This is a genomic window from Psychroserpens sp. Hel_I_66 (assembly GCF_000799465.1).
Classification (GTDB): domain Bacteria; phylum Bacteroidota; class Bacteroidia; order Flavobacteriales; family Flavobacteriaceae; genus Psychroserpens.
This window is the reverse complement of sequence record NZ_JUGU01000001.1, coordinates 3117571-3578943: the sequence shown is the minus strand read 5'-3', so window position 1 is coordinate 3578943 and position 461373 is coordinate 3117571. Positions and strand designations below refer to the sequence as shown.

The window sequence follows — 461373 nt, the reverse complement described above, 5'->3', positions numbered from 1 at the left end:
TTGGTTCATTTAAATTTACAATAAGATTCGACTCTATTAAATCTGGTGCATTATTTGCAATTTGAATCGTTCTCCAAGGCGTGTTAAAAGGCAAGTTTCTTTTTACTTTATAATCTGTATTTTTGGATCCAACCAGATTACTTTCTAAATTGAGATTTTCTGTATCAATTTTTAACGTCATTCCAGAATAATCCACCAAAGCAGCTTCATGAAAACTCAAGTGCAAACCATCCTCTCCAACCATTGTCACTGGCGTATTTACTGCGTTTTCTGGAATGTAGGTTTGCGCTAAATTAACATGTCCAACATATTTTAAAGCATCAATTTCCGAAAGTTTCGAGGTTGAATACAAATGTTCATAAATGTCCCAATCTCCAGGAATCCAAAACGTTTTATAATCTTGAGTTAAGTTAAACTGCGTATGCTCATCAGTAATTTCAACATCCTTTAAACGTTCTTGCTCAGGAAATTCATATCTAAACCCAACCCCATCGTCATACACTCTAAAAACGATATTCAAAAAGCGTTCTGGCGATACTTTTTCTTGAAGAAATATCTTTAGTTCTTGATAGTTGTTTTCTACATCAACCTGTTCTCCCCAGGGCATTTGCCAAGGCTCGTTATGAGCTTGATTTTCAGAATTTTTAATTATAAAGTTCTTTTCAAAGTTTGGAACATTCTTAAACTCGAAGCCTAAAAATGACGTATCTACAACTACCTTTTTATTAGTCATAACCAAATAATAAGGTTGACCATCTTCAGTAACATTAAAATTCACCTCAATCGTTCCGTTTGGAGAACTTGCTTTGAATTCTTTTTTTTCTTCGGAAGTATTGCAGGACAATAGTGTTGCTGCAATTAATAACATTACATATTTCATGGATCTAATTTTATTTCTCTTCTAAAAGCACTATATCAAATTCTGAATCTAGCTCGACCTTTCCGTTTTTAACTGTAACCTCTTGATTGGAATACGCATCGCGCAACACAATACCATCCTCAAATAACTCACTTACATTTAAGGTTTTCTTGCCTGGATCTAAATCCATAGCCACAACAACTAAATCCTTAAAATTTCCGAAGTTATAACTTCTATAGAACGTATATGGCGATTGCGTTATCATTTGATGTGTGCCTGCTCCAATGGCAGGATGTGCATTTCTAAACTGACCTAATTTTTGCCAGTGCTTTAAAATCTTTTGAGTTTTTGGATCGTTTTCTATAGCGTCCCAATTCATGTTAGATCGCAAAGTTGCATCTCCAACGGTGCCTTCTACCACTAAATTTCTAGCAGATTCGTCACCATAGTAAATTTGGGACGCTCCTGGAGTAAGTAATAAAATATTAGCGGTTTCATACGGTTTCTCCCGAGTTGGATCAAATGGCTGACCATCGTCATGAGAGCTCAAATAATTAAGCACGCTGTAAGATTTTAGACTTGTATGTAACGTGTCTGCATAACGTTTAAAAATCTCTTCTTTGGTTTGCTGAGCTGCGTTGTATTTCAATTCAAAATTAATAAGGCTATTGAATGATTTATCAAAATAATTGACTTTTTGATCTCCAAAATCAAAAGCTTTGCCTGCGCTAATTCCGTAGTTATATACTTCTCCAACGAGATAAAACCCGTTATCGTCAAGCACTTTTTGCGGATTTTTAGACTTAAATTCTGAAAAAGCAGCATTACAAACTGTTCTAAATTCTTGCCATACAGACTCTTCGGTATGTTTTACAGTGTCAACACGGTAGCCATCTATACCATAATCTGTAATATAATCTGAAAGCCATTTCATTACATAAAACCGTGGTGCTCTTGGGTAGCCAGTGGTGTTAAAAAAATCGTCAAGTTCTTTTACTTCTTGATCGTAGCGACCTTCTGCTTTCCATTTTTCTACTAACTGTGGAGGCAACTCTACGGTTTCGTTACTTTCAGTTTTAATATCTGGAAGGTTTTTTACGAGTGTACAAGAAATCGTGTTTTCGTAACTATCATAGGTACACTGTGGCTCTGTCCTCACCCAACTTTCTGGCCAAACTGGATCTTTTTCTGTTACAGGACCTGTATGGTTAACAACTGCATCTAACAATACTCTAATGCCTTTTTTATGAGCAGCATCGACTAGATTTTTAAGGTCTTCTTTGGTGCCGAAATTTGGATCTAAGGTTGTCCAGTCTTTGGCCCAATAGCCATGAAAACCGTAACTTACACCTGTACCTTCGTCTGTACCTCCATGGATTTGCTCCACAATTGGTGTCATCCAAATAGCATTGACTCCCAAATCTGAAAAATAACCGTCTTCAATTTTTTGAGTAACCCCTTTTAAGTCTCCTCCTTCAAAGCCCCTTAATTTACCAGTCTCTTTTGTGCGGTCAAAGTTGACATCGTTAGAGGGATCTGCATTATTAAAACGATCGGTCAATAAGAAATAAATATTTGCTGCTTCCCATACAAAAGGTTTTTCTGGTTTTTCAACAACCTCGTTTGGTTGTGATTTGCATCCCATAACGGTCATAACAATTACTACTATAATGGTTAGTTTTTTCATTTTTAAAAATCTTTATTTAAGGTCTTTTGTCTTTACTAAAATTTTATAATCCCATGGTTCTAAATCCATTTTAGAGGTGTTATCTAACGTCACAGACTCATTAGTTTCAAAATCTTTGTAATCACCAAAAAACAAAGACTCTTTGAATTCTACGGATTTCTTTTCATTCGAAAAATTAAATACCGCAAACACTTTATCATTTTCATTTTGGCGCACAAAACTTAATACTTCGCTTTCAAAATTATTAGGAATTTTAATCATTCTTGCTCCCCAATTGGCATGCCATAATGCAGTGTTATTTTTCATTAGGGCAAAAAGCTTTTTGTATAAATCGCCAATAGCATGTTCTTGCCATTTAATTGCGTCTTTTTCAAAGAACTCTAAGCGTTTTGAATTTCCAGCTTCTTGACCATTATATATTAATGGCATGCCTTCTCCAACAACAGATAATGCAATTGCTGCTTCTAAACCATCGCCAAATTGCTCAAACATGGTTCCTTCCCAAGCATTCATATCGTGATTGCTCGTAAAGGTCATTCTCATGGTATTTTCAGGAAAGAATTTTTCGTTCCATGAATAATAGACATAGAGTTTATTCACATCTGCTTCACCCATACAAATTTGGTGCATCGCTTCATTCCAACTCCAGGCGTAAGTCATATCAAATGCATTCGCATGCAAGTCTCTTGACTCCCATTCTGCCAACATAAACACAGGTTTAATTTTATCTAATTCTTCTCTTGCGTTTTCCCAAAATTCAATAGGAACAAATCCAGCAGCATTACATCTATAACCATCAATTTGAGCTTCTTTTACCCAATATGTCATTGCTTCAGTCATGTATTCCCTAACTTCTGGTTTACTGAGATCCAAATCAATTATATCACTCCAATCCCACCATGGTGTTGGCATATAATCACCTTTATAATCTTTTTGATACCAATCTGGATGCTTTTCAACCAACACATTATCCCAAGCTGTATGATTGGCTACCCAATCAATAATGACATACATGTTTTGCTCATGCGCTGCATTTACAAAATCTTTTAGGTCTTCTAGTGATCCAAATTCAGGATTTACACTGTAATAATCTTTGACAGCATAAGGACTACCTAAAGTTCTTTTTCTGTTCTTTTCACCAATCTCATGTATGGGCATTAACCAAATAATATCAACGCCTAACTCTTTAAGTCTTGGTAATTGTTTTTGAGCAGCTTTAAAAGTACCTTCTTCGGAAAACTGCCTTGTATTTATTTGATAAATAGTCGCGTTTTTACTCCATTCTGGATGTGTCAATTTTACATAATCCTGTGGCTCATAAACACTAGTATTTTCATCTTTTTCTATCACCTTACTATCTATCTCTTTTTCTTGATTACAAGAAATCATGACACAGAATAAAATGATATGCAGTACTGCTTTTTTCATCTTAATTTTTCAGTTTTAAAATAAACGATTCTAAAGGTTTTATATCAATACGAATAGATCCTTGATTTCCATTGACTTTTAAAATGGAGCTATATTGATTGTATAGTTGGTCTTCAAATTGGTATTCTCCATCACTAAGCTTCCAGGTTTTTAAAATTTCCGAAGGAATTTGTAACTCAAAACCAAAGGTGTCGTTAGCATCAAAATTAGAGATGATGATTAATTTTTCTTCAGCACTCCATCGCACGAAAGACATTACTTTATCATTGTACCATTCGGTTTTTTCTCTATTAAACGCATGAATATCTGCATACTCACTAGCTAAAGCAGAACTATTGATCGTAAAATTCAACAGTCGTTTGTAGAAATCCCTTAAGTTTTTTTCTTCGGAAGTAGAATTGCCTCCATCAAATTGTTTATCATTTACCCATCTTACGACGCTTGGCACGCTTCCGTAGTCAAAAATAGAGGTACGCGTTGGGTCTCCAAAACCTAAATCTTCTGCTCCAGGCTCACCAAATTCTTGTCCAAAATACACCATAGTTGGTGATGTGCTAATGGTCGTAGACACGACCATTGCTGGCTTTCCTTTTAGAGCATCTCCTACAAAATCTGGACTCGCGATACGTTGCTCATCATGATTTTCCAGAAAATGAAGCATGTGCTTTTCAATGTCTTTTAAATCTTCTTGAATTGGCGCAATATAATCTGTACTACCACGACCTTGCATGATGTGCTTGATGGTATCGTATAGTTGAACTTTATCATAGAGATAGTCCATTTTTCCTTTTTTGATGTAGTCTCTATACAAACTTGGGTTATAAACCTCAGCCAACAAAAACGCATCATTATTTTTCATTTTAATATGCGAATTCATGTAGCTCCAAAATTCTACTGGCACCATTTCTGCCATATCAAAACGGAAGCCATCAACACCTTTTGCTGTCCAGTACAAGGCGATGTCCTTAAATTTCTTCCATGAGTCTGGAACTTTTTTATCTTTCCAAAATTCAAAATGTTTTGTAAAATGTGCGTCATCAAAACCATCTGGAAGTTCATCAAAACCTTTTTCACCAACTGGAGATACTCCGTAATTTACTTTAACGGTTTCATACCAATCGTTCATATCTGGTTGTGATGCTCGAGAGCCATTACCTGTCCATTTTGCTGGATTTTCCTCAAATTTCCCATCTGCCATTTCATGATTTTCTCCGCCTAATGGCTGATAACCGTTTTTCCATTCTGGCACTTTAAATGGCTCTCCTGGATTGTAGTAAAAATTATTGTTGACGTCGTAAACAACTGTCTTGTTATCGTCTGCTCCAAAATCTTGAGTGCCTTCTGGATTGGTTAAACTTTTATAATTTCTAGCGACGTGGTTTGGTACGATGTCAATGATCACTTTTAATCCAGCATTGTGCGAACGTTCAATCAACGCCTCAAATTCTTGAAGACGATTCTCAACATTATCTGCCAAATCTGGATTGACGTTGTAGTAATCTTTCACTGCATAAGGTGAACCTGCACGACCTTTTACGATATCTGGATCATCATTTGAAATGCCATATTTGGTATAATCTGTAATCACATCATGATGCGGTATACCTGTATACCAAATGTGGGTAACTCCTAAATCTTTAATTTCCTGAAGTGCTTTATCATTAAAATCACTGAATTTACCAACACCATTTTCCTCAAGAGTTCCCCAAGGTTTGTTTGTGGTATTTGTGTTTCCAAACAATCTTGTAAAGACTTGATAAACGACTTCTTTTTTCTTCAATTCTATTTTGGTTTCTTTAGGTTCTTTCACTGTTTTCTCTTCGTTTTTACATCCAAAGACACTTATCAATACAAGTAATATGCTCAATTTTATGTATTTCATTCTGGATTTATTTTTTTAGTTTTATTTTTATTTCTTTGACCTCGCTACTAGTAAACCACGATAAGTTAATAGTTACTTTATTTGTATTGGCATCCCAATCGAAAGGAACACGTTTTTTATTTACCTTAATTCTTTGTGGAGCATTAGTTAAATTGTGAATCACAAACTCTATCGATTTTGGTCGCAACCTAAAATCTGTACCTTCACTCAATTTAAAACTAAAGTTTAAATTATTTTTTTTGTATTGCGCTTTATAAGTTAACACCTCATAAAACCCTTTAGATTTTGCATTGATGGAGTTACCATTGTCATTATAGAATCTTTGTTCAGTATTAGGTGTTGACGAATCAAAATAGTAGTGCAACTTGATCTGCTCAATATCGAACTGTTTTGTTGATTGTACTACTTTAGACATTGGAATAAAAGCACCTCCTCTCACAAAGGTTGGGATTGAGTTTTCTTTGGTTTGGACTGTTTTTGTTTGTCCGCCCTCAAATTTCTCATCGGTATAAAAATCAAACCAGTTTGAGTTCTTCGGAAAATAAACCTCTTTCGTTTTCTGTTCTACTTTTAATATTGGTGCTACCAAAATATCCTTTCCCCAAAGATATGCTTCAGTATAATCAAACAACTCTTCATTTTCTGGCTCTTCAAAAAACAACGGTCGCATTAATGGCGCTCCTGTTTGATTATTTTCAAACATGAGGTTGTAATTATATGGAAGCATGGTATAACGTAACTCAATAGCTTGCTTTGCAAGAGCCTTCGCTTTTTCACTTCTATAAATGGGTTCACTCGCCACATCTTCTTGTGCATGCGGACGATAAATTGGCTGAAACACGCCATACTGCAACCATCTCACATATAACTCATCATCTAGATTTGCACCTGCAAAACCTCCCAAATCGCTATGCATATAGGCTAAACCTTGCATTCCCATTTGGAGTGCGATTTCTGGCTGACTTTGTAATCCTCCCCAAGTTCTATTTACATCTCCAGACCATGGTACCAAACCATAACGTTGTGAACCAGAATATCCTGCTCGCATTAAAATAAATGGTCGTTGATCTGGATTGGCTTCTAAGCTCGCTTCTTGGACTAATTTTGCCCAATCATGACCGTAAATATTGTGGATTTCATCTGCTGTCCCTTTTGCGAAATTCACCCAAGATGGTAACACTTCGGGTTCGCCTAGGTCTCCCCAAAATCCGCTGATTCCCATATTGGAAATGTCTTTGTAAATGTTTTTGAACCACTGGTTTCCATTGTCGCTGTAGATATCAACGATGCCTGTATTTCCGAAGTAAAAATCGTATTTAGCTGGATTTCCAATGGAGTCTTTTGCCAAAACATCTTCTCTAACTGCTTCCTCCCATTTTTTGGATGTCGTCAAAATAAAAGGCTCAGTAATAGTAATTGTTTTTACACCTTTATCATTTAAGCGTTTTACCATGCCTTCAAAATCTGGAAATGAATCTCTAAAGACTTCAAGATTTCCCATCGTGCCTTTTAATTCTTTTCCAAACCAATACAAATCTAAAATAATCGCATCTACTGGAATCTCTTCTTCTCTAAATTTGTTGATAGTCATTTCGACTTCCTCTTGAGAATGATATCCAAATCGGCTCGAAAAATTACCCAGAGCCCAACGTGGCAACATGGGTTGTTTTCCTGTTAAATCTGTATAATTATCAACGATGTCATACCATGAATCTCCAACAATAACTTGATACGTTTTACGACCAGATATGGTTTCGTACGTTAAGGTATTGTCACTTTTGCTGTCTAAATCCAAAAACCCAATTGGTGCGTTATCAAAATGAACCATGTATTTGTTTGAAGACATTACGATTGGTAATGTAAAGTTCATTAATTCTGCTCGAGTTTCATAACCGTAATGTGCTCTGTTATAAAGTTTCAAGCCGTTGCCACGACGGTTCATACCTAAAGCTCTTGCTCCTCCTCCATACAACATTTCGTCTTTATCGAGATTAAATTGTATGGTTTCCAAACTGTCGTTTTTGGTGTAACCTTCTTTTTCAGAAATAACAGATTTTCCTTTGTGTAAATATGAAATTTGAAACGGGTTTTCATGAATCTCGACAGTCAAAGCTTTAGTTTCTAAGATTAATTTTTTATTAGCTTCGGAAAATTTAAAATCTGAAAAATTTGGCTCTAATATTACAGCATGTGATGATGACAAAGCTGTTTCTCCTGTTGGGAGGAATGTGGTCTCGACGATTTCCGAAGTGAAAAATTGAATACTGTAACTGCCATCACTCACTTCTATTTCTAGCCCGTTCGTTGTTTTTGTTGCACCAATATATTTTCGGTTTGCGTTTTGAGCAGTTAACGAGACGGTTACAATTAGCGATATGTATACTAAATAGTTTCTCATGTTTATTATCATACCTACAGGGTTTTAACAACTTTGCAGGACATTTTAATTTCTTTATTTGTTGTGTGATTCTGAAACAAGTTCAGAATGACGAGCTATTCAATTCCTAAAAGGAAAATTAAGGGTTGGTCAAATCGTTGGTTCCAAGAATTTTCTGAATGGTCTGTTCCTTCAAAGAATAAGTTTTTAAAATCTTTATCTGTATAACCTTTATCTCTTAATATCGCATCTACTCGAGGTGCAAATTTTGGGTAATGTTGATCTAATGTTTTATTGCCATAGTCAAAATACAATTTATGGTGTTCTGCCTTTGGTAAATTCGCTTCCATATACTCAAAAATCGCTTCTGGATATGGGTTGTTTTCCATTGGCATACCACCAACCCAATGCGTAGATAGACATGCTGCACCTCCAAAAACGCCAGGATATTCACTAATGGCATACATAGACATCAATCCTCCCATGCTTGAACCTGCAACAAAGGTGTTTTCTCTATCTTGATGCGTTGAAAATACATTATCAATAACTTTCTTTAGCTCATCAACCATAAATTTGAGGTAATTATCGCCATTGAATTCTACATTAAAATTATTTTTCTTTGCTACGTCAAAAAGAGAGTCTTTGATCTTAGGGTTTATATTCTCTAACGCTTTCTGCGGAAATAAATCTTGCCAACGTATTTGCGGTATGTTATGAACTCCAACCACAATAAAATCACGTACTTTATTATCTCGCATTAATTTTGTTGCCCATTCGTCTACTTTCCATTCTTGTTTATTCCATGTTGTGGTAGAATCAAATAAGTTTTGACCATCGTGCATGTACAATACTGCATATTTTTTTTCTTTGGAATAATCTTCGGGCAACCAAATATCTACAGGTCTTGGCTTTATATTTTTAGATGGAAAACTATCTATACGATGCAGTGTTCCAGCATACAACTCGGCATCTTTTACTATTTTAGAACAAATTATTCGTTCAGAAACCGTAGCATTTTGTCCCTCTATTTTAGAAAAACAGAGCGTCAAAACTAATATCGTGCAAAATAATCTCATTTGTTATTCGGTTTTTGTTGTTAAAATTGTAACGCCTTTATTTTTCAATTCTATAGTGTTATTCCAGGTAAAATCATCACCCGTTATAATGTTTTTAAGGGGTTTCCCGTTAAGGCCCATTTCCGCGTAACGCTTTAAATCTACAGTAATAGGTTTTTCGTTTTTATTTAAAATCAATACTACTGTTTCGTCACCCGATTGTCTAAATAAGAAATAGGTTCCCATAAAAGGTGCAAAGTGAACGGTCTTCCCATCGTGAATGGCTTTACTGTGTTTTCTGTAGTTCAATACTTTGCTTACGTAGGTTTGCATATTTTTTTCTTCCGAAGAAAGCCCTTCACCCGTAAATGCATTTTTAGAATCGCCTTCCCAACCTCCCGGATAATCTGTACGGATCAAACCATGGTCTCCAGGATTGTCAAAATCGTCCATCAAAACCTCTGTACCATAATACATTTGCAAAATCCTTGGCAACATGGCATAGGTTGCTATTGCCATTTTTGTGTTAGTAATATCTCCATTTAATTGGGTGAAGATGCGACTCATATCGTGGTTGCCTTCAAAAACCATGATGCTTTTTGGGTTGGCGTAATGGAAATCATTTGCGAGACCCTCATAAATTTTCACCAAACCCTTATCCCACGATTCTTCTTCATTTAGTGCGTTTACCACATTGGCTTGCATGGCAAAATCCATTGTTGACTTTAAATTAGAATCATAGCCATCTTTGTTGTTTGCGCCTTCTTGCCAATAGCCAATTAATAACGGATTTTGACTCCACTCCTCACCAACGATATTGAAATTTGGATATTCGGTCATGATTGCTCCTGCCCAATTGCTCATGAAATCTTTGTCTGGATATGGGTAAGTATCTTGGCGAATCCCGTCTAATTGTGCTGTTTCAATCCACCAAATGCTATTTTGAATTAGATATGTGGCTAAAAAAGGATTTTTTTGGTTTAAATCTGGCATTGTCGATACGAACCAACCTTGGGAATTTCCATCTTTATCAAACTGAGAAGCGTAAATATCTTGATTTGTGCTTCGTCTATGGTTTGAATTTATAGTTACATCGTTGTTCCAGTTGTCAATATTTTTCTCGTAGTTTTCTTGCAGATTCACCCAATCACTAAAAGGTAAATCCTGCATCCACCAATGGTATAACCCTGAATGATTTGCGACTTGATCCATGATGAGTTTCATGCCTTTTTCTTTAGCTTTTTTAGACAATTCTTTGTACTCTTCTAAAGTTCCAAAACGCGGATCTATTTGGTATAAGTCTGTAATAGCATAGCCATGATAAGACCCTTTTTTCATGTCATTTGTTAACAAGGGTTGTGGCCAAATAGCGGTAAAACCTAAATCGTGGATATAATCTAGGTGATTTGTAATACCCTCGATATCTCCACCATGCCTTGCGTAATCGTTTTTTCTGTTGACTGTTATCTCTTTTAAAGCAGATTGACCTTCCATAGACAAAGGCGTGTCATTATTGGTGTTTGCATTTGCAAAACGATCTGGAGTGATCAAGTAAATAGCATCACCACTGTCAAAACCTATATAGTCTTCAGCAGGTTTAACTCTACTTTTAAGTTCGTAAACATCAATAAGTTTGTCGCCCTGATTATTTTTAAATGTGATATTAAATTGTCCTGGCTGAGCGCTTTCAGAAATAATGAGATCAATAAAAAGATAATTATTGCTTTGTTCTGCTTTGCTTACTTTTTTAATGTCGACACCTTGATAATCTATTGTTGGTTCGTAATCGCCAATGTTATCATGGTGCACCAATAATTCAAGTTTGTCATTTTCAAAACCGGTCCACCAATTTGGTGGCTCAATACGTTCTATATCGTTTTGATCTATAAGTTCTGTTACTGATTTCTCCTGAACTTTTTCTTTTGAAGATTCATTTTTGCAGGACACAGTTAAAACTAGTATAGATGAGAGAAATATGAAATATAGCCTGTTCATTATATTAGTTTTTAAAAAATTAAGACTTGAGTAGTTTCTTTATTATTTCAAGTACTATAAAAAAATCTGCAAGGTTTTTAGACCTTGCAGATTGGATAACATATTATACGGTTACTAAATTATTAGGACTAATCGTAACTCTTTTACCTTTTACCAAAATATCAATTTGTTCATCACCATCTAATTGGAATTTAGTTCCGTTTTTGGTGACATTTATTTTCAATATTTGGTTTCTAAAATTGATTTTAAATGAATACGCATCCCACTCTTTTGGGATTTTTGGTTCAAAAGACAGCATGTCGTCCTTAACACGCATTCCTCCAAATCCTTCAACGATACTCATCCAAGTACCAGCCATAGATGTGATGTGCAATCCTTCTTCAACCTCTTTATTATAATCGTCTAAATCCAAACGAGATGTTCGTAAATAGAACTCGTAAGCCTGCTCCATTCTATCTAACTTTGCAGCTTGGATACTGTGTACGCAAGGTGACAATGAACTTTCATGGACTGTAAAAGGTTCGTAAAAGTCGAAATGACGCTCCAATTCTTCTGTAGAAAAATGATCTTCAAAAAAGTACATCCCTTGCAGTGTATCTGCTTGTTTGATGTATGGTGAACGCAAAATACGATCCCATGACCATTTTTGATTGATCGGTCTTTCGGTTTTTGGTAAATCTGCAACGGTAATCAAATCTTTATCCAAAAAACCATCTTGCTGTAAATAGATATTTTTTTCTTCGGAAAACGGGAAGTACATATGATCTGCAACTTTTTTCCAAGCATCAAGTTCGTTATCTGTAATTTTTGTCTTGCCTTTTATTCTTTTATAATCTTCTGAAAATCCTTCCTGTACTTTTTTAATGTTGTCAATCGCATAATTGATACACCATTGCGCTATATAGTTTGTGTACCAGTTATTGTTAACATTGTTTTCATATTCATTTGGACCCGTAACACCAAGAATAACGTATTTATTTTTAGCTTTAGAAAACGTTGCACGTTGGTGCCAAAATCTAGCGATACCAATCAATACTTCCAATCCTTTTTCTGGGATATAGCTGTAATCTCCAGTAAATCTAAAGTAATTGTAAATGGCAAATGCAATAGCTCCATTTCTATGTATTTCCTCAAAAGTAATTTCCCATTCGTTGTGGCATTCTTCACCATTCATTGTGACCATTGGGTAAAGTGCTGCTCCATTGTTAAACCCTAATTTTTGAGCATTTTCAATAGCTTTCTCTAAATGGTTGTAACGATATTCTAATAAGCTTTTCGCTACATTTTGATCTTTGGTTGCCATATAAAAAGGGATGCAATAGGCTTCAGTATCCCAGTAGGTGCTTCCACCGTATTTCTCACCTGTAAATCCTTTTGGACCAATGTTTAGACGTGTATCTTTTCCGAGGTACGTCTGATTTAAATGAAAAATATTAAAACGAATCCCTTGTTGAGCTGCAACATCGCCTTCAATAGAAATATCTGCCATTTCCCAAATTTTAGCCCAAGCTTCTTTTTGAGTTTCTAATAAAGCATCAAATCCCATTTGAGACACTTTATTCAAGGTCTTTTTAGCTACATCAACCAATTTATTTTTATCATGATTACGATCTGCAGTGTAACCACCAAATTTTGTTAATGTGATAGTATCGCCTTTAGATACTTGATTTTTGTAAATGAATTCGATTTTATCAATAGCATCACTAACTGTTTTTTCTTGGTCTAATACTTTACCATTTAATGAAACGTGAGTTTGCATAGACGTACACACATAAAAATGGGTTTTCATTGTTCTTGAAACTATAAACGCCTGATTGTCTTCATTATTTACGCTTAAAACATCCCAAAACTTATCGTCCCAATTGGTATCTTCATTTGTGATACCGTTATCTAAATATGGTGTGAAACTGATTTCAACATCATTATTTAAAGGTGTCACGTTATATTGTATTGCTCCAACCTCATCAAAATCCAAACTTAAAAAACGTTTGGTTTCTACTTTTACTTCTATGGAATTTTGGAGTGTTGCAGTAAAACTTCTAGAGAGCCAACCTTCTTTCATATTGAGTTCTCTGCGGAAATCATCTACCCTTTTACATTTTGCCAAATCCAGTTGTTCACCGTTAATAGATACATTGATCCCAATCCAATTTGGAGCGTTCAACACTTTTGCGAAATATTCTGGATAACCGTTTTTCCACCAACCCACTCTGGTTTTATCTGGATAATATACACCTGCTACGTAACTTCCCTGAAAAGTCTCGCCAGAGTAGTGCTCTTCAAAATTAGCACGCTGTCCCATGGCACCATTACCAATGCTCATTAAACTTTCAGAGGATTTTACACGTTCTGCATCAAAGCCTTCTTCTATGATTGACCAATTATCTGGTTTTATATAATTGTGATTCATCTCTTTATATTACTTATCGATTGATAAATTAGTTTTTTCTTTTTTTATTTTGTTTGATATGATATCGTCTATGAATTCTAGAGAAATTTCAGTAAAATCCTTAAATACATAATCTGCATCACTTAGCACAGATTTCTCTCCAATCCCAATTGAAATCATGTTTGCTGCATTGGCAGCTTCGATTCCTGCTTTTGCATCTTCAAAAACGATGCATTCGTTTGGGTTTACATTAAGTAATTTTGCAGCGTTTAAAAATACCTCTGGATTTGGTTTTCCTTTTTTAACTCCATTACCATCTACAATGGCATCAAACTTTTGAAGTAAGTTGACTTTATCAAGAATAGCAGTTGCATTTTTACTTGCAGACCCTAAAGCAATAGGATGTTTTTTACTAATTAGATAATTTAATACTTTAGGAACATCAACAAGAATTTCATCTTCTTTCATATGTTCAACATAGCTTAAATAATCTTCATTTTTTAAAGCCATGAGTTTGGTGAACTCTTCTTCGGAAAGTGTCTTATTTCCCCATTCGAGTATTTTTTCTAGAGATTTTTGTCTGCTAACACCTTTAAGTTGTTCGTTTTGAATTTCGGTAAAATCTACACCAACACCATTTGCTAGCTTTTTCCAAGCTAGAAAATGATATTTTGCTGTGTCTACGATAACACCGTCTAAATCAAATATAAATCCTTTTTTAGTCATTGTTTTTAAAATCTAATTTGTCTTTTATTTTAAATGATAAAAGCCCTGCTATAATAAAACTTATCCCGCTTACTATTATGGCAAAAATGGCTTGGTTATCGTAAGCATACTTCACCAATGGACCGCCAATTATTCCGTTGATAATTTGTGGAATAACAATAAAGAAATTAAAAATTCCCATATAAACCCCCATTTTTTTTGGAGATATTGTTCCTGCGAGCATTGCATATGGCATAGATAATATACTTGCCCAAGCAATTCCAATAAATATCATTGGCAGAATTAACCAATTTGGATTTGGCATGAAATAAATTAAAATTAAACCAATTCCTCCTGCAAATAATGAATAGGCATGTGTTTTTTTTCTGCTAATTTTTTTAGCAATTATAGGTAGTAAAAACGCGAATATTGCTGAAATACCATTATATATACCGAAAAGTATCCCTACCCAATTACCTGCTTCTTGATACATTTCGCTACTTGAATCTTCGTGAGGAAGTCCATAAATATGCTGAGCAATTGCTGGAACTGCAAAAACCCACATACCAAAAAGCGCAAACCAAGAAAAGAACTGTACCCAGCTCAATTGCCTCATGGTTTCTGGCATTTTTCTAAAATCTTCAAAAATATCTGTGAGTTTTGCTTTAGGTTGTTCACCTTCTACTTTGATCGCTTCTAGATGTGCTGCTTCATCATCAAATTTTGCTAATTCTTCCGGAGAGTATTCTTTTGTTGTAAAAATGGTTACTAAAATTGAACCAACTAATACTATTGCCCCAATAATAAAAGACCATAACAAATTATCTGGCACTGTACCTTCCGCAGAAATCTTAGCAACCCCAAACCAATTCGTTAAAACCCATGGCAACCATGATCCAATCACTGCTCCAATCCCTATTAGAGCTGTTTGAATACTAAATCCTTTTGTGGTTTGTTCGTCTGCAAGATTATCTGCAACGAGAGCTCTAAATGGCTCCATAGCAATGTTAAATGAAGCATCCATTATCATTAACATACCTGCACCAACCCAAAGCGCTGGCAATATAGCGATCATAAAATCTGCTTGAGGTATGAGTACCATTCCTATAGATGCCAGAACAGCACCTAATAGAAAGAATGGCTTTCTTCTCCCAAAACGAGTCCATGTGTTATCACTATAATGACCAATTATAGGTTGTACAATTAATCCCATGAATGGAGCAATTAACCAGAACCATGAAAGTTCATGAACATCGGCTCCAAAAATTTGTAAAATTCTACTTGCGTTAGCATTTTGTAGGGCGAAACCCATTTGAATCCCTAAGAAACCGAAACTCATGTTCCAAATTTCCCAAAAACCAAGCATGCGCTTTTTCATAATAGTATATTATTGATTAATACTATTGACAAGCGTTTAAACTTATCAAAACTTAAGTGTAGAAGTGAAAATATAAGTTTTGATTAAGGTGTAAATATAATAAAGTTTTTTTTATCTAATGATTTAAAAACATTATTTGGTAGATTCTCTTTCGATAAGATTCGTTTCTATGACGACGGTTTCGTAGACTTCTTCGGTTTCATCGTCATAATCAACTTCCTCCGCTTCTAATCTATTAATTAACAAATCGGCAGCCTTTTCTCCTATTTCCTGACCATGTTGACTAACGGTAGTCAAACTTGGCGTAGAGTGTTTTGAAAGCACGCCATCACTAAAACTAACAACCTGTAGCGATTCTGGTATTTTTAAGCCTAATTTTCTGGCAACTTTAATTGCGGTCACAGCGTAAAGCTCATTAACTGCGAAAACCCCATCAATCCCATCGTTAGATTGAAATAATTGTTCTACTTCTTTTTCTAACTTATCTAAATGATCATCAGACATTAGTTTGTCTTCAATTTTCAAGATAAGAGATGCCTTTGGGTTTATTTTGTGATCTTCTAATGCTTCCAGATAACCTTGAGTTCGAAGTTTTCCGACGCTAACATAATCTTTTGTTGTAATAATTGCTATATTCTTGCAACCGTTACTTATTAATTTATCTACTGCCTTCTTTGCGCCCTTTACATCATCTACAATCACTTTATCACAAGGAATCTCTTTAACAACACGATCGAACATAACGATTGGCATGCCTTGATTTATAGTCTCTGTGAAATGATGATAATCCTGCTGCTGCAAGGTTTCTTTTGCTATTGATAAGATAAAACCATCAATACTACCATTTGCCAACATTTGCATATTTATAACTTCTTTGTCAAAAGATTCGTTTGACAATCCCACGATTACATTATAACCTCGCTTGTTTGCTACTAATTCAATACCTGTGATCACTTTAGAGAAAAAATGATGAACAATTTCTGGAATTATGATACCTATAGTTTTTGTTTTCCTGTTCTTTAAACTCAAAGCTATATTATTAGGCCTATAGTTATAAAGTTTAGCAAATGCCTGTACTTTTTGTCTGGTATCTTCACTTATTTCAATACTATTTCTAAGCGCTTTAGAAACTGTTGAAATAGAAACGTCAAGTTCTTTAGCTATTTGCTTTAGTGTTATTTTTTTTTTCATCTATATAATTCGCATGATATTTTGTTCAATTTTCCAATTTAAATAGTAAACATAAATTAGTATTTTTGCTGAAAATTTGTTATTTTAATTTTGAAGTTGGCAATAAAGGTATTGTTTTTTTGTAAATTCAATAATTCTCCCATTTAAAATGATTGTTTATGTTAAATTAACAAAAGTTTTTAACACGAAAACGTTTTCGCAACATTTAATATAATAGGTTAACATAAAATTTACATAGTTTTAACCCTAGAAGTGAAAAATATAAGCAACTAACAAAGCAACTAACTTTAAAAATTTTTTATGAAGACATTTTTAAATAGCTTATTCGTACTAGCATTTTTATTACCTGCAACAATTTTTGGGCAAGCCCAAGTTTCAGGTACTGTTACAGATGAAGCTAACGCATTACCACTACCAGGAGTAAATATTCTTGTGAAAGGAACTACAACTGGAGCCTCTACCGATTTTGATGGAAAGTATTCAATTTCTGTAAATCAAGGCGATATTCTAGTATTTTCATATTTAGGATATTCAACAAAAGAAGTTACTTACACAGGACAATCTCCATTTAACGTTACACTATCTGAAGACGCAGGTCAACTAGATGAAGTCGTTTTAATTGGGTACGGTTCAACAACCAAACAAGATGCAACTGGAGCAGTTGAGCAAATAAGTGATAAAGAATTTAATAGAGGAGCTATCGTTGCTCCAGAACAATTATTAGCAGGTAAAGCTGCTGGTGTTAGAGTAACGCCTAATGGTGGTGCTCCTGGTGAAGGTGCAGATATTAGAATCCGTGGTGGTTCTTCGCTTTCAGCAACAAATTCACCATTAATTGTTGTAGATGGGTTACCATTAGATCAACGAGGTGTTCAAGGTGTTAGAGGGCAATTAAATGCTATTAACCCAAATGATATTGAAGACTTTGTGGTTCTAAAAGATGCTGCAGCAACTGCAATATATGGTTCTAGAGCATCTAATGGTGTTATTTTAATTACCACCAAAAAAGGTAAAGCTAATAGTCCATTAACGTTTGAATACGATTTAAAGGCTTCTGTTCAAGAGGTAACAGATTATGTTGATGTGCTGAATGCAGCGCAGTTTAGAGCTATTGCGGAAACTGCAGATGGTTTTGATGCAAGTATTTTAGGAAATGCAGATACTAACTGGCAAGATGAGATATTTACAACTGCTATTGGAGCAATACATAACTTTACAGTTTCTAAAGGTTACGAGAACTTCAATTTTAGAGTGAATTTAAACCACGCATCGCAACAAGGTGTTTTAATTGGAGACCTTTATGAGCGTAATGCAATAAACACCTCATTTGTACAACGTTTATTAAACAATGATTTAAAATTAACATTAACTGCAAAAGGAAATATTGATGAATATAAATTTGCTCAAGGAGGTGCAATAGGTGCAGCAGTAGCTTATGATCCTACACAGTCACCGTTAAACCCTAATGGGACTTTTTTCAACTTTGTTGGAGAAACATTAGCACCTATAAATCCATTATTTACTTTAGAAAACAATATTAATAGATCTAGAAATAAACGATTTATTTCCAATTTTAATGTGGATTATAAATTATGGTTTTTAAAAGAACTTAGATTTAACATGAATGCTGGTATCGATTATTCTGAACTTGACGGTAAAGAATTTAATGCTGCTAACCCATTAAATCCAGAAGCTTTTGCGTTTAGAAATATTTATACTGGTATTGACAGAAACACATCACTAGATTTTTATTTTAATTACAAAAAAGATATTGAATCTCTTGAAACAAATATTGATCTTACAGCAGGTCATGCTTACCAAGAATTTTATAGACAATCTGGCGGAAGAGACACTGGAGGTAATGGTATTTTCCAAGATCGTTTTGCTAACGTAAATAGAAATACCTTAGAATCCTACTTTGCAAGAGCTAGTTTCGATATTAAAGATAGATATTTGGTTTCTCTTACCTATAGACGCGATGGTTCTTCAAGATTTAGTGAAGATAATCGATGGAGTGGTTTTGCGGGAGGTTCAATAGGCTGGAAAATTATTAATGAAGATTTTATGCAAGACTCATTCTTCTCTAATTTAAAATTGAGAGCTGGATATGGTCAACAAGGTCAGCAAGAAATTGGTCTCAACTATGCGTATCTAGGTCTTTATACACCTGGAACTCAAGACGCAGCTGTACAAATTGGAGATCAGTTTTTAACCACTTTACGTCCTGAGGAATTTGATGAGGACCTGAAATGGGAAGAAACAAGTCAATATAACTTGGCATTGGATTTTGGATTTTTCAATAATAGATTAACCGGTACCATTGATGGCTATTACAAAGATACAGAAGACTTATTGGCAACTGTTCCTACTGCTGCAGGTTCTAACCTTTCAGACTTATTATTGACAAATGTTGGTAGTACCAGAAGTAGAGGTTTAGAATTTAGTTTAAATGGTATATTAGTACAATCAGAAAACTTTAATTGGGACGCGGGTTTCAATATCACTTTACAAGAATATGAAATCACCAAGCTTAATTTAAGTGGAGATCCAAACTTCTTTTTACCTCAAGGTGGTATATCTGGCGGTGTTGGTAATAACATTCAACTTTGGAAACCAGGTTTTGATCCTACAACATTCTTTGTATTTAGACAAGTTTATGACACAAACGGAAACCCTATTGAAGGCGCTTACGTAGATGTAAATGGAGACAATCAAATTACAGAAGCAGATAGACAAGCTTATAAAAAAGCTACTCCAGATGTATATGGTGGTTTTACTAATAACTTGAGCTATAAAAATTTTGATTTTAGTTTTACATTTAGATATAGTCTTGGAAATTACATGTATAATAACGTAGCATCAGATAGAGGTAATACAACAACCATTACAAATGCTCCAGGTAATTATTACCCAAATGCGCATGTGAGTGTTTTAGATACTGGATTTCAAAATCAAAATTTATTTTCAGATCTTTATATTGAAAGAGCAGATTTCGTGAAATTGGATAACATCTCTATTGGTTATTTAATTCCGTTTGACAACATAAATTTACGAGCTTCATTTACCGCAACAAATGTATTAACCATCACAAAATATGATGGTATTGATCCAGAAATTAATAACGGTATTGATAATAATTTCTACCCAAGACCTCAAACGTACGTCTTAGGTTTGAACTTTGCGTTTTAAATAAAAAAGAAAAATGAATACTAATAAATATTTTAAAGCTATGATGAAAACATTGAAATTAGTTTTTGCTGCTTTTACCATGATATTGTTTATGCAATCATGTGAAAGTGAGCTAGACTTGCAGCCTGAAGACAATCGTCTTACAGCAGATGCAGCCTTTGAAGATCCCGCAGCTTACAAACAATTTTTAGCAAAATTGTATGCTGGAATCTCTCTAAGTGGACAAGATGGTCCTGCTGGAAATGCAGATTTACAAGGACTTGATGAAGGTTTCTCCAACTACCTACGTTTGTATTGGAAAATGCAAGAATTAACAACAGACGAAGCATTGATTGGTTGGAACGATGGTACTATTAAAGATTTACATGGTCAAACATGGACATCAGGTAACGAATTTATTCGTACCATGTATAGTCGCCTTTTTTACCAAGTTGCATTAACCAACGAATTTTTACGCCAAACAACTCCCGCTAAATTAGATGAAAGAGGTGTAGATGGTGATTTAAGAACAGAAATCCAAAACTACAGAGCAGAAGCTCGTTTTATGAGAGCTTTGAGTTACTGGCACGCAATGGATTTATTTGCAAACGTACCATTTGTTACAGAAAATGATCCTATTGGAGCATTCTTACCACAACAAATTCAACGTGCAGATTTATTCAATTACATAGAAACCGAACTTCTAGATATTGAAGATGATATCATTGGAGCAAGACAAAATGAATATGGTCGTGCAGACCAAGCAGCAGTTTGGATGTTATTATCAAAATTATATTTAAATGCTGAAGTATATACTGGAACTTCAAGAAATACTGAAGTAATAACTTATACTAGTAATATTATTAGTGCAGGATATGAAATTGCAAATAATCCTTATTTCCAGTTATTTCTAGCAGATAATGATACAAACGGTACACAAAGCGAAGTTATTTTTCCAATTACTTTTGATGGTTTAAATACTCAATCTTTTGGCGGAATGACATTTTTAGTTCACGCTCCAGTTGGAGGAGCAATGAGTGCTAGTGATTATGGTATAAATGGCGGATGGGCTGGAATAAGAACAACACCTACATTTGTTGAGCAATTTCCAGGAGAGGAAAACTCTGAAGATGGTAGAGCATTGTTTTTCACCAATGGTCAATCAAAAGAAATTGAAGCTACATCTCCTTTTAACCAAGGATATGCAGTTGAGAAATTTAGAAACGTAGACGTAAATGGCAATCCAGGATCAGATTCTACTGGTGATTTTATAGATACAGATTTTCCAATGTTTAGACTGGCAGATGCTTATCTAATGTATGCAGAAGCAGTTTTACGTGGAGGAGGCGGAAGTCAATCTACAGCAGTTGGATATATAAATATTTTGAGAGAAAGAGCTTATGGAGACATGAGTGGAAATATTACTGAAGGTGACTTAAATCTTGATTTTATTCTTGCTGAAAGATCTCGCGAACTATTTTGGGAAGCACATAGAAGAACAGATTTAATTCGTTTCGGACAATTCTCAGACCAAGGTGTTTGGGCTTTTAAAGGAAATGTACCACAAGGTGTAACTACCGAAGCTTTTAGAGATGTAATGCCAATTCCTGCATCAGATCTTGGAGTTAATACTAATTTACAACAAAACGAAGGATACTAAAAAAAATAAAAACATGAAAAATATTAAATTTTTAACCCTATTATTTATTGCCCTTTTAGGCTTTAACTCTTGCGAGACAGAAGATGATGTTGTCTTTATCGCAAATACTTCTGAATTAAGTTTCTCTAATACTTTTCAATCAGAATATATTTTAACTCCAGCAACAGCTGGAAACTTAGCAGAGCGTTTTACCTGGAATTCTGTTGAAACAGGTGTACCAACAAACGTATCTTATGAATTACAAAAATCCATCATTGGAGATTTTTCAGATGCTGAACTTATTGGTACTACAACAGCTAATGAAATTGCTGTAACAGTTGGCGATATGTTAGGTTTTGCAAATGAAGCTGGTCTTGACAATGATCCAACTACTACAGATATTCCAAATACAGGTACGGTATCATTTAGATTAAAATCTGTAGTTGGCGATAGTGGAGAGCCGACGTTCTCACCTGTTCAAACATTAACAATCGTACTACCAGAAGCTACAGGTGTAGAAGAAGCTGCAATTTGTGAAGTAGATACATTATATGCTGTAGGTGCTGGTTTACCAACTGCAGGTTGGGATTGGGCAACTCCAGTTGAATTTGCTTGTAGTGCTGACGGTGTCTTTTCTGGTAACGTTGAATTAACCAGTGATGGTGATGCAAACTTTAGATTCTTTACTGAAGCAACAAACTGGGATTCTGGTCGTAACTATCCTTTTTACGCAGATGATGGCTATACTATAGATCCTAATTTAGAAAACGCTGGTGATGATGATTCAAACTTTAAGTTTGTTGGTACATCTGGTGTATATTTCTTAACAATGGATACGAATGCTAAAACAATCACTTTAAGTAATCCTGAAGGTGCAGATAGCTGTGAAGTAGAAATACTTTATGGTGTGGGTGCTGGTTTGCCTGCTGCAGGTTGGGATTGGGGAACTCCAGTTCAACTATTGTGCACTGGTGATGGTGTTTGGTCTGGAAACGTACAGTTTCAAAGTACCGTAGACAACAACAACTTTAGATTCTTTACTGAAGCGACAAACTGGGATTCTGGTCGTAACTACCCTTTTTATGCAGATGATGGTTATACAATCGATCCTAATTTAGTAAATGCAGGTGATGATGATTCAAACTTCGCTTTCGTTGGAACAGATGGTACCTATTTATTGACTATAGATTCAGTAAATAAAACAATCACATTAGAGTAATAAACAACATTTTAAATGTTGAACTATAAATTAAAAGGCTATGATGTATTCACAACATAGCCTTTTTTTAAAACAAAAAATGCAATGAAAATAAAATTATTTTTAATATTAGCTTTTATAGGTTTATATGCCAATTCACAAGTTTCATTTGACGTTGGTGCCATAGAAGTAGATCAACCAGTAACTATTACACTTGATATTACTAGTACAGCAACAGATTGTAATGGATTTTCTAATCCAACAAAAGTCTATATGCATTCTGGTATTGGAGATAACTCAAATGCTTTTGGGTTTAGTGTTACAGGAAATTATGGTCAAGATGATGGTATCGGTCAAATGACAAATAATGGTGATGGTACATATAGCATTACTATCACTCCAGAAACATATTACAACTTAACCGAACCGCAAGTAAATAGCGCTACCCAAATTGGGATGGTATTTAGAAATGAAGATGGATCCCAAGAATTAAAAAATAATGGTTGTTCTGACTTTATATTTCCGGTAGGGACTGTAAATATCAACATAACACAACCTAATAGTAATGTTGTCGTACTAAACTCCGGTGATGATCTTTCAGTATCAGCTACAATTGCCTTTCAAGGCTCAACAACAGTACAAGGAACTTTTGAAGTGTTTTATAATGACGTTTCTATCTCAACAGGCAATTGTGGTTTTCCAGCTTGTAGCACAACCATTTCTAATATCACAGAGAGTGGTATTGTACGTTTTGTTGGATCGCCTCCAAGTAGTTCTGATACAGGAGAAGCAAATTTTGAAGTCTATGTCATTGGCAACGTAATTGAGCAAGCAATACCTGCCAATTTAGTAGATGGTATCAATTATTCTACAGACCAAACAAAAGCTACTTTAGTACTATCTGCTCCAGGAAAGGAATTTATTCAAGTCGCTGGAAGCTTCAATAACTATGAGCCAACAAGTGCAGATGCCATGAAACGTGATCCTAGTACGGGCAAATATTGGTTAGAAATCACTGGCTTAACTCCTGGAGAAGTTGAAACCTATCAGTATTGGGTATTTGATACTAATCCTGTTACAAATTCTCCTGCTCTTGTAAAAACAGCAGATCCATTTTCAACGTTAGTATTATCGCCATTTGATGATCCATTTATTTCACCTGCTACTTATCCTAATTTACCAGAATATCCAATTGGTCAAGATCGAGAAGTTACTGTGCTACAAACAGGACAAACTGCTTACAATTGGCAAGTTGATGATTTTACTCCTCCAAATGAGGAGGACCTTATTGTTTACGAAGTATTGGTAAGAGATTTTGATGCAGATAGAAACTATCAAGATTTAATTGATAAAATCGATTATTTCAAAAATTTGAACATCAATGCTATTCAATTAATGCCAGTAATGGAATATGAAGGCAATGAAAGTTGGGGTTACAACACATCATTTCACATGGCTCTCGATAAGTTCTATGGAACTGAGGAAAAGTTCAAGGAATTAATTGATTTATGTCACCAAAATGGAATTGCAGTAATTCTCGATGTCGCTTTAAATCATGCCTTCGGAAGAAACCCTATGGTACGTATGTGGATGAATGATCCAGATGGTGATGGTTGGGGAGAACCTAGTAGTGATAGTCCTTACTTTAATCAAATACCGTTACATAGTTATAACGTGGGATCAGATTTTAATCACCAACAGCCCTTAACTCAAGAATATACCCGACGTGTAGTTAAACATTGGGTCGAAGACTTTAAAATTGATGGATTTCGTTGGGATTTAACAAAAGGATTTACACAAAATTGTACAGCTAGCAACGAAGGTTGTACCAATAGCTATCAACAAGACCGAGTCGATGTATTAAAGCAATATGCTGATTATTCATGGTCGTTAGATCCAGATCATTACGTTATTTTTGAGCATTTAGGAGGCGAAAATGAAGAAAAAGAATGGGCAAACTATCGTTTTTCCGAAGGAAAAGGCATCATGATGTGGGGAAATATTACAGGTCCTTACGGTCAACTTTTATTAGGCTTTAGTTCTAATAGTAATATCAATGGTGTTGGTCATAAATCAAGAAGTCAATTTAATGGCCCAAGAGTTATGGGATATCCAGAAAGTCATGATGAAGAACGCTTAATGTATAAAGCCTCACAATTTGGTAATAACACAACCGCTTCACATAACGTAAGAGATCTTAACACAGCATTATCAAGAATGTCTGCAATTGGAGCTGTAACTATTACTGTGCCAGGACCTAAAATGATTTGGCATTTTGCTGCATTAGGGATGGACAATTCTATATTCACATGTACTAACGGTGTCGTAAATGAACCAGGAGGTACAGATGGCGATTGTAAATTAGCCACAAAACCACAACCACAGTGGACAGAAAACTGGTTAGGTGATGCAAATAGAAATCAGATCTATGCTGATTGGGCTCGTTTAATTGATTTAAAAATAAACGAACCAGTATTTGAAGGAGATTACGTACTTAACTCTGGCACTCTAACACCTAGAATTGATGTTTTTGATACATCAATTCCAACTACTGAATTGAGAAATGTAATCGTTTTAGCAAACTTTGATGTGGTTTCGCGAACCGTAAACACCAATTTCCCAACAAGTGGTACATGGTTTGATTTAATGGACGATACTGGAAGCACAACATACTCTGCTGCAACGGTAAACATTGCTCCAGGGCAATTTAGAATATTTGGTAATGCACCATCTACATTAAGTACAGATGATTTTAACATAGATGCAGATTTTAGCATCTACCCTAACCCAGTAAACACATCATTTAAAACAAACAAAGCTATTTCTAGCCTAAAAATATTTGATATCACTGGTAAATTAGTCAAGACTTTTAATGGAGATTTCACAAAGACCGATAGTTATGATATTTCAGATTTAACACAGAGCATATACCTGGTTAAAATTGAAAACAATAACGGTCAAATCTTAACTTCAAAACTTATTAAACTGTAATAAATTAATAACCACTTGAATTAGTCTTAAAAACCTCTAAGTTAAATCTTAGGGGTTTTTTATTTTTTCTTCGGAAATTAAACTCATGCGCTGTATTCAGTATTTAACTTTTTTTGAAAGAACTCTTCAATTAATTGCGTAAATTTAAGAAGTAACCAAGACCTTATATCTATGCAGCTCTTCAAGAAAATAAAACAAATCACACACTTAATGAAGCACATCGACTTCAAAGAATTAGGAGAAATATCAGAAAAGATAGATTTGCCTAAGATCATGAAATCTGTAGGTGAACTCGACGAAAATCAGTTAAACGGGCTCACAAAAATGCTTACCGAAAAAGTTAAAAAAGGACAACACAAATTGCCTCCTATTGATGGCGATTTTTATGAATACGACTTAAAACTCACCTACGAGCAACGCGAAATCCAAATGCGAGTTAGAAATTTCATGGAAACCGAGATCGAGCCCATAGCAAACCATTATTGGAACAAAGCAGAGTTCCCAATGGAAATCATACCAAAACTAGCAAAACTCAACATCTGTGGAGTCGCTTATGAGGGTTATGGCTGCCCTAATCTGCCATTTATAATGGAAGGCATTATTGCAGAAGAACTAGCCAGAGTAGATGTCTCTATCTCCACTTTTTTTGGCGTACAAAGCGGACTCTCAATGGGCTCAATATATCTCTGCGGAAGCGAAGAGCAAAAACAAGAATGGCTCCCAAAAATGCAAAAACTGGAATGCATTGGAGCTTTCGGGCTAACTGAACCAAATGTGGGAAGTGGAGTTGCAGGCGGTATGGAAACCACCTGCCAAAAAGTTGGTGATGAGTGGGTTTTAAACGGACAAAAAAAATGGATTGGAAATGCAACCTTTGCAGACGTCATAATTATTTGGGCTCGAGATATTGACAGCAATCAAGTCAAAGGGTTTTTGGTACGTAAAGGAAATCCAGGTTACGTAGCTGAAAAAATAGAAAACAAAATGGCGCTTCGCACAGTTCAAAATGCGCTTATTACACTTACAAACTGTAAAATTCCTGAAAGTGACCGCCTTCAAAAAGCAAACTCTTTTAGAGATACCGCTAAAGTTTTAAGAATGACACGTGCAGGAGTCGCTTGGCAAGCGGTAGGTTGCGCAAGAGGTGCTTATGAAAGCGCCTTGAAATACTCTAAAAAAAGAGAGCAGTTTGGTAAGCCAATTGCTAAATTTCAATTGATTCAAAACCATTTGGTAGAAATGCTGGCAAATCTTACAGCTATGAAGTCCATGGTATATCGACTATCAGAAATACAGGACCAAGGACTTTTAACAGACGAACAAGCATCTCTTGCCAAAGTTTTCTGCTCCATGAGAACGCGCGATGTGGTGAGCAGAGCACGAGAAGTTATGGGAGGAAACGGGATTTTATTAGAATATGATGTTGCTCGTTTTGTTGCAGATGCAGAGGCTATCTATTCGTATGAAGGCACCAAAGAAATCAATTCTTTGATTGTAGGTAGAGCTATAACTGGGTACAGTGCTTTTGTTTAAAGGTTGCACCATCAAGACTTTCATTACTTCGGAAATGTAAAATTTCAAGTTTACATATCATGAACACATAAAATTTCCGAAGAAAATATTTAACTCAAAAAAACAACTGAAATTACGTATGCCAGAATTACCAGAAGTACACGGTTACAAAATATACATTGACAGCACATCTTTACATAAAACAATAACAACATTTGAATGTAGAGACCAAAGATTACTCAAAAAACCACTCAAAGATTTTGAAAGTTATTTAATAGGAAACCAATTAACCAAAACCCTTCGTATAGGTAAATATCTATTTATTGAAACTTCAGGAGAAAAAATTCTTGTGATGCATTTTGGAATGACTGGACGACCTAATTATTACAAAGAAAAAGACGACCGACCAAGATTTGGGCACATTGTTCTAACACTTGAAAACGGATTTCACTTCGCTTTTGAGAACAAACGTAAATTTGGTTGGTGGGACCTAATTGATTCTATCGAGGATTACAAAGAATCACATAACTTGAGCGATGACGCTAGAGACTTATCTCTAGAGGATTTTAAAAACTCTTTAAGTAACAGAAAAACCCATATCAAAAGTATCATTATGGATCAAAGCGTTGCTGCAGGTGTTGGCAATTGGATGGCAGATGATATTTTGTACCAGGCAAAAATCCACCCAAAGAAAAAAGTTCAGGATTTATCGAATACTGAAATTAAAACTATTTTTGACGCCATGAAAAATGTTATTGAAGTCGCCATCAAGAATGATGCTCACTACGAAGATTTCCCAGATTATTTTTTTATTCATAACAGAAAAGAAGGCGCTAAGTGCTTTCATACTGGTGTTCCCATTGAAAAAATAAAAGTTGGAGGGAGATCTACTTATTTTTCTCCAGAGTGGCAGGAGCTTTAAAAATCAATTCATTATTGTTTTTAACCATTGCTCACAGGTGTTGACCCATGGATGAGTTGAATTTCTACCCAAACCAAAACCATGACCACCTTTTTCGTAAACATGCATTTCTGAAGAAACGTTATTTTGTTTTAATCCTAAATAATATTGAATACTGTTTTCTACAGGAACCGATTTGTCATCTGTTGCGTGTACTAAAAAGGTTCTTGGCGTATTAGCATCTATTTGTGCGTCATTCGAAAAGTTGTCCAATAGTTCTTCCGAAGGTGTTTCTCCCAGTAAATTAGTTCTTGAACCTTTGTGTGTTATAGACTCTTTCATTGAAATTACTGGATAAATCAATATTGAAAAGTCTGGTTTTGCACTAGTTTTCGTTTCATCCTCATAAACTTTCTTATCGTATTGGGTAGATAGTATTGCTGCTAAATGTCCACCAGCTGAAAAACCCATGATACCAATTTTATCTTTATTTAGATTCCAATTGCTTGCATTACTTCTAACATATCGCATCGCTTTTTGTGCATCTTGCAATGGCCCAATGCTTTTGTTTTTCATAATGGCATCGTTTGGCAATCTATATTTTAAAACAAATGCTGTAATGCCAAGCGTATTTAACCACTCAGCAACTTTATAGCCTTCTTTATGGATTGCTAAATGATGGTAACCTCCTCCAGGACAAATAATAACTGCTATTCCATTTGGTTGTTCTGGTTTGAAAACTGTAAGTGTTGGTTGACTCACTTGCTCCAAACTAGTAACCACAGCATCTTTTATGATTTCAATTTCTTTAAATTCTGAATTTTCTATTGCACCTGGAATTTCATTTTCCCATAATTGAATGACTTTACGGTCTTGCTGTGCAAAACAGCTGAAGAAGCAAAGGCAACTTATAAATAGAATATATTTTAAAGATAGTTTCATGCTAATTTGTTTTAGTGATTGCATCAAAACCTTCTACTTTTTCATTTAATGCATTGACTGCTAATTTTGCGACTTCTGTAGCGCCAAAAACGGACAAGTGTGTGTCGTCTTCTTTCCCTTCAGGAAAATATGAAACTTCATTGGGCTTAAAATGTAGATGCAATTTCTTAGAGCCTTCAACGCCATAAGATTCTTCCATTTTTTCGGTTATATATAACAAATCAATAAATGGCACATCATATTCCTGCGCAACCAAACGCGTTTCTAATGGGTAAGCTCCGTGTGTGTCAACTAAAGTTCCTTCTTCATTAAATTTTCGTCTCACTATGGATGTAAATAAAATAGGTTTAGCACCTTTTTCTCTACTTTCTTCTATAAACTTTATTAGATTATGTCTGTAAGCTGTATGTGGATTGGTATAGCGTTTAGGATTAGTCAACTTTTGATCGTTATGTCCAAATTGAATGAACACATAATCTCCTTTTTCCAATTGTTTATAAACTGAGTCCCATCGACCTTCATCTATAAAACTTCTGGTACTTCTTCCATTTGTTGCATGATTTTTTACGGTTGCCTTACCGTTCAAAAATTGTGGTAACAGTTGGCACCAACCACGTTCTGGGTTTTCATCTGGATTGACTTTATCTGACATGGTCGAGTCTCCGATGGTGTAAATGGTAATATTCTGTTTTTGTTGTTCTGTTTCAGTTGGCTTTTCTTTTTCCTTGCAAGATTGAAATACCACTAAAATTAAAAGAAAATAGATATTAAAGATTTTCATACCATTCTGTTTTAGATGTTTTTTTATCGTTACCTAATACGTTTTTAAGCGAGTATTTTTGAGCTTCATGCTTTTTTAATTGATGTGACCAACTGACCCTTTTTTCTGGTTTAAAACTTTTACCAAAATTTTTATATTCTCCATAAAACGTGGTTTTTTCAGCTTCTGGTTTAGACCAGTTATGCCAACCTTCAGGTAAAATATGGCCTCCTAAATCGCAATTTATAAAAACTGTTTGTGCATAGATACGCCAAGGTCTGCCTAAATACACCTCATTAACCTCTTTGTCTGCAGTAAGTTTACAATCTTTAAACACATATCCAAAGAGCGAATCTTTTGGTGTTGAAGCTGCTGTTATATAGGAATTTTTTTTACTGTGAATTTGGCAATTTTCGAAAAAAGCAGTGGCACTTCCGAAGATAAAATCGGTTGTACCTTCAATATAACAGTCTTTATAGTATTGCTTCCCCTTTCCTGATGCATACAACGTATCTTGATTACCTAAAAGATTGCAGTTAACTATTGCCACTTCATCTGAAAACACCGATAATGCCACTGCTTGCCCGACTTCACCAGACGTATTTTCAATGGTTAAATTTTTAAGAATTACATTATTAGCTTCCACTAAAAGGGTGTACGTGTGAAAGGTGCTATTTCTGCCTAAACCGATTTTGTTAAAATAATCATCATAAGTAATAATAGTGTGTTCCTTGCTTTCACCTACCAGAGCTAAATTTTGATTCCACTCGTGGATTTTTACTTTTTCCTTATAAACACCATTCTTTATAAAAATGGTTATTCTATCATACGGAAAGGCTTTAGTATTATTTATAGCCTCAACAATAGATGTATAATCGCCACTTCCATCTTGTGCTACGACCATATTAAACGCATCTTTTGGCTCTTTTTTGTCTGAGGGATTATACTTTTTCTTCCATGCTGGATAGCGATCCAATACCTTTTGAGGGTCACTTTTGTACCAAGCATAACCGTTTCTGCGCTCTTCCCCTATTTCGGCTAAGGTCGCTTTTTTAATGCCATCTCTATCAGAGAAAAAAGGTGTGTTATCCTCTAATTCCATAAAACGTGCCCAAATGGCTGGAGCATTTTCGTCAGAAACCATTTTTTTACTAATCGTTTTACCTTTTTCATTGTATATTCGATCTTCACGTAACCCAGTGATCTTGGTTTTTTCAAACCAATCTACCGCACTATTTATTGCTGTAATAATGTTTTTTGATGGATTTTCAATCGACATTAACAAGAGTACAATGTTGGCGGATTCCGCTCCACTTAATGAAGGCAATTCGTAAGCTCTTGCTTTTGCAGGTTCTAATGTAATTGCATCATGTTGCGCGCACCAAGCAGTTAATACTCCGTTTTGCTTGTATTGGGTTTTTAAGATACAATCGACTCCTTTTTTAAAAGCTTCATTGATTTTTTCTAATTGGGATTTTGATGGAACTATTGAATAATAACTGGTATTGTCTTTAAGGTTTTTCAGAAAATTCATGATATTGACCATTGAATCGTCGTTGTAAGTAATATGCGTATAATATCCTTTTTTCAAAGGGTAAAATTGTGGCCAACCACCATTATCATATTGAGCTTCTAAGATATAATCCAGTCCTTTTAAAAAGGCATTTTTATAGGTTTCGTCTTTTGTTTGCGCATATATTTTTGATAAAAACAAGAGTTCTTGAATGGTCGCGCCATTATCTGTTGTGGCACCATCATTGGTTTTTTTCTTCTCCAGTAGTCCTTCTTTTAGTTCTTCGGAAAGCGGAAGGTGCATTTGTACATTTTTTGGCCAACCACCAATATTACGTTGATAGAGCAACACATTGGTTGCTATTTGTTTTGCTTCCGAAGTAACAAACCATGCAGCTTCTTTTTTATGAATAATATCTCGCCAAGATTTATCATGGACTTGAGCATACAAACTTGAGACCCTAACCATTGTGATTAGAAAAATGAGAACTAACTTTATGTTTTTTATCTCCATGATTTTCAATTTAAAGTTAAACTGGTTAATTGAACCTTGGTGTATTCTACATCTTCTTTATTTGTCGCATATGAAATATAGAGATTGTTATTCCAAATAAAGGATTTTGGATAATGATAGCCCAACCGTTTGTAGGTGCCTTCATAACGCAATGGCTGAATATCTTTACCACCTTTTCTAATTATATATGACGTATTAAATAATTTCCCGTTCTCGCTCAATGTTAACACTAAAGGCATTCTAGTTTTATTGTTTACTGGATTATTAATTATGAAAGCTGTACCATTTTTAAAATTACCTGCACTTTGTTTAGATCTTGAATCTGGCATATTGGTATTTACAGGCTTTGTCCATGTTTCTCCTCGATCGCCACTTACAGAAGCCATATTAAAATACGTGCTATTTTGATCTCTAAATACCATTACTAAATTATTGTCTTCTTGCAAAAACCAACTAGGTTCAATTTCGCGAGAAATATCTTTTTTAATTGAATTATTAAAAAATTCAGCACGTTTCCAACCACTAATTCCTAAAGGATCATCGGTATAAATTGGTGACACTATCAATCCTGGTTGAAAATGAGCTGCTCCAACAATACGTCCATCTGGTAACGCATGAGGATCTTGCTCAAAAACACCGTCTAATGGTGTGCCATCAATCATTAAAACTGGTTGTTTTTCTGACCAATTAATGCCATCAATACTTGTCTTGTAAAAAGCAAATCCGCCTTCTGGTGTTACGTTATTTGGCCACTCATTAATATAGGCGACAAGAGTATCTCCATGTTTCCACCAACCACCAGATGTGCAATAACCATTTTCTAAAGTTTTGGATAAGACTTTAGGTTTTGACCAATGCGTTCCATCTTCACTTCTACTGTATGCTACCCAAGTGTCCTCTGAATCTTCATCCTTTAAAGAACTTTGCCATTGACAATAAAAAGTATTCTTAAAAACGGTCATTACAACACCATTGCTAAAATGATCAGTTGAATCTGAAGGACTGAAGACAGTGAACGTCTCTATTCCGTCAGGAACTTTAAGTCCTAAATCATCTTTTTTATTTTGATTGAACAACTTTGTATTTACTTTAAAAGGAACTTCTGCAGACTTTTCATTTTTGCAGGACTGAATACATGCAACAACTAAAATTACTGAAATTATGAACGCTATTGAAGACCTTTTTTTTATCATTTTGAAAACCTTATCCAATCAATATCCAAACTTCCTGCATCATTTGTAACACCTTCTCTTAAAGCTAAAAAACCTATTTTAGAACCTATCCATTTGCCTTCTCTGGCTTTAAATTTAGTTCCAATGGATTTGAATGTTTTATTATCTAAGCTATAGAAAAATTCACAAATTGCGCCTTTACTGACTTTAACTTTAAGATAAACTGTGTTTGTGTCAATTCTAGTTTTATCAGTTTCCGTTTCCGCTTTATTTTTGTCATCATCTTCGCAAATTACTTGAGATAGAAACAAATTGCCTTCTTCTTGTTTTAATCGAATATAGCTGTAATCTAATCCCATAATCAAAAAACCTACTTCTTCATTGTCGTGACGAGCATTGAAAGTCAATTTTGTTGTTGCTGTAAATTCTTCTGCAGGAAATTTTTGCAATAATAAATTTGGAACTGGGTGTAAATTAACTGCATCTTCAGGCTTTGGTCTGCAATACATTGTAAAATGTCCCAAGGATGTTGGAAAACCGTAATACACTTCTGGGTTTGCTTGCCATTGCCACTGCAAACCTAACTTGGGTTGGTTAAATTCATCTGAGTCTGGCGGTGTAACGATTGAATGTGTTTTGCCAACATTCGGTTTTTTGAATTTGGCAACAGGCTCTCCAATGCCATCATTATTTTGGTCCACTCCCATTACTGGCCAATCATTTTTCCACGTCATGGGTTGCAAATGTACAATACGACCATATGCACCTTTATCTTGAAAATGAAAAAACCAATCTTCACCAGTTTGTGTGGTTACCCAAGCACCTTGATGTGGTCCATTAATGTCTGTATTACCTTGATGCAACACTTTCTTTTTTTCATAAGGTCCAAAAACGGATTTAGATCTTAAAATAGTTTGCCAACCTGTAGAAACGCCACCTGCTGGTGCAAAAATGTAATAGTACCCATTTCGTTTATAAAATTTTGGGCCTTCAATGGTCGATTCGTCTTGATGACCATCAATAATCATCACCTCATCGTCATTGGTTTTGGTGCCTTCCACATTCATTGTATCGATAACCAATAAGCTTTTTATGCCTGCGCGACTTCCTGCAAAAGCATAGGCTAAATATACTTTACCATCATCATCCCAAAGTGGTGTTGGGTCAATAAGACCTTTTCCTCCTTTTACTAAAATGGGTTCTGACCAAGTTCCTTTTGGGTCTTTGGTTTTTATCATATAGATCCCAAAATCTGGATCTGGATAATAGATGTAATATTCTTCATTATGAAATCGAATACAAGGTGCCCAAACGCCATTGCCATGTTGTGGTCTATTAAAAACATCCAGTGGAACTTGTTTTGGAAGTGCATAATTTACCAATTCCCAATTCACTAAATCTTTAGAATGTAATATTGGCAAACTTGGTGAGCAGGTAAAAGAAGAAGCGGTCATATAGTAATCCTCTCCAACTCTTACGACATCTGGATCTGAAAAGTCTGAATGTAAGATTGGATTGGTATATGTACCATCTCCATTATCGGACACCCAAACGTTTGATACGAATTTCTCTTGAGCTGAAAGACTCAAAAAAGAAAGTAAACCAAAAATGACTAGAAAATTTTTCATAAATCAATAATTCTTTTTTCTCTATGGCTTTGAACAGCAGCTTCGATAATTTGGATGACTTGTTTGGCTTCCGAAGCTAGCACTGGTAACGCCTTATTATTTAAAATAGCTTCTGAAATTCCATCGTAATACCCCATGTAATCGCCAATTTCTGTATTTACAGACTGTCTATAAGACTTACCATCTTTTATGATATGTAAAAGTCCTCTTTCAGATTCGGGTTCAATTCCCCAATTTTTGATATTGGGTTTTAATTCTTTTTGAAGTTCTTTTTCCTGTATATCTGCTTTCGATTTTATGAATGACCCATTTGTACCGTGAATGCTATAAGCAGGAAGTGGTTCTCGTACAAAATAACTAGATTTTAAAGTCACATATTTTGAATCGTAATACAGTTTCACATCGAAATAATCGCCTACTTCTGAATTCTTTCTGAATGCATCTAACGAAGCAAACACGCTTTTAGGCATTCCAAACAACTGCAGTGTTTGGTCGATTAAATGTGAGCCCAAATCGTATAAACTGCCTACACCTTCAGTTGGTGTTTCTTTATGTTTTTTATAGCTTAAGTTTGGTTCGAATCTATCATAGTGGAATTCTGCTTCAAGGATATTTCCTAAATCGCCTTGTTCAATGACTTTTTTGACCGTTTTAAAATCACTGTCCCAACGTCTGTTATGATATACTGAAAGTTTAACCTTATGCTTTTCTGCTAAATCAATCAACTCCTCAGCTTCAGTAGAAGAAGTTGTAAATGGTTTTTCAACGACGACATGCTTTCCAGCTTCAATTATTTTTTTGGTAAAATCGTAATGGGTGATGTTTGGTGTATTTACGATGACGAGTTCAATAGCCTCATCCTGAAGTAACGCCTCCAACGATCGAAAAGTTTTAATCTTTGGGTATTTTTCTTCTGCCAGATTCTTCGTCCGTTCTAAAACGCCATATAAATTGAAGTCAGCATGCGCCTCAATAAATGGCGCATGAAACAGATGTCCGCTCATCCCGAAAGAGCACAATGCTGTTTGAATAACATTCATAGTTTTCTTATTTATCCAGTTCTAAAGCAGCCATTATAAAAGGACCTGTTCCCTTTGGGTCATTGGATCTAATGATTTCGCCAATGTAATATTCGAACGAACCATCTCTATATGGATTGCCACCTAAACCTGCGACACCACAACATTTGTTAAGATTTACGACACCGTTTTCTTCCACAGTGATAAATTCATTTAAAATACCTTGAAATCCTTTTTTAGCATGGTCTAAAAATGTTTCTGGAAGATAGCCTTTATTGACACCTTTTGCTAAAGTGTAGGTAAACATGCTTGTTCCAGTGGCTTCGAGATAATTCCCATCTCTTTGAGGTAAATTGAGCACTTGATACCATGCACCACTTTCATCTTGATAATTTACAATAGCTTCTGCATATTGGTTGAGATATTTGATGATTCTTGCTCTTCCTGGATGATTTTCTGGTAAATAATCCAACACATCTACTAATGCCATCCCGTACCATCCCATTCCGCGGGACCAAAAATGTTGTGACAATCCTGTTTTTTGATCTGCCCATTTTTGTTCTTTACTTTCATCCCAACCGTGATAGTACAATCCGGTTTCTGGGTCTCTGTTATGTTTTTCAATTAAATCGAATTGAAGCACAATCTTATCATATGTTTTTTGAGCATCCTCACCTTCCATAAATGATTTTGTGTACTTGGCGTGAAAAGGTTCTGCCATGTAAACACCATCTAACCACATTTGGTTTGGATAGACTTTTTTGTGCCAGTAACCACCTTCAGACGTTGTTGGCATACCTTCCAATTGCTTATGAAGTGTGTCCATTGCATTTTTAAATCTTGGCTCTTCAGTTTTGTTGTATACATAATAAACCGCATCTCCAGATTTTATCATATCGAGATTGTAATTTGATAATTTATAAGTTTCAATAGCACCATCTTCGTTAATCATTCTGTTGGTATAATCGTAAATGTAATCGTACAGTTTTTGATTATTGGTTTGCTCATAAACTCTAGACATAGCTTGCAATACCAAACCATTGGTATAACTCCATTTTGGTTTGTCTCTAAAATCAAGCAATGTTGGGTCTGGAAAGCGTTTAATTTCAGACAATGCCATACGTTCTGACCATTTGAGCGTGTCTGAAATTTCTAATATAACTTTAGACTCTTCTGTTTCAACTTGCTTCTTTTCTTCTTTACAACTTGTAAAAAAACTGAATACTAATAGCGCTATGAGTGTTATATTTTTCATCTTAACTAATTACTCTTTTCGTATTTTTTTATGACTAAATATTTTAATTCTGTTTCACCTACATTGCTTATTCCATGCATGCTGTTGGATGGACAATACAAGCTTGTATTTGCTTCAACTACCATTTCTTTTCCGTCTAAATGAAACTTGGCTTTACCTTCCAAAACAAAGAAAAACTCATCTTCGGGATGTTGGTGTGGTGCATGAGTAGATTTACCAGGTGCCACTACGCTTAATTTAAGCGTTCTTCCATCTAAAAAATCTTTATCTGCAAACCAGTATTGATATCCCACTTTTGTTGGGATGGCTTTGTCTTTGGAAAATGTATTTACGCAATCTTCAATAGAGTATGTTTTTTCTTGAGCTGTCGTTTTTTGAATACTAGCTAGAAGCAGAAATAAACAAATTGCTCTAAATGAAAATTTCATTATAATGTGTTATTTGAATTTAATTCTGAAAGCAATCCGTCTAAATAGGTTAAAAATTCCGCTTCCGTTTTAATGCCATCAACTTCTTGTTCCCAAGCTCCCAAGAAGTAAAAAAATACAGGTTTTGTTGTTGGTTTAAATTCGATTAAATAATCATGTTCTCCTTTTTTGACTTCGGAAGTGGTTTCAACTTCATAAAAAATAGCCATTCCTAAATCGTCTGGCACCAAAGTCTGTTCACCATAAGTTGCTATATAAGCCCACTTTTTGTTCTCACTTTCTTTCTGAAAATAATTTACACCATGATCGATAATTCCTGTAACAATCCCTTCAATTGCTTTTGAAGGTTCAATCGTATGCTTCGTGTATCGCTGCTCTGAACCAATAGTCAATGTAGATTTTAAATCAATCGTATCTCCACCTGTTTTCCAGCCTTTATAATTTATAATGACAGAAGATGCATCTGAGTTATTTTGTATCGAAGCAAATGTAGAATCAACCTCTTTAAAATGCATTACTTTTTCATCAACCAAACGACCTAATGAGCCAATTCCCAATCCGCTACCGACTTTTAAGATATCTTGTCCCCAAGGTTCTGGCTCGTGATAGGAATCAAAACCATCTTGACCGACTTTAGACAACACCATGGTGTCGGTTTTTTTTCCGAAGATATCAATTGCATTTCGCCAATCTAAATATAAACGGTAACCTATTTTATTACTTTCCCAACCTGGACCCTCATAACGTATGTACCAAGAATGGTCGGTGTGATTATCTGGAACTCGCAATTCTTGAACATTTTTGAATGAAGTACCACCATCATATTCTTCATGACCTCTCGTGCCATCAATCCATTTGCCTCCTTCAGCAATAGAAATTTCAGCATATGTTTTTGATGTTTCCATCACTTCTTTCTCTACTGAAATATCTTCTTTATTTTCCTCTTTTTTCTCTGATTTACAAGCTATAATTGATGTTGCGCAACATAGCGCCATTATAAATTTTAGTGTTTTCATTTTTTATTATTTTTAAGTGTTTTGTCTAAAAATGTTGTGATGTAATTTACGGTGTCAGTAAACCAAGGATGGAATAACCAAAAGGTATGTGGACTGTCTGGGAAATTTTCAACCTGGTTATAAATATCGTGTTTGTCTAAAATTTCAATCATCTCTTCTCGTCCAGCTTGAAAACGTTCATATGGGCTACTGATGAATAAAATTGGTGGTGTATTTTCATCTGTATGGGATAAAGCTGATGCTTGTTCCCATATTTCAGGTTTTTCTTCTGAAGTTCCACCCAGCCACCAACTTGCCATTTTACCTTCACTGGATTTAGGATGAACAAATGCTAAAACACCATCTAAATTCACAATAGCTTGTACAGTAGTTGACATGGAATAATCTGTTTTTTCCTCGAACTTTAAATTGTTGTTTGTTGCACCAACCAAAGTCGCCATTTGTGCACCAGAAGACGTTCCTAAAATAGCGACTCTCGTTGTATCTATTCGGAATCTTGCAGCATTGGATTTAATATATTGAATCGCTTCTTTGAGGTCATAAATACCTTGAGGATACTGCGCTTCGTCAGACAATCTGTATTCTATTGCAAAACACGAATAGCCTTTTGAAGCTATATATTGTGCCATAGGTTTCATGTGGGATTTGTCACCAGACTTCCATCCACCTCCATGAATTAAAATAACTGCTGGATTGTTTTCCGAAGTATTTATAAACGCATCGAAACAAAGGTTTCTTTTTTCTAAGGTTTTGTATTGAATATTTTCGGTTTCTATTACATTCTCAAACTGTTTTGGTTTTACGATTTCAATTTGAGGAAAATTTTTCTTGTATTTGTTGAAAGAACTATTGACTGTATAAGACGTATCTTTTTGAATGCTCTGCAATGCAAGAGCTGTTGAAGAAACCATACATAAGAAAAGGCATATTGCAATGAGCTTATACATATCGTTTGATTTAAAATTTTAAAAAATAAGCCTGATCATTATCACCAGGCTTACATAAAACAAATTACTGCTATTAATCAATTTGTCATGGTTGGTCTATATCAATAGTATAGATTCACTCTTTTGTATCTGGTGGGCTTTGCATTAAAGATCCATTAATATAAGTATCTATAAGCTTTAAGTTTTTAACATGTTCTAAAGAAAAGGCTTCATCTACTTTTTCTATTCTTACATTTTTCAATGTAATATTTGTAATTGGTGATTCTTCATAGCCTTTTGCTAAAACCCCAAAGTAACCACCATTTTTAACCGTTATATTTTCTAACACTATATTTTTAATTACTGGAATGAACTCACCAGTTTGATTGGTATAAGTTGCATAATGCATATTTAATTTTAATACTGCTTCTTTCACTTGCCCAACATTGACGTTTCTAACGTAAACACCGTCAATAGTACCACCTCTTCTTGAATTTGTTTTTAAACGTATGGCTCTATCTAAATTAGGGCTATCCATGGTACAATTTTCTACGAAGACATTGCTAACACCTGCAGACATCTCGCTACCAATGACCACACCACCATGACCATCTATCATTTTGCAATTTTGAACGACGATGTTTTCACTTTTAATGGCCACTCTTCTACCTTCTGCGTCTCGTCCTGCTTTAATAGCGATACAATCATCACCAGTATTGAATGTACAATTTTTGATGATTACATTTTTTGAATATTCTGGATCACAACCATCGTTGTTTGGTCCGTGACTCTCTACGGTTACACCATCTACAGTTACACCGTTAGATTTAAAAGGATGGATTATCCAGAAAGGTGCATTAGTAATTTTTACACCTTGTAAAAGCACGTTTTTACATTCATAAAATTCGATAAAATTTGGACGTAAATAATGACCATCTCCAAAAACTCGTTCTTCAAGAGGTGTACCGTTTTGACCCATTTCCATTAATCGTGGAAGGTTTAGACTGTCTTTTTGTTGTGGCATTCCTTTTTCCCATCCGTAGGTATCTTTTCCGACCCATTTCCACCAATTATCATTGCCTGCCTGACCATTAAGAACACCTTTACCTGTAATAGCCACATTGGTTTTATTGTTCACATAAATTAGTGGTGAGTAATTTATAAATTCTACACCCTCATAAGATGTTGGTACCAATGGGTAATAATCCTTTGGGTTAGTACTGAATAAAATCTCTGCACCTTCCTCTAAATGCAAATTGATATTATTATCTAAGTGTATTGCACCGGTCAAATACTTTCCTTTAGGAACTAAAACTTTTCCTCCACCTTTTTCAGCACAGGCAGCAATGGCTTTTTTGAAGGCTTCAGTATTATATGAAACACTATCTGGCTGAGCGCCATAATCCATAATATTAAAAACATTATCTGGAAATTCAGGGGCTTTAACACTGGCGATAATTTCGTTCATTGTGTTCCAAGGACCACTTTCCGAAGTTATTTTATTTTCCTTGTTCTTTTTACAGGCCACTAAACCAAAACACATTATAAATAACAAACAAAGAGGGACATTAATCGATCTTTGCTTTCTTTTTTCTTTTAGCATAAATAATAAAACCATTTCTTAAATTTTTATCAATAATGTAATCGATTACAAATCTATATAATTTTTCTGATATATTAAGATTTCCGTAAAAAATATAGAATTAATTATAAAATAATCAATTAAAATTGAATTAAATAGTTAATGTTTAAAGGCCAAACCGCAAATTTTGCTAAATATTGATGCCTATTAAATGACCAAAATGAACATTTGCTATTTTTAGCTCCGTTATTTTATAAATTTAAAAAAATATATACCAAATATTTGCATAATTAAAAATTAATAATACATTTGTGTAATCGATTACATTTTAAATCAACTTTTAAACTAACTAATTTCATGTGGAACAACTTAATTAAATATTTGTTTTTCTATCCTAAGGAAAGAAAAATTAAAAGGATTTATTCTAGTAAACCTTTTTCATTATTGCTATTTGCATTATTTTTTCTATTCAATCTATCTTTACATGCTCAAAGCAAAACAATTACTGGTACAGTAACTGATGAGGAAATGGGGTCTCCAGTGCCTGGTGTAACAGTTCAAGTTAAAGGCACAAGCACAGGTGCGGTAACAGATTTTGATGGTAACTTTTCTTTAACTGTTGAAAACGCTAATGCTACTTTGGTGTTCTCATACATAGGCTATATAACCCAAGAAGTAAATGTAGCTGGTAAAAACACAATTAATGTTGTACTTAAACAAAACCTAGAGGCTTTAAATGAAGTTGTTGTAATTGGTTATGGTACAGCCCGAAAATCTGATCTAACAGGATCTGTTGTTACTATTGGTGGTGATGACCTAAAAGAACAAGGTATTCAAAATGTTGCAGAAACCTTAACCGGTCGATTAGCAGGTGTTCAAGTATTATCTACTGAAGGATCTCCAGATGCGGAAGTAAATATCAAAATACGTGGAGCAGGCTCACTAACTCAGGATAGCTCTCCCCTAATCATCGTTGATGGTTTTCCTGTAAATAGCTTAAATGATATTTCTCCAACAGATATTGAAAACATAAGTGTTTTAAAAGATGCTTCTTCAACAGCTATTTATGGTTCTAGAGGAGCAAACGGTGTTGTCATTGTAACTACAAAAAGCGGAAAAACAGGCAAAATAGCTGTGAGCTATAATATGTTTTACGGAGTAAATAAACTTGCCAATACTATAGATGTTCTAAGCCCTGAAGATTATGTGAAATGGCAATATGAATACGCACTTCTTGACGATACTCCAGAAACCTATGAAGATATTTTTGGACTTTATCAAGATTATGACCAATATGTTGGCATGAAAGGTAATAACTGGCAAAAACAAATTTATGGTCGCACAGGGGAAGTTCAAAGTCGTGATCTATCTATAAGAGGAGGTTCAGAAAAAATAAATTTCAATTTTAATTACGCTCTTTTTGATCAAAAAGCAATTCAAATTGGTTCAAACTTTAAAAGAAATAATTTATCACTTGCATTGCAAAGTGATGTAAGCGACAAAATTGATGTTGCATTTACGGTACGTTATTCTGATTCTGAAGTTAATGGTGGTGGAGCTAATGAGCAGAATGAAGTATCCTCAGCAGATTCAAGACTTAAATATAGTGTAGCTTACTCGCCAATTGCCATTCCACAACTAGTTACAACAAATACAGATGAAGCACTAAATGGATACTTAATTAATCCTTTTGTAGCTACTGATGATAACCAAAGAAGACAATTGCGAAGAAATTTGAATATGCTAGGAAGTTTTGGTTGGGAAATAGTTGATAATTTAAAGTTCAAATCAGATTTTGGTTTAAACACGAGAGACGAATCAGACTATCGCTTTTATGGTAGATCAACTTACTATTCCAACAACGTTCCTCCTGGAGAACTACAAGGTCAGCCTTCCTTATTAATCAGAGATCGAAAAAATGAAACTTTTAGAAATGCGAATACTTTAAGGTATGATTTCAAAAATGTTTTTGGTGAAGATCATAGTTTAGATCTTTTAGTTGGAGAAGAAATGATTGTTACAAAAAATAATCTCGTGACCAGTGAAGTTCAAGGTTTACCTAATGGTTTCGGTTTTGAAAATGCTCTAGTTTTAACTACACAAGGTCAAAATTTTTCTGTAGATAATTTTTATAGTCCAGAAGATAAATTATTATCATTTTTTGGTCGCGCTAACTATGCTTTTAAAAATCGTTATTTGTTAACCGCTACTTATCGTGTTGATGGATCAAGTAAATTTTTAGGAGATAATATTTGGGGCTACTTCCCATCTGGAGCACTAGCTTGGAAAATCTCTGAAGAATCTTTCTTAGAAGATGTTGACTGGCTTACTGCTTTGAAATTAAGATTAAGTTATGGTGAGTCTGGGAATAACAATATACCGACTGGTCAAACAGTACAAAGTTTCACCTCTTCAACTACCAATTTTATAAATAACGTTCCCAACTATCTAGCGCCATCAGATATTTTAGCAAACCCAGATTTAAAGTGGGAAACTACAGTGTCTCAAAACATTGGTTTAGATTATAGCTTGTTTAACGGTCGTGTAAGCGGAGCATTTGAACTTTATAAAAATGTTACTCAAGATTTATTACTTCTATTTCCAACTCCAGGTACAGGTTATGAAGCTCAATATAGAAATATAGGAGAACTGCAAAATACAGGAGTTGAAGCTTCATTAAATATTGCAGCTATTGAAAAAGAAAAATATGGATTAAATTTAGCATTTAACATTGGGCTTAATGACAATCGTGTAAACTCACTTGGTGAATTAATAGACATTAGAGCAAGCACGAATTGGGCTTCATCACAAATTGGAACTGATTATATAGTAAAAGTTGGTGATCCAATCGGTTTAATGTATGGATATAAAAATGATGGACGATATGAGGTATCAGATTTTGATTATGATGTAGCAACTGGTGAATATACACTTAAGGAAGGTGTTGTAGATAATAGTACTGTAATTGGAGAAGTCATGCCTGGTTCTTTAAAGTTAAAGGATATTAATGGAGATGGTGTTGTAAATGAAGATGATAACACGGTAATTGGTAATGCAAATCCTGATCATATTGGAGGTATGGTTTTAAGTGGATATGCCTACGGTTTTGATTTTTCTGCAGCGTTCAATTGGAGTGTTGGATTTGATGTATATAATGCTAATAAAATAGAATTCACAACAGCTACCCAAAATGGGCAATATAGAAATTTAAGTACTATAATGGCAGATGGTAATAGATGGACAAATCTTGATCCTGCAACAGGTCAATTAGCAACAGATCCAACTCAATTAGAGGCTTTAAATGCAAATACAACACTTTGGTCTCCTTTTATGCAAAGAAATGTATTTAGTGATTGGGCTGTAGAAGATGGTTCTTACATTAGATTAAATACACTTACCTTAGGATACACGTTACCGGAATTTATTACAACAAAATTAGGTGTTGATAAATTGAGGTTTTATGCAACTGCAAATAACGTATTTATTATAACCAATTATTCTGGTTTGGATCCTGAAGTTTCAACAAGAAGAAGAACCCCTTTAACGCCTAGAGTTGACTATTCACCTTACCCACGAAGCAGACAATTCGTGTTTGGTTTTAACCTTAATTTTTAAATAAAAAATGCTTTTAAAAATGAAAAAAATAATTATAATTTTAGGAATACTAGCAACAGGATTTTTCACATCTTGTGAAGAATTTGATGGTGATTTCTTAGAGGCTCCTGCACAATCAACATTAGACGAATCTGTGATATTTTCTTCACCAGATTTAACAAAAAGTGCTATTGATGGCATTGTTGAACCAATGGGACAGACAAATTCATATAGAGGACGTTTTATTCCATTTTATGGTTTCAATACCGATTCCGAATACAATTATAGCTCTGATGAAGATGGAAGCTCACAAGGTGCTTTAATGATCTATGATGCGACGCCTAGTAATTCACAAATGAATACACAAAACAATGCTTGGGCTCAAATGTATGCTGGAATTGAACGTGCTAATATTTGTATTAGAGGTTTACGTACCTATGGTAATCCAGAACCAGGAACAGTTCTTGGTCAATACCTTGGTGAAGCACTTACATTAAGAGCTATTTATTATGCAGATTTAATGAAGGCTTGGGGCGACGTACAATATCGTTTTGAACCTATAGTAGCCGAAACAGTATTTATTCCAAAAACGGATAGAGAAGTCATCTACAAAAAAATTATTGAAGACTTAGGAGAAGCAGCAACTCTGGTTGCTTGGCCAAATGAAACTGCACAAACAACAACTACTGAAAGAATAAACAAGGCATTTGTCAAATCTTTTAGAGCACGATTGGCACTGGTTGCTAGTGGTTTTCAGCAATATCCAGATGGCATAAGAAGAGCTAACGATCCTGCTTTATCGGTTGCAAACATGTATACTTTAGCTTTAAACGAGGCAAATGATGTTATTAATAGCGGTACAGCAAGTTTAAATCCTTCTTTCGAAACATTTTGGAGAAATTATAATGAAGAAGTCCTGGCTGCTGGTAATGAATCCTTATGGGAGATTCCTTTTGCAGATGGTCGTGGTAGAGTATTGTTCTCTTTTGCGGTTAGACATCGTGGTGTTGATCAACACACTGGACAACCAAGAGGAGGTATCGCTGGCCCACTCCCAACAGTTTTTTACGATTTTGATGAAGCTGATACGCGAAGAGATGTTACTTGTGTGCCATATCAATGGGGAAATCCTATTGAAGGAATAGCACAACAAGAGCTCGTAGGTTTAAACACTTGGTATTTTGGAAAATATAGATATGAGTGGATGAACCGTTATGTAACATCTACTAATGATGATGGGGTTAATAAAATATATATGCGTTATGCAGAGGTACTTTTAATTGCTGCGGAATCTGCAAATGAATTACAGGGCCCAGGTGCAGCAGCACCTTATCTAAAAGAAATTAGAATGAGAGCTTTTCCTTCGGAATTACATCCTGAAAAAGTTGACGCTTATGTAAATGCTTTGGGAAGCCAACAAGCCATGTTAGATGCCATAATTGAAGAATATAATTATGAATTTACAGGTGAAATGATTCGTAAACAAAATCTAATTAGATGGAATTTATTGGGAACCAATCTTGATGAAGCAAAAGCAAAGATGTTTAATTTAAAGAACCGAACAGGCGAATATAGTGATGTGCCAACAACCTTGTATTTTAAATACGAAGAAGATGGTGAGACATTAGACATTTATGGTTTAAACAGAGATGAAGATGAAAATCCAGGTCCAGAGTTTTCTGCTGTTGATTGGACAATGTTAGAAGATGACACAATAAACTCATTGTATAAACCTGGTGTAAATCCAGATGACAGGCAGTTCTGGCCAATATGGCAAGTCTTTATAGATGCTAGTAATGGTCAATTAGTAAACGATTACGGTTACTAGAAAATAATTAAAAAATACTTATAATTATGAAAACAAAACATTCATTACAATCAATAGCTCTAGTAGTAATCTTACTATTTACTTTCACTAATTGTCAAAATGAAGATGAATTGATAGATGAGCTTCAAATTTCAAGAGAATTTGCGCCTGTCGATTTATCTTCTCAAATTAGAACCCAAACATCTATAGAATTAACTTGGCAAACTGAAGATGATGTTAGTCTATATTTTGTAGAAATTAGCGAGAACGCAGACTTTAGTAATCCTGTAGTAGCGACTCAGGTAAATTCTAGCGATCTTCCTGTGCTTTTTGAGCTCAGTCAGGAAACACTGTATTATATTCGCGTTAAAGCAATTAGTACAAGAGGTTTAGAAGATTCCACTTATGCTACTACTACAGCTACTACAGATACAGAACAGTTATTTTTTCCTTCTGAGGATGGAGATATTTTAGCGACACAAGCTACATTACGATGGTTGCCTAATAGCGCAGTAACACAAATTGTTCTCAACCCAGGTAATATTGTACGTGATCTTACACCTCAAGAAATTACAGATGGAATAGCTGTAATTACTGGTTTAACAGGTGAAACTACATATGATGCTCAATTATTGAATAATACCACAGTAAGAGGTAATAAGAATTTTACAACTGGTATTGATATAGGTGATGGTATCTTAGTAACTCCTACTGATGATTTATTCCAAATGATTGCCGATGCAGCTCCTGGAGATGTTTTAGTACTTGATGCAGGAGATTACACAATGCAAACAGGAACAGCAACAATAGATAAACCGTTAACAATAAGAGGTTTATTAAGTTTTGAAAAACCTTTATTAAAGATAAGTTTTTCTATAGTGAATGGCGCTACAGATGTAAGTTTAATTGATTTGGATTTAACAGGTGATATCCCTTTAGACCTAACAGATACAGTAAGGTACTCCGCAGCAGGTAGTTATAATTCGCTATTGGTTAGTGGATGTAACGTACACGATTATAACAGATCGTTTATTGCTGGTAATGAAACAGATGCTATCGTTCAATCAATTACTGTTGAAAATTGTATAGTAACAAATGTCTTAACTAGTGGAGGAGACTTTTTTGACTTCAGAAACTCTGATGTTTTAAATGTGAATTTTAATACAAGCACCTTTAACAATTGTGCTCCAGGAAGAGACTTTTTTAGAATCGATGCAGCTGGAACATCTAATAGTACTGGAGTGACGTGTAATGTGATTTTAGAAAATTGCACATTATATGCATGTTCAAATTCTAGTAGCAGAAGATTATTTTATGTAAGATTTGATGCTAATGATATCACATCAAGAAACAATTTAATTACAGATACCGAAATTGAAGGCTATTCTGATAATAATGCTACTGATGAATTCATTACATTTCAAAATAACAACTATTTTAACGCACCAACCTTATATGATCCCTCAGTCACAAGATTTGATGACTCAACAACATTTACAACCTTAGATCCTGGATATGCAAATGCAGAAAATGGTGATTTCTCAGTTTCAACACAATCTTTAATAGACGACAACGTTGGTGACCCACGTTGGTTACAATAATCTTTAATTTTAAATTAGTCTTTAAAAGGAAGTATGAACAAAAGCATTCCTCCTTTTTTTATAACTTTAAATTCTTCGGAAAAATCTATGTTTAAAACAGTTTATTTATTATTTATTTCTGGTTTACTATTATCCAATCTGGGCTTTTCCCAGCAATTGGCATTTCCAACTGCCGAAGGTTTTGGCAAGTACGCAACAGGTGGAAGAGATGGAATAATTTATAAAGTAACCAATCTAAATGATGACGGTGAAGGAAGCTTAAGAAAAGGTATTCTTAAAAAGGGACCAAGAATAATAATTTTTGAAATTTCTGGGACTATAGAACTTGCATCTAAATTAGACATCAATAGAGGTGATTTAACCATTTTAGGACAAACAGCACCTCAAGGTGGCATCACAATTAAAGGTTATCCCGTAACTATCAAATCTAATAATGTTATAATTCGTTATTTGAGATTTAGAATGGGAGACGTTAACAACATAGAAGGAGATGCTCTTGGCTGTAGAGATACCAATAATGTAATTATAGATCATTGCTCCATAAGCTGGGGAACAGATGAAAATGCATCCTTTTATAACAATAAAGATTTTACTTTACAATGGTGCATTATTTCCGAAGCATTAAATAATTCCATACATAGTAAGGGATCGCATGGTTATGGCGGAATTTGGGGAGGCGTTAGAGCTTCTTTTCATCACAACCTACTGGTTAGTAATAATAGTAGAAACCCTAGATTTAGCGGTTCTTCAACGACAGAGAATTCTGAAAATGAATTTGTAGATTTCAGAAATAATGTCATATATAATTGGGGAGAAAACAATATTTATGGTGGTGAAAAAGGCTCTTATAATATCATAAATAATTATTTTAAAGCAGGACCCGCTACGACTTCTTCAAAGCTTGATAGAATTGTTAGTCCATCTGAACCTTACGGAGCGTTTTACGTGAATGGAAATGTCGTCTACAATTTCCCTAAAATATCAGCTAATAACTGGAATGGAGGCGTACAATGCGATAACCCAGAACTGGCAAAATCCAACACGTCCTTTGATATATCAAACAATATTAAAACAACTTCTGCTGATGAAGCATATAAAGAAGTTTTAAAATATGCTGGCTCAAATATTTTTAGAGATAGCGCAGACCAAAGAGTCGTAGAAAATGTTGAAAAAGGAAATGCCAACTATAAAGATGGTATAATAGACTCTCAAAAAGATGTTGGTGGTTGGCCTATCATTACATCTAAAAGTGCAAAAAAAGATACAGATAATGATGGCATACCAAATAAATGGGAGAGAAAACTTAAATTAAAGTGTAAAATACAAGACGCTAAGTCAAACACTCTAGATAAAAATTATAATAATATAGAGGTTTATGCCAATAGTTTAATTGGTATCTAAATAATAAGAAACAGCCTTTAAAATAGTTATTTTAAAGGCTGTTTCTTAAATGTTAGTTGATACAATTATTCAAATTCAAATGCTCCTATATCTGGTGCAGATCCGTTAAAAGGTAATCCTACATTTACTCCTGCATCTATTAAATCGCTACTAGAAATTAACTTTAAAAAGTCAATACTTGGCAAACTCCCATCTTCATTTCTTGGTGATGCTAGCAGATCTATATCAATAGACACAAAATCTGCTGCAGAAGTCACTAATCCATTTTGCCAACCGTTATTTGTAATATCAGCTGTAGTTGCCGAAAAGCTATCATTAGTATTTCCGTCAAAAGACAACGTGTTTTTAATAATTAAGGAATTTATAATATTTGTAGAGCTAAAACTTATATTTCTACCATTGCTAAATGCTGAACAGTTATAAATTTCAATATCACCTCTATTACTATTATGATCAAATCCATCAAAAAGATTTCCTGCAGATATGCAATTTTTATAACTCGCATTATGCTTTAACGTTTTATCGTCACTTCCTCCAGTTTTAAAACCATTACCGTCTCCAGCACCAACAGTTCCATTCATCAAATATCCGTTTTTAAACGCCCAGCAATTTTCATAATAAGTTGTAACATTATCTGTTTCTCTTAAATAGCCATCCCAACCATCATCGAGGTTTTGCCAAGCTCTACAACCAAAAAATTTATTTCCAGATCCTGCATTGAGTTTGCACGCAAATCCATCTGCATTTTCTAATGTAGAATCTGCATTAAAAAAAGAGTCACAATTCAAAATAGTGTTATTTACAGCTCCATTATCTATTTGCAATCCAGTGTCTGCATTTTCACTGAAAGTGCAAAATTCAATTAAATTATGATCTCCCGTAATATGCATCCCATTATCTCCAGCTGCAAAAACATCAATGCCTTTTATATACCAATAACTTCCAGACAACTCAATGCCTCTATTGGATGAATTTTCAGACATAGACGAAAAATTAAATTTAGGTCTTATCGTATTGGTAGGATACGGTAAAATTGATATCAAATTCCCGTTAGTTCCACTACCTGTAATTTGTATGGTTGAGGTGAACATATATTCTCCGCCAATAACATAAATAGTATCTCCTTGAGACGCATTTGCAATTGCTGTTAAGATTTCTGCGGAAGTTTGAACGACAACCCCTTCAACATTATCCGCAACGCCAGCAATTGCAAATTCTTTTTCTCCGGAAACGCCAGAACCATCGGTTGCTGAGGCAATCACTGTCACAGTTCCATTGGATACTGCAGTTAATAATCCAGTTTCAGAAATTGTAGCAATTGAAGTATCAGAAACACTCCAAGTTACCGCAGCATTAGTTGCATTGTTGGGAACGACTCCAACAGATAACTGATTAGAACCTCCATTACTGATATTGGCTCCAAATATCGAGATAGCTGTTACTAAAATTTCCGAAGGATTCTCAGATGGATTCTCATCATTGGCATCATCGCTACTGCAATTCAAAGGAAGCAGGCAACCTAATAAAAATGTTATTACACAGACTAGTTTAAAAAATTTTATCATAGCAAATTTTCATTTAATTAATAATAATTATTATTTGTGCAATCGATTACATAATATTAGTAAATTTAGTCTCTAAAAACAAAAGTTTTAATATAAATAAAAGATGTAAATTTACGAGTCATATCGTTAATCAAAATTATGAAGAAAAAAGTAACTATTTATGATATTGCTAAAAAGTTAGAATTAACAGCAGCAACGGTATCTAGGGCTCTTAATAATAATATTAAAATTAGTGAAAAAACGAGAAAATTAGTTCAGGATACTGCTACTGAAATGAACTATGAACAAAACACCTTAGCCAGAGCACTTAAAAGTGGCAAAAGTTATAATGTTGGTGTGATAGTACCTAGAATAGATAGTAACTTCTTCGCTTCAGTTATTAGAGGTATTGAAGAGGAATTGTACCCTAAAGGGTATCACGTTATAATTTGCCAAACCCATGATCAAGAAAAATTAGAAACAGGTAATATCAATTCGTTATTAAATGCACAGGTTGATGGGATTTTAATGTCTATCTCCAATTCTAAAACTAAAAACAAAATATTTAATAATATTGCCCAAAAGCAAGTTCCTTTAATATTCTTTGATAGAAAAAAAGACATTTCTGGCGTTAGCTCAGTAACCATTGATGATTTTAGTGGGTCTTATATAGCTACAAAACATTTAATAGAACAAGGTTGCAAAAGAATTGCCCATTTATCAAACGATCGTTCTCTAGAGATATTTAAAAATCGATATTTAGGTTACAAACAAGCCATTATAGATCACGGTCTGGAATTTGATGAAAGTTTGGTTATTGAAACTTTTAGTAAAGTTGATGAAGGTAGAAAAGTAACCAAGCAATTGTTGAATATGGCAATACCTCCAGATGCCATTTTCTCATCTAGTGATTTTACAGCTTTGGGAGCTATTGAGGAAATTAAAGAAAGTGGCCTCAGAATCCCAGAAGATATTAGCGTTATTGGATTTAGTAATGAACCTTTTACTCGTTTTATGGAACTATCTATAACCTCTGTAGATCAATCACCAATAGAAATGGGAAGGAGAGCTGCAAAGCTCTTTTTGGAAGAAGTAGATGCTGATGTTAAGACAAAGGAACAACAACAAATAGTATTACAACCCGAATTGATCATTCGTAAATCTTCATTGAAACAAAGTCATTAATATTCTTAACTTTATTAAAGTGACACTCCTCTTTTCCACGGAATAAAATCATTTTGATTCAACAGGCTTGCTTTAGATTCAGTTCGTCCGCTTGCAACTTCAACAATATAACTCAACATTGTTTCAGCCATTTCTTCAATTGACTTCTCCCCTTTTATAACTGGTCCTGTATCTACATCAATAATATCACTCATTTTTTGAGCTAATTCAGAATTTGAAGACACTTTAATTACAGGAGTAATAGGATTTCCCGTTGGAGTTCCCAAACCTGTTGTAAATAGCACAATATTTGCTCCAGAACCTACCATAGCTGTTGTACTTTCTACATCATTTCCTGGAGTGCATAAAAGATTTAAACCAGGCTTAGTGACATACTCACCATAATCTAAAACATCTACCACTGGAGATGTCCCGCCTTTTTTAGCTGCTCCTGCAGATTTCATGGCATCTGTTATTAATCCATCTTTAATGTTCCCTGGAGATGGATTCATATCAAAACCAGAACCTGCATCTACAACAGATTTCTCAAAAGCTTGCATCAAATCTAAAAATCTATTTGCAGCACTTTCTGTTTCGCAACGATTTACCAATTCCTGCTCAACGCCACACAATTCTGGAAATTCAGCTAAAATTGCTGTTCCGCCTAAAGCCACTAACATATCTGAGGTATAACCTAATGTTGGATTTGCAGAAATACCAGAAAAACCATCAGATCCTCCACATTCTAAACCTACTTTTAATTTAGATAAAGGTGCTGGTGTTCTCTCTATTTTATTAGCTTCTTTAATGGCTACATACGAACTTTTGATAATAGCTGATAGCATTTCATCCACTGTTCCCATTTGTTGCTGCTCATACATCAACACAGGTTTTTTATTATCTGGACTTATAGCCTCTAATGCCTTGTTAAAGATATCTATTTGCAAATTTTGACAGCCTAAACTCAAAACTGTTGCGCCAGCCACGTTTGGATTTTTTACGTAACCTGCCAATAATCTTGCTAAACTTTCAGAATCTTGACGAATACCGCCACAGCCTCCTGGATGTGTGATGAATTTTACATCAATATTTTCAAAAACCTTGGTAGTTTCTAGTTGTTCTTCTTCAGTATTGTCATTATCATTTATCAAAGATCGCAATAGCATTTGATGTGAGTTTACCTTTTTTGTTAGTAACTCTCTCTCAAAAATATCTCTTAGTTTTTCTATGTTTTTATTTTCACAAAACACCAAAGGAAAAAACAACCACGTATTTGCAGTACCTACTTGTCCATCTTCTCTATGATAACCCATAAACGTTTTATCCTTCCATCTTTCTACATTAGGTTTTGTCCAACCAATAGTATCTGTTTTGTGACTTACTTTTGCACTTTGGTGTTTTACATTTTCAATAGTTAAAACATCTCCCTTTTCAATAACTGAATTCGCCTTACCAACCAACACACCATACATCATTATTGAGGCTCCTTTTTGAAAAGTCTCTAGTGCAATTTTGTGTTTTGCCTTGACATCTGAAACGACATGTATATCTTGATTTTCAAATGAAATAACATCACCCGATTTTAAATTGACAAGAGCAACTGCTACGTTGTCTGACGGGTGAACTTTTATTAATCTCTTCTGCATAATGATGCTGTATTGTATAATTTAATAGGTCTTGCTAAAATTAGCTAAGCCATTTTCTATTCCGTTGGCTTCAATTTCATTTAAAGCTAATGTAATCGCTTCTGTTAAGTCTGGAATTTTTGTGAGATCTTCATCCCAAAAATCCGTTTGCTGTAAGCTGGAAATTGCTACTTCTTTTGATGTGTTTGCTTTCCATATATTCTGAAATGCTAAAACAACATCCTCACTATCTTTTATTGGCAAACCCTTTCCTTGCCAAGTCCCTTTGTAAAACCGAATTAAACAGGCTAATGCAAAGGTTAGGTTAGTTGGTAACTTTCCGTTTTTAGATTGAAACTCCAATAAACTTGGTAAGACGCGCACCTTAAATTTTGAAATTGAGTTTAATGCAATGTCTGCCAGTTTATGTTTGATGAATGGGTTTCTAAAACGATCTAAAACTGCTTCAGCAAAACTATTCAATTCACTTCTATCCATCGGAAGCACGTCGTTAATTTCGTCAAATATTGCTTTGTTCACGAAATTTCCAGTAAACTCATTATCTACCGTTTCTTTTACAGTTTCATTTCCGTAGAGTAAAGAAAATGGCACCATCGAGGTGTGTGCTCCATTTAAAATCCTCACTTTTCTTGTACGATAAGGTTGCATATCTTTTACAATCTTAACATCTAGATCGGTTTTATGAAATGGTAATTTTTTCTTTAATGCATCGCCACCTTCAATGACCCAAAGTAAAAAAACTTCAGCAGCAACAATTAAATTATCTTCATAATCCAGTTGATTATTATAAGCTTGAATGTCGTCTTTTGGATAACCAGGCACGATTCTATCAACCAGCGTGCTGTGGAAAGAGCAATCGTTATTGATCCAGTTTACGAAGTCTTTGCCCAATTTCCAGTCGTTGGCATATTTTAAAATAATCTCTTTTAATTGTTCAGAATTGTTATTGATTAATTCGCATGGAATAATGGTCAAACCTTTATCTGAAGCTCCATTAAAAAAATTAAATCTTTCGTTCAACAAGACTGTTAACTTTGCTGGAAAAGAACTTGGTGGTTGCATCTCCATCGTGTCACTTTCTACGTACGTAATTCCAGCTTCAGTTGTATTTGAAATTATAAATTCTAGCTCTTCCTCTTTTGCTAAGTTTAAATATTGGTCAAAATCTATATAAGGGTTGATCCCTTTTACAATATTGGTTATTAATTCTTTCTTCTGAATTTCCTCGCCCCTTTGAATCCCTTTTAAGAATAGGGTGTATAATCCATCCTGATCATTAAGCATATCCACCATCCCTCTTTCAATCGGCTGAACAACTGCTACACCTGCATTAAATCCAGCTGAATTATTTAATTGCTGTATAGCGTATTCTACGAAAGCTCTCAAGAAATTTCCTTCTCCAAACTGAACGACTTTAATTGGAAGTTTTTTTTCTAGCCCAATATTGGCTCTATTTAATTGTTTATGTTTAGTTATTGACATGTGATTCTAATTTATAAGTTGAACAAACTTGGTAACCAAAGGGTTAATTGAGGAAAATAAGTTACTAAAAACAAGGCGACTACCATTGCCAGAAATAAAGGCAGCAATGGCTTCATAACCTTTTGAATGGTGGTTTGGGCGACACCAACACCAACAAAGAGGACTGAGCCGACAGGTGGCGTACAGAGCCCTATACATAAGTTAAGTACCATAATAATTCCAAAGTGTACAGGATCCATCCCCAGACCAACAACTACAGGTAAAAATATAGGTGTAAAAATGAGGACTGCTGGCGTCATATCCATAAAGATCCCTACAAATAACAGTATAAGGTTGATAATTAAAAGAATAATAATCTTGTTATCACTAATTGCTAATAATGAAGAACTAATATCCTGTGGTATATTTTCATAAGACATCACCCAAGACATACTCATGGAAGCACCAATTAAAAGCATTACAACTGCAGTTGTACATGAAGAATCCAATAGGATTTCTGGAAGTGATTTCATATTAATTTCTTTATACACAAATCCTAAAATGAGCGTATACAGTACTGCTATTGCAGAAGCTTCAGTTGCTGTGAAAATCCCGGTCACGATTCCGCCAATGACTATGACCAATAGAAATAAACTTGGTACAGCATCAACAAATGTCTTAAATACTTCTTTTAGTGAACTTCTATCTCCTAGTTTATACTTTTTCTTTTTTGCCCAAAATGAAGCTACTACCATTAAAAATAGTCCGGTTAAAATTCCCGGAATATAGCCAGCCAAAAACAAGGCTGCAATTGAAACGCCTCCACTCGCCAAAGAATACACAATCAAAACATTACTTGGCGGAATAATCAAACCTGTTGTTGCCGAAGTAATATTTACAGCAGCGCCAAACTCTTTAGAATAGCCTTCCTTTTCCATTTCTGGACCAAGAATACTTCCCATCGCAGAAGCTGAAGCCATTGCAGATCCTGCAATTGCTCCCATTAACATAGCACCAATAACATTAATCAATGCCAATCCTCCAGGCAACGAGCCCACCAATGTTTTAGCGAATGCGATGAGTCTATGTGCAATTCCTCCTTTATTCATGAGTTGTCCAGAGAGAATAAAAAACGGTATGGCCAATAATGCGAAACTATCTAAACCAGTTCCCATTCTTTGAGACACTGTAGTAAATGCTGGAAAAGCGGGAATACTTACTAACATCGTTAATACAGATGAAATGGAAATGCTCCAAGCAACTGGAGTTCCTATAGATAATAAGCCGATAAAACTAACGACTAAAACTAAAATTGGTATATAATCCATGTTATTTGGTATTAATGATGTCTGAAATTTTGTAATACATAATTAGGATGCCACTCAAGGGGATTGCTAAATACACAAATGCCAAGGGCAACTGTAGTGCTGGAGATTGCTGATCTAAAACATACGTAATATAAACCAATCGACTTCCTCCTAAAACCATTGCAAAAAAGGCAAATAGAATAATAAGCACATAAACCGTAAGTTTTAATTTTCGTTGTGTTTTTGTTGATGCTCTTTGTGGCAACACATCAATGGCTACATGCATATTTCGTCCTGACACATAAGCTGCACCGAGAATTCCTAACCAAATCATTAAATAACGTGCCAATTCATCTGTAAATGAACTTGGTGTACCAACTACAAATCTTGTAAATACCTGCCAAATCACATTTATGACCATTACTCCCATTATGATAATAAGAATATTACCTAATGTTTTATCTATTTTTTGTCTTAATGCCATTTTAGTTCGTTTTTTTAATGCGCTCTATCAAATTAAGCATGTCTTTATCTTTTCCGTAGGCATCGTAAACTCCTTCCACATCATCTGAAAACGCCTTTTTATCTGGTCTCACGACTGTTACTCCTGCTTTTTGAACTTCGTCTAGAGCTTCTTTTTCGGCATCTGCCCAAAGTTCACGCTGGTATATTACAGATTGATCCACAGCTTGTTGAAGCCAAATTTTTTCCTGTTCAGACAGTCGGTCCCAAATATGGGTCCCTATAATTAGAACATCTGGTAAAACCGTGTGCTCATCTAAAGAGTAGTATTTGCAAACTTCGTAATGTCTTGACAAGAAAAAACTAGGTGGATTATTTTCTGCGCCATCCACAACACCTTGCTGTAATGAGGTGTATAATTCTCCCCAAGAAATTGGCGTTGGAGAGCCACCCAGACTCTTCACCATATCCATAGCAGTGACACTCTCCATGACTCTAATCTTCAATCCCTGTAAATCTTCTGGAGTATTAATAGGTTTGTCTTTTGTGTAAAAGCTTCTGCTTCCTGCATCATAATATCCTAATCCTTTAATCCAATATTGCGTACCCTCATCTAGTAATTCTTGACCAATTGGTCCATCTAAAACTGAAAAGGAATGCGCTCGATCCCTAAATAAATAAGGTAGGCCAAAGACCTTCATGCGAGGTGCAAAGTTCTCCATGACACCAACCGAAACTTTAGTCATGTCCAGGCTACCAATTTGCAGCAGCTCGATACATTCTCGTTCTGTACCTAATTGCTGACTTGGATAAATTTCCAATTGCATTTTTCCTCCGGAAATCTCAATTAAATCCTCACCCATTTTAACCATTGCTTTATGCACTGAGTGATTGACATCTAAGCTATGTGCAAGCTTAATAGTTCTGGTATCGCTTACATGATCACAACTACAGACTAAAACAACTATAGAGACGTAACGTAATAATTTCTGTATTAAGATCATTTTAAACTGGGTTTGAAAATTATTTAAAAATTAAAATATTCTTTTGCATTGAAATAACTAATATCTAAAACCATTTTACTCGTAGTGGCTAATTGTTAATCTCATTTTATGAGGACTAGTTTTTGTCTACAAAATCTTCACGCATAGGCGTAAAAACGTCAACCAACATGCCTTCGTCAATACAAATTACACCGTGTGGTGTGTTTGATGGAACAAAAAAGGAATCTCCCTTTTTTAAGATTTTTTTATTTACGCCAATAGTCACTTCAAACTTACCTTCGGAAATAAATGTACTTTGTGTATGAACGTGATGGTGTAATTGACCAATCCCTCCCTTCTCGAAGCGTACATTTACCATCATCATCGTATCATCATATCCTACAATTTGCCTTTTGATTTTATCTTCAACGTTCTCCCATTCCTGCCTATTTGTTTCAAAGAATACAGTGCTTTCCATCATAAATCTTTAATTTAAAAATTAAAATATTCTTTTGCATTGAAATAACTAATATCTGAAACCATTTTACCAATCCACTCTATTTCTTCTTTTGGTAATTCTCCCCTTTTGATTTCATCTCCTAATAGGTTACATAATAGTCTTCTAAAATATTCATGTCTTGGAAATGAAAGAAAACTTCGTGAGTCCGTCAACATCCCAATAAAACAGCTTATTAAGCCCATATTTGATAAGGCGTTTAATTGTTTGGTCATCCCATCTTTTTGATCTAAGAACCACCATCCAGATCCAAATTGGACTTTTCCTTTAACGCTACCATCATTAAAATTTCCAATCATGGTTGCCATCACTTCATTATCTGATGGGTTTAAATTGTAAATAATGGTTTTTGTTAATTTATCTTTACTATCTAGAGCATTTAAAAATGCAGATAATTTTTCTGCTTGCTGGTAATCTCCAATGGAATCCCAACCTGTATCTGGACCTAAAATGCTGTGCATTCTATGATTGTTATTTCTTAATGCTCCTAAATGAAATTGTTGTACCCAACCTAACTCGTGATATTTTTCCGCTAGGAATAAAAGGATTGCAGTTTCAAATTTTAAAACGTCCTCTTTTGTGAGTTGATCACCCTTAATCTTCTTTTCAAAAATCTTATCAACTTCACTTTCAGTAAATGCCACGAATGAAATTTGATTTAATCCATGATCACAAAGTCTGCAGCCATTTTGATGAAAATAATCGATTCTACTTTTTAAGGCATCCTTCAAATTTTGATACGTTTCAATATTGATATTTGCTGCTTTTCCTAAGCTATTGATATAATCATTGTATGTTTCATTTGCTATTAAAATAGCTTTATCTGGTCTAAATGCGGTACTTACTTTTACTTCAAAATCACTTTTTGCTAATTTTTGGTGATGTTCTAAAGTATCGATAGGATCTTCAGTAGTACAAACTACTTCTGCATTTACTTTACGTAGTAAGTTTCTGCAACTATAGTTTGATCTGCTTAACTTTTCTGAGGTTGCTTCGTAGATCTTTTCCGCAGATTTCTCATTTAGTAAATCTGTAACACCAAAATATCGTGTTAACTCCAAGTGTGTCCAATGATACAATGGGTTACGCATGGTATAAGGAACTGTTTTTGCCCATTGCATAAACTTGTCCTTGTCTGAGGCGTCACCTGTAATATACTTTTCGTTGATACCCAAAGTACGCATAGCTCTCCATTTGTAATGGTCGCCATTAATCCAAACTTTAGTTAAGTTTCCGTAACGTTTATCATCTAAAATCTCTTGAGGCGGTAAATGATTATGGTAATCTATAATAGGTTGGTGCTTGGCGTAGTTATGGTATAACTCTTCAGCATATTTATTTTCTAGTAGAAAGTTATCGTTGATAAATGTTTTGCTCATTACTTTTTGGTTAGTTTGGACTCATTAGTCTTCGTTGGAAGGCTTACCGATGGTAGCTAAAATACCGCCATCTACATAAATTACTTGTCCGTTAACAAAATCGCTAGCTTTGGAAGCTAAAAATACTGCTGCACCTTGTAAATCTTCTGGATTTCCCCAACGTGCTGCAGGTGTTCTGTTTATGATAAATTCGTTAAATGGATGCCCATCTACACGAATAGGTTCGGTTTGGCTTGTTGCAAAGTATCCTGGTCCAATCCCGTTGACTTGAATGTTGTGTTTAGCCCACTCTGTCGCTAAATTTTGTGTTAACATTTTAAGACCTCCTTTTGCAGCTGCATAAGCAGTGACCGTATTCCTGCCTAATTCGCTCATCATAGAACAGATGTTGATTATTTTGCCCTCTTTGCGTTCGATCATTTGCTTTGCAACCAATTGAGCCATAATAAAAGGACCTACCAAATCTACATCTATAACACGTCTAAAATCACTTACTGGCATTGAAATGGCAGGATCCCGTTTTATAATTCCTGCATTATTTACCAGAATGTGAATCTCTCCAATTTCCGAAGAAATTAAATCTGTATTTTTTTTTGCTGAAACCTCATCGGTAACATCAAAAATATAACCTGAAGCTTTATAACCTTGTTTTTTATAATACGCTAAGGCGTCTTCTAATTTTGAAGGAGTGGTACTTGTAATTATCAACTCAGCTCCTGCTTTTGCTAGACCTTCTGCCATTGCCATACCAAGACCATGGGTTCCTCCCGTAATTAGTGCTCTTTTATGTTTTAAATTGAATAACTCCATTAGGGCTTATCTTAATTCGTTGATTTTACAAACATCCATATCACCATAATCCAAGTTCTCACCTGCCATTCCCCAAATGAAAGAGTAATTTGAGGTTCCTGAACCCGAATGAATTGACCAAGGTGGAGAAATTACTGCTTCGTTATTTGCCATCCAGATATGTCTTGTTTCTTGGGGTTGGCCCATAAAGTGACACACTGCTTGATCCTCTAGTACTTCAAAATAGAAGTAGACTTCCATTCGCCTGTCATGCACGTGTGCTGGCATTGTGTTCCAACTACTTCCAGGTTTGATTGTTGTCATTCCCATTTGCAATTGGCAAACATCAACCACACTGTTCACTATATATTTTCTTAATGTTCTTGCATTTGCAGTTTCAGCAGAGCCTAATTCAATCACTTCTACATCATCAGTTCCAATTTTTTTATTTGGAAATGACTTGTGCGCTGGTGTTGAATTTAAATAAAATTGCGCTGGTTTGCTAGACGACTCACTTGAAAAAACAACTTCCTTGTTTCCTTGTCCAATATAAAGTGCCTCTTTGTGTTCTAGCTCATAAGTTTTGCCATCAACTGACACCTTACCTTTACCTCCTACATTGATAATTCCCAATTCTCGTCTCTCAAGAAAATAATTTGCTTTTAAAGGATCTATAGTTTCTAAAGAAACTGATTTTTGAATAGGAACAACTCCTGAAACCATAAATCTATCGTAATGAGAGTACACCCAATATATTTCGTCCTTTTTCATAAGTTTGGAAATGTGGAATTCGTCTCTTAGTTCTTGAGTGTTATATTTTTTTACAGATTCTGGGTTAGATGCGTATCTAGTCTCGTAATTTGCCATAAGTATATTTTAATTGTAATCGATTACACAAATATAAAATAAAAAAAATTAAAACCTATTTTTTGTTATTATAAGTTTTGGGGTAAAAAAATTATTGAATTCTTAAATATCTATAATTGAAATATGAAAATACTATTTTGTTGACCAATTAAGATATTTTGATTTTAATCCAAAAATACTTCTTTAACAGGTTTTCCCAAACTAAAAATTTTTTTTGATAATAGAAAAAATCAAATAGCTATTCTACAGAAAAAAAGACACTAAATGCTTTCATACTACACTTGCCATTGAAAAAATAAAAGTTGGAGATTTACTTATTTTTTCTCCAGAGTGGCAGGAGATTTAAAGATTAATTGAGTTATTGATAATTTTGATTGTTCTTTTAACTGCTCCAATTTTAAAAAATATTCCTATCTGTAAAAAAACCAACCATGAAAATCATGGTTGGTTTGCTAGTTATTAAAAATTTTGGGGCAGAGGGATAATTTTATTAAATAATTGTACTCATTTAATTTTTATCAAATGTAAGCATATCTGTGTCTCCATTGCCACCACTAATATCAATTAGTTCTATTCTAGTAGAGGATGTAGAAACTATATCCCAATCATCATTGAGGTCTTCAAAGTCATTAGTCTCTGTTACTGCAAAGAATATGTTGAAATCAATATCGTCATCATCATCAATACTGTCGTCACTACTATTACTATCATCGGTAACAGACCAAGTTCCTGTGATTGTGCTCGAGCCATTTGTTGCTACAAGAAAACCATCAGAATTGAAACTAAAATCATAACCATTATAGTTAGAGGTTTCGTTTTGACCCGAGTCATTAAAATTTGTAATTCGCCATGAGCCAGATTCAGCAGTATTTTCAATTTGTGAAATTTGCTCACTGTTATCAATTGGACCTCCACCATCGTCATCGCTAGAACATGTAGATGACATTAGAGATAAGCTTAACATTGTTAATAGACTGAAATAAAATCCTTTTTTCATAATTACTGTTTTTAAATTAAAATAATATATTAAAGTTTTTGAAATATTAGAGTGTCGGTTTCACCATCACCTCCACTCACGTCTTGAATAGTTACTTGGGTAGTAGAGATTGAAATCACATCCCAATCATCATCGTTAAATTCTTGAAAAGGCATATCTGAACCGAAATCTAAAGCCATTTGATTACCTGAACTTAATATAGCCCATGTACCGTTATTAGAATTAGAACCATTTGAAGCAGAAACGGTTCCGCTCAAATTAAAATTCAGCTCATAACCTATATAGTTGGAGGTTTGGTCATCTGTATCTTCGGTGTAAGACGCAACTATCCATAAGCCATCCGCTAGAATACTTACCAAGTCTTCGCTTCCGCTGCCACCATCAAAAGGTGTTCTTTCAAAAGTCAAAAAATCTACAGAACCATCTCCAACACTAATATCCTTTAATCTAATAATGTCATTTGTTACCTCTAGTACATCCCAGTCATCAGCCAATTCATCAAGTGGGACACCTGTTCCGAAGTTTAAATTTAAACCTAGTTCTGTATCGTCTCCTGATGTTGTTGACCATGAACCACTAATCGTTTCACTCATTTCTGTTGCAGTTGCAGTATTGTCTGACGTGAAATTGAAAACATAATCCGCAAAGTCTGTAGTTTCGTCTGTATCATCAAAAAAATAAGTGACATACCAATCTCCATCTGTTAATGCATTAACTAGAGCAGTATCATCAACACTTTCTATTGATGAACAATCACTCTCAAAACGTAACCTATCATCTCCTATTCTTAAATCAACTTTTACTTCATCATCTTCTTGCTCTATCTCATGCAAATTCCATGTGTCATTAAAATCTGGCAATCCTGTAACATTAATAACTACTGAAATATTATTTCCTGTCCCAGATGCTTCCCAAGTACCATTAAAAATGTTTGCTCCTTGAGTCACCAAAATTGTTGCATCACTATTGAACTCAAAAACATAGCCCACATAATTATCTTCAAGGTCATCGTCACTGCGCTCTAATTTATCCACTCTCCACTCAGAGCAATCTGAAAAAATGGCATCAAGATCATTAGCTGAACAGTCATCACAATCATCATCATCAAAGTCATTATCATCATCTTCATCACAACTATCATCTGCCATTTCAATAGCATTTTCCAACTCTTGTATTGTATTTACTGTTTGTGTTGTTCCATCAGCAAAGATCACATTAATTGGAAAGTTTATGGTAACCGCTGCAAACTCATCTAAATCATCAATAAAATCATACATATCATTATCACTATTGATAGTTATAGAATTAATTAAGTCATTATTGTCATCAAAAACTGAGGCTGTAATTGGATATTGAAAATCAATACATTCTATATCGTCATCATCCCCATTTTCATCAACACAATTTGCTGCAAGGGCTGCTAGTTCTACATCGGAATTGACAATAACTGTTGAAAAATCGCCAAGCACTACCGTGATTGGATATGAAATGACAACAGAATCCATGTCGTCATCAAACAAATCTATGATATCCTCAATGTCTTCATATCCATCATCATCGTTTACAATGATTTCAATGCCATTTACCGTAACTGTAACTGGCAGTTGCACGCTAATACAATTTGCGCTGTCTATAATGTTATCAAATGAACCATCATTGATTGCTACATTACTAATAAGGGTAGCAATGGCAGAGTTGGCTTCAATTGTTTGTTCTTCGGGAGGGTCAATCGCTAAATCGTCTTCGGTTCTACAAGATGTTAAGGTGAGTACAGCAACAAAAATCAGAAATAATATTGGTTTTAAAGCTTTCATAACTAAATGGTTTATTTTATACATCTTTAAGTTTATTGGTTGATTGTCTTTTAAATCGTCCCTTTATTATTAAAACAACTAATTAAATAATTGTCCCAAGAAAAAATAGATTTTTTTTTATTTATCTTTCTTTTCTGAAATTATAAAACCTCAAACTTTGCAAAAATCATTGCACCAAGATATTTGTGACAAGATTCGCTTCTCAAGACTTTATGAGAAGTATGCACAATCGTTGGGTAATATTCTTTTTTATAAATATGGTGAACTTTTAAATCCATCAGATAAGGTACAGGAGGCATTTATCAAACTATGGGAAAATTGCGCTAAAATAAAACCTGAAACTGCTAAGTCCTATCTTTATACTACAGCAAATAATATTATGCTCAATGAAGTTAAGCATCAAAATGTCGTTTTAAAATATCAACAAGTAAAGCCAAAGGATTATACCAACGAATCCCCTGAATTTATATTACGTAAAAAAGAATTTCTTGAAAGATTTGAGCGTGTTTTATCCCAATTAAAAGAAGAAGAACGCGTGGCATTTCTACTTAATAAGGTAGATGGCAAAACACATAAGGAGGTTGCTGAAATTTTGGGTATTACAAAAAAAATGGCAGAGCATAGAATTTACGGAGCGTTCAATAAACTCAAAGAAAAGCTTGAAGAACTAAATTGAAAAAGACTTGGGACAATTATTATTTAAGTTGTTTTAAGTATATAACAGCATGTTATGGATAAAGAATACCTATTAAAAAAATGGTTAAATAATGATCTGTCCAAAACAGAATCAAAAGCTTTCAATGAATTGGAAGACTCTAAATTGTACAAAGAAATCATTTTAGAAGCGCAACGTTTCAACGGTAATACAAATGCAAAAGTTGATTCCTTTGAAGCATTAGAAAACAAATTGAATTCTAAAAAGAATACTTCTACTAATTGGATAAAGATTGTTTCTAGTTTAGCTGCTATTCTAGTCATTGGCTTTGCCTTATTTACTTTGATAAATAAAAACAATATAGTCTCCTTTAAAACTGATTTAGCACAAAGCAAAACAATTACGCTACCAGACAACTCTATTGTTAAACTTAATGAATTATCAGTAATAGAATATAACAATTCCAGTTGGGACGAAAATAGATCTATAGAACTAAAGGGCGAGGCCTTTTTTGATGTGGAAAAAGGAAAACGATTTGATGTAAATACAGATTTTGGAAAAATTAGTGTTTTAGGTACTGAATTTAATGTACTATCCCGTGATAGCACTTTTAAGGTGGCTTGTTTTGAAGGATTGGTAAATGTAATTTACAATAATAAAATTACTAACCTTCCCGCTGGAACGGAGTTTATCTTATCATCAGGAAAAGTTTTAAAATCAAATATTCCAATAGTAGAACCCTATTGGCTTAAAAATATGAGTGTTTTTAAAGATGCCTCTTTTAAAGATGTAATTGAAGAACTTGAAAAACAATACGAAATTAAAGTGCTTTACCCATCTCAATTAAACTTAAATTTTACAGGTGCCTTTGAACATAATAATCTTGAAAATGCACTCAAATCAATCACCAAACCCCTTAATCTGACCTATAATTTACAAAATACTAACGAGGTCATTATACTAAGGAATGAACAGAAATAAAATTTACATATTTCTAGGACTATTTTTCGCGTCATTATTCATAGTACAAGGTCAAAATTTAAGGCAGAAAGTTCCAATTTTTGAAGTTCTTGAACAAATCACAAAAAAGCATTCTATAACTTTCAATTACGAGAGCAGCCTATTAAGCGATGTTACCGTATTTCCTTTATCTCAAGATTTAACCTTATCTGCCAAGATCAAAAAACTTGAAATACAAACCAATCTTGTTTTCGAGAAGGTGAGCAATTTAGTTTATACCATTTCAAAAACCATAAAATTATGTGGATACGTCAAAGGTTCGGAATTACAAAATTCACTTATGGGCGCTACTATTACAAGTAAATACGCCTACTCAGTAACTGATGAGAATGGATATTTTGAAATTGAATTAAATTCCCAAAATGAACTACTAACTCTAAGACATGTTGGCTTTAAAACTATTGAGCGTCAAGCTAGGTTTTTCAATTTAGAAAACTGTGAAATAATAACAATGTTAGTACAACATGAGGTAATCGCACCTATACTCATTGAAACTTATCTCATAAGAGGTATCGATAGAAGAAACGATTGGACGACCTCTATAGATTATAAGCGGTTTAGCTTATTGCCTGGTCTTATTGAATCTGATGTTCTTCAAACAGTTCAAGCGCTACCAAGTGTTTTGAGTGTTGATGAGACCGTTTCAAACATTAATATTAGAGGTGGTTCACACGATCAGAACTTGATTCTTTGGGATGATATTAAAATGTACCAAACAGGACACTTTTTTGGACTTATCTCAAGTTTTAACCCATTAATGACTCAAACTGCCAGTGTAATCAATAATGGAACAGATGTGTCTTTAACCGATGGAATATCAGGAACGATACATATGCAGACCGAAAAACAAATCAATTCAAAATTTAATGGCATTTTTGGAGTTAATTTTTTAAATGCTGAATTATTTTCTAATATCCCTATTGGTAAAAATTCATCACTTCAAATTGCTTCAAGAAAATCCTTAGATAACTTAATTAAAACCCCAACTTACGATACATATTTTGATAGAGTAACTCAAGATACGGAAGCTGAAAACAATGTTTTTAATGTAACCAATTCGAATCAAGAATTTAATTTTCACGACGCCTCGTTAAGATGGTTATATCAGCCAACAGATAAAGACATTATACGATTAAATTTTATTCTAGTAAATAATGATTTAGGCTTCAACGAAACTGTTGATCTCAATAATACTTTAAGAACAAGGCGTAGTAGTATATCACAAAATAGTCTCGCAGTTGGTCTAAATTATAAAAGACAATGGAACGAAAAACTATCTTCAACTATCAACATTTACGATAGCGAATATAAATTAGAAGCTTTAAATGCCGATGTATTGAGTAACCAGCTCCAGTTACAAGAAAATGTTGTTTCTGAAACAAGTTTACAATTAAATAACCTATATAATTTAAACCAATGGCGTCTTAATTTTGGCTATCAATTTACAGAAACCGAAATTATAAATCTCAACGATATTGATTTACCGAGATTTGTGAGACGTGATGAAGAAATATTGAGAGAACACGGGGTTTTTGCTCAAGCTTGGTATCTAAATCCTGATAATAAATTCTCTGTACGCGGTGGTGTTAGAGCAAATTATCTTAACAGATTTGAAAAATTGATTATTGAACCTAGATTAAGTATTAGAAAATCCATTGGAAAATTTATTGAAATTGAAGCACAGGGGGAATATAAGCATCAAAGCACATCTCAAATTGTAAATTTCCAAAATGATTTTTTAGGTATCGAGAAAAGACGTTGGCAATTAACAGACAATGATACCATCCCTATTATTCAAAGCAAACAAGCTTCACTTGGCATAATGTATAAACGTAATGGTTGGTTATTAGACGCTAAAGGATTTTATAAAACTGTAAATGGCATAACCACACAAAGCCAAAGTTTCACAACTAAGTATGAATTTGCAAAAGAAAAAGGTAGTTATGACGCTTACGGTATTGAGCTTTTATGTAGAAAGAAATATAATAATTTCAATAGCTGGTTAAGTTATTCTTACATGACCAATACTTATACTTTTGACGAACTTGAAGACATAAATTTTCCCAGTAATTTTGATATTACACACTCTATGATTTTTGGAACTACATTTAGCGATGAATCTTGGAACATATCAGCAGGAATAAATTATAGAATAGGGAAGCCAACCTCTATTCCTATAAATGATAATGAAATAGTAAATAATGACGTAAATTTTGACAAAGCCAATAACAAGAGGTTACCAGATTATTTAAGAATTGATGCTTCCGCGATTTATAAATTAAAAATAAGTAACATGTTTAGGTCGGAAATAGGAATTTCAATTTGGAATATATCAAATAGGGAAAATGTCATTAATAACTATTATAGAATCAATGAAGATGATACAGTCAATGAGTTCTCAAGGTTCTCTTTAGGTTTGACTACAAATGCTGTAGTGCGTTTTTACTTTTAAATATAATTCTTCTAAACAAAAAAAACCTCCAACCAAATAAGGTTGAAGGCTCTTTTGTACAGGCGGAGAGACTCGAACTCTCACACCTTGCGGCACTAGATCCTAAGTCTAGCGTATATTGCACCAAAGAGCCCAAAAACTACTCATTTTCAATGAGTTAATCGTTTTTTAATTTTATTTAAAGTCATTTAATATCAGTTGATTTCAACATTTGTTGTACCTATGTTGTACCTAAAAAGCCCAATAAATTCGTATCTTTATAGAAAGTGTACAGCAAAAATTGAGCAAAAAACACAATGTTGTACCTATGTTGTACCTGATTTGACTTTCGTACTCAAAACAGGTCAATTATGTCGTCAAATGCAAAAATAGTTCTACGCAAAAAACCGAACACCAAGGGGCAATATCCGTTGGCTATTCGAATTACAAAAAACCGTCGTTCCACCTATCAATATGTTGGTCATTATATTGATATAGAGGAATGGGACGAGAAAAATATACGAGTAAAAAAATCAAACCCAAATGCTGATAGCCTAAACAAGTTGCTATCACAACAACTTTCTGATGCCAATAAGGCACTTATTGATTTACAGTCCGTGTATAAAGATGCCTCAGCGAACCAGATTAAAAAAGAAATTTATGCATCAGGGAACTCTTCAACTTTCTTTGAATTGGCGCAAGAGCATTTGGATGAACTGGAAGTTGCTGAAAAGTTAAACCGTCTATCCACTGACAGTGCATTGATTAGTTATATAATAAAATATCACAAGTCTAAACAGCTTTCATTTCAAGAAATTGATGAGCGATTTCTTAAAAAACTGATGATATACCTCAAAGTTAATCACAACCTTTCAGAGACATCAATAATGAATATTCTTGTTCTAATCCGATTATTATTCAACAGAGCTATAAAGCTAAAAATAGTCAGTAGGGAATTGTATCCTTTTGGTGGTGACAAAATTAAAATCAAGTTTCCTGAAACTACAAAAATTGGGTTGAATATTATTGAAGTAAGAGCTATTGAAGCTTTAGATAATCTAACTTACAATGAAATTCATACAAGAAATGTTTGGCTATTCAGCTTCAATTTTGCAGGAATGCGGGTCACCGATGTACTCTGGACAAAGTGGTCAGACATATACGACAATAGGCTTCATTATAGAATGAATAAAAACTCAAAACTACTCTCATTGAAAATTCCAGATAAGGTTCTAAGTATTTTAGATTTCTACAGAGATGATAAAAGATATGCTACTGATTTTGTTTTTCCTGAATTGAAAAAAGCCAATCTTGATAATGCCAGAGATATCTATAATAAAAGAAAAACTGCAACTAAAAAATTCAACGATAACTTAAAATCCATCGCCAAAAAAGCTAAAATAGACAAGAAGATTACAATGCATATTGCCAGACATACTTTTGGCAATATTGCCGGCGATACAATTCATCCTTTAATGTTACAAAAACTTTATAGACATAGTGATTTAAAAACTACATTGAATTATCAGGCAAATTTTATCCATAAAGAAGCAGATGATGCTTTGGATAGTGTTGTAAACTTTTAAGTTGACATCCTGAAGAACAATCTTTGCACAACCTGTGCATCGATTAATTTGTATCTTTGTAAAACTTTATGAAAATATTCTTTTCTATATCAATGTCTATTTTACTCTTTTTTCAAGGAATCAGCGTAGATATGGACTTATGTGGACCAATTAAAGAAATTTCAAACTTAATTTCCCATTATCAAGACCATAAAGTTTATGGCGACTCTTTCTTTGAATATATAGTAGAAGAATACATCGCAAACGATGCAAAAAGCGAAGGGCATCATAATAATTCAGATAAGGATAACGTACCTGTCCATTCTCATCATCAATGTTGTCATCCTGTAGTTTTTATAGCAAACACCGCAACACCTCTTATCAATCGATTTAAGTTTGAAGATAAAGAGCAGTTTAATTTATATACAGTCAACTTCAATTCCAGATATCTGGAATCCCTTTTCCAACCCCCTCAAGTATAATTCAGTTTTTTTAAGGATAGCTATATCCTAACGTGATGCTTCTCAAGATAGGCATTGCTATATAAATGCGTTGCACTTATTCGTAACGTAAGTTTTAAACTGAATTAATACATTTTCTATGATTAACAAAATCATTTCATTTTCCATTAATAATAAATTTATTATTGGCTTATTTATAGTGACATTGGTTGGTACCGGCATTTGGTCTATGGCCACTATAAACTTGGGTTCTGTACCCGACATAACAAACAATCAAGTACAGGTAATAACCGTGGCCCCAAATTTGGGGACAGAAGATATTGAGCAATTTGTTACCTATCCCGTAGAATTGGCAATGGCCAATCTTCCTGACGTTATCGAACTGCGTTCAGTATCCCGTTTTGGGTTGTCCGTAGTTACAATTGTCTTTAAGGATGAGGCAGGCACTTATCTTCCCCGGCAATTGGTACAAGAGAAATTAACCGAAGTTGCTGGAGAAATCCCCGAAGGCTTCGGCACGCCATTTATGGCACCAATAACTACAGGGCTTGGCGAAATCTACCAATACACCTTAAAATTAAAAGAGGGCTACGAAGATAAATACGATGCTATGGAGCTTCGTACCATTCAGGATTGGATTGTAAAACGTCAAATGGCATTAGTACCTGGAGTCGTCGAGGTAAATGCTTTTGGTGGTTATGTAAAGCAGTATGAAGTTGCCATAAACCCTAATAAGCTGAAAAGTTTCGGTATTACAATGAATCAGGTCTTTGAAGCCCTTAAAGCAAACAATGCCAATACAGGTGGTGCTTATATTGAAAAAAACCACCAAGCAAATTTCATTCGTGGAGAAGGTTTGGCACGAAGTATCGAGGATTTGGAAAACACAGTTGTGACGACTCAAAATGGAAGTCCTGTTTTAATCCGGGATGTCGCCGAAAAAGTAGGCTTTGGTAATCAGGTGCGTTATGGTGCGTTTACCCAAGATGGACACGAAACTGTTGGTGGACAAATTTTAATGCTGAAAGGCGAAAGCCCAGGCAACGTAGTCGAAAATGTGGAGAAGCGCATTGTAGAAATACAAAAATCCCTACCCGAAGGCGTTTACATAGATACATTTTTAAGCCGAAGTGAATTGATAGGAAGAACCACAAGCACCGTTGAAAAAAACCTCATAGAAGGTTCCCTCATTGTGATTTTTGTTTTGGTCTTGCTTTTGGGAAGTTTCCGTGGCGGATTAATTACAGCTTCGGTTATTCCTTTATCATTGCTCTTCGCATTTATTTTGATGAAACAATTCGGTGTATGGGCAAACTTAATGTCATTGGGTGCAATCGACTTTGGAATCATCGTAGATGGTGCAGTAATCATTGTAGAAGGAATGGTGTTTCACATTCATCAACGGATGAAAAAATCAACAAAGGTCATTGAGCAGGCTGAAATGGACGAAATTGCTTATGAATCTGCCAGTACGATGATGAATTCGGCGTTTTTCGGACAACTTATTATCCTTATTGTATTTACACCAATTCTATTTTTGACGGGTGTAGAAGGAAAAATGTTCCGTCCAATGGCATTTACTTTTGGATTTGCCGTTTTAGGAGCAATTATCCTTTGTCTTACTTACGTCCCAATGATTTCTGCAATGTTCCTTAAACCTACTAAAAATCAGAATAGTTGGTTTGCAAAATTTGAAAACAAGATAGATAGGTTCAGTGATAAAATAATGGCGGGCCTAAATCGAGCTTACCTTCCTTTGCTCAATTTCGCACTGCGCTTTCGAGCTGGTGTCGTGATTGGCGCAGTTGCTCTATTACTAATTGCAGGGTTTATTTTCAGCAATATGGGTGGCGAATTCATACCTAAATTTGATGAGGGCGATATTGCGTTTCAGGCTTTGATAAAACCGGGGAGCAGTCTTACCGAATCCATTGAGGCTTCAAAAAAACTTCAAAATTTAATCAATGAATTTCCGGAAGTAAAAACGGTAGTTTCAAGGATTGGTGTTGCTGAAATACCAACAGACCCAATGCCAATGGACATTGCCGATAGTTACATTATTCTTGAAAAAGATAAGAGCAAATGGACTTCTGCAGATAGTAAGGAAGAACTCATAGAAAAAATCCAAGAAAAAATTTCAGTAGTTCCCGGCGTAAATTTCGTGTTTACCCAACCCGTGGAACTTCGTTTTAATGAATTGCTTACAGGTGTCCGTGAGGACGTAGCAATCAAACTGTACGGAGAAGATTTGGGCGTGTTGGCAGACAAGGTACAGGAAATCGCAGCAGTCATCAGAACGGTTCCTGGAGCTGCTGACCTTAATGTGGAGGCTACAAGTGGTTTGCCACAAATGACAGTGGTGTATAACCGCGCAAAAATGGCACAATACGGTGTAACCGTTGACAAGCTGAACGATTATGTGAGTGCGTCATTTGCTGGAGAACAGGCAAGTGTCATTTTTGAGGGCGAAAAACGGTTCGATGTGGTCATTCGTTTGGCAAAGGAATTTAGACAAGACATCAACAGCCTTAAAAATCTTTATATCGATTTACCAAACGGAGCGCAAGTGCCTTTAAAGGAGGTTGCAGATATCAGCTATAAGCCCGGACCAATGCAGATTTCAAGGGACAATACCTCTCGTCGTATTTCGGTGGGGGTCAATGTTCGTGGGCGCGATGTAAAATCGATGGTCGAGGAAATTCAGCAAAAATTGGAAACGGACGTGAAACTGCCACCTGGTTATTTTGTAACCTACGGAGGTTCGTTTGAAAATCTTCAACGTGCTTCAGACCGATTGATGATTGTAGTGCCTATTGCACTTTTCCTAATATTCATATTGCTCTACTTTGCCTTGAGTTCGTTCTCGCAGTCCTTAATGATTTATATGGCAGTGCCTTTGGCAGCCATTGGTGGCGTGTTTGCCCTTTGGATAAGGGGAATGCCTTTTAGTATTTCTGCGGGAGTCGGTTTTATCGTGCTCTTTGGAGTTGCGGTTTTAAACGGTTTGGTACTGATAAACAAATTCAATGAACTAAAAGAAAGTGGAATGACAGACTTAAAAAAACGAATATACGAGGCAACACACGAGCGTTTACGCCCAATTTTACTGACGGCTACCGCAGCCATTATGGGCTTTATACCAATGGCGGTTTCTACCTCTGGTGGTGCGGAAGTACAACGTCCTTTGGCGACAGTAGTAATCGGTGGACTTATAACGGCTACCTTCTTGACACTGGTCATTGTTCCTGTCCTGTATTATTGGCTGGAATCACGAAAAGAAAAGAAAAACAATGGTGGTGACGCAAGTTATGTAAAGAAAAGTGCAACCGTGGTTGTGGTATTATTGAGTTTAGGAGGTTTCTTAACCCCAAATTCCGCAAGTGCGCAGGACGGCCAGATGAGCCAAGTGCTCACTTTGCAAGAAGCCATCGCTCTGGCCAAGGAAAATTATCCTTCCCTTAAAGAGAGCCAAGCCTTTATTGAACGTGAACAGGCGATGAAGGGTACCAGCTTCGATTTGGGAAATACACAGGTATTTACAGGAAAGGAAGAGTTTGGCAATGACCTTCCCGGTGTACAAACTACCATAGGTGTACAGCAAGGAAATATTGATTTACTTTCAGGTTTTTCAAAATCCAAGTTCTATAAGGAACGTGTAAAACTGGGCGAAACGTTCTACGCGGTCAACGAGCAGCAATTGATTCGCAATGTGATGCAGGCTTATGACCGCATCAATTACAACAAGGCGCAATTGCGTTTTGCGGAACAGTTGGACAGTGTTTATGCTAACTTTAGGACCGCTGCAGAATTGCGTTACGATACAGGAGAAACGGGCAAATTGGAATTTATTGCTGCCTCTTCCGAATATCAGCAGATTCAGGTTTTACGACAGCAAGCCTATGATGACATTGAAATTGCAAAAAGGGCATTGAAGCAGTATTTGGGCATTGACCAAGAAATAGAAACGGTTGGTCAGCTCTATGAACCGATGGATTTTTTGGCCAATTTGGATTCGGCTTCCGCAGCCAATAATCCTTTGCTTCAATATGCTATGCAAAATGCGGAAGTAAGCAAAGCCAATATCGGTGTAGAAAAAGCACAGTTCCTACCCAAGTTCAACTTGACCTACGGCAGGCAGATTGTGGATGATGTGTCGGGTTTCAACACCTATCAGGCTGGTATTAGCATACCGCTTTGGTTCTTTCCGCAGAAATCAAGGGTAAAGGCCGCTAAAGCAGATGCATTGGTCGCCGAGAATCAATATCTCGAACAAAAGGCAATGACCGAAAGTAGAGTGTCACAGCTCATAAAATCGCTGGAAAAGACCCAAAAAACACTTAACTATTATCAGGAAGGTGCATTGCTTTTGGCCGAGGAACAAATTACTACGGCTGAACTGGCTTCTAAGGAAGGTGAAATTGATTATGTGAACTATATCACGATACTCAACAGCGCCATCAGGATAAAACAAAATCATATACAGTTTATAAATCAATATAACCAGCAGTTCATTGAGTTGCAATACCAACTGGGTAACCTATAATCTAAAAAAGAATAAGAAATGAAAAATATAGCAATAGTAAGTGTAGCATTAATGACCTTCTTTATGGTTGGTTGCAACGACAAGCCCGATTCAGAATTGGGACATAACGAAGAAAACACAACTACCGAAAAAATGGAAGGTGAAGGAGATGCACACGGTGAACATAATGAAGAAGAAGACGGTCATAATGAAGAAGAAGGCGAGGAAGGTGTGGTAATGCTTACCAACGACCAAATCGAAACCGTTGGTCTTGAGACCAAATTGTTGGAAAAACGTAATCTCGGTAACAATATCAAGGTTACAGGAAGACTCGAACTTTTCCCTCAAGACAAGGCCAATATTAGTCCATTTATGGGTGGTAATGTTAGGTCCATCAAGGTTATAGAAGGAGATAAAGTGCGCAAGGGTGAAGTGCTTGCATATCTTGAACATCCGGATATTATAAGTATGCAGCAGGAATATCAGGAAAAAAACGACGAACTCGTATTCCTAAAGCAGGATTTTGAGCGAAAAAAAATATTGTTCGACAAAGGTGTTTCCTCAGGCAAGGAATTCCAGATGGCACAATCAAAATTTCGTTCCACGACCTCAAGTGTAAACGGTTTAAGGTCAAAACTACGTTTATTGGGAATTAACGCATCCAAGGTAGAGCAAGGAGAAATCTACTCTGCAATACCTATAACTACGCCAATATCGGGCTATGTAGACGAGGTAATGGTAAGTCTTGGGGACTATGTGGCACCACAGTCCAAGATGTTCGCCGTGAGCGATAATTCTAAAATTCATTTAGACTTAAAAGTGTACGAAAAGGATATTCCAAAGGTAAAGGAAGGACAGAAAATAATCTTTACGGTAGCTTCTAAACCCGATGAATTGTTGACCGCAGAAGTACATTCCATCGGCAAAACTTTTGAGGAAGACCCTAAGGCCTTGCACGTGCACGCTGATATAGATAATAAAAATGGCGAATTACTTCCCGGTATGTATGTTGAAGGCAGGATTGCGGAAGGACAAAAATCAGGATATGCCGTTCCAGAGGAAGCCATTGTCAAGGAAGGCGAACAATCCTATATTTTCATTGTGGATGAGGATGAGAAAACCGAAGAAAACACGGTGAAATTTAGAAGAATCCCCGTAAGTACAGGTGTCAATGACCTTGGCTTTGTGGAAATCAATATTCCTTCAGAAATGGCAAAAAATATTATGGTTGTCACAGTTGGAGCCTACACCCTTTCTTCGGAAATGGTCAAGGGCGAACTGGAACACGGACATTAATTCAATAATAATCAAAGGTTTTGATTCCGGGTTTGTTTATCGTCTTAATTAGTTAGTTAAAATTAAAGAACAGGCTCGGTTCAAAATCGATAAAAATAAATAATTATGAAAGAAATAAAAGCATTTGTAAAACCGAACAGGATACAAAGAATTATAGAAGCTCTGACTGATAACGGATTTAAAAGTATGACCCTGTCACAAGCAGAAGGAACTGGAGCTTTCAAGGCAAAAGGAGCTAAACCTTCACTCGATTTTCACGTAACAAACAGCCCTGTGGTAAAATTGGAACTCGTTTGCCAGAACGAGGAAGCACAATCTGCAATAGACATCATTCTCAAAAATGGCAAAACCCTAGATCCTGGTGATGGCATCATTTATTTGTCTGAGATTGAAGATGCTTTTCAGATAAAAACAGAGGAATCCTTAAAACAATTCAAAATTTAATTGTTTCGTAATTAATGCGTTGAAGAAAAATAATTAGGCTTAAATAGATAGCAAAAAGATACAAAATAATAGAGCCATAAAAATATGGAAACAACAAGAAAAACCAATTTAAAACAGGCCAGAACACTTCAAATTTGGAACGTCATTTATGACGTTATAGAGGTGGTCGTCTCGCTTATTGCTGGAATAACAGCAAATAGTTCCGCACTCGTAGGTTGGGCACTGGATAGCACGATAGAAGTGATAAGTGCTGCAACACTTGGATGGCGACTGCACGGCGAGCTCAAAGGCATCGATGAAGAAAAGGTAAAACGAAGACAAAAAATTACCTTGAACGTGATTGCAGTTTCATTTACGCTCATCTGTATTTTCATTTCCTATGATTCCATTACCAAGCTCATCAATAAAGAAACCGCAAGCTGGAGCACTTTGGGACTGGTCATATTATTGGTCTCGCTCGTTATCAATCCTATCTTGATATATTTTAAAAGAAAGTATGGCAAAAAACTGGAAAGTCCAGCTCTACTGGCTGATGCAAAAGACACCTTTATTTGTCTTTACCAGACAGTGGTCGTATTGACAGGATTGCTATTGGTCAACTGGCTGGAGTGGTGGTGGGCAGATCCTGTAGCGGCCTTGCTCATCGTTCCATACGCTGCAAAAGAAGGTTGGGAAGCATTTAACAAAGCAAAAAACATCAACTACAATATCACATAAATATGCAAGAAGTTGAAAAATTTTTAGAAAGCAAAGGCATCCGCCCTACGGCAATGCGCTTGATGACCTATAAACGGTTGGCGCAATTAAACGTGGCCATTAGCCTGGGCGAGCTCGAAAAGGATTTTGAACGCTCAGAAAGGAGCACACTTTTCCGTACTATGAAAACATTTGAGGAAAAAGGAATTGTGCACCAAATTGAGGATGGCACCGGCATTGTTAAATATGCCCTGTGTGAGGAAAATTGTGAATGTGAGGTCGGCAACGACCTTCACTTACACTTTCATTGCAATAGTTGCGGTGAAACGGTGTGCCTGACCGAGCATAAAATTCCGACAATAAACCTGCCCGAAGGCTATGTGGCAGAAGATATCAACCTTGTGGCAAAGGGAGTCTGTGAGAAGTGCAGCGATGACTTGGATTAAATATTTTGATTTAAAAAATTGGAACAATGATGACGATTTATAAAAATGAATGTAAGGTATATATGGTAGCTCAAAATAGATTAGATGCTACAGATTATGAAAATATGAAAACACAATTAAAAGACCATATACAAGAACATAATAAAGTGTACTGGTATATCGAGATGGAAAATTTTGAGGGTTGGTCCTCAAGTGCATATTGGAAAGGTATTGAACTCAAACTTCCAAAGGAGGAAAGATTAAAACGAGTCGCGTTGGTAGGAAACTTAGAATGGCAAGAACAATTTACGGAAGTTTTGATACCATTTACAAGGGCACATATTAAATTCTTTGGTCCAGATGAAAAAAAATTGGCCAAAGAATGGATAGAGAAAGAAATTAATTAAAACGAAAGAACTATTATTTACTATTAAAATCTGGGGAATGCAATTTACACTGGAAGCAGTGGATAATCCTCAGCCCAAATCCCCAAATGTAATAGTGCTCAATGGAAATCCTGAAGGACGTTTTGCAAGGGGTAAAATAAGTGAGGAGGATTTTAAAAAATGTAAAAATTGTTACGAGAAAAAAAATTGCGTTGCATTTAACCAAACGCTAAGAAAATTAGAAATAAAAAATATGAATACCAAGTTTATTAAAGTCTTTTTGCGATTAGCAATTTCAATCGGTTTTTTATCGGCGGTCGCCGATAGATTTGGAATTTGGAGCAAAGAAGTTTCTGTTTGGGGAAATTGGGACAGTTTCTTGAGTTATACCCAAATGATCAATCCTTGGATTCCGAATTCATTAATACCAACAATCGGACTTTTGGTAACCATAGCCGAAATTGTTTTTGCGATTTTCTTGATAATAGGGTTTAAAACGGAACTGTTTGCAAAATTAAGCGGGTTTCTACTGTTACTATTTGCTGTTTCAATGACTTTTTCAACTGGAGTAAAAGGAGCGCTTGACTTTTCTGTTTTTAGTGCTTCTGCCGGAGCTTTTGCTTTGAGTCTTATGAAAGAAAAATATTTAGAATTGGACAATCTGATTTCTAAACCTATAAATAGCTGAAAATGAAACCGCCTAATGGCATACATAATCAAAAAAGAGGAGGGCTGAACAGGCAAGGACTTCTTATTGCTATTGTTTTAGGGTTTGCGGTGGGCATAATCATTATACAGCCATTGGGCATTTCCCTATTCCAGTATGACCAGAGCGGTGATACGGGCAATTGGTGGTATTTGTTCAAAAATGCAGTTGGGCAAGCTCTCGGGTTTGGCGATGTGGACCAAATCCTAAAAAATATCCTGTTTGGTATTATGGGAAGCAGTCTCGCCCTGATGTTCTATACAAGAAAAACAATATTTCAACTAAATAGGGAGAAAGTCGGAATAACCTTGATAAGGGAATTATTGGACAAAGGTGAAAACCACGAGGTAGAATTCAAAAGCACCTTGCGGTGGGACCTTCGACAAGGTAAGGTTAACAAAGCTTTGGAAATGGTGGTGGCGAAGACCATTGCAGGATATATGAATACCGAAGGAGGCCACTTGATTATTGGGGTAGATGATGAAGGCCGTATTCTGGGGCTCGAACAAGATTATGGTACTTTAAAGAAACCAGACAAGGACGGGTTTGAACAGTATGTAATGCAGTTGGTGTCTGTCAAGTTAGGCACCCATTTTTGCCCTTTGGCAAAGGTGGCCTTTTATGAATTTAAAGAAAAGGATATCTGTTATGTAAGGGTCTACAAATCGCAAAAACCCGTGTATTTGAACCTGGGCGACCGTTCTCATTTCTTTATCAGAACCGGGAACGGTACCCGGGAGTTGGATATGCCCGAAGCATTGGATTATATGAAAATTCACTTAAACTAATATAAATCCAATAAAAATTAAAAAATGATACAGATTATAAACATAGAAAAGGAAAACTTAATCGCTGCCAAAATCAACGGTAGAGTCACAAAGAAGGATGTTGAAAAAATTCATCCGCTCATTCACAATATCATCGAAAAAGGCCATAAAGTGGATTTTTATTTTGAACTGGAAGATTTTCACGGCTACGACCTACAAGGGTTTTGGGCAGATTTAAAGGTAGATGCTGCACACCTATCAGATTATGGTAAAATGGCATTTGTAGGCGAAAAAAAGTGGCAGAAATGGGCAGCCAAGGCTACCGATTTCTTTACCGGTTCAGAAGTCAAATATTTTGACCTTCAGGATAAGGAACAAGCAAAAAACTGGATAAAAAACAACTAAGGATATGAAAAAACTAAAAATCAAAATTCCCGTAATCCTTCCACAGGTACCGGACGAAAAAGATGCCTGCATCAACAGGCTCATCGACAAATTAAGTGGACGTGAAGGTATTGACAGTGTGCACATATCCGATGAAAAACCGGACAGTGTACCGCAACTCTGTTTTCATTACGACCCCGATATCATTTCACTTGATAGAGTACAGTCCTTGGCAGAAACCACGGGAGCCCAGATCACAGATAAATTTGGACATAAGTTGGTAGAAGTGGAAGGGATACGCCACACCCGTCACGCCCGAACCATCGAGAAAGCAGTCAAGGAGGTTGATGGGGTTCTCGAAGTTTCTGCATCCGCTTCTGGAATGATACGTGTGGAATTTGACAAGGGCATTACAGGATTTGGGGCTATTAAAAAGAAAATAGAAAAACAAGGGCTTACCATTATTGAACCTTCCGTTGATACAGAAACGTATTTACAAAAGATGGAAGTTTCCAACGGTGAAGAAAAATCCGAACATACTCAGGACAAGGAAGAAAAGCAACACGTCGGCGAGAGCGAAGACCACGTTCACAAAGACGGCGAAGAACACGACCACAACGAGGATGAAGGCGAGGCACACGCCCACGGCGGTATTTTCGGAAAGAACACCGAACTTATTTTTGCCATCATTTGCGGTGCCCTTCTCGGAATAGGTTTCGGATTGTCCTACGTGGACTCGATACCGGATTGGGTCAGCTTGTCCCTCTACATAGGCGCCTACTTTTTTGGAGGTTATTTTACCGCGAAAGAGGCCATACAGACAGTGGCCAAAGGTGGTTTTGAAATCGACTTTTTAATGTTGGTCGCCGCCATCGGTGCCGCTGCTTTGGGCGCTTGGGCGGAAGGTGCCTTGTTACTGTTCCTTTTTAGTCTGGGGCACGCCCTTGAACATTATGCGATGGAGAAAGCCCGAAAATCTATTGCGGCACTGGCAGATTTAGCACCGAAAACGGCCTTGCTAAAAAAAGATGGGAAGACCAAAGAAGTTGGTATTGAAAAGTTGAGTAAAGGCGATATTATTGTAGTTAAGCCAAACAGTAAAATATCTGCCGATGGCGTTGTTGTTGATGGTAATAGTAGTGTCAACCAAGCCCCCATTACCGGGGAAAGTGTCCCAGTAGATAAAGTTCCTGTGGAAGATTCCGCCAAGGACTATTCAGAGGATGATGATATAAAGGAAGAAAACCGAGTTTTCGCAGGAACTATTAACGGCAACAATACACTTGAAATTAAGGTAATTAAAGAGGCAAAGGATTCTACACTGTCCCGATTGGTAAAATTGGTGAACGAGGCCCAGACCCAAAAATCGCCCACCCAGTTGCTTACCGATAAATTTGAAAGATATTTTGTTCCTTCCGTACTGGTATTGGTAGTGCTGTTGCTCTTTGCTTTTTTGGTCGTCGATGAACCGTTTAGTGCCAGCTTTTATAGGGCTATGGCCGTATTGGTAGCTGCCAGTCCCTGTGCCCTTGCGATTTCGACCCCGAGTGCGGTATTGAGCGGTGTTGCACGAGCGGCCCGTGGCGGGGTACTTATCAAAGGGGGTCGCCCTTTGGAAGACTTGGGGGTTATTACCGCCCTCGCCTTTGACAAGACGGGTACACTGACCGAAGGAAAACCCAAGCTTACCGAAGTGGTCCCGCTTGGCGATATTTCTGAAAACGAACTTTTAAAAATAGCTGTAGCCGTAGAGAATCTAAGTGACCATCCTCTGGCAAAAGCAGTGGTTCGAGATGGCAAGGAACGTTTGAAAGGCGAGGAACTACCTGATGCGACCGATTTGGAAGCCGTGCTTGGCAAAGGTATAAAAGCGTCATTGGGCAATGACAAAATCTATGTCGGTAACCTCGACCTGTACGAAGGGCTTGATGAGAGCACCCCTTCCGAAGTGATAATAACGAAAGTCCGTGACCTCGAAGGTGGGGGAAATACTACGATGCTTATTCGGAAAAACCAAGAATATATAGGTGTTATTGCCCTAATGGATACCCCTCGCGAAGCTGCCAAGGAAACCCTCAAAAAATTAAAGGAAATCGGTATCAAACGTATGATAATGCTTACTGGCGACAACCAAAAGGTTGCCGATGCCGTGGCGAAAGAAATAGGATTGACCGATGCTTGGGGGAGCTTGTTACCAGAGGAAAAAGTGGATGCCATAAAAGAGCTAAAGGAAAAGGAATCCAAGGTGGCAATGGTAGGCGATGGTGTAAACGATGCACCCGCAATGGCGAACAGTACCGTGGGCATAGCAATGGGAGCGGCTGGAAGCGATGTGGCTTTGGAAACGGCGGATGTTGCCCTAATGGCCGACAAGTTGGAAACCCTGCCTTTTGCGATTGGCTTGAGTAGAAAAGCAAAAGCTATTATCAAGCAGAACCTTTGGGTAAGCCTTGGTGTTGTGGCACTGCTAATACCAGCCACCATTTTGAGCTGGGCAAACATAGGAATAGCCGTGGCATTTCACGAGGGGTCTACCTTGGTAGTAGTGGCCAATGCGCTGCGCCTTTTGGCTTATAAAAAAGATTAGAAAAATTGGGACTTAGAAGAATCCAGTTTTTTGAAAGAATATTAAATGACAAACACGGAAAAAATATTATTTACCAAAGGGATACGCCCTACTGAAATGAGGTTGAAAATTTACAAATACCTCAGGAGGAAGACCTATGCCGTAACCTTAAAGGAAATGCAAAAAGTCTTTATCGCCAAAAGTGAAAAAAACAAAACGGCAAACAGAACCACCTTTTATCGCAATCTCAAGACTTTTGAGGATAAAGGGTTGATTCATCAGATTAATGATGGGACCGGAGTGGCAAAATTTGCGATTTCCGATGAAAATGCCAAAGGTAAATACGGTACAGATTTACATATGCACTTTTATTGTACCAAGTGTGGAAAAACAAGCTGTTTGCCGAATAAAATATCGGAAGAAGGCTTACCAGACGATTATCAAGTGAGCGATGTGAACTTGGTGTTAAAAGGAATATGTGAAAGTTGTAGAAAAAAATAATAAGGATGAAGAAACTTCAGCAATTGACCAAGGAAATTAATGAATTGACATTGAGGATTGAGCAGGACTACCCCGAACTATACCAATATCTCGATGAAAACCCTATTACAATCCCTGATTGCGAAACACCAAAGATTTCCGTCAGCTCGTTTGTGGAATATTTGGATAGCTTGAAGTCAATCTTGGAAAGATATATAGAATCGCATAAACAAATGAAGCACTAAAGGAAAATTAATTCAGTAGTATATAAATGAATAAGACCACTTTTAAAATCAGTAAAATGGACTGCCCTTCGGAAGAGCAGATGATTCGGATGAAGTTGGAGGCTTATGCTCAAGTCAAACATTTGGATTTTGATATTCCCAAAAGAAAATTGGAAGTATATCACGTGGACGGTATCAATGCGATACAGTCGTCTATAGCCAGCTTAAAACTTGGGGATTCCTTAGAGGGAACCATAGAAGCCGAACCACCTGTAATAGAAGACCAATCCAAACAAAAAAAGATTCTCTGGTGGGTCTTGGGTATCAACTTCGGTTTTTTCGTTATCGAAATGACCACAGGTTGGATATCTGGCTCAATGGGACTTATTGCAGATTCACTTGATATGCTGGCAGATTCCATCGTGTATGCACTTAGTCTATTTGCAGTTGGCGGCGCTATTTCCAGAAAAAAGAAAGTGGCGAAATTCAGCGGCTACTTTCAGATGGCATTGGCAACGCTTGGGTTTGCAGAGGTCTTACGAAGGTTTTTCAGCAATACCGAAACACCCTTGTTCCAATGGATGATAATCGTTTCAATTTTCGCATTGGTAGGTAATCTGATTTCGCTCTGGCTTATCAACAAAACCAAGAGCAAAGAGGCCCATATGCAGGCGAGTGCCATTTTTACATCCAATGATATCATTGTAAATGGTGGGGTTATACTGGCAGGGATACTCGTCTATTTTCTGAATAGTAAATGGCCCGATTTGGTAATTGGGGGCATCGTTTTCACATTTGTGATGCGCGGTGCCATAAGAATATTAAAACTGTCGAAATAGCTTTAGGAAAGCCTTGAAATAGAAAAGTAATGAATAAACAAGAATAGTTGGCTTTGGGTAGTAGTGTTGGGATTAGCAGCTTGGACGGCACATTGGAGTGAGGACAAATTATTCAAAGATTACCAAAATAGGCTCAATGTATTGAATGAAGACATTAATTCAAAATATAAGGTTTTGAAAACGTGAAGAAATTATTGTCTATAAATATAACTAAAAACATATGAAAACAAATGTAAAAAAATTTACAGCTTTATCGCTACTGCTTCTCTTTTATGGTATTTCATTGGCTCAAAATCAAAATGTTCAAAATATCTTGAATGATGTAAAAATAGATTCAATGACATTTTTCGTAGCGCAACTCACTGGAGAAGAACCTGTCATTATTGGGGGCAACCCAGACATAATTATTTCACGACATAAGGACCATCCTGGTAATGAAAAAGCTTTTCAGTTCATTAAAGAAAAGTTCCAAGCCTATGGGCTTCAAATGGATTCCCTACAGTTCAGTTCAACTGGAAAAAATCTCTTCGGAATAAAAGAAGGAACTGTTTATCCCGATGAAAAATTTATTATCGGTGCTCATTATGACAATGTTGCGGGTGTGCCAGGAGCTGATGATAATGCCAGTGGTACAGCAGCGGTATTGGAAGCGGCAAGGGTCTTTTCTCAATACGATTTCCCATATACCATTATTTTTGCATTATGGGATGAAGAAGAACAAGGGCTCATAGGTAGTGGTGCTTATGCATCTTCTGCGGCGGCTTCAAACGAAAACATTCTTGGATATATCAATATGGATATGCTTGGATGGGACGGTAACAACGATAATGTTGCCGACATCCACGTAAGGCCAGTTGCTTCCTCTCTTGCACTCTCGGATAAGGCAATGGTCGCAAATATTGATTATGATATTGGCTTAAGTTTACATTTAGTAAATCCAGGTATTTCGGCCACGGACCACGCGTCATTTTGGAACAATGGATTCAGTGCTATTGGAATTAACGAAGAATATGACGGCGACTTTAATCCCTTTTGGCACACACCGAACGATACCCTTGGACAGTTTAATATCCCATTTTATGAAAAATGTGCAAAGTTGGTATTTGCCACTTTGGGGGAATGTGCATTTTCATCAACATTAGGATTGAACAATACTACTGTACAAAGAAAGATGAACCTTTATCCTAATCCGGCTTCAAATACAATCTATATTGATTCTACGGAAAAAATTGAAGGAGTGTATGTATATAACGCGCTTGGAGTCCAAGTTGGAAATATCTACTTTGATAATACTTCTCAAATTGATACAAGTACGCTTGCCGACGGATTATACTTTTTTCATATAAAGACTCAAAACAGCATTTACAATCCAAAAATAATTATACAACATTGATATGGCAGAATTAAAAAAATCATTGGGAACACTTCGCCTTACCTTTTATGGTGTAGGTACTATTGTGGGAGCAGGAATATACACAGTAATCGGTGCAGCTGCTGGACAGGCAGGCACAGACCTTTGGTTGAGTTTTATTTTTGCCGCAATAGCGGCAAGTGTTTCTGCGATGTCGTATGCAGAGATGTCCTCTACTTATCCAAACGCCGGTGCGGAATTCATTTTTGTAAGGAAGGCGTTTCCTAAAATAGACATTCCGTCTTTTCTCACGGGTTGGACGGTTGCATTCCACAGTTCGGCCACCATTGCCGCTGTGCTATTGGCTTTTTCAGGATATTTCAATACCTTTTTTGAAGTACCAGGATTATTGATAAGCTATGGTGTCCTATTATTGCTTGCCTTGATAAGCATTACTGGCATCAAGAAATCATCCACCGCCAATATCATTATGGTTAGCATTCAGCTCTTGGGGTTGTTCATTCTTATTGCGGTCGGACTTGCCGAAACTGGCCCGCCAAAAGCAGCATTTTTTAAAGTTGAGTCCTTTTCCGGTACTTTAGCGGCTACCGCAACTTTATTTTTTGTTTATACTGGTTTTGAGCATATGGCATCTTTAGGTTCCGAGGTAAAGAACCCTGGCAAGACAATACCTCGTGCCTTTCTATTAACAATGATTTTTACAACCGTTATCTATTTGCTCATATCGTTTACGGTACTCAACATTGCCGACCCGTCAGAATTGGCAAAAGTGGATTCGCCACTGTCACTTGCGGCATCCAATCTCAACAGTTGGTTGCCTGTTGCCTTAGCTGTTGCCGCACTCTTTGCCACGGCCAATGCCGCATTTAGTGGCATCATTTCCATAAGTAGATTATTGTTCGGAATGGCAAGCGTGGGCGAGCTTCCAAAATTTATGACCAAAGTTAATGCCCAAAAAGTACCTTGGGTAACCACATTGGTAGTTATGGCTGCGGTCGCTTGTTTTCTATTATTGGGCGATATAAAAATTGTAGCTGGTATGTCTTCTTTGGGCGCACTGCTTGTGTTTGTAGCCGTAAATATTGCACTCATTGTTTTGCGTTTCAAAGCACCCGACAAAGAAAGACCCTTCAAAGTTCCCTTATCTATTGGAAAAGTACCGATACTGCCTATTTTGGCAATATTCATCAGCCTTTCTCTGGTAATTCAATTTGACTGGGAAGTTTATGTTGCATTTGTCGGTGCGATTATAGTGGGCATTATCTTGGACTATTTTTTGGACAAAAAGTCAAAAGATGAGATAGACCCTGAAAAAGAAAAAGAGTTGTTTAACCATTAAAAGAGGAAACTATGGATTGGATGTTCGAAGACTTTAAAACCGACCTCGATGGCTTAAACCCCAAAGTACGTGAAAAGGCATTGGAAATTGCGAAAGAGCTTGTCGAAAAAAAGGACCTGCCAGCAAAAGATGCCTTACAAGAAGCTATTACAAAAGCCGAAGAATGGTTTTACGATTTAGAAGGATAATAATTATTTGCACTTCCATTGCAACTGTTGAACACGTAAACAAAACCAAGAAATTGTGACTATTATGAAAAAAAATAAAACAAATTCAAAAATTATAGGCGAAGAAAGCCAAATGGACAGAAGGAACTTCATCAAGCTTGGCAGTTTAGGTGTTACTGTTATGATTACTTGGCCACTTTTAAGTTCTTGTAATGGTTTCGCTTCTAAAAATGACAATAAAACAAACCCCTATTTCCAAGCAGATGTCGATATTGAATTAACGGCAAAAGAGGCTAAAATACAATTATTCCCAGGGAGCAAGACTAATGTATGGATGTTCGATGCAAATTTAAAAAGTGGGGATAAAACCGCACTGCAAAAATTTGGCGAGAGTTATTTGGGCCCTGTAATTCGCGTAAAGAAAGGGCAGAAAATAAGAATCCGCTTCAAGAATCAACTGCCCGAGGAAAGTATCGTGCATTGGCACGGAATGCACGTGCCCGAAAAAGATGATGGCCATCCTAAAGATGTAATAGGAAATGGGGAAACCTATATCTATGAATTTGAGATAATGAACCGTGCTGGTACTTATTGGTTCCACCCGCACCCCCACGGACGTACTGGTCCACAAGTTTATAACGGTCTTGCAGGGCTTTTTATAGTTACGGACGATGAGGAACAACAATTGAAGTTACCATCTGGCGAATACGATGTTCCCATAGTCATACAAGACCGTCAGTTCGATGACAATAACCAATTGGTTTACCTAAACCGCGGGCGTATGGATAGAATGAACGGCTTTTTGGGAAACCGTATTCTTATTAATGGAAATCCGGATGGGGAACTTTCCCTTCAAAGCGGATGCGTCTATCGACTGCGTATTCTCAATGGTTCCAATTCACGCTTTTATAAGTTGGCGTGGGAAGATGGCAGCCCCCTTGTTATTATAGGCAAGGATGGAAGCTTGCTGGACAGCCCCATATCAAAACCCTATGTAATATTAGGTGTTGCAGAACGAATGGATGTATGGCTTGATTTGAGCAATAAACCTCAAGGTTCCCGAATGATTATGAAGAGTTTGTCCTTCTCGCCTGGAATGATGGGAATGATGAGAAATTATAAAATCAGTTAATCACTTAAATTATAAAACTATGATGGATAATATGAACACGGATGGTTTCTGCTGGATGTGTGCTGCTATGTGGCTTGGCGGAATTTTGCTGATTGTTGGATTTATTTGGCTGGTAATTTGGCTAATAAAAAGAATGAAAAACCCAAAATAAGATGGAATCTTTTATTAATGGTAATTAATTAAAAATTATATAAAATGTTACAAATAATCGAATTAAAAGAAAAAAATATTGTTGCAACAAAAGCTTCGGGCAAATTGAAAAAAGAAGACATAGAAAAAATCCATCCACTTATCCACGCTATACTGGATAAGGGAATGAAGGTTCGTTGGTATTTTGAGATGGATAATTTTACGGGTTGGGACTTGCCTGGTTTATGGGAAGACCTGAAAATGGACACAGCCCACGCCACGGACTATGAAAAGATTGCTATGGTAGGAGATAAAAAATGGCAGAATTGGATAACCCAATTTATGAAACCTTTTACCAACGCCGATATTAAGTATTTCAATTTAGACCAAAAGGAAGAGGCCAAAAGTTGGATTGAAAGCCTGTAAAGTTTATAACTGTAAAAGACAAACGATGAATAAAAAAAACATTCTTATTACCATTTTAATTGGGTTTGCAGTAGGTGTTTTTATCCTTCAACCTTTTGGGATAACAATTTTCACGTTTAGCAGCCAGAATTATGAAATTAATTGGTGGGATTATTTAATAAATAATTCCATTGAAATTTTGAATATCAATGGGAATCAAATTTTCGAGAATATTCTGTTTGGGCTATTAGGTGCCAGTTTGGCGCTGATGTATTATTTCGGTAAAAGAGAAAAGGATATAGATAATAAGTAGCGGTAACTGGTTATGTGAAAGAGTGAGATTTTTTATTTAAAATAAATTAAGTGAAAACTTAATTAATAGCAGGCAGCTTTTATGATGCTTTTTAAAGCAAAATGATTAATAGCATTAAAAGCAAAAGTAGAAGCTGCTTTTTTTAATTATACAATTAAAGATGGATATTATGAATGTTAAACATTGTATTTTAATAACCTTATTGGTTTGTTATTATACGGCAAACGCCCAAAAAATTTATACAACTGAAGAAGGTCATATTATGATGATGACTTTGGTTGATGATAAAGCCGTCAAGGCAGAAAGCCATAAATTGGCCTTATATCTTGATTATGATTCCAAAGTGGTTAATGGTGTACTCGACCTTAAGACTTTATCAACAGATAGTCCTAAAATCAATACCATTTTACAACAGCGGGAAAACCCTTTAATACTACGGTTTACTGGCACAATTCCATCACAGGATTTTTTATCAAAACGGCACGACCCTATCAACTTTAATTGGCTGATAGATGTTACTTATCAAGGGAAATCCTTTAAATCACAATTTAAAGCAACCATTACCCATATAGAACAAGGAGTAAGTATGTCCTGCCTGATAAGTGCAACCGGACAATTATTGGTTTCAAATACTGGTTTGAATTCCTTAATAGAGGGTATCGATGATACCATAGAGGTGCAGTTTGCCCAATTGGTGTTGAGATTGGAATAACTGTAAATTTGAATAAAATTATAATGGAATTAATGAAAAAAAAGAAACTGAATTTAAGAGATTTAAATAAAACTTCATCCGATAATCACAAGCGCAATGATGGCCACAACCATAGCAGTCCGGAAAGTATAGGGAAATTTAAAATTTATGTACCAGCAATTTTCAGCTTTGTAATGCTGATTATTGGTATTGCGATGGATTATTTTGACGTAACTTTTTTTAAAGATTGGATACGTATTGTCTGGTATGCAGTCGCATATCTTCCAGTAGGTTTTCCTGTGATAAAGGAAGGTTGGAACAGCATTAAAAATGGCGATTTCTTTACCGAGTTTTTATTGATGTCCATCGCAACCATAGGTGCATTCGCCATTGGCGAATATCCCGAAGGTGTGGCAGTAATGTTGTTTTATGCGGTAGGCGAATTGTTCCAAAGTGCCGCCGTTAAAAGAGCCAAGAGAAGCATCAAGGCATTACTGGATGTAAGACCTAATGAAGCCTTGGTCTATAGGAACAACAACTATGTTTCTGTAAATCCCGAAATCGTTGCTATTGGCGAAAAAGTGCAAGTCCGTGTAGGAGAAAAAATCCCTTTGGATGGTATTTTATTGTCCGAAAAAGGCTCGTTCAATACCGCAGCATTAACGGGCGAAAGCAAACCTGACACCATTGCAAAAGGAGAAAAAGTATTTGCAGGAAGCATCAATCTGGATGGCGTTATTGAAATTGAAACGACCAAAGAATTTAAGGATAGTTCCATTGCACGTATTCTCGATATGGTGCAAAACGCCACCGCACGGAAATCAAAAACCGAATTGTTCATTAGAAAGTTCGCAAGAATCTATACACCAATCGTTGTCTTTCTTGCGATTGGATTGACTTTTATACCCTACTTTTTTGTGGACGATTATGTCTTTAGCGATTGGTTGTATAGAGCCTTGATTTTCTTGGTTATTTCCTGTCCTTGTGCATTGGTTATCTCTATTCCGTTGGGTTATTTCGGTGGATTGGGAGCAGCTTCAAAAAATGGAATTCTCTTTAAGGGCGCATCCTATTTGGACGAAATGACAAAGATAACTACCGTTGTAATGGACAAAACGGGAACCGTGACCAAAGGTGTTTTCAAGATTAAGGAAGTGGTAAACAGTTCCGATTTCTCGGAAGCAGAATTTATGCAGTACCTGATGGCAATGGAAGAACAATCTACCCATCCAATAGCTAAAGCCATATTAGAATATAAAGCCGAGGGCGCGGATTTAGAGGCTACAAATGTTTCTGAAGTTGCAGGAAAGGGCTTAAAGGGAACGGTAAATGGTAAGGCTGTTTTGGTAGGGAATAAGGCTTTGATGGCCTCAAATAGCATCGAAGTTCCATCTGCAACCAATGGCATTATGGAATCAATTGTAATGGTTGCTATCGACGGAAAATTTGCGGGCTATGTTACCATTGCGGATGAACTAAAGGATGATGCACACCAAGCCATAAAGCAAATCAGGGATTCTGGGATTTCAAAAATCATTATGCTTTCGGGCGATAAGGATTCCATAACCCAACAGGTCGCAAAAGAATTGGGTATAGATTGGGCAAAAGGCGGGTTATTACCAGAAGATAAGCTCAACGAAGTCGAAGAGCTCAAAAAGAAACCCGATACCAAAGTAGCCTTCATAGGCGACGGCATCAATGATGCACCAGTATTGGCAGCAAGCGACGTAGGTATCGCGATGGGTGGTTTAGGAAGCGATGTCGCCATTGAGACAGCGGATGTCATCATTCAGAATGACCAACCGAGCAAAATTGCGAGAGCAATTAAAATTGGTCGTTCTACTCGAAAAATTGTATGGCAGAATATTGGTTTGGCTTTCGGTGTAAAAATTGTAGTACTTATTTTGGGCGCAGGCGGATTGGCCACGATGTGGGAAGCTGTTTTTGCAGATGTTGGTGTGGCGTTGTTGGCTATATTGAATGCAGTACGGTTGCAGAAGTTAAAATGGGAATAAAAGAACTTAATACGAATTTGAACTTAGATAATAATAAAAACAGAAAAATGAAAATTATAATTAAAACTATTGTTCTACTGTTTATTGTAGGAAGTATTCAGAGCTGCTCACTTTTAGGTGCGGCTGGAATCTCAAGCCAAGGGCAACCAACAAAGAGGGTTGAAGGCAAATTGGTCTCTACGACCGCAAACTCTTCTGTGAATGTTGATCATACGATTTGGGATAATTTGTTGAGGAAGTACGTTAACAATGAAGGTCTTGTTGATTACGAAGGTTTCAAGAAAGATTTTGAGACTTTAGAAGATTACCTGAAAATTCTTTCCACACAAGAGCCAAACGACGATTGGTCTGTGCAGGAATTGCTCGCCTACTACATCAACTCTTATAATGCTTACACAGTAAAACTAATTGTAGAAAATTATCCCGTGAATAGTATCAAGGATATCGATGGACCCTGGACAAAACCTTACGTCCCAATTGATGGTCGGGAAATAACCTTGGCGACTATTGAGAATGGTGTGCTTCGTAAAATGAACGAGCCTCGAATCCATTTTGCCATTGCCTGCGCATCTATGTCGTGTCCCCCATTATTAAACGAGGCTTACACAGCAGGTAAGATAAATGAACAATTAGACCGTGTCACGAAAGATTTCATTAATAATGAAAAATTTAATGAAATTTCAGCAACTAATCCAAAGGTGTCAATGATATTCAAATGGTATGAAAAAGACTATACCGTTAATGGTAAAAAAGATGTCATTGGTTTCATCAATAATTATGTTGATACGAAGATTAACGCTAGTGCTACCCTGCAATATCAAAATTATAACTGGGACTTGAACGAGCAGGAATAATTTCTCTAAATCTAAAATGTTTTGAAAACTTGATAGGGTTTTCAAATTTGGTAATCTTTCTGGCTAACCGAAAAGAGGATACCCATAAAAGTAAGATATGGGAAGCAATCCCTATCGATATCGGTATGGCTTTTTGGGCTATATTGAATGCGATACGAGTGTAGAAAATGAAGTAAAAACCATTAAAATTAATGTATCAAAAAAGTAATTTTAAAAGAAACAAAAAAAAGGGGAAATCATCGAATACCAATATCACAAAAAAAGATAAGTTGGTAGGGATTCTTGCAATAATCCTTGTAGTAATCACTGCATTCCTATTGTTCTATTTTGTTTTTAAAGGGAACATTCATAAGCATTGATTTTTAAGTCTTGTTGGTTATCGACAAAACAAACTAATTTTTAAGCCCCAAAAATTGCCGTGATTTATAATGTGGGTTTTATTTTATTAACAATTAACCCGTATTAAATTTGGAAAATCATATAATTAAAGTAATAGAAGATTACAAAAATGAGATAATAGACATAGAGGAATCGGACCTAAAAGATTTTAATGTCGTTGAAAAGGGAATAACAATCTCAAGAAGATATTTACAAAAACTACGTTTGTGCATTAGAGAGAATAATTTTAAAGATAAAGATGATGAAATAAAATTTTTCAAAAAACACAAACCTTATGTATACAGTAGGTTAAAATTCTACGCAAAACTGTATAATTTTTTGATTAACAGACCTGCGGGAACTATCCAAACTCAACAGATATTCATTGACGAGGAAATTCAGAAGCTTCAAGACAGTAACCGACGAAATATTGACTTTGTTAAATATTACAGGGAAGAATCGACTGTTTTAGATGAGTTTTACTTTTTAAGAGGTAACGACAAAATCAGTCTGGTTTCAAACACCTCTCATTTTTATACAGATGCTGAATTTTCTACAAGCCACGATAACGCCATTGCTAAAATTATGGCCTATGACCTATTAATAAATCATTACGTTCAGGAATTAAGCTATTTAAGGGACCTATCCTACGGTCTTCAAAGTAAGCTAAATACTCTTGCCAACGGTGAGCGCCTTGGCTGGACAGCTTCAAAAACAGACCTTATTGAATTAATTTATGCATTGCAGGCCTCTGGGGCAATAAAAAGTGGTACAGCAGGTATTAAAGAAATGGCTTCAGCTTGCGAGGATATTTTTGAGCTTAAGCTCGGCAATGTATATAGAACCTTTCTGGAAATAAGAGAGCGTAAAATCGACCAAACAAAATTTATCGATAGACTAAAAGCAACTCTTTTAAGGCGGATGGAAGAAACGGACGGTTAACATTTTCAATTTCAACAATGTTAAATTTTTTCCCAAGTTGGGTGGGACTTGGGAAAAAATAAAATTAATTTTATCTATTATCATTTGGCATAGATGATTTTAAGTGACACCTCTAAATCAAACCAATTTAAACCATTGAAAATGAGCAAATAAAAACACCCTACTTGGGTACAACTTGGGATTAAAATCCAATAAACCATCCCAAATTTGTAGAACGAAAGTCAAATCAGGTCAGGGACTATCAAATTAGTTGAAATCGATACGATAGTCCCTTTCCATTAAAACCGTTCTATTATGCCGACAAGTATTATTACCACAGACGACCTTCGGGAATTCAAAATGGAATTGCTCGATGACATTAAACAATTATTGACCAGACAAGCCAGCGGGAAACTCAAAAAATACCTCAAATCTTCTGAGGTTATGGACTTGCTTCAGGTAAGTCCTGGCACATTGCAGAATCTTCGTATCAATGGCACATTGCCTTATACCAAAGTAGGCGGCATTATCTATTACGATACAGAGGAAATTCAAAAAGTGATGGATGCCAACCGTGTGCACCACGGTCTAAACTCTTAAGCGATGAACTATATAAAGCTACTTAATGCGGCTTTTGAGAAGTTCTATTTTGATGACCGGCTTAATCCAACGCATATCAGCCTTTATATGGCGCTATTCCAAGAATGGAATAGCTGTCGCTTTATGGATGAATTCTATGTGAACCGCAGGGATTTGATGCGTTGTGCCAAAATAGGCTCAAAATCCACATATCATAGATGTATCGTCGAGTTAGATTCTTGGCAATACCTAACCTATTTCCCTTCCAATAATCCGTATAAGGGCAGCAAAATTAAGATGGCCATTATTGGGACAAGTGATGAACCTGTTGTGGGACAGTACAATCCCATATTAGAACAACTTGCAGAACAGTACCATCCCAGAGGTGTACCGCTTGAGGGACACCACCATCCCAAAAATGGACAAGTTGTGAACCTACACCGTCCCATAGGTGGACAAGCATTGGTATCTAAAACAAACAATATCAAACAAGAAAACTATATAAAACAGCCAAAGGGCTGGCAGGCCGTTTTTATTTTTTTTGAAGAAAAAGGTTTTGATGCTGATGAAGCAAAAAAATTCTTTGAGCATTACCAAACCCGAAATTGGCAAACAAGCGATGGAAAAGAAATTCGAGATTGGCGGGCTGTAGCCATCAACTGGATGGATAGGACAGAAGTATTCGACGAGGAAAACAAATCAAACAAAAAACAAGCGTCCCAAATCAAGGACAACTTGCGAACCACTAAAAACAAAGATTATGGACAACCCCTCTAAAATAACCGAAGGTGGCGTGGAATACTCGCTTGGAAAATTTGATGGCAAAAGTGTCCTATACGATTTTCCGAAAATATTGATATACTTGAATGCCAAGGGCAAACTTTTGTTTGGCGAAAAGTTTAAGATTTATGATGAAGACAAAGACATTTTGCTGAAGCTCTGTTCCTACTTCATCAAAGACAAAGATAACTGTGAAACCTACGGTATCGATATCGACAAAGGGATTCTACTTTCTGGACCAATTGGCTGTGGCAAAACCAGCTTGATGAAATTATTGCGCAATTTGGTTCCGTTGCAACGTCCTTACGAAATGATTCCTTGCCGGAATGTAACCTTTAGTTTTAACCACTTAGGCTTTAAAACTGTTGAAGAATATGGAAATACCAAATTCTATTGTTTTGATGATTTGGGCGTGGAACCCTTTGGCAGATTCTATGGAAAGGACTTGAATGTGATGGGTGAAGTGCTTTTGTCTCGATACGAGCTCTACCTGCAAACCAAACATAAAATAAAAACCCACGCAACCACAAACCTAAATGCCGAAGAACTGGAAGAACGCTATGGCAATCGTGTTCGTAGCAGGATGCGTGAACTGTTTAACTTGATTGCTTTCGATACAAAAGCTGGTGATAAGAGGAAGTGAATTATGCAATAATTTTAAAGCTTAAAAATCACTAAACTATTTAGAAATAATTGAAAACTATTTTTACGAGCATTCGATTTCGCTATATTAGAAGCTTAAAATTTTTAATTTAATATGACCGACCTATTTGACCAACCTTCAAAAAAAATTAATCATCAAGAACTTTTCTTTAAACTATATCAAGCAAAAGACGAGAATGATTTAATAAGTATTATCAAATCATACCCTTCAATATTCGATGACTCAAACTGGAAACCACTGGGTGGAAATTTTAGTAATTATGGTGTGGTAAAAAACCAACAGTCAAGCCCCATTGCTGCTTTGATAGAGAAAGTAACCAACGCCATTGATGCCATACTAACTAAAGAATGTATTCTTTCAGGAACTGACCCAAAATCTGATGTTGCACCAAGAACTATGGACGAGGCTATTCAAAGGTTTTATCCAGAAAATAATTGGGATTTACCTTCATTTCGCAAAAAACAAGCTGAGAATATTCAAATTATTGCTGACGGGAAGGGACCACGGAACCAGCGGAATCAACATCCAACATCGGTAATTGTTTATGATAACGGTGAAGGTCAACATCCAGAAAAGTTTGAGGACACCTTTCTATCACTACTTCGAGGTAATAAAAATGATATTCACTTCGTACAGGGTAAATATAATATGGGTGGAAGCGGTGCCATTGTATTCTGTGGAAAGAAAAGATATCAGCTCATTGCTTCAAAGCGTTACACGAATGATGGTGGTTTTGGATTTACCTTGGTACGTGAGCATCCTAAAAAAGAATCTGACCAAGCAAAAGAAACCTGGTACGAATACTTGCTCATTGATGAAAAAATCCCATCTTTTACAATAACGAAATTAGACCTTGGCCTCAACAATCGTCAATTTGAAACTGGCACCATATTAAAACTCTATTCGTATCAATTTCCTAAAGGCTATTCTGGTTTTGCCCAAGACCTAAACCAAAGTGTAAATGAGTTTTTATTTCAACCTGCACTACCAATTTTAACGGTCGACACCGCAGAACGTTATCCAAACAATAAAGTTCTCGAAAATGATTTGTTCGGATTAAAAAGACGGTTGGCAGCTGAAGAATCTGAATATCTGGACGAGAGTTTTTCAGAAAATTTTTCAGATGATGTATTCGGAAAGATGAAGGTGTCTTGCTATGTGTTTAAAACTAAGGTAAAGGACTACGACCTTAAGAGAACCAAAAAAATTATACAGGACAGGTATTTTAAAAATTCAATGTCAGTTATGTTCTCACTCAATGGTCAAACTCACGGACATTATACTGCTGAGTTTATAACACGCTCATTGAAGCTCAACCTTCTAAAGAGTCACTTACTTATTCACGTGGATTGCACCGAAATGAAATATAACTTTCGGAAGGAATTATTTATGGCCTCTCGCGACAGACTTAAAGATGGTGACGAAACCCAATTTCTAAGAAGTTATCTAGCTAAAAAACTAAGCGCGAAAGATGGAAGGTTGGCAGAAATAGAAAAGCGTCGAAAACAAGCAGTGGATATTGACACGTCCTCAAACACGAGTGATTTACTAAAAAGCTTTACAAAGAATCTACCCCTTGATTCAGAGTTGGCAAAATTGCTAAACCAAACGTTTAAGCTCGACATTAAAAAGGATAGAAAAACTGAAGGACAAAAGAAACGTACTTCTACTGAAAAAGAACCCACACCTTTTGAACCTAAAAGGTTTCCATCATTTTTTCAAATTGATACTAAAAATAATAATGAAAAAGAGGTCGCCACGATACCACTAAATGGTGAAAAGTCCATTCGCTTTTCCACAGATGTAGCAAATGATTATTTTGATAGGATTGAAGAACCTGGGGATTTAAGGGTTAGTGTGCTCAATATAAAACCAAACGATTCTAATGGCGGAAATAGACCTGGTGAGCCAAAAGAAATAGATGAAGTTTTTAACGTGATAAAAAGTAGCCCGAACAAAGGAAAAATAAGAATCTCTCTTAATCCTAAAGATGAATTGAAAGTTGGCGATAGCGTTCAAATCAAAGCAAGTCTATCATCACCCAATGGTAATATAGAGGAAATGTTTTGGGTTAAAATTGCCGACAATAGTAAACCAAAAGACGAGACGCCTAAAAAAGAAAGCGATAATGATTTGTTGGGATTACCAAAATTAGTTTTTATGTACAAGAACGTAGATGAGAATTCTGATACAGATGTAACTTGGGAAGCGGTAGAAGAAGCTACAAGCCTTGATGTAGATTATTCGACGGTTATGATTCCAGATGCTGAGGGTGATTTACTCAATCGCATTTTTATCAATATGGACAGTACTGTATTGAAGAACTTCAAATCGAAAGAAAGGAATATCAACCAAGAGCAATTAGAACTTGCCAACCGAAAATATTACACCTCGGTATATTTTCATACCCTGTTTCTCTACACTATCAGTAAAAACAGAGGTTATGAGATTAGGCAAAAAGTAGAGGGAAAAGATGATTTAGAACACGTTGATTTGGGTCAATATCTCAAGGATCTGTTTGACCATTACTACTCAACCTTTATTTTAAATTTTGGTGGAATGGAAACTATGATGCAGGGAATTGGCGACTAAAATTAAGTGTTTTCCTGATCAATAATCACAGAGCAGAAATAAAGTCATTATATCTCATCTCAATAGTTGTTAATGGCCTAAATAATCCTATTTTTGTAAGGACAATATTTGTCTTTAAAATAAAATTCAACGGCGATGGAAACATTGGGTGAATATCTCAGAACACTGAGGGAATTGAAAAATCTACCTATAAGAAAAGTTGCGGCTGCGGTAGACATAGACCAATCCACACTTGGTAAATACGAGAGAAATGAGAGGCTTCCTAAAAGAGGGCTTCTTTCTAATTTTGCTTCATTTTTTGATGTTTCCGTATCTGAGTTGGAAAAAAGATATTTAACCGATAAAGTGGTGTTTTCCCTTTTAGAAGAAGAAAACCCAGAGAGTATCTTGGTTGAATGTAAAGACAAATTGATTTATTTAAAAAATAAAAACGGCGAATCGAAAATAAATGAATAAACTAACATTCACAGGACACGAAACATTTCACTGTCGCCATTTTTGGTTGAAGAAGGGCTACGATTATCTTTCTACCGGTCAGTCTTTCAAAAATCCGGATGCCGTAACAGCTTTAGGTGTTGGGAAAAATATGGTAATGTCCATAAATTTCTGGCTGAAGGCTTTCGGTATAAAAAATCAGGAAGGCCAAACAACTGTTTTTGCCAATAAAATCTTTGATAGTAATACAGGATATGACCCACTTTTAGAGTATGAAGGAACCTTATGGTTGTTGCATTATAAATTGTTAGATACCAATTTAGCATCTATTTTTCCTTTAGTTTTCAAAGAATTCAGAAAAAGTAGGGTTAATTCACAATTTACCACTCAACAATTACTTCGTTATTTACTTAGGGCAGCGAGTAACCATCAAACTTCGATAGCTGAAAACTCTTTAAAAAACGACATTAAGGTATTTATAAAAACATATTATTTAGCTGATAAGAACATAAAGGATATGGAAGATGATTTATCATCCATTTTTATTGACCTTAATTTAATCACTAAAGTTACCGATACCGAGGAAGGTTCTGTTTTTCAATTAAAAGTGAGCGAAAGACCAGAGATAGCCAAAGAAATATTTTACTTCTTAATCTTAGATAAATTCCCAAAACATACGTCTATAAGCTTTGATGAAATACATAACAAAATTGGCGATGTATTCGCTTGTTCTTCTGAAGGCACGGAACTCAAGATACAGGAAATCTCAGAAACTTTTAAGGACGTTGTTTATAAAAAGGATGCGGGAAGAAAAGAATTACAAATTAAAAATATCCCTAATAAGTGGGACATATTAGAGCAATATTACGATGCATAAATTTACAACATCCACAAACATTGAACGTGATGTCGTAAATGACATTAATTACGTTGTTACACCCAATGCAAAAAATGTTTTTGAAAGAATAGTGACTGGGTTTCAGCAAGGACATCACTCATTTAATATAATTGGCTCATATGGTACAGGAAAGTCTAGCTTCCTTTGGGCTTTAGAAAAAAATCTTAACGACAAGAAGCCCTACTTTGCTAATCTTAATGGGCAATTTAAAGGATTTGAAAATTTTTCGTTTTTAAAAATTATTGGTGAAGCTTCGCCTTTAACAGACGTATTAAAAAAATCTTTTAAGCTTAAGGAAAACACATCCAATTCGGATCTTATCGATACTATAAGCAAAAGAGCTACATCGCTTAGAAAGAAAGATGAAATACTAGTTGTGTTGATTGATGAGTTTGGTAAATTTCTTGAATATGCAGCCAAGCATAATCCGGATAGCGAATTGTACTTTATACAACAGTTAGCTGAGTTGGCAAATGATTCCAATAGAAATATCATTTTAATTACAACGCTGCATCAAAATTTTGGTTCCTATGCCAATAATTTATCTCAAAACCAAAAGAATGAATGGGATAAGGTAAAAGGAAGACTAATTGATATCTCGTTCGATGAACCTATTGAACAGTTACTTTATTTGGCATCAGCCAGAATAGAAGACCTTGAAATTGAAAGGCCAAAAGACATTGGGTTCGAGGATTTATTCAATAAAATAAACGAGAGCAAGCTCGTAAGTAATTCAGAAACGCTGAACTACGATTTAGCCAATAAGCTTTATCCATTCGATATTTTATCGGCAAATATCTTAGCTCAGACTTTGCAAAAGTATGGCCAGAACGAAAGGTCTCTATTCTCTTTCTTGGCAAACAGTCAAGTTTTCTTTGATAAAATAGATAAGGACAACCACACCTTTTTTAGTGTAGCCGATGTGTTTGATTATCTAACGCTTCATTTAACAAGCGAATTAGAAGACAGATATTCAAACCCTCATAAGCCTCAATGGAACACAATTGTTAAGGCATTGGATAAAGCTGAAGCTATTAATGATTTTGGATATGAGAACTTGGCAAAAATCATAAAAACCATAGGTCTGGTAAATTTATTCGCAAAGTCTTTTGGTAAACTCGATAAAACTTTCTTAGAATATTATGGAAAATATGCATTGAATATTCCTGATTCTGAGCAATACATTGAAAAATTAATAAGTCAAAAAATAATTAAGTTCTATAATTATCGTAATAAGTTTTTCTTCATTGACGGAACTGACGTGGATATAGAGCAGGAATTAATAGATGCTAATTTCCATATCGACACTGCTATCAATATTGCTTCAAAAACCAAACATTACTTTAAAGAAAAATATCACTTTGCAAAGGAAGCCTATTTTGAAATAGGTACACCAAGATTTTTTAAAGTAAACATATCTAATCATATTGAAAATATTAATCCAGAAGGGGAAATTGACGGTTATGTGCATATAATCCTTAATAAGGATATAAAGCTAAAAGATTTAAAAAATAACGATACGCAACAACCAGCACAACTATATGTAGTTCTCAAAAACTTCGAGTTTGTAAAATCACGTATATACGAGATTGAAAAGATGGACTTTGTATTGCGAAAGTACTCAGAAGATAATGTGGTCAAGAAAATACTAACCGAAGAAAAGGCTTACGAAGTACAAAAATTACAAAAACTTTTAGAGCACGGCATCTATGAAAAATCTAACGCAGACTGGTTCTACAATGGTAAAAAACTCAAGATTGACTCAAAAGTTTCCTTAAACAGGAATCTCTCTCAAATATCAAAAAAAGAGTACCCTTCGACACCTCGATATTTGAATGAAATGGTCAACAAGGAATACTTAAGCACCCCTGTTTTAACCGCAAGAAAAAATTTATTGAAGGATTTGCTTGAGCATAGTGAAAAGGAAAACTTAAATTATGATGACCGCAAGTTTCCACCACAGAAGTCTATTTATTTAGGGCTTTTAAAAGAGACCGGAATTCACAGAGCTCATAACAACGCGTATATCCTAACCGAACCTACAGATCCTACATTTAATCCTCTTTGGTTACATTGTGAAAATTTCTTAGAGGATTCAAAACATATTAAAAAGAACTTGTCAGAACTATACGAATCACTATCAAAAAAACCATTTAAGCTTAAAAAAGGATTTATAGACTTTTGGATTCCTATATTTCTCATAATCAAAAATCAAGACTACGCCCTTTTTCATAAGGCTTCTGGATACGTACCTTACCTAACAAGCGAGGTTCTTGACCTTGTACACAAAAAACCTTCTGATTATGAATTGAAATCATATAAAATTGAAGGTGTCCGGCTGAACCTTTTCAATAAATATAAAGAAATTACTGGTGTTGATGCGTCAAGCAATAAACCAGAAAGTTCACTAATTTCTATTTTCAGTAGTTTCATAGCATTTTATAATGCACTTCCCGAATACGTTAAAAAAACCAATCGATTAAGCCCATCGTCTAAAGGTTTAAGGGATGCTATTGCTTCCGCTAAAGACCCAGAGAATGCACTACTATCAGAAATACCAAAAGGATTAGGCTACAAAAACATTAACCTCGAAGAAAATGATGCTGAAATTCTAAACGGTTTTATTGAGCGCTTAAACGATTCCATTAATGAAATACGAATTGCCTACGAAGGGTTGTTAAACAGATTTGAAGAGAATATTTGCGACACTTTAAACTTGAATAGTAATAATTTCACTACCTACAAAAGCAAAATTCAAGCGCGTTATAAGTCTTTGAAACCGCATTTGTTGATTCAAAAGGAAAAGGTCTTCCTTAACCGCATAATGTCTAAACTTGACGAACGTGATTCTTGGTTAAAATCGATTGCCGATGTGATTCTTGGCAAGTCAGTTGAAAAAATGAATGATGAGGACGAAGCGCTATTAATGGATAACACAAGAAAGGTTTTTTCAAATTTAGACAACCTATTAGAGCTACATTCTTTAGCGGATGATGTAGATAATGAAGTGTTACAGTTCCAATTCACGGATGTTTCTGGTAAAACGGTAAAGCAAAATATTGTTTTAAGTCCTTCAGACGAAAAGTACGTTTCAAAACTACAGAAAGATTTGGCCCGGGTGTTGTCCAAAAATGAAAAATTGAGCGCAGCTGCTATTATTAGATATTTAAAAAATTTGCACGATGAAAGTTAAACACGTACTTGGTATCTCAGGCGGAAAAGATAGTGCTGCCTTAGCGCTTTATCTCAAAAACCTATATCCAGATTTGGATGTAGAATATTATTCTTGCGACACAGGGAAAGAGTTAAAAGAGACCTATGAGCTTGTGGAAGCCCTAAACAGTAAATTGGGCAAGGACATTAAAACAATTTTTGCTGTTGAACCAGAAAAAGAGACCCCTTACAAAACTACATTTGACCATTTCTTGGCCGAATACGGCGGATATCTTCCCTCATCAACTGCAAGGTGGTGCACAAAAAAGCTAAAATTGGAACCCTTTGAGAAATACATAGGTGATGAGCCCACAATATCATATGTAGGGATACGAGGTGATGAAAACAGAGAGGGTTACATATCCAAAAAAACCAACGTTCAATCTATTTTTCCATTTAGAAAAAATATCTGGAGTGAAGATGTTATTAAAGAAGTTTTGGCTAATAATAATATTCCAAAAGTAGCAAGGCTTTATGACAATCTTAGTCCAAGTCATCTAAAAGAAGATATACTCAAGAGAGTCAACCAGCCTATTTCACCAAACTTTCGGCAAGGACAAAAATTAGAATTCCTTTTAAACAGCGATATCAAATTATTCAATCGAGTTGTTTTTCATTATCTAAAAGAAAATACTGATTATCCCATAGCGCTTTTAGACGATTTCCCTTTAATAGAGAATGATGAAGTTTTAGTATTGGATGATATTTTCAAAATACTCGATGATAGTGGTGTTGGGATACCTGCATACTACATAAAAAAATCATACCAAGTAAAAATTGACGGTAAATTAGAAACCGGCACTTACTCACGTAGCAGGTCTGGTTGCTTTTTTTGTTTTTACCAGCAGAAAATAGAATGGGTCTGGCTACTTGAAAACCACCCTGCCCTATTCGATAAAGCCAAAGAATATGAAAAGGATGGTTACAACTGGATGGATACTGAAACATTAGAGGAACTATCCAAACCCGAACGTGTTCAAGCAATCAAGAAAGAACATTTCACTAGAATGAAAAGACAGCTAAGTAAAAGGAACACTAACAGCTGGAAAGATGAAATTATTGAAGCAGAAGGCCTTGGTTGTGCCAGTTGTTTCATTTAAAATATAAATATTATGAGTGATAAAATTGATTTATCCATAGATGCCGGTAGGCTTCTATTTGGATTGAGCAGAATTGGCTATACAACCTCTGCTGCCATTTGCGATATCATAGATAACTCTGTAAGGGCTAATGCAAATAATATAAACCTCTTAATCAAAAAAGAACGCGAAGACTTTTCCGACTATAAAAGGAACAATGTCAAGGAATATATCATCATAGATGATGGTGATGGTATGGACGAAGGTGCAATCGAAGAGGCATTAAAACTCGGTTCAACAGATGACCATTATGATGACAAATCGCTATCGAAATTTGGATTAGGCCTAAAATCCGCTTCTTTTTCGCAAGGTGATGTTCTTAAAGTTATTTCTTCAAATGGAACGGGATTTAACAAGTATGAAGTCTCTCTACCAAAAGTAATGGAAGCAAAAGAATATTTTGCTGAAAAGACTGAAATTGAAGAGAATGAATCTGAACTGATTGAAACCTATCTAAAAGAAGGTAAGGGTACCATCATTATCATTTCTGAAATTAGACTAAACAACCATCCGAGTGTCAGAAACACCATTAAAGAACTTAAGACAAAAGTTGGTGTAATCTATTTCTATTTCCTTTCTGAAAGCGGTGTGAATATTACCATTGGTGATAAAAAAATTGATGCAATTGACCCATTGTTTATTTCTGAAGCCAACGAAAATGGAAATTTGAACGAAAATGAATGGGATGGAACTGAGGTACGATGGATTGAGAAACCAAAAGAACTTACTCTTGACGATGAACTGGAAATAAATGTAACTATTGAAATTACCCAACTTCCCTATCCACCTATCTATAGAATTAAAAATATAGGCGAATCAAGAGACAAAGAAGTTCGCGAAAGATATTTAATTGAGGCTGGTAACTACGGTTTCTATGTTTACAGAAATAAAAGACTCATATCCTGGGCTTCAAACCTACAAGGCATAATCCCATACGACCAAGATTTTTATGCCTTTAGGGGAAGAATACTCATCAATGACGAGGCAGACGATTTCTTTAATATTGATGTAAAAAAATCTTCGCTGACTCTTTCTGAAGAAGCATTTAGGAACATAAGCGATTTTACCAAAGAAGCCAAAAGCAAAAGCAAAGCAGCTTGGAAAAATGCCGGAAAGATTAGTCGTGACATTATAAATAAAGCACCTAATGAAATCGCAAATAAGCTATTAGATGAATTTGAACAGATAGAGATTCTGCCAGGTGATGACCTACCTGATGAGGAAATAGCCTTAGAACGATTAAAGGCGATAACCGATGATATGACCTCAAAAATCAAGTGGATAATTAAAATGATGAAAGAGGATAAGGGTGAAGAAGTGGACGATACTGTTGACGATGACTATACAGAAGACGAAAAGGAAGAGGCCATTAAAGGCGAAAAGAACGCTAACCTCACTAAAATATTCAGGGTATCATCTGTTGAAGACAATCTGCTTTGGGAACCTTACTATGATACCGATTTAGGTAATTGTGTAAGGATTAATAAAATTCATCGGTTTGCAAGATTAATCTATGAGGATAATGCAGAGAACAGAGATTTACAGATTCTCTTTGATTTAATGATGCTTCAGTTTGCCGATTCCGAATTATACGCCTATAAAAATATTGGAAAATATGAGTACGACGACCTTAAAGTTATTTTGCGAGAGTCCAGAAGAATAGTATCAGAATTTCTAGCTAATATGTGCAGAAAACTAGAAAATGACTTACCGCCAAATTATAGCGACGAGAAGTATGCTTGAAACTAGTATCCTCGGCGCATTCAATGGTGCCGACCAAGCCTATATCTATATTTGGCTTTCGAAAAAACACAAAATAGTGTACGTGGGAATGACCAATAGTTATACAGGAACAATTGGAAGAGCAGGTGCTCATTTTAACAGAACAGGGACTCTCAGAAAGCGATTTAATGAAGCTAAGGGCTACGAAGTCAATGATGTTGATGACATCCTTCTTTTATCTTTTCCACTACCAAAATCAAGAGAATTTACCTCTGTAGAAAAATCCTATAGAGAGGCTGTAGAATACCTTGTACAGAAAGAACTTATATTATTGCGAGGAAAACTCAACCCTACTTTTGATGTTATTTCTTGGGTAAGGTTGAGTCCTAGAACTGGGAATTCGAGAATCAAGAAATTAGCTGCTTCAATAGTAGAATCTTTTGAAACTAATTATTCCCGCTTTTAATAGCATTGAGCAAAACATCTAATTGTGATTGAGTTGTGGGACTTCCAAAACTTATCCTGATGCTACTATCTGCTTTTTCCTTACTCAATCCCATACTTTTAAGAACGTGAGATTGTTCTATTAATCTAGAGTTGCAGGCAGAACCCATCGACACCGAAACTGAATTTTTGTTCTTTAAGATAAATGACTCAGCGTCCTGATTTATAAGTTGTATATTGAGAATGTAAGGACTTCTACTAGCTGATAATCCGTTAACAGCTGCTCGTTTAGATTGATACAGTTCTACTTGCAAATAACTATTCAAATGGTGAATCCTATTATAATTGCTTTCTAATTTTGTCATCGCAAGTTCACTTGCTTTTCCTAAACCAACAATTCCTGGTACATTTAGAGTTCCTAAATTAATAGATTCAATACGTTGTTTAACCAATGTACCCGATTTTGTTGTAGCGGTTGTTTTTACCAATAAGCCACCAATGCCTTTAGGTCCATAAATTTTATGGGCATTGAAACATAATAAGTCTATGTTTTCCTCTTGGAAATTCAACGGAAGTTTTCCGTAAGATTGAGTTGCATCCGTAAAAAACAGAACATTCTTCTTCTTACAGATGGCGCCAATGTTCTTGACATCGGCAATCACACCGGTTTCATTGTTAACGTGCATCAAGGCCACAAGTATTGTATCTTCCTTAATACTATGTTCCAGTAAGCTTATATCTATTTTTCCATTTTCATCAACCTCAAGATAAGTTACCTGAGCACCGACTTTTTCCAAATCTTTACAGGTATCCAAAACTGCCTTATGTTCTGCGTTGGATGTGATTATATGGTTTCCTTTATCTAAATTGTTATAGAAAACTTGACTAATGGCCAATTTGATGGATTCAGTTGAACCACTTGTAAAAAACACCTCACTCTCTTTACAGTTTACAAGCTTGGAAATTTGATTTTTGGCATTTTTAACCGCCTTAGAAGCTATTACACCTTGCTTATGTGTACTGCTAGATGCATTTCCATAATGATTAAGGAAGTATGGGGACATTGCCTCGTAAACTTCTTGTTTTACGGGTGTAGTTGATGCAAAATCAAAATAAATTGGTTCTTTGTTCACTCTCTTCAAATAACAACTGCAAAGTTAAAAATATAATTGCCAATAACTGCTTTAAACAAAAATCTAAGAGAACGTTCATAAAAAATTTATTAGATATTAGGATATAAAAATAATAAAGAAAGATAAATTACTACAGGTTGGTAATATTTAAATGTTTCAGCTTCTATCAATTTAGAGTTCGGGTTTTACCATAATATTTTTTCCGCAGCCAAAAGGAAACACGAACCAATAAAATCAATGCAGGAACTTCAACCAATGGACCTATAACACCTGCAAAAGCTTGTCCTGAGTTCAACCCAAAAACTGCAATGGCAACGGCAATCGCTAACTCAAAATTATTTCCTGCGGCAGTAAATGCAACTGCTGCTGTCTTGTCGTATTCTGCACCTGTTGCTTTGGTAAAGAAAAAGCCGATGATAAACATTAGCGTAAAATAAATGAGCAAGGGAACTGCAATAATCACTACGTCCATTGGAATTTCCACAATCAGTTCGCCTTTGAGTGAGAACATAACTACAATGGTAAAGAGCAATGCAATTAAAGTCATTGGTGAAATGGTAGGAATGAATTTATTTGTGTACCAATCTTCGCCCTTTAATTTCACTAAAATTAGTCTGCTCAATATTCCCATCACAAAAGGAATACCTAAATAGATGGCTACACTTTCAGCGATAGTGCCAATTGAGATATCCACAATAGCGCCTTCAAATCCAAAATAAGGCGGAAGTACAGTTATGAAAATCCACGCATAAAAACTATATGCAAAGACTTGAAAAATACTGTTCAAAGCGACCAGACCAGCACCATACTCGCTACTTCCTTCAGCGAGGTCGTTCCACACCAAGACCATCGCGATACAACGTGCCAAGCCTATTAGAATAAGTCCAACCATATATTCGGGATAATCGCGTAGAAACGTGATTGCCAAAACGAACATCAAAATAGGCCCAATTACCCAATTCAAAATAAGGGATATGGAAAGGATTTTTGTGTTTTTGAAAACTTTAGGTAAGAGCGCATAATTGACCTTTGCCAAAGGTGGGTACATCATCAATATTAAGCCTATCGCAATAGGAATATTCGTTGTTCCGCTACTGAATGAATTTATGATGTTGGGAAATGTTGGAATGAAATACCCAATTCCAACGCCTAATGCCATTGCAACAAAAATCCAAAGTGTAAGGTTTCTATCGAGAAAGCCTAATTTTTTCTTAGCCATATTATTTATTGATTGATTTTTGATAAGCCTCGTAGCTCAAAAGATTTGAAAGCTCGTTCAGGTCACTAACTTGCATTTTGACCATCCAACCTTCGCTAAAAGGTTTTTCATTAACAAGTGTTGGGTTTTCAAGTAGATTCTCGTTGACTGAGGTAATTTCGCCAGAAAGTGGCATAAATAAATCACTTACAGTTTTTAGTGCTTCGACAGAACCAAAAACTTCGTCTTGTTCAAACTCATCGCCCAGGTTTGGCAAGTCAACATAGACTATCTCGCCAAGTTCACTTTGTGCAAAAGTGGTAATGCCAACTGTTCCAGTATCGTTTTCAATTTTTATCCAAGTGTGTTCTTTCGAAAAATATAGATTATCAGATGCTTCCATTTTTGCAAAGTTTTAATATCCGTTTCTCAAATTATCAGCATAGCTGTTGGGTAAAATACTGTCTTCGACCGCCTTTGCCGCTTTCTCGATATCGTACTCAAACTTTACGAATTCTACAGAAATACTGTCCTTATCTTTAACTGAAGCATTCTCGTTGATATCTAAAATGACGTAACTACCTCGATTATCGCTGTCTTTGGGTTTGCCAATTGACCCGATATTGATAGCGTGCCGAAAATGTGACGTACTTTCATCTGCCGAATCGAAAGTTCTGTGATAAGGTTTATGGGTATGACCAAAGCACATCACATCAGCATCGGCTTGTTCCATTATGCGAGTCATACTTTTCTCTGCCCTATCCTCGAAAAGATATTCATTTATTTTTCGTGGACTACCGTGTACCAGTAGCACATTCAACTGGTCTTCGTTCAATTGAAATTCCAATTTAATATGGGCTGGAAGTGTTCTCAGATACGCTCTGTTTTTATCATTAACCAATTCGTTGGTCAAAGAAATTGAAACCTTCCCATTTGCTTTTTCTTCATCAGTTTTATAGGCGCAACCGCAATCATCGCTTTTCCTGCCAATACCAAAGTCATAATTGCCGGCGATGGTCGGTATTTTTCGCTTTCTAATTTCCTCGATGACCTCATTGGGCCAAACATTATAACCCACCAAATCGCCAAGGCAGTAGATGGCATCGTATTCCCTGTTTTCCAAATCTTTAAAAAATGCTTGTAATGCAGGTAAGTTTGAATGAATATCGCTGAATAGTATTATTTTCATTGTGAAGTGTTTTTTAAAAGTTTAGCAACAACCACTTCCTGGTGCGCAAGAAGTTGAAGTTTGAATTTCAGATAATTTCATTTTTGGTTTTTCCGTTGGAATACCACATTGGTCTTTGGCCAAACAGTCCGTTTGTTTGGTCGTCAACAGAAAATTGCTTCCGTCAAAATCAAGTCCGAATTTACCGATGGTCTCGGCTTGGTATTCCACTTCAATTTCTAAATCTTCTATACCCAATATTTTCTCTGAAAGCTCAATGATGTTCAATAGTTTTTCTGGATGTAACCTGTGGTCATAGTCGTTTGCATTCCAAAGCTGAAAATTGGCAACTTCTTCGTTGCGTACTGTTCCACCGCAGTCGATAAAGTGTTTTGTAATCTTCCCTACTTCGGTAACGTGAAAATGGCTGGGTACTAAATCGCCGTTTGGTAGTTGGAAAGCAATTCTGTCCAATTGGGTAAGTTGTCTTTTAACTTCTGATAGTTTCATAATTATATAAGTTTATCGCAATAAAACGATTAAATAGTTTAAATTTTTTTAGCAACATTCATCTTTTGGTAACAAATCCTGTCCCAAAAACGCTGTCATAATATCCTTCATCCCTTTCCAGTTTTCAATGTCTATACAATAGCAAACACTCGTACCCTCAACTGTTCCTTTAATAAGTCCTAAATACTTTAATTCCTTTAAATGTTGGGAAATTGTGGGTTGAGCCAAGCCTATTTCCTTTACCAAATCGCCACAGAAACAAGTGTCAATTTTAAAAAGATGTTGCAATATGGCAACTCTTGCGGGATGTCCAAATGCTTTCGCAAAAACCGATATTTGGTTTTGCTCATCTGTAAATATTTCGGTTTTGGCCAATCCCATTTCGTCACTATATTAATTCATTGCAATATTACGATTAATATTTAAATCGTCAAAATTATTTTATCGCATTAAATTCTTCATCTCTCTGAAATAAGCAAAAATAAGTTGCTTTATGCTTCTAATAATTTCGATAAACAGTTCTTTCATAACCTCATTTTTTAATTTATAATTTCTTTAAAATTGATAGCGCAATGGTGAGCACATTTTCTTTTCTAATTAAATACTGAGCTTCATCTACATTGCTTAAAAAGCCCAATTCTATTAGTATCGCAGGACAATAATCTGCTGTTTCCCTCAGCACTTGAAAGTTGGCAAACTTTATACCTCGACTTTCACAACCAATTGCTTTACAAAGTGCGCTTTCAATTTGATAGCCTATAAAAACCGATGCCTTAGAGAACCTTTCTTGTTTTCTCAAAGCATAAACTTCAATCCCTCTCGCATCCGGATTATCAGAATGATTGCAATGTAGAGAGACAAATAAATCTGCTTTAAGAGCTCTCGCCAGCTTGGTTCTGTCAGATAAAGAAATGAGCGTATCACTATACCTCGTTAAATAAATATCGAGTGGTTTTTCCAAATTGTTATTTAACCTCGAAATCTCATTTGCAATGGACATAACCACATCCTTTTCTTGGATGCCATTTATACCTACTGCACCAGAATCTTTTCCGCCGTGTCCAACGTCAATTACAATTCGTTTTTGAGCATTCAATTCTTGTCCAAAAATGACACACACTTTTAAGAGCAAAATCACAAAACTGACGTTTTTGAGCACTTTTTTCATTTTCAATTTTCAGGTTATCAACAACTTCCCTTCAAAATTCCATAGGATTTGATACCAAATAATAGCAACGGAATTCAAACAATATCAAATAATATTTTATTCACAAATATTTGATTTTCAGTTATTTATATTCAAATATATGTAAATTTCCAATAACGAAAATGAACTAAAAATTTAAACTTTTCCGTTATGAAAAAATCACACTATTTAGCATCCATTCTTTCGCTCTTATCCACTTCGCTTTTTGCTCAAATTGGTGGCATTGAAGATTCAGTTAATGATGTTGGCGACACTATCCGAACTATTTTTCCAATACTACTCGGTGTAATCTTCCTTGTAGGTTTCCTGTTCAACGCAGGACATTTTTTTGGGGAAAATGCAGATTTAAAAAAGGGGATTACCCGAGTTTTAGTGTTTGTATTGATTGCAGGTGCGGTAGTTGGTATCTTCACTTATTTAATAGGAATCGTAGTGTAAAGATGAAACGGTTCGAGGTCTATAAAAACATCAGGAAAAGGGCGGTCATTTTTGGGCTGCCCATTTCCCTATTTGCCTTGATGATGGTTTCCATTTTGGCTTCGCTGCTCATCATCATCTTCTCTTTCAGCTTCGGAATAATAATAGGTGTGTTTGTTTTCAACGCTTCCCTTTATGTGGCGCTAACGAGAATAGCACATAATCCACAGCTTTTCCAAATGGCAAACGCTTTCCCAAAAATCATTAGTAACAAAAGAAACTCTGGCTTCGATTATGAACAAGATTAACCTTTCGGCATATCAACCTATTGTAGATATTCAAGACAATATCGTATTTGCCAATAATGGCAATGTTATTCTGTGCTACAAAGGAAATCTGCCGGAAATCTACTCGTTATCTGAAAAGGATTTTGAAGATATGCACGGTGCTTGGTTTCAGGCATTAAAGTCATTGCCAGTTGGTACTGTGGTTCATAAACAGGATATCTACCTGAAGAAATCCTATTCATCAGAACAACTTCCGAATACAACCTTTCTGGAAAAGGCTACCCACGAACATTTTAAAGGTCGTGGACATATCGAGCACAGCTGCTATTTGTTCTTCATCTTGACCAAAAATAAGGCACTCAACAATCCGAAATACGTCAATCCGTTCCGAAAAATTTCAAAGGGAATCGTACAGGAACTGGATGACAATATCAAGAGTTTCGCCAACTCGGTAAGCGATTCCGTTTCCTTTATCAACAATAGCCGAAAAATGGATTTTGTTTCGCTTAAAGCGGAAGACATTCAGCAATTAACAAGTGCCTATTTCAATGGTTTTAATGAAGGCTACGATACCGATATTTTATTGGACAAAAAAAGCGTCAATATTGGCGAAAACCATTTTGATGCCCTTGCCATCAATAGCGAACTGTGCTTTGGCGAAAGTGTACAGAGTAGCAAAACCAATGAGAAATTCACTTCTGACGATTTTGTATTTCATCAAGGGTTTATTGATGGCTTAGGGCTTACGCTTAACGAGAACCATATCGTTAATCAGATTTTGTATTTGGATGACAAACAAAAGTGGCGTAAGCTGCTCGACAAGAAGATTGAAGAACTCAATAAGAGTTCCAATTTCGGTTCACAAAACAAAGTGGTACTTGGTAAAATTCAGCACATCCTTGACCAAATAAATGCCGATGATAATGCCAGAATCATTCGTGGTCATTTGAACATAGTGTACTGGTCTAAAGATGCCAAAGAGCTTGACAAGATAACTTCAAAAATCAAAACTGAATTTAAAGAATTGGATATCATCCCGTATTATCCACGAGGCGAAGAACGTAAAAACTATATTCTAAATAGTTACTGCTGCTTTTCATCCAACTTTTCAAACAACGATTTATATGTAACCGATTTAAAACACGCGCTCTGCTTGTTCATCAATAACACCAACTATAAAAGCGATAATATCGGAATCATCTTTAATGACCGTGAACATAACATTCCTGTTCTGAAGGATGTTTGGGACGAAAAGAAGAAACGCATCAAGGCAAGGAACTTTGCCATTTTCGCGCCAACTGGCGAGGGCAAATCCTTTTTGGCCAATAACATTTTGCGCCAGTATTTTGAAAGTGGTGTTCGTTTGGTCATTATCGACTTAGGTGGCTCGTACACCAAATTCGCAAAGCTCTATCCTGAAAAATATACGGTGCTTCGCTACGAAAGCGGAAAGAACTTAGGCATCAACCCATTTTACATAAGTGATACAAATGACCTCACACCAGAACGCTTGGAAGACTTATCCGTTTTCCTATTTGAACTCTTTGCTTCAGATTTAAAAGTTACGAAAGCACAATCGGTTTCCGTTAAAAAGATACTACGCCATTATTATGATAGTACTTCTGAAAATCACTCGTTAGATGGTTTTTACAGCTTTATAGAAAGGAATCAGGAAGACCTTCTGAGCACTTTAAAAATCCATCCCGACTACTTCAATGTCACGAGCTTCTTGCACGTAATGTCAGAATATGTCGGCGATGGTCTATATAGCTTTCTATTTGAAGTAAGCGAAGACCAAACCTATAAAATCGAAGACAAACGATTAATAGTTTTTGAGCTTGACGAGGTAAAGGATAATAAGGAAATCTTGTCTGTAATGTTGAAGCTGATAAAGTCAGCCATCCAAAGAACCATTTGGAAAAATAGGGCTGAAAAAGGAATTATCCTATTTGATGAGTTTGCCAAACAGCTGAAGTTTGAAAATGTACTGGAAAGTGTAGAATTCTACTATCAAGCTATCCGTAAACAGAATGGTGCAATCGGTATCATTCTACAATCCATCAACCAGCTGCCCAACAATTCAACTTCAGCAAGTATTCTCGAAAATACGCAAGTCATTTATAGCTTAAATAACGAAAAAGGTTACGACGAATTGGTTAAAAGGCTCAATCTATCCAGCCACGATTTAAACCAATTAAAATCGATTAAAAACAACCTTTCTGGTCCACGCAAATACACCGAAATGTTCATCAAAATTGGTAGGGAAAGTAACATTTTCCGGCTTGAAGTTCCGAAGGAAGTGTACGCAGCTTACCTGACCGATGGACAGGAAAATGAAGAAATAATGAAGCTCTACAACGAATATAACGATATGCAAAAAGCAATAATTCAATTCACATCTAAAACATAATATTATGAAGACAAAAATTAAAATTTTATTAATGACTGTATCCCTGACCTTGTTTATGTCAGGTAAAGCTACTGCACAAGGAATGCCCACTTATGACAATACCAATTTTATCAGTTTGGTAAAACAACTATTGGAATCAGGTAAACAGACCGCTCAAATGATTAAGTCTGTAAAATTCCTAAAGGATGCTAAAGAAGCCATCGAGCAAGTATCAAGCGTAGTTCAACAACTCAACGCTGTCCAAGAAATTGCAGACAATAATCAGCGCCTTATTAATGTAATGCAAAATGATTTACAGGACATTTTAAACTCGCGCTACATCAAACCCGATGAAGTTTCAAGAGTTATGGAATCATTTGATGCAATAGTTCAAAATTCATTAGAGACGGTTGACTTCATTGATGAAGTGCTGTCCAGCGATTACCTAAAAATGAGCGATGCCGAACGTGCTCAAATCCTGAAAGCAAAAGAACTGGAATCCAAGCAAATGGTTTCTACCATCACAACGAAAACAAAACGGTATCGAGATATTATTTCTTTCAGAAAAATGCAGGATAAAGTCAATAATCGAGAAACAGATTACTAAAAATGACCGCTACCATACTTTTAGGGATTGGGTTGGAATACATCGATACGGTGTTCCAGACCATACAGAGCAGCAGCTTTTCGCAATACACTATTGCCGGAATGAAAACGCTTGCTGTCCTGTTCTTTCTGGTTAACATTCTGAAAAAGTACAATGAAGGTGTTGCGGATAAAGACGGTTATACTTGGGGATTGAGTCCAGGGGACTTGATGAAGAATTTTGCCATTGTCATATTAGTAATTTTCTCAACGCAGGTATTAGGGTTTTTCGATGGGATATTGGTAGCCATCGAGGGGCAGTATAGGGGCACAGCACCTGCGTTATTACCATTACAAATGCAGGACATTCCGTTAGAGGAAGACGTAAGTCTTTTTGATGCTGCGAGCTCAGCAATGACCCTTTTATACGAAGCTTTAGTAACACCATTGTATGGGTTTAAGATATTGGCATTTATTCTAAGCACTATACTTTGGATTCTTGACCTATTCATTTATCCGTTGTTTTTGGCAGAGCGTTTTTTCCTTTTGGGGATAATGCAAGCGTTCTTCCCTTTGGTCATTAGCCTTGCAGTATTTGAAAAATTCCGTTCACTTGCTTATACATTCTTCAAGTTGTATGCTGCTGTATATATGTTAGTGCCGGCATTCTTTTTAGTCAATGTATTTGTTAATGCAATTTATACGGAAATCAACACCAATTTTTGGGTCAATTTATTTGGAACTGATACAGGTCAAGGCTTTTTTGCGCCTGTTGTTCAATTAGGTTCTGTTGCATTTATTGTATTCCTGAAATTCAAATTGTACAAACGAGCAACGTCCTTTACGCTCAGATTGTTTACTGCCTAAGGCAGATTAAAAATAAGAATATGAAAACACCATACAAAAATATTTATAACGTCCTAAAATTGAATCGGTTTATCGTTTTGGCAGTTGTTGTCTGTGCCTTACTGTCCAGTACCTTTTCAGTTTGGATGGTATTCAATACAAATCAAAAAGCGCTCAATAGTGCTTTTGCAATCAATACAGATGGCAGTATAATTCCCCTGAAGCTCGTAACTCAAAAAGAGAATTTTAGAGTCGAAGCTCTGGCACATTTAGACTTGTTTCACAACTACTTCTATAACATCGATGCCAGTAACTATGAAAGGAATTTGGAAAAAGCACTTTGGTTAGGCAATAGCTCTGTGGATAATCTTTACCGTCAGAAAAAAGCGGATGGCGTTTATAACCGATTACTTCAGTATTCATTGGTTCAAAAAGTATTGAGTACTGACTCAAGGATAAACGAAAATAATGGCTCATATAGTTTTACAACCACCACCATTTTTGAAATTAACAGAGGTTCAATAATTGACACCTACGAATTGGTTTCAACAGGAAACCTGATTATGGTTGACCGAAACTTTCCCAATAATCCGCACGGACTTCTAATTACAAATTACTTCGAGAACACCTTAAAAAAACTAAACGATGAAAGTTGAAAAGAATAAAATAGTATTCGCTGCCGTATTGGCTGTGATTTTTATATTCCTGATTTCCTATTCTGTAATGGTATTGGGCGATGATGATACTGAAATTGAAAACCTAAAACAGACCTTGGTACCTGATTTAGAGGAAAACCAAAAAGAATACGACTCTAAACTGGATGCTATAAATGACTTAAAGAAAGTTCGTGAAAATAACGCGCCCAGCATCTACGATGAAAAGCTGATTGATTCCTTTGGATTCTACGACCCAGATTTACCAGAACGCGAAAAAGAGCGTATTGTAGATAGCATCTATGAAGCTGGCAAAATTCAATATACATCGAAACGATACCAAAACTTAGGACAGAAAAGAACTGTTCGCAAAGCGATATCAAAAATTGATTCTGCTGAAGTAAAGCGGGAACAAAAAATTGAAGCCAAAGAATTAGGCTTAGAACATCAATTGTTCTTTGCTGCTTCGCCAAAACCCAATGAGGTTTCAATCATTGGTAATACAGATGAAACAATTTACGTGGTTGTAGATGGCGACCAAATAGTCAAAGCGAATACCAGATTACGAATGCGACTTACCAAAACAGCTACCATCAATGGTAAGCTGATGCCAAAGAACACACCTATTTTCGGTTTTATAAGCTTTCAACCTAATCGTGCGCTCATTGAAATTGAAAACATTAAGCACCATCCTACAAAACTCAAAGCTTTTGATTTATCTGATGGTAGTGAAGGTATTTATGTACAGAACAATTTTCGGGCAGAAGCCACCACCGAAGTCTTGGACGATATTATTGGCGATATCAACATTCCTACCGTACCACAAATTGGTGGTATATCCAAAGTACTCAGACGTAACAACCGAAACGTAAAAGTTATGGTATTGAATAATTATAAATTAATTCTAAAACCTAAATTATGAGAGCAACAATTTTAATATTTGCGATACTGATTTCCCCTTTCACGAAAGCTCAAACAACCAAAGTTCTCGACACCATTTATGCCAACGACACCAAAAACGTTGCGCTATTCTTTCCAGAACCTATACGGCAAGGTATTACTGGTTCAGATAATTTTGTATTTACATACAATCGTGAAAAAGAACAGTATTTTGGGCTTCTTCAAGCAAAGCCAGGAAAGGAAAGTAATCTTCTGGTAGTCAATAGAAATGGTTCAATTTTTTCGTATATTATAAGATATAAAAAACAGCTCTCTAAGCTCAATTATTTCATTCCGCTATCAAATAGTATCGGTAATGAAAAACCGATTGTAACTGATTCGACGCTTGTTGAATCTTCTGAAGAACTTGTAGATAATAAAACCTATTATTACCAAAAATTCTGCTCGTATCTTCTTGAAAGAGGTCTACGATTTGGTTACTTCACAAAACGAAAAAGTGGTGTGATTTTGAGCATTGAGAATATTGTTTTTGATAAAGAAGAACTCTACTTCGTTATTCAAATTAAGAATAATTCTACATTGGATTACGATTTGAATTTCTTGAACCTTTCGATTGAAACTCGGCAAAAAGGTAAAAGAAAATCGTTGCAACGTCTCTATCAAGAACCGATGTACAAACATAATCTGCCGTCTAAAATTAAGGAAAATGAAATGGCTCGCTTTGTATATGTGATGCCCAAATTTTCATTATCCAATGACCGTAGGGCAATTTTGGAACTGAACGAGAAAAATGGCGAACGCAATATAGAACTGAAAATATCACATAGATATATTAATAATCCAAATTAGAATATTATGAAAAAAATAGTCATTTGCTCGTTAATACTACTATTCATTTCCTGTTCAGGAAATAAAAATTTGTCGCCCGCAGAAACTGCAACAATCGTAGCGGAAAGTTTCTTTTCAAAAGATAAATCTACCCTAAAAAAGCATACCACATCAGAAGGATATGCCAGTTTGAATACGTTATTAGATATGATACCAGACACCGAAAAGGAAATCGAGGTTGACATCTTGGATGAAGCTGTCGATGGTGAAGCGACTTGGGTAAAATATAGTACATCTTATGATGGCAAACCTGGTGTTTTTAAGTTGGTTCAAGAGGATGACCAATGGAAGGTCACGCATAATGGTCCGAGGGAAAAAGGGCCTTTTTAAATAGATTAATTTCTCTGTATTTATTAAAGTGATGTCAGCCTTTTATTGGTGCTGAATAGCTATAACTATGCTCTAATTGTAACGAAACCAATCTGTGTAACAGATGCAAAAAATACTAAATATAGACTGGAATATCGGTATTAAGTCCGTTGCTAATGGTAGCGTAGACTTGGTACTGACCGACCCACCTTATGGCATCAAATACAGAAGTAATAAGCGAGGTAAGAAGCATAAAAAAATGCCAAACGACGATAACTTAGATTGGTTAGATTATTGGGTAAAAGAATTGAAGCGCGTGTGTAAAAATAATGCGCATCTCTATGTATTCTGCTCTTGGCATAACGTGGAAGTCTTCAAGTTTTTTCTTGATAAAGAATTTAGAATAAAAAACATCCTAATATGGGAAAAGGAAAATCACGGAACTGGTGACCTAAAAGGCGACTATGCACCAAAGTATGAAATGATTATTTTTTGCAGTAACGGAAGTAAAAAATTGAATGGTAAACGCGATTGTAATATTTTAAAATCTGCTAAAACCAAAAACAATAACCATCCTACAGAAAAACCGGTAGAGCTAATTAGTTACTTAATTGAAAAAAGTACAACACCTGGGGATTTAGTCTTAGATACCTTTGGCGGAAGTTGCTCAACAGCCATTGCCAGTAAACAGACCAATAGGAATTGTATTGTTTTTGAGATTGAAGCTGACTATTGTAACAATGGCCGAAAAAACTTGGCAAGTGCTTCACCAAGATTATTTGGGATGGATAATTACTTATAATAGCGCGTTTTAGTTTGAAATTTTATTCAATCGAATCAATTAAATCACTTTTTTCACCACCTATTACACCACCTATTACACCACCTATTTGACCACCTATTTGACCACCTAAGATTAAAAATTCTAAACAAAGACTGTCCTTAAGATTGTGAGGACAGTTATGTTATAAAACTAATCTTCTTTGTCTACAAATTTTATTTTGTCCCTGGATGTTATAACTTTTGGAAAATTGGGAATTAAATCTTGGTTTTTAGAAAGGCGCATCTCAATATCATCCCTATTCCACCAAGAGACCCATAAGCCTTTTGACTTTAGTGATTCAAGTTTTTCGGTTAATGGTGCAGAAACTTGAGTATTAACTGCCAAAAAAAATCCTTGAGAATCGTGAGTCTCTACCGTATCTCTAATGTCCAGAACCTTGCCTTTTCCAATTGTAGATGTTCCAGATTTGCACTGCCCTACAACTTTAATCAATATTCTTGGCGGTGCGGTATCGGACATATACTCATTTATTACATTCCACTCAATAATTAAATCTCTACCCTTATCACCTTGATTTATGGGTGCCGGTCTTCTTACACTTTTTACATTTGGTTCACGTTCCAATAGTGCTTTAACTAATAATTCAAATTGGTCTGGACAGACCTTTTCTTTCCATTTGAACTGTGGAATCGGGAATAGAAGTTCTGACTCTCTATTATGCCGCTTTCTGATGATTTCCCTTTCTTTTTTATATTCTTCAAATCCACATATTCTACCTAAGGCAATGATGTAATCATCCATAACGGTTACAATCATATTTTCCATTGGAATAACTGGATATCCTTTTAATTTACCGTTTGTATTTACTTTTTTAAAGTACTCATCCATTTCAGAGTTGGTATCATCGTGAACAAAATTTTTTATATTGTCGCTTAGAACGAATGTCCCATTCTGTCCTTTCAACTGTTCAGTTTTATCTGTACACAACTGCAATGTTGCCTTGAGAAATTTTGCTAGGCTACTTGATTTTATCATAGTAACTTCCTCTTCTATGTCATAGAAATACACCCATTCAGGTCGTTCACGGTCCCCATAATTATTACGGCTGGATATGCTATGCAAATCTGAGAACAAATCTTCGATATCCTCAAGTGAATACTTGTAATTTGAATTATCAATATTCTCATTTTTCATACATTTATCACAAGGGCAGCCAGTAAAATACCATAAGCTTTCTCGCCAAAATGCAACCATTTCTATAATTTCCGTGACAACTTCAATAAGTTGTTTAGCAGTCGATATTCCGTGTAAAATTGGGACTTGAATAGGCACCAAATACCTTCCCCATATTTCATCTTGAACGGCAGGATGGGCAATATCAAATTGCTCACAAGAAATTCCTGACTTGTAGAACCTCAAGAAAGCTGTAAACATCAAACTTAGAACTACGTGCGCATCAGACCTATCACCAGTATAAAACACATCGTATGTTCTCTGAAGAAAGTAAAATGATAAATTTTGGTTCTCATCTAACTGAAGAAAAAGTGTAATACCAGAGGATTGGTCCGTAAATATCTTAAAATAATTATCCTCGGCGATTTGTATGATTAAATGATGTTTTTTACATAATTTTTCAACAATTGCTTTTAGTTCTTGTATTTCTTCAGCGTTCTCTATTTTCATTTAAAGCATTAAAATAAGTACAATTTAAAACTTATTTTACCAGTCATAAATATACTGTTATCCTGTCAAAAATAGCGAAATCATAATTTTTAAATATAGCATCACTCTTTAAATTAGTTAAATATAGATTTTACATCTCTATAAATTTTTTCAAAATTAGCCGCTAAATCTGCCTGAGAATATTGTCTTGATTCTTCTGGAAGCTGTCGTTGAATCTTAGACAATCTAAACTGCACCTTTTTATCTTTGCCGTCCGCATAAGTGATAAACTCGCCTTGTTTCAATCGGAAAAAGACATCTGCTCTAATCTTCGGAATTTCCTTTTCGCCAGTAGTAATTCTTGTATCGAAATCCAAATTGTGACCTCGACTTATGCTTTTCGTGGGATCTTTGATAATTTCAAAAAAGCGCTCGTAATATTTTGCAGTATCTGGGTCGTTGACCTTGCCGAAAAATTGGTAGGATAGATTGCTCAAAATCGCTTTGCTTGCCTTATCGCCATACATCATATCATTCTGTATCTTATCCTGCATCACATATATGGTGGCAATATCGTAACTTCTAAGTGTTGCCGGAATACGGTGCATATTCAATAAACGAATCGTAGGTGCTTCTTCCATCAACAAAAATGAAGGTTTAGAATTTCGCACACTCATTTGCTTGGTAATGGTGTGAATAATTGTGGCGATAACAGGCGAATAGGATGTCTCATATTTAGGGTTGTTCACTACCGAAATGATTGCAGGATTTTCCTCGCTATTGATGTTCAATGGCACTTCGTCTGCGGATAGTGCCATAAAAATACGTTGTGTACTAATTCGTTTCAGCGCATTGGCTAAAGTACTTTTTACACCAGCGGTCTGTCTATCCGAATCTTTCCCACTAATAAAAGCATCTGCCATCGCTCTCGATGTGGTGTTGGTTTCCAAGAACTGGATAAGGCTATCGGTATCGAGTATTTGATAAATGGCTATCAAATGTGGCAACGTACAGTATTTTGGATAGTCGGTTTTCAGTTTCCAAATCAAACCACCAATCAACCCTTCCGCAGCATCGTTGAAGAATTTTGTCGTGCCAGTTGTTCCGCTTTCCCTTTGCTCTAAAAGGTTTTCGATTAACACCCGTGACACTTCGTTTACGCTTTCCTCGTTCTCTAAATAGCGTGGTGCGATAGGATTTACTCTATGGATGATTTTATCAAAGGAAATGACCTTAAAAGGGATATCACTATCCTTGAAAAGTGGGTATGCCATTTCAGTCAATTCAAAATCTTTATAGTCGTGAATGATTCCGCAAAAGCGCTCTTTTCGGAAATGTTTGAGAAATCCATAAACGACACTTTCGGTCTTTCCACTTCCTGCAGAACCGATGATAGATGCGCCACGTTTAATATTATCTAACTTGAAATTTCCTTTAGTCGTAGCAAAATTGACTTGATACTTTCTATCGCTATTTTGTGCATTTTCAGTCTTATGCAAAAAAACATATAGTCCTATATTAATTAACATTAGAGGACATACCAGATAAAGTAAAATCGATACTAATTCGTTCTGTTCCGTTAAATAGAAAACCAAGCAGGAAAGCATTATGAAATTCAAGAAAAGTGCAAACTTGCTCACTCTAAATATCGTATAGAAAACAGTACTGGCCACACCAATAATTGAAAGTATTGTTATGAGATTGTCTATTTCCATACGCTAAATTCCTATTGAACTTGATTTGATGGCCACTTCTGCACCACGTCTTAACCTTTTGAAAATCCGAAGTGCGATTTGTGTTTGACTTACTGGAATACTTGGTACTATTGGCAGACCTGTTTTTGTTATCATTTTAAAAGCCAATGCCTTTTCATTTGCAGGTAATTTCATCAAGGCGGCGAAATATAGATTTGGGCTTTTTACAAAATCCTTTCGTGCTTTGTAGGTCTCTGCAAAGTTGCGTTTGTACCAAAAAGTCTTATCAAACGTCTTTTCAGCTTTCTCAAAAAACTTATCTCTGTCAAAACCACGTTTTACGGTTTCCCCATTCAACTTCACATCGGAAGCTTTGTATTTGCTTCCGGGTGACAAACTAAATCTGTTTGATGCATCCTTTCGGCTCACAATGATATGGATATGACTTTGGTTTCCATCTTTCGCCATTCCCTGGACAATCCGTTTTCCATTTTGTTGATGTGGCGCTTGTAGTTCCAGTTTGGCAATTTTCTTTTCCATCTTTTTAATATTCCCTTCAGCTCGCCCTTCTTGAATATTTCGGATTTCAGTTTTTAGCTGAAGTATTTTTGTGGCAAAGGGTTGGTTCTCTTTTACCTGAAAATCCGTTCCTTTAAATGTGCGTTTGTGTTCAATTTTCGCATAATATTTTATGTCGTCGATATTGACTGGTCGCCCTTTAATTTCTCTATTAAATGAAGCCACATAATCTTTCATCAGCTCGCGAGTATATCTTTTTAAATCTTCGCTACTGTTCTGAAGTTTTCGCAATTCATATTTTGAAGGACTCACGGTAATTGAATAGAATCTTGGTTCGTGTTTTTCCAATTTTGCGGTATTTCCATCTATTTCTTTGACTACTTCTTCAGCGGAAATCTCATCGCCATATTGATTGAAAAAATGTTCCATTTCGTGTTGTTCCAATCCTTTGTTTTCCTTCTCTAAATAGCCAACAAAATCAGCTGAACTTTTGGAAAAGTTACCGCCCATTTTTTGAGGTGTGATTGTGATGTACATAAGCTAAATTTTTAAAGTTCATTGTTGGTATTTCGCTTTTCGCGAAAGCGGACTTCTTTCTTTTCCTCAGCATATTTTTTTTCCAAAATGAGCGGTTTCTTTTTAGGTTCGTCCATTACAAAAAGGGATTGCAACATTGCGACCGTAGGTTTGGTTTGGGTCTTTTCCACGTCTCGCATTATGGCAATAACGGCATTGATTCGTTTTAATAATTTTGCTTCGATGGTACGTCCGGTTGGACCCAATTTTTCCTTTGGCGATATTTCATTGTAAAGGAAAAAATCAAGGATGTTTTCCATAGCTTCCGTGTGCGTTTTGAAGTGCTTCTTGGAAAATTCCTGAAACCTTTTGGCAGTTTTCCGTTTGAACCTGATAGTGATGAATGAGTCCATTTCCTTTCGCTTTTTTAAAGATTTGACGTAAATCCATCCCTGTTTACTGGTGTTTCAAGACCATTTGACGCAAATCGATGGATTTTTTATATCTACTTTATTTTTAAGTGCTTAAAAATCAATAGATTAAAATGAAAATGGAATATGTAACGCGGCGCAGCCCGTTACCCTCTTGCTATTCCTTTTCGGTACGCTTTGGGCGTACCGAAAATCCATACAATCCGGCTAAAAAGCCGATTGCCATTTTCAGGGAAAATGATTTTCCGATATGTTATTTTTCGATGTGTACGGTTATCGGCGAAAGTCGAAAAGTGGATAACCCTACTTAAATTGAATGCTGAATTTCAGCGAAATAAAGATACGTTTTTTTCTTGACTATATATTAATTGGATAGAAAACACCTCTAAAATTTAGAGGTGCTTGCTTTTAATTTCATAAAATTTATATGTTGAAAATGTATTTATACGAATACAAATTCCGAAGTGCTTCTTCATCGAGCATCTTATCCAAATTGGTATTATGCTTTGTGGCATAATCCATTATATCCTTGCCGTACTTTTCCTTTACTTCCTCTTTTGAATTGGCAATTAATCGCTCTTGTGTTTCCTCGTTCAAATCGGTAAAATTTAGATATATCATAACGTCCGATTTTTAATATTCGCTCGGTAACATCAGCGTATCATTTACAAAAAATAAACGCAGTTCATCGAGCGGAAAATCGGTTGCCCTGTAACCGTGTTTTTCCAAAATATTGTCGTTGCCATCGCTGTAAATTATCTCGGCTTCATAACCAGAATAATCCTGTTTTTCTTTGGGCAATCTTTTGAAGTCTATGGTTAAAAATTCGCTTCGGTTCATCAGACTTTTTGCAATTACGGACGTGTCCGTAATGAGCCAAAAACATTCAGCGACTTCTGATAAATATTTCAATCCGTCCGTAAAACGGGTTCGCAATAATGGGATTTGATAAAACATTTCTGTTCCACTAAAATATTGCAATCGCTCTTTTATTTCGTTAACTTGTGCTTTCATTGTACATATATTTAATGTGTGAATAATGAAAAAGAGGGCGAAACTTTCGACAGGTGCGCCCTCTTTCTTTTTGAAGATTACTTATCGCTCTTGCTTCCAAGTAATAGGATTTCATCGGCTACAACTTCTGTAACGTAGCGTTGCTCATCATTTTCGGTTGTATAGCTTCGGGTTTTAAGTTTTCCCGATATTCCAACTTCTTTGCCTTTTTCGACAAATTTCTCAACGATTTCAGCAGTCTTGCCCCAAGCTACTACGGTATGCCAATTAGTATCTGTTTGCTTTTCTCCTTTGGCATCTTTGTAATACTCATTTGTTGCAAGTGAAAAACGGGCTACTTTCTTTCCGCTTTCAAGGTTCGTAATGGTTGGCTCTTGACCAACGTTTCCAATTAACTGTACGTGATTTCTAATAGTACTCATAATAAAAAGATTTGTGTCTGCTTTGTTACAGACTGGTTTATATTTCCCCTATTTGTTTTAAACTGAATTAAATTTTAAGGGGTGTTTGTTCTTTTCTTCTGTGCATAGCACAATGGATAAAGTGGGTTTTGTCCAGACTTTTAGGGTAAAATCAGGTGTGTTTGCGACGTAGTAATCCCGATAGCTATCGGGATTCAAGGAAGTAGAAACCTTATTTTTCACTAAAACTTGTATAGTCTTGACAAGTTCCATAAGGGCATTAGCAATTCTTTTAAACGCAGTTGCGTTTGAGCGTACCGACAGTTAAGCGAAATAAGTAGCTGTGTTTATATTAGAATTGGTTATGTCGTGCCTGTTTTTCGACGACCCGAAAAACAACAAAGGCTTTATCCATTATAAACCCCTTAAAATGTGTAAGACAGCGGTTTGGTTTTTAAGGATTTTCGAGTGAGGGCTCAAGAAGACCGCGCCGAAAATCCTGTTAAGAAAATCAAGCCGATGGCTTTCCGATTAAAAAAGCGGACTTAGTTCACGATTTTGGCTCTGGAATGTAGTGTTCCTTCCCAATCCCGATAACTATCGGGACGGGAAGGGTTAGCGGAATGGAAAGCTGAAATTGGGGATTGTGTCCAAGACCTTTGTAATGAAGCTCTTTTCACGGAATGAAGTGGTTGCCTGCTTTTTCAGCAGGCGAGCGTGGAATGTAGGGGAATGTGCTGAGTGGGTTATGAAAACAAGATTACAATTCTTTTTATTTGTTGTTAACTGCTGGTTTTATTGCTTAATTTGTTTCAATCTATCAATTGCATTTTGATTTGCAGGATTTAATTCCAAGGACTTTTCGTAATTTATAATAGCGTTAGGGTAATCCTTATTATAAAAATATGCTTCAGCTAAACTATCATATAAATTTGCTGATTTTGGGTAAAGATGTAATGCTAATAAAATGACATTATATCCTTGTTCTTTCTTGTTAGGATTAAATGACAATCGCAATCCTAACATATTTAGCATTCCTTCTTGAAGTTGAAGATTTGGATATTCAGCAATAGTTTTTTTATATAAACTGATTAAATCTTGATAGTCTTGTTTATATGCTAAATCATTAAAATCCTTATAGATAAAATCCTTCTCGATAGCCTTTTTTGTTTGTTTCGAAATCAAAGTTTCGGAAAAGCCATTTTCCACAACACTATTTTCAATGAAATCAATAGCATTTTCCTCATTTTTTAGTGTTGCATTTAAGAACTGTAAGGTGTGTTGACAAAGCAGTTTATAGGAAGCCATTATTTTTTCATCACTTTTATCTTGCCTTTTATCCCTATCAGCGAATAAGACACCGAACGAACTAAAATAGGAATGTGTAAGGTCGTGAAATCTATATCTATAAACATTGCTATACTTCAAAGAGTCATACAATTGAAATTTGTAGTTTAATTCTTCGGGAATTTTATCATTGGTTAGAACTTCTTTTGGAATCTCTTCTTGGGCAAAATGGATGTAAGGAATGACAAATTTATCTAAATTAAAAAAAGGTGATTTTTCCAAAACAGGATAATTGTACCTATCAGCTCCATCCAAACTTACAACTGCACTTATATTCTTGTTTTTCATAACTGTAATAGCGTTTGATAACCCACCAAAACTAAATCCCATTAATGCCACTTTTTCCGAATCAATATTTTTGTAGCTGTGAATTTCTTTTATAAGGAACTCTACATCTCTTGATTGCGTTTCCATATCTTTTGTGGTTGCTCCTTCTAACCAACGTGTATCTGTTCCTCTTGAAGGGCTTGATATAACAACGAAGCCATTACTGGCTAAATATTCAAATAACGAAAAGTTCTCAATTGAAGAGGCTTGATAACTTGGTGCGTATACAACAATTGGAAACTCTTCGTTTAAAGGTTTGGAATTTAAAAAAGCTGTAGTTTTCTCAGTAAGATGCGCTTTATTTTCTGGTGTGTTTGACAAGTCTTTAAACCAATCTAACAAAAAATAATTTGGTAAATTTTTCCATTCTTCTTCTTCTTTTAAAACCTGTAAGTAATCTAATACAGTCAATTTGCTAGAAATATTATTCGTTTTAGTAGTCGGATACCAAATACTTATTGGAATGGGTCTCTTGATAAGTCGATTGTTAAACTCATTATGAATCCGATAGTTTCTTGTGCTATCATTGACTGTATAATGTTTAAAGCCTACTTCATATTTTCCAGCTTTAAGCCCGATTTCTTTTAAGGATGTTTGTCCTTTCATAGAACAGACTTGAAGAAGTATTATGGTTACTAAAATTATTTTTCTCATAATTGTGTATTTATTCCTTTTTTAAGACATTGATTTCGCTAAAATCAACATCAAGCAGGCTTCCTTGTTCAAATGATATTCCTAATATTTCTCTATTAGAATTGAAGTTAAACGTTAAGTATCCATCAGGTACTCTAATATCATACCAATCAATTTTGAATGTATCAAAATGCCAATGTTCTAACTTTCCTTTAAATATAGAAGAGTGTGAAAAAGAAATCTCTAGTTCTTTTCTATTTAAAGGTTTTATGCTAATGTCTCCATACATTTTGTCTGTGTATATTCCCCCATAATTATTTATTTCAACTGATGGTGATGTATTATTAACCTTTGTTCTGACTTTCGGTGCACCATTTACTCTTCTATCTCTATACCCTTTTACGGTCTCATAAAAATCAAGGGATTTATCTTCAAATATTTGCTCGAGTAATTTAGCTTTTAATAGAAAAGCAGCTGGCTCTTTTGAAATATTTGTTAGAATAATGACCCCTATGTTTAAATTCTTTATCATAAAAAGTTTTGCGTGCATTCCATCAATACCTCCATTATGTTCAATAAGCTTGTCATTATTTCTCGGTGTAACCCACCAACCAAAGCCGTATGAAGTGAACTCATTACCAAAAGGTGAACCTTGAATAGGATATATTATTTGAGGTTTGAAAATTTCTTTAAGAGTTGATTTGCTTATAATAGTATCTTTCTTAAAAACTCCATCATTGAGCAACATCCTCATATAGTTAATCATCTCATTGGATGAAGAGTATATAAAACCTGCTGGTGCGAGATTGTCTCCTTTCTCTTGATTTACGAATATTTTCTTAAAGTTTTCATTCCAAACGTGTGGGAATGCTAAGTTTTTATTTGATTCTCTAACGGAAGAAATAGAAGTACTATTTGTCATATCAAGTTTATCAAATATTCTATTTTTAAGAAATTCATCCCAACTTATCCCAGTAACCTCGCTTACTATTTCCCCTGCAACGAGATACATTATATTTTGATAGGCCGGCTTTTCTCGAAATCCTGATACTGGTTCTAAATATTTTATTTTTTTGATAATATCCTTTCTTGATAATTCTGAATGATACCATAATGTTCCTCCGCTAATTTCTTTGAGTCCACTTCGATGTGTAAGCAAATCTCTGATGGTGAAATTTTCTGAAACATATGGGTCGTACAATTCGAAATAAGGCAGATAGTCTTTTACCCTGTCATCCCAACTTATTTTTCCTTCATCAACAAGTATTCCTAGAGTTAAAGCTGTGAAGGATTTAGAAATTGAACCTATTCCGAAGATTGTGTTTTGATTAACAGGTAAGTTTTCATTGATTTTTCTAGTACCATATCCTTTTGAATAAATAATGGAATCATTTTTTACAATACCTATAGAAAGACCCGTGACTTCAAAATCCTTCATTAGTTGATTAATGAAAGGCTCGATTAAGTCAACCTGTATTTTTTGGGAATATAAATTAAAGGTAACCCCGAATAGAAGTATTAAGCTTAGAAACTTCTTCATTATATATTGTAATAAAATATTTACTACAAATTAAAGATTATTCTAAATGACAAAATTGTAAAAATGGAAACAACTATAAGAAGAGCCATACAAATTCTTTATTTGAATCTATCTTTTTGAAAAACAAACTTGGGTTAATGTTGGTTAGAGATTTAAAGTCTTTTATGAAATGGGATTGGTCATAAAAGAGGCTTTCGTAGGAAAGCTCTGTTAGGTTATTTACCTTTTTAAAATCCTCAAGCGCTCTTCTAAATTTGAACACCTTACGATACTCCGAAGGGGATTTACCGAGATTTTTTAAGCAAATTCTACTTAAATATTGTCTTGATATTTGATGTTTTTTTGAAATTTCAGCAATACTCTGTTCGCTTTCTATATCAGTAATTATGCTTTCTAATCTATCCAATTTAACATTCTTAAATTTAGATAACCAATAACTTTCAAGTCGCACGATTTGCTCGTCTCTATTTGCAATACCAAAGATGGATTGCATTTCCAAATTTAAATCATCAAATGGTTGAAAATCCATATAATGACCACTTACAAAATAATCTGAAACATTTGAAACGAAACGATTAATCCCTAAAGGTTTAAACTTAATCGTTATCTCATTTGCAGGTTTTTGAAATAAAATTTCAAAAGGCTTAGAATATCTAACTACCAAATCTGTTACAATTTTATTCTTTTTACAAGGTGTTATGATAATTTTTTCTTGCCCTATTTTTACATTTGAATTTTGAGTAGTACTGACAAAGCATAAATTACTTGGGAAACTTAGATATTGAATTGGTAATTCTGACTTTTCTTTGTCCATAAAATAATAGCCGTCAATATACTTTTGCAAAATTGCATTTTTGACTTTATAATGCTTTACATTCATTGTTTCAGCTCGCAGTTAACTATTTAAAAAAAAACAAATATAAATTTATCTGGTTGCTTCAATGAGTAGCACAAGTATTTTTATTGAATATAAAAGTAAACTTAATCCACAAATTTGGCTCTGGAATGTAGTGTTTCTTCCCAGAGTATCGGGAAGATTTAGCGGAATGGAAAGCTGAAATTGGGGATTGTGTCCAAGACGTGTGTAGTGAAGCTCTTTTCCCGAAATGTAGATTTTCGCGAAATGTAGGGGAATGTGCTGAGTGGATTATTAATACTTAGGCTTCCATTTCCAATTACATTTTTGGGCAAACAACTCTGGGTTGAAATAAATGTCACTAATTAGGTCAAGAAATTTGTTGCTTTTTAAAAGCCCACCGCAATGTTCTGGTTCTGTTGCAATAGTAAACCCTTTTATCCGCTCAAAAATCCAACTGATTAACGGATGGTCTTTATCTAACATTGCGCGTATTTCTTGTTCTTGCAGATAAGTGAATTCAAACGAGCCATCACTTAGACCGTTCTTTACAGAAAAGAAATCCAAATCAATATCAAAAAACACGGACGTCTCTGACGACGTCAACAGTGCTTCTTGTAATGCTTCATAAGTTTTGAATTTTTTGATGGTGTGCTTGTTGCCATAGGTATCTGTCAATTCTTCATCTTGCCAAGTATTTCGACCCATTTCTTGTCTACAATGCACATAAATATCGCCAATCAAGTTAAGATATGCCGCACATAATATATGGCCATCATTATTGCCCGCAAGTTTTGCCCAAGAAAATAAAGACACTTCTGCATCACTCGTTAAATCTAATTTATCTAACCATTCTCTTTCTGTTTCACACGGATAGCATAAATCCTGATGCCAATCCAATGAAACCAAACAAGGTGGATTCTTAGGTTTATTGTCTTGCATCCATTTGTTCCAATAGAAAAATGCGTAACGATGTTCTTGAAAAACTGCAAGTTCAATAACTTCTGTGTCATTTGCGGGATGAGACAGAATTTGTCTCAAAACGCCTGGTGGTTCTATATGATGAGGGTTTCTGAACTCAATCATTGGTTTCCTTTTTTGGCACCAACTTCTCTATATCAGACAGCTCATTTACGATGCCCTGTTCCTTTAATGAAGTTTCAATATTAATTTGAACTACATTAGCATTGGCTTTCCAAACAACTTCAGTAATAAAAGCTATAGTTAACTGTACTTTTAAATCGGTCGCAAAATCAATGTTTGAATTTTTCCATTTTTCTCTTTGATTCGCATTGGCATCTTGTGTTAGGTCGATTAAAGAACCGTAGATTTTTCTATCATCATCTAATATGCCCAATTGATGTTCTTGCTGTTCACTAACCTCAAGTTCTTTATGTTTTAAGATAGGCAAATCGGCTTTTGGCAAAACAAACAGTACATTTTTGAGCCCTGTAGATGGTACTCTGGTAATATATTCCTCAATCTTCTGGAAGTCATCAATTCCATAAACATTAAGATTCATTGCTACCATAATATCTGTGTCCGTATCAAAACCCAATTTTTCTATCCCTTTTACTAAATCTTCTTTACGAAGAAGATACCTCTTTTTCCGAGCTGATAAAAATGCGTTGGGAATATAATAATTGATGTTCTGGTAAACTATCTGCTGGGATAATATCGTGTCTGCATTTAGATGTGGAATATCTCCAGTTGTAAATGCAGATTTTTGAAATAAATTCATTGTACCGTTTACACCGAAGGAAATAGTAGGCTCTCCTTCAAAATCCTTCTCTGAATTTTGAATACTATCAAACTTTTCTAATGCTCCAACTATTGCACCTTTAGATTTTTCATAAAATTCCCATTCTTTTTCGTAGTCAATATCCGCATTTAATCTTGCATCCTCAATAGCCTCTTCAATTGATGATTCGAGAACATCAATAAATTTTGATGACTTCTTTTTTAGCTTCTTTATCTCCTTCTTTTTCATATCATATAGTATTTAAGAGATTTTTATCTTTCAACACCTTTTTTAAACAAAACCTGAAATAGTTTATGGACTCTTGCCAACGTAGTAATTCTAACACTTCGGCTTGAGGTAATGTAGGTTGTCCTGTAAAATTGTCGTAGGTATTGTGTTCTGGCAGTTTAAACTGTCTTAGAAAAAGCAACGTCAAATACTGACAGATGTAGAATGTAACACGCCTTCTGTTTCCTAAATTATCCAATCCTGGAAAAGGGTATGATAAATCAATAGGGTAATAACCTCTGCCAAACTCATCTTTAAAACTACTGAACCACGTAAAAATCTCAGTCATATTATTTGGCAGCAGAACATATTTAGGTGGCTGGTTTTGTGTGTATGTAAATAATTTTTTAAGGGCTTCATAGTTTTTCTGGTATATCAATAGGCCTCCCAATGCCAAGTGAAACTCAAAAAAACGTTTTCTTTCGCTGTCTCTTTTATCTATTAATGACTGATTATCGTATTTTTTAGTCTCAAAATTATAATCTGTGCCATAGACTTGTTGCAATCCAAAACTAAAATATTGATGTGCCGTACTCCAATAGTTACCTACAAATTTGGGATTGTTTGATATGAGTACAACATTCCTCCAAAGTTCTTTATAGGTGTCATTTGAGATGGGTGTTTCAAATATGCCCTGTCCCATCAACCATACGCCACTTACAACAAAATATTCGAGACTTTGCAAGTCTTCATTTCTACCTTTAGCAACTTCTCTAATGATTTCCCTGATACCATAATGGAATTCGTGATTAAACTCAACTTTAAAATTTTCAAACCCATCAGGTTTTTCTGCTTCTCTGGGACGTATAAAGTTCGAACGGTAATTATTGAATTCTTCCGTGTAGAAGTCAACCAATGTTTCTTCTAAACCTTTATCCTGTGTTCTAATGGCAAATATTGCCAGTTCATTGATAATTTTGAAATGGTATTTATCATCTTGGTCTTTTTTTAGCTTTCGGTATTCGGAAATTATATAGGTAAGCAAACGTGTAGACTTGCCATTGTACAGTGAAACCTTATCTAACCAAATAATAAAAATGACAACCAATGATAATGTTAAGAATAGCGTTAGAAGTTTTGCTGAGTTTTGCATTATCCAATTATCTTTCCAAAAAAGAGGTTCACGGTCTAATATTAAGAATATAAAAGAGCCGATTGTAAAGAACAAAACCCATTCAAATACTGTTATTCTTCTTGACCTTCCCGGAAAAACACCAAAAAGTTTTGTCTGCGGAAATTCATTTTCAAAAGCATTGGCCAAATAGTTTGATGAAAACTTGTGGCCTATATTGGATATTTTATCCACGATAATAGGATATGCTATACCCAAAATTGCGATGTCGATAGCGACACAGATTTCTATAATATACTTTAATTCCATTCACGTTAATTTACAATAGTTCTACCGCCTTGTACCAATAATAAAATATAGATTTATCGGGTTGGCGTTTTAATCTGTTCAAAAAGTCCCAATCTGGATTTTTTATAGCCAGTTCCTTTGTATCCTGATTCTCATAATATTCTATTTCAACATCCTCTTTTTGTAGAAGAATAGCATTCAAATAGGCTACTCTGGCCGAGGCAGCCAATGCTTCTTCAATCCTAAAGTTCCCTGTCATTAAAAATGCGCCACCAAAGCTTCGTATGCCAGAACTTAAATCTGCAAATTTCTTTTTTGCTTCAGCGGTTGGATTGCGCTCTCTTTTAGCAATAATGGCGCAAGTATTTATAGAATCCCATAGCACATCCTTTTCATTGAGTTTCCTTTTACTAAAATCCTTGTCTGAACTTCGATAGGATAGTTCTGCTTTCGCGAAAGCTGAAAAACTTTTCTTTACCATTGCTACATCAGTAATATTTTCAAAAAGTTTTCCCAAGTCGAACAATTGCTTGCAGATTTCCATTGCAAATAATTGGTCGCCTTTGTAGTATGGTATGCCTATGGTATCTGGTGCAAAAGCTGTTAGCTTATCGCCACAAATAGCGTTTACCGAAGGCGTAGTAATTGTTGTAGCAGTTCCATCAATGGAAAGCCAAGGTGTTTCAATGGGCGATTCTATAAGTTCTGGATAGTGCGGACTGTCAAAAAGGATATCCAATAGAATGGTTCCAGGAACGTTTGGATTATATACCGACTCGAACTCAAAGGTGTAATGTGCCTTCGGAACACCTTCCTTATAACTTCTATGCTCATTAAGCACGTGCTTTTTGAAATGTGAATTGGCTACAACTGCATCCAAAATTTCTTCTAATTTATCACGCTCAACGCTGGAAATAATATCGATATCAATAGAAAATCGGTTCCCTTCTTTTAGCAAAAGCACAAGTGATGTTCCCCCTTTGAAAACAAAATCGAGTCCTGAAACTTTTAAATGTTCGAGTAATGATAGTGCGTGAACCATTTTTTCCAATATAGTTACATCGATACCCTTATGTTCCTTTTTTGCACGGAAGCCATTCAGCCATTCCTTTTCAAAACTTTTGTTGTTAATCATATTGAATATCTTCTAAAAAATTTGAAATGTGGTTGCTTATAAATTGCTTTATTTCCTGTTCCTTTTTGCGCCTTTTGGCATAGCTGAACAACTTTGTAAAATTGATGCTATATCTATCAATTATTTTTTCGTAGATGTTTACCATTTCAGAACCTTGGTAAAAATGTAGCAGATTTTCATCTGCAAACAGGTCCACCATAATCTTTTCAAGTGTTGCAATGGGCACTACCGCTTTTTTATTTTTTATTTTTTGTATGGGTGCCCTTGTCACCAAACGTTTAATGATAACCGGCACGTTACTTTCTGAAATATAGAATTGGATTTCCTTTTCATCTGGATTTAGGAAAAAATCCATTCTTAGATTATCATTTAGATAGTAATAGAGTGAGTCTACAAACTCTTTTTCTACTTCGACGACAATTATTTGATTTGACGCCTGGTGCTGAGAAAACTCATTGAGCCATTGGGTTTCCCAAATGGCATATTTTATATCTTCAAAACGCTCATTGGTTTTACGGGCTATTTTGAACACACTATCTGATAGAAGAGGTTTATATTTAGGTTTATAGGAAATAACATAAAGTCCACGACCAATGGTTTTAATTATGTCCTTTTTCTTCAGGTCATAAATTCGCCAACTAAATGTACTTTCTTTTAGATCTGGTTCGAAATCCAGATAGAAGTTATATAGCGCATCCCTATCAAAAGAACTACGGTCTTTGAAAGCTTCTATCAATTTATTTTCAATAATCTTTGGCATAGTTAAAAATCAAAACTTTGCCAAAAATACAAAAAAGTGGTGAATATTTGAAAACAAATTATTGCCACTATATAGATTAAGTGGTAATAATTGGAAATTAAGCCTATCTAAATTCAGACAAACTTAGAATATGATAATAGCAAATACATATGTTACTGTTTTGGGTTCAATATGGAAAGGAATTGCAACGATTTCAATTTTATCTCTTCAATCACAACACCATTCTTTTCAGTCTCAAGTAATGCCCAATATTTGGATTCGTTCCAAATAAATTCTCTTGTTAGACCGGAACCACGTTGGTTTATAAATCCCCAGAACCAAAGGTCGTCCCAAACTTCCATTTCTTCTGAGGAATAATTATCCTGTAGAAGTTTATTAATTTTATGGAAATTCCACTTAATAGAGGGGTCAATACTATGGAAAATTGCTTCAATTACAGCATCTACAGGCAAGAAGATTTTTTCTTCTTTGTCAATGGTTTTCGGTGCATCGTCCCATATTGGATTTTGAAATCCATACGCACCATTATGTAAATGATAAATGGTTTTGGCAAACAATGCAGACGTTTTATTACCCCAACCTTTTTGTCTCAACATACCATAGTAAAGCGATTCATAATTATGAACATCGTTTTCTTTATCTGTTAGAAAATCGATGAATGTCTTAAAACTATGAAGCTGGGATTTATTGGAATATACTTTTTGAAAAAAAGGTGCGAGAATATCAATTTTAGGTTGGCTTTGGGTATTCGCTACGTGATGAAGAGCTGAATATAATTTATCTTCAAGAGAATCGAACGGTGCTAAAAACAGATTATAAGAATTGGATTGCACCTTCTTATTATAAGCCCTATTTTCTTTCAAGAAATGAAATAAAGAGGATAGTTTGGAATTTGTTACTGTGTTCAAAATAAATTATTTTTCAAGAGTTACTGTTCCATTAGCATTAACCCAATAATGCCGTATGCCTATCTTATTCAACTCAGGAATAATACTGGCTATTGCTTTTCTTATTTGTTCATCCTCGGGATGAGCAATGGCAATTTTTGCATTTGGAAAAGCAACTTTGGTTTCTAAGCATTTGATAATTGCTTTACCTAAATGGGTTTTAATCTGTCCAGAGTTGAAATAATCTCGTCGCTTTGTTGGCGAATCCTTGTGTGCTTTTGCGCCTTTTACTTCAATAAGTAATTTTTCACTTTTTCTGTTCGCAACAATATCATACCCTCTCGTTTGGCCAAGACAGAAACTTTCTATTTCATAACCTTGTTGAACCAAATGAGGCATCAGTAATTCAATGGTTCTATTTTCTGTTAGTTTTTCCATTTAAGCTAAAATTTCTCACAATATAACTGAATTAAAAAATAATTAGACTTTTTGAATGTGCTGATGGGTTTAAGGTGAAATTACTACACAATTTTGGCTCTGAAATGAAGTGTTTCTTCCCAGCGCAGCGGGAAGGGTTAACCGAATGGAAAGCTGGAATTGGGGATTGTGTCCAAGACTTTTGTAGAGAAGCTCTTTTCCTGTAATGAAGTGATTGCCTGCTTTTTCGGCAGGCAAGCGTGGAATGTAGGGGAATGTGCTGAATGGGTTTTAAACAGTTTACAAGAATGAATATTCAAATTATAGATTAAAAATTAAATACTAAGGATAGGGTTTTTCCCTTTAAGTTTGTTTTATATATGATAACCAAATCTTAATGAATTATGAGAATTACGAAATTCTATTTTATGCTTTTAACAATTGTCGCTACCACGGCCTTTGTAGGCTGTAGTGACGATGATGATAGTGACACGATGGCTCAGGTGAGTGTCAACGGAACTGTTTTGTTTGATGATGGTAACGATTTTAATGGGGATGTGGACGGTGACTTCACTGGTAACGGTGGAAGCGCCACAAGGACGTTCCTCTGGATGAACAATTTGACCACAGCGGACTATAATGCGGATATAACCGCCTCAGCCGAAGGCACTTTTAATATGCTGGTTTTGGATGCAGACGGAAATACTGTATTGAACAGGTCTCTTGATGGTGCCTCAGAACCGGATTCGTTTTCTGGGGTGACTGATGCTGGTGCGTCTGGCATATGGTCGGTTACAATCAGCCTCAGCTCTTTTAATGGTGACGGAAGCTTCTCGTTGAGCGAGGGCAACTAACAAAATTGGAATGTCCAGCAGCCTCTATAGAATTTTGTAGGGGCTTTTCTCAGAATGAAGCGGCAATGTGCTGAGTGGACTTATAAAATTAATGCATAAAAAAACCTTCCTACCATAGTAAGAAGGTTTTTAATTGTAATTCGTTTGCTATTTTTCCTTTTTCAGAACCAACTGATACACACAAGGAATAACCACTAAATTCAAAATGGTCGCTGAAAGCAAACCGCCTAAAATTACAACGGCCATTGGGCTTTGAATTTCACTTCCAGGTTCGCCACCTTTTAAGGCCAATGGTATCAATGCCAGCCCTGTGGTAAAGGCAGTCATTAATATGGGATTCAATCTATCCAATGCACCTTTCTTTATTAATTGAAAGCCTTGCATTCCTTCCTTTCTCAAATCTTCATAACGGGAAACCAATAAAATTCCGTTACGGGTTGCTATTCCGAAGAGACTGATGAATCCTATTGTTGCTGCAATGCTGATGATACCCGAAGTGAAGTACACAATCAAAATTCCACCAATTAAGGCCAAAGGCAGATTAATCAATACAACAAATGCCAATTTTACATCCTTAAATTCATAATACAACAACAGGAAAATAATTGCTATTGCAAGAATTGCTGTAATCATCAGTAATTGTGACGCTTTTGATTCACTTTCAAACTGTCCACCATATTGTACACGATAGCCTTCCGGCATATTTACATTATTGCCCACAACTTCCTTTATTTCGTTAACAGCACCACGTAAATCCCTACCTTGAACATTGGCTGCGACCACAATCTTTCGTTGTACATCTTCCCGATTGATGGTGTTTGGACTGCTTACCGATTGAACAGTTGCCAACTCGCCTAATGTAGTTTGTCCGCCATTCGGTAAACTCATCAAGGTTTTATTAATGTTTTCAATATTATCTCGAAACGGTTTCTCATAGCGCACTACCAAGTCAAAATATTGTTGTCCTTCATAAATTTCGCCTGCTTCTTCGCCTGCAAAAGCAATATCTACTTGTTCCATTAAATTTCCGACCGTCATTCCATAAGCCGACAAAATCTGGCGTTTGGGTTTGATACGTATTTGTGGCACTTCAATTTGTTGGTCAACCGCAACATCTGCCAATCCTTCAATATCCTTTATGTTCTGCTCTACACTTTTCCCTACTTCAAATAAACGTTGTAAATCTGACCCAAAAATCTTTATGGCAATATTTGCTCGTGTACCCGAAAGCATATGGTCAATACGGTGTGCGATGGGTTGTCCCAATGTGATATTAACACCAGGTGCGATGCTTAATTTGTTTCGGACTTCTTCAAAGAATTCTTCCTTGGTTTTGTCTTCGAGGACAAAAGGCACATCAATTTCCGAAGCATTAACGCCTTGTGCGTGTTCGTCCAGTTCGGCACGACCTTGTCTTCGTGTTACGACCTCCACTTCGGGCATATCCAGTAATAGGGTCTCTATCAACTTTCCAGTCTTATTGCTTTCTTGCAAAGACATTCCGGGCGGACCAACCACACTAATGACCAAAGAGCCTTCATTAAATTCTGGCAGGAAACTTCTTCCCAATTGCGTTACAACCAAGAGACTTAATACAAATGCAATGACCGTTACGCCTATAATGGTTTTGGGTATTTTAGTCGCACGCACCAAGAGGTTGCCATAATGTTTCTGTAGCCAACGTTCCACACGAGTACCTTCTGCTTGTTTATTGAGTAGTTTTTCATTATCCAATAAATAAGAACACAAAATTGGTGTTACCGTTACAGCGACAATTAATGAGGTTAAAACAGATGTTACAAATGCTATTCCCAGCGGTTGCAACAAACGTCCTTCCATTCCGCTTAAAAAGAATAACGGTACAAAAGACACAATAATAATCAAGGTTGCGATGATGATTGAGCTTCGTATTTCTACGGAAGCATCTCGCACGACCGTAATCGTAGATTGACGTTCTGCCTTTGGTTTTCTAATATTTTCGCGTAAGCGTTTATAGACGTTTTCCACATCAATAATAGCATCATCCACCAATGCACCAATGGCGATGGCCATTCCACCCAAACTCATTGTGTTTATCGTATAGCCCAGCCATTTTAAAATGATGATGGATACCAATAATGAAATGGGAATTGCCAATAGGGAAATTAAGGTCGTTCTCCAATTCATTAAAAAGATGAACAGGATAATCATTACAAAAAATGCACCTTCTAACAAAGTTTGATTCAAATTACTGATGGAAGCATCAATAAAATCGGACTGTCTAAAGATTTGACTTTTGATATTGACACCTTTTGGCAAGGTTGTTTCCAAGTCTGCAATCGCTTCATCCAATCGGTCTGTCAGTTCCAAAGTGTTGACATCGGGTTGTTTTGAAATGGTCAGAATCACAGCGGGTTTTGCATTTAATGAACCATCGCCAATTTTATCGGCAGCGCCAATTTGAACCGTAGCAACATCTTTTATTTTGATGGTTTGACCATTCACTTGCTTTAGGACAGCTTCCTGTAAATCTTCCAACGCATAGGCTCTACCGCTTCCCTTTATGATGTATTGATTTCCATATTGGTTTATCACACCACCAGGAGCATTTTTGTTGGCCTCCTTTACGTGTTCTACCAATTCAGAGAGGCTCACATCGTAATACTTCATCTTTTCAGGATTGGCAAATACTTGGTATTGCTTATAATCGCCACCAATGACCACCACATTTGCAATACCGCCAATCGCTTTTATACGTGGTCTGATTGTCCAATCTGATAAGGTTCGTAATTCCATAGGCGATAAACTATCGGACGTTACGCCCAATAACATTATCTCGCCCATAATGGATGAAATGGGTGCCATTGTTGGTGCTCCAATTCCTTCGGGTAAATTCTCCCTTACCATCGGGATGCGTTCACTTACAATTTGGCGCGCGCGATAAATATCGGTTCCCCATTCAAATTCTATCCAAACAATGGAAACTCCCGCTGCCGATGACGAACGGATTCGTCTCACATTTGGCGAACCGTTTAAGGCTGTTTCCAATTGATAGGTCACTAATTTTTCTACTTCTTCAGATTCCATTCCGTGCGCTTCGGTAAGAATGGTTACCGTTGGAGCTGTAAGGTCTGGGAATACATCGACGTTCATAGTACGTGCATAATAAATGCCCAATACACTCAATGCAACCGCTCCCAATAGAATGAGCAATCTGTTTTGAAGTGAAATTGATAATATTTTGTTTAACATTTCTCTTCGTTTTTAATGTTCGTGACCGTGTGCAGGTGTTGAACCAGACATTGAAGCCATTTTAACTTGGTATGCTCCGGTGGTTACTACCACTTCGCCAACTTGTAAGCCTTGAATAATTTCTACATTCTCGCCATTACGCTTTCCTATTTTCACAGGTCGTCTTTCAAAACTTTCCCCTGAAAGCTGTACGATGACGGAATAACTTCCATAATCTTCCAATAAGGCATTAACAGGAATCGTAGTATTTTGGGTAGCATTTCCCATTGCAATTTGAACAGGTGTTAAGCTTCCTTCTGGCATATCGACCTCGGCATTTACTTGTGCAAAAACTGAAATCAATGGGTTTTCACGCTCCACATCCTTTCCAATCGAAAGGATTTTTCCCTCGGCATCAGTTACGTCTTTCCATTGGTTATCATTATCCTGATACCATATACCTTGTACATTGCCTATCGCAAGTCCGTAGTTGGGTGCTAACTGCGCTTTTAAAACTCTGGATTGATGCGTCCCAACGGTTACAAGCGCAATGCCTTGTTCTACGTAATCGCCATTTGAAACTGTTATGGACTTGATAAAGCCATCAAAAGGTGCTCGTATTTGTTTGCTTCCGCCCGAGACACCAGATACCAATGATTGATAGTTGGCTTTGGCTATCTCGAAACTGCTCTCTACTTTCTCAAATTCGGATTTCGGAACTATTTTGGATTCGTATAGCTCTTTCTTCCTTTCATATTCCGATTTGGCCTGTTGGAATGTCGCTTTTGCGGAAGCGATATCAGTACTCAAATTGTTGGATGCCAAACCTTGACTGTTCAAGCTCATCAAAAGCTGACCTTGTTTTACCGCTGTGCCTTCCGTAAGGTTATTCACTTTAAAATCTACCACACCATTAGATTTTGCTGCCAAGGACTTTGTTGAACCTGGCGATGGCATCCAAACACCGGATGTATTGATGACATCGTAAATTTTACCCGAAACGACAGGTGCGGTTTGAAAATCGATTTTCCAAGCTTGTTCCTTTAAAAACAAGATGCCCTCATCTTCTTCTTCCGTACCCAAAGCTTTTATGGCTTCATCTATATTAGCATAAACCGTAACATCGTCAATTGTTATTTTATCTGAATATTCAGGTGTAGTTAATTCAAAAATCAATTGATAGTTTCCTTCTTCTTTCGGTTGTATGGCAGGCGAAAAAATGCCTGGGGATGAAGGCGCGTCTACAGTATTTCTGATTCCTTTTCCGTTTTTTATCAAACTAACTGTTACCGAACCGTTTCTAACGGGCTGATGTTCATTCAACACGGTAAAGTGGGCTGCGAATTTGCTTCCGTTACCCACAATAAGCGCAGGAAATTCAACGAACAATTCTGTTTTATCGGTCCAGATAGTATGGGACAAGCGAGGAATTTCTTCTCCCACGTGACTACCATCTTCATTATGTGCGTGTGCGTCTTCTGCCGTGTTATTACAGGACATTGCCAAAAAGGCGAGCACTATTATTATATATTTCATCTTTGGTATTTATTTGAATTTTAATGGTCGTGGTGTTCTGACTCATCATCGTGTTTGTGGGTGTCAGAATCATCATCTGTATGATTCCCTTCTGAATCGTGGTCGTGCCCGTGTTCCTCTGTTTTTGTTTCCATAGAATCAGTTCCTACTTTAAACTCTTCTAGCTCTATGGTTTCTTCCGTATGACTACCATCCTCATTATGCTCGTGACCGTGGTCGTCAGTATTTTCGGTTTTTGTTTCTCGACAAGAGGTTACTAAAAATGTTGATGCGATTGCTATTGCGAATATTGATTTTGAAATTTTACTCATTGCTAAATATTTGTTTTGGTATTCGTGAATCTTCGATTTCATAATTGTATGTTTAAAAATTTATAACTGATGTTTTAATAATTGTGCTTGAAGCAGTTGCAGTTCCTTTTCCATTTGCAGCATTTTATCTGATGCATTCCGATAAAACTGAAGCTCCACGTAATAATCCATAAACGAATACTCGCCCAACATATAAGCCTTAAAAAGCAGTTGCTCGCTATTTAAATTGCCCATAGTGGTTTGATACTCATTAAATTTTTCGAGTATCAATTCGTATCGATTATAGGTTTTTTGAAATTGTGTATAAAGCGAAGTGGTAACTACCTGCGTGTTGGACTGTTGATACTCATAATTCGCTTCGGCAGCTTTTACTTTGTTCTTGCTACTCCAAAGTGGAATTGAAACACCGCCATAAAACCCAGAATAATGACTACCGCTAACGCCTTGATAATTATAGCCAAGTGCCACGTTTGGCAGCACCTTGTTTTTTTCCAGTTTTACTTTTTGACGAGATGCAGATTCATTAGCCTTTAATTCTTGTAGTAAAGGGTCTTTCGCTAATTTTTCCTGCCAAAGATTATCTACCGTACCAACTTCGATAGGTAATGCAATACTTGACGAAATACCATCAATTGCATTGCCTCCGTTCAAGGTTTTGAGTTTGGATAACAAAATTTGGATTTCGCTTTCAATCTGTTCCACAACAAACTGCTCTTGAATCCAAGCAATTTTCGCTTTATTCAAATCTAAAATGCCTACTTGCTCGGTATCAAAAAGTTTTTGGATTTGGTCAAAAACCTGCTTGCTCTGGGTTTTTCTTTCTGCTTCAATAGTTTTTTGCTTTTGCAAGAAAGCAAGTTCCAAAAGCGTATTTTTTGCTTTCAATAAGACTTCCAGTCTTTTATTAGCATAGGCTGACGCTAACTGTTGCGATTTAGACTCGTTCCATTTGCTACGAGCAGCATATACCGTTGGGAATTCAAAAGATTGCGATAGTTGATATTCGGTATAATCTCCAGTTGTATTGTCGCCAAATGGCAAATAAAAGCCAGAAAGCTGTGGGTCAGGCAAATTATTGTTGCTCCTGTTTTCGAGTTGCTGACTTTCAATGAAAGATTGATAGCCTTTTAACTCTGTATTGTTCTGTTCTATTTCGTTAAGCAGTTCCCCAATATTTTTATCCTGTGAGAAACCATTAACATAGAACAGGCATCCGCAAATCGCGGACACGATGTATTTGTTCATTGTTTGAAATTTTAGGTTTAATCTTACCTGTCGGCTGACAGGTCTGCATTTATAAAAGGGAATAATACCATAGCGATACCATTCTCCTAAATGATTAACCTAAAGATGGTGGGCCTCGTGAGTCGAGGGAAGAGAGGTAGGGATTAAAATATGTATTGGGTGGATGATAGACAGGCGGTTTACTATTTTGCCTATAGTCAATCAAAAAGATTTTTTGAGTTTCAAAAGAACTTTTTACTATATCCTTATCAACATTGGTCTGCTGCTCAACTGTATTCCTTTTAAGTACAACAATATCGCTGGATACCGTTGAGTGGACGTGCATTTCCATAAAGAACCCAAAAAATCCGTATGGGGATTCTTCCTTTTCGTGCGAACTGTCATCGTGATGATGGTGTTCGTCAGTATGCGCAATATCTGAAAGGGAATGCGTTTCCTCGTGCTGATGGTGCAAATGCGGAAAAACCTGATGCAGCATCATAAGGCTAAACAAGCCTAAAAAGAAAAATGCCGCTATTTTATTTGGTTTTTGCATCAAATACAAAACTAATGAAAATTAATTTTACTTTTCAGTTTCGCAAATAGAAAGAAAACATTTAAATAAAAAAATCAAAAAGTTTATTTTATTAATGTGGCAACCTGTCCTTAACCAAACCATATAAAAAAGTTCCAACGACTGCCCCAAAAATCACTATTAAAATAGAGATATAGCCTGCCCCTGCAAGAACATACATAGGTCCTGGGCAAGCACCTGCAAGTGCCCATCCCAATCCAAAGATTATTCCACCAATAAGATAACGAGCAACGCTTTTATTCTTTGGCTGCAAACTCATTTCGCTTCCATCCAAAGGTTTGATGTTTTTTCTTTTGATGACTTGAATACCAATAATACCAAGAACCAAGGCGGAACCTATAATACCGTACATATGAAAGCTGCCAAACTGGAACATTTCATAAATGCGAAACCACGATGCAGCTTCAGATTTAAACATAATTATTCCGAAGAAAGTACCAATAACTAAGTAAGTGATATAACGCATAATTTAAAAGATAATAGGGTATAATAAATGAATCATAACAAGTCCACCAATGAAGAAGCCTATGACGGCTATCAACGATGGTAATTGTAAATTACTCAATCCAGAAATGGCGTGACCAGATGTACAACCACCGGCATATCTTGCGCCAAATCCCACAAGTATTCCACCAATTAGCAAAATGGCAATGTTTAATGGGTTAGCAAGATTTTCGGCAGCAAAGATTTCAGTTGGAAGGTATGCTTGGCCAGCACTCTTGATGTTGTAATCATCAGATAGTTGTTGTGCGATTTCGGGATTAATGTTTACTGTACTATTGCTCAAAAAGGTGGATGCAATAAAACCGCCAATAATTGCACCCAGTACAACCATCAAGTTCCATCGTTCGGCCTTCCAATCAAATTTAAAAAAATCAGATGCTTTTCCAGCGCCCACAGCAGCACAAGCTGTCCGAAGGTTTGACGACATTCCAAATTGCTTACCAACGAGCAATAAAACGAACATCACAAGGGCAATAAGTGGTCCCGCCACATACCACGGCCACGGTTCATATATCAAATCCATATTATATAATTTATGCAAAGATGCTGATTTCAATATAGCCAAACGGTAACAATAGTTACATTAATCTGAATTGATTTTTATTATCTTTAAATAAAATTGAAGATTATGACACGTAATAAAAAATTAAACTTGATTTCTATACTACTCGCTTTAACTGCCGTTGCAATGATTGTTGTTGGCATTGTTATGAAAATACCAGCGCCGGCAATAACGGGTGTTGGATTTTTGTTAATAGTTTGGGCATTTCAAGTACTAAAGTGATAAAACCTGAGGCTAACGTATTTGTTTTTTACGTATATCCTACCTGTTTTAAATTATATTAAGTTAGGTAACAAAGGTTACACATAGAACAAACCCTTTCTCTTATTTTTGTATCACTTGTGAAATCTAAAACTTATATAGCGTTATTTCTTACATTCATCTTTATGGCGAAGTTTATCGTCATCGATGCAAATGGGTTGAACGCTTTGTTCAGCGGAAATGACATATCTTTTGTAAAACCTAATTGTAAAAAGAAAAACTCCCCAAAACAGACAAATAAAACAATCGAATTTTCGCAAGTTGACCTTAGCACTTCACAAGTTGTTATGCTAAATGGTATTTGTACCTCGCAGTTTCAATTTGAATTTTTCTCTTGGGAAACAAATATTTCAAGACCTACAGCAATTTTCAACGAACATTTTTCTTCAGTACTAAGTTATCGCTATTTAGATAACGATTCTCCGCCACCACGTTTGGTGTAATCACTTTTTTATAAAATTTTAAAGTTGGTGCTTCCGTACTGCTCTTTCACACATCATAATTATGGTCTGTTAAACCATTATGGATAAACACCACGCAAATTCAATCATTTTTTACATCATTTATAATGACGACAAAAATTTTAATAAGCCGTCGTTCCATACAACTATTACGCATATTGGTGAGCTTCATATTTCTCGTTGCAGGTTTTAATCACTTGCTTAACATAGAGAAAACTGCCAAACGTATTGAACAAGCCAGTTTTAAGGGTATTGCCTATTTCTTTGGCGAACCTCAGTGGCTAATTATTATCTCTGGTACCGTAATGTTAACAGCAGGTTTTATATTCTTGATAGGATATAAAACCAAATGGGCGGCAATAGTTTTGATGGCGGTTTTAATACCCATCACATTAACGGTTCAAGTAGGGCAAATTACAACCCTTGGACCACTCTTTAAAAATATAGCAATTCTCGGCGGACTTCTTTTTTTTATACTGAACGACACCAGTAACCTTTTAAAATAAATTAAAATGAAAACAATTTTTTATAGTACAGTAGTAATAGTAATGACTCTTTTTACGAGTTGTAGTTCCTTAGCGCAAAACACTGTAGATACAAACAAAAATAATTATGTGGTACTCACTAAAAAGGTGCCACAATTAGAGCCAATAATTTTAACCGCGGAAGCATTAAAAGAAGAAGATGGCAGCAATTTTGGTCAATTTGAAGTTATCATTTGCGGCAGGGAAATAGGCGATATTACTGATAGTTCTAAAATGAATGACTTTATAGAGCGTGCTGAAAATGCTGGTGTCCAATTGGTAGCCTGTGGTTTTTCGCTCAATAAATTCAAGGTTGATAAAACGAAAGTACCCAAAGAAATGAAAACCGTCGAAAACGGTATTCTATACAACCTGCAACTTCAGAAAAAAGGATATAAAAGTTTAAGCCTATAATTATGAAAATATTTAAGAAAAGTTTCATTGCAGCTCTTTCGATAATTGGAATACTATTGGTTTTGTTCTCGTGCAAAACAGAAATATCGAATGGAATGGGAACAAACGATTCTGTACGAGACACCTTGAGCATTACTGTATTACAAACTGCCGATATACACGGACAGCTTGATACACATCCCGAACTTTTTTGGGAAAAAGAGAACGTACTTTTTAAAAATCGTGGCGGTTTGGCCAATATAAAGACGCTCTTTAAAATGGAACGACAAAAAAATCCCAATAGAACAATTATAGTTGATGGTGGCGACCTAATACAAGGCAGTGGTTACACTGCTCTGTCTGAAGGTAAGGTAATGCCAGAACTCATCAAAAATATGGGCTATGACGTCATCATCCCGGGTAACTGGGAAGTGGTGTACGGCAAGGACGTGATGATAGATGTGATGCAAGGATATGACACGGATGTCATTGCACAGAATATGTACCACGAAAAAAGCGAAGAACTTTTGTTTCCCGCTTATTCTGTTAAAGAAATAGAAGGTGTTCGTATTGGCTTTATGGGCATAAACGATCCTGATGTTCCCGTTAGGCAAAATCCAATTTTTAGTAAAGGGATTGCCTTTAGTGGTCTTACCAATGATTTGAAAAAGCAAGTGGATGATTTAAAGGTCAATAAAGACTTGGATGTACTTTTTTTAGTAACGCATCTTGGTGTTTTTAAACAGGCCGAACTCGCCAACAATACCATTTCAGAAAATGTAGATTACATATTAGGGAATGACACACACGAGCGCGTGCGCAAACCTATACAAGGCAAATTCGCAAAGGTTACCGAACCAGGTGCGTTTGGTTCTTTTGTTGGTAAGCTTACCTTGCATTTTGTGGATGGCATATTGGTGGATGATGATTATGAACTTATTGATGTTGACCCAAGGGTTTTTCCAGCTGATAAGGAAGTACAGGCGCTTGTTGATAAGGCAAAAGCGCCCTACGAAGAGCATTTGGAAACAGTGATTGGGTACACAAAGACACCTATTTATCGCTATCTTACTGTTGAAAACCCAATGGACAATATGATTACCGATGCCGCACGTTGGAAAACGGGTGCTGATATTTCAATATCAAACGGTTTTAGATTTGGTAATCCCATCGTTCCCGAAGACGGGAAGCCTGCACCTATTACTCGTGCAAATCTTTGGAATTTACTACCTGTAAACGAAAAAGTAAAGACAGGAAAGGCGACTGGTAAACAGATAAAAGATTGGTTAGAAAAGGAAATGCACAATGCCTTTTCCCAAAACCCGACCGAGCGATTTGGCGGTTGGTTGGTTCGGTTCTCTGGAATGAAAGTTAATTTTAATAGTCAAAACGAACGTGGAAACCGTATCTCAGCAATAACGGTCAACGGCGAGCCTATGAAAGATGACAAATTCTACACGATTTCTGCTTGTGTACGACCAGGCGACCCAATTGATAATCTTTGCAGGATGACTAATGTGAAAGATGTGGAAGTAATGGATTATACCATTCACGATGTTGTTGAGGAATATCTCAAAAAAAAATCGCCTGTTTCGCCTACTTTGGAAGGAAGAGCCTACTGTGAATATCTCGGCACCTATTCCTTTTCTACCGTACCCAAAACAAACTATAAATTTCAATAAAATTTAAAGTTATGAATATTAAGAAAGAAAATAAGAACAAAAAGAAATCGTGGATTCAATACGGAATTTTTGCCATAGTGGCCATTACACTTTACGCAACTGGTTTACATACCGAAGTTATAGGTTTTGCGCAACGCGGATTACTCGCTACAGGCTTGATGAATCCTGATGTAGAAGAAATTGCGCAGGTAAGAAACAATGAAAATAACGATGAGGCATCAATGCCAAATCTTACCAAAGCAGATTTGAACCTAAAATTGATTGACGCTGAAGGCAAAACAAGGTCATTGAGAGAATTTAAAGGTAAGGTCATATTTTTGAATTTTTGGGCAACTTGGTGTCCGCCTTGTATTGCCGAAATGCCCAGTATCGATGAATTGCACGAAGAAATGGGCGATGAAGTTGCGTTTGTAATGTTGTCCTTCGATGATGATTTTGAAAAGGCTAAAGATTTTGATAAACGCAAGGGTTATGATTTACCGATTTACGCTCCTGCGAGTAATCTTCCAGAAATGTTCCAATCATCTTCATTACCAACAACCTACATAATTGATGCGTCTGGCAATTTGGCTTTAACTCATAAAGGTATGGCCGATTATAGTGACCAAGAATTCAAGGATTTTTTGTTAGACTTAAAGTAAAAAACAATTAAAAAAAACGGCATCAATTTTAAAGTTGATGTCGTTAATCTATATGCTTTGAGGTTTTATTTGAATTCCTTTATGTCATCACTTAAATCATACACTGTTACATCATTAAGTTTTTTCTGAAGAATACTACTTCCAGCAGCACTGCGATAACCACCTGCGCAATGCACTACAATTGGCTTATCTGTAGGTATATCTTCAGCCGTATCTCGAAGTTCATTTAGAGGATGAGCTAAGGCGCTATCAAAATATTTTCCTTCTTCAACTTCACTTTTGTTACGAATGTCTATAATGGTATAATTATCAGGATTGCTCTTAAAGTCTTTCAAATCCAAGACCTCCGTAGGAACTAAATTTTTATCCGTAAGGGTTATAACCTGCTTCAATTGTTTTTCATAACCGATTTTAGCAACACGGTGCAAAAGTTTTTCTTTATCCTCTTTACTATCTATAACTAAAGTAAATTCTTCTTCTGGTTCTACAATGGCACCTAACCAAGTTTCAAATTTTGCATTATCTGAAACTGCCTGAATGTTAAAACTTCCTTCAAGGTGTCCTTTTTTAAAGATTTCCTCATCGCGTACGTCAACAATCAGGCCTTGGGCTGTAGCATTTTCCTTAAATGGGATTCTATCTATGGATGGTTGAACATTCTCTGCTCCATCTTTATTTGTATCCACATCATAACCAAAATATGAAGGTATGAATGGTTGACTATCCAAAAGTTTCTCTATGAATTCTTCTTTCGATTGTTCTTTAAAAGCCCAATTGCCCATTCGTTCGTTACCTAAAGTACTGCTGTTGTCATCGCTCATACTTTTTCCACAAAGGGAACCAGCACCGTGAGCGGGATAAACAATGGCATCATCTGGTAAACCATTGAACTTATTCTGTATGGTATCATACATCATTTCAGCCAGTTCTTCTCGTTTAGCTTGCATATTTCCTGCCTTTTCGCGTAAGTCTGGACGACCAACATCGCCTATAAATAGCGTATCGCCCGTAAAAAGTACTGTTTTATCATTTTGGGTTGCAACTACCGTTATACTATCTGGCGAGTGGCCTGGTGTATTGATTGCCGTTAGTACAACATTACCAATTTTTAAGGTGCCGCCTTCATCAAAAGCGGTGTGTGGGTATTCTGCACCGGTTTTTTCACTGTTATAAATTGTTGCACCAGTTTCTTTATGAATCTGTAAATGGGAACTTACAAAATCTGCGTGGGGATGTGTTTCAATAACTGCAACGATTTTAGCATTGTTGGCTTTTGCGAAATCGTAGTATTGCATCGGGTCACGCTCTGGGTCAATAACGGCCATTTTGCCTTCGCTTATAATCGCATAGGAATAATGCGCCAATGGTTTGTATTCAAATTGTTTTATATCCATAATTTTATGATTAAATTTTTTCGTTCATTTCAAAAATAATTGGAATCTCAACCAATAGTGGTAACCTTTGATACACAAGTTAATGTTTTAAAAAAAGATTAACATTTACCCTAAAACAAGATTACAATTAATATCAGTTACTAATGATGCCCTCAAAGTATTTTGGGTATTGTGTTTTTCCTTATTTATTCTCTTTCTGAAATGGATATATAAGTTGTTGCCAAAAAGTTTTCGGAAAACTTTCATCGCCTTGAAAACCAATTTCCAAATTACGGCCACTTTTAGGTACGTGGGCAGTACCAAATAAATAATCCCATATACTAAGTGTGAGACCAAAGTTCATCCCGTATTTAAATTGTTTGGGGAACTCTTTAGCGTGATGCCAAATGTGCATTCTTGGGTTATTAAATATATAGCCTAAATAACCATAGCTCCAGCCTAAATTGGCGTGATTGAGATGCCCAACAAAAACGGCAAACATATGAACAATAAAAAATTCTTGTATGCCAAAACCAATCATTGCCAATGGGATATACTGTATAGTTTTATATACTATAGTTTCCAAAAAATGAAACCGAAACTGTGCCGCAAAGCCCATTTCTTTAACGCTGTGGTGTACTTTATGAAATTTCCATAACCAAGATACGCGGTGCAACAACCTATGCACGTTCCATTGGACAAAATCTGCAATTAAAAACATAATCAACAATTGCGACCATTCTGGTAGCGATTGAACTTCAATAGCCACTATATTGTTTATACCAAAACTACTAAGAAAATCATCGAATAGGGCGACTCCTACATTTGATAAGGCGTTGTAACCTAAAAGAGAAAATAGGAAAAAGTTAAACAGTATATAGAAAGCATCCAGCCAAAATCCTTTTCTAAAAATAGGTTGTTTTTTTCGCCAGGGAATAATGATTTCCAAAGTGAAAACCATCAAAGAAAGCCCAATAAGCCAATAGAAATAGTTGGTCCAAGAGGGGTTTGATATTTCATAAACAAGGTAGTTCCAATAGCCAATAAAAGATTCTATTATTATGTCAATGTATTTTTCCATCCTTGTATTTTACATTGTTAGTTCTTTGTAGATAATATAAATACCCATTACAAGAACGAACCATCCAAATGCTTTCTTGAGTTTCTTTCCGTCTATAAATTTATTGAGCCATATCCCAATAAAAATGCCCACAACTGAAATTGCTGTAAAAATAAGAAGGAATGGCCAATCAATATTCAAATTCTGAACATCGCCCAAAAAACCAATGAGAGATTTAATCGCGATTATTAAAAGGGATGTCGCAACTGCTTTTTTCATTGGCAATTTTGCTAAGAGAACTAAGGCAGGTATAATTAAAAAGCCACCGCCTGCACCTACTATACCTGTAATAGTTCCCACCACCAAACCTTCTATAATTATTAAAGGATAGTTATAGGTTATTTGAGCTTCCTCGTCAATTTCTTTTCGCTTGTTTCGAATCATTGAAACAGATGCGAGCAACATAATAATGGCAAAAAAGAGCATTATGGCCAGGTTCTTCGTGACCATAAAACTGTTTACACTAAAAAGTTCTTCAGGAATAGCAGGAATTAAGAATGCCCGAGTAAGATAAACAGCTATAAAAGCTGGGACAGCAAAAATGATGGCCGTTCTATAATCCACCATCCCTTTCATCATATTTTTAATTGCGCCAATAAGAGATGTTGCTCCCACCACAAATAATGAATATGCTGTTGCAATTACTGGGTTAAGCGCAAGTGCATACACCAAGATAGGAACGGTAAGAATTGAGCCACCACCACCAATCAACCCTAATACAAGTCCTATCAAAAGAGCACCTACGTAACCTAAAATTTCTACGATTTCCATTTGTTCAGAAAATTATGGAACAAATGTACGTGTCGGTATGTTCAAAGTCTGTAACTGTTGTTACAGGACTTCAATAAAACTGCGGTGCAATTTTAACTTATTGCTATTTTCCATTTTCTTCAGCAGGCGTGAAATTACCACACGACTGGTATGCAGGTCTTGTGCAATCTCTTTGTGAGTTGAGTATATGTGTTTGCTATTTAATATTTCCATTTTATCCTGAAGATATTTTTCCAATCGCTCATCCATATTATTAAACGCAATATTGTCTATACTGTCCAACATTTCCATCATTCGGTTATGGTAACTGTTGTAAACAAAATGTCTCCAGGTTTTATAAGAACTGGACCACTCTTCCATTTTGGCAACTGGTACTTTAAGAATCTTGACATCAGTCTCTGCAATCGCGTGTATTTCACTTTTTGTGCTTCCCAAACAACAATTCATTGACATCGCACAGGTTCCTCCTTCTTCTAAATGATAAAGCAATAACTCATTTCCGTCATCATCAGGACGCATTATTTTAATACTACCTTGAATTACCAATGGTATAAAATGGATGAATTGTCCAACTCTAATTAAGTCTTGACCTTCAGAAATTTGACTAAATTCCCCAACCTCAATCATCTCGCTGATTAGGGCAGGTTCAAACTGACTAAAATATGTGGTTTTAAATAATTTCTCCAAAATATACTTTATGGTCGTGTAAATTTATTATCATCAAATTTAAATAGAAAAAAATCCATCCGATCACTTTACACACTTTTTTCTTACAGGATAAGTTTGAATGCCCTTGAAAGCCCATTTTTTAATGGTAAAATTTAGTGACACCTTAGGGAATGATAAATCAAAATCCAGTTTGAGGTACTGGACAAACCTTTATTTAATTTATGCCATAGCATAGACTTCATCAAACAGCTTTTTATCTAACCGCTCTTGTTGTCCGAAGCTTTTCTTCAAAACGTTATGAAGTACCGAGTTGAAGGCATTGTAACCCAACCATAGATTTGGTTCTTCATTGAGCAACAAGGCTTCATAGTTCAAGATTTCTATAACCTCACGAGATTTTTTCGACGGGTCGCTATTCTTATCGCTACATTCATACCGAAACAGTTTAGTTCTGTCAAGAATCGCCTTAACAAATTCCTGTGTATCGATGATTTTAAATTCCTTCATCTTGTCGAATTTCTTGGTAATGGTATAGAATTCATTGTCCAGAAATTTATCGAAAAGATTGTTCAACCTTGGCATAATCAAGTGCGTATTGTTCTTACTGTGCTTTATGGAAAACTCGATTTCAGCCTGTGAAACGTGCAGACCATTTGAGCACACTTCTCTATAAAACCCGAAGTGTCCAGAGGTCTTTTCACTTCCATCATACGAGTTTTTAAATCGAAGCATCGGTAGTATCAAATCCTTATCGTTCTTAACGGTAAACTGGCTTTTGTCGTCGATGATAAAGTCGGTAATGAACGACCTGTCATTTTTATTAATGGTGCGTTTGTAGAAGTTCAGCTGTGCATCGGTCAGCATCTCTTCAGCTTTCTTGAAGAACAGTTGGTTCGGAATGTGGCCATAGCTGTTCGATACCACATTTACGATTTTGCCATTCGAGATTATGGCATTTTCAAGCCCTCTTCGGGATTCCATCTGTGTCAGAGTTTTTAAGGATTTCATTTCGGATGATACGAAAATTTCATCCTGTTGTAAATTTTGTAAATACATAGCTTTTGAATTTAGATTAAACATTTTCTGATAACACTCGGTAATAGCTGGGATGCTTATCCCTGTAATAAGCCAAGTGACTTTCGCCACTATCAATGTCATAATTTTCACTACTCGACTGATAATGTTTTTCAGCTTCTTGTAGCGAAATTTTAGGTTTTTCAGATACTCGTTTCATAATGATATATTTTGATTAAACAATATTTGAGCAGTACCCAAACGGAAGATAAAATCTCAGCTCAAAAGGAAACGGAATAAATAAGCGATGGCGGAAGTAGTGGCTTTATGCCGTAGTCTTTTGATGGGTGTATTTTACGAGTTTACCTTTGCGCTAACTATTGATTGATAACCCCTTCCTTGTAAATACATCTTTTAAAACACTATCATAAAAAAGAAGAAGGGCCAGCACGAATGCCGACCCTTCTTCAAACAACAAAAGCTACTCGTTGAGTTCCTGAATTTGCTTTTCAAGAACTGTGATGCGCTCTTTCAAACGTGCTTCACGCTTACTTCGTTTATCGGCATATTCGTTTTCAATGCCGGCAATCTTAGATTTGTAATATCCTTGCATTGCGTTGTAGAATGAAATGTTCGTCAGATTATTGACGTGATTGCTTTCGCCAAAATGAACTTGTTTTGTAAGCATATATCGTATCAATTTGTGAAAGATTTCCTTTTTGAACTTCTTCTTAAAATTCTCTACCATTTCAACTTTGGTCATTTTTGAAGTGTCGCCCAAAAACTTTGAGAAATACTTTTGTTGGCTCATATAATCCACATTGTTCTCAAAAAGCGATATCGAGAATGCGACCATTTCGTCTGTTGAAAGTGTCTTCTTCGCATCGATGTATTTCGTCTCACGAATTATCTGCACAACTTCTTCAAACTGCTTGTTGTTCTCTATTTGCTTCTTACGGATTTCCCTTTCGTTGATTTTAACGATTTGTTCTTCGGGTGTACAATCTGCCATTTTTCTGTTGGCCAATGGTGCGGAATATTCCGTAGAATCGTTCTTTGATTTTTCAACAATCTTTACAAAGACCTCTTTATTACTGTACGTCTCAGGATGGAACAAGATGCCATTGTTAAACCCATTTTCTTTTGCTGAATTATATTTCACAAATTCTTCATCATAGTCCTGTTTTGCTTCTTCAAGTTCAGCTTTCAATTGTTCTTCAGAATAATCATAGTGTTGATATTCTATCTTAATATCCTCGATTGTTGGCTCAATCGGATTCTCGATAATTTCAACATCATCCAGCAAATAGACTTTCAAACCGTTCTTTTCCAATTGTGAAATAATCAGCTGATTGTTTTCCTCGTCTGCCCAATACTGTCGTATTTCAGGGATTAAAAGGATATTCTCTTTCTTGGACTTTCCAATCAGGTTCAAGAACGATTTACTTTTCTTAGTTTCAAAACAGGCTGCTTTTGTACAGACCATTTTACCTTCGCCAAACAGATTGCCTTGATTGGCTGCATTGAACGGACATTCTATACAAGACCCTGCTTTCGGAACTAATTTTTTGTCATTTACATCAAAAGCTGCTTTTTCCAAATCATAGGTCTGGTCTTTAATCATCCTGTTTATCTGATGTGCATTAAAATCTTCGCCCATCGTTTCCAACATCATCTGCTGTTCTTCCGGTTCAAAGAGCGCTACACCAACACCCAAGGAAATCGTCATTTCGCCATTGCGGACAAAGTGTTTGAAACCGTCAATCAATCCAGCCAGTTTAAGTCGCTGTCTGATGAAGTTATCCGTTCTTCCCAATCGCTTCGCAATTTCGGTAGGTGCATATTTCTCACTTAGGTAAGCAATTGCCTCAGCTTCTTCGGTCGGTTCGACATCCTGCCTTTGCAGGTTTTCGATGATTTGAACTTCCAGAACATCATTGTTCTCATAAGTTTTTACTATACAGGGTACAGTTTTCTTTCCTGCTAATTTACTTGCACGATATCGGCGTTCGCCCATTACGATAATGTAATGGCCATTTAGTTGCCTTACCGTGATTGGTTGCAAAACACCGTGCTTTTCGATACTCTCGGAAAGCTGCTTTAACGCATCCTCGTTAAAAGTCTTTCTCGGCTGTTCAAGGTCAGGCTTGATTTTACCCAATGGTAAGTTCTGAATTTGAAGTACGGATGTTTTCTTTCCGTTTACTTCTTTCTTGGCAGTAGATTTCGCTCTACTGCGCTTCTTTGTGGTACTCGCTTTTGTTGTCATAATACTCAAATTTTTGATTAAACAATATTTGAGCAGAAACCAAACGGAAGATAAAATCTTGGCTCAAAAGGAAACGGAATAAATGAGTAGTGGAAGAAGCGTTGGCTTTATGCCGTAGTCTTTTGATGGAAGTATTTTACGAGTTTAAATTGCGTGTATATTGTATGATAATACACTCTATATTTTATTAAAATAATTTACTGGAAAAGCAAAAAAGTTATAAAGTTTGAATTAACATATTAAGTTTTGTTTATTAATGGTCTATTACTTATTGGAATCAATCACACTACCACAGGTTAACATTGCATCACCATAGTATGGATTTCTAATTTCTTCTTCAGCACTCAACCAAACTGCACCTTTATTGTTGTTTGCCATCGGGCATTTTTGGACATAGTAATTTGTTGAGTTTTCTATGTTCATAGCAATAGGTACGATATTCTTGTTTAGAATGACAAAGTGAGCACGCTGGTTTTCCAGATTGTCGTTTGTGGCGATAGCATCCAGCATCTCAATACTTTTGGTAAGATGTTGCTTTTCCATCTTGCCTAAATCTGATGTAGAAATTTCCTTTAATTTCTTTGATGTCGCTTTCGCGAAAGTGGAAACCTGACCAGCATCGCTTGCTACAAGAGCATCTTTCATTTTAAGATATGATGGTAATGCTTTATTGAATTCAGTACTAAAGCTATTACTGAAACTCATTTCCATATCGCCCATCATAGCAGATTCATCCTGCATCGTTTGTTGATTCATCATCGATTTCTTACCCTGCAATTGCGCAGCTGCATCTACTGTAAACGTTCCATTAGTTACTATTTCATCGCCATTATTCAGTCCAGCTGATACTTGGTAATTCTCGCCAGAGCGATTGCCCAAGGTAACTTCACGCATTTCAAAAACAGGCTCATTTGGATTAGTTTTTACATATACCAATGAACGCTCGCCCGTCCACAGTACAGCACTTGCGGGAACAGAAAGGATGTTTTCCATAGTTTGGGTTGCACCTTTTACCTTTCCTGTCACAAACATTCCTGGCTTAAATAAATCCTCTCGATTTTGAAGGGTTGCACGCACCGTTACCGTTCGTGTGGAATTATTTAAAATAGGGTCAATAAAAGAAATTGTGCCTTCAAATTCCTTATTGGGATAGGCATTGGTCGTAATATTGATTTTTTGTCCAACCTTAAATTGTGCTATCTGATTTTCGTATGCATCAAATTCTGCCCAAACCGAATTAAGATTGCTCAATTTCACAATAGGCTGTCCTTGATTTACATAATCGCCCTGCGCTGACATTACTTCTGAAACAGTTCCCGAAACGGTTGCATAAATAGGGAAGTTTTCGCGAACTGTTCCACTTTCTTCTATAGAATTGATTTGTGAGTCCGAAAGTTTCCAGTTTTTTAGTTTATTGCGCACCGCTTTGTATAACGCTGGTTGCGATGCTTTCAGCGATGCAGCTGTAATTAATTCCTGCTGCGCCGCTACAAGGTCTGGTGCGTAGATCGTTGCCAATAACTGACCACGGTTTACTTGCTGACCTTCATAGTTGACATTAAGTCGCTCAATCCTTCCCTTAAAATAATTGGCTTGTACGGTATTGTTTTCTTCGTTTGCAGCTATTTTTCCCGAAAGCGATATGATCCCATCATCGCTTGTTTGTAAATTCCCCACGATAGTAGTCTGAATATTCGCTAACGCCATTGCGTTTTCGGTCATTTTAATCTCGTTTGCCGCAAGACCTTCAACACCAGCTTCCGCAGGGATTAAGTCCATCCCACATATAGGGCAATCGCCAGCTTCGGGTTGCATTATCTGTGGGTGCATCGAGCACGTCCACATTTGGTCTTCGGTTTCGCCAGAGTGGTCGTGTTGATCAGACATATCGGATATATCCTTATTTGCCATAGTATCACTTGACCCCTTTCCAAAAATGAGCCAGCCTGCGCCCAAACCTATGATTACGGCTATTGCTATATATAAAATGTTCTTATTCATAATCTTATTTTTCGTTTTCTAAACGTTCAATCATCGCCTTCATTTCGGCAATTTCTCGTCGTTGTGCCTTAATAATATCTTCTGCCAGTTTCTTAACTTCTGGGTCTTTAATGTCGGCACGTTCGCTTGTTAAAATGGCAATTGAATGGTGTGGTATCATTGCTTTCATCCAAAGTACGTCGCCTACGGTTGACTTTTGGTCACGTACCAGTCCCAAAGCACCTACAAAGAGAACGATACTTCCCAGAACTATGGCTATATTTTTCTTTTTATTTTGATACATACCTCTCATCGCCACGAACATTATGATGGACATAGTAGCTATACCTAAACAGACCATATAGAATCTTGTAAGGCTAAACCAAACGTGGTCCCATTCATAAGTATTCAAGTACATTGTGATGTACATTGCTACAAACGATGCTGCGAGCATACCTACAAATTTTCCATAGTTTCCTTTTTTCATTGCTTTGTGATTTTGTTCTTGTGAATTCATAATTATTTGTTTAATAGTTAATTTTTATTTTCTTTTTTTATTTAATTTTCGAATCGTTGGTGATGATGTGTACCAAAGTAAAAACCCACTTAAAACGGTTATTAAGCCTAAAAGTGAAAAAGCTCTAAGAACTATTGTATTAAAATTATCCCTGCCTTGATAATCCATTGTGTGGGTCATCCAAAGGAAATCGAACCAACGCCACGCTCGATGCCTTACAGTCTGGAATTTTCCGTCTGTTACCGAAACATAAGCATTAAGAGCTTCATCGGTATCATATGAAATAACATAGGCTGGCAATAGCTTTTCCCGATATTCGTGATAGTCGTCCACTTCGGTTATTTTTTTGATGTTGGCGACTTTCAAACCATCTTTCATATAGTTTTTGGCAACAGACAAGGCCTCTTCTTCCGTAATATTTTTTTTTGCTTTCCCAGTTTTTGCACTGTACAATTTTTGATTGTTTATCCAGTAATAAGGCTCGTTGTTGATGTCCCTAATTTCGATACTTCCAATGCCTTCAGGATTGTTTATTTGTGAAGGACTTATTAGATTGTCAAAAGCTTTGGGCACGTAATCTAAATTACGGAATTGGTCACCGTGAATGTCGTCTATGTTTGTCCAACTGAAATACATTCCACTAATGGTCCAAAACAGGAACTGTACCCCCAAAAAGAGCCCCAAATATCTGTGGGCCTTTCGTATTTTTAGTGCGGTTTTCCTTTTTACCATCTTTATAGTTTTAGTGAACGTAACCGCAAGGCGTTCATAATAACGGAAACTGAACTAAAGCTCATTGCCAAGGCTGCAATCATAGGCGACAATAGCAAACCGAAAAACGGAAACAACACTCCTGCAGCAATAGGTACACCTATCATATTATAAACAAATGCGAAAAAAAGATTCTGCTTAATGTTTCGCATCACCTTATGGCTTAAGTTTTTAGCTTTTACGATACCGTGTAAATCGCCTTTTACCAAGGTTATCATTGCACTTTCGATAGCTACGTCGGTGCCTGTTCCCATTGCAATACCGACATCACTTTTGGCTAGTGCTGGTGCATCATTGATGCCATCGCCTGCCATTGCAACCACTTTCCCTTCATTCTGCAATTTTTCAACTTCCTGCAACTTATTTTCGGGTAGCATACTGGCTTTAAAATCTGCAAGGTTTAGTTCTGATGCTACTGCCTGTGCGGTGTCGTGGTTATCGCCCGTAAGCATTATCACATTTATTCCATTGTCCTGCAATTCCTTTATGGCTTTTGCACTCGTTTTTTTGATTTTGTCACCGATAACCACATAGCCTGAAACCTCACCATCAATCGCCAAGTAAGAAACGGTCTTCCCTTGTTTCTGAAAGGATTGTGCTTCATCTTTCATAGCAGATGAAATAGTTGCCTTAGCATATTCCATCATCTTGTCGTTTCCTAAATCGAGCTTTTTGCCATTAATAGTTCCTTCTACACCTTTTCCTGTCACTGCGCTGAAGTTTTCGGTTTTGGATATTTCAGTTTTCTGCTCCTTTCCGTATTTCACGGTAGCTTCGGCAAGTGGATGCTCGCTGGAACTGTTTAGGGATGCAATAAAATGTAGAATCTCGCTTTCGCGAAAGCGTTCTCCAAAAACACCTATTTTCTCTACGGTTGGTTTTCCTTCCGTAATGGTTCCTGTTTTATCCACAATAAGTGTGTCCACCTTATCCATTTTTTCAAGGGCTTCCGCATTTTTAATCAGTACTCCATTCTGAGCACCTTTACCAACACCTACCATCACAGACATAGGTGTTGCTAACCCTAAGGCACAAGGACAAGCGATAATCAATACAGCAATAGCGTTTACAAGGGCATATACATACGCTGGTTCGGGTCCCCAGATTGCCCAAACGACAAAGGTTGTGACCGCAATAAGGATGACGATGGGTACAAAATATCCTGAAACAGTATCTGCCAATTTTTGAATAGGTGCACGACTGCGACTGGCATCGTTTACCATATGTATGATTTGGGAAAGTAACGTATCGCTTCCTACTTTTTCAGCTTCCATCAAGAACGACTGGTTGCCGTTTATGGTACCGCTACTTACTTTATCATCAACAGATTTGTTGACTGGAATAGGCTCGCCCGAAATCATTGATTCATCTACGGTAGTCTCGCCTTCAGTAATCTTACCATCCACGGGAATTTTATCGCCCGGTTTCACGCGTAGGGTATCTCCTTTCTCTATCTGGTCAATAGAAACTTCTTCTTCATTTCCATCTACTACCTTAATTGCTTTATTGGGTGCGAGTTTTAAGAGTTCCTTGACCGCAGAATTGGTCTTGCTATGCGCACGGGCCTCAAGTACCTGGCCGAGTAGCACCAGCGTTAGAATAACGGTGGTCGCCTCAAAATACACAAATACAGTTCCTGATTCGGTTAAAAAGTCTTGTGGGAACATTTGCGGGAACAGCATACCGAAAACACTAAAAACCCAAGCCACTCCAGTACCTATCCCGATGAGCGTAAACATATTTAGGTTCCAGGTGACAATACTGCGATACGCACGTTCAAAGAACATCCACGTGGCATAAAAAACCACCGGAAGGGAAAGCGCAAATTGAATCCAGTTCCAGTATTTTATTTCGAGAATATTTTCCAGCGGATTATTTGACAGCATTTCTGACATTGCTATAAAGAATATAGGCAGTGTAAAAGTGACTGCAATCCAGAACTTTTTAAGCACTTTTTTATAGGTCTTTTCTTCTGCTGAACTATCTGCTTCCATTGGGACTAAGTCCATTCCGCAGATCGGACAGGCCCCAGCTTCATCTTTTACAATTTCTGGGTGCATAGGACACGTCCATTGTTCAGAAGTTTTTGCAGATAAATTTTGCTCTTCAACTAAATCCATTCCGCAGACAGGACAGTCTCCAGTTTTTTCATATGTTTTGTCTCCCTCACAATGCATCGGACAGTAAAAAGTGCCAGTTCCTTTACCTTTAGGTTTTTCATTTTTTGCTTTCGTACTTCGACTACGCTCAGCATCAACTCCGGCGGTATCGTTTTGATGATGTCGCTCTCCAGATTTGTGGATAGAATAAGTACCACCTTCTTTTTTAAGGGCATCTTGGAATTTCTCAATAGGAATATGTGATTCCATTTCAATGGTAGCTTCAGCTTTTGCTAAATTCACAGTAGCCTTTGAGACACCTTTCACTTTGGAAAGTGTTCCTTCTACGTGATTTCGACAACCATTGCAGGTCATTCCGTGTATTTTATAGGTGTGTTTCATAGTATCTGTTATTTTTACATTTTCATTTGTTCTTTTTCACTGTTTTCCATTCCCATATTCATATTTCCGTCTTTATCTGTATGCGATTTCATAAAAATAAATTGAGAAAGAAAAATGAGGGCAATACCAATTGCAGCAACTATTAGTACAAATGGGTCGTTTACATATTTTAAATAGATAAATGCTGCCAAAATAACAACATCCAACAGTATGGCAATTATTGGAATAATCGGGTTGAATTTTACTTCCTTTTTCAAATATTTAAAAAGTCCCCAATGAATAGCAATGTCCATTATCAAATAGAAAATAGCACCAATGGAAGCTATGCGAGTTAAATCGAACAAAACAGTCAAAAGTATCGCTAAAGAAACAGTAAAAATCAGCGAAGGATTTTTAAGTTGCTTCATTCTGTTCATATCAGGAACTTGTTTCATATTGCTTAACATACCCAACATTCGCGAGGCAGAATATACGCTGGCAATTACACCGGAAACTGTTGCAACAATGGCTAGTAAAATAGTTAGCGTTGAACCCCATTCGCCAAATAGAGGTTTTGCTGCTGCTGCGAGAGCATAATCTTTTGCTATTATAATTTCTTCAATACTCAATCCGCCAGCAACCGATAATGCCAAAACAACATAGATAACCGTACAAACGATTATTGATATAATTATGGAACGCCCTACATTTTTATGAGGATTTTTTATATCGCCACCTTGATTGGTAATGGTCGTAAATCCTTTGTATGCAAGGATAGACAAGGCCAATGCGGCAATAAATCCAAAACCTTCAGGCAGGGATTGGCCATTGGCAGCACTATAAGTACCTGTGATTGTGGGTAAACCAGAAATAACCAATCCTGATATAGCAAGAACTGCAATACCCACTACTTTAATAATTGCAGTAATGGTAGCGGTAGTCTCAATAATCTTGTTACCCGAAATATTGATGATATATGCAGCAACAATAAGCAATACACCCAATGCAGATGCATAACCTTCATATCCTTGCGGAAACAGTCGTAACGCATACGCCCCAAAAGTACCTGCCACTAAACTTTCTGAGACAACCATTGATACATACATCAGCAAAGAAAATGAACCAGCAAGTGTACCTGGTAAATAGGCCTTTGTCAAAAATTTAGCAACACCTCCAGAAGAAGGATAGGCGTTTGAAAATTTAACATACGAATAGGAGCTAAAGCCTACTACAACTGCGCCTGCGATAAAAGCAATAGGAAATAAATCGCCGACTAATTCGGCTATCTGCCCCATTAAAACAAAAATACCTGCACCAATCATTACGCCTGTACCTAAAGATACAGAGCCTAATAATGAGAGCTTTTGGGTATTTATTTTTAATGGTTTCATCTCGAAATTTCTATTTAATCTGATTACAATATTGGTTGCGGGTCACTTTTTATATGTTATATATATGTTTCAAATTACCTTAATTTTTTTCGGATTGCCTCAGAAATATTTTCAGAGTAAACCCCATAAGCATCCACCAATAAGCCTTTTATTCCATTTTTGGAAGAAATGGCATATAGTACACTATTGTCATCTGTGCTACTCATTCCTTCAAAACGATGCATCTCGTCCACCTCAAAATCTTCTGGATGGAATTTCAACTTTAGAGCATTACATTCCAGATGTTTCTCTTTCAAATTGAAATCAACAGTGTAGCCTTTAGCCTGTAAATGAGCCATAGTTTCAGAAAGTGTATCGTAGCTTTTCATATTATAATAGTGCCCGACTTGGGAAGGAGTTTTAACTAATCAACAATGAAAAATTTTCCATTCCCTTCCCACATCAGGACTTATTTTATGTTCTCTTGGCCTGTTTTAAATATCATAAATACTCTTATCATTCTTTTTGAATATAGAAAACACATAGTTATTCCAATTTCAGCACCAATTGTGCAAATTGCACATTTATTGTTTTATCCAAACCTTGCATTAAAGAATCTAACCCAGTATCTGAAACCAAAACCTGTCCCGTTGCACTTATCAGACAAGACATATTTATGCCCTGTTCTATATGGGTAATGGTTGCTTTAAACTGTGATTTATAGGTTTCCCCTTGATATAGAACATCAACCAACCAATTAAAATTGATAGGGTCGTGCCGTTTTGATAAAAAATCAACGGATGGAATAGTACCTGTAAACCGGAGAATTGCAGGTGCTTCCCCTTCTTGTATAATGGCATATAATTCAGGATGGTCTGTTACTAAAGTTTTAAGGTCTAGAACACCATTTACCACTTTAGAATTATAATCAAGATATAGTGCCAGACTATGACTTTCTGCCTTGATAGTCTTACCGTCAACCAAAGTCATCATCTCAATATGGCCATCATCGGTTCTATATATTTTTTGAGCCGAAACCTCGAAAAATGTTATTAAAAGAACTGTAAATATCAATAGCTTTGTTTTCATAATGTTTATTGTTATAAATTGTTTTCTACCCAGTTAAAAGCTTCTAATATTTGGTCTATATTGAAATCTTTGGTCGTTCTTAACGAATCAATCTTGTAAACACATTTTATATCAGTTTTATACAGATGGATTATTTAAAAAAAGACACTTATTGTTGCAATTATTTCGAGTTTCTTGAAGATGAGTGAGTTTTAATAATTTTCCAATTTCCATCCATCTTCTTTAAGATAGAGGTTGCCACCCCTTTTTTCTTTATAGTCCTCGTATCTCCTTTGTCGTCTGGTTTAAGGACGATGGTATAAATATAAGTTTCTGTAGTAAATGCATAAGGTGTATCAACCTGTACATCAATCTCATAATCAGAAAATTCAAATTTTTTAAAATGCCCCAATTCTGGTCCTAAATGATGCTCTATATAGTGTGCATACGAGCCCTCGACACCTCCAGATTCGAAGACTTCGGAATTCTCGGAAAATAATTGAAATGTACCCTCGGTCGTTAGGTTTTGCAGGGCGTCTTTATATGATTTCATAACTTTTAGAACCGCTTCCTTTTCTGTGTCCGAATCTGTGTTTTGACTATAGATTTGACTAGTTGAAAATAACAATAGTGTTAAGAGTGTTGCAAGTTTTAGTGTTTTCATAATTTTAGTTTTTAAAGGTTTATTTATTAACGTGTATTCTATTAATGTTAGCAATGCCAAAGACAAGGACCAAAAAGCTCAAGAAAATTTCCATCATCACTAGCATTTTTCCCGAAATTGAAATCGGCACTATATCACCATATCCAACCGATGAAAAAGTGATTAAGCTGAAATATAGAAACTCAAAAAACTGTAATAAAAATGAGCCATTGAACGTTGTACTCGAATCGAAATTTTCAGGGTTCAAAATATATAAAGCGTGATAATCTGCCGTGAATGAAAATACAATCAAAACAATCAACACCGCAAATAATGTTAGGACGTGCGTAAGTTGATGGCTTTCCCCTATTATTTTAGCCAATTGTATGAACGTAAGCCGAACAATAAAAATGGTCTTGATTAGAGCCAAAGCCACAATTAAAATAGGTCGCCATAGGCCATTATCATCTGCTTGTGCCCAAAATATATAACTCAGTGATATAGCGATAACCGCCGTTGCGGTAAGCAATACTTTTTTAAAGAGCTGTCCATAAAACCCATTGCCGTTTGATATGTCATTTATAGTTTCTTTCACTATTGCTATTGGTATATTTTCATTATAAAAAAGTTGTGTAGACGTAGTACAAGTGTCAACTTAAAGTAATACTTGAAAATGAGAGATGGGTTGTTATTAATCAATCAACAAAATAATCCATCTCCCAAAATCAAGTTTTTTTTACCAAACTTTTCTTCTTCAATTTATTTTAAATTAATTTTTTACAGTATTCCCATATTGATATTTTGCAAATATTTTTGCCACCGCCTCCTTAATTTCCTTTTGCTTATCGGTGGTATTTGCGTGCAGCACGTCTGGCGCAAATCCTTGCCAGACTAATTGTCGTCTGCTCATATCTATAAGTTCTATGACAACGCCACCTTCTTTGTGTTCTTGAGATGATTGGTAACCGCCATAATATCCATAACCGTAAGACCCGAAATGACCATAACCGTGACCATAAGAAGGAAAATAAGGGTAGCCACCACCTGTGTTTATATCTCTTGTCTGTACAAAGATACGGGAATCTACCAATAAATCAGGATTGCTCTTATTCAAGACGTAGCCTTTATTTTCCATTTGTTCTTGAATGACGCCTTTTAACCGTTTCTTTATCAATGTGTTGAAAAATAACGGTTCGTTTTCCTTGTCGCTGTCCATTTGAAAATCATCGGACCAGTAAAAGGTTTTGTAGGTTCCAAACTGTGCCTCTTGGTCATAATCGGTAACAATGGCCGAAGAACTGGCCGAACAACTGACTGCGGTAGTGCCTATTAAAAGACAGACTGCCATTTTTTTTAATGTTCTCATAATCTATTTATTTCAACAATCTATTTTATTTCTTCGTAAGTATTGCATCCACACTCAAGTCGTGCTTGTCATTAACTTTTATAAATGCCAAACTTGGGCGCTCCAAATTATAATCGGTAATCAATAAAGACCAAGAGGCTATTAGTTGAATGGTATCTTCTGATACAAGTTTCAACTCAATAGGAATAGTTATTTCCCGAGTAACTCCCGCAAGGGTAAAATCGCCCTTTGCGTTGAGCGTTTGTGTCGCTTTTTCTTCAAAATTAAAATCGTCTATAAATTTTCCTTCAAAAAAAACATTTGGATTTTTTTCCGCTTTTAACAGCTCATACATATGTCCATCCCGTTTTTCATTGTCTGTCTTTATGGATTTTACAGGTACTGAAAAGGTCAACGTGCCGTCCTTAAAATCTATGGTGCCCTGTAAATCATCAGATTTGCCGATATAGGAATTAAGTGGCATTTTTGCTTTAAAGGATGCGGTTCCTTCCTTTACTATAAAGTTTTGGGCATTTATAGATACGTTGTTTGAAAACAACAGTATTAGTAAAAAATAAATTAAGTGTTTACCCATTACTTTTTATTTTTAGATCATTCAATCCATTAGAATATAACTCTTGATAAGTCGTGGTCTCATTCTCATTGATTCGGCGGACAATATACTTTTTGTCGATACCCTTTCTATTTTCAATACCCATTGATTTTAGCAGTTCCTTAAAACCTTCAATGGTATTTTTATGATAGTTGGCAACTTTGGTTTTTTTATCTTTTACAACAATGGATGCAACCCGGGAAGGCACCATTGTGGTAATTCCCGTAGGGCAGGTATCCAAATTGCATTTTAGCGATTGTACACAGCCCAAGGCAAACATCATCCCTCTGGCACTATAACAAGTATCTGCGCCGAGTGCCAACATTCTATAGATATCAAAAGCGGATATAATTCTACCAGCTGCCATTACTTTAATTTCATCTCGCAACCCATACTTTTTAAGAATGCCGTTTGCGAAATGGACGGCTTCAATTATTGGCATACCTGCCCAATGTAGGGATTCCATATGGGCAGCACCAGAGCCACCTTCAGCACCGTCAATGGCTATAAAGTCTGGGCAATTTTGGTTTTCGGCGAAGGTTTTAATCATTCTTTCAAACTCATCTTGTTGACCAATGCACAGCTTTATTCCCACAGGTTTTCCTTTACAGAGTTTTCTCAATTTTCTAATGAAGCGTAGCATTTCAACGTCATTGTCGAATGCCGAATGAAAGGCTGGGGAATGAATTTCCGTTCCCTGCTCCACATCCCTGAATTCGGAAATTTCCTTTGTGTTCTTCTTTGCCGGCAAAATTGCCCCAAAGCCAGGTTTGGCACCTTGCGATATTTTTATTTCAATCATTTTCACGACATCGTTGGTTGCGATGTCGGCGAATTTTTTAGCGTCAAAATTTCCTTCTGCATCACGACATCCAAAGTATCCCGTTCCAAACTGGAAAATAATATCTGCACCGTATTCTTGATGGTAAGGCGTAAAGCCACCTTCGCCGGTGTTTTGAGCAAAACCTGCTATTTTCGCACCACCGTTAAAAGCAAGGGTAGCATTTTTGCTTATGGAACCAAAACTCATTCCTGCAAGGTTGAGAATACTGGCAGAATAAGGTTTTGAGCAATGAGAACTTCCTATAAGAACTCTAAAGTCGTCATTGATTTGTTTTGCAGGATAGGTGGAATGGGTAAACCATTCACGACCTACTTTATCATACGGAATCTGTGTTCCAAAAGGCTGACTTTTATTGGCATCTGCGGCACGCTTATAGACGATTTCCTTTTGTATCCAAGTAAAGGGTTGCCCTTCGGTACGGTTGAGCAATAATGTTTCCTGAATAACGTGGCGCTGCTCCTCTAGAAGATTTGTGATTCTACCAAGCAAGGGATAGGTTCGCCTAATATTATTGGATTTTTGAAAATAGTCCACAAGACCAAGTACAAGGAAAGGAAGTATAATCAATCCAATCCACCACGAATGGGGATGCCAAAACACCAAAGCGATATACGCAAAAATCAAGAGTGTAGCGGTAATAATAAATTCTTTCCTCATTTTTCAATGTTAATGTGAATGTTCATCACTTTCTCCGTGACCTTCTTCGTTTTCGTTGCCAAGATATTTTCCTTGTGGGCCAACTCCCTCTATATATACCAGCTGCGAACCATAATGTCCTGCTTCGGAAACGGAATAGGCCGCAAAAGCCATTACTACAAAAACTGCTATTTCGAAACCGCGCTTTAGTTTGACCCAAAACAGACTTACTATTTTCAAAATAGCTGCAAGGGCACTTGACCATAGTGTCCAATCGGCATATTTATCGTGCTGTTCCAGTACGCTTTTTGCCATTTCGGTAAGGCCTTCTGTGTGCGGATGTACAAATGTTCCAGCAACGTATGCCCCGATAAACCCAGACCCTACCATTAAAAGAATGACCCAATCCATTGTCCGGTTCAAAATAAACAGCTGTATCAACTGTAAGACCACAGCTAACAGCAATAGCACTATGGGAAAATGCACGACCATAGGGTGCAGGTTGGGAAATGCATCAAAGTCTGCTTTTACAGGATCTGATTGTGCAACTGAAGTTGTGCTGACCGATAACTCAGTTTCATCAAGGCTATTTCGTTTTTCATTTAAGGCAAGGGCTTTGGTCAAACTACCTAAGAAGGCAATGACCAAAATGATTGAAAAAAAATGTTTTATTTTCATCTCTTACGGTTTTTAATTAGTCCCTATCAGTTGTAGTGCTAAGGCCCCAAAAACTATGAGGGCTATAATAGCATACATTATATAATTGAACCACTTCTTTAGCGGGTTTTTATTTTGCACTTTGCTATTACCTGTATTGCAACACTCTTTCATTGTTATATCATCCTTTTTTATATGCAAAATCCTTTAAATAATACTTGAAAATGAGAGGCAACCTTTATTAACCAATAACCAACCAAAATGTTTACCCCTCACAATCAAGTACTCTTCACTAAACTTCTCTTCATCATAAATTTTTAATTGCCTGACATAGGAAGAGAGATGTTATTATTTTAGGGATTTAATCTCTCTCCCACGTGCAGGCTGCTATTAACCAAATCAACTTTTCTTTTTCAAAATTAATTGTGCCTGACGAGGGAAGGAATTAACACTAACCATCAACCATTGCTTCCTTCCCTATCAGGTCTTATAACTACCCAGAGTAACTCTAAAATGGGAAGGGATTTAATATTAACTAACAAATTAAAACACACCTCTCCCCAAGACAGAAATTACCTACTGAATAGTCTTTTGAACCTTCCCACATTTTAGCATCTTACTACCGTAATATGGATTTCTTACTTCATCACTTGCACTCAACCAAGCACTACCTTTATCATACATAGGGCAAAATTGTTGGTACAAGGTGTTTTTTGTTCCTGTAATTGCGACCATATCCACTATATCCTTACTCAAGATTTTAAAATGTTCTCTTTGATGGTCTATAGCACTTTCAGCTATATGCTCAGCGTGTTCGGTAGCATCTTCTATGATATCGGCCAGCTCTTCTTGCTGTTCTTTTGTATAACTACTCATATCAAATGCTTTAAGAGTGGCTACCAATTTTGTTCCTGATTGTGCCGCTTTTTTAGTATCATCTCCTACCAAAGCATCTTTTAATATGAAGTAATCACTTAAAATAGCTTCGGCTTTTGCATCACTATTCATATTCATCATTTTACTATGATCCATTTCCATTTCTCCGTGATTCATTTTTTCTTTTTCCTGTGCATTGGTAAAAGAAATTGTTAACAATAGCATTGCTGCTATACTCATTTTTAAATTTTTCATTTTCCTTAATATTTAATTATTGTTTATAAACTATCCTTTAATTGTGTGATGAAATTGATTATTTCATTCGTTTCTTCCTTTGAGAACTTTGCGTCTTTATGAATTAAAGTGTAAGAATCTAAAGGCATTTCTCCGCTTTCTATTTGTTTAATAATTGATCGAAGTTTACTTTTCTTTCTTCGAGTGGATAGGGAATCCCATTCATTAAAATTAAGTTCGGCCTTTCCTTCTTTTATATGGTCTTCTAAGAACCAAGTCACGGGTTGGATTTTATTATACCAAGGGTACTGTGTATTATTACTATGACAATCATAGCACGATACCTGTAACTTATTCTGAATAGTCTCAGGAACGTTATGTACGAACATAAAATCAGTTTGGGGTACTGTATCGCTTTGGTTGCGTTCTGTGGGAATAAATTGAATTCCCACAAACGCTACCAATAATACTAATGCTATGATTTTTACAATCTTCATCTAGTTAATTTCTTTTTGCACCTTACCACATTTCAGCATTTTACTTCCGTAGTAAGGGTTTCTTACTTCTTCACTCATACTTAACCAATTACTCCCGCCATCGTACATTGGACAAAATTGTTGGTATAGCGTGTTTTCTGTTCCTGTGATTGCAACCATATCGGTTACATCCTTACTCAAGATTTTAAAATGCTCTCTCTGGTGGTCTATATCACTTTCAGAAATATGCTCTGCGTGCTCCACCGCATCTTCAATAATGTCTTTTAGATCAGCTTTTTGAGCGTCTGTATAATTTGAAACATTAAGATTACCGAAGCTTTTTGCAAGAGTAGCACCAAGTTCTTTTGCCTTAGCATTATCATCAGATACTAAAGCATCTTTGAGGTTGAAATAGTCATTTAAAATGACTTGAGATGCACCATTTCCATTCATTGCCATTTCCTTACTTTCTCCATCGTGATGACCATCATTATTATTATTATTATCGTGGTTCATTTTAGACTGGTTATCATCTGCATTCATTTCTGAATGATGACCATCTGAGTTATCGTGTTCTTTTTTGTTGTCTTTACAGGAAACTGCTAAAATCATTGTAGCAACTAAGGCTACCATACCAATACTTCTATTAATTGTTTTCATTATTTTTTAATTTTGAGGTTACTTAATTTTGATGGTATAGAGACTCTTAACAATAACAATAAGAGTCTCTCCACTTTTTAGGCTAAATATGCTTCACAAGCATCAGCACACTTACGACACGCTTCCGCGCAATCTTTGCAATGTTGATGATCGTGACCTTTGCATTCATCGGCACATTTAACACAAACTTTGTGACAGATTTCTACCATCGCTTTCGCGAAAGCGGAATCCATAGCAAGTAATTTTACTGTGGCACTACAGATTTCTGCACAATCTCTATCTGTACGAATACAGTCTACCATCATTTTTACCATATCTTCATCAAGACAGGCATCTGCACAATGGTTACAATGCGCTACACAATTGTTAAGCGCTTCAATCAATTTTTGATTTTTCATAATATTTAAAATTTACAGTTAATAGTTAATATTCAAGTTTAAAATCTTACGGATAATCCTCCGCCAGCTCCAAAGCGGTTATCATAACTTCCCATTAGCGAGAAATTTCTAGATAGCATATATTCGGCTCCTGCACTCCATACTGTTTCTGAAGTAAAGTCTTTATTCATAGGTAGGTCATCTACGAAACCTAAATCTATTTGGTATTCATAGTAACCAAATAAAGACAGTTTAGGGAATATCATTATACTACGGCCTACACCAATTCTTGGTCTTAATTTATTATCAACACGCACATCTAAATTGAATAAATAAGGTGTTAAATATCTAACTCCAACAACTGCTGTGGTACTAAATTCATCTAAGCTATCACGTGTTGAATTCTCAATATTAACTCCTCCAAAAACTCTCAAATAATCGTGCAAGTAGCGTTCATAAGTGAATTCTCCTTCCAGATTCTGGTTCCAACCATATTCAAAAGAAGCATTAAATTGATTTCTTATATTAGATGCTGTAAAAATAAAACCAGTAGTATGTGATGCGGCATCTGCTAATCCCCACGTGTACCATAAATCAGTTTCTTCAATAATTTTAGAAGCCGGAAATTCATCCATTCTTGGGTCTCTTGGTGTATCATAAGATACGACTCGCGCCATACCACCCATCATATGATATAAAATGTGGCAATGGAAAAACCAGTCTCCAGCCTCATCGCCATTATTTCCATAAAATTCTATGGTCATTTTTTGCATTGGTGGCACATTTACCGTGTGCTTTAATGGCGAGTATTCTCCATTTTCATTAATTACTCTAAAAAAGTGACCGTGCAAGTGCATTGGGTGGTGCATCATCGTCAGGTTATTGAATGTAATGCGCGTTACTTCCTTATTATTTATTTTAATATTATCCGCCTCAGATAATGGTACACCATTCATACTCCAGATGTAACGATTCATATTACCAGTAAGATTTAGTAATATTTCCTTAACGGGAACATCTTTGTCGTATGTTGTTTTGTTGGGCGATTTCAAATAATCATAATTGTATTCGGCAAATAGATCCATTCCTTCCATCTTCATTCCAGACATTGTTTTGTCTTTCTTCATATCCATTCCTGCCATATTAGAATGGTCCATCTTACCCATTTCTGTAGTATCTTTTGGCTTATTCATATCCATTCCAGACATTTTTGAATGATCCATCTTCATACCTTTCATTTTAGAATGATCCATTCGCATAGAGTCTTTAGGCATTTCCATTTTAGAATGATCCATTTTCATCTCTCCATCCATTTTCATTCCTTCCATTTTATCCATCTGCATCCCGTATTCCTCTTTCATCTCAAAACGCTCATCCTTACCTGGCTGAAATTTTAAGGCGTGTGCACCCATTTTCATATCCATTTTAGCCATTTTCTGCATCATCCCGATTTTATCTGGTCGAGCAACATCCATTGCAGGTAAAATTGTACCATTACCTATAAAAGCAGAGGCTGTACCAGAACCATCTTGTGCAGTAATTCTAAATTCCATCTTACCTTCTTTTGGTACCGTGACAATAAAATCATACGTTTCGGCTACTCCTATAAAAGTTTTATTTCTTTCGACAGGAACCACATCTAATCCATCTGAAGAAACCAGTACAGGCGCTTCCCCGCCAAAAGTCATCCAAAAAGAGGTAGAAGCTCCTCCATTAATCATTCTCAATCGAATTTTTTCGCCAGGTTTAAATTCTGGGTACTCAATTGTTTCTTCTCCATTAATCAAAAATGCCGGATAGTATACATCTGCTATATCTGCACCTTCCATACGCTGTCTCCAAAAATCTAATTGTGCACCAAAAGCGCCACGTGCAATTACTTGGTTAAGTGGTGTAGCTGTTCCTTTTTTAATACCATACCATTCGTTGCCACGTTTTAAATTACGCAGTACATTCATTGGCTTTTCATTTGTCCAATCAGATAATACCAACACCAATTCCTTATCATAATCCAACACTTTTTCTTTAGGCTGAATTACTATTGACCCATAAACACCACTTTGTTCTTGTAACATTGTATGGGAATGGTACCAATAGGTTCCAGATTGTTTGATAGGAAATTCGTATTTCTGTGTATGTCCTGGCTCTATAGGTGGTGTGTTTAAGTACGGTACACCATCGTAAAAGTTTGGAAGTAAAAGTCCGTGCCAATGCACTGAGGTTTCTACACTCATTTCATTTTTTACATATATTACCGCATATTCCCCTTCTGTAAATTCTAAGGTAGGACCAGGAATTGTTCCGTTAACGGTCATTCCCATAACGTCTTTCCCTGCTTTATTTACCGTAGCCTCACGTAAGGTAATAGTGTGTTCTCTTACTGGAAGGTTATCTATATTTCCTTGTGTGTCTTGTGCATAAACACCTGTAGTTAACCCAACCAAAAACAACAATATTATTTTAGTTTTCATTTTAGTTTTCATTTTAGTTTTTATTTTAGCTTTTATTTTGTTGACACGAAATTACTTTTGATTTAAAGCTTTTTGTATCATAATTATGGTTCTTATCTACCTTATTTGATCTAAAGGGTTTCTAATACTTTTTTGATTATTCTTATAATTAGTCAAACTCATACCAGTTTCATTCTTAAATAGCCTACTTAAATGATTGACATTGCTATAATCAAGTAGTTGTGAAATTTCTGTAAAGTTGTTTTCTTGTAAATGTATCAATTCTTTTACTTTTTCTATTTTTAACTTGATAAAGTATTTTTCTATAGTTATACTTTCATTAAATGAAAAAATCTTACTGATTTTTGAGTACTCGATACTCATCGTGCTTTCTAAATATTTAGAGAGAGTTTTTTCCAATTGCAAAGGCAGTTTTTGCAGTAACTTGATGAGTTCAATTTTAATTTGTTCTACTAGTTGCTGGTCTTGCGCCAGTAAAATTATAAATCCATTGTTCTCCAAAACATTTTTTATATTCTCAAAATCATCTATAGATTTCTCTTCGTAAATAATAGAACCCAATTCAATATGTTTTAAGTGAATTCCTAATTTTTCAACATCACTCTCGATTGCCTTAATACAGCGATTACAAACCATATTTTTTATGAATAATTTCTTTTCCATCGGTTAGTTGATTAGGTAATTAACAATTGCAGATTGTGTGTAATGCTTCTGTATCGATTCCACTTGATTTAACTGAAATTTGAGCTGTAACTCTTGGATATCCAGCACATCATTAAAATCAATGGAGCCCGTTTCATAGTTTTTAATGAGAATTTCTTCAGCATCTTCTGCTTGTTTCAGATTGTTCTCTTGTGTATTATATGCTATTCGTGCTTGGTTGCGTTGCGATATTGCTTTTGCGAAAGCGGATTCCAAAACATTCAATCGTTGTGCTTTTTGAGTCTCGATTTCTTGTTGGCGCAAGTCATTTTGCCTTGAAATAGATTTATACCGATTATTAAAAATGGGAATGGAAACTGAAACCATAGGCATTAGTATATCCTTTCCATTGTCTATTGGATTCATATCCGCTCGCTCGCTCACTGGTAGATAATCAACGCCAAAACCAAACATAGGTAATGCCTCACGCTGGTTGAGCAATTCAGATTGTGCTATCGATTCGTAGAGTTTATCATATTTAAGCAGTTCAGGATTAAGTGATAGTGCATCTCTACCAGATACGGCGTTTTCACTTGGAATTTCCATTAATGTGACCACATCAACCATCATAGTTCCATCACGATTGAGTAGCTTATTGAAGGTGATTTGTTCTGACCCAAATTCCTCTTCGAGCACCTCTTTTTGCTGTTGCAATTCATTTTGACGAATCTGTAATCTCAAAACGTCAACAGAAGATGCCTTGCCTACTTCAACCGATGTAAGGGCAAGACGCTCATAGGTTTCTAATAGTTTAATGTTCTTATCGAGCACCCTTTGCTTTGCTTGTATTTCATACAAACGATAATAGGATTGAGCTACAGAAAGTGCCAGTTTTCTTTTGGCAATTATGATTTCCACATATTCAGCATCAGCCATTGAACTGGCATAATTTTCCCTTGCCGTTATGGTCCCGAACCAAGGCAACATTTGCTTAAAGCCAATACGTGCTCTCTGCGCCCCAACACGGGTCTCGGGCTCACTGACAAAGTACCCAGCACTCACTTCAGTATTAGGCAGCCAGTTTGCTTCGTTCACTTTTTCTTCGGCGATGTTATAGCGCAGTTCAAAGGCTTGAATCTCGGGGTTGTTAGATTGTGCCTCTTCAATGTATGATTGTAGTTGTTGCGCTTTCGCGAAAGCGGAAACAAACAAAAGACAGGTAATAATTTTTATATTTTTCATTTGTTTGCTCGTTTAAGTTGGTACTCTTTTTTCCAGCTATATAATACTGGTACTAAAAAGTAGGATGTAATATCTATAATCATCCCACCGAAAATGGGTATTGCCATTGGTATCATTATATCGCTTCCCTTTCCTGTAGATGTGAGTACGGGCAGTAGTGCCAGCACCGTCGTAACGGTTGTCATTAAACACGGGCGGATACGTTTTCCTGCGGCTTCCAAGGTGGCGAGACGTATGGCTTTTTTATTATCTGGCTCGTTGCTTTTGAAAGATTGGTCTAAATAAGTGGCCATTACCACACCATCATCCGTTGCAATACCGAACAGGGCGATAAAACCTACCCATACGGCCACACTTAAATTGATGGTTTTCATATTGAATAAGTCCCGCAGATTTTCGCCGAAAAAGCCGAAGTTGAAAAACCATTCTTGCCCATACAACCAAATCATAATGAAACCACCTGCAAAGGCTACGGCAATGGCGGTAAAGACCATAAGCGATGTAGAAACCGACCTGAACTGGAAATACAAAATCAAGAAAATAACCAGCAAACAGAGTGGTACGACAACCGACAAGGTTTTTTCTGCTCGCAACTGATTTTCATAAGTTCCGGTAAAACGATAGCTAATACCTTGCGGCACGACCAGCGAACCGTTGTCAATATTTTCTTGAATCAAGGCTTGGGCATTTTCTACCACATCGACTTCGGCAAAGCCATCGAGTTTATCAAACAGCACATAGCCGATTAGAAAAGTGTCTTCACTTTTAATGACTTGTGGACCTTGTTCGTATCGTATCTCTACCAGTTCGCCCAGCGGTACAGGACTGCCTTTTTCTACGGGAACGTAGATATTTTTAAGGTCGTCTGGATTTGCCCGTAACTCTCGTGGATAACGAACCCGAACGGCATAGCGTTCACGACCTTCCACGGTTTGTGTGAGTGGCATCCCGCCAACAGCTACTTTAAGAACTTCCTGCACATCCATTACAGAAACGCCATATCTGGCGAGTTGTTCTCGCTTTATATCAATAAGTAAATAGGGCTTCCCAACGATACGGTCTGCAAATACAGCTTGCTCTTTAACACCTTCGGCTTGTTTTAAAATGTCTTCGAGCTGTAGGCCAAAAGCTTCTATTGTTTTCAAGTCTGGCCCTTTAACTTTTATACCCATAGGCGCACGCATACCTGTTTGAAGCATTACGAGCCTTGTCTCGATAGGTTGTAGTTTTGGTGCAGAAGTCACCCCTGGAAATTTGGTCACTTTCACAATCTCATTCCAGATATCGTCTGGGCTGTCGATTTCTGGCCGCCAGTTTCGGTAATATTCACCGCTGCCGTCTTCAATTAAATCGCTATGGGTTGCATTTGTTTTTAGTTGCGACGCCTCATAATTAGCGTCATCATCGATTTCATTATTTGGATTAATAATGAATTTATCATTTTTCAGAACAAATAAACCATCATCGTTTACGCGGTAGCGTTGTCTCTCGCCATTCTTGTTTCGCATATATTCAGATTTATACTGAATGACGTTTTCGTACATCGAGAGTGGCGCAGGGTCAAGAGCAGATTCTGTTCTACCCGATTTACCTACTACGGTTTCAATTTCAGGAATACTTGCCACAGCCATATCGAGCTGTTGTAGTACACGCTTGTTTTCTTCAACACCTGCGTGTGGCAAGGATGTAGGCATCAGCAGGAACGAGCCTTCATTGAGCGCTGGCATAAACTCTTTGCCCGTATTTCGCATTATGAGAATACCGAGCGTGAGCACCGTAGCGGGAACGATTAAGAATAGATATCGGTTTTGAAGTGCCCATCTCAAAATACGCTCGTAGTATATCCTGAAAATTGAGAATACACCGAGCAGTCCAAAACAGATAATGGATACAAATATCAGGTTCATCACGATGCTTCGGTCAAAGCCTAACGGTCGCCAATACGTAGCGAGCAAGAATACGATGGCAACCGATGAAATGATAATGTCGATTAGATTTTTACGCTTTCGCGAAAGCGTACCACGCATCTTTAAAAATGAAGTTATGGCAAAGGCGATAAGAATTAGTCCTAACCAATAGCCGTAAACGATAGCGAGAATCCCCAATAACACAAGTGCGCTGTTGATGGCATATTGAGTGCGTTCTCGTACACTCGTCTTGCGGAATAGGAAAGCCGCGATGGGTGGAATGATAAACAGCGCAATGATAAGGGATGCCGTGAGTGCCATTGTTTTGGTAAAGGCAAGCGGGCGGAACAGTTTTCCTTCGGCACCAATCATCGTGAATACGGGCAGGAAACTGATTATTGTTGTTAAAACTGCGGTTAGGATAGCACCAGAAACTTCGGCAGTTGCGTTGTAGATGATTTCGTTTGTACTGTATTCCTTACCGTTTTCATTAAGCCGTAACTTTTCATCTTCCAAGTGCCGTATCATATTTTCGGCGAGTATCACGCCCACGTCCACCATTGTACCGATGGCAATGGCGATACCTGACAAGGCGACGATGTTTGCATCTACATTAAAGAGTTTCATCGTGATAAAAACCATCAAAACAGCTACTGGCAACAATCCTGAAATTAGGATGGATGCACGCAGGTTAAATACCATTATGATAATGACCAAAATGGTAATCAAGATTTCCAAAGTCAGGGCTTCATTGAGCGTGTCCAGCGTTTCTTGAATGAGTTCTGTACGGTCGTAAAATGGAACGATGGTTACTTGTGAAGTGCGACCATCTGCCAAGGTTTTTGTAGGAAGTCCAGAACTTATTTCGGCGATTTGAGCCTTGACATTATTGATTACTTCCAACGGATTTGCACCGTAGCGAGCGACGACCACACCGCCCACAACTTCGGCACCTTCTTTATCTAAAATACCACGACGAGTTTGCGGTCCCAAATGAACAGTTGCGATGTCTTTTATTCGGATAGACGTAAAATTCTCTGAAGTGACCACGGCATTCTCAATATCTGCAACGGATTTTACATAGCCCAAACCACGAACCAGATATTCGGCCTGATTGATTTCCAATGTTTGTGCACCAATATCTTGGTTGCTCTGCTTAACGGCTTTGACAATGGCACTTAATCCAATATTGTATTGGCGCATTTTCTCTGGGTCCACATCTACTTGATATTCCTGAACATAACCGCCGATAGACGCTACTTCGGAAACACCACCTGCAGATGATAGTCCGTACTTTACATAGTAATCCTGTATGCTACGCAATTCCTGTAAATCCCAACCGCCTGTTACGTTGCCGTCTTTATCGCGACCTTCCAGCGTGTACCAAAATATCTGTCCCAAACCTGTGGCATCTGGACCTAAAGATGGGTTGACACCATCGGGTAAAAGGTTTGCAGGAAGTGAGTTCAGCTTTTCGAGTATACGACTGCGTGACCAGTAGAACTCAATGTCTTCTTCAAAAATGATGTAAATGCTGGAAAATCCAAACATAGAAGAACTACGGATGGTTTTCACGCCCGGAATACCGAGAAGGGAAGTGGTAAGCGGATATGTAATTTGGTCTTCAATATCCTGTGGCGAGCGGCCTTGCCATTTGGTAAAAACAATCTGCTGGTTTTCGCCAATGTCAGGTATGGCATCTACGGCAACTGGGTCTGTGGGCAAAAAGCCGGTTTCCCAATTAAAGGGTGCGTTGACCACACCCCAACCCACAAATAGCGCGAGTATTAGAACGGCAACAAGTTTGTTTTCTATGAGAAATTTAATGCTCTTATTCAGCATAGTATTTGATTATTAGAGTTTTGGAATTGCGTGTTGCATAAAATGGCAAACACGAGTTTTAGCCCACGACAGCGTAGCTGTTGGGCTTCATTCTAAAAATCTAACAAATCAAATTAAGAAAGTCTGGTGCAGCACTTGCACATCCCGTTTGACAAAGGGTCGCGGGTAATCTTCAAAAGGAACTTCTTCAGATTCGGTTCCTTCAAAAAGGTTAATATAAGAATAGGTAAAAGCAGCGATGAACGTTTGCTGCTCGAACGAAAGGGTATCAAAAGATATTTTGAGGTCGTCTTTGCCTTCCTTGACAATTTGCTGGTCAGTACAACAAGACTTTTCAGTCATTTTAGGATTCTCACAACTTTTAACGGGTTGCGCTTTTTCCATTCCGCAACCTTCAGCTTTTGAGAATAAACTGAAATCTACCAAGTTATCCCCACAATAGTGCATATCCACAGTAAATGACATTGTAGTGAACATCACTACGAAAGCCATCGAAATGGATAATATTTTATGGAACACTTGTTTCATCCTTGCAAAATTACAAAATTTTAACAGTTTTTATTGGGATTAACAGAAATTTAATTAATAAGTCCATTTTTGACACTTCAATTAATCTAATTTCTTTTCAGATTATAAACTATTGATTCTAAAATACTTCAAAATTATTATTAAGAATTATTCTAAATAAGGTTGGATTTTTAAGAACAGTATGTTACATTTGCCCTCTATTTAAAATCATTCTAAATAATTTGCAACAAATGAGAACTCTATTTTTCCTACTATTTATCTTACAATTTACACATATATTGGCGCAAACAAATCCTCAACAAAAGGATACCATCCAACAAAAAACAGAACGCTTAAAAGAAGTAATTGTATCTGCCAACACTATACTTGGTAGTAAATTTGAGATTAAAAACAAATCGGGTTCTGCGAACTATATTTCCGAAGAGGATTTAAAAAAGTTTTCTTACACTAATATAAATAGGGTTTTACAAACAGTTCCAGGAATTAATATTTATGAAGAGGATGGTTTTGGGCTACGCCCAAATATAAGTTTGCGAGGCACATCGCCTGAGCGTAGTGCAAAAATCAATCTAATGGAAGATGGTGTACTAATTGCCCCTGCACCCTACAGCGCACCTGCCGCCTATTATTTCCCTACCATTGGGCGTATGCAGGCTATAGAGGTCTTAAAAGGAAGCAGTCAAATTCAATACGGACCCAATACTACTGGCGGCGCCATTAATATGATATCTTCTCGAATTCCAGACAAATTTTCTGGAAGGGCTTCCATTGCCGCAGGAAATTATGGTTCTAGAAACACGCAATTGGTTATTGGTGATACCTATAAAAACTTTGGATTTGTAACGGATTATTTCAATTACAATTCTGATGGTTTTAAAAATATCGATGGTGGTGGTAATACAGGATTTGATAAATCTGATTATTTGGCCAAATTTAGGGTGAACACAAATTTAGATGCAAAAACGTATCAGTCATTAACATTTAAAATCCAATATTCTGAAGAAGAGGCGAACGAAACCTACTTGGGATTGACGGATGAAGATTTTGAAGAAAACCCCTATAGAAGATACAGGGCATCGTCTGAAGATGTTATGAATGCCGAACATCAACAATACCAGCTCACCCATTTTATACAAGTATCCCCCTCGTTAAATATAAGTACTACTGGCTACCTGAATAAATTCAAAAGGAATTGGTATAAGTTAACCGATGTCAACCTTGGTGAGAGAATGAGTATTAACAACATTCTATCATCACCACAGGATTACCCCTTAGAGTACCAGACCATTTTAGGAAACGAAAACACCCAAGACGATGTTATGGGCATAAAAGCAAATAATAGAGTATATACTTCAAATGGTGTTCAGTCCATTGCCAAATTACGATGGGGTTCTGATTGGTTACAAACTTTAGAAGCTGGAATACGTTATCACGAAGATGACGAGGACCGATTTCAATGGGTGGACAGGTATGCATTTCAAAACCAAGAATTAATACGAACTACAGTGGGCGAAAAGGGAACGGATGCTAATCGTATAAGTAGTGCACAAGCATTGGCAGCACACCTCTTGTACACCCTTAAAATTGAGAACTTAACCCTTACACCTGGGCTACGCTATGAAAATATAACCCTTACCCGAACGGATTATGGCACTAACGACCCAAATAGGACTGGTCAGGACTTAGCTATTCGCGAGAACAACGTAAATGTGTGGATTCCTGGCATAGGTGCAAATTACAGATTCAGTAATTATATATCGGTCTTCGGCGGGGTACATAAAGGGTTTTCGCCACCAAGTAATACACCAGGACAAAATGCCGAAGAAAGTATTAATTATGAGTTGGGTTCTCGATTTGGTTTTAAAGGTTTTTCTGGGGAACTTGTCGGGTTCTACAATGATTATCAAAACCTGCTAGGAAGTGATTTGGCCGCCACAGGTGGTACAGGAAGTCTTGACCAGTTTAATGCAGGTGAAGTGCGTGTAAGTGGAATTGAATTTTTACTAAATTACAATCTGCTATATAGTACCTCAGAGAGATTTAAACTACCTGTATCGATTTCCTATACCCTTACGGATACCGAATTTCTGACCAGCTTTGACAGTAACGAAGCTATTTATGGGGTGGTGACCAAAGGGGACGAAATACCATACATTGCAAAGAACCAATTGAATGCAACGTTAGGACTACAGCATAAAAAATTTGACGTAAACCTAAATTCAAGATATACTGGTGCATTTAGAACTAGGGCTGGTTCAGGATCTATTCCAGAAAATTTTAAAGTAGATTCTAATTTCATCGTTGACTTATCTGCGCATTATTTTCTTAATGAAAATTTTACGCTATCAACAAACATAATAAACCTGTTTGATACTGAATATGCCGTATCTCGGGTACCAGCTGGTCTACGACCTGGCCATCCTTTTGGAATTAATGCAGGGTTACAGTTTAGCTTTTAAATGGTATATTGTGGAAAAACAGCAATAACAATTGTAATAGAAAATTATTAGCAACATTTTGAACCTTCCTGAATAGGTGGACAAGCCACAGTACCATAAGAACAGAATACACAACAATCCCCTTCTTTTGGCTTGAGTATTTGTTTGCAATTGTCACATTCATAAAAGAATTGACAGGCCGTGGTTGGCATTTCTTCTTCTTTTTTATGGCCACATTCAGGACAGGTAACCGTAGATTTTAATTCTGTAGTTTCCATAAATAATAGTTAGAGCATATAGGTTAGGTCAGATGCCATTGTAGGATATGAAAATATCATTGTTCGCAAATCGCTTATGGTCATCTTGGTCTTTATCGCCATTGCGAAAAGATTGATGGTTTCTTCACAATGAGGACCAATAAGATGCGCACCCAAAATGGTGTTGTTATTTTTATCGATGATTGTTTTAAAGGCATATTCATCCACGTTTGAACGCCTTGCGTTAAACCAATTATTCACTTTTTCAAAATTGACATTGATATCATATCCCTTTTCTTTGGCTTCATCTTCCAATAGGCCAACAGTTGCCATAGTGGGCAAAGTGAAAACCACGGAAGGCATTGGGGGATAACTGACTTTTTTCTTATTTCCTTTAATGATATTTGAAGCTACGACGTGTCCTTCCAAAACAGCTACGGGTGTTAGGGGCAATCCTCTTGAGTCCGCTGCATCGCCTGCTGCATATATGTTCGCGTTAGTTGTGCTCTGAAGGTATTCGTTGACCTCTATGCCCTTTTCTGAGAAGGATATACCTGCTTTTTCCAATTCTAAATCAAAAATGGCTGGGGGACGACCAGCGGAATTAAATACCGCTGCCGCTTTGTAGGTAGTTTCGTTTCCGTTTGAAATTCCTGTGGTTATGTAGTGGCCATCTTTACTTTCAATTTTAGAAACTTCAGTTTCCAGAACAATCTTAATCTCTAAATTACGTGTGGCATCGACCAAATGTTTTACAATATCCTTGTCAAAGTTTTCCAATGGACGCTTGCCTCGATGTACTATTGTTACCTCGGCACCGGAACGTGCGGCAATATGGGCGAATTCAAAGGCGATATATCCACCACCGATGAAAAGAAGGGATTGTGGTAATTCCTTAAGGTTTAGAAAATCCGTACTCGTTTTCGCAAGCTGTCCGCCTTCAAAATCTAAAACTTTTGGGTTTGAACCTGACGCAATTACAACTTTATCAGCTTGAATGGTCTCGTTACCTACACTTAAGGTATTTTCATTTCTAAACGTAGCGGAACTGTGAAAGGTGTCGATGCCGTTCTTCTTATACCCCTTTTCTATTTTCCTCGGCATTTCATCGACAAAGGTCTGTTTGAACGACATTATATCCTTCCAGTTGATATTCGGAATGGTATCAATGCCTTTCCCTTGAAGCCTTTTAGCGAAGTCGCGCACTTCCGTGGCACCGATAATCACTTTTTTTGGGTCACAGCCTCGTAGGGCACAGGTGCCACCATAAGGTAGTTCATCGGTTATGCCGACCGAAAGACCTTTTGAGGCACATTTATTGGCGATTGTCATACCGGCCATACCCGAGCCGATTATGAAAACATCATATTTTTTCATCTATTATTTTCTTTGGTGGTATTCTCGACTACTTTGTATCCTGTTTTCTCTATGGCTTTTCGGATTGCGGGCAAATCGGTCTTAGTCTTATCAAATTCCACTATGGTGTTGGCATTTTCGTAGCTGGCTTTGACAGAAATAATTCCGTCCAACTTATTGACTTCGCTTTCTACGTGTGCCTCACAACCTGCACAGGTCATTCCCTCAACATCAAAAGTGTGCTTTTCGATATTGGATTGTGAGACATAAACGATATCCTTGGTGCGCTGTTCGTAAAATAGGTTGGAATAATATGGGAAAGCCAACATCAATCCAGCAAATACGGTTACGATGAACAAAAACCGTTTGGATTGCCAAAACGTAGGTTTTGCATCATCTTCACAGGCGCAATCAATTTCTTCCTGAGTTTTCGGCCGTAGTTTCTGGTACCAGGCAAAGACCAAAACAATAATGGTCAGGCCAATAAGATAGGGTCTAAATGGCTCGACCCAAGAGAATGTTGATGCAATTCCGCTTGTTCCGGCAATTAGTGCCAAAACAGGCGTAATACAACATACTGATGCTACAACTGCGGTAAAAATGCCAGTATAGGCGGCGGTGTTTGAGGTTTTATTCGGTGTCATAATATAAACTTTCTAGGCTGTTTTCTTTCTTGTCGAAATCGAATTGAAAATTCCATTTAAAACATTGTCCTCACTCTTTACCAGCGAATAATATAATGTTTGCCCTTCACGTCTCGATGTAATAATTCCTGCATCCTTCATTTTACGGATATGTTGGGATACGGCAGGAACACTCATTTCAAGAATGTCTGCAATATCGCAAGGGCACAGCTCATTCTCTATGTTCAATAGGAATAGGATTTTCAGCCGCACCTCGCTTCCCGCGAGAGACAAAACTTTGCTTATTGCATTAAGGCTGTCCGAAGAATTCTCTATGGTTTCCTTGCATCTCGATATTTGCTTCTTGTCTGCTTCGTTCCGTGTACAAGTTATTTCCAAGCTCATTTTTTTTGATTTAAAGTGGTCACAAATATATCATTATTATATTATTTAAGCAAATACTTAAATAATAGCAATGAATACTGAAATATTAATTATTTAATAACTAAAAAGATATAAATCTTAGAGTTTATTAATAAAACATTTTATTTGACATCAATTAAAATGACACACTTAAAATAACAAAATGTTGTACCTATGTTGTACCCAAGGTCAAAAATCGTGAAGAAAACTTACTTTTTTAAAACGAAAAAGCCGAAGATTTCTCTTCGGCTTTTGTGCGGATGACAGGAATCGAACCTGCACACCTCGCGGCATCAGATCCTAAGTCTGACGTGTCTACCAGTTCCACCACATCCGCATTTTAAATATTTTAACACTTTTTCTTAGGTTAAATCCTAAGTCTAGCGTGTCTACCAATTCCACCACGCCTGCATTTGTCCCAAAACGGGATGCAAATATAAAAAATAGTTTCTATATTCAATTAACTTTATTTAAGAAAAAAATACTTCGTGATTTTGTAACTTTGGTTGAAACCAAAAAAACATACAAATGCAACACATTCAATCTTATATTGAAGAACATAAAGACCGCTTTTTAGCAGAACTCATAGAACTTTTAAAAATCCCATCGGTAAGTGCAGATCCCGCATTTAAGGATAATGTCATTAAAACTGCAGATGTGATTAAAGACAGTTTGGAAAAAGCTGGATGCGATACCGTAGAAATTTGCGAGACCGAAGGCTTCCCGATTGTTTACGGAGAAAAAATTATAGATGAAAACCTAATAACGGTTTTAGTTTACGGTCACTACGATGTACAACCTGCAGATCCTGTTGAGCTATGGCACTCCCCACCCTATGAACCTGTGATTAAAAAAACAGATATCCATCCTGAAGGTGCCATTTTTGCACGTGGAGCTTGTGATGATAAAGGTCAAATGTACATGCACGTTAAAGCTATGGAATTGATGACGAAAACCAACCAATTGCCATGTAACGTCAAGTTTATGATTGAAGGCGAAGAAGAAGTGGGTAGCGTTAATCTTTCAAAATTTGTTAAGAAAAATCAAGAGAAGTTAAAGAATGATGTCATCTTAATTTCAGATACTGGGATGATTGCTCAAGATGTACCGTCAATCACAACCGGACTTCGTGGTTTGAGTTATGTAGAAGTTGAAGTCACTGGTCCAAATCGTGATTTACATTCGGGATTATATGGAGGTGCAGTTGCCAACCCAATCAATATATTGACCAAAATGATTGCTTCGTTGCATGACGAAAATAACCATATCACTATCCCTGGATTTTATGATAAGGTAGAAGATCTTTCCGCAGAAGAAAGAGCCGAAATGGCGAAAGCGCCTTTTTCTTTAGAGGCATATGAAAAATCAATTGGCATCGATTCGGTTTATGGTGAAAAAGGTTATTCTACCAATGAGCGCAACTCTATTAGACCAACTTTAGATGTCAACGGTATTTGGGGCGGTTACATTGGCGAAGGTGCAAAAACAGTAATCGCAAGTCAGGCTTTTGCAAAAATATCTATGCGTTTGGTGCCAAACCAAGATTGGGAAGAGATTACAGCACTGTTTGCAAAACATTTTGAAAGCATTGCACCAGCAGGTGTGAAAGTTAAAGTGAAACCGCATCATGGCGGGCAAGGTTATGTCACGCCAATTGACAGCATTGGGTATCAAGCTGCTTCAAAAGCCTATCATGATACGTTTGGCAAAAACCCAATTCCGCAACGCAGTGGTGGTAGTATTCCTATCGTTTCGCTTTTTGAGCAAGAACTAAAAAGTAAGACTATTTTAATGGGATTTGGCTTAAACAGTGACGCCATCCACTCACCTAACGAACATTTTGGAGTTTGGAATTATTTTAAGGGCATCGAGACCATCCCTTTATTTTATAAGTATTTTACAGAGCTAAGCAAGTAAAACCAAAAATGCCACGACATCATAATTGAATCTCGTGGCATTTTTTTTCTTCGGAAATTTTATTACTCTTTTACAATTTTATAGGTCCCAGATTTTTTGTCTGTTTTTACATTCAGGAAATAGATGCCTTGAGGCAAATCTGAAATATTAAGTTTTATAGTATCGGAAGTTGTGTTTTCTTGAACCATCTTACCTGAAACGTCATATAGTTTTAAACTAGTTGATATTTCCGAAGAAAATTCTACAGTAATAAAATTATTTGCTGGTATTGGGTAAACGCTCAATTCTTCCGAAGAAAATGTATCTAAGCCTAAAGTGTCAAAAACCAAACATTCACTGCGCTCGGTACATGAGCCAGAAGTTACATCTACTGCATAAATACCATTTGCACTTGGCGTAAATGATTGATTTGTTTCTCCAGATATTGGCATATCTGTTTCACAATTGAACCATTGGTAGGTTGCTGAGCTTTGGTTTGAGCTCAACATCGTAGTGGTTTGTGTGACTCTATTATCTAGGGCTACCAAACTTCCTTTTGTGACCATATAACCGGTTACCAATTTTACCATTTCATGGAGATATGGCAAATCCAAGGTTGAAACGCGGTCTGCAGACGTGTGATAGAAGGGGGTTTGATCATCGGTTTCCCAAGATTCTCCAACTAAAACTGCCGAAAAAGCGTCTGTAGTACCATTACCTGCAAACCAAAAACTTGCGTGATCGCTGGCAGAGGTTCCTGGATTGACTTCTACTACACTCAAATCAAAAGTATAGGTATTTAGAACCGATAAAATATCATTTTTCATTGCTACAGAACCTGCAATATTTCTATAGTCTATATCAAATTGGTTGTCGCCTGGCTGACCTACTGCATCACCATCATAACCAATCATATCCATATTTAAAACCCCTAAAATATTGTCTCCATTACTTGCTGCGAGATCTGCGAAAAAACTTGAGCCACGAAGGCCTATTTCTTCTTCATCCCAGAGGGCATAAATAACAGTATTATCTAAGCATTGCGTGGATAAAATTCGAGCAATTTCTAATACTGCTGCTGTACCCGATGCGTTATCATCTGCACAATAATCTGCAACGGTATCATAATGCGCACAGACAATATAAATGTCATTTGGATTTGTTTTACCTAACTGTGTAGCGATAATATTTCTCCCGTTAGTATTAAAGGGTTGCGAAATGACCGTAATATTATCTAACGCTTCCAATTGCTCTAGCAAATAATCTCCTGCGAGCTCATTAGTTGCCTGCTCCCTGTTTAGAATAGTTACCGTATTACCATTAACTACTGTTGTTTGCTCACCAGAAAATTCATTTAATGTGAGTGTTAATCTATCTAAATCGACTTGATCTATAATGTCTTGTATGTTTTGTGAATAAGATAATATTGTGCTGAATAAAATACACAATACTGTCGTTTTTAAGGTTTTCATTTTGGGCAATTTTTCTTTTTTTCACCTCAAATATAGTGTATTTGAATTATATGATTTTGAAATTAAATTTGATAAATCAATTTTTTATTCTACATTTGTAGAGTACATTCTAAAAACGTAGAGCAATGCAATTATCAAAAACTGAAGAACAACTCATGCAATACCTCTGGAAACAGGACAAAGCTTTTATGAAGGATTTATTAGACGCGTATCCTGACCCAAAACCAGCAACAACTACTGTTGCTACGCTTTTAAAGCGTATGATTGATAAAGGTTTTGTTGCTTATAAGCTCTACGGAAAATCGCGAGAATACTACCCCTTGGTCAAGAAAAAAGATTATTTCTCCAAACATGTCAACACCTTAATTAAAACGTTTTTTAATGATAGTGCATCTCAATTCGCCTCTTTTTTCACAAAAGAAACTGATCTTTCAAAAGAGGAATTGGAAGATTTGAAAGCTTTAATTGATAAAGAAATTAAAAACAAATAATCATGATCATCTATGTTTTAAAATTTAGCGCTTGTCTTGCTGTTTTTATGGTATTCTATAAATTACTTTTAGAGAAATCTAGTGTACATACGTTTAAACGATTCTATTTACTGACTTCATTATGCTTTGCGTTTGCAATTCCTTCTATAACATTTATAGAATATGTTGAACCTGTTATAATAGAAGAATTTGCAACATTTAATACTATGGATTTTGATGTTATTGAATCCAGTCCTGAAGTTATCGCAATAAACCATACACCAATTATCTTGTGGTCTATTTATGCTTTAGGGGTATTCATTTTTCTGCTGAAGTTTTGCCTAAATCTAAAACGTATCATTTATAAAATTAGAAATAATCCCAAATATAAATCTCAAGGATTTATAAATGTCTTGATTACAAATTTGAGAATACCGCATACATTTTTTAATTACATTTTTTTTGATAAGCAAAAGTTTGAGTGTAGCGATATCCCTAAAGAAGTTTTTATACATGAACAAACGCACGCCAAGCAGAAGCACAGTATAGACGTACTTTTACTAGAAATCCTACAAATAATATTTTGGTTCAATCCACTAATCTATTTACTAAAACGAGATATAAAACTCAATCACGAATATCTTGCAGATCAAGCAGTTTTAAATAACGGAATTGAACCATCAACCTATCAAACCATTTTACTGGCTTTCTCATCAAAAGCCCAACATCAAGAATTGGCAAATGCCATTAATTATTCATCAATCAAAAAACGATTTACAGTCATGAAAACGCACACATCAAAAACATCAATTTGGCTAAGAGGCTTATTGATTTTACCAGTATTAGCAACACTCTTTTATGGTTTTACAGAACGGGAGTTAGTTGAAAGAGAAGTCATTATTCCTGAAGTTCTAGAATTGTATCTTAACGAAAACGGAGAGCTTTTATTAGACGACGAGATCATTACTTTTGAAGATATTAAAGCACTTTATAAAGAAGATCCAAAACTACAGATATCTGTTAAGATTTTTCCAGATGCCAATGCAGATATTTCCAAAAATATAACCTCTAAACTGAAAGATATAGGATTTAAAAAAATGACGGTGTGCACTAGCAGAGTGGCAGAATTTCAAAATTTTACTCAAGAAAAAGCAACTCCACAACAACTAGCAGAGTACAACAAACTCGCAAGACATTACAACGAACAGCCAAAAGACAAACAAATTATAAAACGTAAAGATGTGTTGCGCTTAGAATATCTTTATAAAATAATGAGTGAAGAGCAAAAGAAAAATGCTGAGCCATTTCCTAATATGCCTCCACCTCCTCCAGCTCCACCAATATTATCTCCCGAACAATTAGAGGAATACAATAAACTAGCAAAAAAATATAATGATATGCTAGAAAAGCTGCCCATCAAAGTTAAAGATTACAAATATCTAGAAAGTTTATACCAGTCAATGAGTGAAGAACAAAAACAAACTGCTCAACCGTTTCCAAGTTTCGCAACTATTCCACCTCCACCACCTCCTGCTCCAGCAAAAAAAGTTTCCCATGATATGATGTGGATTCTATTAAATAGTAAAGGACAATTTCTAGTTAACGATGAATTTGCAACTTTAAATACAATTGAATTACAATTAAAAACCATTGCAAACAATACAGAAAAGTCTAAAGAAATCGTATTCAAGTATGATGAAAACGCTCCCAAAGAGATAGTTGATAAAATCAATGAACTTATAGATGACTATGGATTAGAAAATATAATTGATACACTACCTCCACCTCCACCACCTCCTACAACACCAAAATCAAAAAATGGAAATGGGCCAAATGCAAATGATTCTTTTGAGAATCAAATGAAAACAGGTTTCATAAAAATAAATGGAACTCCGCATTATTTTGTGAACATTGACAACAACACCAAATATTACAACAGACAAGGGTTTGAAGTCAATAAATCTGGAAAAATAATTAGTAAATATCAAGTAAATGCTTCAGGTGTAATTCCAGGTCAATACATCACCAAAGTCTATAGTGATGGACAAATAGTTTCAGAATTTAAAGACAATAAGCCATCTAATGATAGAACTATTATTGATATACCAACTCCTCCCAAACCAATTTCTCCTTTAGATCACGTCATTGATATGGCTAAGAAAAACGCTACGTTTTTCTATGAAGGCAGGAATGTTTCATCTGATAGAGCTATTAAGCTCATAAAAAATAATCAAGAGCTCAATATATTTACAAAAAATGGCTCAACAAATAAACCTAGAGTATTTTTAACTAAAGACACCAGTATTGATAATGAAAGTCAAACTAAAGAGCTCCCAAAACCAAATAGAGAAAATATTGTAAGTCATATTAAAGTGATGAATAGACATAATGCAAAATTTTATTTAGGCAAAAAAGCAATTACCTACGATGAAGCTTTGAACTATGTTAAAAAGCATAAAAACGCTGATGTAAATTCTTCAATGGAAACCAATACGACAGTTATCACATTTCCGCAGAATAAAAAAAGTACTATTCCAGTAATTATAAATGGAAAAACTCCTGTAAACGATATTGTTAAACTATCAAAAAAAGGAACTATCAATCTAAAATTAGATCTTAAAAAAACAAAAATTATCAGTTTCAAAATAAAAGTTATGGGCAAACCATCTCAAAGTATTTCTGGTAACACCTTAAATAAAAAAGCAAAGGGATTTGTGAGTTTAGATAAAAGCGGATCTGCGATACAACTTTTTGACATAAAAGATGAAGAAGGATATACGCATCCTCCTATCATCATTGAAGTTTCAGAATAAAAATTACAGCATAGAAAAAAAGCTTTCCAATCTCCTAAATATTTGTTTGCAAACAAATATTTAGGAGATTTCGTGTAAAGTCATGTAACAAATCATACCATTTTGCGTTCTAATAGTCTATTCATCAATCAAATCAATCATGTTAAAAAAATTCTTCATCATCTGCTCTGGAGCAGATACAGACATCCTAGACAATTGTGCCATAGGTGAACAAAATAAATTCGCAGGCATTGGAGCAACCGTTTTTTTCACCGCATTAATGGCATTTATTGCTTGTAGTTATGCACTCTACACCGTTTTTGACAATGCATTTGCTGCTATTGGTTTTGGTTTTATTTGGGGATTGTTGATTTTTAATCTCGACCGTTTTATTGTATCTACAATTAAAAAAAGAAACAATGTCATAGACGAAATCATCCAGGCATCACCACGATTAATTCTTGCTGTTATTATAGCAGTAGTTATTTCAAAACCTTTGGAGCTTAAGATTTTTGAAAAAGAAATCAACCAAGTATTACTCGAGCAGAAAAACGAATTAACGCTTGCCAACCAAGCTCAAATAGCAGAGCAATATACACCAAATGTAAATGCACTTTCTTCGGAAATTTCAAACCTCAACTCCCAAATAGCTGCAAAAGAAGCAGAAGTCAACGCACTTTACGACACCTATATTTCTGAAGCTGAAGGCACAGCAGGCACAAACCTTTTGGGCAAAGGTCCAGTTTATAAGGAAAAGCGTGATAAACACGACGCTGCTTTAGCCGAATTACAACAACTCAAAGTTGACAACAAATTAAAAATAGAAGCGACTGAAAACCAAATCGCTCAACTCAATTCAGATTATGATGCGCAAGTAACCTCAACGCAGCCAATAATTGATGGGTTTGATGGCTTAATGGCTCGAGTAAATGCTTTGGGCACACTTCCTTTTTTACCATCTCTCTTTATTCTACTTTTATTTTTAGCTATAGAAACCTCTCCCATTTTTGCAAAGTTAATGTCGCCAAAAGGCGAATATGATTACAAATTAGAAGATGCAGAAACAGCTGTTAAAACCTGGGTAGAACAAAAAGTGAGCGAGCGCAAATTAGTGTTAACAACAGACCAAACGCTCAATAACAGAATCTACACTGACATAGCAGAAGAGGATGAACTCTACAATTATAAACGAAAAAAAGCACGCGAGCTTATGCAATTACAAGCTGATGCATTTTTTAAACATCAAAAAAATGCGCTGTAAATTTTAAGTATCTTTAGCTATTAAGATCTCAAATATACGTCTATGAAATTTGCTTATTTTTTGATATTAGCTTTAATTTTTTCTTGTCAAACAAAGATCAAAGAGGTTGAAATTTTAAATGCTTCGGAACATGCTTCCGAAGAGATATTTGAAAAAGATATTACCGAAATAAAGGAAGTCATGTCTGCTCAGGAAATTGCCTGGAACAATCATGATCTTGAAGGATTTATGGATGGTTACTGGCAAAACGACAACCTCAAGTTTTATGGCAGCAATGGTCTCACTAAAGGATGGAGCAATACGTTGGCCAATTACAAAAAAGGCTATCCTACACCTACAGAAAGTGGTAAACTTAGATTTGTAATCAACGACATTTCAAAAATTGAAACCAATAATTACTGGGTCATGGGAGAATATCATCTCACACGATCTATCGGAAATGCCAATGGTGTTTTCATGATTATTTTCAAGAAAATTGATGGTCAATGGAAAATTGTAGCAGATATGTCCTGTTAATTATGCTGCAGTTTCAGATTTGAAATGGTTATAAACACTATTTTGACCAAAACCAATGATAGACAAACGCTTGTTTTTAACCAAAGCTTCATTGTGCAATTGTGCGATAGCATTTACGCCATAACGGTCAATATTATTTAGATGTTCTAAACTTATTGTGATTGTATTTGATCTTTCAAATACATCTTTAAATTGTTTTTTGAATAAGTGGATGTTACGTCTGTCTAAAGTTCCTTTAACTTTAAAAAAGTTGTTTACTCCTGTGATTTCTAGGTTCATAATATTGTGATTTAGGTGTTGATTTAAAAACTCTAATTTGCTATTAATCAATATTATGATGATATAAATATCTTAATTTCTAAACAGTAAATACTATATTTTCGACCAAATGTATAAATGGTAAGATTTGAATTGTAAACGGGTTATTTTGTTCGACAAACAGCATGTTTTTTGAATATCTCAAATAGAGATTTGTAAGATTTTTGAATCGTTTTTCTACATTTGCTGGTCTAAAAAGACGTTTTTTTATTGAAAGTGTTTTAAAAATTTCTTTTATGAGAATGTAGAACTCAACAAGTCAATTATATAGATAATGAAACAGTCATACGAAATTGTGCTCTACATCATTTTAGCAGGTATTACGATCTATGGAATTGTGACCGGTAAATTTCTGTTTTTGGTATTTATGATTCCATTGGGCTTTGGATTCTTTAGAAAAAACAAGGACTAGATAAACGTCGACAGCACGATTTTAATCGAGCAACTAAGAATTAAAACTTTAAAATTTCCGAAGAAAGAAATACTTAAAAGCGTTTATAACTTTTTAACAAATTGGGTTATGATGACGATTTGTTGACCGTCGACCTTACCTTCAATATACTCTGCATTTTCGTGGTCCAATCTTATATTTCTTACAGCTGTACCTTGTTTTGCAACCATACTAGACCCTTTTACTTTAAGGTCCTTAACTAAAACCACAGAGTCACCAGATTCTAAAATCACACCATTTGAGTCTCGATGAATGATTTTATTGGCTTCATCTTCATGCTCTCCTGTGGCACGAGCCAACGCTAAAGCCTCATCATCTAGGTACATCATATCGAGTAGGTCTTGTGGCCAACCTTCGTTTCTAAGTCTTTGCAACATACGCCAAGCCATGATTTGCACAGCAACGTGCTCACTCCACATGCTATCGTTCAAACATCGCCAATGGTTGGGATCCATATCTATGTTTTCTTCTATTTGATCCAAACAGGTTTTGCAAACCAAGATATCGTTATCTACATTCTCGTTTAGTGATGGCGGAATGGTGTATTGTGTCAAATCTTTTTCTGCGGAACAAAGCTCACATGTGTTGTTGCTTCTGTCTTGTAATGTTTGTAGTACGCTCATTTTGCTAATCCTCTATTTGGAACGCAAATATAAGAATTGAGAATTGGGAACGGTTAAAAAAATTTAGGATACGTTTTTTAATTTTTCACTTAATTCTCCATCAACATAAACCTCTAAAAGTTTGGCGTTATTAGAAGAAAATAGAATATCATTTGTTGCTGCGGGCAGCAAAATTGTTTCTCCCATATTTATAGTCTCGCTAGTACCTCCTGCAGTTATAGTTGCACTGCCTTCAACACACATAAATATTACAAAAGAATCTAAATTGGCATAGTTTTTTACAAACGCATCATTAACATTTAAAACGTTAGTTGTAAAGTAGTCACAGTTGACCAAACTAGAACTTTCATTATATTTTAATTGATATTCTGCTTTTCCGTTTGACTCAAAGCGTTGTGTTGCCTTTTTTGCTAATTGTGTATGTAGCTCTCTTTTTTGGCCTTGATCATCTTTACGATCCCAATCATAAACGCGATAGGTAATATCTGATGTTTGTTGTATTTCCGCAGCTAATACTCCTGCTCCAATGGCATGAATTTTTCCTGCAGGTATAAAATAACTGTCCCCTTTTTTTACGTTCTCTCTATTAAATATCGACTCTACATTTTTTGAAGTGATGTGATCTAAAATCTCAGGATTTGTGTTTTTATCTTTTAATCCCAGCACAATATTAGCGTCTTCATCACTATCCATGATATACCACATTTCAGTCTTCCCAAAAGAATTATGATAGACTTTAGCCATGTCATCACCTGGATGTACTTGAACTGATAAATCTGTTTTGGCATCTAAAAACTTGATAAGCAAAGGGAAATCAAACCCGAAATTTTGAAAGTTGTTAGTACCTAAGAATTCCGATTCATGGTTTTTTATGAGCTCTTTAATGTTTAAGCCTTTATAGAGCCCGTTGCTAACCTGAGAAATGTTACCATTAACGTCTGATATTTCCCAACTTTCGCCAATATTATTTTTATTTGTTTTTTTAGACAATACTGAACGCAACTTATCGCCACCCCAGATTTTTTGTTTTAAAATAGGCTCAAATTTTATTGGATACACTTTCATTTTTGTATGTTTTTATTAGATTACACTTTATGTTGGAGATTCCCTTTTATTTTTTCTAATTTCAGTCTTATAACATAATCCATAACCGAAAATAACTTTTGAAATAATGTTTTCTTTTTATCGCTATTTTCCTTTTTATCAAACTCGATCAGAGCATTTTGATATTCATCAACAGTTTTGATAAGGGTAATTAAGTTTTCAAATTTATTATGTAATACATTCGTATTTATATAACCTAAATGATTTAATTTAAATTGATTAAACATATAACGCGCACCTGATTTTACTGCGGAAACATCTGACTTGAATTTTTTAATATTTACAACCGTAACATTGTTACAATCATATTTTATTTCCTCTAACAGTAAATTGGTTTCATCTTGACTATCATTATTTACCAAACAGAATTGAATACTCTTGATTTTATTTAAACTTTTTATAAAAGACGCGACGTTTAGTGACTTTTCATAATTATTAAATATGATAATTATTCCCATTTTCATGTGCACTGCGATTATTAGGCTACCTTAAGTGATTCGTTCATTAAACTTTCTGTTTTGGTTTTTTTACCTCTGTAAACCCAAGCTATTTGTCCTAATTGGCCAATGATCTTGAAAGAGTCTTTCATGGATAATTTAGAGCCATCGGCATGGATCCATCTTTTTAGTGGTTGCTCACAAAGCATTGCTTTTGCAGTTTTTAAACCAAAATGCAAGGTCATTCTTTTAAAGATCTCGACATCAAAAATCCATTGGGTTACAAATTTCTTATCAAATGCTATCTCAATTACATCTTTGTGAAAAATCTTTGCTCCACATTGGGTGTCTTTAAAATCCATAGACAAGATTTTTCTAATAATGAAATTTATGGTGAGACTTATTATCTTTCTAGCAGACTCTTTGGTGATGTTTGCACCCATTCTAGCAATACGAGAACCGCTAACTATTTTAAATTCTGAAGACTCAATGGTCTTTACCAAATCATCAAAATCTGCCAAATCTGTAGATAAATCGGCATCTAAAAACCCTATATAATCCAGATCTTCTTTTTTAGCCATATGCAACATTCCTAAACGTACTGCTTCTGCTTTACCGCCATTCTTTTCACAATCATGAACGGTGATAAAATCTTCTCTACCCTTTTGTAATTCTTTCAAAACATTTAACGTATCATCTTTACTTCCGTCGTTAACAAAACATAAATGATAACCTGTGTTTTTATCTATATAATTTATAAACTCTGTACTTAATAATCGTTCTTCTTCATTATAACAAGGAATAACAACTCCAACACAACGCTGCTGAATCATAACATCACTAGTTATAATTGCATTATCTTGAAACGGAGCGCCAATTAATCGTTTTACACGAACACAAATTTCATTTAGACTTAATGGCTTTTTCATATAATCATTAATTCCCAACTCAAAACCTTCTGTAATAACATCGTCTTTCGTATTTCCAGACAATACCATTATAGGAGTTTGAGAGTTTTTAACTTTTCTTAAATGCTTGACCACATCTAAACCAGATACACCAGGCATGTTAATATCTACAATTACTAAATCTGGATTGAAAGATTCATATAATTCTATACCTCTGGTTGAGTTTGTTTCAATTTTAACTTCGTATCCTAATTCTGTTAAACGTTTTTGTAAAGGCAGTAATACTAATTGTTGATCATCTATTGCTAAAACTTTCATAATGGTTTATTTAGTTGTTATTGTTGCCCCAAATTTAGATGGATTGACGCCTTGAAATTTTTTATTTAGCTAGTCTGACATTTAGTGTAGACGAATGGTAAATTACTGTAGATAGACAATAATTGGTTCACTTTTTTTTATATCTATATTTACATTATTAAATTAGCGTAAGCTAAAAATGAAAGAAACCACTAATAAATATTTAATTGGAGCTATCCTTCTTGGTTTAGCTTTTCATGGTACCTCCATATTTTTTACTTTGGAATCTACCTATGACGCATTAATACATTTATTTTTTGCAGATCATTACGCACATAGCTGGTTTGAGCCTTGGAACTATGAGTGGTATACTGGTTTTACAGTAATGAGCTATCCTCCTTTGGTGCATCAATCTATTGCCATTTTATCAATGATAGGTGGTTTAAAATTTGGAATGTTCTCTGTAGCATTAATAGGTATTGTTCTATTCATTACAGGAGTTTATCGATTCTCCCTTCTTATAACTGGCAATAAAACAGCTGCAGGTTATGCAGCATTGCTTGCTGTATTTTCGTCATCATTTGTAGAAACACTTCATATATTTGGACAACTACCCAGTATTGTAGGCATATCTGTTTTAATGCACGCCTTACCAGAAATTTATCTTTGGCTCAAGACAGGCAAATATTGGTATTTAGCAACTTCACTATCTCTTATTGCTGTGACGGTGACCTCACATCATGTTACTCCAATTTTTGGAATGATATTTTTTATATTCCCTTTGATAGGAATGGTTATCATGGATGCAGCGACAGAGAAATGTGGATCGATAAAAGCGGTAAACTTTAAATCCTTTTTAAATAGTTTTTTTAAACTTTTTAAGCGTATTGTTAGTTTTGGTATATTAGCACTAACAATCATTGTTGGATGCATACTTCCGTATTGGATCAATTCAAAAAACAATCCTATTACTCAAGTCCCTATTCCTCATGGATCACGTGATAACTTTTTAGAGATCACATCTTCAGGACTAGTATTCTTTTTAATTCCGTGGGGAATCTTACTCATCTTATTGCCATACATATTCTACAGGTATTACAGCAAACGTTATTTATTTTTTGGTCTATCTATCACTATTTTAACCATTTTAGGCACTGGAGGCACTACTCCTATACCACGCATGGTACTTGGAGAAACCGCATTTAATATTTTAACATTAGATCGTTTCACACTTTGGGCTTCAATAATGTCATTACCTTTATTGGGAGAGTTTGCCTATAGGTTTGTTCAAGGTGATTTAAAAACATTGATCCAATCTAGATTTGGAGCTGTACATCATAGAATATCTGGCGGTATTTTAGCAGGACTATTCATTTTCATGACGATATTCACAATGAGTCTTGGATATTTTAGACCATCGCAACCTCAAAAAATTAAAATGCTGCCTATAGTAAATTTTTTAAACCAGGATGATCATGATAAATGGCGCTTTTTAACTTTAGGGTTTGGTGATCAAATGGCTTGGTTAAGTGCTCAAACAAATGCAATGACGGTTGATGGTAACTACCACTCTGCAAGAAGACTTCCAGAATTAACCACACGACCAATAGAACGCCTGGAAAATTCAAAATTTAAAGGTGTTGCAGGTATTGGTTCTTTACAACAGTTCTTAACGACCCCAGAAAAATATAATCTGAAGTATATTTTCTCTAATGATAAGTTCTATGATCCCATTCTTTATTTCTGTGGTTGGCAACGCCTGCAACAACTAGAGAATGGCATATTGGTTTGGGAGCGTTTAAATGTCCCTCCTGTTTCAAACATTTTACCCAAGGATGATGTTTCAAAATGGCAAAAATTACTTTGGGGAATCATACCTCTATTAACTGTTTTAATAGCTTTCATTTTAAATATTCAAATGCTTTGGGTGCATGCCTTAAAAACAAAAATCAAAGAAGCACCTGTATTTTTAAAATTTAAGACTCATTATTCAAAATTTCCTAGAACTGTTCTTAGAATAACCCATATCTGGTCAATACTTTTAGCGCTAATAGTAAGTTATGGCCTTTACCTCTTTTACCTAAAAAATGATTCCCAACGCAGTCCCGAAAATGTAATTTTAGCATACTATGACGCTTTAGATTTTAAAGAATTTGAGACAGCATACAACTTAATTAGCCCAAATAGCAATAAAACTATTGCACAGTACATGTTAGAGGTTTCTGTAACTGATGGTCTATTAAGTAGTTACGCAAAATTAGATGCTATTGAAACAGAAATCACTACGCTTAATGACAGTTCTGCAACTGCAAAAGTCATAACTAACTGGATTACGCCTCTAGAAAAAATCAAACGCATTGACTACAAAACTTTATCTAAACAAAACGGAAAATGGTATCTAAAACCAGAAATTATTGATACCGATTTACCACCAGACCAACTCTATTCCAACAATACAACTGGTTATTTTAACCAAGGTCGTAGACGCATAACTACAGAGCAAACCCATCACGAAGATGTTTTGAAACAACCCGTTTTAGATGTTCTTTCTGCCAAGTTGGTTAAATATGACAAGCATTATGCGATTGTTGGTGAAATACAAAATATAGATAACGTACCAGCAGATGTTGTTTTAAAAGGAACATTATATAATGAAGAGAATAAAGAACTCGCAACTTACAATGCAAAATATCACATCAAACATAAATTGATGCCCAAAGAGACAACCGCTTTTAAAATTAATTTTGAAGGGATAGCATGGTCAAAAACTCAAGATTCTATTCCAAAAACATTCAATCCAGATGAGTTTACACCTATAGAATTAGAGGATCAACCAATCAAATTTAATCTACAAGCTGCAGGTAATGTATCTGGCTCAGATCTTTATAAAAAAATCGTATTAAACGATATGAGCATCACTAACGGTGAAATTCAAGGGAGTTTATTTAATAGCGGGCTTCAAGAAATAACAATACCTCAACTTTTGGTTAGTTATTATGATGCCAATAAAACATTAGTTTGGGTTGATCATATATTTGTCAAAGCAGGCATAAGGCAACAACGCAAACAATATTTCAAATACCCTCTCATTGAGAATGGCAATTTCACAATCATAAGCGATAACATGGAGAATATTTTTGTAAACGGTCTGCCAAATGAACCTATCTCGAACAAAATAGTACCAAACAGGATCGAGAATCACCTTGATTTAGAATTTCAGAGCATAGAACATCCAAATTTTAGTTTTATAAAAATTGAAACAAACACTTACATAGGAAAACCCAAATAATGCAACCAAAACGTTTTTACATATTATTTTTAGGTTTAATTTCATTATTATCATTTGCTACCATACAAGCAAACAAGGCTCCTATTGATATAAAACTGCTAACAACTCAAACCGAATATGAAGCAGGAAGCACAATCCTTTTAAGATTTTCTTCTTCGGAAAACGTAATACCTAAATTATACTGTTCTGGTAGTTATGGGTCTACAATAGTAACGTCCACGAATGAAGATACTACACTTACGTATTCTATACCAAAGAACATCAGCAACAAAACAGGACAAGTGCAATGGAAATTATTACGCGATGATAAAACCACATTATCTGGACAATTTGAGATTATCCCGATGCAGGAAGTCGTTTCTATAGAAAGCTATATTGGACCGCCAAGTATAGAAGCTGGCGGTACAGATTACACCATGCTTGTTGTGATTCCAACAGATTCTTTAGATAACGCATTGCCAGATAACACGACAGTAGACGCAAAATATCAATTCTTAAGTAATGAAACGCCCAACGGTATCACAACTAAAAACAGTATTGCCTACAAAAATATCTATTCCGAAGAAAAAAGCGGACGCATGCTAGTCTCTTCAGAAAGCAAGAACACCAATTCTAAAGAATTCACGATAACGGTTTTTCCAGCCATACCTACAAATTTTAATATTTCCGCTTTGCGACCTCATAATTATGCAGATGGTAATCAAATTACCACTTTTGAAACCTCTGTAATTAAGGACAAACACAATAATGTGGTGAGTGATGGCACGTATGTTTCATTTTATATTACCAACAAAAAAAACAACAGTCTCCAAACCTCTGGAACCACAATTAAAGGTGTGGCAACTGCCATGATGATTCATCCAGATTATGAAACACAATGGTCTATAAAAGCTTATGTGGATGGGATGGCAGAGAGCAATTTGATTACTTTGGATTATAAACAGGTGATTGAAGATTTTGAGGTGAGTTTCTCAAAAACCAACCGTAATATCAAAGTTGGTCCTTTGCAAAGTTTTATGAAACAAATGATACCCGACGGTTTGCCCGTGAACCTTTTGGTTTATAAAAATGATGAGCTTTTAGAGAGTATCCATAAGACATCCATTGATGGGTTCGTGAATTTCAATTTAAGCCCAAATAATTTTAAGAATGACACTTATAAAGTTATAATTACCACAGCTGGTTTAGAAAAATCATTTAATCTGCTCCAACTATGGTAAGTCGTAATAAAAATATAGTTCGGGTCATTTTAATCGCATCCTATATTATGATTATAGCTTTGATTGTTTCGGGAATTAGTGCATTGTTTGGATATCTCAATACTGGGGCAGACCGCAGTACGATGCTTCATACCGAAATTAAAAAAATAGAACAATACGCTCCTAAAGTAATCTGGGCACCTTTACAAAATGAAGGTCGACCAATAGATGATCAAAATTTAAATGCCATAGAAAACGACTATTTAGATGCTTGGTATGTAAAGCATATCTCTTACAAAACAAATAATACTGCTGGTATAAAAGATTATTATACAGATAGCGCCAGACTCAATTTGTACGACATGATAGCGCTCAATACCGACCAGAATATTACGGTAGAATCTACGACTCTTGAGCACCATCCCACTCTAGAGTTTTTTAGCGAAGATGGACAACTAGCGGTTATTACAGATAGAGATGTCGTGGAATATAAACGTTTGTTCCAAGATGAAAAGATGGTTTTAGAATCTACGGAAATATCCACTTACAAAATAGTATTGCTCCTTGAGGATGGCTTTTGGAGGATTAGACATCTGGTCAAAACAACTACAGAAGATCATAACAGAGAACACAAACCCATTTCTACTGCTCATCTCAATATCAAAGGCATCAACTACTACCCGCAAGCGACACCTTGGAATATGTTTGGAGATACATTTTCTAAAGACACCATAGCCAAAGATTTTAAAATCATAAAAGACGCTGGGTTAAATACGGTACGGGTTTTTGTTCAATATGATGACTTCGGAAAAGCAAATGTTGATAACGCCAAACTAGATCAATTAAAAGAAACCTTAGACGCTGCAGAAATTGCTCAACTTGATGTTATCGTTACACTTTTTGATTTCTACGGAAATTATGACGTATTAGATTGGACGCTCAATAGTCGTCATGCAGAAACTATTGTCAACACATTAAAAAACCATAGAGCATTAGTTGCCTGGGACATCAAAAATGAGCCCAATCTAGATTTTGAATCTAGAGGACAAACCAATGTCATGGCATGGTTACATACCATGATAGATCTCGTAAAATCTGTTGACGACAAACATCCTGTAACCATTGGTTGGTCCAACACACAAAGTGCTGCTTTATTAAAGGACAAGGTTGATTTCGTCTCCTTTCATTATTATGAAGATTTGGAGGATCTAGATACTTCGATTAAAAAATTAAAAGAAACCATTCCAGATAAGGCTTTAGTTATGGGTGAATTTGGTGAAGCCTCTTATAACGGATTTTGGAATCCGTTTGGAAATGATCAAGACGATCAAGCCGACTACCACAAAAAAGCCCAAGACATTATCGCAGCTAATAATCTGCAATATGTGTCTTGGACTTTATATGATTTCACTGAAATACCAAAGGAAGTCGTAGGTGGACTTCCTTGGCGAAAAAATGCTCAAAAAAAATTCGGTTTTATTGATAAAAAAGGAGCAAAGAAGGAGTCGTTCAAATACATTTCTAAGCAGTAATTACATCTACGTTTGGAGTTGATTTTTTACTGTTAATTATAGTAGAGAAAGCATTCAAATACATCTCTGTAATTTTTGACATTGGATAAGCTGTAGCTGCTTTATAATTTGCTTTTCCTAATGCTATTCTGTAAGATTCATTAGTCACAATAGCTTCAATCGCTCGGGCTAAACTCTCAACTGAAGTTGGCTCAAAAAACTCCCCTTGATATCCTTCATCTTTAACCAATAAAGCTAAATCCCCTAAGTCTGGCATCACAACCGCTTTACCATAACTTCCTGCCTGGTGCAATACGCCTGAGCTTCCTGTTGTTGAAGTATAAGGGAAAACAGTTACAGCACATTCATTAAACAATGTTGGCACTTCATGCTCTTCTACGTAACCCGTAAAACGAACCTTTGGTACATGCTTATAATCTTCTTGAACTTTTGCTAAATAACCAGGCACATTTGGATTGTCTGTTCCTGCAATGACAACTTCTAGATCCAAACCTGTAGAAGCTCTAACCATTTCAACAGCTTCAATCATACCTTCTACTTTTTTGTAAGTTCCAAATTTACCAAAGGTCATCACTTGTAACGGACCTTCTGGTATGGAATAGGTTGGCTGCTCTTCCGTAACTTCAAATGTTCCGTGAGGAATCAATTGTACATTCTTAGCGTTGTATTTCTCTTCCAAAATAGTCACATACTTTTGCATCGTTACTGCAACCGTATCTGCCTGCAATATTAATTTCGTTAAGCTCGTTCCTATAAAACCATATACTTTTTGCATGAACTTATTAGATGTAAAACCTGCAGATCCCAAATCTACTTCCTCTAATATATTGTGAAGTAACACAACGTTAGGAATTTTTTTAAGTTTACAAACCAATGGTAGCATTAACCCTAAAGCTGCAGCAATTTTCTTATCTCCAAACTTCATAAATTGTAGATTGAATAAAACTGCATCTGGTTGTGTGCTGTTAATCGCTTTAGTTACATTTATAATATTAGCGTAGCTATTAAAAGCCCAACATTCTTTTACTGTTATTTTACAACCCTCTTCTGTAAAAGTGATATCTTTAGTACCTTCAGTTTTATCTGTAAGTAATACAATTTCTGTAATCGTTTCTTTTTGTCTAAAGTGTTTTACCAAGTGAAATGCATACTCATTTAAAGTGACTTTACTCGGTGGATATGCTGTTACGATTGCTAATTTCATAATAGGTATTTTTAATATTAGTATTTAATTACACTACAAATTTGGGTTAAAATCTGAATTAAAAAGGGGTATTGTAGATAGGATGCTTTTTACTGTAGACGAATGGAATAAAGCCTTCGATTTAACTTTTGGCAGCTTTCGATTTTGAATCGTAAATAAAGTAAACTACCTGAAATATGAGCAACAAAAACATGGCTGCAATTTGCATATGCACTACTTGCTCCAAACTCTCATGAAAAAAAATGACCAATCCCATTTGAAGCATCCCAAAAAGTCCAGAAAAAATAACTGGCACGTACCGATCTAAAGACAAATAGTAATATGCAAAAATGTTCGAAATGGCGAAGACACCGGTCGCCAGGGCATATTTCCAAAGTAAAGGTGCCATTGCTAAATAGCTATCACCAAATAATAATGTGATTGCTGTTTCTGGAAATAACCCACAAGCAAAAACAATTACAGATGCAATAACAGCAATATATCCAACATACTTAAATAATATTGGTGCAGTTGCTTTGCCTTCTTTTTTAAGCTTAACAACGGTTGGCAATAATAGCATCACGAACATCCAAGCAATGAAATATACAATTCGACCAATTAAAGCCAATGAAGCATATAATCCTGCATCGTACGATTCAAAATAGTGTTTCACTAACAGAATATCACTATTATTGATAATGATTTGCGTGAGTTCATAAAAAGCGGTAATGACAAAAAAATTGCGCACTTGCTTTGCCTCTACTTTTGCGATACGCTCAGTAACTCTAAATTTGATTGAACTGAATTTAATAGGAATTAAACCAAATCCAAAAGAGATCAAAATTCCGATAGCGATTACCACAGAAGATTGGATATCAAAAAAAACTATCAAGCCCAGCGTTATTAGTAATCGACTTAACATTTCGGCTTGATAGGTGATCGATAAAGATTTGAATGCTTTTTTACCTTGATACACACCACGATTTACACTCATTACAAAGTATAGAGGTACACCAAAACCAAAAATGACAAACATACTGGATGACGACGTGTGAAACAGTTCTTGCAATTGACCAGCAAACACAATCACTAAAGTTCCCAAAACAACACCAAATAATGTAGCATTTTTATAAATTCTGGATATAAAATTATTGAAACTACTGTTCTCAAAAACCACAGAAAACTTTGCAGTCACCAATTGAAATGTCATTGCCACAAAAGACAAGACCAATAAAAATGTAATCAACACTGCAGCATCTGCAAATTGTGCTGGACCTAAAAGTCGACCTAATATCAAATTATAAAGATAGTTGCCTCCATTGACTGCTAGCACGCTCAACATGAAGAGTTGTTCTGGAGAGATTTTTTTTGATCTAATTGCTGTAATTGATTGCATTTTAAAGTGATTTAAATTATTGTATTATGCGACTGCATTTAATCTTAATTCATCATAGATCTCTTTACAGCCATAGCCAATGATTGAAAATGGTTTATTCCATGATATTGCGTTGCGATAAATTGTTTTAAGAGCCTCAACGCCATCAGAATCTATTTCTGTGACTTTACTTATATCAATGGTCAATTCGGTCAAAGAATTAAGTGTGATTACAAAATGTGTTTTGAAGTTGCTCGCAGTAGATGTGTTGATTTTTCCTTCTACTGTAAATGTCTTTTCGTTACGTGTAATTTGAAGTGCCATAATTGTTATTTTTTAATGATTATTTGTTTGAATCTGACGCAAATATCCAAACAACTTCTATGTAAAACCTTTTGATTTCGACGGATGGTAGATTGGTGTAGATGAATGAAGCGGTCTTCGTCCGTAACTTGCACTTATACAAATCAAACAGATATGAAGACTTTAAAAACACTACTTATTCCATTCTTTTTATTACTCGTTTTAGTGAGTAATGCTCAAGAAATGCAAGAAGGTTTTACGTATTTAGAAACTGGACAATATGCACAGGCAGAAACCTTTTTCAATACCATATTAAAAGACTATCCAGAAAATAAAACAGCTCGTTTATGTTATGGACGAGCAGTTGGGTTAAATGGAGATGCCCAAAAAGCAAATACCATTTTCACTAATCTGTTAGAGGATTACCCCAACGATTTTGAGGTTAAATTAAATTATGGGGAATCTTTATTATGGAGTCATAAATTTTCCGAAGCAAAAACCTATTACAATAGTTTAGTAACCGAATCTCCAGAAAGTTTTCCTGCACTTTTAGGTTACGCCAACACTCTTTCTAATTTAAAGGAATATGATAAGGCTTTGATTTATGTCAATAACGCTTTAGTGGTTTCTCCAGAAAATCCTAACGCAATGGTCTCAAAAAAATACATCTATTTAGGATATGCATATCAAAACCAACAAGCCCAAAATTATGGTGAAGCAGAAACGCTACTCACTAAAAACCTAGAACTGTTTGGTGAAGACAAAGAAACCTTAATGAATCTTGCCAATCTATATTTGATTACCAATGAACTTGATTATGCAAATGCTGTTTATAGCAGAATCGCTAAAAACCCATCCAATACATTAGAAGCACTAAACGGTTTGGCTTTAGTTTCCCATTTAAAGGGAAAAGAGAAAAAAGCACTAGAATTAAGTACGAAAGCGTTTACGGGAATAACTTCAAATACTTCGGAAATCGTCTCACAACAAACCACAGAGCGTTACACACAAGCGTTGATCTGGAATAAGAAATATAAACAAGCAGAACGTGTTATCGACACATTAATATTTGAGCAACCCAACGAAAATTGGGTATTGGCATTGCGAGCAACCTTAAACGTCTATAAAAGTAATTTTAAAAAGAGCTTAAAAGATTACAATAGAATCTTGGCAAATGACAGTACGTCGTTTGATGGTAACTTAGGAAAAGCTAATGCACTAAAAGCATTAGGCTACTATGACGAGGCGTATGCTTCCGCAGAAAACACCTTAAGCTTCTATGATAATCAAAAAGATGCGGTGAATTTTATAACTAATCTAAATACCAGTTTCACACCTGCTTTAGACTCCAGAGCAGCCTATACTTTTGATAATGGTAACAATAAAGCCTATTCATTTCATACCAATGTATGGTTTCCGTTGTCTACAAAACTTAAAATTTTAGGAAACTACAACTATAGAAACACCAACAACACGATTACCAATAATAAAGCCAACTCCAACGATATCTCTTTAGGTTTATCCTACCAGTTATTAAACAATATTACCTTTAATGGGACAACAGGCTTAACCTCTGCAAAGGCAGAAACAGCAGACTATACACAACTCTTAACAGATCTTTCGTTTCATATCAAACCGCTTAAATTACAAACGTTGGATATTGGTTACAAAAGGGAAATACAAAGTTTTAATGCCGATTTATTAGATCGTGAGATTGTGCAAAATAATTTCTACGGAAACTACAACCTCAGCACCAATTTTAACTTGGGTTGGTTTACACAATACATGTTCACCTCTCAAAATGATGGAAACAAAAGAAATTTACTCTTTACCTCATTATACTACAACCTATTGGCAAAGCCATCTCTAAAAGTAGGTTTGAACTATCAATACATCACGTTTGCAGATCAAGTGCCAACCATTTATTTTAGTCCGGAGTCGTTTCAAGCAGGAGAGGTGTTTTTAAATTTGATTAAAGATGAAAATACGACCAAGCCAAACGAGTGGTTTTATGAACTAACCGCAGCAACAGGCGTACAATATATTGAGGATGGTGAACGTCAAAGCACCTATCGTATTCAAGCTAAGCTGGGTTATAAATTTTCTGAGCGCAGTATGTTAAACGTGTTTGGGACACGAAGTAATATTGCCTCTGCTACTGCTGCTGGTTTTACCTTTACGGAAATTGGCCTGAGATTTAACTGGAGGCTGTTTGATGGTCCTTTGTTTAGGGATTAGGTATATTGGAAAGAAATAAGTTAGTAAAAGAAAACAAACCAAAGGAAAATCCTTAGGATTTTTCGATTAGATATAAAACAAGCAATTATTTTTACAAGTCGTCAAGTGTAGAATTTTGTTATCCAGAAATTAAAGTATCGTAATTTTCTGCTAATATCCTGACGATATCTATACTTAGTGTTTCTGATATTACACCGCCAGCCACTATTTCAGTTATTTTCATTTATTAGGCTTGATTAAAGAAAACTTGCATCTAACTCATTGTCTATCAAACAATATATACTTTTATCTCCACTACTTAAAAAATAACAGAACTTTTAAAATTTCTCAAACTTAAAAAGGCAAAAGCTTTCGCTTTTGCCTTTAACCTAAAACATCCAGTTGCAAATCTCATTGCCAGACATTCTAGATAGCTAAAAAAATTAGGGATTACCTAGCTATTAATTTAAGGGGATTATAATGTGTTTTTTGACTTATGGTTTTATACTTTATTCAAATTGTTCCGCACAAAATTCCGTTATTAAGGATTTTAATATCCCTGTTTTTTGTTTGGTGTGAACAGAATCGCGTTAGGCCAAATTTTACTATAGATGAATGATTTTTAAGGATTTCAAACAACATCTTACAAAAATAAAAAAGGCAAAAGAGGGTGTCTTTTGCCTTTGCTCTTACTATTAACACTATTCTAAACCTACTTTAAAATATGATACAAAAATAGAAAGTATAGTGACAGTTATTTTTATAATTCGATGACCAAACTTAATGACCAGTCGAACAACACTGAACAGTAGACCAATGGTTTCAAAGAAGATTAAGGCGCTTCATCAACTCTGGTCTGTTCGAGCGACTCACTGGGATGACATCTTTTTTAATCAAAACACTATTGTCTTCAATATCAATTATTTTATCCACATTGATAATAAATGAACGATGGATTTTAAGGAATAAATCGTTTGGCAGTTTATCCTCAATCTTTTTAAGTGTAGAGTGTACGGTGTAGTTTTGGGTTTCGGTTTTTACATTGATGTAATCGCCTTTTGCTTCCACTAAATAAATACTGGGAATATCAATTTTTATGAGACGTCTATCAATATTAACGTACAAGTCATTTCCTGAGGTTGACTCCACGCTCTCCGTTGATGGCGATGATGCCACTTTTACTGGTTGCGCCTCTGCTTTTTGAATAGCCTTTTCAAAGCGTGGTGGTAAAATTGGCTTTACCAAATAATCTACGATACAATCATATTCAAAAGCTTGAATAGCAAAATTAGCATCTGATGTTGTTAAAATTATTTTTGGTGGGTTTTTAAGGGTTTCAATAAAATCAAATCCCGTAAAATCTGGCATATGAATATCCAAAAAAATAAGATCAATCTCGTTTTGATTGAGGTATTTTATAGCTTGTATAGCATTGGGAAATTGTTCTACTACGTTTAGACTGGGCACATTAGAGCACAACTGCTCAATAATTGCTCTGGCTGTTGCCTCATCATCAATAATAATACAATTCATTTAGTCCTAATTATAACTTTAGTAAATAATCGGTCATTATTGCTAAGATAGACTCAAAATCCTCTTGAAGTTCGGTACTATCCTCAAGTAGATTATTTTCATAAGCTACCGCAATTTCATAACTCTTCTCAAGGCCTAAAATACTAATTTTATGCTTAAGTTTATGAACATTCTCTGCAGTAAGTTTGTAGTTTTTATCCAGGATATTTTCAAAATAGACTTTTTTTTCCTCCGGAAATTCGCCTTTAATGATATCGATCAACTTTTGTTCAAAAGCTTTGTCTCCACCAGACATGCTTTCGATATAGGATAAATTTGGTTGTTCCATTTCTATTTTTTTAATGTGAAGAAGAATGTTGTGCCTTTTCCAATTTCCGAAGTCAACCAAATGGTACCTCCGTATAAATTGACAATCTTTTTTACTATTGAAAGACCAATGCCTGTAGATTGCACGTTGCTTTCTAGCGTTTCAAACGTTTTAAATATCTTATCAAAATAGGCACTATCAATACCTTTCCCATTATCTGAAATATAAAATTCCCATAATTCGCCTTTATCAACAGCTCCAATCTCTATGTTGCCAGTTTCCTTGTCATTATGTGAAATAGCGTTATCGATTAGGTTTTGAAATAACTGTTGTAATCTATGCTTATCGCCTTTCACTGTAGGTAGGTTATTTTTTACAACATTTATGTTATGAGGCACTTGTATAGTATTTAAAATATCATCGATTAGAGTATTCAAATTGACGTCATACACTTCTACTTGCAATTTCCCGATGGTTGAATATTCTAAAATACCATTAATTAGGGTATCCATTTTTTCAACGTTACTCCTTATGAGATCTAAATTTTGATTTCCGTTCTCGTCAAACTGGTCTTTATAATCCTCCTTTAACCAGGCAGTCAATGTATCTATACTTCTTAAAGGTGACTTTAAATCGTGGGATACCATATGCGCATAATCACTTAATTCTTGATTTTGATGTGCCAACTCATTAACGAGTGCTTCACGCTGCTTATTTATTTCTACGATCTCTCGGGTTTTACCATCGATGAAGTCCAATAATTTTGAACTATCTAAATCAACATCGTTAATTATACCCTCTTCAGGTAGTTTATAAAATTTAAGGGTCTCAAGAACGTTTTTAAGTTTGGTAATGATCTCTTTTTGGGATTCGGCTTCTTTTTTTAATTTCTCGTTAGCATTAAAGAGTTCTTCGGAACTTATGCTCATTGCCCGCTGTTGCATGGCAAATTGCTCATCAAAATTAGTGTATGATCTACCAACAGCGTCCAAAAAAACTTCCAAATCTTTATTGGCTGCTAACTCTGGCGTTAAGTATTTTCGGATTTGTCGTTTAAGTAAAGATCCCATTATTCACTAATTAGAGTAATTGTCATGGTTTGATTGTGAAGTTGGCAATTGTTCTCGCCATGAAATGGTGCAATTTCCCCATAGGAATAAAAGCCACAAATAACAGTATCATGCCCTACAACATCTACGACCTCCTCTATTTCTTCTTCCACTCTTTGATCTAGCACTAATTTTCTACCAATACAACTTACTAAAAGCGCTAATTGAGGTTTGTTTTTTCTAAACTCTAAGGCTTGTCTAGCAGCACGTTCTGAAGCATTTGCAATATTATCTACATTGGTCATCATGAGTTGTACCTTAGAATTCTCTGGAATATCTCCTGCAAGAATCATGGTATTTTTCTCTTCATCAATATTTAATATCGTCCTTACAAAAGATTGTTTCTCGTCATGGGATTTTACGTTAAGTGGATATAATAATGCTGCTCCTGGCAATTCTTTAGATTTATCTCCCAAATATTTTTTGTATAAATCCAACGCTGGTTGATTGTCTAATTCAAAGAGCTCGTTAGATTTAGATTTAGTGACAATACGCTCTGGACCAAATGGTGTCCACCCACCATGAATTGAAAAGGATGCTTCAAAAGTGTCTCCATAAAAACCAATGGCTACAATTTCTCCTGCTTTTGGATTTTCATTGTATGATGCTACTGTTTTCTCAAATCGTGCTGCATCACCACATAGACCACCAGTAATCAACAACTCTCCGCTTGTAGCTGCATTCATACCTTTTGTTAGCTGGCTACCGTTGATGAAGCTACCTTCAGAAATAACAAATATCAATTTTAAATTATCTTTTGAAAACTGACTGACTAGATCGCTACCGGTCTTAAAACTATCTAAATCTGAATGTAACACATTACTGGTTTTTATGTCAAAACTGGTTTTTTCAAATTCTATAGCGGTTATTGTTATACTTTCATCATCTACAATATCTGCAGTAATATCTCCACTTGTAGATCCAAAGACTAAATGTCCATTTGGGAATTTTTGTCTTATTTGATCGTAAAGGGTGTCGTCCTCTAACATATATCTATTACCTAAAACAAGAACTAAAGGCTCTTTTAAATCTATTTTTTTAGATAAATACTCCCAATCTTTATGCTTGTGTTTTTTTAATTGTACTGTTTTCATGACTGTTTTTTTAATGTAAAGTAAAAGGTCGTGCTAACATTAGGTGTGCTTTCTAACCAGATATCTCCTTCATGTAAATCAATTATTTTTTTCACTATCGACAAACCTATCCCTGTGGAATCTTTACTTTTATTTAAAGCATGAAATATTTTAAAGATTTTGTTATGGAATTTTTCTTCAATGCCAATGCCATTGTCCTTTATTGAAAATTGATAGTATTGTATTTTATCTACTACATCAATTTCTATAAGACCTTGATCTTTGTCAATAAACTTCACAGCATTACTTATTAAATTTTGAAATACTTGCTGAATTTTTGTTTTATCACAATTTAAAACCGGTAATGGATTTAAGATATTAATGTCTATATGATCTGGGACATATAGAATTTGTATTAAATCCTGAACAAGTTCATTGGTATCAACTTCACTTTTTTCATTATCATCGGAACCTACACTTGAGTAATTTAGAACATCTGTAATTAACTGTTCCATTTTTTCAAGAGTCGTCTCTATATGAGCTAAGTTTTGAAGGCTTACCTCATCAAACTTGCCTTTATTATCCTCTTTTAACCAACTTACCAAGGCATCTATACTTCGTAATGGTGATTTTAGATCATGAGATACGACATGAGCGTATTCATGCAATTCATTATTACTCTTTTCTAGTTTGAGCAATAATTTCTCTTTTTGCAGTTCAAGACTTTTAAAGTCTGTTATATCTAAATGAATACCAATAGATCCAACCACGTTTCCAGCAAAATCATAATTTGGAGCACCACTTATGAGCCAATATCTTGTTTCACCAGCTTTGTTTTTAACTTTGAGTTCATAGGAGTTGGATTCACCTTCTTGACGCTTTTTGTTTTCAATATCAATAATATCAACATCATTGTCTTTTTGAAATATTTCACCTCCTTTTTCACCAATAAGCTCCTCTTCAGAATACCCAGACATTTCAGCAAAACTTTGATTAATCATCAATATTTCATCATCATTATTAACCTCTACCAAACCAAGATTCATGTTGGCTATGATGCTGCTATATTTTTGTTTTTGAGCTTCCAGACTTTTGCGATATGTTCTCTTTAATGTAATATCTCTATATGCCCAAAGATGGCCTCTGTATATATCATCTTTAATAATAGGTACAAAGTCACGCTCCAAAATTATTCCGTTTTTCATGGTTAACTCATCGCTGAGTACCACCTTTTTATTTTTTAAAATAGTGTCAATCCTTTTGACGAATTCTTCCTCATTTTCAAATAAACCTTTACTCTGCTCTGCTGCATTAGAGCAATCTTGTCCTTTTAAAAATTCTGGATCAACAGGAATTTGAAGTAGTTCACAAAATTTCTTATTGGTTAATACTATTTTGCGATCTTCATCTTCCAGTAAAACACCACTATCTAAATTTAAGATAAGTGTGGATAATCTACTTTCAGATTTTACAAGTTGCTCGTCTGATAATTTTTGTTTTGTAATATCCCGAACAATCCCCTGAGCTGCAATTGCTGTTTTATACTTGTTGTAAATAATACTTGCATTGATATGAACCCATTTTACCTCACCAGATTTGGTATAGACTCGGGCTTCATAATCTTTAAAAAAACCTTTTGAGTTTAACTCGGAGTAGGACTCCATGGCATATTGATAATCCTCTTTATAGATTAGACTAACAACATTTAATGCTTCTTCTTCTACATTGTACCCAAAGAGTTTTACAGCTGCTTCGTTCAACTTTAAAACATCTCCATTTAAATCCATAATCACATAAGCATCAACGATATTCTCGAAAACGCCTTGTAATTGTGCAGATTTCTCGTCTAAAAGTTCACCAAGTTTTTGTGAGGTCGTATAAAGCTGTCTTGATTTCTCCTCAAGAATTTTTTCAGCAGCTTTTCTAGCTGCTTTCTCTCGTTGTAGTGCTCGCTTTAGTACATCTAACTGCTCTTGACCCATTAGTTTTTATTTATAATAAATCGTACTTCTGTGCCATCATCTTTGATTTTCTCTAATTCTATTACTGCTGTAGAATTAAAATGCTCAAATGTTTTGTTCATTAAGCCAAGTCCAAAATGGTGCATAGCCCTACTTGATTTATAATCCATTATAAGAGCGTTTTCCTTTTTCTCTATAACCTTAAATGTAGGCAATTCTGCATCTGGATAAATTTTTCTTACTTCAACATGGATATGGTTTTCAATAGATGAAATCATTTCAATAGGGTCTTTATAAGTAGCCAAAAGACCAGGGTAACTGTTTTCAATCACATTGAAAAAATGTTCACCATAAACGAGTAATAAATTATCGATGGAAATATTTGTCCTCTTACTGAGATGCTGTAATAATTGTAACATTTCAGAAAAACTATACGTCCCTACCGAAGTATAAATCCCTTCTGACTCTAGGTTTGAGCTCGAAATAATATCATCTACCATCTCTAATCCAAATTTATCTTCAACGAGTTCTAAAAACTCTGTAAAAACAATTCCTTTCATTACTATTTATATTTTAATCAATTCATTTATGCTCCAATACGAGAGTAAATTCTCGATTTTAGAGACGTAATCTTCATATTTTAAAGGTTTTAAAACGTAGCCAGCAACGCCAATTTTATAACATTCTAACAAATCTTTTTGATTATTGGATGTGGTTAAAATAATTGTTGGGATATATTTGAGAACCTCGTCTTTTTTTAAAGTAGCTAAAAATTCAATGCCATTTATTTTTGGCATGTTTAAATCTAATAAAATAATATCAGGTATTATTTGTTTATTTTTTAAAATTTCAAGCGCTTCTTCTCCATTATTGGCTTCAACAATTTGATGCTTAAGTTGTAATGAGCTAATAGCTCTATTTAATTTCATCACTTCAATAGCGTCATCTTCTATTAAAAGTACTTTTAATATATTTTTCATTAGGAATCGTCTTACATTAGATATGGAAAAGTAGAGTAATTTGTCGACCTTAACCTTAAATTTCGTTAAACCAAAAGTAAGTTTCGACGATTAACAAAAAAGTGTCGACGAATGGAAATTGATTTAAGCGCTCTTTAAGCTAAGCAACTCGATAGTATCCAATTGTGCGGAATATTTAAGTTGCTCTAATTCTTGTAAAAAACTAAGTGAATAAAGGTGCTCACTATGTTTGTCTAGATTCATTTCAAAAAGGGATATAAACTCCAGTTGTTTTAAACTTTTTTGTAATTTATGAGTGGTAGAGATCTTATTAGCTCCTACTTTCAAAGCGATTTTATCCTTTTGTCGACTTGAATTTTTCTTGGGAAAGAATTGCTCAAGATTGAGCAAAAGAATGGTTTTTCTTGGGGACATGGAATTTATCATTAATTAATACGATGACAAATTTATCCCGATATATCCTAGATTTCTTTTAAATTCTTCAATTCACAAGTTTACCTAGATAGATTGCAGGTTACTATAGATGAATAAAAATTTACTGTAATTTTTCACGCATTTTTTTGGTCATCCCCTTTACTACCATATCGTAAGAATGATCTATGAGTTCGCAAACCAGTTTTGGTGATAATTCTCCTGAGCTTGTGTGAACAGAATTCCAATGGGTCTTACTCATGTGCCAACCTGGTTTTATACTGTCGTACTCTTCACGAAGTTCAAGAGCATAATCTGGATCACATTTGAGATTGACATAGCCTTCGCCTTTTTCCCATTTTTCTAACGGAAATAGCGCAAACATCTTTCCCAAGACCTTAAATACAAGTGTATCTTGGTCAAACGGAAAATCTTCGGTAACTGCTTTTTTAGCTAAGCAATAGGTTCTCAATTGTTCAATATTCATTGCTTTAATTTTTCCGTAGCAAAAACATCATTTTATTTTTTTGGGTGAAGTGTCTTCGATTTTTAATGCTGAATAATCTAATTTCCAACCTATGGTCTCGACAATACTCTCAATGAGCAAAACAGAATCCAGAGCTTCTTTTTTCGCAATGTCATAAAGTCCGCTCTCTGGAACTTTATTCATGATATGAAGTTTTGCCTCATTATGAAGCTCTGTCAAATCTGATGCTTCAAACCTGTTGAACATCCCATCTTTTTTGTCATAATAATTTAAATCGGTTTCTATGCTCAACACTTCTGGTTGCGGGAAATGATGTAAGCTTACCGTTTTTGTTTTCACATTAGAATCCATTTGAATTTTTGACAGATCAAAGCCAACATGGGCTTTCGCATTGATAACTACGAGTGCTTTTTTCTTACTAATGACGAGTTTTAAGAATCGTTCTTTCACGTCTTCATAATGATAGATTTCTGCAAAATCACCTTCTACGGTTATGAATTTACATACCCTTTTTATCTTATCCAATAAAATTACAGATTGTGAGTTTGTTCTTTTCTTGATTTTGACCTGTTTGTAAATCGTCACTACAACCAATGTGACCAATATGCTTAAGATGATTGTAAAAAATATTTCCATAGTTCGTTTTTAGCACTACTGAAGTTTAAGACAGCGATCCCAAATTTTTAATTGTTTTAATCTATAATTTTATATAAAATAGGTTTGCTTGGTGTGGCATCATTTTCAAAAGGAGCAATTTGAAGATTTAAAAAATATTCACCATCCTCAATAGTATTTGACACATAAATTAGTTCTGTTATGGTAGCTTCTTTTCTTAATTTACCATTAAAATTCCAAAATGCTTTATGAGCTTTGAGCTCACCTCCATCTTCTTCGCGATCTATACTTGGCAAATCTATTAATAAATGCTTGATACCTTTATCCACTAAATATTGAACTGCGTCTTCTTGTAAATAAGTCCAATTGGTATTAGAATACTGACGTGATTTTTTTTCGGTCATGTTTGGGATTGTTCGTATCACTATGGCATCTCTTTTTTTGTTTCCCAACGCAAATTGCAGTTGTTTTTTAGAGATAACGGTATCTTTCATTAAACGCTCTGGAGCGACAGTAACCACCTCTGCCAAAAAGAAAAACTGTTTTAGGTTTTTATTTATCGAGTGTACTTTTTCGGTAATATGTCCAACACATTCAGTGTGCGTGCCATGCGCATGTGGGTTGTAGGTTATCGTGTTAAAGTTGACCGATGCTCCTTTTGCAACACTTATGATATCATTATCAAATTTTTCGGGTTCAATTTTTGGCCCATCAATATACCAGGCGTTAACATTAGATTTTGTTGCTCGCATTGGTATAGAAATATCTAGCGGTTTCTTTAAATCTAATTGTAATTTTCTAGAGTTGTATTGTATTGTTGCTAGCATTTATGCTGAATTTTCAGGATTATAAATTGAGTTTGAATAGGCTTGAAGCAATACCGTCACTTAAAAATTTTCCGCTTTTGGTGACTTTCAGCTTTTCATCTTCAATATACAATAATTGTTTATTTATGAAGGTCTGTGATTGCTCTAAAAGGTATTTTTTGAACTGCAATCCAAAATCTGCTTCGACTTTTTGCAACGACACTCCCCAAATCGTTCGCAAACCAGTCATGACGTACTCGTTGTACTTATCTGTTTGTGTTAATTTTTCTGTTTCCTTCGGAAGTTTGCCATCCTCAATAGAGGCTATATATTTTGAATTATTACGAATGTTCCAGCTACGCTCATTTCCGCAGAAAGAATGTGCAGAAGGTCCAATGCCCAAATAAGGTTTGCCTTGCCAATATGCCGAATTATTTCTACTGAAAAATCCCGCTTTACCAAAATTAGACAACTCATAATGCACAAAATCATGGTTCTCTAAAGTCGCGATCAAAATATGAAATTGCTCATGCGCCAAATCATCATCAACATCATCAATGATACCTTTTTTTATAAAACGTTCTAAAGCGGTTTTTGGCTCAACAGTAAGCGCATAACTTGAAATATGGGGAATCCCGTAGCTGAGTGCTATCTCGATATTTTCTTTCCATTTTTCATTGCTCAAACCAGGAATTCCGTAGATTAAATCTAAAGAAATATTATTAAAATACTGAGTCGCTTCTTCCAGACATTGTTTAGCTTCTTCTGCATTGTGAGCGCGATTCATGAGTTTTAAATCGGTTTCAAAAAAAGATTGAATCCCAATTGAAAGTCTATTGATACCGATTTTTTTATAGTTCTCAAAAATTGAAGATGTATTTGAATTATGTTTTGATACCTGTTGCGCTTGAATGAGATCATCGGGATTTGCCTCAAGGGTGATTTCGGGTGCTTCGGAAACGTTATAATGCTTGTAAACGCTGTCTATTAAAAATTGTAATTCGTCTATTGACAAAACGGAAGGTGTGCCACCTCCAAAATAGATGGTTTCTACGGTAGTGTTTTGAAATTCTGCTTTCCGAAGAAACAATTCTTTTGCTAATGCATTGATGAGTTCATCTTTCTTTTTTAACGAGGTCGAAAAGTGAAAGTCGCAATAATGGCAGGCTTGTTTGCAGAATGGGATGTGGATATAGATGCCAGACATTAGTTTTTACGTTTATTTTTTTAGTGTTGTGTTTAATAGATCGTCTCTGAGAATTTACAAAATACATTCCGCATCAAATGCTAAATGGCAATGTAATGATTAAAGAAATCAACTATTTTTTAACTCGATCTTCATTCTGTTTTACAAAAGCACTCCAGCCTGTATAACTTTTACCAATTTCTATGCGACCTTGGTTGTAGAAATGACAAACAGCTGCTGCGAGACCATCCATTGAATCCAGATTTTTAGGTAAGCTTTTTAAGCCTAACAAACTTTGAAGCATTTTGGCAACTTGCTCTTTACTTGCTGTACCGCTACCTGTAATTGCCATTTTTATTTTTTTTGGCGCATACTCTGTGATTGGGACTTCTCTCGACAATCCTGCTGCCATAGCGACACCTTGCGCTCTTCCTAATTTGAGCATACTTTGTACATTTTTTCCGAAGAAAGGTGCTTCAATTGCAATTTCATCTGGATGGTGCGTGTCTATGAGCTCAACGGTACGTTCAAAAATGAGCTTTAGCTTTAAGTAATGATCGGAGTATTTTTTTAAATCGAGCTCATTAAGTTGCAAGAATTCCATCTTTTTCCCAACCACTTTTATGAGTCCGAAACCCATAATCGTCGTGCCTGGGTCAATCCCTAATATGATTTTTTCGTTGCTCATCAATTAACAATATTGGCAACCGCTTAGTGAAAATGTGATTCCGAAGGTAATGGTCAAAAGATTACCGTTAAACGAGCCAAAGCCATCTGTAATTGTATCAAAATCGCTACCAAAACCTGCAATATATGAGACATCTGTATAGAGTGACATGTATTGGCTAAGCGCATAATGGACTTCTAAACCTGCCATTAGATTTAAGTAGGAGGTTTTATTATTACCAAATTCGCCCAAAGGTTTTATAAAAGAATAACCAGGTCCAGCATGGGTAACCAAACCAATTTGAGGCGGTAAAAAGCCTATCGATACGGTTGGGTCGTACACTAATTGCGCATTGATTCTTGTATAGTTGGTTTTAAAGTCAAGTGAGTTGTCATCACTTGAAAACCGATTGAAACCAAAATCTAGTTTTCCTCCCAATTGCGGTTTAAACATATATTGAACTCCTAAATTTACAGTCGGAAAATTTACAGATTGCGCTTGAAAACCTTCAACAAAGCCAGATTGTGATGGGCTATTGATACCCAAAGCTATTTGGGCCTTGATTAGATTTGTTGGTTTTTGTGCGTAGCTATAGGAGAAACATACAAATGCAATTATGAGAATACTTAGTTTTTGCAGTTTATTATTTGAGTTCATATCATTATAATGGTTTAATTTGCGCCAAGAATACATCGTTAGATTTATGAATTTTGGAGGTCTTCCTTACAAAACTAAACAATTCTTTTTTGTACTTATTAAATTAAGTATTGTTGTTGGTGCTTTTTATTTTATCTACTATAAATTAACAACCAATGAGAATTTAAATTTTGAGGATTTTATTCAAAATCTAAATGAAAATCGTTTTTTTTCGATCAAAACCATCAGTTTTTTAGTCTTTTTGAGCATTTTTAATTGGTTTTTTGAAATCCTAAAATGGAAAACATTAGTGAAGTATATTAAACTTATTTCATTTAAAAATGCGCTTGAACAATCTTTGGCATCATTGACCGCTTCTTTAATTACACCAAACCGTATTGGAGAATATGGCGCAAAAGCCATCTATTATGATAAAGCATCCCGAAAGAAGATCATGCTGCTCAACCTGGTTGGCAATATGACGCAAATGACCGTAACGGTTCTATTTGGTTGTATTGGTTTGTTTGCGATGCAAACTATTTATGATTTGAATATTAGCTACTTTAAATTTTTGAATATAGTAATAATTGGCTGTATTGTTTTGGGATTGGTTGTTTTAGGCCTTTATAGAAATAGGTTGAAGATTAAAGGATTTTCCGTAGAAAAATTGAAAAGTTTTTTTAAAAATTTGCCTCTTAAAATTCAATTTTTAGCCTTTGCTTTTTCTATTGCCAGGTATTTGATTTTCTCATTTCAGTTTTATGTGATCTTAACTATTTTTGGAGTTTCATTGGGTTATATAGATGCTATGATAGTTATTACTTCAATCTATTTGCTGGCTTCGGTCATTCCCTCGATATTCATTTTTGATGTTGTTATTAAAGGAAGTGTCGCAGTATATTTATTCTCTATTGTTGGTGTTGGCGTTAATGAATTTACTATACTTAGTTGTATTAGTATCATGTGGATTCTTAATTTTGTGCTTCCTAGTATGATTGGGAGCTATTACGTGCTTAACTTTAAACTTCAAAAAACCAACACTTAACTCATGCTTGTTATTTTATTTATAATCGTTGTTTCGTACGTGCTGCTAATAGGAAGTCTTATCTACGGTTTTGATAAAGTGCCACTAATACAATTACAGGATTTAGCTCCCAAAACAAAATTTTCAATCGTTATTCCTTTTAGAAATGAAGCATCTAATTTACCGATTTTGCTGTCTTCAATTTCTAAATTAACCTACCCAAAATCTAAATTTGAGATCATTTTTGTTGATGATGAGTCTGGTGATCTTTCCGCAGAAATTATTACAAGATATATTGAAAAACATAAAGATTTTGACGTCAAAATAATCAACAATGAAAGGATAAGCCAATCGCCAAAAAAAGATGCCATTACTCTAGCCATAAAAAACTCAAAAAACGATTGGATCGTCACCACAGATGCTGACTGTGTACTCCCCAAATTTTGGCTGGATACGTTTGATGATTTAATTCAAAATCAAAAACCCAATATGTTAATTGCACCAGTAACCTATACTACTATTGATTCATTTTTTAGGCGATTTCAATTGTTAGATTTTTTGAGTTTGCAAGGTGCAACTATTGGTAGTTTTGGCATAAAAAAACCAATACTTTGTAATGGTGCAAATATGGCTTATAAAAAATCTGTTTTTGAGAGTGCAAAAGGCTTTGAAGGCAACTCTAATATTGCTAGTGGTGATGATATTTTTCTGTTAGAAAAATTCTTAAAAATCGATCGCAATAGTGTTTATTATGTGAAAAATACGCACAGTATTGTGACCACCTCAGCAGAAGAAAATTTCACGAGCTTAAAGTCCCAACGCGTGAGATGGGCTTCAAAAACAACACGTTATAAAAGTGCATTTGCAAAACTAACGGGTATTTTAGTACTTCTCATGAATGCGCTATTAATAGGTTTACCATTACTTTTTGCGCTAGGCGTCATTTCTCTAAAACCGGTGATTTATACAATTTCTATTAAGTTTTTAATTGACTTTTTACTCATCTTTAAAGCCTCACGGTTTTTCAATCAAGAGCAGTATTTATCGTCCTATTTTTTTTCATTTTTGTTGTATCCTTTTTTTAGTGTATATATAGTATTCATTTCTATGTTTAAAAATTACAAATGGAAAGACAGAACTTACAAGAAATAATAACTGTGAAAACTATCAATTTTTTTTGTTAGATTTACATTAATCCAAATCCATATATGAAATGAAAAAGATTGTTTGCTTATTTTGTTTTTTACTGTCTTTCAGTTTTTTAGAAGCTCAAGAAACCTATACAGTTGATGGAGAAATGTTAGAATTAAAAACTGAAGTAGATGGCAAATTAGATTTACTTTGGAATATCATAGATGGCAAATACCGCTATTTTGTAAGAACAGAAAATAATGAAATTACTGAACTTAAAAACACTAAAGTAGACGGTAAATTTCAAGAACAATACAAAACACTTTTAAACGAGTTGACCAATGAAGCGATGTCAACTAAAAAATTAAATCTCACCCTTTTTAGCCTCAAGGAATTTATTGATGATTACAATGGCAGCGTCGATTCGTCCTACCAATCTACAGCGGTACGTAATAAATTACATTTTAGGCTCGGTGTTTTTGGCGGATTCACAAACAATCCATTTATAACCAATCCAGACAATCTCACAACACCTCTTTTTGGAGGTGAATTAGAAGTTTTGGATGCTGGTCAAATATCCAGACATGCAGCTTTTTTACAAGTAAAACATGTACTTGAGCAAGATGAATTACAATATTCTACAACAGAAATAGCTCTTGGTTACCGTTTTAGGTTTATCAATAAAGCCTCTTTTAGTTTCTACGGAAATGTAAAATTTGCAACTGTAAATTTTTCTGATGCAACTGTAGTTACTCAAAATGAAGGTCTACCAACTACCGAAAGCTTTAATCAAACCGCGTTTGATGTTCCTTTCATATTTGGTGTTGGAGCAGATATTCGGGTTACCGAAAACAGCTATATCACTCTAGCTTACAACGAGCTCTTCGCTGTGTTTTTGGACAATCAAGGTAACTTCTCACAGGATTTCGCTATTGGTTATAAGTTTAATTTATAGTAATTTTTTAAATAAAAAAACTATAATCTTATTGTTTAAGGCTACTTTTTTAGGTGGTTTTACCTCGCCCTCTTTTATATATTAATTATGATTTCCGAAGAAAAATCATTAATCAATCTTAATAATTACAGGTAAGCTAAACTGCGTTTTAACGTGCTGACTTCTCTTAATTGCTGGGTAGATTTTTGGAAGTGAGTCTAAACTTTTCCGAAGTAAACTGTCTAGTTTTGGTATTTCTGCTTGCGTTTTTTCATTGCTAATGATATCATCAACAACAAATTCGCCATCATTATCAATCGTGATTTTTAAATGTATGGTATCGTGGATTTCTTCGGAAACGATAATTTTATATTTTGCTAGATTTTTATTGAGAATTTCTCTCAACGTGTTCTCAAAGCAGGCTTTTTTATTGGCTTTATCTAATGTTGCTTCGCAGGATTCAAAAGAGGGATACTCGTCAACATCATTCCAATTGAAGGTTTGGAGTTCTTCCTCAACGATGTCATTAGAATAGACTTTCTTCTTCTCGATAAATTCACAGGAGCAAAACGTGGTTAGAAATAAAAAAGCGAGTACGCGGTTCATAATTAATAAACTGAAACCGAAAAGTACAATTTTTTTAGATATTAAAATCTTTTAGTCTTTGGCCTTTAAAAATTTCTCTTCTTTTAATTCTGAAATTCTCTGGGCTGCAAACTTGGAATAAAAGGTTCCTGGATATTTATCTCTAAAATCTTCATACATTTTAATCTTAATGTCTAGATCTGCATAGTACTTGTCTTTTGTAGAAATGATGAAGAATTCTGACATTATATTTTCGGGATTTTCCTTTATTGATTTTTGAAATGCCTCAATGGCTTCCTTGCTTTTATCTTGTCTGTTCAAAACACTACCAAGCAGTTGGTATTCGTAATCTAGAGGCACATCTTTTAATTTAAGTGCTTGTCTAATGTACTTTTCTGAATTAACATAATCCTTTAGGCTTTCATAATATTTACCAATCAAAAGCATTGAATTTGAGTCGTAAGGATTGAGTTCCAATATTTTTTTACGTTGTTCTATGGCGAGTTCATATTCTGAAAAAGCATCATAGATTATGCTTAGTTTTTCGTGAATAAATTCTGAAGTTTCTCCCAACTCCACTAATTTCTCAAACCAATAACGCGATTGTTTGTAATATTCTCTGTGGTAATAGCTTTGCGCTTTTAGGCTAATAAGTTCAATGTTATCCTTGTAACTCTCCAGTCCTTTTTCTGTATATTGATCTACAAGTTTATGATTGCCTTTCTTTAAATAATATTTTGCCACTTGATAGATCGCTTTTTGGTGCGTGTCATCAAGATCGTAAGCAGAACGAAACCTATTTATTGCTGTAGAATCTCCCATACGCTCGAGCGCCAATCCCATTTCGTAATGGTAATTAGGATTACGGTAATCGATGTTCATCAACTTATTAAACACGTCTATCGACGCTTCAAACTTTTTGGTTTTTGAGAGCAATCTTGCGTATTCATATAAAATCAATCCGTTGTTTGGTTGAGCCTCAGCAGCTAGTTTATAATAATCTAAAGCGCTTTCATAATTACCAATTGCGACGTAAGCTTTTGCTATTTGATCATGAACTTCAGCCTGATTATCATAGATTTTATAGACATCAATAGCTTTGCTGTAATTACCATTGTTGTATAAACTGTCTGCTTTTTGCAATATGGGTTGCTGAGCTTCAGAAATAAAAAAGAATAACGTACAGATGCCTATTAAATTTGCTCTCATCAATTTTTCTTGTTGTCTTTAGTATCGTCTGCTACTTGAAATAGTATTGGCAGGCTATACATCACGGTTACAGATTTACCATTATGCATACCTGGTATAAACTGTGGTAATGCTTTAATAACCCTTTCAGTTTCTTTCTCTAATTCTGGGTGTGGAGCCCTAACTTTAATATCTTGAGTTTCACCATTTTTATTAATAGCAAACAATGCACTAATTTGTTGTCTTCCTTTCAAACCTAATTTTGAAGCGAGGTCTAGATTAAAATTTTTATTGACAAACATTGAAATCTCGTTTGAGATACACTTTTTTTGATCTTCGTTACTAGTTAAGCCAGCACATGCTTCGTGCATTGGCACTTGATCTACTTCACTAAAAAGTATTTTTTTTACTTGACTATTTACTGAATTCGCAAGAGACTCTTTTAACGATTTTATAATATCATTTAGATTTGTGTTTTCAGAGGCATTTGTATTATCTGCCTTAACTTGAAAAATAATTGGTAAGCTATAAGGCACTACAACTGCTTTTCCTTTTTGTTTTCCTGGAACTAATTGAGGTAAGGTTTTAATAACTCTAATGGCTTCTTCTTCTAGGGCAGGGTGTGATGCTCTAGATTTGACATCGATAATATCTCCTTGTTTATCGATTTTAAAAACAACGTTTATACGTTGGCGACCTGTCAAACCTAGACTATCTGCTAGTTTGGTATTAAAGTTTGTAGCAACATGTTTTGAGATGTTGTCACTCATACATTCTTTTCGCTCTTGGTTTGTTTCTAGAGATTCGCAGAAGGTGAAGGTTGGTGTTTCTTCGATTATTGCGAATGGGACTTCAATATTTTCGTCAACTTCGATGATTTCTATGTCATCATTAGTATTGAATTTAAAAGTGTTTTTTTCTTTTCCGAAGTCAAAAACATTTGAATCATAATAATCTGATACAATGAGCTTGTGATAAAAATCGTTGGTATTTAGCAACTCTAACTTCTCTGCTCTTTTTTTCCTTTCTTCGGAAGTTAGATTGTTTAAGTCCTCAACAAATAGTTTTAAAACTCCATCAATATTTTTATTTTCCCAACTTGATTTGGCTTCATCGGTTTTTTTCCATTCAACGTACTCTTTATAAGTTCTTTGATTAGATAGTGAGTTTTCAAGTTCAGCAAAGTTTTCGCTAGAGGACGAATTTTCAGAATTTCTTTTTTTTGCAGATTCTAGCATGTATGTCATATAAACTCCAAGTTTATAATATTCTATTCTAGACTTAAGGTATTTATGAGTGTCATTGTTCATAATGAAATTCTTAATTTCAATAGACGATTTACCGTCTTTCTCCATTTCTACTAATTCCTCATAGAGTTTTTGTTTTAGCTCCTCATCTGTCAACTCCTGAGTGTCTTGGTTTTCAATTTCCGAAGAAGTCGTAATTTTATCTTGAGCATAAGAGGATGTATAAATGAGCATTGTAAATACCATTGGGATGAGTAATGCATATTTGACCAAATTGATTTGTTTTGATTTTGATTTGCTTAACATAACGATTCGTTTTTTGATTAATGATTTTTTAAAAAATGGATTGACAAATGAGAATTGTTGGGTCTCAAAGACCTGGATTAGTAAATTATCGTAATAGTCTGCCTTATTTTTTCCTTTTACTGCTTTGGCATCTGCTATATATTCGTGAACTGTTGCAATTCTATTTTGATAGATGTAAACCAATGGATTGAACCAGAAGACGATACGGGATAGTTCAAAAAACAAAAGATCTAATGAGTGATTTTGTTTGATATGTACCATTTCATGTTCTAAAATTGACGTACTTTCTTTTGCAGTCAAACGATTTCCTAAAAAGATGTAGTTAAAAAATGAAAAGGCTTTTGTGCTATTCAATAAAGAGATAATCAACACTTTTCCATTTCGATATTTTGGATTTTTAGACACCAACAAGAATAGTTTAATGATTTTATAGACTAAAATCAAGGCAGCAACACACATCCCAGATATTAATATGATATTCCAAATAGAAACTGGTTGTGGCCCAATATTGATGCCTGCTTCTAAAGTAGTGGTAGGATCAATTGCGCTTGCTGGCTTTGTGGTGTCACCAATGAGAACTTCTGGTAGGCTAATTACAAAATCTTTGGGTACTACTTCTTTTATGCGCTCTATTTTGACAAAGGGAATCACCAACGATAATATGGATGTACTTAACAGATAGATACGATTGAGGGTGAAAAAAGTTTCCTTTCGCAGAAACAAATCATAGATAATTAAAAACAGTAATTGAAACGCAACGACTTGTATGATATAGTGTAACATGTTATTGGTTTGTTTTGTTAATTTCCTTTAAAATCGCTTCCATATCTTTTAAATCGACATCATTTTTCTTGACAAAAAAAGACACCATGCTTTTAAAAGAACCTTGAAAATAGTTGTCTACTAAATTATTAATAGATTGGTTACTATACTCTTGCTTTTTGAGAAGCGGAAAATAGATGTGCCCCTTACCTTGCTTTTTATAATCTACAAACCCTTTATTTTCAAGAATTCTAATAATCGTAGATACGGTGTTGTATGCAGGTTTTGGTTCTGGAAGTTGATTGATAACGTCTTTTACATTGGCTTTTTCTAATTGCCAGAGGACTTGCATGATCTCTTCTTCAGCTTTTGTGAGTTGTTTCATGATTTCGTTTTCATTTTCTGATAAACAAATATAACTAAAAAATTAGTTTAAACTAATTTTTTAGTTATAAAACTGTAAGCATAGGTTATCTATCTATGATATAATTATAACGTCACATATCTATCACGAACATATTTTAGTGATCTTGAATGCCTAATAAATAGTGAAAGTATTTCAAACCAAAAAAACCTGATACTTGTTGAGAGGTATCAGGTTTTAATTATGTTGCTATTAATTCAACAAATTACTTAGAGGGATTAAAATAACGTTTGTTGACTTATTCAAAGATATTTAATGTTAATAACTTTTTGTTACGGAAAAACCGTAAACATGGTGTGGAAAAACCGTAATTTTCAATGATAACGTGAGATTGAAGAAGCAATAAAATTAGAATAAATAGGTTATTTAACAGTTTTATTTATAGAAACCCTTTTTTTCGAGCTTCTATTATCAAAGATTCATCTTTACCATCTTCAATCGAGAATAAAAGCTTGAGCTGCTTTTTTCTTTTTTCAATAGCGCTCATAGACAAATCTATGTATTCCGTTAGACTTCTTGTCTTGATTCCTTTTGATAATAAGTGAAGTATTTTACGGTTAATATCATCTACATAAATTTCATTAACAACAGATTTATTTAAAAAATTACTTACAGTACTACTATAATATGGTGGATCAACTAAAATATGCTGAAAAGCTTCAGCCAGTTCACTGGATGTCAAATCACTTTTTATCAAAAACCCATCAGGACTTATTTCTCTAACAATATTATGAATACGATAAGACTCATTGAACATCGTTAAAATAATCACTTTTGCTCTAGGCATAATTTCTCTAGATATCTTCGCAAGATCCTCCCCAGAGGTGATTTTTCCATCTGCAGATGGTGGAAGACTAATATCAAAAAAACATACATCGTAAGGTCTTTCATCGGCTGCTTTTTGCATTAAAATATGAGCAGCATCACAGGTATTAGCTGTATCGATAACCAGAGTTTGGTCGTCCTTTTTAGTAGCCATTAATGTATTTTGATAACCTTCAATAATTATGGGATGATCATCAACCATTAAAATATGAACTTGTTGCATTGTGTTTAATTTTTGTAAGGCATCATTATTTCAACCTCAGTACCTTGATTTATTTTAGAGTTAAATCTCACATTACCACCAACCTCCTCTACTCTAGAATTAATATTTTTTAAGCCAATTCCTTTTTTGCTTTTATTGGCATCAAACCCATCACCATCGTCAATTATTGATAAGCAAATTACATTATTTTTTAATTGAAAACTAATTTTCACAAGCTTAGCGTTGGCATGCTTGTAAATATTTTGAAGCGATTCTTGTATGATTCTATAAATATTTATCTTAGCCTTATTAGTGACCATTTCCCAGTTGATATCATCGGTATAAACAAATGATGATTGCAGTTGATACGCTTCTGTTTGCTTTTCAATTAATTCTGAAACGATACCCATAAAACCAGAACCAGATACAAAATCTGTATTTAAATCATGTGATATTTTTCTAATATCGTCCTCAATAATTTTAAGTTCACTAATGTAACTCGCACGTTTATGTATTGCCTCTTTTCCTTCGGAAAAATTAAAACTATCCAAACTTAACCTTGTCCCGAACAATCGTCCTAAAATACCATCATGGAGCTCTTCTGAAATTCTAATTTTTTCGTTAGCTCTAGCCTCATCGACCTTATCTTGTTGAGATAACATCAAATTATAAATCTCTTCATTTGCTTTTTGCTGGTCTTTTTCAAATTTAAGCTCCTTGTTTTTTGCGCGCTGAGTGACAATTATATAAAGTAAAAATATCGTAAATAACAAACCAATTGAGGTAATTATCAACCATAACCTTTGCTCAGTTATTTTCTCATTTTCCTCTTCTATTTTATCAGTTTCAAATTCTATTCTTGCGAATTTGTTTCTCTTGTTTCTCTCGAGATTGAGCAGACTATCACTTAGCTTGATGTGCTCTTTTAGATAATCTTTTCCTTCCTCACCTTCTTTCAATTCTGAAAGGACTTCCAAAACATCTAACAAAATTTCATTGGAAGAAGTCTCTTTAGCCAATTTGTAGGAAATGTTAGCGTATTTTAATGAGGAATCAATTTTCTTTTGTTGGAGATAAAATTTAGAGATATCTATACTCACTTGCAGTTTTGTGATAGGATCACCCAATCTGGCACTTATAGAATAAGCTTCTTTAAAAAGCTTTTCAATAGTATTGTAATCCTTATCACCAGCAACAAATTTGGTATATGCGTAATTGTCTAAAACTAAAGGATAAAATGTAGGGTCGTATTCGTTATATTCGTTTTTAATAGATCTTAATTCATCATAAAGTTCTAAAGATTTCTCATATTGATTTTGCTCTCTATAAACAAAAGCCCTATTGTTAATAGAGAAAATCTTATTATAAAAACCTTCTCGCATATCGTCTGCAATTGACTCTGCTTTATAGTGGTATTCTAAAGATTTCTCATAATCCCCAAGTTTTAAAGAAATAATACCTAATAAATTATTTAGAATCCATAAACTCTCATAAATATCTTCTGTTTTTGGTAAAGTCTCAAAAACACGAAGGGACTTAATAGCGTTCTCCTCGCTACCTATATAATCTTTTTCGGTATCCTGTATATCGGCTATATTTAGTAGTATAGTAGCTTTTTGTTCTAGTTCATTTGTGAGGTTATAAAAATTCAAAGCCTTTGAATAGTAAAAATAAGCACTGTCATTTTCTTGAACCGAATGATAATATCTTGCCAAATTATCGTTAGCTAAGGCTATAGCCATAGAATCATTTAACTTATCCGCAAGTAGAATATTAGATCTTGTTAGATTTAAATAATCTTCATATTGTCCATTTTCATAAAACAAAACAGACAACTGCCTATTACTAAGTAATATAGAAGAATCTTGTTTAATATTTTTTGCAATCTCTACAGACTCAATAGCATATTGAAGACGTTCATTGAGAGAGTTTTTTTGATTTTTTGATTTTTTTCTTAAAGAAATAACCTCTTTTAGTTTACTCTCTTTCGTTTGAGCCTGAAATGACAATGAGATTATGCAAAATAGAATTAGTGTTAAAATTTTATTCAATACTAATTATTTAGTGTTATTCCTCAAAAATAGAATAAATTTATTTATTAAATCCAAAAAAAGCCCTTATAAATATAAGGGCTTTTTTTGATTTTATTGAGTAAAATTATCCGTTTGGATCAAGCTTTGCTTTCTTTTTAGCATGCGCTAATAAATCATATTGTTTTTGGGTTTTGTAAGTTGGTTCGTCATTATCTGCGATAGCATCACTGCTTTGTCCAGATAGTGTTAAAAATAATACTGCTAATAGTAGTAAAGTAATTTTTAGGGTTTTCATTTTAAATTAATTTTTAGGGATTATAAATTCAATTTTAATTATGTTAATAACAATACAGCATTTAAAATGCTATTTTGAGGGAAGAATGGATTATTAACTTGTTGGCAATACTTGCCTAAAATCAAATAGAATTCAAAACTCTTTCAGATTTTGAATTAAAAATTAATTAATATGAACCTTGATAAGTGAACTTAGGGGCTTATTAAGGGACACAAAAATAAGGCTAATTATATGAACGTCAAAATGAAATCCGATAAAATGCTAATTTTATCCGATAAAAAACAAATTTTTCCTAAAATTTGTTAATTACGTGTTCATAACTTTCTGTATTAAGTACAATACAACTATTCTAAAACAAAAAAGCATCCCAATCTTCTTATTAAGAAAAAAGGAAAGCTTCTCATTGGTAAGCACTCAACAACATTGAGTGTCTTACAACTACTCTCAGATTTCTCTGAGAACAACACAACTTCTTTTTATTGCTTAAAAAAAGCTCTAATTTCTTAGAGCTTTAGTTTTGCAATTTTTTAGCGGTCTGGACGGGACTCGAACCCGCGACCTTCGCCGTGACAGGGCGACATTCTAACCAGCTGAACTACCAGACCGTTGCTTTATTGCGAGGGCAAATATACATTCGATTTTTAATATCACAAATATTTTACCACAATTTTTGACAAATTTTTTAAATAAATTTTTGTCTCTCGACCATATAGGTCGTTAATATTTTGTCAAAGGACTTATTAATGTCGGCTTGAACATATTTAATTTGGTATTGGCCACATTTTAATCTAATGCTCTTAAAGTATTCTGTTACTGCACTTTCATATCCTTGTTTTACTGTATCTGGATACAAATTTATAAACTCATTTGTCTCAACATCTATAAATCGCTTTGGGGTATTATCAAAATCAAATTTAAGCTCCTTTTCTTTATCTATTACATGAAATAGTACGACTTCGTGCTTATTATATTTTAAATGCCTTAGAGCTTCAAATAACTTTGTGTCATCTGTTTCTGTTTGAAACATGTCTGTAAAGAAAAAAATCAAAGAGCGTCTATTAATATTTTCTGCAATTTGATGTAAATATGTATATGTCTCGGTTTGTTTGTTTGTTTGTTTAGAAACTACCATATTGCTTAACTCTGCCAGAAGCATTTGGTGATGACGCTCACTTCCCTTTTCTGGAGAATAATAATCATAAGCATCACTATAAATACTAAGCCCTACTGCATCTCTTTGCTTTTTTAATATGTGCATTAGCGATGCAGATGCTAATGCTGAAAACCCTATTTTATTTAATCTAGAGATATTAAACTCTTTTATTTCGGGATAGTGCATTGAGCTACTGTTGTCTACAATGAGGTGACAACGTAGATTTGTTTCATCGTCATAGCGCTTGGTGTACAACTTATCGGTTTTGGCATAGAGCTTCCAGTCGATGTGTCGTGTGCTTTCTCCTTGATTGTAAATTTTATGCTCAGCAAATTCTGCAGAAAAACCATGGAATGGACTCTTATGCATTCCAGCTATAAAACCTTCAACTACTTGCTTTGCGAGTAATTCTAGATTTTTAAAGCCTCCTGTTTTATTGAGTTCTGCCTGTAGGTTCATTTGCTTATTATCTTCCGAAGAAAAAATCTACTTTATTATTTTATCTACGATACCGTAGGCTTTAGATTCTTCTGCTCCCATCCAATGGTCACGATTGAAATCTTTCATTACTTGATCGAAATCCTGACCACAGTTTTCTGCTAATATTTTAGCGCTTAATTCTTTGGTCTTTAATATTTCTTGAGCGGTGATTTCAATATCGCTTGCCTGACCGCGAGCTCCTCCACTTGGTTGGTGAATCATCACTCTTGCATGTGGCTGTATGAATCGTTTTCCTTTTGTACCAACAGATAATAATATTGATCCCATAGATGCTGCCAGACCCGTACAGATTGTAGATACATCACTATTTAATGATTTTATACAGTCATACATTGCAAACCCAGAGGTTACATAGCCTCCAGGACTGTTTATATATAAATGGATGTCTTTTTTTTCTATAGAATCTAAATATAATAAACGGTCAATCACGTGTTTTGCTGATTTATCATCTACCATTCCCCAAAGGAATACTTTTCGTTCTTCTAATAATTTACTATCAATTAAGTCTTGCGTTTTTGCTTGCTTACTCATATGTGTTTTTCTTATGTCTTAATATTAGTTAAAAATAAAAAAAGGTTTACCATACTGGCAAACCTTTTATCATTTCTTTTAGATTATATCTAATAATTCTTATAATAAAGAATCTATTGCCTCTGTATATGCATTTTTAGGAGCAACTCCTACTTGACGACCAACTACTTCCCCGTCTTTAAATACTAATACGGTTGGTATGTTACGTACTCCGTATTTTGCTGCAAACTCTTGGTTTGCATCAACATCTACTTTACCTACGATAGCTTTACCGTCGTATTCTGTACTGATTTCATCTATGATTGGGCCAACCATTCTACATGGTCCACACCAAGCAGCCCAAAAGTCTACCATAACTGGTTTATCACTTTTTAGTACTGTTTCTTCAAAATTTGCATCTGTTATTTCTAATGCCATAATTATATTGTCTTAATGTTTAACTTCAGTTTTATTTGATATACAAAATTAGTCAAAAATTTTGCCAAACCTTACAGTGGCAGTATTTGTTTTGATTATGAAGATATTGACTATTTATATGTGTTTTTTAATTTCAGAAAAAATCAAGCGTTTAATTTAATTTGTATGTGACTTCATGGTGGGATAATTGGTCCAATAATTCTTGGGAAATGTTTATTTTTTGTTTTCTACTTGGCATATTTAATTTAATCTTTTCATCATTATCGTACACTATAAAGCTTAATGATTTATCACCTTGATGTATTCTAAACAAATCCTGAAGAACATCTATGCGTTTTTCTTGTAACTCTCTTATATTAAGTTGTATTGATAATTTTCTCGCATAGGTTCCCATCACATCGTGTAATAATTGAAAACTATTAAATTGTAATCTAGGATCTCCTTTTTTACCTGTATCTCTATTAACCCAACCTTCTCTAACAAAAGACTTAACGTAAACAAAACTATTTTTTACCAAGAAATGGCGGAATTTTAAATACTCTTCTCCAAAAATTCTGAATTCAAAACTATCTGTATAATCCTCTACCATAAAAATAGCCCAGCCTTTACCTTGCTTACTTACACGATGTTGCACATCTGTAACAACACCTCCAAAAGTAATTTCACGATTTACATACGTTTCCAATTCATTAAATAAGGCTAAAGTACCATTGCAAAATGTTTTCATCTCCACTTTAAAATCATCTAACGGATGACCAGAGATATAAACTCCAACTACTTCTTTTTCTTGAGCTAGTTTTTCCATAGTTCCCCATTCTTCACAAGGTGGTACTATTGGCTCTGCTATTTGCACATCACTTGCTGCACCAAATAAGCTTACTTGTGCTGAATTCTCGTTTTCTTGATGCTTAGCTCCATATTTAATGGCTTTTTCGAGGAATGTAATTCCATCACCTTCATCATGAAAATATTGAGCGCGGTGTGTATCTCCAAATCCGTCAAATCCTCCTGCCAATGCTAAATTTTCAAATGCTTTTTTATTTGCTGCTCTTAAATCTATTCGTTTTGCTAAATCAAAAATTGATTTGAAATGACCATCTTTTTTTCTATGCTCAACTATGGTCATCACAGCGCCATGACCAACACCTTTTATCGCACCCATTCCAAAACGAACCGCATTATCTTTATTAACCGAAAATTTATAATACGATTCATTGACATCTGGACCTAAAACATCCAATCGCATACGTTTACACTCCTCCATAAAGAACGTTACCTGCTTGATGTCGTTCATATTGTTAGATAGTACAGCTGCCATATATTCTGCAGGATAATGTGCTTTTAGATAAGCTGTTTGGTAAGCAATCCAAGCATAGCACGTTGAGTGGGATTTGTTAAATGCATAACTTGCAAAAGCTTCCCAGTCTTTCCATACTTTTTCAAGAATTTTTGCGTCATGCCCTTTGGCACTTGCTTGCTCAATAAATTTTGGTTTCATTTTATCCAAAACCGCAATTTGTTTTTTACCCATTGCTTTTCTCAAAACATCGGCTTCACCTTTTGTAAAATCTGCTAGCTTTTGAGACAACAACATCACTTGCTCCTGATATACCGTAATACCGTAGGTTTCTTTGAGATACTCTTCCATTGCGGGTAAGTCGTACTCAATATCTTCATCACCATGTTTACGTCTTGTAAAACTTGGGATATATTCCATTGGTCCTGGACGATATAGTGCGTTCATCGCAATTAAATCCTCAAAAACCGTTGGTTTTAATTCCTTTAAATGTTTTTGCATTCCGGGAGATTCATATTGAAACACTCCAACCGTTTCTCCTTTTTGAAACAGTTCATATGTTTTCTCATCGTCAAGCGGAAAGCTATCAGGATCCAATAAAATATCATGTTTTGCCTTTACGATTTTAACCGTATCCTTTATTAAGGTTAACGTTTTCAATCCCAAAAAATCCATTTTGAGCAAACCTGCATCTTCAACTACAGAGTTATCAAATTGCGTGACATACAAATCGGAATCCTTTGCTACGGAAACAGGCACAAAATTGGTAATATCGTCTGGAGTAATAATAACTCCGCAGGCATGAATACCCGTATTTCTAACTGATCCTTCAAGGGTTCTGGCTAGATTTATAGTTTCTGCATCTAAGCCTTCACCATCTGCAATATTGAGCAGTTCATTAACTTTTTCTAAATCATCTGCTCTAAATTTACTGCCCAGTTCCTTTTCCGATAGGCCAAAAATCTTATTCAGTTTTGACATTGTCGGGATAAGCTTTGCTATGCGATCTGCTTCAAACAATGGCAAATCGAGTACTCTTGCTGTATCTCGAATAGATGACTTTGCAGCCATCGTTCCGTAGGTAATAATTTGAGCAACTTGATTTGAACCATATTTTTTGATCACATAATCCATCACACGACTTCGACCTTCATCATCAAAATCGATATCAATATCTGGCATGCTCACACGATCTGGATTTAAGAAACGCTCAAAAAGCAAGTCATATTTTAAAGGATCAATATTGGTTATCCACAAGCAATAAGCAACCACAGATCCAGCTGCAGAACCACGACCTGGACCAACAGAAACATCCATATTTCGAGCTTCACGAATAAAATCCTCCACAATTAAAAAGTAACCTGGATAACCCGTGTTTTCAATAACGCTCAACTCAAAATCAAGCCTCTCAACGATCTCATCACTTAATTCTTCTCCGTATCGTTTTTTCGCACCTTTAAACGTTAAATGTTTTAGGTAGGCATTTTCACCACGTTTGCCTCCATCATCAATATCTGCGTTGTTTTTAAATTCTTCTGGGATATCAAAAGCAGGTAATAATACATCCCGCGCCAGTTGATAACCTTCAACCTTATCTACGACGTCTTGAATATTACTAATCGCCTCTGGCACGTCCTTAAACAAGGATTTCATTTCTTCTGAAGATTTAAAATAATACTCTTTGTTTGGCAAACCGTAACGATAGCCTCTACCCCTTCCTATTGGTGTGGCTTGCTTTTCTCCATCTTTAACGCACAGTAAAATATCGTGTGCATTGGCATCTTCTTTTTTGCAATAATAGGTATTGTTTGAAGCTATTAATTTAACATCATGTTTTTTTGAGAAATCAATCAACACAGGATTAACACGATTTTCATCTTCTTGATTGTGTCGCATTAATTCGATGTATAGATCCTCTCCAAATTCTTGTTTCCACCAAAGTAATGCTTCTTCTGCTTGGTTTTCTCCAACGTTCAACACTTTGCTTGGGACTTCACCATATAGGTTACCAGTTAAGCAAATAAGATGTTCTTTGTATTTTTGAATGAGTTTTTTATCTATTCTTGGCAAATAATAAAAACCATCAACAAAGGCATGTGACGATAGTTTAGCCAAGTTGTGATAGCCTTCTTTATTCTTAGCGATTAACACAATTTGATAGCCATTGTCTTTTCTGGATTTATCCTTATGATCTTCACAAACAAAAAACTCGCAGCCAATGATTGGTTTTATTTCTTTTTCCGAAGAAACCTCTCCTTTTTCTTCAGCTTCTTTATGTTTTAACTCTACATTTTTATTATGGATGTTTACTGCTTTTACAAAATGAAAAGCTCCCATCATATTAGCATGGTCTGTGAGTGCAACTGCAGGCATTTTATGCTCTGCTGCGACAGCCACCAAATCTGAAATACTAATTGTAGATTGCAATACCGAAAACTGGGAATGGTTATGAAGATGCACAAAATCAACCTCCTGTAGTTCAGAAATATTTTCTTTTATTTCTTCTTCGGAAATATCTTCTCCTTGTAGTTTTTGAAGACGCTCATTTATTTTTGCACTTTCTTTTTTGAGATTGATGTGCTTTAAGCCAATGAGTTGGATTGTATTGGGGTTCTCCTCCTTAAAATCCTGAAAATAACCTGGCTCAACGTCTAACTGCTCTTTTGTATATTCTTCAAGTCTTATGAGCTCTAAAAAGCATCTTGTAGTTGCCTCAACATCTGCTGTGGCATTATGTGCTTCTGCAAATGGTTGATTAAATAAAAATTGATGTAACTCTGTGAGTGTTGGAAGCTTAAATTTTCCATAACGACCACCAGGAATCTGGCACAACTCTGCAGTATGCTCTGTACAGGTATCTAAAACCGGAAGTTCTTGAAGCTCATTTGAGATTTCCTCTCTAACAAATTCTGCTCCCATAATATTGAGATCAAACTTCACGTTTTGACCTACCACAAATTTTGTTTTTGAAAGCGCTATTTTGAATTTCTCCAAAACGTCTTGGAGTGCCACACCTTGTTCTTGAGCTAATTCCGTAGAAATTCCGTGAATTTTTTCAGCATCGTAAGGAATATTAAAACCCTCTGGTTTTACTAGATAATCTTGATGGTCTATACAATTACCCATTTCGTCATGGAGTTGCCATGCAATTTGAATACATCTTGGCCAGTTATCTACATCTGTAATTGGTGCATCCCACCTTTTTGGCAATCCTGTGGTTTCGGTATCAAATATTAAGTACATACTATTTTGGGCTATTTATCTCTTTCTAAGTTGTATTATATCAAAATCTAATTTGATTAACCTATTTGAAAAGACTGATTTTTTATGCTTGATTTCTAAAAATGTTCAAGAAAAATCAGTTTATAAAATTACAAATAAACTCCACTTTTATAAAGCGAAGTTATGAACAGTTTTAAACAAAAAAAAAGTCAACTTTTAAAAGCTGACTTTTTTTACATTGAACCTAATATTTTATGATACTAGCTCTTCATGTACTTTCTCGGTATTGATTGCCGATTGTATGGAATTTTTATGTTTGATCAATAAGGAATCAATACTTGGCGGTAAATTACGCTCTTTTATTAATTCATTATATTCTTCTAAACTTGCCTCTTCTCCTCGAATTGCTTCCTCAAGAATAGACTCTTCATTGTTTGAACTAAAAGTTGATTTTAGTGACATCCAGTTACGGTGCATTGTACCCTTGAAAGTTCCTGAATCTTCTGGGATTTCTCCATATTGTAAGATTTCAGTCCTAAGTTCTTTTGCAAACTCACTTCTTTCTGAAGCTCTTCGTTTAAAATACATTTTTAACTTATCACTATCTACATTATCAATGGCATTTAAATACCCTTTTTCTGCATCATAGTTTTTTACTAATAATTCGTTTAATTTGTTTGAAATTTCTTCTGAATACTTCATTTTCTTTTACATTTTAAATTTCAATACCTTTTTTTGTGATGCGTATTGTTTCACATCTGACTATTCTTAATATAGGTATAATTGTAGGAAAAATCTAACATATTAACATCTTTAACAAAGTGTTGTGAAAGTTTAACAAAAAAAGCAGCCATTTGGCTGCTTTTCAGTATAAAAAATGAATTCTTATTACATATTATCTAGATAATCTGGAATTCCATCACCATCTGTATCAAGCGCATCTGACGGATTTCCATCCATATTTGGATCTGCATCTTCATTAATTGTCAATAATGTATCTCCATCATCATCATTATCTAAATAATCTACATCTCCATCCCCATCTGTATCAATTAAATTACCATCTGTCTCTAAAGCTTCGTAAATAGTTAAAACACCATCTCCATCGTCGTCGTCGTCTAAGTAGTTTGGTATGCCATCTAGATCTAGATCATCATTATCTAAACTACCATCACCATTGAAGTCTTCAAAATTATTTGGAACACCATCTGCATCATCATCATTACAATCTAACTCATCAATAATTATTTGAATTTCTCCAGTCTCATCACCACAAATTTCAATTTGCTGTTCTAAGTAAAATCTATAATTCTCACAAGAATCAACATAATTAGATATAGTTGCTGCCTCAAAAGTCATTTGGGCAGTATTTCTGTTTTGTGTGGCAAATGTGCATCTAAAGTTGCAGCTATCCAACTCGTCTATAGCTTGCTGAAGTTCACCGTCAAAATCACCACAATAGTTTTGTTGATCAATCAAAGCATTTCTATATTCATTACATGCGCTTTCGTATGCAATGCGGTCTATATATTCTAAACTCGGGGAAAAAGAAGCTAAATAAGCAGACCTTGCTAATTGAGAAACTCCCTCTGTGTCATCACAAGTTATTACTACCGCAGGAATAGCTCCAGACGTTAATGGCACTCTAAAAAAGATGCCTTCGTTATAACCTATAGAATTTAATCCAGACTCGTCAAAAGCTAAAAATTGAAATGTACCAGTAAAGGTATTATTGTTTATCTCATCAAGTTTTACAAAACCATATTCGGGATAAATAGAAACACTAGGATCTGGCCTGTTATTTGTAGAATACACCGTCCCGTTAGCATCTACGTAGCGTCCTTCCATAGAATCCACATCCCCTAATACGTAGGTTCCAACTGCAACGGTAGGTATTTTGAGAGTTACTGTTTCTACATTATTACCTGCGGTTATAGTTAAAAAACCATTTTCATCTATAGTTGCGCTGGTAAATTCTGCTCTCCACAGACCGTATTCTCGGTTACCTTGAAATGCAGGTGAATTAAATTCAACTTCATCACCACAACTCACTAAAGATAATACAGTTATAAGAAGTATTGCTATTCTTTTCATTGCTTAAATTTTCTTCCTCACAAAATTATAAGGATCATTATAGGTTAGACATAACGTTTTAGAACTCCCAAAAGTATAATAAAATTTCAATATTACTTAATTTCAAATAAAATGTTGAGAATTAAATTATTGTATTATCTTTGCGCCTCATTAATAATAGAGGTCGCGAACCTCACAAATTAATTTAAAAATATGCCTGTAAAAATTAGATTACAAAGACACGGTAAAAAAGGGAAACCTTATTATTGGATCGTAGCAGCAGATGCACGAGCTAAAAGAGATGGTAAATATTTAGAAAAACTAGGTGCTTACAATCCAAATACCAACCCTGCAACTATAGAATTGAATGTTGACGGAGCGGTACAATGGTTACAAAATGGTGCACAACCAACTGATACAGCAAGAGCGATTTTATCTTATAAAGGTGCTTTACTTAAAAATCATTTAGCTGGTGGTGTTGCTAAAGGCGCTTTAACTGAAGAGCAAGCAGAAGAAAAATTCAACGCTTGGTCAGAAGAAAAAGCTGGAAAGGTTAAAGAAAAAGAAGCTGGCCTATCTGATGCACAAGCAAAAGCGAAAGCAGATGCATTAAAAGCAGAAAAAGCAGTTAACGAAGCTAGAATAGCTGCAGCAACTCCTGTAGAGGAAGTGGCTGAAGAAGCAGAGACAACAGATGCTCCTGCAGATGACGCTAAAGCTTCTAACGAAGAAGAATAGAAAATTATTTTTTATACTTTTAAACTCCGATACATATGTGTCGGAGTTTTTTATTTTATACTATGCAAAAAGAAGAATGTTTTTTTTTAGGGAAAATTGTCAAAAAATACAGTTTTAAAGGAGAGTTGTTGATTAAATTGGATACCGATGAACCAGAACTTTATGAAAATATGGATTCGGTATTTATTGAAGTTCGCAACAACCTAGTTCCTTTCTTCATTGAATCATCACAGCTCCATAAGTCTGAATTACTGCGAATAAAATTTGAAGATGTTGATAGCGAAGAAGATGCTGACGCACTTATGAAAAGTGGTTTGTATCTACCTTTAGAATTTTTACCAAAATTGGAGGATGATAAATTCTACTTTCATGAGATTATTGGTTATACAGTTGAAGACAAAACCTTTGGGCTTGTTGGTATTATTAAATCTATTAACGACTCGACTGCGCAATCCCTTTTTGAAATAGATAGAGATGGTGTTGAAATTTTAATTCCAATGAATGATGAGTTCATTTCTAAAGTAGACAAGAAAAACAAAGTCATTATTGTTGATACCCCAGAAGGGTTGATTGATTTGTATTTAGAGGAATAGATTACATTGATTAAAACACAAGCTAAAAATGAGCTCAATCAAATAAAAGAAATTCCTACTTCTGTAGGAATGATAGACGATGGACAAGCCTTTTAAATTAAAACAATTCTCGGTTAATCAAGACCAATGTGCCATGAAAATTGGGACAGATGGAGTTTTGCTTGGTGCTTGGACTTCAATACAAAAACACCCTTTTTCAATACTAGATATTGGAGCAGGAACTGGCATTTTATCTTTAATGCTTGCCCAACGAAGTGATGCTCAAATTATTGAAGCCTTAGAAATTGACGACAATGCCTATGAGCAATGTGTAGAAAATTTTGAACAATCCCCTTGGAATGATAGATTGTTTTGCTATCACGCCTCTTTAGAGGAATTTGCTGAAGAAATTGAAGATCAATATGATTTAATCATCTGCAATCCGCCATTTTATTCTGAAGATTATAAATCTAAAAATCCACAGCGTGATTTAGCACGATTTCAAGATGCAATGCCCTTTGCACACTTATTAGAGAGCGTCGTTTCCTTACTTTCTAAACATGGCACATTCTGTGTGATCATTCCATTTTCCGAAGAAAAAAAGTTCATAGAACTAGCTCAAGATTTTAGTTTGTTTTTGAACAGAAAAACACACGTTAGAGGAACACCTTCCGCAGAGAAAAAGCGTAGCCTAGTAGAATTTTCGTTTCATGAAAATACTCCTGAAATTTCAGAATTAATTGTAGAAACAACCCGTCACCACTATACCGAAGATTATATCAATTTGACAAAGGATTTTTATTTAAAAATGTCTTAACACCATAAAATCTTCATTTTTGATAAATTTTAATGTAGCTTTATAATGCTAAATAACTAAAAAAATCAAAATTTGAGTACTCAAAAAATAGATATATCTGCACAAAAATCAATAAAGATCCTTTTACTTATTGGAGGCCTATTTGCTATATTCTACTACGGAAAAACTCTTATTATGCCACTACTCGTTGGTGGAATTATTGCCATTATACTTGATATCCCTGTACAAAAACTCAAAAACCTAGGATTACCTAATTGGCTTGCAATAACACTATCCATCTTGCTCATGCTAATCATTTTTTCTCTTCTTTTTTGGCTCGTTAGTTCCCAAATAAATAATATGGCTCAAGATTGGCCAACTATAAAGGATAAAGCCACTGTAAAATTAAATGCACTATCGCAATGGGCTAATAATTCACTTAACTGGGATTATAAAGATTACATAGAAAATAATCAAAAACTTGTAAAAAAAGCTGAAGCTCTGGCCAGTAATTTCTTATCGTCACTTATGAGCTTACTATCACAATCACTCATCATTTTTATATACATCATTCTCTTTTTGATGCAAAAACAACAATTTATCAATTTTTTCAAAAAACTTTACCCAAAGAATGTTTCTATAAATTCTTTGCTTAAAAATTCTGCTAACATCACCAGAAGTTATTTTGTGGGAAAGGGAAAAATCATGTTATTTCTTTTTGTTATTTACTACCTCGGTTTTTTATTGGGCTCTGTTCCGTATGCATTGTTTTTAGCACTGTTTGCCTCCTTATTTTCCATTATCCCATACGTTGGTAATATCATTGGTGGCGGAGTCGCAGTGATTCTATCTTTTCTTTACGCAGGTTCAACACCAGCACTTATTGTAATAGGAGTTGTATCGGCAACACAGCTTGTTGAGAATTATTTACTCACACCTTGGATTATTGGTGACGAAATAAACCTCAATCCATTCATGACCATTTTTGGCGTTATCCTATTCTCTACACTTTGGGGTGTTGTTGGAGCTATAATCGCATTACCTGTAATTGGAGTTTTAAAAGTAATTTTTGACCATACCAACGGTATGGAGGCCTATGCTCATTTATTAAAAAAAACGGACTAACTTTTTTACACAAATCATTAACTACAGATTTTTAGTATACCGTAATTGGCAAACAATTCTCTAGATTTATATCTTCGGAAAAAACATTTATTAAATTGTTAACTGCAAACGTTTTCGTTATTTTTGTTATCCATAAAACAACAAAAAAATGAAGCCAGATTTATTTGAAGGACCAGATTATTACAATCTTGACGAATTACTTACCGAAGAACATATACTTGTACGTGATGCTGCCAGAGAATGGGTAAAACGTGATGTTTCACCTATTATTGAGGAAGCTGCGCAAAAAGCAGAATTCCCAAAATTAATTATTGGTGGTTTAGCTGAAATTGGCGCTTTTGGTCCATATATCCCTGTAGAGTACGGTGGTGCTGGATTAGATCAAATTTCCTACGGATTAATCATGCAAGAAATTGAGCGTGGTGACTCTGGAGTAAGAAGTACAGCTTCTGTTCAATCATCTTTGGTCATGTATCCTATTTGGAAATATGGAAACGAGGATCAACGCAAAAAATTCTTACCAAAATTAGCTTCTGGCGAATGGATGGGCTCTTTTGGTTTGACAGAACCAGATCATGGTAGTAATCCTGGAGGAATGACCACTAATTTTAAGGATATGGGTGACCATTATCTTTTAAATGGCGCAAAAATGTGGATCTCAAATGCTCCATTTTGTCAAGTCGCTGTCGTTTGGGCAAAAAATGAAGAAGGGAGAATTCACGGTTTGATTGTAGAACGTGGTATGGAAGGTTTCTCAACACCAGAAACTCATAATAAGTGGTCACTTCGAGCAAGTTCAACAGGTGAGCTCATTTTTGATAATGTTAAAGTACCCAAAGAAAATTTATTACCAAATAAATCGGGATTGGGAGCGCCTCTAGGTTGCTTAGATTCGGCACGTTTTGGTATTGCCTGGGGAGCAATCGGCGCAGCCATGGATTGTTATGATACTGCGTTACGATACTCCAAAGAGCGTATGCAATTTGGCAAGCCTATAGGGCAGTTTCAATTGCAACAAAAAAAATTAGCTGAGATGATTACCGAAATCACCAAAGCACAATTATTGGCCTGGAGACTTGGTGTAATGCGTGAAAATGGCACAGCAACTTCTGCACAAATCTCAATGGCAAAACGAAACAACGTAGATATGGCCATTAACATTGCTCGAGAAGCTAGACAAATGCTTGGTGGCATGGGAATCACTGGAGAGTACAGCATCATGCGTCATTCTATGAATCTTGAAAGTGTTATAACCTATGAAGGGACACACGACATTCATTTACTAATCACGGGATTAGATATTACAGGCTTGAACGCTTTTAAATAGTCGAGAGTGGATATTTAAGTATCTCACTTAAACACAATCGTTTTATTTAAATAGAAAAAATGCTTCTCAAATACGGGAAGCATTTTTTTCTTCGGAAATTGTATCTTTATAACTATGCGAAACATTATTTACTTTTCCTTGTTAGTTTTTCTAGCATTCATTGGCTGCTCATCGTCAGATGAAACCCCAATTACCTCACCAAATACATTTAAAATTTTAAGTCTAGGTGATAGTTATACCATTGGCCAAAGCGTTTGTGAATCTTGCAGATTTCCCGAGCAATTAAAAGATAGTCTTAAACTGCAATTTTCTTTGGAAACAGGTTTCGACCTTAACGTTATTGCACAAACAGGATGGACAACCACAAACCTTAAAACTGCTATTTCCTCGGAAAATTTAACGACCAACTATGATCTCGTTACTTTATTAATTGGCGTTAATAATCAATTTCAAGGTAAACCTTTTTCCTTATACGAAACTGAATTTTCGCAATTGGTTCAAACAGCGACCAATGCTGCTCAAGGAGATAAAAATAACGTGATCGTACTTTCAATTCCCGATTATGCATTAACGCCTTTTGGTCAAAATAATGGCAATCCCGAGACCACTTCCGAAGAAATAGACCTCTATAACGATTTCGCAGAAAACTATTGCGCCCAACAAAATATTACCTTTTTGAACATTACAGATATTACACGTCAAGGCATTGAAAACCCAGAACTTGTCGCATCTGATGGTTTACACCCTTCAGCAATAGCGTACTCCAAATTTGTAGAGCGATTACTCCCAATCGCTCTTGAGAAAATTGAATGAGGTATCTCAAATTGAGTAAATTCTACTTATTTTAGTTGAAAGTTTTCTCATGTCATCAAAAACGAGATTAGATCGTGCATATAAAAATGCTAAAGTTGTCGACTTTGACGATTCCAGTAAAATTATCCTTTTTAGTGATTGTCACAGAGGCGATAATAGTTTTGCAGATGATTTTGCCAATAACCGAAACATCTATTTTCATGCTTTAAAGCATTATTATGCTGAAGGTTTTAGCTATTGTGAACTTGGTGATGGCGATGAACTCTGGGAAAATATCTCTTTTGAATCTATCTTAGACGCTCATAAAAATGTGTATATGCTCATGAAATTATTTCATGACAAAGAGCGCTTACATATGATTTGGGGAAACCATGATATGGTCTATAAAAATCCAAAATATGTAGAAAAGCATTTATCTAAGTATTTTGACCCGAAGATTGGGGAAGATGTAGATTTATTCTGCGGTCTTACTTATCATGAAGGTATTGTTTTAAAACATACCCAAAGTAATCAAGAACTATTTCTAACACATGGTCATCAAGCCGATTGGTGGAATTATACCTTTTGGAAATGGAGTCGGTTTTTAGTTAGAATTCTTTGGAAACCACTAAACGTTATGGGTATTGCAGATCCTACAAGTCCTGCAAAAAATTATAAAGAACTCATTAAAGTTGAGCGCAGAACCAAGAAGTGGATTATCAATAACAATAACCTGATTACAATTGTTGGACATACCCACAGGCCTCGTTTTCCTGAACCCGGAGATATTGCATTTTTTAATGATGGAAGTTGCGTTCACCCAAGAAGCATTACGGGTATTGAAATTGAAAACGGAGAAATCTCACTCATTAAATGGCAAATTGCCACCACCGATGACGGTGTTTTGAAAATTGTTAGGGTTTTATTGGAAGGACCAAAAAGGTTGATTGATTATAAGACCGAATAGATAAACATAAGAGAAAGTGTTTGATTTGAAGTGTAGACATGCTTTCTCAAAAATCTAGCTTTCTGGAGCTAACTCAACTTCCAAGCCTTCCATATTTGGAGTCATTTGAATTTGACAACCCAATCGCGAATTATCCTTTACATAAAAAGCTTCGCTAAGCATTGCTTCTTCGTCGTCCTGCATTTCTGGTAAATCGGTTTCACTTAATACATAACATTGACAAGATGCACACATTGCCATGCCACCACAAATACCAATAGTCCCTTCTGGAGCGAGTTCGTAAGAACGAACAACTTCCATTAAATTCATAGCCATATCTGTTGGTGCTTGAATTGAATGGGTAACTCCTTCTCTATCGGTTATTTTTATGTTTATATCCTGTTCCAAATTTCAACGTTACATTCCTAATCTATTGATTTCACTACTGCTTTTGGTGCTTCTTTTCGAGTTCCATCAAAACCATCAACTCCACTAACAGTAGTGTATTTTAATACATATCGTTTTCCTGGATTAATGATTTGATACGCAGCTTGACACATTAATGTTGCTTCGTGAAAACCGCACAAAATTAATTTTAACTTTCCTGGATAGGTATTAACATCACCAATGGCGAATATTCCTGGAATATTGGTTTGGTAATCTAAAGCGTTATTTACAACTATAGCATTCTTTTCGATTTCTAATCCCCAATCTGCGATAGGTCCAAGTTTTGGCGACAGCCCAAAAAGCGGTATAAAATGATCACAGTCTACTTCAAATTCTTTTTCAATATGCTTTGCTTGTTTTACTACAACAGCTTCTACCTTTTCGTCACCAACAATACCTACCACTTCTGCAGGAGTAATTAAATTTATTTTTCCTTTGTTTTTTAATTCTTGTACTTTTTCTACGGAATCTAAATGTCCACGAAACTCATTTCGTCTATGGATTAAAGTAACCTCACTTGCTACATCACTTAAAAAGATACTCCAATCTAGAGCAGAATCTCCTCCACCAGCAATAACTACTTTTTTATTTCTGTAAATCTCTGGATCTTTAATGATGTATTCTACACCAATATCCTCAAACTCTGCAATGTTATGAATTAAAGGTTTACGAGGCTCAAAACTCCCTAATCCGCCAGCAATTGCCACGATAGGTGCTTGGTGCTTAGTTCCTTTATTTGTTGTAACTATAAATGATTCATCCTCTTGTTTTTCTATAGTTTCAGCACGTTCGCCTAAGGTAAAACCAGGTTCAAATTGTTTGCATTGCTCAAGTAACCTTTCTGTGAGATCTCCTGCAAGAATTTCTGGATATGCTGGAATATCGTAAATGGGTTTTTTTGGGTAAATTTCTGAGCATTGTCCGCCAGGTTGAGGCAAAGCATCAATTAAATGACATTTTAATTTTAGCAAACCAGCTTCAAAAACAGTGAATAATCCTGTTGGTCCTGCTCCAATAATGAGTATATCTGTTTTAATCATGAATTATAATTTCGGGGAAAGTAAATTTAATATATAATACTTCATACATTTATGACAAAGTCATTTAAGCATCAATATTAATGACTTGTTCTATTTGGGGTGCATATTTTTTTATAGTCATTTCCACACCAGACTTTAGTGTCATTTGGTTTACACTACAACCAACACAAGCACCTTGTAGCTGCACTTTCACCAAATTACCGTTCTCGATGGCTAACAAAGAAATATCGCCTCCATCACTTTGTAAGAACGGACGTATTTCATCTAATGCTTTTTCAACATTCAATCTAAGCTCTTCTGTACTCATTTATTATTTTTTTACTGCTGAACATCCAGCCATAGTTGTTATTTTGATAGCTTCGGTTGGAGGTAAGTTATCATTACGTTTGACTACTTCTTCGACAACATTTCTGGTTAATTCCTCAAATGCTTTTTCTAAAGGTGTGGCAGTTTGTAATGCTGCTGGTCGACCAATATCTCCAGCTTCTCTAATGCTTTGAACTAATGGTATTTCTCCTAAGAGACGTACATTTATATCTTCAGCCAGGTTTTTTGCACCTTCTTTTCCGAAGATATAATATTTATGATCTGGAAGCTCCTCTGGGGTAAAATACGCCATATTTTCTATGATACCCAACACTGGCACATTTATACTCTCTTGTTGGAACATGGCTACACCTTTCTTAGCATCTGCCAAAGCAACATTTTGAGGTGTACTTACAATTACTGCTCCTGTAATTGGAAGTGATTGCATGATACTTAAATGAATATCTCCTGTTCCTGGAGGTAAATCTATAAGCATGAAATCCAGTTCTCCCCAAGCTGCATCAAAAATCATTTGATTTAGTGCTTTAGCTGCCATTGGACCTCTCCAAACTACTGCTTGATCTGGTTTTGTAAAAAAACCAATAGATAATATTTTAACACCGTAATTTTCAACGGGACGCATTTTTGATTTTCCGTCAACATTGACCGCCAATGGTCTTTCAAGTTCTACATCAAACATGATTGGCATAGATGGACCGTAAATATCTGCATCTAAAATACCGACATTAAAACCCATTTTTGATAAGGTCACAGCAAGATTTGCTGTTACTGTAGATTTACCTACACCTCCTTTTCCTGAGGCTACAGCTATTATATTTTTAATACCGGGAATTTCCTTTCCTTTTATGGCATTTGTGGCAGGCTTTGCTGGTGTATCTACTTTTACATTTACCTTAATTTTAGCTTTTTCATACACCAATTTATGAATGGTTTGCATGATCTCAACTTCGGTTTTCTTTTTAGCCTGCAAACTTGGGTTTGTGATGGTTATATCTACAATGACCTCATCTGCGAACGTCACTACATTTGTTACCGCACCACTCTCTACCATGTTTTGCCCTTCTCCTGGAGCTGTAATCGTTTCTAGTGCTTTAAGTATATTTTGTTTATCTAATTTCATAGTAAGCTTTTAATTCTAGAATTAATTTATTCAGAATCATTCTAAATGCAAAGATACTTAATAAAGGTTGAAGATTAAAGTGTTGGGATTGCATTTTATTATGGTAGGATTTGAGATATAAATAGTGAGTACATATAGAAAAATAAAAATTTCACAACTCCTTATTTGGATCCCAAAAAACTGTTTCCAAATCCTGAATTTGATTATCAACAATCAAAACGCCTTCACTTTCTAAAAGTTGTTGCATGAGATTTGTCCCGTCAAAATGGTGTTTTCCTGTGAGTAATCCTTTTCGGTTGACGACACGATGTGCTGGAATGTCTTTTCCGCCAGAGCCATTCATCGCGTAACCAACCATTCTTGCACTTTGCTTAGCTCCCAAATAATTTGCAATTGCTCCGTAGCTGGTTACTTTTCCGAAGGGAATTTGTTTAGCAACCTCATAAACACGATCAAAGAAATTAAGCGTTTCGGGTGTCATTACGTGTCCATTAAAATATTAAAAAGAGTGATGATTGCTACCAAACCTGTAATGGCACCAATACTGTAATTCATGTTTTTTTGAGAGGTAAGATTTTTGTTTTTAATCTTATCAAAAAAGAAAATATAAAAATAAAGCATTACAAATGTGCCTGTCGTTGCGCCAGAGCAATAGGTAATAATGCTCATTTTATCAAACATAAACCATCCAAATCCTGCGATGGTAATCGTCATATAGGCTTGATATGGTATTGGAAAAACATTAATGGCAGATAAAAACATACCTTGGAAAAAGCGACTTCTCTTACTTGTAGCATGTGGCTCTACATTTGGTGTAGGGCTGGATTTTGCGATGAACAAAAAGTAGACTGTTATTAGAACAAATATTACAAATGCGACTTGTCTTAAAATCTCAACGGTGTGCGGATGGTTACTTAAATATCTCGCAAACATAGAGGCTATATAGGTTTGCAGAAAAACAATAATACAAACACCAATAGAAAAAGTGATACCTCTACTGTAACCGTCTTTGAGACTTATTTTTGCAGCTGTCATATTTAATAGTCCAGGAGGCACCACACCTATCAAAGCTATAATTAGCCCTAGAAAAAAAACGACAGTAATATTCAAGGTTAGTTAATTTTGAATTTAATATACGTAATTGGTTTATTATGCTCTAAATATTGAGATTCATAGTAGGTTTGAATGCTCGTTACTTCTTCTGGGCTTCCTTCTTGCTTATACACATTGTGATTTGCATACACCACTTCGTGTCCCTCTCCATGCAAAAGCCCCAGAGTATATCCATGCATAAATTCACTATCTGTTTTTAAATTTACAAAACCTTCTGGTTTTAAAATAGTTTTATAGCGATTTAAAAATTGAGAATTCGTCATTCTATGCTTGGTACGCTTGTATTTTATTTGAGGATCTGGAAACGTAATCCAGATTTCGTCAACTTCATTTTTGGCAAAGACAAAATCTACAAGCTCTATTTGTGTGCGTATAAATGCCACGTTTGGTAAGTTTTCTTCAATGGCTGTTTTGGCGCCTCTCCAAAAACGCGCTCCCTTTATATCGATACCTATAAAGTTTTTCTTCGGAAATTTTTTCGCCAACTCAACTGTATACTCTCCTCTACCGCAACCCAGTTCTAATACCAGAGGATTATTGTTTTTGAATACTTCAGAATTCCAGTTTCCCTTAAGTTCATATTCTGAATCGACTAATTCCTCCCTTTTTGGCTGAAACACATTAGAGAACGTTTCATTTTCCTTAAATCTCTTAAGTTTGTTTTTACTTCCCACAATTTTCGTTTAACAATTTGTTATTTTTATTAAAGATGCGGTAAAATTAAGGAAACATTTTAAGCTTTATCTTTGATTTTCCTAAAATGGTAAAATTTTGAAATACTCTACTAGATCAACCACATGAAACGAATACTCATTGCTCCCTTAAATTGGGGATTAGGTCATGCCACAAGATGTATACCCATAATAAATGCCTTGATTGCTCATAATTTTGAACCAGTTATTGCCAGTGATGGTGCTGCTTTGTGTCTTTTACGAAAAGAGTTTCCGCATTTACAAAGCATTGAATTACCTTCTTACAATATTACCTATCCCATAAAAGGAAAGCATTTTAAATTAAAGATGTTGCAAAGCTCACCTAAACTAGCAAAAACAATAAAGGCTGAACATAAAGCAACTACCATAATTATTGAATCTTATAAAATTGATGGTATTATTTCTGACAATAGATTGGGTGTTCATTGCAAACATTTACCAAGCGTTTTTATAACACACCAACTCAAGGTTTTGAGCGGAAATACCACTTGGCTGAGCACTAAATTACACGAAAAAATCATTAGACAATTTCAGGAATGCTGGGTGCCAGATAATCTGGGAGAACCTAATCTTAGCGGAAAACTTGGTCACACAACACTTTACGATATCCCAGTTAAATATTTAGGCCCTTTAAGTAGGCTTACCAAAAAAGAGGTTTCCTTTAAATATGACGTAATGGTCTTACTTTCTGGACCAGAACCTCAACGTGGTTTTTTGGAGAAAAAGCTTTTCACGGATTTTTTAAATTATAATGGCAAAGTTATTTTTATTAAAGGCGTAATTGAAAGTGAACAGCATATTTCCGAAGAAAAAAATATTAAGATCTATAATTTTATGACGAGTTCTCAATTGGAAAAAGCAATTAACGAAAGTGCATTTGTTGTTTCCAGATCGGGTTATACAACGCTTATGGATTTAGCAAAATTGAATAAAAACGCCTATTTTATACCTACACCTGGACAATTTGAGCAAGAGTATCTCGCTGAGCGTTTGACAAAATTAGGTTTTGTTGGGAGTTGTAAACAAGATGAATTTACGATTGATAAATTGGAAGAAGTTTCAAATTACAAAGGGTTGAGCGCAATGGATTATGAGTTGAATTTTAAACGATTATTTAGACTTTTCGAGGGTAAATGAGAATTCACTGCCTACTCCAATTTCACTTTCTACATAGATTTTCTCGTCGTGAGCTTCTATAATATGTTTTACGATGGATAGCCCAAGACCGGAACCTCCAACTTTACGAGACCCACTTTTATCTACACGAAAGAAACGTTCAAACAAACGTGGAAGATTTGTTTTTGATATGCCTTCTCCATTATCTGTTACTCTTACGATGACTTTGTTCTTAATTAGGTTTTCAATACTAATCTCTGTCGTACCTTTATCTTCACCATATTTTATAGAGTTAACAATGAGGTTAGATAGGACTTGCTGGATGCGTTCTCTATCTCCCATTACCATAATAGGCTGGGTATAATCGATATCAAAAATAAGTGAGATTTTCTTCTTTGCTGCTTTCATCTCTAAGAGCTCAAAAACACTTTCTACTAACTCAACGATGTCAAATTCTTTGATATTTAGTTGAAGATCACCAACTTCTAATTTTGTTATCATATCTAAATCCTTAACGATGTAGATGAGACGCTCCAATCCTTTACTGGCTCTGTTTAAATATTTCTCATTTACTTTTTTGTCGTGCATAGCGCCATCCAATAAGGTTTCAAGATAGCCTTGGACTGTAAATAAGGGTGTTTTTAATTCGTGGGATATGTTACCAAGAAATTCTTTTCGATATTCTTCTCTAACGATAAGTGTTTCTATTTCTAACTTTTTATCTTTTGCATATTTATCAATTTCTTGGGTGAGTGTTGCCATATCTGTTGTGATAGGCTGACTTCGAAGCGAAGCAGATTCCAACAACGTTAGATCGTCGTATATCTTCTTAACTCTTCTATAAATAAAACGCTCGACCCTATATTGTATAACCACGAAAGAGATGATGTAAGTAAAAATCGCAAAAGATGCAAGAAATAAAATATCAATAGAATGTAATAAATACAAAAAAACACTCGATAAGAGCGTTAAAAAAATAGTGATGTACATTGAGGTCTTAAAAGCAAACCTATATGTTTTTTTTAATTTATTTTGCATTAATCTACAAACTTATAACCAACGCCTTTTATTGTTTTAAATTTTTTGTCTCCAATTTTTTCACGAAGTTTTCTAATATGAACATCAATAGTTCGTCCTCCAACAACCACTTCATTGCCCCATACTCTATCTAAGATTTCTTCGCGTTTAAAGACTTTGTTTGGTTTTGTTGCTAACAAAGATAACAATTCAAATTCTTTTCTTGGCAATAGAAGCTCCTGTCCCTTAATAGATATTTTATACTCCTCTCTGTTAATTGTTAAGTTTCCTATTTTTAAAACTTCTTCAGGTTGATCATCATCTTTTAAACGTCTTAAGAGCGCCTTAACTTTACTTACAAGCACCTTAGGTTTTATGGGTTTTGTAATATAATCATCTGCTCCAGCATCAAAACCAGCCATTTGAGAATAATCTTCACCTCTAGCAGTTAAAAAAGTTATGATTGTATTGCTAAGATCTGGCATTTTTCTAATTTGCTCGCAAGCTTCAATCCCGTCCATTTCTGGCATCATCACATCGAGGATAATAAGTTGAGGCTTTTCTTTTTTTGCTTTCTTGACACCTTCGGCACCATTTTCGGCAGTGATGACCTGGTAGCCTTCCGCAGATAAATTATAACCAACTATTTCTAAAATGTCTGGTTCATCATCTACCAATAAAATTTTAATATTTTTCTTTTTCATTTATTTAATTTGAAAAACTGAGTATTGCTAATGTAAAGATAGGATTAATAACAAAAAAAATGAAAGAAGCTAAAATTGATAACACAATGTTAACTTACTATTATGGTAATATTTACAATATAAGACATTTACATCTCAATGTTATCCAATTGTTAAATAGCTGTATAGCTCAAAAATTATTCGTTTAAACCCTAAATTCTCATTATATTTGAACCTTAATTTTTAGAAATTTAAAACGAAATAATTATGAAAAAACTTTACTTTTTATGTTTAACTGCTTTAATAGGATTATCGTCTTTTGGGCAAACAAACATTTTTATCAATGAAATTCATTATGATAACACTGGTGCTGATGTAGACGAAGCAATAGAAATTGCTGGTCCAGCAGGAACTGACCTAACAGGTTGGTCTATTGAAAAATACAATGGAAGCAACAATGAATCTTACGGTAACGAAAGCCTAAGTGGTACTATTTCAGATCAAGAGAATGGATATGGTACACTTAACTTTATTTTCGCAGCTAATTCACTTCAAAATGGCTCGCCAGACGCTATTGCTTTGGTTGATAACATGGGTAATGTGGTGCAATTTTTAAGTTATGAAGGATCTTTAACTGCTGCTGATGGACCTGCAGCTGGTATGACATCTACAGATATTGGTGTAGAAGAAGGTGGTACGACTCAAGTAGGAGAATCTCTTCAGTTAATGGGCTCTGGTGATTCTTATGAAGAATTTACTTGGGAAACTCTTGCAATTGCAAACACTTATGGCTTAGTTAATACAAACCAAACTTTTACATCTACAAACACTCCTAGTATTACAATTACATCTCCTTCAAATGGTTTTGAATTTGTTCCTGGAACAACTTCTGTAGATGTTGAATTTTCAGGTACTAATTTACAGGGTGGAGAAACATTTGCTATTACCGTTAATAGCACTACAACTACAGGTGTAACCAGTCCATTTACTGTTGCCACTGTTGATGGTCAAACATACAATGTTCTTGTAGAATTGGTAGATGGTACAATACTTGATTCAGATATGATTACGTTTAGCGTATTATCCTCAAATACTGTAGCAACTGTTGCAGAGCTAAGAGCTGGAACACTTGGTGAAGTTTATGAATTAACAGGTGAAGCAATCATCACTTACATAGTAACAGATAATGGTAGAAACCAAAAGTACATCCAAGATGCTACTGCAGGAATATTAATTGACGATAATGCTGGTACACTTACACCTTCTTTCAATATTGGTGATGGTATCACAGGTTTACAAGGTCAATTAGGAGAATTTAATGGTGTATTGCAATTTGTGCCTGTTGCAGATGTTGCTGGAGCATCATCTACTGGTACTACAATCACTCCAGAGGCTGTAACAGTTTCTCAATTTTTAGCAGCTGGTGAATCTTATGAAAGTGAATTAATCCAAATAACAGGAGTTACTTTTGCTGATACAGGCGTATTTACAGATAATACTAGTTACGATATTTCTGCTGGTGCAGATACAACTGTTGCTAGAGTTACCTTTGGAGATGAGAATTTAGTTGGAGCAAACATTCCAACTGGCACATCATCTGTTATTGGTTTAGGCGCAGAGTTCAATGGTACTTACCAAGTGTTACCTAGATACGTATCAGATGTTGCAGGAGCAACACTTTCTATCAACGAAGTAAGCACTAACTCATTCTCAGTATATCCAAACCCAACATCTACAGGATTTGTAAATGTAGTTGGAACAAATGATGATGCTATTTCTGTTTCGGTTTATGATATCTTAGGAAAACAAGTGATCAACCAAGCTTTAAACAACAACCGTATTAATGTTTCTGGATTAAACGCTGGTGTTTACATTGTAAAGATTTCTCAAAATGATGCTCAGGTTACTAAAAAATTAGTGATCAAGTAATCCTTTTTAAATAAAGTATTAAAAAAGCGTTGTCAGTTATGACAGCGCTTTTTTTATTTTTGCAATTATGATAAACACAGACGCTATATTTTCTATTTCTTCGGAAAGTGAATTTAATACGCTAGCTTTGGAAGTCTTCAAATTTCAGTTTGAAAACAATCCGGTCTACCGTTCGTTTTGTGATTTATTGTACAAACATCCTAGTGATGTAAAACGTGTTGAGGATATTCCGTTTTTACCTATTCAGTTTTTTAAAAGTCATAAAATTCTCAGTTCCAAATCCCAAATTGAAGACACATTTTCAAGTAGTGGTACAACGGGATCAATTACGAGTAAGCACCACGTAACAGATTTAAAAATCTACGAGCAAAGTTTTAGAAAAGGCTTTCATGATTTCTACGGAAATATTAAAGATTATACCATTCTCGCACTTTTACCCAGTTATTTAGAACGTAACGGGTCATCATTAATCTACATGGTTGATGATATGATCAAACAGTCACAAAACCCTGAAAGCGGATTTTACCTCAACAATATCGACGCACTTACAACACATTTGAATGCTTTAGCTTCCGAAGAAAAAAAAGTGTTGCTCATTGGCGTTTCATTTGCACTTTTAGATTTGGTAGAAAACCATCAATTTAATCTCAAGAACACTATAATTATGGAAACTGGTGGCATGAAAGGTCGCAGGAAAGAATTGGTTAGGGAAGAATTGCACGGGATTTTAGAATCGGGTTTTGGAGTCTCTAAAATACATAGTGAATATGGCATGACCGAATTGTTGAGCCAAGCCTATTCACAAGGCGACGGACTTTTTAAATGCCCAAATTGGATGCGCGTTTTAACCCGTGATCCTGAAGATGCACTCACAATCCAATCCACTAAAAAAACTGGCGGAATAAATGTTATTGACCTTGCCAATATCAATTCTTGCTCCTTTATCGCTACCCAAGATCTGGGTCGAGTACACGATAATTCTAGCTTTGAAATTATAGGTAGATTTGATGCAAGTGATATAAGAGGCTGCAATCTCATGGTACTGTAAGCACTACTATATTTTCACGACTACATCAAGATGAAAACTAAAATTCTTGGTGCATTTTTTTTCTTTGTGATGCTCACCACATTCGCCCAAAGTGCTGATTACAATACAAAAAACGATTACATGGCAAAAGGCTATGACGTTGTTGCCTATTTTGACAATCAAGCCATTGAGGGTAAAAAAGAATTTACGACTATGCATTATGGCGTAAACTATAAATTTTCTTCGGAAGAGAACTTGAAGAAATTTAGTAGTAATCCAGAAAAATACGTTCCGCAATACGGTGGTTACTGTGCTTATGCCATTGCAGTTGATAATAAAAAGGTTGATATCAACCCTAAAACCTTCGAGATAAGAGACGGAAAACTCTACTTATTCTACAATGCTTGGTTTAACAATACTTTAACTACATGGCAAGAAAGTGATGTGAAAGGTCTACAACAAAAAGCCGACAAAAACTGGGAAGCTATGAATCTAAAATAGTTTAGAGTTCTATGAAAAAGAGAGATTAGCTTCTAATAAATAGTTGATTGGTTAATGTTAAACGTCCCGTATTACGGGACGTTTTTCTATTTATGGTTAGTTTAATTTTCAGTGTCATTCTGAACTTGTTTCAGAATCACATTATGTATTTTCAATATGTGATGAGACCCTGAAATAAATTCAGGGTGACGATGCGGTTACATAAAACCTTAAACAAATTTTAATTAAGAGACCTTTATAATATAAGTGTTCTTTTTCCCCTTATTTAATATAATGTACTTACCGTTTATCAAATCTTCTTCAGATAATTGATAATCCTCTGTTACTTTTTCTTTGTTTACAGAAACCGCGTTTTCCTTTAATGCTCGACGTGCTTCGCTGTTAGAGGCTAAGAAATTGGTTTGTGCTGCCAAAGCGCCTATCATGTCAAGTTGAGATAATTCCTCTTTAGATATTTCCGCTTGCGGTACACCTTCAAAAACATCTAAAAACGTCTTTTCGTCTAAGGTTTTAATATCTGCCTTGAATGTTTTACTGAATAGTATGTTTGATGCTTTTTCTGCATTTTCAAATTCTTCATCTGAGTGCACTAATCTTGTCACTTCTTCTGCTAAACTCTTTTGCAACTTTTTTAGACCTCTATTTTCATTATGCTCAACTATTAAGCCCTCTATCTTATTTTTATCTAAAAACGTAAAGATCTTAATGTATTTTTCAGCATCTTCATCGCTGGTATTTAACCAAAACTGGTAAAATTTATAAACAGAAGTTTTGTCTGAATCTAACCACACATTACCGCCTTCAGTTTTACCAAATTTAGAGCCATCTGCTTTTGTGATTAATGGACAAGTCATTGCATAAGCTTTGGCTTCTTCTCCAACATTCATACGCCTTACAAGCTCTGTACCTGTGGTGATATTTCCCCATTGGTCACTTCCTCCCATTTGCAATAAGCAATTATGTGATTTGTATAAATGATGGAAATCATAACCTTGAATGAGCTGGTAGGTAAACTCTGTAAAAGACATGCCTACGTTTCCTTCTTCACCACTTAATCGTTTCTTTACAGAATCTTTTGCCATCATGTAATTAACGGTAATACGCTTACCGACATCACGTGCAAATTCTATGAATGAGAAGTCCTTCATCCAATCGTAGTTGTTTACTAAAACTGGAGCATTTTGTTCTTCCGAAGAAAAATTTAAAAATCGAGCTAGTGTGTTTTTTATTCCTGCAACGTTTTTGTTCAAAGTGGCTTCGTCCAATAAATTACGCTCGTCGCTTTTACCAGATGGATCTCCAATCATACCTGTTGCTCCTCCAACTAAAGCAATTGGTCTATGGCCAGATTTCTCTAAATGCATTAATAAAATAATGGGTACCAGACTGCCTATATGCAAAGAATCTGACGTTGGATCAAAACCAATATACGCTGTGGTCATTTCCTTTTGTAATTGCTCTTCTGTTCCTGGCATGATATCATGTACCATTCCTCGCCACGTTAATTCTTCTACTAAGTTATAGTTCATCTTTTAAGTATTATTCTAAGTGCGACAAAGATATGTTTATCAAACAAAAGGAAAAAGCGAATAACAAAAAAGACTATTTTTGTTTTATGATTTTAGTTACAGGTGGCACAGGCTTAGTGGGTTCTCATTTATTGTTCAAACTAGTGAGCAATAATAGTTCTGTAAAAGCTATTTATAGAAGAGAGCACAAATTAGAATCTGTCAAAAAAGTATTTGGATATTATACAAGTGATGTTGAAAGACTTTACAAGAAAATTGAATGGATAGAAGCTACAATAAACGATATTCCTGCTTTAGAAATTGCTTTTAAAAATATTACTCAAGTTTACCATTGTGCTGCATTAATTAGTTTTGAGCCTAATAAATATCATGAACTTAGAAAAGTTAATATTGAAGGCACTGCTAATATTGTCAATCTTTGCATCAAAAATAAAATTAAAAAACTTTGTTATGTAAGTTCGATTGCTGCCATAGGAAATGAACCAAACGAAGACATCTTGATTACCGAAAAAACAGATTGGAATCCAGAACAGGACAATAGCGTTTACGCCATTACTAAATATGGCGCAGAAATGGAAGTCTGGCGAGGCACACAGGAAGGTATTGACGCTGTGATCGTGAATCCTGGAATTGTCTTGGGCCCAGGTTTTTGGAGAGGAGGAGGAAGCGGTAGCTTGTTTAAACAGATTTATAAAGGTTTGAGCTATTACCCAAAAGGAGCGTCCGCTTACGTTGATGTTTGGGATGTTACAGAAGTGATGATCAAGCTAATGGATAGTGCGATAAACAATGAGCGCTATATTTTAATTGCTGAAAATTTAACGTTTAAATTGTTTCAGGAAAAGGTTGCTGAAGTTTTAGGAGTTACATCTGCAAAAAAAGTAGCATCCCCATTTTTTCTTTCTATAATTTGGCGATTAGATTGGTTGAATCATAAACTCTTAGGGAAACGACGGAAATTATCTAAGCAAATGGCAAAATCGATATCAAGTAGAACTGTTTATGATAATTCTAAAATTGAAAATGATCTAAATTTTAAATTTGCACCAATTGACATCTCCATATCCAAGGTCTCAAAATATTATTTAGATGAATCTGGATAATCCTTATAATCTACTTTTTTAATTTTTTCTTTTGGTAAAATTTTCCTGGTATTTAGCGAATCATCCAACATTTTTATGGAATCTTTTATGCGCTTTTTTTCTAGTTCTTCTTTATCAATTTTAGCTTGTATTTCTTCTTTATTTGCATTGAGTCTCTGCTCTAGATTGGCAACTATAACTTCATATTCTTCAAGATTAAAACCATAATACTCATTACTCTTTGCAAATTGCAAACTGTCTATTTTATGTTTTTCAAATACGAAATCTTCAGGAAAAACACCGTTATTTTCTAAAATACCTTTGCTTGTACCTTTTGCAGCATTGAGTATAGAAACGTCATATAAAATATCTACCATTTTATCTTTGGGAATAAGATTATCTGGCTTTTCTGGAGCGCTAGAAAATTGACAACTAACAAGAACCATAAATATTAAAATGACAACGACTTTTTTCATCTGGTAAAAGTTAAACGTTTTCCAGCTTTTATATCAAGAACCTTGAAGTTGTTATATACTAATTTGCCATTAAGAAAAGTATGGGTTATTCTAGATTTAAATGTGGTACCTTCAAAAGGAGACCAACCGCATTTGTATAGAATATTCTCTTTATTGACTGTCCAAGGATTATTGATATCTACAATTACTAAATCTGCAAAATAACCTTGTTTTATATAGCCACGCTTCTCAACCTGAAATAATATCGCAGGATTGTGTGCCATTTTTTGAGCAATTTTTGGAAGTGATATCTTGCCTTTGTGGTACATTTCTATCATTGCTACCAAAGCGTGTTGCACTAATGGACCTCCTGAAGGAGCTTTTGTATACTTATTATTTTTTTCTTCTAAGGTATGAGGAGCATGATCTGTAGCGATCACATCTATTCTATCGTCTAAAAGTGCTTTCCAAAGTTGGTTTCTGTCTTTTGCAGATTTTACCGCTGGATTCCATTTTATGTGTGTTCCTTTTTTGGCATAATCTTCATCGCTGAACCAAAGGTGGTGGATACATACTTCCGCAGTAATTTTTTTATCCTTTAAAGGTATTTTATTACTGAACAAACTGGTCTCTTTACCAGTTGAGAGATGAAATACATGAAGCCTGGCTCCTGTTTTTTTAGCAAGCTCTATCGCTTTGGAAGATGAGATGTAGCATGCTTCTTCGCTTCTAATAACTGGGTGTTTTTCAATAGGGATATCTTCACCAAATTTGTCTATGTGCTCTTTTAAGTTCTTTTTAATTGTTGCTTCATCCTCACAATGTACAGATATTACCATATCTGTGGAACTAAATATTTTTTCGATCACTTTTGGATCGTCTACAAGCATATTACCTGTTGATGAGCCTAAAAATAATTTTAAACCTGCAACTGTTTTAGGGTCAACTTTTAAAATTTCATCTAGATTATCATTGGTACCGCCGAACATAAATGAGTAATTGGCGTATGATGTGTTTGATGCAATCTCAAACTTTTCTTCCAACTTTTCTACGGTAGTTGTTTGCGGGTTTGTATTGGGCATTTCTATGAACGAAGTAATACCACCAGCTATAGCTGCTCTAGATTCTGATTCTATATCGCCTTTATGCGTAAGCCCTGGCTCTCTAAAATGAACTTGGTCATCAATAACACCTGGGAAGACATAATTGCCTTCTGCGTCAATTATCATGACATCTGCAGACTTAGCACTTATAGAATCTGAAACTTCTTTTATATAGTCTCCTTCTATGAGAATATCACCTTCAGTCACAACACCTTCGTTGACTATCTTTGCATTTTTAATAAGTATAATCTTGTTTTGCATTTTAATTTCTAAATATACTTTTTAACTTCATATTTACTACTCCAAATATAGCTTCGGAAATGATACCTCCACTCATTTTGGATTTTCCTTTTTTTCTGTCTGTAAAAACTATTGGCACTTCTACAATCTTAAATTTTTTAAGATATGTATTGAATTTCATTTCAATTTGAAATGCGTAGCCAACAAATTTTATGTTTTCTAAATTTATCGTTTCTAAGACTCTACGATGATAACATACAAAACCCGCAGTAGTATCATCAATATCCATTTGCGTAATAAGTTTTACATATTTTGAGGCAAAATAAGACATTAATAATCTTTTCATATCCCAATTGACCACATTTACCCTGTTATTGATGTAACGCGAACCTATTGACATATCTGCGCCATTTTGTTCACAGGCATTGTAAAGATAAATTAAGTCATTTGGATTATGCGAAAAATCTGCATCCATTTCAAATATGTACTCATAATCTCTTTCTAAACACCACTTGAATGCTTCAATATAAGCTCTACCAAGACCTGTTTTTTTTGCTCTAGATAGTAGATTAAGTTTACTGCCAAACTCGTTTTGTAACGCTTTTACTTTTTGAGAGGTGCCATCTGGAGAATTATCATCAACAATTAATATATCAAACACCTTAACTTGAGAAAACACAGCTCTAATGATGGCTTCGATGTTCTCAATTTCATTATAAGTTGGTATGATCACTATGGCATCTGACATAGAATGCAATAAATAATTAATTTAGTTTGAGACAAAAATAAGTGATTTATCTATGAAATGTAGTTGTTAAAATCATAAACATTGTTAATCTTAAAATTTTGGTTAAAGTTGATTTGTATTAGACATACAATCATCAAAAATTCTTTATAATTTTACAACATGCTTAGAGATGCTATTTCCAATGATTGGTTTACTATTTTTTTAGTGATAGGTTTAACCTTTATAACTGTTGCTAAATTCTTTTATGCGCATAGGTTTAAGGATTTTTTAGTTGTTATCGGTAACTCTAAATATTTAAAAATCTATGCAAGAGAGCAAAAGTTCATTGATGGTTTTGATGCGCTTTTGTTTTTTAACCTTGTATTCTCTATTTCTATCTTTGCTTTTATAAGTTATTCTACAATAGTTAATCCTTCAGAATTTAATATCAATCAATTTTTCAAGTTACTTTTTGGGATTGGAGTTCTCTTTCTAATCAAGGTATTGTTAGAACGTTTAATTGCGAGTCTCTTTGACATTGATGACATTATAGACTCCTATTTATTTCAAAAAACGACATTTAAAAATTATTCTGGACTAATTTTATTTCCTATAAATTGTGTTTTAATTTATACCCTTTCACCAACAAATACCATAATATATACTATAATTTATGTAACAATTGGCCTTATTATTTTAATTAATCTAATTGGATTTGTCTCTTCTTTTAAGAATCATCAAAAATTACTAATAAATAACATATTCTATTTTATTTTGTATCTTTGCGCACTTGAAATTGGACCCTATCTAATTTTATATAAGTTAATTAAAGATTTCAACGCTTAAAACGATTAAGATATATGACGAAAGTGAAAACAATTTTAGTATCTCAACCAGAGCCTAAAATAGAAAATTCGCCTTACTTTGATCTTCAAGAAAAGCAAAAAGTAAAGATAGATTTCAGACCATTTATTCATGTTGAAGGTGTAGAAGCTAAAGAAATTAGACAACAAAAAGTTGATCTTTCTCATTATACAGCTATAATTCTTACAAGTAGGAATTCTGTTGACCACTTTTTCAGAGTTGCAGATGAAATGCGATTTAAAGTGCCAGACACAATGAAATACTTCTGCCAGTCTGAAGCTGTCGCTTACTATCTTCAAAAATATGTAGTATATAGAAAACGTAAGATTTATGTTGGCAAACGCACATTTGCAGATTTATCTCCATTAATTAAAAAATATAAAGATGAATCTTTTTTATTGCCTACAACAGATAAACTAAAACCAGAAGTTCCTGAAATCTTAAATGATTTAGGAGTAAAATGGAAACAGTCTGTATTTTATAAAACCGTTATTAGCGATTTGTCAGACCTGGCAAATGTGTACTATGATATTTTAGTGTTTTTTAGCCCTTCAGGTATTGAATCATTATTTCATAATTTCCCAGAATTCAAGCAGAACGAAACCAGAATTGCTGTTTTTGGAAACACAACAGTCAAGGCTGTTGAATCACACGGATTGAGAGTGGATATTTCTGCACCAACACCTGAAACGCCATCAATGACAATGGCATTAGAAAAATACATTGATAAAGTAAATAAAGGAAAATAATACATTTTCATTAATATAAAAAAAATGCGATTTCAGTAGAAATCGCATTTTTTTTATCATCTATATTTCCAATTAGAAACTATAACGCTGAGGACCTCCTCTTCTAATTTCTTCGGAAGCATGCTCTTCAAACTTTTTGAAATTCTCGCGAAACGCATTCGTTAATTTAAAGGCAGTTTTATAATAATTTTCGTCATCGTTCCAAGTTGATCTCGGACTTAAAACTTCGTTTGGAACACCAGGACAACTTCTAGGTTGTGCAACTCCAAATACAGAATGGATATGGTAATCTTCATAAGTATACTGCCCTAAATGACCGTTTAAAACAGCGTTGATCATTGCTCTAGTATATTTTAATTTCATACGTGTACCAACTCCGTAAGGTCCACCTGTCCAACCTGTGTTCACCAACCATACATTTACACCAGAATCTTTCATTTTCTTACTTAGCATCTCTGCATATTTTGTAGGATGCAATGGCATGAAAGGCGCACCAAAACACGCTGAGAAATTTGGTGTTGGCTCAACAACTCCAGCCTCTGTTCCTGCAACTTTTGCTGTATAACCAGAAATAAAATGGTAAGCAGCTTGACTAGGTGTTAGTTTTGAAATTGGAGGCAATACTCCAAAAGCATCTGCGGTTAAAAAGAAAATATTTTTAGGGTTTTCACCGATAGACGGTTTTCTAATATTATCAATATGATATATAGGATAACTTACCCTTGTATTTTGAGTTATAGAAGTATCTTCAAATTGAACTTCACCTTTATCGTTCATGATTACGTTCTCAAGGATTGCTCCTTTTTTGATGGCATCATAAATTTCTGGCTCTTGCTCTCTTGATAAGTTAATAACCTTTGCATAACAACCGCCTTCAAAATTAAATACGGTGTTTTCTTTAGTCCATCCGTGCTCATCATCACCAATTAAACTACGATCTGCATCTGTAGATAACGTTGTTTTACCCGTACCAGACAAACCAAAAAATATAGCAGTATCTCCATCTTTACCAACATTGGCACTGCAATGCATAGGTAATGTGTTTTTAAAAACAGGAAGAATAAAATTCAAAGCAGAGAAAATACCTTTTTTAATTTCGCCAGTATATCCAGTGCCTCCAATCAAAGCGATTTTACGAGTAAAGTCTAAAATCGCAAAATTGTGTTGTCTTGTTCCATCAACTTCAGGATCTGCCATAAAACCAGGAGCATTAACAACAGTCCATTCAGGAGAAAAATCTTTTAATTCTTCTTCATTAGGTCGTAAAAACATATTGTAAGCAAACATATTGCTCCAAGGATATTCATTTATAACACGAATATTTAATTTGTAATTCTCATCTGCACACGCAAAACTATCTCTTACAAAAACCTCTTTATCAGAAAGGTAATCTGTTACTTTGTTATATAATTTTTGAAATTTATCAGCATCAAAAGCAATGTTGATATTTCCCCACCAAACGCGATCTTTTGTAATGTCATCTTTAACGATAAATCTGTCTTGAGGTGAACGACCTGTGAATTCTCCAGTATTGACTGCTAAAGCACCAGAAGATGCTTCTTTTCCCTGACCTTTTGATATGGTGATATCATGAAGTTCAGTTGGAGATAATTGATATCTCACTTTTGCGTTTTTAATACCGTAATTTTCTAACGAAATCGTTTTCGTATTTTGTGTATGGTTTACCATAATTTGTTTATGTTGTTTAGACTGCAAAATTAAACATTTATTTAAAGTAGTCTGTAATAATTATGATTTATCATTTTTAATTTTCAAAAAGTTTATCAAAAGAACAAGCCAAGCTATTATTAAAAGCAATCCTCCAACGGGCGTTATAAATGCTATGGATTTAAAATCAAAGCCCGTTAGGTCATTTGTAGCCAATGCGAAGATTGAACCTGAGAAAAATATAACGCCTATCAAGACTAGGTAAAAAATAACAGACTTTGTTTTTGTACTTATAGCTGTAAAATTTCCGACGAAAAAAAGAAATAGCGCATGATACATTTGATATCTCACTCCTGTCTCAAATGTTTGAACAGCTTCTTCAGAAATTAAGGATTTCAATCCGTGAGCACCAAAAGCACCAAGAATTATAGCGATTAGACCCAGAAGACATCCTAAAACCAAAACTTTTTTGTTCATATATAAATCTGATTTGAGTTTTTATAACCCGTTGTATTTACTAAATTCGTAATTAATAAGAATAACAAAATTACTCAAGAAAACCCATTATGCGAAAGATATTAGTCATTGGTTCTGGAAAATCCACATCTTATCTCATCAAATATTTACTAGATAAATCTATAGAAGAGGAATTACATATTATTGTTGGAGATATCAATTTACAAAATGTAAGAAAGATTATTGGAGATCATGAGAATGCTCAAGCCATAACATTAGACGTTTTTGATAAATCATCACGAAAAGCAGCTATTGAAAATGCTGATATCGTGGTATCAATGCTACCTGCAAGATTTCATATAGAAGTCGCAAAAGATTGTGTTGCCTATGGTAAAAACATGGTCACAGCATCTTACGTAAGTCCAGAAATGCAGAAATTAAATAAAACCGTAACGGACAAAGGTTTGGTTTTTATGAATGAGATTGGTGTAGATCCTGGTATTGACCACATGAGTGCAATGAAAGTGATTGACAATATTCGTGCAAAAGGAGGTAAAATGGTTTTGTTTGAATCTTTTACAGGAGGTCTTGTTGCTCCAGAAAGCGATAATAATCTATGGAATTATAAATTTACATGGAATCCAAGAAACGTGGTGGTTGCAGGCCAAGGAAGTGCAGCAAAATTTTTACAAGAAGACTCCTATAAATACATACCGTATAACAGATTGTTTAGAAGAACAGAGTTTTTAGAGATTGAAGGTTACGGTCGTTTTGAAGCCTATGCCAATAGAGATTCCCTTAAATATCAATCGGTATATGGTCTAGATCATATCAATACATTATATCGCGGTACCATTAGGAAAGTTGGTTTTAGTCGCGCATGGAATATGTTCGTACAACTTGGTTTAACAGATGATAGTTACACTATAGAAGATAGTGAGAACATGAGCTATCGTGATTTTGTAAATGCCTTTTTACCTTATAGCCCAACAGATTCCGTAGAACTAAAATTTAGGCACGCCCTAAAAATTGATCAAGATGATATTGTTTGGGACAAGCTAGAAGAGTTGGATATTTTTAGTAAGACCAAAATGGTAGAACTTAAAAAAGCAACACCAGCGCAAATTCTCCAGAAGATTCTAATGGATAGCTGGACCTTAGAAGAACACGATAAAGATATGATCGTGATGTACCATAAATTTGGATATGAGCTCAATGGCAAAATGCACCAAATCGATTCTACTATGGTGACCATTGGTGAAGACCAGACGTACACTGCAATGGCAAAAACAGTTGGTTTACCAGTGGCTATTGCAACTCTAGCCATTTTAAATGAAGAGATTACAACTCCCGGAGTTCAAATTCCTATCACCAAAGAAGTTTACCAACCAATCTTAAAAGAACTAGAAGATTTTGGCATTCAATTTTCTGAAAAAGATGTGCCTTACCTAGGCTATAACCCTTTAAATATATAATCTTATTTTGGGCGTTACCCTCTACGAACCTGCCAGCCTTATTTGGCTTACAGGCTCCCAGCGGGTCAGGCTGTACGCTCTATCTTTTTTTGCCATATATGGCTGAAAAAAAGGATGCCACTTCCATCCTTAACGCAAGATAGTGCTTTCACATTAAAATCATTTCCTTACATTTAAGTTTTCAACCGAAACTAAAACCCGATGAAAACACAAAATAACAATATAATTATTGATGGGATTGATAAAAAAATCCTTAGAGCCCTAATGCAAGATGCCAGAACTCCAATTCTGGAAATCGCAAGAGGTGTTGGCATTTCTGGAGCAGCGATTCACCAGCGCCTTCGAAAGTTGGAAAAATCGGGTTTGATTTCAGGTTCAAAATTCGTTATCAATCCCAAAGTTTTAGGTTACACAACAATGGCCTTTATTGGTATTTATTTAGATAAAGCCATCAGTAATCCCGAAGCTGTAAAACAATTGCAAAAAATCCCTGAAGTTCTAGAGTGTCATTATACAACTGGTAACTGGAGTATTTTTATAAAGATATTATGTAAGGATAATGAGCATTTAATGCATGTGCTCAATAAAGATATTCAATCTATAACAGGTGTTTCAAGAACCGAAACATTTATTTCTCTTAATCAACAAATTGACAGACAAATTAAGATTTAATTTTATATTACTTAAATAAAAAGGCACCCAAATTGGTTGCCTTTTTATTAATTATAAAAGTTTATATTATTTGATAATTAGCTTTTTAACTGTAGATGCATTATCTGAAAAAATCTTTATAAAGTACATTCCTGAAGACAATACAGAACTTAAGTTAATCTCACTATCAAGAGATGTTCCTTTTAAATCAATAGAGGAAACTATACGTCCATTTACATCTGTAATGATAGCACTAGTAAGCTCTACTCCAGAGTTTTTAATAGTTATCACACCATTTGAAGGGTTAGGATAGACACTTAATGCATCAACTAAATCAACCTTATTATTAGAAAGGACTGTTCCTTGCGAAAAAGAAATTCCGTCAATCCCTAATTCTTCAGCAGTAGAATTAGACGAAAATTGAACCAGTAATTGCGCTTTACAACTTGAGTATGTAGATAAATCTGCACTAAGCGTGTTCCAAGAACCTTCGATACCTAAATCATTGATGTCACTTCCTACGGAATTCAACAAATCAATGGTTGAGCTAGCGCAATCGGTGAATTTAATAGAGATTTTCACAAAATCTTCTAACTCATAGCCTGTAGTTTCTAAAATATAGTTCATACTAAACTGAGGGTTGGTAGTTCCTGCTAAGTCAACAACGTCAAAACTCATTAATACAGTGCCATCTACATCCTGCATGTAAAATCCTTGTGAACCTTCTGGTGGTGCTAGCCCAATTCCAGAGACAAAAGAAGCAGCTGTTGCTACACCAAAATTGTCTCCATCACTAAAACCTGCTGGTCCATTTGAGGTGGTAGGATCAAGAGTTACAAAATATCCTAATGTAGAAGCAGATCCCGTTTCTTTAACGTAAATGATACCGCACGGTGAATTGTAATTTTGAAGTTCATGTACTGTAGCAGTATCAAAATCAAAATAGCGACAAGCACCACCATCAAATGTGATACCTGGCACATTCTCAAATCCCTGATTGATTTGAGAGAGTATTACTGTAGGAAGTAATAAAATAATAAAAAGTAATTTTGTTTTCATAATAGCATAATGTTTGGATTAATAAATTAAAAGTTTTGAATAACAGATAGTTAAAACTATTACCCCATGTTCATTCTATAAACAATTTGATTCGACGTCAATAGCATATTTAATTGTACACAAACTCAAACTCTTATTAAATATGAATAAATCGAAATTTGACGATTTGCTTTTTTAGTTTCTGCTTTATTGAATAATGATCTTTTTTACCGTCGAGCCATTTTCCGAAGAAATAGTCATAAAATATATTCCTGAAGAAACTACTGAACTTAAATCAACTTCTTTATCTAACGTTGTTCCGTTCAAATCGTAAGATTTAATAAAACGACCGTTAACATCTGTTATTAAAGCATTTTCAAGGGAAACACCAGAGTTCTTTATCGTAACATTACCATTAGAAGGATTTGGATACACTGAAATTGAATTGTCTAAATCAAAATTTGTGTTTGATAATGTCATCCCAGCGGTAAATGAAATTGCATCTAGTCCTAATTCTTCGGCTGCAGAATTTGATGAAAACTCAATAACTAATTGCGCTTTACATGCAGTATATGAAGATAAATCAGCATTTAAAGTATTCCAACTTCCTTCAATGCCCAAATCATCAATGTCAAGTCCAGAACTATCAATTAATGTTAATGCTGGATTTGCACAGTCTGTGAATTGAATCGTTATTTTTAAAAAATCCTCTATTTCCCAGCTTGTAGATTCTAAAACGTATTGCATACTAAACTGTGGATTGGTTGTTCCTGCAAGATCTACGAAATCAAAACTCATAGTAATTGTTCCATCGGTATCCTCAATAAAAAAACCTTGAGAACCTTCTATAACAGGGAAAAGATCATTAATAAAATGTGCTGCTGAAGCAACTCCAAAAGCATCACCATCTGTAAACCCAGCTGGCCCATTTAAAGTTGTTGGATCTAAAACAATACTGTATCCTAGTGTAGAACCAGAACTATCTTCTTTAACTACAATTGTCCCACATGGAGCACTGTAATTTTCAAGTTCATGAACTGTAACATTATCAGTATCATAATAGCGACAAACACCTCCATCAAACGTGATACCTGTAGGACCTTCAAAGCCATTTCCTGTTTGAGCGAAAAGTATTGCAGGTAATAAAAAAGTAAATAATAGTAATTTTTTTTTCATAATCATTTGTATTTATTAAGTTAAATAACCCTTAGGTAATTAGTATTCTTACAATACCTAAGGGTTTAATTCTTTAAATAATTAGCTTCTTGGTGGATAGAGACCTTCCATACAGATAATGTAATACATTCCTAAAAATGGATTTTGTATATCAAATGGTTGGTTTCCTCCTTGAAGACCTGTATTTCCAGAAACTGCTCCTCCTCCAAAAGTTGCATCATTAGCTGCAGAGTTATATGGTGTCCCAGATTCAGCAATGCCAATATTTCTTCCAGATGGCTCATTATTATCTCCGTCATCTTCATTACAAGACAATTTAGCTGTTAGTGTACTTCCATCATGACTATGAGAAGGTAATTGCCCAGTTGTAAGGGTCACATTTTCACGACCTGCTCTTTCTCCAAGAGTAACAGGTTGTAGACCTGCACCATTACCAGCATGTTTTGGCATACGACCCATCAAACCTGGTAAGGCAAAAGTAGATCTCCCATCTCCTCCATAAGTCGTTCCTAAGATTGAAAATAAAGCGTTGTAACTAGCTATTGGTAATAATTGACCGTTACAAAAAGCCCAGTTTCTTGGGGCGAAATTTCCTCCAAATATCATTACTGTTCCTATATATGCATCATCCATAATATTCTGTTTTTATAAAGTTGATTAATAATTCTATTTTATTTTTAAATTAGCTTCTTGGTGGAAAAACACCTTGAAGAGCAATAATATAATTGATCCCTAAAAAAGGATTTTGTATATCAAGAGCTTGACCATTCCCTTGTGGGCCAGTGTTTCCAGAAATTGTTCCTCCACCAAAATTAGCATCGTTACCTGCAGAATTGAATAATGTTCCTGATTGAGCAATACCAATATTTCTTCCTGAAGGTTCATTACTATCACCATCATCCTCGTTACAAGACAATAAAATACTTAAACTACTGCCATCATGACTATGCGATGGCATATTTGCTGCAGTAATAGTAATCTGCTCTCTACCACCTTGTTCTCCCCAAGAAACAGCTTGGAGTCCCGCTCCATTACCAACACCTTTGGGTGTTCTACCTCTCAAGTCTGGTAAACCAAAAGTGGTCCTACCATCACCTCCATATGTAGTCCCTATAAGTGAAAATAACGCAGAGTATTGCGAAATTGATAATATCTGCCCGTTGCATAATGCCCAACCTCTAGGAGCAAAGTTGCCAGCAAACATAATAATTTGTGCCATGAATGGATTCATAATTATTTGATTTTTAATTGGTTAATAGGCTTCAAATATCATATTAATGTATTGAGAATTTAACCGCAAAATCACTTCTACTCAAAATCACGTATAAATACCTGATTTGAAACAATTTGATTCTTTTTTGAATCTATTTGACTAGCTTTAAAAAATATTAACCAAAAAACATAAGTATTATGACACCAACTACACCTTTAACGCGAACCATAGAAGAAGCTAAAAAATGGAGTAATGCCTGGCAAAAAAAACACCCTAATATCTCAAAAGCTTTTAGAATTCCTGCAGATGATCTATTAGCTTGCTTTAATGAAATGGGAATGAAATTCTCAGTAGACTCTAACGGGAAAGTGCAACTTGTTCCTTCGGAATATGAGCCTTCAGTAAGAGCTTATTTAGCTATTGATGATCAAGGTGGAGAAAAACTCTTAATTGTAGGCACAACAACAGATGATGGCGTTTTATATAAAGATATCGTTAAAGATGAAAGACAATTAGCTGCAGCTGGAGACCCTAGCCCAAATGGCAGTGGAGTTTATGACTTTACAATACCATGTCCTGCTGCTTGCGACCCTAGTAGTCCACTCTTTCATAACCCTTAAATCTATATGTTTCTGAATGAAATTCATAAATGATTTTTTTTTATATGCAGGATTTATATTAATTTCTATAAACACTTTATTATATCTTATAGGCTATAAGCAGAATATAAAAACTTTAGCCTATAAGTATTTTACCTTTTATTTAATAGTCACATTAATCATATCCTTTTGGTCATGGTATCTTGCGACAAAACAGATGAACAATCTACATCTTTCGCATGTCTATTTTATTAGTCAGTTTTTACTCCTATCATTATTTTATTATTCGCTATTCAATAAAAAACAAAAAAAGTATGTAAAAATTATAACCATTATAACATGTGCTGCGTTGGTAATTCAATACAGTATTAAATCTGATCTCATGTATAAATTCAATATATTTGAGATATTTATAACTTCTTTACCCTTAGTTACTTACTCCATAATTCATTTATATAATTCTTTAAATCATGCCAATAATTATTTATTGATAAATGCTGGTATTTTAATTTTTATAACCTCTAGTACACTTATCTTTATACTGGGCAATTATATATCATCAAATAATTTGACGAATAGTGACCTTAAGAAAAATATTTATTTAATCAATAGAATACTCTATGTTGTTTACCAAATTTTAATTCTATTACAATGGAAACGGAACTTTCAGTTAGTCCAGAACAAATCATAGGTGCTCTTGTCTATGGAATTATTTTTTTAGTCTTAGTTACCTTAGGACTTATACTATTCTTTCATTATTCAAGAAAAAAAATCATACAAAAAGAAGTTGAAAAAGTAAACATCAAATTAGATCATCAAAAAAAAATATTACAAACCACAATTAAAGTTCAAGAAGAAGAGCGAAACCGCATTGCTCAGGATTTACACGATGCTATTAGCTCAAAATTAAATGTGGTAAGCTTAACTACCAACGTACTATTAGAAGATAAAACAATCAATACTGAACAAAAAGAGGCACTAGAACATATTTTAAATATTACAACAAGCACCTTAGAGAGTTCACGTAAAATAGCCCATGAGCTAATGCCTCCAATTTTAGATAAATTTGGGCTTAAAGTAGCTTTGGAAGAATTATTTGATGAGTTCACATCAAACACATCTATCAAGATAAAGCATCATATAGAATCTCTTGAACACCTAGATAAAAACAATGAACTTCATGTGTTTAGAATTGCTCAAGAACTCATTAATAACGCATTGAGGCACGGTAAAGCAAACCAATTACAAATGGAGCTTAAACAGGAAGATAATGGTTTTGAGCTCATCTTTAAAGATAACGGGATAGGTTTTGATATTAATGAACAAAAAAAGAAACCAGGAATAGGATTACAAAACATTAAGAGTAGAGTTGCCATTTTAAACGGACAACTTTTTGTTGAGAGCTCTAAAAATAAAGGAAGTATTTTCACTATAAATTGTCACTCTTATGGATACTAAAATAACACTAGCAATTGCAGATGACGAATTACTTTTCAGACAAGGGCTCATGTCTATTCTGAGTAAAGAAAATAATTTAGAAATTCTTTTTGATGCAGAAGATGGCAACGATCTTATGACAAAATTAAGAGCAGCAGAGCAATTACCAGAACTTGTTATCACAGACTTAAAAATGCCAGGACTTAACGGTGTTGAAACCACCAAATTGATTCGCAAGGAGTTTCCAGATATCAAGATTATTGCGCTAACAAGCTACTTTAGCAAACCCTTTATAATTAATATGATCTCCATTGGCGCTGTGGCTTATTTGGCAAAAAACAGCACACCAAAACTCATGTTAACTACCATAAAAGAAGTTGCAGATAAAGGCTTTTATTATGATACACAAGTGATGAAATTTATCCACGAAGGGTTAATAAACAATAACGATCATAACAAAAAGTCAAACTTTGACACAACCTATTTCACCAAACGTGAAAAGGAAGTTTTACAACTCATTTGCAAACAATTCACAACCAATGAAATTGGAGAAAAACTCTTCATTAGCCCAAGAACAGTTGATGGCCATCGCAACAACCTTCTTTTAAAAACCGAATCTAAAAACCTCGCAGGTTTGGTAGTCTATGCCATTCAGAATAAATTGGTGAATCTTGAGGAGCAACTATAAAAAAAGCATCCCAAACCAGGATGCTTTATAATTATATTTTCTTCGGAAATTTCTTCGGAAGAGTTTAATCTCTCGACATAAAAATCGATAATATATACCAGAATAATAACATCAACGAAGCAAATAAACCCAATGATGCTGGTATGTACTCATCTTCTGCATATTTATTGACCAAATTAGACGTTTGATATAAAATAGAACCTCCTGCCAATAAACACATCGCTACCGAAAACCATAAACCAAGATTAAAGCCAAATATTGAACCCGCAATAATTAATCCTATCGCGATAAAAAATCCAATGGTAAGTCCCGTTTTCAGAAAAGAAAAATCTTTTTTAGTGACAAATACAACTGCTGTTAATCCTGTAAATAAAGACAATGTTACAATTGATGCTTGATATAAAACCTTTCCGCCATCTTCCAAAAAGTTGATAGCAATATAAAGCAAAGGCACAAAAATAAAAGCTTCTGCTAAAATATAAAGTCCGTAGGCCAAATACTGCTTGTTTTTATCTTTTGTTTTGAGTGCCATCCCTTCAGCATAGTTTGTGATAAACATAAAACCACCAAGCATGATGAGCCAACGCCAACCTTGAGTCATTGACAATGCAAAATTAACGATTGTCTCACTTTGTAAAAGTAACCATTCAAAAAGAATAAAGACCAATACACCTCCTGCAACGTGTGCGTAGGTTTTTTTATAAAATGCGGTACGATCTGAGACTGCAAGTCTGCTGAGTACCATTTTGTCATCCAATCTCTCGAATTGACCTTGATTTGAATTTTCCATAAGTATAATTGATTTAGTTAGTCAAATTTAATAAAAACAAAACCGAAAAACGTAGTAAAACGTAATTCGGTAATGTTAGATTTTTTTATTCCGAAGTATTAATTTCTACTTCCAAACACTTGTAGAGCCCAATACAACAAAGATGCCAATGCTCCAATTGCAGCAACAAGATAGGTTCTTGCTGCCCATTTAAGTGCATCTTCAGATCCTTTGTACTCTTCTGGAGTTACCATGTTCTTGTTTTTTAACCAAGCCAATGCCCTGTTGCTTGCATCGTATTCTACTGGTAATGTGATAAAGCTAAATAATGTAGCGAATCCCATAAATACCAATCCAGCGACAGAGACCCAATAACCGAGTCCAATACCTGCAGCTGCACCCAACATTAAGCCTCCAATCACCAACCATTGTGACATACCAGAAGTCACACTTACAATTGGCACCAAGGCAGATCTCATCCCTAAAGCGCTGTAGGCTTGTGCATGCTGAACTGCGTGACCGCACTCATGTGCTGCAACAGCTGCAGCAGCAGCGTTACGCTGATTATATACAGGCTCACTTAAGTTTACTGTTTTGTTTTTTGGGTTGTAATGATCTGTCAATTGACCAGCAACTGAAATCACCTCAACATCTGTTATGCCATTATCTGCGAGCATTTTTTCTGCGATTTCTCTTCCGCTCATTCCATTTCGCAATTGTACTTTAGAGTACTTCGCGAATTTTCTTTTAAGTTGACTACTCACTAACCAGCTTACCAATGCTATCGCACCAATTAGAATGTAATATCCAATCATTCCGTTCATAAATTTTTCTATTAAATTATTAGTATAAATATAACAAAAAGTGAGCCATTTTGATACTATGTAATTTTGGCAGATTAGTCTTCCATTCTAACCCGAAAAGCCTTGACTGCTATGTCGTTCTCAAACTCGATAATGAGTTCTTCTCTTTTAAGCTTAGAAAAACTTGGAGGTGTCCCTATTTTATAATTTAAAACATCTTTCTCAGCTGTAATAGGATCAACAGGCTTCCCCAAAAAATCAATGATTTCTTGTTTTGACCTACCGATAAGTAACTCATCATCACCAATCATATCATCAACCATTTTGTAGCGTCTCGAAGGTCTTGCATGCCATTCTTTCTCATCGAATTGCTCCTCAAAAACCCAGAAAAGAAATGCTCCTATTGAAAATGCAGCAAAGAAAAACAAAACAACCTTATCAAATTTTTTTGGAGCAAATCTCATTAATCCTTTAAATCTATAGTATTTATATTAAATCTATTGTTTACAATTTCTCCGGAAACCTCAGCAGTTCTAATGACTTCGCAAAACCCAGATGCTTTATCGTGTGCATCACCAAAATCATCAATATCTGCACCATCTACAAAATAAGCTTTGTCTTCTAATCGCACTGCCAAATCGCAACCGTCTTGTGAGGTGAGACCAAATTGGCATTGTCCGCAGGATAATTCAACCGTTTGCTTTTCCGAAGAAGAACAAGCAAAGTTCATAATTAGAATAATTAAAACTATATTTTTTTTCATAATTACAAAATTTCATAAACCACACGCCAACTAATGACTGAAAACTGAAGACTTTTTTATCCTACAATATTCACAATCTTACCAGGAACAATAATCACTTTTTTAGGCTCGCGACCATCCAATTGCACGATGGTTTTTTCGTGAGACATCACTGCTTTTTCGATGTCTTCTTTACTTAAATCTAAAGGTAATTCCATTGTGAATTTCATTTTACCATTAAATGAGATTGGATAATTTTTACTGCTTTCTACTAAATATTTTTCTTCAAACTCAGGGAATGTTGCTGTCGAAATCGATACGTTATGACCCAACTTACTCCATAATTCCTCAGCAATATGTGGTGCGTAAGGCGATAACACAATCAATAACGGTTCAAGAATTGCTTTGCTCGTACATTGTTGAGCAGTCAATTCGTTAACCGCAATCATAAATGTAGAAACCGATGTATTGAACGAGAAGTTCTCAATATCTTCTTCTACTTTTTTGATGGTTTTGTGTAATGTTTTTAAAGCCTCTGCTGTTGGCTCTGCGTCATTAACTTTTAAACCATTGTCATCAACGTAGAGTTTCCAAAGTTTTTTGAGGAAACCGTGAACTCCAGTAATACCAGCAGTATTCCAAGGTTTGGCTTGTTCTAAAGGCCCTAAAAACATTTCGTAAAGACGTAGACTGTCTGCTCCATATTGTTCGCAAATCGCATCTGGATTGACAACGTTGTATTTGGATTTGGACATTTTTTCTACTTCGCGCGAGACTTTAAAGTCCTCTCCTAAATCCTCTCCGAAGGAAAGGACTATCCCATTCTTTCCAATAAAAATAGCATCTTTAAAATCTTCTCCGAATTCTTTGTCATTCTTTAATCCATTTACATCAATTTCATCTGAAGCATTGACATAGTCTACTTTAACATGAATTTTATCAAAGGACACAGACACGATATCTAAATTAATGTCATCAGTATTATAATTTTCTATAAATGATTTAAGTTTCGAAAATTTACCACTACTAAACTTAACTGACACTTCTCCGTTTAACTCCTTTTCAACATGATCTGATGAAACAAATATTAAATTATAAGCTTGAATTATATTTTCAAAACTATTCCTGTAAGAATCAATATTTTCACTTTTAACATCTTTAGCCTTAAATCCTAGTTTAAGCCTATATACTAAAGCACTCGTCCCCAAAATCATCCCTTGATTAATCAACTTCTTAAAAGGTTCCTCCACATTGACGAAACCTCTATCTTTCATAAACTTTACCCAAAAACGTGAGTAAAGTAAATGTCCTGTGGCATGCTCGCTACCACCAATGTATAAATCTACGTTTTCCCAATAGTTGAGTGCGTCTTCCGTAGCAAACGTTTCATCTCTATTGGCTTTTTCTTCCATGTATCTAAAAAAATACCATGAACTTCCTGCCCAACCTGGCATGGTGTTGAGTTCTAGAGGGTGAACAGTCGTGTTATTTATTTTATCGTTGCTTACAACCGTATTACTTTCTGTACACCAAGCCCAAACATCTGCACGACCTAAAGGTGGTTCACCTTCTTCGGTTGGGAGGTATTTTTCAACTTCTGGCAATACAATTGGCAAGTGTTGTTTGTCAATCATTTGTGGCATCCCATTCACATAATATACTGGGAATGGTTCTCCCCAATATCGCTGACGAGAAAACACTGCATCACGCAATCTGTAATTTGTTTTGCCTTCGCCTTGACCTAATTTCTCAAGTTCGTAAATGGCAGTTTTGCTTGCTTTTTTATAGTTTAATCCGTTAAGAAAATCACTATTTGCAATTTTTACGTTGTCTTTAGACCCGTAAGCTTCTTCGGAAATATCTACACCTTCAAATATGTTAGGAATAGCAATATTGAAATGTTTTGCAAAATCGTAATCACGTTGATCTCCACAAGGTACGCTCATGACTGCTCCTGTACCGTAGCCAGCTAAAACGTAATCTCCAATCCAGATTGGGATTGGCTCTTTTGTAAAGGGATGCTCTGCATAAGCGCCTGTAAACGCTCCCGAAATAGTCTTCACATCTGCCATACGGTCACGCTCGCTACGTTTTGCTGTTGCTTCTATATAGGCTTCAACTTCTGCTTTTTGGGCGTCGGTTGTAATTTTTGATACGAGTTCGTGTTCTGGAGCTAAGGTCATAAAACTAACTCCGAAGATGGTGTCTGGTCTTGTTGTGAAGACTTCGATGACCTCGTCTTTATCTTTCACATTAAATGTCACAGAGGCTCCAACCGATTTCCCAATCCAATTACGCTGACTTTCCTTCAAAGATTCTGTCCAGTCAATCGTGTCTAATCCTTGAAGCAAACGTTCTGCATAGGCAGAGATTCGCATGCTCCATTGAGTCATTTTTTTTCTTATGACTGGATGTCCGCCACGCTCTGAAACTCCATTGACGATTTCGTCGTTTGCCAAAACGGTTCCCAGTGCTGGGCACCAATTGACTTCTGTTTCTGCGAGATAGGTTAATCTGTATTTTAGTAGTATTTCTTGTTGTTTTTCCGAAGAAAAACTGTTCCATTCTTCCGAAGAAAACCTGGTGATATCATCGTCACACTCTGCGTTTATTTTGGCATTACCTTCCGAAGAAAACTTTGAGACAAGAGTGTCTATATGTTCTGCTTGATTGGTGTCTTTATTGTACCAGGATTCAAAAAGCTGAATGAAAATCCATTGTGTCCATTTGTAATATTCAGGATTACTGGTGCGCACTTCCCTACTCCAATCAAACGAAAAACCAATTTGGTCTAATTGTCTTCGGTAAGTTTTTATGTTCGTTTCTGTAGTTATCGCAGGATGTTGACCAGTTTGGATAGCATACTGCTCTGCTGGTAAACCAAAGCTATCGTAACCCTGTGGATGCAGTACATTAAAACCTTTGTGACGCTTGTAGCGTGCATAAATATCACTCGCAATATAACCTAAGGGATGGCCAACGTGCAATCCTGCTCCACTTGGGTAAGGGAACATATCCAACACGTAATATTTGGGTTTATCGCTGTGGTTTGAGGCTTTAAATGTTTGGTTATCTGCCCAATATTTTTGCCATTTGGCTTCTATCTCATTAAAATGATAACTCATGGTTTATTCTGAAATTTAAACCGCAAATTTAAAGGTATTACAAGACATTTAAAAGTTTAAGCGTTGTAAACCTTAAACAAAGAATTTCTTTTATATTTTTACACCATTAATCTATTATTTTATGGCATCATCTTTTGATCAATATCAAAAACGCAAATTAATTTCCTCATACTTTTCTGTAGTGATAAGTATCGCTTTGGTACTGTTTTTATTGGGCTGTTTAGGGTTGCTGGTTTTGAACGCTAAAAAATTGGCAGATCATTTTAGAGAACAAGTTGTGGTTACGATTTATTTGAATGATTCTGCAAAGGAGGTTGAAGTAAGCCAACTGCAAAAAAGTTTAGCTATGGCAGATTATACCAAAGAAGCGAAATATGTCTCAAAAGAGGAAGCTGCACAGATTGTAAAATCTGATATTGGTGAGGATTTTATGGAGTTTTTAGGCACAAACCCTTTGCAAAATTCTATAGATGTCTATCTCAAAGCAGATTATGTCACCAACGAAACTTTAGATGGCATCACTGCAGAGCTGGAAACCAAAGCCTTTATCGAGGATATTAAATATGATAATGATCTGGTGGAGATTATGAACGATAATGTTAAAAAAATCACGTTTTGGGTGTTGATTCTAAGTGCGATTTTTACATTGATCGCTGTATTATTAATTAACAGTTCTATTAGATTAGCGGTATATTCTAAACGATTCATCATCAAAACCATGCAAATGGTTGGTGCTACAAAACGTTTTATTAGAAGACCATTTGTATTTAAAAGCATTCAATTGGGTGTCATTGGAGCCATCGTCGCTATGATTGGGATGGGCTTTGTGCTGTATTATCTCGACAAGACTTTCCCTCAATTAGAGCTTCTTCAACAACCTATTTTAATTGGTGGTCTTTTTATTGGGATATTTTTACTGGGAATTTTCATCACTTGGATCAGTACTTTTATTGCAACCCAACGTTTTCTTAATTTGAAAACCGATCAACTCTATTACTAAACCTTTTTACTTTGAAAAAACTCATCCTCTTATTCGTTGTTATAATCAGTTTTAGTTGTAAAAATGAAACAGCCATACCAGAGAATTTTGATTATGGCACTATTGAAGATGGTGTCTATACCAATGACTATTTTAAAATGCGGTTTCCCTTTGATGCGTCTTGGGACATTCAATCAAAAGAGGAAATGAAGGAAATAGCAGATTCTGGAACAGAAATGTTAACCGACGAAAAAACCAAGCGTGCAGTAAAAGCTACAGAAATCAATAGTGCCAATCTATTTTCAGCATTCAAGTATGAAACTGGTTTTGAAGAAGGTTATAACTATTCCATACTCATTGTTGCAGAAAACACAAAAATGTTTCCTCAGGTAAAACGAGGTAGTGATTATTTAAAAGAAGCCAAGAAAATGATGACGCAAACGGTAATTAATTATGAGTTTGATAACGATTTTGAAACTAAAGCTATTGGCGGAAAATCCTTTGACGTCATGAATGTAACTGGCGATTATCTTGGCGGATTTTTTAAACAAAAATACATGACCACTATTGTAAACGGGTTTAGCTTTTCCATTATAATTTCTTACGATTCAAACGAACAGCTTCAAGAATTAGAAGCACTCATTGACGGAATTATATTTTACGATAGCCAATCAAAGAAAAAGGCTGCATAATAAATTTAGATGCTCTTAACATAATAATTTTAAATAAAACTGTTACTTTGCATCAATCAATTTCAATGTCTCTTAAACACTAGAATTACAGAGGAATAAACATAAATTATGGGAGAGAAAAAACGTAACGACGTATCTAAAAACGATTATATCTTCGGAAAGAAAAACTATAAATTCATGCTTATTGGATTAGCATTTATTGCTCTTGGTTTTATTCTAATGTCTGGTGGCGGGAGCGACGACCCAAATGTGTTTGACGAGAGCATTTTTAGCTGGAGACGTATTAGACTCGCGCCAACCTTAGTTTTAATTGGCTTTGGGATCCAAGTTTATGCGATTTTATTGAATCCCAATAAAAACCAGGAATCCAACTCTTAACTTCGAAAAAATTAATAATCACTTTCAATTCTTCTTATTTGGAAAATGTTTTCCGTTAGTTGATATTTGCGCTCTATGGATATTATAGATTCAATTGTACTGGGAATTATTCAAGGATTAACAGAATTTTTACCTGTTTCCTCAAGTGGCCATCTAGAATTAGGGAAAGCCATTCTTGGTGATGAGTCATTACCAAAAGAAAGCCTGTTATTTACAGTCGTATTACATTTTGCCACAGCCTTGAGTACTATTGTGGTTTTTAGAAAAGATATTTTAATCCTCATTAAAGGCGCACTCAAATTTGAATGGAACGACGATCTACAATTCATCTCAAAAATTGCATTGTCTATGATTCCTGCGGTTATTGTAGGATTATTTTTTGAGAAAGAACTTGAACAGCTATTTGGCGGTAATATATTATTGGTTGGTTGCATGCTTATTGTTACTGCGGTCTTATTGTTTTTAGCAGACAGAGCAAAAGACACTAATAAAAAAGTGAGTTTCTCCAATGCATTTATTATTGGTATCTCACAAGCTATCGCGATGCTTCCAGGTATTTCTAGATCTGGCGCAACGATTTCAACTTCTGTTTTATTGGGTAATGACAAAACAAAAGCAGCTCGATTTTCATTTTTAATGGTGGTTCCCTTGATCTTCGGAAAAATAGCCAAAGACGTTCTAAGCGGAGAAATCACATATGAAAGCTCAAACTTTACAAATCTGGGTATCGGTTTTATCGCTGCATTTATCGCTGGCCTATTTGCTTGCACCTGGATGATTGCCTTAGTCAAAAAGAGCAAGCTGTCTTATTTTGCAATCTACTGCGTCATCGTTGGGATTACAGCCATTACATTTGCACTTTTAAACAAATAACATGAAAACTGCCGAAGACTTCCAATCTGGTCAAGTGCTGCTCATTGACAAACCTTTAAACTGGACGTCATTTCAAGCAGTTAACAAACTGCGCTGGGAAATACGCCAAGCCTTCAGCATCAAAAAAATAAAAGTGGGTCACGCAGGCACTCTGGACCCTTTGGCTACTGGATTGTTAATTATCTGTACAGGCAAAATGACCAAGCAAATCAATACATTTCAAGGTCAGGATAAAGAATATACAGGAACATTTGTTTTGGGTAGCACCACGCCTTCTTATGATCTTGAAACTGAAATAGATCAAAAATTTCCAACAGAGCATATTTCCGAAGAACATATTCGTAACACTACATCTCAATTTATTGGTGAGATTGAGCAGTTTCCGCCCGTGTTTTCAGCATTAAAAAAAGATGGAAAACGATTATATGAGTATGCTCGTGCTGGTGAGGAGGTCGAAATCAAATCTCGAAAAGTTTCTATTTCAGAATTTGAAATTACAAAAATAGAGGGTCTTCATATTGAGTTTCGGGTAGTTTGTAGCAAAGGGACTTATATACGGTCTTTGGCTCACGACTTTGGGAAAGCGCTTAACTCTGGCGCGCATCTTTCTGCTCTAAGACGTACAAAAATTGGTGATTTTGATGTTTTGAATGCAGTTTCTCCTGAGGATTTTATTGGTTCTCTTTCTTCGGAATAATTTTTGAGGTCTGTTTTGCTTCTATTCCAATTTAATATGAAACAACTCTCAACTGTATTTCTTGTATTTTTTTTGACAATAGCACATGCTCAAGATGATCAAAAAACTCGCGGACTTTTTTATAAAGTTTCATTATCTGCCACATTAACCACCAACGAAGATTATACGATTGGAAATGATGATGATCAATCCTTCATCAACCTCAACGGAATTTTTTTAAACAACACATTAGGTTACCAATTTGATACGCGATCGAGTGTTGGTCTCAATATTGAATATGACCATTATTTGGATCAAAACTTAAACTTCTTTCCAGTGTTTTTAGACTTTACCTATAACATTCTCGATTTTGACGACCAAGTATTTATTAGAGGTGGCTACGGAAAACTCGTTGACCTGGGAAAAGCTTTTGAAAATGGCAATATGTATAAAGTGGGTATTGGGTATCGTGCTTACGATGACGATTTTAAAAACTCATGGCTTATTGGATTTGATTTTAGCAGAAAACGCTTTGGTTTTAGGCAAGAAGATAAATTATCAAGTTTTGCTGTTTTTCTGGAGTTTATGCTATTTTAATCTTTTTCCTTACTTTAACCGTATATATTTTAACTAACTTAATTAAAATTCGCTTATTTGAACTTTGTTGAAAAACATAAACCACTTATCATAACATTCTTACTTTCTGGTACGATCGTGCTTGCTTTGTTTAGTTTTAGTATCTCAAAAAAAGCGGAATTTATTTCTGAAAGTTTCTACGAAATAGAACCACAAACCGAAGAAGAAATAGAACAGCAAAAACGCCTCGAAGAACTTGAGGCTCGAGAACAAGCATCTAATTCTAACACAAACGAGGCTTATAATGAAGATCAAGAATTCAAGGAAATGATGCGTAATTTTAAAACCGCAAGCAATGCTCCAACCGATGACTTGACTGAGCAAGAGGTTGAAGATATGGAAGACGCGTCTCAAACCAATGAAGATGTTCTAACTTCAAATTCATCTTATAATGCTTCAAAACAATATGCTTTAAACGCAGAGGATAAGCAAAAATTCAACAAAGCCAATGATATTTTAAAAATGCATTCCTCTAAAAAGTCTGAAAAGAATCAACGAGGAAATGCAAATAGTAGTGTATCTTTTTCTTTAAAAGACAGACAAAAAGTGAAGCTCCCGCCTCCAGTTTATTTATGCGAAACCAGTGGTAAAATAGTAGTTAATATCACAGTAAATTCCCAAGGACAGGTTACAGATACCTACATCAATTCATCATCTTCTAGCAACAATCAATGTCTAATTGATGCAGCAATAGAATATGCTGAAAATGCTGTATTTTCTAATGCTGAGCGCAAAAGTCAAATTGGATCTATTACCTATTATTTTAAGGGTAAATAATTATAGTTTAAATAGTTTTATAATGTCTTCAATTATATTTTGACCCTTATCCTTATTGTACCAAATTTGCAAGTCTTCCTTAAATTCTGGTGTTATTTTACCGTGTTTCTGTTTATAGTTTTCTACCAACTTGGTTGCTTCACTTGGTCTTGGCCCAAAAGTTCCAAGCACCTCTTTTGTGGTAGAATCAATCATAATCAGTTTTGCGATTGCTCGTCCGCCATTGGTTAAAAACTGGTCCATTAATTCGTCATTCGCATCTCTGAGCACTAATCTTAAATTGATACCTTCGGAAAGTTCAGCAAGCTTATGCAATACGGGAATCACATGAGCAGCATCGCCACACCAACTCTCTGTAATGACCAACCAAGTTACATTTCCGTAGAAATTTGAAAATTTGGTTTTGATCTCTTCGGAAATTTTAACCGTCTTGTCCCAACGTTTCATTCTCCTGTCGTTAAGCATGGTATAATTGACCAAATCCTCGGTTTTTTGATGACCTGTTGTCGAATTTTCCTGAACTAGAGATTTTACCATTTCACGATATTCATCATAAGATAATGATGTTTTTAGGCTTTCGGTTATAATATTCTTTAATGTTGTATCTTCCAATGTATTCATAATTTAAGAATTCAATTTAAGGCAATTCAATCTAATAAAAAGTTGTTTTTCTCAATTTGATTATCATTATTTAAGACGATAGATTACATAAAAACTTACTACTTTTAAACTTCAATCAAATATTGATTATGGAAAAACATAAATGCGGTTGGTGTTTGGGTGATTATCTTTACGAAGCGTATCACGATAAAGAATGGGGAGTTCCCGTAAAGGACGATGCGACCTTGTTTGAGTTTCTTATATTGGAAACCTTTCAAGCTGGTTTAAGTTGGATTACAATTTTAAAAAAACGTGAGAACTTTAGAGAAGCTCTGGATGATTTTGATTATAAAAAAATAGCAAATTACAATCAACAAAAAATTGACGAACTGCTAAAAAATGAAGGCATTATAAGAAATAAACTGAAAGTAAAAGCAACTGTTACCAACGCTCAAGCTTTTATGAAAATTCAAGAAGAGTTTGGATCGTTCTCAACCTATATTTGGGGTTTTGTTGATGGAAAACCCATTAATAACAAAGTCAAAAATTATAAAGAAGCACCTGCAAATACACCTTTAAGTGATGCCATTAGTAAAGATTTAAAAAAACGCGGATTTAAATTCGTAGGTTCGACTGTTATTTATGCACAAATGCAAGCCACGGGAATGGTTAATGACCATGAGATTAATTGTTTTAGATATGATGAAGTTTAGTTATTATTTAGTCTTAATTGCTACGTTCTCCTTTTCAAATTTGGTGGCTCAGACCAAAAACGAAAAAGAATCTAGAGTTTCTATGTCTCAGTTTCCTGAGAGTGCGCAACTTGTATTGGAATATGTTCCGGAAAAAGCAAGACGTATAAAATATTACAAAGAAACCGATGGCGATAAATTAAGTTTTGAAAGCAAATTTAAATATAACAAACATTGGTATAGTGTAGAATTTGACAACAATGGCACTCTTGAGGATATTGAGAAAACAATTAAGAAAAAACATCTAAACGACACTTTAAAAACTGCTATAAATGCCTATTTAAATTTACAGACTTCAAAGTTTGACATTTTGAAAATACAAGAACAGTATCTTTATAATAATAAAACTTCGCAAAGGGATTTTTTAAATACCATATTAACTGATAATGCATCTATTCGCTCTAATTATGAAATTATTATTGCATTAAAAAAAGATGGTTTTTGGTTATTGGCAGAGATGACCTTTGATTTCAATGGACAGTTTTTAAAATCAAGAAACCTTCAACCCGAAAGTTATGAATACATCATGTACTAAATTTTTAGTGTTCGTATTCTGTTTTATATCTTTTGCTGTTAATGCACAGGACAAAACAAGTGTTCTTCATGATCACGAGTTTGCATTAAGACATAACTTTACTAAAAATTATAGTACAAATTTCTCTTTGAGTTCTCGAGCCTTTGCTTATAAAAATGAAGAATTAGATTACAATTTGAGACAAGTGCAGTTGAGTCATTTTTCAACGTTTAAATTAGATTTAAAACACAGTATTGCGTTTGGTATAATGTATAGAAATCGTAATCTGTTTGAAAACTCAAGTAATGAAATTAGACTCACACAACAATTCAATGTAAAATCACTTTTAAGCACACTACGTTTTGGTCACCGCTTTAGAACTGAACAGCGATTTTACGAAACTTTTACAGCATTTAGGTTTAGGTACAGATTGGCATTAGACTTCCCTTTACAAGGTTTAAAACTGGATGTTGGCGAAACCTATTTTGTAATTTCCAATGAAGCTTTGCTCACCAATTCGAGCATAAATAAACCAGAAATAGATTATCGGTTGTCACCTTCATTAGGTTTGCAATTAACTGAAAAATTGACTTTAGAATTTGGTCTGGAATTACGTTTAGAAGCCTTGAATATTGAGACAAGCGAGAGTTTGTTTCTAAATACTTCCGTAGAAATAAGAATTTAAACTAGATATTTTAAAAATTCGTTTCTGGAAATTTCCCTAGCACCCAAACTTTCAAGGTGGTTAGTGTAAACCTGGCAGTCAATAAGTTTATAATTTGAATTTTGAATAAACGAAATAAAAGCCACTTTACTAGCATTACTTACAAGAGTGAAAATGCTTTCACCGCAAAATACTCCATTATTTAAATCGATCCCGTACAGCCCTCCAACTAGCTTGTGATCTAACCAAACCTCAACAGATTTCGCAAAGCCCAGCTTATGTAATTTGAGGTAGGCATTTTTCATGTTTTGAGTGATCCAAGTGCCCTGTTGCCCATTGCGTTTTATTTTTGAGCAGTGATCAATTACAGTTTCAAAATCCTTATTTACGGTAATTTCAAAATCTGAGTTTCTCAAAACCTGCTTCATACTTTTAGACACTTTTAATTCCTTCGGAAATAGAACAAATCGAGGATCTGGCGACCACCAAATAATTGGTTCTTCATTGTCAAACCACGGGAAAATTCCGCTTTTGTAAGCAAGCACTAAACGCTCTGGAGACAAATCTCCACCAATGGCCAAGACACCTTCTTTTGAAGCTAAGCCTACATCTGGGAAAATAATATCCTTATTGAGAAAGTGCATTTATTTTTAGGATTTAAAATTGATTGCTTTTCATTTAAAAGAAATTTCGCTTTTAGTGAAGTATTATAAAATATAGAAGCCTCAATAAAAATCAAGGCTTCTAAAATTATAATGTCGCAGTTTGAGAATTCCTGAAAAGACTCAATGCTCAAAATTTAAAACGGTAAATCGTCGTGATCTTCTTCGTTTAAATTAGTTGCTGGCTCAAAAGCCTCATTTGGAGCAACTGGAGGCGCGTTATTACCTGCTGCCTGTGCTGCTTCTATTCTCCAACCTTGAATGGAGTTAAAGTATTTTGTTTCTCCTTGTGGATTAACCCATTCTCTACCTCTCAAATTGATATTTACTTTTACCGGTTGTCCAACTTGGTAATTATTCAATAAATCTGTTTTATCTTGAACAAACTCTACCATAATATGCTGTGGATATTGTTCTTCTGTAGTGACTACCAGTTCTCTCTTTCTAAACCCGTTACTTCCAAAAGTTTGAGTTTCTCCAATCATTTTGATTTTTCCTTGTACTTCCATCTTTGTATTACTTATATTTAATTATAGATTGTTTTAATTTAAGACAATAGCAATTTCCATGCACTATCTACATCACCATAACTCAAATAGTTTCTGGCAATTTTGTGTTTTTCGCGATGAGACATCCCTTTTATATTTGGATAGTTATCGCTTACTTCTTTTATAAAATTATCAATATCTGCTTTACTTGGTAACGCATCAACATTACCCAACATCCCTAAATCATTACCGGTTAAAATCATACTGTTTTTAACGTTTTCTGGCATGTTATCTACACCAATCCCTAAACTACTCAATGGTTTTGGGATTTCAAAAAAACCTTTATTGGCTCTGCTGTAAAAACTTCCGCCAGCTCTTGCTACTAAGTCCAGTTTATTTTGGTCAATAGCTCCGTTTTCATCAAGCATTTCATCTGCTATATGAAGTTTCACAACTTCACAGATCACGAGATTACCAGCTCCGCCTTCAGTTCCTAATTCTACAACTTCTTTGACTTTACATTCCATTTGTACCGGAGACTCTGCAACCCTGAAAGGTTTTACAATTTCCGAAGCCAACATTGTTAACCCTGCCTTTTCAAATTCATTAACACCTTGATTGTACTCTGTACTACTCAAAGACATTTGTTGTACAATATCATAATTGACTACATTAATCACCACCTCTTTTGTTGCTTTAACATTCTCAAGTGTGTGCTTGGTTGTATTATCTCTTACACGACGTGCAGGTGAAAAAATTAATATGGGCGGATTAGCACTAAACACATTAAAAAAACTGTATGGCGATAAGTTAGGATTGCCATCGGCATCCATTGTACTTGCAAAAGCTATAGGCCTAGGAGCCACAGCACTTAATAAGTAACTATGCAATTTTCCTGTTGAAATGTCTTTTGGAGTAAAAGATGCCATAAGTTTGTTTTGTGGTTAAAAGTAACCGTTTCAAGATATTGAACCGCAAAGGTAACTATATTGTTTAGGCTATGAAAATGAATTCGCCCACTATGAAGACAATATTATTAACATAAATCGTTTATATTTAAAAATCAAAAACAAAGTTAATGGCACTAACCATAAACCGTAATATGACACGATGGATCATCATCGTGGCTTCATTTATTATAATATCTCTTATTCTTTGGAATACGTATGTGTTTTTTCAAAATTTTAAGGCAGAACAAAGAGTAAAAATGGATATTTGGGCAGAAGCACAATCTGAATTTCAAAAAGGTTTCCTTAACGACAATGTTAATCCGTTAGTTGACAAAATCATTCTTTCCGATAGTTTAATTCCTAAAATAGTTGTTACTACAAATAACCAAATTAGTACTAGAAATATAAATGAAAATAAAACTAATGATACAACCTATATAAATGATTTAATTCAAGAATTTGAGAAACAAAACAAACCTATTGAGCTATCTTACATAGACCCTGAAACGAATTTAAAAGTAGATTTAGGAAAACTTTATTATGGAGATTCTATTGTACTCAACAAATTGAAATATTATCCTTTAGCCCTATTAGTTATAATAATTCTTTTTGCAGCTGTGGCATATTTTTTCTATAAAAGTGCAAAAACATCTGACCAAAATAAACTCTGGACAGGTATGGCAAAAGAAACCGCTCACCAAATCGGGACACCCTTATCATCGCTAGTCGGTTGGACCGAGATCTTGAGAAGTGAAAATGTAAATCCAGAATATCTGGTCGAAATCCAAAAAGACATCACCAGGCTACAGACCATAACAGATCGTTTTAGTAAAATTGGCTCACTGCCAACATTAAAACGTTGTGATATTGTAAAGGAAACTATAGACTCTTACGAATATCTTAAAACACGTTCTTCAAAACTTATCAACTTTGAGATTGTAGCACCAAACGAAAGTTTATACGTCAACCTCAACAAACAATTATTCAGTTGGACCATCGAGAATTTAGTAAAGAACGCTATCGATGCCATGAAAGGAAAAGGATCCCTAAAACTGGCCATTACAAATGATGATAAGTATGTTAGAATAACAGTTGCCGATACTGGAAAAGGAATCTCCAAACAAAGTTACAACTCGGTATTTCAACCAGGATATACCACCAAAAAACGAGGTTGGGGATTAGGACTCTCTCTAGCAAAACGCATCATAGAAGATTACCATAACGGAAAAATAAAAGTGCTTTCTTCGGAAATTGGAAAAGGTACAACCATGCAAATTTCATTGAAATTACTATCTTAGTATTCTATCATGGCACATAAATACTTTACATTAAAAGAAGTAACGCTCAATAACAACTGTCCGGAATGTTATTCTAACGAAGGTTTGGAACTCACATTCAAACAGCGCTTTATTGGGAATTCATTTTACAAAGCAATAACCGAAGACACCATAAACCAAATGCAATGCAACACCTGCAATACCGATATTTTTCCTGTAAGATGGACGAATGATATTGAGCAAGTTGTGGCCTATCAAAAGCGGGCAGCAACCCCAAAACCTAAATCATTTAAGTTAAAAAAACTGGCTTGGGCTTTTATTATTGTAGATGCGATTTTACTGATTATGGTCATTTTATTTGTGGCTGGTGTTCTAAAATTCTAATCACAAATACGAGGCAATCTTAGCTGCAATACGTTCAAATTCTTCTTTCTCAAAATTCGTTTTATTTATAAAACGTGCATCGTCCATAGAATTCAAAGGGATTAAATGCACATGAACATGTGGTACTTCCAAACCGATCACTGTCAAACCAACACGCTTACATGGTATCGCTTTTTCTACAGCGATGGCAACTTGTCTGGAAAACTCCATCAAGCCATGATAAGTGACCTCATCTAAATCAAATAGTTTATCTACTTCTTTTTTTGGGATGCATAGTGTATGACCCTTAGCATTTGGATTGATATCCAAAAAAGCTAAATAATCTTCAGTCTCTGCAACTTTGTAAGATGGAATGTCACCCGAAATGATTTTTGTGAAAATAGAAGCCATAGAAGATAATTTTTAGAGTCTTTGTAAATATAAAAAGATTCCTCATTTGAAGGAATCTTTTTCGTTACATATATTATTTAGAATCCTGCATTTGCAGGAATAGGTTATCTAGAAATTTCTAAAACATCAAATTTCATGATTCCGTTTGGCACTTGCACCTCTGCAACTTCACCTACAGATTTACCTAACAGCCCTTTTCCGATGGGAGAATTAACAGATAATTTTCCAGATGCTAAATCTGCTTCGCCATCTGCCACCAAAGTATAGGTCATTTCCATACCATTGGTCTGGTTTTTTATTCTCACTTTAGAGAGTACCAACGCTTTTGAGGTATCCATTTGAGATTCATCAATTACTCGTGCTCCAGCTAAAGTTTCTTCCAGTTTAGAAATTTTCATCTCTAACATCCCTTGAGCTTCTTTTGCAGCATCATATTCTGCATTTTCACTCAAATCACCTTTGTCCCTAGCTTCCGCTATGGCTTGAGATGCTTTTGGACGTTCTATATCTTTTAATTGTCTAAGTTCGTCTCTTAGTTTTTTTAAACCTTCCGCAGTATAATAAGATACTTTACTCATAATTCATTCGTTTACATATAATAAAGATGCTGAACGAGTTCAGCATAAAAAAAATCCCGCTATCACGAGATTCTATACAAAGATACAAAATATTTAATTCAACTTCAACCCTAAAATTGTACATTGCGATTTAAATTTCAAACCCTTATGAAAAAGCTCCTCTTCATCCTACCACTCTTACTTTTAAGTAATTGTAAAGGTGACGATACTATAAACAACTGTAATTTTTTAATTGATGTTGGTGTTAATTCCACTTTAAATCTCAATTTACCAGAATATAGCCAATTGATGTTTACAAGTGAGGTGGTTTATATTCCAAACCAAGGTAATTTAGGGGTTTATGTGATCAATGTGGGCAATGACCAATATAGAGCTTGGGATGCTGCAGACCCAAACCATATACCAGAGACTTGCTCACTTCTACAACGTGAAGGCATTGAGGTGACTTGTGGCTGTGTAGATGAAAATAGATACAATTTATTTACTGGGCAATCTCTTGAAGACCCTTTACCGTGCGGACTTAAAGAATACCGCGTTACAGTATCTGGAAATAATTTAATAATAAGTAATTAAGGTTTCTTCGGAAATGTAATTTATCCAAACTCCCAAATCAATAGATTTGGGAGTTTGGATTTTATCTCTTTCTGAGTTGAGATTTCTGCCTGTGCAGGAATTGGTTAGAACTTTAAAGTGACACCAACCAAAAAGTTAGTCGTTGCCTGCGGATAAAAACCTGCAAAGTATCCTGTTGTGGTTCCAGTTGGGCTTGTATCATCTGCAAAATCGAACGATCCAAAATAACCGTTAGACACATACTTTTCATTAAATATATTATTTACCAATCCTGAAAATACAACCGATTCAAAAATAGATTTTGTGTTCCACTCGTAAGTAATATTTAAATCATTTACAAAATAGCTTTCTAATTTAGAGTCTGGGTTTTCGGTATTTCCCATAAATTGCTCGCCAACAAATTTGCTTAAAAGCGAAACCTGAAACCCTTCTTTTGGCTGAAACACGAAGGCGTTGGCTGCAATGAATTCCGGAGAAAAAGAAATATCTGTTTTTCCTAAATTTAAAAGTTCTCCGTTTACAGACTCGAACGTTTGTTTATTCTTGTTTGAGCTTATTGTAAAATTTGGTTGTACAGAAAATTTATTTGTAATTGCCACAGCTGCATCCACTTCTATACCTAAACGGTAACTGTCTCCATTATTAGTTCTAATTGGATCTCCCGTAGTATCAATTTGACCTGTGAGCACCAATTGCTCGTTGTAAAGCATGTAATATCCATTAACATTTAACCTAAACTTTTGGGTGTTGTGTCTCCAGCCTAACTCAAAATCATTAAGTTGTTCTGGTTTCACGGTTGCGTTGTTTTCAAAATCGCTTCGGTTGGGCTCTCTGTTGGCTCTTGCGTAAGAGAAATACAAACTGTTATTGGTGTTTAATGTATAGGTTATTCCTGCCTTTGGATTGAAAAAATTATAGTTTTCATCTACATTAAAAGGCACTCTATCTGAAGTTAGACCAGATGTTTTATAATCTACCAAACGCATTTGTAAATCACCATACAAGCTTACTTTATCATTAAGCCTATAGGTTGCTTTTGTAAAGAAACTCAAATCTGTTTTCTTCCCGTTTCCTTCATAATAACGGTCCCTTATTTCACTATTACTGGCAAATTCTGCCCAGATGATTTCTCCAAAATGGTCTCCATCGTAGAAACTGTAGGAACTTCCGAAGATAATGTCTACTTCATTATTTTTATAATTGGCGTTTGCATTGATTACGTAAAAATCATTGTCTAACCATCTTCGTCTAATTAAATCGGTCGTTTCAACGGTTTCACCACCAATCTCCAAAGGTGTCAAATCGTAATCTGCAAAATCCTCGTCTTCTCTATATTGCTCAAAATAACCTCTTCCGTAGGTGTAGTTCAATCCAATATTTGTGGACCATCTGTTATTGTATCGTTGGTTCCAGTGTAATTGATAATGGTCTTGGTTGTAATTATCAACTTCGTTGTCATAAAAGCGCGTATTGCCATCTGCATCTGTATAAATTCCAGATGGATTAAATGTACGATCCTCTTTTAATGTTTGTGCATCGATACCATTCCAGGCTTGGTAAGTAACTTCTTTTCCGCCAAAAGTGATGGCTTTGATCAATGTGTTATCGTCAATATATGAGCCCTGTAAAAAGTAAGATTTTAAATCTGTTCTTGCTCTATCAATATATCCATCTGAGGAAATATTGGACAATCGACCAGCGATTTCTATATGGTCATTAAGCAATCCTGTACTGAATTTTATGGTGTGCTTTCGGGTATTATAACTTCCGAAGGAATTAGAAATCTCTCCGTTAGATTCTTTGGAAACCGCATCGGTCAAGACATTAATACTGGCACCAAAAGCACCAGATCCATTGGTTGATGTACCAACACCACGTTGCAATTGTAAACTTTCTACGGAAGATGCAAAATCACCAAGATTCACCCAAAACGTGCCTAAAGATTCGGCATCGTTGTAAGGTATACCATTAATGGTCACATTTGTGGATTGTGCATTGATACCACGCACCCGAATACCTGTATAACCCACTCCTGCACCAGCATCTGTAGTTGTGACGACAGATGGGAGATAATTTAAAAGAACAGGAATATCTTGTCCTAAATTACGTTTTGCCAATTCCTTTTTTGTGACGTTGGTGTGGGTAATTGGTGATGTAGCTTCTACTCTTACTGCTTTGACTAGAACTTCGTCTAGTTTTTCGGTTTTGGTAGAATCTTGCTGTTTTTCTTGAGCAAAACTTAACATACAGCTCAAGATTAAAAATGTAAAAATAAATTGTTTTTTGAGACTTCTCGACTCTGCTCGAAGTGACAGTTTTTTGAATAAAATTTTCATTACGACTATAAATTTATAATCGAATAAAAAGAGGTAATTATTCTTAGTTAATAATTAGTTTATGTGATGCTAAAACAAGTTTAGCATTACGTTATATTTCCTTAGCAGCATTACCTGCCCAGGTTCAATGGGTATGATCTCAGCCGATAATAGGCACCCCTTTTTTGAGAACTGTGCAAAGATAAAATAGATTTTTCGTTTGCCAATTGATAATTGATTATTTTTTTTAATTGATTTCTGGAGGTTTTCTATTTGCTTTTTTTTCTGAAGTTTTGCGTTTGTTCGTCAAACGTTTTCTAACCACAGCTCTTGGGATTTTGGTGGGAATACGATCTTTTTCCTCTATTAAATTCTCTTTAATCAAGTCTAAAAAGCGTTGGATAACTATTGACTTATTTTTGTGCTGACTTCTACTTTCTCCACATTGTAAAATGAGAATATTTTCTTTTGTTAGCCGAGATTGCAAATTCGTTTTGAGGAGCTCTTTCTGGCCATCATCTAAAAATTGTGAGTTGTCTAAATCAAATGTAAGTTCTGCTTTAGATGATGTTTTATTAACGTGCTGTCCTCCTGCTCCAGAGCTTCTAACGAACTTAAAACTCAACTCATTTAAAATGGCTACTTCATCAAACATGACATTTTTTACTTTATTTGATGTGGTGCTTTTAGTAAATCATTCACCGTCTTTACAGGATTGAAAGTAATTAGAGGTACCTCAACAAATATCGTATTCCAGTTTGCCATGCTACCGTTCCATAATCCAGGAAGTTCTAGGGCTTTTATATCTTTTCCTGTTTTTGTTTTCATGGTAATGAACGCTGCTTTTTGATCTACAAACTTTTTTAAGTCGTATTTTTCGCCTTTATGGTTTTTGATTCCGCAGACTAAATCTACAGGATTAAAATGTGTAGCTCCAGTTAATATTTCCTTTTGGCGCTTGCTTTTTTTGTTGATTTGGGCAGACTCGATAATTTGAAGTGAGATATTCCCGCTTTCGTCCTTAACCCAAAAAGGACCTCCTCCAGGTTCGCCTTCGTTTTTTACCATTCCGCAGACTCGAATAGGGCGATTTAATTTTTCAGCTAAATATTCTATTTGATACTTACGTGAGTATTTTTCGAACTCGAGGCTAATTCTTACATTTAATTTATTCACCAAAAACTTAGCTATCTCTATACTCTTTTCTTCGGAAATCTCGCCTATATCAAGAATTTTAAGATAATTAAAAGCCATCTCCTGAACCTCTAAAAGAATACCTGCCAAAACTTTTTTGTATTTGGCAACCTCTTCTTTATATTTTTTCGTAACCACATTATCAATGTTTTTGATAAACACGATATCTGCATTTAAATCATTAAGATTTTCTATGAGTGCGCCATGACCAGAGGGTCTAAAATGGAGTGACCCATCATCTTCTCTAAAAGGTTTGTTTTTTGAGTTTACCGATATGGTATCTGTAGACTCTTTTTGGTAAGAAAACGAAATATCAAATTTGCAACCTGTTTTATCTTCTACATGTTTTTCAATTCTTTTAAACTCTTCATCAAATATGTGACTGTGTTTTTCAGAAATTGTAAAATGTAATTTTGCTGCTTTTGTATTTGAAGCATATAATGCAGATTCATACAAATGTTCCTCAAAAGCAGTAGAAATCACCTGATTTTTATATTCATGAAAAGGAAGCAACCCTTTTGGAGAATTACCGTAGTTTAATTTATCACTATCCAACATGGTTTGAACAAACCTAAGACCTTGCTCATTAATAGTTCTGTCTTCAAAGTTTGGATACATATCCTGCAATCTATTGACTACAATGTGGTAAAAAGGAAATTTCTCTAATCCCACAAAAAAGATAGACAGATCTTTGTTTTTGGTCTTGTTAATATATGAGTTTATACTTCCTTTTTCTATAATATATTCCTCCAAAAAAGTGAACAAAAACTTAAACATCCTAGTTGCAGCACCAGATGCAGGAACAAATTTTAAAATAGATATGTTGTCCCGTTTATCATTAAACTTAGAAATGTAATTGTCTTCTTCTTTGTTTGATAGTTTTAATATTCCGTTATCTATTGTAGCTTCTGAAACCAGATTTGCAAAAGGTAATCCGTTCTCAAACAAATTGATTTGTTGTTCAACTTTTTTAACGGTTAATCCTTTATTTTCTATTTGTTGTATGTCTTTATGCGTAAAATTCAATGCTCTTTTTTTAATAGGTTATCAATTTGGGTTTTACATAGGTTTAATCGTTCTTCAAATGTTCCTTTTACCAAAACATATGGCTTTTTGGTATTTATCAATTCTTTTTGAAAAAGATTAAATAATTTCAATCTATTTTTGGGTTGGTCCCTAATGCCATCTGCTTCCCAAGGTGTGTCAATATAAGTTAAAAAATACAAATCATATGTGTTTAGATAAGCATACCTTACTACAGCATCTGGACAGAAACCATCGTAATAATATTCCGAATATACTTTTGTTTCCAATAAATCTGTATCGCAAATCAACAATTTATTAGCTGTTTTTAGTTGATGGTTTTCCATAGCTATTTGCCCGATAGCTATTGGCAGGACATCTTCACTTGTTAAAAGCTCATTGTTTTGTGCTTTAGCTTCAGCATATATACGAGAAAACTCTTTTACATAGACTGTATTGTACCAACTCGCCAATTCTTTTGCAAGAGACGATTTACCTGTAGATTCTGGACCGTATAAAACAATTTTTATACAGTTTGGGCTAATGTTATTGATTTGTTTAAGCTTTTCTTCCATGCTAAATAGCCAAAAATGGCAATGATTGTAAATCCTAAATATTGAAAGCTGGTAAATGTAAATCCTTTATAAAAATAGAGCGGTACAGAAATGATGTCTCCAATAATCCAAAAGATCCAGTTTTCTATTTTTCGTCTCGCCATCAACCACATGCCAACAAAAAATATGGCGGTTGTAAATGTATCCACATAGGCCACCCAACTCGTCCACTTATCAAAGATTTTGTAAACCGCAAAAACAAACAACAGTGTAGCAATAAAAATAACGACACCTATTTGTTTTTCTTTTTGGGTGGTTTGAGAGATAGGGGTGACATGGGATGCATCCACTTTTCTGGTCCAGATATACCAACCGTAAACACTCATTATGAAATAATAAATATTGATCATCATATCACCCAATAGCTCCCATTTTAAAAGGAGGTAAACGAATATTGCGGTGCTAATCATGCCCGTTGGAAAAACCCAAATCCTGTTTTGCTTGGAGAACCAAACGGATAGAAATCCAAAAATGACCGCTATGATCTCTAATGAGATATCTATTGTTGAATAGTCGTAATATTGGCCAAAAAAGAACTCAAAAATGTGGTTCATAATCGTAACGATCAGATTTTACTATTTTCATTTGCAACAGCCCTCTTTCTATCAACTCGAACGCCTCTTTTATTTCTATGGTTAATATTTTCATCACTTCATCATAATCGCCATACACCTGAGTGCTCAAAGGGTTCTCAAGTACTTTTAAATTAGATGCTCGCAATTTCTTAATAAAATGGATAATTGCAGGCTCGTAATTGTCGTGCAATGGTGTCAATGTCAATTCTACCGATATGTTCATAATGTTTCCTGCAAAGGCAGAAGCTTTTTTGTTTAAACTGAATTCATAATTTGACTTTCAAATTATGTGATGCTGAAACCAGTTCAGCGTGACCAATTAATTTCGTAGGTCATCAAAAAACGCCTCGTCATCCTCAAAAGCGGTTCCTATGACTACTAGATCTGCTCCAGAGTTGTATGCGTTTTCCAGTTGTTGCTTAGTTCTAATTCCGCCACCAACAATTAATGGGATATTTAGTTCTCGCTTTACAAAACTAATGATTTCTAATGGCACAGGTTGTAATGCGCCACTTCCTGCTTCGAGATAGACAAGTTTCATCCCTAACAACTCACCAGCTTTTGCGGTATCAATAATGTTTTGAACACTACTTGTAGACATAGGCTTGGTTTGGGTTACTTTTTCTACGGAAGTAGGCCTACCATTCTCAATGAGCAAATAACCCGTTGGGATCACCTCCAATTTAGAACCTCTCAATTTTGAAACTGCTTTGATATGTTTCCCAATTAAATACTCTGTATTATCACCAGAAATTAATGATAGAAATAGCAACGCATCGGCATGATTAGTGATTTGTGATACATCGCCAGGAAAAAGTATAATTGGTAATTTAGTGTGCTTTTTTATTTCGAGCACTAAAATTTCCGTAGCATTAATATTTACAGTACTTCCGCCAACAAAAATATGTGTTGCGATAGATTGATTCACTTTTTTGATAAAACCCGAAACGTTTTCAATCACCATTTTGTCAGGGTCAACTAAAACCGCCAAAAGCTTTTTCCCATCGGAAATCGAACTAATTAAACAACTATATATGGAATTTTTTTCTGCCAACTTATCTATTCTCTTTTCTCTATTTTCTCTCGTCTCTCGTCTAACAACTATGTCGTCACAAAAGCACAAGTAAATCCCTCAAATTCTAAAAAATGAGTGCTAAATCTGTATTTTTTGTCTTTATAATCTATCCAAGCAACCGTTTCTCCGTCTTCAAGCATAAACGGAATGACCAAGAAATGTTCTCTAAACAGCATACCTGGAGTTGCGAACAACTTGTATAGTGATTCTTTTATTCCCCAGATTACGGTTAGCTTTTTGACGTATTCTTCATCAGTTTCAGAGAGGTAATTGAACTCATAATCAACAAATTTCTTAGCGATGATCGCAATTTTATCTCTCTGCTTTTCTATGTCAATGCCAATTTCCGAAGAAGAAATAATAACCCCAGAGAACGTAAAAGAATGGGTTATCGAGATATGCTTACCATCCTTTAAATGTGGTTTGCCATTGTCATCATAATATAAATCTTGATCTGTGTAACCAAAACTTCTCAATAAATGGCGCACACTTAAAAACCCGCGTTGGTGCAGTTCACTTTTCATGCCTAGAACACGTTCTAAACTTTTGGGCTTTAAATCTAATGGAGCCATTAACTCACTGTAAGACTCTGTAATCTTCCAGATTTTAACAGTAGTTTGTGAATTTGGAGCGATAGTTTTATAAAGTGGCATTTAAATATCTGAAACTTAATGGTTATCTTTGCATCGCCTAAGGCGAATTTACATTATTTATGATAGCGAATTTAGTTATTTTAAGCGCTTAAGCCAAAGGCAAAACTTAATTAATAAACAAAGTAAAAAGATAAATGAGTACAAAAACTACGACTTACGTGCCTAACAAAGTGAAAGACATGTCTCTCGCTGCTTGGGGAAGAAAAGAAATCGAATTAGCGGAAGCTGAAATGCCAGGATTGATGAGTCTTCGTGAAGAATACAATAACGAACAACCCTTAAAAGGTGCTCGTATTGCAGGATGTCTTCACATGACCATTCAAACTGCTGTTTTAATTGAAACTTTACAAGCTTTAGGAGCAGAGGTTACATGGAGTTCTTGTAACATTTTCTCTACTCAAGATCAAGCTGCTGCTGCTATTGCAGATGCTGGAACTGCTGTTTACGCTTGGAAAGATATGACCGAAGAAGAATTTGATTGGTGTATTGAGCAAACGTTATTTTTTGGAGAAGATCGTAAGCCATTAAATATGATTCTTGATGATGGTGGAGATTTAACAAATATGGTTTTGGATAAATATCCAGAGCTAGCACCAGGGATCAAAGGGCTTTCTGAGGAAACTACAACTGGTGTTCACCGTCTATACGAGCGTGTAAAAAACGGAACGTTAACAATGCCTGCAATCAACGTGAATGACTCTGTTACAAAATCTAAATTTGACAACAAATATGGTTGCAAGGAATCTGCTGTAGATGCAATTCGTCGTGCAACAGATCTCATGCTTGCTGGAAAACGTGTAACCGTTTGTGGTTATGGTGATGTTGGTAAAGGTACTGCTGCGTCTTTTAAAGGTGCAGGTAGTATTGTAACGGTTACTGAAATTGATCCAATTTGCGCACTTCAAGCTGCAATGGACGGTTTTGAAGTTAAAAAACTAGAAACTGTTGTTGGAAATTCTGATATCGTTATTACAACTACAGGAAATAAAGACATCGTTCGTGATGAGCATTTTAAAGCAATGAAAGACAAAACGATCGTTTGTAACATCGGTCATTTTGATAATGAAATTCAAATGGCTTGGTTGAACAAAAACTATGGAGATACCAAAGACACTATCAAACCTCAAGTTGACAAATATACAATTGATGGTAAAGATATTATTGTACTTGCCGAAGGTCGTTTAGTAAACCTTGGTTGTGCCACTGGTCACCCAAGTTTCGTTATGAGTAATTCATTCACAAACCAAACTTTAGCTCAAATTGAGTTATGGAAAAATAGTGATAATTACGAAAATGATGTATACATGTTACCTAAGCATTTAGATGAAAAAGTGGCTAAATTACACTTAGAGAAAATTGGTGTTGAGCTTACAGAGCTTAAAGACTATCAAGCAGACTACATTGGAGTAACTGTTGATGGACCTTATAAACCAGAGCATTACCGCTACTAATTAAATACACGTTTGCTGAACTTGCTTTAGCATCATATGATATTTTTGAACCCAAACTTTCAAATGAGAGTTTGGGTTTTCTTTTTTTAACGATTAACTTCTTAACTTCACCAAAATACCACAAATGAGTTTGGAAAAATTAAATCGTGCAATTGCAACATTAGAGTCACACATAGAAAATCGCGAATTTTCTAACCCAAAAATATCCAAGAGCAATGTTGCTTGGCACATAGACCATAGCCTTAAAGTGATTAATAAAGTAAGCGAGTCGCTTCAGCAATCAGACCCAAAAAGTTATGAAGACAATTTTAGCCTTCTGGGAAAAGTATTTTTTACACTTGGATTTTTTCCTCGCGGAAAAGCGAAAGCTCCAAAACATGTTATACCACCTGAGGTTATTTCTAAGGAAGACCTTATTTCGCAAATTCAATTAGCAGAATCTAATGTCAATAGCATAGCCACGTTAGAAAAGAATTCATATTTCAATCATCCTTTCTTCGGAAATATAAAAACACCTAAAATCTATAGATTTTTAATGATTCATACCAATCACCATTTGAAAATCATAAGAGATATTACCTCGAAATAAACTTGACTTCTTTGATTGCAATTAAATGTTAATTGTGAAAAAAACTTAATAGGCACCTATTATTTTTTGTAATTTTACAAAAATATCAGCCTTGAATCAAACATACTACATAAAAAGATCTACTCAAAACCATCGTGTGGCAAGACCTACACAAACCGGTTTCTCTAGTCCTGCTACTCATTACAATGAACCAAGAATAGATTTAAACGAAGCTTTAGTAAGTAATAGTTCTGCTACATTTTTTGTTAGAGTTGTAGATGATGCGTTTTCGCAAAATGGCATCCTCAAAAATGATGTTTTGATTATAGATAAATCACTCACTCCAAAAAAAGAGCAATTGGTTTTATTCAATGAAGATGGTTCTTTTCTTATAAAAAAAATAGAAAAACCCCTAGACAGTCCAGTAGAAGTATGGGGAGTTATCACCTATATCATAAAATCTGTGATATGATTGCCCTAATAGATTGCAATAGCTTTTACGCCTCTTGCGAACAGGTGTTTAGACCAGATTTAAAAAACAAACCCGTAGTTGTTTTAAGCAATAATGATGGCTGTATTATTGCTGCCAATAAAGAAGCTAAAGCATTGACTCACATCCCAATGTTTCATCCTGCTTTTATGATAAAAAAAATATTAGACGATAATAATGTGGTTTGTTTTTCGTCTAATTATACACTTTACAGTGACCTTTCACGACGAGTGATGGACACCTTAAAAGAATTTTCTCCCATAGTTGAAGAATACAGTATTGACGAAAGCTTTATTGATCTTTCCCATTATAAAAATGATGAGCTTGAAGACATCTCAAAAAAAATAAAAAATACCATCTATAAAAATACGGGAATCCCAGTAGGTGTTGGAGTTGCACAAACAAAATCACTCTCAAAAATAGCCAATAAGTTTGCTAAAAAAATACCTGAGAATAATAATATTTATGTTGTGAATTCCGAAAGCAAAAGACAACACTTACTCCAAAATTGTAAAATCAAGGATATTTGGGGCATTGGCAAAAAGCATACTATTAGAATAGAAAAGACAGGAAAAACTAACGCATTGGAATTTGCCAATATGCCTGTAGAATGGGTGAGAAAGGAAATGACCGTTATTGGAGAAAGGCTATGGAGAGAATTAAACAACGTACAGTGCTTAACATTAAACACAGAATTAACAGCAAAAAAAGGCATAGGGACCGCAAAATCCTTTGGTTACAAATTAACCGATTATACACTTATTGAAGAAGCTTGCAGTTATTATGTTGCTGAAGTCGCAGATCTCTTAAGACAGCAAAAATCTGCTGCTTCGCAAATTGAAATTTTTTTACAAACCAACTATCACAGCAATACAGATAAGCAATACCATAATAAAATTATTTTAACGCTTAGCAAACCCACAAATAGCACTATTGCACTCACCCAAAAAGCACTGGTTGGTTTAAAAGCAATCTTTAAAGAAGGTTATCGCTATAAAAAAGTAGGTGTCAATTTATTAGGGTTAGTGCCTGAGACCGAAATCCAGATGAGCCTTTTTGATACATGTAGCAAAATTGAAGGCAAAGACATTACCAACGTCATTGATAGCTTGAATAGCAAATTTGGAAAAAACAAAGTCAAACTAGCCACTGTTGGCAATCGTGAAAAAGAATGGGCTCTTATTAAAGAGCATCGTAGCCCAAGATATACTACCCAATGGGACGAACTTTTAGAGATTGGAAAACGTTGATTCCTAAAAAAATAGTATTTTAATAGATGCTATGCCATATTCCGAAGAGAAAATAAAAGTCCCTAGATTCAATGAAGAATCTGGTTTTTATACCACCAAGAAGCGCTCAAAAATCATGAGCAAAATTCGTGGCAAAAACACAAAACCAGAATTATTATTTAGAAAAGAACTGTGGAAAAAAGGCGTGCGTTATCGTGTAGACAGTAAGAAAATTCCAGGTAGACCAGATGTTAGTATTAAGAAATACAAGCTCGCGATTTTTATTTACGGTGAATTTTGGCATGGCTACAATTGGAATGAGAGAAAAGAGATGTTAAAAACCAATCGAGATTTCTGGATCCCAAAAATTGAGCGCAACATGCAGCGCGATCGTGAGGTCAATTCTCAATTAGAAGATCTTGGATTTACTGTATTTAGATTTTGGGAAAGTGAAGTTAAAAAAGACCTCAAACGCTGCATTAACGATGTGCTGGTATACATAGATTGGCAATCTTAATACCCTGTAACCAATATGCCTATAGCTCCTTGCAACCCACATTTTTAATAATGATTATAGGTTTTGCTGCTCGTTCACGAATTTGAGCATCGGTTTTGTTTTGTATTCGCTATAAATTGTCCATTTTCGTATCTTTACAAGATGCAACTCAAACCAAAACTCACAAGCGTAGAAACTTCTATTTTCACTGTCATGAGCGCATTGGCAAACCAGCACAATGCAATCAATTTATCTCAAGGTTTCCCAAATTTTAAAAGTGACCAAAAATTAATTGATGCTGTTTCAAAAGCTATGAATTCTGGATATAACCAATATGCTCCAATGGCTGGAAATGCGGAATTAAGAAAAGCCATCGCCAAAAAATTTGAGTTGCTATACAACACTTCCTATCATCCAGAAACTGAAATTACGGTTACCGCTGGTGCAACCCAGGCCATATTTACTATTATTTCAACCTTTGTAAGGCAAGGTGACGAAGTCATTTTATTTAAACCTGCCTACGATTGTTACGAACCCGCAATACAGCTCAATGGCGCAAAGCCAATCGCCATTTCTTTAAAAGACCCAGACTACAGTATTGATTGGAATCACGTTGAGAAATCCATTAATGATAATACCAAAATGATTATCATTAATACACCACACAATCCCAGCGGAACCGTTATGAGTAAAGCAGACTTACTCAAGCTCCAAGAGCTTACAGAGGGTACAAACATCATCGTTTTAAGTGACGAAGTGTATGAGCACATCATTTTTGATGGAGAGCAACACCAAAGCGCTTGCCTGTTTCCGCAGTTAAAAAAACGAAGTTTCATCACCGCTTCATTTGGTAAAACATTCCATAATACAGGTTGGAAGGTTGGTTACTGCTGCGCTCCTAAAGATTTAATGGAAGCCTTTAGAAATGTACACCAGTTTAATGTATTTTCGGTTCACCATCCCACACAAAAAGGATTGGCAGATTATCTCACTAACCCGGATCACTATTTAAAATTATCTCAATTTTATCAAAAAAAAAGGGATGTGTTTTTAAATCTTATCAAAGATTCGAGATTTACGTTTACACCCTCAAAAGGGACGTATTTTCAGGTGTTGAATTTTTCTGAAATTACTTCGGAAAAAGACACCGATTTCGCAAAACGTCTTACGGTAGAAAATGGCATTTCAGCTATACCATTATCTGTATTTAATGATAATCAACGTGACGACAAGGTATTGCGTTTTTGTTTTGCAAAAACAGAAGACACTTTAAAGAAGGCTGCGGAAATTATTAATACTATATAAACGTTAAATCTTTTATAAAAGCGTGACTTTCAAACTAATTTTGTGTTTACTTATATAGAACCTTAAATTAAACACAATGAAATTTCAGAATACAATTTTGATAGTATTATTAACCATATTAGCATCTTGTGGCAGTAGCGAACAAGTGATCACAGACGACGGAAAAATTTACGAAGTCAAAGGCAACAGTTATAAAAACAAAGGAGTTGATGTTACCGAAAGCTTATCAAACGAAGAAATAAACAACATCAACGATATTCTCAACGAAAAAAGAGACGCTGCCAAAGCTGCTGAAAAACTTCAAAAAGAATTAGAAAAGAAAGAACAAGAGTTAGAACGTGTTCAAAAAGAAGCAAAGCAAAAACAAGAAGAAGTTGAGGCAAAGCAAAGAGAGTTAGAGCGCAAACTTAAAGAAAAAGAAGATGCTCGAGAAGACTTTTTGAAAGCTAAAAAGCGGTTAGAAAGTGAGCAGAACAAATATGAAAGATTAAAAGAGAAAGGAAAACTTTCTCCAAATGATGAAGAGGACTGGAAAGAAAAGCTTGATGACCTGAAACAAGAAGTCAAAGAAGCGAAAGATAAACTGGATAAATTATAATATAAAATGAAAAAACTCATCACGCTGGTTATACTTTTAGCATGTTGTATTACCATTAATGCTCAAGAGGTAGAAAAAGACGGAAAGACTTACGAAGTCAAAAAAGATAAAATCTTTGTGGATGGCAAGGATGTGACAGCAACTTTAAGCATGGAAGAATCTGCATCAATTTTAGAATCTGCAAGAATCATCAACGAAAAAATGGCAGAAAAAGTAAAGGCAGAAAAAGAGGCGAAAAAGAAAGAGAAAGAAGCTGAAAAACTAGAAAAAGAAAAGGAAAAAGCAGAAAAAGCCCAGAAAAAAGCTGAAAAAGAAGCAAAAAGAGCAGAAAAGGAATTAAAGAAAAAACTGCGAGCGCAAGATAAATTTGAAAAAGCAAATAAAGAACTTTCAGATGCTCAAAAAAAATACGAAAAATTAAAGCGTAAAGGAAAACTCTCACCTAACGAGGAAGAAAAGTGGCTAGAGAAAATAAAAGACCTCAAAGAAGATGTAGAAAAGACTAAAGGAAAACTTTAGGTTGAATACATTATTGAAACCTCCACATTAGTTATATCGAAATATGACTAATGTGGATTTTTTTTACTCCCGCCAGACCCTTTTATTTGCGGTATAATTCGTATTTTTAAATTATGAACAATCAACTCAAAGTCGCTTTAATACAATCAAACCTTGTTTGGGAAAATCCAGAGCAAAACAGAATTAATTTCACTAATAAAATTAGTGCAATTTTAGAATCTGTAGATCTTATTATTCTTCCAGAAATGTTTAATTCTGGGTTTACAATGAATGCAGATAAAGTTTTTGAAACCATGACTGGCAGTACTGTATCATGGTTGCAAAAAATGGCAAGACTTAAAAATGCTGCAATTACTGGCAGTATGGTTGTACAGGAAAACAATGCGTTCTTTAATAGATTGTTGTTTGTCTTTCCTGATGGCAAAATTGAACACTACGATAAAAAACACACGTTTACACTGGCAGGCGAGCACAAAGTCTATCGAGCTGGAACTAAAAAATTAATTATAAATTTTAAAGGTTGGACGATTTGCCCACTTGTTTGCTATGATTTGCGTTTTCCTGTTTGGGCAAGAAACACAAACGATTACGATCTTTTGCTTTATGTTGCCAATTGGCCAAAAATTAGGGTCGATGCTTGGGATACTTTGCTTAAAGCTCGGGCTATAGAAAATATGAGCTACTGTATTGGTGTTAACAGAGTAGGCTTAGATGGAAATGGTTACGAATATTCGGGAAATTCTGGAGCTTACGATGTTTTAGGCAATCGCATAGATGTGATTGAAAAAGATAAAGAAGCCACAGAAATAATAACGCTCAATAAAGAACATATAAGCCAGTACAGAGAAAAACTTGGCTTTTTAAATGATAGAGATCAATTTAATCTAGAAGCGTAAATTCTTCTACAGGATCCCAGTTGGCTCTGGCTTCAATAATTTCTGTTTTGTAACTAATGCGCTCTGGTTGTATTTGTTTTAAATAATTTCCAGAGTCCCATTTTTGATTTCCGTTGGCATCAAAAATGACCCTTAAATAATAACTTCCGGGTGTAAGGTTTCTAAAGTCGAATAATCGATCTTCTGTAGCAAATTTTTCATATTTGACTTCTCCCTTTTCGGTTACCAATTGTACTATGGCTGGATAGGTCATGTTTCGAAGTGTTATTCTGATGTTGGAATAATCGGAATATAATTTTGTTTTAGCGCTGTAGTTGAGTGTATCGTTAACATTTCCGAAGAAATCCTCTAAAGCGCCAGGAAGCATTTTTACTTTATATTGCTGGGATTCTTGCTTGTCAAATTTGAGGCTATACATATTGGCTAGACTATCATAAGCGACATTGAAATTGACATCCAAGGAATCCTTATCTATAATACTAATTTGTTTTTCATCTATTTTTTCAAAAGGGATAGTTCCGGTAATTTGTAAATCCTCACTAAAAGCCAATGTGCTGGAGGACACCATTTTTACTACTAGAGTGTCTTTATCTATAGTTCTAAACCTATGCTTAAGCGTGTCTAAAAACGTTTTATTTGTTACTAAAAATGTTGTTGAGTCTGCTTCTATCTTGGGTTTGTACCAATAATAAAGCGTATCTGCATTGGGATCTTTGGTGATTCTACTGCTAAATCCTTCTGGTTTATTTTCTAATAATTCTATTCTCATAGAGTTATAATCTCCTTCGTAACCAAATGCTATTTTTTGTCCAGCTACCTGGCGTGGTCTCTTGGCATCAAATTCTAGTTCTTCCTTAAATAATTTTATGTTGTAAGTCTCATTTGAAGGTACGGTAATAAAATCTTCGTAAAACCCTATTTTATCTTTGTCCTGCTGAAATGTGAAGTTTCCATTTTCGTCCTTTAAAGCCACAAGTTTATAGGTTCCCGCTCTAATATTATCAATACTGAAAGTGGTCAAACTATCTAAAGTATTGGTAATATATTTTGGTTTTTGTTTATAAACTATGGAGTCTGTATACGTGGAGTCTTTTTCAAACAACATGACAGATACGAAGGTGTCTGTCGCTCTATTTTCAGCATCTAAAATTTGACCTTTTACCGATAATGAATCGATATAATCACCTGTAGAAAACACATATCTGTAATAATCGTAAGGATTCTCTTCATTATTATCTACAATACTTTGACCAAAGTTAAAAGCATAGGTTGTATTGTCATCTAACGTATCATTTATTTTTATTGTGATGTATTTACTTGCTGTACCCAAAGGTGTAACCGTAGGTTCTGGATCCATTGGAGGGGAAATAATAAGTTGTTTTCTAAGATTTTTGATCTTTACATACTCATCAAAATAAATTCTAATTTCATCACCCTTAAAGTTTGTTGTCATATTCTCTGGAGACGATCTTATGATCAAAGGAGCAACGTCATCTTTAGGACCTCCATCTGGCGTGCCTCTATTGGCACAACTTATCACTAAAGAAATCATGACTAACAGTACTAAGCTTTGTAAAACTTTTTTGCGCATATGAGCTTGAAATTTCAACAAATTAACAATAAACCTATGTATCATCAAAACAATTAACTTCGTTTTAATCTGTAATTGACATTGTAGCCAAACTCAAGGTAATCCCTTTTATTTCTAGCAACCTATTAGCACAATCTTCTATAGTTGCACCAGTTGTAATAATATCATCAACGATTAAGATGTGTTTGTTTTCTAAAGTATTTCCGTTTACGATTTTAAAGTTAGTATTATCATTAAAATTTCGCTTTAAACGGTCTTTAAAAACCTGGGTTTTTGTATTGGTTGTTTTTATTAATACTGAAGAGTTAAACTCTGCACCCAAAGCTTTGGCAATCGCAATACCAAAATTATCCACCTGGTTATAACCTCTAGATTTAAGTTTCTGTTTGTGAAGCGGTACGGGAATTACGACATCTATATTTGAGTATCCATTAATATGTTTTAATTCTTCACCCAACCATTCTCCTAAAAAAAGGCCAATTTCTTCATGACCCCTATACTTTAAATTATGCATGAGTTGTTGCACAATACCTTTTTTTGAGAAATGAAGCAGTGCTGTAGCTTGCTCTAATTTTATTCTTCCATAAAGCATTTTATGGACTGCATTATCTTTTTCTTGATGAAAATTAGTTAAGGGTAACTGATGCCTACAATCTGTACAGATATGTAATTCGTTATCAGACAAAATGTTACTGCATGCCCGACAAATTTGCGGAAAAAATAAGTTTAACAAGTTTTTTACCATTTCAACGATTAAAATAAGGATTTGCTTGCATATTCTTTAGTTTCGCAAGATTAATTAACAAAATTAATAATGATAGTTAACCCTCAATTATTTAACTACAGATTAATTATTGGTTCTTTAATAATTGCGGTCGCAGTTTTAACTATTTATAGTTTTACAAGTTATCAATCCATTGCAGCGCATCAGCAATTTTTAGAACAAGAAAAGAAACTAGTTGAAAGTGAATTGTCCCAAATGATCTCACGCTATGATGACGTTTCCATTTCAAATGATCTGATTACTTCCCAACTGGAAGACGCTAAACGAGCGACCAAATTAACTCTAGATTCTCTTAGAGTAGTACGCAGCGACCTTTCAATTCTTGCAAAATTCAAACAACAACTATATAATCTTAGGCTTAAAAATAAGACTTTATTTAAAACCGTAGATTCTTTAGATCAAGTAAATAAAGATTTAGAACGAGAAAAACTATTAGCTTTCAATGAATTAAGAAAGCAACAACGAGAAAACTCTAGTCTAGTAAAAAAGAATAAAAACTTAAACGAAAGCTTAGAAAAAGGTGCATTATTGACTGCAAACTCTTTTGAAGCTAAAGGTTATGAAAAATTCTTAGGATCAAAAAGATTCAGTACTAAAGCAAAGCGCATTCATAATATTGAGGTTTGTTTTATTCTTGCTGAAAATTCTTTAACAGAGGCTGGCGAAAAAGAAATCTACGTTCAAATTGTAAATCCAAGAAACAATGTTGTCGCAGATAAAGGATCTGTAAATTTTGGTAATTCAACCTTAATCTATAGTGCCAAAGAAACTGTGAATTATAATAATGAAGTTGTAGAAGTTTGTATTGACGTAGATGCAGATATTAACGAACAACCCTTAGAAAAAGGATCATATTATATTTCTATTTTTCACGCCGACCGAAAACTAGGAAGCACTCAAGTAAATTTAAATTAAGTATCACTATATAAATTTCTAAAAACCGCTCATTTAATTGAAGCGGTTTTTTATTTTTGCAATATGGCAAACGAAGATCAATTTAAAAAAGTAATCTCTCACGCTAAGGAGTATGGTTACGTATTTCAAAGCAGCGAAATCTATGATGGATTAAGCGCAGTTTACGATTATGCTCAAAATGGAGCAGAACTCAAAAAAAACATTCGCGACTATTGGTGGAAAGCCATGGTGCAAATGAACGAAAACATCGTAGGTATTGATGCTGCAATATTTATGCACCCAACAACTTGGAAAGCTTCTGGACACGTTGATGCTTTTAACGACCCCTTAATTGACAATAAAGATTCTAAAAAAAGATACCGTGCAGATGTGCTAGTCGAAGACTATTGCGCTAAAATTGAGAATAAAATTGATAAAGAAATATCTAAAGCCGAAAAACGTTTTGGAGACGCTTTCAACAAAGAAGAATTCATAACTACAAATGGACGTGTTGTTGGTTATCAAGAAAAAATTGATACCATCCTAAAACGCTTAGGGCAATCTCTAGAAAAAGAAGACCTTGTAGACGTAAAAGCGCTTATAGAAGAATTGGAAATTGCAGATCCTATGACAGGCTCTCGCAATTGGACAGATGTTAAGCAATTTAATCTCATGTTTGGTACTAAACTAGGTGCCAGCGCAGAAAGTGCAATGGATCTATATTTACGTCCAGAAACTGCTCAGGGGATTTTCGTGAATTTTTTGAACGTTCAAAAAACAGGACGTATGAAGATTCCCTTCGGAATTGCACAAACCGGAAAAGCCTTTAGAAATGAAATTGTCGCAAGACAGTTCATCTTTAGAATGCGCGAGTTTGAACAAATGGAAATGCAGTTTTTCATCAAACCAGGCACACAAAAAGAATGGTTTGACCACTGGAAAGAAACCCGTATGAAATGGCATCTGTCTTTAGGTTTAGGTCAAGATAATTACCGTTTTCATGATCACGAAAAATTAGCACATTACGCAGATGCTGCAACCGACATAGAGTTTAAATTCCCTTTCGGGTTTAAAGAACTAGAAGGCATCCACTCACGTACAGATTTCGATCTAAAACAACACGAAGAATTCTCTGGTAAAAAACTTCAGTACTTTGACCATGAAGATAATGCGAGCTACACACCCTACGTACTCGAAACCTCTATTGGTTTAGACCGTATGTTTTTAGCAGTGTTCTCAAACGCACTCGAAGATGAAACACTTGAGGATGGCAGTGTAAGAACTGTTTTAAAATTACCAGCAGTTTTGGCGCCTGTAAAGGCAGCAGTTTTACCATTGGTTAAAAAAGATGGTCTCCCAGAAATAGCGAGACAAATCATAGAAGATTTGAAATGGGACTTTAGTGTGGATTACGACGAAAAAGATGCAGTAGGAAGACGCTACAGAAGACAAGATGCTAACGGTACACCTTTTTGTATCACAGTAGATCACGACACTTTAGAGGATAACACCGTAACTATTCGTCATCGCGATACTATGGAGCAGCAACGTGTTAAAATTGAAGATTTAAAGGACATCATTAAAAAAGAAGTAGATGTAAAGCATTGGTTACAAAAAATGTAAAATAATGTTTTCTTCGGAAATTCAAAAACTCCCAAACCGTTAAGATTTGGGAGTTTTTTTATTAAATATTTCAATTAAAGTCTGTAACCTAAATTAAATCCAAACTGAAAGTCACTTTCAGCATAATTAATTAGATTTCTTCCAATATCAGAATTAAGTCAAAATCAAATCCGCCTTTTATTACGTAATTTTCCTCAAAGACCAAACCCTGTCACTAAATCAAACACTGTTTTTTCTTCAGTTACAATGGTTAGATCAAATTCATTTTCAGAAAAAAAAGAATTTCGAACATCATAAGAACTAAACACACAAAAACCTTCTACAAAAAATCCCGCTGCATATTTTTTTCCGAAGTTATTAGGATAATAAATTATTAATGGGGAATACTATTAAATTTTATTTCAATTTTATGATACAAAAATGGGGATAAGGTTGCATATATTAATTTATCATATGAATATCGCTTTATAAAAGCGATATAATTACATATTTAACTATTAAACTAATTTATATCAAACAAAACCTTCAAATTAACATAAATAATTTATGTTTTAACATAATTTTAGTATTTTGGCTTTTCAACTTTTAAATATTAAAAAATTTGAAATTATGATAAAGAAATACCCCTTTTTATTTCTAATTAATCTAATAACTTACTTTTCATTCTGCCAAATTAACTACCAAAATAATGCCACTAGTTTAGGTCTTAACTATACCGTGGGGACACCTTATTTAGGGAGTGGAGCTTCTTTTGTTGATTTTGATAATGATGGATGGGATGATTTAACTTTTGCTTCTGGTGACGGTCAACCCGTTAAGTTTTTTAGAAACAATAATGGTGTTTTTGAAGATATAGATTTCAATATTATAAACTTAAACTATCAAACTAAACAGGTTAATTGGGTAGATTTTGATAATGATGGAGATAAAGATTTATTCATTACTAGCAATACCAATGGAAATAGACTTTTTGAAAATACAGGTGATTTCACATTAATAGATATTACTTCAACTTCAGGCTTTCCTTTAACAAATATCTTTACCAATGGCGCATCATGGGGAGATTATGACAATGATGGGTTTTTAGATGTTTTTCTGTGTAGTAAAGATGCAACTACCGCCACTACAACTCCAAATTTTCTTTATAAAAATAATGGAGATGGCACATTTACAAATGTTTCTGTAATTGCTGGCATTGACGCAGATAAACACCAGACATTCTGTTCTGTCTTTTTGGATATAAATAATGACGGTTGGCTAGATATTTATACCTCAAATGACAAAGGATATAATTTAAATCAGTTATACAAAAATAATGGAGATGGTACGTTCTCAGAAATTGGTGCATCATCTGGTACTGATTTAGGTATTAATGCCATGACCACAACCGTTGGAGATTACAATAATGATGGCTTTATAGATATTTATGTCACAAATGGAGGCAATACAGTACTATTAGTAAATAATGGTAATGAAACATTTTCCGATTATGCTCAAATCACTGGATGCGAACATGGTGGTTTTACCTGGGGAGCAGTTTTTCTTGACGCAGATAATGATACTGACTTGGACTTATACGTGAGTAGCTCATTATATAATATTCCATCTATAAATACATCTGTAATGTTTGAAAGAATTGATGAAGACTCGTTTCAAATACCTTCTAATGCTGGATTTCTAAATGATCAAAAACAAAGTTATTGTAATGCAATAGGTGACTTTAACAATGATGGCCTATCAGATATAATCGTTACAAATGCCAACAATCAAAATGTAGATTTATGGCAAAATTTAAACGATGCCAATAATAATTGGCTAAAAATAAAACTGGAAGGCACTCAAAGCAACAGAGATGGTGTAGGTTCTAAAATTGAATTATCTGCAGATAATTACATCCAATATAAGCAAACCCATAATGGAGAGGGCTACATGTCCCAAAATTCAACTTCTATTTTATTTGGACTGAATACTGCAACTATCATAGATTATCTCAAAATAGATTGGCCAAGTGGCACTCAAGATATTTTTTATAATTTGGATATCAATCAAACTTTAAATATTGTAGAGGGCTCCAGCACGTTATCTGTTGATGAGTTTAATTATCATACTTTGAATATATTTCCAAATCCTGTTAAAAATTTGCTATTTGTTGAAACCAACAAACAAATCCTTGGTTATAGCATTCTCAACATATTGTCACAAACTATTTATCATACAGAAAACGCATCCTCAAATAATGGTATAGACTTCTCAAAATTTAAATCTGGAGTGTACTTTTTAACAATTACATTTAAGGACCAATCCCAAATTATAAAAAAGATAATTAAAGATTAAAAATAAGCCTTCAACTGCACTGTGCCTGTATGAATGGTTTTGCTAGTTTCGGTTTTCCTTCCGAAGTAATTCAAATTTAAATCCAAAAATTTAGTCAGTTTTTTTTGGACTAAAAGATTCCATGTAAAATTATTTCCTGGCTGTAGTCCTTCTAGGATTTGGTACGAAACAGGAGTATTCGCATTACCTGTAAATTCATTTTTAAAATAGTTAACCTCTCCTGTGAGTGCAATTTTATTTGCATTATTATAGGTAAATGACAATCCGTAATTATTTTGTAGCAATTGCTCCATATTACCAATAACATTGTCTTTTGAGGTATATTGATAAAACACATCAAAACGTGCATTCTCATTAAAAATATAAGATAATTTAGGCTGAAATCTTACTTCTTCTAGCTCGTAATTTCTAGTTGAAAAATTTTCACTCAAATTCTCATTCGTCTCAAAACTAGATTGCAAATTAATAAGCCAATTGGTGAAAAATTTATGGTTGAATTGCAGTTGATGACTCTGTAATTTATTCTCTTGAAAGCCAATTGAAAGCGTATTTCTATTGGTATTGGCCAAGTAAGTATAAGAGGTCGTAAAAAACTGTTTGCCTCTATTATAAAACAGGACATTACGAATGCTTTTGTTTAAGGCTAATTGATTTTCTTCGGAAGTTGAAAACGGATTCAAATCAAACTCCTCACCTTCCCTTCTATTTTTTCTATCTACTAAAAAGGAAGTTTGATTATAAAAATGTGACCAGAATTTTTTGCTCTTTTCTTCGGAAACTGCCCATTGCTGTGGGTTTATAGTCAACGATTGACTAAACCTATTTTGGTGCGTCTTCACAAAAACCTGATTGGGAAGTAACACTCTAATATATTCCCCTTGATCTGCAAATTGGGCAATTTCAAACTCGTTGAGTTCTTGAATTCCGTTTTCGTTATAATCAATCCAAGTATAAGCACCTTGACCTGGTTCTACCTCAACGTATGTAAAATCTTGTTGTGGTAACGTCCCAGAATTAGTTTCAAATACAGTACTAATCAATACCAAATTATCCCATAATTTTTGATTGAAGTTCAATCTTGAGTTTAATGAGTTTTCATTGTCTAAGTCCTCGTCCTCATTTTTTAAAACCCTATAATTTACGAACAGACCCAAATTGGTATTTGTATTTTGAATGATTTTGGATTTCACATAATAAGTGTTGGATGTATTGACGCGTTTTACTTCGTTTTCATTCATTTTTAAACTATCGTTGACCCGATACTTGTAGCCAACCTCAACAAAAACACCTGTGCTATCTCCATAACCCGTAAATACTTCGTAAGAATTAAAACGCTGACTTAAATTGGTCAGTAAATCGGTCTCACGATCTCGTTGCTCATTATCTTCTAAAGCAATTTTTGTCCCAACCCATTGTTTATCAAAATTGTAGATAACACGATTAAACGAACGCAAAAATGTAGATGTAGAATTACTACTGCTATTACTCAAAAAACTGGAATTTGAAAAAACATTCAACTTATTGAGCTGAAGACTAGCAAAAATATTGTGTCGATTCCCATTAAAATTCTCAGAGTAATTAAGATGCTCAAATTTATAGTTTGCGATCCCTTTTTTTGCATGAACCAATTCTACTCCTGTAGTCAATAAATTTTGATTACCAAGTGGGTTTTCTAAATTCCAATCACGATTAAACTCTGCTCTATACAAACGTTGTATGGTTTTAAAATCCCTGTTTATGATATCTGCATCTGCGTAGGCATTTAAATTCCAAAGACTATCTGTTTTAATGATTTGTTGATTAAATTTCAATTTAGCTGCAAATCCATTATTATCATTATCGTCTAAATTTGAAAAGAGGTTTTGATCATTTTTACTTCCTGCCAATTCAAAAAATACATCTGTTTTTTCGGTTGGTTTGTAAAGTCCGTTAACTACAGCGACCTGTAATTTTTCTGGAGCAATTAATCGTACAATAGGATCATAATTTCCCTGCGGAATGCCAGCTATTGGAGCAACATATTCATAAATATTCTCGACCGCATTGCTGTTTACTAAAATATAATCTCCTTGATTGGCGCCTACCAGTGTAAAACGTACGCTAAAAAGTTCATCGTCAGGATTGTTTGAGAACACAAATATTTCGGTTGCTCCAATAAATTCCTTTCGGTACAAAATTCGGTTATCATCAAAAGCTTGTGGCACATCTGAAGGTGCGACCATCTGTGACATATCGTCTCCTGCATTTGATAGTATCTCTACTTGTTCCGAAGATAAATTTTGTTGTAAAGGTTGGTTTTTAGCATCTGCTTCGGAATAGACAGAAACACCGAGTTTCAATTTTTCAGATTCATAGGTTCCGCCTCCATAAATTGTAAAACGAGAAAAATTTCGTTCACTAAACTGGTAATCTACGGTGATTCTCATTTCCGAAGTAATAGGAAACGTAGAGTTAAAAATGATCTCTCCTGCGTTGTAATCTATGATATAATCTTTGTTTTCGCCACGCTCAATTGGGATTCCGTTCACATAAACGGTTTCACTGCCAGAGACAATAAGCACGAACAACTCGTTATTGGGTCCAGTTAATTTGTATGGTCCCTGGTTACCTTCTTGAGCGGTGAATTGGCTTGTGGTAAATTGTCCACGAACCAAGGCTCCAGATGCAAAAATGTTGGTCTTTGAATCCTCATCACCAAAATTTGCAGCGACTTGCAAACCTTGAACACGCTTTGTAAAATTGGCAAAATAACTGTTGGTATTGGTCAAATCTATGTCACCTGCCCTAATATTCCAACGGTCACTAAAAAGTTCAATAAATACTTGATCAAACTCATCTAAACGTTGAGAATAACCACTTTCCTGCAATGGGATATTGGCATCTTGAATGGAGGCACGAAGTGTGACTTTATCACTCAATTTACCTGAAATCTGTAAATCCAATTCACTGTTTAAAACCGAGTTTTGATTGTTCCCCAAAGTTACTCCTCGTGAAATACTACCTGAAGTGTTGAGCCCATCAAAAGGTTGGTAATTACGCTGTATATTAGATTGGTTAAGCTTGTACAATCGCTGGAGATTATCTGTATTTTCTACAATAATATTTTCATCGAGTTGCGCGTATTTTCGGGTTAAAAAATCTGGATAGCGTAAATAGGATATTTCTACGGAATCTACTTCTACAGGTTTTTTGAAAGTCAATAAAGCTTTGGCAAAGTCCACATTATAGTACGACGTGTCAATAAGGGTTTGATTTGTTTTCCGAAGAAAAAACCAGCTGGAGTTGATGCTTACCGTATCAATTTTTACTGAGTCTCTAACCACTACTTTTTTTGTTCTATAATTAGAAGCTGTCTCCTGCGCAAAAGCACAAAAGGACAGCATAAAACAAATGAGTGTGATTGTAAATTTCATTCAGTATATAAACTTCTAAAGACGAAAAATATTTTATGGTTAAAATGACCTAAAATAATGGTGTAAAAGTACAGTATTATTTATTTTAGCTGAAACCTTAACGTATTACCATGAAAATTATCTCATACAATGTCAACGGTGTTCGAGCTGCTATGAACAAAGGCTTGATCGATTGGCTAAAATTCACCAATGCAGATGTCGTTTGCCTTCAAGAAATCAAGGCCATGAAAGAGCAAGTAGATATTGAAGTTATCGAAAATGCTGGCTACAAATACAATTACTGGTTTAGTGCACAAAAAAAAGGGTATAGCGGTGTCGCTATTTTGAGTAAAACAGAACCAAAACATGTAGAATATGGCACCGGAATAGAATCCATGGATTTTGAAGGTCGCAACATTAGAGCAGATTTTGATGGTATTTCTGTGATGAGCATGTACTTGCCCAGTGGAACAAACGATGCGCGTTTATCCCATAAGTTTGAATATATGAACATGATTCACCAGTATTTAAACGAGCTTCGTGTTGAGCATCCTAATTTAGTTATACTTGGTGATTATAATATTTGTCACGAAGAAATTGATATCCACAACCCAAAAATGAAAGGTGTAAGTGGTTTTTTACCAGAAGAACGCGAATGGCTGGGAGAATTTATTGATAGCGGATTTATAGATTCATACAGGCATTTACATCCTGAAAAACAAGAATTCTCATGGTGGAGTTACAGAGCAAACGCCAGAGCCAATAACAAAGGCTGGCGATTAGATTATGGGATGGTAAGTGAACCATTACAAGATAATATCAAACGAAGCGTTATATTAACAGATGCTGTACACAGTGATCATTGCCCGATTTTGTTGGAGATAGAATAAACTGTACATCTGAGCAAAATTTAAAATAATAAAAATAAACCCAAATTAATTATACTTAAATCAAACAACATGCTTAAAAAATTGCCATTAATAGCCCTAACATTACTATTAACAACCTCATGTGTATCAAAAAAAGTCTATACAGATTTAGAAGACAAATACACAAACCTAAAAAAAGATAACAGACGCTTATCTGATCAAAATCGTGATTTAGAAACTGCCTTAAATCAAGCTGAAAATGAGCTAAAAGACACAAAAGATGACTATGAAAGTGCATTGGCCGATAGCAAACTTTGGGAAAGTGAATACAAAGCCTTAGTTAACGAGCATAAAAATCTTGAAGAATCTTACAATGCCCTAGAAAAAAACAGTAGTGCCTCCATTGCAGCAAACTCAAAAAAGAACAGAGAATTGCTAGCGCAGCTTGAAGCAAAAGAACAAGCTTTAATCGCAGAAAATGCGCGATTAGAAAAACTCAAAAAAGAATTAGAATCAAGATCGCAGCGTGTTGCAGAGCTAGAAAATGTCATTGCTTCTAAAGATGCAGCCATGAGTAAATTAAAAGATGCTATCTCCAAAGCGCTAACCAATTTTGAAGGTAAAGGATTAACCGTTGAGCAACGCAACGGGAAGGTCTATGTTTCTATGGAAAACAAGCTACTTTTTCAATCAGGTAGTTGGGCAGTTGGTAGCCAAGGTAAGCAAGCTGTAAAACAATTGGGAGAAGTATTGGCTGAAAACCCTGAAATTGCCATACTAATTGAAGGTCATACCGATGATGTTCCATATAAAGGAAATGACCAATTGAGCGGAAACTGGGATCTATCTGCCAAAAGAGCAACTGCAATCGTAAATATATTGAGAGAAAACCCATCCATACAACCAGAAAATTTAACAGCAGCGGGACGTGGTGAATTTGCACCAATTGCGAGCAATAGTTCTGCGGAAGGTAAAGCTCAAAACAGACGTATTGAGGTAATTTTAACACCTAAGCTGGATGAGATTTCTAAGTTGTTGAATGATATATAGGTTATCATCCCGCACTTGGTGCGCATCCCATACTTAAAACCTTAACATAGATTTAGACCTTTCAGATTTCAAAAACCTGAAAGGTCTGTTTATATTTACATGTAATTAAATTTAACTAAAAAGATTACCGTTTTCACGGGTAGTAAACATGAGATACACAACGTTACCAAAAACAGATATAAAAGTTAGTAAAATATGTTTGGGCACCATGACCTGGGGAAACCAAAACACCCAAGCCGAAGGTTTTGCACAAATGGATTTGGCGCTTGACAAAGGCGTTAATTTTTTTGATACAGCAGAATTATATCCAGTACCAGCAGAACAAAAAACATATGCAGAAACCGAACGCATCATTGGAAACTGGTTTGAGAAAACCGGAAATCGTGACAAAGTAGTTTTAGCAAGTAAAATTGCTGGTACAGGAGATTACACAGCACATATAAGAACAAACGGTTTTAGCAAAGCAGCACTTAATGATGCTGTAAATGACAGTTTAAAAAGATTGAAAACAGATTATATAGATTTATATCAACTACACTGGCCAGAGCGCGAAACTAATACTTTTGGAGAACGCGATTACAAACATAAACCTAATGATAAATGGGAAGATAACTTTAATGATATCCTCCATAGTTTGGATGAAATTGTTAAGTCTGGTAAAATTCGTCATGTTGGGATTTCTAACGAAAAAGCTTGGGGAACGATGCGCTATTTAGAAGAATCTAATGCTCATAATCTACCAAGAATGATTACGATCCAAAATGCATATTCGTTATTAAATCGGGTTTTTGAAGGGGATATGGCAGAAATTGCCATTCGTGAGGAGATTGGTTTATTAGCGTATTCGCCAATGGCTTTTGGAGTGTTATCTGGCAAGTATGTAAAAGGAACCGCAGGAGATCATTCGCGTTTAAAATTATTCCCAAGGTTTTCTAGATACAGTAGCCATAACTGTACAGAAGCTACAAAACGTTACCTAAAGATTGCTGAGGATAATGATATGACCTTGGCACAAATGTCTTTGGCGTTTGTGACCGACAGACCTTTTATGACCAGCAATATTATAGGAGCAACTTCTATAGAACAACTTGAGGAAAATATTGAGAGTGTAAATATTACATTAAGTGATGATATTTTAAAAGCGATAAATGAAGTTCACGCAGAGATTCCTAATCCTGCGCCATGATTTGATTTCTTCGGAAATATACTTTAGTTAAAAAAATTCCGAAGAAAAAATACAAACTAATTTAAAAACAAAAACCCCTTTCCACAAAAGTGAAAAGGGGTTTTAGATATTATTTGATTTCCTTACCATTTTTATCAATAAAATGGTATTCAAGATATGTGTAAGCATCTCTAGGTAAAACTTTTACCCATTTTTTATGTTCCATAAACCACTTAGAACGTACTGATGGAAACCCTTTGGTTATAAAGGCTGCTATAAATGGATGCGCATTGAGCGTTATCTTTTTATAGTCTTTTTTGAAGAGTCTCTCCAGGTCTTGGGTAATACGTTGAATCACTTTAATTGGTGCTTCAATTTCTTCACCTGCAATACCATTTGGATTGTCTTCTTTTGTTTTAATGTTGCGTTCTGGGCGAACACGTTGTCTGGTAATTTGTATTAAACCAAACTTAGTGGGTGGCAAAATCTTGTGCTTTGCCTTGTCATCATTCATTTCATCACTAAGATGATGAAACAATTTTTTTCGATTACCTGCACTTTTCATATCAATAAAATCTACTACGATAATGCCTCCCATATCACGTAAACGTAATTGTCGAGCAATTTCTGAAGCAGAGATCATATTGACTTCCAGGGCAGTGTCTTCTTGATTTTTTTCTTTGTTAGATCGGTTACCGCTATTGACATCAATAACATGCATCGCTTCGGTATGTTCTATAACCAAATAGGCTCCTTTTGCCATGGAGACTGTGCGACCGAAAGACGTTTTGATTTGACGTTCTATTCCGAACTTTTCATAAAGTGGTACGCCATTTTTGTACATCTTAACTATTGATTCTTTATTGGGTGCAATTTCTTGCACGTAATCTTTAATCTGTCCATAAAGCAATTCGTCATCTACTGTAATGGCTGAGAATGAATCGTCAAAGATGTCTCTTAAAATTGAGGAGGCTTTGTTCATTTCACTCAACACCTTACTAGGATGATGTGCTTTATTTAGTTTTCTACACATTGCTGTCCATCTATTCAGCAAATTCTGTAAATCTTTGTCGAGTTCGGCAACTTTTTTGCCTTCTGCGACAGTACGAATTATAACTCCAAAACCTTTAGGCGTGATGCTTCTTACCAAACGTTTTAAACGTTCTTTTTCTTCTTTGGACTCAATCTTTTGAGAGATTGAAATACGGTCTGAAAACGGTACGAGAACAATATAACGACCTGCTATGGACAACTCGCTACTTATACGAGGTCCTTTGGTTGAAATTGGCTCTTTTACAATTTGTACTAATAGAGATTGATTAGATTTTAAAACGTTAGCAATGCTTCCGTTTTTGTCTATATCTTTCTCAAACTGAAAATTTTTCAGTAAAAAATCGGTATGTCTACCTGCGCTTACACGTTTAACGAATTTCAAAACTGAAGGTAATTTTGGACCTAAATCATGATAATGCAAGAATGCATCTTTTTCATAACCCACATTAACAAATGCAGCATTTAGACCAGGAACAGCTTTACGTATTTTGGCAATAAATATATCACCAACTGCAAAATTGTTATCATCTTCATCTTTGTGTAACTCGATAAGTTTTCCATCTTTTAATAAGGCAAAATCAACAATATCAGAACTAGATCTAATAATCAATTCTTTTTCCATGTTGTTAATTTTAATCTATTTTGATTCATTTCAAAACAGATGGATTTATTTTGACACAGGATTCCCAATATTAATTGGGGTTTTCCAGCAAACCCATGTATTACGAAGGTATACGTAATAACTCATGAATTTTATATCAAAGAACGTTGTTGTTAAATAAACTCAATTGATTTTTTCATTTATAAGAAACAAAAAAATCAATCTGAGCTAAAATTGAAAAAGTAGTTAAAAAACTACTTTTTCAATTTATTTTTTCTTGTGACGATTAGCGCGTCTACGTTTTTTACGCTTATGCGTCGCTACCTTGTGTCTTTTTCTTTTTTTACCACTTGGCATAAATAAGTTTTTTTAAATTAATATTAATTTTAATACTGAACATGGTTTAGTAATGTTACCAAACAATACGCAGCAATTTTGTTTTTAGTTGACCTCAACATTGGTCTTAACACCTTCAACAAATACTTTTGCAGGTTTAAATGCAGGTATATTGTGTGCAGGTATTTTTATTGTTGTATTCTTAGAAATGTTACGTCCTGTTTTTTCTGCTCTAGTTTTTACGATAAAACTTCCAAAACCTCTTAGGTAAACGTTATCTCCACCTTCTAAAGAAGATTTTACTTCTTCCATGAATGTCTCAACAGTTGCTTGAACATCTCCTTTTTCAATTCCTAATTTATCAGAAATTTTAGCTACTATATCAGCTTTCGTCATTGTTATTAATTTTTAGGGTTATCTATTAATTATAAGGGATGCAAATATAGGTAATTTATATTCAATATTTCAAGCGTAATTAATTAAAATTTAACATGCTAAAGATTTACTTTTGTAAATATTTTAAAGAATTAATGAATTTTAATACAATTTTAACACATTGGTATTCAGTTAATAAGAGAAAACTGCCATGGCGAACTACCAAAAACCCATATTACATTTGGTTGTCGGAAATAATAATGCAACAAACTCAAATCAAACAGGGTTTACCTTATTATGAAGCTTTTGTTACCAATTATCCTAATGTTTTTGATCTCGCTAACGCACATGAAGAAGAGGTTTTGAAGCTTTGGCAAGGTTTGGGTTATTATTCTAGGGCTAGAAATTTACATGCCTCTGCTAAATATATTGCGAATGAGCTCAATGGCGAATTCCCTAATACGTATGCGGAAATATTAAAACTCAAGGGTGTTGGCGATTATACCGCAAGCGCAATATCTTCTATATCCTATAATGAACCTCATGCGGTTGTAGATGGTAATGTATATAGAGTTCTGTCTAGATATTTTGGAATCTCCACTCCTATCAACAGTACTCAAGGCATAAAAGAATTTAAAGCTCTAGCTACAACATTATTAGATACTGAAAATCCCGGAGATTATAATCAGGCGGTTATGGAGTTTGGTGCTACCCTGTGTAAGCCAAAAAACCCGTATTGTATCGTCTGCCCTTTAAAGGATAGTTGTGTTGCTTTACAAAAAGGAATGGTTGACCAATTACCTGTTAAATTAAAGAAGACCAAAGTCACAAAAAAGTATTTTAATTTTTTGGTGCTCATTTCCGAAGATAAAAAAACAATTTTTGAGAAGAGAACCTCTAAAGGGATCTGGCGAAATTTATACCAGTTTCCTCTAATTGAGAGTGATCAAGAAATTACGCTCTCACAATTTGAAACGCACCCAAAAGTGAAGTCCTTTTTTAAGGAGCAGGGTTTTAATTTTAGCCTTTATAATACTAAGGAGCTGGTCCATAAATTATCACATCAACATTTATTTACTAAATTTTGGATTATTGAGGTTAAGATGCTTGACAGAGAAGGTATTCCAATTTCCGAAGTGAAAAACTACCCGACACCCATATTAATTGGAAATTTTATTGATGAGTTCAATTTTTAGAAAACTCGTTATTTTTTTATACTTTTAATAATGAACTTATTTTGATTTCAAAATGATTAATTTTGTAGTCTTAAAAAACAGAAAACTATGTCAGGAACATTAAATAAAGTGATGCTAATTGGGCATTTGGGAGATGAAGTAAAGATGCATTATTTTGATGGTGGCAATTGTGTAGGTCGTTTCCCTTTGGCTACAAACGAGACCTATACCAATAAACAAACCAACGAGCGTGTGACTAATACCGAGTGGCATAATATTGTGGTGAGAAATAAAGCTGCAGAGATTTGCGAGAAGTATTTGTCTAAAGGCGATAAAGTTTATATTGAAGGTCGACTTAAAACTAGAAAATGGCAAGATGATAAGGGAGCAGATCGTTACTCTACTGAAATTCAATGTACAGATTTTACATTTTTAACAACTAAAAACGAGAGTCAAGGCGGAAATTCTCCAACTTCAAACGCTCAACAAGCTGCACAAAAACCAGTTAGTAGTCCACAAACAGAAAGCGAAGATGCTGATGATCTTCCATTTTAACTAAACTAAACCAATTTATTTACCTTGGATCCTGAACCCACGAGTTTACTAATTACCACGCTTAATGAAAACGTATCGTTCGCTTCTGGGCTTATCTTACTTTTTGTACTGTTATTTTGCTCTGCACTAATATCTGGTGTTGAAGTTGCTTTTTTCTCCTTAAGTAAGTCTGATATTGATACTGGTCTTGAAGAAAATTCAAAAAAATTCAATATCATCTCAAAACTATTAGAGCGTCCAAAAAAGTTGCTGGCAACGATACTTGTGGCCAATAATTTTATAAACATTGGAATTGTAATTTTGTTTGCTTATTTGGGCGAAACATTGTTTAGCAGTGTTGATGTAGAATGGGTAAGGTTTCTTCTTGAAGTGGTTGTCATCACCTTTTTAATATTATTGTTTGGTGAAATTGTACCTAAAATCTATGCAAGTAGAAACAGGGTCAAATTTGCTGTATTTATGGCAATTCCGCTAAAAGTACTGGATGTAATATTTTCTCCAATTAGTTTACCTATGCGCCAAATTACACTGGGAATTCACAATAAATTGGGTAAGCAAAAATCAAACCTTAGCGTTGATCAATTATCGCAAGCTCTAGAGTTAACTGGTGAAAGCGATACAACAGATGAAGAACATAAGATCCTTAAAGGCATCGTATCTTTTGGTAATACAGATACCAAACAAGTCATGCGACCTAGAATGGATATTTTTGCTCTTAATGAAGATGCGAAGTATACCGATATCATTGAAGAAGTCGTTAAAAACGGATACTCTAGAATTCCTGTATATAAAGAAAGTATTGACAATGTAACAGGTATTTTATACGTAAAGGATTTACTACCTTACATTGACAGAGAAACCTTTAACTGGACCACTTTACTTCGTGACCCCTTTTTTGTTCCAGAAAACAAAAAACTCGATGATCTTATGGTGGAGTTTCAAGAAAAGAAAGTACACCTTGCTGTCGTAGTTGATGAGTATGGTGGTACTTGCGGAGTTGTATCTTTGGAAGATGTCATTGAAGAAATCGTTGGAGATATAAGTGATGAGTTTGATGATGATATCGTTTACACCAAAATTGACAACAACAATTATTCATTTGAAGGTAAAACTACCCTAAAGGATTTCTATAAAATTGTAAAACTAGAAGACGAAAGTAGTTTTGAAGACCATAAAGGTGAAGCCGAAACGTTAGCTGGCTTTGTTTTAGAAGTTTCTGGAATATTCCCAAGACGTCAAAGTAAAATAAATTTCAAAAATTACGTTTTTACTGTAGAGGCGATTGATAAAAAACGAATCAAACAAATCAAGTTCACAATTTTAGACTAACTCACTTAAACCTAATGAGAATTAAAAGATTAGTTATACCTATTCTGGCAGTTGCATGTTTTTCCTGCGGAAATGACCCGTTACCAAAGCCAAAAGCAATGTTGCGATTAGACTATGAAGTTCCAAAATACTCAAAAGTAGATGTAAGATTACCCTTTACTTTCGAAAAAAATGAACTTGCTGAAAAAATCAAGAACATAAAATTAGATGGTATAAATAACTCTACAGGAGTAAACATCAACTATCCAAATATGAAAGGCACCATTTATCTCACTTACAAAAAGGTAAATGATTCAAATCTCACAACTTTACTGAGAGATGCACAAACGCTCACCCAAAAGCACACCATAAAAGCAGATGAGATAGAAAGCGTTCTTTATGAGAATCCAAAAGAAAGTGTATATGGCATGTTCTATGAAGTTGGTGGTAACGCTGCATCACAGTCACAATTTTATGTCACAGATAGTACCAAACACTTTTTAACAGGCTCTTTGTATTTTTACGCAAAACCGAATTACGACTCTATTTTACCTGCTGCAACATATCTTAAAAATGATATTAAGCATATTATGGAAACTATAGAATGGAAAGAATGACACTGTTATTTCTTTCTTCGGAAAAATAAAAATGCCTATCAAAACTGATAGGCATTTTTTATTAGAACGTGACTTTTAATTAGTCTTCTTCCGTTTGGTATCTCCACATACCTGTTTCTAAATCTTTGATAAAAGCGAAATCTTCAGTTCCGTTACTACCATCGTAAATATCAACAGTCATAACATATTTTTGACCGTTCTCTGCTGTAGGTGCAATTACATTTTCTAAAAGATCTGAAAATACAGTCAAGATCATGTCGTTACTCCAATACGCAGGATTAGAATCTCTTCTATCAAAGTTACCAAAGTTAGCCATACTTGACACAGCAGCCTCAAAACCTGGTGTAGCAGCATAATTTGCTTCTATATAATCATAATCATCTCCGCTAATTGTGTATCTCACTGTATTATCTGGTACCCATTCTCCACCTGTATAACCAAATTGTAAAGATGTATCAATAACACTTTGACTAGCCATCCAAGAACCACTCATAAAGGTATATAAGTTGCCTCTAATACCTGCTCCACTACTACTTGAAAAATACTTGTAAACAACAAATATTTGATCTTCCTCTTGTGCAAATGGATATTCAATGCCTAAAAATGTAGGAATATAGTTGTCTGCAGGAGTTGAGCTACTAAAGTTATTGAAAGCTCCTGGTTGTCCAGAACCTTCACCCATAGAATCATAATCTGAATCACTTAGGTAATACACACCTTCTGCTTCTTCCCAAGAACCACCATTGTAAACAAAGTATTCGCCTTTACCATCTGTATCTCCAGTAACACCTAATGTTCTAATTGCAAAATCCTGTACTCTCCATCTTGGAGAATCTCCTTCATCAACATCTGGTGTAGCTGGATCGTCTCCAATCGAACCATATTTCAAAGCAACATGAATTTGTTGACCATCATAATCTGAAAAATCAAAATCTTCAGATGTTGTTAAATTTCCGTAGGCAGTTTTATCAAAATCAATTGCTGTCCAGTTTGCTGCCATGACATCACCACCTGTTGTGTAGTCTGTAGCCACTAATATGTCAATTAAAGCCTCATTACCTAAAAAATCAATTTCTTGAGTAATTTGAAATAATAAATCAGATTCACCAGTTAAATCAATTTCTGGTGAAATCAACCATTCTTCAACTGTATTTGCTCCACCATCAAAACCAGAACCTTGAACGTTTGCAGCTCCTACAGTCCATCCTAATGCTTCTGGGCCAGATACTGAAATTAGTTCAAAATTATCAAAGTCTCCAGGAAAAACAGCTTGGTACAAATTAGCCAAACCAACTACTGGAGTTTCAAAATATTGCTTGTAAGTTGCTAAAACCAATTGTCCATCAACAGGATCTGCAATTTGAGAAGCTAATACTGCAGGAATCTCATCTGTTGGATCAACATTAGGATAAAATCCAAAAGCATCACTTCCAGTTGTTGCATAATCGTCATTTGTTAATTGGTAAGTTGTAGCTCCTGTATAATCGCTTACACCTTCAGCTTGTCCTACAAAAAGTTTATAGTTTACTAAAACTGAAGATCCTTCACCATATAATGGATATAATTCTTCCAATAATAATGGAATAGAATCTTTTGCTTGATCCTCAGAACCAAAATTTCCGAAGCTTAAATCGAAACGGTCATAATCTGCATCGATTAAAGTGTACTCAAATGAACCAATATTAGGCTCGTCTGGTAGTGCATCAATTTCTGCATTGATATCATCAAATGGATTACAACCTACAAAGATCGTAGCCACTAAAGCGAATAAATAAATTACTTTTTTCATTTTTCTTTTTTTTTAAAAATTAAGTTTTGCTCCAACGCTAAATGTTCTTCCAAAACCGTAAAATACTCGAGAGGTAAACACATCTGAATCTGCTCCATCACGAGCATCTGCGATATATTCTGTATCAAATACGTTGTTTATTCTACCTGTTAAAGCAGCATCAAAGTTACCAAATTTGAATTCATGTCTTATTGCTGCATCAAAAATACCATAACTTGGTAATTTCCATGCATCTGGACCAGGAGTCGTACGGTTACTTGGATCATAATCTGCATAGATATCTGCGAAGTAGTTATAATCTATTGTGAAAATTGTTTTAGCAGTTAAATTGTAATTAGTACCCAAGGCAAAAGTTGTTTGAGCTGCATTACCAACATGTAAATCTTCAATAAAAATGTTAATTGGATCTCCAACCTCATTGTTTTCTTCATCAAAAATTTGAACATTTTCAACATTGTTTTGCCATCTCCAATCTCCAAGAGATGCCATACCTGTAATTGATAATTGAGGTGTTGCCTTATAAACAAAATCAACCTCAATCCCTTGGTGAACAGCATTTACACCTAATATATTTGCAAAATTACGAGTTCCTTCTTCTTGTCCTGGGAAACTTACAAACTCTGTTCTATCATTCCAAGTTGTGTGGTAAACGTTAACGTTAGCAGATAGTTTATCACCTCTGTGACCGTATCCTACCTCAAAACTTGTAATTTTTTGATTTTCGGCATCTTCATTTACATCTGTGTTGTTTCTATTAGCGAATATAGAATTGAAATAAGGTGCTCTTTCAAAATAACCTAAGTTAACAAACACGTTGTTTTTATCATCAAATCTATAGCTTGCTCCTCCTTTTGCACCATAAGCAAAGAAGTTGTATTTGTCAGATTCTTGTAATGGATCACTATCTAGATAAAGAAAACGGTCAACTCTCTGGTAAGATGTGTTTGATGCAGAAACAGATACAAATGCATTTAAATTGTCTTTAATATCGTACTCTACTTGAGCAAAAGCCCCAAGCCATCCAACTTTACCATCGTTATCATATAATATTTTGTCCCCTACTTGTGCCATTTTAGTTGGGTCGTTTACATCGGAGTCATCAGAAAAGTACTGACCTCCAAGTAAATCTGTTAATTCAGTAAAGTGAATTCCTTTATAACCTCTAAAATCTAAACCTCCTAAAAACACGATGTCATCAGTAAGATCAGTTTTTAATGTAGAAAGTACTCCGTACCACTTATGATCATTACGAGATGCTCTTAAAATGGTTTCAGAACCCTCAACACCTAAAGCTTCATTTTCATCTACGATTAAATCAAGATCTACAGGACCTAAAACACCGATTCTATAAGTATCATCATCAAAACGGAATTTATTAACTCCACTAAATCCACCTCCACCACCAGAGCCAAAAGACACATAAGCTGCAGTGGATAAACTTGTTTTATCACTAATATCCCAATAATGGTTTAAAGAAATTTGTGGCTTATGGTAAAAGTTATCTTCTACACTTGTAAGCTGTCCGTTCTTATAACCCCAATCTGAGTTGTATTTTCTTCCTCTCTCACTTGCTCTAAAAGTTTCTACCAAGTGCGGGTTTTGTCTTTGACCGTGACGTTGTTTAGCTCCAAAAGCAGTAAATGATAATTTATGCTGATCATTAATTTCTTTTGAAATATTAATAAAATAAGAAACAGCGTTAAATGGTGTGCCATCAACATAACCATCTCCATCTGTTTTAGCTGCAGACACTGTTGCTGCCAAACCATTTTCCATCAACCCAGTTGAGTAGGTCAAACCAAACTTTCTAAAACCGTCATTACCTATAGTTGTGTAAAAGTTTCCACCTTCTTCAACGTCTGTCGTTTTAGAGATAATATTAATTGTACCACCAATAGAAGGTACAGCAACTTTAGAAGCACCAAGTCCACGTTGTACTTGCATCGAGCTCGTAACATCACCTAAACCAGCCCAGTTAGACCAGTAAACTTGCCCGTTTTCCATGTCATTTACAGGTACACCGTTGATCATTACCGCAACGTTTTCAGAATTAAAACCACGAAGTCTTATTTCACCATCACCATAACCACCTCCAGTTTTTGTAGCGTAAACACCTGGAGTAGATTTTAGAATTTCAGGAAATTCCTGAGTTCCCAATTTTAATTCAATCTCTGCTGCTCTTACTGTAGATACAGCGACAGGTGTTTTTCTATCAACTGCAACAGATGCAATAATTTGAATTTCCTGTAAACCAACTTCACTTGAAGTTAACATAATTGTACCTAAATCTTGATCTCCAGAAAAAGAGATCGTTTTAGAGTTGTAACCAACAAATGTTAATACCAATTCTCCAGAAGATGCATTCGTAGTAAATGAAAAATCACCGTCAAAATTGGTAGTTGTACCATTTGAGGTTCCTTTCTCCACGATATTAGCTCCTGGTAAAGGTTCGTTCATATCTGATCCTAAAATTTTACCAGATACTGTGCTTTGGGAAAATGCAAATGTAGCGCACAAAAAAACTACAAATACCAATAAACATTTTGAAAATTTTTTCATTGTTTAAGTTTTATTAAAGAGTTTTAATTTTCGGCAAAAATACGTCTGTATTAATGATAGTATATTACCATAATGTTAAGAATTAATAACACATGAATTTACTTAAAATTTTCTTAAATAATAAAACTAAAATATTGAATAAGAGATAACTATTCAACACTAATTACTTCATTTTTTGGTAGTAATCTATGAGATTTTGTGTAGAACCGTCATGATTGTTCATAACATTTTCATCATTGAGCTCCTTTAAAATCGTATTTGCGAGCTGTTTTCCTAATTCTACTCCAAATTGGTCGTAGCTAAAAATATTCCAGATAATACCTTGAACAAAAATTTTGTGCTCGTACATTGCTACTAACTTACCTAAGCTTTCTGGTGTTAATTTGTCTATCAAAAACGTTGTTGTTGGCTTATTGCCATCAAAAACCTTAAAAGGGGTAAGTTCTTTTATTTGTTCTTCGGAAACTCCTTGCGCCACCAACTCTTCTTTTACTGTTTTTTCAGATTTACCGTTCATCAACGCTTCTGTTTGGGCAAAGAAATTGGACATGAGCTTATCTTGATGGTCCTGATTGCCATGAAGTGATTTTGCAAAACCGATAAATTCCGCAGGAATTAATTTTGTCCCTTGATGAATCAATTGAAAAAAGGCATGTTGCGAATTTGTACCTGGTTCTCCCCAAATTATGGTTCCTGTTTGGTAGTTGATCTTATCGCCATTTCTATCAATACTTTTTCCGTTGCTCTCCATAATACCTTGCTGAAGGTAAGTTGCAAATTGGTTTAAATATTGCGAATATGGAATGACAGCTTCACTTTCAGCATTAAAAAAATTATTATACCATACACTCAAAAGAGCTGAAATTACGGGTATATTTTTATCAAAATCCTCGTTTTTAAAATGCTCATCCATTTTATGAGCGCCTAATAATAACTTGTCAAAATTATCAAAACCGACTGCTAAACTGATTGAAAGACCCACTGCGCTCCAAAGAGAAAAACGTCCTCCAACCCAGTTCCACATAGGGAAAATATTATCTTCATCAATCCCGAAATCTTTCACTTTTTCAATATTTGTAGAGACCGCAACAAAGTGTTTTGAGACTGCTTCTTGAGGTGCATGGTTTAAAAACCATTCTCTAATGGTATTGGCATTTGATAAGGTTTCTTGTGTTGTGAACGTCTTTGAGACAATGACAAAAAGGGTTGTTTCCGGATTTAAATTTTTAATTACTTCATTAACATGGTCACCATCAACGTTGCTTACAAAATGCGTTTTTAATTGATTCTTATAAAATGCCAAAGCGTCAACAACCATTGCAGGACCTAAATCTGAACCTCCTATACCAATATTTACAACATCTGTAAACGGTTGGTTTTTGTAACTTTTTAATGCTCCGGAAATTATCTTACTAGAAAACGCTTCGATTTTTGATTTTACTTCAAAAATTTCTGGCATTACATTTTCTCCATTGACCAAAACCTTAGCTTCTTTGGGATTTCTTAATGCAGTATGTAACACTTCGCGTCCTTCAGTTTTATTTATGACGTCACCTGCAAAATATTTGCTCATGGCATCTTTGAGATCAACTTCGTTTACTAATTCTAGTAACAAATCCAGTGTTTCATTAGAAACTCTGTGCTTAGAATAATCTACATAAAAATCTTCCCATTTTATGGTCATTTCATTTGCCCTATTGGTATGTTGGGCAAATAACTCTTTTAAATGTGTGTGTTCTATGGTTTTAAAATGTGCTTGTAATTTGCTCCAAGCAGTTGTTTTGGTTGGGTTGACTGTTTTTAATGCCATTATTGTATGTTGCTGGTAAGTGTTTCTTCTTCCGAAGGAATATCTATTTTATTATCTTTGAATTGAATGTTATCAAGTTGGGATTTTAGAGGTTTGATAAAATCGGTATATCTAGGTTTTAAAGAATCTGGAATGGACTCTGCTTCTGGTAATTTTTCTTTGAAAGGGTCTACTTGTTTTCCGTTTTTCCAAAAGCGATAGCATACGTGCGGACCACCTGTATTTCCTGTCATACCAACCCAACCAATGACATCTCCTTGTTTTACAAATTGTCCTTTTTTAACGTTTTGGTTCTTCATGTGCAGGTACTGTGTACTATACGTTGGGCTGTGCTTTATTTTTACGTATTTACCGTTTCCACCTCGTCTGGTGGATTCTTCTACTGTTCCGTTTGCGGTTGCTAAAATGGGTGTTCCTATTGGTGCTGCAAAATCGGTTCCTTTGTGAGGTCTCAATTTGTAACCATAATAGGCAATACGACGATTGAGGTTGTAACGCGAGGAAATTCTACTAAATTGAACTGGTGCTTTTAAGAATGTTCGCCTTAGACTTTTAGCATTTTCATCAAAATAATCTGAAATATTCTTTACACTATCTACTTCAAAATTAAAGGCGTAAAATGATTGGTCTTTATGCTTAAAGTAAGCTGCATCTATACTTTGAATTCCTGCAGGAATAGTGTCTTCTATAAAACGCTGGTTGTAAACAATCTTAAATCGGTCACCTTTTTGGAGCTTGAAAAAGTTAATTGTCCATGCATAGATATCACTCATGTCATTTATAAGCGTGTAAGGCAAGCCTTGTTGCTCCATAGTTTCGGATAGATTATTCATTACAATACCCGATGCTTCTTTTTGAACGATACTTATAGGCTTTCTCTCATTATAAGCAATTATAGAATCTGCAAATTTGATTACGACATAATCAATACTATTTGGCTGATAGATGAAACACTGCGGTGTTTGTAATGAATCTTTAGCGCACAACAGCGTGTAAGGCTTGCCTGCTTTTAGGTTTCTAATATCAAAACTGTCTTTTGCTTTTTCTGCAATATTGAAAATTCTCGGATAACCAATGTGATTGCGTTCTAATATTTCACCAAAACTATCTCCACTTTTAATGGTATCTCGTTTTACGATATAATCATCAAGAACAAAACCAAATTCCTTGATAGGTTCTGGCTCTATAATTTCTGGTAAAGGTTCTGCTATTGTTTTCTCTTCATCTTTACAAGAAAACACTCCTATGAATAATACGGTTGCTATTAATAATTGTTTTAGTTGCATTAAGTAGTCTGTTAGATATTTTCCCCCCAATTTGTTATTTCTTCTTCACTCCAAAGTTCAGGAAAAAATATGCGTTTTTGATATTTTGGATGCATATATTTTTTCCAGTCACTCCCTCCTGTTGCTTCACCATCACCTGTACCACTTTCTATGTAATGTCTAGCAGCATTATAATGTGCCATTACCCAAGTGATATTTACTGTATAATCAAAATGACGCATGGCCTTAATAAGATCTTCGTTTTTTTGATCTTTTTGTGGTAGTTCCTTAAAACGAGACCAAAGATTTTTTGTGTTATATGTTTGCATAAAACGGATGAAATCTCCTTTGTAGCGCTTTTCAAAATTAACCAAGAGCGTAGATTTTTTTCCTGTCTTATAATCTTTTCCAGCAGCTTGCCAATATAAATGCTCAAAGGCATGCTCGAAAGGCGTATTTCTATCTATGGTTTTTCTAAACCTGTAATCTATAAGGTTGATGAGCTCTGTAGATGCAAACTCAATCATTCTGTATTGCGCACTTTGAAATCCGCTAGCAGGTGTCAATGTATATCGAAATTTCATGTATTGCTCAATTTCCATACCTTCTCTCATAATATTGAAGGAGGTCGTCAACATATCAAAATATCTACTAACACGCATTATTTTATTTTCAAAAAAAGCGACATCAAGTTCTTCTTTTTGAGCGACCTGGTCAATTTCCCACAAGATCATTTTAAATATGAGCTCATTAATTTGATGGTATGCTATAAATACCATTTCATCTGGAAGAGTTGTGCGTTGTATTTGAAGATTTAGCAACGCATCGGTTTGTATGTAATCCCAATACGTAATAGGCTTGCTGTAAAGCAAGCCATATAGGTGATCATCGGTGTCTTGATCTATTTTTGTGTATTTCTCTTGTATCTGCTTAACGATATCGTCAAACTTATGTAATTCATCCATTTAATTAGTCAAATTGTATCGGGAAATAATGTTTTAATCCTTTAAATTCCACCAAATCTGCTCTTAAAGAACCTACAGCTAAATCTGCCTTGATCTTTAGTGGAATTTTATTTTCATCTGCACTTACCCAAAGTGTCAAACTTTCTTGTTCTTTAAAAACTCGTCCAGCCATAACATAAGGTCTAAACCTAAGCGTTTTGATTTTACCAAATTCTGTATCGACAGTTTCCCTGCCTAAAAATTTCAATTTAAAACCAAAGTTCTCTTCGTCAAAAAACATATCTAATTCTACAACATCTCCCTCTTTAATATTATTAGTTTCATAATTATTACGAAGATAATAAAAAGCAGACACCATGTCTTGTACGTCTTGCTCTGTTGTAAAGGTATTTGTTGTTTTATTTTTTTTGTTTTCAACAATAGCCTCCCTTTTTATTTGATCAAAATTAATCTCTATGTCCTTTGTATGGCCACCTTCGTCAATTTTTCTAATAAACTTATATGGTACACCAGTGTTTTTATCAAAATAGCTTTCATATCTATCTTTGACTTTAAAGAACCACTTAATCGCTCCCGTCGTCCAACCTTTTCCGGTAACATGATATACAGGTTTACCTTGTAAAGTTGTTTCATCAACAGATAAGGTTGCATTGCCTGCCTTAAGAAAACCACTATAGCTCATTTCGAATTTAAACCATTCACCATCTTGAAATGCACTTTTCTTTTGGGCAAAAGAAGGTTGCAGACAAAATATAATTCCAATTATAAGTAGTACGTTTTTCATCTTTTATTGTATTGCAAATGTAACCATCAGAATTACATTTTATTGTTCATATCCAACAATTACAATTACTATTCCAAAAATATAAATTTTATTGAAACCATTATAAATAAAGACGTTATAGTTGTGTTAGATTTTATATTTTTTCTTCGGAATTTAAGCTACAAATAGTTTTCATATATCGATAAAAAAAGCTCAATCCTTATGAGATTGAGCTTTAGAGTTATCATTTATTATTTATTGAAAATCACAAAGTACCTCGTTTTGCTTGCTCTCTCTCTATAGATTCAAATAATGCCTTAAAATTACCAGCACCAAAACCTTGTGCTCCCATTCTTTGTATAATTTCAAAAAAGAGTGTTGGTCTATCTTCAACTGGTTTGGTGAAAATTTGAAGTAAGTAACCTTCTTCATCTGCATCTACTAAGATGGATAGTTTTTGAAGTTCTTTAATATCTTCTTTCATCATGTCCATATGCACACCCAAACGTCTCGGGATATCATCATAGTACGCTTGTGGTGGTGGTGGCAAAAACTCTACTCCCCTTGCTTTTAACTGATCTACTGTTTTTATGATATCATCTGTAGCGACAGCAATATGCTGGACTCCAGAATCTTCGTAAAAATCTAAATACTCTTCAATTTGTGATTTTTTTGCTGCTTTGGCTGGCTCGTTTATAGGGAATTTTATACGACCATTGCCATTACTCATTACTTTACTCATGAGTGCAGAATATTCTGTATGAATTTGTTTATCGTCAAATGATAGGAAATTCACAAATCCCATCACATCTTCATACCATTTTACCCATGTGTTCATTTGTCCCCAACCTACATTACCCACCATATGGTCAATATACTTTAGACCAACGGACTCTGGATTGTAATCACTTTCCCATTCCACAAAACCTGGCATAAATTTACCTTTATAGTTTTTACGCTCAACAAACATATGAACCGTTTCACCGTATGTGTAGATTCCTGCTCTTACAACTTCACCAAACTCGTCCTTTTCTACGGTTGGCTCCATATAGGATTTTGCTCCTCTTTTTGTGGTTTCCTCGTACGATTTTCTGGCATCATCTACCCAAAGCGCAACTACTTTTACGCCATCTCCATGTTTTACAATATGATCATTAATTTTTGACTTACTGGTTAATGGTGTGGTAAGTACTAATCTAATTTTATCTTGCTTAAGTACGTAACTTACTGAATCTCGAGATCCTGTTTCTAAACCTCTATATGCAAAGGATTGAAAACCGAATGCTGTTTTATAGAAATGCGCAGATTGTTTTGCATTACCAACGTAAAATTCTACGTAATCTGTACCTAATAACGGTAAAAAATCTTGGGCTCCGTCGAAAATCTTTTCTAATCCGTAATCGACACTTTTAACTTCTTTTGCCATAATACTATATTTTGGACCTTCTTTGGAGATATAACATTTCCGAAGAAAGTATTTTTATGTTTTTAATTATTTATACTGTCTATTTCTGTCTCTATTAGCTCTTCAATATTTATGGAATCTACTTTTATGGTATCTTCTTCTATTTCGTAATAGTCATCTTCATACTCGTAAATTGAATCATTTTCCCATTCGTTACTGTAGTCGTCTGCATTTTTTTGAAGCTCGTAACCTTCCATAATTGCGGTTGAAAATAATGCTCCGTAAATTAAAAAATAAGCCAAGTAAAATAGTATCGTAATTGAACTCATTACCAAGGCTATAATATTTAAAATCCTTGATGTGGAAACATTACTTTTACTTTGAGGCTCATAAATACTTGGATTTGCTTGAAATTCCCTCAAACTTTTATTTGCTATCACTAAACCTATGATGCTCAAAATTAACGGTATAAAAGCAAATATCCCACAGCAACATCCTGCAAAGGATACGACGAGTGCTATAATACCTAAAATCATTGCAGTTGGGTCTGCTGGTAATTTGTTGTACATTAATTTAATTTTTAGTTTAGTGGTCTAACCATGATTTGAAATAATCTTCATCGGCTATTTTTAAGGCTTCTTCTGTGACTTTTAATGGCTTAAATGTATCTACCATAACTGCTAGCTCATCTGTCTTTACTTTACCAATACTTCGCTCTGTTGCTCCTGGGTGCGGACCATGAGGTATACCTGCTGGGTGTAAACTTATGTGCCCTTTATCTATATCATTTCTGCTCATAAAATCGCCATCTACATAATAAAGGACCTCATCACTATCAATGTTACTATGATTGTAAGGTGCAGGAATGCTATCTGGATGATAATCGTATAATCTTGGCACAAAACTACAGACCACGAAAGCATCTGTTTCAAATGTTTGGTGTACTGGTGGTGGCTGATGGATGCGACCTGTTATGGGTTCAAAATCATGAATCGAAAATGCGTAAGGATAGTTATAACCGTCATATCCAACCACATCAAATGGATGCGATGCGTATACCATTTCAAACATATCGTCCTGTTTTTTAATTTTCATTAAAAAATCTCCAGACTCGTTGTGTGTTTCCAATTCTTGTGGCTGTCTCAAATCACGTTCGCAAAAAGGAGAATGCTCTAAAAGTTGGCCAAACCAATTTCTATATCGTTTTGGTGTGTAAATTGGTCGACGGGATTCTACAATGAAGAGTCTATTGTCTTCAGTATCAAAATCCATTTTATAAATAATTCCTCTTGGCACTACTAGATAATCACCATATTTAAAATCTAGATTTCCTAAATGTGTTCTCAGCTTTCCTGTGCCTTTATGGATGAAAATAAGCTCGTCGGCATCTGAGTTTTTATAGAAATAATCTGTGGTTTTGTTTTTTGGTGCAGCAAGAATGATTGTGCAATCGCTATTGGTCAAAATTGCTTTTCTGCTATCTAGGTAATCATTTTCTGGTTTGACTTGAAAGCCTCTAAAACGATAGGATTGAATATGATTTTCCTTTGCAATTTTTGGTGCGACGCTGTATTGTTTTTTAATGGCTTTAACCTGTGTTGGTCGCTGCTCATGATAACTATTGGTTGACATACCATCAAAACCAATGGTACCAAACAATTGCTCTGAGTATAAGCTCCCATCTTCTTTTCGAAATTGGGTATGTCGCTTTGGTGGAATTTTTCCTAATTTATGATAAAAAGGCATATGTTTTAAGTTTAAAAATTGATTTGTTTATACGCTTACTGGTATAAATTACATGCGTTTTAAAGATACGAAAAATGCAACTTACTCAGGATTTCTTTTAATGAGAAACTGGAGGTGACTTAATAAATCTTTGAAGATGAGATTAGACATGGGATAAATATCGGAAAATTTTTGAGTATTCTAAAACCAAAATCCAATATTAAAATACCAAACGCTTTCACTTTGTTCTGGTGAGTAGCTATATTTTACTTGAATTGGTCCTAAAAAAGTTTCTAATCCGTAACCTAAAGCATATCCCCTATAATCTGGCAATGTGAACCACTCACCAGATGCAAAAATATCGTTGTCAATATTTGCCCAATTGGCTTCTAATGTGATATGGTTTTTATTGAAAATCTCAACATCTGCATTTGCATAAGCTTTTACAAAACTGTTACCACTTATAGATATAAAATCATAACCTAAAAAGGGTATGAAATTATTTATAAAGTTATTTCCGTAGCCACCTAAAGCAAAATCTAATGTGCTTGTGGAGTTGTCTCCAAATTTGAATCCGCCACTTGTCATCAAATTAAAACTGACGCTATTAGAGACTCTAAAGGCGTAGCCCATTTCTGCTTTTGCGATAGAGAACTCTTCAAAATCTTGATTAAAATGTGATGCAAATAAATAGGTATGAATATCTCCGTTGAAGAAAAGACCTTTTGATGGATAGTACTTGTCATCATATGTGTCTAGTTTCAAACTTCCGAAGAGACTAAAATAATCGGTATTATCAAACAGAAATTCATCTGTTTCTGTATCTATTGTAATTGTTTCAGATTTGATGTTCAATCGCTTATGTTCTGCTCCAATACTAAAGGCAAAATCTTTTCTAAACAATGTTTGTAAATAAAATTGATTGGTTTGATCCCTTAGCTGAACATCCAATTGATTAATACCTGTTTCATCAATTTGTGCTTCATCTAAGAGCAACTCACTACTGACTCCTTTTTCAAACTGGTTGTATCTTGATTTTAAACCGACGCTCCAATAAAATCCTTTGTCTATTAAATACTCAAAATTATACCTCACGTTATCTCCCAAGATTAAATCCAGTGATGCAATATCATTGTTGAACAAAAGTCTCTTTTTAGTTAAATTCAATAATGCTGCACTTTTATACAAATCATCGTAATGTATTCCTAACTTTAAAAATGTGGTTGATGTATTTTCTGTTAGCTCTGCTGTAAAATCATAACCCTCTTTTTCTTTTGATTTTTCAAAACAATATTTAAATGAGTCAAAATTATTTGTTGCTATCAAATTATTTACGCCTCTATTAAAGTTATCATAACTCACTTTTTCGCTTCCTTTTAGTTTCATTTTTCCTAAAATATAAGATCTATCATATCTTTTATTTCCTGTAAAACTTATGTCGTTTATTTGAATACTATCTTTATAGGTTAAGTCAAACTCTCTTTCACCTTTTTGGATCTTATATTTAGGAAGTTGATCCAAAGCCTCTAAACGCTCTAAAGCTGCGAGTTGTCCATTATTAATAATCTCTTTGCCTTCGCTAAATGAAATTACCGTAAAATCTTTGATGTCTGGCTTGATGTAAATATCTGTCTTTTTAGATTTCAATATCATATCATTAATAGTCCTGAAGTTATTGATCTGCAACAATACAGAAGGCGCAGAAACCATATCTTCTCTACTTGCAAGACCATCTTGTACATCTACACCAATGATAATATCCATCCCTTTTGCCTTAAGCTCGTCAATAGGGTAATTATTGATCACACCTCCATCTATCAATAAGTCACCATCAATCTCTACAGGTTGAAATAAAGAAGGGAAAGCTCCACTTGCAGATACACATTGAGGCAGATTACCAGAATCCAATATGACTTGATTTCCAGTCTCGACATTTGTGGCAACACAAAAAAACGGAATTGGCAACTTATCAAAATCACGAATCTCACTCACATGAAGCGTTAACTTTGATAAGAGATTAAACACGTTTTGCCCTCTAGAAATTGCAGATGGCAATTTAAGTTTAAATCCGTTAAACGGAAGCACAACAGCATATTTCTCTGTATTGTTTCGCTCATAAATTGTTTTTGCAGAGCGTGGTACATAATCATTAATAACTTCATCAAAATCCAGGCTACCAAAAATTGAGTCCAGCTGTTTACCAGAATATCCAGAAGCATACAAAGAACCAATAATTGCTCCCATACTCGTACCAGCAATGTAATCTACTTTTATACCTAAACTATCAATGACCTTGAGCACTCCAATATGCGCAAAACCCTTGGCTCCTCCTCCACTCAACACTAAACCTATCTTTTGTTTTTGTGGCTCGCCAGTTGTTTGGGCCTTCATAGAAAACACGCTTAACAGCAGCAATATGACAAGAATTTTATACCTCACTTTGTTTTGTAATACTCTATTATTTTTTGAGCTCTAGATAAACCAACAACTTTTTCTAAATCTTCTTTTTTTGCTTCGGAAATGCGCTTCACCGACTTGAACTTTTTCATCAAAGCTACAACCGTCTGTTCTCCAATTCCCGGTATCGTTTCCAGCTCTGTATTTAACGCTTGTTTACTTCGTCTATTTCTATGGTGCTCAATCCCAAAACGGTGCGCCTCATTTCTTAGATGCTGAATCACCTTTAGCGTTTCGCTTTTCTTATCTAAATATAAGGGAATTGGATCATCTGGATAAAATAATTCTTCCAAACGTTTCGCAATTCCGATGATCGCGATTTTTTTCCGAAGATTTAATGCATCCAAACTTTTTAAAGCAGACGATAATTGCCCTTTACCTCCATCGATAATTATGAGTTGTGGCAAGGGTTGCTCCTCTTCAACTAAACGTTTGTATCTTCTATAAACCACTTCTTCCATTGATGCAAAATCATCTGGGCCTTCCACCGTTTTTATATTGAAATGGCGATAGTCTTTCTTACTTGGTTTTCCATCTTTAAAAACAACACAGGCAGCCACGGGATTGGTACCTTGTATGTTGGAGTTATCAAAACACTCGATATGGCGAGGTTCTTCGGGCAGACGTAAATCGGCTTTCATTTGTGCCATAATCCGGTTTGCATGACGATCTGGATCTACGATTTTCACCTGTTTGAAGCGCTCCATACGGTAGTATTTTGCATTCCGAAGAGATAAATCCAATATCTTCTTTTTATCTCCAACTTGCGGTACCGTAACTTTTAGATCCTCTCCTAAGTCTACTTTAAATGGTACGTAAACTTCTTTGGATGCCGAGTTGAAACGTTGCCTGATCTCGATAATTGCGAGTTCTAATAGTTCTAGATCAGTTTCATCCAGTTTTTTCTTGATTTCTAAAGTATGGGATCTAATAATGCTTCCGTAGGACAATTGAAGAAAATTAACGTAGCCATAACCCTCATCACTCATGATGCTAAATACATCAACGTTACTGATTTTTGGATTTACTATCGTTGATTTGGCTTGATAATTTTCCAAAATTTCGATTTTATCTTTAATACGCTGCGCTTGTTCAAAATGCATCTCTTGAGCTAGTTCCCGCATTTGCGTTTTAAATTGAGATAGCGAGTCTTTAAAATTTCCTTTGATTATTTCGTGTATCGCCACAATATGCTCATTATATTCTTCTTCGCTCTGCAAGTCTTCACATGGTCCTTTACAGTTTCCCAAATGGTATTCTAAGCACACTTTATATTTACCTGCCTCTATTTTTTCTTCGGAAAGATTATAGTTACAGGTTCGTAAACTATACAAACCTTTTATCAAATCGAGCAAGGTTCTCACTGTTTTCATGCTCGTGTAGGGACCATAATATGTTGAGCCATCCTTGAAAACACGACGTGTTGGAAATACTCTTGGGAAACGTTCATTTTTGATGCAAATCCAAGGATAGGATTTGTCATCTTTAAGCAAAACATTGTAACGTGGCTTGTATTTTTTTATGAGGTTATTTTCCAATAATAATGCATCGGTTTCTGTCTCAACAACGATGTGCTTAATATTGGCTATTTTTCTAACTAAGACCCTTGTTTTACCATTGTCATGGGTTTTTGTGAAGTAGGAGCTTACTCTTTTTTTGATATTCTTTGCCTTTCCCACATAAATCAATTTATCATTATCATCAAAATATTGATAAACTCCAGGTTGATTGGGCAACGTTTTAATTTGAATATCTAAAGCAGGCTTTTGCATCATTTCAAAGTTAATATTTACAATTGAAAACAACTTTTTTAAACGTTAAAAAATAGCAGTAAAATTTCTTTTTAAAACCTCCTTATGATTACATTGCGATTTATTTAAAAATTTTAAAAATGCCAAAAAAAATTATAGGCAGAGTAGATAAAGTAGATTTCCCAACTCTTGAATTATTTGATATTGATATAAAGATTGATACTGGCGCATTCACGTCATCTATGCACTGCCATAAAGTTATTGAAGAAAACGATTTACTTAAATGTCTGTTTTTTGACAAAGAACACCCAAACTATAACAAGAAAATCATAGTGTTTAAAAACTATTCCACAACTAAGGTTAAAAGCAGTAATGGTATGGTTCAAAATAGATATATGGTTAAAACAAGTATTTTAGTTTTTGGCAAAAAATATAAAATTGATCTTACCTTAAGCACTAGAGATGAAATGAAATACCCAATTTTAATTGGACGAAAGTTTCTTTCAAAAAAATTTATCGTTGACATTAGCTTAAAAAACTTATCTTATCAAAATAAAATAAAATCAACAAAATAACAGTAAAATCACACTGTTCGCTAACAGATTATCTTACAAAAAATTCGCAATTTAAAACTATGAAAATCATTATATTATCTAGAAATCCCCACTTATATTCAACAAAACGTCTTGTTGAGGCAGCAAAAAAACGCAAACATGATGTTGAGGTTATTGACCCATTAATGTGCGATATAATAATTGAGAAAAAAAACCCGAAAGTCATCTTCAAAGGTAGAACATTAGAGGCAGATGCGATCATCCCAAGAATTGGAGCATCTGTAACTTTTTATGGAACAGCTGTAGTAAGACAATTTGAAATGATGAAAGTATTTTCTGCAGTAGAATCTCAAGCTTTAGTGAGATCAAGGGATAAATTGCGAAGTTTACAAGTACTCTCTAGAGCTGGCTTGGGAATGCCAAAAACTGTTTTTTCCAACTATGCTAAAGACGTTCAAAGTATGATTGACTATGTGGGTGGAGCCCCTTTAGTGATTAAGTTGTTAGAAGGCACTCAAGGATTAGGCGTTGTTTTAGCTGAAACCAATAACGCAGCAGAATCTGTCATAGAAGCTTTTAATGGGTTGCAAGCCCGAGTTATTGTTCAAGAATTCATAAAAGAATCTAAAGGTGCAGATATTAGAGTTTTTATAGTAGATGGTACAGTTGTTGGCGCCATGAAACGTCAAGGGAAAGAAGGTGAGTTTAGGTCCAATCTACATAGAGGCGGAAGTGCCAGTATAATTGATCTTACAGACGATGAAGAAAATGCTGCACTAAAAGCAGCTAAGTCACTTGGATTAGGCATTTGCGGAGTTGATTTGTTACAATCCTCTCGTGGTCCTTTAATTTTAGAAGTCAACTCTTCTCCGGGATTAGAAGGTATTGAAACTGCTACCAAAAAAGATATTGCAGGTACTATCATTCGTTTTATAGAACGAAATGTTTAGGGATCATTTTTAATAATAAGCATGGAAAATAAAGATGATTTACATATTCTAGGACAAACTATTAAACTTGGCAAAAGTGAAACCGTCACTTTTGAAGTGGCAAAACTACATACTCGAAATACGCTAGAAGTACCAATAATTATTGAGCGCTCTAAAAAACCTGGTCCAACTGTTCTAATTACCGCTGGAATTCATGGAGATGAAATTAATGGTGTTGAAATTGTTAGGCAAATTATTGCAAAAGGCATAAATAAACCTAAAATAGGGACAACAATATGTGTTCCCGTTATAAACGTTTTTGGATTCTTAAATATGGATCGTGAATTCCCTGACGGAAGAGACCTAAATCGTGTTTTTCCAGGAACCAATAACGGTTCTTTAGCAAGCAGAGTTGCCTATTTTGTAATGACAGAAATTGTACCTCATGTCGATTTTGCTATGGATTTTCACACAGGTGGTGCAGACCGGTTTAACTCTGCCCAAGTTCGTATTGAAAAAGATGATCCAAAACTAGAGGAGCTAGCACACGTATTTGGCGCTCCCTTTATATATTATTCTAAAAACTTAAATAAATCTTTTAGAAACGCTTGCAGCATAGCAGGTGTGCCCTTGCTCTTATTTGAAGGAGGAAAGTCCTTTAATATAGACTCCAATATTACCAATACAGGTGTTAATGGCGCAAAACGTATTTTGAACCATTTTGGAATGTTAAATTCTAAGTTTAAAGTATCCGAACCTAAAGAAAAACCAATTGTAATTGAAGATAGCAAATGGCTTAGAGCTAAGTTCTCTGGCATGTTTAAACCTACTGTAAAAATAAATTCTTACGTAACTAAAGATGACATTTTAGGGAACATCACAGATCCCTATGGCACTTTTAACCACTTTGTCAAAGCGCCAAATTCTGGCTATATTTTTAATGTTAACGAGTCTCCAATTATTTACCAAGGTGATGCTATTTTTCACATTTCAACAGCTTTAAAAGATGACAAAAGCACAGTTACGGAAAGCGTATAGGTTACTTCGGAAAAAACTTTCCGAAGAAGACATTGAAACCAAAAGTTTAGACATAGCCAATCAACTCTTAAAGTTACCCATTTGGGATAAATCCTTTTACCATATTTTCTTGAGCATAACGGAACAAAAGGAAATCAATACCGATTATATTTTAAGTATTCTCTCCGGGAAAGATAAACACATCGTTATTTCTAAAAGTGATTTTGAAACTTTTGAAATGACACATTATTTGTTGTCTGACAACACAAAGCTCAAAAAAAACAAATGGAATATTCCTGAACCCGTGAGCGGAATCAAAATTGACACAGAGCAAATAGAAGTCGTTTTCATTCCTCTACTCGTTTTTGATAAAAAAGGGAATAGAATTGGGTATGGTAAAGGCTTTTACGATAAATTCTTAGCGCAATGCCAACCTAACACTTTAAAGGTTGGACTCTCTTTTTTTTCTGCGGAAAATGAAATTTCTGACATATACAAAAACGACATAACCATAGATTATTGCGTTACTCCCAGCTCTATCTATCAATTCTAGATCTTACACTTTATCGATTAAATGCATCAATATTAGACAAAATGCATATATTTATTATCTTGCATAAGAATATTCCCTCTAAATGAATAGCAACGTTAATTAATATTTGATAAAATGCCAGAGTCAACTGCACAAAAGCAAGTGATTACTAAAAACAACATTTGTTATTGGGAACTCCACAACAATACCAGCTTTTGGTCAAAAGCGTTTATAACCGATCTTGGTTACAATCCATCACTTATAGAAACAAATCTAAATTTCTTTTTAAACCAAATCATCCATCAAAAGGATCGCTCTATTTTTAGGGATAATTTTTACAATCTCGTTAGACATGATGTTCCTTTTAGGCAAAACATCCTGCTTTTAAATAGCGATGGAAATTATGATGAGTATGTGTCTAAAACAACAGATGAAATGGAGATTGATCTCAAACCTGGGGCAAAAGCAGTCTATTTTTTTAAGACAAAACTTAAAACCCATGATAAAGTAAAAAACGATTACTATTATAAAGAAACAGCTACCATGACTTCTACAGGAAGTTGGTATATAGATTTTGAAAATAAATCTTGCTATTGGGATCAAATTACCAGAAAGGTCTTGGAATACCCAGAAGACTTTATTCCATCATTACGAATGGCGCCAAAATTATATGCTGAAGAATACAAAACAATTGCGTCTAATGTATTTTTAAATTGTGCGATTAATGGTACCCCATTTGATTTAGAAATTTTAATGGTAAAATCAACCAATAAAAGGTTTTGGGCTAGAGCTATAGGAAAGCCCGTATTCAATGATGAGAAAGAGATTATAGGTATTAGAGGTGTGTTTCAAGATATAGATGATGTAAAAAATAAAGAGATTAATTTAAAGAGAACTTCAGAAATAGTAGCATCTCAAAATTCAAGGCTATTTAATTTTGCTCACATCGTATCACATAATTTGAGATCTCACAGTAGCAACTTAGCATTAATTGTTCAACTTATAGAGTCTTTTGATGACCCCAAAGAAAAGCTTGATCTCTTATCTAATGTTAAAGATGTCTCTAATAGCTTAAATAAAACAATTGAACATTTAAATGAGGTCGTTACGATACAAACAAATTGTGATCAACATCAAGAAAATATTAGTATTGGGACTACTTTGAACCACGTTTGTAAATCTATAAGTCAAATTATATCTACAAATAATGTTACGATAACTTCAAATTTTGAAGCTGGTGATACAATTTCCTACATACCAGCCTATATGGATAGCATTATATTAAATATTTTAACCAATGCTATAAAATATAAGCACCCAGACCGTGAATCAAAAATACATTTGAAAACATCAAAAGATTTTAAAAATGAAGACCGATTAATTCTGGAAATTTCTGATAATGGAATTGGTATAGATTTAGAAAAGTTTGGAGATAAGCTCTTTGGAATGTACAAAACTTTTCATTACAACAAGGATGCTGTTGGTATAGGTTTATTTATTACAAAAAATCAAATTGAATCACTCAATGGAGAAATATTTGTTGAAAGCATAGTAAATGAAGGTACAACCTTTACAATAAAATTTTAGTGAGCATGGAGAAGAAAATAAAAATGGCATGTATTATAGATGATGACAGTATCTACGTGAATTTAGTTAAAAAGATTATTGAGACTAAAAAGCTTTGTAGTAATTTGTTGGTATTTAATGATGGTAAAGATGGTATTGACTATTTTGAAGCGTTACTTAAAAACTTAGATCAAGACGTCATACCCGAAATCATATTGTTGGATATAAATATGCCTGTCATGGATGGCTGGGAGTTTATTGAGCGCTTTACAAAAATTCAGAATAAATTTAAAAAAAGAATCACGTTGTATGTTGTGAGTTCCTCAATAAATTTGACAGATATTGAAAAAGCAAAATCCCTATCTGGTGTACAAAATTATTTGGTAAAACCTGTAAAAATTGATGATTTAGAAGCGGTCTTTAAAAGAACTGCTTAATGATTTTTAAAAGCTCGCTTATTAAAGAAAATCAATATCCCAATACCTGTACTTATTGCCATATCTGCAATGTTGAAAACCGGATCAAAAAAGGTAAAGTACTCTCCGCCATAAAACGGAATCCAATCTGGTAAGACACCACTCCACATTGGGAAGTGCAACATATCTACTACTCGTCCATGAAATAAGGTATCGTATCCTTGCTCTGGCATAAATGTAGCTACTTGTCCAGCACTTGAATCAAATATTATTCCGTAGAAAACAGAATCGATTATATTACCCAAAGCACCTGCAAGAATTAGTGAAATTGCAAAAATCAAGGTTCTTGAATTCTTATTTTCAATAGATTTCTTTAACCAATAGCCAATCCCAATTACAGCTAAAATTCTAAAAATCGTTAAGCTTACTTTAGCGGTTCTATCTGAGATAAAAGACACAAAATCACTTATTTTTGTTCCCCAAGCCATACCTTCATTTTCAACAAATGCAATTTGAAACCAACTAAAAATCTCTAATTTCTCGTTGAGGGCAAAATGTGTTTTTATATAGAATTTACTTATTTGATCTATAAGTAAAATGATTATGATAAGTATTGTGGCTTTTTTTAAAGACATCGTTATAAATTAGAGGGGACAAAAATAGGGCTATTAAAATAAATAAGACCTGAAAGTCAAAATTTACAATATAAAAAAACGCCTTATTTACTAAGACGTTTTGTGTTTGTTATCTTTAATATAACTTATTGTTGCATGTTTTTAGCTTCAATACTTAGTGTAGCATGAGGTACCAATTCTAAACGTTTTTTATTAATCAATTTACCCGTTACTCTGCAAACACCATAGCTTTTGTTCTCTATGCGTATTAATGCATTTTTTAAGTCACGAATAAACTTTTCCTGTCTAATAGCTAACTGTGAATTTGATTCTTTACTCATCACTGCACTACCTTCGTCAAAAGCCTTAAATGTTGGTGAAGTATCATCTGTACCATTATCACCATCATTCATATATGCACTTTTGATTAAATCTAAATCGTGCTTTGCTTTTTCAATTTTTTCTTGGATCAATATCTTGAACTCTGCAAGATCCTTATCGGAATATCTAACTGTATTTTCTGCCATAATTTTATATTTTTTGAATAAATAGTTTGGTATTTACATCATCAAAAGCAATTTCTATACCGCTATTTAAAGTTTCTACAATCTCCAACTTATTTGTTAAAGTTTCGGTCTTAATATATTCTAAATTTGTCTCTATTGCATTTTTGATAGTTTCATCTTTTTGAAACTGAACAAAAATCCTATCTGTCAATTCAAATCCAGAGTCTTTTCGCAAGTTTTGTATTCTATTTACCAACTCTCTTGCGATGCCTTCTTTCTTTAAATCTTCTGTTAATGTTACATCCAACGCAACAGTTAAAGCGCCTTGACTTGCTACGAGCCAACCTTCAATATCCTTAGATGTAATCTCTACATCAGATTGCTCTAATGTAATCATTTTACCGCTTATTTCAACGTCTAAAACTCCGTTTTGCTCGATTTTTTTAATGTGATCTGCTGTAAAACTATTTATAGCTTTTGCCACAGCTTTCATATCTTGTCCAAAACGAGGTCCCAAGACTTTAAAGTTTGGTTTGATCTGCTTTACTAAAATATCACTCGCATCTTCTAAAACCTCAACATCCTTAACGTTTACTTCAGATTTTATCAAATCTGCTACCGCCAGAATTTCTTCCTTTTGTTCTTTTGAATCAATTGGAATCATAATTTTTTGCAACGGTTGGCGCACTTTAATTTTCTCTTTAGCTCTTAACGATAATACTAATGAAGAAATTGTTTGTGCATTTTCCATTTTACGCTCTAAACTCTTATCTACATACGATTTATCAAAAACCGGAAAGTCTGCCAAATGTACACTTTCAACATGTTCTCTTTGTGTTGTTTTCGTTAAATCTAAGTAAAGTCTATCCATAAAGAAAGGAGCAATTGGTGCACCTAACTTGGCAATCGTAATCATACAAGTGTACAACGTTTGGTATGCCGAAATTTTATCACTTTCATAATCGCCTTTCCAAAAACGTCTTCTGCTTAAACGAACGTACCAGTTACTCAGGTAATCTTGCGTAAATTCTGAAATTGCTCGCGCAGCTTTCGTTGGCTCATATTCAGCATAAAAATCATCCACTTTTTGGATCAATGTGTGTAATTCAGATAAAATCCAACGGTCAATTTCTGGTCTTTCAGCAAGAGGAATATCTGCTTCAGCATAAGAAAATTTGTCCAAATTGGTGTACAACGTAAAGAATGAATAGGTGTTATATAACGTTCCGAAGAACTTACGCTTCACCTCCTCAATACCTTCAATATCAAATTTTAAATTATCCCATGGGTTCGCGTTCATGATCATGTACCAGCGCGTTGCATCCGCACCATAAGTATCTAAAGTTGTAAAAGGATCGGTTGCGTTGCCCAAACGTTTGGACATTTTTTGTCCGTTTTTATCAAGCACCAAACCGTTAGACACCACATTTTTATAGGCTACGGAATCAAAAACCATCGTACCAATGGCGTGCAGCGTATAGAACCAGCCACGTGTTTGATCTACACCTTCTGCAATAAAATCGGCAGGAAATGATTTATGATCATCAATTAATTCTTTATTCTCAAATGGGTAATGCCACTGTGCGTAAGGCATTGAGCCAGAATCAAACCAAACATCAATTAAATCACTCTCGCGTTTCATTGGTTGCCCTTTTGGAGACACCAACACGATTTCATCAACAATGTTTTTATGTAAATCTATTTTTGCATAGTTTTCTTCGGAAAAGTTGCCCACCTCAAAATCGTCAAAAATATCTTTTTCGAGCACACCTGCGGAAACCGCTTTTGCCATTTCCGACTTTAATTCCTCAACGGAACCGATGCAAATTTCTTCAGTTCCATCTTCTGTTCTCCAGATTGGTAATGGAATTCCCCAATAACGCGATCTCGATAAATTCCAATCATTTGCGTTTGCTAGCCAATTTCCGAAGCGACCGGTACCTGTAGATTCTGGTTTCCAGTTGATGGTATTATTCAATTCTACCATACGCTCTTTCACATCGGTCACTTTGATGAACCATGAATCTAACGGATAGTATAAAATGGGTTTATCGGTTCTCCAGCAATTTGGATAACTGTGTTTATATTTTTCAACCTTAAAGGCTTTGTTTTCGTTTTTTAATTTGAGTGCCAAACGCTCGTCAACGCTCAAATACTCCTTAAGATTAGAAATAACCGATTCTAAGTTTACTTTTTGTTTTTCGAGTTCTGTTTTGGTTTCGTCTTCATTTAAATATTCAGACTTTACATATTCTCCTGCAAAACCATAAAGTTCATCCTTTACCTCTTTTCTAAAACGACCTTGTAAATCTACCAATGGAACGAGATTATCGTTATCGTCTTTGACCAATAATGGCGGGATTTCTGGTGTTGCCTGTTTTGCAACCAATGCATCATCTGCTCCAAAAGTTGGCGCAGTGTGGACGATACCTGTACCATCCTCTGTCGTTACGAAATCTCCCGAGATGACTCTAAAGGCATCTTGCGGATTGTCATTTGGCAGGGCATAATCTAATAATTGTTCATAGCTGATGCCAACTAAATCTGCTCCTTTAAATTCTTTAACAACGAAATAAGGGATTTTTTTATCACCAGAGGTATAGTCTAATAAAGCAGCTTTATCTTCTACCAAATTAAATTTTCCGGAGAATTGATAATTGACCAATTTTTTAGCCAATATCACATTCATAGGTTGAAATGTGTACTGATTATAGGTTTCAACTAAAACGTAATCTATTTTAGGCCCGACGGTTAGTGCTGTGTTACTTGGAAGCGTCCAAGGTGTTGTTGTCCATGCCAAGAAATAAATATCACCTTCATTTTGCAAAAAGTCTGGTAATGAATTGGCATTGGCCTTAAACTGTGCAACAACGGTTGTATCGGTTACGTCTTGATATGTTCCTGGTTGATTAAGCTCGTGCGAGCTCAAACCTGTACCAGCTTTTGGCGAATACGGTTGTATGGTGTAGCCTTTGTAAATAAGCTTTTTAGTATAGATTTCTTTGAGAAGCCACCAAACGGTTTCCATGTATTTTGGGTCGTAGGTGATGTATGGGTCGTCCATATTTACCCAATAGCCCATTTTTTGTGTGAGGTCGTTCCATACGTCTGTATAGCGCATTACTGCTTTACGACAAGCTGCGTTATAATCTTCTACAGAGATGGTTTTACCTATGTCTTCTTTGGTGATTCCCAGTTCTTTTTCAACTCCTAATTCAATAGGTAATCCGTGAGTGTCCCAACCTGCTTTTCGCTTTACTTGATAACCTTTCATGGTTTTGTATCGCGGAAAAATATCTTTTATAGCACGCGCTAAAACGTGGTGTACTCCAGGCAATCCATTTGCTGAAGGTGGACCTTCAAAAAACACATAAGGCTCATTGCCTTCTCTTGTGGAAATACTTTTTTCAAAAATGTTGTGTTCTTCCCAATAGCTGAGAATGTCTTCTGCAACTTTTGGCAAGTCAAGTCCTTTATATTCAGGAAATTTAGCGCTCATGATCTATATATTCTAATCGTGTCGCGAAATTAAGGAATTTTAGTAAAAATGTGGTGGTGGTTTGGGTAAAAAAGGAGGGCTGGGATTTTAGTTGATTTTTCCTAACAAATTTGAGTTTTTATTTAATCTAAAGCTGCGCAATAGTCGTTGTAGTAATAGACCATTTCTATAATGTCTCCTCTTTTGTATTTTCTATCTTGTAAACGATCTACTATTTGAGGACAGTTTTTGAAAAATTTTGTTGCCACTTTTTTAAATTTAAAAACAGTTGTAAAATTAATAGCTTCTTCGTTTTCTTTTTTTGCATATATATCGAAAGATACTTCTTGATCATAACTATTTGGAACTCCTAAAAGATTATTTGATAATATATCTGGACTTCCTAAACCTCCTACATTAAAATATACAGTAAAAGGTAAAAGTGTGGAACTCGCTTCTGCAAAGATTGAAATTTCTCCCAGCTCTATAACCTCTAATAATCTAAGTGTCTTCCTACGATCTACTTTAATATATAAAAAATCAATGTCAACAAGTTCTCTGTGCAAGGTAATTCCCTTTAACATTAATTCTGTCCAAGTATCTGGCTCTCCATCTTCTGTTGTCTTGAATTTAATACGAGAAGTAACGGTTATTTTACCAAAACCTCTAATTGAAGTTCCATCATGAAAATGAATGGTCGCCTCTTCGTACTTATCAAATGGAATTGAATTTCCCGCAAATACAACACTGGAAATCATTAACATTAAAAGCAGATAAAATAACTTCATAATCTACTCTTGCCTATAATAGGAATTTTTAAAACGCCTTGCTTTTTCTAAAAGCAATTTGATGTCTTCATCGTTTGCATGTGCAGATGACACAACTTTTTTATCACCGTTCGTGTATATTTTTTTTTCCTTTTGATTAGGAGTTGAAGATTTTACAAACACCAAATTGTGATTATGAAAATAATAGTGCTCTGTAACGGTTACCTCTGCAGTTTCAATATTTTTTATTCTGAAAAGCTCTTTGGTATCCTTATCAAAAAGTACAGCATACTTGAAACGACCAATATCTTCAAAACCTTTTTCATCGGTTAGAGCACCTTCGGTAATCTCTTCTTTTAGATTTTTATTATTTTCAATTTTAGAAATATAAGTTTCTGTTGTGTTGATAACCGAAGTATCTGATTTAACTTTCTTACTTCCGCAGGAAACAAAAATCAATGTCACTATAAGCGTTGCTATTATTTTTCTCATGTTACGAAGTTAGTAAAACGGAAGTCAAAAAAGAAAGCCTATCCTCAAAAAAGAATAGGCGTTTTATAATTTTAAATAATAATTTAATTTGCTAAAATCTTTTTGGTGATTATGCCCGTTTCAGTATTAAAATAAGCAATATAAGTTCCAGAGGTTAATTTTGAAAGCTGTAGGCCATTGTTTAAGTCCTGGTAATCTACATCTTTAAACTCTTGAACTGTTTGACCTAACATGTTTATAATTTGAACTTGTTTTACGTTTTTTTCAAGTCCTTTTACATACAGTTTGCTGTTATCTGCATTAAAATAAATGAGGTTGTATTGGTATTCATTTTCTTCTGTGGATAAAGCTTCACTTGCCTGAAAAACAATTTCAAACCTGTTGTTGAATGTTCCAATTTCCGAAGAAAACTGATACGGTTCATTAGTTGTTAAATCAAACGTTTCTCCCGCAAAATTATCTTTTAAATAGATGGCTTGCCCATTATCAAAATTCTCAAGATCTGTGATTTTGATATTGTAATTGTTTGCGTTGGAAATTGTAATTGACAACGGAACAATCTTACTCTCTACAACAGCACCATACGCCTGAATCAACATTAGCTTATCGTCTAAAATAAGAGTCATATCGTTGCTGCTTGGTTCAAAAATTTCTGCTTCATAACCGTAATCAAAACCATCTGTTGTAAAATCACTAAACGCCAGTAACACTTCACGTCTTGCTGCTGGACCGTCGACAGAATTAAACTCTAAACGGATTTTCTGCATCACATTTTCTTCGGAAATTGAACCGTCTTGAGCATTTTGGCTAGACCTTAAAAATACCGAGCCATTATCCGAGGTTCCATCTGCGTCTGCTTCTTTTATAAAGATTCGTTGGCTGTTTTGGAAGATGACGTTTCCACTTGAGCTGATTTCTGTAGTGAAACCTTGACCAATAGGTAAATATCTAGTTGGCAGTTTTGTGCCTTCTAATCCGCCAGTAGTTCCACCATTAAAGCCAACAAATTGGGATGCTCTGACTGAGCCACTTAAATTATATGTTGCGTAACCGCCATTGTAGTCATTTAAGAAATGTGAATTTCCGCTCCATTGTTGCCATAATTGAATTGCACCTCCATTTCCAAGCACAGCGCTATTATCTGAAATAAATTCATTTAAATCAATTGCTGAAGGATAAGGATTACCCAATAAATAATCTGTTTTAGAAACCGAAGGCACAGAGCCTGAGCCACCAGTATCTATTACGTTTACTAAAATGGTACCGTTATTTGGTTTGCCTTCAAAAATATATTGTTGTTCTGTACCTGCATTTCCTGTTCCTTTTTGCGTGTACCCAACTCCTGGCTGGAGAGGTGTCGTTTCAATAATTGGTGCGTAATCATCGTAAACCACTCCGTTTTTATACACATATGTCCAACGCGTACTTACTTTATCTATTTGATTGTATGAAGTAGTGAATTGAACATTATTTCCATCGCCTTTTTTGAGCATATTAAGCTGAAAACTTGTATTGTTTGGGTTGCTCGTGTTTGAATTATTATTTATTAGCGTAGTTGAACCCAAAGCTCCTATTGGAGAAGCCCAATAGTTATACCAGTATGCGTTAGAACTTCCTTCTTGACGTCTTAAAATTTTACCTTGAGAGGATGTTGCCAAATCACTGTTTTCAGTTTGAATTAATTGAGAGTCATCTTGTAAATCTAAAGTTCCATTAAGTTCTATATACCAGGTATTCTCAACTTTATGATCTCCATTGATTGTTAATTTTTGATTGGTATCAATAAATAACCCTAAGTTGGTATGGGAATTTGTAGAGGTCACTTCATTCTTGATTTGAACGATACTCCAATCTTTATTATTAGACGCATTTTCAATATCCCAAACACTACCGTTAAGCCAAGTGTTTTGAGCACTCCAGTCTCCATTTGCAGACGTTTGAAAAGGCATTGGCGCTGTTTGTTCTTGTACGGAGTTGATATTTGTTATTTTAATCGTTCTTCCGTATTGTGAAAAATCATTTAGATCGTTTCCTTTTATATCGGTCATAGTATAATATGCCAAAAGACTAGACCATAAAATGTTGCTTGAATTAGACAATTCTATGATGTCCTTAGCGATTATTGTACCTCTAACATTTCCGGAGTTATTAAAAATTTCCTGAAAAACTTGTTGCTGAATTTGAGTATCGGTTAATGATGCATTAAACACTCTTACCTCATCTAATTCACCATTAAAATATTCTTTGTTTGGATTTTTACTTGAACGTCTCCCAATTTCAAAAGCGCCATTATTATTTGAAGTAAATTCAATATTTACGCCAATTGTTGGAGCAATATTAAAGCCGACAGATTCACCATCGATATACAATTCGCTTTGCCCTGTAATTGAAGAGTATGTCCCAGTTACATGATGCCATTCACCTTTATTTAAAGCAGGACCGGTAATTGAAAGTGTTGGGTTACCCACTGTTCTCGTTGAGAAACCTATAGTATTGCCATTTTCAACATATAATCTACAACCTAAATCTTCTCCTGCGATTGTCATAGTCCCAGAAGCTGAATTATCAATTTTAATCCAAGCCATTATGGTAACTTGGTCTAAGCCATCAATAAAACTGTTTCTTGTTAAATAATCGTTTATACCGTCAAACTCCAACTCTGCTGCAGTAACAGGATTAATATCGAACAAATCGCGATAATCGACATCACCGCCAGTTAATAAATCACCATCGCCATCTGGTAAGGATGAAGGATTATTAATATATTCATTTACATCAAAAACAGCATCGTTTGTGCCATTGGTCTCAAAGTTATTGTCTAAACCATCATTATCATCATCTTGTCCAGACAATGTATTTGCCATTCCGTTTTCTAGAATATCGGGAGTTCCATCATTATCAGAATCTGAATCCAAATAATCTGGAATGCCATCACCATCTGTATCTACAGGAGTTAAACCTCCAGTATAACTTGTATCAACTCCTGCACTAGAAAAACTTCCTGAAGGCTGAACGTAACCTAGTGTTAATTGCGCTTCTACATTATCTGGAATACCATCATTATCACTGTCTATATCTTTATAGTTTGGGATGCCATCATTATCTGCATCACTATAAGAGATTTGGGGATCTGTAAAATTATTTACACAAGAAAACTCTAAGCTAAAATACCTAACAATGTTGTTAACATTTGCATTAGCTATAATACCCATTTGGAAAGTTAGGCTTGAGGTATTAAAATATCTAGCTTTTACGTTTATGGTAGAAAATGCGTTTGAAGTTCCTTGGTAGTTAACATTACCAGAAGTAGCAATTAAAAAATCATTCTCTTGAGTAATAGTTACATCTGTTGGATTATCAATGACATAACTATAAGGTATTGAAATTTTTATACGCTCAAATTTGTCATTATCTCCATCAATATCATTTAAGTTTAAAAAGAATTCTGGTATTACTACCGGTGTAGTTGTTTCAGTTATAACAAATTCTAATGTATATTCAACATAGCCTTCTTGACCTGGTGTTAAGCTTGTAGATCTTACGCCTGGTTTTAGATACTCTGTTTGTGAAGAATTGTCGTCCAATAAGTCACATGTAGCATTTACTCTAGAATTTATTTTTAATAGTCCGTCTATTCCGGGTGCTACGTTAGCAAATCTAAAGACCTCGCCATCTAACAAAGTGGATATATTATTATCACCTATAATTTCAGTAGGCAAATTACTAAAATCAAAATCCTCTTCGCTACCACACTCATTATTTGTTACCGTAGAATTTCCTTTTTCAACGCTATCCAGAATTCCATCATTATCACTATCTTGATCTACGGTGTTTAAAACACCATCACCATCTGTATCTTGCGCAAAGGATATTTGCTGAACAGAAAAAAAAGATATTAATAAGAATAAATAAGGAAGTCTTGACTTCATAAAAGATAGATTAATTAAAATTTTGATAGATAGATTTTGAGGGACATCTATAATATAACAGTAAATAGAAATTACTACTTACGCTATGTATAGTGCAATATTACGTATTGTTTGTAATTTTAACCACTAAGGGATGAGTAAATTAGATGAAATGAATTGTAAATCAGTTGTATTGACGTTTCAATAAAATAAAAAAAGGATAAAAACAACCTGAACGTTATGAAATTTAAATGGATAATAGTTTTTAGATAAAGAAAACTTCACCTAAAATTTTTTTCTAATGTAGAATATGGTACTTGAATTTTACAGGAAGATTTTAATATTAATTTCATGGTTTTTAGCAAATCAAATCTATAATATCCTCAATTTTAGAAATAAGCTGAATTTTTATAACCGTATTCTTTAAAGAAATTTTATTGTATTTAGATACAAATATGGTTGAGAAACCTAATTTTTCTGCTTCTAAAATGCGTTGCTCAACTCGCTGAACCGGACGAACCTCTCCAGATAATCCAATTTCCGCAGCAAAACAAAAATCTTTTTGCAGAGCAATATCTTCATTTGATGATAAAATTGAAGCAACAACAGCCAAATCAATTGCTGGATCGTCTACTGTGATTCCACCGGTTATATTTAAAAACACATCTTTTGCACCGAGCCTAAAACCTGCTCTTTTTTCTAATACTGCCAACAGCATGTTTAAGCGTTTTGCATTAAAACCTGTTGCACTTCGTTGAGGAGTACCATAAACCGCTGTACTCACTAAAGCTTGTACTTCAATCATTAAAGGTCTCATGCCTTCTAGAGTTGCTGCAATGGCATTTCCAGAAAGTTCATCGTCCTTTTGGGAGATTAAAATTTCCGAAGGATTTGAAACCTCCCTCAAACCAGAGCCTTGCATTTCATAAATACCAAGTTCGTTTGTGGAGCCAAATCGGTTTTTATTGGATCTTAAAATTCTGAAAACGTGGTTACGATCACCTTCAAACTGCAACACGGTGTCCACCATGTGCTCTAAAATTTTTGGGCCAGCAATGTGACCGTCTTTTGTAATATGACCAATTAAAATAACTGGTGTAGAAGTCTCTTTTGCAAATTTGATAAGCTCTGTGGTGCATTCTTTTATCTGTGAAATACTGCCAGCAGAGGACTCAATGTAATCACTGTGCAACGTTTGAATAGAATCTATGACTACGATATCTGGTTCGAGATCGGTAATTTGCTTAAAAATGTTTTGTGTTTTTGTTTCGGTGAGGATGTAGCAGTTATTGGTATTGGGGTTAATACGTTCTGCTCGCATTTTTATTTGTTTCATGCTTTCCTCTCCAGAAACATACAAGGTCTTAAACGGTAATTTTAATGAAATTTGAAGTAGCAATGTACTTTTCCCAATACCAGGCTCTCCACCTAAAAGTGTTAGAGATCCTGGCACTAAACCTCCTCCAAGTACTCTATTGAATTCTTCGTCAACCGTATTTAATCTTGCCTCTTGCGATGTGTCAATTTCATTTATCTTAAGAGGTTTGGATATTCTTTTTGAAGATGTTGCAGCTGCTTTCCAATCGCTCTTTTCTGGTTTTTGTATGACCTCCTCTGTGATTGTGTTCCACTCTTTACAAGCGGTACATTGACCTTGCCATTTAGAATATTGGCTGCCACAGTTTTGACAGAAAAAGGTTGTTTTAAGTTTAGCCATGATTTTTTTCTACGGAAATGAGCTTTCTTGGTTAAAATTTTCAGCTAAATTAAGATATTTTTTGTAGACATATTTTTTTGATTTTCAAAAAACAGACAACCAATTTAAAACCGTTTGCTTAAGTGTTCTTAAACAAGAAAATTGAAAAAGTTGTTTTTCTACAATAGTTTTTAATACTTGATAATTGTATCAAATTATTAACATTATAGTTGCAGATATAATAATCATATTGCTTTTTTTCAAAAAAATTAAAACCCTATCTGCTTTTTTTTCGTAAATATAGTATAAGGCTGGACTATTTTTATATAAAAGTCTGGATTTTAATAACTTAAAAACTAATAATATGGAAAACAAGAAAGTTTTAAAAGTGAATCATCCTAAACGGAACACTTCTAAAGATAGACGTCAATTTTTAAAATTGAGTGGAATGGCTGTTTTAGGTTCTGGTTTATTAATGGCATGTAGCAATGATGACGATGGTTTTACATCTCAACCACAACCAGATGTCTTTGACCTTGGTTCTGGTGACCTAGGTGTTTTAAATTATGCTTATGCATTAGAACAATTAGAGGCAGATTTTTACACAAAGGTTGTAAATGGATCGTATTGGTCAAGTGCCTCTGCAATAGAAAAACAAGTTTTAGAAGATTTATATAATCACGAAGTTAATCATAGAGATTTTTTTAGTGCTGCAATTTCTGCTGCTGTAGGTTCAAATACATCAGCAAAATTACCAACATTGGAATTTGATTATGGAGGATTGGATTTTGGAAATAGAAATGCTGTTTTAGGAACAGCAAAAATTTTAGAAGACACAGGAGTAGCAGCATATAATGGCGCTGGAAAGTTAATAACTGATCCTGGCTATTTAGTATTAGCTGGAAAAATAGTGTCTGTTGAAGCTCGACATGCTTCTGCAATTAGAACTTTAATCAATCCTAATTCGGCAGATTTTGCAGGCGATGATGTAGTAGATCCAATAACAGGTTTAGATAGGGCTTTAGATCCATCTGAAATTCTTGCTGCAGTTGGAGATACTGGTTTTATCACAACGCCATTCACTGCAATGAATTTACCTTAATCAAATACTAATTTTAAAAAAAACATTATGAATATTATAAAATTTTTAGATGAATTTACCAACGAAAGTATGTTGGAAAAAAAATCATCCCGTAAAGACGTATTTAAGACATTTGGTTCTTTAGGTAAGAAAGCTGCTTTAGCTACAATACCTTTTGGATTAGCTGCAACTTCAAATAAAGCATATGCTCAACAAACTGGTGATCCAGTCGCTGCTTTACAATTAGCATTGACGTTAGAGTATTTAGAAGATGAATTTTACGATTTAGCACTTCAATCTGGTGTTATCACCGATAGTGGTGTTGAAACTGTATATATGCAAATATCACAACACGAACAAGCACATGTTGATTTCCTTAGAAACGGACTAACAAACGCTGGAGTAGATCCAGTAGAGAAACCTGATTTTGACTTTACTGCTGGTGGTCTTTTTGATCCTTTTAATCAATCAAATCCTGATGCTTATGAGCAATTATTAGCTTTAGCACAAGCATTTGAGGATACGGGAGTTAGAGCTTATAAAGGTCAAGCAGGAAATTTACAAGGCTCTCCTTTTTTAACAGCTGGTTTACAAATACATTCCGTAGAAGCAAGACATGCTTCTGAAATTAGAAGAATACGTGGTTTAAAAGGATGGATTACAAGAAATGAGAGAGGTATGGGTATGCCTCCACAAACTCAGGCAGTCTATGATGGAGAAGAAAATGTTATGCAAGGTGGCTTAGATGTTACAACTCTTGGTACGGGCAGTCCTTTTACTATTGATGCCTCTACCGAAGCTTATGATGAAATATTATCTGGTGATGATGCGGTTGCAATTGCAAGCTTATTTATTACTAGTTAATCTGTTGTCTCTTTTAATAAAAAAAAGCTGTTCAAATTGAGCAGCTTTTTTCGTTTATATTAAACAAATAAAACCTATGTTTTAATTTATATCCTTAAACAAGCTTAGTATAGAAAACAATTTTAGAGTGACAAGTTTTGACTTTAACTCTGAACCAAAAAAGTCTCTTATTTTTTCAGCTAAATAGACAAAAAAGTAGTCTGTTGAATATATACTTAGTTTAGTTTTCTTCATCGTCCTCATCTTCTATTTCTGTATCCTCCTCAACAAATTTCAAATCTTCTACATGAGCCATTATAAACTCCTTATTTATATGGGACATTTCATCTAATGCAAGAGCAGATTCATAAAGCTTTACCGCTTTTTTGGTTTTACCCGATTTTTCAGCATATAGCGCCATATAGTATGTGCCAAACGAAGAATTTGGATTGAGCTTATTTGCTAGCTTTCCAATTCTATAGACCGATTCGTTATCCTCGCGCTTTTCTGCAACTGTGATTAACTGTTGTAGTTCTACTTCGGAAATTGGCTTGAAAATTCCGAAGAGATCATCAATACGTTTGTAACGATCTATTATATAGTCATCAAGTGTACCTACAAACGGAAACACCTTTTCATCTAATTCTTTATCATCTAAAGGTTTGTAGAGTTCAAAAATTCTATCCATTGCTTTTGATAAAGCGCCTGTAACCAATGTGTAGTGTGAATCTCCTTTTAATTCATCAAAATAAAAGGTTAAATTTTGATTGTCTATTGCTTTGATGCTTTCATTGGTTTTTCTAATATTATCTCTAATGGGCTTTATATCTTCATCTGATGTTGCCATATAATAAAAAATTTCATTGTCTAACCACTTTAAACGTTTTGCAACATTTTCACTCATGTTACCCTTAAAATCTGGACTTAAGTTTATATACGCTTGAAATACTGGGGTGTCATGAAATAAAAATGAATTCATGAAATTTCCCATTAAGTCGTGGCCAACTGCAACTTTAAATTTACTTGTATTGTAATTAGCATCAATGTATGGTATTAATTCTTCTTCTATAAATTTGTAAAAACGTTCACCAGACTCAAATGGCAGACCAGAAACCTCATCGTAATAACTGTCATAAAAACGTTCTTTCCCTTGAACAATACCAACAATTATTGATTGTGGCATTTGATCAAAATGTGTTTGGTAACTTACCTGTCCATCTACTGGAGCAAATAAGTATTCTGCATCAAAAACGATGATTACTGGATGTTTTAAATCTGATTCTGGATCGTAGTTACTTGGGAGTTTGATTTTTAATTCTCTTGTAGAATTTAACTTTCGAGATTCGTATTTCTCATAAGTCACTTGTGCAAAAGATTGTGCACATAACACTATTGAGAAGATAAAAAGTAGGGCTTTCTTCATCTTAAGTAGGTTTACATTTGGGACTGTAAATATAATTAAAAATAGTTAAACTACTAATTTATTCGATGAAATGCACTTATTAATACGTTTTAATCTTGAATTTCGTAAATTTTGTCAAGTAACATGTCTTTAGTTATAAATTGGGATTCCTCTAAAAGTAGACCCGATTGATAACTTTGGAGTGCTTTTTTAATATTACCATCCATTTCATAATATTGACCAGCATAATATGCACTTATCATAGACTCAGAATATTCCTTTTTCGCTAGCTTAGATAAATCTTTCATGGATTCGATATCATTATTCTTTTTTGAAGCTGCTAGAATTGCTCTAAGATCGTTTTCGACTACTTTCTTTTCAAATCCGTAGAAAAACTCGATGTCTTCATACTTTTTCATCAAGTAAGCATAAGGGCCTTCTTCAAAAGTGAGCACTTTATCTCTATATTCATCTTTATTAATAGGTTTGTACAAACCAAAAATTTCGTTAATAGCTTTTGGAATCCCCAATCCCACTAATGAGTAATGGTCTGCATCTGTAAAATCATCAAATCTATAATGTACTTTTTCGTTATCTATAGAACTAAGAGCAGTATTAAATTGCAATATATTCTCTCTTAAATCACTCACATCATCGTCTGCAGTTGCTAAGTAATAAAAGGTGTCTTCTACAGTGGTAGATAACTTTTCAAGCAAACGATTTGACATCTCTGGTGAAAGATCTGGACTAAAGGCGATGTAACCTCTAAATAAAGGCTTCTCTTTGAATAAATAATAATTTAAAAAATTTGCACTTTGGTCATGCCCAACTACAATTCTAAAATTTGATGTTAAATACTTTTGATTTATGTATGGAATCAATTCCATTCCTATAAATTCAAAAAATTGGGTTCCACCTTCATCAGATGGAAAATAAGTTTCATTACTAAAAGATAAATCTGTACTTCTTGTTTTTGCTTGGTTAACACCAACAATTATAGACTTTGGCATATCTCCCCAATAGGAATGATAATCTGCATTTCCAATCATTGGTTCAAAAAGATAATCGCCATCAAAAACAATGACTAGTGGATAGAGAATATCGCCTTCTGGGTTGTAATTTCTTGGTAGCTGGATTTTAATCTCTCTGGTCTCTCCAAGTTTAGAGGATTCGATAGTTTCATAAATAACCTGGGATGTCATTGATTGAAAACAAAGACTACATAGTATAAAGAAGACTATTTTATTCATAACAAGAAAGTATTTATAGTTAAGCAAGGTAAAAAATTATTTAATTCTATTGTAAATTGGCAAATAAATTAAAGATAGTCCACCTAAAATTATTATTATAAATGTTTGTGAAGACCACATGATCCAACCAAAAGCGATACTAGGCTCTTTTGCAATTGCAAATATGGAAAATGCTGCGTAAACTGCTATAGGGTAAGAACCAATACCTCCATTTGTTGCTGCGATACTAAAACTTGCAGAAATAAATCCAATTAAAATTGCTGACAGTGGAATATCGTTTAAATCTGAAATTGCAAAACTTGTGACATAAAACATAAGTACATACATTGTCCAAATAAATATGGTATGAAAAATGAATGCCCATTTTTTTTTCATTTTAAAAATACTTAGCGCACCTTCTATTAAACCGTTGACAAAGTCTTTGATCTTTAAAGCGAATTTTGATTTACTTCGCTTTATAATTAAAAGAAAAATTGAAACCAAAAACAAAAGCCCAATACCACCTATTATAATCTTGGTTAGATTAAATTTCTCTGATAGAAAACTATAAATAAAATCAAACTGAAGAAAAAGCGTTATTGCTACTATAGATAGCATAACAATCATGTCCGCAATACGCTCTGCTACAATGGTACCAAAACCTTTTTCAAAAGGAACACCTTCATAATTAGTTAAAATTGAAGCCCTTGCCACTTCACCTGCCCTAGGTATTGTAAAATTGATCAAATAGGTTGCAAAGACCGCCATTATACTGTTGCCCAATTTAATTTTATACCCTAAAGGTTCCAACATAAAAAGCCATCTATGAGCTCTTGACAGATGACTAAGCAAACCAAATAAAGCGCCTAATAAAATCCAGTTTTTATCGGCTTTTTTCCAATACTCATAGATTGTCGATATTGAAACTTCGTTAAGAGAATACCATATTAAAAAAACTCCCAACAAAATTGGGAGTGTTATTTTTAAAATTTTGATGGTTTTTTTATCCAAAGTTTATTTTAATAAATTTGTAGCCTCATCTGGAAAGACCAATGATGGCTTGAACGTTTTAGCTTCTTCAATATCCATAAAACCATAAGTAATTAAAATTAATACATCTCCTGGAGAAACTAATCTTGCAGCTGCACCATTGAGTGTTATTTCACCAGTGTTTCTTGGGCCAGGAATAGCATACGTTTCTAAGCGTGCACCATTATTGTTGTTTACAATCTGTACTTTTTCACCTTGAATAATATTAGCTGCATCCATTAAATCCTCGTCAATAGTAATACTACCAATATAATTTAGGTCTGCTCCTGTTACTTTTACGCGGTGAATTTTAGATTTTACTACTTGTATTTGCATAGGGCAAAGATAATTAATTTAGTGCGATATTGTCTATTAGCCTTATGTCATCTGCATAGACTGCAATAAACGCTCTGTATGATTTTAGTTTTGATTTTCTTTTTACTTCTCTTAAGGTTTCTATGTCTGCAATAATAAAATATTCAAGTTCTAACAAACTATGATTTGCAAACTCATTGATAACCCATTCTGTGACCTTATTAGCACTATTTGTGCCAAACTTTCTTTTGGCAGTTTCAAGGGTTTTGTAGATAAAAGGTGCAGCCTCTCTATATTTCGGTTTTAATCTCATATTACGAGAACTCATTGCCAAACCATCTGTCGCTCTATGTATTTTACAACCAATAACTTCAACAGGAAGATTGTGTTTTTCTGACAATTTTTTAATAATCATCAGTTGTTGAAAATCTTTTTCTCCAAAATAAGCTTTATCTGGTCTTACGATCTCAAACAGTCTTTTTACAATAGTACCCACTCCGTCAAAGTGACCATTTCTAAATTTTCCTTCCATTTCATGCTCAAGACCATCAAATGAAAATGATACAGATGTCACACTATCTCCATAAATATCATCTACTGGAGGTGCATAAACAAGAATTCTTTCTTCGGAAATCTGCTTCAACAACGCCACATCACTCTCTAAAGTTCTTGGATATTTAACAAGGTCTTCCTTACTATCAAATTGTGTTGGGTTAACAAAAATACTTACTGCAGCAAAATCGTTTTGCTCCAAAGCTTTAATAATCAATGAAGAATGTCCTTCATGTAATGCACCCATAGTAGGCACAAAACCAAGTGTTTTGTTTTCAGACTTAAGTGAATCTACAAAAAGGATTAAATCAGCTTTATTTTCGAAAATTGTCATACCATAACAAAAGTTTAACAGCGTGCAAACTTAATATTTTACTGGCAATCTGCATAAATTTTTGTAATTTTGCATGTTTTTTATTTCTAATTCCAAAAACGAAAGATTCTATGAAAGATAAGAGAATATTGTATGTGTCATCTGAGGTTGTACCATATTTACCAGAAACAGAGATTTCTTCAATGTCATTTGAAGCTCCAAAAATGGTAAACAAACAAGGAGGGCAAATACGAATATTTATGCCTCGTTATGGAAATATAAACGAACGTAGACATCAACTACACGAAGTGATAAGACTTTCTGGTATAAATTTAGTAATCAATGATTTGGATATGCCATTGATTATTAAGGTCGCTTCAATTCCGAAGGAAAGAATACAAGTCTATTTTATTGATAATGAAGAGTATTTTAAAAGGAAGGCAACACTAACAGATGAAGATGGAAAATTATTTCCAGATAATGATGAACGTGCCATTTTCTTTGCAAAAGGTGTTATTGAAACTGTTAAAAAATTAAATTGGGCTCCAGATATTATCCATGTTAATGGCTGGTTAGCATCATTGTTGCCATTATATCTTAAGGAATTTTACAAAAACGAGCCATTATTTACAGAAAGTAAAATTGTGACTTCTATATACAATCAAACCTTCGAAGGAACGTTAGATAAGAACATGATAAATAAAGTGAAATTTGATAACATTGAGGAAGAGAAGGTTAAGATTTTAGAAAAACCAACCTACGAGAACTTAATGAAAGTTGCCATTGATAATTCCGACGCACTCATAAAAGGATCGAATGATCTCCCAAAAGAATTAAATGATTATTTAGACGCATCTCAAAAGCCTGTTTTAGGTTATTTCCCATTAGAGGATTTTGCAGACCAATACACAGAGTTTTACAATACCAAAGTTTTAGATTAGTAAATTATTTTATGAAAAAAAGAAAAATTGCCCTAAGAAATTTGGCAGTAATAACTGTTTTAATAAGTTCATTCGTTGCTTGTGACAAAGATTTTGCCGATATAGAATCTGACATTATTAATAATGACAATGCAACCCATTTTGACACAAACTCGAGTAAATTTGATGTGATTGCTTATACCAAAGCACTTGAGCCTGTACAAACAAATGCATTGCCTTTAAATTTGCTAGGAGTCTATACTGATCCAGGGGAAAGTTATGGTCAAACCACTGCTAGTTTTGTTTCGCAAATTAGAGGCACATTAACAGACCCAGATTTTGGTGGGAATCCTGTTATAGACTCTGTTGTAATGACTATACCATATTTTAGCACAGCTACAGGTATTGGTCCAAACGGTAGTACACAATTCCGTTTAGATTCAATTTATGGTTCAGGATCATTTGATTTATCTATTTATGAAAGCAACTACTTTTTGAGGGATTTTGACCCAACATCTTCAGATATTGATGAACCTCAAAATTATTATTCCAATATGTCAACTGGATCTACTATGATAAATAGTGCCCAGCTTGAAGGAACCTTGCTTCATGAAATTGAAAATTTCAATCCAAGTCCTTCTCCAATAAACCTAGAAGAAATTGTAGATGAAGAAACACAAGTTACAGCAACACTCGCTCCTTCTTTAAGGATTAAATTTAATGATAATTCATATTGGCAAGAAAAAATCATTGATATGTCTGGAGAACCTGAACTAAGTAATTTAAATAACTTCAATAACTATTTTAGAGGGATTTATTTTAAGGCAGAGTCTACTGATTCTTCTGGCAAAATGATATTACTCAATATGGCGTCCACATCATCTAATATTGTTATATATTACAAAAGAGATCCTTTTACAGCAGGTCTTGATAGAATTCAAACCACTTACACATTTAATTTTACAGGAAATAGGGTAAACTTTATATCAAATAACTTCACTATTCCTAACGGAAACGAAACGACCGGTGATGAGAATTTGTTTTTAAAAGGAACTCAAGGTTCCATTGCTGAAATAAAACTATTTAATGGAGATAATATTGATGATGATGAAACCTTGGATAATTCTTTTGAATTATTCAAAAATGAATTTGTAGAAACTGAAGACGGAAAATTTGTTAGCTCAAAGAAATTAGTCAATGAAGCAAATCTAATATTCTATGTCAATCAAGATTTTTTAAATGGTGGTGAACCAAATCGTGTTTATTTATACGATATGAATAACAACACACCATTAACAGATTATTTCTTTGACACGTCTAACACGTCCTCTCCAGAATTCTCAAGAATATCGCATCTACAACCTCTAGAAAGAGAAGGTGATGACGCTAATGGAGATGGAATAAGATATAAAATAAGAATTACAGAGCATATAAATAATTTATTACTAAGAGACTCAACCAATGTTAAGCTTGGTTTAGCTGTATCTACAAACATAAACATTGAAGGCACCTCTCCTCAATATGATCTGCTTACTGGTGATGATGAAGATAGAGTTCCCGTGAGTTCTATATTAACGCCTCGCTCAACAGTATTATATGGCAATAACACTTCAAATGAAGACAAAAAATTATATTTAGAAATATTTTTCACGGAACCTAATTAATTAAAAAATATGTGTGGAATTGTAGGCTATATTGGCCATAGAGAAGCTTACCCTATAATTATAAAAGGGTTAAAGCGATTAGAATACAGGGGATATGACAGTGCAGGAATTGCACTTTATGATGGAACTGATATAAAATTATCTAAGACTAAAGGTAAAGTAGCTGACCTACAAGAAAAACTTGAAAAAGAAATTACCACAAATGGTTCTGTAGGAATTGGACATACTCGCTGGGCAACACACGGAGTACCTAACGATGTGAATTCTCACCCTCATTATTCAAATTCTGGTGACTTAGTAATTATTCATAACGGTATTATAGAAAATTATGAATCACTAAAAAAAGAACTAATTAAAAGAGGTTACACTTTTAAATCAGACACAGATACAGAGGTTTTAGTAAATCTTATTGAAGATGTAAAGAAGAACGAGAACACAAAACTTGGTAAGGCGGTACAAATTGCATTAAACCAGGTGATCGGTGCTTATGCAATTGCTGTATTTGATAGAAATAAACCAAATGAAATTGTAGTGGCTCGCTTAGGAAGTCCATTAGCAATTGGAATTGGTGAAGATGAATTCTTTATTGCAAGTGACGCTTCTCCTTTTATTGAATATACAAAAAACGCTATTTATCTTGAAGATGAAGAAATGGCAATCGTTCGTCGTCATAAAGGCATTAAAATTAGAAAAATCAAAGATGATTCTTTAGTTGCACCCTACATCCAAGAGCTTCAATTAAATCTTGAGCAAATAGAAAAAGGAGGCTATGAACATTTTATGCTGAAAGAAATTTACGAGCAGCCAAGCGCAATTCTTGATACATTTAGAGGTAGACTTTTATCAAACGAAGGCATTATTAAAATGGCAGGTGTTGAGGATAATATGAAGAAATTCTTAAATGCCAATAGAATTATAGTTGTTGCATGTGGTACTTCATGGCATGCTGGACTAGTTTCAGAATATATTTTTGAAGACTTAGCGCGAATCCCAGTAGAGGTAGAATATGCTTCAGAGTTTAGATACAGAAACCCAGTTATATATGAAAATGATGTTGTTATTGCTATTTCCCAATCTGGAGAAACAGCTGATACTCTTGCTGCCATAAAGCTTGCAAAATCTAAAGGCGCATTTGTTTTTGGCGTATGCAACGTGGTTGGTTCATCAATTGCACGAGAAACTCATGCAGGAGCTTACACACATGCAGGTCCTGAAATTGGAGTAGCGTCTACTAAAGCCTTTACAACACAAATAACAGTCTTGACCCTTATTGCACTTCGTTTAGCTAGAGCAAAAGGAACAATCTCAAGTTCAGATTATAGACATCATTTAATAGAATTGGAACTTATTCCAAATAAAGTTAAAACTGCGTTGGAATCTGACTCTTACGTTAAGACTATTGCAGATATTTACAAAAACTCTAAAAACTTTTTGTACTTAGGAAGAGGTTTCAATTTCCCAGTAGCTCTTGAAGGAGCTTTGAAACTAAAGGAGATTTCTTATATTCATGCTGAAGGTTATCCTGCTGCAGAAATGAAACATGGCCCAATTGCATTGATTGATGAAAACATGCCAATCGTTGTAATTGCTACCAAAAAAGGACATTATGAAAAAGTAGTGAGCAATATTCAGGAAATAAAATCAAGATCTGGGAAAATCATAGGTATAGTAACTAAAGGTGATGTACAAGTAAGAGATTTAGCAGATCATGTCATTGAAGTTCCAGAAACAATTGAATCACTAGCTCCATTATTAACTACGATTCCTTTGCAATTACTGTCTTATCACATTGCTTTAATGCTAGGCAAAAATGTAGATCAACCACGTAACCTCGCGAAGGCAGTAACCGTAGAATAATCTTTTCCGAAGAAATTCCGAAGAAAATATACCAAAAGGCTGAAATTGTAATATTAACAATTTCAGCCTTTTTAATTATGTAAATCACATAATTGATAACCTAAATTTGAAAATAAACTATTATGCATGCATAATTTTTATGATTTTTTTATTTCAGTATCATTAAATTATTTATATTGCTTTACTAAAATTAACTAATTCCCTAAAATGAAGACAATTTTCAAGATTATGATGCTGTTTTGTTGCGCAATTACTTTTGCACAAACAACAACAGTCAAAGGTAAAATTATAGATGATAATGGCATCCCACTACCTGGCGCTAACATTATTGTCGTTGGTACAACCACAGGAACTATTTCAGATTTCGACGGAAACTATACTTTGGTCGTAAATCAAGCACCTCCTTTTTCTATTCAAGTGAGTAGTGTAGGTTTTGAAAGTATAACCAGAGAAGTTATAACAAACCCTCAAACTATTGATATTACTATGGTAGAGGGGACCTCTCTTGATGAAGTTGTAATTTCAGCATCAAGAACACCTGAAAGAATTTTTGAATCCCCTGTAACTGTAGAACGTTTTGGTTTAAAGGAGATCAAAAATACCGCATCTGCTGGATTTTACGATGGGTTAGAAAATCTAAAGGGTGTTGATGTCAATACGAACAGTTTAACTTTTAAATCGGTTAATACGCGTGGTTTCGCTACGTTCGCAAATACACGTTTCATGCAATTAGTGGATGGAATGGACAACTCTGCTCCAGCCCTTAACTTTCCGATTGGAAATTTGGTGGGTATGAACGAAACCGATGTATTAAGCGTTGAACTTTTACCTGGAGCTGCATCTGCACTATATGGAGCAAATGCCTTCAACGGTATTTTATTTATGAGAAGCAAGAATCCTTTTGATTTTCAAGGAGTTTCAGGTTACCACAAACAAGGTATTACATCACAAGATGCTGGAGGAAACAACGATTACAGAGACTCGGGTATAAGAGCAGCTTATAAATTTAGTGAGAAATTTGCTGCAAAAGTTAATTTTGGATGGCTTAAAGGAACAGATTGGACTGCGAATAACTATGATGGGAAGCCTGGAACAGGTGCAACAAGAGATGCATTGGGTTATGATGGGTACAATATTTATGGTGATGAGGTGTCAACTAACATTAGAACAGCTTCTGGCGGATTAGGAATCGTACCAGATGTGGTGGTTAGTAGAACGGGATATGAGGAAAGAGATTTAACAAATTACAACGCAGAGAGCATTAAAGCAGATTGGGGACTATATTTTAGGCCTTGGGAAAATGATTTTGAATTATCTTATGTAGGAAAGTTTGGAACAGGTAACACTATTTATCAAGGAAACAACCGTTATAACATTTCAGGATTTTCTCAACAACAGCATAAATTAGAAGTTAAAAATGATAATTTCTTTGTAAGAGGATATGTTGTTTCAGATAAAGCTGGAGATTCATATGATATGGTATTTACAGGAATCAATATTAATCGTGCATGGAAATCAGATACCGAGTGGTTTGGTGATTACATAAATACCTATGTAGGTGCAACACTCTCTGGCGCAACCAGTGATGCTGCTCATGATGCTGCAAGAGCTGCTGCTGAAACTGGACGTTTTGAACCAGGCTCACCAGAGTTTCAACAAGCATTTGAAGAAAGCATCAATAACCCAGATCTATCAGTTGGTTCTAAATTTCAAGATAACTCTAAATATTATCATTCTGATGCAAATTATAACTTCAGCCACCTTTGGGATGTTATCGATATTCAAGTTGGTGGATCCTACAGACAGTATGAGTTAAACTCTTCTGGGACGATTTATACTGATTTTGATGGACCGATTGATTATTCAGAATTTGGTATTTATACACAATTGCAAAAGAGCTTCGACTTAGCTAATGAAATGAAATTGAAGTTAACTGGTTCTGCACGTTATGATAAATCTGAATTTTTTGATGGCTTCGTGTCACCTAGATTTTCAGCAGGTCTAACAATTAACGAAAACCATAATGTTCGTGCCTCTGCACAAACAGGATTTAGAAATCCAACCACCCAAGATTTATTTATTGGATTAAATGCAGGTAGAGCAATATTAGTGGGTTCTGCTCCAGCCAATCTTGATCGTTATGTTAGAAATTATGATGTAAGTCCTCTTGGTCAAGCTATAGGTCAACCTGCTACAATTTCACAGTCAGGTGGCGCTGCTTATACTAATTCCTATCAAGCATCATCTGTACGTGCTTTTGCAGCATCAAGTGATCCTAGTAGTTTAGTTATTGGAAATTCAGACATTGTTAAACCTGAACAAATTACTTCATACGAAGTGGGATATAGAGGTAAATTAGGGAAATTGGTTATTGATGCTAGTGCTTATTATAATCAATACAAAGATTTTATCTCTGGTGAAGTTGTAATTGCACCGCTTTATGGAACTGTAGGAGACGGAAGTTTGTCTATAGCAGCTATTGCAAATGGAGATTTTACCACATATCAAACCTATACAAACACAGATGCCGATGTTAATTCTTATGGTGGATCTATTGGATTAAACACAAAGATATTTGGTAATTTTGATTTAGGCGGAAGCTATACGAATACACAACAAGACTTTGACAGGGAAGCTTTTCCTGATTTTTTACTCAGTTTCAACACACCTGAGCACCGTGCTAAAGTGAATTTTGGAAATACCGAATTAATCAAAAATGTTGGATTTAACGTTGCATGGAGATGGAGCGACAACTATTTTTGGGAAGCAACATTTGGTAGTGGAGCAGTGCCAGCTTATCAAACTGTTGATGCTCAAGTCAATCTTGATGTACCATCATTCAAATCGTCATTTAAAGTTGGTGCTACCAACTTGATGGGCCACGAATATTTTACAGCTATCGGTACTGCCGATATTGGCTCTATGTATTATTTTTCTTGGACAATTAATAACCTATAAGTTTTAAATAAATTATGAAAACATTCAAATATATCTTTTTGTCAACTCTTTTATTGGGAGCAATCTCATGTAGCGATGACGATATTTTCGACCCAAATGCAGTTGAGGAATCAGAACCTCTTCCTGCACTTACCGCTGGATCTGCCAACTTCTCAAAGTACGTATCTTTAGGTAATTCGCTTACTGCAGGATTTACAGATAACGCTCTGTTTATTGCAGCTCAAGAAAATTCATTCCCTAAAACTTTATCAGAAAAATTTGCCTTAGTAGGTGGAGGAAGCTTTACACAACCTTTAACAAATGATAATTTTGGCGGTCTAATTGCTGGTGGTCAAGTAGTTGTTAATCCTGTAACTGGAGATACACTTTTTAAACCAAGATTAGTTTTTGGAGGAGCTGGACCAGTGCCATTAGAAAGTTTAAATCCATTGGCGATACCAACTACAGATTTTATTTTAAACAACCCAACTGGGCCTTTTAATAATCTTGGCGTACCAGGTGCTGCAAGTTTTCATTTGCTTGCAAATGGTTATGGTAACGTGGCAAACTTTCCTGCTGCTGCAAACCCTTATGCGATTAGAATAACTGGAAATACAAACGCTTCCATTTTAGAATTGGCAATGGCACAATCGCCAACCTTTTTCTCTTTATGGATTGGTAATAATGATGTCTTAGGTTATGCAACTTCCGGAGGAGCTACTGGAGCTTTGACTGACCAAGCAACTTTTGATTTTGCTTACACAACATTAATAAATACTTTGACATCTCAAGGTGCACAAGGTGTAGTGGCAAATATTCCAGATGTAACAACAATTCCATATTTTACAACAGTAACTTATAACCCAATAGATCCTAATGATCCCGACAATGCTGAATTTGTGGCTCAAATCCCAACATTAAATGGGGTCTACGGTCAATTAAATCAAGTATTCGCTTTTTTAGGAGTTCCAGAGCGTAGTATTATTTTTTCTGATTCTGAATTAAATTCAGTAGTTATATCAGATGAAAGCATACCTAATCTTTCCGCTCAAATAACAGCAGTTTTAAACGGAAGCCCAACATTTCCAGCATTCGTTCAATCGTTTGGATTACCAGCTGAAGCTGCTCCAGCAGTAGCTAATTTATTTGGATTAATATACGGTCAAGCTAGACCTGCAAATGCCAATGACTTATTAGTTTTACCTAGTGCATCAGCTATAGGGAACCCTAACGAAGATTTTGCAGCGTTTTTAGGTTCTCAGGGACTCCCTCCAGCTCTAGCTGCACAATTTTCTGTGGAAGGAGTTACTTTACCTTTAGAAGATAAGTGGGTGCTTTTACCTAGCGAACAAGATGAAGTAGCGCAGGCAACAAATGGATTTAACGCAACAATCGCAGCAAGTGCATCTCAAGCAGGATTAGCCTTTGTTGATGCTAATGGTTTATTGACCCAAATAGCAAATGGTGGTATCGCTAGTGGAGACTTCACATTAACTTCAAACCTAGTTACAGGTGGTGCCTTTTCCTTGGATGGTGTTCACCCTACAGCAAGAGGTTACGCATTAATCGCAAACGAATTTATGAGAGCTATTGATGCAACTTATGGTTCTAATTTTGAAGCTTCTGGGAATTTTGTAGATGTTGGTAATTACCCAACTAACTACTCTCCTGCATTGCAATAAAATAGAGTTAAAATATATGGTTACAGCACCATCTTTCCGAAGTTATGAAAGATGGTGTTTTTTTATACTGAAAAAAGCCAAAAAATAGACTTTACTTTTAAATTAAAAAATATATCTTTGCAGCGCGAAAAACGAATGAGTTTTCAATCAAAATATCTAAACATTAAACACATAAGTAATGTCAAAAGTTACAGGTAAAGTTGCACAAATAGTTGGTCCAGTTATCGATGTCGAATTCGGAGCTGGTGCTGAACTTCCAAAAATCTATGATTCTTTAGAAATTAAAAATGCCGATGGCTCTATCTTGGTACTTGAAGTACAATCTCATATTGGAGAGGATACTGTTCGTACTATTGCTATGGATTCGTCTGATGGTTTAAGTAGAGGAACAGAAGTTACTGCAACTGGTGCTCCTATTCAAATGCCAGTTGGCGAGGATGTTTACGGACGTCTATTTAATGTAATTGGTGATGCGATTGACGGGTTAGGTAATTTACCTAAAGCTGGTGATGCTGGTTTGCCTATTCACAGACAAGCACCTAAATTTGAGGATTTATCTACATCTACCGAAGTTTTATTTACTGGTATCAAAGTGATAGATTTAATCGAGCCTTATGCAAAAGGCGGTAAAATTGGTTTATTTGGTGGTGCAGGTGTTGGTAAAACGGTATTGATTCAAGAGTTGATTAACAACATTGCAAAAGGACACGGTGGACTTTCAGTATTTGCTGGTGTAGGTGAGCGTACTCGTGAGGGTAACGATTTACTTCGTGAGATGTTAGAGTCGGGAATTATCAAATATGGTGATGACTTTATGCACTCCATGGAAGAAGGTGGATGGGACCTTCAAAAGGTTGATAAATCAATCATGAAAGATTCTAAAGCAACTTTCGTTTTCGGGCAAATGAATGAACCTCCTGGAGCTCGTGCTCGTGTGGCACTTTCAGGATTAACTATAGCAGAATATTTTAGAGATGGAGCTGGTGAAGGACAAGGAAAAGATGTACTTTTCTTCGTAGATAACATCTTCCGTTTTACACAAGCTGGATCTGAAGTATCTGCATTACTTGGTCGTATGCCTTCTGCGGTAGGATATCAACCAACATTGGCAACAGAGATGGGTGCAATGCAAGAGCGTATCACATCAACTAAAAGAGGATCTATCACATCTGTACAAGCGGTTTACGTACCTGCAGATGATTTAACCGATCCTGCTCCTGCAACAACGTTTGCTCACTTAGATGCAACAACAGTATTATCTCGTAAAATTGCAGAACTTGGTATCTATCCTGCGGTAGATCCATTAGATTCTACATCAAGAATTTTAACTGCGGATATTTTAGGTGCAGAACATTATGATTGTGCACAACGAGTTAAGGAGTTATTACAACGTTATAAAGAATTACAAGATATTATTGCCATCTTAGGTATGGAAGAATTATCTGAAGAAGATAAAATGGCTGTAGGTAGAGCTAGACGTGTACAACGTTTCTTATCACAACCGTTCCACGTAGCTGAGCAATTTACAGGTATTCCAGGTGTTTTAGTTGACATTAAAGAAACTATCAAAGGATTTAATATGATTATGGACGGTGAATTAGATCGCCTACCAGAAGCTGCGTTTAACCTTAAAGGAACTATCGAAGAGGCTATTGAAGCTGGAGAGAAAATGTTAGCTGAAGCGTAAAATTTAGTCCACAGTCCACAGTCCGCATTATGCAGTGACTGAAGACTGGAGACTGCAAACTGAAGACCATAAACTATGTATTTAGAAATCGTATCACCAGAAGCTACACTAGTTACCGGAAACGTAGAAAGCGTGACCGTACCAGGTGTTAATGGCGAGTTTCAAATGTTAAATAATCATGCTGCTATTGTTTCAATTCTTGATAAGGGCACAGTAAAATTTAAAGGTACGCCTGCAATTGCTGAAAGTCATCAAAATAGTTTTGTTCAAAAAGAAGGCAAATGGACCCTAGAAATCAATAGTGGGACCGTTGAAATGAAAAACAATAAAGTAATCATTTTAGTAGATTAAATATTCTTCGGAAATTAAAAATATATAAAAACGCCAAACGTAAAGTTTGGCGTTTTTTATTTATTGTTATTATACTTTTTTTATGACATTAGTGACAATACCCCAAATTAGAAAATTGTTATCCTCAGTAATATTTATAATGGGATAGTTTGGATTCTCTGGTTGTAACCAAACTTCGCCATCAGAAACGCGCAATCTTTTTACGGTAAACTCACCATCCAAAAAGCAAACTGCTATTTTATTATTTTCTGGCTCTAGACTTCTATCAATAACCAAAAGATCATTATCATCAAGTCCTGCTCCAATCATAGATTGACCGCTCACACGTGCATAGAATGTTGTTTCTTTGTTTTTAACCAACTCTTCGTCCAACGACAAGTGTTGCTCATTAAAGTCTTCAGCTGGAGAGGGGAAACCTGCAGAAATACCTGCATCAAATATTGGTACTGAAGCTCCTTCAATAGCTTCAGGAATAAAGAAAGTTAAACGTTCTGATGAATTTGTTACCATATTAAAATTGACCTTAAAATTTGAATTCAAAACATCTTTCTTAAATGAATAGAGATAATGAAACCAATCTACATAAACATATGTGTGAATATACAACAAATGTTTTCATTATTTTTTTTTAAAACAATACTCATTAATTTTATTCTTTTGTATATTCTAGAATATCTGCTGGCTGGCAATCTAAAGCCTCACAAATGGCTTCTAGTGTTGAAAACCTTATCGCCTTTGCTTTACCAGTTTTTAATATAGACAGGTTTGCTGTTGTAATACCAATAATTTCAGCAAGTTCATTACTTTTCATATCACGCTTGGCAAGTACTAAGTCTAAGTTAATTACTATTGGCATAGTTATATGGTTAATTCGTTTTCTTGTTGGATTTCGTTTGCTTTAGCTAAAACCTTTGAAAATAGAAGAAAAAATAATCCCAGAATCATGAGCATTATATAAAGGCCCTTAGAGTCTATATTTAAATATAATTGACTACTATAATCTTTTAAAAATAAAATATTTAACATACTAATTATTGAAGTTAAAAACCCAAAACTTCCAGAAATTAAAAACAGTTTACCAGATTTTGAGAAACTATTAATCAAAATTGAATTAAAAAAATCTCTTTTTAACAAATACGTGAGTTTGCTAATCAAAATAAATACTCCAAAGACAAATATCAACAAAGCAACACTCTTAAAAATAAAAATTAATTTAATATTAAAAGAAAATTCTCTTTTGGAATAGCTTGGATATAACACGTTAGAATCAAAGAATAACCCAATAGTAGATAAAATTATATTTCCTACAATTGAAATTACCAAGATTAAGAACAAAATTGAAATGAAAATTCTAAATTTCCTCATAAATACTTAATTTTATTATTGTTTTACGATAACAAATATATAAAAATTATCGAAAAACAATAATTTTATTTCAGAATTAAAAAATTTAATGTTTTCAGAATATGTGTAAAAACCACATCTCATTATCTATATTTGCATACATGGATTCAATTATAAGATACGCAGGCAAAATACCATTGTGGAGAACTATTGTTGGTATAATTTTAATTCTAACATCCATCTATGGATTTATATTTGTAGGCGTCATAAATGGATTTCTATCCTTAATAATTCCTATTATATTATTAAGAACCGAAGGCTCTGAAATTAACCTACAATCAAAAACCTACCGAAAAACAAATTCCATCTTCGGTTTTAGTATTGGAAAATGGCAGCCCTTACCAAATACAGAATATATTTCCGTTTTTTCAACTAGCGAAAATGAAACCATTCGTGCCCTAACTGCAGAAACCACAAACAGTCGAGATGTTGTTTTATTAAATATTTTTCACGATCGTAATCAAAAATTCACAGCCTATTCTACTACCAGTTTAAAAAACGCTTTTGACGTAGCTTCACACATTGCAGATGCATTAGCAATCGACCTATTAGATGCTACTTTAAAAAATGATTACAAATGGGTTGATAAAGATATCTTAAGGGAAAAAGGCGAAATTGTCTATATAGATTAATACCTTAAATGTTACCAAAAAAACTTCAAACAAAAATCGATGAGCGCAAGCAGGACAATGCGTTTAGACAATTAGGAAAATCCAATAATTTAATCGATTTCTCTTCTAACGATTATTTAGGTTTTTCAAAATCAAAACTCATTTTTGATAACGCTCACAAATATTTTGTTGACCATAATATGTTCCAAAACGGAGCTACTGGTTCTCGCCTACTCTCTGGAAATAACGAGCTTTTTACTCAAGTCGAACAACAGATAAGCGATTTTCATAATTGTGAAAGCGCTCTTATTTTTAATTCCGGTTTCAATGCCAACCTAGGTTTTTTCTCATGTGTACCTCAACGCAATGATGTTATTCTTTATGATGAGTTCTGTCACGCCTCAATTCGTGATGGTATCAAAATGAGTAATGCCAAAGCCTATAAGTTTGAGCATAATAATTTAAAAAATTTAGAGAAATTGATCATTCGTCATTCTCAACTTGTTTCAGAATCTCATCAAGACATCTACATCATCACAGAATCTATTTTCTCCATGGATGGCGATGCTCCAGACCTAACACAACTCTCAAAAATCTCTCAAAAACATAGTGCAAAACTCATCATTGATGAAGCACACGCTTTAGGAGTTTTCGGGAAAAATGGAAACGGATTAATAAACGAACTCCAACTAGAAAACCAAATTTTCGCAAGAATCATCACCTTTGGTAAAGCGCTGGGTTGCCATGGTGCAGCAATTTTAGGATCTAAACAACTCAAAGAATATCTTATTAATTTTTCGAGACCATTTATTTATACCACTGCACTACCACCTCATAGTGTGGCAACAATAAAAGTAGCTTATGATGAGATGCTGAAACAAGTTCAGCATGACAGAGCGAACCTTAATCTAAACATCCATTTTTTTAAATCTGAAATCAAACGACTCCAACTTCAGCAGTTATTTATAGAAAGTAATTCTGCGATACACTGTTGTATTATCTCCGGAAATTATCAGGTCAAGCACATTTCCGAAGCATTAAAAAATGAAGGGTTTGATGTCAAACCCATCCTCTCTCCTACCGTCTCAAAAGGGAAAGAGCGCCTTCGTTTTTGCCTTCATAGTTTCAATACTGCAAAAGAAATCACGAAAGTTTTGGAGTTACTCACTACCTTTACGTTCTAAATTGTTTTCTTCGGAAAAATGAGCGAAATATTCAAAACCATAGCAAGATACCAATACACCACCGAAGCCCAAATTATAAAAGGGCGCTTAGAAGCGGAAGGTATTGAGGTGTTCTTAAAAGACCATTTAACGATTGATACAGATCCATTGGTAAGTAATGCCATTGGTGGCGTAAAATTGCAGGTATTGGCAAAAGATGCCATGAAGGCTCAGCATATTTTGAGTACCATAAATCAATATTCCTTAGATGACGACGGTAATCAAATTGAATGTCCCAATTGTGGTAGTGGTAAAGTAGACCTCTTTTCTACAATTACCGATTTCAAATCCTTTTTCGCATTTTTAATTGGATTTGTATCTGGAACGCTTCCGTTTCATACACGCTATAAATACAAATGTGAAACCTGTAAAACCGAATTTACAAAAGAAGACATCAAACCCAAAAAACCCATTAGCTCACAATAAATGAACACTTATTTTATCACAGGTATTGGTACAGATGTTGGCAAAACTGTAGCATCTGCAATTATAACAGAGGCTTTAAATGCAGATTATTGGAAACCCATACAAGCTGGAGATTTAGAAAATTGCGATACTAAAAAAGTCCAGAATCTAATTACAAACACGACTTCAAAATTCCATAAAAACAGCTACGCTTTACAAACACCTATGAGTCCGCATGCTGCTGCAGATATCGACCAAATCTCAATAGAACTTAAAAACATTACAGCTCCCAAAACCAAAAACAGTCTAGTGATTGAAGGTGCTGGCGGATTGTTAGTACCCATCAACGAAAAAGAAACCATTTTAAATCTCATCAACCCAAATTATAAAGTGATTGTAGTGTCCAGACACTATTTAGGGAGTATCAATCACACGCTTTTAACTATCAATCTATTAAGAGAAAAAGGGTTTGAAGTTGCTCTTGTATTCTCCGGAAATGAGCACCAAACAACAGAAGCCATCATCAAAAAATTGACAAATGTCAAAGTGATAGGACGCATTGAAGAAGAACCCTATTTTGATAAAAACGTCATTTTGGAATATGCGGAAGTATTTAGAGAGAATTTAAAATCATTTTAGAAATCACTACAGGTTGTTTTTTCAGTAATAGAGTTAACAAAATAGATTTCTGACTTCATAGAAATCACAAAATTGTTTAATTTTGGTACAGGTGCAAAAGACCTCAAAGGTTTAAAAAAACCTTTAAAATCTAAGAATATATATAAACCCAAATCTAGAAACTTTAGATTATCAAATATTGAGATGTTGAATCAAGTTCAGCATGACTAAACATATGAGCCTAAAACAAAGAGACCAAAAACACCTTTGGCACCCGCTAAGACAGCACCATTTGCATCCAGAAAGCTTTGCCATTGTAAAAGCTAAAGGCTGTATTCTTACTGATGAAGATGGCGACGAATATATTGATGCCATTTCATCGTGGTACACTTCCGTTTATGGTCATTGTAACGACTACATTATAGAAAAGACCTACGCTCAAATGCAGCAGCTCGATCAAATCATGTTTAGTGATTTTACCCATGAACCTGCAATACGACTTTCCGAAGAACTTATAAAAATACTTCCGGAAGGTCAAAACAAGATTTTCTTTAATGACAATGGCTCAACTGCTGTAGAAGCTGCCATAAAAATGGCGCTACAATACCATTTTAATACAGATGATAAACGCAATGTTTTTATAGCTTTTGAAAACGGATTTCATGGTGACACCTTTGGTGCAATGAGTGTTTCGGGACTGTCGGTTTATAATGGTCCGTTTGCAGAATTTCTAATTGATGTTAAACGCATTCCAACTCCAGATGGCGAAAACCACGACATTGTTCTCAACACACTAAGAAACTTAAGTTTAGAATATGATATTGCAGGTTTCATTTACGAGCCTTTGGTGCAAGGTGCTGCGGGAATGAAAATTCACGATGTTGATGGTCTAAACGCCATTTTAGCATTTTGCAAAGAACACAAAATCCTAACTATTGCAGATGAAGTCATGACTGGTTTTGGTAAAACAGGACGTCATTTTGCATCAGACCATATTGAAACTAAACCAGATATTATTTGCTTGAGCAAAGCATTGACCGCAGGATTAATCCCAATGGCAATCACATCGTGCACACAAGTGATTTACGATGCGTTTTTAAGTACTGATATGGCCAAAGGTTTTTTCCATTGCCATACGTACTCTGCAAACCCAATAGCATGTGCTACAGCTATTGCTGGGATTGAGCTTTTAGTTTCTTCGGAAATGCAAAACAACATAAAGCGAATTTCCAAAGCTCACGAAGATTTTGGACGTCAAATAAAAGACCACCCAAAAGTAAAATCGGTACGACATATTGGTGTGATTTTCGCATTAGATCTCAACACAGAAACGGAACGTTACGGTGATTTAAGAGATCAACTTCTTAAATTCTTTATGGACCGTGGTGTGTTTTTAAGACCATTGGGAAATACGATTTACATACAGGTGCCTTATGTGATTTCAGACGAACAGCTTAAAAAAGTATATCAGGTTATTGAAGAGGCTTTAGAAATAGTTTAGTTTTGCAGTCATAAAAAATCAGTCTTGCAAAACCCAATTTCAATAACTGCCATTTCATCGATCTCACCATTAGGAAAAAACTCTGATGATATTTGGAATAATTACTTGAATCATTCCCATTGCTTTACTGAAAAAGATGGTGTTCTAGTTGCCACATTTCCGAAGGAATTAAAAGCAGACATTGAACAATTAAGGCAATCCAATTCTAAATACAAATCCTTAGACAATTCAGTGCTGTACGCTATTTTTGCGTCAAGACAGGCTATAAAAAGTGCCAATTGGAAATCAACCGATAACTTTGGGATCAACATAGGCTCCTCAAGAGGTGCCACCGCACTTTTTGAACATTATCACGAAGAATTTCTTCTGAATAAAAAAGCAGAAACCCTAAGCTCACCCACTACAACTTTAGGCAATATTTCTTCTTGGATAGCACACGATTTACAAACAAAGGGACCAGAAATTTCTCATTCCATTACGTGCTCAACCGCCTTACATGCGATGCTCAATGGGATTGCATGGATTAATTCTGGGATGTGCGATAAATTTCTTGTTGGTGGTAGTGAAGCGCCTTTAACGCCTTTTACCATCGCACAAATGCAAGCCTTGAAAATTTATTCAAGAGCAAATAGCCATCCAGAGCAAGGTGAAGAATCTCTGTCCCCAAACCAAGCCTTAAACCTAAACAAAACCGAAAACACGATGATTCTCGGTGAAGGTGCAGCCATGGCGTGTTTAGAATCTGGAGTAACCAAAAATGCATTGGCAAAAATAATCGGGATTGGTTATGCCACCGAAATTCTGGAACACAACGCCTCATTGTCTACAGATGCGATTTGTTTTCAACGCTCAATGGCAATGGCTATAGGTAACAAAAAGCCAGAAGACATCGACATTATCGTAACGCATACTCCTGGAACAATCAAAGGCGACCAGGCTGAAATCAATGCTATCCAAAAGATTTTTTGTAACAAAATTCCTGCATTGACTACTAATAAATGGAAGATAGGCCACAGTTTAGGTGCCTCCGGACTTTTAAGTATTGAAATGGCAGTAATGATGCTACAACATCAACAATTTATTTCTGTCCCATATTTAAAAACAGAAACGCCAAAACGCATCAAACATATTCTTGTGAATGCAGTTGGGTTTGGTGGCAATGCAGTGTCTATTTTACTATCAAAATAAATTGTAAGGCAGGTTTAAACGTCTTATATTACAGTATTAATTTTAACACTAACTAACTATGGAATGGTTTTCTGCTTTAGATGGATTCTCACAATTCTTTTGGATTATTGCGCTTCTCGGCTCTTTAATTTTTGTTTTTGTTATCATTACCACGTTTCTGGGAATGGATGGCGGAGACGATTTTGATGGCATCGATTCTGAAATTGAAAGTGATGCAGGAATTGGCTTTCAGTTTATAACCTTCAAAAACCTTGTTGGCTTTTTTACCATTTTTGGATGGATAGGAATTGCTTGCATCAATACAGGATTTTCAAAACCCGTTACCGTTATTACCGCTTTAGGATGTGGATTGTTAATGATGAGCATTATGGCTGCTATGTTCTACGGAATGAAAAAACTTGCAGATAGCGGAACCTTAAAATACAAAAACGCCATTGGAGCAGTTGGAGAAATCTATCTTCCCGTTGGTGCCAACCGAGAAAGTATGGGTAAAGTAAGTGTAAGTGTTCAAGGCACATTAAGAGAACTCGAAGCGTTATCTGATTCACTTATGGAATTAAAATCGGGCACCATCATACAAGTCGTTGATGTCACCAGTAATGGCATTTTAATAGTAGAACAAACAAAAAAACCTATAGAACCAATTAAAACTAAAACCTATGAACTACCTAGTGACACTACAAAGCTTTGATTTAGGCTTTCCTATTGCAGCAGTGGCTGCAATATTATTTGTCTTTGTCTTTTTAATCATTTTAATCAAACGCTATAAACGTTGTCCATCTGACCGTATTTTAGTGGTCTACGGAAAAGTAGGTGGCGGACAATCGGCAAAATGCATCCACGGTGGAGCAGCCTTTATCGTGCCTGTATTTCAGGATTATGAATTTTTAGACTTAACACCAATCTCAATTGAGGTTAATCTGGTAAATGCCTTATCAAAACAAAACATTCGTGTTAATGTACCGTCTCGATTCACTATTGGTGTTTCTACTGAACCTGGAGTCATGCAAAATGCTGCAGAACGTCTTTTAGGTTTAGGACAACAAGATGTGCAGGAATTGGCAAAAGAAATTATTTTTGGTCAATTGCGTTTGGTTGTTGCTTCTATGGATATTGAAGAAATCAACAACGATCGAGATAAATTCTTGACCAATATTTCTCAAAGTGTTGAAACCGAATTAAAGAAAGTTGGTTTAAAACTTATCAACGTAAACATTACAGATATCGTTGATGAGTCTGGATATATTGAGGCGCTTGGTAAAGAAGCTGCAGCACATGCTATCAACGCAGCACGTAAATCGGTTGCTGAGAAAACCAGAGATGGATCAATTGGTGAAGCAAATGCTGTACAGGACGAAAGATCTCAAGTTGCTGCTGCAAATGCGCAAGCTGTTGAAGGAGAAAATACCGCGAAGATTGCAGTTGCAAATTCAGATTCGTTACGTCGTCAACGTGAAGCAGAAGCTGAGCGTGTCGCAATCGCTTCAGAAAAAGTACAGAGCGCAAAAGCATTAGAAGAATCTTATGCTGCTGAGCAACAAGCAGAAGTTGCCAGAGCAGAGCGTGAGCGTTCATCTCAAATGGCAGATATTATTGTCCCTGCGGAAATTGATAAACGTAAAGTAGAAATTGATGCTGAGGCTGATGCTGAGCGCATTAGACGTAAAGCAAGAGGGGAAGCAGATGCGATCTTATTTAAAGCACAAGCAGAAGCTCAAGGTCAATTTGAAATCTTAACCAAGCAAGCTGCTGGTATGGAGCAAATTGTAAAAGCAGCTGGAAACTCCAGTCGTGATGCAGTGTTATTATTAATTGCAGATAAATTACCAGAATTAGTAAGACTTCAAGCAGACGCTATTAAAAATATTAAAATTGATAAAGTTACCGTTTGGGAAAACGGTGGAAGTGGCGAAGATGGAAAATCATCTACCGCGAATTTCTTATCAGGTATGTACAAATCGGTGCCACCTCTTCAAGAAATGTTTAATATGGCTGGTATGGATTTACCTGAGTATCTTAAAGGTAAAGATAAAAAGGATCATGAGGATGCTGAGATTCTTCCGAAGAAAAAAGAAGATGATAAAAGTTAATTTTAAAGAATCCGCTAGTTAGCGGATTCTTTTATTTCAGATTGTTAAAAAACAATTCATAATTACACTTCAGTTTTTAGAATTTCAGAATTAAAAAAATTATTTTTGACTTATGAGCGAAACAAAACACAACTGGACCAAAGAAGAAGTTTTAGAGATTTATAACAAACCATTAATGGAGCTTTTGTATGATGCTGCAACGATACATCGTGAGCACCATGATCCCAATACGGTTCAGGTTTCTACGCTTTTATCTATAAAAACCGGTGGTTGCCCAGAAGATTGTGGCTATTGCCCACAAGCAGCTAGATATCACGCCGATATTGAAGGTAATGACCTTATGACTGTGCAACAAGTTAAAGCACAGGCGTTGCGTGCAAAATCATCTGGGAGTTCTCGTGTTTGTATGGGAGCTGCTTGGCGAAATGTGAAAGATGGCGAAGAATTTGACCAGGTTTTAGAAATGGTGAGAACCATAAATAAATTGGATATGGAAGTCTGCTGCACACTCGGCATGATTACCGAAAATCAGGCACAACGACTTGCTGAAGCTGGCTTGTACGCTTACAATCATAACTTGGATTCTTCCGAAGAATATTATAAAGAAGTCATCTCTACTCGTGGTTACGAAGACCGTTTAGAAACCATTGATAATGTTAGAAAAACCAATGTAACGGTGTGTTCTGGCGGAATTATTGGTATGGGAGAAAACATTGCAGATCGAGCAGGAATGTTGGTAGCTTTGGCGACTTTGAATCCGCAACCAGAATCGGTTCCAATCAACGCACTTGTTGCTGTTGAAGGTACTCCTCTCGAAGATCAAAAACCAGTCTCTATTTGGGATATGGTGCGCATGGTGGCAACGACGAGAATTGTAATGCCAGAAACCCAAGTGCGCTTAAGTGCAGGTCGTACCGAAATGTCTCGCGAAGGCCAAGCCATGTGTTTCTTTGCTGGTGCCAATTCTATTTTTGCAGGTGATAAATTATTGACCACTCCAAATCCAGATGTTGGTGAGGATATGGAAATGTTTAAACTATTAGGCTTAAATCCACAAAAACCATTCATCAAAAAAATGCAACCAGCAACTGTAGAAGCTAATGATTCTCAGTTTCAAGCTTTGGGCGAAAAACCAAAATGGACGCGTCCCGACCACAAAATTGAACGTAACGAAGACGCCAAACAAAAAGCTAAAGTGCTTAAGTAAATGAGTCTCGCCATTGCAGCCATTTTTATTATTCTTGGGATTCTCACCAAATATGGGAAACTCTATTTTTTGATTGCTGGTTACAACACCATGCCAAAAGAGGACCAAAAAAAATATGATATTAAAGGCATTGCAACCGTTTTTAGAAACGCTATGTTTGGTATGGCGCTTTTAATGCTTTTGGGATTTGGAGTTTCAAAATGGCTCAATAACCCAGAGATTGAATCTTACGCTGTATTTGTTTCTATTATTATTGGCGTACCCTATCTTTTAATCGCATCCAATTCTGGTAAATACAAGATGGACAAGGATTCATAAATACGTGTTTTAAAATAATTTCTTCGGAAATGTTAGTAATCCAAAACCGTTATCCCTTTTTAAACGTATAAATTTTAACAAACAATTAAATTGGTTTCGTAACGATTTCTTAACTTTGAAGCCTAAATTTTTTTAATATTTGAAACTCAATCTTCAAGATATCCCTCGTGTTAAAAATATCACGAAAGAAGACTTTATAAAACACTATTTCAAACCGCAAAAACCTGTGGTAATTGAACGTTTTATTGAAGATTGGCCTGCATATAATAAATGGAGCTTAGATTATATAAAGGACATAGCAGGAGACAAAACTGTACCATTGTACGACGATCGCCCTGTAGATTATAAAGATGGTTTTAACGAGCCTCACGCCAAAATGAAAATGAGCGATTATGTAGATCTTTTAAAAAGGGAGCCTACAAAATATCGTATTTTTCTTTGGAATGTACTTAAGGAAATTCCGCAGTTACAAAAAGATTACACCTATCCAGACTTTGGTTTAAAATTGATGAAGAGCTTACCAATGCTCTTTTTTGGAGGTACGAATTCGCATACCTTTATGCATTACGATATTGATTTGGCAAACATTTTCCATTTTCATTTTGAAGGTAAAAAACTATGTATCCTTTTTGACCAACAGCAGAATGAGCATTTGTACAAAATTCCGCATTCATTAATTACGCGAGAGGATATTGATTTTTCAAATCCAGATTTTGATAAATGGCCTGCACTTAAAAATGCAAAAGGATGGCAATGTGAGTTAAACCACGGTGAAGTATTGTACATGCCAGAAGGTTATTGGCATTACATGAAATATTTAACTCCAGGATTCTCAATGAGTTTGCGCGCTATTGCGAGGCATCCAAAAAACTTGGGAAAAGCAATCTATAACGTTCTATTTATGCGCCATTACGATAATGTAATGCGACGTATTAAAGGACAAAATTGGATAGATTGGAAAAATGAACAAGCAATTATTAGAACTAATAAAACAACTTAAATAACCAGCAAATGTGCAAAACAGTTATATTTGCGCATTCTAAAATTAAATATGATGAAAAAATTATTGTTACTTATTGCATTGGTTTCAGTTTCATTTGTTAATGCTCAGGCATATGAAGGCAAAGGAGATCAAAAATTTCAAGTTGGTGCTAACATTCAAGATGAAGCTACAGGAATTAATGTGAGTTATGATTACGGTTTAGGTGAAAACATTTCAGTAGGTATTTCTACAGCTTATGCTTTAGGCATTGACGATCGCTTAGATGCAGACTTTGGAGACCGTTTTGATTTAAAAGCACGTTTTAATGCAAACTTAGGAAACGTCCTAAACATTGATGAGAATTTTGATCTATATCCAGGTTTGAGCTTAAGCTTAAAGAATTTTGGTGGTCATGTAGGAGCGCGATACTTCTTTACAAATGGATTTGGAATTTATACTGAAGCTACATTCCCATTAGCAAAATATAGCAATGATGAATTGGATATTGGTTACTACATCCACAATCAATTTGCTGTTAATATTGGTGCTAGTTTTAATTTATAATAGTTCAGTAAAACATATATTGAAAAGCATCTTAATTTTAAGGTGCTTTTTTTTATGGAATCAACTCTCGTATTTTATCATACACCAAATGGCTTTCCCAACCTCTGTAAAATAGATAATCTGCTAGTTTTTTACGTTTTTTTTGAGCGTTGGTCTCTCGTATGGTTTCCACTTTTTTTTCTGCCAGTTCATGAAATGTTTGATAGTAATCGCTATCACTTATTTCTTTTAAAGCTATTGTAATGAGGGTTTTGTTGATATCCTTTTTTCGTAACTCTAATTGGATGCGTTGTTTTCCCCATTTTTTTATTCTGAATTTTCCTCGTGCAAACGCTTTGGCAAAACGTTCTTCATTTAAAAAGTTGTGCTTTAATAAGTGTACGATAATTTGATCTCTAGCTTCTGGGATCATTTTCATATCATACAACTTTTGGGTCACTTCTTTATGACAACGTTCTTGATAGGCACAATAGGATTCTAAGCGTTTTTGCGCTTCATCGACAGTATACGTTTTTTGGGGATTATTCACTCTAAAAATAACGTTTTGTTAATATCTCCAAACATCCAAAGCCCTCATTTCTACGTAAATTAAAGTATATTTGTTCGTTTGTTTTTGCAAACAAAATTAATCCATTATCCCTATGAAAAAAAATTACTCCCTTTTATTAATAACTTTTTTGTGTCTTGTTTTGTCTGGTTATGGGCAAACAATTGTTAGCAATAGCTTTGAAGAAACTGCAGCTGATACGTGGACACCATTATCGTTTTCTACTCCTCCCTGTAATGCTGGTAATGGAGATCAATGGGATTATGACACAGCGTTAAGCTCAATAACACCTTCTAATGGAAGTCAATTTTGGGGTATTCAGGATTTAAATGGAGATTGTGGACCTACAGGTTTTGCAACTATTACGTTTCCAAGTTATAATGTTTCATCATTTACAGGAGTAACTATCTCATTCGATTATTATATAATAGGCTTTGATGGAGGAGATGATTTAGGATATGAAGTTTGGGAGGACGGAATAATGGTTGCTGACGTTGATAATTGGGATGGAAATACTGGTGGCTGGATAACATTGACTCATAATGTTAATAACGCAACCTCAAATGTTTATCTCGTTTTAAAATGTCGTCAAAATGGTGGTAGTGATTACGCTGCTTTTGATAACGTTATATTAGAAGGAACAGCATCTTGCACACCACCTCTTGACCCAACAGGTCCAATCACAGGAACAACTCCTGCATGTAACTCAACAACATTAACGTATACTGGAGCTGCGCTTCCAGGCACAGTAAACTACTGGCAAACCACTGCAACAGGGACCTCAACTGCAAATAATGCAACAGGCACTCTCAATGTAACCACAACAGGTACTTATTATGTAAGAACATTTTTAACCGCAACATCTTGTTGGTCTACAGGTGCAGTAGGTTATGGAGTTGTTATAAACACCGCACCAACAATTTCTAACCAACCAAATAATGCTACGCGAGTCATACCAGCAGCAGCTACATTCTCGGTTACAGCATCTGGTACACCAACACCAACCTACCAATGGCAAGTTAATACAGGCACTGGATGGAATAATGTCACAGGAGGTACAGGTGCTACAACCAACTCTTACAATACAGGTGCTACAAATGCAACAATGCACAATAACCAATACCGTTGCGTAGTTACAAATGTTTGTGGTGCTGTAAATTCTGGTGCTGCGACGTTGACACTTACAAATACCGCTACAAGTAATGTCACAGCAGTCCAAGGGTGTTTTGATGATGATAGCGTTACATTAAGTTGGACTGCGCCAGGAACTGGAACGCCAACTGGTTATATGATTTTTGCATTAGATGGAGGAACAGATCCTGCAGGTACTAAAACAGATGCCAATACATATACAGCTAACTCAGATTTTTCTGCTGCAACTCCTGTTACTCCAGCAAGTTTAGGACGAGTGGTCTATAAAGGAACTGCAACTACTGCAACAATAACTGGTTTAACAGAAGATAACAATTATTCTTTCACAGTGTATTCTTATGTTGGCGAAACTCTTACTGGATGGTCAAATGGAGGAACTAACGGAAGCACAGTTACTAATGAAACTGCCCAAGGTGATGTCACCAATTTAGTCGCTACACCTTTAACAAACCAAGTGAACTTAAATTGGAATAACCCATTACCAACATCTTGTTTTGACCAATTGATAATCGTAGCAAATCAAGGTCCAGTTGTTTTTACTCCAACAGGAACTTATGCAAATACAGATGTTGATTATTCAACACCTAACGGTATTGTTTATTCTACAACCGGAACAGTAAGTGTTAACTCTGTAAACGGTCTTGTAAATGGCACAAGTTATTGCTTTAAAGTTTTTATAAGAAGAGGCACCACTTGGACAGAAGGTGTTGAAGTTTGTGCTGTGCCATCTTTAACTTATTGTGATTCATTCGGAAATACTTCTTTTGATACAGGTACTACAGGAGTTGTTTTTAATACAATTAATAATCTAAATACAAATACAGATGTTGCATATTCAGACTTTACATCAATTTCTACAACAGTTACTCTAGGAGAAATATACAATTTAGATGTTAGAGTAAATACTGACGGTAGTTTTAATACTACTACAATGGTATGGTTTGATTGGAATAATGATGGTGACTTTAGTGACTCCAATGAAGATTACGAACTAGGTAATGCTTTTAACGTTGCTAATGGCTCTACAGATGGAAGTCCATTAGCTATAGAAATACCTACTAATGCTGTTATAGCATCTACTAGAATGAGGGTTTCTACTATTTATAATCTTACTCCAACAACTCCTTGCCAAACTGGTTTTGATGGCGAAGTAGAAGATTACACCATAAATATTGTGCAACCCGTGAATGGAGAAATGAATATTAAAGGAAATAATATTTCTATCGCCAATGGGTTTAATGCACCTTACGGTTTAAATAATACACTTTTTGGATCTACAAACGTAGGCTCTCCTGGCCCTGTAAAGACGTTTTCCGTAGAGAACATTGGGGCTACAGTTTTAAACCTAACAGGAACACCAAGAGTTGAGATTATTGGTGCAAATGCAGGAGATTTTATTGTGACTATACAACCAGCTGCAAGCGTTACTTATGGCACACCAACAACATTTAATATTCAGTTTTTTCCATCTGCAGATGGTACGAGAACAGCAACTGTGAGAATAGCAAATACCGATAGTAATGAAAACCCGTATGAATTCGATATTCAAGGCACAGCAGTCTGCTCTACAGTTTTAACGAGTAATATCTGGCCAGTTGAAGGTCCAGAAAATACTGAAGTGAACATAACTTCAGTTAATGATTTAACAGGAGCTACAGCTACTATAAATGGCATTTCTATGACTGTCGTTTCTACAAGTTCTACGGAATTAGTAGTTTTAATTCCCGCAGGTGCTACAAATGGAAATCTAGAAGTTTTATTTTCTACTGGATGTTCTTCAACAAACGCTTTTACAATTATTGACAATGCAATTGGTGGTTGCGAGACTGCAACGTCATCAATCGTGCCTGGAAATTTATTTATAAGTGAAATTTCTGATGCCCACACTGGAAGTTCTTCACTGATAGAGGTTTTTAACGGTACAACTAATACAATAAACCTTACAAACTATAGCATTCGAATCTTCAATAACGGAAGTGCGTCTCCATCTTTTACAGCAAACCTAACCGGTAGTTTAGCTCCTGGAGGAGTTCATGTTATTAGTGTTGGTACAACATCTTGTAATACCTATGCAAATGGTCTTAATGGTTCTTTACCTAATCAATCATTTGATGGTGCTGGAGGCATAAATTTTGATAATAATAGCTCTGATGCTATTCAACTATTTAATGGCTCTAGTGCAATCGATTCTTTTGGAGTTGTTAGTAGTGGTGACGTTACTGTTGCAGATGCAGCATCGTGGGCTAATGGCTTAGTTATAGATGGTGATGGTGTGAATTTTAGGAGACAAAACACAGCGACTCCTTTACCTTCAACAACTTTTGACATTACACAATGGGACCAAGTTGATTGGTCAACTTGTGGAGATTCGGATTACAGTGATTTTGGCATTTATGATTTTTCACTTGGTGTGCCTCCAACAGTATCTGTGTTGGCTGATCCAACATTTAATTGTACAGGTTCAACATTTTTATCCATTACAGGAACTGAAGGTGTACCTTCTGGATTTGGATTAGTTTACCAATGGTATTATTTAGCTCCAAATGACACGAATTTTGTTGTCGTGCCAAACTCTGCAGATTTTAATGGTGAAAACTCAGCAACCTTAGAAGTTGTGAATAACCTTGCTTACAATAATTATCAGTTCTATTGTCAAGTCAGAGAAAATAATGCAACATGCTATACTGCAAGTAATGCTGTTAAGTTATCTGCTGAAGGTGCTGTTTGGGATGGTACAAGCTGGTCTTCATCGCCATCTGATTCTAAAATTGTAATTATCAATGCAGATTACGATACCAATAACGGTACTAACGGACAAGATAGTTTTCAGGCTTGTCAATTGATAGTCAATTCTGGAGCTAGACTGACAGTACATAATGGTGATTTTGTTGAAGTCATTAATGATGTTGTTGTTAATGGCAATACAGCTCTCGATTATGGTGAAATTATAGTAAACACCCATGGTGCATTTATTCAAAGAGGTAACAGCACTGCTGCTGGAACGTTTACCCTAAATGGTACTGGGAATTCACAGGTTGTAAAATTCACAGCTCCGTTACAAAATTGGTATGATTACACATATTGGAGCTCTCCAGTCGTAAATGCCAGAGTAACTGATGCACTGTTTACCTCAGACCCAAATAGACGTTTTTGGTACAATGCGAATAATTATTTAGATAGCGATGGCGATGATATTGATGATAACGATAATGACTGGACTTTAGTAACTGGCGCATCAGATCCAAACGATATTATGACTTCTGGAAAAGGTTACGCTGCTACTCATGATAATATTGCCTTTATGCCTAACCAAGCATATCAATATATTTTTGAAGGCGCATTGCAAACAGGAGATGTTTCTTACCCTCTTGCTTATAATTCTGCAAACTCCAATCATTGGAATTTAGTAGGTAATCCTTATCCCTCTGCAATTGATGTAGATGATTTATTTGCATTAAATACAGCTATTAAAGATGTCGTTTATTTATGGTCTCATTACAGAGCACCTTTAGATACAAATCCAGGCAATGAAGTTTTAAACTTTAGCCAAAACGATTACCTCTTAATTAATGATGCCATGGAAGTTGGTAATGGTAGTGATTTGGATGGTGACGGTGATGTCGATGCTTTAGACATCCCAGAGCGCTACATACCAAGTGGACAAAGTTTCTTTATTAGTAGCTTATCTACTAATCCTATTCTTTTCAACAATAGTATGAGAATAAGTGGAGAGAACAGTAACAATCAATTTTTTAGAGTTGCTCAATCCAATAAGATTTGGATTAATTTAACTTCAAACTCCGGAGCTTACAGCCAAACAGGTATTGCTTATTTAAATACTGCAACAAACGGTTTTGATGGCATAGGTTATGATGCTAAAAGAAATACATCTGTTGATGTTGCTGCTAGTATTTATACTTTAATTACAGAAACGCCTAACACTAAATATGCCATCCAAGCAAAAGCAGAAGATGCACTCTCACTTAATGAGGTAATCCCTTTAGGTTTTGCAACCCAATTGACGCTTCCTTCAATTTATGAAATAAAACTATTGAAAAAAACAGGTGATTTCATGAATGAAAATACAGTTTACTTAAAAGATTATCTCATGAATATCACGCATGTTTTAAGTGAAAATGCGTATGCTTTTACTTCGGAAACTGGAGAATTCAACGACCGTTTTGAAATTGTATTCCAACCAGAAACGCTTTCAGTATCAGAGAATGAGATTTCCCCTAATGATTTATCTATAATAGAACTAAGTGATGGAAATGTTAAAATTTCCGTAGGAAAAAATATGACTATCAAATCTGTTGAGATCATGGATATGCTAGGGAGAACGATCTATAATTTAAAAGGTCAAAACAGCACCGAAATTTATGATTTATCTACACTTAGCCAATCAACTTATGTTGCGAGAGTCACACTTTCTAACGATCAGGTTGTGTCTAAGAAAGCTGTGAAAATGAAATAAAAATATCTAAATAATCTAAAAAGAGGTTTTGGAGACGTACTGCGGAAATCTCTTTTTTTTTTATAAGGTATAACGAAGTGAAAGAATAAAATTCCTTCCAGGAGCAGCAATTCCAGACGAGTAGGTTTGGTAACGTTGATCTGTAATGTTCTCTAAGGATGCGGTTACCGAAATAGCTTCGGAATAGCGATATCTCGTCCTGAAATTTAAGGTGTACCAAGAGGGTGAATAGGGGTTTCCGTTTGCATCTAAAGCGTATATATAATCTTTTGATTGCTCTGAAGGCGCCAACTCGCTAAATGATAATTCGTTGTTGTACTCAGCGAAAACGTCGGTTTGAAATTTTCCATTTTCCCATGCTAGATGCGTGTTCCCAAAACTTGGGGCAATGTGTCTTACAGGAACTTCTATACCATTTTCGTCTTCAGTTCCTCCAATGATATTGTATTGGGATGTGAGTTTAAAGTTTTCGGTAAAATTAAGTCGTATGCCTGCCTCAAAACCGTAAATCCAAGCTTTTGATGCATTTTGGATAGCTTGTACGTTACTTAATTCGCCATCATATTCTATTTGCGACTCGCCATTTAAAGTGGAATCTCTACGCACTAATGCGTCGTCTAAAAAGGTATAGTAGGTGGCTAAGTCAACAACAAAAATATTATCGAAATTTAGTTTAAGTCCTAACTCGCCTCCATAAGCATATTCTGGTTTTAAATCCTGATTTGGCACAACGACAGATCCAGGTTCGGAATCGAACACCTTACCAATATCATCGATATTTGGCGCTCTAAAGGCTGTAGATGCGTTTAATTTCCATTGCATTATTTCATTAGGAATCCAGCTAATTCCTGCTGTTCCCGTTAACGCTCCTGCATCAAGTTTTGTCGAATCAAAAGGTAAATTCAAATACTCATTATTCTCGGTAAAATCTGCGTTGGCAATGATATGATTGTATCTCAATCCAGACTGAAATACAAATTTTGGATTGGGCTTATATTTAAAACTGGCGTATGCTGCCATAGACTGCCAATTGGAACCGTCTGGATATCTAGATACTGTGGGGGTTGAGATATTTGTTTCTATATTTAACTCGTCTCCACTTGAATATATATTATTATACACATACTCGAGACCATAAAAAAGAGTGCTTTTACCACTCATTTCTTTTTCTAAATCTAAATTGAAAGAATAAGCATCTACTGCTTCTTCTCTAATATTTCTAATATTAGATTGAAAGTCTCTATCAAACCTACTTTCCTGAAAATTTTGATATGCTGAAGTGACCTGTAACTTATCATACAAATTAGAACGACTGCTCAATTTGGTCATTTGAATATTACCCATAAACCAACGTTGTGGGCCATAGTTCCACTCTGCAGAACGTAATTCATCGCCACGATATCGTATGAGTCTATCATACCTAGGGAAATCTGAAGTTGTTGTATAATACAAACCTAGATCAAAACTTAAATCTTCTTTTGGCTCATATCTTACTTTTTGTAAAAAATTAATTTGGTCATAGCCAGTGGGAGTTTGAATGCGAGGATTCTCGTTTTGAACAATCACATCTTCTCCATTTATGGTCTCTACATATTCTGGTCTTAGATAATCATCAGGACCGTGATTTCCCATTCTTAAATCATCAAAATCTGTATAACTTGCACTAGTTAGGAATGCCCATTTTTTTATTCCGAAGTTAACATCTAAATGACCTGTTTTTTCTTGATTGGCAGTTGCATACCTCGCTACAGCATTGGCGCTAAAAAACAGAGAATCTTTATAAGATAATTGTGGTTTTTGAGTATAGAAGCTCATCACACCGCCAATGGCGTCACTTCCATAGACTACAGATCCTGCACCAAGTGTTATTTCGGTATTTTGAATTGTAAATGGATCAATTGAGATTACGTTTTGGAGATTTCCTCCCCTAAAGGTGGCATTGTTCATTCTAACACCATCAACTGTAATTAAAAGTCTATTTGTTGAGAAACCCCTAATAATCGGGCTACCACCACCTAATTGACTTTTTTGAATGTAAACATTTCCTGTGCTCTCCAAAAGATCTGCACTGGTTTGGGGATTTTGAAACTGGATGTCTTTAGCACTAATGTTTACTATAGTTTGTGGAATATCTCGTTTGCTTTGTTCAAATTTTGAAGCAGAAATAACAATTTGATTTAAATCTTCAATTTTAGGAACCAGATAGACCGTAAAATCAAGATCCTTATTTGAGATTTTTATTGATTTCTTTTTATATAATAAATTCTGAAAATAGATAACCTCATCAAGTCTAAAATCATTTAGTAAGGCCTTACCATCCAAATCTGTAATAACAGATTTGTCTTTCTCCAAATTAAAAATACTTACACCAGATATAGGCTCATTTGTTCCCTCCTCCAAAACTGTTACCGTTTGGGAATTGCAAATTATAATCGAAAATAAGAGTAAAATTGAAAGCCTAAACTTCATAAAATTAATTAAAAACTTGGTTGAAAATTTGTAAAGATCTTGGTTTTTTAAAAGTGCCCAAATGTAATTCAAAATATAACAATAGCATTGCCAGAAAGGATTGTCTTTGTTTAGAATTCAATTTGATTTGATCTAGTGCATCAAAATTTATGCCTAAGAGCTGTTTTAGTATTGTTAAATTTTCACCAGAAATACTATAATTGTCCTGCTTTGTAGATTGGAAAAGACCACTACTTAGGTTAAAATACATTCGGTTTGTGTCTGAAATGTCTGGATAAAAACCAAGATGCTTAGTGAGATTTAAGAGAAACAGCAAGTGAAAATTAGAAAACTCATCTTTGACATCCAACCATCTAAAGGTGGTTTCTAGATAAGAATACAATTGTGTGTTCTCCTCCTCTTCTCTTAATACAGAGGCTAAAACTTCAGAAAGAAACATGACTATTGAACTTTTATAGAGGTTGGTATGAAGCGTTGTAAAATTGTAGTCTAATCTAACCTCTTTAATGAATTGCAAGGATTGGTTTTGCTTGTAATTCTCTTCAATTTGAAGTTGTGAGAGCAGTTGGTAATACGCTGCTTTAGAACTTCCTTTTTTGGTGTTTAAAACACCTTTTAGCAAATAACTTACCGCACCTCTATGCTGTGTAAAACATTTTACAATAAGGTCATTATCCCTATATTTTAATTTAGAGATAACTATTACTTTGGTTTTAATAAGCATATTGAAATTTATCTAACGACCAGTACTTTCAAGACCTTAGTTTCAAAAGAATCTAAATCTGAAATTAGAAATAAATATACTCCAGTAGCAACGATATTGCCTCTTAGGTTTTTGCCATTCCAAATACCCGTTCCACCATCAATTGCAAAATTGTAGTTTTGTCTAGAAGACCTTTGATTGACTCTAGATTGTGCTTCGGCAACAAGGTTTCCTTCAATGTCTGTTATTTTAATGTTGACATTTTCAGTAAGTCCAGATACTTTAATTCCGTTATTGATATTGTTTAAATCATCAAAACCTAGAATATCATATTCTGGTCTCACAGGATTTGGATATATATAAGCCTCGTCTAAAGTTTCTTGGGGTTTTGTTCCACCTGAAGAAAAGGAAACAAGGCCTCTGTTTGTAGCTATATAAACTTTACCAGATTCTGGATCTATTGAAATATCTGCAATTGAATTTGAAGGTAAGGGTGAATTGGCTGTAGTAAACTGGTAGATGGTTTCTTGTCCATCTGGTGAAAAGTAGAAAATACCCGAATCTAATGTACCCACCCATTTATTGTCTGATCCATCAACTTTTATATCTGTAATAAATTGATTCGAGAGTAATTCGGTTGGTATACCATCTTCTAAAATTACAATTTCATTAACGCTAGGATCTGGATCATCGACAAACCCTGATGTATTAAATAAAACTCTTAGTCCTCTAATAGTCCCTATCCAAAGTTGATTTCTACTATCTAATGCAATTGCTCTTACATGAGATGATGGCATATTTTGTTCTTCAGATGAAACATTTTTTATTTGTTGTGTTTCAGTATTATATCCAATAACTCCATTGGAAAAAGACGAAATCCATTTCATACCACCACCTATCTCTAAATCTCCAAATCCTTGTTCTCCTGAAAGTGCAGTAGGTATTAACTCAGAAAAGCTATATCCTTGCCATTGACCTGTAGAAGGATCGTATGATTTTAAAGCTCTATCTACTTTTGACGTTAGTGTCCACATCAATCCGTTACGGTCAAACTTTGACGCAGATTGACGAATACTTATAATATTTGGGTTGGTTGGTACAACAAGAGATTCTAGCCCACTATTATCTTGATCGTATAATATAGTTGCTTCCTCATTGTTCATTTCTAAAATACCATTTTGGAAAGAACTAATAAATACTTGACTAGGATTAAATGGATTGATTACTACATCAACCAAGTTTTTAGCATTGAGTAGGCTATCATATGGAATATTGTTCCATTCGGAATCTCTTAAAACGCTAATTCCTCTTGACCTTTGGGGATTAGGGTTAAATGAGACTGTATAATCCCCATAAGTTACCCACAACGCATCTACACCTGTTTGAATTTTAAATGCAGAATTACTAGAGGGTCCATCTGGTAAAATCAAATCAAATTGAGAATCTCCAGAAATTGTTTTTAAAATACCCGTTGAGTTTGTACCAATATAGATATCATCGTTGTTAATTGTTGCACAAGTAAAATCTGTATCATAATCAACACTAGTTGAAGCAGTTTGAATTTGTACAAAATTCTCATCATAAACAAACACATTTTCTTTAAGAGCGACTATTAATTTTGAATCAACCGATTTAACCTCTACCGGCAAAGTTGGATAGGTAATTAATGAATTCAAAATATCACTTACGACCTCATACAATATTTTGTTTTGATCAATTGTACAAAGATTGTTTCCTACAGTTTGGACTGCAACATAATTGCCAAAACTAATTGTAGACCATTGCTGGAAATCAATAAGGTTATCATTATCTAAACTTGCTTTTCTCAAACCACTGTTTGACCCACAGGCTGCATAAATAAAGTTATCAAAAACAGCTGTTTGATTTATTGCAATTTGACCGCCTCCATCTCCAATAAAATAAGTGTCCCCAAATTGCAATTGGTTTAAATCATAGACCGAAATCCCATAATCTGTAGAAATATACAAAAGCCCATCATGCTCATTAAAATGGTTTATTTTTTTTAGAACAGGTGAAATACTTTCTTTCTCTAAGATATCCACAACAGATAAAATTTCTTCGGAAGAATTAAAGACAATTTCCATAAGTCCCGTTTCATAACCTACAACGAGCAAATCAAAACTCTCACTATATCTAATTGTTGAAATTGTTTCTCCGGAAAGTCCTTCAATAGTAGTAATCTTATTAATTTCATTGGTTAAAACGTCATAACTAAAAATAGCATTTTCTGAAGCTGCAAAAATCTTATCATCTCCCTGTGTGATATCCTTGATTTCAAAATAAGAAAAGTATCCTTCCCACAAAGAAGAGAACTCTTGTGAAAAACTTTTAAAGGACAATAAAATTAAAAGGATAAATACTATTCTTTTAAACATATCAATAATTTTTATCAAATATATTTATATCTAACGACTTTTTATAGAATATAATATAGTCGTCCAAATAAAAAAAGCTTTCAATTTTAAACTGAAAGCTTTTTATTAAAATATTATTTTAATCTTTTAAACTACACCTTGAGCTAACATAGCATCTGCGATTTTCACAAAACCTGCAACATTTGCTCCCTTAACATAGTCTACATATCCATCTTCTCTTGTGCCATATTCAACACAAGACGCATGAATATCATCCATAATTTTATGAAGCTTTTCATCTACCTCTTCTCTAGTCCAACTCAGTCTTAATGAATTTTGACTCATTTCTAATCCAGATGTAGCTACTCCTCCTGCGTTAGATGCTTTTCCTGGAGAGAATAAAACTTTTGCTTTTTGAAATGCCTCAATCGCCTCTGGTGTTGTTGGCATGTTTGCGCCTTCAGCAACAATAATAACTTTGTTGTCAATTAAAAGTTTTGCCTCATCACCATTAAGCTCATTTTGAGTCGCACAAGGTAGTGCAATATCACAATTTACAGACCAAGGTCTTTCTCCTTCATGAAAAGTAGCATCACTATATTTATCTAAATATTCACTAATTCTACCGCGATTCACATTTTTAATTTCCATGATATGAGCTAGTTTCTCTGCATCAATACCATCTTTATCGTGAATGTATCCCGAAGAATCTGACATCGTTACCACTTTTGCACCCAATTGGGTTGCCTTCTCGCAAGCATACTGTGCAACATTGCCAGAACCAGAAATAATTACTGTTTTACCTTTTAGAGAATCTCCTTTTTCGGCTAGCATATTTTTAGCAAAATAAACACAACCGTAACCAGTCGCCTCTGGTCTAATTAATGAACCACCATAGCTAATACCTTTTCCGGTTAAAACACCAGTAAATTCATTTTGCAATCTTTTATACTGTCCAAACAAATATCCAATCTCACGACCACCTACTCCAATATCTCCTGCTGGCACATCTGTATTTGCACCAATATGTCTAAATAATTCTGTCATGAATGATTGACAAAAACGCATGACTTCATTATCACTCTTTCCTTTAGGATTAAAATCCGATCCTCCTTTACCTCCACCCATAGGAAGTGTTGTCAATGAATTTTTAAATACTTGCTCAAATCCTAAAAATTTAAGAATACTTAAGTTTACTGAAGGATGAAAACGCAATCCACCTTTATACGGTCCAATAGCAGAATTAAATTCAACTCTAAACCCTCTATTTACCTGAGTATCTCCTTTATCGTCAATCCAAGGCACTCTAAAGATTATCGTTCTTTCTGGCTCGACCATGCGCTCTAAAAGCATCTTACCTTTATACTTAGGATTTTCCTCAATAAAAGGAATTACTGTTTCTGCTACCTCGTGAACAGCCTGTAAAAATTCAGTTTCATGGCTATTTTTTTCTTTTACGAGCTTTAAAAAAGCTTCAATTTTATCTTTCATAAATTGCTATATTAATAATCTAAATTGATTTTACTAGTACAAAGATACATTATCTTTAAAATGTATAATTAATATTTTTAATATTCTCAGTGAAAAGTTAATTAAGTATTAATTTGACAATGTGTCGTTGTTCGGATAAATCTACATTTCGTCTAATTATTTGGTAGTTCATCTATATTTTATATATTTGTTTACCAATAAGCCTTGCTATAAATTATGACCTATGACGCTTAATTTTAAACAATTAACTTTTGTGCTAATTTTTATGCTGGGCATAAATGTAGGCCACTCCCAGCTTGGTTTTTCACATGAAATAGGCGTTATTGCTGGGCCAGTTGCATTTCAGTCAGATTTTGGAGAACGTACCGATCTTGAAACCAACGCTGGAAACACTGGTATAGGAATAGGAATTGTTCATTATATAAATTTCGCTTACAGGGCAGATTGTAACTGTTATTCAACAGATACTTTTTTTAACGATCACTTTAAAATACGAAATGAAGTTTCATGGAACCGCACAAAATTGAATCATTTTGGCAAGTGGGTCGATGCCTCACGTACTAGCGAAAATGCAGAACGGTTAAGAAGTCATTCAGGTATCGCACAAAATCTAGATATTGGTACACAACTTGAATTTTTTCCAAAAAGCATAAGATCATTTCAATCTTTTGGCTATTCGTTTGCACCATTTGTAAGTTTAGGAGTTCATTTTACATCTTACAATCCAGAGGTTTACACGAACTATAATGGATCAACAAATATTAATGACTCAAGTAATTTTTTCCAACCTTGGGTAAATGCAACCGACCCAAACTTTAATGAAGATCCATTTTTATTCACTGGTAATTCTACAGCGTGGTCTGTTGTTGGTAGTGTAGGGTCTCGTTATAAATTGACCGTTTTATCAGATTTAATGATTGATTTGAGATGGCAATATTTCTTCGGAGATAGAGTTGACGGTTTAGACCATAATCTAAAATCTAATAAAGCTAACGATTGGCTTGTTTGGTTAAACTTCGGTTATATCTATTATTTAAATTAAAATTAAATATATCATTATTAAGAAAGACCAAGTTGTAATCAACTTGGTCTTTTTAGTTTGTGTTGTTATTGAACTATTATCCTATCGCTTGCTTTAAATCTGCAATTAAATCATCTTCATCCTCTATACCAACACTTAATCTAATCAAAGAGTCTACAACACCTGTTTTTTCCCTTTCTTCTTTAGGAATACTCGCATGCGTCATACTCGCTGGATGTCCAGCTAAAGACTCAACACCACCTAACGATTCAGCAAGAGTAAATACTTTTAAATTTTCAACTAGTTTAATGGCCTCTTCATAATTATTACCTTTGGTTGTAAATGAAACCATACCTCCAAAATCCTTCATTTGTTCCTTTGCAATGTGGTGATTTGGATGACTTTCAAATCCTGGCCAATATACATTTTCTATGTTTGGGTGCTTCTTTAAAAAATGGGCAACAGCTTTACCATTCTCACAATGACGCTGCATTCTAATATGCAATGTTTTAATCCCTCTTAACGCTAAAAAACTATCTTGGGGACCACAAACTGCTCCACTTGCATTTTGAATAAAGTATAAACGGTCAGCCAAATTTTTATCTTTTACAATCAAGCCTCCCATAACTAAATCACTATGGCCACCTAAGTATTTTGTGGCAGAGTGCATAACGATATCTGCTCCCAAATCTAAAGGTTGTTGAAGATAAGGAGTTGCAAACGTATTATCTACCGCAAGAAGTATATCATGCTTTTTAGCAATAGTAGCTACAGCATTGATGTCAATAATATTTAACATTGGATTTGTTGGTGTTTCAACCCAAATCAATTTTGTTTTATCGTTCATATAATTTTCAATATTAGAAGCATTTTCCATACCTATGAAATTGAATTTGATCCCGAATTTTTCAAAAATACTTGTAAACAATCTGTAAGTCCCACCGTATAGGTCACTAGTTGAAATGACTTCGTCACCTGGCTCAAATAATTTAATAATTGCATCAATAGCAGCTAAGCCAGAGGCAAATGCCAATCCATAATTTCCATTTTCTATACTTGCCAGAGAATTCTCTAAAGCAGTGCGCGTCGGGTTTGAGCTCCTAGAATATTCATACCCTTTATGACCTCCTGGAGTTGTTTGTGCGTAAGTTGACGTTTGATAAATTGGTGGCATAACGCTACCATACGCTGGATCAAGCTTTTGCCCACCATGAATTGTTTTTGTATTGAATTTCATAAATTATATTTCAGTTAGAATTAGAAGATTCTCAATTATTTACCATTAAAATTTTATGTGGTTAATAACAAATTTAGGGTTTAATTCGTTGTATTCAAATCTTAAGTAATACCTTTATTCTATGTTTAATACTATCCCAAAAAAATTGAAAAATAATATTCTACTTATTGGAGTCTTGCTCTTAGTGTTTTCATGCGATAAAGAAGTGAAAATTGAGTTTGAAGAAGAACATATCGAAACAGCAGATGGTGCAAACGTCGCCATTAACTATCCAAAAGCAGAAGGCACAAAAGATATTGCCAATACAATTAATAAAACCTTGCAGGACTATATTGTAAGTCAAACTAATTTCTCTGAAGACGATACAAATCAAAAATCAATTGATGACGCGATCAGTCAATTTAATAATGAGTATAATAGGTTTAAACAAGATTTTCCTGACTCACAAAAACCATGGGAAGTGTTTATTGATGGAGAAGTGACCTATCGCACTCCAGAAATAATATGTATCTCAATCAATTCATATTTAGATACTGGTGGAGCTCACGGAAACACCAATGTGAGATTCTTCAATTTTGATCCTTTAACTGGAAAATTATTGAGCAAAAAAGACTTGATTTCAAATATGGAAGCACTTTCCGAAGTTATAGAAAAAAAGCTCAACAGTGAGGTTGAAAGCAATGCTAAAAACGAGCCTATAGAAGATTTTTTCTTCGGAAAAGATTTTCAGCTACCAGAAACGTTAGGCTACAGTGATGAAGGTCTTATCGTGTTGTACAACCCCTATGAGATTGCATCTTACTCTAGAGGCATTATTGAGTTTAGCATTCCTTTTTCCGAAGTAAAAGACCTTTTAAAAATCCATTAATCGGCATCTCTTGATAAACGTTTTATAATTGGCTCTACAGTTAAACCTTGCCCAATAATAGAGAATACTACGATTACATACGTAATAACCAAAAATAGTTCTCGATACATATCTTGGGTTAAGCTAAGTGCAAGCGCGATGGATATTCCGCCACGTAATCCTCCCCAAGTCATAATTAAATTAGTGTTTTTTACGAATTGAAGTTTTTTATCAAAGAATTTGATGGGTAGCCATAATGAAATATACCTGCTCAACAATACTAGTGGGATAGCGATCAAACCTGCTAGAATATAAGTCGTGTGAAAGGTCAATACGAGCATTTCCATACCTATCATTACAAAAAGCAAGGTATTTAAAAGTACATCGAGAAGTTCCCAAAATTTATCAACGTACAACTCTGTAACATTAGACATTGAGTTTTTTCTAACGGTATCGTTACCTACAATCAGGCCTGCGGTTACCATTGCCAAAGGTGCAGACAAATGCCATTGGTGAGCCAGCAAACTCCCTCCCATTACAGTTGCAATGGTAATGATGACCTCAACTTCATAATCATCAATAGATTTTAATAATTTATAAGTAATATAGCCTAAAACAAGCCCAAGTGCGATACCACCCAATACTTCCTGACCAAATAATGTGGCAATTGCACTAAACTCTATGGCTGCATCTGGTTGCGCTGCTATAGAAAATATGGTTAAGAAAACGACAACACCAACGCCATCGTTAAATAGTGATTCTCCAACAATCTTGGTTTCGAGTTTTTTTGGTGCTCCAGCTTTTTTCAATATTCCTAAAACCGCAATTGGATCTGTTGGAGAAATCAATGCTCCAAATAGTAAGCAATAAATGAACTCTACATCGAGACCGAGTAATTTAAGTAAGTAAAACGTGAGAATCCCAACCAAAAATGTGGACACTAAAACGCCTAATGTAGCAAATACCAATACTGGCCAACGCTGTATTTTTAGTTGGTTGAAATTGGTGTGCAATGCTCCTGCAAATAGCAAGAAACTCAACATAATATCCAATAAAACCGTTTTAAAATCAATTTGCGAAATGAGTGCTTTTTCTCGTAATAATAAAGTGTCATCAAACTGCCCAATAGCTACTACAATCATCGTAAACACTATAGTTATGAGCATTAAACCAATGGTAATTGGTAGTTTTAAAAATTTGACATTTATATAACCAAACAGTGCTGATAATACTATTAAAACAGATGCAATTGCATAATAATCCATAAACTTAAAGTGATTTTTTTAGTGCGAGAATATAACCTAAATGGATGCCTTCATGGAAGTTATTAAATTCAATAGCTTCCAAAACATTGGTTAAGGTGTTCTTAGTTGTTACGGTATAGGTATGAAAACTGGTGAATATTTTAGCATCGTAATCTTCTTTAGTCTTTTCAATTGTTGAAAACAGCAGTCCTTTAATTTCATCAACTTCCGCCTGTGATAAATCACGCTCAGGTTTGGTCCCTTTTTTAAATGTGTTTATCATTTCTTCGGAAATTACTGGTGGCAACCCAGATAATTTATAAACTAATGATTGTTGCACTGCAATGGTGTGAGCAATGTTCCAAATAATGTTATTATTAAATCCTTTTGGAATTTTATTAAGTTCTTCTAAAGTATAACTTTCTATAAACGATTTTAAAACCGCTCTATTTTTTAAGGTAATGTCAAAAGCCCAGTTCATATCTGTAATTTTTTTTAAAAGTAACTAAATTTCTTTTTAAATCCGTTTACTTTGCAATTCTAAAACTAAGCCATGAAGACTTTTTTTTATCTAAAAAGCTGCAGCACTTGCAATCGGATCATCAAAGAACTCGACCTTCCGAGTGATATTGAATTACATGATATAAAATCCAGTCCAATTTCCGAAGAACAAATTAATCACCTCAAGGAATTAGCAGGCAGTTTTGAGGCTTTGTTTTCTAAAAGAGCCCAACTTTACAAATCTGAAAATCTAAAAGATAAAAACCTTAATGAAGAGGATTTTAAATTCTACCTCTTAAAACATTATACATTTTTAAAACGACCAGTTTTAGTTTATAACAGTCATATTTTTATTGGTAATAGTTCAAAAACCGTAGAAGCTGCAAAGGCTTTTATTCAAAAAAATGAATAGTCGCACATTTGCCCTAATTGCATTGTTTATGGTGCAATTGCTCTATGGATTGAACTATACTTACGCCAAAAGTGTAATGAACGAAAATTTCGTCAAGCCTTTTGCTTTTGTAGTGCTTAGGGTTGCTGGAGCAGCAGTATTATTCTGGTTGATGGGGTTGGTTTTTAAGAGCGAAAAAATAGCGCCAAAAGACTATATTACTATATTTTTTGCAGCTGTTTTTGGAGTTGGTATCAATATGATTTTATTCCTAAAAGGATTAGAACTCACCTCACCTATACATGCGTCTGTGATAATGACGATTACACCTGTAATTATCATGATATTGTCTATTTTCTTTTTAAATGAAAAACTGACCAGACTTAAAATTGGAGGTATTCTATTAGCGTTTTTTGGAGGTGTTCTATTAACAGCTCTAGGAGATTCTGACCGTGTTGGAGATAACGTTATACTTGGTAATATTTTTATTTTTATCAACGCTATTTCGTACAGTATCTACGTGATTATTGTAAAAAAATTAACTGCCAAATACCATCCGTTTTCATTTATCAAATGGCTTTTTCTTTTTGGTTTGATTCTCGTATTGCCATTTGGATACGGACAAACAACAGAGATCATATGGAGCAGTTTCTCGCCATACATTTGGTTCTCGGTTCTGTTCGTTATTATTGGAGCCACATTTGGAACTTACTTCTTAAACCCGTTGGCATTAAAATCACTCAAAGCCTCAACCGTTGGTGTTTTTATCTATTTACAACCAGTCATTGCTGGACTTTTTGCAATATTGATGGGAGCAGATACTATAGACTCCATTAAAATTATAGCGATGTGCTTAATTTTTTCTGGTGTGTACTTGGTCACCAAAAAACCAAAGGTTTTAACTTAGATCTTGAGGTCTTTTCCCAGATTGGCGTGTATCTTGTTTTGTTAGCGTTTTGAAGTTTGATGACTTCGGAAATTTCGCCACCAAATCCTTTAGATATTCCGGAAGAATGGTCAAGCTTCTCGTTTTTAAATCCATCCAAGCGCCCAAAATATCGCAAGTTGCCACATGTTTTCCTTTTTCATTGTAAAAATTGTGCTCAAATTTAAAGAACATGCCATCCTCACTAAGTCCTGCAACAGTAAGCGTAACGGTTAAGGTTTGCCCTAAAAAGGATTCTTTGAAATAGTGAATCTGCTCAGAAAAAACCACAGGACCAATCCCGTATTCTATGAGTTTTTTCATGGAGAAACCATGTTCGTTTAAAAAGCCAACTCGTGTATGGCTCATAAAATTTAAGTAAGCAGAATTTGCCAAATGCCCATTACCGTCAACATCACTCCATCTAATTTCAAAATCTTTTTTGTACATATCTTATTTTTTAAGTCTGCAAAGTTATTGTTTTTTATAAAGCCTAGCGTTGCGCTTTATAACTTTATGATTTTCGTTACCTTTGCTCAACTTTAAAACTCGTGCATGATACAATCAATGACAGGATATGGGAAGTCTGTTTTACAACTTCCGACGAAAAAAATATCTATAGAAATCAAATCTTTAAATAGTAAAAATTTAGATCTCAATACACGTATGCCTTCGATGTATCGTGAAAAGGAATTAGCCATACGAAAGCTTATTTCTTCGGAATTGGTGAGAGGAAAGGTCGATTTTTCATTGTACATGGAAATTACGGGCGAAGAAACCTCTACACAAATCAATAAAACGGTTGTAAAGCAATACATCAAACAATTAAGAGAAGTGGTTGATGGCGATGATACCGAATTATTAAAAATGGCGATTCGTTTACCAGATGCTCTAACTACAGAGCGCGATGAAATAGACGAAGATGAATGGAAAGAGATTTCTGGCGCAATTGATTCTAGCATAGAAAAAATACAATTGTACAGGTTAGATGAGGGCAAAAGTTTGGAAGCAGATTTTAAAGATCGTGTAGCAAATATTTCCCGTCTTTTAGATGATGTTATTGAAATGGATCCAGATCGTATTGATGGTGTGAGAGAGCGATTAGCAAAAGGTATCGCAGACATTAAGGAGAAAGTTGATGAGAATAGGTTTGAGCAGGAACTCGTTTATTACATAGAAAAATTTGATATTACCGAAGAGAAAGTACGTTTAAAAAACCATTTGGACTATTTTCAAAAGGCATTAAAATCTGAAGATTCTAACGGAAAGAAATTAGGTTTTATTTCGCAAGAGATGGGACGTGAAATAAACACCATTGGCTCAAAATCAAATCATGCTCCAATGCAAAAATTGGTCGTGCAGATGAAGGATGAATTAGAGAAAATTAAGGAACAATTATTGAATGTGCTTTAAAAGTTAGCAGGTTCTAATCACAAAATCCAATACATTATTAAAACGTTTAATTTGTCAGAAATCAAAAATAAAAACAGAGGTAAATTAATTGTGTTTTCAGCCCCTTCAGGATCTGGGAAAACAACGATTGTTAGACATTTATTAAGACAGAAGGAACTCAACTTGGAGTTTTCAATTTCAGCAACCTCAAGAGAAAAACGCGGAAATGAAGTTCACGGGAAAGATTACTATTTTTTAGACAGTAAAGATTTTAAGAACCGCATAAAAAACGACGAGTTTTTAGAATGGGAAGAAGTGTATCGTGATAATTTCTACGGAACATTGAAAACCGAAATTGAACGCATTTGGGGAAAAGGAAAGAACGTTATTTTTGATATAGATGTGTCTGGAGGATTACGAATAAAAAAGAAATTCCCTAATGAAACATTAGCTGTTTTTGTAAGACCACCAGATCTTAATGAACTTGTTATTAGGCTAAAGGAACGAGGTGAAGAAAGTGTAGATAAAATTAATATGAGAGTTGCAAAAGCTCCAGCAGAATTAGCCACAGCTCCACTTTTTGATGTCACTGTACTTAACAAGGATTTAGACAAAGCGTTGGATGATGCGTATCAATTGGTATCCAATTTTCTTAAAAAAGAATAGATGAAAATTGGTTTGTACTTTGGGACTTTTAACCCAATCCACGTAGGTCATTTAATTATTGCAAATCATTTAGCTGAGCATAGCAGTTTGGATAAAATATGGTTTGTAGTGACACCTCTGAGCCCTTTTAAAAAGAAAAATTCACTTTTGGATAATCGCCAACGTTATGAAATGGTGTATCGGGCTACCAAAGATTACATTAAACTAGAGCCAAGTGATATTGAGTTCAATTTGCCACAACCTAATTACACTATAGACACATTAACCTATCTTTTAGAAAAGCATCCTAAACATAAATTTTCATTAATAATGGGAGAAGATAATTTGAAAAGTTTCCATAAATGGAAAAACTATGAACTTATCTTAGAAAACCATGATATCTACGTTTATCCTAGAATTTCCGAAGGAACAATTGAAACACGATTTAATGATCATGATAAGATTATTAAAATAAATGCACCCATAATAGAACTATCTTCTACTTTTATTCGTACATCTATTAACGACGGTAAGAATGTAAGACCAATGTTGCCAGAAAATGTGTGGGAATATATTGACGAAATGAATTTTTTTAAATAAACAGCAATAATAGCCTTTTTCTTACGTTAAACGTTTAGATAATGATAAAACTAAATTCCTAAAATAGTTTTATACATTAAAAATTATCAATATTTTTATATTCTAATTTGTAATTATAAATGAGTACGACACTTATTATAGGATTTTCTCTCGCAACCCTTTTGATATATAAGATATTAGAGTGTGTTCGTCGTAATAATTTAAGTAAAATGGGGAAAATTAAGTTCTCTATTTCGGCGTTATTGATAATTTCGTATATAGCTACAAGTTACTTTTTGAACTATCCAGATTCTTTATATTGGTTTATCTTTTTAGCGGTAATAATTTTATCTTTTAGCGTATCTTCAAAATTAGTTAGAAATGAATTTAACCGCTATCTAGCTCTAAATAATAAAGATAAAGTGATTAATGCTTGTTACTATTCGTTAATCTTAATTAGTTTATCAATCTTTTTTTAAAAGTGATAAAAGGCATTTTCTAAATGCTCCAAAGTCATTCCCTTTTTATTTAGTACGATGGCGATAATATCAAATCGCACATCAACATCCATATCATTATCATTTACAAAAAAATCTACTGCTTTAATAATACGTTGTATTTGCTTTGGTTTTAAAAATTGTTGAGGATCACCAAAATCTGCACTGGTTCTTGTTTTAACTTCAATTATAGCTAAAATATCTCCTTTTTTTGCAATGATATCCACTTCTGCTTTTTGATAAACATAATTACGAGCTACTATATCAAATCCATTTTTAATTAAAAAATCGACAGCAATCTCCTCTCCTTTTTGACCAAGTTCATTGTGGTTTGCCATAATTACGGATTGTTTTTACCTTTTTTGCTATTAATTGTAAATTTTTCAAAAGACAAGTCGGATTATAGTAAGGTTTATATGAATCGTATTAAGTCATTTATTCTCTTAAAATAACCAAAGATTTATCACCTGCAACATTAAGTTCAATGTCTTGACCAAGTATAAGCGCATAGTTGTTTTTTTCATGTCCAGCAGGCATCCCAAACGCTATTGGGAAATCGTAATCTGATAGAGCATCCACGATAAGTTGTTCAACAGATGTCCCCCAAGGTGTCGTATTTTTTCTCATCCTGCTCATATCTCCAACCAAAACTCCTGCACAATTGTCAAAATATCCTGCCCGTTTTAAACTCTGTAACATACGATCAATATGGTATTTGTATTCTCCGATTTCTTCAATGAAGATGATTTTCCCCTTGGTATCTATACTTTCTTTTGATCCCAACATGGTATGAAGTATCGTTAGATTACCACCAACCAATTGTCCTTTTGCATTTCCTAATCTATTGTAGGGAGAGGCTTCTAAATCATATCCTACAGGCTTCCCAAAAATGGCATTTTTAAAAGTCTCAATGGTATAATCTATGTCGCTTAGATCGGTGGTCAAACTAACGCACATCAACGCATGTATGGATTTAAAGCCTTCGTTATGAAGCTGATTATGTAGTGCTGTAATATCACTATAACCTATAACCCATTTTGGTTTTTTCCTGAATTTTGTATAGTCCAGTTTATCTAAAATTCTTACCGTACCATAACCTCCTCTAGCACACCAAATAGCACTAATTGTTGGATCATCCATCGCTTTCTGGAAGTCCTCACAACGCTCTGCATCGGTACCTGCAAAATGATTGTCTTTACTAAACACGTGTTTTCCAATCACTGCATGCAAGCCCCAACTTTTTAAGAGTGCTACTGCTTGGTCAACTTCATCAGTTCTATTTTTTAAAATTCCTGAAGGTGCTACAATGGCAACGGTATCTCCAGCTTTAAGATATTCTGGTTGTATCAAAGCAGTTGGTGTTTTTTGATTAACAGTTTCTTGTGCGGTTAGATTTCCGAAGAAAAAAGATAGCGCTAACAATAGTATTAAAGTTAATTTTTTTGACATATTGTAAATGTACACGATATTTCACAAAATTAATAACGCTTATTCATACTTTTTATGCCAACCAAAGCCATAATTAATACCTATACCAGCATAACTATACTTTGAAATGTTGCCATATAATTTGAATCCGAAACTCCTACCAAAAGATGTTGGTTTACCAATAGGAATCAAACCATAATAAGCTCTAAATCGCTTCTTTGCTTTTTTAAACCATTTAATATTGATCTCAAAAGGAAACCCAAGATACTGTTGTGATTGTTTTAGCAATTCTTCATTATTACGTTGTTCACCAATAGAATAATTTGTAGAAATACCTCCCGAAAAACTAAAAGAATGACCATCTTTCACATAGCGTTGACCATAAAGAAGACCAATTTCATGGTTATTTAAAGTTGTTTCAATTGAGGGAATTCCAATAAAACCAAGAGATGTGCCTCCAAACGTTGCAAAGGTTTGATAACCATATCTAACTGTAAACAAATCATTTTTATTTTGGTAATTGAGTTCGCCACCAACCACAAGCCCTATTCCTTTTCCTCCAGCCAATCCAAAATATAACTCAGAATAAATTATCGGGTTCGTTTTATTAGGAATCGAATCCTGTTCTTTCTGTGAATGACAAAATGATATGCTACTAAGAAAAATTATTGCGACTAGTAATATTTTCATAGTTTTTTCTCAAATCTAAATTAAAGAAATCTGTTATAAAAGAACATATTGGTTATTTTTGCTTCTAAATTATTAGAATTCATGTCTAAAGAACCAAAACGATATACAATTACCGCAGCATTACCATACACAAACGGTCCAATCCACATTGGTCATTTAGCTGGTGTGTATGTGCCTGCAGATATTTATGCACGCTACAAAAGATTAACAGGAAACGATGTGGCTTTTATCTGCGGAAGTGATGAACACGGTGTACCAATTACCATCAAAGCTAAAAAAGAAGGCGTTTCGCCTCAAGATATCGTTGATAAGTATCATGCGATTATAAAAAAATCGTTTGAAGACTTCGGAATAACGTTTGACAACTACTCACGTACCTCTGCAAAAATTCACCATGATACTGCCCAAGAGTTTTTTAAAACACTCTATGACAAACATGAATTCGTAGAAGAAATTACTGAACAATTGTACGATGCAGAGGCTAAACAATTCTTAGCAGATCGTTTTGTTACAGGAACATGCCCAAAATGTGGAAACGAAGAAGCTTACGGTGACCAATGTGAAAACTGCGGTTCTAGTTTAAATGCCACAGATTTGATCAACCCAAAATCGGCAATTACGGGTAACGTACCTACTCTTAAAGAGACAAAACATTGGTTTTTACCATTAAATAAACACGAGCAGTTTTTAAAAGATTGGATATTAAAAGGACATAAAAAAGATTGGAAGCCCAACGTCTACGGACAAGTAAAATCGTGGATCGACGATGGTTTACGACCAAGGGCAGTAACACGTGATCTCGATTGGGGAATTCCCGTTCCTGTCCCTGGAGGCGAAGGTAAAGTGCTTTACGTCTGGTTTGACGCGCCTATTGGCTATATCTCTGCAACCAAAGAATGGGCAGCTCGCGAAGGTAAAAACTGGGAAGATTACTGGAAAGATGAAAACACCAAACTCGTACATTTTATTGGCAAGGATAATATCGTGTTTCACTGTATTATTTTCCCGTCAATGCTTAAAGCCGAAGGTTCTTATATTTTACCAGATAACGTGCCAGCAAATGAGTTTTTAAACTTAGAAGGCAATAAATTATCTACCTCAAAAAACTGGGCAGTTTGGCTTCCAGATTATTTAGAGGATTTCCCAAACCAGCAAGATGTGTTGCGCTATGCATTGACAGCAAACGCACCAGAATCTAAGGATAATGATTTTACTTGGAAGGATTTTCAGGCTAGAAATAATAATGAGTTGGTGGCTATCTTCGGAAATTTTATAAATCGAGTCGTCGTTCTTACCAACAAATATTACGAAGGTGTTGTACCAGAAGCTTCAGAGTTTTCTGAAGTTGACAATGAAACCTTAGCAGCCATAAAAGCCTATCCAGCAGTGATTGAAAGTTCTATTGAACGCTATCGTTTTAGAGAAGCAAGTCAAGAATTGATGAATCTCGCTCGTCTTGGAAACAAATACCTCGCAGACGAAGAACCTTGGAAACTGGTAAAAACAGATGAAGCGCGGACAAAAACAATTATGTTTGTAGCGTTACAAATCGCTAGCGCTTTAGCAACTTTGAGCGAACCTTTTTTACCTTTTACTTCAGCAAAATTGAAAAATATGCTTTTCGCAAATTCAAGCGGAATCGAAAATTCTTGGAAAGATATTTCAACAAAGAAAATACTCATCCCTTCAGGACACAAAATTGGAGAAGGTGAATTGTTATTCAGTAAAATTGAAGATAAAACCATTGATGAACAGTTAGAAAAATTAGAAGCAAGTAAAAAAGCTAACATGATAGAAAATGCTAAAGTAGAACCTCAAAAAGACCTCATCGCTTTTGAGGATTTCACAAAATTAGATATGCGTGTGGGCACTATTATTTCCGCAGAAAAAATGCCAAAAACTAAAAAACTGCTCATATTAAAAGTAGACACTGGGATTGATACAAGAACCATCGTTTCTGGGATTGCAGAAAGTTTTTCTCCAGAAGAAGTTGTTGGTAAACAAGTCACCGTTTTGGTCAACTTGGCACCAAGAGCTTTAAGAGGTATAGAAAGTGAAGGTATGATTTTAATGACCGAAACTGCAGATGGCAAATTGGTTTTTGTAAATCCTGATAGACAGGTTAAAAGTGGTTTGCAGATAAGTTAATTATCGATGGCCTAATTTTTGGAGTTACCAAAGAAAATTTAAACATTATGAAGTTAATACATATAAACATTGTTCTGGCGCTCATACTCTTGATGAGTTGCAACACAAAAAAAGAGGTTAAGACAAATTCAAGTGATTCTAATACTGAAATTGAAATCACAGATAACGAGACTTCAATTGAAGACATAAAATGGAAATTAATAACATTTATGGGAAATAACATAGCAGATAAAAATCTTCATATAACATTTTCATCAAAAGATAATAAAGTCTATGGCAATGCAGGTTGTAATAATTTTAGCGGAACATATGAAGTTGAAGAAGGTTTTCGATTAGAATTATCAAAACTTATCTCTACGAAAATGGCATGTCCAGATATGTCTATTGAAACTGAGTTTTTAGCTATTCTTGAAAAAGTAGATAATTATTCCATCAACGGAACTAAGATGACATTGAATAAAGCAAAAATGGCAGCTTATGCTACTTTTGAAGCTATAAAATAAATGGATTACATTTTAATCACTTAAGCCTCTCAACAAAAATTGAGAGGTTTTTTTATTGTAATTATCTTATTCAATAAGGTTAAATTAAATTATAATGATTTTTAAGTGCCTTTCAACTACATAAGTCATTAACAAAAAATTAATACCAAAATATAGTAAATGAAGTAACAATTAATTGAATTGCATCATTTGTCGTCATTGTTGATGATTACATTAGTATCAACTAAAATAACAATCATGAAACAGTTTATAACATTATGCATAGCAATTTGTTTTCTTTCCTGCGGAACCTCCAAAACGGTTAGAACTTCAAAAAAAGTGATTAAGGGTAATTGGACACTTAATAACATTTCTTATAGTGAAGCAGGCGCTTTTGATGTGACCTTACTAAACGATTCAAAAAAAGAGTGCTTTGAAGGTAGCGATTGGCAGTTTATACCAAACAATAACACTGGTATTTATACCATATCAAAAAGCAATTGTACTACTGGACCACGATACTTCAATTTTACAATTCAAGAGGTAGATGAAGCAACAGGGTACTACGATTTCCTTTTAAAACCGACAAATGAGAAAGGAAAATCGGAAAGCAATGTTGGCTTTCGTCTTAATTTATCCAACCTTTCTGAAAGCAATATGCAATGGCAACAAACCCTCACTGTTGAAGGTGAGCCTTTTACAATAACTATGAACTTTACAAAAACCCAATAATTATGAAAAGATATATAAATAAAATAGCTGTAGTAAGTTTAACTTTACTACTCACAATAAGTCTTACCAATTGTAAGGCAGTAGATAATGCCAACAATAAGCAAAAAGGCGCTGTCATTGGAGCTACAAGTGGAGCCATCTTAGGGGCTATCATTGGTAACAATGTTGGAAAAGGCGGTAATGGAGAGTTAGGAGCTGTCATTGGCGGTGTTGTTGGTGGTGGTGCTGGTATTCTTATTGGAAACAAAATGGATAAGCAAGCTCAAAAAATCGAAGAAGAAATTCCAGGAGCTACAGTAGAACGTGTTGACGATGGTATCGTTGTTACGTTTGACGAGAACAGTGGTGTTTATTTTGACACTAATAAATCGAACATCAATAGTGCATCACAGTCAACTCTTAATAAATTAGCTGGTGTATTTGCAGAATATCCAGATACCAATATATTGGTAGTTGGACATACAGATAATACTGGAGCAGATGATTACAATATGGAATTATCTAAAGACAGAGCTTACTCTGTAACGAATTACTTGACAAATAAAGGATTATCTAGCGGAAGATTCACCACCAACTGGTTTGGTGAAACACAACCAAAATACGATAATTCTACTGCTGAGGGACGTGCTAAAAATAGACGTGTAAATGTGGCTATATTACCAAATGAACAAATGATTGAGAATGCTAAAAAAGAAGCTGGAAATTAATTTTCAAATATAAATTTGTATATATCTCGTTTTCAATGTTAATTTGAAAACGAGATTTTTTTTGAAATAATTTTAAGTAATATCCTTTTTTAATATATGGTTAAAGAAGAAAAAAGCAAGTTAGCAGAGTATTTATCATTATTTGCTCTAATAACTTTAACCGTTATAGCTATAGCTAATAAAAACATTAGTGTTTTTTATATTATCTATTTATTTTGGTGGGATGAGTTAATAAAAAGTATTTTCGATATTTTTAGATTTTGGTTTAAAAAAGACCAAATTAATGATACTAAGGTATACTTCTCAAACATGAGTGGTCGCTTTTTTTTCTTGATGATTTATTTCGTTTTTATACTTGTATTTTTTGGTTTTATGATAGATTTTAAAGATTACGACTTAGCAGGTTTAAATTTTGAAGTCTTATTCTTTATGAATCCATTGTTCAATTTTAGTCTAGCAAGTTTTCTAATGCGCGAAATATACTTATACAAATTTAATGATATAGAACTTAAACCTCACCATGTGCTATCCAGAGGCATTATCACGCTCCACCTATCTATAATCTTAGGGATATTTTTGTGGGCATTGATAACTATGAAATTTCAGTCTCTTGAGGCTTATGCAACTCTTTTTTCAATAGTTCCGTTTTTACTTTTCAAGATCTTTTTTGAAATTCAAGAGATTAAGTTTAATCATAAGCTGAGACAAAAAAGTAATTATTAATAATCTTTTACTTTTGCGCCATTGTTATCAAATACGCCTTTTGCAATATGACCTGTTTTATTATAGGTCATTTGACCAAGACCATTGATTTTATCGTCAATAAATAGTCCTTTAAAAATAGAACCATCTACATAAGTGTAAATACCATAGCCACTACGTTTACCTCCTAAGATGTAAGCTCCAGTATATTTGCTAGTATTACTCCAATAGTAAGTACCTACACCATAGCGTTGATTTTCTTTGAAGAAACCCCAATATTTATCACCATTGCTGTAGGTGTAATTTCCAAATCCTTCGGTACAATTTCCTATACAATTTCCATTCTTTTTTCCAGCTCTAAAGTCTTCCGTATAATCAGAAATTAAAATTCCATCTTCAAAAAGCCCACCAGATGTAATGGCTCCTCCTTTATTGGAAGTGTAACCTAAACCGTGTTGCTTTCCATCTTTCCAACCACCTATATAACTGTTTCCGTTTGGCCAAACATAATAACCAATACCTTCTCGACGATTATTCACGTATTGTCCATGATAGTAAGAACCATTTGGATAAGTAATATATGCCAATCCGTCAATAGCAGAATTTCTAAAAGTTGCATCAGTAATTATTTTATTTACAGTAACACGTCCCCAACCTTCTTTACAGTCGCCTTCTACACATTTATAGTCAGAAATACCATTTGTAGTTGATGTTGTTGTTTCTGAATTTTTTTGTGTTTCTAATTCGTTATCATAGACCTTACCCTCATAAATCTCATCGTCTTTAGCGGTTTTGAAACCTAGCAAAACATACATTGGTTTGTCATCAATAAAAATAACTGGATCTCCATTGGTTAAATATTCAAACTTTGCTTTTTTATAATCAATATGTTTTCCTTTCACCACAATAAAAAAGTTGTCTTTTTCTAACTCACGAGTATACAATACAGAAGTAGTATCTGTTGTAAATAAATTCATCTCTTTTACTTCTTGGTCTTTGATATTCTGGTAGTTCTTGACAACATATGTTCTTCCTACATTTTTCTCTATGCGATAATCAACCATGTGTGGTCCTAAAAATGAAAATTCTCTTGACTTTACGCTATTTTGACCATATACATAATTTATAAACATCCCGTCATAAGAATAACTCATGTAAGGTCTTCCTTTAGAAAGCACAGTGTTTCCCGCAATTCTCGTTTCTATTGTATGATTTTCTTCAATGACATCTGGAATTGAATAGTAGGTTTCAGTAAGCCCATCATACAACACCTTTTCATTAGGTTTAACTCCTTTGCTAATTACAATATCTGTAGCTTTTTCTCCATTAAGGTATGCAGTAGTAATTTTTGTCGCTGTATCTCCTGTTCCTGAGAGGAAATAACCCAGTTCTATTTTTGTTGGTTTGTTAATATCACTGTAATAACGATTTTGAGTATCAAAATGTTTGGGATTAGCCTTACTGGTTTCATAAAAATCAACCTGATTTCCTTTACCATCTACTTCAATTTTATAAGTATAAGTTCCTGAAAGTAATATTTCTTTTACAATATATCCATTTTCATAATGATACGTAAAATTAGAACCTGGCTTGCGATCTTGATTGGTATATTGTAATGAAACTATTAACGTGTTTCCAATTTTGCTGTATGTATAATCAATTTCTTGGTAAAAAACATCATTACGGTTTACGATCGTTTTGATAATTCTGTTTTGTGAATCATAGACATATGTTTTATCTTCACCATAGGTATTGGTTTCATAAGTCAATAGGTTTTTATCATTAAAAGCATATGTGTTTTTACTTCCGCTATGGTACATAAACATAATTATACGTCCACGATTATCATATGAGAACGTATCATTGTAATTATTTCCAATAATTTTTCCTTGGTTGTTGTAATAATATCGTGTCCCATAATTATATAACAGTTTTCCATCTCTATCAAAAATCTTTTCTGCTGAACTATAAATGTCACCCTTTAAATTAAAATGCTCTTTCTTATGTTTGTAACCTATTGGGTTTCTTGGAGCATTGATCATATCTACAACTTGAGCAGAGGTACTAAAAAAAGTTAAACATACAATGCAGAAAAAAAGTTTAGAATATGTTCTCATAATAATCTTTTTATTGTTTGTAACAAAAATACCTTTGAGACAAGTACAAAACCATACGATAAATGTCGTATATTTTTAGAAGAGATAAACTTGTTATATTTGCTTTTCAATTTATTTAAACCCATTTCATGTCTTTGATTTCATATGTTATTTCCCAAACACAATTACCAGAAGTTTCCATAAAAAACACCATTCAATTATTAAATGAAGACTGCACTATTCCTTTTATTTCCCGTTACCGAAAAGAAGCAACAGGAAACCTAGATGAAGTTCAAATTGGAGACATCGTAAAATACAAAGAGCAATTTGAAACTTTAGAAAAGCGAAAAGCAACAATCCTAAAAGCTTTAGAAGAACAAGAGGTTTTAACTGCGGAATTAAAAGCAAAAGTTAACGCCTGCCAAGACAGTACAACACTTGAAGATTTATATCTTCCTTATAAAAAAAGCAGAAAAACAAAAGCAGAAACTGCTCGTCAAAACGGATTAGAGCCTTTGGCAAAAATCATTATGTCCCAAAACAATAACGATCTAGAGTCTACTTCGCAACGATTTGTAAAAGGCAATATTTCTTCTTCGGAAGATGCTCTGGAAGGCGCAAGACATATCATCGCAGAGTGGATTAATGAGCGGTCAGATATAAGATCAAATCTTAGACATCAATTAGAGCGTCATGCCATGATTTCGACCAAGGTCGTAAAATCTAAAATTTCCGAAGAAAACGCACAAAAATTTAGAGATTACTTTGAATGGGAAGAAGCCTTAAACCGTATTCCCTCACACAGGCTCTTGGCAATTTTACGTGCTGAAAGCGAAGGTTTTGTTCGTGTAAAAATCGATATTGATAATGAACGCGCTTTAAATCACATAAATCGCAAAATCCTAAAGAGCCAAAATGATTGTGCAGATCAAATTGAATTGGCAATTGTAGATGCCTATAAGCGTTTGTTATTCCCATCACTAAGCAACGAAATCTTACAAAAAGCAAAAGACAAAGCAGATGAAGCTGCGATTTCCATTTTCGCTAAAAATTTAAAGCAGTTACTTTTGGGTTCCCCTTTGGGGGAAAAACGTGTTTTAGCAATAGATCCTGGATATAAATCTGGATGCAAAGTAGTTTGCTTAGATGAAAAAGGAGATTTAAAACATAATGAAAACATCTATCCTCATGCGCCAAAAAATGACCAAATTGGCGCCATGAAAAAAATCAGTTTTTTAGTTGAAGCCCATAAAATAGATGCCATTGCGATTGGTAACGGAACCGCATCTCGAGAAACTGAAGCTTTAGTTAGAAAAATAAGATTCAATAAAGACATTCAAGTGTTTGTAGTTAGTGAGGCTGGAGCAAGTATTTATTCGGCATCAAAGATTGCCCGTGATGAATTTCCTAATTATGATGTAACGGTTAGAGGATCGGTTTCTATTGGCAGACGTTTGCAAGACCCTTTGGCTGAGCTTGTAAAAATTGATGCCAAATCCATTGGTGTCGGGCAATACCAACACGATGTTGATCAAACTAAACTTAAAAAAGAATTAGATGTCGTTGTTGAAAATTGTGTAAATGCGGTCGGTGTTAATATCAATACTGCAAGTCATAGTTTATTGAGCTATGTATCTGGTATTGGACCAAAATTAGCAGAAAATATCGTTAATTATAGAAGCGAAAAAGGGGCTTTTACATCTAGAAATGACATTAAAAACGTTTCAAGATTGGGTGATAAGGCTTTTGAACAAGGCGCAGGTTTTATGAGGATAAAAGATGGTGAAAACCCGTTGGATGATTCTGCTGTTCACCCTGAAAGCTATTCGATTATCGAACAAATGGCGAAAGATATGAGTGTTTCCATTTCCGAATTAATAGGAAATAAGACCATTCTACAACAGATAAATTTAAAGAATTACATCACAAATTCTGTAGGATTATTAACACTTGAAGATATTATAAAAGAGTTGGAAAAACCTAGTTTAGATATTAGGGAACAGGCCAAAGTATTTACATTTAACCAAAATATTAAAACGATTAATGATTTACGTGAAGGCCAACTATTGCCTGGAATAGTAAATAACATCACTGCTTTTGGATGTTTTGTAGATATTGGAATTAAAGAAAGCGGATTGATTCATGTATCCAACCTATCAGATACTTTTGTTAAAGATGTGAACGAGCACGTGCACCTACACCAACAAATCATAGTCAAGGTTTTAGATATTGATGTGACTAGAAAGCGAATCCAGTTGAAATTACATACTAAGTAGATGCTAAAAATTATGTTATTAATAATTTACAGGCTTGAATTTAATTAATTTTAAAGTTTAGCATTCATATTTTATTAGTTTAATAAAATGTATCTAATTGTTTTTGGAAGATTTTAAAATAAAAACTTATAATTGTATATTGCTTTTATAACTAACTAATTTTTTTACTATGAAAAAAACTACTTCTTCTAAATTTTCTGAAAAAATTGCAAAATATGGTGCTTTAACTGCTGCCATAGCTGGTGTTGCAGATGCCAGTGGACAAATAGGCTATACAGATATAGGTCCTCCAGATTTTGTTGGTGGAGCTAATCTTGAGTATATGCTAGATTTAAATAATGATGGTGTAAATGATTTTAGGATTTATAATGTCAATTCTATCTACAGCTCTTATGGTTATAATTATACTTTAAACAATTTGTTTATAGAACCTTTAGCTGCCAGTAATGAAGTGCTAGGGTCTGGCGGAGCTACTTACGCTTATCCTTTTGCACTTAATAATGGTGATTCTATTTCTGATGGCTCTACTGGTTGGTATAACAATGGTTTTGCTAATGGTTATCAATCTTTAAATTATGGCTCTTGTGATTTTGGTGATTGGTGTAATATTACTGATGGCTACCTAGGACTTCGTTTTGATGCTGGAGGTGGTAATATCCACTATGGTTGGGCTAGACTTGATGTTGGAGCTGGTGGAGATGTTTTTACTATAAAAGATTATGCATGGAATCAAACTGTGAATGAGTCAATTATTGCTGGACAACAAACTTTAGGTATTGGAGAAAACGCATTAAATGCTATAAAAATAGTAGCTTTAAATAAAAGTATAGGATTATATAATTTACCAGAAGCAACTAATTATCGGTTAGTTAACATGACTGGAAAGGAGGTTTTAAATGGAAAAACTTCAAGTGAAGTATTCGTAATTGAAGCTAATACAATTTCTAATGGTATTTATATTATTGAATTAACAGATGCTAATTCTAAAGCAGTAATAAGAAAAAAAGTAATTATTTAATTATGTTATAGAACATTATAATTTAAAAGCGCTTACGTTGTAAGCGCTTTTTCTTTTAAACTTTATTTCTATATAAACTCTTATCTACAGAAGATTCCATTGCATTTTCATCTAAATCTTTTCCTACAAAAGACTTTATTTTTTTAACCGTATTTTGAGTGTTATTTATAGCATCTTTATAATCAATATATATTAATTCTACACCAGGCTCTTTTTTCTTCCAAACCTCAACTTGTTTTAAATGTTTCTCGTAAGCTTGAAATAATTTTATTGGTAAATTTTCAGTATCTCTACCTATCATTTTTTGTTGTGACTTTACAACTTCATTTAAATCTCTTGTCATAAAAATTACTTTATAACGATACTTTGGGTCTAGAAATTTTAATAATGGTGCAACAACTTTAAGTGATTTGTTTTGTGCTTTATCTAACCAACTATTATCTTTATGCAAAGCCATTACAGGATCATATTCTAAATAACCCTTTGGATTTGAAACATCTGCCTTTCTATTTGAATCTGTTAAAATATCTAATCCTCCTTTTTGGAGCATTTGCATCATAAGCGATGTACCAGATCTTGGCAAACCAGAAACAATTACTATTTGATTATCATAAGGTTTATTAGTGTTTTTATCATTAAAATTTAATGAGCCAAACTTTTTTTCTTCAATGTTTTCTATCGCTTTTTCAGCACGATAATGCGTTTTAGGCTTCATTGCTGCTGCTGTTTCATAAGCTTTTTTTGCATTATCTAAATCTCCTAATTTTTCTAAAGCTTCACCAAGCGTATAGTGTGCCTCAGGAAAATATTTGACAAGTTCTATTGCAGTAAGAGCATGTTCAGCAGCTTCTTCATAATCGTCCATTCGAATTAATACAACCGCCAATGCTTGATGAAACTTTGCGTTATCTATTTCAAATTTCAACGCATTTTGAAAAGCACTTTTAGCATCTTCAAATTTGTTTAATCTTGTGTAAATTTTTCCCAATTGAAAGAATACTTCTCCATTAGGTTTATTGTTTTTTGCTTTTAGAAGAAGTTTGAGCGCTTGATTTACTTTGTTTTTACTCAATAGAATCTTTGCCTCAGAAAAGTAAGTATTAATCTCAAATTTTTTGTCCCTACTTCTTAGCTCTGTAAGGTAGATTTCAGCTTTACCAAACTCTTCCTGATCTAAGCTAATAGTTAATAAATCCATATAATAAGGAATAATATCTATTTTAGATTCACCAATTTTTATTCCATGCTTTTGTTTTTTATTTTCTACTTTTTTTAGATCATCTTCATCATAATTAGGGTAATGATTATTAATAAGCTCTAATAAAATAGCCTTTGCCATTTCGTAATCCTTTTTGCCCATATGCACTCTAGCAAGATTATGCTTGAGATCACATTTTGTTTTTAATATGGCGGTTTCAATATTCTCATCTGGTCTATCTATATAACCTAATTCAATTAGCTGCTCTAAAGTTTCTTGATCGTTCAAAACACTATCTTCTTGATCTTTGCTATTGAAATGTTCCCCAAAATCACCTTCAACATTCTCCCAACTATCAATATATGTTGGAGCTTTTGAATTTTCAAAAATATCTAAAGCTACTTTTCCATCCATGTCTTTACCAATAGGCAAATTGAACATCTGTAGTATTGTAGGAGCGACATCAATAAGTCCCAAACCAAAAACTTTTTCGTTTTTTTTAATGTTTGGTCCAGCTGCTACAAAAATCCCAAATTGTCTATGCTCTAAAGCTGGTGCTGCCTGATATTTTGGCATTTCTAAAATACGTTTATTTCCAGACTCGTAACCATGATCAGACATTACAATAATAGTTGTATCGTCTCCCGCTAAAGCCATCATGCGTTCTAACATCATATCTTGAAAACGGTAAGCTCCAGAAATAACATCTTTAAAAATATCAAATATATCATCTGGAATTGCTTTTAGCTTAGGAGGATAAAATTTCATAAACGCATGACAAAAATGATCTATGGCATCATAATAAACTGCCATAAAATCCCAATCTGAATTTTGCATTGCATGAGTTGCGACACTATGAACCGAAACATTTTCAGCTAGAATTTTACTAAAAGTGATTAAACTTTTACTTTCTTCTGTATTAATTTGACCTGCTTTTGGAATAAAAGGTAATATGTGTGCTTCTGTAACCTCATGAGGAAACATTCTTAAATCATGTATGTCATCTAAATAACTTTCAGGATGAACGGATCCTTTTGGAATAGGATTAGGTTTTCGAATATCTTTATTTGCTTTTTGAAAAGTATCTGAGACAACAATCCCATTTATTGGTTCTGCGGGAAAACTTGGCCACCAACCTATTAAATTACTTTTTAAACCTTGATTATGAAAAATATTCCAAAGTGCTCTTGATTTTCTTGATAAAACAGTCACAGGCCTTATCCCTTTTAAATCTGGCATTAACTCCAAAAAGCCCAATACACCATGCTTATCTGGTGTTTTACCAGTAGCAACGGTTGACCACAACATAGGAGAATAAGGTGGATTCATTGTACTCATATTACCATAAACACCTTTGTCAATAAGTTTTTTTAGTGCTGGCATTTCTCCTTTAGCTAATAATGGGCCTATAATTTTCCAATCGGCAGCATCCCAACCTATTAAAAGTACTTTATTTTTTTTCTTCATCTTTTTTCTTTTCTCGTGCTTCTTTCTTAAATTTTCTCCATGCTCTCAAACCTATATCACCCAAAGCTAATAAACCAAGTGATCCTTTTTCTGTTATCTCAAAAGGTTTATTTTCTAATTTTTTCTTCATAATAATGGTATTGGTGTGCCTAAAAATAGTATAAATCTAAGATGTATATTTGCATTTTGAATTTTTATAGATAAAATGCTTAAAATAGCTTTTCATCCCATTTACAAACATCCGTTACCAGAAGGTCACCGTTTCCCAATGCTTAAATATGAATTGTTGCCAGAGCAGCTTCTTTATGAGGGCACGTGTACCAATTCTAACTTTTTTGAACCAGAAAGACCAACTGACGAAGATATTTTGAGAGTTCATACAAAAGAGTATTATCAAGATTTAAAGGAGCTAACGCTAGATAAGCGAGCTGCTCGAAAGATTGGTTTCCCCTTGAGTGAGATTCTTGTAGAGCGTGAAATTATTATTGCCGATGGTACTATAAAAGCGAGCGAATTTGCTTTACAGCATGGCATTGCGATGAATATCGCTGGAGGTACACATCACGCTTACACTAATCGTGGTGAGGCTTTTTGTTTGTTAAACGACCAAGCTATTGGAGCAAGATATCTTCAGCAGAAAAAATTAGCACAAAAAATTTTAATTGTAGATCTCGACGTGCATCAAGGAAATGGTACTGCGGAAATTTTTGCTAATGACCCTTCTGTATTCACATTTTCAATGCATGGCAAAAGTAACTACCCGTTTAAGAAAGAAATTAGCGATTTGGACATTGCTTTAGAAAATGATGCCAATGACCAGACGTACCTTAATATTCTTTATGAAATACTTCCGAAGTTAATAACACAGGAGAAACCAGATTTTATATATTATCTATGTGGCGTTGATGTCATCGCCTCTGATAAATTAGGAAAATTAGGCATGACTATTGTGGGCTGTAAACAACGAGATCAATTTGTTTTAGAGAGCTGCAAAGCAAACAAAATTCCTGTAATGTGCAGTATGGGTGGCGGTTACTCGCCAGAAATCAAAACAATTGTAGCTGCTCATGCAAATACATTTAGGTTAGCTCAAAATATTTTCTTTTAAGAACTCAGATAATTTGAAAGTATTATTCATCATTTTAATCACAAAATCAACTAAAAGCAATGAATCAAAAACTCTTATTCCAATTTCAACATTTACAATATGCTTTTTTGGTAACATGCATGTTTTCATTTTTTAACACGCGCAGCCAAAATCAAGATAAAATATCTACAGCATATAGTAACTACGTAAAATTACCAAGGGAAGTTACCTATGCCCATCTGAATAAATCACTTTATTTAAAAGAAGAAACCATTGGTTTTAGTGTTTATGTTTTTGACAAAGCGAGTAAAACACGTTCTAATGTAACAACAAATGTATACTGTTCTATTGAGGATAGTAAAGGGAAAATTTTAAATAAGGCTCTTATTCTTTCTGAAAATGGTGTGGCAAACGGTAGTTTTTTAGTTGACAGCACCTACGCTTCGGGAAGCTATACTTTTAAGGCATACACCAATTGGATGAAAAATTTTGATGAGCAGAATTTTTATCTTCAGAATATTAAAATTATAAATACAGATCAAGATAATAAAGCAAAAATTTCAACCGAAGCGCCTGTTTTAGATACTCAATTTTTACCAGAAGGAGGTCACTTAATATCAAATATTAAAAATACGGTTGGTATCGTAATTAAGAACGAAAATGGTTACGGTATTAAAGAAGCAGAGGGTATTATTAAAGATTCTAACGGAGAAGTTGTCACAAATTTTAAAACAAACCAATTTGGGATTGGAAAGTTTATATTGATCCCAGAAGAAGGGAAAGAGTATTCCGCAGAAATAAAATATGGTGATCTCAATTCAATAGTAAATTTAAATCCAGCCGAACGCGCTGGTATTAATTTAAGTCTTAATGATTTAGGCAGTAAAATTGCTCTAACCCTTAGAACAAATGAAAATACATTAGAAAATATTAAAGGAAACGTTTTTAGAATCATTGTTCACAACGGTAGCCTAATAAAAGCGCTGGATATTAATTTTGAAGAGCTGAAGATTACCAAGTTAATAAATCACAGTGATTTATACTCTGGCATAAATATTATTACAGTATTTGATGACAGGGATAATCCTATTTTAGAGCGTCTTTTTTTTAATTATGACGGAATCTCAATTCTTACTTCGGAAAAAGAACGTGTAACAAAATCTCCTGATTCACTAACTATTTCTGTTCCGTTTGATAATATAAAAAAATCAGATTTTCATAATTTGAGTGTTTCTGTGCTTCCATCTCAAACTACATCTTATGGCAATAATCACAATATAGTATCATATACTCATTTGCAACCATATGTAAAAGGCTATATCGAGAACGCACGTTATTATTTTACAGACATTGATAGAAAGACAAAATTTGAACTTGACAATTTACTGTTAACTCAAGGCTGGAGCAGTTATGAGTGGAACTCTATTTTTAATCATAAATCTGAAATTAAATATGATTTTGAAAATGGTATTACGTTAAACGCCAACATTAATAAATCTAAGAGCAACACATTTATCATATACCCAATGATTAATAGTTCTACCCAGACTATTGAAGTACCAGAAGATGAAAAATCTTTTGTAGTCAAGGGTTTACTGCCAGTAGATAAAGAGAAAGTTTCTTTTGGATCAATTGACAAAAGGGAAAACGTAAAAAAACCAAATCTCTATGTTCAGTTTTCACCCTCTACAATACCAACTATAAATAATTTTGTAAAAACGTTGCCACTTAGAGTAAACTCTATTTATGATTCTAAAATTGAAGAGTCTGTATTTAAAAATTCAATCTCTGATGCCCAAGAATTGGATGAGGTAGTTATTAATGCTCAAAAGGAACAAGATAGAATTGATAAAATAGAACGTTCACAGCCTACAGGTACTATTGAAATTTTTGATGAGAATGATCGCTACAGATATCTTGATTTCGCGTCATATATTAGTACAAAAGGTTATAGTGCAAATCAAACCGCAACATCACTGTCAATCAATATTTTGAGGAACGTCTCATTAGGTATGAGCAATTCACCAGTAATTTATTTAGACAATTTACGTTTATCGGAGTTTAGTGTTTTGTTGAGTTTAGATATGAGAAATGTTGATTATATAGTTGTCGATAAATCTGGGCTAGGAGAAGGAATGAGAGGAGCTGCGGGCGTTATAAAAATTTTTACTGATCCTAATTTAAAATTTGGAGAAGATGTAGCAACAGATATTTCACAAGAATCTAAAATTCCTCTTACCTTTACCTCGCCTAAAAAGTTTTACGCACCATTATATTCTAGTTACCGTAGTAACTTCTTCAATCAATATGGTGTTATTGAATGGATTCCTAATGGGAAATTAGATGAAAACGGAAATTTAATTTTTAATATTGCAGATAAAGGCATTGAGCAAATAAAATTGTTTATTGAAGGTACCGCTAATAATGGTAGTTTCATTTCCGAAGAAAAAGTGATTACTTTTAATTAGTTTCAATCAAATTTTTGATAAAAAAAAGGCTTCCGATATGGAAGCCTTTTTAATGTTCATATTTACAGTGAGTTATTTACCCAACATCAAAAGTTCACTACATATAATTTCGGTTGTGTAGCGTTTTGTTCCATCTTTATCATCCCAAGAACGATTTGTTAACTTACCTTCTATGGCAATTTCCTTACCTTTGGTGATGTATTCTTCTACCACTTTCACAAGTCCGCCACGTACGACAATATTATGCCAATATGCTCGCTCTACTTTGTTGCCTTGTTTGTCTTTGTAGCTGTCATCTGTAGCCAAAGAGAATTTTGCCATTTTGTTTCCGTCTTGGAAATTAACGATTTCTGGATCTTGCCCTAATCTTCCAATCAACTGTACTTTGTTTCTTAATGTGTTCATGTGTTCTAAATTTTAATGTTAAACAGTTAATACTATTGAACCTTCATTGATTCAACACTGCAAAGATGGGATGGTTTGCAAATGTTAATCGGTATTTAACTGCTTAAATTCGTTTGTAAACATTTGTAATCGTTTGTAAATGGGTAATATCTTGAATATAATGGCATCTATATACAATTTACCACAAGAAACTAAAATTTGATTTTTAAGTGAAGGAGATCACTTTTTTTTGAAGTACGTAATTCATTTAACCGTCTACCGTTTACCGCTAATTCAGTAAATCCGAGATTGAGCATCCTGCCGACCATCCAAGGTCTAATTAAACTATTACATTCAATGAACTTTATTTTTTACGAAACTGCTTCGTAAACTCATCTTCTTCCGCTCCCAATGGGAACAGAACATAGTACCAAAGGCAGTTAAAGCAGTATCTAATTAGCCTTATCGTCCTTGATAGTTTCTTTTTCATTCTTTTGTGTTGACACTTTTAGAACGTCGTCTAACGTACCCTCTATTTTTAATCTTCTATTATTCTTTGCGCTGTTTTTCTTATTTTTTTTTGTCATGTCAGAATCATTTAATATAAAATCCGAATGTTCTTTAAATTCAGCTTTTATCTTATTTCCCATTGGATAAATATAAATTAAAATTCCTTCTCTTCTAACTAATTTCATGGGCGAAACAAAATCGGAATCTCCAGCCACTAAAACAATTTTGTGAATCGTATCCCTGCTTGCCATCCAAGCCATATCCAAGCCAATTTTCATATCTACTCCTTTTTGCCTAAAATCAGGAGAAGGGTCTCCTTTTGGATGATATGGGCTTAACCTCCATCCATTGAACGAAAGCTCACCAAGCCTAAGAGCCATTTGGTCAATTTCAGTTAAACTATTTATAAATTTAGTTTGTGAGTTGAATAATTTTGATTCTCCAAAATCTATTTGACTACCATCAGGATGTTTGATAACTTTGTCAAAAGGAAGACAATCGTAATAGTATGAACGAAATAAAATATCTTCTGAGTCTTCCCCAGATTTTTTTTTAATTTGGTTGATAATGTCTGTAATTAATGTTTTGACATTATATTTGCTAGGATATTTACCATGTTTCTTTTTGAAACGTTGTTTATAAAAGCCACCATCAATAAGAATAGCTACATTACTTATTCTTCCCATATACAAAACTATAAAAGCCACCCCTTTCGAGATGGCTTTGATGCCGACCTATCGGCGTTTGGATTTTTGTTAAAGGTAACTAGTTATATATTCTAGTTAACTACAACAAATATAAAAAGAATTGTTATCGTTGTTGATACATATCAATATTATTTACCTATACATGTACAGAAAACTATAATCAATTACTATACCAATACTATGACAACTTTGTTAATCTCTTATAACTCAAAGGACTTTCGCTTTCAACCAAAAACTTTTCAAAGCGTTCTTGACTATTCAATCTGCGTGTGTTAAAGCGTGCGCTATACTCGTCTAAATAACGTTCTAAATGCTTGTCACTTACTTGATGGTAAACACCGTAAAGACCACGCTTTAAAACGCTCCAAAAATTCTCGATAGTGTTTGTATGAACACTGCCCTCAACATAAATATTAAGCGCATGCTTAACATTGTCGTGTGTGTAATACTTTTTAAGTTGATGATATGCAGGAGCTTCATCTGAATAGATCGTAGCATCCTGCGGTACGTGTGTCGTCACAAAATCTACCATATTCTGAGTAGTCTCGCCACTAACGTACTTTAAAGCCACCTTTCCATCACGCTCAATAATTCCTATAACCGTTTTCTTAGGCTTATAAGCCTTGCCCTCGTTAGTCAATAGGTTATTATCACGTGAACGTCTCTTGTTTAAATGTTTGTTACGTTCCTTGCCACCGATATACGTAGCATCGGTCTCTACCATTTTACTCTCTCCCAACATTTGCGGAGACTTCTCTCTCAGCATTTCTCTAATTCTATGTAATACGTGCCATGCGCTTTTTTGAGTGATCCCTAAATCAAGAGCCAATTGAACAGAACTAATGCCTTTCTTATGGGTTGTAGCCAAAAATATAGATGCGAACCATATTCTTAAGGAGATATTTGAATTATGGAAAATTGTTCCAGTAGTAACCGTAAAATCTTTTTTACATTCGCTGTCACCACACCTAAAACCTCTTTTGGTTGTGTAAACTTTTAGTGATCCACAATGAGGACATGCAGGCTCACCGTTCCAACGAATTTGAGCGTAATATTCTTTACAGGTCGATTCTTCTTTGAAGTGATCTAAAAGTTGTGGAAGTGATTTAAAGTTCATGGTCATTGGTTTTTATATATACAAATATAACCGACATTATTTGTATATGCAAATAAAAATACAAATATATTCGGTTTTTTTTGTAGTTTTGCTCCATGACTACATACAAAGAGAGGAAAGAAAATAAAACTAACTACGTATTACTTAGGGATTGCGTGGTTATAGGTACGTACGGAAATCTAAAAAAGATTACAGAAAATGTAGAAGATTCTAATTTTCCAAGTTATTGGACTTTAGTACGTAATAAAGAATACCCTATTGAGTTTGATAATTATCAGATTTTCAAGGTTAAACATTATTAATCATATTGAGTAAAACAAAGATATCAACAGGTTATTAACAATTTTATTTAGATATTTTATAAATTATCGTTAAATTACACAATCAATGCAATAATTTTCCTACAAATATACACTTTATCGAACGTTATATGTGATTTTAAGATAAATTTTAAAATATATTAATATTTTATTTGTTTTTATATGTTATTTGTATGTCTTAATTATATATATTTGTAGTGTTATATCTTCCCTATTTGAATTTATAGCCTCAAATATAAATATTGATTAATGGCATCTTCAGATCTTTTAGTAAAGGAGTTGGTTAGAACAAAAGACAACTTCATTCAAATTCGTCATATGATAAATGACAATATAACGGGTATTATTGATGTATTGCACCAAGTTGGTTACGATGAAAGAGGTAATAATATCAAAGTAGCTAGAAATATAGTGATTAAAGACTTGCTTAAAGATAATTTTGCATGGGATAATTTTCCAAAATTCGGTAGAACCGACAAAAAAATATTATGGCTTTTTGAAAATTATTTCAATAAAGGGGTAAAGCTATCAGTAGTTCAAGAAAAAGTGAATAAATTTTCAGAAAAAGAAACAAGAATAGACAACGTAGTCAGAAGATTGAAAAAAGAAGGATATTTAGTTGTTGTAAAATATAATATGTCCAATAAATTAAGTTATTGGGGTATTCCTTCTTGGGTTAAACATGATAATTTTGATATTAAATATAGACCAGAAGAAAATGAATTACCTTCCAACATACATATGTCGGAAGTAAGTAGATAAAATAAATAAGGAGATGCTGTAACATCTCCTTATCTGCGGATTGGGAAAATCCCAATCTTTAATTAGTTTAACTAAACACCAAGTCCAATGGCAAGAGTAGTTAGAACAACTCGTAGAGTAGTAAGTGTTCCCGCAAGGAGAGTCACTATCACTCGTACAGTTAGAGTTACTACACGTGTAACACGTAAGTAGCTCTAATTCTTAAAGGAGATGAACAATAGTAGTCTCCTTTATTTCATTATTTCAAGGTTGTAATATTGGGAGGTTGAAGCCAGTCTCATTAGCTGTAAAATGAGTATCATCTCACTCAGCTTAAATCAAGTTTAATATACTCAATTCCAATATTTCAATTTTAACTAAACCTCGAAGTTCATGCTTCGGGGTTTTTTTATTTTTACAAATATAGTCGAAAAGAAATCAAAGAACAAATATATATGCAGTTTATGCATTTTTTATTATATTTTTGTGCAAAATCTATTCATTTTGCATATTGATGATAAGAAGATAACTAAATTATTTGTCGTTATTCACGACAGTGAAGTCATTTCTATTTCTAAGACGGTTCAAGAAATGTTAAGGGATTTCAAGACTATATATCCAAAATTCAAGGACAGAAATATAATTAGTGAACATTTCAAGTCGAACAAGTTTTACTATATTCAAAACCCAATTACTGGGAAGCGTTATATTATACAAAAAATCGTAAATAGTAATAAGTAATTCTTATATGTCAGAAGAAAAGAAAACACCAAAACTAACACCTGCGATGCGAGAGGGAATCAATTTAAAGATACTTCGTAGGGTAAAGGAAAACCCCGAACTAGGAGAAATGATAAGAGAAAGAATGAGAGACCGTAACGAGAGCAACAAGTGACCCTATACGAGTTCAACGTACTATCATTCGAGAACAAACAATCTACCGTTTGGGAACTTGGTACGTTCCTAGATAACTACGTGACAAAGGACGTTAGGATAAACTGCTATGCTATTGATATGTTCTTTGTAGAGGTACATTACAACGCAGAACACAATACTATCACAGAAATAACCTCTTTCAAAACAGGCAAGAGCCTAGATAAGTACTCTAAACTATGAAAAGACCCTTCAATAAAAAAGAGAGAACCTTTCTAGCTATTATGTTAGCTGTTATAATCTTCAATTTTGTTGTTATTGTTTGGAGGATGAACTAAAAATATTCAAAATGGGCTTGTGGTAAATTGTATATAGATGCCAATATAATTTTCGTACTTTCGTCAATAATGACAAGACTTCTAAGCTATATCGTACCTAAAACAAAAACTGTTACATCTCAATATTCAGGTGAATTGGAAATCACAATAAAAAACGGGAAGAAACACCTCAACACAAAAAATGCGAACTATAGTTATGGTGCATTACAAAAGGTTTTAAAGTTTGGTTTGGAAAAAATTAACCTACAAAAAACTAACTCAGTTTTAATTTTAGGCCTTGGCGGTGGAAGTGTAATTGAAACTCTAAGAGACGATTTTAAATACGAAAAGCAAATCACTGCTGTTGATATTGATCCTGTTGTTATCAAAATTGCAGAAGATGAGTTTGGCATAAAAAATAACGATAAGCTAAACATTATTTGCCAGGACGCATTACTCTTTGTAGAGCAGAACACTCAGGAATTTGATCTCATCATTATTGATTTATTTATTGATGTTGATATTCCGAAGCCATTTTTAAAACTTCATTTTTGGAGCCATATTCTCAATTTAAAATCTTCTAATGGTGTCATTTTATTCAATGCTTCTTTAGAGAAAGAAAAAACAGATGACTTAAAAAAAATCATCGCTTTTTTAAAAAGTAAAGTTTATAAAGTTGATGTTTTTGAGAAGGTTAATGATGTCAATACTGTTCTTATATCCAAAAATTTATAATATAAATGTATATATTGTAGCAACAAGCAAATTAAATGATGCAAAAACAGTGTCCGGAATGCGGTGAAAAAATAGTTGGTCGTGTAGATAAGAAATTCTGCAGCGATGGTTGTCGAAACGCTTATAATAATAACATTAACAAAGATCATAAAAACCTAATTAGAAATACCAATAACAGGCTTAGAAAAAATTATCGCATTCTCGAGGAACTCAATCCAGAGCAAAAGAAAAAAATTTCCAGAGCACGATTAGTAGAAAAGGGATTTGACTTTAATTACTTCACAAGCATCTATACTACAAAGGCAGGAACGATTTACTTTTTTGTTTATGACCAAGGTTACTTGCCCTTAGAAGATGATTTTTATGCGTTGGTCAAAAGAGAAAGCTAGACTTGTAACCTTATGGTTGAAACTATGACTTATACTAAACAACAACCGCAACTATGCCAACTTATTTAATTATAATACTCGCCTTTTGTGCGATAGGTCTATTTGTTTTTCTAGCCTATTATTTCAACGGAAAACAGGTAATCATTAGAACCTTATCTAAAATACCTAATAAACCAGCTTCAAGCTTAAAAACGAGTGAACTCTCAAAAGTAAGCGGAAAAGCGTTGCATGTTGAAGAACCATTAAAAGCTCCATATTCTGGGAGAAGATGTGTGTTTTATCAAATTGAAATTCAGCAAAAAGTTAAAAGCGGTAAAAGCTCTCATTGGAAAACGTTAGTTTCCGAAGAAAAGTTTCAAGACTTTTTTATAGATACAAATGGTGATTTTGTGATTATACAGCCAAACAATCATCCCAGGAATTACATATGTCATTTGGTAAAGGATAAAAACCAGTCTTCTGGCACATTTAATGATCCTTCACCAAAATTTGTTTCATTGCTAAAAAGATATAATATTGAACCAGAGAATTTCTTTGGTTTTAATAGAACCTTACGTTATACTGAAGGCATCATTGAGATTGGAGAATATATTACTGTTGCAGGAATTGCAAAATGGAAATCATTAAACGAGCCATTACCAGAGTACCCTTACTCCAAAATTGCTACTCTTGAAAGCGAAGGCAAACAAAAACTGATTATAACAGATCTACCCGAAGCTCTGCCAAACAGAAACTTAAGATAGCGAGCCTATTTCCAATTCTGTCCTTTCAAATCCAATGCAGCTTTTAAAATATCTTTCTGGCTAATCTGCCCAACTAACTTACCATTTTCTACAATTGGAAAACGACGAATTCTAGATTCTAAAAACTTATTGGCAGCATCAAAAACATTCATGTTCCCATCAATAGTCTCAACATTTTTAGCCATTCTTGTTTCAACCGTATGTTGTTCCATTGGCATGTTATGATAACGACTTTCACTAATATCCTTGAGGCAATCACCTTCCGAAATTATCCCAACCAGCTCATTATTGGAGTTCACAACTGGACCTCCCGAGATCTTATTTTTAATGAGTGACTGGATCACCTCTTCAACAGATTGCTCAGGTCTAAACGTTATCAATTCTCGCGACATAAAATCACTTACTTTAAAAGCATTGACCTCTACCGTATTTTGCTGTTGCTTTCTAGCACCTTGAAAACTTTTTATACCCATGACAATTAATTTTTGTGTGAACTTAAAGTTACTGAAAATTAGGCAATAAAACCAAAACAATAATGAGATCAATAATTTGTAAATTTGAAACCATCAAAAAAACATTACCATTGAAACCAAAAATTTGTGTCATCGGTTGTGGCTGGTTGGGCTTGAGCTTAGCAAAACAGCTTATACAATTAGACTATCCTGTAAATGGCTCCACTACCTCAAAAGACAAATTATCACAGTTAGAGAAGGAGAAAATCAACCCTTTTTTAATTGAATTTTCTTCGGAAGGTGTAAACGGTAATCTCAAAGATTGTCTCAAAGATTGCAAAACATTAATTCTCAATATTCCGCCAGGACTTCGTAAACATCCCGAAAGCGATTACGTCAAACAAATGAAACATATTGTTGAATACATTGAGAATTCAACAATTGAAAACGTACTTTTTATTGGCTCAACATCGGTTTATGATGATTATGAAGATTTCCCGATAATTACTGAAAATTCTCCGACATCAAATAACAACACCGCAAAACAGCTCTTAGCAGTTGAGGCACTTTTTCATAAAAACAAAAACTTTAAAACCACCGTTTTACGTTTTAGCGGATTGTTTGGCCAAGACAGACATCCTGCAAACTATCTCTCGGGAAAGACAGATCTAAAAAACGGAAACGCTCCAGTAAACTTAATTCACAGAGAAGATTGCGTGGGTATTATCATTTCCGTAGTAAAAAATAATATTTGGGATACTACAATAAATGCCTCTGCACCAAATCATCCTAATAAGAAAGAGTATTACACATCGGTTTGTGAGGCGTTGGAAATTGCAATTCCTCAATTTGACGACCAAACCAAAAGCAAAGGAAAAATTATCGATTCTTCTAAATTGGTACAACTTTTGAAATATGATTTTAAAGTAAACATCTAATAATTTGCAGACTTTTAAGAACAAATGCCAGATATTTTTTTAGTTTTGGCGCAATTAATTACGAAACACAATTAATACACACATGAAAAAACTTATCTTTTTATTAGCAGTAGTAACCACATTTGGTGCAACCGCTCAAACAAAATCTGAACTATTAAAACATTTTGAAGCCTACTACAAAGAAATGAAAGGTCAAGGAGACGTACAGGGTGTAATTAACGCTATGACGCATCTTAATGTTATACAGCCAAATCAACAACGGTTAGATACACTCGCTTACATCTATGTCACCGAAGGTAGAAACCTTGAGGCTTTAAACACAGTTGGCATTGATCAAAACCCAACAGACTCAGATATTAACACAGAGGTAAAAGCAATTGCTTTAAAAGGCATCAACCAACCTCAACGAGCATTGGCATTTTATGAGGAGTTATTTAAGCGTGACGCCAATTCGTATATTGCTTATGAGATTGCAGATTTAAAAACGCAATTACAGGATTTTGCAGGTGCAAAGGCAAGTGTTGATTTTGGTTTGACCAATGTAAAACCAGATATGAAACGCGGGTTTTACGAGTCACAACAACCTTATGAAGTCTCTCTTAAAGCAGCATTAACCTATATGAAAGCATTGATTGTCTTTAATATGAACCAAACCGATAATCTCGATCAAGCTATAACTCTTTTAAACGAAGCGTTGACTATGGATGCTAATTTTAACCTAGCTAAAATAAGTAAAGATGCACTCGCTGCTAGAAAAGCAGACCAAACAAAAAAAGAGTAAAAACTTCTTAATTCCTCTTTCTACGGAAATAAAAAAAGCACCCAATTGGGTGCTTTTTATTTAATAAAAATTTGTGTTTTACCAAATTCTAACACGCTCTTCTGGAGCTAACCACATTTTATCACCTTCTTTAATATCAAATGCTTCATAGAACGCATCAATATTTTTAAGTGGTTGTGTTGCTCTGTAAATACCTGGAGAGTGAGGATCTGTTTTGATTTGTGTTCTCAAAGCGTCGTCTCTTGTTAACGTTCTCCAAACCGTAGCCCAAGACATAAAAAATCGTTGCTCTGGTGTAAAACCGTCGATATTTTCTGGTCTTCCGTTTTCTTCGTAATATAATTGTAAACCGTCGTATGCTCCAAGTACACCTCCAAGATCTCCAATGTTTTCACCTAATGTGAATTTACCGTTGATGTTTACACTATCCATCACTTCAATGGCACTATACTGTTCAGCTAAGGCATCTCCACGTTTTGTAAATTCCTCTAGGTCTTTATCTGTCCACCAGTTTTTTAAGTTTCCGTCGCCATCAAAACGTGCTCCACTATCATCAAATGCATGTGAAATCTCATGACCGATTACAGCTCCAATACCACCATAATTTACAGCTTCATCTGCTGTCCAGTTATAGAAAGGTGGTTGTAGAATTGCAGCAGGAAACACAATCTCGTTATTCATCGGGTTGAAATACGCATTCACCATTTGTGGTGGCATTCCCCATTTTGATTTATCTACTGGTTGTCCAATTTCTGATAAATTTTTCTCACTAGCCCACTTACCTACAGCCATCATATTCTCTGCATAGGTATTACCTTCTTTTACCATCATGTTTGAGTAATCTTCCCATTCATCTGGATAAGCGATTTTTACGGTAAACTTATCTAATTTTTCAATGGCTTTGGTCTTGGTTTCAGGTGTCATCCAATCTAATTTCTGGATTCTATTTTGAAAAGCAGTAATAACGTTAGCGATCATTTTTTCTGCTTTTGCTTTAGCCTCTGGCGGAAACTTTGCATCGACATATAATTTACCAATTGCTTCTCCTACTGCTCCATCAACTGTACCAAGTGCACGTTCGTCTGCTGGACGCATTTTCTTGGAACCATTTAAGGTTTTTCCGTAGAACTCCCAGTTTGCTTTTTCAATTTCCGTAGTTAAAAAACCTGCAGCACCATCTATTGTGCTCCAGTCCATTAGGGTTTTGATATCTTCAATAGGTGTAGACTTTAAAAAGTCATTCATTGCAGCCATATATTTTGGTTGCATCACATTTACGGTATCCATCTCTGCTGTAATCCCTAAATCCTTGATCATTTTGTTCCAATCAATAGCTGGTGCCATTTTTTGTAAATCCTCTAAGGATGTTGGGTTGTTGTAATTACGAGCATCTCTCATAGCAACCTTATCTAATCTAGGCTCTGCCAATGTAGTTTCCATTGCTAAAATCTTTACAGCTGCTGCATCTGCATCTTCTTTGCTGTAGTTGATGTATTGTAACATTTTAGAAACATGGGCTTTATATTTCTCTCTTATTTCTTTTGATTTTGTGTCTTGGTCTAAATAATAATCTCTTTGTAATCCCAACCCATCAGGATATACCCAAGCCACATTCATACTACTATCATTTAAATCTGCATTTGCGCCAATACCTGCAAAAGGTGCTCCAACTCCAATTGTTGTTGCATATACTGTTTGCATGTCATTGAGGTTTTTGATCCCATCAATCTTATCCAGCATAGGTTGTAAAGGTTTGATCCCTGCTTCATTTCTTGCAATGGTATCTAACTCAGTCTCAAAAATAAGAAGTGCCTTTTTTTGGTCTGTGCCTTCTTCGTATTTTCCTAGTTCCTTAGAGGTATTCATGATCTCTAAAACATCTTTACGAGTGTCTTTTCTTAAGACCCCAAATCCTCCCCAACGTGTTTCGTCGTCTGGGATTTGTGTAGATTTTGCCCAATTTCCATTGACATAATTATAGAAATCGTCTTTTGGACTTACAGTTGTGTCCATGTTGTCAAGGTTAATTCCAGGAATTTCCTCAACCATTGCAGTTTCTTCTTTAGGTTCTTCTTTGCATCCTAAAAATGCAAAAAGACTTAAAACAGAAACCGCCAAAATACTTTTGATATTGGTTTTCATAATGTGCTTATTGGTTAAATTTTAATAAAATTAGTTATTAATTAGAAGCATTAAAACTCATTTTGTTACATATTAACAAAATATTAAGAGGTGTAAATCGAGCATTGCCTTCCTATTCTGGTTTGAGAATGTTGTTTTTTTCAAACTCAAACTTCTTATTCATCTGTAAATTTAAGTTTGACACTGTTATCAAATACTCTTTAATAGCTTGTAATTTCTCTTGTTTACTAATATTATCGATCCTCAAAAGGCTATTAAGTTTTTGAATTTTTGTGTCTAATGCAGTAATTCTGGCTAAAATCTCATTACTTCTAAGTTGTTTAGGCATTTGCCCCTTCATCTCTTGCATGAGAGTGGTAATCAATAGTGGATCGCCAGAAAAATAGCTCAAATCGCCATTTTTCAATACTTCAGTTTGTATATTTAAATCCTGAAATCTTTGCCAATCTGTGACTGCTTTTTGAGAATCTGCACTTAGCCCATAATCGTCGTAACGTAAAGATTCAATATCTTTTTGAGTTATGGTGTTATCCTCTTTTTGCTGTTGTGTTACTTCGGTAACTTCGGAAACTTTCTCCCTTTTACAACTGGTGACTAAAAAACAAAAACTTAGAAAAGCTACCAAAAAAATGCGCATCATTGGAAATATTCAATTTGGAGTAAATATAACTAAAGTGCAAATATCTTAGATGCAATTAACAAAAAATAAAGAGTAACCTCTTTGTTTTAGTTTTAAACCGAAAAGCGAAGAATGAATCATTATATAATTTTCTTAAAATAGGTTTATACTGTTTTATTCTTTTTATTTTTGAATGCAGAATAAAAATAAATTATATGCCTAGAATTTTAATTATTGGTGCTGGTGGACAAATAGGATCTGAACTTACATATAAGTTAAGAGAAGTCTATGGTTCTGATAATGTTGTAGCAAGTGACATTGGTTATCATAATACTGAAATTATAAACTCTGGAATATTTGAGATTGTAGATGCACAAGATTATGCCTCTGTTAAAGTTTGTATTGAGAAACACAAGATTGATACTGTTTACCTCTTAGCAGCTATGCTTAGTGCTACTGGAGAGAAATACCCAATTAAGGCTTGGGATCTAAATATGGATTCTCTTTTTCACGTATTAAATCTGGCAAAAGAAGGTTTTATAAAACAAGTATTTTGGCCATCAAGTATTGCTGCTTTTGGACCAACTACGCCAACAACAAATACACCTCAACATACCATAATGGAGCCTACAACTGTTTACGGAATCACAAAACAAGTTGGTGAGCGCTGGTGTGAATATTACCATAAAAAATATGGTGTTGATGTGAGGAGTATTAGATATCCTGGTATTATCAGTTGGAAAACGATGCCTGGAGGAGGAACCACAGATTATGCTGTAGAAATTTACCACAAAGCTATTATAGATAAACATTACGAATCTTTTTTATCTGAAAACACAGAACTCCCAATGATGTTTATGGAGGATGCTATAAATGCAACTATTCAAATAATGCAAGCTCCTGCAGATGATGTAAAAATTAGATCTTCGTATAATTTATCTGCTATAAGTTTTACACCTAAGGATATTTCCGAAGAAATTAAAAAACATATTCCTGAGTTTCAAATCACATATAATCCAGATTTTAGACAAGAGATTGCAGATAGCTGGCCAAAATCTATTGATGACTCTGCTGCGAGGTCAGATTGGAACTGGTCTTACAGCTTTGATCTTGAAAAAATGACAACCGAAATGATTACTCAGTTACGAGAACGTTACAGGGATCTTTAATTTTATAAAGATTACTAAAATGCAAAAAGCACTTTCGATGAAAGTGCTTTTTTTTCTTTTACATACCAATCTTTATTTAATCTCGAAACTTTTTTTATAGACTCTTTTTCCAGATTCAAGACGTACATAATAATCTCCTTTTTCATTAGCAGATAATCGGTAAACTTGAGACAAAACACTTTTTCCTTTTAACTCGTCTTTTAATATAAGTTCATCGTTATAATACAATTCGATTTTTAACGGTTGCTCATTTAAAGACATTTGAGAAACCAATAATTGATTGTCTCTTGATCTCACTACAGGTTTGAAAACTGTTGTGACCTTACTATCTAAAAAGACAACATTCTTGGATTGGATAATAAATGGTGTTACAATAATTTCAAAGTCTTTTTCTAATTCTACAGTATATGAACCTTCGTTTAATGCTGTAAAATCGAATTTCTTTGAGAATGAGCCATTACGTTCAATCGTCTCTTTAAAAAGAACAACACCTTCATTGTCTATAATTGTATATTGGTGTCCTTTCTTTACATCTGAGAATTTTAAAACTGTAATTACTTTTGCTGAAACATCATTTGCATTTTCATTTGCGTAGCCTGTTACCATTGTCAACATTATAGCTACTACTAATAATCTTTTAATTGTTTTCATCATTTTTGGGTTTTATGATTACATGACAAAGGTATAGTGTAATAGGCTTTTAGAAAACAACAGATTTGGCTGATTTATATTCTATTTTACCATTATAATTGTTATAAAAGTTTATATATGTTAATATAGCATAGTTTAGTGCGAATTTTGAATACATTTCTAATTTCAATTGTTTTAAATTTGCATTAATTACAAATCTATGATTCAAAGAAAACCTGCATTAGAAAAGATAAGTCCAAATTTTGGGAGTTCTGTTTTTGTAAAGAAAAGTAACTCTAACCACAACGGTGACCGAAAGCCCTATTGGCATTTTCACCCAGAAATAGAATTAGTATATGTAGATAAAGGTCAAGGCAAACGCCATATTGGTAGTCACCTTTCCTATTTTAATAACAGTCAACTCATTTTAATTGGCTCTAACTTACCACATAACGGTTTTGTTGATCGCCTAACTCAACAGGGCTCAGAAGTTTTGGTACAATTTAAACCAGACTTTTTAGGTGAAGACTTTTTTGATCTTCCAGAAATGGTAAAAATCAATGCTTTATTTGAGCGTTCTAAAAATGGAATTCTTTTTAAACCAGAAACCAAAAGACGTTTGGGCAAAAAAATCCAGAAATTAAATGAAGTAGATGGTTTTGAGCGCGTTTTACTTTTACTGAAAATCTTACAAAAATTAGCCGAAGTAAAAGACTATGAAATATTAAATGCAAACGGATTTGTTTTTGAAACAGAATTACAGGATAGCGCTAAAATAGATATCGTTTACAAACATGTCAATAATAATTTTCAAAGCCATATATCGCTAGACGAAATTTCAGATAAGGTAAGTATGACAGTTCCTGCATTTTGCAGATACTTCAAGAAATCAACGGGTAAAACGTTTACGCAATTAGTGAACGAGTATCGCATTGTACACGCTACAAAACTACTCTCTGAAAGTCAAATGGGTATCTCTGATGTTGCTTTTGAGTGCGGGTTCAATAATTTCTCACATTTCAATAAACTCTTTAAGGAATTTACAGGAAAAAGCGCGCTAAAGTACCGTAAGGAATTAACCCAAATTATGCACTAAATTATTTCTTCCCATCCCACTCTGCATAAAATTGATCTAAAAACTGTTCCATATATTGGTGTCGCTTTTCCGCAATTGTTTTACCGGTCTTAGTATTCATTCTATCTTTTAAGAGTAATAGTTTTTCATAAAAATGATTAAGAGTTGGTGCTTCAGAAATTTTATATTCTGCTTTAGTCATCTTTAGATTAGGCTTTATGTCTGGATCAAACAATTTTCGGTTTTTAAACCCTCCATAATTAAAAGTTCTGGCAATTCCAATGGCTCCAATGGCATCTAAACGGTCTGCATCTTGCACAACATCCAATTCCGAAGAAGAAAAGGTTTGTGCCTCATTTCCGCCTTTGAAAGATATATGTTTAATGATGTTCACGACGTGTTCAATTACGGTAGAATCCACATTGTTTTCAAACAGAAATTGTCGTGCCTTTTGAGGCCCAATAGTTTCGTCTCCCTTGTAAAATTTGCTATCTGCAATATCATGCAGCAAGGCACCAAGTGAAACAACCAATAGGTTTACACTTTCGTTTTTAGAGATGAGCATTGCGTTTTTAAATACCCTATGGGTGTGAAACCAATCGTGACCACCTTCGGCATTTTCGAGTTCTTTTTTTACAAATTGCTTGGTTTTCTCTATTATTTCTACGGAAGTATGCATGACCTAAAATTAAAAATTCCTTTCAAAAGTTGAAAGGAATTTTATGTGATTTACGAATTGGTTATTTTAATCGAGCAGGCTCAACCCATTTAAACTGATAGGAGTTTTCTGGAATCTTCATTCGCTCTGCGAGGCGCAACATTCTTGCTGGTAAATTCATTAAATAATCACGCGCTTTTTCGGCTTCGTCGTTGAGACCTTTGGTATTTCCAATATCCCATCGGTCAATCAGTTTTTGTAAAATATCAACATAATCTGCAGATGTATAAACGCCAATGCGTTGTGCTGTATTTGAGAACTCTTCAAAAGCTGTACTTATTTTTTCTCCAGATTCTCTTAAAAAATGAGCTGGCATAGCGATTTTTTGTTTCATCATATAATGAAATGCCATCATCATTTGGTTTGGATCTACCTCAAAGATGCGCTCAACAAACTCAGAGTAAGCATGGTGATGTCGCATCTCATCTCCAGAAATGATTTTACACATTTTCGCCAATTGCTTGTTTCCTTTTTCCTTTGCCATTTTGGCAACACGGTTGTGGGAAATATAAGTGGCCAATTCCTGAAAACTAGTATAGACAAAGTTTTTATATGGGTCACGATCTGTACCAATATCAAAACCATCTGCAATAAGATGTTGTGTGGTTTTTTCAATCTCGCGCATGTTCACGCGACCAGATAAGTACAGATATTTATTGAGGACGTCTCCATGTCGGTTTTCTTCCGCAGTCCAATGTCTTACCCATTTTGACCAGCTATTTCGTTCCATTTGCCCTACGCCTTCCACATCCATTAACCAAGATTCGTATGTTGGCAAAGCTTCTTCGGTAATCATATCACCAACCAAAACCACCCAAAAATCATATGGTAATTCTTTTGAGAGTTCACGAATTTCTTTAACCTCTTCATAAAAACTCTCATTTTCAGAATTTGGTAAAAAATCGGTCGGTTGCCAGATTTTTTCAACAGGAATGAGGTATTTTTCTATAAGTTGATCAACATCCTTTTCTAGGTGCTGCATCACTTCTAATCTTATGTTTTTTAGGGACATAAACTATTTTATTAATGAGTAATAGCATTGACAATAATGTTTTCTACATCTGTTAACAATGCCTGTCTATCTGTAAAGTTAGCGATTTCTATGGGTTTATGTATAGTGAATTTAATATGATTTCCAATTCCCATTGGGAATTTTCCGTAGCGAAACATTTTCCAAGAATTATTAACGGTTATTGGCACAATTAAAGAGGATGGCATTTTTTTGATTAAAATTTCTACACCTTTTGTTTTAAAAGGCTTTGGGTAACCATCTTTACTTCTAGTACCTTCAGGGAAAATGACACCTGCTCTATTAGTCTTTTCAATATATTCCGCAAATTTCATCATTAGAGGTATAGAACGACGTGGATTTTTTCGATCTATTAAAACCGAGCCACCATGACGTAGATTGTAAGACACACTTGGGATGCCTTTGCCCAATTCTTTTTTTGCAACAAATTTAATATGATGTTTTCTCATATACCACATTATAGGCGAAATATCATAGGTGCTCTGATGGTTGGATATGACAAGTAAAGGTTTGTTTGTTGGGATGTCATGAGGATTGTCCCAAGTAAACCGTGTACCTAGAATATTGAGACAGCGCATTAAGCAAAACTGCAGGGCATCAACACTTTTTTTATGGGCTTGATAGCCTAAAACATTAAAACAAAACCATTGTATTGGGTGGAAGATGATTAACGTCAACCCGAAGACCAAATAATATAAAACGGTTAATGGATATGCCAAAAGTTTTCTCATGTGGTAAAATTAGCTGAATGAAAATAAAAAATGAAAATAAATCATAAAAAAAGCCACGATTAAAATCGTGGCTTCATTTCTAACTATTCATTGAAATAGCGTTATTTCTAACAGTGACTGTTGTAAGCATCCATTAAATTGTCTGCTATTAATTCCGCTGGACGACCTTCAATATGGTGACGTTCTAACATGTGCACTAATTCTCCATCTTTAAATAAAGCGATACTTGGTGAACTTGGTGGAAATGGCACCATGTGCCCTCTCGCAGCATCAACCGCCTCTTTATCAACACCTGCAAAAACCGTTACAATATGATCTGGACGTTTTGCATTTTGTAAACTTTGTCTCGCTCCAGGACGAGCATTGGCAGCTGCACAACCGCAAACCGAATTAACGACAACTAATGTTGTGCCTTCTTTTGCTAAAGCAGTATCTACTGCATCTGCTGTTTGTAATTCTTCAAAACCAACTTTGGTTAAATCCTCACGCATTGGTTTTACTAATTCTGCTGGATACATATATTTTATATTTAATTATTATTGATTTAAGTTACAAAGATACCAATTGTGTAACAAAGTCTATACCATTTATACTAACAAATAGTATATTTGAATATAAATAAAATCTATAGTTTATGAGTTTTGCAAAATGGATAGGAGGTGCTTTGGGCTGGTCTTTTGGTGGGCCAATTGGTGCTATAATTGGACTTGCCATTGGAAGTTTGATCGATGGTGCTGCAGAAGGTGGAGGTTTTTTATTGGGAGAAGGAAACTCTGGACCAAAAACACAGCAAAAACAGCGCACAACATATACAAGATCACAAACCAGGCCTCAAACCCGATCTGGTGATTTTGAGGTAAGCCTTTTAATACTGGCATCTGTAATTATCAAAGCAGATGGTAAACAAGATCAAAGCGAACTCGATTATGTGCGCCAGCAATTTGTAAGCATGTACGGTAAAGATAGAGCCAATCACGCATTTAGACTCTTCAAAAACGTAAGTAAGCAACAAATCCCAACCCGTAAAGTATGTTTACAAATTCGTGAAATGATGGATCATTCTTCACGATTACAATTGCTTCATTTTCTCTTCGGAATCGCAAAAGCAGACGGTATGGTTACCGAAGATGAAGTCTCTCAAATCTATATGATCTCTGGCTATTTAGGCATCAGTTCCCGAGACTACGGAAGCATAAAGGCCATGTTTTACAACAGTAGCGATAACGCTTACAAAATTTTAGAAATCACTAAAGAAGCAACCGATGATGAAGTTAAAAAAGCCTATAGAACTATGGCAAAAAAATACCATCCAGATAAAGTAATTCATTTAGGTAAAGAACATCAGGCAGGTGCAGAAGAAAAATTTAGACAAGTGCAAAAAGCTTACGAGCAATTACAAAAGGAACGCGGTTTTTAATTAATGTTTATTTTGCCTTTCCTTTATTCGCTTTTCAACGTCTTTGAAATAACGTTCAGATTTATATTTTCTGAACATAAACAATGCTAAAGCCAGCATTGCAAGCAGCATAAAACCTACTTTTCCTGTAATAAGATTTAAAAAATCCATTAGTAATAAATTTATTGATGTAGATGCCTATTAAACACCTCAAAAAAATGTTATTCAAAATTATTGATTTTTTTTCAACCATGATTTAATATTAACATTCTCTTTTTTTAAATTAACTTCATAAATTGAGGAGACCTTTTTAAATATTGACCATTAATAAGTAAAAGCATGTATGAGTGATCAAGACATTTTAGTACTTTTTAAAAACGGTCAACGGGATAAGGCATTCAAAAAACTTTATCATCTCTACCCTAAAATTGAAAAACTAGTACTTTCAAAAGGTGGCAGTAAAGATGATGCGAGTGATGTGTTTCAAGAAGCACTGATTATTTTAAATCGAAATCTTCAAAAATCAGAATTCAAACTCACCTCTTCGTTTTATACCTATCTATATTCGGTATCCCGATTTGTATGGTCTGATCTTCAAAAGAGCCACACCAAAAAACAATTACAAGAACTCAATGCGCAAGACGTTCAAGTATTTCAAGAGGTCATTGAAGAAAAAAAATACCAACTTGCCGAACATGCTTTTCTAGAAATTGGAAAACGATGTCAACAACTCTTACAACTGTTTTATCAAAAAGCGATGTCGTTTAATGACATCTCAAAAGTGATGCAATTCAAATCTGCAAAAATTGCAAAAAACCAGAAGTATAAGTGCTTAAAAAAAGCAAAAGACATTTATCAAACCAAACTAAAATCGGTTCAATCCTAAACACAGAACGCATGGAAACTTACACACAATATATAGAACTCATTAACGATTACCTCAACAACCTGCTTTCAAAAGAAGTGCGATTGAATTTTGAATCTAAACTACAAAATGACAGTGAATTCAATACCATTTACCAACAACATATCGTCTTTGTAAATGGCATAGAACGCATAGAAATTAAAACCGATATCCAAAAAGCAAAACGCGCTTATAAAGTTGAGAAATGGTTAAAAATTGCAGGAATATCTATCGTGATTCTTGGAGCAATGGTGATGTTGTACACGTTGGTTTTTAATACTTCCGAAAATGAACTAGCTCCAAAATCTGATAACTCTAAAACCACAGTTATTGATTCTACTTTTATTGAAAATAATGAAATTGATTCAAGTTTAGACGTTTCCGAAGACATAACAGATACCATTGAAAAACAATCCAGTTACCAAGTAAGTTACAAAACAACATCAAATAGTTCAAAACTCGGTATAGCGTCTACAACTAATCTTGAGATAAAAAAACGACCGCAAACCATTAGTTTTAATACTCAAAACGATACCACTATAATATGTAAAGAGGGAACCGTTTTAAAAATTAGTAAAGGGTCTTTTGTCAATTCCAAAACGGGAAAAACCATAAACGGAACAATAGAATTAAAAGTCACAGAATATTACAAACTCTCAGATATCCTTTTGGCAAATCTTTCCACAGTGTCTAACGGAAAACAACTAGAAACTGGAGGTATGCTTTTTATTGAGGCTAAACAAGGTGGTACAGATTTGAATTTAAAAGACGATAAACCGATAGAAATCTCATTTCCGACGAAAAACAAAAAGAAAGGAATGCAGTTATTTAACGGAGAATGGGAAGATGAAAATATTAATTGGACGCTTCAAAACGATGAAATATTGGAAGACCTAGATATTTCCGAAGAAGAAATTGAAGACCACATTGATGTGCCTTTTAACGTAGTTGAGCAAGTTCCAACTTTCCCAGGATGTGAAAATGAAGGCACAAATGAAGCTCGTAAAAAATGTACAAGTGATGCTATTTCTAAATTTATAACAACCAGATTTAATACTAAGGTTGCGATAGGGTTAGGATTATCTGGGAGGCAGCGCATCAACTCCATATTTAAAATTGACAAAGATGGAAATGTGATTTTTATTCAATCTAGAGGGTCTCACCCAAGACTGAGCGAACAAGCAGATCGTGTGATTGGTTTATTGCCTAAAATGATTCCTGGGATGCAACGTGGGAAACCTGTTAACGTGCCTTATTCTTTACCTATTGTTTTTGAAATTGATGGCGAACAAAATTCTAGTCAGTTTGATACGGAAAATGGCTCTGCAAATTTTATAACTACTAGAATCCAAGATTCTATTGGAATAAATCGACAAGTTGTTAGTGGTATTGAAATGGACACGCTCTATTCTACTTCAAGAGGTATTGTGCAGACTATACGAGAAGTGATGCATGACAAGGATTTCCCTGTAGATTCAACATTCGCAGATAAATGGAGACAATATAAAAAAGAAAAATTGATTCGCCTCTTTGGTGTTTTAGGTTTAGAATCAGAACCAACAGTAATGTTACGCAAGCCATTATTTGAGATGAAAAACACAAAATTTAAAATTCTTGAGGATGATTCTATTACTCGAGGAGGACATATCATTAGAAAACTTTGGGGAACTACTCAAATACCATCAACACGTATTTTTGAATTAGTACCTAAAAAAAGATTTGCAGTTGGCACAGAAGTTATAACTACAAAAGAATTTGAAACAAGATTAAGCGATGTTGATGATGTAAGCATTTCATCAAAAGACGTAGGTTACTATGTGCTCAGAACATCAAATTTAGGTTGGATCAATTGCGATCGCTTTATCAACGGAAGAAAAAAACAAATAACATATAAACTCAAAATAAAAGATGCCGATGGCGCGAGTATAAGCATGGTATTTAAAGCTTATAACTCGGTTTTACCAAGCTGGAAAACGAATGGTTTTTATGATTTTAGAACTATTGCAGACAATGAAGACATCGTTTTAGTAGCTATAAAAAGGAAAAACGGAAAACTCTATTACGATATGGTTGAAACGAAAACAGAAATAAATCCAAATATCAATTTGAATTTTAAAGAGGTAAGTATCGATCAACTCAAAACCGAATTAGAACAATTAAATAGTAACTTTGATAAATTATGAAACATCTATTACTCTTATTATTCCTGTTCCACGCATTTATTTTAAATGCTCAAGACGTTGCTGGTGTGTATCAAATAAAATCAGATACCGATGAGTTTAGCCACATACGCAAACTCACCTTAAATCACGATGGAACTTTTGAGTTTTATCATTATAGGTTTATAGCAAACGGAATTCCAAAAGAAACCCGTTCTTACGGAAAAGGCACATGGACTTTAGAAAACAAAGTCATAACTTTTTCTGCGGAAGCTTCAGATCTTGACTCAAAATACACACTCGATTTTAATAATTCTAAAGCGCGATTTAACACAAAATCACCAAGGGATAAAACCAACAGAGTGTTTGCAGATTTTATAATCTTTTACAAAACCGATGTAGTACTTGCCCAACGATTAAAGTTGTTTAAATATTCTACTTTATGATATTTACTTCGCACCAGTTATTGTAAGCGTCTTGTAATTGTTTTACGATTTCAGGATGATCTTCAGAAACATCATTTCGTTCGCCAGGATCATTTTCAATGTCAAAAAGCTTAATCGTTAAATCATCTCTAATTGGTGCGATGTATTGATTGGATGGTTCACTTTTCCAATGGTTTTCTTTGGCATTGGTAATTTTCCATTTGCCTTGTCTCGCTGCCCAGGTTTTCTGCCATTTCCAAACTAACAATCGATCGTCTTGTGGACTGAACAAATCAATACCGTCAATATCCTTATCGGTGACTGTTGCACCTCCTGCTTTTGCTAATGTTGGCAAGATATCTGTTGCAGACACATATTGGGTAACTGTTTTTCCTGCCTCAATTTCTCCAGGCCAGCTTACAGCCATTGGCACTCTAATTCCGCCTTCCCAAAGTGAATATTTTCCACCCGTTAATGGAGCGTTATTGGCTCCAGTTAATGGTGAACCTCCATTATCTGAAATAAAAACTATAAGCGTATTTTTTTCTAAATCGTTTTCTTTTAAAGCATCCAATACCCTACCAATATTATCGTCTAGACAGTTGAGATTTGCTAAATAATAATTTCGTAAATCTGTTGTATTTATAGCTCCAACCCTAGAATACTTATCATAATAAGCAGAGTAAGTTCCCTCCTTATGCTTTCCATAAGCCACTAAACTATCGGGATCGTAATTTGGGATTACCTTTACATTATATTTATCCAGATATTTTTTAGGTACTTCATGTATTAAGTGGTGAACCGCATTGTAAGACAAGGTTAAAAAGAAAGGCTTATCTCTTTTTTGTTTCATGTAGGCTATAGATTCATCAGTAAAAATATCTGTCAAATACCCTTCTTCATAACTTTTTTCTCCCATATTATGCATCAATGGTCCAAGCAAGGCGCTTGTACCATATGGATCTGGAGTACGCTCTTTTATGCTTTGTGAGTTTAACCAGTAATCATGTGCGTGAGCAGAAAACCCTAAAAATTCGTCATAGCCATGGTTTAAAGGGTATTCTCGCACATCATTTTTATGAAAATTTCGACCTAAATCATTCTTTCCAATTCTTGCTGTTGCGTAACCTGCTTCTTTTAAATATTCTGCAATCGTTTTGACACTATCAGGTAATCCTGGCCCCCAACTTGCTGGTTTATCCCAACGAAATTGATTTTTACCAGTCAAGATTCCTGCTCTTGAAGGACTGCAAACTGGAGCAGTGACATAAGCTTGCGTAAACACAGTGCCCGAGGCACCAAGTCTTGAAATGTTTGGTGTAGAAACCGTTTCATCATGATTATCAAAAGGCGTAAAATCGGCATATCCCTGATCATCCACAACAATCAAGATAATGTTTGGTTTGTCTTGCTTTTGGTTTTGGCTTTCGCTTTGAGAAATTTCTATATTTTCTTTTTTAGAATTACAAGAAAACAATACTGCAACAAGCATTAGAAAAAAAGAATGTTTCATTTTTATAAATCTTTTATGGTAATTTATTTAGTCAACTATAGTTACTTTAATATCTTTCTCTTCAAGCTTCTTTTTAATGGAGCTTGAAATTCCCTTATCTGTTATAATTTCATGAATTTGGGACAAATCACAAATACGAGCAAAACTCTTTTTCCCAAACTTAGAAGAGTCTGCCAAGACAATCACTTTTTGAGCTGCGTTGAGCATTTTCTTATTTAATTCCGCTTCTTCAAGATTCGTTGTGGATAATCCATAATCTAAATCAATACCATCTACACCTAAAAACAGCTTACTACAGGACACGTTTTTTAAAATATACTCTGTATAGTTTCCAATTACAGATACAGAACTGTGCCTTATATAACCACCCAATTGTAAAATCTCAATGCTCTTATCGTGAATTAAATTTAGAACCACATGTAGGGAAGACGTAATCACAGTGAGCTTATTTTGTGCTTTTACAAACTTGGACAAAGCTTGTACCGTTGTACCAGACGCAATTAGGATAGAGTCGTTTTCAACAATTCTTGTTGCTGCCAATTGAGCAATCCCATTTTTTTCTTCTACGGAAATTTTCTCCTTATCAACAACCGTCCGCTCATTTATATACGGGTTTTCTAAGGATGCTCCTCCATGAGTTCTATGAAGCAACCCTTTTTGTTCCAATAATTTTAAATCTTTTCTAATCGTTACCGCAGACACGTCTAAGATCTCACATAATTCTAAAACCTCAAGATGTTTTTCCTTCGCAAGTCTATTCAATATGTCTTGATGTCTTTTCATACAGAAGCAAATATAATAAAACGAAACTAAATGAAATATTAAATTATAAATTATATTTCATTTTATTAAAATATGTTTCATTTTCTTTCGTATTGGATATTATTTTATATATTTGAAATTAATTGTAACAACAAATTTGTGTTTAAAAGGGAAAACTTACTAAATCAGTTAAAATCTACTCAAGACTGGGATGTTATTATCATTGGTGGTGGCGCAACAGGGCTAGGAGTAGCTTTAGACTGTACAACAAGAGGCTATAAAACGTTGCTTTTAGAGCAAGTTGACTTTGCCAAAGGCACATCGAGCCGAAGCACAAAATTAGTTCACGGAGGCGTAAGGTATTTGGCCCAGGGCAATATTGATTTAGTTCGCGAAGCACTTTACGAAAGAGGCCTGATGCTAAAAAACGCATCACATTTGGTTAGCAACCAATCATTTATTATCCCTAATTATAAATGGTGGGACAATATATTTTATACAGTCGGGTTAAAAGTTTATGATTTCCTTTCTGGCAAATTAAGCTTCGGAAAATCAATTAGAATAAAAAAATCCGAAACCATTTCAAGATTATCAACGCTTGAAACAAACAATCTTAAAGGTGGTGTCGTTTATCATGATGGTCAATTTGACGATTCAAGACTGGCTGTGAATATTGCACAAAGTTGTATAGAACATGGCGCTACAGTACTTAACCATTGCAAAGTAAAACATCTTTTAAAAGATGAAAAAAACCTAGTTAATGGCGTTATTGCTATTGATACCGAAACTAACGAAGAATATAGTTTACATGCAAAAACCGTCATCAATGCCACAGGCGTATTTACAGACGATATTTTAAAAATGGATAATCCTTCAGCAAAAAATAGCATTAGACCCAGTCAAGGGATCCACTTGGTTTTTGATAAATCATTCTTACCTGGCAATGATGCCATTATGATTCCCAAAACAGATGATGGTCGCGTACTATTTTTAGTGCCATGGCACGACAAAGTGGTAGTTGGCACAACAGATACACTATTAGATAGCCACAGTTTAGAGCCAAAACCTTTGGATGAGGAAATCAAGTTTATCATTGACACTGCTAATCGATATTTAAATAAAAATGTATCTAAAGACGATGTGCTGAGTATTTTCGCTGGCTTGAGACCTTTGGCTGCTCCAAAGGATAAATCTGAAAAAACCAAGGAAATTTCAAGAAGCCATAAGATTATCGTTTCAGACTCTCATTTAATTACCATAACAGGTGGCAAATGGACAACTTATAGAAAAATGGCACAAGATACAGTCGATAAGATTATTGAATTAAACAAGTTACCAAACAAGGAATGCAAAACAAAAGATTTGTTGATTCATGGCGCGAATGGACCCGTAGATCGCACAAATCATTTGTATATTTATGGAACAGATAAAAAAGAAATTGAGAAGCTAAGTCAAGAAAACCCAAGCCTATCAGAGCGTTTACATGAACGGTTACAGTTCACAAAAGCCGAAGTGCTTTTTGCTGTAAGACAAGAAATGGCAAGAACTATAGAAGATGTTTTGGCAAGACGTGTTCGGGTTTTATTTTTAGACGCTAAGGCAGCCATTGAAATCGCACCTTTGGTTGGTGAGATTATTCGCAAAGAGCTCAATCAAACAGACGATTGGCGCATGAAGCAAATTTCAGAATTTACAGAAATTGCAGAGCAATACGTTTTAAAATAATTTACTCTTTTTCCGATTTTTTTCTTCGGAAAGCGTAACTAAAAATAACCATATGGGAAAATATATACTATCATTAGATCAAGGCACAACGAGCTCAAGAGCCATTGTGTTTGATAAAAAAGGTAATGTAGTGTCTATGGCACAAAAAGAATTTACACAATATTTTCCCAAACCAGGATGGGTTGAACACGATCCAACCGAGATCTGGTCAACCCAAACTGGTGTTGCTGCAGAAGCAATTGCCAAAAAAGGACTCGATGTTAAACACATCGCTGCCATTGGCATTACTAACCAACGTGAAACCGTTATCGTTTGGGATAAACATACAGGCAAGCCTATTTATAATGCTATCGTTTGGCAAGATAAAAGAACATCAGATTATTGCGACGAACTCAAAAAAGAAGGAAAAAACGATCTTTTTAGACAAAAAACAGGATTGGTAATAGACTCCTATTTTTCTGGCACCAAAGTAAAATGGATTCTTGACAATGTTGATGGAGCCCGTGAAAAAGCAGAAGCTGGCGATTTAATTTTAGGCACGATAGATACTTGGCTTATTTGGAATTTCACCAAAGGCGAACAGCATATTACTGATGTTACAAATGCCTCAAGAACTTTAATGTTCAATATCAATACGATGGATTGGGATGATGAACTTTTGGAAATCTTAACAATCCCAAAAAGTATGTTGCCAGAAGTAAAGCAATCCAGTGAAGTTTACGGTCACACAAAATCTACTTTTTACGACTCAAAAATACCAATTGCTGGTATCGCAGGTGATCAACAAGCAGCACTTTTCGGTCAAATGTGTACAAAACCAGGAATGGTCAAAAACACCTATGGTACAGGTTGCTTTATGTTGATGAATATTGGTGAGAAACCAATAGTTTCTAAAAACAACTTATTAACCACTGTAGCCTGGAAAGTTAACGGAAAAACAACATACGCCTTAGAAGGCAGTATATTTATTGCTGGCGCAGTTGTACAATGGCTTCGTGATGGATTAAAGATTATTAGAAATTCTTCGGAAATAGAAAAACTGGCAAATTCCGTAGAAAGTTCAGATGGCGTTTATTTTGTTCCCGCGTTTGCTGGTTTGGGTGCACCACACTGGAACCAACACGCAAAAGGGACTTTATTTGGTTTAACACGAGGAAGCACAGATGCACACATCGCCAGAGCAGCTTTAGAATCTGTAGCATTTCAAACTATGGATATTCTAAAAGCTATGGAGGCAGATGCTGAAATTTCAATTGAAGAATTACGCGTAGATGGCGGAGCAACGATAAACAACATGATGATGCAATTTCAAAGTGACGTGCTAAATACACAAACGGTGAGACCAAAAATAGTAGAAACGACTGCAATGGGAGCAGCTTTTTTAGCTGGTTTAGCAGTTGGTTATTGGGAGAGTACAGATGAAATTCAAGATATTTGGCAAATTGATAAAACCTTTAAGCCTACTACAGATAGAGCAGAAACCGAAGCGAATATCAAAGGCTGGTACAGAGCTATTGATGCTTTGGAATATTGGACAAAAAGCAATTCAAAATAAAAAAATATGACACCATTTATAGCAGAAATTATAGGTACAGCTATTTTGATTTTATTAGGAGGCGGTGTAATTGCAAATGTGGTTTTAAATAAAACCATAGGAAACAACAGTGGTTGGATCGTTATTACTACGGGATGGGCTTTAGCGGTTTACGTCGCTGTTGTTATTGTTGGACCTCATAGTGGTGCGCATATTAATCCTGCGGTGACACTGGCATTAGCTGTGGCAGGAAAATTCCCTTGGGCAGATGTGCCCATGTATATTTTAGCACAGATGATTGGCGCCATGATAGGATC

422 protein-coding genes, 2 tRNA genes and 1 riboswitch (2 of these 425 cut by a window edge) are annotated in these 461373 nt (G+C 34.8%); of the genes, 190 read left to right on the top strand and 234 right to left on the bottom strand.

The window, feature by feature from the left end; translation table 11 throughout:
- From GQ40_RS15890 to GQ40_RS15840, 11 genes are all read right to left on the bottom strand, one after another.
- A protein-coding gene (locus tag GQ40_RS15890; RefSeq protein WP_047550637.1) for a glycoside hydrolase family 97 protein crosses the window boundary here: on the bottom strand, positions 1–880 show its start. 1238 nt of this gene lie to the left of the window's left edge; only the first 880 of its 2118 coding nucleotides appear in the window; its start codon is at positions 878–880; its stop codon lies off the left edge, out of view.
- A 10-nt stretch (positions 881–890) separates the two neighbouring features.
- On the bottom strand, positions 891–2546 hold the full coding sequence (locus GQ40_RS15885) for an alpha-amylase family glycosyl hydrolase (protein ID WP_047550634.1): 1656 nt from the start codon (positions 2544–2546) through the stop codon (positions 891–893).
- Positions 2547–2558: 12 nt separating this feature from the next.
- Complete coding sequence (locus GQ40_RS15880) at positions 2559–3974, bottom strand: alpha-amylase family glycosyl hydrolase (RefSeq protein ID WP_081990232.1); 1416 nt, start codon at positions 3972–3974, stop codon at positions 2559–2561.
- A 1-nt stretch (position 3975) separates the two neighbouring features.
- A complete protein-coding gene (locus tag GQ40_RS15875) occupies positions 3976–5856 on the bottom strand; it encodes an alpha-amylase family glycosyl hydrolase (protein ID WP_047550631.1) in 1881 nt (626 codons plus the stop codon).
- 7 nt (positions 5857–5863) lie between these two features.
- Positions 5864–8254, bottom strand: a complete 2391-nt coding sequence (locus tag GQ40_RS15870) for a TIM-barrel domain-containing protein (RefSeq protein WP_047550628.1) — start codon at positions 8252–8254, stop codon at positions 5864–5866.
- A 95-nt stretch (positions 8255–8349) separates the two neighbouring features.
- Complete coding sequence (locus tag GQ40_RS15865; protein WP_047550624.1) at positions 8350–9309, bottom strand: alpha/beta hydrolase; 960 nt, start codon at positions 9307–9309, stop codon at positions 8350–8352.
- A gap of 3 nt (positions 9310–9312) precedes the next feature.
- Entirely contained in the window at positions 9313–11283 is a 1971-nt protein-coding gene (locus tag GQ40_RS15860; protein ID WP_047550620.1) for a glycoside hydrolase family 13 protein, read from the bottom strand.
- A gap of 103 nt (positions 11284–11386) precedes the next feature.
- Positions 11387–13693: a glycoside hydrolase family 65 protein gene (locus tag GQ40_RS15855; protein ID WP_047550617.1), complete on the bottom strand. Its 2307-nt coding sequence runs from the start codon at positions 13691–13693 to the stop codon at positions 11387–11389.
- 9 nt (positions 13694–13702) lie between these two features.
- Positions 13703–14398 carry a beta-phosphoglucomutase gene (pgmB, locus tag GQ40_RS15850; protein WP_052184295.1) on the bottom strand — a complete coding sequence of 232 codons (696 nt, stop codon included), beginning with the start codon at positions 14396–14398 and terminating at the stop codon, positions 13703–13705.
- Positions 14391–15755 (bottom strand): MFS transporter, encoded by a 1365-nt coding sequence (locus GQ40_RS15845; protein ID WP_047550614.1) that lies wholly within the window; start codon positions 15753–15755, stop codon positions 14391–14393. Before GQ40_RS15845 ends, pgmB begins: the two co-directional genes overlap by 8 nt.
- Before the next feature lie 132 nt (positions 15756–15887).
- Positions 15888–16946: a LacI family DNA-binding transcriptional regulator gene (locus GQ40_RS15840; protein WP_047550611.1), complete on the bottom strand. Its 1059-nt coding sequence runs from the start codon at positions 16944–16946 to the stop codon at positions 15888–15890.
- Positions 16947–17246: 300 nt separating this feature from the next.
- Here GQ40_RS15840 and GQ40_RS15835 point away from each other — a divergent pair, with 300 nt between their 5' ends.
- The 6 genes from GQ40_RS15835 (at position 17247) to GQ40_RS15810 (ending at position 28376) form a co-directional block, all read left to right on the top strand.
- The gene (locus tag GQ40_RS15835; RefSeq protein ID WP_047550608.1) at positions 17247–20135 is read left to right on the top strand and encodes a SusC/RagA family TonB-linked outer membrane protein; all 2889 of its coding nucleotides are present in this window, start codon (positions 17247–17249) and stop codon (positions 20133–20135) included.
- A 13-nt stretch (positions 20136–20148) separates the two neighbouring features.
- The gene (locus tag GQ40_RS15830) at positions 20149–21774 is read left to right on the top strand and encodes a RagB/SusD family nutrient uptake outer membrane protein (protein WP_081990231.1); all 1626 of its coding nucleotides are present in this window, start codon (positions 20149–20151) and stop codon (positions 21772–21774) included.
- A 13-nt stretch (positions 21775–21787) separates the two neighbouring features.
- A complete protein-coding gene (locus GQ40_RS17300) occupies positions 21788–22972 on the top strand; it encodes a SusE domain-containing protein (RefSeq protein ID WP_156115604.1) in 1185 nt (394 codons plus the stop codon).
- Between the two features lie 84 nt (positions 22973–23056).
- Positions 23057–25942 carry an alpha-amylase family glycosyl hydrolase gene (locus tag GQ40_RS15820; protein WP_047550605.1) on the top strand — a complete coding sequence of 962 codons (2886 nt, stop codon included), beginning with the start codon at positions 23057–23059 and terminating at the stop codon, positions 25940–25942.
- Positions 25943–26113: 171 nt separating this feature from the next.
- Complete coding sequence (locus GQ40_RS15815) at positions 26114–27475, top strand: acyl-CoA dehydrogenase family protein (RefSeq protein WP_047550602.1); 1362 nt, start codon at positions 26114–26116, stop codon at positions 27473–27475.
- A gap of 118 nt (positions 27476–27593) precedes the next feature.
- Positions 27594–28376 (top strand): Fpg/Nei family DNA glycosylase, encoded by a 783-nt coding sequence (locus tag GQ40_RS15810; protein ID WP_047550599.1) that lies wholly within the window; start codon positions 27594–27596, stop codon positions 28374–28376.
- A 3-nt stretch (positions 28377–28379) separates the two neighbouring features.
- Here the strand turns inward: GQ40_RS15810 and GQ40_RS15805 are convergent, their stop codons facing one another.
- The 11 genes from GQ40_RS15805 to GQ40_RS15755 all read right to left on the bottom strand — a co-directional run bounded on the left by GQ40_RS15805 (position 28380) and on the right by GQ40_RS15755 (position 41145).
- Positions 28380–29297 (bottom strand): alpha/beta hydrolase, encoded by a 918-nt coding sequence (locus tag GQ40_RS15805; protein ID WP_231565592.1) that lies wholly within the window; start codon positions 29295–29297, stop codon positions 28380–28382.
- Position 29298: 1 nt separating this feature from the next.
- Positions 29299–30078: a rhamnogalacturonan acetylesterase gene (locus GQ40_RS15800; protein WP_081990230.1), complete on the bottom strand. Its 780-nt coding sequence runs from the start codon at positions 30076–30078 to the stop codon at positions 29299–29301.
- Entirely contained in the window at positions 30065–32083 is a 2019-nt protein-coding gene (pelA, locus tag GQ40_RS15795) for a pectate lyase (RefSeq protein ID WP_047550593.1), read from the bottom strand. The genes GQ40_RS15800 and pelA overlap by 14 nt, the downstream gene beginning before the upstream one ends.
- 5 nt (positions 32084–32088) lie before the next feature.
- On the bottom strand, positions 32089–33276 hold the full coding sequence (locus tag GQ40_RS15790; RefSeq protein WP_047550590.1) for a sialidase family protein: 1188 nt from the start codon (positions 33274–33276) through the stop codon (positions 32089–32091).
- Positions 33273–34883 (bottom strand): glycoside hydrolase 43 family protein, encoded by a 1611-nt coding sequence (locus GQ40_RS15785; RefSeq protein WP_047550587.1) that lies wholly within the window; start codon positions 34881–34883, stop codon positions 33273–33275. Before GQ40_RS15785 ends, GQ40_RS15790 begins: the two co-directional genes overlap by 4 nt.
- Positions 34880–35923 carry a Gfo/Idh/MocA family oxidoreductase gene (locus tag GQ40_RS15780; protein WP_047550584.1) on the bottom strand — a complete coding sequence of 348 codons (1044 nt, stop codon included), beginning with the start codon at positions 35921–35923 and terminating at the stop codon, positions 34880–34882. The genes GQ40_RS15785 and GQ40_RS15780 overlap by 4 nt, the downstream gene beginning before the upstream one ends.
- 7 nt (positions 35924–35930) lie before the next feature.
- Entirely contained in the window at positions 35931–37157 is a 1227-nt protein-coding gene (locus GQ40_RS15775) for a glycoside hydrolase family 105 protein (protein WP_047550580.1), read from the bottom strand.
- Positions 37158–37162: 5 nt separating this feature from the next.
- A complete protein-coding gene (locus tag GQ40_RS15770; RefSeq protein ID WP_052184293.1) occupies positions 37163–37585 on the bottom strand; it encodes a cupin domain-containing protein in 423 nt (140 codons plus the stop codon).
- On the bottom strand, positions 37585–38601 hold the full coding sequence (locus GQ40_RS15765) for a DUF4861 family protein (RefSeq protein ID WP_047550577.1): 1017 nt from the start codon (positions 38599–38601) through the stop codon (positions 37585–37587). Before GQ40_RS15765 ends, GQ40_RS15770 begins: the two co-directional genes overlap by 1 nt.
- Complete coding sequence (locus tag GQ40_RS15760) at positions 38598–39548, bottom strand: alpha/beta hydrolase (protein WP_047550574.1); 951 nt, start codon at positions 39546–39548, stop codon at positions 38598–38600. The genes GQ40_RS15765 and GQ40_RS15760 overlap by 4 nt, the downstream gene beginning before the upstream one ends.
- 115 nt (positions 39549–39663) lie before the next feature.
- On the bottom strand, positions 39664–41145 hold the full coding sequence (locus tag GQ40_RS15755; RefSeq protein WP_231565591.1) for a glycoside hydrolase family 28 protein: 1482 nt from the start codon (positions 41143–41145) through the stop codon (positions 39664–39666).
- Positions 41146–41553: 408 nt separating this feature from the next.
- Here GQ40_RS15755 and GQ40_RS15750 point away from each other — a divergent pair, with 408 nt between their 5' ends.
- The 4 genes from GQ40_RS15750 to GQ40_RS15735 are packed head-to-tail and all read left to right on the top strand — an operon-like array spanning position 41554 to position 49512.
- Positions 41554–44724, top strand: coding sequence for a SusC/RagA family TonB-linked outer membrane protein (locus tag GQ40_RS15750; protein WP_231565590.1), 3171 nt, complete (start codon positions 41554–41556; stop codon positions 44722–44724).
- 19 nt (positions 44725–44743) lie between these two features.
- Positions 44744–46531, top strand: coding sequence for a RagB/SusD family nutrient uptake outer membrane protein (locus tag GQ40_RS15745; RefSeq protein WP_047552075.1), 1788 nt, complete (start codon positions 44744–44746; stop codon positions 46529–46531).
- A 26-nt stretch (positions 46532–46557) separates the two neighbouring features.
- The gene (locus GQ40_RS15740) at positions 46558–48111 is read left to right on the top strand and encodes a DUF5123 domain-containing protein (protein ID WP_047550571.1); all 1554 of its coding nucleotides are present in this window, start codon (positions 46558–46560) and stop codon (positions 48109–48111) included.
- Positions 48112–48144: 33 nt separating this feature from the next.
- The gene (locus GQ40_RS15735; RefSeq protein ID WP_231565589.1) at positions 48145–49512 is read left to right on the top strand and encodes a polysaccharide lyase family 1 protein; all 1368 of its coding nucleotides are present in this window, start codon (positions 48145–48147) and stop codon (positions 49510–49512) included.
- A 65-nt stretch (positions 49513–49577) separates the two neighbouring features.
- Here the strand turns inward: GQ40_RS15735 and GQ40_RS17895 are convergent, their stop codons facing one another.
- On the bottom strand, positions 49578–51077 hold the full coding sequence (locus tag GQ40_RS17895) for a right-handed parallel beta-helix repeat-containing protein (protein ID WP_081990228.1): 1500 nt from the start codon (positions 51075–51077) through the stop codon (positions 49578–49580).
- 138 nt (positions 51078–51215) lie between these two features.
- On the opposite strand from GQ40_RS17895, the gene GQ40_RS15725 reads away from it, so the two are divergent.
- The gene (locus tag GQ40_RS15725; RefSeq protein ID WP_047550568.1) at positions 51216–52241 is read left to right on the top strand and encodes a LacI family DNA-binding transcriptional regulator; all 1026 of its coding nucleotides are present in this window, start codon (positions 51216–51218) and stop codon (positions 52239–52241) included.
- Positions 52242–52255: 14 nt separating this feature from the next.
- Here GQ40_RS15725 and GQ40_RS15720 read toward each other — a convergent pair whose 3' ends face one another.
- From GQ40_RS15720 to GQ40_RS17775, 11 genes are all read right to left on the bottom strand, one after another.
- Positions 52256–53866: a UxaA family hydrolase gene (locus GQ40_RS15720; protein WP_047550565.1), complete on the bottom strand. Its 1611-nt coding sequence runs from the start codon at positions 53864–53866 to the stop codon at positions 52256–52258.
- Between the two features lie 21 nt (positions 53867–53887).
- Positions 53888–55348: a tagaturonate reductase gene (locus GQ40_RS15715; protein WP_047550562.1), complete on the bottom strand. Its 1461-nt coding sequence runs from the start codon at positions 55346–55348 to the stop codon at positions 53888–53890.
- An 11-nt stretch (positions 55349–55359) separates the two neighbouring features.
- The gene (locus GQ40_RS15710) at positions 55360–56655 is read right to left on the bottom strand and encodes a TRAP transporter large permease (RefSeq protein ID WP_047550559.1); all 1296 of its coding nucleotides are present in this window, start codon (positions 56653–56655) and stop codon (positions 55360–55362) included.
- Position 56656: 1 nt separating this feature from the next.
- Positions 56657–57118 (bottom strand): TRAP transporter small permease, encoded by a 462-nt coding sequence (locus GQ40_RS15705; protein WP_047550557.1) that lies wholly within the window; start codon positions 57116–57118, stop codon positions 56657–56659.
- A 1-nt stretch (position 57119) separates the two neighbouring features.
- Positions 57120–58100, bottom strand: coding sequence for a TRAP transporter substrate-binding protein (locus GQ40_RS15700; RefSeq protein WP_047550553.1), 981 nt, complete (start codon positions 58098–58100; stop codon positions 57120–57122).
- A gap of 115 nt (positions 58101–58215) precedes the next feature.
- Positions 58216–58560: a cupin domain-containing protein gene (locus GQ40_RS15695; protein ID WP_156115603.1), complete on the bottom strand. Its 345-nt coding sequence runs from the start codon at positions 58558–58560 to the stop codon at positions 58216–58218.
- 11 nt (positions 58561–58571) lie between these two features.
- Positions 58572–59975, bottom strand: coding sequence for a glucuronate isomerase (gene uxaC / locus GQ40_RS15690; protein WP_047550547.1), 1404 nt, complete (start codon positions 59973–59975; stop codon positions 58572–58574).
- Positions 59976–59999: 24 nt separating this feature from the next.
- A complete protein-coding gene (locus tag GQ40_RS15685; RefSeq protein WP_047550544.1) occupies positions 60000–60785 on the bottom strand; it encodes a gluconate 5-dehydrogenase in 786 nt (261 codons plus the stop codon).
- Between the two features lie 6 nt (positions 60786–60791).
- The gene (gene kduI / locus GQ40_RS15680) at positions 60792–61631 is read right to left on the bottom strand and encodes a 5-dehydro-4-deoxy-D-glucuronate isomerase (protein ID WP_047550542.1); all 840 of its coding nucleotides are present in this window, start codon (positions 61629–61631) and stop codon (positions 60792–60794) included.
- Positions 61632–62139: 508 nt separating this feature from the next.
- The gene (locus tag GQ40_RS15675; protein WP_047550539.1) at positions 62140–62628 is read right to left on the bottom strand and encodes a hypothetical protein; all 489 of its coding nucleotides are present in this window, start codon (positions 62626–62628) and stop codon (positions 62140–62142) included.
- Positions 62629–62657: 29 nt separating this feature from the next.
- Complete coding sequence (locus GQ40_RS17775) at positions 62658–64442, bottom strand: hypothetical protein (protein WP_197052689.1); 1785 nt, start codon at positions 64440–64442, stop codon at positions 62658–62660.
- A 157-nt stretch (positions 64443–64599) separates the two neighbouring features.
- On the opposite strand from GQ40_RS17775, the gene GQ40_RS15665 reads away from it, so the two are divergent.
- From GQ40_RS15665 to GQ40_RS15490, 37 genes are all read left to right on the top strand, one after another.
- Positions 64600–65118, top strand: coding sequence for an RNA polymerase sigma factor (locus GQ40_RS15665; protein WP_047550536.1), 519 nt, complete (start codon positions 64600–64602; stop codon positions 65116–65118).
- Positions 65119–65172: 54 nt separating this feature from the next.
- Positions 65173–66078: a FecR family protein gene (locus GQ40_RS15660; RefSeq protein ID WP_047550533.1), complete on the top strand. Its 906-nt coding sequence runs from the start codon at positions 65173–65175 to the stop codon at positions 66076–66078.
- Positions 66065–68569: a TonB-dependent receptor gene (locus GQ40_RS15655; protein WP_047550531.1), complete on the top strand. Its 2505-nt coding sequence runs from the start codon at positions 66065–66067 to the stop codon at positions 68567–68569. The genes GQ40_RS15660 and GQ40_RS15655 overlap by 14 nt, the downstream gene beginning before the upstream one ends.
- A 350-nt stretch (positions 68570–68919) precedes the next feature.
- On the top strand, positions 68920–70134 hold the full coding sequence (locus GQ40_RS15650; RefSeq protein ID WP_047550528.1) for a site-specific integrase: 1215 nt from the start codon (positions 68920–68922) through the stop codon (positions 70132–70134).
- A gap of 131 nt (positions 70135–70265) precedes the next feature.
- A complete protein-coding gene (locus tag GQ40_RS15645) occupies positions 70266–70595 on the top strand; it encodes a hypothetical protein (protein ID WP_231565588.1) in 330 nt (109 codons plus the stop codon).
- Positions 70596–70713: 118 nt separating this feature from the next.
- Entirely contained in the window at positions 70714–75117 is a 4404-nt protein-coding gene (locus GQ40_RS15640) for a CusA/CzcA family heavy metal efflux RND transporter (protein WP_047550522.1), read from the top strand.
- 18 nt (positions 75118–75135) lie between these two features.
- Entirely contained in the window at positions 75136–76392 is a 1257-nt protein-coding gene (locus GQ40_RS15635) for an efflux RND transporter periplasmic adaptor subunit (RefSeq protein WP_047550518.1), read from the top strand.
- Between the two features lie 105 nt (positions 76393–76497).
- Positions 76498–76836, top strand: coding sequence for a P-II family nitrogen regulator (locus GQ40_RS15630; RefSeq protein WP_047550516.1), 339 nt, complete (start codon positions 76498–76500; stop codon positions 76834–76836).
- Between the two features lie 84 nt (positions 76837–76920).
- On the top strand, positions 76921–77553 hold the full coding sequence (locus GQ40_RS15625) for a cation diffusion facilitator family transporter (RefSeq protein ID WP_047550513.1): 633 nt from the start codon (positions 76921–76923) through the stop codon (positions 77551–77553).
- Positions 77554–77555: 2 nt separating this feature from the next.
- Complete coding sequence (locus tag GQ40_RS15620) at positions 77556–77978, top strand: Fur family transcriptional regulator (protein ID WP_047550510.1); 423 nt, start codon at positions 77556–77558, stop codon at positions 77976–77978.
- A gap of 26 nt (positions 77979–78004) precedes the next feature.
- On the top strand, positions 78005–78364 hold the full coding sequence (locus GQ40_RS15615) for an STAS/SEC14 domain-containing protein (RefSeq protein WP_047550508.1): 360 nt from the start codon (positions 78005–78007) through the stop codon (positions 78362–78364).
- A gap of 37 nt (positions 78365–78401) precedes the next feature.
- On the top strand, positions 78402–79031 hold the full coding sequence (locus tag GQ40_RS15610; RefSeq protein ID WP_229719332.1) for a hypothetical protein: 630 nt from the start codon (positions 78402–78404) through the stop codon (positions 79029–79031).
- A 2-nt stretch (positions 79032–79033) separates the two neighbouring features.
- Positions 79034–79837 (top strand): helix-turn-helix domain-containing protein, encoded by an 804-nt coding sequence (locus GQ40_RS15605; RefSeq protein ID WP_231565587.1) that lies wholly within the window; start codon positions 79034–79036, stop codon positions 79835–79837.
- 24 nt (positions 79838–79861) lie between these two features.
- On the top strand, positions 79862–80221 hold the full coding sequence (locus tag GQ40_RS15600) for an STAS/SEC14 domain-containing protein (protein WP_047550506.1): 360 nt from the start codon (positions 79862–79864) through the stop codon (positions 80219–80221).
- A gap of 4 nt (positions 80222–80225) precedes the next feature.
- Positions 80226–82787: a heavy metal translocating P-type ATPase gene (locus GQ40_RS15595; RefSeq protein WP_047550503.1), complete on the top strand. Its 2562-nt coding sequence runs from the start codon at positions 80226–80228 to the stop codon at positions 82785–82787.
- Between the two features lie 45 nt (positions 82788–82832).
- Positions 82833–83267, top strand: coding sequence for a Fur family transcriptional regulator (locus tag GQ40_RS15590; RefSeq protein WP_047550499.1), 435 nt, complete (start codon positions 82833–82835; stop codon positions 83265–83267).
- Positions 83268–83517: 250 nt separating this feature from the next.
- Positions 83518–84309 (top strand): cation diffusion facilitator family transporter, encoded by a 792-nt coding sequence (locus tag GQ40_RS15585; protein WP_047550496.1) that lies wholly within the window; start codon positions 83518–83520, stop codon positions 84307–84309.
- A 220-nt stretch (positions 84310–84529) separates the two neighbouring features.
- Positions 84530–85702 carry a M28 family peptidase gene (locus GQ40_RS15580; RefSeq protein ID WP_047550493.1) on the top strand — a complete coding sequence of 391 codons (1173 nt, stop codon included), beginning with the start codon at positions 84530–84532 and terminating at the stop codon, positions 85700–85702.
- A 1-nt stretch (position 85703) separates the two neighbouring features.
- A complete protein-coding gene (locus GQ40_RS15575; RefSeq protein ID WP_047550490.1) occupies positions 85704–87020 on the top strand; it encodes an APC family permease in 1317 nt (438 codons plus the stop codon).
- 11 nt (positions 87021–87031) lie between these two features.
- Positions 87032–87208 carry a hypothetical protein gene (locus GQ40_RS17770; RefSeq protein ID WP_197052688.1) on the top strand — a complete coding sequence of 59 codons (177 nt, stop codon included), beginning with the start codon at positions 87032–87034 and terminating at the stop codon, positions 87206–87208.
- A gap of 64 nt (positions 87209–87272) precedes the next feature.
- Complete coding sequence (locus tag GQ40_RS15570; protein ID WP_231565586.1) at positions 87273–88319, top strand: multicopper oxidase family protein; 1047 nt, start codon at positions 87273–87275, stop codon at positions 88317–88319.
- 195 nt (positions 88320–88514) lie between these two features.
- Complete coding sequence (locus GQ40_RS15565; protein WP_047550487.1) at positions 88515–88874, top strand: STAS/SEC14 domain-containing protein; 360 nt, start codon at positions 88515–88517, stop codon at positions 88872–88874.
- A gap of 25 nt (positions 88875–88899) precedes the next feature.
- Positions 88900–89166, top strand: coding sequence for a hypothetical protein (locus GQ40_RS15560; protein WP_047550484.1), 267 nt, complete (start codon positions 88900–88902; stop codon positions 89164–89166).
- Positions 89167–89335: 169 nt separating this feature from the next.
- Positions 89336–89878 carry a hypothetical protein gene (locus GQ40_RS15555; RefSeq protein ID WP_047552061.1) on the top strand — a complete coding sequence of 181 codons (543 nt, stop codon included), beginning with the start codon at positions 89336–89338 and terminating at the stop codon, positions 89876–89878.
- Positions 89879–89910: 32 nt separating this feature from the next.
- Positions 89911–91872 (top strand): heavy metal translocating P-type ATPase, encoded by a 1962-nt coding sequence (locus GQ40_RS15550; RefSeq protein WP_047552059.1) that lies wholly within the window; start codon positions 89911–89913, stop codon positions 91870–91872.
- Between the two features lie 47 nt (positions 91873–91919).
- Positions 91920–92726 carry a DUF547 domain-containing protein gene (locus tag GQ40_RS15545; RefSeq protein WP_047552057.1) on the top strand — a complete coding sequence of 269 codons (807 nt, stop codon included), beginning with the start codon at positions 91920–91922 and terminating at the stop codon, positions 92724–92726.
- Between the two features lie 468 nt (positions 92727–93194).
- Complete coding sequence (locus GQ40_RS15540; protein ID WP_047550481.1) at positions 93195–94046, top strand: RteC domain-containing protein; 852 nt, start codon at positions 93195–93197, stop codon at positions 94044–94046.
- 294 nt (positions 94047–94340) lie between these two features.
- Positions 94341–94625, top strand: a complete 285-nt coding sequence (locus GQ40_RS15535; protein WP_047550478.1) for a helix-turn-helix domain-containing protein — start codon at positions 94341–94343, stop codon at positions 94623–94625.
- 3 nt (positions 94626–94628) lie between these two features.
- Complete coding sequence (locus GQ40_RS15530) at positions 94629–95381, top strand: hypothetical protein (RefSeq protein WP_047550472.1); 753 nt, start codon at positions 94629–94631, stop codon at positions 95379–95381.
- Positions 95365–96027, top strand: coding sequence for an ATPase (locus GQ40_RS15525; RefSeq protein WP_047550468.1), 663 nt, complete (start codon positions 95365–95367; stop codon positions 96025–96027). Before GQ40_RS15530 ends, GQ40_RS15525 begins: the two co-directional genes overlap by 17 nt.
- A gap of 114 nt (positions 96028–96141) precedes the next feature.
- Positions 96142–98640: a hypothetical protein gene (locus GQ40_RS15520; RefSeq protein WP_197052687.1), complete on the top strand. Its 2499-nt coding sequence runs from the start codon at positions 96142–96144 to the stop codon at positions 98638–98640.
- A 135-nt stretch (positions 98641–98775) separates the two neighbouring features.
- On the top strand, positions 98776–99096 hold the full coding sequence (locus tag GQ40_RS15515; protein ID WP_047550465.1) for a helix-turn-helix domain-containing protein: 321 nt from the start codon (positions 98776–98778) through the stop codon (positions 99094–99096).
- Positions 99089–99952: a DUF4007 family protein gene (locus tag GQ40_RS15510; RefSeq protein WP_047550462.1), complete on the top strand. Its 864-nt coding sequence runs from the start codon at positions 99089–99091 to the stop codon at positions 99950–99952. The genes GQ40_RS15515 and GQ40_RS15510 overlap by 8 nt, the downstream gene beginning before the upstream one ends.
- Positions 99945–103166, top strand: coding sequence for an ATP-binding protein (locus tag GQ40_RS15505; RefSeq protein ID WP_047550460.1), 3222 nt, complete (start codon positions 99945–99947; stop codon positions 103164–103166). The genes GQ40_RS15510 and GQ40_RS15505 overlap by 8 nt, the downstream gene beginning before the upstream one ends.
- Positions 103156–104286, top strand: a complete 1131-nt coding sequence (locus GQ40_RS15500) for a phosphoadenosine phosphosulfate reductase family protein (RefSeq protein WP_047550457.1) — start codon at positions 103156–103158, stop codon at positions 104284–104286. The genes GQ40_RS15505 and GQ40_RS15500 overlap by 11 nt, the downstream gene beginning before the upstream one ends.
- A gap of 12 nt (positions 104287–104298) precedes the next feature.
- The gene (locus GQ40_RS15495; RefSeq protein ID WP_047550455.1) at positions 104299–106068 is read left to right on the top strand and encodes an ATP-binding protein; all 1770 of its coding nucleotides are present in this window, start codon (positions 104299–104301) and stop codon (positions 106066–106068) included.
- Complete coding sequence (locus tag GQ40_RS15490; RefSeq protein WP_156115602.1) at positions 106028–106513, top strand: hypothetical protein; 486 nt, start codon at positions 106028–106030, stop codon at positions 106511–106513. The genes GQ40_RS15495 and GQ40_RS15490 overlap by 41 nt, the downstream gene beginning before the upstream one ends.
- On the opposite strand, the gene GQ40_RS15485 is transcribed toward GQ40_RS15490, so the two are convergent.
- The 7 genes from GQ40_RS15485 to GQ40_RS15455 all read right to left on the bottom strand — a co-directional run bounded on the left by GQ40_RS15485 (position 106494) and on the right by GQ40_RS15455 (position 111668).
- Complete coding sequence (locus GQ40_RS15485; protein WP_231565585.1) at positions 106494–107624, bottom strand: cysteine desulfurase family protein; 1131 nt, start codon at positions 107622–107624, stop codon at positions 106494–106496. The genes GQ40_RS15490 and GQ40_RS15485 overlap by 20 nt on opposite strands.
- Before the next feature lie 166 nt (positions 107625–107790).
- Complete coding sequence (arsB, locus tag GQ40_RS15480) at positions 107791–108843, bottom strand: ACR3 family arsenite efflux transporter (RefSeq protein ID WP_047550449.1); 1053 nt, start codon at positions 108841–108843, stop codon at positions 107791–107793.
- Between the two features lies 1 nt (position 108844).
- Positions 108845–109225 carry a glycine cleavage system protein GcvH gene (gene gcvH, locus GQ40_RS15475; RefSeq protein ID WP_047550446.1) on the bottom strand — a complete coding sequence of 127 codons (381 nt, stop codon included), beginning with the start codon at positions 109223–109225 and terminating at the stop codon, positions 108845–108847.
- Between the two features lie 12 nt (positions 109226–109237).
- Positions 109238–110011 carry a metallophosphoesterase family protein gene (locus GQ40_RS15470; RefSeq protein WP_047550443.1) on the bottom strand — a complete coding sequence of 258 codons (774 nt, stop codon included), beginning with the start codon at positions 110009–110011 and terminating at the stop codon, positions 109238–109240.
- A 21-nt stretch (positions 110012–110032) separates the two neighbouring features.
- A complete protein-coding gene (locus GQ40_RS15465) occupies positions 110033–110500 on the bottom strand; it encodes a DUF6428 family protein (protein WP_047550440.1) in 468 nt (155 codons plus the stop codon).
- 48 nt (positions 110501–110548) lie between these two features.
- The gene (locus GQ40_RS15460; protein ID WP_047550437.1) at positions 110549–110881 is read right to left on the bottom strand and encodes an ArsR/SmtB family transcription factor; all 333 of its coding nucleotides are present in this window, start codon (positions 110879–110881) and stop codon (positions 110549–110551) included.
- A 163-nt stretch (positions 110882–111044) separates the two neighbouring features.
- The gene (locus tag GQ40_RS15455; protein WP_047550433.1) at positions 111045–111668 is read right to left on the bottom strand and encodes an N-acetylmuramoyl-L-alanine amidase; all 624 of its coding nucleotides are present in this window, start codon (positions 111666–111668) and stop codon (positions 111045–111047) included.
- 189 nt (positions 111669–111857) lie between these two features.
- Between GQ40_RS15455 and GQ40_RS15450 the strand changes: the two genes are divergently transcribed.
- The 10 genes from GQ40_RS15450 to GQ40_RS15405 all read left to right on the top strand — a co-directional run bounded on the left by GQ40_RS15450 (position 111858) and on the right by GQ40_RS15405 (position 119783).
- Positions 111858–112145 (top strand): hypothetical protein, encoded by a 288-nt coding sequence (locus GQ40_RS15450; protein ID WP_008610937.1) that lies wholly within the window; start codon positions 111858–111860, stop codon positions 112143–112145.
- A 2-nt stretch (positions 112146–112147) separates the two neighbouring features.
- Positions 112148–112432 carry a hypothetical protein gene (locus tag GQ40_RS15445; RefSeq protein WP_047550428.1) on the top strand — a complete coding sequence of 95 codons (285 nt, stop codon included), beginning with the start codon at positions 112148–112150 and terminating at the stop codon, positions 112430–112432.
- Positions 112419–114821 (top strand): TraG family conjugative transposon ATPase, encoded by a 2403-nt coding sequence (locus GQ40_RS15440; RefSeq protein WP_047550425.1) that lies wholly within the window; start codon positions 112419–112421, stop codon positions 114819–114821. The genes GQ40_RS15445 and GQ40_RS15440 overlap by 14 nt, the downstream gene beginning before the upstream one ends.
- A gap of 4 nt (positions 114822–114825) precedes the next feature.
- Positions 114826–115407 (top strand): hypothetical protein, encoded by a 582-nt coding sequence (locus tag GQ40_RS15435; protein ID WP_047550422.1) that lies wholly within the window; start codon positions 114826–114828, stop codon positions 115405–115407.
- Between the two features lie 2 nt (positions 115408–115409).
- Positions 115410–116252 carry a hypothetical protein gene (locus GQ40_RS15430; protein WP_047550419.1) on the top strand — a complete coding sequence of 281 codons (843 nt, stop codon included), beginning with the start codon at positions 115410–115412 and terminating at the stop codon, positions 116250–116252.
- A gap of 20 nt (positions 116253–116272) precedes the next feature.
- Positions 116273–116887, top strand: coding sequence for a conjugal transfer protein TraK (locus tag GQ40_RS15425; RefSeq protein ID WP_047550416.1), 615 nt, complete (start codon positions 116273–116275; stop codon positions 116885–116887).
- A complete protein-coding gene (gene traM, locus GQ40_RS15420; RefSeq protein ID WP_047550413.1) occupies positions 116877–117806 on the top strand; it encodes a conjugative transposon protein TraM in 930 nt (309 codons plus the stop codon). The genes GQ40_RS15425 and traM overlap by 11 nt, the downstream gene beginning before the upstream one ends.
- Positions 117803–118633 (top strand): DUF4138 domain-containing protein, encoded by an 831-nt coding sequence (locus GQ40_RS15415; protein ID WP_047550410.1) that lies wholly within the window; start codon positions 117803–117805, stop codon positions 118631–118633. Before traM ends, GQ40_RS15415 begins: the two co-directional genes overlap by 4 nt.
- Positions 118634–118639: 6 nt before the next feature.
- Entirely contained in the window at positions 118640–119002 is a 363-nt protein-coding gene (locus tag GQ40_RS15410) for a hypothetical protein (protein WP_047550408.1), read from the top strand.
- 103 nt (positions 119003–119105) lie between these two features.
- Entirely contained in the window at positions 119106–119783 is a 678-nt protein-coding gene (locus GQ40_RS15405) for a DNA-methyltransferase (RefSeq protein ID WP_052184290.1), read from the top strand.
- Between the two features lie 171 nt (positions 119784–119954).
- Here the strand turns inward: GQ40_RS15405 and GQ40_RS15400 are convergent, their stop codons facing one another.
- From GQ40_RS15400 to GQ40_RS15320, 17 genes are all read right to left on the bottom strand, one after another.
- On the bottom strand, positions 119955–121448 hold the full coding sequence (locus GQ40_RS15400) for a hypothetical protein (RefSeq protein ID WP_047550405.1): 1494 nt from the start codon (positions 121446–121448) through the stop codon (positions 119955–119957).
- Between the two features lie 113 nt (positions 121449–121561).
- Positions 121562–123142, bottom strand: coding sequence for a type IV secretory system conjugative DNA transfer family protein (locus GQ40_RS15395; protein WP_047550402.1), 1581 nt, complete (start codon positions 123140–123142; stop codon positions 121562–121564).
- A gap of 3 nt (positions 123143–123145) precedes the next feature.
- Positions 123146–124177, bottom strand: a complete 1032-nt coding sequence (mobB, locus tag GQ40_RS15390; RefSeq protein WP_047550399.1) for a MobB family relaxase — start codon at positions 124175–124177, stop codon at positions 123146–123148.
- A gap of 11 nt (positions 124178–124188) precedes the next feature.
- Complete coding sequence (locus tag GQ40_RS15385) at positions 124189–124569, bottom strand: BfmA/BtgA family mobilization protein (protein ID WP_026753652.1); 381 nt, start codon at positions 124567–124569, stop codon at positions 124189–124191.
- A 441-nt stretch (positions 124570–125010) separates the two neighbouring features.
- Positions 125011–125208 carry a hypothetical protein gene (locus tag GQ40_RS15380; protein WP_047550397.1) on the bottom strand — a complete coding sequence of 66 codons (198 nt, stop codon included), beginning with the start codon at positions 125206–125208 and terminating at the stop codon, positions 125011–125013.
- Positions 125209–125220: 12 nt separating this feature from the next.
- Positions 125221–125601 (bottom strand): DUF6876 family protein, encoded by a 381-nt coding sequence (locus GQ40_RS15375; protein WP_047550394.1) that lies wholly within the window; start codon positions 125599–125601, stop codon positions 125221–125223.
- 77 nt (positions 125602–125678) lie between these two features.
- Positions 125679–126023 (bottom strand): single-stranded DNA-binding protein, encoded by a 345-nt coding sequence (locus tag GQ40_RS15370; protein WP_047550391.1) that lies wholly within the window; start codon positions 126021–126023, stop codon positions 125679–125681.
- 774 nt (positions 126024–126797) lie between these two features.
- Positions 126798–128330 (bottom strand): prolyl oligopeptidase family serine peptidase, encoded by a 1533-nt coding sequence (locus GQ40_RS15365; protein WP_047550388.1) that lies wholly within the window; start codon positions 128328–128330, stop codon positions 126798–126800.
- 10 nt (positions 128331–128340) lie between these two features.
- Positions 128341–129849: a serine hydrolase gene (locus GQ40_RS15360; protein WP_047550385.1), complete on the bottom strand. Its 1509-nt coding sequence runs from the start codon at positions 129847–129849 to the stop codon at positions 128341–128343.
- Between the two features lie 73 nt (positions 129850–129922).
- Positions 129923–130693 carry a helix-turn-helix domain-containing protein gene (locus tag GQ40_RS15355; RefSeq protein ID WP_197052685.1) on the bottom strand — a complete coding sequence of 257 codons (771 nt, stop codon included), beginning with the start codon at positions 130691–130693 and terminating at the stop codon, positions 129923–129925.
- Positions 130694–130999: 306 nt separating this feature from the next.
- Positions 131000–131791 carry a UPF0489 family protein gene (locus GQ40_RS15350; protein WP_047550380.1) on the bottom strand — a complete coding sequence of 264 codons (792 nt, stop codon included), beginning with the start codon at positions 131789–131791 and terminating at the stop codon, positions 131000–131002.
- Entirely contained in the window at positions 131784–132695 is a 912-nt protein-coding gene (locus GQ40_RS15345) for a hypothetical protein (protein WP_047550377.1), read from the bottom strand. Before GQ40_RS15345 ends, GQ40_RS15350 begins: the two co-directional genes overlap by 8 nt.
- A gap of 1 nt (position 132696) precedes the next feature.
- Entirely contained in the window at positions 132697–134115 is a 1419-nt protein-coding gene (locus GQ40_RS15340) for a hypothetical protein (RefSeq protein ID WP_047550374.1), read from the bottom strand.
- Between the two features lie 10 nt (positions 134116–134125).
- Complete coding sequence (locus tag GQ40_RS15335; protein WP_047550371.1) at positions 134126–135229, bottom strand: nucleotidyl transferase AbiEii/AbiGii toxin family protein; 1104 nt, start codon at positions 135227–135229, stop codon at positions 134126–134128.
- Positions 135222–135989 carry a DUF6577 family protein gene (locus GQ40_RS15330; RefSeq protein ID WP_047550369.1) on the bottom strand — a complete coding sequence of 256 codons (768 nt, stop codon included), beginning with the start codon at positions 135987–135989 and terminating at the stop codon, positions 135222–135224. The genes GQ40_RS15335 and GQ40_RS15330 overlap by 8 nt, the downstream gene beginning before the upstream one ends.
- A gap of 152 nt (positions 135990–136141) precedes the next feature.
- Positions 136142–136897 carry a hypothetical protein gene (locus GQ40_RS15325; RefSeq protein WP_156115601.1) on the bottom strand — a complete coding sequence of 252 codons (756 nt, stop codon included), beginning with the start codon at positions 136895–136897 and terminating at the stop codon, positions 136142–136144.
- Between the two features lie 6 nt (positions 136898–136903).
- Positions 136904–137314 carry a hypothetical protein gene (locus tag GQ40_RS15320; protein ID WP_047550363.1) on the bottom strand — a complete coding sequence of 137 codons (411 nt, stop codon included), beginning with the start codon at positions 137312–137314 and terminating at the stop codon, positions 136904–136906.
- Positions 137315–137697: 383 nt separating this feature from the next.
- On the opposite strand from GQ40_RS15320, the gene GQ40_RS15315 reads away from it, so the two are divergent.
- Complete coding sequence (locus GQ40_RS15315; protein ID WP_047550360.1) at positions 137698–138147, top strand: hypothetical protein; 450 nt, start codon at positions 137698–137700, stop codon at positions 138145–138147.
- A 147-nt stretch (positions 138148–138294) separates the two neighbouring features.
- Here GQ40_RS15315 and GQ40_RS15310 read toward each other — a convergent pair whose 3' ends face one another.
- The 7 genes from GQ40_RS15310 to GQ40_RS15280 all read right to left on the bottom strand — a co-directional run bounded on the left by GQ40_RS15310 (position 138295) and on the right by GQ40_RS15280 (position 146050).
- The gene (locus tag GQ40_RS15310; protein ID WP_047550357.1) at positions 138295–141378 is read right to left on the bottom strand and encodes an efflux RND transporter permease subunit; all 3084 of its coding nucleotides are present in this window, start codon (positions 141376–141378) and stop codon (positions 138295–138297) included.
- Between the two features lie 12 nt (positions 141379–141390).
- On the bottom strand, positions 141391–142893 hold the full coding sequence (locus GQ40_RS15305) for an efflux RND transporter periplasmic adaptor subunit (RefSeq protein ID WP_047550354.1): 1503 nt from the start codon (positions 142891–142893) through the stop codon (positions 141391–141393).
- 20 nt (positions 142894–142913) lie between these two features.
- The gene (locus GQ40_RS15300) at positions 142914–143246 is read right to left on the bottom strand and encodes a hypothetical protein (RefSeq protein WP_047550351.1); all 333 of its coding nucleotides are present in this window, start codon (positions 143244–143246) and stop codon (positions 142914–142916) included.
- 18 nt (positions 143247–143264) lie between these two features.
- A complete protein-coding gene (locus tag GQ40_RS15295) occupies positions 143265–144449 on the bottom strand; it encodes a TolC family protein (RefSeq protein WP_047550348.1) in 1185 nt (394 codons plus the stop codon).
- 94 nt (positions 144450–144543) lie between these two features.
- The gene (locus tag GQ40_RS15290) at positions 144544–144903 is read right to left on the bottom strand and encodes a hypothetical protein (RefSeq protein ID WP_231565583.1); all 360 of its coding nucleotides are present in this window, start codon (positions 144901–144903) and stop codon (positions 144544–144546) included.
- A gap of 172 nt (positions 144904–145075) precedes the next feature.
- Positions 145076–145489 carry a DUF6691 family protein gene (locus tag GQ40_RS15285; RefSeq protein ID WP_047550342.1) on the bottom strand — a complete coding sequence of 138 codons (414 nt, stop codon included), beginning with the start codon at positions 145487–145489 and terminating at the stop codon, positions 145076–145078.
- A gap of 3 nt (positions 145490–145492) precedes the next feature.
- Positions 145493–146050: a YeeE/YedE family protein gene (locus GQ40_RS15280; protein WP_047550338.1), complete on the bottom strand. Its 558-nt coding sequence runs from the start codon at positions 146048–146050 to the stop codon at positions 145493–145495.
- 105 nt (positions 146051–146155) lie between these two features.
- Here GQ40_RS15280 and GQ40_RS17765 point away from each other — a divergent pair, with 105 nt between their 5' ends.
- From GQ40_RS17765 to GQ40_RS15255, 6 genes are all read left to right on the top strand, one after another.
- A complete protein-coding gene (locus GQ40_RS17765; RefSeq protein ID WP_197052684.1) occupies positions 146156–146311 on the top strand; it encodes a hypothetical protein in 156 nt (51 codons plus the stop codon).
- A 164-nt stretch (positions 146312–146475) separates the two neighbouring features.
- Positions 146476–146793: a hypothetical protein gene (locus tag GQ40_RS15275; RefSeq protein WP_047550335.1), complete on the top strand. Its 318-nt coding sequence runs from the start codon at positions 146476–146478 to the stop codon at positions 146791–146793.
- 125 nt (positions 146794–146918) lie between these two features.
- A complete protein-coding gene (locus tag GQ40_RS15270) occupies positions 146919–147317 on the top strand; it encodes a DoxX family protein (RefSeq protein ID WP_047550332.1) in 399 nt (132 codons plus the stop codon).
- Positions 147318–147323: 6 nt separating this feature from the next.
- The gene (locus GQ40_RS15265) at positions 147324–147749 is read left to right on the top strand and encodes a sulfur reduction protein DsrE (RefSeq protein WP_047550331.1); all 426 of its coding nucleotides are present in this window, start codon (positions 147324–147326) and stop codon (positions 147747–147749) included.
- Positions 147750–147751: 2 nt separating this feature from the next.
- Positions 147752–149410 carry a bifunctional metallophosphatase/5'-nucleotidase gene (locus tag GQ40_RS15260; protein WP_047550328.1) on the top strand — a complete coding sequence of 553 codons (1659 nt, stop codon included), beginning with the start codon at positions 147752–147754 and terminating at the stop codon, positions 149408–149410.
- 11 nt (positions 149411–149421) lie between these two features.
- Entirely contained in the window at positions 149422–150051 is a 630-nt protein-coding gene (locus tag GQ40_RS15255) for a TlpA family protein disulfide reductase (RefSeq protein ID WP_047550326.1), read from the top strand.
- 65 nt (positions 150052–150116) lie between these two features.
- Here the strand turns inward: GQ40_RS15255 and GQ40_RS15250 are convergent, their stop codons facing one another.
- From GQ40_RS15250 to GQ40_RS15115, 29 genes are all read right to left on the bottom strand, one after another.
- Positions 150117–151445 carry an MBL fold metallo-hydrolase gene (locus GQ40_RS15250; protein WP_047550323.1) on the bottom strand — a complete coding sequence of 443 codons (1329 nt, stop codon included), beginning with the start codon at positions 151443–151445 and terminating at the stop codon, positions 150117–150119.
- A 181-nt stretch (positions 151446–151626) separates the two neighbouring features.
- Positions 151627–152505, bottom strand: a complete 879-nt coding sequence (locus GQ40_RS15245; protein ID WP_047550320.1) for a sterol desaturase family protein — start codon at positions 152503–152505, stop codon at positions 151627–151629.
- Positions 152506–152514: 9 nt separating this feature from the next.
- Positions 152515–153315, bottom strand: a complete 801-nt coding sequence (locus GQ40_RS15240) for a sulfite exporter TauE/SafE family protein (RefSeq protein ID WP_047550317.1) — start codon at positions 153313–153315, stop codon at positions 152515–152517.
- Between the two features lie 60 nt (positions 153316–153375).
- Positions 153376–153942: a Crp/Fnr family transcriptional regulator gene (locus tag GQ40_RS15235; RefSeq protein ID WP_394340207.1), complete on the bottom strand. Its 567-nt coding sequence runs from the start codon at positions 153940–153942 to the stop codon at positions 153376–153378.
- A 261-nt stretch (positions 153943–154203) separates the two neighbouring features.
- On the bottom strand, positions 154204–155040 hold the full coding sequence (locus GQ40_RS15230; protein ID WP_047552047.1) for a DUF932 domain-containing protein: 837 nt from the start codon (positions 155038–155040) through the stop codon (positions 154204–154206).
- Between the two features lie 16 nt (positions 155041–155056).
- Positions 155057–155218, bottom strand: coding sequence for a hypothetical protein (locus GQ40_RS17650; RefSeq protein ID WP_156115600.1), 162 nt, complete (start codon positions 155216–155218; stop codon positions 155057–155059).
- Between the two features lie 261 nt (positions 155219–155479).
- Positions 155480–157267: a ParB/RepB/Spo0J family partition protein gene (locus GQ40_RS15225; RefSeq protein ID WP_047550310.1), complete on the bottom strand. Its 1788-nt coding sequence runs from the start codon at positions 157265–157267 to the stop codon at positions 155480–155482.
- Positions 157268–157531: 264 nt separating this feature from the next.
- Entirely contained in the window at positions 157532–159268 is a 1737-nt protein-coding gene (locus GQ40_RS15220; protein ID WP_047550307.1) for an efflux RND transporter periplasmic adaptor subunit, read from the bottom strand.
- Positions 159269–159272: 4 nt separating this feature from the next.
- Positions 159273–159764, bottom strand: coding sequence for a DUF305 domain-containing protein (locus tag GQ40_RS15215; RefSeq protein WP_047550305.1), 492 nt, complete (start codon positions 159762–159764; stop codon positions 159273–159275).
- A 24-nt stretch (positions 159765–159788) separates the two neighbouring features.
- Positions 159789–160496 carry a PepSY domain-containing protein gene (locus tag GQ40_RS15210; RefSeq protein ID WP_047550302.1) on the bottom strand — a complete coding sequence of 236 codons (708 nt, stop codon included), beginning with the start codon at positions 160494–160496 and terminating at the stop codon, positions 159789–159791.
- A 2-nt stretch (positions 160497–160498) separates the two neighbouring features.
- On the bottom strand, positions 160499–163036 hold the full coding sequence (locus GQ40_RS15205; RefSeq protein WP_047550299.1) for a heavy metal translocating P-type ATPase: 2538 nt from the start codon (positions 163034–163036) through the stop codon (positions 160499–160501).
- A 14-nt stretch (positions 163037–163050) separates the two neighbouring features.
- Positions 163051–164406, bottom strand: coding sequence for an APC family permease (locus GQ40_RS15200; RefSeq protein WP_013073621.1), 1356 nt, complete (start codon positions 164404–164406; stop codon positions 163051–163053).
- 74 nt (positions 164407–164480) lie between these two features.
- The gene (locus tag GQ40_RS15195) at positions 164481–164774 is read right to left on the bottom strand and encodes a hypothetical protein (protein WP_013073622.1); all 294 of its coding nucleotides are present in this window, start codon (positions 164772–164774) and stop codon (positions 164481–164483) included.
- 157 nt (positions 164775–164931) lie between these two features.
- Positions 164932–165474 (bottom strand): hypothetical protein, encoded by a 543-nt coding sequence (locus GQ40_RS15190; protein WP_047550294.1) that lies wholly within the window; start codon positions 165472–165474, stop codon positions 164932–164934.
- Positions 165475–165634: 160 nt separating this feature from the next.
- Entirely contained in the window at positions 165635–166117 is a 483-nt protein-coding gene (locus GQ40_RS15185; protein ID WP_047552044.1) for a YybH family protein, read from the bottom strand.
- A 19-nt stretch (positions 166118–166136) separates the two neighbouring features.
- Entirely contained in the window at positions 166137–166691 is a 555-nt protein-coding gene (locus tag GQ40_RS15180) for a potassium channel family protein (RefSeq protein ID WP_052184289.1), read from the bottom strand.
- A gap of 174 nt (positions 166692–166865) precedes the next feature.
- Positions 166866–167462, bottom strand: a complete 597-nt coding sequence (locus GQ40_RS15175) for a DUF4136 domain-containing protein (protein WP_047550287.1) — start codon at positions 167460–167462, stop codon at positions 166866–166868.
- 25 nt (positions 167463–167487) lie between these two features.
- Entirely contained in the window at positions 167488–168036 is a 549-nt protein-coding gene (locus GQ40_RS15170; protein WP_047550284.1) for a YceI family protein, read from the bottom strand.
- Entirely contained in the window at positions 168029–169555 is a 1527-nt protein-coding gene (locus GQ40_RS15165; protein ID WP_047550282.1) for an FMN-binding glutamate synthase family protein, read from the bottom strand. The genes GQ40_RS15170 and GQ40_RS15165 overlap by 8 nt, the downstream gene beginning before the upstream one ends.
- A 9-nt stretch (positions 169556–169564) precedes the next feature.
- On the bottom strand, positions 169565–170212 hold the full coding sequence (locus GQ40_RS15160; protein WP_047550279.1) for a DUF2231 domain-containing protein: 648 nt from the start codon (positions 170210–170212) through the stop codon (positions 169565–169567).
- 555 nt (positions 170213–170767) lie between these two features.
- Positions 170768–171322: a DUF3347 domain-containing protein gene (locus GQ40_RS15155; protein WP_047550276.1), complete on the bottom strand. Its 555-nt coding sequence runs from the start codon at positions 171320–171322 to the stop codon at positions 170768–170770.
- A gap of 23 nt (positions 171323–171345) precedes the next feature.
- Positions 171346–171798, bottom strand: a complete 453-nt coding sequence (locus GQ40_RS15150) for a heme-binding domain-containing protein (RefSeq protein ID WP_047550272.1) — start codon at positions 171796–171798, stop codon at positions 171346–171348.
- Complete coding sequence (locus GQ40_RS15145) at positions 171799–172437, bottom strand: DUF3347 domain-containing protein (protein ID WP_047550269.1); 639 nt, start codon at positions 172435–172437, stop codon at positions 171799–171801.
- Positions 172438–172514: 77 nt separating this feature from the next.
- Positions 172515–172835 (bottom strand): four-helix bundle copper-binding protein, encoded by a 321-nt coding sequence (locus GQ40_RS15140; protein WP_047550265.1) that lies wholly within the window; start codon positions 172833–172835, stop codon positions 172515–172517.
- A gap of 38 nt (positions 172836–172873) precedes the next feature.
- Positions 172874–175285, bottom strand: a complete 2412-nt coding sequence (locus GQ40_RS15135; protein ID WP_231565582.1) for a multicopper oxidase domain-containing protein — start codon at positions 175283–175285, stop codon at positions 172874–172876.
- A 96-nt stretch (positions 175286–175381) separates the two neighbouring features.
- Complete coding sequence (locus GQ40_RS15130; RefSeq protein ID WP_047550260.1) at positions 175382–175948, bottom strand: helix-turn-helix domain-containing protein; 567 nt, start codon at positions 175946–175948, stop codon at positions 175382–175384.
- A gap of 3 nt (positions 175949–175951) precedes the next feature.
- Positions 175952–177169 carry a TolC family protein gene (locus GQ40_RS15125; protein ID WP_047550258.1) on the bottom strand — a complete coding sequence of 406 codons (1218 nt, stop codon included), beginning with the start codon at positions 177167–177169 and terminating at the stop codon, positions 175952–175954.
- Positions 177166–180918, bottom strand: a complete 3753-nt coding sequence (locus GQ40_RS15120) for an efflux RND transporter permease subunit (protein WP_047550256.1) — start codon at positions 180916–180918, stop codon at positions 177166–177168. Before GQ40_RS15120 ends, GQ40_RS15125 begins: the two co-directional genes overlap by 4 nt.
- A 108-nt stretch (positions 180919–181026) precedes the next feature.
- Entirely contained in the window at positions 181027–181446 is a 420-nt protein-coding gene (locus tag GQ40_RS15115) for an HYC_CC_PP family protein (protein WP_047550254.1), read from the bottom strand.
- Between the two features lie 230 nt (positions 181447–181676).
- Here GQ40_RS15115 and GQ40_RS15110 point away from each other — a divergent pair, with 230 nt between their 5' ends.
- Entirely contained in the window at positions 181677–183905 is a 2229-nt protein-coding gene (locus GQ40_RS15110; RefSeq protein ID WP_047550252.1) for a TonB-dependent receptor family protein, read from the top strand.
- Positions 183906–183952: 47 nt separating this feature from the next.
- Here GQ40_RS15110 and GQ40_RS17500 read toward each other — a convergent pair whose 3' ends face one another.
- The 5 genes from GQ40_RS17500 to GQ40_RS15090 all read right to left on the bottom strand — a co-directional run bounded on the left by GQ40_RS17500 (position 183953) and on the right by GQ40_RS15090 (position 186880).
- Positions 183953–184162 carry a GDCCVxC domain-containing (seleno)protein gene (locus GQ40_RS17500; RefSeq protein ID WP_081990225.1) on the bottom strand — a complete coding sequence of 70 codons (210 nt, stop codon included), beginning with the start codon at positions 184160–184162 and terminating at the stop codon, positions 183953–183955.
- Between the two features lie 9 nt (positions 184163–184171).
- Positions 184172–185518 carry a dihydrolipoyl dehydrogenase family protein gene (locus tag GQ40_RS15105; protein ID WP_047550250.1) on the bottom strand — a complete coding sequence of 449 codons (1347 nt, stop codon included), beginning with the start codon at positions 185516–185518 and terminating at the stop codon, positions 184172–184174.
- A complete protein-coding gene (gene merTP / locus GQ40_RS15100) occupies positions 185515–186141 on the bottom strand; it encodes a mercuric transport protein MerTP (protein WP_052184288.1) in 627 nt (208 codons plus the stop codon). Before merTP ends, GQ40_RS15105 begins: the two co-directional genes overlap by 4 nt.
- 12 nt (positions 186142–186153) lie before the next feature.
- Positions 186154–186525 (bottom strand): ArsR/SmtB family transcription factor, encoded by a 372-nt coding sequence (locus GQ40_RS15095; protein ID WP_047550245.1) that lies wholly within the window; start codon positions 186523–186525, stop codon positions 186154–186156.
- 273 nt (positions 186526–186798) lie between these two features.
- A tRNA-Leu gene (locus GQ40_RS15090) sits at positions 186799–186880 on the bottom strand.
- Between the two features lie 191 nt (positions 186881–187071).
- Here GQ40_RS15090 and GQ40_RS15085 point away from each other — a divergent pair.
- Complete coding sequence (locus GQ40_RS15085) at positions 187072–188460, top strand: dipeptidase (RefSeq protein ID WP_047550243.1); 1389 nt, start codon at positions 187072–187074, stop codon at positions 188458–188460.
- A 62-nt stretch (positions 188461–188522) separates the two neighbouring features.
- On the opposite strand, the gene GQ40_RS15080 is transcribed toward GQ40_RS15085, so the two are convergent.
- Complete coding sequence (locus GQ40_RS15080) at positions 188523–189911, bottom strand: M28 family peptidase (protein WP_047550240.1); 1389 nt, start codon at positions 189909–189911, stop codon at positions 188523–188525.
- Positions 189912–190036: 125 nt separating this feature from the next.
- Between GQ40_RS15080 and GQ40_RS15075 the strand changes: the two genes are divergently transcribed.
- The 4 genes from GQ40_RS15075 (at position 190037) to GQ40_RS15060 (ending at position 194950) form a co-directional block, all read left to right on the top strand.
- The gene (locus tag GQ40_RS15075; RefSeq protein ID WP_047550239.1) at positions 190037–190402 is read left to right on the top strand and encodes a BlaI/MecI/CopY family transcriptional regulator; all 366 of its coding nucleotides are present in this window, start codon (positions 190037–190039) and stop codon (positions 190400–190402) included.
- Positions 190403–190404: 2 nt separating this feature from the next.
- Positions 190405–193194: a M56 family metallopeptidase gene (locus tag GQ40_RS17295; RefSeq protein ID WP_052184287.1), complete on the top strand. Its 2790-nt coding sequence runs from the start codon at positions 190405–190407 to the stop codon at positions 193192–193194.
- Positions 193195–193333: 139 nt separating this feature from the next.
- Positions 193334–194434 (top strand): DUF4407 domain-containing protein, encoded by a 1101-nt coding sequence (locus GQ40_RS15065; RefSeq protein WP_047550238.1) that lies wholly within the window; start codon positions 193334–193336, stop codon positions 194432–194434.
- 42 nt (positions 194435–194476) lie between these two features.
- The gene (locus tag GQ40_RS15060) at positions 194477–194950 is read left to right on the top strand and encodes a YybH family protein (protein WP_047550237.1); all 474 of its coding nucleotides are present in this window, start codon (positions 194477–194479) and stop codon (positions 194948–194950) included.
- Here the strand turns inward: GQ40_RS15060 and GQ40_RS15055 are convergent, their stop codons facing one another.
- Positions 194951–195229, bottom strand: coding sequence for an STAS domain-containing protein (locus GQ40_RS15055; protein WP_047550235.1), 279 nt, complete (start codon positions 195227–195229; stop codon positions 194951–194953).
- 313 nt (positions 195230–195542) lie between these two features.
- Between GQ40_RS15055 and GQ40_RS17760 the strand changes: the two genes are divergently transcribed.
- Complete coding sequence (locus tag GQ40_RS17760; protein WP_197052683.1) at positions 195543–195680, top strand: hypothetical protein; 138 nt, start codon at positions 195543–195545, stop codon at positions 195678–195680.
- Between the two features lie 83 nt (positions 195681–195763).
- On the opposite strand, the gene GQ40_RS15050 is transcribed toward GQ40_RS17760, so the two are convergent.
- The 4 genes from GQ40_RS15050 to GQ40_RS15035 all read right to left on the bottom strand — a co-directional run bounded on the left by GQ40_RS15050 (position 195764) and on the right by GQ40_RS15035 (position 199109).
- Positions 195764–196342: a PhnA domain-containing protein gene (locus tag GQ40_RS15050; RefSeq protein WP_047550232.1), complete on the bottom strand. Its 579-nt coding sequence runs from the start codon at positions 196340–196342 to the stop codon at positions 195764–195766.
- A gap of 63 nt (positions 196343–196405) precedes the next feature.
- Positions 196406–197407 carry a type I phosphomannose isomerase catalytic subunit gene (locus GQ40_RS15045; RefSeq protein WP_047550229.1) on the bottom strand — a complete coding sequence of 334 codons (1002 nt, stop codon included), beginning with the start codon at positions 197405–197407 and terminating at the stop codon, positions 196406–196408.
- A 20-nt stretch (positions 197408–197427) separates the two neighbouring features.
- Complete coding sequence (locus GQ40_RS15040) at positions 197428–197910, bottom strand: hypothetical protein (protein WP_047550228.1); 483 nt, start codon at positions 197908–197910, stop codon at positions 197428–197430.
- Positions 197911–197924: 14 nt separating this feature from the next.
- Positions 197925–199109, bottom strand: a complete 1185-nt coding sequence (locus GQ40_RS15035) for a response regulator (protein ID WP_047550225.1) — start codon at positions 199107–199109, stop codon at positions 197925–197927.
- A 178-nt stretch (positions 199110–199287) separates the two neighbouring features.
- On the opposite strand from GQ40_RS15035, the gene GQ40_RS15030 reads away from it, so the two are divergent.
- Genes GQ40_RS15030 through GQ40_RS15020 form a run of 3 tightly spaced genes read left to right on the top strand, consistent with a single transcriptional unit; the run spans position 199288 to position 205108 of the window.
- Complete coding sequence (locus tag GQ40_RS15030; RefSeq protein WP_047550223.1) at positions 199288–202377, top strand: membrane protein; 3090 nt, start codon at positions 199288–199290, stop codon at positions 202375–202377.
- The gene (locus GQ40_RS15025) at positions 202377–203597 is read left to right on the top strand and encodes a hypothetical protein (RefSeq protein ID WP_047550222.1); all 1221 of its coding nucleotides are present in this window, start codon (positions 202377–202379) and stop codon (positions 203595–203597) included. The genes GQ40_RS15030 and GQ40_RS15025 overlap by 1 nt, the downstream gene beginning before the upstream one ends.
- On the top strand, positions 203591–205108 hold the full coding sequence (locus GQ40_RS15020; protein ID WP_047550221.1) for a glycoside hydrolase family 2 TIM barrel-domain containing protein: 1518 nt from the start codon (positions 203591–203593) through the stop codon (positions 205106–205108). The genes GQ40_RS15025 and GQ40_RS15020 overlap by 7 nt, the downstream gene beginning before the upstream one ends.
- Here the strand turns inward: GQ40_RS15020 and GQ40_RS15015 are convergent.
- The 3 genes from GQ40_RS15015 to GQ40_RS15005 all read right to left on the bottom strand — a co-directional run bounded on the left by GQ40_RS15015 (position 205098) and on the right by GQ40_RS15005 (position 207990).
- Positions 205098–206312: a glycosyltransferase gene (locus tag GQ40_RS15015; protein ID WP_047550220.1), complete on the bottom strand. Its 1215-nt coding sequence runs from the start codon at positions 206310–206312 to the stop codon at positions 205098–205100. The genes GQ40_RS15020 and GQ40_RS15015 overlap by 11 nt on opposite strands.
- Before the next feature lie 121 nt (positions 206313–206433).
- Entirely contained in the window at positions 206434–207687 is a 1254-nt protein-coding gene (locus GQ40_RS15010; protein ID WP_047550218.1) for an oligosaccharide flippase family protein, read from the bottom strand.
- 24 nt (positions 207688–207711) lie between these two features.
- Positions 207712–207990 carry an STAS domain-containing protein gene (locus tag GQ40_RS15005; protein WP_047550216.1) on the bottom strand — a complete coding sequence of 93 codons (279 nt, stop codon included), beginning with the start codon at positions 207988–207990 and terminating at the stop codon, positions 207712–207714.
- Between the two features lie 153 nt (positions 207991–208143).
- Between GQ40_RS15005 and GQ40_RS15000 the strand changes: the two genes are divergently transcribed.
- The gene (locus GQ40_RS15000) at positions 208144–210207 is read left to right on the top strand and encodes a tetratricopeptide repeat protein (RefSeq protein ID WP_047550213.1); all 2064 of its coding nucleotides are present in this window, start codon (positions 208144–208146) and stop codon (positions 210205–210207) included.
- 801 nt (positions 210208–211008) lie between these two features.
- Here the strand turns inward: GQ40_RS15000 and GQ40_RS14995 are convergent.
- From GQ40_RS14995 to GQ40_RS14930, 14 genes are all read right to left on the bottom strand, one after another.
- Positions 211009–211719 carry a LytR/AlgR family response regulator transcription factor gene (locus GQ40_RS14995; protein ID WP_047550210.1) on the bottom strand — a complete coding sequence of 237 codons (711 nt, stop codon included), beginning with the start codon at positions 211717–211719 and terminating at the stop codon, positions 211009–211011.
- A gap of 10 nt (positions 211720–211729) precedes the next feature.
- On the bottom strand, positions 211730–212047 hold the full coding sequence (locus tag GQ40_RS14990; protein WP_047550207.1) for a hypothetical protein: 318 nt from the start codon (positions 212045–212047) through the stop codon (positions 211730–211732).
- 2 nt (positions 212048–212049) lie between these two features.
- A complete protein-coding gene (locus tag GQ40_RS14985) occupies positions 212050–213096 on the bottom strand; it encodes a sensor histidine kinase (RefSeq protein WP_047550203.1) in 1047 nt (348 codons plus the stop codon).
- Positions 213096–214229 (bottom strand): FIST signal transduction protein, encoded by a 1134-nt coding sequence (locus GQ40_RS14980; protein WP_047550201.1) that lies wholly within the window; start codon positions 214227–214229, stop codon positions 213096–213098. The genes GQ40_RS14985 and GQ40_RS14980 overlap by 1 nt, the downstream gene beginning before the upstream one ends.
- Entirely contained in the window at positions 214226–216190 is a 1965-nt protein-coding gene (locus GQ40_RS14975) for a PAS domain S-box protein (protein ID WP_047550199.1), read from the bottom strand. Before GQ40_RS14975 ends, GQ40_RS14980 begins: the two co-directional genes overlap by 4 nt.
- Positions 216190–216729, bottom strand: a complete 540-nt coding sequence (locus GQ40_RS14970) for a heme NO-binding domain-containing protein (RefSeq protein WP_047550197.1) — start codon at positions 216727–216729, stop codon at positions 216190–216192. The genes GQ40_RS14975 and GQ40_RS14970 overlap by 1 nt, the downstream gene beginning before the upstream one ends.
- 6 nt (positions 216730–216735) lie before the next feature.
- A complete protein-coding gene (locus GQ40_RS14965) occupies positions 216736–217149 on the bottom strand; it encodes a response regulator (RefSeq protein ID WP_047550194.1) in 414 nt (137 codons plus the stop codon).
- Positions 217150–217272: 123 nt separating this feature from the next.
- The gene (locus GQ40_RS14960; RefSeq protein WP_047550188.1) at positions 217273–217563 is read right to left on the bottom strand and encodes a hypothetical protein; all 291 of its coding nucleotides are present in this window, start codon (positions 217561–217563) and stop codon (positions 217273–217275) included.
- 121 nt (positions 217564–217684) lie between these two features.
- On the bottom strand, positions 217685–218047 hold the full coding sequence (locus tag GQ40_RS14955) for an MmcQ/YjbR family DNA-binding protein (protein WP_047550187.1): 363 nt from the start codon (positions 218045–218047) through the stop codon (positions 217685–217687).
- 27 nt (positions 218048–218074) lie between these two features.
- The gene (locus GQ40_RS14950; RefSeq protein ID WP_047550185.1) at positions 218075–218683 is read right to left on the bottom strand and encodes a DUF4230 domain-containing protein; all 609 of its coding nucleotides are present in this window, start codon (positions 218681–218683) and stop codon (positions 218075–218077) included.
- 56 nt (positions 218684–218739) lie between these two features.
- On the bottom strand, positions 218740–219489 hold the full coding sequence (locus GQ40_RS14945; protein ID WP_047550181.1) for a cyclase family protein: 750 nt from the start codon (positions 219487–219489) through the stop codon (positions 218740–218742).
- A gap of 19 nt (positions 219490–219508) precedes the next feature.
- Positions 219509–220675 (bottom strand): radical SAM family heme chaperone HemW, encoded by a 1167-nt coding sequence (hemW, locus tag GQ40_RS14940; protein ID WP_047550177.1) that lies wholly within the window; start codon positions 220673–220675, stop codon positions 219509–219511.
- 112 nt (positions 220676–220787) lie between these two features.
- A complete protein-coding gene (ruvC, locus tag GQ40_RS14935) occupies positions 220788–221342 on the bottom strand; it encodes a crossover junction endodeoxyribonuclease RuvC (protein WP_047550174.1) in 555 nt (184 codons plus the stop codon).
- Between the two features lie 3 nt (positions 221343–221345).
- The gene (locus GQ40_RS14930) at positions 221346–221978 is read right to left on the bottom strand and encodes an outer membrane beta-barrel protein (protein WP_047552037.1); all 633 of its coding nucleotides are present in this window, start codon (positions 221976–221978) and stop codon (positions 221346–221348) included.
- Between the two features lie 46 nt (positions 221979–222024).
- On the opposite strand from GQ40_RS14930, the gene GQ40_RS14925 reads away from it, so the two are divergent.
- From GQ40_RS14925 to GQ40_RS14915, 3 genes are all read left to right on the top strand, one after another.
- Positions 222025–223002: a lysylphosphatidylglycerol synthase domain-containing protein gene (locus GQ40_RS14925; RefSeq protein ID WP_047550168.1), complete on the top strand. Its 978-nt coding sequence runs from the start codon at positions 222025–222027 to the stop codon at positions 223000–223002.
- 3 nt (positions 223003–223005) lie between these two features.
- Positions 223006–224133: a glycosyltransferase family 2 protein gene (locus tag GQ40_RS14920; RefSeq protein WP_047550166.1), complete on the top strand. Its 1128-nt coding sequence runs from the start codon at positions 223006–223008 to the stop codon at positions 224131–224133.
- A gap of 61 nt (positions 224134–224194) precedes the next feature.
- Positions 224195–225067, top strand: coding sequence for a hypothetical protein (locus GQ40_RS14915; protein ID WP_047550164.1), 873 nt, complete (start codon positions 224195–224197; stop codon positions 225065–225067).
- A gap of 108 nt (positions 225068–225175) precedes the next feature.
- Here GQ40_RS14915 and GQ40_RS14910 read toward each other — a convergent pair whose 3' ends face one another.
- The 14 genes from GQ40_RS14910 to GQ40_RS17285 all read right to left on the bottom strand — a co-directional run bounded on the left by GQ40_RS14910 (position 225176) and on the right by GQ40_RS17285 (position 242128).
- The gene (locus GQ40_RS14910) at positions 225176–225652 is read right to left on the bottom strand and encodes a hypothetical protein (RefSeq protein ID WP_047550160.1); all 477 of its coding nucleotides are present in this window, start codon (positions 225650–225652) and stop codon (positions 225176–225178) included.
- 51 nt (positions 225653–225703) lie between these two features.
- Complete coding sequence (locus GQ40_RS14905; RefSeq protein ID WP_047550157.1) at positions 225704–226840, bottom strand: tetratricopeptide repeat protein; 1137 nt, start codon at positions 226838–226840, stop codon at positions 225704–225706.
- Complete coding sequence (locus GQ40_RS17290; RefSeq protein ID WP_052184286.1) at positions 226840–229155, bottom strand: M56 family metallopeptidase; 2316 nt, start codon at positions 229153–229155, stop codon at positions 226840–226842. The genes GQ40_RS14905 and GQ40_RS17290 overlap by 1 nt, the downstream gene beginning before the upstream one ends.
- A gap of 1 nt (position 229156) precedes the next feature.
- On the bottom strand, positions 229157–229519 hold the full coding sequence (locus tag GQ40_RS14895; RefSeq protein WP_047550156.1) for a BlaI/MecI/CopY family transcriptional regulator: 363 nt from the start codon (positions 229517–229519) through the stop codon (positions 229157–229159).
- A 418-nt stretch (positions 229520–229937) separates the two neighbouring features.
- Positions 229938–230606 carry a response regulator gene (locus tag GQ40_RS14890; RefSeq protein ID WP_047550153.1) on the bottom strand — a complete coding sequence of 223 codons (669 nt, stop codon included), beginning with the start codon at positions 230604–230606 and terminating at the stop codon, positions 229938–229940.
- Between the two features lie 5 nt (positions 230607–230611).
- Positions 230612–232636, bottom strand: coding sequence for a tetratricopeptide repeat-containing sensor histidine kinase (locus tag GQ40_RS14885; protein ID WP_156115599.1), 2025 nt, complete (start codon positions 232634–232636; stop codon positions 230612–230614).
- A 106-nt stretch (positions 232637–232742) separates the two neighbouring features.
- Positions 232743–232913 carry a hypothetical protein gene (locus GQ40_RS17645; RefSeq protein WP_156115598.1) on the bottom strand — a complete coding sequence of 57 codons (171 nt, stop codon included), beginning with the start codon at positions 232911–232913 and terminating at the stop codon, positions 232743–232745.
- Positions 232914–233444: 531 nt separating this feature from the next.
- Positions 233445–233518, bottom strand: a tRNA-Asp gene (locus GQ40_RS14880).
- Between the two features lie 77 nt (positions 233519–233595).
- Positions 233596–234525: a DUF58 domain-containing protein gene (locus GQ40_RS14875; protein WP_047550150.1), complete on the bottom strand. Its 930-nt coding sequence runs from the start codon at positions 234523–234525 to the stop codon at positions 233596–233598.
- Between the two features lie 27 nt (positions 234526–234552).
- Positions 234553–235098, bottom strand: a complete 546-nt coding sequence (locus GQ40_RS14870) for a ClpP family protease (protein WP_047550147.1) — start codon at positions 235096–235098, stop codon at positions 234553–234555.
- Positions 235099–235197: 99 nt separating this feature from the next.
- Positions 235198–235515 carry a thioredoxin gene (trxA, locus tag GQ40_RS14865; RefSeq protein ID WP_047550143.1) on the bottom strand — a complete coding sequence of 106 codons (318 nt, stop codon included), beginning with the start codon at positions 235513–235515 and terminating at the stop codon, positions 235198–235200.
- Between the two features lie 151 nt (positions 235516–235666).
- Complete coding sequence (dnaE, locus tag GQ40_RS14860) at positions 235667–240055, bottom strand: DNA polymerase III subunit alpha (protein ID WP_047550140.1); 4389 nt, start codon at positions 240053–240055, stop codon at positions 235667–235669.
- 231 nt (positions 240056–240286) lie between these two features.
- Positions 240287–240736: a ferritin-like domain-containing protein gene (locus tag GQ40_RS14855; protein ID WP_047550137.1), complete on the bottom strand. Its 450-nt coding sequence runs from the start codon at positions 240734–240736 to the stop codon at positions 240287–240289.
- Positions 240737–240922: 186 nt separating this feature from the next.
- Entirely contained in the window at positions 240923–242128 is a 1206-nt protein-coding gene (locus GQ40_RS17285) for a DUF6252 family protein (RefSeq protein WP_052184284.1), read from the bottom strand.
- Between the two features lie 192 nt (positions 242129–242320).
- Here GQ40_RS17285 and GQ40_RS14845 point away from each other — a divergent pair, with 192 nt between their 5' ends.
- The 7 genes from GQ40_RS14845 to GQ40_RS14815 all read left to right on the top strand — a co-directional run bounded on the left by GQ40_RS14845 (position 242321) and on the right by GQ40_RS14815 (position 248424).
- Positions 242321–242845 (top strand): 30S ribosomal protein S16, encoded by a 525-nt coding sequence (locus tag GQ40_RS14845; protein ID WP_047550130.1) that lies wholly within the window; start codon positions 242321–242323, stop codon positions 242843–242845.
- 62 nt (positions 242846–242907) lie between these two features.
- Positions 242908–243438 (top strand): ribosome maturation factor RimM, encoded by a 531-nt coding sequence (rimM, locus tag GQ40_RS14840; protein ID WP_047550121.1) that lies wholly within the window; start codon positions 242908–242910, stop codon positions 243436–243438.
- A gap of 79 nt (positions 243439–243517) precedes the next feature.
- Positions 243518–244234: a tRNA1(Val) (adenine(37)-N6)-methyltransferase gene (locus GQ40_RS14835; RefSeq protein WP_047550118.1), complete on the top strand. Its 717-nt coding sequence runs from the start codon at positions 243518–243520 to the stop codon at positions 244232–244234.
- 72 nt (positions 244235–244306) lie between these two features.
- The gene (locus tag GQ40_RS14830; protein WP_047550116.1) at positions 244307–245338 is read left to right on the top strand and encodes an AI-2E family transporter; all 1032 of its coding nucleotides are present in this window, start codon (positions 244307–244309) and stop codon (positions 245336–245338) included.
- 148 nt (positions 245339–245486) lie between these two features.
- Positions 245487–246665 carry an acyl-CoA dehydrogenase family protein gene (locus GQ40_RS14825; protein ID WP_047550111.1) on the top strand — a complete coding sequence of 393 codons (1179 nt, stop codon included), beginning with the start codon at positions 245487–245489 and terminating at the stop codon, positions 246663–246665.
- Between the two features lie 114 nt (positions 246666–246779).
- Complete coding sequence (locus GQ40_RS14820) at positions 246780–247478, top strand: SGNH/GDSL hydrolase family protein (RefSeq protein WP_047550107.1); 699 nt, start codon at positions 246780–246782, stop codon at positions 247476–247478.
- 49 nt (positions 247479–247527) lie between these two features.
- Positions 247528–248424: a metallophosphoesterase family protein gene (locus tag GQ40_RS14815; protein WP_047550104.1), complete on the top strand. Its 897-nt coding sequence runs from the start codon at positions 247528–247530 to the stop codon at positions 248422–248424.
- Between the two features lie 54 nt (positions 248425–248478).
- Here GQ40_RS14815 and GQ40_RS14810 read toward each other — a convergent pair whose 3' ends face one another.
- The 7 genes from GQ40_RS14810 to trmB form a co-directional block, all read right to left on the bottom strand.
- Positions 248479–248811, bottom strand: a complete 333-nt coding sequence (locus GQ40_RS14810) for a 2Fe-2S iron-sulfur cluster-binding protein (protein WP_047550101.1) — start codon at positions 248809–248811, stop codon at positions 248479–248481.
- A gap of 17 nt (positions 248812–248828) precedes the next feature.
- Entirely contained in the window at positions 248829–249890 is a 1062-nt protein-coding gene (locus tag GQ40_RS14805; protein ID WP_047550099.1) for an NAD(P)/FAD-dependent oxidoreductase, read from the bottom strand.
- A 64-nt stretch (positions 249891–249954) separates the two neighbouring features.
- Entirely contained in the window at positions 249955–250197 is a 243-nt protein-coding gene (locus tag GQ40_RS14800; RefSeq protein WP_047550096.1) for a NifU family protein, read from the bottom strand.
- A gap of 3 nt (positions 250198–250200) precedes the next feature.
- Complete coding sequence (locus GQ40_RS14795; protein ID WP_047550093.1) at positions 250201–251337, bottom strand: Mrp/NBP35 family ATP-binding protein; 1137 nt, start codon at positions 251335–251337, stop codon at positions 250201–250203.
- Positions 251338–251488: 151 nt separating this feature from the next.
- Positions 251489–251818 carry an MGMT family protein gene (locus tag GQ40_RS14790; RefSeq protein ID WP_047550089.1) on the bottom strand — a complete coding sequence of 110 codons (330 nt, stop codon included), beginning with the start codon at positions 251816–251818 and terminating at the stop codon, positions 251489–251491.
- A complete protein-coding gene (locus GQ40_RS14785) occupies positions 251818–252447 on the bottom strand; it encodes a LysE family transporter (protein WP_047550086.1) in 630 nt (209 codons plus the stop codon). The genes GQ40_RS14790 and GQ40_RS14785 overlap by 1 nt, the downstream gene beginning before the upstream one ends.
- A gap of 2 nt (positions 252448–252449) precedes the next feature.
- The gene (gene trmB, locus GQ40_RS14780) at positions 252450–253124 is read right to left on the bottom strand and encodes a tRNA (guanosine(46)-N7)-methyltransferase TrmB (RefSeq protein ID WP_047550084.1); all 675 of its coding nucleotides are present in this window, start codon (positions 253122–253124) and stop codon (positions 252450–252452) included.
- A gap of 123 nt (positions 253125–253247) precedes the next feature.
- Between trmB and GQ40_RS14775 the strand changes: the two genes are divergently transcribed.
- Complete coding sequence (locus tag GQ40_RS14775; RefSeq protein WP_047550081.1) at positions 253248–254300, top strand: glycosyltransferase; 1053 nt, start codon at positions 253248–253250, stop codon at positions 254298–254300.
- Here the strand turns inward: GQ40_RS14775 and GQ40_RS14770 are convergent.
- Together GQ40_RS14770 and GQ40_RS14765 are read right to left on the bottom strand one after the other, a co-directional pair.
- Complete coding sequence (locus GQ40_RS14770; protein ID WP_047550078.1) at positions 254274–255317, bottom strand: sensor histidine kinase; 1044 nt, start codon at positions 255315–255317, stop codon at positions 254274–254276. The two genes, GQ40_RS14775 and GQ40_RS14770, sit on opposite strands and share 27 nt — an antisense overlap.
- Positions 255317–256000, bottom strand: coding sequence for a response regulator transcription factor (locus tag GQ40_RS14765; RefSeq protein ID WP_047550075.1), 684 nt, complete (start codon positions 255998–256000; stop codon positions 255317–255319). The genes GQ40_RS14770 and GQ40_RS14765 overlap by 1 nt, the downstream gene beginning before the upstream one ends.
- Positions 256001–256246: 246 nt before the next feature.
- On the opposite strand from GQ40_RS14765, the gene GQ40_RS17280 reads away from it, so the two are divergent.
- The 3 genes from GQ40_RS17280 to GQ40_RS14750 all read left to right on the top strand — a co-directional run bounded on the left by GQ40_RS17280 (position 256247) and on the right by GQ40_RS14750 (position 259436).
- Positions 256247–257908, top strand: a complete 1662-nt coding sequence (locus GQ40_RS17280; RefSeq protein WP_052184283.1) for a T9SS type A sorting domain-containing protein — start codon at positions 256247–256249, stop codon at positions 257906–257908.
- 67 nt (positions 257909–257975) lie between these two features.
- Entirely contained in the window at positions 257976–258956 is a 981-nt protein-coding gene (locus tag GQ40_RS14755) for an acyltransferase (protein WP_047550072.1), read from the top strand.
- 30 nt (positions 258957–258986) lie between these two features.
- Entirely contained in the window at positions 258987–259436 is a 450-nt protein-coding gene (locus GQ40_RS14750; RefSeq protein WP_047550069.1) for a YHS domain-containing (seleno)protein, read from the top strand.
- 224 nt (positions 259437–259660) lie between these two features.
- On the opposite strand, the gene tyrS is transcribed toward GQ40_RS14750, so the two are convergent.
- On the bottom strand, positions 259661–260965 hold the full coding sequence (tyrS, locus tag GQ40_RS14745) for a tyrosine--tRNA ligase (protein WP_047550066.1): 1305 nt from the start codon (positions 260963–260965) through the stop codon (positions 259661–259663).
- 32 nt (positions 260966–260997) lie between these two features.
- On the opposite strand from tyrS, the gene GQ40_RS14740 reads away from it, so the two are divergent.
- On the top strand, positions 260998–262068 hold the full coding sequence (locus GQ40_RS14740) for an NAD-dependent epimerase/dehydratase family protein (RefSeq protein ID WP_316931477.1): 1071 nt from the start codon (positions 260998–261000) through the stop codon (positions 262066–262068).
- Here GQ40_RS14740 and GQ40_RS14735 read toward each other — a convergent pair.
- From GQ40_RS14735 to GQ40_RS14725, 3 genes are read right to left on the bottom strand one after another with little or no spacing between them, the layout of a single operon-like run.
- On the bottom strand, positions 262047–262523 hold the full coding sequence (locus GQ40_RS14735; protein ID WP_052184282.1) for a DUF4296 domain-containing protein: 477 nt from the start codon (positions 262521–262523) through the stop codon (positions 262047–262049). The genes GQ40_RS14740 and GQ40_RS14735 overlap by 22 nt on opposite strands.
- A complete protein-coding gene (locus GQ40_RS14730; RefSeq protein WP_047550063.1) occupies positions 262520–263866 on the bottom strand; it encodes a dihydroorotase in 1347 nt (448 codons plus the stop codon). The genes GQ40_RS14735 and GQ40_RS14730 overlap by 4 nt, the downstream gene beginning before the upstream one ends.
- A 1-nt stretch (position 263867) precedes the next feature.
- On the bottom strand, positions 263868–264593 hold the full coding sequence (locus tag GQ40_RS14725; protein WP_047550060.1) for a polyprenol monophosphomannose synthase: 726 nt from the start codon (positions 264591–264593) through the stop codon (positions 263868–263870).
- A gap of 159 nt (positions 264594–264752) precedes the next feature.
- On the opposite strand from GQ40_RS14725, the gene GQ40_RS14720 reads away from it, so the two are divergent.
- Complete coding sequence (locus tag GQ40_RS14720) at positions 264753–265418, top strand: DUF4271 domain-containing protein (protein ID WP_047550058.1); 666 nt, start codon at positions 264753–264755, stop codon at positions 265416–265418.
- Between the two features lie 14 nt (positions 265419–265432).
- On the top strand, positions 265433–266185 hold the full coding sequence (locus GQ40_RS14715; protein ID WP_047550055.1) for a uroporphyrinogen-III synthase: 753 nt from the start codon (positions 265433–265435) through the stop codon (positions 266183–266185).
- A 72-nt stretch (positions 266186–266257) separates the two neighbouring features.
- On the opposite strand, the gene pckA is transcribed toward GQ40_RS14715, so the two are convergent.
- Both pckA and GQ40_RS14705 read right to left on the bottom strand, forming a co-directional pair.
- A complete protein-coding gene (gene pckA / locus GQ40_RS14710) occupies positions 266258–267874 on the bottom strand; it encodes a phosphoenolpyruvate carboxykinase (ATP) (protein ID WP_047550052.1) in 1617 nt (538 codons plus the stop codon).
- A gap of 60 nt (positions 267875–267934) precedes the next feature.
- A complete protein-coding gene (locus GQ40_RS14705; RefSeq protein WP_047550049.1) occupies positions 267935–268330 on the bottom strand; it encodes a DUF423 domain-containing protein in 396 nt (131 codons plus the stop codon).
- Between the two features lie 89 nt (positions 268331–268419).
- Here GQ40_RS14705 and GQ40_RS14700 point away from each other — a divergent pair, with 89 nt between their 5' ends.
- Both GQ40_RS14700 and GQ40_RS14695 read left to right on the top strand, forming a co-directional pair.
- On the top strand, positions 268420–269784 hold the full coding sequence (locus tag GQ40_RS14700; RefSeq protein ID WP_047550047.1) for a saccharopine dehydrogenase family protein: 1365 nt from the start codon (positions 268420–268422) through the stop codon (positions 269782–269784).
- Positions 269785–269985: 201 nt separating this feature from the next.
- On the top strand, positions 269986–270456 hold the full coding sequence (locus GQ40_RS14695; RefSeq protein WP_047550044.1) for an Lrp/AsnC ligand binding domain-containing protein: 471 nt from the start codon (positions 269986–269988) through the stop codon (positions 270454–270456).
- Positions 270457–270522: 66 nt separating this feature from the next.
- Here GQ40_RS14695 and GQ40_RS14690 read toward each other — a convergent pair whose 3' ends face one another.
- The 4 genes from GQ40_RS14690 to GQ40_RS14675 all read right to left on the bottom strand — a co-directional run bounded on the left by GQ40_RS14690 (position 270523) and on the right by GQ40_RS14675 (position 273880).
- A complete protein-coding gene (locus GQ40_RS14690; protein ID WP_047550042.1) occupies positions 270523–271494 on the bottom strand; it encodes a T9SS type A sorting domain-containing protein in 972 nt (323 codons plus the stop codon).
- A 186-nt stretch (positions 271495–271680) separates the two neighbouring features.
- The gene (locus GQ40_RS14685; RefSeq protein WP_047550039.1) at positions 271681–272649 is read right to left on the bottom strand and encodes a T9SS type A sorting domain-containing protein; all 969 of its coding nucleotides are present in this window, start codon (positions 272647–272649) and stop codon (positions 271681–271683) included.
- An 81-nt stretch (positions 272650–272730) separates the two neighbouring features.
- The gene (locus tag GQ40_RS14680; protein ID WP_047550037.1) at positions 272731–273282 is read right to left on the bottom strand and encodes a phage tail protein; all 552 of its coding nucleotides are present in this window, start codon (positions 273280–273282) and stop codon (positions 272731–272733) included.
- Positions 273283–273331: 49 nt separating this feature from the next.
- Positions 273332–273880, bottom strand: coding sequence for a phage tail protein (locus GQ40_RS14675; RefSeq protein ID WP_047550035.1), 549 nt, complete (start codon positions 273878–273880; stop codon positions 273332–273334).
- A gap of 179 nt (positions 273881–274059) precedes the next feature.
- On the opposite strand from GQ40_RS14675, the gene GQ40_RS14670 reads away from it, so the two are divergent.
- The 3 genes from GQ40_RS14670 (at position 274060) to GQ40_RS14660 (ending at position 276586) form a co-directional block, all read left to right on the top strand.
- The gene (locus tag GQ40_RS14670) at positions 274060–274482 is read left to right on the top strand and encodes a hypothetical protein (protein WP_047550032.1); all 423 of its coding nucleotides are present in this window, start codon (positions 274060–274062) and stop codon (positions 274480–274482) included.
- 630 nt (positions 274483–275112) lie between these two features.
- Positions 275113–275919, top strand: coding sequence for a sensor histidine kinase (locus tag GQ40_RS14665; RefSeq protein WP_047550029.1), 807 nt, complete (start codon positions 275113–275115; stop codon positions 275917–275919).
- Positions 275909–276586, top strand: a complete 678-nt coding sequence (locus tag GQ40_RS14660) for a response regulator transcription factor (protein WP_047550026.1) — start codon at positions 275909–275911, stop codon at positions 276584–276586. The genes GQ40_RS14665 and GQ40_RS14660 overlap by 11 nt, the downstream gene beginning before the upstream one ends.
- Before the next feature lie 64 nt (positions 276587–276650).
- Here the strand turns inward: GQ40_RS14660 and GQ40_RS14655 are convergent, their stop codons facing one another.
- The 5 genes from GQ40_RS14655 to GQ40_RS14635 form a co-directional block, all read right to left on the bottom strand.
- Positions 276651–277376, bottom strand: a complete 726-nt coding sequence (locus GQ40_RS14655; protein ID WP_047550023.1) for a Bax inhibitor-1 family protein — start codon at positions 277374–277376, stop codon at positions 276651–276653.
- A gap of 98 nt (positions 277377–277474) precedes the next feature.
- On the bottom strand, positions 277475–278170 hold the full coding sequence (locus GQ40_RS14650) for a zinc metallopeptidase (RefSeq protein WP_047552023.1): 696 nt from the start codon (positions 278168–278170) through the stop codon (positions 277475–277477).
- Positions 278171–278253: 83 nt separating this feature from the next.
- Positions 278254–278622: a hypothetical protein gene (locus tag GQ40_RS14645; RefSeq protein WP_047550020.1), complete on the bottom strand. Its 369-nt coding sequence runs from the start codon at positions 278620–278622 to the stop codon at positions 278254–278256.
- Positions 278622–278921: a DUF6370 family protein gene (locus tag GQ40_RS14640; protein ID WP_047550018.1), complete on the bottom strand. Its 300-nt coding sequence runs from the start codon at positions 278919–278921 to the stop codon at positions 278622–278624. The genes GQ40_RS14645 and GQ40_RS14640 overlap by 1 nt, the downstream gene beginning before the upstream one ends.
- Positions 278922–278977: 56 nt before the next feature.
- Positions 278978–282025, bottom strand: coding sequence for a leucine--tRNA ligase (locus tag GQ40_RS14635; protein ID WP_047550016.1), 3048 nt, complete (start codon positions 282023–282025; stop codon positions 278978–278980).
- A 121-nt stretch (positions 282026–282146) separates the two neighbouring features.
- Between GQ40_RS14635 and GQ40_RS14630 the strand changes: the two genes are divergently transcribed.
- The 7 genes from GQ40_RS14630 (at position 282147) to GQ40_RS17275 (ending at position 287036) form a co-directional block, all read left to right on the top strand.
- A complete protein-coding gene (locus GQ40_RS14630; RefSeq protein ID WP_047550012.1) occupies positions 282147–283025 on the top strand; it encodes a cell division protein FtsX in 879 nt (292 codons plus the stop codon).
- A gap of 11 nt (positions 283026–283036) precedes the next feature.
- The gene (locus GQ40_RS14625) at positions 283037–283696 is read left to right on the top strand and encodes a hypothetical protein (RefSeq protein WP_047550009.1); all 660 of its coding nucleotides are present in this window, start codon (positions 283037–283039) and stop codon (positions 283694–283696) included.
- Between the two features lie 108 nt (positions 283697–283804).
- A complete protein-coding gene (locus GQ40_RS14620; protein ID WP_047550006.1) occupies positions 283805–284074 on the top strand; it encodes a DUF3098 domain-containing protein in 270 nt (89 codons plus the stop codon).
- A gap of 75 nt (positions 284075–284149) precedes the next feature.
- Positions 284150–284947: an undecaprenyl-diphosphate phosphatase gene (locus GQ40_RS14615; RefSeq protein WP_047550003.1), complete on the top strand. Its 798-nt coding sequence runs from the start codon at positions 284150–284152 to the stop codon at positions 284945–284947.
- A gap of 1 nt (position 284948) precedes the next feature.
- On the top strand, positions 284949–285644 hold the full coding sequence (truB, locus tag GQ40_RS14610) for a tRNA pseudouridine(55) synthase TruB (RefSeq protein WP_047550000.1): 696 nt from the start codon (positions 284949–284951) through the stop codon (positions 285642–285644).
- Between the two features lie 36 nt (positions 285645–285680).
- Positions 285681–286220 (top strand): hypothetical protein, encoded by a 540-nt coding sequence (locus tag GQ40_RS14605; RefSeq protein ID WP_047549997.1) that lies wholly within the window; start codon positions 285681–285683, stop codon positions 286218–286220.
- A 57-nt stretch (positions 286221–286277) separates the two neighbouring features.
- Positions 286278–287036 carry a hypothetical protein gene (locus tag GQ40_RS17275; protein ID WP_052184281.1) on the top strand — a complete coding sequence of 253 codons (759 nt, stop codon included), beginning with the start codon at positions 286278–286280 and terminating at the stop codon, positions 287034–287036.
- On the opposite strand, the gene GQ40_RS14595 is transcribed toward GQ40_RS17275, so the two are convergent.
- On the bottom strand, positions 287037–287657 hold the full coding sequence (locus GQ40_RS14595; protein WP_047549994.1) for a thioredoxin family protein: 621 nt from the start codon (positions 287655–287657) through the stop codon (positions 287037–287039).
- Between the two features lie 128 nt (positions 287658–287785).
- Between GQ40_RS14595 and GQ40_RS14590 the strand changes: the two genes are divergently transcribed.
- Genes GQ40_RS14590 through GQ40_RS14580 form a run of 3 tightly spaced genes read left to right on the top strand, consistent with a single transcriptional unit; the run spans position 287786 to position 289587 of the window.
- A complete protein-coding gene (locus GQ40_RS14590; RefSeq protein ID WP_047549991.1) occupies positions 287786–288349 on the top strand; it encodes a DNA-3-methyladenine glycosylase I in 564 nt (187 codons plus the stop codon).
- Entirely contained in the window at positions 288315–288923 is a 609-nt protein-coding gene (locus GQ40_RS17270; protein ID WP_052184280.1) for a hypothetical protein, read from the top strand. The genes GQ40_RS14590 and GQ40_RS17270 overlap by 35 nt, the downstream gene beginning before the upstream one ends.
- Entirely contained in the window at positions 288904–289587 is a 684-nt protein-coding gene (locus GQ40_RS14580; RefSeq protein ID WP_047549988.1) for a DUF2490 domain-containing protein, read from the top strand. The genes GQ40_RS17270 and GQ40_RS14580 overlap by 20 nt, the downstream gene beginning before the upstream one ends.
- On the opposite strand, the gene aat is transcribed toward GQ40_RS14580, so the two are convergent.
- The 3 genes from aat to GQ40_RS14565 form a co-directional block, all read right to left on the bottom strand.
- Positions 289584–290210 (bottom strand): leucyl/phenylalanyl-tRNA--protein transferase, encoded by a 627-nt coding sequence (gene aat, locus GQ40_RS14575; protein WP_047549985.1) that lies wholly within the window; start codon positions 290208–290210, stop codon positions 289584–289586. The genes GQ40_RS14580 and aat overlap by 4 nt on opposite strands.
- A gap of 155 nt (positions 290211–290365) precedes the next feature.
- Positions 290366–290737 (bottom strand): DUF3127 domain-containing protein, encoded by a 372-nt coding sequence (locus GQ40_RS14570; RefSeq protein ID WP_047549981.1) that lies wholly within the window; start codon positions 290735–290737, stop codon positions 290366–290368.
- Positions 290738–290775: 38 nt separating this feature from the next.
- Complete coding sequence (locus GQ40_RS14565; protein ID WP_047549978.1) at positions 290776–291645, bottom strand: flavin reductase family protein; 870 nt, start codon at positions 291643–291645, stop codon at positions 290776–290778.
- A 149-nt stretch (positions 291646–291794) separates the two neighbouring features.
- Between GQ40_RS14565 and GQ40_RS14560 the strand changes: the two genes are divergently transcribed.
- A complete protein-coding gene (locus tag GQ40_RS14560) occupies positions 291795–292964 on the top strand; it encodes a sensor histidine kinase (protein ID WP_047549975.1) in 1170 nt (389 codons plus the stop codon).
- A gap of 9 nt (positions 292965–292973) precedes the next feature.
- Complete coding sequence (locus GQ40_RS14555; protein WP_047549972.1) at positions 292974–293327, top strand: hypothetical protein; 354 nt, start codon at positions 292974–292976, stop codon at positions 293325–293327.
- Here GQ40_RS14555 and GQ40_RS14550 read toward each other — a convergent pair whose 3' ends face one another.
- Together GQ40_RS14550 and greA are read right to left on the bottom strand one after the other, a co-directional pair.
- Positions 293328–293717, bottom strand: coding sequence for an HIT family protein (locus tag GQ40_RS14550; protein ID WP_047549969.1), 390 nt, complete (start codon positions 293715–293717; stop codon positions 293328–293330).
- 104 nt (positions 293718–293821) lie between these two features.
- Complete coding sequence (gene greA, locus GQ40_RS14545; RefSeq protein ID WP_047549966.1) at positions 293822–294295, bottom strand: transcription elongation factor GreA; 474 nt, start codon at positions 294293–294295, stop codon at positions 293822–293824.
- Between the two features lie 147 nt (positions 294296–294442).
- Between greA and GQ40_RS14540 the strand changes: the two genes are divergently transcribed.
- Complete coding sequence (locus GQ40_RS14540; protein WP_047549962.1) at positions 294443–294868, top strand: Rieske (2Fe-2S) protein; 426 nt, start codon at positions 294443–294445, stop codon at positions 294866–294868.
- Between the two features lie 104 nt (positions 294869–294972).
- Here the strand turns inward: GQ40_RS14540 and GQ40_RS14535 are convergent, their stop codons facing one another.
- From GQ40_RS14535 to GQ40_RS14500, 8 genes are all read right to left on the bottom strand, one after another.
- Positions 294973–297204 (bottom strand): TonB-dependent receptor domain-containing protein, encoded by a 2232-nt coding sequence (locus GQ40_RS14535; RefSeq protein ID WP_047549959.1) that lies wholly within the window; start codon positions 297202–297204, stop codon positions 294973–294975.
- Positions 297205–297284: 80 nt separating this feature from the next.
- Positions 297285–297375, bottom strand: a riboswitch (TPP riboswitch).
- Positions 297376–297430: 55 nt separating this feature from the next.
- Entirely contained in the window at positions 297431–297838 is a 408-nt protein-coding gene (gene arfB, locus GQ40_RS14530) for an alternative ribosome rescue aminoacyl-tRNA hydrolase ArfB (protein ID WP_047549956.1), read from the bottom strand.
- Positions 297839–297846: 8 nt separating this feature from the next.
- Positions 297847–299403, bottom strand: a complete 1557-nt coding sequence (locus GQ40_RS14525; protein WP_047549953.1) for a DUF4301 family protein — start codon at positions 299401–299403, stop codon at positions 297847–297849.
- Positions 299400–299975, bottom strand: coding sequence for an AAA family ATPase (locus tag GQ40_RS14520; protein WP_047549950.1), 576 nt, complete (start codon positions 299973–299975; stop codon positions 299400–299402). The genes GQ40_RS14525 and GQ40_RS14520 overlap by 4 nt, the downstream gene beginning before the upstream one ends.
- Positions 299927–300568: a nicotinamide riboside transporter PnuC gene (gene pnuC, locus GQ40_RS14515; protein ID WP_047549947.1), complete on the bottom strand. Its 642-nt coding sequence runs from the start codon at positions 300566–300568 to the stop codon at positions 299927–299929. The genes GQ40_RS14520 and pnuC overlap by 49 nt, the downstream gene beginning before the upstream one ends.
- Entirely contained in the window at positions 300552–300812 is a 261-nt protein-coding gene (locus GQ40_RS14510; RefSeq protein WP_047549944.1) for a thiamine-binding protein, read from the bottom strand. Before GQ40_RS14510 ends, pnuC begins: the two co-directional genes overlap by 17 nt.
- Positions 300813–300908: 96 nt before the next feature.
- A complete protein-coding gene (locus GQ40_RS14505; RefSeq protein ID WP_047552017.1) occupies positions 300909–301643 on the bottom strand; it encodes a geranylgeranylglyceryl/heptaprenylglyceryl phosphate synthase in 735 nt (244 codons plus the stop codon).
- A gap of 47 nt (positions 301644–301690) precedes the next feature.
- Positions 301691–302317, bottom strand: coding sequence for a 4'-phosphopantetheinyl transferase family protein (locus GQ40_RS14500; protein ID WP_047549941.1), 627 nt, complete (start codon positions 302315–302317; stop codon positions 301691–301693).
- 134 nt (positions 302318–302451) lie between these two features.
- Between GQ40_RS14500 and ahcY the strand changes: the two genes are divergently transcribed.
- The 9 genes from ahcY to GQ40_RS14455 all read left to right on the top strand — a co-directional run bounded on the left by ahcY (position 302452) and on the right by GQ40_RS14455 (position 309869).
- Positions 302452–303768 (top strand): adenosylhomocysteinase, encoded by a 1317-nt coding sequence (ahcY, locus tag GQ40_RS14495; protein WP_047549938.1) that lies wholly within the window; start codon positions 302452–302454, stop codon positions 303766–303768.
- 124 nt (positions 303769–303892) lie between these two features.
- Complete coding sequence (locus GQ40_RS14490) at positions 303893–304357, top strand: DUF1569 domain-containing protein (protein WP_047549936.1); 465 nt, start codon at positions 303893–303895, stop codon at positions 304355–304357.
- A gap of 91 nt (positions 304358–304448) precedes the next feature.
- A complete protein-coding gene (locus tag GQ40_RS14485) occupies positions 304449–304808 on the top strand; it encodes a S24 family peptidase (RefSeq protein WP_047549935.1) in 360 nt (119 codons plus the stop codon).
- Positions 304805–306076: a Y-family DNA polymerase gene (locus GQ40_RS14480; RefSeq protein ID WP_052184279.1), complete on the top strand. Its 1272-nt coding sequence runs from the start codon at positions 304805–304807 to the stop codon at positions 306074–306076. Before GQ40_RS14485 ends, GQ40_RS14480 begins: the two co-directional genes overlap by 4 nt.
- Before the next feature lie 31 nt (positions 306077–306107).
- Complete coding sequence (locus GQ40_RS14475; RefSeq protein ID WP_047549930.1) at positions 306108–306572, top strand: very short patch repair endonuclease; 465 nt, start codon at positions 306108–306110, stop codon at positions 306570–306572.
- A gap of 141 nt (positions 306573–306713) precedes the next feature.
- On the top strand, positions 306714–307856 hold the full coding sequence (locus GQ40_RS14470; protein ID WP_047549928.1) for a methionine aminotransferase: 1143 nt from the start codon (positions 306714–306716) through the stop codon (positions 307854–307856).
- A 76-nt stretch (positions 307857–307932) separates the two neighbouring features.
- Positions 307933–308454, top strand: a complete 522-nt coding sequence (locus tag GQ40_RS14465; protein WP_047549925.1) for a hypothetical protein — start codon at positions 307933–307935, stop codon at positions 308452–308454.
- Positions 308455–308460: 6 nt separating this feature from the next.
- Positions 308461–308973, top strand: a complete 513-nt coding sequence (locus tag GQ40_RS17265; RefSeq protein ID WP_052184278.1) for a hypothetical protein — start codon at positions 308461–308463, stop codon at positions 308971–308973.
- A gap of 113 nt (positions 308974–309086) precedes the next feature.
- On the top strand, positions 309087–309869 hold the full coding sequence (locus GQ40_RS14455; RefSeq protein WP_047549922.1) for an amidohydrolase: 783 nt from the start codon (positions 309087–309089) through the stop codon (positions 309867–309869).
- On the opposite strand, the gene GQ40_RS14450 is transcribed toward GQ40_RS14455, so the two are convergent.
- Both GQ40_RS14450 and GQ40_RS14445 read right to left on the bottom strand, forming a co-directional pair.
- Entirely contained in the window at positions 309853–311460 is a 1608-nt protein-coding gene (locus GQ40_RS14450; protein ID WP_047549919.1) for an Ig-like domain-containing protein, read from the bottom strand. The two genes, GQ40_RS14455 and GQ40_RS14450, sit on opposite strands and share 17 nt — an antisense overlap.
- A gap of 64 nt (positions 311461–311524) precedes the next feature.
- On the bottom strand, positions 311525–312145 hold the full coding sequence (locus tag GQ40_RS14445) for a ComF family protein (RefSeq protein ID WP_316931475.1): 621 nt from the start codon (positions 312143–312145) through the stop codon (positions 311525–311527).
- Between the two features lie 129 nt (positions 312146–312274).
- Between GQ40_RS14445 and GQ40_RS14440 the strand changes: the two genes are divergently transcribed.
- The 3 genes from GQ40_RS14440 (at position 312275) to GQ40_RS14430 (ending at position 317095) form a co-directional block, all read left to right on the top strand.
- Positions 312275–313159 (top strand): hypothetical protein, encoded by an 885-nt coding sequence (locus tag GQ40_RS14440; protein ID WP_047549913.1) that lies wholly within the window; start codon positions 312275–312277, stop codon positions 313157–313159.
- Between the two features lie 63 nt (positions 313160–313222).
- Positions 313223–314761, top strand: a complete 1539-nt coding sequence (locus tag GQ40_RS14435; protein ID WP_047549910.1) for a glycine--tRNA ligase — start codon at positions 313223–313225, stop codon at positions 314759–314761.
- A gap of 609 nt (positions 314762–315370) precedes the next feature.
- Positions 315371–317095 carry an FG-GAP-like repeat-containing protein gene (locus tag GQ40_RS14430; protein ID WP_156115596.1) on the top strand — a complete coding sequence of 575 codons (1725 nt, stop codon included), beginning with the start codon at positions 315371–315373 and terminating at the stop codon, positions 317093–317095.
- Here GQ40_RS14430 and GQ40_RS14425 read toward each other — a convergent pair.
- Positions 317092–320508, bottom strand: a complete 3417-nt coding sequence (locus GQ40_RS14425; RefSeq protein WP_047549904.1) for a hypothetical protein — start codon at positions 320506–320508, stop codon at positions 317092–317094. The two genes, GQ40_RS14430 and GQ40_RS14425, sit on opposite strands and share 4 nt — an antisense overlap.
- A 110-nt stretch (positions 320509–320618) precedes the next feature.
- On the opposite strand from GQ40_RS14425, the gene GQ40_RS14420 reads away from it, so the two are divergent.
- The 3 genes from GQ40_RS14420 to GQ40_RS14410 all read left to right on the top strand — a co-directional run bounded on the left by GQ40_RS14420 (position 320619) and on the right by GQ40_RS14410 (position 323592).
- Entirely contained in the window at positions 320619–321377 is a 759-nt protein-coding gene (locus GQ40_RS14420) for an exodeoxyribonuclease III (protein ID WP_047549902.1), read from the top strand.
- Positions 321378–321446: 69 nt separating this feature from the next.
- Positions 321447–322406 carry an OmpA family protein gene (locus GQ40_RS14415; RefSeq protein WP_047549899.1) on the top strand — a complete coding sequence of 320 codons (960 nt, stop codon included), beginning with the start codon at positions 321447–321449 and terminating at the stop codon, positions 322404–322406.
- A 148-nt stretch (positions 322407–322554) separates the two neighbouring features.
- Positions 322555–323592, top strand: a complete 1038-nt coding sequence (locus GQ40_RS14410; protein WP_047549896.1) for an aldo/keto reductase — start codon at positions 322555–322557, stop codon at positions 323590–323592.
- A gap of 109 nt (positions 323593–323701) precedes the next feature.
- On the opposite strand, the gene GQ40_RS14405 is transcribed toward GQ40_RS14410, so the two are convergent.
- Together GQ40_RS14405 and GQ40_RS14400 are read right to left on the bottom strand one after the other, a co-directional pair.
- Positions 323702–325246 carry a ribonuclease E/G gene (locus tag GQ40_RS14405; protein WP_047549893.1) on the bottom strand — a complete coding sequence of 515 codons (1545 nt, stop codon included), beginning with the start codon at positions 325244–325246 and terminating at the stop codon, positions 323702–323704.
- A gap of 420 nt (positions 325247–325666) precedes the next feature.
- Positions 325667–325957, bottom strand: a complete 291-nt coding sequence (locus tag GQ40_RS14400; RefSeq protein WP_028870804.1) for an HU family DNA-binding protein — start codon at positions 325955–325957, stop codon at positions 325667–325669.
- A gap of 134 nt (positions 325958–326091) precedes the next feature.
- Here GQ40_RS14400 and mutY point away from each other — a divergent pair, with 134 nt between their 5' ends.
- From mutY to gldD, 4 genes are all read left to right on the top strand, one after another.
- The gene (mutY, locus tag GQ40_RS14395) at positions 326092–327132 is read left to right on the top strand and encodes an A/G-specific adenine glycosylase (protein ID WP_047549888.1); all 1041 of its coding nucleotides are present in this window, start codon (positions 326092–326094) and stop codon (positions 327130–327132) included.
- 87 nt (positions 327133–327219) lie between these two features.
- Positions 327220–327666: a single-stranded DNA-binding protein gene (locus GQ40_RS14390; RefSeq protein ID WP_047549886.1), complete on the top strand. Its 447-nt coding sequence runs from the start codon at positions 327220–327222 to the stop codon at positions 327664–327666.
- 24 nt (positions 327667–327690) lie between these two features.
- The gene (locus GQ40_RS14385; RefSeq protein ID WP_047549882.1) at positions 327691–328995 is read left to right on the top strand and encodes a gliding motility-associated protein GldE; all 1305 of its coding nucleotides are present in this window, start codon (positions 327691–327693) and stop codon (positions 328993–328995) included.
- A 14-nt stretch (positions 328996–329009) separates the two neighbouring features.
- The gene (gene gldD / locus GQ40_RS14380) at positions 329010–329591 is read left to right on the top strand and encodes a gliding motility lipoprotein GldD (RefSeq protein ID WP_047549879.1); all 582 of its coding nucleotides are present in this window, start codon (positions 329010–329012) and stop codon (positions 329589–329591) included.
- Between the two features lie 79 nt (positions 329592–329670).
- Here the strand turns inward: gldD and GQ40_RS14375 are convergent, their stop codons facing one another.
- From GQ40_RS14375 to uvrC, 11 genes are all read right to left on the bottom strand, one after another.
- Entirely contained in the window at positions 329671–331380 is a 1710-nt protein-coding gene (locus GQ40_RS14375) for a choice-of-anchor J domain-containing protein (RefSeq protein WP_047549876.1), read from the bottom strand.
- 12 nt (positions 331381–331392) lie between these two features.
- A complete protein-coding gene (locus GQ40_RS14370; RefSeq protein ID WP_047549873.1) occupies positions 331393–333939 on the bottom strand; it encodes a TonB-dependent receptor in 2547 nt (848 codons plus the stop codon).
- A gap of 163 nt (positions 333940–334102) precedes the next feature.
- A complete protein-coding gene (pgi, locus tag GQ40_RS14365; protein ID WP_047549870.1) occupies positions 334103–335749 on the bottom strand; it encodes a glucose-6-phosphate isomerase in 1647 nt (548 codons plus the stop codon).
- Positions 335749–337035 carry a M23 family metallopeptidase gene (locus tag GQ40_RS14360; RefSeq protein ID WP_047552014.1) on the bottom strand — a complete coding sequence of 429 codons (1287 nt, stop codon included), beginning with the start codon at positions 337033–337035 and terminating at the stop codon, positions 335749–335751. Before GQ40_RS14360 ends, pgi begins: the two co-directional genes overlap by 1 nt.
- A gap of 11 nt (positions 337036–337046) precedes the next feature.
- On the bottom strand, positions 337047–337979 hold the full coding sequence (locus GQ40_RS14355; RefSeq protein WP_047549867.1) for a tryptophan 2,3-dioxygenase family protein: 933 nt from the start codon (positions 337977–337979) through the stop codon (positions 337047–337049).
- 4 nt (positions 337980–337983) lie between these two features.
- The gene (locus GQ40_RS14350; RefSeq protein WP_047549864.1) at positions 337984–338763 is read right to left on the bottom strand and encodes a DUF3108 domain-containing protein; all 780 of its coding nucleotides are present in this window, start codon (positions 338761–338763) and stop codon (positions 337984–337986) included.
- Between the two features lie 244 nt (positions 338764–339007).
- Positions 339008–340168 (bottom strand): 4-hydroxyphenylpyruvate dioxygenase, encoded by a 1161-nt coding sequence (gene hppD / locus GQ40_RS14345; protein WP_047549862.1) that lies wholly within the window; start codon positions 340166–340168, stop codon positions 339008–339010.
- A gap of 62 nt (positions 340169–340230) precedes the next feature.
- Complete coding sequence (locus GQ40_RS14340; RefSeq protein ID WP_156115595.1) at positions 340231–340716, bottom strand: CCC motif membrane protein; 486 nt, start codon at positions 340714–340716, stop codon at positions 340231–340233.
- A 16-nt stretch (positions 340717–340732) separates the two neighbouring features.
- Positions 340733–341893 carry a homogentisate 1,2-dioxygenase gene (locus GQ40_RS14335; protein ID WP_047549860.1) on the bottom strand — a complete coding sequence of 387 codons (1161 nt, stop codon included), beginning with the start codon at positions 341891–341893 and terminating at the stop codon, positions 340733–340735.
- A 180-nt stretch (positions 341894–342073) separates the two neighbouring features.
- Positions 342074–344263: a patatin-like phospholipase family protein gene (locus tag GQ40_RS14330; RefSeq protein ID WP_052184276.1), complete on the bottom strand. Its 2190-nt coding sequence runs from the start codon at positions 344261–344263 to the stop codon at positions 342074–342076.
- 44 nt (positions 344264–344307) lie between these two features.
- Positions 344308–346101 (bottom strand): excinuclease ABC subunit UvrC, encoded by a 1794-nt coding sequence (uvrC, locus tag GQ40_RS14325; RefSeq protein WP_047549857.1) that lies wholly within the window; start codon positions 346099–346101, stop codon positions 344308–344310.
- A 119-nt stretch (positions 346102–346220) separates the two neighbouring features.
- Here uvrC and GQ40_RS14320 point away from each other — a divergent pair, with 119 nt between their 5' ends.
- The 6 genes from GQ40_RS14320 to GQ40_RS14295 all read left to right on the top strand — a co-directional run bounded on the left by GQ40_RS14320 (position 346221) and on the right by GQ40_RS14295 (position 351115).
- Positions 346221–346655: an ATP-dependent zinc protease gene (locus tag GQ40_RS14320; RefSeq protein ID WP_047549854.1), complete on the top strand. Its 435-nt coding sequence runs from the start codon at positions 346221–346223 to the stop codon at positions 346653–346655.
- A 59-nt stretch (positions 346656–346714) separates the two neighbouring features.
- A complete protein-coding gene (gene rimK, locus GQ40_RS14315) occupies positions 346715–347584 on the top strand; it encodes a 30S ribosomal protein S6--L-glutamate ligase (RefSeq protein WP_047549851.1) in 870 nt (289 codons plus the stop codon).
- Positions 347585–347605: 21 nt separating this feature from the next.
- Positions 347606–348601 carry a succinylglutamate desuccinylase/aspartoacylase family protein gene (locus GQ40_RS14310; protein ID WP_047549848.1) on the top strand — a complete coding sequence of 332 codons (996 nt, stop codon included), beginning with the start codon at positions 347606–347608 and terminating at the stop codon, positions 348599–348601.
- On the top strand, positions 348570–349133 hold the full coding sequence (locus tag GQ40_RS14305; RefSeq protein WP_047549845.1) for a 5-formyltetrahydrofolate cyclo-ligase: 564 nt from the start codon (positions 348570–348572) through the stop codon (positions 349131–349133). Before GQ40_RS14310 ends, GQ40_RS14305 begins: the two co-directional genes overlap by 32 nt.
- Positions 349134–349247: 114 nt before the next feature.
- Positions 349248–350699 (top strand): ATP-binding protein, encoded by a 1452-nt coding sequence (locus GQ40_RS14300; protein WP_047549843.1) that lies wholly within the window; start codon positions 349248–349250, stop codon positions 350697–350699.
- A gap of 5 nt (positions 350700–350704) precedes the next feature.
- Entirely contained in the window at positions 350705–351115 is a 411-nt protein-coding gene (locus tag GQ40_RS14295) for a response regulator (RefSeq protein ID WP_047549839.1), read from the top strand.
- Here the strand turns inward: GQ40_RS14295 and GQ40_RS14290 are convergent.
- The 7 genes from GQ40_RS14290 to radA all read right to left on the bottom strand — a co-directional run bounded on the left by GQ40_RS14290 (position 351112) and on the right by radA (position 362576).
- A complete protein-coding gene (locus GQ40_RS14290; protein ID WP_047549836.1) occupies positions 351112–351729 on the bottom strand; it encodes a lipoprotein signal peptidase in 618 nt (205 codons plus the stop codon). The two genes, GQ40_RS14295 and GQ40_RS14290, sit on opposite strands and share 4 nt — an antisense overlap.
- A gap of 125 nt (positions 351730–351854) precedes the next feature.
- Positions 351855–352235 (bottom strand): TraR/DksA family transcriptional regulator, encoded by a 381-nt coding sequence (locus GQ40_RS14285; RefSeq protein WP_047549833.1) that lies wholly within the window; start codon positions 352233–352235, stop codon positions 351855–351857.
- A gap of 4 nt (positions 352236–352239) precedes the next feature.
- The gene (gene ileS / locus GQ40_RS14280; protein WP_047549830.1) at positions 352240–355713 is read right to left on the bottom strand and encodes an isoleucine--tRNA ligase; all 3474 of its coding nucleotides are present in this window, start codon (positions 355711–355713) and stop codon (positions 352240–352242) included.
- Positions 355714–355835: 122 nt separating this feature from the next.
- Entirely contained in the window at positions 355836–356480 is a 645-nt protein-coding gene (locus GQ40_RS14275; protein ID WP_047549828.1) for a hypothetical protein, read from the bottom strand.
- 3 nt (positions 356481–356483) lie between these two features.
- A complete protein-coding gene (locus tag GQ40_RS14270) occupies positions 356484–356951 on the bottom strand; it encodes a hypothetical protein (protein WP_047549826.1) in 468 nt (155 codons plus the stop codon).
- A gap of 83 nt (positions 356952–357034) precedes the next feature.
- The gene (locus GQ40_RS14265; RefSeq protein WP_047549823.1) at positions 357035–360880 is read right to left on the bottom strand and encodes a LamG-like jellyroll fold domain-containing protein; all 3846 of its coding nucleotides are present in this window, start codon (positions 360878–360880) and stop codon (positions 357035–357037) included.
- Positions 360881–361217: 337 nt separating this feature from the next.
- Entirely contained in the window at positions 361218–362576 is a 1359-nt protein-coding gene (radA, locus tag GQ40_RS14260; RefSeq protein WP_047549820.1) for a DNA repair protein RadA, read from the bottom strand.
- Positions 362577–362919: 343 nt separating this feature from the next.
- Between radA and GQ40_RS14255 the strand changes: the two genes are divergently transcribed.
- Complete coding sequence (locus GQ40_RS14255; protein ID WP_047549819.1) at positions 362920–363657, top strand: ferritin-like domain-containing protein; 738 nt, start codon at positions 362920–362922, stop codon at positions 363655–363657.
- A gap of 27 nt (positions 363658–363684) precedes the next feature.
- Positions 363685–364500 carry a ferritin-like domain-containing protein gene (locus GQ40_RS14250; RefSeq protein ID WP_047549816.1) on the top strand — a complete coding sequence of 272 codons (816 nt, stop codon included), beginning with the start codon at positions 363685–363687 and terminating at the stop codon, positions 364498–364500.
- Positions 364501–364720: 220 nt separating this feature from the next.
- On the opposite strand, the gene GQ40_RS14245 is transcribed toward GQ40_RS14250, so the two are convergent.
- From GQ40_RS14245 to panC, 5 genes are all read right to left on the bottom strand, one after another.
- Positions 364721–365902, bottom strand: a complete 1182-nt coding sequence (locus tag GQ40_RS14245) for an alpha/beta hydrolase-fold protein (RefSeq protein WP_052184275.1) — start codon at positions 365900–365902, stop codon at positions 364721–364723.
- Between the two features lie 89 nt (positions 365903–365991).
- Positions 365992–367083: an alpha/beta hydrolase gene (locus GQ40_RS14240; protein ID WP_231565581.1), complete on the bottom strand. Its 1092-nt coding sequence runs from the start codon at positions 367081–367083 to the stop codon at positions 365992–365994.
- An 84-nt stretch (positions 367084–367167) separates the two neighbouring features.
- Positions 367168–368121, bottom strand: a complete 954-nt coding sequence (locus GQ40_RS14235; RefSeq protein ID WP_047549810.1) for a YbhN family protein — start codon at positions 368119–368121, stop codon at positions 367168–367170.
- Positions 368122–368124: 3 nt separating this feature from the next.
- Positions 368125–368475 (bottom strand): aspartate 1-decarboxylase, encoded by a 351-nt coding sequence (gene panD, locus GQ40_RS14230; RefSeq protein ID WP_047549808.1) that lies wholly within the window; start codon positions 368473–368475, stop codon positions 368125–368127.
- 13 nt (positions 368476–368488) lie between these two features.
- Complete coding sequence (panC, locus tag GQ40_RS14225) at positions 368489–369340, bottom strand: pantoate--beta-alanine ligase (protein ID WP_047549805.1); 852 nt, start codon at positions 369338–369340, stop codon at positions 368489–368491.
- Between the two features lie 110 nt (positions 369341–369450).
- On the opposite strand from panC, the gene GQ40_RS14220 reads away from it, so the two are divergent.
- The 7 genes from GQ40_RS14220 to GQ40_RS14190 all read left to right on the top strand — a co-directional run bounded on the left by GQ40_RS14220 (position 369451) and on the right by GQ40_RS14190 (position 380417).
- Positions 369451–370260: a glycogen/starch synthase gene (locus tag GQ40_RS14220; RefSeq protein WP_047549802.1), complete on the top strand. Its 810-nt coding sequence runs from the start codon at positions 369451–369453 to the stop codon at positions 370258–370260.
- A gap of 11 nt (positions 370261–370271) precedes the next feature.
- The gene (locus tag GQ40_RS14215) at positions 370272–371903 is read left to right on the top strand and encodes a DUF4270 domain-containing protein (protein ID WP_047549799.1); all 1632 of its coding nucleotides are present in this window, start codon (positions 370272–370274) and stop codon (positions 371901–371903) included.
- 9 nt (positions 371904–371912) lie between these two features.
- Positions 371913–373760 (top strand): glutamine--fructose-6-phosphate transaminase (isomerizing), encoded by a 1848-nt coding sequence (gene glmS / locus GQ40_RS14210; RefSeq protein ID WP_047549796.1) that lies wholly within the window; start codon positions 371913–371915, stop codon positions 373758–373760.
- Positions 373761–373967: 207 nt separating this feature from the next.
- Positions 373968–376718 carry a TonB-dependent receptor gene (locus GQ40_RS14205; protein ID WP_047549793.1) on the top strand — a complete coding sequence of 917 codons (2751 nt, stop codon included), beginning with the start codon at positions 373968–373970 and terminating at the stop codon, positions 376716–376718.
- A 14-nt stretch (positions 376719–376732) separates the two neighbouring features.
- Positions 376733–378379: a G-D-S-L family lipolytic protein gene (locus GQ40_RS14200; protein WP_047549790.1), complete on the top strand. Its 1647-nt coding sequence runs from the start codon at positions 376733–376735 to the stop codon at positions 378377–378379.
- 178 nt (positions 378380–378557) lie between these two features.
- The gene (atpD, locus tag GQ40_RS14195) at positions 378558–380066 is read left to right on the top strand and encodes a F0F1 ATP synthase subunit beta (RefSeq protein ID WP_047549787.1); all 1509 of its coding nucleotides are present in this window, start codon (positions 378558–378560) and stop codon (positions 380064–380066) included.
- A gap of 75 nt (positions 380067–380141) precedes the next feature.
- Positions 380142–380417, top strand: a complete 276-nt coding sequence (locus GQ40_RS14190) for a FoF1 ATP synthase subunit delta/epsilon (protein ID WP_047549784.1) — start codon at positions 380142–380144, stop codon at positions 380415–380417.
- Positions 380418–380486: 69 nt separating this feature from the next.
- Here the strand turns inward: GQ40_RS14190 and GQ40_RS14185 are convergent, their stop codons facing one another.
- The 3 genes from GQ40_RS14185 to GQ40_RS14175 form a co-directional block, all read right to left on the bottom strand.
- Positions 380487–380927 carry a LexA family protein gene (locus tag GQ40_RS14185; RefSeq protein WP_047549781.1) on the bottom strand — a complete coding sequence of 147 codons (441 nt, stop codon included), beginning with the start codon at positions 380925–380927 and terminating at the stop codon, positions 380487–380489.
- A 139-nt stretch (positions 380928–381066) separates the two neighbouring features.
- A complete protein-coding gene (locus tag GQ40_RS14180) occupies positions 381067–381273 on the bottom strand; it encodes a helix-turn-helix domain-containing protein (RefSeq protein WP_047549778.1) in 207 nt (68 codons plus the stop codon).
- Between the two features lie 2 nt (positions 381274–381275).
- Positions 381276–381740, bottom strand: coding sequence for a DUF2975 domain-containing protein (locus tag GQ40_RS14175; protein WP_197052682.1), 465 nt, complete (start codon positions 381738–381740; stop codon positions 381276–381278).
- 182 nt (positions 381741–381922) lie between these two features.
- On the opposite strand from GQ40_RS14175, the gene GQ40_RS14170 reads away from it, so the two are divergent.
- The 12 genes from GQ40_RS14170 (at position 381923) to GQ40_RS14115 (ending at position 392528) form a co-directional block, all read left to right on the top strand.
- Entirely contained in the window at positions 381923–382453 is a 531-nt protein-coding gene (locus tag GQ40_RS14170) for a hypothetical protein (protein WP_047549771.1), read from the top strand.
- Between the two features lie 8 nt (positions 382454–382461).
- Positions 382462–383616 (top strand): aminotransferase class I/II-fold pyridoxal phosphate-dependent enzyme, encoded by a 1155-nt coding sequence (locus GQ40_RS14165; RefSeq protein WP_047549768.1) that lies wholly within the window; start codon positions 382462–382464, stop codon positions 383614–383616.
- Positions 383617–383634: 18 nt separating this feature from the next.
- Positions 383635–384081, top strand: a complete 447-nt coding sequence (locus tag GQ40_RS14160; protein WP_047549765.1) for a putative signal transducing protein — start codon at positions 383635–383637, stop codon at positions 384079–384081.
- Entirely contained in the window at positions 384082–384699 is a 618-nt protein-coding gene (bioD, locus tag GQ40_RS14155) for a dethiobiotin synthase (protein ID WP_047549762.1), read from the top strand. It abuts the gene before it with no gap.
- Between the two features lie 214 nt (positions 384700–384913).
- A complete protein-coding gene (bioA, locus tag GQ40_RS14150; RefSeq protein ID WP_047549759.1) occupies positions 384914–386179 on the top strand; it encodes an adenosylmethionine--8-amino-7-oxononanoate transaminase in 1266 nt (421 codons plus the stop codon).
- Between the two features lie 24 nt (positions 386180–386203).
- Positions 386204–387367: a beta-ketoacyl synthase N-terminal-like domain-containing protein gene (locus tag GQ40_RS14145; protein WP_047549755.1), complete on the top strand. Its 1164-nt coding sequence runs from the start codon at positions 386204–386206 to the stop codon at positions 387365–387367.
- Positions 387368–387425: 58 nt separating this feature from the next.
- Positions 387426–388058: a hypothetical protein gene (locus tag GQ40_RS14140; protein ID WP_047549752.1), complete on the top strand. Its 633-nt coding sequence runs from the start codon at positions 387426–387428 to the stop codon at positions 388056–388058.
- Complete coding sequence (locus GQ40_RS14135) at positions 388027–389457, top strand: flotillin family protein (protein WP_081990223.1); 1431 nt, start codon at positions 388027–388029, stop codon at positions 389455–389457. The genes GQ40_RS14140 and GQ40_RS14135 overlap by 32 nt, the downstream gene beginning before the upstream one ends.
- A 112-nt stretch (positions 389458–389569) precedes the next feature.
- Positions 389570–390664: a biotin synthase BioB gene (bioB, locus tag GQ40_RS14130; protein ID WP_047549749.1), complete on the top strand. Its 1095-nt coding sequence runs from the start codon at positions 389570–389572 to the stop codon at positions 390662–390664.
- Complete coding sequence (locus GQ40_RS14125; RefSeq protein WP_047549746.1) at positions 390665–390982, top strand: DUF3784 domain-containing protein; 318 nt, start codon at positions 390665–390667, stop codon at positions 390980–390982.
- A gap of 139 nt (positions 390983–391121) precedes the next feature.
- The gene (locus tag GQ40_RS14120) at positions 391122–391982 is read left to right on the top strand and encodes a cupin-like domain-containing protein (RefSeq protein WP_047549743.1); all 861 of its coding nucleotides are present in this window, start codon (positions 391122–391124) and stop codon (positions 391980–391982) included.
- Between the two features lie 54 nt (positions 391983–392036).
- Entirely contained in the window at positions 392037–392528 is a 492-nt protein-coding gene (locus GQ40_RS14115) for a DUF6646 family protein (RefSeq protein ID WP_047549740.1), read from the top strand.
- A gap of 52 nt (positions 392529–392580) precedes the next feature.
- Here GQ40_RS14115 and GQ40_RS14110 read toward each other — a convergent pair whose 3' ends face one another.
- Positions 392581–393057 (bottom strand): regulatory protein RecX, encoded by a 477-nt coding sequence (locus tag GQ40_RS14110; RefSeq protein ID WP_047549737.1) that lies wholly within the window; start codon positions 393055–393057, stop codon positions 392581–392583.
- Positions 393058–393169: 112 nt separating this feature from the next.
- On the opposite strand from GQ40_RS14110, the gene GQ40_RS17260 reads away from it, so the two are divergent.
- Positions 393170–398701 carry a GEVED domain-containing protein gene (locus GQ40_RS17260; RefSeq protein ID WP_052184274.1) on the top strand — a complete coding sequence of 1844 codons (5532 nt, stop codon included), beginning with the start codon at positions 393170–393172 and terminating at the stop codon, positions 398699–398701.
- Positions 398702–398761: 60 nt separating this feature from the next.
- Here GQ40_RS17260 and GQ40_RS14100 read toward each other — a convergent pair whose 3' ends face one another.
- From GQ40_RS14100 to gdhA, 4 genes are all read right to left on the bottom strand, one after another.
- Entirely contained in the window at positions 398762–401170 is a 2409-nt protein-coding gene (locus GQ40_RS14100) for a TonB-dependent receptor (RefSeq protein WP_047552002.1), read from the bottom strand.
- Positions 401171–401174: 4 nt separating this feature from the next.
- A complete protein-coding gene (gene recO / locus GQ40_RS14095) occupies positions 401175–401894 on the bottom strand; it encodes a DNA repair protein RecO (protein WP_047549734.1) in 720 nt (239 codons plus the stop codon).
- 8 nt (positions 401895–401902) lie between these two features.
- Positions 401903–404269, bottom strand: a complete 2367-nt coding sequence (locus tag GQ40_RS14090) for a two-component regulator propeller domain-containing protein (RefSeq protein WP_047549732.1) — start codon at positions 404267–404269, stop codon at positions 401903–401905.
- 126 nt (positions 404270–404395) lie between these two features.
- On the bottom strand, positions 404396–405739 hold the full coding sequence (gene gdhA, locus GQ40_RS14085; RefSeq protein ID WP_047549731.1) for an NADP-specific glutamate dehydrogenase: 1344 nt from the start codon (positions 405737–405739) through the stop codon (positions 404396–404398).
- A gap of 223 nt (positions 405740–405962) precedes the next feature.
- Here gdhA and GQ40_RS14080 point away from each other — a divergent pair, with 223 nt between their 5' ends.
- Positions 405963–406781, top strand: coding sequence for a THC0290_0291 family protein (locus GQ40_RS14080; RefSeq protein ID WP_047549729.1), 819 nt, complete (start codon positions 405963–405965; stop codon positions 406779–406781).
- A gap of 76 nt (positions 406782–406857) precedes the next feature.
- On the opposite strand, the gene GQ40_RS14075 is transcribed toward GQ40_RS14080, so the two are convergent.
- Positions 406858–407997, bottom strand: a complete 1140-nt coding sequence (locus GQ40_RS14075) for a cystathionine gamma-synthase (protein WP_047549727.1) — start codon at positions 407995–407997, stop codon at positions 406858–406860.
- Positions 407998–408142: 145 nt separating this feature from the next.
- Here GQ40_RS14075 and GQ40_RS14070 point away from each other — a divergent pair, with 145 nt between their 5' ends.
- Positions 408143–408865, top strand: a complete 723-nt coding sequence (locus tag GQ40_RS14070; RefSeq protein ID WP_197052681.1) for a DUF3298 and DUF4163 domain-containing protein — start codon at positions 408143–408145, stop codon at positions 408863–408865.
- Here the strand turns inward: GQ40_RS14070 and GQ40_RS14065 are convergent.
- The gene (locus tag GQ40_RS14065) at positions 408862–410109 is read right to left on the bottom strand and encodes a cation:proton antiporter (RefSeq protein ID WP_047549723.1); all 1248 of its coding nucleotides are present in this window, start codon (positions 410107–410109) and stop codon (positions 408862–408864) included. The genes GQ40_RS14070 and GQ40_RS14065 overlap by 4 nt on opposite strands.
- A 4-nt stretch (positions 410110–410113) precedes the next feature.
- Positions 410114–410569 (bottom strand): DinB family protein, encoded by a 456-nt coding sequence (locus tag GQ40_RS14060; protein WP_047549721.1) that lies wholly within the window; start codon positions 410567–410569, stop codon positions 410114–410116.
- 72 nt (positions 410570–410641) lie between these two features.
- Between GQ40_RS14060 and GQ40_RS14055 the strand changes: the two genes are divergently transcribed.
- Together GQ40_RS14055 and GQ40_RS14050 are read left to right on the top strand one after the other, a co-directional pair.
- Positions 410642–411001 carry an arsenate reductase family protein gene (locus GQ40_RS14055; RefSeq protein WP_047549719.1) on the top strand — a complete coding sequence of 120 codons (360 nt, stop codon included), beginning with the start codon at positions 410642–410644 and terminating at the stop codon, positions 410999–411001.
- The gene (locus tag GQ40_RS14050; protein ID WP_047549717.1) at positions 410994–411887 is read left to right on the top strand and encodes a DMT family transporter; all 894 of its coding nucleotides are present in this window, start codon (positions 410994–410996) and stop codon (positions 411885–411887) included. Before GQ40_RS14055 ends, GQ40_RS14050 begins: the two co-directional genes overlap by 8 nt.
- Here GQ40_RS14050 and GQ40_RS14045 read toward each other — a convergent pair.
- The gene (locus GQ40_RS14045; protein WP_047549715.1) at positions 411879–412355 is read right to left on the bottom strand and encodes an acyl-CoA thioesterase; all 477 of its coding nucleotides are present in this window, start codon (positions 412353–412355) and stop codon (positions 411879–411881) included. The genes GQ40_RS14050 and GQ40_RS14045 overlap by 9 nt on opposite strands.
- 105 nt (positions 412356–412460) lie before the next feature.
- Between GQ40_RS14045 and GQ40_RS14040 the strand changes: the two genes are divergently transcribed.
- Genes GQ40_RS14040 through nadD form a run of 3 tightly spaced genes read left to right on the top strand, consistent with a single transcriptional unit; the run spans position 412461 to position 414542 of the window.
- On the top strand, positions 412461–413318 hold the full coding sequence (locus GQ40_RS14040) for a YicC/YloC family endoribonuclease (protein ID WP_047549713.1): 858 nt from the start codon (positions 412461–412463) through the stop codon (positions 413316–413318).
- 51 nt (positions 413319–413369) lie between these two features.
- Entirely contained in the window at positions 413370–413963 is a 594-nt protein-coding gene (gmk, locus tag GQ40_RS14035) for a guanylate kinase (RefSeq protein WP_052184273.1), read from the top strand.
- Positions 413964–414542, top strand: coding sequence for a nicotinate (nicotinamide) nucleotide adenylyltransferase (gene nadD, locus GQ40_RS14030; protein ID WP_047549711.1), 579 nt, complete (start codon positions 413964–413966; stop codon positions 414540–414542). It begins immediately after the preceding gene.
- Positions 414543–414996: 454 nt separating this feature from the next.
- Here the strand turns inward: nadD and GQ40_RS14025 are convergent, their stop codons facing one another.
- From GQ40_RS14025 to GQ40_RS14015, 3 genes are all read right to left on the bottom strand, one after another.
- Positions 414997–415356, bottom strand: coding sequence for a YraN family protein (locus GQ40_RS14025; RefSeq protein WP_047549709.1), 360 nt, complete (start codon positions 415354–415356; stop codon positions 414997–414999).
- 97 nt (positions 415357–415453) lie between these two features.
- On the bottom strand, positions 415454–416467 hold the full coding sequence (locus GQ40_RS14020) for an LD-carboxypeptidase (protein ID WP_052184272.1): 1014 nt from the start codon (positions 416465–416467) through the stop codon (positions 415454–415456).
- Positions 416468–416506: 39 nt separating this feature from the next.
- Positions 416507–417136 carry a hypothetical protein gene (locus GQ40_RS14015; protein ID WP_047549706.1) on the bottom strand — a complete coding sequence of 210 codons (630 nt, stop codon included), beginning with the start codon at positions 417134–417136 and terminating at the stop codon, positions 416507–416509.
- Positions 417137–417217: 81 nt separating this feature from the next.
- Between GQ40_RS14015 and metG the strand changes: the two genes are divergently transcribed.
- From metG to GQ40_RS13990, 5 genes are all read left to right on the top strand, one after another.
- A complete protein-coding gene (gene metG / locus GQ40_RS14010; RefSeq protein WP_047549703.1) occupies positions 417218–419284 on the top strand; it encodes a methionine--tRNA ligase in 2067 nt (688 codons plus the stop codon).
- 47 nt (positions 419285–419331) lie between these two features.
- Positions 419332–419787 (top strand): META domain-containing protein, encoded by a 456-nt coding sequence (locus GQ40_RS14005; RefSeq protein ID WP_052184271.1) that lies wholly within the window; start codon positions 419332–419334, stop codon positions 419785–419787.
- Between the two features lie 237 nt (positions 419788–420024).
- Positions 420025–420498, top strand: coding sequence for a lipocalin family protein (locus tag GQ40_RS14000; protein ID WP_156115593.1), 474 nt, complete (start codon positions 420025–420027; stop codon positions 420496–420498).
- A 2-nt stretch (positions 420499–420500) separates the two neighbouring features.
- The gene (locus tag GQ40_RS13995) at positions 420501–421205 is read left to right on the top strand and encodes an OmpA family protein (RefSeq protein ID WP_047549700.1); all 705 of its coding nucleotides are present in this window, start codon (positions 420501–420503) and stop codon (positions 421203–421205) included.
- Between the two features lie 96 nt (positions 421206–421301).
- Positions 421302–421928, top strand: a complete 627-nt coding sequence (locus GQ40_RS13990; protein ID WP_047549696.1) for a DUF6498-containing protein — start codon at positions 421302–421304, stop codon at positions 421926–421928.
- Here the strand turns inward: GQ40_RS13990 and GQ40_RS13985 are convergent.
- Positions 421925–424024 (bottom strand): MORN repeat-containing protein, encoded by a 2100-nt coding sequence (locus GQ40_RS13985; protein ID WP_047549693.1) that lies wholly within the window; start codon positions 424022–424024, stop codon positions 421925–421927. The genes GQ40_RS13990 and GQ40_RS13985 overlap by 4 nt on opposite strands.
- Before the next feature lie 128 nt (positions 424025–424152).
- Here GQ40_RS13985 and GQ40_RS13980 point away from each other — a divergent pair, with 128 nt between their 5' ends.
- Positions 424153–426279, top strand: coding sequence for a Tex family protein (locus tag GQ40_RS13980; protein WP_047549690.1), 2127 nt, complete (start codon positions 424153–424155; stop codon positions 426277–426279).
- A 169-nt stretch (positions 426280–426448) separates the two neighbouring features.
- A complete protein-coding gene (locus GQ40_RS13975) occupies positions 426449–427297 on the top strand; it encodes a T9SS type A sorting domain-containing protein (RefSeq protein WP_047549688.1) in 849 nt (282 codons plus the stop codon).
- Positions 427298–427352: 55 nt separating this feature from the next.
- Here the strand turns inward: GQ40_RS13975 and GQ40_RS17495 are convergent, their stop codons facing one another.
- A complete protein-coding gene (locus tag GQ40_RS17495) occupies positions 427353–429962 on the bottom strand; it encodes an alkaline phosphatase family protein (protein ID WP_081990222.1) in 2610 nt (869 codons plus the stop codon).
- Positions 429946–430092, bottom strand: coding sequence for a hypothetical protein (locus GQ40_RS17640; RefSeq protein WP_156115592.1), 147 nt, complete (start codon positions 430090–430092; stop codon positions 429946–429948). The genes GQ40_RS17495 and GQ40_RS17640 overlap by 17 nt, the downstream gene beginning before the upstream one ends.
- Before the next feature lie 75 nt (positions 430093–430167).
- Here GQ40_RS17640 and GQ40_RS13965 point away from each other — a divergent pair, with 75 nt between their 5' ends.
- A complete protein-coding gene (locus GQ40_RS13965) occupies positions 430168–431070 on the top strand; it encodes a histone deacetylase (RefSeq protein WP_047549685.1) in 903 nt (300 codons plus the stop codon).
- Positions 431071–431129: 59 nt separating this feature from the next.
- Entirely contained in the window at positions 431130–433517 is a 2388-nt protein-coding gene (locus tag GQ40_RS13960; RefSeq protein ID WP_156115591.1) for a hypothetical protein, read from the top strand.
- Between the two features lie 72 nt (positions 433518–433589).
- Here the strand turns inward: GQ40_RS13960 and GQ40_RS13955 are convergent, their stop codons facing one another.
- From GQ40_RS13955 to GQ40_RS13945, 3 genes are all read right to left on the bottom strand, one after another.
- A complete protein-coding gene (locus tag GQ40_RS13955) occupies positions 433590–433922 on the bottom strand; it encodes a single-stranded DNA-binding protein (protein WP_047549679.1) in 333 nt (110 codons plus the stop codon).
- 431 nt (positions 433923–434353) lie between these two features.
- A complete protein-coding gene (locus tag GQ40_RS13950; RefSeq protein ID WP_052184270.1) occupies positions 434354–435097 on the bottom strand; it encodes an NYN domain-containing protein in 744 nt (247 codons plus the stop codon).
- Between the two features lie 199 nt (positions 435098–435296).
- Entirely contained in the window at positions 435297–436235 is a 939-nt protein-coding gene (locus GQ40_RS13945) for an IS1595 family transposase (protein WP_052184269.1), read from the bottom strand.
- A gap of 95 nt (positions 436236–436330) precedes the next feature.
- On the opposite strand from GQ40_RS13945, the gene GQ40_RS13940 reads away from it, so the two are divergent.
- From GQ40_RS13940 to GQ40_RS13915, 5 genes are all read left to right on the top strand, one after another.
- Positions 436331–436537 carry a hypothetical protein gene (locus tag GQ40_RS13940; protein ID WP_047549671.1) on the top strand — a complete coding sequence of 69 codons (207 nt, stop codon included), beginning with the start codon at positions 436331–436333 and terminating at the stop codon, positions 436535–436537.
- A gap of 267 nt (positions 436538–436804) precedes the next feature.
- Positions 436805–437317 (top strand): hypothetical protein, encoded by a 513-nt coding sequence (locus tag GQ40_RS13935; RefSeq protein WP_047549668.1) that lies wholly within the window; start codon positions 436805–436807, stop codon positions 437315–437317.
- A 1259-nt stretch (positions 437318–438576) separates the two neighbouring features.
- Positions 438577–439221: a spermidine synthase gene (locus GQ40_RS13925; RefSeq protein WP_047549662.1), complete on the top strand. Its 645-nt coding sequence runs from the start codon at positions 438577–438579 to the stop codon at positions 439219–439221.
- A 38-nt stretch (positions 439222–439259) separates the two neighbouring features.
- Positions 439260–439610: a hypothetical protein gene (locus GQ40_RS13920; RefSeq protein ID WP_047551988.1), complete on the top strand. Its 351-nt coding sequence runs from the start codon at positions 439260–439262 to the stop codon at positions 439608–439610.
- A 53-nt stretch (positions 439611–439663) separates the two neighbouring features.
- Entirely contained in the window at positions 439664–440353 is a 690-nt protein-coding gene (locus GQ40_RS13915; protein WP_047549659.1) for a hypothetical protein, read from the top strand.
- A gap of 5 nt (positions 440354–440358) precedes the next feature.
- On the opposite strand, the gene GQ40_RS13910 is transcribed toward GQ40_RS13915, so the two are convergent.
- Positions 440359–440826, bottom strand: coding sequence for a CBS domain-containing protein (locus GQ40_RS13910; protein WP_047549656.1), 468 nt, complete (start codon positions 440824–440826; stop codon positions 440359–440361).
- Between the two features lie 62 nt (positions 440827–440888).
- Between GQ40_RS13910 and GQ40_RS13905 the strand changes: the two genes are divergently transcribed.
- Both GQ40_RS13905 and GQ40_RS13900 read left to right on the top strand, forming a co-directional pair.
- On the top strand, positions 440889–441743 hold the full coding sequence (locus GQ40_RS13905; RefSeq protein ID WP_052184268.1) for an NAD-dependent epimerase/dehydratase family protein: 855 nt from the start codon (positions 440889–440891) through the stop codon (positions 441741–441743).
- A gap of 82 nt (positions 441744–441825) precedes the next feature.
- Positions 441826–442524, top strand: coding sequence for a tetratricopeptide repeat protein (locus tag GQ40_RS13900; RefSeq protein WP_047549652.1), 699 nt, complete (start codon positions 441826–441828; stop codon positions 442522–442524).
- A gap of 78 nt (positions 442525–442602) precedes the next feature.
- Here GQ40_RS13900 and GQ40_RS13895 read toward each other — a convergent pair whose 3' ends face one another.
- Together GQ40_RS13895 and GQ40_RS13890 are read right to left on the bottom strand one after the other, a co-directional pair.
- Positions 442603–444666: a M13 family metallopeptidase gene (locus GQ40_RS13895; RefSeq protein ID WP_047549649.1), complete on the bottom strand. Its 2064-nt coding sequence runs from the start codon at positions 444664–444666 to the stop codon at positions 442603–442605.
- Between the two features lie 112 nt (positions 444667–444778).
- A complete protein-coding gene (locus GQ40_RS13890; RefSeq protein ID WP_156115590.1) occupies positions 444779–445306 on the bottom strand; it encodes a hypothetical protein in 528 nt (175 codons plus the stop codon).
- A 194-nt stretch (positions 445307–445500) separates the two neighbouring features.
- Here GQ40_RS13890 and GQ40_RS13885 point away from each other — a divergent pair, with 194 nt between their 5' ends.
- Complete coding sequence (locus GQ40_RS13885; protein ID WP_047549643.1) at positions 445501–446454, top strand: NAD-dependent epimerase/dehydratase family protein; 954 nt, start codon at positions 445501–445503, stop codon at positions 446452–446454.
- A gap of 72 nt (positions 446455–446526) precedes the next feature.
- Here GQ40_RS13885 and GQ40_RS13880 read toward each other — a convergent pair whose 3' ends face one another.
- Positions 446527–447105: a hypothetical protein gene (locus GQ40_RS13880; RefSeq protein ID WP_047549640.1), complete on the bottom strand. Its 579-nt coding sequence runs from the start codon at positions 447103–447105 to the stop codon at positions 446527–446529.
- Positions 447106–447304: 199 nt separating this feature from the next.
- On the opposite strand from GQ40_RS13880, the gene GQ40_RS13875 reads away from it, so the two are divergent.
- Positions 447305–448180, top strand: coding sequence for an AraC family transcriptional regulator (locus GQ40_RS13875; protein ID WP_047549637.1), 876 nt, complete (start codon positions 447305–447307; stop codon positions 448178–448180).
- A 1-nt stretch (position 448181) separates the two neighbouring features.
- On the opposite strand, the gene GQ40_RS13870 is transcribed toward GQ40_RS13875, so the two are convergent.
- The 4 genes from GQ40_RS13870 to GQ40_RS13855 form a co-directional block, all read right to left on the bottom strand.
- A complete protein-coding gene (locus GQ40_RS13870; protein WP_047549634.1) occupies positions 448182–448838 on the bottom strand; it encodes an HD domain-containing protein in 657 nt (218 codons plus the stop codon).
- A gap of 61 nt (positions 448839–448899) precedes the next feature.
- Entirely contained in the window at positions 448900–449889 is a 990-nt protein-coding gene (locus GQ40_RS13865; RefSeq protein WP_047549633.1) for an acyl-ACP desaturase, read from the bottom strand.
- An 11-nt stretch (positions 449890–449900) separates the two neighbouring features.
- On the bottom strand, positions 449901–450638 hold the full coding sequence (locus GQ40_RS13860; protein ID WP_047549630.1) for a lysophospholipid acyltransferase family protein: 738 nt from the start codon (positions 450636–450638) through the stop codon (positions 449901–449903).
- Between the two features lie 107 nt (positions 450639–450745).
- On the bottom strand, positions 450746–451156 hold the full coding sequence (locus tag GQ40_RS13855) for a BrxA/BrxB family bacilliredoxin (RefSeq protein ID WP_047549627.1): 411 nt from the start codon (positions 451154–451156) through the stop codon (positions 450746–450748).
- 116 nt (positions 451157–451272) lie between these two features.
- On the opposite strand from GQ40_RS13855, the gene GQ40_RS13850 reads away from it, so the two are divergent.
- Complete coding sequence (locus tag GQ40_RS13850) at positions 451273–452055, top strand: TerB family tellurite resistance protein (RefSeq protein ID WP_047549625.1); 783 nt, start codon at positions 451273–451275, stop codon at positions 452053–452055.
- On the opposite strand, the gene GQ40_RS17635 is transcribed toward GQ40_RS13850, so the two are convergent.
- Positions 452056–452205 (bottom strand): hypothetical protein, encoded by a 150-nt coding sequence (locus GQ40_RS17635; RefSeq protein WP_156115589.1) that lies wholly within the window; start codon positions 452203–452205, stop codon positions 452056–452058. It abuts the gene before it with no gap.
- Positions 452206–452377: 172 nt separating this feature from the next.
- Here GQ40_RS17635 and GQ40_RS13845 point away from each other — a divergent pair, with 172 nt between their 5' ends.
- Genes GQ40_RS13845 through GQ40_RS13835 form a run of 3 tightly spaced genes read left to right on the top strand, consistent with a single transcriptional unit; the run spans position 452378 to position 455543 of the window.
- Entirely contained in the window at positions 452378–452920 is a 543-nt protein-coding gene (locus tag GQ40_RS13845; RefSeq protein WP_047549622.1) for an RNA polymerase sigma factor, read from the top strand.
- A gap of 11 nt (positions 452921–452931) precedes the next feature.
- Entirely contained in the window at positions 452932–455121 is a 2190-nt protein-coding gene (locus tag GQ40_RS17630; RefSeq protein WP_231565580.1) for an energy transducer TonB, read from the top strand.
- Complete coding sequence (locus GQ40_RS13835; RefSeq protein ID WP_047549619.1) at positions 455118–455543, top strand: hypothetical protein; 426 nt, start codon at positions 455118–455120, stop codon at positions 455541–455543. The genes GQ40_RS17630 and GQ40_RS13835 overlap by 4 nt, the downstream gene beginning before the upstream one ends.
- On the opposite strand, the gene GQ40_RS13830 is transcribed toward GQ40_RS13835, so the two are convergent.
- Together GQ40_RS13830 and GQ40_RS13825 are read right to left on the bottom strand one after the other, a co-directional pair.
- Positions 455533–457035 (bottom strand): sulfatase, encoded by a 1503-nt coding sequence (locus GQ40_RS13830; RefSeq protein WP_047549616.1) that lies wholly within the window; start codon positions 457033–457035, stop codon positions 455533–455535. The two genes, GQ40_RS13835 and GQ40_RS13830, sit on opposite strands and share 11 nt — an antisense overlap.
- A 27-nt stretch (positions 457036–457062) precedes the next feature.
- A complete protein-coding gene (locus GQ40_RS13825; RefSeq protein ID WP_047549613.1) occupies positions 457063–457818 on the bottom strand; it encodes a DeoR/GlpR family DNA-binding transcription regulator in 756 nt (251 codons plus the stop codon).
- A gap of 72 nt (positions 457819–457890) precedes the next feature.
- Between GQ40_RS13825 and GQ40_RS13820 the strand changes: the two genes are divergently transcribed.
- The 3 genes in view from GQ40_RS13820 to GQ40_RS13810 are tightly spaced (at most 52 nt apart) and all read left to right on the top strand, a layout consistent with a single transcriptional unit that may run on beyond the window.
- A complete protein-coding gene (locus GQ40_RS13820) occupies positions 457891–459522 on the top strand; it encodes a glycerol-3-phosphate dehydrogenase/oxidase (RefSeq protein ID WP_081990221.1) in 1632 nt (543 codons plus the stop codon).
- Positions 459523–459574: 52 nt separating this feature from the next.
- Complete coding sequence (glpK, locus tag GQ40_RS13815; protein WP_047549611.1) at positions 459575–461077, top strand: glycerol kinase GlpK; 1503 nt, start codon at positions 459575–459577, stop codon at positions 461075–461077.
- 6 nt (positions 461078–461083) lie between these two features.
- A protein-coding gene (locus tag GQ40_RS13810; RefSeq protein ID WP_047549607.1) for an MIP/aquaporin family protein crosses the window boundary here: on the top strand, positions 461084–461373 show its beginning. 439 nt of this gene lie beyond the right edge of the window; 290 of the gene's 729 nt are visible here — the first part of the coding sequence; its start codon is at positions 461084–461086; its stop codon lies off the right edge, out of view.

Excerpts from the sequence above, each read along its gene's own strand:
- GQ40_RS15125 (WP_047550258.1), bottom strand. The coding sequence starts at position 177,169 with ATGAAAAATATAAAAATTATTACCTGTCTTTTGTTTGTTTCCGCTTTC.
- GQ40_RS15705 (WP_047550557.1), bottom strand. The coding sequence starts at position 57,118 with ATGGCATTAAGACAAAAAATAGATAAAACATTAGGTAATATTCTTATT.
- GQ40_RS14040 (WP_047549713.1), top strand. The coding sequence starts at position 412,461 with ATGATACAATCAATGACAGGATATGGGAAGTCTGTTTTACAACTTCCG.
- GQ40_RS15645 (WP_231565588.1), top strand. The coding sequence starts at position 70,266 with ATGGACTTATGTGGACCAATTAAAGAAATTTCAAACTTAATTTCCCAT.
- GQ40_RS13920 (WP_047551988.1), top strand. The coding sequence starts at position 439,260 with ATGCAAAAACAGTGTCCGGAATGCGGTGAAAAAATAGTTGGTCGTGTA.
- GQ40_RS15250 (WP_047550323.1), bottom strand. The coding sequence starts at position 151,445 with ATGGATATAAAACAATTTGAATACAAACCATTGGCGCATTATTCCTAT.
- GQ40_RS15305 (WP_047550354.1), bottom strand. The coding sequence starts at position 142,893 with ATGAAATATATAATAATAGTGCTCGCCTTTTTGGCAATGTCCTGTAAT.
- GQ40_RS15425 (WP_047550416.1), top strand. The coding sequence starts at position 116,273 with ATGAAAACACCATACAAAAATATTTATAACGTCCTAAAATTGAATCGG.
- GQ40_RS14080 (WP_047549729.1), top strand. The coding sequence starts at position 405,963 with ATGACGCTTAATTTTAAACAATTAACTTTTGTGCTAATTTTTATGCTG.
- uxaC (WP_047550547.1), bottom strand. The coding sequence starts at position 59,975 with ATGAGCAAAACATTTATCAACGATAACTTTCTACTAGAAAATAAATAT.
- GQ40_RS14560 (WP_047549975.1), top strand. The coding sequence starts at position 291,795 with ATGGCACTAACCATAAACCGTAATATGACACGATGGATCATCATCGTG.
- gcvH (WP_047550446.1), bottom strand. The coding sequence starts at position 109,225 with ATGGAAGCATCTGATAATCTATATTTTTCGAAAGAACACACTTGGATA.
- GQ40_RS15415 (WP_047550410.1), top strand. The coding sequence starts at position 117,803 with ATGAGAGCAACAATTTTAATATTTGCGATACTGATTTCCCCTTTCACG.
- GQ40_RS13905 (WP_052184268.1), top strand. The coding sequence starts at position 440,889 with ATGAGATCAATAATTTGTAAATTTGAAACCATCAAAAAAACATTACCA.
- GQ40_RS15220 (WP_047550307.1), bottom strand. The coding sequence starts at position 159,268 with ATGAATAAGAACATTTTATATATAGCAATAGCCGTAATCATAGGTTTG.
- GQ40_RS15805 (WP_231565592.1), bottom strand. The coding sequence starts at position 29,297 with ATGAAACTATCTTTAAAATATATTCTATTTATAAGTTGCCTTTGCTTC.
- GQ40_RS15620 (WP_047550510.1), top strand. The coding sequence starts at position 77,556 with ATGCAAGAAGTTGAAAAATTTTTAGAAAGCAAAGGCATCCGCCCTACG.
- GQ40_RS15435 (WP_047550422.1), top strand. The coding sequence starts at position 114,826 with ATGAAGACAAAAATTAAAATTTTATTAATGACTGTATCCCTGACCTTG.
- GQ40_RS15735 (WP_231565589.1), top strand. The coding sequence starts at position 48,145 with ATGAACAAAAGCATTCCTCCTTTTTTTATAACTTTAAATTCTTCGGAA.
- GQ40_RS14430 (WP_156115596.1), top strand. The coding sequence starts at position 315,371 with ATGATAAAGAAATACCCCTTTTTATTTCTAATTAATCTAATAACTTAC.
- GQ40_RS14615 (WP_047550003.1), top strand. The coding sequence starts at position 284,150 with ATGGATATTATAGATTCAATTGTACTGGGAATTATTCAAGGATTAACA.
- GQ40_RS15040 (WP_047550228.1), bottom strand. The coding sequence starts at position 197,910 with ATGAAAATGGGAATAATTATCATATTTAATAATTATGAAAAGTCACTA.
- GQ40_RS15595 (WP_047550503.1), top strand. The coding sequence starts at position 80,226 with ATGAAAAAACTAAAAATCAAAATTCCCGTAATCCTTCCACAGGTACCG.
- GQ40_RS15655 (WP_047550531.1), top strand. The coding sequence starts at position 66,065 with ATGAACAGAAATAAAATTTACATATTTCTAGGACTATTTTTCGCGTCA.
- GQ40_RS14715 (WP_047550055.1), top strand. The coding sequence starts at position 265,433 with ATGACGAAAGTGAAAACAATTTTAGTATCTCAACCAGAGCCTAAAATA.
- GQ40_RS17765 (WP_197052684.1), top strand. The coding sequence starts at position 146,156 with ATGACACGTAATAAAAAATTAAACTTGATTTCTATACTACTCGCTTTA.
- GQ40_RS15310 (WP_047550357.1), bottom strand. The coding sequence starts at position 141,378 with ATGTTAAACAAAATATTATCAATTTCACTTCAAAACAGATTGCTCATT.
- GQ40_RS14770 (WP_047550078.1), bottom strand. The coding sequence starts at position 255,317 with ATGCAAAATAAATTAAAAAAAACATATAGGTTTGCTTTTAAGACCTCA.
- GQ40_RS15545 (WP_047552057.1), top strand. The coding sequence starts at position 91,920 with ATGAAAATTATAATTAAAACTATTGTTCTACTGTTTATTGTAGGAAGT.
- GQ40_RS15045 (WP_047550229.1), bottom strand. The coding sequence starts at position 197,407 with ATGAAAGTGTATCCAATAAAATTTGAGCCTATTTTAAAACAAAAAATC.
- GQ40_RS15630 (WP_047550516.1), top strand. The coding sequence starts at position 76,498 with ATGAAAGAAATAAAAGCATTTGTAAAACCGAACAGGATACAAAGAATT.
- GQ40_RS15105 (WP_047550250.1), bottom strand. The coding sequence starts at position 185,518 with ATGAAAAAATATGATGTTTTCATAATCGGCTCGGGTATGGCCGGTATG.
- GQ40_RS13935 (WP_047549668.1), top strand. The coding sequence starts at position 436,805 with ATGGCATCTTCAGATCTTTTAGTAAAGGAGTTGGTTAGAACAAAAGAC.
- GQ40_RS14955 (WP_047550187.1), bottom strand. The coding sequence starts at position 218,047 with ATGAATATTGAACAATTGAGAACCTATTGCTTAGCTAAAAAAGCAGTT.
- GQ40_RS15555 (WP_047552061.1), top strand. The coding sequence starts at position 89,336 with ATGAATGTTAAACATTGTATTTTAATAACCTTATTGGTTTGTTATTAT.
- GQ40_RS15345 (WP_047550377.1), bottom strand. The coding sequence starts at position 132,695 with ATGAAAAAGAAGGAGATAAAGAAGCTAAAAAAGAAGTCATCAAAATTT.
- GQ40_RS15210 (WP_047550302.1), bottom strand. The coding sequence starts at position 160,496 with ATGGTAAAAAGGAAAACCGCACTAAAAATACGAAAGGCCCACAGATAT.
- GQ40_RS14740 (WP_316931477.1), top strand. The coding sequence starts at position 260,998 with ATGTTTATCAAACAAAAGGAAAAAGCGAATAACAAAAAAGACTATTTT.
- GQ40_RS15615 (WP_047550508.1), top strand. The coding sequence starts at position 78,005 with ATGATGACGATTTATAAAAATGAATGTAAGGTATATATGGTAGCTCAA.
- GQ40_RS13855 (WP_047549627.1), bottom strand. The coding sequence starts at position 451,156 with ATGTATCCAGCAGAATTAGTAAAACCAATGCGTGAGGATTTAACCAAA.
- GQ40_RS15280 (WP_047550338.1), bottom strand. The coding sequence starts at position 146,050 with ATGGATTTGATATATGAACCGTGGCCGTGGTATGTGGCGGGACCACTT.
- GQ40_RS15605 (WP_231565587.1), top strand. The coding sequence starts at position 79,034 with ATGAAACCGCCTAATGGCATACATAATCAAAAAAGAGGAGGGCTGAAC.
- GQ40_RS15695 (WP_156115603.1), bottom strand. The coding sequence starts at position 58,560 with ATGATGGAAAGCACTGTATTCTTTGAAACAAATAGGCAGGAATGGGAG.
- GQ40_RS14140 (WP_047549752.1), top strand. The coding sequence starts at position 387,426 with ATGGAATGGTTTTCTGCTTTAGATGGATTCTCACAATTCTTTTGGATT.
- GQ40_RS14925 (WP_047550168.1), top strand. The coding sequence starts at position 222,025 with ATGAATTTTGGAGGTCTTCCTTACAAAACTAAACAATTCTTTTTTGTA.
- GQ40_RS15535 (WP_047550478.1), top strand. The coding sequence starts at position 94,341 with ATGCCGACAAGTATTATTACCACAGACGACCTTCGGGAATTCAAAATG.
- GQ40_RS14855 (WP_047550137.1), bottom strand. The coding sequence starts at position 240,736 with ATGAAGTATTCAGAAGAAATTTCAAACAAATTAAACGAATTATTAGTA.
- GQ40_RS17280 (WP_052184283.1), top strand. The coding sequence starts at position 256,247 with ATGAAAAAACTTTACTTTTTATGTTTAACTGCTTTAATAGGATTATCG.
- GQ40_RS15175 (WP_047550287.1), bottom strand. The coding sequence starts at position 167,462 with ATGAGAACATTAAAAAAAATGGCAGTCTGTCTTTTAATAGGCACTACC.
- GQ40_RS14465 (WP_047549925.1), top strand. The coding sequence starts at position 307,933 with ATGAAATTTCAGAATACAATTTTGATAGTATTATTAACCATATTAGCA.
- GQ40_RS13870 (WP_047549634.1), bottom strand. The coding sequence starts at position 448,838 with ATGCATACTTCCGTAGAAATAATAGAGAAAACCAAGCAATTTGTAAAA.
- GQ40_RS13985 (WP_047549693.1), bottom strand. The coding sequence starts at position 424,024 with ATGAGAACATATTCTAAACTTTTTTTCTGCATTGTATGTTTAACTTTT.
- GQ40_RS17500 (WP_081990225.1), bottom strand. The coding sequence starts at position 184,162 with ATGGAAACTACAGAATTAAAATCTACGGTTACCTGTCCTGAATGTGGC.
- GQ40_RS14910 (WP_047550160.1), bottom strand. The coding sequence starts at position 225,652 with ATGAACCGCGTACTCGCTTTTTTATTTCTAACCACGTTTTGCTCCTGT.
- GQ40_RS15385 (WP_026753652.1), bottom strand. The coding sequence starts at position 124,569 with ATGGACTCATTCATCACTATCAGGTTCAAACGGAAAACTGCCAAAAGG.
- GQ40_RS14795 (WP_047550093.1), bottom strand. The coding sequence starts at position 251,337 with ATGAAATTAGATAAACAAAATATACTTAAAGCACTAGAAACGATTACA.
- GQ40_RS15205 (WP_047550299.1), bottom strand. The coding sequence starts at position 163,036 with ATGAAACACACCTATAAAATACACGGAATGACCTGCAATGGTTGTCGA.
- GQ40_RS15585 (WP_047550496.1), top strand. The coding sequence starts at position 83,518 with ATGAATAAGACCACTTTTAAAATCAGTAAAATGGACTGCCCTTCGGAA.
- GQ40_RS15225 (WP_047550310.1), bottom strand. The coding sequence starts at position 157,267 with ATGACAACAAAAGCGAGTACCACAAAGAAGCGCAGTAGAGCGAAATCT.
- hppD (WP_047549862.1), bottom strand. The coding sequence starts at position 340,168 with ATGGCAAAAGAAGTTAAAAGTGTCGATTACGGATTAGAAAAGATTTTC.
- GQ40_RS14540 (WP_047549962.1), top strand. The coding sequence starts at position 294,443 with ATGAAAAAGCTCCTCTTCATCCTACCACTCTTACTTTTAAGTAATTGT.
- GQ40_RS13910 (WP_047549656.1), bottom strand. The coding sequence starts at position 440,826 with ATGGGTATAAAAAGTTTTCAAGGTGCTAGAAAGCAACAGCAAAATACG.
- GQ40_RS14470 (WP_047549928.1), top strand. The coding sequence starts at position 306,714 with ATGCAACTCAAACCAAAACTCACAAGCGTAGAAACTTCTATTTTCACT.
- trxA (WP_047550143.1), bottom strand. The coding sequence starts at position 235,515 with ATGGCATTAGAAATAACAGATGCAAATTTTGAAGAAACAGTACTAAAA.
- GQ40_RS14090 (WP_047549732.1), bottom strand. The coding sequence starts at position 404,269 with ATGTTTAAAAGAATAGTATTTATCCTTTTAATTTTATTGTCCTTTAAA.
- GQ40_RS14055 (WP_047549719.1), top strand. The coding sequence starts at position 410,642 with ATGAAGACTTTTTTTTATCTAAAAAGCTGCAGCACTTGCAATCGGATC.
- dnaE (WP_047550140.1), bottom strand. The coding sequence starts at position 240,055 with ATGTACTTAATATTTGATACCGAAACCACAGGATTGCCAAAAAGGTGG.
- GQ40_RS13865 (WP_047549633.1), bottom strand. The coding sequence starts at position 449,889 with ATGTCCCTAAAAAACATAAGATTAGAAGTGATGCAGCACCTAGAAAAG.
- GQ40_RS15455 (WP_047550433.1), bottom strand. The coding sequence starts at position 111,668 with ATGAAAAAAGTGCTCAAAAACGTCAGTTTTGTGATTTTGCTCTTAAAA.
- GQ40_RS14335 (WP_047549860.1), bottom strand. The coding sequence starts at position 341,893 with ATGCCTTTTTATCATAAATTAGGAAAAATTCCACCAAAGCGACATACC.
- GQ40_RS15830 (WP_081990231.1), top strand. The coding sequence starts at position 20,149 with ATGAATACTAATAAATATTTTAAAGCTATGATGAAAACATTGAAATTA.
- GQ40_RS14730 (WP_047550063.1), bottom strand. The coding sequence starts at position 263,866 with ATGCAAAACAAGATTATACTTATTAAAAATGCAAAGATAGTCAACGAA.
- GQ40_RS14755 (WP_047550072.1), top strand. The coding sequence starts at position 257,976 with ATGATAAACACAGACGCTATATTTTCTATTTCTTCGGAAAGTGAATTT.
- GQ40_RS15590 (WP_047550499.1), top strand. The coding sequence starts at position 82,833 with ATGACAAACACGGAAAAAATATTATTTACCAAAGGGATACGCCCTACT.
- GQ40_RS15285 (WP_047550342.1), bottom strand. The coding sequence starts at position 145,489 with ATGCGTTATATCACTTACTTAGTTATTGGTACTTTCTTCGGAATAATT.
- GQ40_RS14905 (WP_047550157.1), bottom strand. The coding sequence starts at position 226,840 with ATGAGAGCAAATTTAATAGGCATCTGTACGTTATTCTTTTTTATTTCT.
- GQ40_RS15860 (WP_047550620.1), bottom strand. The coding sequence starts at position 11,283 with ATGAACAGGCTATATTTCATATTTCTCTCATCTATACTAGTTTTAACT.
- GQ40_RS14650 (WP_047552023.1), bottom strand. The coding sequence starts at position 278,170 with ATGATTGGATATTACATTCTAATTGGTGCGATAGCATTGGTAAGCTGG.
- GQ40_RS14420 (WP_047549902.1), top strand. The coding sequence starts at position 320,619 with ATGAAAATTATCTCATACAATGTCAACGGTGTTCGAGCTGCTATGAAC.
- GQ40_RS17640 (WP_156115592.1), bottom strand. The coding sequence starts at position 430,092 with ATGAAGAAAAAATTAGAAAATAAACCTTTTGAGATAACAGAAAAAGGA.
- GQ40_RS14415 (WP_047549899.1), top strand. The coding sequence starts at position 321,447 with ATGCTTAAAAAATTGCCATTAATAGCCCTAACATTACTATTAACAACC.
- GQ40_RS15465 (WP_047550440.1), bottom strand. The coding sequence starts at position 110,500 with ATGAAACTATCAGAAGTTAAAAGACAACTTACCCAATTGGACAGAATT.
- uvrC (WP_047549857.1), bottom strand. The coding sequence starts at position 346,101 with ATGCAAAAGCCTGCTTTAGATATTCAAATTAAAACGTTGCCCAATCAA.
- GQ40_RS15245 (WP_047550320.1), bottom strand. The coding sequence starts at position 152,505 with ATGGAAAAATACATTGACATAATAATAGAATCTTTTATTGGCTATTGG.
- arfB (WP_047549956.1), bottom strand. The coding sequence starts at position 297,838 with ATGTTTGATGAAGTAGCCATTTTAAATGAGTTGAGTTTTAAGTTCGTT.
- GQ40_RS14135 (WP_081990223.1), top strand. The coding sequence starts at position 388,027 with ATGAACTACCTAGTGACACTACAAAGCTTTGATTTAGGCTTTCCTATT.
- GQ40_RS14205 (WP_047549793.1), top strand. The coding sequence starts at position 373,968 with ATGAAGACAATTTTCAAGATTATGATGCTGTTTTGTTGCGCAATTACT.
- GQ40_RS15715 (WP_047550562.1), bottom strand. The coding sequence starts at position 55,348 with ATGTCAATAACTAAACATAAACAATTAAATAGAGCCAATATTGGGCTA.
- GQ40_RS17645 (WP_156115598.1), bottom strand. The coding sequence starts at position 232,913 with ATGAAAACCCTAAAAATTACTTTACTACTATTAGCAGTATTATTTTTA.
- mobB (WP_047550399.1), bottom strand. The coding sequence starts at position 124,177 with ATGTACATCACAATCACACCTCAAAAAATGGGCGGTAACTTTTCCAAA.
- nadD (WP_047549711.1), top strand. The coding sequence starts at position 413,964 with ATGAAAATTGGTTTGTACTTTGGGACTTTTAACCCAATCCACGTAGGT.
- GQ40_RS13940 (WP_047549671.1), top strand. The coding sequence starts at position 436,331 with ATGACTACATACAAAGAGAGGAAAGAAAATAAAACTAACTACGTATTA.
- GQ40_RS13850 (WP_047549625.1), top strand. The coding sequence starts at position 451,273 with ATGAGTTTTGCAAAATGGATAGGAGGTGCTTTGGGCTGGTCTTTTGGT.
- GQ40_RS13955 (WP_047549679.1), bottom strand. The coding sequence starts at position 433,922 with ATGAACACATTAAGAAACAAAGTACAGTTGATTGGAAGATTAGGGCAA.
- GQ40_RS15510 (WP_047550462.1), top strand. The coding sequence starts at position 99,089 with ATGAATAAACTAACATTCACAGGACACGAAACATTTCACTGTCGCCAT.
- GQ40_RS15450 (WP_008610937.1), top strand. The coding sequence starts at position 111,858 with ATGAAAAAATCACACTATTTAGCATCCATTCTTTCGCTCTTATCCACT.
- GQ40_RS14360 (WP_047552014.1), bottom strand. The coding sequence starts at position 337,035 with ATGCAACTAAAACAATTATTAATAGCAACCGTATTATTCATAGGAGTG.
- GQ40_RS15410 (WP_047550408.1), top strand. The coding sequence starts at position 118,640 with ATGAAAAAAATAGTCATTTGCTCGTTAATACTACTATTCATTTCCTGT.
- GQ40_RS15770 (WP_052184293.1), bottom strand. The coding sequence starts at position 37,585 with ATGAAATTTTCATTTAGAGCAATTTGTTTATTTCTGCTTCTAGCTAGT.
- GQ40_RS14180 (WP_047549778.1), bottom strand. The coding sequence starts at position 381,273 with ATGCCAATAGTAATTAACTTAGACTTAGTACTTGCCAAGCGTGATATG.
- GQ40_RS15880 (WP_081990232.1), bottom strand. The coding sequence starts at position 3,974 with ATGAAAAAAGCAGTACTGCATATCATTTTATTCTGTGTCATGATTTCT.
- GQ40_RS14915 (WP_047550164.1), top strand. The coding sequence starts at position 224,195 with ATGAAAAAGATTGTTTGCTTATTTTGTTTTTTACTGTCTTTCAGTTTT.
- GQ40_RS14555 (WP_047549972.1), top strand. The coding sequence starts at position 292,974 with ATGGCACATAAATACTTTACATTAAAAGAAGTAACGCTCAATAACAAC.
- recO (WP_047549734.1), bottom strand. The coding sequence starts at position 401,894 with ATGCTTATTAAAACCAAAGTAATAGTTATCTCTAAATTAAAATATAGG.
- atpD (WP_047549787.1), top strand. The coding sequence starts at position 378,558 with ATGTCAAAAGTTACAGGTAAAGTTGCACAAATAGTTGGTCCAGTTATC.
- GQ40_RS14580 (WP_047549988.1), top strand. The coding sequence starts at position 288,904 with ATGAATACATCATGTACTAAATTTTTAGTGTTCGTATTCTGTTTTATA.
- GQ40_RS15775 (WP_047550580.1), bottom strand. The coding sequence starts at position 37,157 with ATGAAAAATATAACACTCATAGCGCTATTAGTATTCAGTTTTTTTACA.
- GQ40_RS14125 (WP_047549746.1), top strand. The coding sequence starts at position 390,665 with ATGAGTCTCGCCATTGCAGCCATTTTTATTATTCTTGGGATTCTCACC.
- tyrS (WP_047550066.1), bottom strand. The coding sequence starts at position 260,965 with ATGAACTATAACTTAGTAGAAGAATTAACGTGGCGAGGAATGGTACAT.
- arsB (WP_047550449.1), bottom strand. The coding sequence starts at position 108,843 with ATGGCTAAGAAAAAATTAGGCTTTCTCGATAGAAACCTTACACTTTGG.
- GQ40_RS14705 (WP_047550049.1), bottom strand. The coding sequence starts at position 268,330 with ATGAACAAAAAAGTTTTGGTTTTAGGATGTCTTCTGGGTCTAATCGCT.
- GQ40_RS15490 (WP_156115602.1), top strand. The coding sequence starts at position 106,028 with ATGACTTACCGCCAAATTATAGCGACGAGAAGTATGCTTGAAACTAGT.
- GQ40_RS15170 (WP_047550284.1), bottom strand. The coding sequence starts at position 168,036 with ATGGGTAAACACTTAATTTATTTTTTACTAATACTGTTGTTTTCAAAC.
- pgi (WP_047549870.1), bottom strand. The coding sequence starts at position 335,749 with ATGGCATTAAAAACAGTCAACCCAACCAAAACAACTGCTTGGAGCAAA.
- GQ40_RS15565 (WP_047550487.1), top strand. The coding sequence starts at position 88,515 with ATGTTACAAATAATCGAATTAAAAGAAAAAAATATTGTTGCAACAAAA.
- GQ40_RS15835 (WP_047550608.1), top strand. The coding sequence starts at position 17,247 with ATGAAGACATTTTTAAATAGCTTATTCGTACTAGCATTTTTATTACCT.
- GQ40_RS13915 (WP_047549659.1), top strand. The coding sequence starts at position 439,664 with ATGCCAACTTATTTAATTATAATACTCGCCTTTTGTGCGATAGGTCTA.
- GQ40_RS13825 (WP_047549613.1), bottom strand. The coding sequence starts at position 457,818 with ATGAAAAGACATCAAGACATATTGAATAGACTTGCGAAGGAAAAACAT.
- GQ40_RS15855 (WP_047550617.1), bottom strand. The coding sequence starts at position 13,693 with ATGAATCACAATTATATAAAACCAGATAATTGGTCAATCATAGAAGAA.
- GQ40_RS14250 (WP_047549816.1), top strand. The coding sequence starts at position 363,685 with ATGAATATTATAAAATTTTTAGATGAATTTACCAACGAAAGTATGTTG.
- GQ40_RS15350 (WP_047550380.1), bottom strand. The coding sequence starts at position 131,791 with ATGATTGAGTTCAGAAACCCTCATCATATAGAACCACCAGGCGTTTTG.
- GQ40_RS14605 (WP_047549997.1), top strand. The coding sequence starts at position 285,681 with ATGAAACAACTCTCAACTGTATTTCTTGTATTTTTTTTGACAATAGCA.
- GQ40_RS15845 (WP_047550614.1), bottom strand. The coding sequence starts at position 15,755 with ATGAAAAAGCGCATGCTTGGTTTTTGGGAAATTTGGAACATGAGTTTC.
- merTP (WP_052184288.1), bottom strand. The coding sequence starts at position 186,141 with ATGACACCGAATAAAACCTCAAACACCGCCGCCTATACTGGCATTTTT.
- GQ40_RS15660 (WP_047550533.1), top strand. The coding sequence starts at position 65,173 with ATGGATAAAGAATACCTATTAAAAAAATGGTTAAATAATGATCTGTCC.
- GQ40_RS14290 (WP_047549836.1), bottom strand. The coding sequence starts at position 351,729 with ATGTCTTTAAAAAAAGCCACAATACTTATCATAATCATTTTACTTATA.
- GQ40_RS14200 (WP_047549790.1), top strand. The coding sequence starts at position 376,733 with ATGAAAACATTCAAATATATCTTTTTGTCAACTCTTTTATTGGGAGCA.
- GQ40_RS17290 (WP_052184286.1), bottom strand. The coding sequence starts at position 229,155 with ATGTTACACTATATCATACAAGTCGTTGCGTTTCAATTACTGTTTTTA.
- GQ40_RS15515 (WP_047550465.1), top strand. The coding sequence starts at position 98,776 with ATGGAAACATTGGGTGAATATCTCAGAACACTGAGGGAATTGAAAAAT.
- GQ40_RS15725 (WP_047550568.1), top strand. The coding sequence starts at position 51,216 with ATGAAGAAAAAAGTAACTATTTATGATATTGCTAAAAAGTTAGAATTA.
- glpK (WP_047549611.1), top strand. The coding sequence starts at position 459,575 with ATGGGAAAATATATACTATCATTAGATCAAGGCACAACGAGCTCAAGA.
- radA (WP_047549820.1), bottom strand. The coding sequence starts at position 362,576 with ATGGCTAAACTTAAAACAACCTTTTTCTGTCAAAACTGTGGCAGCCAA.
- GQ40_RS13950 (WP_052184270.1), bottom strand. The coding sequence starts at position 435,097 with ATGGGAAGAATAAGTAATGTAGCTATTCTTATTGATGGTGGCTTTTAT.
- truB (WP_047550000.1), top strand. The coding sequence starts at position 284,949 with ATGAAAACTGCCGAAGACTTCCAATCTGGTCAAGTGCTGCTCATTGAC.
- GQ40_RS14635 (WP_047550016.1), bottom strand. The coding sequence starts at position 282,025 with ATGAGTTATCATTTTAATGAGATAGAAGCCAAATGGCAAAAATATTGG.
- GQ40_RS14815 (WP_047550104.1), top strand. The coding sequence starts at position 247,528 with ATGTCATCAAAAACGAGATTAGATCGTGCATATAAAAATGCTAAAGTT.
- metG (WP_047549703.1), top strand. The coding sequence starts at position 417,218 with ATGTCTAAAGAACCAAAACGATATACAATTACCGCAGCATTACCATAC.
- GQ40_RS13880 (WP_047549640.1), bottom strand. The coding sequence starts at position 447,105 with ATGAAAACAATTAAAAGATTATTAGTAGTAGCTATAATGTTGACAATG.
- GQ40_RS14005 (WP_052184271.1), top strand. The coding sequence starts at position 419,332 with ATGAAGTTAATACATATAAACATTGTTCTGGCGCTCATACTCTTGATG.
- GQ40_RS14870 (WP_047550147.1), bottom strand. The coding sequence starts at position 235,098 with ATGAGTAAGCAAGCAAAAACGCAAGACTTAATTGATAGTAAATTATTA.
- GQ40_RS14320 (WP_047549854.1), top strand. The coding sequence starts at position 346,221 with ATGCCAAAAAAAATTATAGGCAGAGTAGATAAAGTAGATTTCCCAACT.
- GQ40_RS14375 (WP_047549876.1), bottom strand. The coding sequence starts at position 331,380 with ATGAAAAAAGTAATTTATTTATTCGCTTTAGTGGCTACGATCTTTGTA.
- GQ40_RS15005 (WP_047550216.1), bottom strand. The coding sequence starts at position 207,990 with ATGGCACTTCAAATTACACGTAACGAAAAGACATTTACAGTAGAAGGA.
- GQ40_RS15360 (WP_047550385.1), bottom strand. The coding sequence starts at position 129,849 with ATGAAGAAGTTTCTAAGCTTAATACTTCTATTCGGGGTTACCTTTAAT.
- GQ40_RS14075 (WP_047549727.1), bottom strand. The coding sequence starts at position 407,997 with ATGAAATTCAATACAAAAACAATTCATGGTGGGCAAAAGCTTGATCCA.
- GQ40_RS14270 (WP_047549826.1), bottom strand. The coding sequence starts at position 356,951 with ATGAGAAAAATAATAGCAACGCTTATAGTGACATTGATTTTTGTTTCC.
- GQ40_RS15075 (WP_047550239.1), top strand. The coding sequence starts at position 190,037 with ATGCAATTATCAAAAACTGAAGAACAACTCATGCAATACCTCTGGAAA.
- GQ40_RS13975 (WP_047549688.1), top strand. The coding sequence starts at position 426,449 with ATGAAAAAAACTACTTCTTCTAAATTTTCTGAAAAAATTGCAAAATAT.
- GQ40_RS14330 (WP_052184276.1), bottom strand. The coding sequence starts at position 344,263 with ATGAAGGCCCAAACAACTGGCGAGCCACAAAAACAAAAGATAGGTTTA.
- GQ40_RS14060 (WP_047549721.1), bottom strand. The coding sequence starts at position 410,569 with ATGAACTGGGCTTTTGACATTACCTTAAAAAATAGAGCGGTTTTAAAA.
- GQ40_RS13895 (WP_047549649.1), bottom strand. The coding sequence starts at position 444,666 with ATGAAAACCAATATCAAAAGTATTTTGGCGGTTTCTGTTTTAAGTCTT.
- GQ40_RS13990 (WP_047549696.1), top strand. The coding sequence starts at position 421,302 with ATGGTTAAAGAAGAAAAAAGCAAGTTAGCAGAGTATTTATCATTATTT.
- GQ40_RS15495 (WP_047550455.1), top strand. The coding sequence starts at position 104,299 with ATGAGTGATAAAATTGATTTATCCATAGATGCCGGTAGGCTTCTATTT.
- GQ40_RS14440 (WP_047549913.1), top strand. The coding sequence starts at position 312,275 with ATGATAGTTAACCCTCAATTATTTAACTACAGATTAATTATTGGTTCT.
- GQ40_RS15765 (WP_047550577.1), bottom strand. The coding sequence starts at position 38,601 with ATGAAAACACTAAAATTTATAATGGCGCTATGTTGCGCAACATCAATT.
- GQ40_RS17630 (WP_231565580.1), top strand. The coding sequence starts at position 452,932 with ATGGAAACTTACACACAATATATAGAACTCATTAACGATTACCTCAAC.
- GQ40_RS15020 (WP_047550221.1), top strand. The coding sequence starts at position 203,591 with ATGGTAAGTCGTAATAAAAATATAGTTCGGGTCATTTTAATCGCATCC.
- GQ40_RS15120 (WP_047550256.1), bottom strand. The coding sequence starts at position 180,918 with ATGCTGAATAAGAGCATTAAATTTCTCATAGAAAACAAACTTGTTGCC.
- GQ40_RS14185 (WP_047549781.1), bottom strand. The coding sequence starts at position 380,927 with ATGGTAACAAATTCATCAGAACGTTTAACTTTCTTTATTCCTGAAGCT.
- gldD (WP_047549879.1), top strand. The coding sequence starts at position 329,010 with ATGAGAATTAAAAGATTAGTTATACCTATTCTGGCAGTTGCATGTTTT.
- GQ40_RS17770 (WP_197052688.1), top strand. The coding sequence starts at position 87,032 with ATGGATTGGATGTTCGAAGACTTTAAAACCGACCTCGATGGCTTAAAC.
- GQ40_RS13965 (WP_047549685.1), top strand. The coding sequence starts at position 430,168 with ATGCTTAAAATAGCTTTTCATCCCATTTACAAACATCCGTTACCAGAA.
- GQ40_RS14435 (WP_047549910.1), top strand. The coding sequence starts at position 313,223 with ATGGCAAACGAAGATCAATTTAAAAAAGTAATCTCTCACGCTAAGGAG.
- GQ40_RS14790 (WP_047550089.1), bottom strand. The coding sequence starts at position 251,818 with ATGACACCCGAAACGCTTAATTTCTTTGATCGTGTTTATGAGGTTGCT.
- GQ40_RS15400 (WP_047550405.1), bottom strand. The coding sequence starts at position 121,448 with ATGAAAATAGAGAACGCTGAAGAAATACAAGAACTAAAAGCAATTGTT.
- GQ40_RS14160 (WP_047549765.1), top strand. The coding sequence starts at position 383,635 with ATGAGCGAAATATTCAAAACCATAGCAAGATACCAATACACCACCGAA.
- GQ40_RS15610 (WP_229719332.1), top strand. The coding sequence starts at position 78,402 with ATGCAATTTACACTGGAAGCAGTGGATAATCCTCAGCCCAAATCCCCA.
- GQ40_RS15745 (WP_047552075.1), top strand. The coding sequence starts at position 44,744 with ATGAAAAAAATAATTATAATTTTAGGAATACTAGCAACAGGATTTTTC.
- GQ40_RS15145 (WP_047550269.1), bottom strand. The coding sequence starts at position 172,437 with ATGAAAACAATTAATAGAAGTATTGGTATGGTAGCCTTAGTTGCTACA.
- GQ40_RS15810 (WP_047550599.1), top strand. The coding sequence starts at position 27,594 with ATGCCAGAATTACCAGAAGTACACGGTTACAAAATATACATTGACAGC.
- pelA (WP_047550593.1), bottom strand. The coding sequence starts at position 32,083 with ATGGAGATAAAAAACATAAAGTTAGTTCTCATTTTTCTAATCACAATG.
- GQ40_RS14835 (WP_047550118.1), top strand. The coding sequence starts at position 243,518 with ATGGACAAGCCTTTTAAATTAAAACAATTCTCGGTTAATCAAGACCAA.
- GQ40_RS13945 (WP_052184269.1), bottom strand. The coding sequence starts at position 436,235 with ATGAACTTTAAATCACTTCCACAACTTTTAGATCACTTCAAAGAAGAA.
- GQ40_RS15080 (WP_047550240.1), bottom strand. The coding sequence starts at position 189,911 with ATGAAAACCTTAAAAACGACAGTATTGTGTATTTTATTCAGCACAATA.
- GQ40_RS14300 (WP_047549843.1), top strand. The coding sequence starts at position 349,248 with ATGCCAGAGTCAACTGCACAAAAGCAAGTGATTACTAAAAACAACATT.
- GQ40_RS14240 (WP_231565581.1), bottom strand. The coding sequence starts at position 367,083 with ATGACATCCCAGGTTATTTATGAAACTATCGAATCCTCTAAACTTGGA.
- GQ40_RS15865 (WP_047550624.1), bottom strand. The coding sequence starts at position 9,309 with ATGAGATTATTTTGCACGATATTAGTTTTGACGCTCTGTTTTTCTAAA.
- kduI (WP_047550542.1), bottom strand. The coding sequence starts at position 61,631 with ATGGCAAATTACGAGACTAGATACGCATCTAACCCAGAATCTGTAAAA.
- GQ40_RS15000 (WP_047550213.1), top strand. The coding sequence starts at position 208,144 with ATGAAGACTTTAAAAACACTACTTATTCCATTCTTTTTATTACTCGTT.
- GQ40_RS13890 (WP_156115590.1), bottom strand. The coding sequence starts at position 445,306 with ATGATGCGCATTTTTTTGGTAGCTTTTCTAAGTTTTTGTTTTTTAGTC.
- GQ40_RS15675 (WP_047550539.1), bottom strand. The coding sequence starts at position 62,628 with ATGAAAAAAGGATTTTATTTCAGTCTATTAACAATGTTAAGCTTATCT.
- GQ40_RS15340 (WP_047550374.1), bottom strand. The coding sequence starts at position 134,115 with ATGGAATTAAAGTATATTATAGAAATCTGTGTCGCTATCGACATCGCA.
- GQ40_RS15550 (WP_047552059.1), top strand. The coding sequence starts at position 89,911 with ATGAAAAAAAAGAAACTGAATTTAAGAGATTTAAATAAAACTTCATCC.
- GQ40_RS14655 (WP_047550023.1), bottom strand. The coding sequence starts at position 277,376 with ATGGAAAATTCAAATCAAGGTCAATTCGAGAGATTGGATGACAAAATG.
- GQ40_RS14535 (WP_047549959.1), bottom strand. The coding sequence starts at position 297,204 with ATGAAAATTTTATTCAAAAAACTGTCACTTCGAGCAGAGTCGAGAAGT.
- GQ40_RS14640 (WP_047550018.1), bottom strand. The coding sequence starts at position 278,921 with ATGAAAAAAAATATAGTTTTAATTATTCTAATTATGAACTTTGCTTGT.
- GQ40_RS15195 (WP_013073622.1), bottom strand. The coding sequence starts at position 164,774 with ATGAAAAGCTACGATACACTTTCTGAAACTATGGCTCATTTACAGGCT.
- GQ40_RS15685 (WP_047550544.1), bottom strand. The coding sequence starts at position 60,785 with ATGGAGTTATTCAATTTAAAACATAAAAGAGCACTAATTACGGGAGGA.
- GQ40_RS15095 (WP_047550245.1), bottom strand. The coding sequence starts at position 186,525 with ATGAGCTTGGAAATAACTTGTACACGGAACGAAGCAGACAAGAAGCAA.
- GQ40_RS14245 (WP_052184275.1), bottom strand. The coding sequence starts at position 365,902 with ATGAAGAAAGCCCTACTTTTTATCTTCTCAATAGTGTTATGTGCACAA.
- mutY (WP_047549888.1), top strand. The coding sequence starts at position 326,092 with ATGAATTTTAATACAATTTTAACACATTGGTATTCAGTTAATAAGAGA.
- GQ40_RS14735 (WP_052184282.1), bottom strand. The coding sequence starts at position 262,523 with ATGAAAAAAGTCGTTGTCATTTTAATATTTATGGTTCTTGTTAGTTGT.
- GQ40_RS15600 (WP_047550506.1), top strand. The coding sequence starts at position 79,862 with ATGATACAGATTATAAACATAGAAAAGGAAAACTTAATCGCTGCCAAA.
- GQ40_RS15650 (WP_047550528.1), top strand. The coding sequence starts at position 68,920 with ATGTCGTCAAATGCAAAAATAGTTCTACGCAAAAAACCGAACACCAAG.
- GQ40_RS14990 (WP_047550207.1), bottom strand. The coding sequence starts at position 212,047 with ATGGAACAACCAAATTTATCCTATATCGAAAGCATGTCTGGTGGAGAC.
- GQ40_RS14490 (WP_047549936.1), top strand. The coding sequence starts at position 303,893 with ATGAGTTTGGAAAAATTAAATCGTGCAATTGCAACATTAGAGTCACAC.
- GQ40_RS14805 (WP_047550099.1), bottom strand. The coding sequence starts at position 249,890 with ATGATTAAAACAGATATACTCATTATTGGAGCAGGACCAACAGGATTA.
- GQ40_RS17760 (WP_197052683.1), top strand. The coding sequence starts at position 195,543 with ATGAAACAGTCATACGAAATTGTGCTCTACATCATTTTAGCAGGTATT.
- GQ40_RS14455 (WP_047549922.1), top strand. The coding sequence starts at position 309,087 with ATGAACAATCAACTCAAAGTCGCTTTAATACAATCAAACCTTGTTTGG.
- GQ40_RS14920 (WP_047550166.1), top strand. The coding sequence starts at position 223,006 with ATGCTTGTTATTTTATTTATAATCGTTGTTTCGTACGTGCTGCTAATA.
- GQ40_RS15235 (WP_394340207.1), bottom strand. The coding sequence starts at position 153,942 with ATGATTGAGGTTGGGGAATTTAGTCAAATTTCTGAAGGTCAAGACTTA.
- GQ40_RS14520 (WP_047549950.1), bottom strand. The coding sequence starts at position 299,975 with ATGGAAGAAAAGCTTAAACAAATCAATAACATTAGCCCAAACTGTATA.
- GQ40_RS15010 (WP_047550218.1), bottom strand. The coding sequence starts at position 207,687 with ATGCAATCAATTACAGCAATTAGATCAAAAAAAATCTCTCCAGAACAA.
- GQ40_RS15335 (WP_047550371.1), bottom strand. The coding sequence starts at position 135,229 with ATGATTAACAACAAAAGTTTTGAAAAGGAATGGCTGAATGGCTTCCGT.
- GQ40_RS13900 (WP_047549652.1), top strand. The coding sequence starts at position 441,826 with ATGAAAAAACTTATCTTTTTATTAGCAGTAGTAACCACATTTGGTGCA.
- GQ40_RS14355 (WP_047549867.1), bottom strand. The coding sequence starts at position 337,979 with ATGGATGAATTACATAAGTTTGACGATATCGTTAAGCAGATACAAGAG.
- GQ40_RS15885 (WP_047550634.1), bottom strand. The coding sequence starts at position 2,546 with ATGAAAAAACTAACCATTATAGTAGTAATTGTTATGACCGTTATGGGA.
- greA (WP_047549966.1), bottom strand. The coding sequence starts at position 294,295 with ATGAGTAAAGTATCTTATTATACTGCGGAAGGTTTAAAAAAACTAAGA.
- GQ40_RS15820 (WP_047550605.1), top strand. The coding sequence starts at position 23,057 with ATGAAAATAAAATTATTTTTAATATTAGCTTTTATAGGTTTATATGCC.
- GQ40_RS15300 (WP_047550351.1), bottom strand. The coding sequence starts at position 143,246 with ATGAAATCGAAGATTCACGAATACCAAAACAAATATTTAGCAATGAGT.
- GQ40_RS15050 (WP_047550232.1), bottom strand. The coding sequence starts at position 196,342 with ATGAGCGTACTACAAACATTACAAGACAGAAGCAACAACACATGTGAG.
- GQ40_RS14700 (WP_047550047.1), top strand. The coding sequence starts at position 268,420 with ATGCGAAAGATATTAGTCATTGGTTCTGGAAAATCCACATCTTATCTC.
- GQ40_RS14350 (WP_047549864.1), bottom strand. The coding sequence starts at position 338,763 with ATGAAAAACGTACTACTTATAATTGGAATTATATTTTGTCTGCAACCT.
- GQ40_RS14720 (WP_047550058.1), top strand. The coding sequence starts at position 264,753 with ATGCTTAGAGATGCTATTTCCAATGATTGGTTTACTATTTTTTTAGTG.
- GQ40_RS15785 (WP_047550587.1), bottom strand. The coding sequence starts at position 34,883 with ATGAAAAATTTTCTAGTCATTTTTGGTTTACTTTCTTTTTTGAGTCTT.
- GQ40_RS15035 (WP_047550225.1), bottom strand. The coding sequence starts at position 199,109 with ATGAAAGTTTTAGCAATAGATGATCAACAATTAGTATTACTGCCTTTA.
- bioB (WP_047549749.1), top strand. The coding sequence starts at position 389,570 with ATGAGCGAAACAAAACACAACTGGACCAAAGAAGAAGTTTTAGAGATT.
- GQ40_RS14980 (WP_047550201.1), bottom strand. The coding sequence starts at position 214,229 with ATGAAAACAGTACAATTAAAAAAACACAAGCATAAAGATTGGGAGTAT.
- GQ40_RS14025 (WP_047549709.1), bottom strand. The coding sequence starts at position 415,356 with ATGGCAAACCACAATGAACTTGGTCAAAAAGGAGAGGAGATTGCTGTC.
- GQ40_RS13860 (WP_047549630.1), bottom strand. The coding sequence starts at position 450,638 with ATGAGAAAACTTTTGGCATATCCATTAACCGTTTTATATTATTTGGTC.
- GQ40_RS14550 (WP_047549969.1), bottom strand. The coding sequence starts at position 293,717 with ATGGCTTCTATTTTCACAAAAATCATTTCGGGTGACATTCCATCTTAC.
- GQ40_RS15255 (WP_047550326.1), top strand. The coding sequence starts at position 149,422 with ATGAATATTAAGAAAGAAAATAAGAACAAAAAGAAATCGTGGATTCAA.
- GQ40_RS17295 (WP_052184287.1), top strand. The coding sequence starts at position 190,405 with ATGATCATCTATGTTTTAAAATTTAGCGCTTGTCTTGCTGTTTTTATG.
- GQ40_RS15260 (WP_047550328.1), top strand. The coding sequence starts at position 147,752 with ATGAAAATATTTAAGAAAAGTTTCATTGCAGCTCTTTCGATAATTGGA.
- GQ40_RS13875 (WP_047549637.1), top strand. The coding sequence starts at position 447,305 with ATGATTCAAAGAAAACCTGCATTAGAAAAGATAAGTCCAAATTTTGGG.
- GQ40_RS15065 (WP_047550238.1), top strand. The coding sequence starts at position 193,334 with ATGTTAAAAAAATTCTTCATCATCTGCTCTGGAGCAGATACAGACATC.
- panD (WP_047549808.1), bottom strand. The coding sequence starts at position 368,475 with ATGCAAATACAAGTAGTAAAATCTAAAATTCACCGCGTAAAAGTAACA.
- glmS (WP_047549796.1), top strand. The coding sequence starts at position 371,913 with ATGTGTGGAATTGTAGGCTATATTGGCCATAGAGAAGCTTACCCTATA.
- GQ40_RS13835 (WP_047549619.1), top strand. The coding sequence starts at position 455,118 with ATGAAACATCTATTACTCTTATTATTCCTGTTCCACGCATTTATTTTA.
- GQ40_RS14565 (WP_047549978.1), bottom strand. The coding sequence starts at position 291,645 with ATGGCATCTTTTACTCCAAAAGACATTTCAACAGGAAAATTGCATAGT.
- GQ40_RS14630 (WP_047550012.1), top strand. The coding sequence starts at position 282,147 with ATGGCATCATCTTTTGATCAATATCAAAAACGCAAATTAATTTCCTCA.
- GQ40_RS15560 (WP_047550484.1), top strand. The coding sequence starts at position 88,900 with ATGAATAAAAAAAACATTCTTATTACCATTTTAATTGGGTTTGCAGTA.
- GQ40_RS15710 (WP_047550559.1), bottom strand. The coding sequence starts at position 56,655 with ATGGATTATATACCAATTTTAGTTTTAGTCGTTAGTTTTATCGGCTTA.
- GQ40_RS14295 (WP_047549839.1), top strand. The coding sequence starts at position 350,705 with ATGGAGAAGAAAATAAAAATGGCATGTATTATAGATGATGACAGTATC.
- GQ40_RS15575 (WP_047550490.1), top strand. The coding sequence starts at position 85,704 with ATGGCAGAATTAAAAAAATCATTGGGAACACTTCGCCTTACCTTTTAT.
- pgmB (WP_052184295.1), bottom strand. The coding sequence starts at position 14,398 with ATGACTAAAAAAGGATTTATATTTGATTTAGACGGTGTTATCGTAGAC.
- GQ40_RS14750 (WP_047550069.1), top strand. The coding sequence starts at position 258,987 with ATGAAAACTAAAATTCTTGGTGCATTTTTTTTCTTTGTGATGCTCACC.
- GQ40_RS15430 (WP_047550419.1), top strand. The coding sequence starts at position 115,410 with ATGACCGCTACCATACTTTTAGGGATTGGGTTGGAATACATCGATACG.
- GQ40_RS15395 (WP_047550402.1), bottom strand. The coding sequence starts at position 123,142 with ATGGAAATAGACAATCTCATAACAATACTTTCAATTATTGGTGTGGCC.
- GQ40_RS17260 (WP_052184274.1), top strand. The coding sequence starts at position 393,170 with ATGAAAAAAAATTACTCCCTTTTATTAATAACTTTTTTGTGTCTTGTT.
- GQ40_RS15275 (WP_047550335.1), top strand. The coding sequence starts at position 146,476 with ATGGCGAAGTTTATCGTCATCGATGCAAATGGGTTGAACGCTTTGTTC.
- GQ40_RS15720 (WP_047550565.1), bottom strand. The coding sequence starts at position 53,866 with ATGCAGAAGAGATTAATAAAAGTTCACCCGTCAGACAACGTAGCAGTT.
- GQ40_RS14965 (WP_047550194.1), bottom strand. The coding sequence starts at position 217,149 with ATGAAAAATATATTAAAAGTACTTTTAATAGAAGATGACGCTATTGAA.
- GQ40_RS15530 (WP_047550472.1), top strand. The coding sequence starts at position 94,629 with ATGAACTATATAAAGCTACTTAATGCGGCTTTTGAGAAGTTCTATTTT.
- GQ40_RS17650 (WP_156115600.1), bottom strand. The coding sequence starts at position 155,218 with ATGAAACGAGTATCTGAAAAACCTAAAATTTCGCTACAAGAAGCTGAA.
- GQ40_RS17285 (WP_052184284.1), bottom strand. The coding sequence starts at position 242,128 with ATGAAAAGAATAGCAATACTTCTTATAACTGTATTATCTTTAGTGAGT.
- GQ40_RS14220 (WP_047549802.1), top strand. The coding sequence starts at position 369,451 with ATGAAAGATAAGAGAATATTGTATGTGTCATCTGAGGTTGTACCATAT.
- GQ40_RS15840 (WP_047550611.1), bottom strand. The coding sequence starts at position 16,946 with ATGAAAAAAAAAATAACACTAAAGCAAATAGCTAAAGAACTTGACGTT.
- GQ40_RS13980 (WP_047549690.1), top strand. The coding sequence starts at position 424,153 with ATGTCTTTGATTTCATATGTTATTTCCCAAACACAATTACCAGAAGTT.
- GQ40_RS14945 (WP_047550181.1), bottom strand. The coding sequence starts at position 219,489 with ATGCTAGCAACAATACAATACAACTCTAGAAAATTACAATTAGATTTA.
- GQ40_RS15150 (WP_047550272.1), bottom strand. The coding sequence starts at position 171,798 with ATGAAGATTGTAAAAATCATAGCATTAGTATTATTGGTAGCGTTTGTG.
- GQ40_RS14305 (WP_047549845.1), top strand. The coding sequence starts at position 348,570 with ATGACAAAAGCACAGTTACGGAAAGCGTATAGGTTACTTCGGAAAAAA.
- GQ40_RS14590 (WP_047549991.1), top strand. The coding sequence starts at position 287,786 with ATGGAAAAACATAAATGCGGTTGGTGTTTGGGTGATTATCTTTACGAA.
- ileS (WP_047549830.1), bottom strand. The coding sequence starts at position 355,713 with ATGAGCGCTAAATTTCCTGAATATAAAGGACTTGACTTGCCAAAAGTT.
- GQ40_RS15870 (WP_047550628.1), bottom strand. The coding sequence starts at position 8,254 with ATGAGAAACTATTTAGTATACATATCGCTAATTGTAACCGTCTCGTTA.
- GQ40_RS14045 (WP_047549715.1), bottom strand. The coding sequence starts at position 412,355 with ATGTACAAAAAAGATTTTGAAATTAGATGGAGTGATGTTGACGGTAAT.
- GQ40_RS14285 (WP_047549833.1), bottom strand. The coding sequence starts at position 352,235 with ATGGCAGAAAATACAGTTAGATATTCCGATAAGGATCTTGCAGAGTTC.
- ahcY (WP_047549938.1), top strand. The coding sequence starts at position 302,452 with ATGAGTACAAAAACTACGACTTACGTGCCTAACAAAGTGAAAGACATG.
- GQ40_RS15500 (WP_047550457.1), top strand. The coding sequence starts at position 103,156 with ATGAAAGTTAAACACGTACTTGGTATCTCAGGCGGAAAAGATAGTGCT.
- GQ40_RS14450 (WP_047549919.1), bottom strand. The coding sequence starts at position 311,460 with ATGCGCAAAAAAGTTTTACAAAGCTTAGTACTGTTAGTCATGATTTCT.
- GQ40_RS14680 (WP_047550037.1), bottom strand. The coding sequence starts at position 273,282 with ATGGATGATGCATATATAGGAACAGTAATGATATTTGGAGGAAATTTC.
- GQ40_RS15130 (WP_047550260.1), bottom strand. The coding sequence starts at position 175,948 with ATGGAAAAGAAATTATTCATAAAAAATATGGTTTGTAATCGCTGTATT.
- GQ40_RS13885 (WP_047549643.1), top strand. The coding sequence starts at position 445,501 with ATGCCTAGAATTTTAATTATTGGTGCTGGTGGACAAATAGGATCTGAA.
- GQ40_RS14825 (WP_047550111.1), top strand. The coding sequence starts at position 245,487 with ATGAAGCCAGATTTATTTGAAGGACCAGATTATTACAATCTTGACGAA.
- GQ40_RS14690 (WP_047550042.1), bottom strand. The coding sequence starts at position 271,494 with ATGAAAACAAAATTACTTTTTATTATTTTATTACTTCCTACAGTAATA.
- GQ40_RS15640 (WP_047550522.1), top strand. The coding sequence starts at position 70,714 with ATGATTAACAAAATCATTTCATTTTCCATTAATAATAAATTTATTATT.
- GQ40_RS14890 (WP_047550153.1), bottom strand. The coding sequence starts at position 230,606 with ATGCAACAAGTTCATATTTTAATGGTTGATGATCATCCCATAATTATT.
- GQ40_RS14960 (WP_047550188.1), bottom strand. The coding sequence starts at position 217,563 with ATGTCCCCAAGAAAAACCATTCTTTTGCTCAATCTTGAGCAATTCTTT.
- GQ40_RS14845 (WP_047550130.1), top strand. The coding sequence starts at position 242,321 with ATGCCTGTAAAAATTAGATTACAAAGACACGGTAAAAAAGGGAAACCT.
- GQ40_RS14595 (WP_047549994.1), bottom strand. The coding sequence starts at position 287,657 with ATGAATACATTGGAAGATACAACATTAAAGAATATTATAACCGAAAGC.
- GQ40_RS14685 (WP_047550039.1), bottom strand. The coding sequence starts at position 272,649 with ATGAAAAAAAAATTACTATTATTTACTTTTTTATTACCTGCAATACTT.
- GQ40_RS15375 (WP_047550394.1), bottom strand. The coding sequence starts at position 125,601 with ATGAAAGCACAAGTTAACGAAATAAAAGAGCGATTGCAATATTTTAGT.
- GQ40_RS15190 (WP_047550294.1), bottom strand. The coding sequence starts at position 165,474 with ATGAAAACAAAGCTATTGATATTTACAGTTCTTTTAATAACATTTTTC.
- traM (WP_047550413.1), top strand. The coding sequence starts at position 116,877 with ATGAAAGTTGAAAAGAATAAAATAGTATTCGCTGCCGTATTGGCTGTG.
- GQ40_RS14340 (WP_156115595.1), bottom strand. The coding sequence starts at position 340,716 with ATGTACAACAAATTACCAGCAGACCCAACTGCAATGATTTTAGGTATT.
- GQ40_RS15025 (WP_047550222.1), top strand. The coding sequence starts at position 202,377 with ATGCAACCAAAACGTTTTTACATATTATTTTTAGGTTTAATTTCATTA.
- GQ40_RS17895 (WP_081990228.1), bottom strand. The coding sequence starts at position 51,077 with ATGATAAAATTTTTTAAACTAGTCTGTGTAATAACATTTTTATTAGGT.
- GQ40_RS15525 (WP_047550468.1), top strand. The coding sequence starts at position 95,365 with ATGGACAACCCCTCTAAAATAACCGAAGGTGGCGTGGAATACTCGCTT.
- GQ40_RS15380 (WP_047550397.1), bottom strand. The coding sequence starts at position 125,208 with ATGATATATCTAAATTTTACCGATTTGAACGAGGAAACACAAGAGCGA.
- GQ40_RS13820 (WP_081990221.1), top strand. The coding sequence starts at position 457,891 with ATGTTTCATTTTCTTTCGTATTGGATATTATTTTATATATTTGAAATT.
- pckA (WP_047550052.1), bottom strand. The coding sequence starts at position 267,874 with ATGGTAAACCATACACAAAATACGAAAACGATTTCGTTAGAAAATTAC.
- GQ40_RS14425 (WP_047549904.1), bottom strand. The coding sequence starts at position 320,508 with ATGAAATTTACAATCACACTCATTTGTTTTATGCTGTCCTTTTGTGCT.
- GQ40_RS15165 (WP_047550282.1), bottom strand. The coding sequence starts at position 169,555 with ATGAGGAAAGAATTTATTATTACCGCTACACTCTTGATTTTTGCGTAT.
- GQ40_RS17270 (WP_052184280.1), top strand. The coding sequence starts at position 288,315 with ATGAGATTAATTGTTTTAGATATGATGAAGTTTAGTTATTATTTAGTC.
- bioA (WP_047549759.1), top strand. The coding sequence starts at position 384,914 with ATGAGCCTAAAACAAAGAGACCAAAAACACCTTTGGCACCCGCTAAGA.
- GQ40_RS14695 (WP_047550044.1), top strand. The coding sequence starts at position 269,986 with ATGAAAACACAAAATAACAATATAATTATTGATGGGATTGATAAAAAA.
- GQ40_RS15445 (WP_047550428.1), top strand. The coding sequence starts at position 112,148 with ATGAAACGGTTCGAGGTCTATAAAAACATCAGGAAAAGGGCGGTCATT.
- GQ40_RS13995 (WP_047549700.1), top strand. The coding sequence starts at position 420,501 with ATGAAAAGATATATAAATAAAATAGCTGTAGTAAGTTTAACTTTACTA.
- panC (WP_047549805.1), bottom strand. The coding sequence starts at position 369,340 with ATGACAATTTTCGAAAATAAAGCTGATTTAATCCTTTTTGTAGATTCA.
- GQ40_RS14670 (WP_047550032.1), top strand. The coding sequence starts at position 274,060 with ATGACACCAACTACACCTTTAACGCGAACCATAGAAGAAGCTAAAAAA.
- GQ40_RS14015 (WP_047549706.1), bottom strand. The coding sequence starts at position 417,136 with ATGAAAATATTACTAGTCGCAATAATTTTTCTTAGTAGCATATCATTT.
- GQ40_RS15470 (WP_047550443.1), bottom strand. The coding sequence starts at position 110,011 with ATGAAAATAATACTATTCAGCGATATTCATTCAAACTTACCTGCATTA.
- GQ40_RS15505 (WP_047550460.1), top strand. The coding sequence starts at position 99,945 with ATGCATAAATTTACAACATCCACAAACATTGAACGTGATGTCGTAAAT.
- GQ40_RS15625 (WP_047550513.1), top strand. The coding sequence starts at position 76,921 with ATGGAAACAACAAGAAAAACCAATTTAAAACAGGCCAGAACACTTCAA.
- GQ40_RS14100 (WP_047552002.1), bottom strand. The coding sequence starts at position 401,170 with ATGAAGTTTAGGCTTTCAATTTTACTCTTATTTTCGATTATAATTTGC.
- GQ40_RS14775 (WP_047550081.1), top strand. The coding sequence starts at position 253,248 with ATGAAACGAATACTCATTGCTCCCTTAAATTGGGGATTAGGTCATGCC.
- GQ40_RS14800 (WP_047550096.1), bottom strand. The coding sequence starts at position 250,197 with ATGAGTACAGAAGAGCTTAGATTGAATGTTGAAAAAGCATTAGATGAA.
- GQ40_RS13925 (WP_047549662.1), top strand. The coding sequence starts at position 438,577 with ATGACAAGACTTCTAAGCTATATCGTACCTAAAACAAAAACTGTTACA.
- GQ40_RS14255 (WP_047549819.1), top strand. The coding sequence starts at position 362,920 with ATGGAAAACAAGAAAGTTTTAAAAGTGAATCATCCTAAACGGAACACT.
- hemW (WP_047550177.1), bottom strand. The coding sequence starts at position 220,675 with ATGTCTGGCATCTATATCCACATCCCATTCTGCAAACAAGCCTGCCAT.
- GQ40_RS15110 (WP_047550252.1), top strand. The coding sequence starts at position 181,677 with ATGAGAACTCTATTTTTCCTACTATTTATCTTACAATTTACACATATA.
- GQ40_RS14675 (WP_047550035.1), bottom strand. The coding sequence starts at position 273,880 with ATGAATCCATTCATGGCACAAATTATTATGTTTGCTGGCAACTTTGCT.
- GQ40_RS15085 (WP_047550243.1), top strand. The coding sequence starts at position 187,072 with ATGCAACACATTCAATCTTATATTGAAGAACATAAAGACCGCTTTTTA.
- GQ40_RS15230 (WP_047552047.1), bottom strand. The coding sequence starts at position 155,040 with ATGTATTTACAAAATTTACAACAGGATGAAATTTTCGTATCATCCGAA.
- gdhA (WP_047549731.1), bottom strand. The coding sequence starts at position 405,739 with ATGAAAGATAAAATTGAAGCTTTTTTAAAGCTCGTAAAAGAAAAAAAT.
- GQ40_RS15700 (WP_047550553.1), bottom strand. The coding sequence starts at position 58,100 with ATGATCTTAATACAGAAATTATTACGTTACGTCTCTATAGTTGTTTTA.
- GQ40_RS15460 (WP_047550437.1), bottom strand. The coding sequence starts at position 110,881 with ATGGGATTGGCCAAAACCGAAATATTTACAGATGAGCAAAACCAAATA.
- GQ40_RS14895 (WP_047550156.1), bottom strand. The coding sequence starts at position 229,519 with ATGAAACAACTCACAAAAGCTGAAGAAGAGATCATGCAAGTCCTCTGG.
- GQ40_RS15405 (WP_052184290.1), top strand. The coding sequence starts at position 119,106 with ATGCAAAAAATACTAAATATAGACTGGAATATCGGTATTAAGTCCGTT.
- GQ40_RS14570 (WP_047549981.1), bottom strand. The coding sequence starts at position 290,737 with ATGGAAGTACAAGGAAAAATCAAAATGATTGGAGAAACTCAAACTTTT.
- GQ40_RS15815 (WP_047550602.1), top strand. The coding sequence starts at position 26,114 with ATGCAGCTCTTCAAGAAAATAAAACAAATCACACACTTAATGAAGCAC.
- GQ40_RS15440 (WP_047550425.1), top strand. The coding sequence starts at position 112,419 with ATGAACAAGATTAACCTTTCGGCATATCAACCTATTGTAGATATTCAA.
- GQ40_RS15155 (WP_047550276.1), bottom strand. The coding sequence starts at position 171,322 with ATGAAAAATTTAAAAATGAGTATAGCAGCAATGCTATTGTTAACAATT.
- aat (WP_047549985.1), bottom strand. The coding sequence starts at position 290,210 with ATGCACTTTCTCAATAAGGATATTATTTTCCCAGATGTAGGCTTAGCT.
- GQ40_RS15520 (WP_197052687.1), top strand. The coding sequence starts at position 96,142 with ATGACCGACCTATTTGACCAACCTTCAAAAAAAATTAATCATCAAGAA.
- GQ40_RS13845 (WP_047549622.1), top strand. The coding sequence starts at position 452,378 with ATGAGTGATCAAGACATTTTAGTACTTTTTAAAAACGGTCAACGGGAT.
- GQ40_RS14405 (WP_047549893.1), bottom strand. The coding sequence starts at position 325,246 with ATGGAAAAAGAATTGATTATTAGATCTAGTTCTGATATTGTTGATTTT.
- ruvC (WP_047550174.1), bottom strand. The coding sequence starts at position 221,342 with ATGAGCAACGAAAAAATCATATTAGGGATTGACCCAGGCACGACGATT.
- GQ40_RS14820 (WP_047550107.1), top strand. The coding sequence starts at position 246,780 with ATGCGAAACATTATTTACTTTTCCTTGTTAGTTTTTCTAGCATTCATT.
- GQ40_RS15740 (WP_047550571.1), top strand. The coding sequence starts at position 46,558 with ATGAAAACAAAACATTCATTACAATCAATAGCTCTAGTAGTAATCTTA.
- GQ40_RS14620 (WP_047550006.1), top strand. The coding sequence starts at position 283,805 with ATGGGAGAGAAAAAACGTAACGACGTATCTAAAAACGATTATATCTTC.
- GQ40_RS15800 (WP_081990230.1), bottom strand. The coding sequence starts at position 30,078 with ATGAAAATCTTTAATATCTATTTTCTTTTAATTTTAGTGGTATTTCAA.
- GQ40_RS15200 (WP_013073621.1), bottom strand. The coding sequence starts at position 164,406 with ATGAAACCATTAAAAATAAATACCCAAAAGCTCTCATTATTAGGCTCT.
- GQ40_RS15370 (WP_047550391.1), bottom strand. The coding sequence starts at position 126,023 with ATGAGTACTATTAGAAATCACGTACAGTTAATTGGAAACGTTGGTCAA.
- GQ40_RS14050 (WP_047549717.1), top strand. The coding sequence starts at position 410,994 with ATGAATAGTCGCACATTTGCCCTAATTGCATTGTTTATGGTGCAATTG.
- GQ40_RS14265 (WP_047549823.1), bottom strand. The coding sequence starts at position 360,880 with ATGAAGTCAAGACTTCCTTATTTATTCTTATTAATATCTTTTTTTTCT.
- GQ40_RS15755 (WP_231565591.1), bottom strand. The coding sequence starts at position 41,145 with ATGGTTTTATTATTTATGCTAAAAGAAAAAAGAAAGCAAAGATCGATT.
- GQ40_RS14170 (WP_047549771.1), top strand. The coding sequence starts at position 381,923 with ATGGATTCAATTATAAGATACGCAGGCAAAATACCATTGTGGAGAACT.
- GQ40_RS17265 (WP_052184278.1), top strand. The coding sequence starts at position 308,461 with ATGAAAAAACTCATCACGCTGGTTATACTTTTAGCATGTTGTATTACC.
- GQ40_RS15570 (WP_231565586.1), top strand. The coding sequence starts at position 87,273 with ATGAAAAAAAATAAAACAAATTCAAAAATTATAGGCGAAGAAAGCCAA.
- GQ40_RS15875 (WP_047550631.1), bottom strand. The coding sequence starts at position 5,856 with ATGAAATACATAAAATTGAGCATATTACTTGTATTGATAAGTGTCTTT.
- GQ40_RS14985 (WP_047550203.1), bottom strand. The coding sequence starts at position 213,096 with ATGGGATCTTTACTTAAACGACAAATCCGAAAATACTTAACGCCAGAG.
- GQ40_RS15160 (WP_047550279.1), bottom strand. The coding sequence starts at position 170,212 with ATGAAAATAAAACATTTTTTTTCAATCATTTTGGTCATTGCCTTCTTA.
- GQ40_RS14065 (WP_047549723.1), bottom strand. The coding sequence starts at position 410,109 with ATGGATTATTATGCAATTGCATCTGTTTTAATAGTATTATCAGCACTG.
- GQ40_RS15240 (WP_047550317.1), bottom strand. The coding sequence starts at position 153,315 with ATGGAAATCGTAGAAATTTTAGGTTACGTAGGTGCTCTTTTGATAGGA.
- GQ40_RS15780 (WP_047550584.1), bottom strand. The coding sequence starts at position 35,923 with ATGAATGTTATTCAAACAGCATTGTGCTCTTTCGGGATGAGCGGACAT.
- GQ40_RS15265 (WP_047550331.1), top strand. The coding sequence starts at position 147,324 with ATGAAAACAATTTTTTATAGTACAGTAGTAATAGTAATGACTCTTTTT.
- GQ40_RS15140 (WP_047550265.1), bottom strand. The coding sequence starts at position 172,835 with ATGAAAAATCAAAAATTGATTGAAGCGCTTAACAATTGTGTAGCGCAT.
- GQ40_RS14510 (WP_047549944.1), bottom strand. The coding sequence starts at position 300,812 with ATGAACATATCGGTAGAATTGACATTGACACCATTGCACGACAATTAC.
- GQ40_RS14950 (WP_047550185.1), bottom strand. The coding sequence starts at position 218,683 with ATGGAAATATTTTTTACAATCATCTTAAGCATATTGGTCACATTGGTT.
- GQ40_RS15580 (WP_047550493.1), top strand. The coding sequence starts at position 84,530 with ATGAAAACAAATGTAAAAAAATTTACAGCTTTATCGCTACTGCTTCTC.
- GQ40_RS14370 (WP_047549873.1), bottom strand. The coding sequence starts at position 333,939 with ATGAAAAAATTTTCAAAATGTTTATTGGTATTTGTAGTTTTTTTGTGC.
- GQ40_RS15295 (WP_047550348.1), bottom strand. The coding sequence starts at position 144,449 with ATGAACAAATACATCGTGTCCGCGATTTGCGGATGCCTGTTCTATGTT.
- GQ40_RS15185 (WP_047552044.1), bottom strand. The coding sequence starts at position 166,117 with ATGAAAACACTAAAACTTGCAACACTCTTAACACTATTGTTATTTTCA.
- rimK (WP_047549851.1), top strand. The coding sequence starts at position 346,715 with ATGAAAATCATTATATTATCTAGAAATCCCCACTTATATTCAACAAAA.
- GQ40_RS15055 (WP_047550235.1), bottom strand. The coding sequence starts at position 195,229 with ATGAACCTAGAAATCACAGGAGTAAACAACTTTTTTAAAGTTAAAGGA.
- GQ40_RS14665 (WP_047550029.1), top strand. The coding sequence starts at position 275,113 with ATGGAAACGGAACTTTCAGTTAGTCCAGAACAAATCATAGGTGCTCTT.
- GQ40_RS14020 (WP_052184272.1), bottom strand. The coding sequence starts at position 416,467 with ATGTCAAAAAAATTAACTTTAATACTATTGTTAGCGCTATCTTTTTTC.
- GQ40_RS17635 (WP_156115589.1), bottom strand. The coding sequence starts at position 452,205 with ATGGATTTTTTAAATCTTATTACAGGAAAAGTAGGTTTTATGCTGCTT.
- GQ40_RS14875 (WP_047550150.1), bottom strand. The coding sequence starts at position 234,525 with ATGAACCTACAGGCAGAACTCAATAAAACAGGAGGCTTTAAAAATCTA.
- GQ40_RS14480 (WP_052184279.1), top strand. The coding sequence starts at position 304,805 with ATGATTGCCCTAATAGATTGCAATAGCTTTTACGCCTCTTGCGAACAG.
- GQ40_RS15320 (WP_047550363.1), bottom strand. The coding sequence starts at position 137,314 with ATGGAAAAACTAACAGAAAATAGAACCATTGAATTACTGATGCCTCAT.
- GQ40_RS14995 (WP_047550210.1), bottom strand. The coding sequence starts at position 211,719 with ATGAATTGTATTATTATTGATGATGAGGCAACAGCCAGAGCAATTATT.
- GQ40_RS14765 (WP_047550075.1), bottom strand. The coding sequence starts at position 256,000 with ATGAAAAAGAAAAATATTAAAATTTTATTGGTAGATGATGAACCAGAC.
- GQ40_RS15060 (WP_047550237.1), top strand. The coding sequence starts at position 194,477 with ATGAAATTTGCTTATTTTTTGATATTAGCTTTAATTTTTTCTTGTCAA.
- GQ40_RS15115 (WP_047550254.1), bottom strand. The coding sequence starts at position 181,446 with ATGAAACAAGTGTTCCATAAAATATTATCCATTTCGATGGCTTTCGTA.
- GQ40_RS15365 (WP_047550388.1), bottom strand. The coding sequence starts at position 128,330 with ATGAGAAAAATAATTTTAGTAACCATAATACTTCTTCAAGTCTGTTCT.
- GQ40_RS14410 (WP_047549896.1), top strand. The coding sequence starts at position 322,555 with ATGAGATACACAACGTTACCAAAAACAGATATAAAAGTTAGTAAAATA.
- GQ40_RS14215 (WP_047549799.1), top strand. The coding sequence starts at position 370,272 with ATGAAAAAAAGAAAAATTGCCCTAAGAAATTTGGCAGTAATAACTGTT.
- GQ40_RS15015 (WP_047550220.1), bottom strand. The coding sequence starts at position 206,312 with ATGAAATTAGCAATCGTAACAGCATATCCACCGAGTAAAGTCACTTTA.
- GQ40_RS14310 (WP_047549848.1), top strand. The coding sequence starts at position 347,606 with ATGGAAAATAAAGATGATTTACATATTCTAGGACAAACTATTAAACTT.
- GQ40_RS14275 (WP_047549828.1), bottom strand. The coding sequence starts at position 356,480 with ATGAAGTTATTTTATCTGCTTTTAATGTTAATGATTTCCAGTGTTGTA.
- GQ40_RS14390 (WP_047549886.1), top strand. The coding sequence starts at position 327,220 with ATGTCAGGAACATTAAATAAAGTGATGCTAATTGGGCATTTGGGAGAT.
- GQ40_RS14475 (WP_047549930.1), top strand. The coding sequence starts at position 306,108 with ATGCCATATTCCGAAGAGAAAATAAAAGTCCCTAGATTCAATGAAGAA.
- pnuC (WP_047549947.1), bottom strand. The coding sequence starts at position 300,568 with ATGAACCACATTTTTGAGTTCTTTTTTGGCCAATATTACGACTATTCA.
- GQ40_RS13830 (WP_047549616.1), bottom strand. The coding sequence starts at position 457,035 with ATGAAACATTCTTTTTTTCTAATGCTTGTTGCAGTATTGTTTTCTTGT.
- GQ40_RS17495 (WP_081990222.1), bottom strand. The coding sequence starts at position 429,962 with ATGAAGAAAAAAAATAAAGTACTTTTAATAGGTTGGGATGCTGCCGAT.
- bioD (WP_047549762.1), top strand. The coding sequence starts at position 384,082 with ATGAACACTTATTTTATCACAGGTATTGGTACAGATGTTGGCAAAACT.
- GQ40_RS14660 (WP_047550026.1), top strand. The coding sequence starts at position 275,909 with ATGGATACTAAAATAACACTAGCAATTGCAGATGACGAATTACTTTTC.
- GQ40_RS14725 (WP_047550060.1), bottom strand. The coding sequence starts at position 264,593 with ATGTCAGATGCCATAGTGATCATACCAACTTATAATGAAATTGAGAAC.
- GQ40_RS14000 (WP_156115593.1), top strand. The coding sequence starts at position 420,025 with ATGAAACAGTTTATAACATTATGCATAGCAATTTGTTTTCTTTCCTGC.
- GQ40_RS14970 (WP_047550197.1), bottom strand. The coding sequence starts at position 216,729 with ATGAAAGGAATTGTTTTTACAGAGTTTTTAGAACTCGTTGAAGATAAA.
- GQ40_RS17300 (WP_156115604.1), top strand. The coding sequence starts at position 21,788 with ATGAAAAATATTAAATTTTTAACCCTATTATTTATTGCCCTTTTAGGC.
- GQ40_RS15315 (WP_047550360.1), top strand. The coding sequence starts at position 137,698 with ATGAGAATTACGAAATTCTATTTTATGCTTTTAACAATTGTCGCTACC.
- GQ40_RS14645 (WP_047550020.1), bottom strand. The coding sequence starts at position 278,622 with ATGAGATTTGCTCCAAAAAAATTTGATAAGGTTGTTTTGTTTTTCTTT.
- GQ40_RS17775 (WP_197052689.1), bottom strand. The coding sequence starts at position 64,442 with ATGAAAGCTTTAAAACCAATATTATTTCTGATTTTTGTTGCTGTACTC.
- GQ40_RS15635 (WP_047550518.1), top strand. The coding sequence starts at position 75,136 with ATGAAAAATATAGCAATAGTAAGTGTAGCATTAATGACCTTCTTTATG.
- GQ40_RS15760 (WP_047550574.1), bottom strand. The coding sequence starts at position 39,548 with ATGTATAAGCTCATTGCAATATGCCTTTTCTTATGTATGGTTTCTTCA.
- GQ40_RS14190 (WP_047549784.1), top strand. The coding sequence starts at position 380,142 with ATGTATTTAGAAATCGTATCACCAGAAGCTACACTAGTTACCGGAAAC.
- GQ40_RS14165 (WP_047549768.1), top strand. The coding sequence starts at position 382,462 with ATGTTACCAAAAAAACTTCAAACAAAAATCGATGAGCGCAAGCAGGAC.
- GQ40_RS13960 (WP_156115591.1), top strand. The coding sequence starts at position 431,130 with ATGAATCAAAAACTCTTATTCCAATTTCAACATTTACAATATGCTTTT.
- rimM (WP_047550121.1), top strand. The coding sequence starts at position 242,908 with ATGCAAAAAGAAGAATGTTTTTTTTTAGGGAAAATTGTCAAAAAATAC.
- GQ40_RS14500 (WP_047549941.1), bottom strand. The coding sequence starts at position 302,317 with ATGCCACTTTATAAAACTATCGCTCCAAATTCACAAACTACTGTTAAA.
- GQ40_RS14930 (WP_047552037.1), bottom strand. The coding sequence starts at position 221,978 with ATGAACTCAAATAATAAACTGCAAAAACTAAGTATTCTCATAATTGCA.
- GQ40_RS14975 (WP_047550199.1), bottom strand. The coding sequence starts at position 216,190 with ATGGGTCAAGAGCAGTTAGATGTACTAAAGCGAGCACTACAACGAGAG.
- GQ40_RS15270 (WP_047550332.1), top strand. The coding sequence starts at position 146,919 with ATGACGACAAAAATTTTAATAAGCCGTCGTTCCATACAACTATTACGC.
- GQ40_RS15135 (WP_231565582.1), bottom strand. The coding sequence starts at position 175,285 with ATGAAAACTAAAATAATATTGTTGTTTTTGGTTGGGTTAACTACAGGT.
- GQ40_RS14400 (WP_028870804.1), bottom strand. The coding sequence starts at position 325,957 with ATGACGAAAGCTGATATAGTAGCTAAAATTTCTGATAAATTAGGAATT.
- GQ40_RS14115 (WP_047549740.1), top strand. The coding sequence starts at position 392,037 with ATGAAAAAATTATTGTTACTTATTGCATTGGTTTCAGTTTCATTTGTT.
- GQ40_RS15330 (WP_047550369.1), bottom strand. The coding sequence starts at position 135,989 with ATGCCAAAGATTATTGAAAATAAATTGATAGAAGCTTTCAAAGACCGT.
- GQ40_RS15215 (WP_047550305.1), bottom strand. The coding sequence starts at position 159,764 with ATGAATTCACAAGAACAAAATCACAAAGCAATGAAAAAAGGAAACTAT.
- GQ40_RS15030 (WP_047550223.1), top strand. The coding sequence starts at position 199,288 with ATGAAAGAAACCACTAATAAATATTTAATTGGAGCTATCCTTCTTGGT.
- GQ40_RS15790 (WP_047550590.1), bottom strand. The coding sequence starts at position 33,276 with ATGATAAAAAAAAGGTCTTCAATAGCGTTCATAATTTCAGTAATTTTA.